This is a genomic window from Streptomyces monticola (assembly GCF_042665355.1).
Taxonomy (GTDB): domain Bacteria; phylum Actinomycetota; class Actinomycetes; order Streptomycetales; family Streptomycetaceae; genus Streptomyces; species Streptomyces monticola.
On the sequence record NZ_JBHTCF010000001.1, the window covers coordinates 687392 to 1148764 of the forward strand.

Consider the following 461373-nt stretch of genomic DNA (forward strand, 5'->3'; position numbering starts at 1 on the left):
GCAGCCCGCCGCGGTCACCGATCTGCTCGTACGCCACTTCTCCACCGCCTGGACCGAGCAGCACTCGGCGATCCAGGCGCCCCCGGTCAAGCCGGTGCTCACCGCGCCGGTGGCCGTCGCCCCGGTCGCGGAGATCGCCCCCATCGAGCAGGACGAGAGCGCACCCGCGGGCCTTTCCGACGCGTACGAGACGGGCCTCAAGGTCCGCCGTGAGGTACTCGGCGACGCCCATGTCGACCGTGCGCTCGCCGACGCGGACGACTTCTCCGGTGACTTCCAGGAGCTCATGACCCGCTACGCCTGGGGCGAGGTGTGGGCGAGGCCGGGACTCGACCGCAGGACGCGCAGCTGCGTCACGCTGACCGCCCTGGTCGCGGGCGGCCACAGCGAGGAGCTGGCCTTCCACGTCAAGGCCGCCCTGCGCAACGGCCTCACGCCGGACGAGATCAAGGAAGTGTTCCTGCAGGCCGCCGTGTACTGCGGTGTGCCCGCGGTGAACACGGCGTTCCGGGTCGCGCAGAAGGTCATCCGCGAGGAGACCACCCCCACGGACTGAGCCCCGGATCGCGGGGCGGGGCTGAGGAAATCGCCGTGCGGGAGCAGGATGGGGGCATGGCACCGATGAAGCTCACCAAGAAGTCGCACGCCTGCGTCCGCCTGGAGAAGGACGACCGCACCCTCGTCATCGACCCGGGCGGCTTCAGCGAACAGGACGCCGCGCTCGGGGCCGACGCGATCCTCGTCACCCACGAGCACCCCGACCACTTCAACGAGGACCGGCTGCGGGCCGCGCTCGACGCGAACCCGGCGACCGAGATCTGGACCCTGAGGGCGGTCGCCGACCAGCTCGCCGCCGCCTTCCCCGGCCGTGTGCACACCGTGGGACACGGCGACACGTTCACCGCCGCCGGATTCGACGTCCAGACGCACGGTGAGCTGCACGCGGTGATCCACCCCGAGCTGCCGCGGATCACCAATGTCGGGTTCCTGGTGGACGGCGCGGTCTTCCATCCCGGAGACGCGCTCACCGTCCCCGACCACCCGGTGGAGACGCTGCTGGTCCCGGTGATGGCCCCGTGGAGCAAGGTCTCGGAGGTGATCGAGTACGTCCGCGAGGTCAAGCCGCAGCGCGCCATCGACATCCATGACGCCCTGCTCACGGATCTGGCACGGCCGATCTACGACACCCACATCGGCAATCTGGGCGGCGCCGACCACAGCCGCCTGGCGGCCGGCGAGTGGGCGCAGCTCTGAGTGCGAGGGCCCGTTGTCGGACCCGCCCGGTAAGTTGTGAGACATGCGCATCGCCACTTGGAACGTGAACTCGATCACCGCCCGTCTGCCCCGCCTCCTGGCCTGGCTGGAGAACAGCGGCACGGACGTGCTGTGCATCCAGGAGACCAAGTGCGCCGCCGAGCAGTTCCCGGCGGACGAGCTGCGAGAGCTGGGCTACGAATCAGCGGTGAACGCGACAGGCCGGTGGAACGGCGTGGCGCTGGTCTCCCGCGTAGGCCTGGAGGACGTGGTCAAGGGCCTCCCCGGCGACCCCGGTTACGACGGCGCGGAGGAGCCCCGGGCCATCTCCGCCACCTGCGACGGAGTCCGCGTCTGGTCGGTGTACGTGCCGAACGGCCGCGAGCCCGACCACCCGCACTACGCCTACAAGCTCCAGTGGTTCGAGGCCCTCAAGGCCGCCGTCGCCGGGGACGCCGCGGGCTCCCGGCCGTTCGCGGTGCTGGGGGATTACAACGTGGCGCCGACGGACCAGGACGTCTGGGACATCAGCCTCTTCGACGGCGCGACGCATGTCACCCCGGCCGAGCGGGCCGCCCTCGCCGCCCTGCGGGAAGCGGGCCTGGACGACGTGGTGCCCCGCCCCCTGAAGTACGACGTCCCCTTCACGTACTGGGACTACCGCCAGCTCGGCTTCCCGAAGAACCGCGGTATGCGCATCGACCTGGTTTATGGGAACGAGCCGTTCCAGAAGGCCGTCACCGACGCCTATGTGGACCGCGAGGAGCGCAAGGGCAAGGGCGCGTCCGACCACGCGCCGGTCGTGGTGGACCTGGAGGTGTAGCCACCCGCAAGCCGCGCTGCGGGCCCTTTGCGAGCGCCGGACCTCAGTGGCTGTCCGGCGCTCGCCCTCTGCCGGAACTACGGGCCCCTTCAGCCCGCCAGCACCTTCAGATCCACCGAGTCGGCCAGCGCCGCGAGCCCCGCGTCGCCCGGGTGCAGATGGTCACCCGAGTCGTAGGCGGCCAGCATCCGGGCCGGTTGGGCCGGGTCCCGCAGCACGGCGTCGAAGTCGAGGACCCCGTCGAAGCCCGCGTCCGTACGGATCCACTCGTTGACCGCCGTGCGCTCCGCGTCGGCGGCCGCCGTGCACAGCTTCTCGCCCTCGCAGGGCGCGATCGTCGCCGCCACCACCCGCAGGCCGCGCGCCCGCGCTCGCTCGGCGATCTCCCGCAGCCCGGCGATGACTTGACCGGCCGTGGCGCCCCACCGGACGTCGTTGACCCCTTCGAAGACGACGACGGTCCGCGCCGATGTCTGCGCGAGTACATCCCGGTCGAGGCGGTGCAGGGCGCTCACCCCGCCCGTGTCCGTGGAGATCCCGTCGCCCGGATAGCGGTCGGTGACCACACGGTTCGCCGAGATCCCATGGTTGATCACGCCGTAGTGCGGGATCTCGTCCTGGGCGAGCAGCCGCCGGGCGAGGACGTTCGGCCAGCGCCTGTTGGCGTCCTGGGTGGACCGCACACCGTCGGTGATCGAGTCGCCCAGCATGACCACCGACCCCGGACCGCCGCCGACGTCCACGCCGGTCAGGAAGGGCCAGGTGGAGATCGTCGACGTGTACGCCCCGGGCGCCGTGTCCCCGGTGTGATCACCGGGCTCGCTCACGTACGAGCGCTGGATGGCCTGACTGTGCACCGGGGCGGCGGGCACCGTCTGCGGCAGATGGAAGCTGACGAGCAGATTGCTGTCGGCGGGCACGTCGAAGCCCAGCGGATCGCTGAACGCCTGGGCACCGGCCGGGATTTCGGTCCCCGCCGCGCCCCGGAAGGAGAGCGCCACGGGCGCGCCCCGCGCCCCGGCCCCGGCTTCCTGTACGGCGACGGTCGCACTGCCCACGCGCACCGGCGTACCCGCGAAGGTGTTGTCGAGCCGGATCCGCACCCGTGGCCCGCCCGTCGAGGTGTGCACCACGAGGCGCAGCGTGCGGTCGCTCCAGGGCCCGACGGCGGTGTACCCGGCGGTCGACGCCGACCAGCTGCCCGTCCACCCGGTGGCGGCGGCGCGCACGGAGACAGCGAAGACATGCAGATCGGCGCCGGAGTCCGGGGGCAGCTGCACGGAGGCGACCTCGCGGCCGAAGGCGAGCGGCACCGTGACGACGTAGAGCCGTGCCTTCTCGGCGAGTTGGCCGCCCGGGGTGTTGATGTGCGGCAGGGCCACGGCCTTGGTGGCGAGCGGGCCCGAGCGCCAGTCGGGCGCGCTGAGCCGGAAGCCGGCACGGGAGCCGTCGCGATAGCGCACGGTCCCGGTGCCGCTCGCTTCGCCGCCCGTGCCGGCGACGAGGAAGGCCAGGGCGTCGCCGCGTCCGCGTACCGCCACGGACTGCCCGTTCGCCTTGACGTTGTCGGGCTCGCCGGGCGTCGTGCGCGGCAGCTTCAGGCGGGCCGCGTCGACGGTGAGGGAGCGGCCCGGGGTCCAGCCCGCGGCGGCCAGATCCTGCGCGGACAGCGAGGCACCGGAGCCGTCGAAGTCGGCCGCGCCCGGCTGGGCGTCGCTGCTCACCGCCCGGTTGTCGAAAAGCCGCTCCAAGGGGAGCGGCTTGTGTCTTGGTTCCGCCGCGGCGGCGTCGGCGACTGGTGCGACTCCTGCCAGGAGCCCCAGGACGACGGTTACTCCCCAGATACGTCGACGCACGGACTGTCTCCTCCCGCTCACTGCTGTGAGGGCTTTGTGACGACAGATGCGCCATGAAGCTAAGGAGCGGTGAGGAACCCGTCAATGACCGGCGTCTGAACTCGTCCTGAATTCCCGGGAGATCGCCGACGACATCGCGTGACAGTCCGTCAGGTCTAGGCCGCCTTCACGACCTCTTCACGCACCGCGGCTGCCCATTCGACCACCAGAATCGCGTACTCCCTGCGCTGCTCCTCGCTCAACCGGCCGCCGCTGCACAGCATCAGGCGGCGGATCCGCTCATTGAGCTCGTCGGCGGACCGCGCGGAACCGGGGGTCGGAGTGGAGGTCATGTGAAGAGCTTACGTGGGGGGTCTGACATTCGACAGCGGTTTCCGGGCCGGGCCGCATCCCGCTTCGCGGCCGCACAATTGGGTCAGGGACCGGGACGTGTCGCGTAGGCCGGACTCGACCGGGGGATGATCTAGTGCAACTAAGACTAAGTGACAGCCATTTAGGGCTACGCAGAGTGGAGTCGCCCGGGAAGTCCCCCGATGGGAAGCGCGTGCTGGGCCGAGCACCTGTGCGGTACGCCCCGACGGAGGGTGGAGAGATGGACATCCGGAACATCCTGTCCCTGGACAAGTGGCGCAAGCGGCCCGCCGAACCGGGCGAGGGTCTCGCGGCCGTGTTCAGGGACGACCCCGAAGGAGTGGCCGAGCTGCTGTCCGAGTGCGAGCTGCTGCGCTCGCAGGCCGGCAAGTCGGGGCTCGAACTCGACGACAGCGCGGCCTCGTTGGAGGCGCTCGACCAGCTGCCGCCGCGCTGGCGCGACGACCCCGAGGTGCTCCCGTGGCTCGGCAACGACGCGGGCCTCTACCTCGGCACGGTCATCGTGCGGACCGTTCCGGGTGCCGCCTGGCATGTGTGGCCCGGCGGTCATCCGGTGGTCAGGCTGGCCTCGGGGCGGGAGATCCAGGTCGTCGAGGCGGGGCTCGACTGGGCGGTGAGCGGGGCGCCGGAGCTGTCCCAGGTGTACGCGGAGGCGGCCGAAGCCTGAACGGAAGGCCTGGGTGCAGGCCCTGCACGGAAGGCCGACCTGCGTCGGCGTTCCCGCTGGTCACCGATGATCCGGCCGCGCGCCCCATGATCGGTACTGTCTCAAATACGGTTAATGCCCTATAAGTGCGTGTCGCCTGTTAAGTCCCATATTGCTCCGGATAGTTTGCGCGGACTGCGACACAGACGATGAGTGGGTAGGGCTGGGCATGGCCGTCGATCCGTTGATCGAGCTGCGGGACGTCAACAAGTACTACGGGGAGTTGCATGTCCTGCAGGACATCAACCTCACCGTCGGACGCGGGGAGGTGGTGGTGGTCATCGGGCCGTCCGGCTCGGGCAAGTCGACCCTGTGCCGGACGATCAACCGGCTGGAGACCGTCCAGTCGGGAGACATCACTCTGGACGGGCAGCCGCTGCCCGAAGAGGGCAGGTCGCTGGCGAAGCTGCGCGCCGAGGTGGGGATGGTCTTCCAGTCCTTCAACCTCTTCGCGCACAAGACCGTCCGGCAGAACGTCTCGCTCGCGCAGATCAAGGTGCGCGGCCGCAAGAAGGACGAGGCCGACAAACGCTCCGGTGAACTCCTCGAACGCGTCGGGCTCGCCGCGCACGCCGAGAAGTACCCGGCGCAGCTCTCCGGCGGTCAGCAGCAGCGGGTCGCCATCGCCCGTGCGCTGGCGATGGACCCGAAGGTGATGCTCTTCGACGAGCCGACCTCCGCGCTCGACCCGGAGATGATCAATGAGGTGCTCGAGGTGATGCAGCAGCTCGCCCGGGACGGCATGACGATGGTCGTGGTCACCCACGAGATGGGCTTCGCCCGCTCCGCCGCGAATCGCGTGGTCTTCATGGCCGACGGGCGGATCGTCGAGGACCGCACCCCCGAGGACTTCTTCACCAACCCGGAGAGCGACCGCGCCAAGGACTTCCTCTCCAAGATCCTCAAGCACTGACGGGGGCCGTGCACCGATGACGCGTACGACACGTATGTCCGGGTCCCGGGCCGCCAAGGCCCTCGCCGCGCTCGCCCTCACCGCCCTTGCCGCCACCGCCTGCGGCAAGGAGGGGAGCCCGCCGGTGAAGGGCCCGAGCCCCGACCAGCTGCCCAAGTACCAGCTGGCGCAGGGCTTTCAGCTGCCGGACTCGGCGACCTGGAAGAAGGCCAAGAAGCGCGGCCGGCTCGTGGTGGGTGCCAAGGAGGACCAGCCCTACCTCGGTGAGAAGGACCCGGCGACGGGCCGTTACTCGGGGTTCGACATCGAGATCGCCAAGATGATCTCGGCGTCCCTCGGCTTCGACCCGAAGACGATCGAGTTCAAGACGATCGCCTCCGCGAACCGTGAGACCGCCCTGCAGAACGGCCAGATCGACTACTACGTCGGCACCTACACCATCAACGACAACCGCAAGAAGCTCGTCGGCTTCGGCGGCCCGTACTACATGGCCGGGCAGGGCCTGCTCGTCAACAAGGACGACGACGAGATCAACGGGCCGCAGGACCTGGACGGCAAGAAGGTCTGCTCGGCGGCCGGTTCGACCCCGTACCAGCGCATCCAGGCCGACTACCCGAAGGCGGTTCTGGTCGCGTACGACACGTACTCGATCTGCGTCGACAACCTGCTCACCTACCAGGTCGACGCCGTCACCACCGACGACGCGATCCTGCAGGGCTACGCGGCGAAGGTGCCCGACGAACTCAAGCTGGTCGGCAAGCCGTTCTCGAAGGAGCCGTACGGCATCGGCGTACCGCGAAACGACAACGCGCTGCGGTTCGCCGTCGACGACGCGCTCGCCGAGCACGAGAAGAACGGCGACTGGAAGAAGGCCTACGACGTGACGCTCGGACTGTCCGGCGTGCCCGCGCCCGAGCCGCCCGCCATCGACCGCTACCCGGCGAGCTGAGGGGCCGGCATGAACGTACTGACAGACAACTTCTCCACCTACGGCAAGGGCTTCCTCGGCACCGTCGAACTCACCGTCTACGCCTCGCTGCTCGCCCTGGTGCTCGGCTTTCTGATGGCGTCGTTCCGGGTCGCGCCGGTCGGCTCCTTCCGGGTCTTCGGCACCGTATGGGTGGCCGTCCTGCGCAACACCCCGCTCACGCTGCTGTTCTTCGCGGTGCTGCTCGGGCTTCCGCGGTTCGGGCTCGTGCTGCCCTTCAAGGTGTTCGCGGTGCTCGCCCTCGGCTGCTACACCTCGGCCTTCATCTGCGAGGCGCTGCGCTCCGGCATCAACACGGTGCCCAAGGGACAGGGCGAGGCGGCCCGCAGCCTCGGGATGAGCTTCGGGCAGACCCTGGGCACCGTGATCCTGCCGCAGGCCTTCCGCTCGGTCATCCCGCCGGTCGGCTCCAACCTCATCGCGCTCGCCAAGAACTCCGCCATCGCGGGGGCCTTCAGCGTCACCGAACTGCTCGGCACCTACAAGACGCTCAACGAACTGGGCTACAGCATCATCTGGACCTTCGTCTGGATCGCCCTCGGCTACCTGATCATCACCCTCACCATCAGCGCCCTCTTCAATTACCTCGAGAAGCGCTGGGGAGTCGCCCGATGAGTGCCACCGCCACCCACGAAGAATCCTCCGCTCTCTACGACATCCCGGGCCCGAAGACCCGCAAGAGGCACTTCGCCTACGGAGTACTTTCGACCGTCGTCATCGTGGGAATCGCGGCATGGATCCTGTATCTGCTGTTCCACACCGACCAGTTCACCGCCACCAAGTGGACTCCCTTCGAATACAAGGGAATTCAGGAACTGCTGCTGAAGGGACTCGGCAATACGCTGAAGGCCTTCGCCATCGCCGCCGTGCTCTCGCTCGCGCTCGGGACGGTCCTCGCGGTCGGCCGGCTCTCCGAGCACAAGCCGGTGCGCTGGCTGGCCACACTGATCGTCGAGTTCTTCCGGGCCATGCCGGTACTGGTGATGATCTTCTTCATCTTCGTGGCCCTGAAGGTGCAGCCGCTGCCCGCTCTCGTCGCGGGGCTCACGCTCTACAACGGCTCCGTGCTCGCCGAGGTGTTCCGCTCCGGGATCAACTCGGTCGAGCGCGGTCAGCGTGAGGCCGCCTACGCGCTCGGGATGCGCAAGACGCAGGTGATGTCCTACGTCCTGGTCCCACAGGCGGTCCGGGCGATGCTGCCCGCCATCATCAGCCAGCTGGTGGTGGCCCTGAAGGACACGTCGCTCGGCTACCTCATCACCTACGAGGAGTTCCTGCATGCGGGGAAGCTGATCGCCTCGAATCTCGACTACGATTTGCCGTTCATCCCCGTGGTCATGGTGATCTCGCCGATCTACATCGGGATGTGCATGCTTCTCTCCTGGTTCGCCACCTGGGTGTCCAGGAGGCAGAAGCGCAGTCCCAAGACCGAGGCCGTGGACATCGCCCCGGCCGAACCAGGGACGCTGCTGCCCGGCGGTCCCCCCATGGCCCCTCGGCCATAGGGGGAGTGCAGCAGCTCAAAGGGCCAGGCCCGCCCGGCGGCAGCCGGAGATCACTTCTCGCGCAGCGGGACCGACACGTACGACGGGTCGGCCGCGGGAGAGGAGAAGGTCAGCTGCGCGCCGGTCGGGTTGTGCTCGATGTAGAGCGGGTCGACCGTGTCGACCACCATGGCGAGCCGGTGGCCGGCCGGTACGTCGTAGGCCGTGGAGAACAGCTCCAGGTCGACGCCGAACGCCTTCCCCGGCGTCTTGCCGTGGAAGGTGTACGGCGCGTGGCTGACCAGCTTGCCGAGGCCGAGCGGCCCCACGTCGTAGAGATACGCGACGAGGGTGCCGCTCTCCTTGGTCGGGGTGAGCGTGGTGTGCAGCTTCGCCGTACCGCGCACCCGCTGGGGCGTGTCGTACCGCTGTGACTGCCAGACGGCCGCGGCCGAGCGCGGCAGCAGCGGGACCGACGCCATCGGGGGCAGCTTCACGAACTGGTCGAGGAGTCCGGTGAGCATGGTGATGCCGCCGTTCGCCCCCGAGTCGGTGTTGGTGCGCAGGGTGTGCGTACCGCCGAGCTCGATCTTCCTGCGCTCGGCGCCCACCGACTTCCAGTCCGGATAGCCCTCGTAGCCGCCCGTGGAACGGGACTTGAGCTGCACCGGCTGCTCGCGGTCGATGCCGTTGTCCTCGCCCTTGAGGTAGTGGTCGAACCAGCGCGTGGAGTCGGTCCAGACGTCGTTGGGCAGGCCGAGCAGCCCGGTGGCCTCGGCCGTGGCGTGGTCGCCGGGGCGGAAGGCCAGCCGCTTGGGGCCGGTGAGCTTCTCGTAGAAGTCGGCGTACTGGTTGGGCGGGAAGAGGGAGTCGCCCCAGGCGTTGCCGAGCATGATCGCGGCGCCGTTGCGGTTGATGTCGTCGAGATAGGTCGCAGGGGAGCGCTTGCTGCCCCAGGCGATCATCTCGTCCTCCTTGTCCAGGTTGGACGCGAGGAAGTCCTTGAGGGTCTGCTTGAGTTCGGCGCTCGGGCGGCCGGTGAGGAGGCCCGCGCCGCCGAGCAGACCGGCGGCCTGCAGGTGCTGAGTGCGGCCGCTGTAGATCGAGTCGATCAGATCGGCCCAGCCGCTGAGGGCCGCGACCGCCTTGATCCGCTTGTCGTGTGCGGCGGCGAGGAGGCTGATGCCGGCGCCGTAGGAGACGCCCGCCATGCCGATGCGGTCGGCGTCGGCCGGGGTGTTGGCCAGGGTCCAGTCGATCACCTTGCGGGCGTCGGCGATGTCCTCGGGGCCCGCGGTCTCGATCTCGCCGCCGGACTGCCAGAAGCCGCGGGAGTTGTAACTCACCACCACATAGCCGGAGTCGGCGAGCTTCTGGGCCTGCGCGACGTACTCGATCTGCGGCATGGCCCAGCTGGTGGGCAGCACGATGGCCGGGTACTCGGAGCCCTGCTTCGCGCCTGCGGGCGTGAAGACATTGGCCTTGAGGACGGTGCCGCCGTCGCCCGGGATGTCGATGAAGCGGACATCCGCTCCCGAAGCCGCCCCGGCCGTACCGGCGGCGTCGGCGGCCGTCGCCGCGGGGGCGGCCTGGGCGGCCGGGGCGATACCGAAGGCCGCGCCGGCGACCAGGGTCGCCGAGAGCGCGCCGGCGGCGGTGGAGCGCAGTGCCTTGCGTCGTGGCTGTCCCACGGGTGTCACGGGTCACTCCTCACTGTCCAGTGCAAAAGTGACCCGACGGTAACCTCGGGAGGTAACCCGAGGTAACCCGTCGGTAAGTTACGCGGCGGTAACGATTACTCGGTGGTAGCGATCACTCGGTGTTGCCCTTCAGGGCGCTCTTGGCCTGCCACTGGTCCCAGGACAGATTCCACTCGCCGTAGCCGTTGCCCACGTCGGCGTTGCCCTTGTGGCCCGAGCCCTCGGTGACGAAGGGGTCGCCGACCTGCACCGTGTCGTAGAGCCACTTGGCGTCGGCGTCGCTCATGCCGACGCAGCCCGAGCTGTGGTTGGTGTTGCCGAAGTACGAGGCGTTCCAGGGCGCGGCGTGGGCGTACATGCCCGACCAGGTCAGACGCATCGAGTAGTCGACCATCTTGTCGTAGCTGTCGCCGAGGCCGACCGTCTCGGAGTTCATCCGGATCGTGCCCTCCTTGGCCATCAGGACGTTCACCCCGCCCCAGGAGGCCTTCTCGCCGCCGGGCGTGCCCGCCGACATGGCGACCGATTTGATCTCCTTGCCGTCCTGGAGCAGCGTCAGGTGCTTGCTCTCCAGGTTCACCTTGACCGACTGGTTCTTGCCGATCGTGAACTCGGTGTCGTAGTCGCGTACGAACCAGCCGCCGCCGTCACCGGAGTTGACGCCGTTCAGATCGGCGGCGAGCTTCACGTCGGTGCCGGGCTTCCAGTACTCCTTGGGGCGCCAGTCGACGCGGTCCTTGCCGGAGTAGTCCTTGATCCAGCCCCAGGAGCCCTCGGTGCCGTTCGACGTGGTGACCTTGAGGTGCTTCTCCACGTCCTTCTTGTTCTTCACCGGGTTGTCGAAGACGATCGACAGCGGCTGGGCGACGCCCACCGTGGTCTTGTTGCCGGGCGCCAGGGTGACCTTGTTGACCTGGCCCGCCGCCTCCGTCGTGAACTCCTGCTTCGCGGTGCGGCTCTGGTCGTCCTTGGCCTCGACCGTGTACTTGGTGCCGGGCGAGGCCGCGCGGTCCGAGGTCCAGCTCTTGCCGTCACCCGATATCTTGCCCGCGAGCTTGCCGCCCTTGTTGTCGGTGACCGTGACATCGGCGAGCTTGCCGTCCTCGGCCAGGGTCACCTTGACCGGCTGGCCGGGCTTCGCCTTGTCGCCCTGCAGATTCACCGAGATCTTGGCGTTCTTGTCCGCACCCATATCGGCGCTGCCACTGCCGGAGCCGCCCGAGCAGGCGGTGAGCGCCAGGGCAAGTGTGGCGGCGCCGGCGATCGCGGCACTGCGGCCACGGCGGCCGAGCGGGGTGTGGCGGCGTATGCGGCTCGGGCGTGTGCGGCTCAACGGGAGACCTCCATTGCACTGTCTGTTCCACAGGGGAGGAGCCATTCGCCGGAGCCGAGGTTGCCGGGAAGTGCTGAAAAACTCCTGAATTCCGGTGTGACATGCACTGCATTGCGGCCCGTGGCGGCAACCGCGACAGGACTGTCATCGTCAGGTCACATTTAGGAGAAGGAAGCAACCTCGCGGGAATTCGCGGGAACACGCGGGGCGGGGTGGGGCGGAAAAGGGGAATTCCATGCCGGCCCCCGCTTCGGCCGCGGCCGCTCGCCCCGACACCCGCCCTGCACCCGCCCTGCACCCGCCCCGAAACCCGCCCTGCGCGGCGCCGGCCGGATCCGGCCACCGGCGTGCGTCGGCTGACCGCTCTGCGCCCTTGCCGTGGCGCGGAGTTGGGTCCACGTTGGACCTCCCGCACCTCCCCTTCCGTGTCCTTCGTACGAACGGAGTCGCCGTGGCCTCCTTTCTGCTGCCCCACACCCTGCTCGGAGACGGACCCCACAAGGTCCTCGCCGTGCACGGCTGGCTCGCCGACCGCAGTGCCTACGCGGCCGTGCTGCCCGATCTCGACCTGGAGTCGTTCACGTACGCCGTCGTGGATCTGCGCGGCTACGGCGAGGCGAAGGACGCGGCCGGGCCCTACACCACGGCCCAGGGCGCGGCCGATCTGCTCGACCTCGCCGACCGGCTCGGCTGGGACCGGTTCTCGCTGATCGGGCACTCGATGGGCGGCTGCGTCGCACAGCGCGTGGTCGCGGCCGTGCCCGAGCGTGTGCGGCGGATCGTCGGGGTCTCGCCGGTGCCGGCCGGCGGGCTCGCGCTGCCGCCGGAGCAGGCGGAGCTGTTCGCCGCCGCGGCCGAGGACGCCGGGAGCCGCCGGATCATCTTCGACTCCACCACGGGCGGCAACCGCCCCGTCGCCTGGCTCGACCGCATGGTGCGCCAGTCCTTCGACACCAGCGACCCGAAGGCCTTCCGCGCCTGGCTCGACTCGTGGGCGGGCGAGGACTTCCACACCGAGGTCGAGGGCAGCCGGGTGCCCGCGCTCGCCGTGGTCGGGGCGCTCGACCCGGCGCTGAGCGCGGAGCTGATGCGGCAGACCTGGATGCGCTGGTTCGTCAGGGCCGAACTCGTGGAGCTGGAGCGGGCCGGGCACTACGAGATGGACGAGACACCGCTCGAACTGATCCGGGTCGTCGAGGACTTCCTGCGCGCGGAGGAGGCGTGACCTTGGCGCCGGGGCAGGACCTGCCGCCGGGCGGCGCCGGGCGGGTCCCGGATGTGTTCGATCCGCGGATCTACCGCGACGGCCCGCCGCACGCCGCCTACCGGGAGCTCCGCGAGCACCACCCGGTGGCCTGGCAGGAGGAGTACGAGGTGCTCGGCTGGCCGGCCGGTCCCGGCTTCTGGGTCGTGTCGCGGCACGCCGATGTCGTCCGCGTACTGAAGGACTCCGCCGCCTTCTCCTCGCATCTGGGCGCCACCCAGATCCGCGACCCGGACCCGGACGACCTGCCGTTCATCCGCCGCATGATGCTCAACCAGGACCCGCCGCACCACGGCCGCCTGCGCCGCCTCGTCAGCCGGGCGTTCACGCGCGGCCGGATCGACCGGTTCGAGGCGAACGCCCGCGCCCGGGCCCGGCAACTCCTCGGCGCCGCAAGGGAAGCGGGTGCCTCCGGGCGGCCGGTCGACCTCGTCGCCGCCGTCACCGACGACTACGCGCTGCTCAACCTCGCCGATCTGCTCGGCGTACCCAAGGGCGACCGCAAGCTGCTGCTCGACTGGACCGAGCGCGTCATCGGCTACCAGGACCCCGACGAGGCCGCCGCCGTCGTACGCGGCCCCGACGGGCGCCCGGTCAATCCGCGCTCGCCCGCGATGCTCCGGGAGATGTTCGACTACGCGCAGCGGCTCGCCGCGTTCAAGCGGCGCCACCCCAGCGACGACGTGATGACCGCGCTCGCGCACGCCACCGACGGTGACACCCGGCTCACCGCGCCGGAGCTGGAGATGTTCTTCTTCCTGCTGACCGTCGCCGGCAACGACACCGTGCGCAGCGCCGCCCCCGGAGGGCTGCTCGCCCTGGCGGAGCACCCGGACGAACAGCGGCGCCTGCGGGACGGGCAGGTGGGGCTCGACACCGCCGTCGAGGAGCTGCTCCGGCACCATCCGCCGGTGCTGACGTTCCGGCGTACCGCCGTCCACGACACCGAAATCGCCGGTCGGCCCGTCAAGACGGGGGACAAGGTGGTCGTGCTGCACGCCTCGGCCAACCACGACGAGCGGGTGTTCGCACGGCCGCACCGGCTCGATCTGGGGCGGGTGCCCAACCCGCATGTGTCGTTCGGCGAGGGGCCGCATGTGTGTCTGGGCGCGCACTTCGCCCGCCTGCAGCTGCGGGTCCTCCACGAGGAGGCGCTGCGGGAGCTGCCGGTGCTCGCGCCCGCCGGGCCGCCGCGCCGCCTTGTGTCCAACTTCATCAACGGCGTGAAGGAGCTGCCGCTGCGGGTCGCCGCCGGCTGAGACCGCCGCTCGGCCACGGCTCGGTGAGGCTCAGTCCTTGGGTGCGCGGTGCGAGTTGCGAGGCGCGGGCGCGGGGGTCTGTGCGGCGCGGGTGACATCGGAGACCAGCTCGACGACATCGGGGCCGTACGCCTGCGAGTTGACGACCTTCAGGAGCAGGACGAAGGAGTTGTTGCCGTGCTTGCGGGACAGCCTCTCGTGGTGGCGGGCGAGATAGCGGGTGGCCGCCTGGTTGGTGATGCCGCGCTGGCCGCAGAAGAGGAACACGGGTCTCGCCTGCTGCCCCTGGCCCGCGGTGAGCCGGGCGAGGACCACGTACTCGACGCGGCCGGGCTCCATGCGGTAGCGCTCGGTGCCGATCTGGAAGGCGCCGCGGTCCGGGCCCGGCTCGGGGTCCGTGTTGACCCGTATGCCGGGAAGGAGTGAATGCATATGGGCGGCCATACGGCGGTTGGACGACGGGCCGCCGACACAGAACTCGGTGCGCTCGCCGAAGCCCTGCTGCGCCGCGTCGTGTGCGATGACCTGGGCGTGCGCCCCGCAGTCCTTGACGAGCGCGGAGAGTTCGAGGAGCGCGAAGACGTCGTTGCGGCCGACCGCGTCCTGGGGGCCGCCCGCGTCGCGGTTCACGACGAGCAGCGACTCGGCGTTGTCGGGCAGCCCGAAGAAGGCCTGCTTGCGGCGGAGCTTGCGCTTCCACAGATACGTACGGGCGAACCAGCCCAGGGACGTGGTGATCCCCGCGGCGATCACACCGAGGACGATATTGCGCAGGTCTTCATTCATGGGCGGGCACTCTAGCCGCAGTGCGTATCGGTGCTCGAGGGGGTGCGGGCGGGTCCGCCGGGCGCCGCACCTTACGGGAGGACAACCCCCGTGCGTCCGGCCGAAGTTAGGCTTCCCGAGCAGGTGCAGACAGTCCTTGACCGGAGGTACGGATGCGTCGTCCAGTTGCGCGGAAACTATCGCTGATAGCCGTTTCGGGGGCATTGGTCGCGGTCGGTGCCGCAGCGCCCCCTTCGTCGTCCGCCGCGCCGGCGCCACCACCCTCGTCAGGCGCTCCCGGCGCCCCCGGCGCACCGGTCCCGGAGAAGTCCCCCGTCGCCGTCGGTCACGGCGGTGCCGTCTCCAGCGTCGACGCCGACGCCTCGGCCGCGGGCATCGAAGTGCTGCGCAGAGGCGGCAACGCGGTAGATGCTGCCGTCGCCACGGCGGCGGCCCTCGGGGTCACCGAGCCCTACTCGGCGGGCATCGGCGGAGGCGGCTATTTCGTCTATTACGACGCGAAGTCCCGCAAGGTGCACACCATCGACGGCCGTGAAACGGCACCACTGAGCGCGGACGCGTCCCTGTTCCTGGAGAACGGCAAACCCCTGCCCTTCGAGGACGCCGTCACCAGCGGCCTTAGTGTCGGCACCCCCGGCACCCCCGCCACCTGGGACTCGGCGCTCGCCGCCTGGGGCAGCAAGCCGCTGCGTACGCTGATGAAGCCCGCCGAACGTCTCGCCGCGCAGGGCTTCGTCGTGGACGGCACGTTCCGCGCGCAGACCGAGGCCAACCAGAAGCGGTTCGCCGACTTCCCCGACACCGCGAAGCTGTTCCTGCCCGGCGGACGGCTGCCGGAGGTCGGCTCGGTGTTCAAGAACCCCGATCTGGCGCGTACGTACGCGGAGTTGGGCCGCAAGGGCGGCGGCGCCCTGTACCGCGGCAAGCTGGCCCGCGACATCGTGCGCACCGTCAACGAACCGCCCGTCGACCCGGCGTCCGGGCGCACCGCCCGCTCCGGCGACCTCACCGCGAAGGACCTCGCGCGCTACGGCGTCAAGCGCCAGGCCCCGACGAAGTCCGGCTACCGCGGCCTCGACGTCTACTCCATGGCGCCCTCGTCGTCGGGCGGTACGACGGTCGGCGAGGCCCTCAACATCCTTGAGCGGACCGACCTTTCGAAGGCCACCCAGGAGCGATATCTGCACCGCTACATCGAGGCCAGCCGGATCGCCTTCGCGGACCGCGGCCGCTGGGTGGGCGATCCCGCCTTCGAGGACGTACCCACCAAGGAACTGCTCTCCCAGCGGTTCGCGGACTCGCGGGAGTGCCTGATCCGCGACGACAAGGCGCTGAGCAGCCCGCTGGCGCCCGGCGACCCGCGCGACCCCAAGCCCTGCGGTACGTCGGGCAAGGCCGCGCCCACGACCTTCGAGGGCGAGAACACCACGCATCTGACGGCCGCCGACAAGTGGGGCAACGTCGTCGCGTACACCCTGACCATCGAGTCGACGGGCGGTAGCGGCATCACCGTGCCGGGGCGCGGCTTCCTGCTCAACAACGAGCTCACCGACTTCTCCTTCGCCCCGGCGAGCCCCGTTGTGCCCGACCCGAACCTGCCGGGCCCCGGCAAGCGCCCGCGCTCGTCGATGTCACCGACGATCGTCCTGAAACAGGGTCAGCCGGTGCTCGCCCTCGGCTCTCCCGGCGGCGCCACCATCATCACCACCGTCCTGCAGACCGTCACCGGAGTGGTGGACAGGGGCCTTCCGCTGGTGGACGCGATCGCAGCCCCGCGCGCCAGCCAGCGCAACCAGGCCACCACCGAACTCGAACCCGGCCTGTACGACAGCGAGTTGAGGAAGAGCCTGGAGGCGCTCGGGCACGGCTTCCGGCAGAACCCGGAGATCGGCGCGGCCACCGGAGTGCAGCGACTCGCCGACGGACGGTGGCTCGCGGCGGCCGAAAAGGTGCGAAGGGGCGGAGGCTCGGCAAGGGTGGTGAACCCGAGCTCCTGATCGCCTGGGAGCGTGTGCCGTCCCTAGGGGTGCCCTCTTGCGTGCGCTGAATCCCGTCCTGATTCCGGCCGCCCTCGCGCCTGTCCTCCTCGCCACCGTGGCACCGCCCGCGCTGGCCCAGGAGGGCGGGGTGGGGGCGGCGGCGCTCCTCGCCAAGGTCCGTCACTGCAAGCAGATCTCGCGGGGCAAGTACCGCGCGGACGACGGGACGGCCGCGAACATCCCCGTGTGCGGGACGCGCGGAGCCGTCTTCTGGAAGGCGGACCTCGACATCGACTGCGACGGCCGCCAGAGCCGCCGGTGCAGCAAGCGCACCGACCCGTACTTCCAGCCCACCACCGCCTTCCAGGACTCCCGCGGCCGGCATCTGGACTCCGCGTCCCTGCCGTACGTCGTGGTGCCGGGCGCGAGCCGGATCTGGAACCACGCGAAGTCCGGTGTGTGGGGCGGCGGCATCGCGGCCGTCATCTACCGCGGCAAGGTGCAGTACGCGGTCGTCGGCGACACCGGCCCCACCGACCTCGCCGGCGAGGCCTCCTACGCCACGGCCCGCGCCCTCGGCATCAACCCCGATCCCGTACGCGGCGGGGCGCCGGGCGGCGTGACGTACATCTTCTTCACCAAGTCCCAGGCCCGCCCTCTGGAGAACCACAAGGCGACGGTACGGACGGGGGAGGCGCTGGCGCGGCGGTTCGTGGGCGGCTGAGGCTCTCATACGCGGCAGGTTCCGCTGCGGCAGGTGCCGGTGGGCCCGCCGTTGGCTACTGCGGCAGGTGCCGGTGGGCCCGCTGTTGGCTACAGTCGGTCGTCGGCGCGGCCACGGCATCCGGCCGGGCGCGCCCGGGGGAGACATATGAGCACGCTGGAGAACCGGCCGAACTCCGCGCTCGTCGTGGTGGATGCGCAGCGAGGTGTCGTCGCGGCGGCCCACGAGCGGGACGCGGTCGTCGCGAACATCGCCGGTCTGGTCGACCGGGCGCGGCGGGAGGACGTGCCCGTCGTATGGGTCCAGGACTGCGGCGCACACCTGGCGCCGGGCAGCGAGGCGTGGCGGATCGTCCCCGAACTGACGCCGGACGACACCGAACCGCTCGTGAAGAAGCTCTACCCCGACTCCTTCGATGACACCACCCTCGAAACCGTCCTGTCGGGCCTCGCGGTGGGCCGCCTCGTCGTCGTCGGCGCCCAGAGCGACATGTGCATCCGCTCGACGCTCCATGGCGCGCTCGTCAGGGGCTACGACGCGGTCCTGGTCGGCGACGCCCACACGACGGAGGACCTGACGTCCTGGGGTGCGCCGCCTCCGGACCAGGTCATCGCCCACACCAACCTCTACTGGTCCCACCACACGGCACCGGGTCGCACCGCGGAGACGGTGGCGAGCGAGGACGTGGACTTCGGAGGCGGGACCAGGCACGGGGCGTCCGGCGCGGGCCGCCGTCCGGCGGGGGCGTGAGTGGTCACCGGGCCGTGAGTGTCACGGTGCTGTGGGCGTCACGGTGCTGTGAGTGTCACGGTGCTGTGAGTGTCGCGGGGCTGTGAGTGTCACGGGGCTGTGGGCGTCACGGTGCTGTGAGTGTCACGGGGCTGTGAGTGTCACGGGGCTGTGGGCGTCAGAGGCGCCTGAGGATGCGGGGGCGTGAGCGTCACAGGGTCGTGAGGATGCGGGGGCCCGTGTCCGTGATCGCCACCGTGTGCTCGGCGTGCGCCGCGCGGCTGCCGTCGTAGGTACGCAGGGTCCAGCCGTCACGGTCGGGGTAGAAGCCGTCGTCGCCGCCGCCGAGCAGCATCGGCTCGATGGCCAGGACCATGCCGTGACGCAGCGTCATACCGCGGCCCGGGCGGCCCTCGTTCGGCACTGACGGCTCCTCGTGCATGTGACGGCCCACGCCGTGTCCGCCGAAGCCCTCCGGGATGCCGTATCCGGCGGCGCGGCAGACCGTGCCGATGGCGTGGGCGATGTCGCCGATGCGGTTGCCGACGACGGCGGCCGCTATCCCCGCGTGCAGCGCCTCGTACGCCGTCTCTATGAGGCGTACGTCGGCGGGGCGCGGGGTGCCGACCGTGAAGCTGATCGCCGAGTCGCCGACCCAGCCGTCCAGTTGGGCGCCGAAGTCGACGGAGACCAGATCGCCGTCGCGCAGCCGGTAGCCGTCGGGTATGCCGTGCACGATCGCGTCGTTGACGGAGGCGCAGATCACCGCGGGAAACGGGGTGGGCGCGAAGCTCGGCCGGTAGCCGAGGAACGGGGAGCCCGCCCCCGCCTTGCGCAGCACGTCGTGCGCCACCTCGTCGAGTTCGAGGAGGCTCACGCCGACCGCCGCGGTCTCCCGTACGGCCGTCAGGGCCTGGGCCACGACCCGGCCCGCCTCCCGCATCGCGGCCACGGACGCGTCCGTCTTCAGTTCCACCATGCCAATTACTGTACCGGTATTAGAATGGGGTCATGGTGCGCACCCCCTTGACCCCCGAAGAGCGCGAACGCGGCGAGCGGCTCGGCCAGTTGCTCCGCGAGGCCCGCGGTGCCCGCAGCATGGTGGAGGTCGCGGCGTGTGCCGGACTCTCCGCGGAGACACTGCGCAAGATCGAGACGGGGCGGGCCCCGACCCCCGCCTTCTTCACCGTCGCGGCACTCGCCGGGGCGCTCGGCCTGTCCCTGGACGAGGTCCTCGCGCGATGCGCGGGCACGGGTGAGAGGGGTGAGAGGGCGGTGGCCTGAGCGCGCCGGGTACGTCACTCGTGCGGCTTGTGCCGCGCGAGGAGTAATAGATCCTGCGACCCCCGGTGGGCGGGGCCACGCTTGCCCCTATGGCTGCTCGACTGCGCACTCTCCTACGTCCCGTTCTTCGGCGTCCCGTTCTTCCGCGTCCCGTTCTTGGGCGTCCCGTACTTCCGCGTCCCGTACTTCGGCGTCCCGTACTTCCGCGTCCCGTACTTCTGCGTCCTGTTCTCGCCGTGGCTCTGTTCGTGCCGCTGATGGTCGGCGGCACCGCCCCGCCGCCCGAGCCCGGTCCGTTGGTCCACCCTGGCGGTCTGGTGGACCGGGAACAGCTGGAGACCGCGCGGAAGAAGGTGCGCCAGGGCGAGGAGCCATGGGCGTCGGCGTTCGACGGGATGCGGGCCAGCCGCTACGCCTCCCTCTGGTATACGCCGCAGCCCCAGACCGAAGTGTCCTGCCCGACCGGGGACAAACCAGGGGTCGGCTGCCAGCAGGAGCGCGAGGACGCCATCGCGGCGTATACACACGCCTTGATGTGGAGCGTGACGCGCGACGAGAAACACGCGCAGAAGGCCGTCGACATCATGGATCTGTGGTCCGCGACGCTGAAGGGCCACACCGAGGGCAACTCCGGTCTGCAGTCCGCCTGGGCCGGGTCCACGTGGGCACGGGCCGCCGAGATCATGCGCCATGTGTACAAGGGGTGGTCGCAGGACGGCGTCACCCGCTTCGACCGGCTGCTCAGGGAGATCTATCTGCCGCAGGTCGCCGGCGGCTCGGCGGGACGCAACGGCAACTGGGACCTCGTCATGGCCGACGCCGCGTCCGCCATCGGCGTCTTCCTCGACGACCGTGCCGTCTTCGAGCGCGCGGTGGAACATGTGCGCCAGCGTGTGCCCGCGTACTTCTATCTCCGCAAGGACGGCAAGCGGCCCGTCGCCCCGCCGGGCGGTCTCGTGCAGACTCCGGGCGAACTCACCCGCTACTGGTTCGGACAGCGCCGTTTCGTCGACGGTCTCGCCCAGGAGACCTGCCGCAACTTCCAGCATGTGGGGTACGCCGTCGCCGCCACCGCCCATGTCGCCGAGACCGCCCGCCACCAGGGCGTCGACCTGTACCGCGACGTGGCCGAACGGCTGCGCGCCGCCCTGGAGTTGCACGCCCGCCACCAGGTCGCCGAGGATCCCACCGCGCCACGGTGGCTGTGCGGCGGCAAGCTCACGCTCACCATGGGGCCCGATCTCGAAGTGGCCCTGAACCACCTGCAGAACCGGCTCGGCCTGCATCTGCCCCAGGCCCGCCGCCTCACGGGCGAGATGCGTCCGGCCGGGACGGACGATCTCTTCGTCGCGTGGGAGACGCTGACGCACGGGGATAGTCCGTAGCGGATCGGCGTATCCGCAGCGGATCGGCGTGTCCACGGGTGCGCGCGGCTCATGAGGGGAGCGCAGGACCGCCGGAGCAAGCCGTAGGCTCGAGCCCCATGATCCTCGAAGTCCTCGAATCCCTGGGCGACGCCCGCTACATCAGTCTCACCACCTACCGCAGGGACGGCACGGGGGTCGCGACGCCCGTGTGGGTGGTGCGCGACGGCGACGAGCTGCGGGTGTGGACCAGGAGCGACTCGTGGAAGGTCAAACGGTTGCGCAACGACCCGCGGGTGCTCGTCACGGCCTGCGATGTGCGCGGGCGCGTGGCACCTGACGCCGTCACTGTGCCGGGCACGGCGCGGCTATTGGAGCCCGCCGCGATGCCCCGGGTGCGCAAGCTGCTCTCCCGTAAGTACCGCTGGCAGTACTGGCTGGTGGACTATCCCGCCACGCTCGCCCGGCTCGGCAAGCGGCCGCACACCGGGATCGCCGTGACGCTCGATCCGGCGGGAGGTGCCCGGGGCGAAAAACTCCCGTAGCCGTCCCGTAACACGACGGGTGTCGAATGCCTGCCGGACAGACGGACCGGAAGGATCCACTCCAACGGGGGCGGGCAGCGATGACAGTGGGACAACTCCCGGAGCAGGTAAGGGAGTTCGCGGCGTATCTGGAGGACTTGCTGACCCGTCTCGACCAGGGCGCCGGTTGGTGCGGGGTGTTCTGGCGGCGCGACCCCGAGGGCATGAGCGCCTGTCTCGACGGCCGGGAAGTGCCGCCCTGGGACGTGGTGCAGGCGTTGTTGCACGATCTCGCCGCGGACCGGGGCACGCTGGTCGCCGAGCGTGAGACCGCCCTCGCGCGTGCCCTGCACGGCGCCGCACTCGCGGCCCATGACGCGCAGCCGGGCGCGCGCGAACTGCTCGGCGACCGTCTCGACGTGATGCTCAGGGAGCAGCGGTACGCCGCCGAGCGCCAGGCCGACCTTGCCGCGGCACTGGACGCAGAGCACGCGGGGCGCGCGGGGTACGCAGACCGCGCCGGGTACGCGCGCGTACCGCAGGACGCGGAGCGGCTCCGCCTGGACCTCGCGTGGGCCCGCGACGACCACGAGCGGGCGAGCGCACGGTGCGACGAACTGCGAGCGCGGATAGCGGAGTTGGAGCTCAGGGAGCCGGGGCGGACGGCGACTGCCCTGGACGACCGGGCTCCGGGCCCGCCGACGCTCGCTAGTGCCGCCCGCCGAAACCGCCGCCCGCGCGGTGCGCGATTTGCGGGGATCGAGGAGGCCGAGGTCGGCGTCGAGGGCGAGGAGGTCATGGCCGCGGCTCCTGTTCCGCCGGTGCAGTCGGATCCGCCGGTGCAGCCGGTACCGCCGGTGCAGTCGGATCCGCCGGTGCAGCCGGTACCGCCGGTGCAGCCGGTTCCGCCCCGCGCGGAGAGCGCACCGCGTGGGGCGCGTTATGCGGGGTCGGGAGCGTCCACAGCGTCGTCCGCCCCTGAACCGGCCCGCCCCGCGCGCCGCCCAGAGGAGGACGACGCGGACGCGGCCCGCGCCACCGCCGGAGCCGTGGCGGACCTGCGTCGGCTGCGCGCCGACGGGCGCAGCGGCGAGGCCCACGCCGTGCTGTGCGAGGCGGCCCTGTGGCCCGCGCACCGGCTGCCCCGTCTGGCCGCCGAACTGCACCGCGCCGGGCTCGGCGCCGACTGGTCGACGCTCTTGTGGGAGGCCGCGTCGTTGCCCGTCGAGCGCCTGGTCGCGGCCGCCGACGCACTGGCCGCCGCGGGCCGCGCCGACGACTGCGGCCAACTCCTCCGCCAGGGCGTCGGGCGCCCGGCCCCGGAGATCGCCGAGGCGGTACTGGCCCTGGACGAGGCGGGCTTGGAACGCCAGGCAGGCGCACTCCTCGACGCGTACCTGCGAGTCCGCTCCCCGGAGGAGGCAGCCCAGGTCGCCGGCGCAGCGCCCCAACACCTGGCGCCCCGGCTCCTGGAGACGGCCCGAGGGATCTCCCGCCAACGGGAGTGGGACGTGGTCCACGCGTTCCGGGTGGCGGGCGTCGAACACTGAGGGCGGGGGGTCGTCCAGCCCGTCCGGCGGTGTTGGGGGACCACCCGGCCCGTCCGGCGGTGTTGGGGGACCACCCGGCCCGTCCGGCGGTGTTGGGGGGCATCCAGCCCGTCCGGCGTTTGAGGACGAGCCCGAAGGGCGATTCACGGCACCGCCCGTGCAGGGCAACTTTCATCGCCGGGCAACAAGACCGCCGGGCACCGCAAATCCACGCACCAACCCCCTCACCCGCACGGGTGCGAAACATGATCGACTCCACCCGTTGACGACGATGGTCTTGCCCCGAGGTGTGGCGCGGCTTACGTTCATCTCTCTACGCCCAGTTCTACGGGCGTAGAAGCTCTCTGACGTCCCGTCGAAGGAGCAGCTCATGGCGCACGACGTACGCGCGGCACTCGTCCAGGCGACCTGGACCGGCGACACCGAATCCATGATCGCCAAACATGAGGAGCACGCCCGGGAGGCCGCCCGGCAGGGTGCGAAGGTCATCGGGTTCCAGGAAGTCTTCAACGCCCCCTATTTCTGCCAGGTCCAGGAGCCCGAGCACTACCGCTGGGCCGAGGCCGTCCCCGACGGCCCCACCGTCCGCCGTATGCAGGACCTGGCGCGCGAGACCGGCATGGTGATCGTCGTCCCGGTCTTCGAGCTGGAGCAGTCCGGGTTCTACTTCAACACCGCCGCCGTGATCGACGCCGACGGCTCCTACCTCGGCAAGTACCGCAAGCATCACATCCCGCAGGTCAAGGGATTCTGGGAGAAGTACTACTTCAAACCGGGGAACATGGGCTGGCCGGTCTTCGAGACCGCCGTCGGCAGGATCGGCGTATACATCTGCTACGACCGCCACTTCCCCGAGGGCTGGCGGCAACTCGGCCTCAACGGCGCCCAGTTGGTCTACAACCCCTCGGCCACCTCGCGCGGCCTCTCCGCGTACCTGTGGCAGCTGGAGCAGCCCGCCGCGGCCGTCGCCAACGAGTACTTCATCGCCGCGATCAACCGTGTCGGCCAGGAGGAGTACGGCGACAACGACTTCTACGGCACCAGCTACTTCGTCGACCCGCGCGGCCAGTTCGTGGGCGAGCCCGCGAGCGACAAGGCCGAGGAACTCCTCGTACGGGACCTGGACTTCGGCCTCATCGACGAAGTACGCCAGCAGTGGGCGTTCTACCGCGACCGCCGACCCGACGCCTACGAAGGGCTGGTGCAGCCGTGACCGGACCGAACCCGCTGCACGAGCGGCACAAGGCCGTCCTGCCGGACTGGCTCGCGCTCTACTACGACCGGCCCATCGAGCTCACCCACGGCGAAGGCCGCCACGTGTGGGACGCCGACGGCACCAAGTACCTGGACTTCTTCGGCGGCATCCTCACCACCATGACCGGCCACGCGCTGCCCGAGGTCACCAAGGCGGTGACCGAGCAGGCCGGCCGGATCATCCACTCCTCGACGCTGTATCTCGACCGCCCGATGGTCGACCTGGCCGAGCGGGTCGCGGCGCTGTCCGGCATCCCGGACGCGCGCGTCTTCTTCACCACCTCGGGCACGGAGGCCAACGACACGGCGCTGCTCCTGGCCACCGCCTACCGCCGCTCCAACCAGGTCCTGGCGATGCGCAACAGCTACCACGGCCGGTCCTTCTCCGCGGTCGCCCTCACCGGAAACCGCGGCTGGTCACCCACCAGCCTCTCGCCGCTCCAGACGCTCTACGTCCACGGCGGCGTCCGCACCCGGGGCCCGTACGCGCATCTCTCCGACGCCGACTTCATCGCGGCCTGCGTCGCCGACCTGGAGGATCTGCTCGGGCAGACCCAGGGCGTGGCCGCGCTGATCGCCGAGCCGATCCAGGGAGTGGGCGGCTTCACCTCACCGCCCGACGGCCTGTACGCCGCGTTCCGTGACGTCCTGAACCGGCACGGCATCCTGTGGATCGCCGACGAGGTGCAGACCGGCTGGGGCCGCACGGGCGACCACTTCTGGGGCTGGCAGGCCCACGCAGCCTCCGGTCCTCCCGACATCCTGACCTTTGCCAAGGGCATCGGCAACGGCATGTCCATCGGCGGTGTGGTGGCCCGCGCCGAGGTCATGAACTGCCTGGACGCCAACTCCATTTCGACCTTCGGCGGCTCCCCGGTCACGATGGCCGCGGGCCTCGCGAACCTCACGTACCTCCTGGAACACGACCTCCAGGGCAACGCCCGCCGGGTCGGCGGCCTGCTCCTGGAGCGGCTGCGGGCGATCGGCGTCGGCGTGGACTGCGTACGGGAAGTGCGCGGCCGCGGCCTGATGATCGGCATCGAGCTGGTGAAGCCCGGCACCGACGACGCGGCCCCCGAGGCGGCCACCGCGGTCCTGGAGGCCGCCCGCGCGGGAGGCCTGCTCATCGGCAAGGGCGGCGGCCACAACACCAGCGTCCTACGGATCGCCCCACCGCTGACCCTGACGGTCGCGGAGGCGGAGGAGGGCGCGGCGATCCTCGAACGGGCTCTGCGCAGCATCTAGTAACGAGCGGTGTGCGCGCAGCGCCTAGTAACGAGCGATGTGCGCGCCAGCAACACCACCAACACCACCAACACCATTAACGCCCATACATGTCCAGGCATCTGAGGGGGAGTCATGAGCACCCGCACCCTGATCCGCGGCGGACTCGTCATCACGGCCACCGACGAGACCCACGCCGACGTACTGATCGAGGACGGCCGGATCGCGGCCCTGGCCGCCCACGGCTCGCAGGCGGCCACCGCCTGGAGCGCCGAGCGCGTGCTCGACGCCACCGGAAAGTATGTGATCCCGGGCGGTGTCGACGCCCATACGCACATGGAGCTGCCGTTCGGCGGCACGTTCGCGTCGGACACGTTCGAGACGGGGACGCGGGCGGCGGCGTGGGGCGGCACGACGACGATCGTGGACTTCGCGGTGCAGAGCAAGGGCCATGCATTGCGGGAGGGTTTGGACGCGTGGCATGCGAAGGCGGACGGCAAGTGCGCGATCGACTACGGCTTCCACATGATCCTGTCGGACGTGAATGAGTCGTCGCTGAAGGAGATGGACCTTCTAGTCGAAGAGGGCATCACCTCCTTCAAGCTGTTCATGGCCTACCCGGGCGTCTTCTACAGCGACGACGGGCAGGTCCTGCGTGCCATGCAGCGGTCCGCCGGCAACGGCGGGCTGATCATGATGCACGCGGAGAACGGCATCGCGATCGATGTGCTCGTGGAGCAGGCGCTGCAGCGTGGCGAGACCGATCCGCGCCATCACGGCGAGGTGCGCAAGGTTCTCCTCGAGGCGGAGGCGACGCACCGCGCGATTCAGCTGGCCCGGGTCGCGGGGGCCCCGCTGTATGTCGTGCACGTCTCCGCGGAGGAGGCCGTCGCTGAGCTGGCGGCCGCGCGGGACAAGGGACTTCCGGTCTTCGGCGAGACCTGCCCGCAGTATCTGTTCCTGTCCACGGACAACCTGGCGGAGCCGGACTTCGAGGGTGCGAAGTACGTCTGCTCGACACCGCTGCGCCCGAGGGAGCATCAGGCGGCGCTGTGGCGGGGCCTGCGGACGAACGACCTGCAGGTGGTCTCGACGGACCACTGTCCCTTCTGCTTCGTCGGACAGAAGGAGCTGGGCCGGGGCGACTTCTCGAAGATCCCGAACGGCCTTCCCGGGGTGGAGAACCGCATGGACCTGCTCCACCAGGCGGTCCTTGACGGGCACATCACGCGCCGGCGCTGGATCGAGATCGCGTGTGCCTCGCCGGCGCGGATGTTCGGCCTGTACGGGAAGAAGGGCACGATCGCCCCGGGCGCAGATGCGGATGTGGTGATCTATGACCCGGCCGTCGAGCAGGTGCTGTCGGCGGAGACGCATCACATGAACGTGGACTACTCAGCGTATGAGGGGAAGCGGGTCACTGGGCGGGTGGAGACGGTGCTGTCTCGGGGTGAAGTGGTCATTGACCAGCGGGAGTTCACGGGGCGGGCAGGGCATGGGGCGTATGTGCCGCGCGGTGTCAGCCAGTACGTCGGCTGATCACCGGCAGGACTGTGGACGGCGCGGGAGGGAGACTTGCACGGCACGATGCGTAGGGGCTGCTTCTTTGCTGCACATGAATTCATGAGTTGCCGGGGTTTGAGTAGTTTGTCGGTCTTGTAGGAAGTGCGGCCGTGCTGCCAAAGTCACGATGAAATTCGCAGGTTAACGAGCCTGCTCCCCGCGCACGTGGGGATGGTCCCTCCCTGATGTCTGTTCGGCCTTGGTCATGAGGCTGCTCCCCGCGCACGTGGGGATGGTCCCGGTCCAGAGGTCCGGCTTCCCCGACGCTTACGCTGCTCCCCGCGCACGTGGGGATGGTCCCAGGTCGGGCCGGACCTCTGAGTCGGCCCCTAGCTGCTCCCCGCGCACGTGGGGATGGTCCCAACCCCAAATCCTCCACGCTCGCCGGTCTGAACTGCTCCCCGCGCAGGTGGGGAACCCCCTTCGGACGACCGGCACACCCGAACCCCTGATCGCGCGCCCCAAGAGCCATTTCTTGGCCGGTGAACCCCTTGCCCCAAACCCACGATCACTGGTCCGCTTGAGCGTTAGCGTGATCCTCGGGGGTTGCTGACGTGTTCAGAACGGCACTGGGCGGGCGGCGGCCTCGACTCGCCAGTGGGTGTGCGGTGGCGCGTTCCGCTACCCATGGTCGAGGTGAGGTGGGGCGCTCATGAGGCTGCGGCGGGGCACCGCGATTGCTCTGCTCGCCGGTGGCGGTGCTGTGACGACCATGCTGGTGGGGCTGGTCACGAATGCGGTGTCCGAGACGGCTAACTGGCCCTCCTGGCTGGGGTGGTTGCAGCGGCACCCTTGGTTGTCCTTCGTCATCCTCGGTGCGGCGATGGTGGGCCTTTCCGTGCTGCTCGCGGCGATGTCGGAGAGGGAGACTGAGGAGGACGGGCGGGAGCCTCTGGTTCGTTCGGATGATGGTGTGAGGCCGCCGGGGGCCGCTCTCGTGCTGCGGTCCCTGCCCGGTGACATTGGCGCCTTCACTAACCGCTCGACCGAACTCGCCGATCTCGTCCGCTCGGTGGAGGTCGCACAGGCCAATGGCACGGCGCTCCCCGTACACGTCATCGATGGCATGCCGGGAGTGGGCAAGACGGCGTTCGCTGTGCGTGCCGGGCATGAGCTCGCGTCACGGTTTCCGGACGGGCAGCTCTTCGTCAGTCTCAACGGGCATACCCCGGGCCGGAGTCCGGTGCAGCCTACCGAGGCCCTGGCCTCGCTGCTCGCCGCGACCGGCGTGCCTGCTCAACAGATCCCGGTCGGGGAAGACATCGGAGCCGTCACTGAAGCACGGGCCGCCATGTGGCGTGGCCAGCTCGCCGACCGCAAGGCGTTGCTCATCCTCGACAACGCCGCCAGTTACCGGCAGTTGGAGCCTTTGCTTCCTGGTGGCAGTGGGTGCTTGGTGCTGGTGACCAGTCGGCGTCGGCTGGCGGCGGCCGAGGAAGTGGTGTTGCCGGTCAAAGCGTTGCCGTCGGAGCATGCCATTGATCTCTTCACACGGCTCAGTGGGCGGCCTGCGGAAGATCTGGACACCGTGGCCCTGGCCGAGTTGGTGCGGTTGTGCGGGTACCTGCCGCTGGGGTTGTCTCTTCTGGCCGCCCGACTTCGACATCATCCGACGTGGTCGGTGGAGGATCTGCGGCGCCGACTGATCGAGGCCCGTGACCGGTCGCGGGAGATGCAGGCGGGGGACCGGGCAGTGGCGGCGGCGTTCGACCTGTCCTACCGGGACCTTCCTCCGGAACGGCAGCGGTTCTTCCGGCGGCTCGGTTTCTACCCAGGTACGGATATTGACGCGTATGTCGGCGCTGCGCTTGACTCGATCTCGGTAGCGCAGGCGCGCCAACACCTCGATGCGCTCTACGACGACCACCTGATCGACGAGAACCCGGGCAACCGCTACCGGCTCCACGATCTGCTGCGTGACTACGCCCGCGGTCTGGCCGAAGAGGGGGACAGCATGCAGCGGGCAGAGACCGTCGAGCGCGTTTGCGGCTACTACCTGGCCGCACTGGCCAGTGCCAACGGACACTTGGCGCGAGGCAGCGCAGTCTCACCCGATCACGCGCCGCCCGGACCCGGCGGCACACCGAGCGTGCAGGTCCCGGTGCTGGAGACCCGCAGCACGGCTCTGCAGTGGCTCGACGGCGAGCGGCCCAACGTACTCGCGTGCATCGAGCAGGCGAATGACCTGTCCCTGCATTCCAAGGTCGTGGAGCTGGCCGCGGCCATGGCGCCGTTCCTGCGGCAGGCGGGACCATGGGACCAGGCCGTCGATCTGCATCGCACCGCGGTGGAGGCCGCCCGTCGCCTCGGGGACCAGCAGGCCACAGCCGACGCCCTGGCCGAGCTGGGAGTCGTACGCCGCTTCATGGCCAACTACCCACACGCGGCCGACGCATTGAACGAAGCGGTGGAGCTGTACACGGCAGTCGATGACCGGAGAGGCAAGGCCGCTGCTCTGAACCAGGCGGGCATCGTCTGGTATCTGACCGCGGACAACGGGGACGCGGCGCGGGCCCAGAGTGAGGCTCTGGAGATCTACCGAGAGCTCGGAGACCGTCTCGGGCAGGCCAACGCACTCGCGGATCTGGGGATGGTCCGCCGCCAGACCAGCAGGTTCGACGCAGCGGTGGAGGCCCAGTCCGAAGCACTCGCCATCTACCGGGAGTTGGGGGACGGCTACGGGGAGGCGAATTCCCTGCGTGACCTGGGCGTCGTGCACGGCCTCATGGGTGATTACGCCCAAGCCGCGCAGCACCAACGCGATGCGTACGCCATCTATCGCGACCTCGATGACCGGGTGCACCAGGCCTACGCGCTCACCGAGTTGGGAGTGGTTCAGCGTCTCACCGGAGACTTCGAGGGTTCGCGTGAGGGCCTCTCCCTGGCGCTGGAGCACTACACCGAGCTGGGTGACCGCTTCGGCCAGGCCAACAGCATCCGGCACCTGGGAGCGCTCGACCGCCTGAAGGGAAACCTTCCGCGAGCCGTCGAGCAACTGGACGAGGCGCTGGAGGTATACCGCGCACTCGGGAGCCGAGGCGGGGAGGCGGCAGCTCTGGGCGAACTTGGAGCGGCACGTGGCAGTGCCGGCGAGGTGGAGGTCGGCATCGAAGCTTTCGAGAACAGCTTGAGCATCTACCGCGAACTCGGCGACCGTTGCGGCGAAGCGGAAGTCCTGAACCACTGGGGAGACCTGCTCCGCTCGACCGGCCGGCAAGACGAAGGGCGCACGCAATTCGAAGCCGCCCTTCACCTGGCACGCGATATCCGCAGCCCTCTGGAGGAGGCACGGGCCCTGGACGGGCTCGGCCGCTGTGGTCAAGCCATCGATGGCCCAAGCCGTGCCGAGCCGATTCTGCGCGAGGCGCTGGCCATCTATCGCCGTATCGGGGCTGAACCTGCGGCAGCGGAGATCGAGCGCCTCCTGACGGCGCAGCCCGGCTGACCTCGTCCTCCGGGGAGGAGCGGGAGGAAGCAGAAGAAGACGGTCGGCGTTCTGGATCTCGGGTAGGTGCGGGTGCCGCGTGGCTCAAGTCTTTATGCCGCCGCTGAGGTACGGCTGCTACGTTGCGGGCTGATCTGTCGCTTCAACCACCGTCGCACGGCCGGGCTCAGGGTCCGGCACGTACTTCATGAGGAGAGTTGAATGTCGTCTCAGACACCAGGGCCCGCCCAGCGCGCAGCGGTCGACTTCTTGCCCCGGGCCACAGCGCAGGGGGAGGCGTCGGTGGTCCTCGACCGCGTCGCCGCCCGCGTACAGGCCCGGCTGGCTGCGGAAGGCGCGCAGCTCAACCCGTCCGACAGTCCGCACCCGGCGTCGCTGACGTGGCCGTGGCCCATCTGATCACCGCCGCTTGATGACACCCATCAACCCCCCGTTCCGGGCCTTCATCCTCAAGGTCGCCAACCGCTGCAACATCGACTGCGACTACTGCTACGTCTTCAACTCCGAGGACCAGTCGTGGCGGAAGCTGCCCACCAGGATGAGCGTGGAGGTGGCCCGTACGGCGGCGCGGCGTATCGCGGAGCACGCCGCTGTCCATGGACTGAAGTCCGTTGATGTGATCCTGCACGGCGGTGAACCACTGCTCGCCGGCCCGCGCCACTTGGGGGAGCTGCTCGGTGTTGTCCGGGACGAGATCCCGGACGACACCGAGCTCCGCTTCGAGCTCCAGACCAACGGGACCCTGCTCTCCGAGGCCTGGCTGGACCTCTTCGAAGAACACAAGGTCGCGGTCGGCGTCAGCCTCGACGGCCCACCTGAAGCCAACGACCGCCACCGTCTGACCCAGGCCGCCCGCTCCAGCGCGCGCTCCGCAGTCCGCGGCATCGAACTCCTGCGAACCCGCCCGCACCTGTTCGCCGGCCTGCTCGCCGTGGTGGATCTGGCCAACGACCCGGTCGAAGTCCACGACTATCTGGCGTCGTTCGCGCCCCCGACCATCGACTTCAACCTGCCACACGGCACTCACGACACCCCGCCTCCGCGCAGCGACCCCTCGGTGCCCGAGTACGGCCTGTGGATGTCCCGCCTCTACGACGCGTGGCTGGCCCGCCCCGAGTGGCAGCACAGCATCCGCATCCTCGAGGACATCGTGGCCCTCAGCTCCGGCGTGCGTGGAGCAGTCGAGACGGTCGGACTGGCACCTTCGGCCAGCGTTGTCATCGAATCGGATGGCACAGTCGAAGGTCTCGACACCCTGCGGTCGGTGGAGGAGGGAGCCTCCTGGCTGGGCGTCGACGTCACCCACGAGTCCTTTGACGACGTACTGCGCCACCCCAAACTCCAGTACCGCCGGCAGGGCAAGGCCGCGCTCGCCGAGGAGTGCCAGGGATGTGAACTGGTCGAGGTCTGCGGCGGGGGCTATCTGCCGCACCGCTTCAGCACCACTCGCGGGTATCGCAATCCTTCGGTGTACTGCGAGGACCTGGCCCACCTGATCCGATATGTCCAGGCCTCGATGGGGCAGCACGGCTGGAGTGTCGGAACACCGGCATGACGGGGTTGGACCTGACGCCGGTTCGGCGAGCCCCGCCAGACCAGGCGTCAGCACCACGAAGGACACACGTGAAGAACAATAGCCAGAGCAACAACAGGAGACGTCGATGACCGTGACCATCCGTCCCGTCGACAAGCGGGACATCGTGGCCGTGGCCGAACTCATCGAGGAGATCGAGCGGTTCTACGGGACCACTGAGATCCAGCCCTTCGAGGAGCGGCAGACTCAGGTCGAAGAGGCCCTCTTCGGCTCTCCGCCCCTCGCATCGGCGCTGGTCGTCGAAGATGACGCCTCCGGGGAGCTCGTCGGTCTCGCCGCGTACTCGTTCCTGTGGCCGAGCGCCGGATCGACCCACTCCATGTTCCTCAAGGAGCTCTACGTCCGCGACACTCTCCGCCGCCAAGGTGTCGGCGGCCGCCTCATGCGCGAACTGCGGGCCATCGCCCAAGCCCGCCCCGGCTGCAGCCGACTGGAATGGATGACAGACCGGACCAACCCCGATGCCCGGGCCTTCTACCGGTCTCTGGGGTTCGAGGAGTACGACGGAAAGATCGTCTACCGGACGCCGATCGGAAACTCGTAACGGGTGCACGCGATCCCGCATGTGGAGCGGTCGGCCTGAAGGGGCGGTGCTGGGTTCCGCTGATGACGAGCGGACAGGTCCTACGGACCTGCGCGGGGCCCAGCCTCTGGCCGGTAACGCATTGCATTCGATAATGCGTACGTGTGAGGGTGTCGGCATGGTTGAGCACGGGGGTGACATCTCGAGGCCAGTGCGGCCGTCGAGACTTGCTGACCTGCTGGACACGTCCGGGCCGACAGGTGCGGAAGGGCCGGGGGCGGAACCCGCAAGGGGGCGAATCGGCCAGGCCTCATCTCCGGGGGAGGTGTCGCAGCCGTCGCCCGCCGGTGGCCTCAGTGACTTCGAGCCATCGGCAGCCCACGCCACCCCGGCTCAGGGCGCAGCCCGTGACACCACTGTCGACGCGCAGGCGGCTCGTGCGCGCCGGGAGTTCGCCGCTCTGCTCGGTGAGTTCCGGCGCCGCCCGGTTCTGGTGCCGTTGACCTCCGGGGCGGATGAGGACGTGGCTGAGGCGGGGCTGTGGACGGCCGACACGGGCGGGGTGAGGTGGATTCTCGCCTTCTCGGATGAGTCGGCGTTGGCGCGATTTGCTCTTGCACGGGGTGCGGGTTCTGTGGAGTGGACGTACCAGCAGGTGCTGGGTGCTCGTCTGCTGGATGTCGCGGTGCCCGCTGTGGCCGCGGAGGGGATGCCGTGCGGGGTGGCGCTGGATGCGGCCGACGGCGCGGAGGGCGTGCTGTTCCCGCCCCTGGAGGGCATCGTGCCGGATGCGGTGGCGGTGGACCTGAACGACGACGTCGGCGGCGGCGTACCGCAGCAGAGGTGATCATTTTCGGGGGAGTGTGCGGGGATGGACTGGAAGGAACTGGCCGCCGACGGTCTTGGTGACATCGAGCGGGGCATCAACGCTGCGCTGGACGAGCTCAAGGAGCTCGGCATGGTCGGCGAGGCGGGCGCCGGGCGCGGCTTTGAGGAAGTATCCCTGACTGGTGTGCAGTTGGGGCATGCCGGGCTGGCGGAGGCGTTCGGGTCGTTCTGTGAGCGCTGGGAGTGGGGCGTGCGGACGCTGATCGCGGAGGGCAACCGCTTCGCGCAGGGCGTCGGCTTGAACGTCGGCACGTATCACGAGACCGAGCAGTACGTCGAAGGCACCTTCAAGATCGGTGCGAACTCGCTGTTCGGGAACCCTTATGCGACGGAGGAAGAGGTGACGTCCAAGAGCTGGGATCAGCTCAAGGACAACCACGCCTTCGCGAGTGCCGATACTCCCGCGGACGTCCTCAAGGCCAAGGAGAACATGATCCAGGGCTGGCAGGACGCCGGCCGGGACGCGGCGACGTCCCCGCTGACCGATCCGCTGACGGGCGCGGCCCGCGACGCCTCGGGAATGACCGATGAGCAGTACGAGGCGGGCCTGGACGAGGCGTTCGGGCCGTCGCCGCAGGAGCGGGCCGAGGCCGCCGAACGTCAGGCGCTGCGGGACGGGGGCGACAGCTGATGGTCAGCTTCGGGGATGTCGGCGACGCGTTCAAGAACGCGGGCAACGCCGGACTCGACAAGCTCGGCGATGTCGTCGACTCCGGCAAGGAGAAGCTCGGCGAGGGCGTCAACTGGGCCACCGACAAGGCCGGCGGGGCGCTGGACGCGGTCGGTGCCGAGGGCGTCGCGGACGACGTAGAGGGTTGGGGCGACAAAGCGGCGTCGGAGTTGGGCGCCAAGGTGGGGGAGCAGCAGCTCGGCCAGACCGATGACCCCAAGCTCCTTGTACATGGCAGTGCGGCCGAGATCCGGGCGAGCGCCCTGCACCTGGGGGACTTCTACAAGGCGTTCGACCGGGTCGGCGACGGCATGCGGCGCCTGGATTCCTCCCGCTGGCGCGGCGAGGCCGCCGAGGCGTTCCGCAGGACCTTCGAGATGCACCCCACCAAGTGGCTGCACGCCGCGGACGCCTGCGGCAAGGCGGCCACGGCCCTGGAGCGGTATGCCGAGACGGTGGAGTGGGCACAGCAGCAGGCCGCGGACGCGATCGCGCTGTACAAGCGGGGCCAGGAGACCTCGCAGCAGGCGGTCGCCGCGTACAACAAGCGCGTTGACACCTACAACGCGGCCGTCCAGGCGGACCAGGACCCCGGCCCGCGCCCGGAGCCCTTCTCCGACCCGGGCGAGGCCGACCTCAAGCAGGCCGCCGACCTGCTGGCCGAAGCGCGCCGCCAGCGCGATGACATGGGCAGGGTCGCGGCCGACGAGGTGAAGGCGGCGCTGGAGCACGCGCCGACCGAGCCGGCGCCGTTGGACAAGCTGGCCGCGAACACCGTTGACCTCGCCCAGAGCGCGGGCACGGAGCTCACGCATGTGGCGGGCGGTGTGATCAAGGGTGGGGCGGGTCTGGTCAACTTCGGCCGGGGCCTGTTGCCGATGGACCCGTACAACCTGACGCATCCCGTCGCGTACATGCAGAACGCCAGCATGACCCTGTCCGGCCTCGTGTCGAGCGTGGCCCAGCCGCAGCGGACGGCGAAGAACGCCCTCGACGCGTTCAACTCGGACCGCTCGGAGTTCATCGGGCGGCTACTGCCCGAGCTGGCCAGTACCAAGGGGGCGGGGTTCGGGCGGGCCGGGTTCCGGACCGCGGGGAAGAACGGGCTGGAGGGGGCGGCTGAGACCGGTGCCAAGCCAAGCGCGCGCGACGGAGTCTCCCGAAACCCCGCCGAGCCGTCGAGGCAGCCCGAGGCCGTCGAATCCAGGCACACGGACCCGATCGACCTGGCCACCGGCAAGATGTACCTGCCGCAGACCGACGTCACTCTGCCCGGCGTTCTGCCACTGATTTTCAAGCGACGGGTGGAATCCGGCTACCACCTGGGCCACTGGTTCGGCCCGTCCTGGTCCAGCACCGTCGACCAACGCCTGGAAGTCGACTCCGAAGGCATCATCTTCATTCATGACGACGGCCTGCTCCTCGCGTATCCTCACCCCGCCCCCGGAGTGCCGGTCCTGCCCAGCCACGGCCCCCGCTGGCCCCTCGACCGGGCGTCCGACGGCGCCGGCTACACGATCACCGATCCCGTGGCAGGCCGGGTCTGGCACTTCACCGACCGCAACGAGCACCTGTCGGTCCTGGAGCAGATCGACGACCGTAACGGCAACTGGATCACCTTCTCGTACGACGCTGAGGGTGCACCAACGGAGATCGCGCACTGTGCCGGATACCGAGTAAGGGTCACCACCGATGGGGAACGAGTCACCGCCCTGCATCTAGCTGGGGCGGGAATGGGCGGAACGGATCAGGAACTGATCCGCTATGGCTACACCGAGGGCAATCTCACAGAGGTCACAGGCTCCTCCGGCCTCCCGCTGCGCTTCGCCTACGACGACGCCGGCCGCGTCACCTCGTGGACGGACACCAACGAACGCAGCTACACCTACGAGTACGACGCCCAGGACCGCTGCATCGCCGAGGGCGGCACCGAGGGCCACATGGCCCTGCGCCTCGACTACGACAGCAGCGACCCCGCCACCGGACTGCGGGTCACCCGCGCGGTCACTGGCGGAGGCCACGAACGCCGCTACGTGATCAACGACATCCACCAAGTGGTCGCGGAGATCGACCCGCTGGGCGCAGTGAACCGGTACGAACGCGACCGCCACAATCGATTGCTGTGCCACACCGACCCTCTCGGTCACACCACGACATTCCGGTACGACGAGGCAGGCAACCTCACCACAGTCATCCGTCCGGACGGCCGTGAGACGCGCGCCGAATACAACGAACTCGGCCTGCCGGTAAAGGTTGTGAACCCGGACGGCACTGTCTGGCGCCAGGAGTACGACGCTCGTGGCAACCGAACGGCAACAACTGCGTCATTGGGCAGGACCACCCACTTTGCCTACGACGAGGCTGGCCGTCTCACAGCAGTGACGAACGCTCTCGGCGTGATGTCCACTGTCCGCTGCGATGCTGCCGGTCTCCCCGTGGAGATCACGGGCCCGCAGGGGGTGGCGACCCGCTACAGGCGTGACGCATTCGGCCGGCCGGTCGCGGTGACGGATGCGCTGGGTGCAACCACGCTGCTCGAGTGGACGGTTGAAGGCAAGCTCGCCCGCCGTACGGCTCCCGATGGCTCGACCGAGTCCTGGGTGTACGACGGCGAAGGCAATTGCACGGCGCACACGGACGCTATGGGCGTGACGACGTCCTACGAATACACGCACTTCGATCTTCTGAAGGCCCGCACAGAGCCGAACGGAGTGCGCTACGAATTCGACTACGACTCGGAACTCCACCTCACGCAGGTCACCAACCCCCAGGGCCTGACGTGGAGGTATGACTATGACCCGGCCGGTCGCCTGATAGCGGAGACCGATTTTGACGATCGGGCGCTGGCGTATACCTACGACAGTGCGAATCGTCTGACCTCGCGTACGAATGGTCTCGGCGAGAGAATCACCTACGAGCGCAACGCACTCGGCCAGTTGGCGAGTAAGAACGTCGAGGGGCGGGTCACGACCTTCGAATACGACCTCACGGACCAGCTCGCTCAGGCGACGGGACCCAACGTTTCGCTGACTTTGCTGCGTGACAGCCTAGGGCGCCTCAAGTACGAGACTGTCAACGGTCGTAGGATCTCGTTCAGCTACGACGCCTTGGGTCGTCGCACAAGCCGCACCACACCAACAGGAGCGACGAGTAGCTGGACATATGACGCGATGGGAAATCGTGCCGCGCTCGTGGCATCCGGCCGCACCATCGCGTTTGAGCACGATGCGGTCGGCCGTGAACTGACCCGTCGCATCGGCGATACGGCTCCCGTTTCCTTCACGAACACTTTTGATCCTCTGGGGCGTCTCGCCGCCCAATCAGTGACAGGAGCGGATGGCGGGTCGATCCAGCGCCGCGCGTACCAGTACCGCAGCGATGGCAAACTCATCGGTATCGACGACCAGCTCAACGGAGCCCGCCATTTCGGCCTGGACACGGCGGGTCGTATCACGGCAGTGCACGCGGTGGGGTGGACGGAGTCGTATGCCTACGACACCGCCGGAAACCAGACAAGTGCCTCGTGGCCCGACACGCACCCAGGCCACGAGGCTTCAGGACTGCGCACGTACAACGGGACCCGTATCAAGACCGCAGGAGGCATTCGATACGAACACGATGCCCAAGGTCGCGTCGTCCTACGTCAGAAGACCCGACTGTCCCGCAAACCGGACACCTGGCGATATGCCTGGGACGCGGAGGACCGACTGACGTCGGTGGTCACCCCCGACGGCACGACATGGCGGTACCTATACGACCCACTCGGGCGACGCACGGCGAAACAGCGCCTAGCATCGGACGGTTCTGGAGAAGTAGTAGAGCAGGTCGACTTCACATGGGATGGCTCGACGCTGTGTGAGCAGACCAGCCGCACCTCCGTAGCCTCCCCATCAGCTGTCATCCTCACCTGGGATCACCAAGGCCAGCGTCCCATCGCTCAAACGGAACGCATACTCGCCGGCGAAGAGCCACAACAGGAAATCGACAGCCGATTCTTCGCGATCATCACAGACCTGGTCGGTGCCCCCACCGAACTCCTCAATGAGCAGGGGGACATCACATGGCGTACGCGAAGTACAGTGTGGGGAACAACAGCCTGGAACCATCGCAGTGCAACGGCCTATACGCCACTGCGCTTTCCCGGGCAGTATTTCGACGCGGAGACGGGCCTTCACTACAACTACTTCCGAACTTACGATCCGGAAACCGCCCGCTACCTAACGTCTGACGCTCTTGGGTTGGCCCCGGCTCCCAACCCCAACACTTACGTCCAGAATCCCCACACCCAGGCCGACCCCCTAGGGTTGGCCCCTGACTACTCGGAAGAGAAGCGTGGACCGTTCGACTTTCGAGAACCCAACCCTGCGCACCCCCCGAACAGCTCAGTCCTTGACGCGATGAGGCAAGCTCCTGTCGGCGGAAACATCGACTGCTCGGAGATCGCCGAGTACATCATGCGCAGATCCGACGGTGACGGGAAGATAATCAATTTCACAACGCATTCGGGCGAGGATGTTCGCATCCCCTCGGAAGGTGGAAGGGTTGTGACGGATTACAGGTACCACGACGTCTATACGGATGGGCGGTACGTCTATGATCCGGAGATGTCGCAGAACCCGATTCCTCTTGGTGACTACAAGAGGGCACTGCGTCATCTCAACCAGGGGGAAAAGGTAGTAATTGGGGATGGCGGGTATGACGGTCCGCTGTTCTAAGTTCCGTGATGGCTCTGGAGGCCTGCTTCGTGTCTGCTCGTAGTAATCGCATCCGGCAGATCCTCGGAGAATTTGGCGAACTCGGCTGGTATAAGTCCACGCCGTCGGAGCACCCGATGTACGGATACCCGCAGGTTCCCTATATTTCCTGGCGCTACAAGGATCCCGATGAAGGTCTGGGTGTCATGATCCAGCGTGTCTTCGATGAGGTGCCGACGGATGTCTCGTGGTCCTTTGATGCGTCGAGCAGGAATTGGCTGTTGGCGCCCAGCAGGCTACTGGACGAGGCTTCAAAACTGGGCAGGAGGGGATTCTCCGAGGCCTTGGTGCAGATCATGGAGGCGGACCCTGAGTTCTGCATTAGTGCCAACTCTGATCTCGACCGGATGCTCAATGCGTTGGAAGACAAGGCTCAGGGGATGAGCTCTGAAGTGTGAAACGCGAAAAGGGAGTTGGGGTTCTCTCGTTTCTGGGGGGATAGTCCTGGTAGGGAATCCCGTTTACGTTCACTGCGGGCAGGGATGGGGTGCTTCGGTACCAGGAGAAGGGCTGGGCTTGAAGGATGTCACCTAGCCTACGGAACTGTATTTGAGTGACTTCTTGACCGATCGCGACACCAAATGTGCGTGGAGCTCGATCGAGGCTGTCAGCGAGTAGCCTTTCCCCAGCCCGGCAGGCGCGGCACTTGAAGAACAGAAGGAACTGGTTGAACTTCATCAACCCGGTCTGGTGGTTCCACTTTGTAACGGCATCCAAGGGTAGGCCGAAAAGGGCAGATCAGTATCGCTGAGCCACTTACCGCGACACGTGTGCAGCTGGATCAGATGCAGCACCAGCAGTCGCTATCTCAGCTTCCGCCAACGTAGGACCGTTTGAGCGGGGGACGCCGCGCCGTTGTCGACTCCAGCCCCTTCGAAGGAGAGTGGGACCGTGCCTCTGGGGCGGAGTAGCTCTACCTCAAGGCGCGAAGCGGTGCTTGCTTCACTTTAAGTCGTGCGGGTTGCATAGGGGTGGCAGGATCGAGAAGCCGGTGGTTCGCAGCTCTGTCTTGGTGAATCATCGGCCTTCGACTCTTTCAGATTACCCTTCCAGGGCCACCAACCCTGTCTGCACCAACGGATTCCCTCGCCGCCGTGAGACGAAGATGCCTCGCCCCGGTGGCATCGGTCGCGGCCTTACGTTGCCGAGGATGTCGCCCTCGTTGGGGTCGCCGGAGAGCACGACTCCCTGTGCTCCGAGTTCCTTGATGCGTTGCATGAAGGGTTCGTAGGCGGAGCGGCCGGCGCCGGCTGTGTTGCGGGCGATGATGAAGCGGACTCCTACGTCGCGGGCGAAGGGGAGGAGTTCGGTGAGGGGGGCCAGGGGGTTGCCGGTGGAGTTGGAGACGAGGTCGTAGTCGTCGATGACGACGTACACCGTGGGGCCTTGCCACCAGCTGCGGTCGCGGAGTTCTTGGGCGGTGACGTCGGGGGAGGGGGTGCGGCGTTTCATGAGGCCGGCCAGGGCCTCCATGTGGTGGTCCATGGCGTTGGACATGGGGATGTACTCGGCCAGGTGGGTGCGCGGCGTGGCGTCGAGCAGTGAGCGGCGGTTGTCGACGACGAACAGTTTGCAGGTGTCGCCGTCGTAGCGGTCGGTGAGTTGTTTGATGAGCAGGTGGAGCAGGTTGGACTTGCCGGATTCGCTTTCGCCGAAGACGAGGAAGAACGGGTCCTGTTCGAGGTTGAGGAAGACCGGTTCGAGGTTGTTCTCGTCGAGGGCGAAGGCGATGCCGCGCTCGGGTTCCGTGCGGCCCGCGGGGAGTTGGGCGAGGGGGAGTTCGCGGGGGAGCAGGCGGACGGCCGGGGCCGCGGGTGCTGTCCAGTGCTGGGCGATTGCCTTGGCCATGGCGGCCGTGGCCTCGGACAGGTCGGTGTCGGTGTGGGTGCCGTCGATGCGCGGTATTGCTGCCATGAAGTGCAGGGATTCCGGGCTGATGCCGCGGCCGGGGACGCCGGTGGGGACGTTGGCGGCCTGCTTGCGGTCGAGTTCGGAGTCCATGGTGTCGCCGAGGCGGAGCTCCAGGCGGTTCATGAGGAGGTCCTTGAGGTTGGCGCGGACCTCCATGGCGCGTGAGGCGGTGAGGACGAGATGGATGCCGTAGCCGAGGCCGCGGGCCGCGATTTCGAGGACAGCGGACTCCAAGGCCTCGTATTCCGTGCGGAAGTTGCCCCAGCCGTCGATCAGGAGGAAGACGTCGCCCCAGGGCTGGTCGGTGACGGAGATGTCGCCTCGGGCGCGCATGCGGCGGTAGGTGGCGATGGAGTCGATGCCGGCGCTGCGGAAGTACTCCTCGCGGCGGGTGAGGATGCCGTACACCTCGGCGACCGTGCGGCGTACGCGTTCGGGGTCGAGGCGGGAGGCGACGCCGCCGACGTGCGGCAGGTCGGAGATTGAGGCCATGCCTCCGCCGCCGAAGTCCAGGCCGTAGAACTGGACTTCCTGTGGGGTGTGGGTGAGGGCGAAGGCGGAGGCGAGGGTGCGCAGGAGCGTCGACTTGCCGGATTGTGGGCCGCCGATGATCTGCATATGGCCGGCGGCGCCGGAGAAGTCGCGGTAGAGGGTGTCGCGGCGTTGCTCGAAGGGCTTGTCGAGTACGCCGAGGGGGACGATCAGGCGGCCTGCGCCGTCGTAGCCGGGCTGGGTCAGGCCGCGTCCTTGGACGGTGGCGAGGCCGGGTAGCAGGGCGTCCAGGGGCGGTGGATTGTCCAGTGGTGGCAGCCATACCTGGTGGGCGGCAGGGCCCTGTCCGTCGAGCTGGCGGACGATGACGTCGAGCACGGTGTCGGTCAGCGCGTCACCCTCGGCTGGGGTGCGGGGGTCCGGGACGAGGGTGCGGGGATCGGGCTGTGCGTACTGCACCGGTACGGGGGCGGCAGTGAAGGGCACGGGGCGGCGGTCGACGGGGAGTTGTCCGTCCGGTGTCACCGAGCGGTCGGAGGCGGGGCGGTGCGGGCCGGAGACGTAGGCGGCCTTGAAGCGGGCCGTTTCGTCGGTGCCGTACTTGAGGTAGCCCGAGCCGGGGACGTTCGGCAGGTGGTAGGCGTCCGGGACGCCGAGCGCGGCGCGTGACTCGGCCTCGGAGAAGGTGCGCAGACCGACGCGGTAGGAGAGGTAGGTCTCCAGGCCGCGCAGCCGGCCCTCCTCCAGGCGTTGCGAGGCGAGCAGCAGATGGACGCCCAGGGAGCGGCCGATACGGCCGATCTGGACGAACATTTCGATGAACTCGGGCTTGGCCGTGAGGAGTTCGCTGAACTCGTCGATGACGATGACCAGGGACGGGATGGGGTCCAGGGCGTGACCGGCGGCGCGGGCCTTCTCGTAGTCCGTGATGTTGGCGAAGTTGCCGCTCTGGCGCAGCAGTTCCTGGCGGCGGTTGAGTTCGCCGCGGATGGAATCGCCCATGCGGTCGACGAGGGTGAGGTCGTCGGCGAGGTTGGTGATGACCGCGGCGACATGCGGCAGGTCGGCCATGCCGGCGAAGGTGGCGCCGCCCTTGAAGTCCGCGAGGACGAAGTTGAGGGTCTGGGAGGAGTGGGTCACAGCGAGGCCGAGGACGAGGGTGCGCAGCAGTTCCGACTTGCCGGAGCCGGTGGCGCCCACGCACAGGCCGTGCGGGCCCATGCCTTCTTGGGCTGCTTCCTTGAGGTCCAGCATGACGGGGGTGCCGTCCTCGCCGACGCCGATGGGCACGCGAAGGCGGTCGGTGCGTGAGCGGGGCCGCCAGGTGCGGCTGACGTCTACGGACTCGGCGTCGTCCAGGTTCAGCAGGTCGGTGAAGTCGAGGTTGGCGAGCAGGGGTTCGTCGGAGTCGCTGCCCGAGGCCATGTAGAGGGGGGCGAGTTGAAGGGCGAGCGCTTCGGCCGCCTCGTGGCTGAGGCGGTCCGGTGTGCCCTCGTAGACCAGGCCGTTGCCGGATTCCAGGCGCAGCAGGTTGGGGTGTACGTCGACGGAGAGGCCGCCGCGGGTGCCGCTGGGCCTGCCGGGCAGGATCTCGATGACGGTGACGCCCTGGAGCCCTTCGGCCGCGGCGAGGGCGGACATGGGGGACAGGGCCTCGCCGTCGAGGATGACGACGAGGTGCGGCTGATCGAGGAGGGGCTGGCCGCCGGGCTGGAAGCGGGGGCGGCCTTCGAGCCGGTCGGCGAGGAGGTTTTCGAGCTCGGCCGTGGTGGAGGTGATGAGGCGGCTGCGGCCGGCACCGTCGGTGTCCTTGCCCTGGACGTGGGGCAGCCACTTCGTCCATTCCCAGCGGTCCGCGGTGTCGCGGGCGGCGGTGATGCCTACGACCAGGTCCTCGGGGGAGTGCAGGGAGACCAGGGAGGCGACCAGCGCGCGGGCCGAGGCTCGCACGGACATCTCGTCGCCGCTGATGGTCACGTGGTAGAAGGCGCGCAGCGAGACCGCCAGGGGCAGGCCGTCCATGGTGCTGTGCGCGCTGAGGAATTGGCGCATGGCGCCGGCAGTGAGGGGTTCGAGCTCATCGACGGGCGCGGTCTCGGGCGCCACCAGCGGGGTGGCGAGCTGCTGGCTGCCCAGGCCGATCCGTACCTGCCCGAAGTCGTCGTCACTGATCCGGCGCTCCCAGGTGCGGCTGCCCTCGGCGACCAGGGCCCACAGCTGCTCGGGGGCGGGATGCAGATAGAACTGGGCATCGCGCTGCAGCCGCGCCGTCTTCGTGACCGAACGCCTCGTTTTTGCCAGGTACTTTAGGTAGTCGCGCCGCATATCGGCGAGCTGGCCCTGGGTGCCCCGGCGATAACGCACCAGCATCGCAATGCCCATACCGAGCGTGGCGGCAATCATGACCACGCCCATGACCTTCATGATCGGGTTCGGGGTCATGAAGAAGAAGACGACGGAACCACCCATGCCCAGCATCGGAAGCAGCTGCATGAGCGCGCCCTCCTGCTGTCCTCGCGGCAGTTCGGGCGGGGGTTGCAACTGCACCGGGCCTGCGGGCACTTCGGGCGGCAGGGCGCGCGGCGGTCGCTTGACGACGATCTGGCTCAAAGCTCACCCATCCCCTCGGTGGCTGGAAATAGCCCCTCGCACCCCCGTGGCACCGGCTCCAACCGCTGGGGATCCTACTGGCGGACACCGACACCGTGAGCGGTAGGGTGACGCGACGCGTGTACGCACCCGCGAACTATCAATAAAAATCAGGGCCATTCGCGGTCAATGGGGATAAGGGCGAGCCCAGGCCCCGGCGAGAGCGTGGAGGGGGAGCAGCAGGTGAGTTCGACGGTTCAAGCGGCAGGCGGCGGAATGTCCGCCCCTCGGGAACCGGCGGGCCGTGGCGCCGGTTTCCGCCGCATCATCGTGGCGGCGCCGGACAGCCGTATCGATGTCGCCTTGCCCGATGACATTCCGCTCGCGTACCTCTATCCGGAAATCCTCCGTCTTTCCGGGCAGAGTCCGGCCCCGGGTGCACCGGTCGGTTACCACCTGGTGCGCCGGGACGGCACTGTGCTCGACGAGGCGCGGTCGCTGACCGCCCAGCGCATCGTCGACGGCGAGGTTCTCTCCCTGCGCCCGTTCTCCGATTCATTGCCGCCCGCTGTCTTCGACGATGTCAGCCATGCCACCGCCAGCGCCGTCACCCGCGACCGCACCCTGTGGAGCGATGAGTTGATGCGCGGCGCGGGGCTCTTCGGAGCGTCCGTCCTGCTCGTCCTGCTCGCCTTTGTGGCCTGGACCTCGGATCTGCGGCACGACATGCACGGTTTGCCGGGCATTCTCACCGCGGTCTCCGGTCTGGTGCTGCTCGCGCTCGCCGCCGTGCGGGCCCGGGTGTACGGAGATCGCGGCGCTTCGCTCGCACTCGGCATCGCTGCGCTGGCGAACCTGGGCGTTGCCGGTACGGGCATGCTCCCGCTGGCGGCCGGGCAAGGCATCGGCAAGCTGCAGTTCCTGCTGGCCTGCGGGGCCGTCCTGGTGGCCTCGGTCGTGCTCGTGATTGTCACGCCGAGCGGCGACGGCCCGTTCGTGGCCTTCGTCTTCGCTTCCGCCATCGGCCTGGTCATGACGTTCGTGGCAATCCTCGCCGACTTCGAGCCGACCGAGACCGCCTCGATCTGCTCCCCGCTCGCCGTGGGCATGCTCGCCTTTCTTCCCGGCCTGTCCACCCGATTCGCCCGCCTGCCCATCGGCTTCGCCCCGCCGCGCTCCGCCGCCACCCTCGACTTCGAGGATGAGATCGAGGAGCCGGTCGACATCGATGCCGAGCGCATCGCCGCCCAGGCACGGCGCGGGCACGAACTCCTGGTCGGCCTGGTCGGCGGCTGTGCCCTGGTCGTGGTCGGGGCGGCCGCCGTGCTCGGGTTCTCGGACGACCTGTGGGCCCAACTCCTCGCATTCGCCACGGGTCTGGCCATGCTGACGCGGGCCCATCTGTTCCGGCACACGGTGCAAGTCGGCTGCGCGCTCGCCGCCGGGCTTGCCTCCCTGGTGCTGCTCGGCCTCGGCCTGAGCCTCAACCCGCCCGTGGACATGGTCCTGAAGGCACTGCGGGGCGACAGCACGGCACTCGATATTCGCCTCGTGTGGCTGTCGGTGGCGGTCGCCGCCGTCGCCACGATGATCGCGGCGATCTCGCTGGTCGTGCCGCGCAAGGGCGTCACGCCGTTCTGGGGACGCTTCCTGGAGATCGGGGAGAGCTTCGTGCTGTTGACGCTGCTGCCGTTGTGTCTCGCGGTGTTCGACGCGTACCACCGAATGCGCTCGCTGTCCTCATGAGGCGGGGCGCGCAGTAGACGCGGTGAGCGCCCTCCGCGACGATCAAAACAGCAACACGGCCTCGGCAACTCGCTTCAACCGACGGCCCGATGGGGGAAAGAGGCACCGGAAAGATGGCATCACGGCGGGATGAGCTCAACGCCTACACCTTCGCGCGGCGGCGGCTGATCGCGCAGTTCCTTCAGCCCAGTGCCAGCGGTACGGAGGAAGCCTGGCCGCGCCCGCTGCGCGCGGTGATGCCCGGGCTGATCGTCGCGGTCGTGGTCCTGGCAGCCTTCGGCGCCTGGGGGATGTTCAAGCCCGCCGCGCCACCGAAGTGGGACGTGGCGGGCGAGCACATCATCATCTCCAGCAAGTCGACCACCCGCTACGTGGTCCTCAAGACCGACGGCAAGGTCCAGCTCCACCCCGTCCTCAACATGTCATCCGCGAAGCTCCTGCTCACCCCCGACAAGGGCAAGATCATCAACGTCGACGAGTCGGTGCTCGACAGCGGCAAGGTTCCGCACGGCCCGACCCTCGGCATTCCCTACGCCCCCGACCGGCTGCCCGAGGCCAAGGAGGCCGGGGCGAAGAAGCGCTGGGCGGTCTGCGAACGGCCCGGCGAGGGCGGCCGGGCGATCCAGAAGGCGGCGTTCATCCTCGCCCAGCGCGACCTGCACCGCACCGAGGGCCGCGAGCGCCTCACCGGCGGCGAGCTGTTGTACGTCCAGGGCCCGGACCGCACCCGCTATGTGGTCGACGCCCAGGGCACGGCGTACCCCGTCCAGAACGACGAAGGCCTGCTGCGCCAGGTGGTCGGCGCTGACCGCACACCCCAGCGCGTCTCGTCCGCCTACCTGAGCACACTGCACCGAGGCGACGCCATCTCCTTCCCGAAGCTCCCCGACCGCCCGGGGGGCGATGCCGGGATCCAGGGCAACCTGGAGCCTGCCGCGAACAAGGTCGGCATGATTCTGGAAGCCACCTCGGGGACCAAGATGCAGAAGTACGTGGTCCTGAAGGAACGAGTCGCGCCGATCTCGGACTTCACCGCCAAACTCCTGCTCGCCAGCGAAGATCTGGTCGGCCTCGGGCAGGTAGCGGCACAGCGTGTCAGCCCGGCCGCCTTCACTCCCGGTGCGCCCTTCGGGCAGGACAAGACCTGGCCCTACGCGGAGCCCACCCCGGTCAACTCCGCGAGCACCGACGAGGGCAGCCGGAACACCGTGTGCAACGTGCTGCGCGACGTGGACGAGGACAAGGAGGGCGCCACAACCCTGAGTACCTGGGCAGGCACCGACTTTCCCGCACCCCTGCCCACCGGCTCCAGCAGCGCGTACGTCACTCCGGGATCGGGCCAGCTCTTCCGCCAGTTCAAGGGCTCGACGACCGCTTCGGGCTTCACCTTCCTGGTCACCGACACCGGCCTGCGCTACGCCATGCAGTCCAACGGCGACAGCGCTACGGACGACGCCGGCATCGGCTCCTCCGGATCGGCGAAGCAGCGCAAGGAGCAGCAGGAGGCACGCCTTGCCGAGGCCCAGCAGGCGCAGAACCGGCTCGGCTACGAAAACGTGACCCCGGCCCCCATCCCGGCGGCCTGGTCCGCGTTTCTGCCCACCGGCCCACGCCTGTCGACCGGGGCGGCGCTGCAGCCGCAGGGGGCGTGAGCGATGCGGATGCGTCTTCTGCACAGGCCGGGTTCGCGCGCGGGCACGGTCCCGGTGTCACGGACGCGCTCGGCCGTGACACTCATGCTGGGCGTCCTCGCAGCTCCGCTCCTTGTCCTCTCGACACCGGCCGCCACCCCTGCCGCCGCGGACGAAGCCCCCGACCAATGCACGTTCCCCGACAAGCCCTACGCCGGCCGGCCGTGGTCGCTGCAGCGCGTCCTCCTCGACGAGGCGTGGAAGCAGTCGACCGGGAAGGGCGTACGCGTAGCGGTCATCGATACAGGGGTCGACGTCAAGAATCGTCAGCTCGCGAAGGCCGTGGACGTGAGGAGCGGCCGCAACTTCATGCGGAAGAACCTCAAGGACGAAAACGGCAACAAGATCGAGCGCGGAAAAGAGAACGGAACTTCTGATTCAGTCGGCCACGGTACGAAAGTCGCGGGCATCATCGCGGCCCGCCCGATGAAAGGAACAGGCTTCGTCGGCCTGGCTCCCGAGGCCACGGTCATTCCCATCCAGCAGAACGACGCCGAAGGCCACGGCACGACAGAAACCCTCGCGGCGGCCATCCGCTATGCCGCAGGCCCCGCGCGAGCCGACGTGATCAATATTTCCCAGGACACCGCGAACGCCGTAGAGCCCACCTCCGAACTCAAGCAGGCAGTGAACGAGGCCCTTGCGAAGAAGGTCGTCGTCGTGGCCTCGGCCGGCAATGACGGCCTCGGAGGAAACGTCAAAGATACCTACCCGGCTTCGTACGAGGGGGTCCTGGCCGTCGCCGCGTCCGACCGCAACAACGAACGCGCGGCCTTCTCCCAGTCCAGCGAGTCCGTCGACGTCGCGGCCCCGGGCGTCGACATGATCTCCACAGTTCCCGGTGGTGGCCACTGCTCCGACAACGGCACCAGCTTCTCCGCCCCCTACGTCACCGGCGTGGCCGCGCTCCTCAAGGAGAAGCAACCCACCTGGACCCCGCGGCAGATCAACGCCCAGATCATGCAGACCGCGGAGCGCGCCACCTCCGGCCACGACCGCCTTGTGGGTTGGGGCGTCGTCGACCCGGTACGCGCCCTCGCCGAGGCCGATGAGCCCATCGAGCAGCCGGTCCCCGGCAACGACAGCGCGGAGAAGGCAAAGCCTCCTTCTGCAGTTGCCCTGCCTCTTGGAGAAACAGCCCAAGAGCGGGCATCCCGCCTCGGCGCATATGTGGTAGTCGGCAGTTCCGTTTTGGTGGCGATTATCGCGGGCGGCGCAGTGGCGATCCGCGATGCCCGCCGACGGGCGAAGAGGAAGGCGGGCACATGAGATGGCCGACGCTAATGCAGCTGACAATTCGCCCACATCTGGACGTGCTCGACGGAACGCAACGGAGCCCAGGAGAAGTTGCCGCAGTTGAAACCGCGGGCCGCTGTGAACCGTGTGTTCAGTGAGGCGAGTTGGCCGAGAAACCGGTTCGGACTGTCAGACCCCTTGGTTAGGGTGATAGGCATGTGAACAGCGATGTTCGCGGTAGTGCAGCAGTTTCGCCTGGCGGAAACTTCGCCGGCGGTGCGGACGGGGAAACGGGGAGGACGGACATCGTGGCTGACGCAAGCGGCGGAGGCGGTGACCTCAGGCTCGGAGTGGGCGCGCTGGAGAAGTTCCAGAAGCGTGTGGACGCACTCCTGACGGAACTTGAGGGAGGCGCGGCAGGCAGTACGAAAATGGCCGCCCAGCGCATCGCCCGCAGCTCCCTCAGCGGCGGCAACGCCCCCTTCGCGGAGGCGGACGGCCTGTACGGCCAGTACAACCGCGTCCACGAACAGCTCGTGTCGCTGTCCAAGTCCCTCGGCGAGCAGATCACGATGCTGCGGATCGCTGTGCGGGGGACGGAGGTCGGGTTCGAGAACCTCGAGGAAGAGCATCGGGCTCGGTTCCATGCGATTCAGGCCCGCCTCCTGCAAGAACGGGAAGAGGCGCTGTCGAAGCGCGACACCGGCGCAGACGAGGCGAAAGATTCCAGTTCTGAAGGCGTGTTCGGGGAGAACTGATGAGACCAGACGGAAACCCGCAGCCGGACCCGACGCCCGAGCAGCAGCAAGAGGCGACCTCGGATGCTCTCCGAACGCAGTACGGCGCGGTCAACGCCATGGAGTCGATGGCCACCATGCCGTTGCCCTTCGGCGCCAGCGGCTCAGGCGGCCTCTTCGGCAAGACCAGCTTCGAAGGACGCGAGCTCAACTCGATGCTCGACCTCATCGAGACAGCCAACCCGGAAGACTTGGAACAGGTCGGCAACGCCCTGGGCAAGGCGAGGGACTCGCTCAACGACGCCGCAAGGGAACTGGACGACTACCTGAAGAAGACGGACTGGGAGGGCGAGTCCGGCCGGGAGTTCCAGCGGTACGGGAGCGAACTCACCAAGCACGCTTGGGAAGTTGCCTCCTTCGCGAACGTGGCGTCCACACAGATGGCGGTGGCCAGCACCGGCCTCGCATCCGTACGCAGTTCACGCCCGCCGCGTGACACGCGCATCGTCCGCAAGCGCCCCGATGACTTCACGTCTGTGGAGAAGACGGACGGCAACACCGATTACCAAGAGGCCATGAAGGTCGAGAAAGACCGCCAAGAGGCCATCAACCAGATGAACCGGTTGGCCTCGTTCTACGCGGTCTCCGAGCAGACCCTGGCGTCCCAGAAGCCCCCCTTGCCCCCCAAGCCGGTGAATGCAGCAGTGCCCCAGCCCTCCGGCTCCGCAGGAGCTGCTCCGGTGGCTTCGGGAGCAACCGGAGTGACGGCGGCTGGTTCAACAGGTCACGTAACTCCCGGCGATGGCGGCTCCGGGGAGGCATCCGGAGGACCCTCCCACATGGCAGGCCCTGGCCAGATCGGGACTCCCAATACTTCTCCGCCCGGGACTCCCGGTGCTTCTCCGTCCGGGACGCCCGGTACGTCGGTCCAGATCGACACCGTTACTTCGCCGCCGGCACCAGTTCCCAGCCAGAACCCGGCTCCTCCTCCCACAACCACGGGGCCTGCCGGACCCTCCAACAATCCGCTGCCTCCTCCGGGAAGTGGCCTCGGCACTCCTCTGCCGAACGTCACGCAGCGCCCCACTGGGGCAGGAAACGGTACGTCGAAAACCAATTCACCCAACCCCCGGACCATTGGCCGCCCTGGACAGTCCAGCACGACCCCCACACCAACAGGACGCGCTGGCACGGCCCGCAACACTGCAACGCCCACCGGACGCTCCGGACCTGTTGGTCGGCCCACCGCTCAAAGCGGCAATCCCCCCGTGACGGGACGTGCGACCACGGTCGATCGGCCCGGCGTGACTGGCCGCGGTCCAGCCACGTCGGGAAGGCCGGGCACAGGCCCCACAAACCAGCCCCCCATCACGGGGCGCCCCAGTGCTGCGCAGCCCGCCACGGGGCGCACGAGCTCCGGCACTCCCACAGGGCCTCGCCCGGTTGGCCGTGCCGACGGAATCGTTGGTGGTACGCCGCAGCGCACAACTACAGGCCCGACCAGCGGCGCTTCCCGCGTCCCGCGCGGCAGCGTCATCGGTTCGGAACCCACCGCGCCGAGCCGCGGCTCCGCCCCCAGACCGGGAGGACAAGCAGGGGTGGTCGGGTCACAGCCGGCAGCCGGTGGTCCCCGTCCCACCGGGCGCGGCACACCCGCCGCGAACGGTGTCGTCGGCACTCCGCGCAGTAGCACCACGGGATCCCGGCCCGGCACTGGAGGTTCCACGACAGGCGGTGCAGGCCTGGCCGGTGGGCGCCCGCGACAGCAGCGGCCAGGCGACGAGGAGCAAGACCGCGGCGGAGAGCGTCCGGACTACCTCACGGAAGACGAGGAAACGTGGGAATCCCGGCGGCGGAACACCGCGCCTCCGGTGATCGACTAGGCACGGGGAAGGTCCGGAAGTCAGCATGACCGCAAGCATCAGCAATGCCCGCCAACGGCGTCACTCCTCACGTCCGCTGCGGCGGGGGCTGCTCGCCGTGGGAGCCGCGCTGGGCGCCTGGACCATTGCCCTGTCGGGCACGGCGCCGGCGGCCGCGGCCGATGACGTGCAGTCCAAACAGTGGTATCTGGACCTCCTGTACGCGAAGAAGGTCTGGGAAAAGTCCACTGGCAAGGGCATCAAGGTCGCCGTCATCGACTCCGGCGTGAACCCGAACACCCCCTCGCTCAAGGGGCAGGTCCTCAAGGGTGTGGACGCCACTGTCGAGAAGGGCGGAAACACCAACGACACCAACGGCCAAGGCACCACCACGGCCGAATTGATCGCCGGAACCGGCAAGGGCGGCGGACTCCAAGGGCTCGCCCCCGGAGCAAAGATCATTCCGTTCCGGGTCCCCCTGCTGAAGCACGACCAGCTCCCACCCGGAACCTGGATCGAACGCGACCCGCTCTACCACGCCATCCGCGCCGCCGCAGACAGCGACGCCCAGATCATCGCCCTCAACGTCCGAAACGAACACGCGATCGGCGTCAATCTGCACGCAGACAGTGCAGTGGACTACGCCTCCAGCAAGGGAAAGCTGGTGATCGCAGGCACCGGCGACAACGCCAAGGAAGGCAACAAGCGCCAATACCCGGCGTCACAGAGGCTGGTTGCCGGTGTTGCCTCCGTCGACCGCAAGGGCAAGGTGGCAAAGACCTCCCAGCACGGCGATTATGTGGATCTCGCTGCTCCAGGAGTCGACATCCCGCGCTGGTGCGACGCGAGTTTCAAGCGCTACTGCGACGGCGGCGGAACCAGTGCAGCGACCGCGATTGCATCGGCCTCCGCCGCCCTGGTCTGGTCCGCACATCCCGAGTGGAACGCCAACCAGGTCCTTCGTGTTCTCTTTCAGACAGCAGGCCGTACGTGGAAGGACGGGGACCGAAGCAAGTACCTCGGTCATGGCGTAGTTCGCCCGGTCGTCAACGTAGCGAATGGCAAGGGCAACCCCGGCACGGCAGACATCAACCCTCTGACCGACGTCGACCCTGCGGAATCGAAGAGCCCTTCTCCCACCGATTCGGCGTCGTCGCAGCAGGCGAAGGGCCAAGAGAAGGGCGGCGCCGCCTCGGCGGAGGGCGACGAGAAGACCAACAACAGCCAACTCGGGCTCATTGCGGGCATCGCCGCAGCAGTAGCAGCCCTGGCCGCAGGAGCCGTCGCCCTGGCCCGCAAACGCCGCAACGCCTGAACCCTCCGCGCCACGGGCGCCCGACCCAATACAGGCACGTGGTCCCCGTACCCGGTGCATGACGCACGCCGACCCTCAACACCCCACCGAGAGAGGAAGACCCTTCATGGCAGTCCAGAAGGTCAATGATGAGGTCCTGCGCCAATTCGAGCAGGAGCTGAATGAGCGCTTCGGTTCGGTCAAGCAGCAGTTGTCCCAGCTGCAGGCCGTCATCGACGGAGTCGAGGGCAAGTGGCAGGGCATGGGTGCCGTGTCCTTCGACCGCAAGCAGCGTGAGATCAATGAGCGCATGGCGCACATCGGCAATCTGCTCGTCCGTTTCCAGACCGCGGTAGACGACAACCGCCGCATCGTCGGGAGCACTGAGCAGGAGGTCTACCAGGCGCTCCAGGGCATCGACGCCGGCTCTGGCACGGGTTCTGGATCCAGCGGCTCGGCCGGTGGTGGCTCATCCAGCCTCAACAGCTACTGACGAGCACGCCGCACCACCTCACCATCGCCACCTGAACTTGAGATACAGCCGGAGGAACCCATGGCCGTAAACGACGGCACGATGCTCGTCACGTACGCGGAACTCGAGCGTGCCGCTCAGGAGATCACCAGCCAGGCGAAGAAGCTCGATGGGGATCTGGATGCTCTCCAGACCCGGATGAAGGACATCTCCGCCTTCTTCGAAGGTGAGGCGAAGACCGCCGCGGACGGCCTGCACCGCGAGTGGGACATGAAGTCCAGGGAGATCCACCAGGCCCTCAACTCCATCGCCAACGCCGTCCGCGAGGCCAGCGCCGCCTACAGCGCCGCCGACCGGAAGGCCGCGGCCAACTACTGAGACAGCAAGGCGCATGCCAGGGTCACGGGGTGGGCACGCACGGGAGGTGCCCACCCCGAGCACTGTGCCATGACGTCAAAAGAGGAAGGGGCCGGAGATGGCATGGGACGAGTGGGAAGAGCTGAAGGCCGATGCCGCCGACAAGCAGTCCATGCAGATGCAGTTGAACGGCCAGGAGGCCGGAGGCGGCGGCAGCAAGGGTGCCGGCGGCGACGGTGATCTGGTCGTCCAGGACAACGAGTTGGCCAAGCTTGGGAGCCTCGCCTACGACCTCCGTGAGCGGCTCCGTGTGGACAGCGACCACGCCCGCGCCACCACGTTCGACGCGTCCATCGAACTCCTCAACGACGGCCTGGACATGGGCCCCGCCCTGACCGAGCTGCACGATGCCTGGAGTTCCCAGGCCAGAACACTCGTCGACGCCTGCGCGCACATCTCGAACCACCTCGACTACACCCGTGCTCTGCACTCCAGCGAGGACGCCAAGGTCGCCACGTCCATGTCGGCGTCACGGATCAACGAGTACGTCAAGTAACCGACGAGGGGGGCGGCGTCATGCCGAGCGTCCAGGAACTGCTGAACCTCCGCCTGGGGAAGCTGAATTCAGCCGTCACCGACTGGCAGCAGATGGTCGGCAAGCTGGAGAAGCTTGCCGACGGTGGTGGAGATGGTGGCGCGAGCGCTGCGGAGCTGCTGCGCAGGACCAAAGCAGCCAACTGGAAAGGCGTGAACGCCACCGTGTCGCGGGAATTCACGGTGAAGACCGCAGATCAGTTCCAGGACATCCTCAGCCAGGCGCGCAGCGTGCACGCGATCCTGAGCGGCGCCCACACCAAGCTCGAGAAGAACAAGCAGGACCTGAAGGACGCCATAACCCGAGCCAAGGGCAAGGGCCTTCACATGTCGCCGGATGGGCGCGTGGAGCCTCTTGAGAGGCGGCAGGGTCCGGCCTTGCGTAAGCCGACGCAGCAGGACGTCGACACGGCCGCCGCAGAGATAAAGGCTGTGCTCGAAGCGGCAGCCGAGACAGACGCGACAGCAGCGACCGCCCTCCGGTTCCACGCGCGGGACAAGCACGACTTCGGCTCCACCGGCTTCAAGAGCTTCGACGCCGCGGAGCAGACCATCAAGGACTCGAACTCGTTCGTCAAACTGGCCGGCAAGGACCCCAGCGAGCTCAGTAACAAGGAGCTCACCCAGCTCAACACCCTGATGAAACGGAACGCGGGCGACCTCATCTTTGCGGACCGGGTCGCAACGGGAGTGGGGCCTGAGGGAACGCTCAAGTTCTGGGCGAACGCTGTTGACCTCGACAAGTGGCTGGAGCGTGGCACACACGCACCAGGGGAGAAGGAGCAGCGGATGAAGCTGCTCGGAACTTTGGAGAAGCAGCTCGGCGGCACGCTGGGCACAGCGACACGGTTGGATACCGACGCCATGGATTCCTGGAAGGGACGTGTGGTTGCGCTTGGTGACGACCTTGTACGCGGTACTGGTGCGAGTGGCAGCGTCTACGGGTTCCAGGCCATGAGCAACCTATTGCGGCACGGAAAATACGAAGGCGGATTCCTCAACAGCTACGGCAACGCCCTTGTTGCGTACGAGAAGAAGCACACGGGTGACGTCAAGGATCCCGGACCCGGCGGCCGGTCTCGCGAGAACGTCCTGCCGTGGGACAAGCTGCCGTCGTACGCCAAGCCGGGCCAGCTGCACTACGGCAGCGAGGGGGATGCCGGCACCGATCCGATGACCGGGTTCATGCAAGCCTTGTCCAACAACCCCGATGCTTCGACCGATTTCTTCAATGCGGACAAGCCGCAGGACAACGCGAAGTGGGTTCTCAAGGATCGGCCGGTGTTCAATGACGCGGTCGTGGGCGACGGGTTCGGCGCGTCGGCGGAGGACTACAAGGGCCCTCGGGCGGTCTATGAGGCGACGGGCGACGCACTGACCGCAGCAGCGACAGGAATCGACCCCAGCGACAAGACAGCGAAGGCAGTCGAGCACACAGCAGGCCACCGCGAAGTCCTGGACAATTCACTCAAGTACCTCTCGCAGCGCAAGGAAGATTTCCCTGCCGAGCTACGTGACGACATGGCCAAGATCCTCGTAAATTATGGCGACGAGGTACACCACACAGCTTCGGCCCAGAGTGACGACCGGGATGACCCCAGGCAGTTGGACCGCCGACAGCTACTTGACGTGAGCAGGCAGATATCCCGTGACCAGGATGCTTACGGCCTTCTCCATGACGGTATCAACCGGGAGATTGTCCGAGATATCCACCAGGGTGAGCCAGATGATCCCAAGGAAACTCTGCTTCGCGGAGGCCGCACTCTCGGCTTCCTGGAAGAGGCGCGATATCAGGCCCTGGCCGATCACGTAGCGGCGGAGAAGCAGGACGCTGCTTGGAAGCAGAACTGGAGCTATCACGGAGCTGGAACGGTCACGAGCTTGATTCCGTATGTTGGCCCTGCGGCGGGAGCTCTGGATCGCGAGTTGTACCTGATCTCGTATCAGTGGAGATTGGACGAAGAGGCCAGAATTACTGCGGAAAATCAGCAGCAGAATGGTGAGACGTTCACGGTGCGGGAAAACCAGCTGAGAGAGATCGCCAAAATATGGCATGCGCGAAACCCGGATGGCCCCGAAGACGTTTACAACATCACTGAGCAGCTCACGGCTTCCGCGGCCAACGGTAATGCGACAGCTCAAGGGCTTCCCGGTCGACAGCCCGCGCACTGACATTGAGGAACGCTTCCATGACGCAGATCCGCCGCAATCAAACCAGGCCGCCCCTTCGTTCGGTGTCCGGTGTCGTACGGACACTCTCGGTCGTCTCCTGCGCCGTGGCTATGCTCGGTGCTGCTGGTTGCGCCGAGCCCCCGAACTACGCGACACCTACCAAGGTTTGTGGAACCAAGGTGGACCCTGAACTCATCTCTCCCCTACTGCCGCCAGGTAAGGAATTCGAAGATCAGGTTGCAGCTTCTGATTCGCGCGGTGAGTCCTGCAAACTGATGGTCACGCTGAACGGCGATAGCGGCGGCACTCAGGTCATGCATATCAGGCGAGATGTGGTGCCTGGTGACGTCGACCCATTCGAGGTCAACAAGAATGCTCTGCTTGGGTACGGGAACCCCAGGAGAGTAAATGTCGGGGACGATGCAAGGATCGCGGACAAGGGTGCGCTCGCTACTCTAGCTTGCCCAGGCAAGGGGCAGGGCAGGAAGTTCGTCTTGGAAATCCACCTGTCGAAGGAGACTCCGAAGGACGTCGCCGAACGCCGCGCGGCCTTGGAGCGCTTCGTGCGTTCCCATCTGCCCGACGCCCAGAAGGCGCAAGGTTGCGGCGGTTGATGGGTGAGGGCTCGGGGCGTCGTGTGCTGGGCTTGTCCCGCCGCTTCCGAGGAGGGCGAGGCCGAAACGCCGGCAGCCGGTACGGCGCCGCTCGAACCTTTCACAGAGCGAGTCCGCAGTTCCGTGGAGATGCCGGTGCGTGACCTGCTGCGAGTACATCGGCGTCCCAAGCTTCAATAGCATCGGCCGGGCAGGGTGGTTGTCCTGCCTGCGCTTGGCTACGCGCGGCGATTCGGGCGACCACGTGTCAGGCGGAGTCACCGCGGGGCAGGAGGAAGTTGGCCCACACGGACTTCGTGCCGTCGCCGTAGACCGTGGTTCCCCACTCCGAGCACAAGGCCGCCACTATGGCCAGACCGCGGCTGTTCTCGTTGTCCGCGCCGCGCGGGTCCTTGCGCGCAGGGAGCTTACGGCTACCGTCGCGCACCGCGACATGCAGGTCGGACGCCACCTCGACCAGCACGGTGATCGAGGCCGATCCCGCAGCGTGCACCACGGCGTTGGTCGCCAGCTCGCTCACGGTGAGGACAGCCATGTCACGTACGTCTTCATCGACGTTCCAGTAGGTGAGCACCGCTGCGACGGCGTGCCGTACCTCCGCGATGCGTTCCGGCGCAGAGGGGAAGGCGAAGGTCGCGGACCGGGTAGTGCTGTCGTTGCTGTGCGGAGTGATGGGGCGCGGCGCTCCTCTGAAGCACAGGTAGTGAGGGGCGCTCGCGGCGGGACTGTCGGTATCGGTGTGCGGGGACATCCTCGGCCCACCTCGCAGGGAGGCGCTATCGCGCCGAGTCTCGGGTACGGGAATGCATCGCACCCGGCAGGATTCGCTCCCGCCGCCCGAACCCCAACGACGCCGGCTCACCGGTGACGTCGAACCGGTGAGGCGGTCGCCGGTTCGCGCCCGACTTTCCCGTTCCGGTGCCCGAACTGGTCCGCTCTTGCCCCGTGATTCCTAACGTGGTCGATCCGTCACCGGTGTTCACGGACAGGAGCGAGAGGGTGGGCAAGACGCGACACGGGCCGTCGTGCGCCGCGGCGCTACGAAGCCGGGCCCAAGCAGAGCGGTGGCAAGCGGGCCGCCTCGTCGACGAGATCGCTGACTGCTGCGCGGTCAGTAGGCTCCGCTCCCACCGGCTCGCGCGCGGATGGACCCTTGGTGAGGCCGTCGATGTCTTCCGGACGATGTGCGTTCGCGAGTACCTGGCCGGTCCGCGTCTGGACGTCGATCAACTGCGGACTTGGGAGACAACCGGACGCCGCCCCATGCCAGCGACCATCGACTTGCTGTGTCGCCCGTATAGGACCAATGCCCGCGACCTCGGCCTGGACGTCGCCGCTGACTACACGCCGGGGGCAGCTCAACTTCCCGCTCAGGTACAGCAGACGGAGCCTTCGACGACGTACGCCGCCTCGTGGACCGCACACTTGCTGCGGCCACGGTCAATGCGAGCCAACTCAACCTGCTGGAGGAGCGGTTGCTCCAGCACCGTCGCCGGTACGTGACCTGTCCGGCGGAGACGATGCTTCCGGACCTCGTGGCCGACGTACACGAAGTACGGCTCCTCGCCGAGCAGCGCCAGCCTGCCTCCGTACAGCGCCGCCTGTCGCACATGACGGCCCTGCTGGCCACGCTGATCGCCGACGCATTGATGAAACTCGGCCATCTTCGAGCTGCTGCCGGGTGGTATGCGACTGCCCGTACTGCCGCTGACGACTGCGGCGAACACGCAGTCCAGGCACGTATAAGTTACGTGGAATCACCCGGAGGAGCGGTTCGATGCCGGAGGGCAGCACCTCTGGTCCGATAATCCGTTGAGTGTGTTCGTGACGGTGATGTCGGAGAAGTGGCCGGTCCTGGGGCGGCATGAGCGGGCGGCGGAGTGGCTGCAGATCTGGACGGATCTGGGCCGGGCGCCTCGCACGATTGATGCGTACGCCCGTGGTCTGGCGGAGTTCTTGACGGTCTGCGAGCGCGACGGCATCGATCCGGTGGCCGCGAACCGCAGCCATATTGCCGTCTTCGTACGGGAGTTGCGGAGCCGTCCGGGCCGGGGTGGGGCGAACGTTCTGGTCATGGACTCGGGGGCGGGTCTGTCGAATGCCACGATGCAGCAGCGACTGGTGCCGGTGCGGCTGTTCTTCGACTTCCTCGTCGAGGAGGGCGTACGCGAGTCGAATCCGGTGGGCCGGGGCCGCTACACGCCGGGCGGCGGTCGGGGTGGCGCCGAGCGGGGGCTGGTGCCGCGCATGGAGAAGCTGCCGTGGATCCCGGCCGAGGCCGAGTGGCTGCGGATCCTGGAGTTCTTCCGGGCCGAGCCGGTACGTAACCGGGGCATGATCGCGCTGGCTTACGATGCCGCCCTGCGTCGGGAGGAGTTGTGCTCGCTGCGGACCGACGACATCGATCCGGCCCACCGCACGCTGCGGGTGCGGGCGGAGACGACCAAGACCCGGCGGGAGCGGATGGTGCCGTACTCGGCGTCCACCGGGGTGCTGCTGGGCGAGTACCTCCGCCACCGGGCCACGCTGTCGCGGGCCAGAGGGCCGCTGTTCCTGTCGGAGTCGCGCCGCAATCTGGCCCAGCCGCTGGCCTTGTGGACCTGGTCGAAGGTGGTCCGGCGCCTGGCGCTGGCCGCGGACGTGCCGCGCTTCTCCACGCACACCACCCGGCACTTGTGCCTGACGGACTTGGCCCGGATGGGCTGGGAGGTGCACGCCATCGCGTCCTTCGCCGGCCATCGCAGCACCGAGTCGACCTTGCGATACATCCACCTGTCGGGCCGGGAGCTGTCCGCGCGGCTGAACGCCTCGATGTCGCACCTGCACGCCTGGCGCCTGGAGACGCTCACCGGCACGGAACGAGGAGGCCGATGATGCCGGCGAATTCACCGTGGCAGCCTGCCGTCGTCACGACGCCGGGCTCCGCTGAGTACGTGCGGTTCGACCTGGGCGCCTTCGACCGCCGCCCGCAGCTACTTCCGGGCGAGGCTGCCACTTTGGCGGCCCTCGACCTGCGGGCGCTTCGCCGCCAGCGGGCCCGCGGCATCCCGCGCCGGACCGCGGTGCACTGGCAGGCGCTCGAGCGGCTGGTCGTCGCGTTGGACGCCGCCTGCGGGGCCCTTCACCAAGAAGCGGATCATCCCCATGGTGAGGAGGTCCGCCGGCGTCGGGCAGGGTCTCAGGCGGTCGCCGCGGTTCTCGCCAACTGCCGCACTCTGGAACGTTCCTGGTGGGGCTGGACGTCGTGGGACTGGGCCCGGTTGTGTGCTGGTGGCAGCACGGAATTCCGTGAGGCCCAGGAGCTGTCCACGGACAGCGCGACCCGTCCGTATCTGCTGGCTCTCGGCTATCTCCTGGGTGGCTTCACCGACTACCAGCACCTGGGTTACTTCAACCGCCTCTATCTGGCCCAGCTCGTGTTCGGCACCGAGCATGTCGAGGCCGCGATGGAGAAGGTCGCGGTGGTCGCGGACCGCTGGGGGTATCGCAGTCAGAACCGCGAGGACGGACGCTATCGGCTACCCGGGGTCCTCGCGCAGGCCCTGCTGATCAACCGCAGTCCCCGGATCGAGGACCTGGACACCGAGGCGTTCGCCCGGATCCAGTCTCACCCGGCCACCAGCACCCGGTACATGTCCGGGTTCTTCGCCCTGCAGAAGATCGTGGCCGATCTCGGGCACTGCACGGCCCCGGTCCGCCCCGGCTTCAACCACGCCCCGGGCCTTCTCGGCGAGCCGTGGGCGTCCTATCTGCAGCGTTGGTACGACACTTCGACGCTCACGACGGCTGTCCGCAACAACGTCCGCACCAACATGGCCAAGGCCGGTCGCTGGCTCGCCGCCGAGCACCCCGAGTTCGTCGATCCCGCGCACTGGACCCGTGCCACCTGCGCCGCCTGGGTCGCGGCGGTCGACAAGCTGACCGTCGGCGCCCATGTCCAGCGCACTGACCATCTCCATGACCGTCTCGGCGATCCGATCCTCCCGCGCACCAAGTCCCACATCCTCATGGGCACCCGCATGTTCCTGCGTGACCTGCAGGAATGGGAATGGATCCCGCGCCGGTTCGACCCGTCGCGCTCGCTCGCAGTGCCCCGCAGTATCGCCGCGCTGATCGGCCCCGACCTCCGCGTCATCGCCGACGAGATCTGGGCCAAGCTGCTGTGGGCCGGGCTGAACCTGCAGGCCGACGATCTTCCCGGAACCTCCGCAGGCAGCTACTATCCGCTCGAACTCATCCGTGCCCTTACCGTGACCTGGCTGTTCTCCGGTCTGCGCAGTGACGAGATCTCCCGACTCCGCGTCGGCTGCGTCCGCTGGCAGCACGAGGGACAGCCCATCACCGGCGACTCCCGCGAGGTCCTGGCCGAGCAGGCCGTCTGCCTCCTCGACGTCCCGGTGCACAAGACCGGCACCGCGTTCACCAAGCCCGTCGACCCGATCGTCGGCCAGGCCATCGACGCCTGGCAAGCCCTGCGGCCCAAGCAGCCGAAACGGCTCGACCGCAAGACGAACGAGCACGTTGACCTGCTGTTCTCCGTCCGCGCTCACCCTGTCGCCAAGGATTACATCAACCGCACCCTGATCCGCTCGCTCTGCACGAAGGCCGGCGTCCCCACCGTCGATGTCCGAGGCAAGATCACCAGTCACCGGGCCCGCTCGACCATCGCCAGTCAGCTCTACAACGCCAAGGAGCCGATGACGCTCTTCGAGCTCCAGGCATGGCTCGGACACCGAAACCCGAACAGCACCCAGCAGTACGCGAAGATCAACCCGAGCACTCTGACCAGGGCATACACCGAGGCCGGCTACTTCTCCCGCAACCTGCGGACCATCGAGGTCCTCGTCGACCGGGACGCCATCACCTCCGGCGCCGCCGCCGACGGCCAGCCCTGGCAGCACTACGACCTCGGCCACGGTTACTGCACCTACAGCTTCTTCGAGCAGTGCCAGCACCGGATGGCCTGCGCTCGCTGCGACTTCTACACCCCGAAGGACTCCACCCAGGCCCAGCTCCTTGAGGCCAAGGCGAATCGGCAGAAGATGCTGGTCTCGATCCCGCTGACCGACGACGAACGCGCCGCCGTCGACGACGGCCAGGCCGCCCTCGATGCGCTCCTCGACCGGCTCGCCGAGGTCCCCACTCCCGCCGGACCCACCCCACGCGAGATGTCTCCGCCGAGCACCGCCACCCTGCTGCCGATCATCGAAGTCCGACAAGGCGGCAAATGACAAACCCGCAGGTCACAGATTCCACAGAACGGCCTTCGTCATCGACATCGCCTCACGCCGGGTGGTCGGCTGGGCCACCGCCGATCACCTGCGAACCGACCTGGTCGCCGACGCTCTGCGAGCCGCCCGCCGGCAGCGTCACCCCGCCCATCCGGTGATTTTCCACTCGGATCGCGGCTGTCAATACACCAGACAGCAATTCGCTGCCCTGGCCGCTGAGTTGGGCATCCGCCTACTGTCGGCCGTACCGGGCAATGCTGGGACAACGCCATCGCCGAGTCCTTCTTTGCCACCATCAAACGCGAGTTGCTCGGCACCGCTGCCTGGCCCAGCTGGCCTCCGCCCGCACCGCGATCTTTGACTTCATCGAAGGCTGGTACAACTCGCACTGCCTGCACAGCAGCCTCGAGACCGCCCTCGCGGCCTGACCACCACACCGAGGGTGTCCGTCAAAGCGGAACAAGCTCAGGGGCGGGCCGACGCTCCACGCGACGCCGCCGGCGATCTGTCACATGATGAGTGCCCGCACCGGGGCCCAGTGCGCCCGCGAGTGGATTGAGCACCGTGCGCACCACCGGCACGAACCGTGCGAGCACGATCGCCTTCGCTTGCCCGTACCACGCGAGCAGTATTTGAGCTGCCATCTCCAGGACGGAGCCGGGGCCAACCTCGGGCCCGACCTCGCCGAGGGTTGCCGAAGTCAACACCGGCAATGGCTGATCGCGAATGATTCCGGCCAGTGACAGGTCAGTGACTGGCCATAGCCGCCGAGTGCACCGATCGACAGCGACAGACTCACGTACGGTCTTCGGACCTGGGGGGGCGATGTTGGGGGAGCGGTGTATATGACCGGGGCGGGGCGGCCTTATCCCGTCGAGGAGCTTCTGACGGCGGTGCGCGCCGAGATCCTCGCCGAACTCCGCAACGACGCCGAGGGCGCCACGAAGGTCGCTCTTTCCAAGGGGCGGCTTCTCTCACAATCCGGGGGGACACGCGAGTATCTCTTCGAGTGCCGCACCTGGCACGACAGCCTGGACGGTGCTTCTGTCCTCGCCCGGCCGTCACGTTCCCGTAAGGCGTGGGACCCGGCCGAGGCGTCTCGCGCTCCGGACGGGACCGTACGGCTCGTGACGAAGGCCGATCTCGGGGCGGCGCCCGCGAACATCCAGATCCGCAAGGACGACTCCGCGAACTGGGCCGCGCTGGCCGAGCGCCTGGAGACGGCCGGCGGTCAGGACAGCCCCGTCGACGCGGACCACGCGGGCTGGCTGGTCGGCCGGGGTACTCCGCGCACCGGCCGTGCCGAGAACCCGGGGCAGTGGGTGGCGAACTGGGCGGGGCTCCAGCTGAACCCACGTCAGCGCGACGCCGTCGCACAGGCCCTCGCCAGTGAGGTGCTGTTCCTGTGGGGACCGCCCGGCACCGGGAAGACGGACGTCGTCGGTCACATCGTCGAGGGCAGCTTCCGCCAAGGACTCAAGGTCCTCTTTCTCGCCCCCACGAACGTCGCGGTGGACCAGGCCCTTGAGCGGATGTGCTCCCTGCTGGAGCACGAGGAGGGCTTCGACGAGGGGATCATCCAGCGGGCAGGGACCATCGTCCTGCCGTCGCTGCGCAGCCGCTACGGAGACCAGGTCGACCCGGTCCGGATTGCCGCCCTGCTCGTGGAGAGCATCGACCGACAAATCAGCACGGCGACTGACCAGCTCAAGGGCGCGAGGGCGGCGCTGGCCTTGCACGACCGGATCCGGGAACTGGAGTCGGATCTGGCCACCGGCACAGAGGGGATGGCGGAGGCCGACCGTGACCACGCCGCGGCGGCGAAGATGGTCGCGGCCGCGGACACCCTGGCCGCGCAGCTGCGGCGGAAGATGGAGAAAGCGGGGCCACCGACCGGATTCCTCGCGGAGCGCAGAACGGCGAAACTGAGCGACCTCTGGTCCGCCCTGGCGCACGAGGAGGACGAGGCGAAGCGGGCCAGGGCGGACGTGGCGCGCGCGGCCCGGCGCCGCACGGCGGGCGAGAAGCAGGCGGCCGAGGCCCGCCGAGCCCTCCCCGCGGCCTGTGCCGCCGTCGAAGGGATCCCGCCCAGGCAGATTGTCGCCGATTCCGCTGCCTCGCTTCAGGAGCAACTTGACGAACTCGGGCGGAAACGCAAGCAGATCCAGGACGAGGTCCGCTCCCACTGCCGGGTGCTCGGAGCGACCGTGGCCAAAGCTGTCCAGTCGAGGAAACTGCTTGACGAAGTCGATGTCGTGGTGATCGATGAGGCCGGGATGGTCAACCTGCCGTCGGCCTGGTTCGCTGCCGGTCTCGCCCGCAAGCGGGTGGTCGTGGCGGGAGACTTCCGACAGTTGCCCGCCGTGACCAAGGGCGACGGTGACCGGGAGGCGAGCGAGGAGGAGCGCACCCACTCCCGTGAGTGGACCGCTCGGGACGCCTTCCACGCCGCCGGACTGGTCGACCCTTCCGGTCGGGTGCGCCAGGACCCTCGCCTGGTGGCGCTCGACACCCAGTACCGGATGCGGGAGCCGATCTGCGCGGTCGTCAACGAAGTGGCCTATCCGGACGCGCCGCTCAGGACCGGGCGCGGAAACACCAGCCGCCTGCCGTTCGCCCCGCTCATCGACTCCCCAGTGATCCTGATCGACACGTCCGGCCGCCGAATCTTCGGTGGCGGCCGCAAGCCCCACATGACGAACGCCGTCCACGCCGCGGTCATCCACGAGCTGGTCCGAGGGCTCCAGTACGAGGGAGTTCTGCCCGGACGCAAGTGGCAGGAGGTTCCCGAGGGGGAACGGGCGACCGACCGGCTCGCCGTCATCTCCCCGTACCGGGAGCAGGTCAAGGCCCTCAAGAGCAGCCTGGCCCACCGGTTCGGGGAGGACTACGACGGCCTGGTCGACACCGTCCACCGGTTCCAGGGCAGCCAGCGTCCCGTCGTGCTCCTCGACACGGTGGCGGGCGCCGGCAAGGATCCCGGCTTCTTCTACAGCGGAACGGGACTGTCCTCGCAGACCTGCCGCCTCCTGAACGTCGCACTCAGCCGGGCCCAGGACCACCTGGTCGTCGTGGCGGACGTCGCCTTCCTGCGCGAGCACCTGGCCCCGCACAGCGAGGCACTGGCGATGGTCGACCATCTGGAGGCGCACGCGCAGACCATCTCCGCCGACCAGCTGATCCCGGTCCGCGACGCGGACCAGCTGGCCACCCTGTCGGAGGAGGAACTGGCGCGACCGGCGTTCTTCGAGCACAGCGAGGTCTTGGAGGCGGTGGCATGGGATGTGGAGCGAGCACAGCGCAGCATCGAGCTGTACTCGGCGTTCATGGACGCACCTCCCGTCCGCTGGTGGGCCCGGATGCTCGGCCCGAAGGCGGCTGAGGGGCTTCAGATCACGGTCTTCATCCGCCCGTCGGAGGAGCAGCAGGAGCCCTCCCGCGTGGCGCGGCACAGGGAGCTGGTCGGGGAGCTGGAGGCCGTCGGCTGCCGGGTCGAGTTCCGCGATCGTATGCACGAGAAGGTCCTCATCCTGGACGGTTCAGTCCTGTGGCACGGCTCGAAGAACCTGCTCGCGAACATCGGGCCGACGGACCTGATGATGCGTTACACCGACCCTGCCTCCTGCGTCCGTGTACGACGGCTGATGGAGCGCACCCGCATGGAACGCCCGGCACGAGGGCTGTGGCGTCCCGCCAGAGAGACCGCTCCAGCGTCCGAGATACCTGCCCAGCGAGCCGAGGTGCAGGACGGCAAGGTGTACCCGGGCCTCGTGCGGGACGGCCGTCTGTACCTAGACGTCCCGTACGAGCAGAAGGACGAGGCCAAGCGCCTGCTCAGGGCCCAGTGGGACAGGGAGGCCCGGCACTGGTGGGTCGACGCGGACCGGATCACCCGGGAACAGGCGGCGCGCTGGCTGCCGTAGGGGAAGCTCACCGCGAGCTGCGAGGGACGTCCTCCGCCAGACGCTTCCGGCCGCACCCTCAGGCATGCTTGCGAAGCTGGGACGGGTACGCCGTGTGGAAGTGCGTTGAGCTCCCTCGATTACTCAAAACAGCGGCGGTGGTGCGATGCCCCGGGGCCGGCAGGTGTGATTGGGGACCGTCGGGGGAGCCCTTGGCTGTATGGCGGTAGGCGCCTTGAAGCGGTGCTGGGGCACTGACCGCACTGTTGGCCACTCTGCCCAATCGCCTCTCGGTTGTGCCGTTTCGTGACGCTCGGCGGTGTCCGATGCCTGTGGTGTTCGGGCCGAAGGGGGGGGCAGGTTCGTGGTAGGCGTGACGCTCGTGGCGATCAATTCATTGCCCCTCCACCGGACTTCCGCTGGCCGACGTGGGCATCGCCACCCGAGGCCATAGTGAGGCAGTCAGCGGCTTCCTCCATGATGCACGCCGTGCCGGCGGGGTCATCGGAGAGCAGGGCGACCGCCCGTTCATAGCAGCCCAGGGCCTCTGCGCAGCGGCCTTGGGCGCACAGGCACCGGGCGTTCCAGAGGGGGACCGTCCACAGGGGGACCGTCAACAGGGGCACCGTGCCGCTGTCGGCTGCGGTTGCGGCATTCTCGGCCAGCTCCAGCTGCTCCTCGGCTTGTGCGAAGTCCTCCTGCGCGATGAACAGGCGGGCGAGCGCGATGTGCAACTCGACGATGAGCAAGCCGATGTTTCCGCTCACGCTCAGCTGATCGCGCAGCAACCTCCGCAGCTCGTCCTCGGCGCCGCTGGACTCCGCCAGCTCCAACTGAAGGTCGAGCCGGGTCTGGATGAGGTCGGCAAGGCTCGCGGGGTCTACCGGAGAGTCGCTCCCGGCCGGCATGTAGAGACCGAGGAGACGGCTGATCAACGCGATGGCCGGGCGTTCACCTTCCCCGTGCAGCAGCAGACCGAGCAGGAGCTGGGAAATGTCGTAATAGAGGGGGGAGAGTTGTGCGCCCGATTCGTCGAGTCGGGAAAGGAGCGCGCCGTACGTGCTCTTTGCTTGTTCCGTCTGACGTGTTTGCGTGAGTGCGTGACCCACGTGGTGAAGCAGACTGATGTCCAGTTCGGACGGTTCCGTCTCGATGGCGGACATCAGCGCCTACGCCTCTGCGGTCGCCTCCTCATCCTTGCCCTGTTCCGCGAGCACCAGTACAAGGACCGAGTGCGCCAGCAAACTGTTGTGCACGGAGCCGTTCGAGCGCAGCCCGTCCAGAACCGAGCGCAGCTGTTCTTCCGCGGCGGGCAGCCGTCGGGTCGACTGCAAGGCGCGTGCCCATCGGAACTGGAATTGCAGTGTCTCCAAGTCTTGTGGCCCTCGCTCGGCGCGGCTCTCCTCGAAGAGTAGGCGTGCCTCGTCCACATCGCCGATGGCCTCGTAGTACTGGCCACGAATCGCACCGACCACGGGACGGGTTTCCGGTAGAACGGCGGCTCGTTCCATCATCAACCTGAGTAGTTCATCGGCCTGATCCCGATGGTTGGAGGCCAGGCAGTAGCCGTAAGAGACCCATCCGGCTTCGACGAACCAGGCCAGCGACTCCACGTCGTTCGCGGGAGCGGAGCGCAAGGCAGCCAGAACATGGGGGACCAGGACCTGCCGCCTTCGCCATTGATCAGGCGTATCTGTGCCCCCTCCCATCCATCGCGCCAGGCGGGCGCTGACCTGCCACACCTCAGCGGTTTCATCTCCGTCGCGCACCTGTGCCGCGTTGGTCTCCATTACCAGCGGGTGAGCTGTCAGACACAAGTTTGCCGCGTTCGCCGTGCCACTTCCGCGTCCGCTGATCGAGACGTCCACGTCGACCAGGTTCAGCAAGCCCACGTCGACGAGTGCGTCGACGGCTGCCTCGCCCTCTTCGAATCCTTCCGGGAACCCGCCCTCCAGTGTGACGAGACCGTAGGCGAGCAGCGCGGTCGGGAACGGGGTCGTGGCGAAGCACGACAGGACCCGCATGAGCAATCTGGCTTCCGGCAGCCCTTGTCGGGTGAGCAGGTCGAGGCTGATCTCCCAGGTGTGGCTTACCAAACGGCGCAGCCGCTGCTCGTTCATGGGCGACCTGAGTGATTCACCCGCGTCGAGCAGCGGGGCGCCCAGCCGGTCGAGTTCGGCCTTGTACCCCGCGAAGTCCCCCACGGGCCGGATGTCCACGACGCCGCGCGCTAGGCCCAGGCTCCTTCGTGTCTTTGCCAGATATGAGCCCGCCAAGTGCAGTCCCAGGGGCAGTCCACCCAGCCTCATAGCGAGCGCACGAGCGTCCTCCGTCGGCCCGGCGTCTCCCGCCAGATCAGTGAGGACCTTCCCCCGTCCTCGGCGGACAGCATGCCCACCGCTCGGCACACTGCTTCCGTTCCCCACAGCAGGGGGTTTCCGACGCGACTCGTCACCACAGTGAGGCCGGAACGACTCGGTCGGATCCACCCTGTGCCGTCCCCTGGCAGGCCGTGCTCCGAAGCAACGACTGAGAGGTCGTCCACGGTATCGACGACGAGCAGCCAACGCTCGCCCGCACGGTCCAGGCAACGCCACACGAGATCCAGCGCGCTCGACTGCCCTGCCCAGGCGCGACTGAGGTCCTCTTCGGCCACGCCCAGTTCCCGGGCCACCTGAGACATACCCGTCAGCAACCGCTCGTTCGTCGTCCCAGACACCCAGAACACCTGATGACCAAGGTCCCGGGCGTGCCGGGCAAGCCGCAGCGCCGCTGTTGTCTTTCCGCATCCGCCTAGCCCGTGCAGGACCTGCACTTGTTCGTGCCCCTCGGCCAGTGCCCTTTTCAGATCGGCCAACAGGCTGTCCCGGCCATGGAGACGGGTGGGCAGCTCTCCGTACGGAGGACGCACCGAGTAGACGCCCGGATTCGGTCCGGAAGCGGCCGGGCCGTTCCCCGTCATACGACGGGGAATCCCCCCGGTCTCACGGCGTCGTTCCTGGTCCGCCGCCGTCCGTCTCGTCTGCCACGCGGCCAGGCCGCGCTGGGGTGTGCCGGACCGCCGCTGGGCCCTGGCTTCGAGCAGTTCCACGAGGACGGAATGAAGACAGCGGGAGGATGGGCGGTCTCGCCTCGTGGTGGGGTCATGAGCCGAGTCCTTCACGATGCCCGACGGCGAGATCGTGACGCGAGCGGTCGAGGGCGGCAGCCGGCTTCCCGGCTCGTCTGCCCAGCATGTCTAGCGGCACTGGGCGACCCTGCAGGCTCAACTGGTCCTGACATCGGCCGGGTTGGTCGATGTGCCAGCTTCTACCGTTGGGCCCGCGGCGACACCAGACCGACCTCGGCAAGCTCGCACCGGATGCCGGGTTCGACCTCCTCGGCGAGGCGGACTGGTATGCCCTGGCTGCACCGGAGGACCGTACGCGGGTACTCGCCACCGTCACGGGCAACGTTGAGTCGATGAAGACTTCAGTGAGCCAGGCTGCGACATCTGGCGTCCACTCTGGCACCTCGCATGCGAAGACCAAGCACAGAGCCGCGCCGCGATCACGTCCGACGCCATCAGCGGGAGCGGGAGGTCGTCGATCGTTCTGCGGCGCCCGCTTCACCTCAAGCGGGTCGTGTCCCCGCTGGCACACCAGCTCGCGTACTTGCTCCGCTAATCAACTGTTCGGCACAGAACGGTCATCACCATCAGGATTCCGCCATGATCCGCGCCGGGTGGGGGTGACACCGCCCACCCGGCCAACTCGGTGTCATGAGCCACCGCGACCCAGGCGTGAAATCATCGCCGCCACGACCGCCGCCGTTCCCGTCACCACCGCCGCCCCCAGCATCGCGGCTCCCGTGATCACTGCCCCGATCACCACTGCGTCCACGTACATGTCGCCTGCCCTTCCTCGGATCCGGCTCGTTCGGCCGGCTGGCGACCAGTTATCCGGATCGGCCTGGTGTTCAGCGATCCTCAGGATCGCTGAACGGGACGTCGCCGCAGGCCGCACCTGGTGAAATTGGTGTTCAACGGAGGTTCGGACTGAACGAACGGGGGACGGATGAACGACCTACCAGCGCCTGAGCGTCTCGCGCACGATCTTCGAGAGCTCAGGAAGAACGCGGGCAACCCTTCGTACACCGTGATCGCGGTATGGGGCGGACAGCAGGAAGGTCCGTCTAGGGAAAAGCAAGCTCAGCCTGTGGTTCAGCGGCAAGAGCGTGCCTACCGACGACCGTCTCGACGGCCGGGCCTTCACCACCCTCGATGACTTGCTGGAGGCCAAGGCCCTGCAGAAGTCCGGCACTCCCAAGCAGGGCGCGACTGCGTGGCAGGAGCGGCGGAGGGCTGCGGAACAGGTGAAGCAAGGCAAGCGCCGCGCTGATTCAAGTGGTGACGACCGGCCCGCCGCAGACGAGGTCGGGGCAACGCAGCGGCTTGATGATGGAGGTCTGCCCGCGTACGAAACCCTTCACCAGGAGAGCGAACAAGCGGCCACTAAGAGGCGCTTCGTGATGACTTGCTGCTGCCGTCACGGAACACGGCGCCGATGAAGGCGGCGACAGAGGGGCCGCGCTGGTAGATGACCGCGCCTCGAATCCCCTGCCTCAAGGAGGTGAGGGCTTCAAGGCGTCAGTGCACCAATGGGTCAGCCTTCGACGGGCATCCCGAGCCCGAACCACACACGATGATCATCCGTAGCTCGCACCACAGCGCCCGCGTACATGCCTATCCCTAAGGAGGTGTTCAAGGCAGCCGGTGACGCGCCCTCAGGGAGATACGGAACCGGTCGTTGGTGTGGCGTTACACCCCTCCGCTGCCCTATCACTCACCGTGGCACCCTCCGCGGAGAATGTGACCCGGAAGGCTCGGCAGTGGGAGACTTCGCCACCGCCGACGGCGGACGCGTGCGTCCCGTGCACCAGGGCTTTGATGGTCACCGTGTTCGTGGCGCGCACCGTGCCCCGCTCAGATGCCTGGGACATTCGGAGGACCTCGCGGACCTCCTTGTCTGTCAGAGCCCCGTCTCCTGCCGCCGAGCGCAGGCGGTCTCGCGCGTCAGCAACGGAGGCCTGGAGTCCTTCGAGGGCTTCCCGCTCGGCCGCTCCGCTCTGGAAGACAATGACTCCAAAGACCACGCCGACCAGACACAGCGCGGCGATCAAAGCGACAAGGCACCCGCAGGTCAGGCGGTCGTGCCACGTCCCCCTGACCTGCGGTATCTCACGTTCGGTGCTCACTGACGCTTCACTAACTCCTCTTGTACCCAATGGAGTTGAGCGTCTCGCTCATGACCGCAGCGTATCCGGTCGTGCCCGACTGCTTCGGGTGGAAGGACTCACGGCTCAGGCAGGTGTTCACCCACCAGCAGATCGTCGTGACATCGTCGCCTCGGTGGAAGTCTCCGTCTCCTTCAGGGCCTGCCACGGTGCTGTTGATCCACTCATCGCTGTCGCAGACCCCGTGCCCCTCGAACTTCGCGATCGGGTCGGCGTAGGCCACCTTGACACCGGAGTTCCTGAGGTCGGCGACCATTGCGGCTTGTTTGTCCCGGACGTAGTCGGCGAGTTCGTTCATCACGGTGACGTTGACACCGACGCAGTTGGCGTTCTCGTCCGCGAAGATGCTCGGATAGCCCATGAGGACGATCTGTGCGTTCTCGGCGTAACCAGGATCGTCGATCGTGTCGATGATCCTCCTGGTCTCGGCGACTGCTGTGTCGATCCTGGCCGTGTAGTCGCTCTTTTCGCAGTAACCGGCGAGGTAGCAGGCAGTGACGGCATCCTGGAAGGTATTGCCGTCGTTGCCGCCGATGGTCAGGGCCACCAGAGTAGTGTCCGGTGTCAGTGCGCCTGATTCAACCTGAGACATCTCATGGAACTGGCCCTCACCGCTGGCGTAGTTTTTCCGGTCGCTCCAGGAACGTGGTACTCCGTCTCCGAGTACGTTCCATGTCTTCGCGCCGGAACAGGACACGTCCTGGTGGTCGAGCGATGCCGAGTGACCATCCGCTAGTGCACCGATGGTGGCCGTCTGACCGGGCAGGGTTGTCTTGCGCGCCCAGGAGTTGCCACTGCGTCGACAGGCGTTCCAAGTCGCCTTGCCGTGGCCTCGGTCGGACTCGGACGAGTAGGCGCCTGCACCTTCACCGGAGGTGTAGGAATCCCCCATGGTGACAACCATGTGCTTCGGCTTCGCGGCGAGCTTCTGGAAGGCGACTGCGTCGTACGCGATGTCCTCGTCTGCCGTGCCGTCCTCCGTAGTGTTCGTCAGCTCAACGCGAGGGGTCCCGGTGAAGCGGTAGACACCGAGTTCCACCCATTTATTCTTGCTGTGGAAGGTGTTGATGTAGCGGTCGCGATCGCCTCCCGCTACGCCCTTGATCACGTAGTGGGCCTGCTGGGTATGGGCTCCGGTGTCGGGTACGTGTGCGAAGACGCGGGCCCATTCCACGCTCTGGCCAAGGGCCCAGGTGCCGGTCACGGTCATCCGCCCGCCGAAGCCGCCGAGGTGGGCACTGTCGCGGGTGTGGGCGTACCAGAAGTGGCCGTCGTAGCCGCCGCCGATCTGGTGGAGGTCGCCCTTGGCCTCGTACAGGCCGTTGGTGCCGGGGTTGAAGGTGAATTTGAAGCTGCCGTTCGAGGCAGTTGTGCCGCAATCGCTCCATGTCTGCGTGCCGGCGGGTACGTCGTCGATCACCAGCGCCCCACCGGGCAACCCGGTCTTGTCACAGGCGGGTGTGCCGTATTGAAGGCGGTAGCCTCGGCCGGGCTCGGCTCTCAGCGTTGTGTACTTGATGTTTTCATTGCCGCAGGAGTCCGAGCAGTCCTTCCATGTCACGTTCCCCGCGTTCCACCAGTACTGGGTGTAGCACGCGGCATCGGGACAATCCGGCGGAGCGGCCGCGTTGCAGTTGTTCTTCTCGTTGCAGAAGGCGTCGAGGGGCGGTTTGACCGCGGTGCGATCAGCCTTGCTGACCCACCATGCAGGCCTGAACCCGGCCGAATCGTAGCCTTCTTCACCCTTCCAGTCCTGACGGCCTGAGGTGGCGTACGAGTAGCCGGCGTCCATGGACCATGCGGCCCACCCCATCACCTTCTCCTGATATGGCCACTCTTGCGGACGCGCGGCATCCTCCGGCCAGTGCTCCGGATCCACATCCGCGTCCAAGAACGGGTCACGGCCCGCAGGGTAAAGGGGGTTGGCCGGGTTGTTGTACCAGCCCAGTCCCCAGTTGCCGTTCTGCTGCTCCTTGTCGCGCCCGTTGAATCCGAGGTTGTAGTTCCACAGCGCGGCAAACCAGTTCTCCACCTTGGAGGCGTCATCGTTGTTGACGGTGAGCAACTGGTTCGCCAAGTGGAGTTCGTTCCACTTGTCAGCGAGGATGTACATGGACGCGGCGATGTTCACCGTGTAGTCAAGCGCGACCGCCCGCTGCACACCCGGTGCCAGACTCGTCTCGCCCGGCTTCTCGTGCCCGGCCAGTCGCATCCCGTCGGTGACCTGTCCGACGCCGTACCCGCAGTCGGACTTATCCCAGTTGATCTTCCAGTACTCGCTGGAGGTGTCGCCCTTGTGTCCGTAGAACCCCGCCACAGCAGCGAGTGGGCTGCCCATCTGGCCTGGCACCGCGCCCGACTCGGCCTGCCACAGGTTCGACTCCTGTGCCAGAACTCCCAGGAGCACGTTGGCGGGGATACGGCCGCCGCCTGTCAGAGACGGCCGCTTGAACGTCCCTTGCGGGTCGGTCTGGAGCCCCGTCTGATTGCGCCAGCCGCCCTGAGTGATCCAGTTGACGCGCAACTCGCCGCGCACTGCCATGTCGACCGCCCACTCGACCTGATTCGGCGTCGGCTGGAGCGCCTGGTTGTTCACGTCGTTGCGGGGCACTGAGCACCAACGGTCTGTGTCCACCGGGTTGTTCGGGTCCGCAGCCGCGGCCGTTCCCACCTGCGTGCGCATATCCGCCTTGTCGGCAGGGAGAGCCGGGGAGAGCGTGGCCTTGCCCAGTCTGCTACCTGCTTCCGGGACACTCTGGGTGACCTCCTTCCCCGTCGCCACGGCGGTGGACGTCACGGTCAGCGGTTCCACCTCACCGGTCAGGGGCGGCTGCGCGCTGCCGTCACCCGACCTTGGCAGCGCCCCTCTAGGGCCCCCGCCTCCCGCATCCTTGATGCGGGCCAGTCCGGCGCGTAAGCCCGGTGAGACGACAGGATTCACGGCCAGGCGGCCGTGGCTGGAGACGTCGGCGTCAGGGGACGCCTTGAGAGCCGTGACACCGGTTCCCTCTGTTTTCACAGCGCCTTCGGTGTCTCCCGAGAGGAACACCTGCTGCGTGCCGGCCTGCTTCAGCGCCAGGTCGCCGAGCTTCCCGGACGCCATTGTCGCGGGGCGGCCGCTCCCGTTCCAGAATTGCGCCCGAACCGTGTCCTCCGTGCGATCGAGGAAGGCGACCTTGCCCTTGGCCGGGATTCGGATCTCAAAGGGCACATGCTCGGTGTCGGCCAGGTTCTTGACCTTTCCCGAACGGTTGATGTGCACCAGCTGGGGACCGCGTGCCGCGATCGTGCCATCCGCGACCGGGACGGCAGAGGTGACCTGCCCGGCCAGCACCGTCTCCGCCGTACTTTCCCCAGCAGTGTCGACGGTCACCAGACGGCTCTTGTCATCCCTGAACGAGGTGAACGTCGCCGTGCGGGTGTCAGGGTTGCAGGACGGATCGAAGTAGGCTAGAGAGGCGGTGAACGGGAGCTTCTTCACCTTTCCCGTCTCTGTGTTGACGATGGCCGTGAAGGCTCCGCCCAGCATCATGTCCGGGTGATTGGTGGCCGTACGTGGCGCGTAGACGACCGCGACGTGCGTGCGGTCCATCACGCACTGGTTGCCGATCCACGAGTCCGCCGGCATGCCCGGCTCGGCAAGGACCGCCGCGGTTCTCCACTCATAGGCCTTGGCACTGTCGGCGACCAGGATGTTCAAACCATCCGTGTCCGCTGCGGCCGTCACTGCCCGGTCAGCAGACTCCTTCCACCCCTTGCCAAGGACCGCGTCGCGCTGCGCGCGCGGCACGGACGATGGCGCGGACGGGGTTCTTTCAGGCGACGGCTCGACAGCGACCCCGCTCTGGGCCGGTGCCGCCGTGGCGGGTAACTGCACGAGACTGGTGAGGGTGGCACAGGCGACCAAGGTCCCGACCATGCCACCAATGGGTCTCTTACGTTTCAAGACACGTCTCCTCACGGGGTTACGGCGTGATGGTGCGCAAACAGGTCGGCCCGACCGTGAAGTACGGCCGGGCCAGGGCTCCCTGGAGTTCCTGTGCGCTGACGGCCGCCGAAGGGGAACCCGACAATCACCCGCCGCGCCTCAGTGGCGCGGCGCGTCAGCGGTTCGAAGTTCCGGACAGCGGATTGCCCATGACGTCGTACACGGATACGTATCCCTGCTTCGAGCCCTGCCAGTCCTCGAAGGCGGCGGCGATGACGTCGGCCGTCCCCAGAGGGTCATCCACCGGCGTGCGCCCTCCATTGATGTCCGTTGAGATGTGGAGATTTCTCTTGGGCGGATCCCAGTGGCCGAAGATTCGGGTGACCCGGGACACAGCTTCCTTCTGACGGGCCGCCCCATGGGCAGCAACCCACGTCCGGAACTCCTTCGCCTTCCCCTTCGACTTCGCCTTGTCCTTGTCGTCTGGAATGGTCGATTTAACCGGCGGGGCCGACCCATCGGGAGTTGCGGTTGTTTCGAACCAACCACAGCCGGCAGCAAGGCCAACGGCGAGGAAGACGCCGGCTACGGCAGTCGCGGGACGTGCGAACCCTGGACGCATGAGCAAATCTCCTTGGCGGAAGAACTCTCGCCCCGCCGAAGGCGAGGCGAGAGCACCATGTCAGAACTTGATGGCGTCAGCCCTATCGTTCCAAGTGCCGCCGTAGGGGTAGTCGACGTTCCTGAAGTTCGAGATGATGCTGTAGCCCCCCGGAACCAGCATCTTCGGGTCCGGCAGGCCCGAGCGGAAGTCGTACAGGTAGATCCCGCGACTCTGCCGGTTCACGTACACCGACGAAGCCTTGTCCCGGAAGCTGGGGCTGTACTGGTCGAGGTGGCGGGTCTTCCACTCGTCGTAGGTCGGCCACTGAAGGCGCCGACCCTTGTAACTCGCGTCCTGCCACAGGCACACATAGTTGGCGGGGCAGTCCCTGTAGGCCAACGTCCCCACCGTGTCCTCGGAGGCCGCCATCTCAGCGGCACTCTCCCTGCTTGCCACGGTCGGCGCATGAGCCGCCAGGTACTGGTTCGATTCCTCCACGGTGTCGAAGCACTCCATGGTCCCGTCCACTGAGACTTCGGTGCAGACCTGCGCGCCGCTGAGGTCGTCGGCCGCGGGATCGACCTTCCCGCCGTTGTAGTACATGTCGACCTTAGGAGCACCATCCAACTCCGCGTGGACCTGCGCCTCTTCCTCCGGCGTGAGGGTGCCGACCGTAATAGTCGGCTCGTCAATCGGGAGTGCATCGGCGTAGGCCGGAGCGGTGGCAACGCCTGTTGCCGTGACGGCGAGAGCGGCGACGGATATGGCTAAACGAGTGCGTAAACGCATGGTGAATCCCCCTCCAATAGACCAAGACGCTCCGTACAGGAGCTCTTGCTGACGCTCGCGAGCATCAGACCCATGCCGACAGGCGTCATGCCGAAGAACCCGCCGACAGCACGCAGTCGAGCGGCCCTCCGGCAGTGACCTCACGAGCGGCGCATTCATCTGGCGTTGAGCCGAATCCTGTGTGCCGCCCGCGAATGGTCAGCGCCTGGCTAAGCCGGGTACAGCCCTCCCAGCACCACAGCCCCCACCCAAAGGTCACAGGCCCTTCACAAGCAGCCAGAGCCAACACTGCGCCGTCAAATTTCGTCAAGGGCGATGGATAACTTCACCACCTCAACTCCCAGCCAGCTCGCGGCAAGAGCTTGAAATGTCTGGAACGTGAGACCCCCAACTAGTTACGAGGCCGAGTGCGCAGCGTGAGCATGCCTGCGCGGCCGCAGGCCTCTCAATCTCCGAAGCGCCGCCAGATGCGCGCACACTCCAAAAGAAGCAGATCCCACCGGAGTTGAGCCGATCCGCGGCAAGAAGGGCCGTTCCGTTTCGATCTCGAGTAGACGCCACCGCAGAAACGCAACCCTCAGCTTCTTCCGTAGCGATCTCACTCGACGAAACCGGAATCCTGCCGAACTTCCAACGCCAGCAAGAAAGTCGAACGGATCTCACTATGTGACAGGACGATCCGGGTGATCAGCCCAACTGAGGGTTTCGCCCTGTAAGAGCCGAGGTCGATGATGTTGCCGCCGAAGGCGAGGTAGGCGACTAATGTGCGCCAATTTGGCTGAATTCGAAGATCTTTGACCTTTGGATTGATCGTCGGTGAACTTAACCGAATTGATTCCCCGTCACATACAACCATTCACGGAAGTGGCGTGCGTCACATCAAGGGGCTAAGAGCTGTCCTGGTGCGCACCTTTCGTAGGCCAGGACCACTCGGGTTTGTTCAGCGAGACTGGACGGGGCTCGGCTGAGGAGGCCGTTGGGGTTCGATTGATCAACTTCATCGAAAGTGCATACGCGCATGGCGATGGTGCTGCCAGGGAATTGATCACGGTTTCGTTTGTTGAAAACCTGCCTTACTCGGGCGAGGCGGGTTGCCGTGTCAATGGATACCTGGCGGGGGACCTCCGCAGGGTCCTCATGGAGCGTTAATCTCTGTGAGCGTGAAGGCGCATGGTGATGGACCACGGCGTTCGGGAGCTGTGGTTCGAGGTGCCATTGCGGGCGGGCAGGGATGGTGCCGGGCGGAGCGATGAAGTCTGAGGATGCTGTCGGCGTAACGGATCTACGGGAGTTGAAACGCTCCGCCATGGTCGTTGAAGTGGCGGAGGGCCAAGTGGCGGCCGTGGCGGCGGTACTTGCGCAGTGCCTGTGACGGGCGGCTGTAGGAGACAGGGACGTTCCGCCTCCGTTCGCTGTAGCAAGCGCGGACTCGCCCGACAAAGGATCCGGCTGCCGGTGAGAATCAGCTGCGTGGCGTTCTCCATCTTTACCGTCAGCACCAGGCGGCAGGTTCTCCTTTGGCGCCCAGCACCGCATGGCCCACAGCGCTGCGCACCCGACAGTACCCGGCGGTTCGAGTCCACTGCCGTCCACGATCTGGGTCCCTGAGTCGCACGACATCGAGGTACAGCCCGTTCCCGGGGGTGTGTTGCCCGATTGGGCGGTGGACAGGGCCCGCACCGAGTTCGTCCGCTGCCTTGACCCTGATCGCGTGCCTGCCCGCCTGCTCAAGGTGGCCATCCAGGACACCGAGCCGGGCATGGACGCACGGATGCCTTGCACCACTTACCCGGAGACGGACGGCAGCGACGGCGCCGTGGACGGTCCGCGCGTGCTGCTCGCCGAGCTTCACCCTGACACGCTCCGTGCTGCCACCGAGGACTGGACGGCCACCAGTTGCGCGTCGTCCGGCGGGATGGAAGACGGCTGGCCCGGCTTCTTCCACCGCGCCCACTACTACCTCCGCCACGGCGAACTGCTGCTCCTCGCCACCCGTCAGCATCGGGACGCCGGCCGCCTCACCGACCCTCTCGGCTCGCTGATCGCCTGTGCGCGCACGGCGGGCTTTCGCTACTTGCAGCACGTCGTCATCGCCCACGGCCGCGCATCGGGCGACCGCATCGTCCCCACGCCACCAGAGGGCGCACCGCTGGGCCTGATCCACAGTGACCTGCTCGTGCTCAGGGCCCAGGGGGTGCGGCCATGACCGTGCGTCTTGCCTCTGTGTGGAACACCGCGCCCACCTCCGCCCCCGCCCAGCGCAAGGACCGCTACGTGCCCGGGTCCGCCGCCCACCCGGCCAAGATGCTCCCGATCCTCGCCGCGCACGCGATCCTCGCCTACACCCACGCCGGCGAAACGGTCCTGGACCCGATGTGCGGCATCGGCACCACCCTCGTCGAAGCGATCCACCACGGCCGTAACGCCCTCGGGGTCGAGTACGAACCCAAGTGGGCCCACCTCGCCCGCCGCAACGCCGACTCCGCCATGCTCGACGGCGGCAACGGCCACGGCTCGGTCGCCTGCGGCGATGCCCGCGACCTGCCCGCTCTGATCCCCGCCGAACACCATGGCAAGATCGCGTTCGTCCTCACCTCACCGCCGTACGGACCCTCCGACCACGGACAGGTCCGCTCCAGCCGTGACAGCGGCCAACCAGGCGTGACCAAGCGGAACTTCCGCTACAGCCACGACCCCCACAACCTCGCCCATATCCCCACCGACGCACTCCTGGACGCCTTCACCGACATCCTCACCCAATGCCGACGTGTGCTCCGGCCCGGGGGAACCGTCGTGGTCACCACCCGGCCCTGGCGTGAACGCGGCGAACTCATCGACCTGCCCAGCGCCGCCCTCGCCGCCGGAGAAGCCGCCGGCCTCGTCCCCACCGAGCGCAATGTCGCCCTTCTGGCAGGCATCCGCGACAGTCAGCTGATTCCCCGTCCGTCGTTCTTCCAGATGAAGAACGTCCGCGACGCCCGCCGCCAAGGAACCCCGCTCCACCTGATCGCACACGAAGACGTCATTGTCCTCAAAGCACCACCGGGGCCCGGGAGTTCCCCACCTAGCAAGCACGCGCACCGTACGCATGCTCGGACCCGTCGGTGCGCGTCGCGCAAGCCAGTGACCACAGCCGTCTTCCGTTCCCGCAGCTGCACCGGCGGAGGCGACCGTGCCGACCGCTGAACCCAGGATCGGAAGTATCTGTACCGGGGTCGGTGGCCTGGACCTTGGTGTGCAGAGTGTCCTGGGCGGGCGCATCGCCTGGCATGTGGAGAACGACCCTCGGGCCCAGCAGGTTCTCGCCCGCCACTGGCCCGGCGTCCCGAACCTCGGCGACCTCCGCACGATGGACTGGAGCCGCGTGGAACCCGTGGACGTCCTCACCGCGGGAATCCCTTGCCAGGACTTGTCGTTGGCCGGTCCTCGTACGGGCTTGGCAGGGACCCGCTCCGGGCTTTGGCGCCACGTCGCCACTGCCATCTCCCACCTCAACCCGAATCTGGTGGTGCTTGAGAATGTCCGCGGCCTGCTGTCCACCCGAGCCGGAACCGACTCCCTTCGCGCGCTGGAACACTGCACGCCGTGTGTGGGAGACCCCGTGGAAGAACCCGGTATGCGGGCACTGGGCGCCGTTCTCGCGGATCTGGCCGAGCGGGGGCGCGATGCGCAGTGGGGCCTGTTTCGTGCGAGTGACGTCGGAGCACCGCATCAAAGGGCGAGGGTGTTCGTCCTCGCCTGGCGGCCGTCAACACCAGTCGAAAGACATGGCAGCAGGACTCGGACGTGCTCTGGCCGACGAGGTTGTGTGCCTGCTGCCCACTCCCAGAGCCAGCGACGGTGCCAAGGGTTCACCGAACCAGAAGCACGGCAACGGCAGCCTCACTCTCGCCTCCACGGCGGCGGCACTGACTGCCCACACATCAACCGGGGCTGCGGAAGCCGCCGTACGCGAGCGTCTGCTGCCGACCCCGACCTCCTCCGACGGCAAAGGCGGTGCGGGCACCACATCGAAACGCAGAGGCGGCGTGAACCTCCGCACCGCCATCACTCACCTAGGGAATGGTGGGCCCCCTACCTCCCCGCCATCCGCCGCTGGGAACACATAACCGGACGCGCCGCGCCCAGCCCCACGGTCCCCGGAACCCGCCGCCTTTCCGCCGAGCTCGTCGAGTGGATGATGGGCCTCCCCGAAGGCTGGGTCACCCATACCGAGGGCCTCTCGCGCGCCGCCCAACTCCGCCTCCTCGGCAACAGCGTCGTTCCCCAACAAGCGGCACACGCAGTGGGCCTGTTGCTCAAGGCAAGCGCCGAGCCCACCGAACAACCGCCGATCGGAGATGGTGCGGCAGGAGCCACGCCGTGACCCCCGGAGCGCGGCCTGGCGGCGGCATACGGGAACACGGCCCCGACGCCCCCGAGACCTGCGCGGCCGTACGCCGGACATCCATCACCATGAGGTGGAAACCGCGAGAATTCAACGCTACGAGCTCGTAACACGATCATGAGTGAGCCTTCTTGAGCCGCTTCGGGCGTCGACCGGCGGATGGTTGACGAAGCGGGGCCGGTGACCCAGTCTTGGTCGGCTTGGGATCGTCGAGAGGGCGACAGGCATGGCTGAGCGTGGGAACGTCTACGTCGACATGGTCGGGGACCTGTTCCACCCGGGACACGTCGCGCTGCTCAGGGCCGCGCGGGACTTCGGGGAGCGGCTGATTGTCGGGGTGCTCTCGGACGAGGTCGTGGCCGGCTACAAGCGCAGGCCCATCATGACGCTGGCGGAGCGGGTCGCGGTGATCGAGGCGTGCCGGTACGTCGATGTGGTGCTCCCGGACGCGCCCTACCGGGTCACGAACGAGTTCCTGGACCGGCACGGCATCGACGTGGTCGTGCACGGCGACGACCTCACAGCGGACGAGGTCGAAGAGGTCTTCGGTCCGGTGGCCGATGCGGGGAAGCTGCGGCTTGTGCGGTACACGGCCGGCGTCTCCACGACCGAACTCATCCAACGGTGTCGGGCGCCGGGCGCCTCATGAGGGGCGCGGAACCTCGTAAGCTCCTACCGCGGATGTAATCCGGCCTTCTTGATTCGCCTCCAGCAGATAAGGCTGCAGCCCAACGAGACGAAGGCGTCGTGAAGCTCGAGGCGTCGCTCCCACCGCACGGCCAGGCGCTTGAACTGGTGGAGCAGGGCGAAGGTCTGCTCAACGACGTAGCGGAGCTTGCCCAAGCCTTTAATGTTCGGGGCGCCCTTGCGGGAGATCACCGGCATGATCCGGCGTTTGCTCAGTGCACGGCGGACGGCCCGGGAGTCGTATGCCTTGTCGCCCAGTACCACGTCGGGGCGCCGGCGGGGGTGGCCCGGGCGTCCGGTCACCGGTGGGATACCGTCGACGAGGGCGAGGGTCTGCGTGATGTCGTTGACGTTCGCCGCGGTGGTGATGACCTTGAGCGGGGGTGCCCTTCCCGTCGCAGATCAGGTGGTGCTTGCTGCCCGTCTTGCGCCGGTCGACCGGCGACGGGCCGGTTGCGGCTCCCCCCTTTTCGCACGGACGTGGGAGCCGTCCACGCAGGCGCGGGACCAGTCGAGCTCGCCGGCCGCGTTCAGCTTCGCGAGCAGGATGCGGTGCAACTGGTCGAAGACTCCCGCCTGTTGCCAGCGATCCAGACTTCGCCAACAGGTCTGCCCGGAGCCGAACCCCAGCTCCAGCGGCAGGAGTTGCCATGCGATGTCCTGGTACAGGACATACAGGATGCCCTGCAGGCACAACCGGTCGTCCACCGGGTTCGGCCCCGGCGACCGCTCCGGCCATGGCGGCAGCAACGGTTCAATCAGCGCCCACAAGTCGTCATCCACGATCCACGGCCGAGTCGTCACACCCACCCGAACGGTCAGATCGTCACAACCGTCACGCTCGACCAGAACGCTTCAGTAAGATCGTGTTACGAGTTCTAAGTTCCCTGAATTGCCTGAGGAGTTCGTGCCTGTCAATGGACAGCAGGGCTCGGACTACGTGGCCCGCGAAGGGGGAGCGGAGGGACCGCTGGGCTTGGAGGTGGTTCATCGGCAGCTGGCGTTGCTTCTCATGAGCAGGTGAAGGGCGGCGTGGGGAACAATGCGGATCCTGGCCGAGTGGTCTCTCCGGATAACTCGGCTTCAAGGCCGGGCGGCAGCACCGCCGACATGGGGATCGACAGTGTGGCGACCGAGCCCCCGCTGTCCGTGACGCCGTCAGCCCCACCGCAGGGCACGCCGCCGGCCGGAAAGCCGGAAGCCATCTCGCCGATGCCGGGTGCTCCGGTGCCGCAGCTGCCGAGGCCGGCGCCGGCGCCCACCGGAGGTGCAACGACCGGACGCGCTCCCAGCAGTCGGCCTTCGCTTCCCAGTCAGGGCATACCAACGCAGCCTGGGCGCAGTGTCACCGGTCGACCGCCCGTCAGCAACGGCATCATCGGTGGACGACCGGTCCCACCAGCAACTGGCCGACCTGTCGGCACCGGGCCGCGAGGCACTGTCATCGGCAGCCCGCCGAGTACAGGTCCAGCCACCCCTGCTGGCCGCGGGCCTGCGGGAGGCGGCAGCACTCAAGGACGTATGCCTGGCCCTCGCGGAGTGGGGCCAATTGCTCGAGACACCGTCGGGGCACCACGGGCAGATGGACGCAGTGGTACTGGTGGCGCGCCGCTTACCGGTATTCCTGGTGCACGTGGGACCAATGGCGTGGTCGGAGCCGGGCAGCAACCTGCAGCCGGCAGGGCCCAGGCCGCTCCCCGGCCCGGAGCTCCGGGCTCCGGTGGTACGACCAGAACCCCTAACCAGTCCGGTGGTGTAGGTGGTGCGGCGGGCACCACGTCGGGTGGCAGTGGCAGTGGCGGAGCTCGTGGGTCGGCTTCTGGTAGCAGCACACCGCAAGGGGCCGGGCGACGTGGTGATGCCATCGGCATGGCGCCTGGGCGGAGCAGCACTTCCCGGTGGGACCCTCGCGAAGGGCGTCGCTCGGCGGGGTATGCGACCGAGCCCGAAGAGACCTGGCAGCAGGACAGCCGCCGTCCCGTGCCGCCTGTGATCGAGTAATGCCGAGCCGTACAACACAGGGAACAATGATGCGCAGCAGTATCGGCCTGCCCCGACGATTGGGCCGCGGGGCAGCCGCCGCACTGGGCCTGTTGCTCGCAGGCCTAGCGGCAACTCCTGCTCACGTAGGGGAGGTTCGCGACAAGCAGTGGCATCTCGATGCCATGCGTGCCGATGAGATGTGGAAGACGAGCACCGGCAAGGGCGTCACCGTCGCTGTGATCGACTCCGGCGTGGAAGAGTCTCCTATGGAGCTGCGTGGGCAGGTTCTCGACGGTAAGGACTTCGCACCGCACAAACCTGGAGACGAACACACGGACTACGACGGTCACGGCACCGGTATCGCAGCGTTGATCGCCGGTACTGGGGCCGGTCCGGGTGGTGACGGTGCGTTTGGATTGGCACCTGACAGCAAGATCCTCCCGCTGCGGGTCCCCTACGACAGTCTGGGGTCGAAATTTGACAAGCCCCTCGTAGAAGCCATTCGCTACGCAGCCGACTCGAATGCCCAGATCATCAACATCTCCGTCGGAGGCGCGAGAGACATCCCAGGCGCGGACGCAGCGGTGAAGTACGCGCTGTCCAAGGGAAAGCTGATCTTCGCTTCGTCCGGCAACGAAGGCGAACACGGTAGTCCTGTTAACTGGCCGGCAGCGACGCCCGGGGTCGTAGGAGTGGCTGCGCTCGGTAGGAACATCGAGACGACCAAGGAGTCCACACACGGGCCGCATGTTGATCTGTCAGCGCCCGGTGATGAGCTGGTACATGCCTGTGCGGGTGGAACTGGTCTGTGTAAGTCTCACGGCACGAGCGGAGCTGCGGCGATCGCCTCCGCGTCGCCAGCGTTGATCTGGTCCAAGCACCCGACCTGGACCAACAACCAGGTGCTCCGTGTCCTGGTCGAAACCGCGGGCAAGGCCAAGAGCGGCAAGGAGCGATCGGACTACGTCGGCTACGGAGCCGTCCGCCCTCGCATCGCCCTAAAGAACCCCGGTGATCCCGGTCCAGCTGAACACATACCCGCTGCCGGACTTCCCAAAGGCCAAGCCGAAGTCGCCGCCCTCTTCCGATGCCGCTGAGCCGGATGACGGCAAGCCGGAGAACGACAAGCCTGCCGCAGCTGCCGCCGATTCCGGCGGCGGTGACGGAAGTGGTGCGCTGTGGACTGGACTGGGGATTGGAGCAGCGCTCCTACTGGGAGGCGCGGTCGGTGTCACCGTGATCCGGTCTCGTCGACGTAGCAGCGGTGCCTGGTCTTGAGCGAAGAGGCTTACGAAATGCGGCACGGGCTTGCTGAGAAGCAAGGCCCTGCCGCATATCATTTCGCGATTCCTGCCAGGCAGTGCAGGCGGCGATGACTTGTCGTTGGGGACGGTCAGTTGGCCGGGGTGATCCTGTCGCATTGCGCACGCTCGGTCGCAGCGTTGACCCGGTTGGCGAAGACTTGCTTGGGCCCCGGCTTGGAGACCTTCTGCATGTCCTCGCTGAGCTGCTGGAAGAAGACGGTCGCGGCCCCGTTGCACTGGGCCTTCACCACGGCGTACGAGTCCTCGATGACACCTTTGCCCTTCCAGCCCGAGCCTGGAGTGCGGTTACCTGCCATGCTGTTGAACAGGTCGACGATGCGAGGCTCGGTCACGGCCAGGAACTGACCCGCAAACTCAGGCTCCTGTTGCGGTACTTCCGTGGTGACGGAACAGATCTCGAGACGCTCGTCCCGGCCCGTCTGGATCCAGTTGTCCCCGGAGCGCAAGCCAGGGATGTCGCACACTCCGCTGGGAGCAGGTGAGCGCTCCTCGGAGCGGGCCTTGGGACTGTTCGCTTCGGTGGCAGGAAACGCTTCGGTAAGGCGCAGTTTCTGGTCGGGAGCGCAGCCCGCCTTCTCCATGCCCTGGTTGGCGGCGTGAAGGAGCAGGTTGGCGACGTCGCGTTCGACGCCGAGGCTAGTGGGGTTGGCTACGCTGTCTCCAGCGGAGGAACTCGTGCCGTGCGCCCGGAGAGTGACGACGGTCGGCTGTCCGTCCTGATCGCATTCCTTGGGCAGGACCAGAAGCCCGCGGTCGGTGTCGACGAGACCCGGCAGCCCGTCAGGCAAGCGCTCGCCGCCCGCGTAAAGAAACTCACCCATCCACGCCCTGCGGTCGGCAGTGTCTCGCGGAGCGGTGCCGTAGCGGACGGTGACGCGGTCCTCGTAGGAGATCTTCTGGCTTCCCTGGGAGCTGGCGGATTTCACTGTGAGGGTGCACTCACCGTGAGGGCTGTCGGCCGAGGGTGAGGTTTCGGTGGCTTTTCGTGAGCCGTCGTCCTTCAATGCCGCATCCCCCAGGATTGGTGAGCCGCTGCCCTCTTCCCAAGCACCCCAGCAGTAGCTCTCCGTGGACAAGGGACCCGCAGTCAACGCCCAGCTCCCGAATCCGGCTGCGGCCAGGGCGAGTACCGCCACGGCTATGACCGGCTTGCGGCGGAGCCGGCGTTGTGCGGTGGGCTCGAGAGCGGATGTCGACTCCTGGTCCGGCTCAGTCTGCGAGCTGGATTGGTTGTCCGGCGTGCTGTGCGTCACTCTGAAACGTCCCTGTCTGGGCTATTGCTGTGCTCGTGGCTGTCAGTAGTCGGGGCGCAGAAGGATCAGCGCTCTGTGACGAGCTGTTGCATGATCGTTCTGCCCCTCGCCGACGAAGTGCTTGGTGAACTCGCTGTCCAGCTCGTGCCCGTTGCTCTTGGCCCAGGCCCCTACCATCTCGTCGACTTCCGTCTGGCCTGCCATGAACAGCTTGGCGTTGCCCTTGGTGGCCTCAAGGTTGGCTTCGGCGATGCGATCCTTTGTCGCCTCGTACAGGGTGTAGTCGAGGATTCGGTTGGCGAAGTCAGCGGGGATAGCAGCCCCTGGGGAAACGAAGTTGAGTGCTGCGCCGGAAGTCCGCGTGACATGAGCGTTGAAGTCGTTGGACCACTGCGTGGCCTCAAAACGCTTGTCGAAGACAGTGTCCGTTCGGACGCCGTCGTAGGCGCCTATGGCGGCTGCTGCTTCGTGAATGCGATTCTGGGTGGTCAGGCTGGTGTGGTCGTCGGGCATGCCGGCGAATACATCCAGTGCGTATTGCTTTTCGGCGCGGTACATGTGGCCGAACGCCTCCGGGTCGGAAGCGACACCGCGCATCACCTTGACCAATTCCTCGTGAGGAACACCCATCTTTACGGTTCCGTCGTCATCCCAGACACGATCCTTGTACGTGAGATTGTCCGAGGCCAAGATCTGGTGGGTGTCCGGCGTGTAGTCCGCGAGCATATTGGCCATCGGTTGACGGAGGTTCTCCGGGAGCTTCTCGGCGATGCCCTCCGCATTGAGCTGGCCGATGGTCTCGTTCATCACGCGAGCCTGGGCCAGAGTGTGACCGCCGAGTGCATGCTCCGACCCTGGCGTGTGCCCGGTCGCCGCGGCCTCCAGGGCGGCTCCGAGACCCTTGCGTGCGTCCTTGTCAGCGACATCGTCGGTCGGCAGCTCGACGTTCCCGCTCCACCTGGTGGTGTTCGTGGTGTCCCAGTCGCGCTCGCGGATGAGGTGCTGCAGGCGGTCGTTGCCCCCGTCCGCCTTCGGGTCGAGAAAGCCGGTGGCCGTGTCCGGGTCGTGGCTCATCAGGCCGAGTGCGCCGTCGATCGGGTCGTTGGCGAACCAGCCGTCGTGCTTGCCTTCGAACCGGCCGTGGAGGTCCCAGATGTTCTTGTCCTTCTTCTCGGCGGCGATCATGTCGTCTGTGAGGTCGCCGAGGAACTGTCCTGAGTAGCCTTTGCCGTGCTGCATGAGCGTGATCAGGCTCTGGTAGCCGCGGACTTGTTGGCCGTGGCCCGCGGAGTGGATCCGTTCTCCCGCCACGTCGAACTCGTACTTCTGAATTCCGGCCTTCTGGAGGTCGGCGCGGAAGTCTTTGTAGAACTTGGACTTCGGGTCCTGTGTGGCGGTGGCGAGGGCGGTGGCCAGGCTCTTTTGGAGTGACAGGTAGTCCCTCTTGTGGCCCTTGTCGTCGAGGTACGCCAGGTCGTTCAGCTTGTTGGTGAACCTGATGGTGTTCGCCGGACCGAGGCTGCTGAGGAGCGTTTGGCTGAACTCCTTGTTCCCGGAGTTGTCGCGGAACGCGCGCTGGGCTTCCTTGAGGTCCTGGCCGGTGGCGTCCCCGGAGTTGATGCGCGTCGCGATCTCTTTGAGCTCGAGGGCTTCGTACTTCTCGACATCGCCCTTGGCGTAGGCGTTGAAGCCGTTGAGCGAGCCGTCGCGGGTGTCGGCGTCGATGACGACCGCTTCCAGCGCGATCTTCACGCCGGCGTCGGCATCGCTGACGGCCTTGACCGCCTGCCGGATGTGGGCGGCCCAACTGGCTTCGGCGTCACGGAGCCCCGGGTCGTGCTGCGCTGCTCGGCGGGTCGCTTCGTCGGCGCGGGCATAGTCGAACTGGACCGCACCCTGGTCGGAAACGCGCATGCCGGCCTTGATGGCGTCGGCGCGTGCGGCCTCGACCTTGCCTCGGAGTTCCGTGAACTGGTCGTGGGCGTCGCGGAGAAGGGAGGCTATGGCCTTTGCTTCCTTCTGGGCCGCCTGGAACTCGTGGAGCGCGGTGTCGAAGCGGGCATTGGCGGCCTGGGCGCTCTGGCCCTGCCACGACGGTCCCAGGGTGACGCCGTGCACATCCCGTTGGTACTGGTCCTCGAGCTTCTTGAACTCACCTGCCATGTCGTCCCACTTGGCGGCGGCCGCGGTGAGCTTGGACAGGTCGGTGGTCATCACTTCGTGATACGTCGGCATGGTTCCCCCGAAGCCGGTTAGTGCTTGTCGATCTGGGACTGCTGCCGGAATTGGGTGCCGATGCCGATATCGGTGTTCTGAATCCGGGTGGCGGTCTCACGAAGGGCGTACTTCTCCGCACTCAAGCGGCCGACGAGCGATTTGACCTGTTTCTCCCATGCGGCGTGTGCCTTCTTCAGCGCTGTGGAAGTGTCCCAGCCGTGGCCGTCCTTGCCGCGGAATTCGCTGACTGCCGATTCTGTGCTGATCTCTACAGTGTTGCCCGCCTTCGCGGTGCCGGGTTCGAGGTGCTGCTCGATGGCGTTCGCGGCGGTCCGCTTCTCTGCGGGAGTCGAGGCCAGGTCGGCCGGGCCGCCGCCGTCACCGCTGGGCGGAGCCACCTGATTCAGTCGAGTTTGTGCGGAATTCGAGCCACTTGCGTTGGCTTTGAGCTGTTCCCATTCGTCCCAGGCCATGACGTCCCCCGTGCTGGTAATGATCGCTCTCGTGTCACTCTACGGAACACTTTTCCCAAGGGGGAAGAGGCGACCAAGCCAGCGATCTCACGAGCGCGACGGGCCATTGAGGGCCGCATCGTGGGTGTAGCATCCCGCGGTGGCCTGAAGAAGGCGCAGCATTCGGCGCTGCAACCTGGCACCGCCTCGGGGCTGCTCGAGGGCTGGACGGCTCGTTACTGACCTTCCGGGCGTGATGTCGTGGAGGGTTGGCAGGGGGTGGCCGTCGCGGTACGTCGGAACTATGAGGTATCCGCAAGGTGGTGGGCTCACGGCCGAGCGGCGGGCGTTTCGGGAGCGCATCCGGATGGAAGCGGCCGGAATGTTCGCCGCCGGGCAGGTCAACACGGTGATGGCCAAGCAGCTGCGGGTCAGTCTGCGCTCGGTGCAGAGGTGGCGTGCTGACTGGCAGGACGGCGGCCGGCAGGCCCTGCAGTCCAAGGGGTCGGCTGCCCGGCCGAAGCTGAGCGAGGCCCTGTTCACGGTCCTGGAACAGGAGTTGGCAAGAGGGCCGGTCGCGCACGGATGGCCGGACCAGACCTGGACCCTGGCCAGGATCAAGACACTGATCGGACGCCGGTTCCACAAGACACTCACGCTGTCGGCCATCGCGCAGATGCTGCACCGACACGGGTTCAGCCACCAGGTCCCGGCCCGGCGGGCGTTGGAGCGGAACGACGACGCGGTCACCGGCTGGGTGAAAGACACGTGGCCCCCAGGTGGAAGCGCCGCGGCGGCACTCGACGGCTGGATCGTCTTCGAAGACGAAGCCGGCTTCTCGATGACGCCGCCGACCTCCCGCACCTGGTCCAGGCGCGGCCACACCCCGGTGATCCGGGTCAGAGGGCGTTCCCGGGGACGGGTGTCGGTGGCCGCTCTGTGCTGCTACCGCCCCGGCGAACGGTCCCGCCTGATCTACCGGTACATACTCCACGACCCCCACGGCGGCCATACGAAAGCCGGACGCCGCAGCTTCTCCTGGACCGACTACCGCGACCTGCTCAGCGCCGCCCACCAGCAACTTGGTGCCCCACTCGTACTCGTATGGGACAATCTCAACACCCATCGTGCAGTGAGCCTGCGCAACTGGGTCGCCGAGCACGACGGGGTCACTGTCGTCCAACTGCCGGTCTAAAGGATGGGCCTTGCCCCCGGAGTTTGAACACGTCTATGCGGCTCGGGTCAGGGTAGTTGATGTTGTGTGGAAGGCGTTCTCGTAAGTGATCGGCGATCGCTGTCCGAGTCGGGAATGCCTGCGTTGGGTGTTGTATCGGTGGAGCCAGCGGAAGGCGTCGAGGCGGGCTTCGCGTTCGCTTGACCAGCTCTGTCGCCCCTTCAACGTCTCCCTTTTGAAGGTCGCGTTGAACGATTCCGCAGCGGCGTTGTCTGCGCTGCTGCCGACCGCGCTCATGCTTTGGCGGACGCCGGCGAGGCGGCAGGCATCGGCGAAGGCCCGACTCGTGTACTGGGCTCCGTGATCGGTGTGCATCACCGCTCCGGCGAGGCTGCCGCGAGTCCGCTCGGCCGCCGCAAGGGCGTCGATGACGAGGTCGGTGCGCATGTGGTCGGCGATCGCCCATCCGGCCAGACGTCGTGAACAGAGATCGATGACGGTCGCGAGGTAGCAGAACTTCCCGCTGCCGACGCTCAGGTAGGTGATGTCGCCGACGTACTTCGTGTTCACCGCGGTCGCGGTGAAGTCACGGCCGATCAGGTCCGGTGCTTCGCCGCAGCCGGGTCCGCGAGGGTGGTGCGGTGCCGGCGCCGCAGGCGGACCCCTTCGAGGCCGATGGTCCGCATGATCCGCGCGACGCGCTTGTGGTTGACCAACTGGCCGCCCTCGTCGCGGAGTTCGGCAGTGATCCCTGGGGGTGCCGTAAGTGCCGTCGGAGTCCTGGTGGACCTTGCGTATGCGGGCCGCGAGACGGTCGTCGGCGGCCTGGCGGGCTGCCCGGTCCGCAGCGGTGCGGCGCCAGTAGTAGAAGCTTGAGCGGGCAATCCCCAGGATCGAGCACAGCCGCTTCACGCCGAACCGGCGCTGATGGTCCTCAACGAACTGGCAGCGGTTCACCAGCGCGTCTCCCCTGCGAAATACCGGGCTGCCTTGCGGAGAATGTCCCGCTCCTCCTCCAGCTCGCGGATCCTCTTCCTCGCGGCGGCCAGCTCCGCCTGCACCGCGTCACCGGCCGGCTGCGGCCTCTCCGCGGGCGCGGAGTGGGCACCGGCACGTCGTCCGTCGGCGGCACGGATCCAGTTACGCAGCGTCTCGGTATTCACTCCGAGATCGGCAGCGACCGACTTGATCGTCGCTCCCGGACGGGACCGGTACAACGCGACCGCGTCCGCCTTGAACTCGGCGGGGTAGTGCTTCATCCCCACAGGGACTCCGTTCTCCTGGACCATCAAGATCCAAGTCTCTCCGGTGTCCAAACTCCGGGGTCAGGGCCCGCCTACGTGTCTTCCGCGCAAGCTCAGCATGGTCTGTCCTCACTCCGCTGGCGATAGCGGGCCTCGCCGGGAGCGTCATCGCGGCCGGCCTCGCGGCCCCGGTCACAACCAACGGAGAGTCCTACATCACCCCTGAACTCTTCGGGTCGGCAGTGGGGGTTGTCCTGCTCATCAGCGTCCTCATGTGGTTGTGGGCAACCGCCGCGGCGGTCCGCCAAGCCCGTGCATGGCGTCCGCGCGGCGACTGACCCTGTCTCGTGAGCTGTAACAGCCCTACGGAGCACAGCGATCCAGATGCCCGTCGACTCGCGCACAGCATTAGTCGAGCAGACTTTTACGAGGACCGGTGGCTGATTCTGCTCAGCATGGCCACCCCAACGAAGCGGATTGCTCGATGCCTTGCTACATGAACATCTTTCGGAGTGCCCTGCCTATCTGGCCGATTCCGCTGCAAGCAGCACTGCGTTGGTCTCGTCGGCTGATGGCTGGAAAACATCTGAATCGCCGAAAGTTCGTTTGAAAACGTGCTGAAAACTGTACTCTCGCGTGGTCATGTTCGGCAGGACAGCACCTTGAGGCTCCCGTGTGCTCGTCTACCACCGGTCACTGGGAGGACGTTCATCCTTCGGGTCATTCGCTCGCAGTTATGTAGCCCGGATCGGGCAGCAGTGTGGGTGCCGTTCATCGTCGCACTCGGCCTCGGAATGTGGAGGATCGCGCGCCCTTCCGCATGGACCGACGAAATCGTCACGATGGACGTGGCGCGGCGGTCCTGGCCTCAACTTGTCCAACTGCTAGAGCACGTAGACGCTGTGCACGGCCTGCATTACGTCCTGATGCACCTGGTCGGGCGGCTGGGGGGAATCAGCGAGTTCACGATGCGGCTGCCCTCCGCGTTGGCAGTGGCCGTCGCAGCAGCCGGCCTCTCGTGGCTGGGGCGGCTGCTTAGCGGTCCACGCCTGGGCCTGTACGCAGGGCTGCTGCTCGCCGTGCTGCCGACCGCGTCGCGGTACGCGCAGGAGGCCCGCTCGTTCGCCTTCGTCATGGCGGTGGCGGTGCTGGCCACGTACGCCCTCGTGAAAACCCTGTCCGGTGATCGCCGGTGGGCGGCTGGCTATGCCGTGCTCATAGCCCTGCTGGGCTGGTTCAACGTGTTAGGGCTGCTGCTGGTGGCAGCCCACGGAGTCACTGCGGCCCTGCGACGCCCCGGCCGCCGCGTGGTCAAACGCCTGTTGCTGGCCCAGGCAAGCGGCATCGCCGCCGTCGTGCCGCTGCTGGTCCTAGGCTTCACCCAGCGATCTGCCGTGGGTGAGATTGCACCGATCACTGGTGGAACCCCGTACAACTTCCTTACGTGGCTGCTCACACCTGGCCAGGGCACCCTCCCCGCCGCGCTGAAGCTCGTGCTCACCCCCACGGCTCTTGTCGCCGTGGCCCTCCTCGTGGCCCGTCGGCGCAAGGCCCCGCACCTGGCCCTAGCCGTCGGTGTGCCGTGGCTGACTGTGCCCCCGCTGCTCTTGATGGCCGTCGCGCTCGGCAATCCGCTCTTCGCCTACTGCTACCTGCTGTTCTGCCTGCCGGCCCTGGCACTGCTGATCGCCGCGGCCGCCACCGTTTTTACTCCGCCCCAGCAGGTACTGCTCGCCCTCCTGCTAGCTGTCCCGATTGCCTTGTCGCACCAAGCCATCCGGCAGCAGGACAGCCGCTCTTGGGACACCACCGCCGTAATCACCACGCTGCAGGATCGCGCCGTCCCCGGGGACGGCTTCCTCTTCAGCGGCGGCCGGTGCGGTCTGATCGCTTCTGCCCACCCGGAGGTCTTCGCCCCTCTCCAAGATGTGGGCACGACCCGGACTGCCGCTGAACGCGGCACCCTGGACAACCAGAGCGCCGACAAAGCGCCCCTACGTCGGCGGCTGACCCAAGCACCCCGCGTCTGGCACATCACCTGCCAGCACCTTTCCTCCGGCGCCCGCCAAGCCGGCGCCCGCACAGCAGCATCCCAGAAACAGGCCCTCACTCGCGCGGGCCTGTCCCTCGCCTACTACCGCAACGTCCATGGTCTGAAGATCACCCTCTATCAACGCTGACCCGCCGTTGGGTGTGGCCGTAGGGGACCAGCCGTCGCGCCTGGGTGAAGATGAGAGTTCGCCGATGACGGATAGCGACCATCACCAAGCGATTGCACAGCCTCTGTACCCACGCGGGCAGGCCTCCGGCTACTTCGCCCCGCGCGCTGCCGGCGGACGATCTCGCCCGAAAGGGTATTCCGCTCGCCGCACAGCCGCTCCACCTCGCCGCGCGCGTGGTGTCGCTCGACATGCAACTGTCGTCACCGCCCAGCGGGAAGCGATCCGTGCTTCCATCCCCGCACACGTGGGGCGGAAGCACGGGTGGGTCCGGCTGATCAGTTCTCGCTGGCTGTGGGTGCCGCCGCGAGGCGGTAAGTCCGCGGCCTGTCGCTCACCTTCTCGGCGACACCTGTCTTCGCCAAGGTGATCAGGCAGTTGGCAATAGCACCCGAGGATTTCGAGACGGCACGGCTGATGGCGGTGGCGGTGAACGTCTCAGTGGGGTGCGCTTCGAGGTGTTCGATCACAAGCTGCCGTAGTGCGCCGGGCGCGAGTCGCTTCTTCTCACCAAACGGGGCTGCTGCGCTCTCGGTCTGCGACTGCTCCCTGTCGCCTGGGACTTCGAGGCAGTCCTCTTGTGCGCTGGGGGTGGTTGGCGGGTTCTCGCTAGTAGTGCCAGTGCCGTCAGGGTCGGCCACTGTGAGGGCGGGGGCTGGCGTTTTCGGCCGTTGGCCAGTTTGGGCAGATTCGCTGTCGTTGCCGGTGGGGGCGTCGCCCTCGCCGGTGGCTGAAGGGGAGTCACCCGCAGCGCGCCAGCGGTCGGGGACGCGCCGCGCCCCCTCGTGCCCGCCGGGCTCACGCACGACCAGCCCTTGCTTCTCCAGGGTGGCCAGGGCGTTGGTTGCGGTGGAGCGGCCGAGCCCGGCGGCGAGGGCCAGTTCGGCCGCCGTGGCGTACGGGGTGGTGACCAGCTCGGTGTAGATCGCCGCAGGGGCACCGGTAAGGCCGGTCAGAGGTTGAGGGCTGGGTACTGGGCGCAGATCACGGACGTTGGAGTCTTGGACATCGGACATGGTGGGGCCTCGCTTCCGGTGAGCGGAGATGGATGGAGGGCCCCGGCCGGGGTGCGGCATGGAATGCCACGGTGTCGAACGGGTGCGTGCGCAGCGCAGAAGATCCCGGTCGAACTCGGCCCGGGCGCCCGTGGGTTCGGGGTGCGTGAACCCGTGACGCTCGGCCGGTGCGACCCATGGACGCTCCATAGGGTTTCCCCTGTCAAGTCGATCGGCGGATATTGCGATCGAGGGTGGGAAAACGGATCGTCGCTGGTCAGGAGAGCGGTTCGGCGTGGTCGGGCCGACGGGCCAGGAGCTGTGTCCGGATCTGGCGGGCCCGCTTCGGGCCGAGGTGCAGATCCGATCGGAGCCGCCAGACGCTCACCGGTCGGCCAGTGACCGCACGCACCGCGTCGTCGATCGCCGTGGCGCGCGCCCACACGTCGCCCTGTGTCGGGCTGTCCGTACGCGCTTCGCCCACCGGGGTCACCGAGGCTGTGCCCGGCGCGCTGTCGGCCGCCGTGGGGCCCCCGTCGTCGGAGGGTGGGGGTGTGGCCGGGTGCGTCGGGGCGGTCAGAGGGCCGGAAGGGGCAGGATCGGGCGGGGGAGTGGGACCGATCGGGGGCTCGGCGATCGGTTTGATGCCAGGTGGGGCAGGTTCGGACGATGGGGGCGGCAGCGCTATGAAGAGCTGGTGGATGTGCTGCTCGACGCGGTGGACCAGGCGGCCGGAAACGGGTGACCAGCCCGACGGGTCAGCGGGCTGTGCTGGCTTCCTGCTGTTACTTGGCGTGGGCAAGTCGATAAGAGCCGGTTCCGATTCGATGATGTTGCAGCCGAAGGTGAGACAGACGATTACTGTGCGCCAATTTGGCTGAATTCGAAGCTCGTTGGCCTTTGAATTGATCGTTAGTGAACTTAATCGAATTGAATCTCCGTCGCGTACAACCTTTTACGAGAGTGACGCGCATCACAGGCAAGAGTTAAGGGCTGCCCTGGTACGCCCCTTTCGTAGACCTGGACCACTCGTGAAGCAGTCATTACCTTCTGGGCTTACTTTCTTTTCCTGTTCTCCATGTTGTGGGCGGGGTGGGTGGGGTGGGTGGGGGCATGGGTACGTTCACGCGATTACATGGGTTCGGGAGGCCGGCTGCGGCCCTGTTGGCTGCCGTATTGGCAGGCGGAGTGCTTCCGGGGGCTGATGCGGCTTCGGCGATGACGGAGTTGCCCCCGTCCTCGGCGGAGCACAGGTCGGAGATGCCCAGGGCCTTATCCGAGTCGGAGGCGCTGGCCGAGGCGAAGCGCGTCGGAGAGAGCGTGGAGATCGCCTCGCAGAGAGGCGAGAGCAGTGAGGTCTTCGCCACCCCAGAAGGTGAGTTGGAGGCCCGGGAGTATCTGCGACCGGTGTGGGCGCGGGTCGACGGTGAGTGGCGGAAGGTCGACACCGGGCTGGTCGCGACCGACGGCATGGTGAAGCCGAAGGCCGCCACGGTGGATCTGGAGTTCTCCGGGGGCGGGTCGGAGCCACTGGTTCGGATGACCAGGGCGGGCCGTGAACTCGCGTTGTACTGGCCCGGCAACCTGCCCGCTCCCGATCTGGAAGGGAACACGGCGACCTACCCGGATGTGCTTCCCGGGGTCGATCTGCGGATGGGCGCCCAGGAAGACGGATTCACACAGCTGTTGGTGGTCAAGACCGCCGAAGCTGCGGCGAGCACGAAGCTGGCTGAGCTGCGGTTGCAACTCGCGGCAGATGGCATGGATGTTCGGGAGACAGCGCAAGGCGGGCTCGAGGCGGTGGACCAGGGCGCCAAGGGCGCGGTGTTCGAGGCGCCCAGGCCCGTGATGTGGGACTCCGGTACGGGCCCGCAGTCCGAGGGGGCGGGCGCGAAGGAGCCATCGACGGGCGCGATGGGAGAGGAGCCGGCAGAGCCGGGGGCCGGCGAGTCGGCCAAGTTGGCTCCGGTTGGCGTGGAGATCGCGGCGGGCGGCGGGGAGTTGGTGCTGACACCGGACGCAGGGGTCCTCAGAGGCAAGGACACCACGTACCCGGTGTTCATCGACCCGCAGTGGTACACGCCGCGGGCTTCGGCGTGGACGATGGCATCGAAGTACTGGGCGTCTTCGCCGCAGTGGAAGTTCAACGGCAAGTCCGATGCGGGCATGGGGTACTGCGGCTGGGACTACTGCGCGCCGCATGACACCAAGCGGCTCTTCTACCGGATACCGACATCGAGGTTCGCGGGCAAGTCGGTCTTGTCGGCTGAGTTCGTGGTGCGGAATGTCTGGTCGGCTTCGTGCGCGGACCGCGGGGTGCAGTTGTGGCGTACGAAGGACATCTCCTCGTCGACCACCTGGAACTCCCAGAACGCCTCGGGTTTTTGGATAGATCATTTGAGGTCGGAGTCTTTCGCCCATGGCTATGAAGGGTGTGCGGCCAAGGACGCCGAGTTCGATGTGAGGTCGGCGGTACAGCAGGCCGCGAACGGCAAGTGGTCGACCATGACCTTCGGCCTGCAGGCCTCCAGCGAGTCCGACAGATACGGATGGAAGCGGTTCTCCGACAAGGCGTTCCTGCGGGTCAAGTACAACCGACCGCCGTCACAGATCAAGATGTCGCAGCTGTCCATGGAGTACGGCGGCACCTGCAAAAAGCCGGACAAGGCGGCGCGGGTGCGCACGTTGGGCAAGATCTACGCGAACAAGGTCAAGGACCCTGATGGTGACAGTGTCTCGGTGGAGTTCCAGGCGAAATGGGACTCCGGCGACGGGAAGGGATTGATCACCCGCTGGAAACCCGCGCGTACGACGGCGAAGAAGTCCGGATCGATCTTCTCGATCAGCCTTCCGTCGTCCGTGTCACAGAACAAGACGGTCCACTTCTACGCACGGGCTTACGACGGCGCGCAGTACTCGCCGTGGTCCTACGCAGGTGACCCGACGGCCTGCTACTTCGTGTATGACACGAGGGTTCCGAAGGCGCCGTCGATCACTTCTGCCCAGTATCCGGCCTCCGATCCGGAGAACCCTGACGACCCTTGGCTCGATGGGGTCGGCAAGTACGGAACCTTCCAGCTCAAGGCTGCTGACGGAGATGTGACCAAGTACTGGTTCGGAGTCAACGGCGATCCTGCGTCGAAGAACACACTGGTCACGTCCGGAGGCGTGGCGAAGTCGGCGCTGGTGCTGCCGGCCGAGCCCGGAGTGAACTTCGTGACGGCGCAGGCTTTCGACTCGGCCGGCAACGGAAGCGAGATCCGCACCTACCAGTTTCGGGTAAAGGCAGGGCAGCCCGAGCGGGCGACCTGGCAGTTGGACGAGCCCGCAGGCGCGACGGAGGCGGCAGGGTCGACGCCGGAGCGCACCGCGGCTCTGCACGGTGCGGCTGTGGCGGGTGCGGCCGGCGTCAAAGGCAACGCCATCGAGTTCAATGGCACCAACGCCTATGCGGCCACCGACATTTCGGTGGTGAGCACCAGCGGCGGGTTCGCGGTGTCCGCATGGGCGAAGTTGTCCAGAATGCCGGACGACGCCGCGGTCGTCGCCACACAGCCGGGCAATCACAGTCCGGGATTCGAGTTGTACTACTCCAAGGCGTACGACCGGTGGGCATTCAACCAGTACAAGGCCGACACCACGGACGCCGGCATCGCACGAGTCATGCCGGATGCCCCGGGTGGAGCGAGCGCCGGCAAGTGGACCCATCTCGTGGGCTCCTATTCCTCGGCCCATGACCTGCTGGAGCTGTACGTCGACGGCAGACGAGTCGGACAGACCACCTACAGCACGCCGTGGGAGGCCCGCCGCGGACTGCAGATCGGCGCGGGCTCCACGAGTGGCGCACCGAAGGCCTTCTTTCCCGGCGCCATCGACGAAGTCCAGTTGTTCGACAAGCCGTTGGCGCAGGACGAGGTCGACAAGCTGTACGCGAATCAGTCGGTGGGTGACCCCGGACGACCCGCTCTGGCGGTCTTCCCCCTGGACGAGCAGCCGGGCACGACGCAGATCGCGGGGCATGGAGGGGTACTGCCCGCCAAGTTCCAGGGCTCGGTCACGGCCGGTCAGGCGGGGGTGGACGGCAAAGCCGTGCGGTTCAACGGCACCGACGGCTACGCCAAGATCGGACAGAACAGTGGCCCGCACGTGAACACCGCCGGGAGCTTCGCGGTCTCGGCCTGGGCGAAACTTGACCGGAAGCCGGACGAAGCGGCGGTCATCACCGCACAGGCAGGCGTGCAGCGGCCGGGATTCGAGTTGTACTACTCCAAGGCGTACGACCGGTGGGCGTTCAACCAGTACTCCGCGGACAGCGCGGACGCGACGATCATCAGAGCGATGTCGCCGACCGGCACGACGGCCCGGGCCGGAGAATGGGTGCACCTGGTCGGCGTGCACGACACGGTGGCGGACACGCTCACGCTCTACCTCAACGGCAGGCCGGCGGGAACGACCAAGCTGGGAGGCGCGTTCTATGCCACCCAGTCCATGTTCATCGGCGCCGGAAGCTACAGCGGGCAAGTGTCCAACCACTTCCCTGGCGTCATCGACGACGTGCGGTTGTTCAACCGACCCGTGTCCGCCGAGGAAGTCCAGCAGCTCTTCAGGCAACGTTCGTTGGTCAAGAGCCGCTGGTTGCTCGACGCGGTATCCACGGGAAGTCCGGCCACCACGCCCAACGACACCGGCGCCAGTGCGCTGACACTGAACGGGGGCGCCAAGCCGGCGGATCAGGGCTTCATGGGCGGCGCACTTGAGCTCGACGGCGTCAACGGCTACGCAGCCACGAACGCCGTGCCAATGGACAGTGACACAAGCTTCACCGTGACCGCATGGGCCCAGGCCGCGTCCATGCCCGACGATGACATCGCGCTGGTCAGCGCGGAAGGCGCCACCCAGAGCGCCTTCTCGGTCCGCTACCTGCCTGACGCCACGAACCCGCAGGGAAATCCGGGGCGTTGGCAGCTCGCCATGACAGACGAAGACAGAGCCGAGTCCGTAACAGCACGTATGGACAACGGCGAGTTCTACGACGTACGCGAGTGGAACCACCTCGCCCTCGTCTACGACGGGTTCGCCAAGGAAGCCCGGCTGTATGTCAACGGCAGTCTGGCGGAGGTCGCTTGCGGGGACGGTGACGGCGACGGTGAGGCAGACGACCCCACCTGCACGGAGCTGGTCCCTTGGGCGGAAAACGTCCTGACGTTCAAGGCCACCAAGTCCTTCCAGGTCGGGCGGTCGAAGACCGATGGGGCCTGGGGTGAGTACTTCCCCGGCCTGGTGGACGACGTATGGGCCTTCCAAGGCGCTTTGAGTGACGCGCAGGTCGCATGGCTGGCCGGCCAATGGTTCGACGTACCGACTGAGGTGCCGGAAGGCAGCTGAACCCTGGCGGGCCGGGCGCTGCATCCCGGCCCGCCGGCTCCTGACGTTTCCCCTGAATCTTCTACGCCGCGACGCATACCCACGTGAGAGCCGGCGCTGTCGTGTGAAGGACGGATGGCAGAGATGAACGGCATACCCGGACCGCGTCCCCTCGCGGTCGTGCGACGCAGGATCGCGCTGGCCGTGACCGCGGTCATGGTCGGAACGTTGCTGCAGGCGGTCACGGCGCCCGTGGCCACCGCGGAGGGCAACGACCGTCCCGGTCTGCCGGCGTCCGAGAAACCGGTCAAGGGGCGGGACGGCATCCAGGCCGAGCCTCGCACGGTGACCAAGGAGCCGAGGGGCCCTGCCACGGCGCCGAGGGCTTCCTGGCCGAAGGCCAGAGCGGCAAGGGTGGCGGTGCCAGAGGTGGCCCTTGCGACGGCCGGGCAACAGGTGAGGGCCAGAGGCCTGCCGCTCGCTGTCGGTGTGCCGACAGCGGCATCCTCGGGACATCCGAGCGGTGGGAGTGCCAAGTCGGTGGCACAAGGCGAGGTCATGGCCCGGGTCCTCGACCACGAGGACGCCGAGCGCGCCGGCGTGAACGGAGTGCTCTTCACTCTGAGAGCGGGGACCGGCAAGGGCGACCGACCTGGAAAGGTCCGTGCCCGGCTCGACTACTCCTCCTTCGCCGAGGCGTTCGGGGGCGACTACGCGGACCGTCTCACCTTGGTCCAGCTGCCCGCCTGCGCACTGGACACCCCGAACGTGAGTCAGTGCCGCGAAGCGAAGCCACTGCCGACGGCCAACGACACCGAGAAGCGGACGCTGACCGCGGACACGGTCGCGGTGAAGACGAGCGAGCCGACGGTCCTGGCGGCCGTTGCCGGGGCGCAGGGCTCGGGCGGCGACTTCAAGGCCACCTCACTGTCCCCGTCGGCAACCTGGGAAACGAACCTGAACACCGGCGACTTCACGTGGTCGTACGACATGCCGGTGCCGGACGTGCCGGGCGGCTTGAAGCCGAACCTGGGTCTCTCGTACTCCTCCGCTGGAATCGACGGCCGCACATCGGCGACGAACAACCAGTCCTCCTGGGCCGGCGACGGATTCGATCTGTGGCCGGGATTCATCGAGCGTCGCTACAAGCCATGTGCGGATGACGGCGTGAAGCATGCCGACGGCAACAAGCCGGGCGATCTGTGCTGGGGCTACGACAACGCGTTCATGACCATCAACGGACAGGGCGGTGAGCTGGTACCGGCCGGGGACGACGAGTTCAAGTTCAAGAAGGACGACGGCTCCCGCATCAAGCGCCTGAAGTCCACCGACCGCGGCAACGGCGACAACGACGGCGAGTACTGGCGGCTCACCGACCCCCAGGGCGTGCGTTACTACTTCGGCTACCAGCGCCTGCCGGGCTGGACGGACGGCAAGCAGACGACGGAATCCGTCTGGACAGCCCCGGTCTTCGGCAACAACTCCGGCGAGCCCTGCCACGCAGCATCCTTCGCCGACTCCTGGTGCCAGCAGGCGTGGCGTTGGAATCTCGACTATGTCGTCGACCCACGCGGCAACGCGGTCGCGTACTACTACGACCAAGAGCGGAACTCCTACGGCCGCAACCTGGAGGCGAAGGACGACACCCGCTACACCCGGGGCGGATCGCTGAGTCGCGCCGAGTACGGCCTCAAATCGTCCGCCATGTACGGCGCCAAGCCGTTGGCGAAGGTGGACTTCACCACCGCCGAGCGCTGCCTGCCCACCAACGGCGTCACGTGCGCCGCCGACACCATCGACGACAAGTCCTTCTACTGGTACGACACTCCCTGGGACCTGAACTGCGACGCGGGCGATGACTGTGACCAGGGCCGCTACGCCCCGGCCTTCTTCACGCGAGAGCGGCTGACCGGCGTCACCACGCAGGTCCTCCGCGGCGACACATACAGCAAGGTCGATTCCTGGAAGCTGGGCCACCGCTGGGGACAGGCCGATATCGACTACCAGCTGCTGCTCGACTCGATCCAGCACACCGGCCACAGCGCCGAGCCCGCAGTGACGCTGCCGAAAACCACCTTCGCCTACACCCAGCTGGCCAACCGCCTCGACAAGACCGGCGACGGTTACGCCCCCTTCATCAAGGCCCGCCTGTCCACGATCGCGGACGAGTCGGGCGGTCAGATCGATGCCAACTACTCGGCACCCGTCTGCGACTGGAACGCTCTGCCCACCCCACAGTCGAACACCACCCGATGCTTCCCCCAGTACATCGGCGGCTCCACCACGGACGACCCGGAACGGCAGTGGTTCAACAAGTACGTCACCACGTCGGTCACCGCGACCGACCGCACCGGCGGCGCACCCGACCAGGTCACCACGTACGAATACAAGGGCAATGCGGCCTGGCACTACGACGATGACGACGGCCTGACCAAGGAGAAATTCAAGACCTGGTCCCAGTGGCGCGGCTACGGCCATGTCCGCGTCCAGACCGGCGGCCAGGGCGGGCAGGCCGCGATGAAGACCCAACAGGACAGCTACTTCCTCCGCGGCATGCACGGCGACCGCGAAACCACCACAGGCGGCACCAAGGACGTCACCGTGTCCCTCGGCGACGGCGAAGGCGACCCGATCACCGACCACGAGTCCGCCGCCGGCTTCACCTACAAGACCGTCAGCTACTCCGGGCCGGGCGGCAAGGTCCTGGCCAAGACCGTGAACCGGCCCTGGCGCCACCAGACCGCGGAGAAGAAGCGGGACTGGGGCACGGTGACCGCCAACTTCACCGGCACCTCCCACTCCAAGACCTGGACCTCCCTGGACCATGGCGCAGGAAGCACCTGGCGGATCGCCTCGAAGGCCACGGCCTACGACACGACCGCAGGACGCGTCACCCAGGTCGACGACTTCGGCGACAACTCCACGGCCGCGGACAACCAGTGCGCTCGCACCAGCTACGCCACCAACGCCGACGCCAACATCCTGACGCTGGCCTCGCGGGCGGAGACTGTCGCCGCGTCCTGCGACGACGCCATCGACCGCACCAAGGACGTCATCTCCGACGTCCGCACCGCATACGACGGCAGCGCCTACGGCGCGCCCCCGACCAAGGGCGACGCGACCGCCGTCGCCACGCTCAAGAAGCACGACGGCACCACCGCCACCTACCTGGAGGCAGGTAGCGAATTCGACGCCTACGGCCGCCAGCTGAAGGCGACAGACCTGACGGCCAACGTCACCGTCACCGGCTCCGGTACGCCCACACGGACCGCACGCACCGACGGCCGCACGGCGACCACGTCGTACAGCCCCAGCACGGGCTTCGCCGCCAAGGTCACCACAACCACCCCACCGGCCAAGGCAGGCGACGCCTCGACCGCGCAGTCCAAGAGCACCGAACTCGACCCCCTGCGCGGCCAGCCCACGGCACTGGTGGACACCAACGGCAAGCGCACCGAGCTCACCTACGACGCCCTGGGGCGCAATGCCAAGGTCTGGCTGCCCAACCGCCTGACAGGGCAGACCCCCAGCTACGAGTTCACCTATTTCGTCGACGAAGGCCAGCCTGTCGCCGTTCGTACCCAGACGCTGAACAACAGCGGTGGGCAAATCGCCTCCTACACGGTCTACGACGGCTTCCTGCGCGAGCGGCAGAGCCAGAGTCCCGGCCCCGACGGCGGCCGCATCCTCGCTGACAACTTCTACGACGAGCGCGGCCTCCAGGCCAAGGCCTTCGCGCCCTACTACACCGAAGGCCCGCCCAACCGCGCCCTGTTCAAGCCGGACAACGCGCTGTCCGTGGAGTCCCAGACACGCCAGGCGTTCGACGGCCTCGGCCGGGTGACCGAAGCCAAGCAGATCGCCGGCAACGGCGACGGCGGCACAGTCCTCGGAACCACCACGACCATCTACGGCGGCGACCGCACCACGGTCATTCCGCCCGAAGGCGCCACCGCCACCACCACGCTCACCGACACCCGGGGCCGGACCACCGAACTGCGCCAGCACCACAGCCGCAACGTGACAGCGGCGTACGACACCACCAAGTACGCCTACACCGCGAGCGGCAAACTGGCGAAGGTCACCGACCCCGCGGGCAACGACTGGACGTACACCTACGACCAACTGGGCCGCAAGACCAAGTCCACTGACCCGGACAAGGGCACCACCACCTATACGCACGACGACCGCGGACTGCTGACCACCAGCACCGACGCCCGCGGCACCACTCTGGCCAACGTCTACGACGGTCTGGACCGCAAGACCGAGCTGCGCAAGGACACTCCCACCGGCGAGCTGCAGGCCAAGTGGACCTACGACACGCTGTCCGGCGCCAAGGGGCAACTCACCCAGTCCACGCGCTACGTCAACGGCGCGGCCTACACCTCGCAGGTCACGCAGTACGACCAGCTCTACCGGCCGATCAGGACCGCCGTGGTGATCCCCGCAGCGGAAGGAGCTCTGGCCGGCACCTACCAGACCGGCACCGCCTACAAGCTTTCCGGAGTGGTAGGAGCCGTGTCCTACTCGGCGGCCGGCTCCCTGCCGGGCGGCGGATACTCCTACACCTACGAGGAGCAAACGCTCCGCCCGATCTCTCTCCTCGGCAACGGCATCCAGGCCGACACCAGCTACTCCCTGACCGGTAAACCGCTACAGCATCAACTCGGCAGCAGCGTGGCCGGATCGAAGAAGACCTGGGCCACCAACACCTACGAATGGGGCACCCAACGCCTGGCCACCTCCCGCGTGGAACGCCAGGACAAAACAGGTGTCGACCAGCACAACACCTACCGCTACGACCAGGCCGGCAACGTCCTGGCCGTCACGGACGCCTCCCGCGACGGCATCGACAACCAGTGCTTCACCTACGACTACCTCCGCCGCCTGACCGAAGCGTGGACCCAAAGCGACGAGGCCTGCACGACTGCTCCGGCCACGGGCAGCCGCACGGGCCCGGCCCCGTACTGGAACAGCTACACCTACGACAAAGCAGGAAACCGCCTCACCGAAACCCTCCACGACCCCACGGGCGACAACAGCAAGGACACGAAGCGCACCTACGCCTACCCCGACCCGGGCCAGCCGCAGCCGCACACCCTGACCTCCGTCACCGCCACCGGCCCCAACGGCACCGCGAGGGACACCTACGGCTACGACAAGACGGGCAACACCACCACCAGGGTGCTGGGCGGCGACACCCAGACACTGACCTGGGACGCCGAAGGCCACCTCGCCAAGGTGACCGGACCAGGCGACGACGGCACGGCGAAGACAACGACATACCTGTACGACACCGAGGGCAACCGCCTGATCGGCCGCACCCCGACCGAGACGACGCTCTACCTCGGCCACACCGAAGTCGTCCTGCCCAAGGGCGCCACCAAGGCCAAAGCCACCCGCTACACCCCCCTGGGCGGCGGTCACGAGGCCGTACAGGCCGATGACAAGGCCGTCACCATCACCACCGCCGACCACCACGGCACCGGCCAACTGGCCGTCAACGCCACCACGTTGGACCTCTCGCAGCGCCGCACCCTCCCCTTCGGCGGACTGCGCGGCAAACAGCCGACAACCTGGCCCGGCACCAAGGGATTCATCGGCGGCACCGATGACACGCCTGCCACCGGCCTCACGCACCTCGGCGCCCGTGAGTACGACCCCACCACGGGCCGCTTCATCAGCGTCGACCCGATCATGGATCTGACGGACCCCCAACAGATCCACGGCTACACATACAGCAACAACAACCCGCTGACCTTCTCAGACCCCACAGGTCTCAAGCTTGGCTGCGGCTCCGCCCAGTTCCCCGAAGCGTGCCCCAAGAATCCGGAGACTGGTAAGCCAGGGAACGGGCGCCCCGGGGAAGGCGTCGACTATACGAGGCCCGCTCCGCCCCACCCCTGCAACAGCAACTGCCGTCCCAAGCCGGTGTCCGGGCCCGGGGTGATCTACCTGACCGCCGGCACGGTGGTCCCCACGTCCAAGAACTTCGACTACTGGCCCGGCTACGAGAACATCCGAGGGGACTACCAAGCCCAGGTGATGATGTGGTCCGAGGGCCTGTGCGCGTCGGACCCGGGGTCAGAGGAATGCAGAGCGGCACACAAGCTGGGCTGGGTAAAACCAGGAGGCCCCAAGGAACTCCTCGACGTCCTCGGCGTAACCGATGCCATCCAGTGCGCCAAAGGCAGTGTGGGCGGCTGCCTTTGGACCACGGCCGGTCTCATCCCCTTCGGGAAGGTCGGCAGAGCAGCGAAGCTGCTGAAGTCCGGAGACAGAGCAGGAGCCGCGAAGCTCTCCATCTGTCCGGTAGGCAACAGCTTCACGCCCGGCACCAAAGTCCTCATGGCCAACGGCACCACCAAGGACATCGAGGACGTAAAGATCGGTGACAAGGTCCTCGCGTCCGACCCGAAAACCGGCAAGACAACAGTCAAGACAGTCACTGCCGAGATCAAGGGAAGCGGCCTCAAACGCCTGGTAGAAGTCACGATCGACGTTGACGGCAAGAAGGGCACCGATACAGCCACCGTCACCACCACGGCCGGCCACCCCTTCTGGGTACCGGAGCTCGGTGAGTGGATCGATGCCACCGACCTCAAGTCGGGACAGTGGCTCCGCACTTCAGCCGGCACGCAGGTATTCGTCACGGCGATCGAGCGCCGGACCCAACGCGCAGCGGTCTACAACCTCACGGTCGCTGGTCTGCATACGTACTATGTGCTGGCTGGCGAGACTCCGGTCCTGGTGCATAACGCTGGCGAGTGTCCTACCACAGGATTTCCGCACGGCGCCCTAGGTGAAAGTGCCACTCTTCAGAGGCTTCAAAATGAGGGGTACGCGAATATCACAAGGGAAGTCATGTTCAGGAACAGTCAAGGGGACGTATTTCGTGCCGACTTCGTTGCGCAGAATCCTTCAGGAAACTGGGTTGCGGTTGAGGTGAAGACTGGTAGAGGGGCTTCTCTGACCGATAATCAAGCGCTGGGCTATGCTGAACTTGGGCACGGCGGAGCAGTGTTGAATACCAGCAGAGTTCCAGGGCTAAATAAGGGCTCAACGGTCACCATGAAGGTGGAAGTTGACCTGTGGCGCTGCCCTGACTGTTAGGGCTGTTCGCCAGGAGAGTTATGGCCGGAAGATCTAGGGAGATATTCGGTGGGGTCAAAAGCTGCCGTGGTGGTATTCGCTGAGACAGAACCCAAAGAGGCCTTTCGTGGCCCCATCGTGATCGATCGCGATAAGTCGAAACATCTTGCAGAGATGCTCCTCGGAGTTACTTCGCACGAGATGGGTCCACTTGCGCTTGACCTTGCCATTTGGCCCAATAATGGAGTTGTATGCGCCGCGAGCCTAACTGGATGTGAGGTTATCTGTTCTCGCGAACTCGCGCGGCATCAGCCGAGCGAGTTGTCTGAATGGATCTCCAGCTTTGCGGGCGGTAGGGACGCCTACGCCGTTTTTATGCACAGCGCTGAAGACTGGGGGGCTTTTGCGGTCTGGTCGGGTGGTCACCTACTTAGGTCCGTGAGCGTGAATCCCTATTCTGGCGTCATCGAGGACGTGGGTGAACGTATCCCATTCGAGGTTCCCTTCTGGGAAGGTGAGCGTTCCGTTCGAAACGAGGCTAGCTATAGCCTGCCTTTCCATCCGATCGATTTTGGAAACGAGGCGCTGAGGGAGTTCTTCGGGTTCATCCTCGAAGGTCGCGAGGACGAATCCTGCTTCGACCCCGAAGAAGTTGAAATTCCAGCATTCCGAGGCGCCTGAAGAGCTCGTGCATGGTTGTAGGGCGGCGGCACGATTAAGGGCTCGCAGAGAATCAACGTGTTGCTTCCCGTCAGCGAGCTCGTTCACCTGGCATGGGCATACCTGACGAGACTCGAGAGCAACTCCCCATCAAGTTCGTGGTGTTGTTCCCACACCTGGACGATCGGCAGCGCCGTCTACTGATGGGGGCCGAGGCCCGGATCTTGGGCCATGGTGGTGTTCGGGCGGTCGCGCAGGCGGCGCAGGTCAGCGAGACGACGGTCCGCAAAGGCGTCGGCGAGTTGGAGGCCGGCGACGGGTCAACTCCAGCCGAGCGATTCATGAACGCATAGATCTGGCATGGGTGACAACTGGTTCGCGACTGAGCGCGAGATGTACCACATCGGGAAGGCGGTGCGAGTTGGTGACCGGTCGTGGGATAGCATCTCATTCTACGAGGGCGGGAAGAAAATCAACGTGCCAGAGCCACCTTCGTGGCCGATGCCAGGGAGCTGAGGTGCATCAGATTTCTACGTGGGAGCGAAAATTTCAGGTTTGGCAGTATTCGGTTAGTCATTCAATGCTGCTCCTCAGGAGCTTCCATCCGCAGCAATATGCTACGCGGATCGATATCGTTTTCCCGGCAGTGGAGTTGATGCACTTGGCGCCAAGCTATGCGCGGCTGGATATTACTCGGCTCGATATGGGAGAGCGGCTGAATTTCCTGGGAGGCAATGCCGCGGCATCTTCTCGTGGAGAATTCTTTCTCCTCAATGGGGGAGAGGGATATATTCAGGCGGCTAGCTGTCAGTGGCACGAAGACAACGGGGATCACCGAGCCCCGTCCCGCTTCGGTCCGCTACGGGGTACGCCCTGATGCTGCGTTCCTCATAGGGTGTACACATATTGACGCCTGCGTGTGCGGGTGGGAAGGGCTGGTCGGCCCCAGCCGTAGCGAACTTTCGAGCCGGACCCAGGTCACTACAGTTTTCGCAGTCGCCGTTGTGTGAAGGATCTCGAACCGGATGAAGTTTGCTTCGCCTCCGGGGAGGGGGCGCTAGTGATTCGATTCGCGCCTAATGAATGGAAGCATGACAGTGGTCTGTCGATTGAATATAGCGGAGTGACGCACTTGTCTATCGATCGTGAAGATTCGATCGATTGGATGAATGCGGACACGATCGTGCTGGATGAAGTTACTCCAAACCCTGGTGGCTGCCTTCATGAGATCGCGTTGGCCGATTCGTCAATCGTCGTAAAGTGCTCGGACTTGAAGGCCACATGGGGGACTGGCCCCGATGCGGAGTAAGTGGTGCATGCACTTGTGTCTCATCTCGTAGGGCCGGCGCCGTTCCTCTTGTCGCCTGCACCGCTCGCATGGCCATTTGAGAGGAAGAAGTGCGCTTCCGCACGTAACGACAAAAGCATCGAGCGCTGGCCGATTGACCTTCATTGGCCTCTCGGGACAGCGCCCGTGCGGTGGGAAAATTGTGCAACCGGGCCGGTCCACCGGCAGCGCGTCAGGGCCGCATCCCGGCGCTCGGAAGCTGTGTCGCAGAAAGTAGGCCCTACCGGCAGCTTCTGAAACAAGAGAACGCCTTGAGGGCCACACCTTTCGACGGATTCCGTCACGTGGGCCCTCCGGCTTGGGCTTCGGATCAGCCGCGCCTGCACCATGGGCCTTCCCGGCATCTCGTCGCGTCTTCTCGAACAGGGCGTCCGCCTCAGACCGGATCCTGCTCAGCCGCTCGCGCGCTCCATCCTCGGTGTTGTCGTAGCCCGTCTTGTTCGCGCCTGCTGCTACGAGCAGTCCTTCGATCTGCAGCGCCAGCATCTTGGACAGGTTCTCCAGTTCGCCGTGCACGCGGCGATACGAGCTGTGGAGCGCCTCGGCCTCGCCGAAATTCCCGAGACGGCCAGAAGGCAGCACTCCGTCAGCGATGTGCTTCGGCGCCGCCTTGGACTGCTCGAGCTCTCTCAGGAGGATGTCCACACGCTTCTTGAAGGTCGTGAGCGTCTCGGTCTCGACCCGCAGCTTCTGCATCGCCGCGCCTGCTCCGACGCTGCCCCCCGACCACAGCCGCTCCCGCGGCTCCCAGCATGGAAGCTGTCGCAGGGTCCATCGCCCCGCCGCTCTCCGCCACAACACCCTCCCCGTTGGCCAAGCATCACTAGTCACTGTAGACACCGGGACTGACAGTGAACAGCGGTGGAGTTACAGCTGCAACACAGATAAGACATCGCAAAGTTGAGTGGTTTGCGGCCTTCGAGAGGGAACGTGCGGCGGTAGTCAAGCGGACCGTCCACTTCCAGCGTCCTAAGGCACGCTACGCGCCGGACGTCAGTGGGCTGTTCAATACGACGCTCCAGGTCGGTGGCACCCTCGGAGTTGCCGTCTTCGGCACCGTCTATCTGGATCTGGTGACGCGAAGCGGGGGACCCCAAGGTGCATTCAGTACGACCAGCGCTGTGCTGGCCGCCGTGTCGATCGCGGCGTCCCTGCTGATTCTGCTCGCCGGAAGGTCAGAGCCGGGCGCGGTCGGGCGTAAGTCCGCAGAACACTGAAAAGCCGCCCGCCCCGGGGGCGGCCGGCAGCTCCCCGGACAGTTCGACGGCGCAGCCGCCCCCGGATCAGTGGAGCCCAGCATGGGTGGCCCGGGTGGCGGTCAGGTGTGGGTGGTCGGGGGCCAGATGGAATGTCATGTCCGACAGCAGAGCGGACAGGAGCGTACGGGCGCCTTCTCGGTCGCCTCCGTGGGCCAGGGCGAGGGCGAGCTGGTGCCGAGTGGCCAGGGTGTGGGGGTGGCCGGGGCCCAGTGTGGCCTGCCGGTCGGCGGAGATATCGGCCAGCTCGCGAGCGGCCCGTGCCCAGTCGCCTGCTTCGCCCTGGAACTGGGCGAGGGCTGATCGTACGGCGAGGGTGTGGGGGTCGCGGGCCCCGAGAATCGTCCGGGACTCGGCAAGCAGGTCCTGTAACTCACGTACCGCCAGCTCGAGTTGGCCGCCCTTGCCCTGGAACCAGGCCATGCTGCGGCGGGTGGCCAGAGTCTGGTGGTGGTCGGCGCCCAGAACCTGCCGGCGAACCGCTGCCAGGGCTGTGAGCTCCGCGACCGCTTCTGATGTACGTCCGGACTCGCCGGTGTAGAAGGCCGCTTCATGGCGGGCCGCCAGTGTGTCCGGGTGGTCGGCTCCGAGCGTACGGGTCATCTCATGGACAAGGCCGCGGAAGGCGTGGGCCGAAGCGGCGTAGTCCCCCGCGACTCCCCGGAAGTGGGCCAACTGGAGGCGTACGGGCAGGGGGACCATCCGGCCCCGGGCCTGGGCCCGCAACAGGTCGATGGCCCGTCGGGGGTGTCCGGAATCCCCGATGACCAGGGCAAGCGCGAAGTCCGCACCCGGCACCTGATCCCGCTGGGCCCGGTTCAGCGCGACGAGGGCGTGCCGCAGCCGGAGTTCGCCGTGTGCCACGAGCCCGATGTCGTAAGCCTCTTCACCCTGGACCAGGGGCAGCAGCGTCTCCCACAAGTGATCGGGGACGGGTTCCAGGCCGTCGCTGCCGAGGAGGTAGTCGAAGCACGTCAGTCCTGCCGGATCAGCCGACCTCGACAGCAGGCTGCTGGTGGCGCGAACGGTCAGGCATGCCCAGTCCTCGGCCTCCTCGAAGGGCTCGGGCCGCAGGCACTCACCGCCGCGTGCCGCCAGATAGCCTTCGTGCGTCCGTCGCACCCACTCGACGGGAACCGGCCTTCGCAGGCCGGCCCGGCGGCAGTCCACCACCGCGGTGACCAGTGCGGCCCCACGCGGTTGTCCGCCGCAGGCCCATGCGTTCTTCCAGAGGTTCACCAACTCGGGCCCGCAGGACAGTGATTCCGCTATCCCGAACCGGTCGCTGGCCCGCAGGGCGATGCCGATACGTCTGCTCGGGGCGAGACTCCGGGCGCGGCGGAGTTCGGCCGGTGACCATAATCGTTCCACCCGGACGACGGTCGCCCTGGCGATCACGGCGCGTTCGGAACGCCACAGATCCCGGTCGGCGCCGGTCAGCCGGCTTCCCTCATGGGTGTCGTAGCGGCGGTACTCCTCGCTGCGCATCGTGGCGACGAGCACCGCGGGCCGGGGTTGCCCGAGCAGGTGGTGCACCTGTGACACGGTCAAGCCCTCAAGGCCCAGGTAGTTCTCCAGGTCGTCGAGCCACAGCACGCTCGGTGTACACGCGCGGGCGGCCTCCACGGCGACCGCCACCGAGGCCCGGGTGAAGGGGCACACCCAGGCGTGCGCCGGGAGCGTCCTGCGCACAGCCTCATAGGCGGTACGTGACTTGCCCGCCGCGGATTCGCCGAGCAACAGCACGAATCCGCCGTGCCGCAACAGAGCGGACAGCTCCGTGTCGACATCACGCTCGACATAGGGGGTCGCGGACCAGTTGTCGCGGCCCGCGGGCTGCGCCACCCAGTCGGCCGGGTCGTTGGCTTCCCGCACGCGAGGAACCCGCCCCGGGCGCGCCCCGGACAGGTGCTCCGGCCATCGTTCCTGGGACCTGATCTGCTCAACGAGGAGGCCCAGCGCTGCGGTTGAGGCGCCGCCGAGCCCCACCGCGACGGCAGCCGTGGTCCATGCCTGCACGAGGGCCAGGATCGCCGCCACGGTTCCGGCGCCGAACACGGTCCAGTACAGGAGCCGCCACCCTCCGGGCCGTCGCAGTCCTCCCGAGCGGTACGCGCCCCTCCGCCTGCCCATCGCGCCCCCTGCCGCACGACCCACGGCGCCGCTCTGGCCGCCGCCTCCACCGTGCCGTACGAAGTGCGCCCGGTGAAGCGTCGGCCGCCCGAAACTCCTTTTGTTGATCGGCTTGGTCGGCTTGGTCGGCTTGGTCGGCTTGGTCGGCGGCGGAGGCGGCGTCGCCCGCAGGGAAGTAGGGGAGTCACCACAGGACGGGAGTCTTCTAGTAAGGTCAGCCTTACCTAAGTTTGGAGTGGAGATGGCTGCCCCCACCGACCCGTCCGCCGTGCCCGCTGTGCCCGCCGCGCCCACTGACGCGGAGCGGGCCCGTACGATCCTTGCCGCCGCCGGGTCGCTGACCCTGACCACCGACGGCCATCAGAACGACCGTGTCGTGCTGCACGTCGTCGATACCGCCTCCCGTCTGCTGCTGATCAACCCGCCCGACGGACGTCTCACCGCCGAACTCGCCGTCGCCCCGGGCTCCGGGCTCGCCTCCTTCGCGGAGTTCACGGATGTGGCGCCGGTCGCCGTGCGGGACCGGGTCAGGGCGCGACTGGCCCTCAGCGGGCGGCTGACGCTCGCCTGTCCCGACACCCTGCTCTTCCGGCCCGCGCGAGCGGCCCTCACCGAGGGGGACGAGGTCAGGGCCATCGATGTGGCCTGTCTCGCGGCGGCGCCTCCCGATCCGCTGGCCGTCCAAGAGGCGGAGCTGCTCTCCCACTTGGACGCCGCGCACGGCGAGACCGTGGCGCGCCTCGCCCGGCTCGTGCCCGCCCGGCTGCTGCTCGACGTCGTCGGCATCCGGCCGGTCCGCATCGACAGCAAGGGACTTGTGCTGCGTCTGGAACGGCTGCGCACCCACCATGACGTACGGGTGCCCTTCGCCTCGGCGGCGACGAGCCCCGAGGACGTGGGCCGGCGTATTCATGAGCTGCTCGCCCTGAGTACGTCTCGCCCCCGGGGACTGTCCTGACTCAGTCCCGTAGCGCCGGTGCGACGACGGGCGGCAGGAGGCGTGAGAGGTGGGTTGCCACCGCCAGGACTGTGCGGTCGGCGTAGCGGGGGCCGATCACCTGCACGGCGAGCGGCAGCCCGGCCTTGGTCGTACCGGCCGGGACGACCGCCGCGGGGAGCTTGACGTGGCTCGTCAGGTTCGCCCAGGCCGTCTGGTCGAAGTAGGGGCGCTTCTCGCCGTCGACGGTGATGTACCGCTGGGGGAGGGGAGCTGAGGTCTGGTCCGGCACCGCCGCGGTCGGGGCCGCCGGGGTGATCAGCACGTCATGGCCGGTGAAGTACTCGTCCCACTGCCGGACGAGCTTCTCGCGCCGCTCGTTGGACAGCAGCCAGTCACGGTGGCGTTGGGTGCGGGCGCGCAGATAGAAGGCGCCCGGCGAGTGGTCGTCGTCCGCCAGCGCCGCGGCGGCCGCCACTTCTCCCTGGAAGGCGTCGCCGGTCGCCGATGCGGTGGCGGTGGCGTACATCAGCGTCTGGAAGAGGCGGTCGGACTCGGCGAAGTCCACCGGGCGTGTGGTGGTGTCGAGCCGGGTGCCGGCATCGCTCAGCAACTCCGTTACTCGGGCGATCAGTTCACCGGTCTCGGTGTCGACGTGGCAGTACGGGTCGTCGGCCCAGACACCGACGCGGTAGTCGCCCAGGCGGTGGTGGCGGGGCGCGGGTAGGTCGAGGCGCCAGGCTGCCGCGTCGGTGGGCGCGGGGCCCGCGAGGACGTCCAGGAGCAGGCCGAGGTCGTCCGCGGTGCGGGCGATGGGACCGGGCGTGAGCATGTCGCCGCTGGTGATCCAGCCGGGCGGGCGCGGGATATGGCCGCGGGTGGCGACGATGCCATGGGTGGGGCGCAGCGCGTACACACCGCAGTAGTGGGCGGGCAGGCGCAGGGAGCCCGCGAGGTCGCTGCCGACTTCGAGGCTGGAGAGCCCGGCCGCGACCGCGGCGGCCGGACCGCCCGACGAGCCGCCCGCGGTGCGGTCCGCGGCGAAGGGGTTCTTCGTCGTCCCGAAGAGGTCGTTGCCGGTCTGGATGTCCTGGCAGTACGCCGGAGTGTTGGTCTTGCCGAAGATGACGGCGCCGGCGGCGCGCAGCCGGGCCACGGCGTCGGCATCACGGGCGGGGACGTGATCGCTCAGGCCGGGCGCGCCGCAGGTGGTGCGCAAGTGGGCGGTCTCGAAGGCGTCCTTGACCGTGATCGGCAGGCCGTGCAGGGCGCCGAGCGTCTCACCGGTCCGCGCGAGGTGCTGGTCCGCCTTGTGGGCTGCTTCGCGCGCGTGGTCGGCGTCCAGGGTGACGACGGCGTTCAGCGCGGGGTCGGTGTTCTCGTGGTGCTTGAGGAGCAGTTCGAGCAGCTCCCGGCTCGACAGCTGCTTGCTGCGCAGGGCGGCGAGCTGCTCGCGGGCGGGGGCGAGGTGGGGGGCGGTACGCACAGGCTTCGTCACCTTCTGCCGCGCGGGGGCGGCAAGGGGCGTGGACAGGGCAAGGGCGGTGGACAAGGGGAGGGCCGTGGACAGGGGGAGGAGGGAAAGGAACGTGCGGCGGATCAACTGCTGGCTCCGGTCAACTACTGGCTCCGGTCAACTACTGGTCCCGCTCAACTGCGGGTCCCGGTCCGGCTCTTCGGGGCCGTCCGGCGGTCTGAAGTGCGCGGCCACGCGCAGCAGCAGCTGCGTGTCCTCGTCGGTGGTCGGGCTGGGCAGCCGCGCGTCGCTGTACGTGGTGGGCTCGGCCACCGGCCCGTTGCGCAGCTGGATCAGGGCGTGGCGGATCTGGTCGGCGGTCACGGCCGCGGCCAGCTCCGGGTCGCGCAGACCCTCGTCCTTGCGGCGGCGTTCGGACTCCTCGCGCACCTTCGGGTCCAGGTAGGAGCGCAGCTCGATCTGTCCGTCGCGTATCTCGACCGTGCGGCGGTAGACATGGAACCGGACACCGCGAAGGCGCAGCAGTTCGGGCAGCTGCCGGGGCGGCGGGATCAGGGAGATCGAGGGAGTAGCTGCGTACAGAGCCGCCCACAGCGGCCGAAGACGGCGGTACGCGAGATGGTCACGGACCCAGGAACGGGCTTCCGCCAGGCGATTGGCGACGGTCGGCAGGAAGTATCCGACCTGGGTGATCGCCGCCCCGATGTCACCGCAGATCCAGGCGTACGGTTCGAGATGGGCGACGCTGAAGTCGAACAGTGCGCCGAAGACGGCGCTGATCCGGATGGCGGAGTAGCCGAGCGTGATGACGGCGCCGACCGCGATGGTGCGCAGACCACGGGTCACCCAGGGGGAGGTCGCGTGCCGCGCCTGCCGCCAGCAGCCGACGGCCAGATAGATCTCCGCGACCGTGTACGTGGTGATGTAGAGCGTCAGATACGCCTGGTAGTACGGGTCGTGCGTGTAGTACAGCGTGAAGTCGGCGGGCCGCTGTTCGGCGGGCGTGAGCAGGGTGAACAGGACGGCGAGCGCGATGATGACGGTGGCGCCCGACAGGATCAGGAACCGGCTGCGGCGCCGCGCCAGGTGCTGTTCCCGCTCGGGCACCGCCCAGTAGGCCAGGACGACCGCCTGCGCGACGAGCACGGCGATCACACAGCTCTGGGCCAGCGGGACGGCGATGTTGGTCACGCCGAAGAAGCCGTCGATCCGTACCCACACAGGGGTGAGGGAGATGGCGTAGCTGAGGGCGGAGGCGAGGTAGGCCATGCTGAGCGCCGTCAGGGCGCGGTCGCGGCGGTCCTTGCGCAGATCGCGCAGCAGGAGCAGAAACCCGGCGCCGGCGAGGAACAGGCCCAGGGGGTGCAGCAGATCCTTCACGGCTTGCGGCTCCCCCGGCGCAGCAGCGTACGCGCGACGCGGGCGGCCTCCTCGCTCGGCGGCGGCTCGTACCCACGGGTGTGCGCCTGCAAATAGCAGCCGATCAACTCGGCCTCCATCTCGTCGTGTTCGGCGTAGTCGGTACGGCCGAGGACCATCCGGACCACATCGGGATCGATATGGGTCATCAGGCCGGTGGCGTCCTTGGAGGGCAGGGTGGGGCCGCCGCGGTGGTCCTTGAGGATGTGCCCGAACTCGTGGGCGATGATGTGGTCCTGGTGGGCCCTGCTGGTACGCGGGTCGTAGAAGACGTAGTGGGTGTCGCGGGTGGCCAGCCACATGCCGCAGGGAATCGTCTCCGACGCCTCGAGCTCGGCCGCCTGAAGCGACAGCGCCCGTCCGCTGCGCCGCTCTATCTCCGGCACGAGATCCCGGACGCCGGGTACGGGCGGCAGGGCGAGGCCGGTCACGAAGTCCTGGCTGCTGCGCCGGAGCAGATCGGATCCGGTGGCGTGTATCCGGCGCTTCCGGGTCACCGGCCGCCCTCCGGCGCCTCTTGCGCGGCGGGAACCTCGGCGTCCGGGCCCTGCGCGGCGGGGCCTTGCGGCGCGGAGTTCGGCCCCTGTGCCGTCGGCGGCAGCCCTTCCAGCTCACGCACCCGGTCGATCATCCCGAGGACCGCGTTCATCGACTTGGGCGAGAGGCCGACGGCGCGCAGCGCGATGTGCTGCACCCCGGCCTCGCGCAGACGCCGCAGGGTGTCGAGCTCGGTGCCGACGCGGCGGGCGACGTCGTCGTCGAAGAAGTACGCCACAGGAACGCCGAAGAAGTCCGCCAGCGCCTCGAGATGGCGCTTGGTGGGGTTGTCGCGCCGACCGGTGCGCAGCTGCCACAGGTAGGTGCCGGACACCGTCGGGCCGCCCTGTTCCTGGAGCAGGGTCGCGACTTCCTCGTTGCTGTAGGGCCGGCGGCCGGCAGGGTGGATCACCTCGAAGAGATGGTTGAGCCGGTCGGCGAGCGAGCCGCTCACCGACTCGGAGTCCATGCCGGTTTCTGCCATTGCTCTCTGCCTCCCCACCGCTGTCATTAACACCAGTTGAGACTTTCGCACCCTCAGCCCCGAATTCCCCGACGCGGTCTCAACTGAGATGGATATGCTGCTGCGCGGTGGGGACGGCCGCAAGCCTCCGTCGTGGCCGCGCGGAGCGGCACACATGCTCTCACCTCAACTGCGGTAGATCGAACGGCATTCGCAAACAGGGCCTCCCGAAGAGACGGAGTACCACGTGACAGCAGCGCGGCGGCAGCTCTTCCCTCACCTGGCCTCCTTACGGGACACCCTGCCGCAGCCCGAGTACGCCCTGCTCCTAAGGGTGTTGTGCGTCGCGGCACGGCAGGGTGGCGACAGCGTCCGGTTCCATGTCACCGAGCGGGAGCGCCCCCACTACACCCCGCTGGTGCGCAACGAGATGCTGTGGATCTGGTCCATGATCAGAGAGGCCGCCCAGGACGACACGGCGTGGCGGCTGCAGTTCGCGGACGACCTGGACGCGGCCCTCGCCGCGATGGGGGAGAGGTCCGCCGCCCTCCGGGGCATCGTGCGGGCCAGCGGCCCCTTCCGGGGAGAAGTCCCCGGCGGCGCGGCAGCCGGAAGCACGGCAACCGGAAGCACGGCAACCGGGGGCGCGGGAAGGGAAGCCGACGACATGGCGGCCGACCGGAACGGGAAAGCCAGCGGGGCCAAGTAACGGGAAACCCGTACGCGTACGTCGTACTCACCCGCCGAGTCGCTCTTGCCAAGCCCCCGGAACAAGTCCACCATTGTCCCTTCTCCGATCACGCGGGAGGCCAGGGCATGGACTTCGGACTCGTTCTGCAGACCGACCCGCCGGGTTCCGCCGTCGTCGGCCTGATGCGGCGCGCGGAGCGCAACGGCTTCCGCTACGGCTGGACCTTCGACTCCGCCGTCCTGTGGCAGGAGCCCTTCGTCATCTACAGCCGGGTCCTCGAGCATACGAAGAAGCTGATCGTCGGGCCCATGGTGACCAACCCGTCCACCCGCACCTGGGAGGTCACCGCCTCCACCTTCGCCACCCTCAACGAGATGTACGGCAACCGCACGGTGTGCGGGATCGGCCGCGGGGACAGCGCGATGCGGGTCGCGGGACGCAAGCCCAACACCCTGGCCAGGCTCGGCGACGCCATCGAGGTCATCCGCGATCTCGCCGAGGGACGCGAGGCCCAAGTCGGCGGCACATCCGTGCAGTTGCCGTGGGTACGCGACGGAAAACTGCCGGTGTGGATGGCGGCGTACGGCCCGAAGGCGCTCGCCCTCGCCGGGCAGAAGGCCGACGGCTTCATCCTCCAGCTCGCCGATCTCTATCTGACCGAGTGGATGGTCAAGGCGGTACGCGAGGCCGCGGCGGCCGCGGGGCGAGATCCGGCGGACGTGAAGATCTGTGTCGCCGCACCCGCCTATGTGGGCGACGACCTGGCGCACGCGCGCGAGCAGTGCCGCTGGTTCGGCGGCATGGTCGGCAATCACGTCGCCGACCTTGTCGGCAAGTACGGCGAGGACTCGGGTCTGGTGCCCGAGGCCCTGACCTCGTACATCAAGGCACGCGAAGGCTACGACTACAGCCACCACGGCCGTACGGGCAATCCGTCCACCGACTTCGTACCGGACGAGATCGTGGACCGCTTCTGTCTGGTCGGGCCCGTCCCGGCGCATATCGAGAAGCTGCGGGCGCTGCGTGAACTCGGCGTCGACCAGTTCGCGGTGTACGCGATGCACGACGCCCGGGAATCGGTGATCGACGCATACGGTGCCGAGATCATCCCCGCGCTGACCGCCTGATCCAGTCAGTCACGGAACCGGGAGCCGACGACCCGGAGGTCGGAGTCAGCAGTCCCGGAGTGAGCAGTCACGGAGCCAGGGAGTCTCGATGACCGACACCGTCCCCGCCGGACCGCCATCGGCCGTATCCCAGACCACCGCCGAGGACGGCCGGGTCGAACTGCTCCCCGGCGCCTACCCCTCCGCTTCCCGCTACGCAAACGACGATCTGCGGCCCGTACCGCTCGCCGACCGCCACTGGGGGACGTACAACTTCGCCGCCCTGTGGATCGGCATGGCCCACAACATCCCCTCCTGGACGCTCGCTTCGGGCCTCGTGGCGCTCGGCATGGACTGGAAGCAGGCGGTCATCACGATCGCCCTCGCCAATGTCATCGTGCTGCTTCCGATGCTCCTGACCGGCCATGCCGGGCCGAAGTACGGCATCCCCTTCCCGGTCCTCGCCCGTGCCTCCTTCGGTGTACGGGGAGCGAACCTGCCGGCGCTGATCCGGGCGGCGGTGGCGTGCGGATGGTTCGGGATCCAGACCTGGATCGGCGGGCAGGGAATCTTCATCCTGCTCAACGAGGTGTTCGGCGGCGCCTGGGCGAAGGCCGGTACGATCGGCGGCTACCCGTGGACGCTGTGGCTCTGCTTCGTCCTCTTCTGGGCCCTCCAACTGGCCATCATCCACCGGGGGATGGAGACGCTGCGGCGCTTCGAGAACTGGGCCGCGCCCTTCGTGCTGATCGGCGCCGTGGTGCTCCTGGTCTGGATCGCGGACAAGGCGGGCGGCTTCGGACCGCTGCTCGACCAGCCCTCCGCGCTCGGCTGGGGCACCGACTTCTGGCCGGTCTTCTTCCCCGCGCTCATGGGCATGATCGGCTTCTGGTCGACCCTGAGCCTGAACATCCCGGACTTCACCCGTTTCGGCAAGGGCCAGCGCGCCCAGGTCTGGGGCCAGTCGCTCGGGCTGCCCACCACGATGACCGCCTTCGCGCTGCTCTCCGTGCTCGTCACCTCCGGTTCGCAGGCGGTGTACGGCGAGCCGATCTGGGAGCCCGTGGAGCTGGCCGCGAAGGCGGACAGCGTCTTCGGCCTGCTGTTCGCCCTGGTCACCGTGCTGGTCGCGACGATCTCCGTGAACATCGCGGCCAACGTCGTCTCACCCGCGTACGACCTGGCGAATCTCGCCCCGAAGTACATCAACTTCCGTACCGGAGCACTGATCACGGGCATCGTCGGCGTGATCATCTTCCCGTGGAAGCTGATCGCCACGCCCGAGCTGTATATCTTCACCTGGCTCGGCGTCGTCGGCGGACTGCTCGGCACAGTGGCGGGCATCCTCATCGCCGACTACTGGATCGTGCGGCGCACCCGGCTCGCCCTCGTCGACCTCTACACGGCCGGCGGCCGCTACTGGTACTCCGGCGGCTGGAACTGGCGTGCCGTGGCCGCCTTCGTCATCGGCGGCGCCCTCGCGGTGGGCGGCTCGCACTCGGCACCCGGCAAGGGCCCGTTCCCGCAGGACGGACTGATCCCCTTCCTGCGCCCGCTCGCGGACTACGGCTGGGCCATCGGGCTCGCCTCGGCACTCGTGGTGTACGCGGCGCTGATGCTGCCGGGACGCGGACCGGACCTCCCTGAAGCGGCTTAGTTCCGGGGTGCCGTGTCCGTGAGGCGGGACACCGCCTCACGGGCCGCCCGTACCGCGCCCTCCTGCATCGCCTCCGCCTTCGGGGCCCCCTTCGACTCGAAGTCGCTGCCGTTGTAGGTGACCGTCACCAGGGCGTTGCGGCTGCGGGTGACCACGGTGGCTTCCCGGGTCTCCTGACGGTCCTTCGTGGTCAGATCCACGGTGACGGCCGCCTTGTCGCCCAGATCCGGCACGGGGTCACCGTCGGCGCCGCGCTTGGGGTACGCCTGGCGGGCGGCGGCCACCGTCTTGTGCAGGTCGTAACTCACGTCGAGCCAGCGGTAGTCGTAGCCCTTGAGCGCGCTCCACGAGCAGGTCCTGCGGCGGTCCGGGTCGGTCAGGCGCAGTTCCTTGCCGTCCCGGTCCGCCTCGGGGGCGAGCTTGCCGACCGTGTCCTTCGTGAGCGCCTCGCAGGGTGCGGGCGGTTTGCGGTGCACCGGCTCCGGCTCCGGCTTCTGCGCGGAGCGGGCGGCGGCCACGGCGGGCTCGTCGGCCGGGGCGCCGGGGCCCGTCGTCCAGGCCCAGCCGCCCGTGGCCAGTACGGCGACGGGCAGCAGTCGCCCGGCGAGCAGCAGCGGCAGCGAACGCACGATGGTCCACCTCCTGCAACGGTCGGCGGCAAGCGGGGTGTGAGGGACGACAGTGCCACATGAGGCGGGGTGGGCAATAGGGGCGGCTGCCCGACCGGACGATCAGTGCGTCACGTTGACGGCCACGGGGGTCATGCCGACTCCTCGGCTGACGTGGTGGCCGTGGTGGCCGCGGTGGCCGCGGTGAGGGAGGCCTCCGCGTGCTCGACCGCCAGGAACGCCCCGTACGCGATCAGATGGACCAGACAGTGGTCCGTGAACGGCGGCTCGAACCAGGCCGCCACGTCCTCTCCGGTGATCCGGTACGGGGCGAGGGCGGCCAGGACCGCAAGCCGCGCGCCCGGCCGGCCGCGGCCCGGCAGTCCGTCCCAGACGAGTGGCGGATGCGTGCCGTCCCAGGCGGCCACCGTCTCGCGTACGAGGTCCTGGTCCGCCTCGCTCAGGAGCCCGGCGCCCTGTGCGGCGGCCTCGCCCAGCGCCGCGTAGGCAGGACCGACCGGGGTGCCCGCCGCCCAACCGGGCCCGTTCGCACGGCTGTTGACGAACGCGAGGCTCTCGCCCGGGGTCAGCGTGCGGCGCACCGCACGGGAGAGGGTGCGGCCCGCGACGCTGCGCACCAGGCGGTACTTCTGCGCGTCTGCCGGCAGCAGACTCTCGTTCAGGAGCGCTGACACGATGCGGTTGATGAAGTGGAAGGCCAGGACCGTGCCGATGTAGCCGGGCGCTTCGGACGCCGGGAACGGCTCCTGTGCGAGCTCCGGCGCTCCCGGGACGCGGGTCGCCTTCGACCATGCCAGCACGCGCGCGTGGTGCTCGTTTTCCGGGATGCCGCCGCGTGCCACGGTCTCGCCGAGCCGGTGGTCGCCGGTGGCGTGCAGAAGCAGGGTGTGTGCGTCCACGCAGAACGCACACCGGTTGGCGAGCGAGACGCCGAGCGCCGCGACCTCCTTGCCGGTGCGCGTACCGGGCCCGGCGAGCAGTGACTCGCGCAGCAACGCCCAAGTGGCGGTGAAGAGTTCGGGCGCGGATGACAGGACCATGAAGGGGCCGGCGCGGTCGATGCCGAAGTCCCTGGTGATCTGGGCGTGCACTTCGGCGACGACACCGGTGGTCGACTTGGGCGGTACGGGGTGGGTGTAGAGGTAGGGGCTGGGCATCACGGGCTCCGTTTCCGTCTTCTGCGTCTGCGTCTGCGTCTGCGCCTGTGCCTTCATCTGCGTCTTGGTGCTTGGTGCTTGGTGCTTGGTGCTTGGTGACGGTGTCGATGCTCGCGCCGGGCAGGGGGCCGGGGCGTCGTACCGCCGTCGTGTCTTCCGGCTGCTGCCGGGCGGCGTGTGAGGGGCGGCGACTACTCCCCGCGTAGTAGTGCCGAAGCCGTCTCACTGGGTGACGCGCGCGGGCGGCGGCGGGCCTAAGGTGCCCTGCATGGGGGACGAGTCCGGGCCCGGCGCCCGCCGAACTTGGTTGATCAGCACGGCTGTTGCGGCGGTGGTCGCTGCGATCGTGTCCGTCGCCGCGTCCTTCGACGGCGCCGGCGCCGTGGACCACGTACTGATCGTGGCCGGCTCCCTCGCCCTCGCCGCGCACAGGGTGGCGCCGCGCGCGGTCCTGGCGGTCACCACCCTGTGCCTGTCGGCCTATGTGCTGCACGCGCACCCCGGCACCTCCGCCGCGCTGCCGGTCGTGGGGGCCGTGCACACCGCGGCGCGGACCGGGCGCCGGGGCGTGGCCGCTCTGGCGAGCGCCGCGTTCCTGGGCGCGTATCTGGCGACCGGGCCGACCTCGCAGGAGATCGTCGAGCGCACGCTGCTGCTCGCGGGCTGGTTTCTGTGTGCCCTGGTCACGGGCCTCGCCGACAAGAACTGGCAGGCGTATCTGCGCCAGACCGAGCAGCGCGCCCTGGAGGCCGAGCGCACGCGTGAGGAGGTCGCCCGGCGCAGGGCGGGCGAAGAGCGGCTGCGGATCGCGCGCGAGCTGCATGACTCGCTCACGCACAGCATCTCGATCGTGAAGCTGCAGGCCGGCGTCGCCGTTCATCTGGCGCGCAAGCGCGGTGACACCGTGCCGCCCGCGCTCCTCGCCATCCAGGAGGCCGGCGGCGAGGCGATGCGTGAACTGCGCGCGACCCTCGATGTGTTGCGCGACGAGCGGCCGCCCGGACGGATACCGGACCTGGTCGAGCGGGCGCGGTCGGCCGGGCTCGCCGTGGACCTGAAGGTGAGCGGCACCGAGGACGCGCTGCCCGTGGACATCGAGCGAGCGGCGTACCGCATCGTCCAGGAGGCCCTGACGAACGCGGCGCGGCACGCGGGGCCCGCCGAGGTGGCGGTCCGCCTCGAACAGGTCCGGCCGGGGCACGGTCCGGCCGAGCTGGCGATCACTGTGGACGACGACGGGCGTGCGCGCCCCGACCGCCCCTGCACCGCGGGAACCGGCCTCACCGGTATGCGCGAGCGCGTCACCGCCCTCGGCGGCACCCTGCACACCGGGCCGCGCGACGAAGGCGGATTCACCGTCCGCGCCCGGCTTCCCCTGGGGGCACCGTGACGACGGGCGAGCGGAGCGGCCACCAGGACATGGGGCCCGCCGCCGCGCCGATCCGGGTGGCGCTCGTCGACGACCAGGCGCTGATGCGGGCCGGTTTCCGCGCCCTCCTCGACGCCGAGGACGGCATCGAGGTGGTCGGCGAGGCGGCCGACGGCGCACAGGGCCTGGCCCTGGTCCGGGACCAACTGCCCGATATAGCGCTCGTCGACGTGCAGATGCCGGTGATGACGGGCATCGAGGCGACCCGGCAGATCGCCACCGATCCACGGCTCGCGGACGTACGCGTCGTCATCCTCACCAACTACGGCCTGGACGAGTACGTTTTCGAGGCCCTGCGCGCAGGCGCCAGCGGCTTTCTCCTCAAGGACACCGAACCCGCGGAGCTGCTCGCCGCGATCGGTGTGGTGGCCGCCGGAGACGCGCTGCTCTCGCCCTCGGTGACGCGCCGGCTCATCGGCGAGTTCGTCGCCCGCCCTCCGGACCGCTTCGGCGTCCCCGCACTCGACGGGCTCACCCGTCGCGAGGTCGAGGTCACGGCCCTCGCGGCACGCGGCCTCAGCAACGAGGAGATCGCCGCACACATGGTGATCAGCCCTTTCACCGCCAAGACCCATGTGAGCCGCGCGATGACGAAACTGGGCGCCAGGGACCGGGCCCAACTGGTGGTCTTCGCCTACGAGTCGGGGCTTGTGACGGCGCGGGGCGGCCAGGGGTGATGAGGGCTGGGGCAGGGGCGCCCGAACGTCCTCGTCCTCTCGGACGGCCGGGGAAGGGCTAGGGCACTCGCCCCGTCCACTCCGGCGTGCCGAACTTCGTGCGGGCCAGGTCCTGGGCCAGGGAGAGTTCGCTCTGGGTGACCTTGTCCGGCGCCAGGCCGTAGCGGTTGCGGAACGAGTCGATCATGCGGTCGATGACCGCCTCGCGGGGCAGGCCCGTCTGCCGGCGCAGCGGGTCGACGCGCTTCTTTGCGCTCCTGGTGCCCTTGTCGGAGAGCTTCTCGCGGCCGATCCGCAGCACTTCGAGCATCTTGTCGGCGTCGATGTCGTACGCCATCGTGACGTGATGCAGGACCGCGCCGCCCCCGCCCGCCACCCGCTTCTGGGCCGCGCCTGCGATCTTTCCGGCGTCGGTGGCGATGTCGTTGAGCGGCTGGTACCAGGCCTTGATCCCCATGTCGCCGAGCGCGCCGAGCACCCAGTCGTCCAGATAGGCGTAGCTGTCGGCGAACGAGAGCCCCTGCACCAGGGCTTCGGGCACCGACAGCGAGTACGTGATGGTGTTGCCCGGCTCGCAGAACATCGCGCCGCCGCCGCTGATCCGCCGCACCACCTCGATGCCGTGCCGGCGCGCGCCCTCCGCGTCGACCTCGTTGCGCAGCGACTGGAAGCTGCCGATCACCACCGCGGGTGAGCCCCACTCCCAGACCCGCAGCGTCGGCGGGCGGCGCCCGGCCGCGACCTCGGCGGTCAGCACCTCGTCGAGTGCCATGTGCAGGGCGGGCGGCTGCGGATCCTCGTGGATCAGCTGCCAGTCGTAGTCGGTCCAGTCGGTCGCGTGCGCAAGAGCGCGGCGTACGGCGATGCCCACGCCCTCCGCCGTCAGCCCGTACATCACGGCGCCCTCGGGCAGCGCAGCCTCGATCCGGGCGGCGAGACCCGCCGCGTCGGTGTCGGCGGGCGCGCCCTCAAGGGCCTGGCTCAGGACCGGGAACGCCTCGTCCGGCTCCAGGAAGAAGTCACCGGCCACGCGCACATGGCGCAGCACCCCGTCCTCGGTATCGAGATCGACGACGACGAGCTTGCCGCCGGGGACCTTGTACTCACCGTGCACCGTGGCTTCCTCCAGCCTGATGTATGTCACACCTAGGGTGAACAGGTGCAAATCGTACTCCGCGCAGCGGTGACCGCTGCCGTGCTGGTCTCGTCTCTCGCGCTGGCGCCGCCCCCGGGGCCGGACGGGCCCGTAATCGGCTCGCACGCGCGCGTGCCGCAGGAATCGCACCACGCGCGTGTGCCGCCTCCCAAGCTGGCCGCCGTCGTCACCACCGTCCCCCGGGCGAAGCTCGGCGCCACGTACCGGCCCGGCTGCCCGGTGCCGCCGCGCCGGCTGCGGCTGATCCGGATGAACCACTGGGGCTTCGACGGGCGGGTGCACACCGGTGAACTGGTCGTGCACGAACGGGCCGTGCGGCCCCTCCTGTACGTCTTCGGGCGTGCCTTCGACGCCCGCTTCCCGATCCGCCGTATGCGGGTCATGGCCGAGTACGGCGGCAGCGACCCCGCCGCGATGGCGCACGACAACACCTCGGCCTTCAACTGCCGCCAGGTGACCGGCAATCCGGGCAGCCTGTCGCAGCACTCCTACGGCGACGCGGTCGACATCAACACCGTCGAGAACCCGTACGTCGATGTCGCGGGCCGGGTCCACCCGGCCGCGGGCACCCGCTATCTGCGCCGCGACCGGCCCGTCAAGGGCATGATCAGGTCCGGTGACGTGATCACGAGTGCGATGCGGAGAGCGGGCTGGAAGTGGGGAGGTCGCTGGGCGAATCCGGACTACCAGCACTTCTCGGCCAACGGGCGCTGAGGACCAGGTCGCAGACCGGGCGGAAGGTCGCGTCGGCCTCGCGGTCCAACTCCTCGACGGTGGCCATGCGGTAGATCAGGGCGCGGACCAGCAGCTGCCGCCAGTCGGGGATGTGCGCCCACCGAGCCGGCAGCTCGGGCGACGCGTCGTACCAGCACAGCGCGTCCACGACGGCGACCGCGGACGCCCAGCCCGGGGGACGCCAGTACGGCGGCCAGTCGATGATCGCGGGCGGCAGGCCTTCGGCGAACAGCACATTGCCGAGCAGGTCGCCGTGGACGAGCTGTGCGGTGTCGTCGGCGAGCGGCTCACGGGCGGCGAGGAGCTGTCGCAGCAGCTCGAAGTCGCCTGCGGGGGCGCCGTGTCCGGCCTCGTCGCCCTCCGCCGCCGGCCCCCGCACCGCGGGATTCCTGCTGTCCTGAGCCCTCGGCCCGGGCATCTCCTCGCCCCAGGACAGCCGGTCGGCGCGGGACCAGGGGTCGTCGCGTACGTCGAGGAACGCGGGGCGCTCCAGGTCCGCGAGGGCCGCGTGGAAGGCCTCGCCCGCCCGCACGATGTCTTCCACCCGGTGCGGGTCGGGCTCACCGGGCACGAGCCGCCACGCCTCCCAGCCGTAGGCCGTCCATGTGCCGTCCCTGTTCCGCACCGGCGGCGCCACCCGGAACTGCTCCGACTCCGGCAGCGCGGCGATCGTCTGCGCGCGCCAGGCGGTTTCGGCGAGCATTCCGGTCTCTTTGAGGACGATCCCGTCGGCGCACCAGGTGCCGCCCCGGCCGCCGGGGAGCGGTTGTGGTGGCCCCTCGGCGCCGAACGCGGCGAGCACGGGACGTGTGGGCGGGGAGGGCTGTTGCGGCGTGACGGACATGGCGCGGAAGCGTAGTCGTGATCTTGGCGGCGCCACGGGCTGGTTTCGGGCTCGGCGTGGCGCATGCCCATCTGCTACGAGCTCCGCGCTCCGCGGGACGTCGGGTAGGGCACCTGCGGGTGCGTCGTGGCTGGTTGCGCCCACGCGGCGGAGCCGCATATCGGCGCAGCCCCGCGCATGGGGGAAGGGTGGTCGGTGATCGGGCTCTGTGGGGCGGCGGTTAGCCTGCCGGGATGGCGGCAGGCTGCGGCGCGCCGCCCCCGCCGTCGTCATACCCCTTGAAGGAGCCCCGTGTTCACCACCCGCCCCACCCTGCAGGGCACCTTCGGAATGGTGTCCTCGACCCACTGGCTCGCCTCGCAGTCCGCGATGGCGGTCCTGGAGGACGGCGGCAACGCCTACGACGCCGCCGTGGCCGCGGGTTTCGTGCTGCATGTCGTGGAGCCGCACCTGAACGGCCCGGCCGGCGAGGTGCCGATCATCCTCGCCCCCGCCGACGGTGAGGTACGGGTGCTGTGCGGACAGGGGCCCGCACCGGCCGGGGCGAGCATCGAGCACTACCGCTCCCTGGGCCTTGAACTCGTCCCCGGCACCGGCCCGCTGGCCGCCGCCGTACCGGGCGCCTTCGACGCGTGGATGCTGCTCCTGCGCGACCACGGCACCAAGCCGCTCGCCGAAGTGCTGCGGTACGCGATCGGATACGCCGAGGACGGGCACGCGCCCGTGGAGCGGGTCGGCGAGGCCGTCGAGACGGTGCGCGAACTCTTCGAGAACACACCCGAATGGGCCTCGTCCGCCGAGGTCTATCTGCCCGGCGGCAGCTCACCGCGGCCCGGCGAGCTGTTCCGCAACCCCGCGCTCGCCGCCACCTGGCGGCGGCTGCTCGCCGAAGCCGCGCACGACGACCGGGTGACGGAGATCGAGAACGCGCGCCGCGTCTGGAGCGCGGGATTCATCGCCGAGGCGCTGGTACGGCAGGCCGCGGTCCCCACTCTCGACACCAGCGGCCGGCGCCACACCGGCACCCTCACGGCGGCCGACCTCGCCGCGTACCGCGCCTCTTACGAGGCCCCGGCGACGTACGACTGGAACGGCTGGACGCTGTGCAAGGCCGGCGCCTGGAGCCAGGGCCCCGCCTTCCTGCAGCAACTGGCCCTGCTGCCGGACGAGTTGCCCGCCTACGGTTCCGCCGACTACGTCCATCTGCTGATCGAGGGCTGCAAACTGGCCATGGCCGACCGCGAGGCCTGGTACGGCGACACCGCCGACGTGCCGCTCACGGAGCTGCTCTCGGCCCCCTACAACGCCGAACGGCGGGCCCTCGTCGGCGCACATGCCTCGCACGAGCTGCGGCCCGGCAGCCCCGACGGGCGCACCCCGCTCCTCGCCTCCGCCGCGACGACCGTGGTCGACGGGGTGTACGCCATGGGCACCCCCGTCGCGGGCGCGGGCGAGCCGACCGTCGCCAAGAGCGGGGCCACCCGGGGCGACACCTGCCATCTCGACGTCGTCGACCGCTGGGGCAACATGGTCGCCGCCACGCCCAGCGGCGGCTGGCTGCAGTCCAACCCGGTCGTGCCCGAACTCGGCTTCCCGCTCGGCACCCGGCTGCAGATGGCCTGGCTGGAGCCCGGCCTCCCGGCCTCCCTGGCCCCCGGGCGGCGCCCCCGCACCACACTCACCCCGTCGCTCGCGCTGCGTGACGGCGTACCGGTGCTCGCTTTCGGGACCCCGGGCGGCGATCAGCAGGACCAGTGGCAGCTGCACTTCTTCCTCGCCGTCGCCCTGCGCGAGCGGGTCCGCGGCGGGCTCGACCTGCAGGGCGCCGTCGACGCCCCCAACTGGCACAACGACTCCTTCCCCAGCTCCTTCTTCCCGCGCGGCATACGGCCCGGCAGCGTCACCGTGGAGTCCCGCATCGGGGACGAGGTGATCGAGGCCCTGCGCGAGCGCGGACACGACGTCACGGTGGGTGAGCCCTGGTCGGAGGGGCGGCTGTGCGCGGTCGCCCGCGACCCCCGGACCGGAATCCTCTCGGCCGCGGCGAATCCCCGTGGGATGCAGGGGTACGCGGTGGGGCGTTGAGCCCGCCGGGACCGCCGCGTACCCAGCGTTCACGGGGGCTCTACCCGGCGGCCACCGCCCGGGTAGGGAATGTCAGAGCCGCGTGGTGTGATGGGACGCATGATCGAAGATCTCGAAGGTTTTCTCGAACACGGCCTCGGTGATGTGGAGGAAGCGGTCCGCAAGGCGGCCGCGGCCGAGGTCATGCCCCGTTTCCGGCAGCTCGCGGCCCACGAGATCGTCGAGAAGAACGGCCCGCACGACCTGGTGACCGTCGCCGACCGCCGCGCCGAGGAGCACCTCACGGCCGCGCTCACCGGGCTCCTGCCCGGCTCCGTCGTGGTGGGCGAGGAAGCGGTGCACGCCGATCCGGCGAGCTATGCCGCCCTGCGCGGCGACGCCCCGGTGTGGATCGTCGACCCGGTCGACGGCACCCGCCAGTTCGTCCACGGCGACCCCGGCTTCTGCACCCTCGTGGCGCTCGCCCGCGGCGGCGAGCTGCTCGCCTCGTGGACCTATGCCCCGGCGCTCGACGAGATGGCCGTGGCCGTGCGCGGCCGCGGTGCGCGCCTGGGCGGCAAGGAGCTGCGCTGCGGCGCACCCGAGCCAGGCCGGCCCATCGAAGTGGCCACGTCCCACCCGGACTTCACCACCCCCGACCAGAAGCGGGCCCTGCTCGGACTGCGCACGGACGGCGTGCACACGCGTCCCTGCGGCTCCGCAGGCCTGGAGTATCTGGCCATCGCCAAGGGCGAGCTGGATGCGATCGCCTTCTCCTGGGAGAACGCCTGGGATCATGCGGCCGGTCTGCTCCTCGTCGCCGAGGCCGGCGGCGACCACCGCACCGTCGCGGGCGAGCACTTCCGCATCGCGGGTGACAACGCACTGCCCTTCACCGCGGCCCGGGACACGGCCACGGTCGACCGGCTGGTGGCGCTCCTGTCGGGCGGAGCCTGATCCAGGGCGGCGCGCGTCGGTGCGTCGGGCGCCCCGCTCGTGGGGTGCTCCATCGAAGTCCCCGTCGGGTGCTCCATCGAAGTCCCCTCACCCGGGGCCGGGCTGTCAGTGGGCCCGCCTATCCTCTAGGTCAGTGGCCACCGACTGACAAAGGAGTCCGAAGGTGCCGTCGATGCTCGATGCCGTCGTCGTGGGAGCGGGACCCAATGGACTGACCGCTGCCGTGGAGCTCGCACGGCGCGGCTTCTCGGTGGCCGTCTTCGAGGCCAAGAGCACCGTGGGCGGGGGAGCGCGCACCGAAGAGCTGACCCTGCCCGGTTTCCGGCACGACCCGTGCTCCGCCGCGCACCCCCTGGGCATCGGCTCCCCGGCCTTCAAGGACCTGCCCCTCGGGCGGTACGGCCTGGAGTGGCTGCACGCCCCGCTCCCGATGGCGCACCCGTTCCCCGACGGCACCGCCGCGGTCCTGTCCCGGTCGGTCGCCGAGACGGCGCTGTCGTTCGGACCGCGAGACGCGGGCGCGTACCGCCGCCTGGTGGACCCCTTCATCGGCAAGTGGGACACCCTGGTCAGGGACTTCATGTCGCTGCCGTCGACCGCGCTGCCCCGCGACCCCGTCACCCTCGCCCGCTTCGGCCTCGCCGGGCTGCCCCCGTCGTCCTGGCTGATGGCCCAGCGGTTCCGGGACGAGCGGGCCAAGACCCTGTTCGCCGGGCTCGTCGCGCATGTCATGGCCCCGCTCGGCGGGCTCGCCACCGGTGCCGTCGGCATGGTCTTCGCGCTCGCCGCCCACGAGCACGGCTGGCCGGTGGCGCGCGGCGGCTCGCAGTCGATCTCCGACGCCCTGGCCGGGTATCTCAAGGACCTCGGCGGCGCCGTCCACACGGACTATGAGGTGAAGCGCCTCGACGACCTGCCGCCCGCCCGCGCCTATGTCTTCGACACCTCGCCCACGGCCCTGGCCAGAATCGCCGGCCTCGGCCGGGTCTACGACGGATATCGCTACGGCGCCGCGGCCTTCAAGGTCGACTACGCCCTGGACGGCCCCGTGCCCTGGACCGCGGAGGAGCCGCGGAGCGCGGGCACCGTCCAGGTCGGCGCCGACCGGCACGAGATCGGCGCGGCCCTGCACGCCGCGTCCCGCACCCGGCAGGCCCCGGACAGACCGTTCCTGATCACCACACAGCCCAGCGTCGCCGACCCGTCCCGCGCCCCCGAGGGCAAGCAGGTGTTCTGGGCGTACGGCCATGTGCCGAACGGCTGGGACGGCGACCTGACCGACGCCATCGAGCGCCAACTGGAGCGGTTCGCCCCCGGGTTCCGTGACCGTGTGCTCGCCCGCGCCGTCGCGGGCCCGCCCGAACTCGCCGCGCGCAACGCCAACTTCGTCGGCGGGGACATCGCCTGCGGCGCCGCTTCCGGACTGCAGCTCCTGCTGCGCCCGAAGCTCAGCCTGTTCCCGTACCGGACCCCGCACCCCGCGATCTTCCTCTGCTCACAGGCCACCCCGCCGGGCCCGGGCGTCCACGGAATGCCGGGTCACAACGCCGCGAAGGCGGTGTGGCGACGCCTGCGCACGATGGGCTGACGCTGCGGGCCGGTACGTCCTGCTCGGGGTGGCGCGACCGGGCTGAGCGTTCCGCGGGAAGTCGGGTATGGCATCTGCGGGTGCGTCGTGGCTTGTCGCTCCCCCAGCTACCGCTGGGGGTACCCCCAGCGCGGCGGAGCCGCATATCGACACCAGCCCCGCGCCCCTTCGGGGCACGGCAGCGCCACGCTTCCTTCCAGCGCGACTGCGCGACTGCGCGACAACGTGACCGCGCGAAGCCGCTGACGGCGGTCTGTCGCCCCGTCTCGGTGGGGCCGGCGGCCATGATGGGCGTATGAGTCCCACTCTCACCCTGGTCCAGGGCGACATCACGCAGGAGTCCGTCGACGCGATCGTCAACGCGGCCAACTCCTCGCTGCTCGGCGGCGGCGGGGTCGACGGGGCCATTCACCGGCGCGGCGGTCCCGAGATCCTCGCCGACTGCCGCAGGCTGCGCGCCGGGCACTACGGCAAGGGCCTGGCGACCGGACAGGCCGTGGCCACCACCGCGGGGCGGCTCGACGCACGGTGGGTGATCCACACCGTAGGGCCCAGGTACGCGCGCGACGAGGACCGTGCCGAGCTCCTCGCCTCCTGCTACCGCCAATCGCTGCGTGTCGCCGACGAGTTGGGCGCACGCACGGTCGCCTTCCCCGCCGTCTCCGCGGGGATCTACGGCTGGCCGATGGAGGACGCCGCCCGGATCGCCGTGGAGACGGTACGGAACACGGAGACGGCCGTCGAAGAGGTCAGGTTCGTGCTCTTCGACGACCGGGCCTACGCCGCGTTCGCCGCGCGCATCGCCTGACCTCCTCGGCTCAGCCGGTGCCGCCCGGGGCGCCGGGGCTCGTCGACGCCCCGGCCCCGGCCCCCGCCAGAGCAGCCAACTCATCGGGTGTGCGTGGGCCGTTGTCCGTGTCCGTGAGGAGGCCGTGGGTGCGCAGGAGGGTTGTGACGGCGATGCCCCACGGGAGGCGCAGGCCGGCCTGGGCCAGGAGGTCCGGGCGGGCCAGCATCGTGCTCACCGGCCCGGTGCGCACCCCGGCGGGGGTGAGCAGCGCCGCGTCGTCGGCCCAGCGCAGGGCGAGGTCCACGTCATGGGTGGCCATGACGACCGTGGTGCCGGACTCTCGGAGCCGCCCCAGGGTGTCGAGCAGACGTTCCTGGCCGTCGGGGTCGAGGCCCGCGGTCGGTTCGTCGAGGATCAGCACGCGCGGACGCATCGCGACGGCACCGGCGATCGCGGTCCGCTTGCGCTGGCCGTACGAGAGCAGATGGGTGGGCCGGTCGGCCAGGGCGCCGATGTCGAGCGCCGCGAGCGCCTCGTCGACCCGGGCGCGCACCTCCGGGACGGGCAGGCCCAGGTTCATCGGCCCGAACGACACGTCCTGCCCCACCGACGCGGCGAACAGCTGGTCGTCCGGGTCCTGCACGACGAGCTGGACGGTGGTGCGAAGCCGGGTCAGGCCCGCGCGGTCGTAGGACACCGGCCGTCCCGCGAGGGCAAGGCGGCCCGTGTCCGGGCGCAGTCCGCCGCTGAGCAGCCGCATGAGGGTGGTCTTGCCGCTGCCGTTGCGCCCGAGCAGCGCGAGCGCACGGCCCTCGGACACGGCGAAGTCCAGTCCGCTGAGGACGGTCGGCCCGTCCTCGTACGCGTAGGAGGCACCGCTCAGCGAGACCAGCGGATCACGTGGATCCCCGGGCCCCGGCCCCTGCGGTCCGGCAGGGCCGCCGGGTTCACTCCGCTCGCTCATGACAGTGGGAACCTTTCCAGTACGAGGGTGAGGGCCGTCAGCGCCACCAGGAGCCCCGCGCTCCCGGCCACGAAGCGCCGCGATATCCGGGCCTCGGGCACGAGCACGCGCAGGGTGCCGTCGTAGCCGCGTCCGGCGAGCCCCGACTGCAGGCGGCCGGCCCGGTCGAAGGCGCGCACGAACGCGGTGGCGCCGAGCCCGGCGAGTGAACGCCAGGCGGCGCCGCGGGAGGTGTGGCCGAGGCGCGCGGCCTGGGCCTGCCGGATCCGGCTCATGGAGTCCAGCAGCAGAAAGCTCATCCGGTACGTCACGAGCGCGACGTCCACGACCGCCGCCGGTACCCCCGCCTTCACCAGGCGTGGCAGCAGATCCGACATCGGTGTGGTGAAGGCGAACAGGAGGACCCCGAGTGAGGCGGCCGAGGTGCGCAGGAGCAGGCCCCCGGCGCGCGCGGGGCCGCCGTCGGCGAGCGTCACGAAGCCGTCGGGGCCGCCGAGTTGGACCAGCAGGGTCAGGGCCCCCGTGACGCAGAAGCCGAGCGGGACGCGGTAGGCGCGCCACAGTTTGCGCGCCGGCACCCCGGCCGGGCCGAGCAGCGCCGTGGCCGCGGCGACGAGCACCAGGGCCGCGCCCGGCCACGGCGGCAGGGAGATCGCGAGCACGGTGAGGCCGAGGCCGAGCACGGCCTTGTCCACGGGGTGGCGGCGGCGCCAGCGACTGCTGTGCGCCGCCGCGTCGATGGGCAGCACGCGGGCTCAGTCCCGACCGGGTCCGGCGGTGGAGCCCTCCGGTGTCGATGACCGCTGCGACTGCTCCGACCGCTCTGACTGCTCTGACTGTTGCGACAGCTCCGATTGCTGCGACCGCTCCGACTGCGCCGCGGCCGCCCGCTGTTCGCCCTGCCGGCGCCCCCTGCGCAGCCCGAAGTAGTACGCGAGCACACCCGCGCCGATCGCCGCCTGCAGGGCGAACAGCGCCGACTCGATCTCGCCGGACGGTGGTTCGTACAGGGGCGAGAACCAGGGCTTGTAGTCCGGCTCGATCTCGGTGATCGCCGCCTCGGCCTCACCGTCGGAGCCCGCGAACGGCTCCTTCTTGTGGTCGCCGAGCCCGAGCGCCAGCGGCAGCACGGCGAGGGCCGCGACGGCGAGGAGGAGCAGGGCGTTGATCTTGGCGTTGCGGCTCATCGGGTACCGACCTCCGGCTCCGTGTCCTGCGGCGCCCCCTGCTCGGCGGGACGCCCGTTCTGCTGCCCGTTCTGCTGCCCGGTCTGGTGCTCGCTCTGCTGTCCGGTCTGCTGCACGGTCCGCTGCCCGCTCTGCTGTCCGTTCTGCTTGCGCTGCAGCAGCACTCCGAGCCGGGTGAGTTCGCCCTTGCTCGACTGCACGAGCAGCCGCATCACCAGGACGGTGAGCAGCCCTTCGCTGATCGCGAGGGGGATCTGCGTGACGGCGAAGATGCCCCCGAACTTGCCCAGGGCGCCCAGGAATCCGCTGGCCGGATCCGGGAAGGCCAGGGCCAGCTGGACGCTGGTGACGCAGTACGTCGACAGGTCGGCGACGAACGCGCCGAAGAACACGGCGACCATCAGTGGTGCGCCGTACCGCTTCAGGAGCCGGTAGGCGCCGTATCCCGCCCAGGGCCCGACGATCGCCATGGAGAAGGCATTGGCGCCCAGGGTGGTGAGCCCGCCGTGGGCGAGCAGCAGCGCCTGGAAGAGCAGGGTGATGGTGCCGAGCACCGCCATGATCGGCGGCCGGAACAGGATGGCGCCGAGCCCCGTACCCGTCGGGTGCGAGCAACTGCCCGTCACCGAGGGCAGTTTCAGGGCCGACAGGACGAAAGTGAAGGCACCGGAGGCGCCGAGGAGCAGGGTGCTCTCCGGGTGCTCCCTGACCTCACGGGTGAGGGAGCGGACTCCGTGGACGACGAAAGGCGCGGACGCGACGCTCCAGGCGACGGCGTGCGCCGGCGGGAGGAAACCCTCGGCTATGTGCATGGTTCAGCGGACCCTCTCCAGCACCTCGTGGATGGACAACGCACCTTGGCCGGTCTCCTGGCTGACGGGTCGTACCGCCCGTACTCCGCCTTCCCGGATGCGTATGCACCCAGTGGCTGCCCGCAGAGGGCTGGAGCCGGACTTCCCGATTCACAGTGGCGAGGGCCGCACCGGCATCACACCGGTTTCCCGTACACCAAGGCGTGGCGACCTTATTGCGCGAGCGCGGCGCTGACAACTGCGGCCGCCCGGCCGTGGTGGTGCACACGTACCTGCACCACCACGGCGTACGCCCTGCTGAGAGGGGGCGGCGCCCGTTCCGGGACGCGTCCGGGGAACGGTCAGCGCCCGCCGGCGGGCAGCGTCAGCGCCCCGTGGCGGGCAGGGTGGAGCGGACCTCGTGGGCGGCGGCGACGAGGTTCTCCAGGGCGGCGCGCACCTCCGGCCAGCCGCGGGTCTTCAGGCCGCAGTCCGGGTTCACCCAGAGCCGCTCGGCCGGGATCGCCCCAAGGCCCTTGCGCAGCAGGGCGATCGCTTCCTGTGTGCCCGGCACGCGCGGCGAGTGGATGTCGTAGACGCCTGGCCCGACCTCGCGCGGGTAGCCGGCGCCGGCGAGTTCATCGGCGACCTGCATATGGGAGCGGGCGGCCTCCAGGCTGATGACATCGGCGTCGAGGTCGTCGATGGCCCGCAGGATGTCGCCGAACTCGGCGTAGCACATGTGGGTGTGGATCTGGGTGCCGGGGCTCGCGCCGCCGGTGGCGATGCGGAAGGCTTCCGTCGCCCAGGCGAGGTAGGCGGGGTGTCCCGCGGAGCGCAGCGGCAGCGTCTCGCGCAGCGCGGGCTCGTCCACCTGGATCACCGAACTCCCGGACACCTCAAGGTCGTTCACCTCGTCGCGGAGGGCGAGGGCGACCTGCCGCGCGGTGTCGGCGAGCGGCTGGTCGTCACGGACGAAGGACCAGGCGAGCATCGTGACCGGGCCGGTGAGCATGCCCTTGACCGGCCGTTCGGTGAGGGACTGGGCGTACGTGGTCCAGCGCACCGTCATCGGCTGCGGCCGTGCGATGTCGCCGGCCAGGATCGGCGGGCGGACATAGCGGGTGCCGTAGGACTGCACCCAGCCGTGCTGCGTCGCGAGATAGCCGGTGAGCTGCTCGGCGAAGTACTGCACCATGTCGTTGCGTTCGGGCTCGCCGTGCACGAGGACGTCGATGCCGGTCTTCTCCTGGAAGGCCACGACCTCGCGGATCTCGGCCTCGATGCGCTGTTCGTACGCGTCCGGGCCGAGGCGTCCCGCGCGCAGATCGGCGCGGGCGGTGCGCAGTTCGCCGGTCTGCGGGAAGGAGCCGATGGAGGTGGTCGGAAGCAGCGGCAGCCGCAGCCGCTCGCGCTGGGCGGCGGCCCGCTCGGGATAGGCCTGGGAGCGGCGCGTGTCGGCGTCGGTGACGGCCGCGGCGCGGGAGCGTACCGCCGGGTCATGGGTGAGGGGCGATCCGCTCCTCGATGCCAAGTCGGCGCGGTTGGCGGCGAGTTGGGCGGTGATGGTGTCGGTGCCCCGGGTCAGGCCACGGGCGAGTGTGGCGATCTCGGCGGTCTTCTGCCGGGCGAAGGCCAGCCAGCGGGCGATCTGCGGGTCGAGGCCCCTTTCGGCGGTGGCGTCCAGGGGGACGTGCAGGAGCGAGCACGAGGCGGCCACATCGACGCGGTCGGCCAGGCCGAGCAGGGTGCCGAGGGTGGCCAGGGACTTCTCCAGGTCGTTGATCCACACATTGCGGCCGTCGACGACCCCCGCGACCAGGCGCTTGCCCGGCAGCCCGCCGACGGCGGCCAGGTCGTCGACCTGAGCGGCGGCGGGCCCGGTGAAGTCGAGGGCGAGTCCCTCGACGGGCGCCTTGGCCAGGACCGGCAGGGCCTCGCCGAGCCGGTCGAAGTAGGAGGCGACCAGGAGCTTCGGCCGGTCGGTGAGGGCGCCGAGATCGCGGTAGGCGCGGGCGGCGGCGTTGAGTTCGGCGGGGGAGCGGTCCTGGACCAGGGCGGGCTCGTCGAGCTGCACCCAGTCGGCGCCGCACGCCCGCAGATCGGCGAGGACCTCGGCGTACACCGGGAGCAGCCGGTCGAGCAGGGTCAGCGGCTCGAAGTCCGGCGCCGCGGCGGGGGCCGGCTTGGCGAGCAGCAGATAGGTGACCGGGCCGAGCAGGACCGGGCGCGGGGTGTGCCCGAGCGCCAGGGCCTGGGTGAGCTCGGCGGCCTGCTTGCCCGGGTCGGCGGTGAAGACGGTGTCGGGGCCCAACTCCGGGACGAGATAGTGGTAGTTGGTGTCAAACCACTTGGTCATCTCAAGGGGCGCCACGTCCTGGGTGCCGCGGGCCATCGCGAAGTACCCGTCGAGCGGGTCCGCGTCGACGGCGGCGCGGTGGCGGTCGGGGATCGCGCCGACCATGACGCTGGTGTCCAGGACGTGGTCGTAGTACGAGAAGTCACCGGTGGGCACCTCGTGCAGACCGGCGTCGGCGAGCTGTTGCCAGGTGGTGCGGCGCAGTTCGGCGGCCGTGCGGCGCAGGGTCTCGGCGTCGGTCCTGCCCTTCCAGTAGCCCTCGATCGCCTTCTTCAGCTCCCGGTTCTGGCCTTGGCGGGGGTAGCCGTACACGGTGGCGCCGGCGGTGCGGGCCGCGGATGCGGCGGCGCCGGATGCGGATGTGGCTGTCACGGAACTCTCCTTCGCGAGCACTCGTTCAGGAATCCCGGGACCGGGCGAGGACGCGAAGGAACGGCGATGTGCGGCGAGTTCCGCAGGGGATGCTCGCGCTGCTGCCGCCGACCCGCCCTCGAGGTCACCGAGAAGCCGTGCGCGGTCGCGCACGGGCAGATGGCAGGTCTTCGGACTCACGGGCACGCCACATCCCTGTCGGGACGCGGCCCCTACTGGCCGTCGCTTCCCGGGTCCTGACTCATGGACCCAGTGCGTATGACGGCGGTCGTTCCCGCTCACCGCTGCGGGGCAGTCCCGGATTCCCACCGGGTTCCCTCTTGCGACGCGCCTGTCTGGCGGACAGGGCGAACCAGCTGCAGCGGTCAGCCTAGGGCACGCAGGGCGGACGTATGCGCGGGCGGTCGGGCAGTTCCTGGCAGCGGAAGGTTCATGTCGGATTCCCGCCAGCCGGTGCGGGAGCAGTGGGCGAAGCTTGACGTATGCACACCGACACCGAGAGCTGTGTACGCGCCGTTCAGTCCAAGGACGCCCGCTTCGACGGGGTCTTCTTCACCGCGGTCGTGACGACCGGGATCTACTGCCGTCCCAGCTGCCCGGTGGTGCCGCCCAAGCCGGCCAACATGCGCTTCTACCCGAGCGCCGCGGCCTGCCAGCAGGCCGGTTTCCGGGCCTGCAAGCGGTGCCGCCCCGACACCACACCCGGCTCGCCGCAGTGGAATCACCGGGCCGACACGGTGGCCCGCGCGATGCGGCTGATCGGCGACGGCGTGGTGGACCGCGAGGGGGTCACGGGTCTGGCCGCGCGGCTCGGCTACAGCACCCGGCAGATCGAGCGGCAGCTGCTCGCCGAGCTGGGTGCGGGGCCGCTCGCCCTGGCCCGCGCGCAGCGAGCGCAGACCGCCCGGATCCTGATCGAGACCACCGGACTGCCCATGGCGGACGTCGCGTTCGCCGCCGGCTTCGCCTCGATCCGCACCTTCAACGACACGGTCCGCGAGGTGTACGCGCTGGCCCCCGGCGACCTGCGCACCCGCGCCGCGCGCGCCGGGCATGCCGGGCACGCCGGCAAGAGTGGCCGGGACACCACTGGGGCGGCCGCCCCGGGCGTGCTGACCCTGCGCCTTCCGTTCCGTGCCCCCCTCAACCCCGACAACCTCTTCGGGCATCTGGCCGCCACGGCCGTGCCCGGCGTGGAGGAGTGGCGCGACGGCGCCTACCGCCGCACCCTGCGGCTGCCCTACGGCCATGGCGTCGTCGCCCTCACTCCGGCCGCCGACCACATCGGCTGCCGACTGGCCCTGACCGACCAGCGCGATCTGACCGTGGCGATCAGCCGCTGCCGCCGCATGCTGGACCTCGACGCCGACCCGGTCGCCGTCGACGAACAGCTGCGCACCGACGAACTGCTCGCCCCGCTGGTCGACAAGGCGCCGGGCCGCCGGGTGCCGCGTACCGTCGACGAGGCGGAGTTCGCGGTACGCGCGGTGCTCGGCCAGCAGGTCTCGACGGCCGCGGCCCGTACCCACGCCGCCCGCCTCGTCCTCGCCCACGGCGAACCCGTGGCCGACCCCGAAGGCGGCCTCACCCATCTCTTCCCGGCCCCCGAGGCGCTCGCCGCGCTCGACCCGGAGTCCCTGGCGCTGCCCCGCAGCCGCCGCACCACGCTGACCACCCTGGTCGGCCGACTCGCCGACGGCACCCTGAAACTGGGCGTCGAGAGCGACCGCGACGAGGCCCGCGCCCGGCTGCGGGATCTGCCGGGCTTCGGGCCCTGGACGGTCGACGTCATCGCGATGCGCGCCCTCGGCGACCCGGACGCGTTCCTGCCCACCGACCTCGGTGTCCGCAGGGCCGCGCAGGGCCTCGGTCTGCCGTCCACACCCGCCGCGCTCACCGCGCGAGCGGCGGCCTGGCGGCCGTGGCGGGCCTATGCGGTCCAGTATCTGTGGGCCACGGACGACCATCCCATCAACCACCTGCCCGCATAAGGGAGTTGCCATGAAACGGCACACCGTCACCGACAGCCCGTACGGCCCGCTCACCCTGGTCGCCACCGACGGCGTCCTGTCCGGCCTCTACATGGCCGGGCAGCGCCACCGCCCGGCCGATGAGTCCTTCGGCGAGCGCGCCGACCCGCACGACCCGCCCTTCGACGAGGTGATCCGCCAGCTGACGGCCTACTTCGCGGGCGAGCGCACCGTGTTCGACCTGCCGCTGCACCTGGAAGGAACCCCCTTCCAGCGCGAGGTGTGGGCCGGACTCCTGCGTATCCCCTACGGAGAGCGGCGTACGTACGGCGAACTCGCCGCCGAAATCGGCAAACCGGGCGCCTCCCGCGCCGTGGGCCTGGCCAACGGCAAGAATCCGGTCGGCATCATCGTGCCCTGCCACCGCGTCGTGGGCGCCGACGGCAGCCTCACCGGATACGGCGGCGGACTCGACCGCAAGCAGCGGCTGTTGGAGTCCGAAGGAGCGGAAAGGGCCGCGGCGGGCCTGTTCTGAGCAGGAGGGTAAGGTCCGCCTGGCACATGTACACGTCACGGTGGGAAGGCGGACCATGGCCACGAGGGTATGGCTGCGGACAACGGTCACAACGGGCCCGGCGAGCAAGAAGCAGCAACGGCCGGAGCCCGACGGCCGGGTGACCCGGGCGATACAGGCAGCCCCCGTGGACGCCCCCGAAGACCGCCGGACGGCCGCCGCCCTCGCCTATCCCGAACGCGTCCTGCCGCCCGGTGGCGTGAAGGAGTACCGCAAGGCACGCCGTTCCGGGTTCCGCGCCTTCACTCTGTGGGCCGACCCATACCGGCAGCAGGTCTACGCCCATGTCGTCACGCGGCAGTCGGCAGAGGGCAAGGCGGTGGCGTACGAGGTGCTCGGCGCGGCACAGGAACCGCTGGCGACCGTCGTCCGCGACAGGGCCCTGACCAAGGGGATCAGAACGCGCTGGACGGTGATGCAGCACGGCGCCGCGGAACTCAGCGGCGGCAAGGGCCACCCCGTCTGGTGGTTCGTCTGGTGGCTGATCTCCCCGATTCAGCTCTCCATCATCGTCCTGTCCTTCCTCGGGGGCCACGGCGATGTCGCGCGGATGCCACGCCGCATGAAGTGGCGGCGCGACGGGCGGACGGAGCTCGACTGGGACAGCCCCCACCTCAAGGTGTCCGAGCACGCTCTGGACCCGCGCGTGGCGGCAGGACTCGTCGCCCTCCTCGAGAGCCACGACGGGGTGTTCGGCACGTCCTGGGACGACGACCTGAAGTTCTGAGGCTCAGAGGGCAGAGGGCAGAGGGCAGAGGGCAGGGATCAGGGGGCAGGGATCAGGAGCCCGCGATCCGGGCGAGGAGCGCGGGCAGCGCCGTGCCGATCGGCTCGCGGACGACTTCCGCGGCGAGATCGTCGTACGGAGTCTCCTCCGCGTTGACGATGATCAGCCGCGCCCCGTGCTCCGCCGCCAGTCCGGCGAGGGACGCCGCGGGCTGCACCTGCAGACTCGTACCGACCGCGATGAACAGCTCGCAGGCCCTGGCGACGGCCATCGCCTCGCCGAGCACCGCCGGGTCGAGCCGCTCGCCGAACATCACGGTCGCCGACTTGAGGATGCCGCCGCACTCCAGGCACGCCGGATCGCTCTCGCCGGCCTCGACCCGTGCCAGGGCGTCCGCCATGGACGAGCCGGCCGCGCAGGTCACGCACACCACCGACCGTGCGGTGCCGTGCAGTTCGAGCACCTTGCGGGCGGGCAGCCCGGCGAGCTGGTGCAGCCCGTCGACGTTCTGCGTGATGACCCGCACCGGCACCCCGGCCCGCTCGAGGTCCGCCACCGCGCGGTGCGCGGCGTTCGGCTCGGCCTGCAGCGTGCGGTTCGCGCGCCGCATCTGCCAGGAGCGGCGGCGGATCTCCGGGTCCGAGACATAGGAGTCGTACTCGACAAGCTTCTGCGCCTCGGGATCGCGTCGCCAAAGCCCTTGCGGGCCGCGGTAGTCGGGGATGCCGGAGTCCGTGGAGACACCGGCACCACTGAGGATCGCGACGAGGGGCTGCTTGGTCATGGCGCGAGGGTACGCAGCCGTCCCCGCGCGGTGCGAGCGTAAATCCCCTGCGGCGGCGGGCCCGTCGCCTCGCGTCGCGTCACGTCGCGTGCGTCACCCGGCCGCCCGGACGCTCGGGCTCGCGGCACACCCCGCAGGTCATGAGGCGGGTCGCCCGCACCGGTACGCCCGGTGCCAGGCCCGCCGGGCGCTGCGCGGCGACCTCCGCCACGCGCGCGTGCTGTTCGCATACCGCCGCGCCACAGTGCCGGCACACCGCGAGGGCCACCACCACCCGCTTGTCCTTCGCGCAGTCGAAGCAGTGCATCGCGCTCCCCTCCCCGGGGCTGCCGAGGACCGGCCTCCCGCTCACCATCCTGGTTCCTACCGCATGCCGCGGCCAGGGGTGCCTGCACTTTCCGCCGTTTCCAGCACCTCTCGCCGGACGGTCCCACCCTGCGCGGCGGCCGTCACTCTGCGCGGCGGCCGTCACCCCGCGCGGCGGCCCTCACCCCGCGCGGTAGCCGTCCACCAGCTCCACCGGGCCGCGGCCCGCCTCGAGCGCGGCCAGGGCCGCCGTCACACGGCGGACCAGCCACGGCGGTCCGTACGCGTCGAGTTCGGCGACCGGCACCAGGCGCCAGGAGTCCAGCTCCTCCTCCTGCAGCACGATCGCGTCCAGCTGCTCCGGCGCCAGAACGCCACCGTCGTACAGATAGGCCGCGATGGGCGGCCGGTCCGCACCGGAGACCCAGTCGATCGCGAGCAGCGGCCCCGGCACCGCGTCGAGACCGATCTCCTCCTTGGTCTCCCGGCGGGCCGCCTCGCGCGGGGTCTCGCCTTCGTCCGACTCGATGGTGCCGCCCGGAAGGGCCCAGCCGGACCGGTAGTTGGGCTCCAGGATCAGCACCCGGCCCTCGCCGTCACGGAAGAGCACGGCGGCGCCGGCGAGGATTTTGGGCAGGCCTGCGATGTAGGAGGCGTAGTCGAGAGTCATCCCGCCGAGCTTAGGCGGTGGGCGGGACGCGGTCCGGTTCAGTCCCCGGCCGTGCCACGGGAGGAGCCGTACAGCTGGTGCACCGCGCGCCCGCCCTCGCCGACCGGGACACTGATGTGCTCCAGGACGTCCTCGAGCACATCGATGTCACCGGTGCGCACGATCGGGTCGGGACCGGCGGCGGCGTGGGCGGGCGCGGTGGCGGACAGGGCGCCGATGACGGCGGCGGTCAGCACGGTCGTACGGCGCTTCATACACACTCCCTGCCGGGCGGGTACCGGGTCATTCCTCGTCCTGGCTGCGGGACTTCACGATCCGCCGCAGCCGGTGGTGACGGGTCGGTGCGCCCTGCTCGGTGATCGCGTCGCCGACCATCGCCTTGACCGCGTCCCGCAGGCCGTGCAGCGCCTGGTGCCGGGCGGGACCGGCGCCGGGATCGTCGCGCAGCTCCTTGTAGAGGGACCAGCAGAGCGTCAGCATCACGAGCACGAACGGCAGGGCCACCAGGATCGTCGCCGTCTTGAGCGAGTCCAGGCCGCCCGCCACGAGCAGCACCGCGGCGACCGCGCCCATCAGCACGCCCCAGGCGACGACCAGCCAGGTCTTCGGGTGCAGGGCGCCCCTGCTGGTCAGCGAACCCATCACCAGGGACGCCGAGTCGGCGCTGGTCACGAAGTACGTCATGACGAGCAGCATCGCCACCCAGGACGTGACCGTGCCGATGGGCAGCCCGTCCAGCATGCCGAACAGGGAGGCCTCCACGCCTTCCTTCATCTTGCCCGCCATGTCGACCTTGCCGGTCTCGTCGAGCCGGATGCCGGTGCCGCCCATCACGCAGAACCAGACGACCGTGGCGGAGCTGGGCACCAGGAGGACGCCGATGAGGAACTCACGGATGGTCCGGCCGTGCGAGATACGGGCGATGAACGTGCCGACGAACGGCGCCCAGGAGAGCCACCAGGCCCAGTAGAAGATCGTCCAGGCGCCGAGCCAGCCGCTGTCGCTGAAGGAGCCCGCGCGGGTGGCCATCGGGATCAGCCAGTGCACATAGCCGCCGACGCTCTCGGGGATCGCGTCCAGGATGTAGACGGTGGGGCCGAGGATGAAGACGAAGGCCATCAGGACGGCGGCGAGCACGATGTTGAGCGTGCTCAGCCACTTGACGCCCCGGTGCAGACCGGAGAAGGCCGAGACCACGAACGCGGCGCCGAGTGCCACGATGATGATCAGCTGGAGCGTCTTGGTGTCGTCGACGCCCGCCGTGAGGTGCAGCCCCTTGGAGACCTGGAGGGCGCCGAGGCCGAGGCTGGTGGCGGTGCCGAAGACCGTGGCGAACACGGCGAGCAGATCGATGATCCGGCCCGGCCAGCCGGCCGCTCGCCGCTCGCCCATGAGCGGTACGAAGGCCGAGCTGAGCCGGTTGCCGCGGCCCTTGCGGAACCCGGCGTAGGCGAGGGCCAGGCCCGCGATGCCGTAGATCGCCCACGGTGTCAGCGTCCAGTGGAAGAAGGAGTACTGGAGCGCGATGTTCGCGGCGTCACCGGACTGACCCGTGGCGCCGGTCATCGGGGGCGGCGAGAGGTAGTGCTGCAGCGGTTCGCCGACGCCGTAGAACATGAGCCCGATGCCCATGCCCGCGCTGAACATCATCGCGATCCACGCGAGGTTGTTGAACTCCGGTTCCGAGTCGTCCCGGCCCAGCCTGATCCGCCCGAAGCGGCTGAAGGCGATGAGGAGGCACAGGACGAGGAAGACGTCCGCGGCGATGACGAAGAGCCAGGCGAAGTTGTCCAGGACCCAGGCGAGGGCGGTGTCCGAGACGCTGCTGAAGGACTTCTTGCCGAGCGCGGCCCAGCCGACGACGCCGAGGACCGCGGCCACCCCGATGCCGACCAGCAGGTAATCGGGTGCGTCGTCGCCGCTCGGAGCGGGCGGGTCGGGTGCGGGTGACTGATCGATGACTTCCGTGCTCATGCTGTCCCACTATGGGGGTGTATGGCCGGTTTCATCCGGGGGGCACGCCGTCTCGACGTGAGGGCGGCCATGGGCACGGAGTACCTGGTGAGGTTATGGTCGCAGCGGCGCGACTGCCTTGACGTGAGCAAGGCCCGGAAAGCAAGGGGATCCAAGGTGGCGGACGCTGCAGCGACGGCGGCGACGGGACGTGCACAGGCGCGACGTGTGCTGATAGCCGCGGACAAATTCAAGGGCTCGCTCACGGCCGTGCAGGTCGCGGAGCGGGTGACGGCAGGACTGCGCCGGGTCGACCCCGAGGTCCGGGTCGAGGCCCTGCCGGTGGCCGACGGCGGCGACGGCACGGTCGCGGCGGCGGTCGCGGGCGGCTTCGAGCGCCGCGAGGTGACGGTGACAGGACCTGTCGGCACCGAGGTCACGGCGGCGTACGCGCTGCGCGGTGACACCGCGGTCGTGGAGATGGCCGAGGCCTCGGGCCTCCAGCTGCTCCCCGAGGGTGTCTTCGCCCCCCTCACCGCCACCACCTACGGCTCGGGCGAGCTCCTTCGCGCGGCCCTCGACGCGGGCGCGCGCACCATCGTCTTCGGCGTCGGCGGCAGCGCCACGACCGACGGCGGCGCCGGCATGCTGGCCGCGCTCGGCGCCACGTTCCTGGACGAGGACGGCGAGCCCGTCGCGCCCGGCGGCGGCCCACTGCGCGAGCTGGTGAGCGCCGACCTGTCCGGCATCGACCCCCGTTTCGCCGAGGTCGACCTGATCCTCGCCAGCGATGTCGACAACCCGCTGACCGGCCCCAAGGGCGCCCCGGCGGTCTACGGCCCGCAGAAGGGCGCGTCCGAGGAGGACGTGGCGACCCTGGACGCGGCACTCGCCCACTTCGCCGTCGTCCTGGAGAAGACGGCCGGGCCCGAGGCCGCCGAGCACGCGAAGGCCCCCGGCGCCGGTGCGGCGGGCGGCATCGGCTACGGCGCGCTCGTCGCCCTCGGCGCGCGCTTCCGTCCCGGTATCGACGTGATGCTGGACGTCCTGGGCTTCGCCCCGGCCCTGGAGCGGGCCGACCTGGTGATCACCGGTGAGGGCTCCCTCGACGAGCAGACCCTGCACGGCAAGGCGCCCGCGGGCGTCGCGGCGGCGGCCCGCGCGGCCGGCGTCGAAGTCGTGGCGGTCTGCGGCCGTCTGGCGCTGTCGCAGGAAGCACTGGAAAAGGCCGGGATCAGCCGGGCCTATCCGCTGACTTCCGTTGAGCCGGATGTGCAGAAGTGCATCGCGGACGCCGGTCCGATTCTGGAGGCGGTGGCCGAGGTGATCGCGCGTGAGCGGCTGATCTGAGGTTCTCCCGCGGCTTTCGGGTGCAACGCCGGACGGGCTGGTCCAGTTGTCAGCCTGTCCGGCGTTCGAGGACGAGCCCGAAGGGCGATTCACGGTGCGGTGAACCGCGGCCACCTCACTCGTCCCCGCGCAACAACCTCACCCTTGAGTCAAGCGGTGAGCGTCGAGCGCAAGGGTCATCTCCGTCAGGTCCCGGGGCCGTGACAGGGAGCGGGACGTCAGCTGCTCCAGTCTGCGCAGGCGGTTGAAGACCGTGTTGCGGTGGCAGTAGAGGCGTCCGGCGGCGCGCCCCGCCGAGCCCTCGCAGGCCAGCCACGCCTCCAGCGTTTCGAGCAGCACCGCACGGTCCGCCGGGTCGAGTTCCAGGAGCGGGTCGAAGACATCGGAGACCAGGAGGCGGGCCAGCTCCGGCTGGCTCACCACCAGGGCCGTGGGCATCCGCCGGTCAAGACGTACGATCCCCGTCGCGTCCGGCGGGCAGGTGCGCAGGGCCAGTTCGGCGAGGCGGCGGGCCTGACCGAGGCGGCCGAGGCCCGTCACGACCGGGCTGATGCCGCCGGGCCCCGGGCAGCGCCCGTCGAGCAGCTCCGCGAGCGCGTCGAGCCCGGTGTCCTCCGCGAGCGCGGCGACGCCCACTTCGTAGTCCGTGCGCATCCGCCAGACGAACCGCACCCCGGCCCCCTGGATCAGCCGGTGGAACGGTTCGCGCCCGTCGCGCCGCTCCACCCGCAGGACGACCACCGCGTACCGCCCGTGCTCCGGCAGATCGAGGCCCGCGGCCGCCCGTGAGGTGAGCTCCGGCTCGCGGCGTCCGTCGAGGAGGGCGTCGAGCAGCGCCTGCAGGCGTTCGTCGGTGCGCCGGCGCAGTTCGAGCTCCGTGGCCCGGTACGCCTCGGCCACCGTGTCCGCCTCCTCGTCGACGGCCGACCACACCATCGTCGCCGACTGCATCAGGACCGCGAGGCGCTCCGGCTCCTTGGCCGTCGCCGTCTCCATCAGGGTCTCCCACACCAGCTGGCCCGCCTGCCGGTAGGCGTGCACCAACAGGTCGAGCGGCAGCCCCTGTTGGGCCCGGCGGCGGCCGAGCAGCTCGGCGTGCAGCAGGTCGCGGCGCGGTGCGGCACGCGGCGACCGGATCGCCTCGATCCCGATCCTGATCGCCTCCTCGGCCTCCTGCCAGTGCTGGTCGTAGGGAATGACACGTCCATACGTGGCGGAGTGCGCGGCAAGTCTGCGCAGATACTCGTCGACCAGTTCCGGCAGCCGTTCGAGCAGCGTGCCGCAGGTCTCCGCGAGCAGCTTCCAGTCACGCCTCGTGCGGGGTCTGCGCTCGGCCATGAGGCGGAGGATGCCACCCCTTCGCGGTTCGCGGCAGAGCCCTGACAGGCGGTGTTGTGCGCGTGCACAACACGCTGCCCGGCCCGCTGGTCACCGGCAGCGATTCGACGGTGCCGCATAGACGTACCGACTGGTCGGTGCTGGGGTGAGCGCCACCGCAGGCCACCGGTGGGCGCCACCGCAGGCCCTCAGGGAAGGGGAGTCATGGGAGGTGCCGCACTCGACGTACGGCAGCTGTCGGTCGGCTACGGGCCGGTGCGCGCACTGCGCGAGGTCACGCTGGAAGTGCCGGAGGGCGCCGTCGTCACCGTGCTCGGCAGCAACGGCGCGGGCAAGTCGACGCTGCTGCGGGCCATTTCCCGCACTCTGTCCTTCCACGGCGGCGCCGTCACCGCCGGTTCCGTGGCCTTCGCGGGACGTCCCCTCGAAGGCCGTACCCCCGACCGGGTCGTGGCCGCCGGTGTCTCCCAAGTACCCGAAGGGCGCCAGGTGTTCGCACGCATGACGGTCGAGGACAACCTGCGGGCGGGCGCGCTCGGGGCGCGCGGCGACCGGGGAGCGCGGTCCGCCGCCCTGCGCCGTGTCCACGAGCTGTTCCCCGTGCTCGCCGAGCGCGCACAGCAGCGCGCCGGGCTGCTGTCCGGCGGTGAGCAGCAGATGCTGGCGGTCGGCCGCGCCCTGATGGCCGCGCCCCGGCTGCTGCTCCTCGACGAGCCCTCGCTCGGCCTCGCCCCGATGATGGCCGCCCGGATCGCCGACACCGTCCGCGAGATCAACGCCCAGGGCACCTCGGTGCTCCTGGTCGAGCAGAACGCCGCACTCGCGCTGCGGCTCGCGTCCCGCGCGTACGTCCTGGAAGTGGGCGAGGTGACCTTGTCGGGGCCGGCCGACGAACTGGCCGCGTCCGACGAGGTGCGCCGCCGCTATCTGGGTGTCGTCGACGAGACGGCCGCCGCCGACGCGAGCGGCGCCGCGGCCTCGCACCCGTCCCTGACCCGGTGGAAGGGGTGAGCACCATGGCGCCCACCGCAGACAACCACGGCAGCGCGGACGACCACGGCAGCGCGGACGACCACGGCAGCGCGGACAGCCACGGCGGCGCGGACAGGACCGGCACCCTGGACACGGCCGCTCCCGCCGACACCCCCGGCAGCACCGGCGTGCCCGCCCTCACCGTCCGCGAGCTGACCGTCCGCTTCGCCGGCCTCACCGCCCTCGACGCTGTCGACTTCACCGTGCGGCCCGCCTCCGTGCATGCCGTCATCGGGCCCAACGGCGCGGGCAAGTCCACCTGCTTCAACGTCCTTTCAGGGGTCTACCGGGCCACGTCGGGCAGCGTCCGCTTCGGCGAGCGCGAGCTGACAGGACTGCCGCCGCACCGCATCGCCGCGCTCGGTGTCGCCCGTACCTTCCAGAACCTCGCCCTGCCGCCGCGCGCCACCGTCGCCGACAGCCTGCTCCTCGGCCGCCACAGCCTGACCCGCAGCGGCTTCGTCGCCGCCGGGCTCCGGCTGCCGTCAGCGATCCGCGAGGAGGCCAGGCACCGTGAACGCGTCCGCGAGATCGCCGCGTTCGTCGGCCTGGAGCGTCAACTCGACCAGCCGGCGGGCTCGTTGCCGTACGGGCAGCAGAAGCTCGCCGAACTCGCCCGAGCCCTGTGCATGGAGCCCAAGCTGCTGCTTCTCGACGAGCCCGTGGCCGGCATGACCGCCGATGAACGGCGCCGCACCTCGGCCGTCATCGCCGGGGTCCGTGACAGCCTCGGCATCTCCATCGTCCTGGTCGAACACGACATGGGCGTGGTCATGCGCCTCGCCGACTCCGTCACGGTCCTCGACTTCGGCCGCCGGATCGCCGACGGCGCCCCCACCGACGTACAGAACGATCCCGCAGTCGTACGCGCCTACCTCGGCGACCCCGGCAACGACGAGGAGGCCACCTCATGAGCACCTTCGCCGAACTCCTCCTGAACGGCGTCTCATTGGGCTCCGTCTACGCCCTGATCGCCCTCGGCTTCGTAGTGATCTTCCGGGCCACCGAGGTGGTCAACTTCGCCCATGCCTCACTTCTGCTCGCCGGCGGCTATCTCACCGCCGTCCTGCACGACGACATCGGCTTCTGGCCCGCGCTCGTCGCCGGGATCGCGGGCGCCGCCCTGGTCGGCGCGGCCGTGGAGTTCCTGGTGATGCGCCGCTACCGCGGCCGGGACCACAGCGTCCTCGCCATCGTCACCATCGGCGTCGACATCCTCCTGCTCACCGACCTGACCCGCCGTATCGGCACGGACGTCCTCACCGTGGGCGACCCCTGGGGCGATGCCGTCGTCACCGTCGGCTCCGTCACCATCGCCGAGACCCGGATCGCCGCGCTCATCGCCGCGGGACTGCTCATCACCGCCTTCCTGCTCGCCTTCCGGCACACCTCCTGGGGGGTGGCGATGCGGGCCGCCGCCGAGAGCGCCGAGACCGCCGCCCTGATGGGAGTACGCCTCACCCGGGTCTCGCTCGGCGCCTGGGCGGTGGCGGGCGGACTCGCCGCCGTGGCCGCCCTGTTCCTCACCGTCTTCCCGACCCCCGGCCTCGATCGCTCCACCTCGCTCGCCGCCCTGAAGGCCTTCCCCGCGGCGATTCTCGGCGGCCTCGACTCCACCACCGGAGCCCTGGTCGGCGGCGTGATCGTCGGTGTCACCGAGTCCCTGGCCACCGGCTACCAGAGCGATCTGACCTTCATGGGCCGTGGCCTCGGCGACCTCGCGCCCTATCTGGTCATGGTCGCCATCCTCCTGGTACGCCCCTCTGGCCTCTTCGGCACGAAGGAGCTCGCCCGTGTCTGACGTACTCGTCCGCCGAGAGGCCAAGGACACGACGGGCCCGCGGCGCCCCCGGTGGGCCGCACGCCCGAAGGCCTACGTCTGGTTCGCCGGCGCGTTCCTGCTGCTCGCCCTGCCCTTCTATCTCGACCGCTTCTGGCTGCAGGCCGGGCTCTTCGCCATGGCCGCCGCGGTCGGCGCCATCGGTATCAACCTGCTCACCGGCGCCACCGGCCAGCTCTCCATGGGGCACGCCTTCTTCCTCGCCGTCGGCGCCTACGGCTACTGCGCCCTCGCAGGCGACGGCAGCGACCGGCTGACCGGCCTCGGCCTGCCCACCTGGCTCGCCGCCGTCGGCGCGGTCGCCCTCGCGGGCCTAGCGGGCGGTCTGTTCAGCCCCATCGCGGGCCGCCTCCGCGGCGCCTACCTCGGCATCGCCACGCTCGCCCTGATCTTCATCGGCCAGCACGTCCTGTTCAACGCCCACGATCTGACCGGCGGCTTCAACGGCCGTGACGTACCGCCCCTCAGCCTGTTCGGCCTGACCTTCGACGAGAGCGAACTCGTCGTCGCGGCCGTGCCGTTCGGGGCGGCCGAGAAGCTCTGGTACGCCGGGCTCGTGCTGCTCGTGGGCTGCGCGCTGTTCGCCCGCGGCGTCCTGCGCGGCCGCCCCGGGCGGGCCATGAACGCCATCCGCGACCACCGCATCGCCGCGGGCGTGATGGGCGTACCGGTGGCGCGCTACCGGGCCGGGGTGTTCGTGCTCTCCTCGATGTACGCGGGCCTCGCGGGCGTGCTGCTCGCCCTGGTCTTCCAGCGCACCGTCCCCGACTACTTCGGCATGGTCCTCTCCCTGGAGTACCTCGCCATGATCGTCATCGGTGGCCTCGGCTCGGTCGCGGGCGCCGTGGTGGGCGCGGTCTTCGTGTCCCTGCTCCCACAGCTCCTGACCCGCTACAGCGATGCCCTGCCCCTGGTCTCGGCCCCCGGCACCGGCGGCGTCGCCCCCGGCGAGGCGTCCCGCTATCTCTACGGCGCCGCGGTCGTGGCGGTCGTGCTCTTCCTGCCCGGCGGCCTGGTCAGGCTCGCCGCCCGGCGCAGCACCTCAAGACAGGCAACTCAAGGGGAGGAACAATGACTTCACACACCGCACGGTTCCGGGCGACCGCAACCGTGCTCGCCGCGCTGCTCGCGCTCGGCGCCACATCGGCCTGCAGCGGCAAGGCGAAGAACTCCGGCGGGGACGGCAAGGCGGGTGCCGGGGGAGTGAAGACCGGTGACGGCGTCTCCGACAAGAAGATCACGCTCGGTGTGCTCACCGACATGACCGGGGTGTACGCCACCCTCGGCAAGAGCGTCACCCAGGCTCAGCGGCTCTATGTGAAGCAGACCAACGCCGAGGGCGGCATCTGCGGCCGCAAGCTCGAGCTGACTGTGCGCGACCACGGTTACGATCCGCAGAAGGCCATCGCCGCGTACACCGAGCTCGAACCGAAGGTGCTCGGCTTCGCCCAGTTCATCGGCTCGCCCTTCGTCGCCGCGGTCAAGCAGCGCATCGACTCCCAGGACAAGGCCCTGGTGATCCCGCAGGCCTGGTCCGCGTCGCTGCTCGGCAGCCCGTACATCCGCGTCCTCGGCTCCACGTACGACATCGAGACGATCAACGCGATCGACTTCCTGATGAAGGAGAAGGGCCTGAAGAAGGGCGACAAGCTGGGCCATGTCTACTTCGAGGGCGACTACGGCGAGAACTCCCTCGCCGGCTCGCGGCACATGGCCGAGGAGTCGGGCCTGACCATCGTCGAGCAGAAGATCAAGCCGACCGACAACGATATGTCCGCGCAGGTGGCCGCCCTGAAGAAGGCGGGCGTCAAGGCGGTGGTGATCAGCGCGGGCCCGCGCCAGGCGGCCTCCCTGGTCGGCGTCGCGGCGGCCGGCGGCTTCCGCGTCCCGGTCATCGGCAACAACTCGGCCTTCGCGCCCCAGCTGCTCGCCACCCAGGCGGGACCGGCCCTGGAGAAGATGTACTACGTCGCGACACCCGCGCTGCCCATCGGCGCGGACGCCGAGGGCCCCAAGAAGCTCGCCGCCGCCTATGCGAAGGCCTATCCGAAGGACGCCCTGGACAACGGCGTCGTCGCGGGCTGGACCGCGGCGTCCGCCTTCGGTCAAGCGCTGGAGCGGGCCTGCAAGGACAAGGACCTGACCCGTGAGGGCGTCGACAAGGCCCTCCTGACGATGTCCGACTACGACAGCGGCTTCGGCCCCCAGAACTTCACCGACCCCAAGGCGCCCTCCTCCCTGGAGAGCGTCATCATCCGCCCGGACAAGGGCGCCAAGGGCGGCTCGTCGGTGGTGCGGGAGGGCGAGGCGTCCGAGGCGGCACAGGCGTACAAGCGCGACTGACGACCGCGCGCCAGGCGGCACGGGGCATGTGAAGCTGCAGGCGGCACAGGGCACGCGAAGGGGCCGGAACCCTCAGGGTTCCGGCCCCTTCGTCACGTGGGAAGACCGCTACGGCAGCTGCGCCGCCCGTGCCTCGCGCCGGTTGTCCCGGAAGTTGTTCACGCGGCGGGCCGTCGCGAACAGCGGGATCACCGCACCGAGCACCAGCTGCAGCGCACAGCCCGTCTGCAGCAGCAGCTGGCCGCCGGGGGCGTCGAAGGCCCAGGCCGCGAGCAGCCCTATGCTCAGCACGATCCACGACAGCATGGCCACCGCGAGGCGGCCACGGGGCTTCGGGTACTCGACCCGGCTGACCATCAGCCAGGCGGTGCCGATGATCGCCATCAGCGTCGCCACGAACGGCAGCTCAAGAAGCACGATCGAGACCACGGTCAGCGCTCCGAACGGCGAGGGCATGCCCTGGAAGGTGCCGTCCTTCACGGTGACGCAGGAGAATCTCGCAAGCCGCAGCACCACCGCCAACAGCACCACGACGGCGCCCACCGCCGCCACCCGCTCGTGCGCGCCGTCGGCGACCATGCCGTAGACGAGCACGAAGTACGCCGGCGCCAGGCCGAAGCTGATCAGGTCGGAGAGGTTGTCCAGCTCCGCACCCATCGGCGAGCTGCGCAGCTTGCGCGCGACGAGGCCGTCGAACAGGTCGAAGACCGCCGCGCACAGCATCAGGATCACGGCCGTGGCCGCGCTGTTGCGGGCCATGCCCGACTCGTCACCCGTGAGGTTCGGGATGAGGATGCCGGTGGTCGTGAAGTACACGGCCATGAAGCCGCAGGTGGCGTTGCCCAGGGTGAGGGTGTCCGCTATTGAGAGGCGCAGTGACAGCGGCATGTCCTCCGCGTCGTCGTCCTCATCGGCCTCCGGCACCCAGCCGGCCTGTGTATCAGGATCAATCACGGTCAATTCGAGTCACCCCAGCCACGGTCTTCTGACCGACCTCGACGTCCACGTCGACCCCCTCCGGGAGGTAGATGTCGACGCGTGAGCCGAAGCGGATCAGACCAATCCGCTCGCCCTGCTCCACCTTCGTGCCCTGCGGGATGTAGGGCACGATGCGCCGGGCCACGGCGCCCGCGATCTGCACCATCTCGATGTCGCCGAGCTCGGTGTCGAAGTGCCAGACAACGCGCTCGTTGTTCTCGCTCTCCTTGTTGAACGCCGGGACGAACCCGCCGGGGATGTGCTTCACGGACGTCACCGTGCCCGCGAGGGGCGCGCGGTTGACGTGGACGTTCAGCGGGCTCATGAAGATCGCGACGCGAGTGCGTCCGTCCTTCCACGGCATGATGCTCTGCACCACTCCGTCGGCCGGGGAGATGACCCGGCCCTGAGCGATGTCGCGCTCGGGGTCGCGGAAGAACCACAGCATGCCCGCCGCAAGAGCGGTTGCGGGCACGGCGACGGCCTTCGCGGCGCCGGAGCGACGCGAACGGGCCAGACTGAGGGCCGCGGTGGCGACGGTCGGCAGGAGCCACGGCGATGCTCCGCGCGCAAGGCGTACGCCGGCGAGGCTGCCGCGTGGTGCAGAGGTTTGGCTGTGGGGCATGGATGACCTTCGTAGCGGATGATGCCGCGCATATGACGGGGGACGGCGGCTTTTCCGGGGATGCTATCGGTTGCGAGCCGCAACTGGGCAAGCCAGGAAGCCGAGTCGGCCGTCGAAGAGTGTTGACGGGGTGTGATCTTCCTCCTGAAGAAAACACCCCAAAAAGGGACTTTCAGCCCTGGAGTCGATACTCTTCGAGCAGTCGACGACCAATGATCATTTTCTGGATCTCGGCGGTACCTTCGCCGATCAGCAGCATCGGTGCCTCACGGTAGAGGCGCTCGATCTCATACTCCTTCGAGAACCCGTAGCCACCATGGATACGGAACGCGTCCTCCACGACTTCTTTGCAGTATTCGGACGCGAGGTACTTCGCCATCCCTGCTTCGAGGTCGTTACGCTCCCCGGAGTCCTTTTTGCGTGCTGCATTGACCATCATCGCATGGGCGGCCTCTACCTTGGTAGCCATCTCGGCCAGCTTGAACTGAATCGCCTGGTGCTGGGCGATTGCCTTGCCGAAAGTGTGGCGTTGTTGGGCATAACCGACACCCAATTCGAAAGCACGCTGTGCGACCCCGCAGCCACGTGCCGCTACATTCACGCGCCCGACCTCGACGCCGTCCATCATTTGGTAAAACCCTCGGCCGGTGGTCCCGCCGAGCACGCGATTGGCCGGAATACGTAGGTTGTCCATGATGAGTTCAGTGGTGTCGACACCCTTGTAACCCATCTTGTCGATCTTGCCCGGGATGGTGAGACCGGGGCGGACCTCGCCGAAGCCGGGCTCCTTCTCGACCAGGAAGGTCGTCATCGACTTGTGCGGGGCCGTGCCCTCGGGGTGGCCTTCGTCACTCCGGCACAGAACGGCCACCAGAGTCGACGTACCGCCGTTCGTCAACCACATCTTCTGGCCGTTGAGGACGTACTCGTCGCCGTCCTTGACGCCCTTCGATGTGATCGCCGACACATCCGAGCCCAGGCCGGGCTCCGACATCGAGAACGCGCCGCGCACCTCGCCGAGCGCCATCCGCGGCAGGAACGTGTCCTTCTGCTCCTGCGTGCCGTGCTGCTTGAGCATGTACGCCACGATGAAGTGCGTGTTGATGATGCCGGAGACCGACATCCAGCCGCGCGCGATCTCCTCGACGCACAGTGCGTAGGTGAGCAGCGACTCGCCCAGGCCGCCGTACTCCTCGGGGATCATCAGGCCGAACAGGCCGAGTTCCTTGAGGCCTTCGACGATCTGCGTCGGGTACTCGTCGCGGTGTTCAAGCTCGGTCGCGACCGGAATGATCTCCTTGTCCACGAAGTCCCGCACCGTGGACAGGATTTCCTGCTGCACATCGGTCAGGCCGTGGGTCTGGGCGAGTCGGCTCATCGCTACTTCTCCGCCTTCTTCGTGGGCTCGGTCAGCTCCGGGCGGCCGGGCTGCTCGCCGCCGCGTTCCTTGATGTACGTCTCGGTGGGCACCATGACCTTGCGGCGGAAGACACAGACGAGGGTGCCGTCCTGCTTGTAGCCCTTGGTCTCCACGTAGACGATGCCGCGGTCGTTCTTCGACCTGGAGGGGGTCTTGTCGAGGACCGTCGTCTCGCCGTAGATGGTGTCGCCGTGGAAGGTCGGCGCCACATGCTTCAGCGACTCGACCTCCAGGTTCGCGATGGCCTTGCCGGAGACGTCCGGCACGGACATGCCGAGGAGCAGCGAGTAGATGTAGTTCCCGACGACGACGTTCTTGCCGAAGTCGGTCGTCTGCTCCGCGTAGTTGGCGTCCATGTGGAGCGGGTGGTGGTTCATCGTCAGGAGACAGAAGAGGTGGTCGTCGTACTCCGTGACCGTCTTCCCCGGCCAGTGCTTGTACACGGCGCCGACTTCGAACTCTTCGTAGGTGCGGCCGAATTGCATGGTCTTACGCCTCCGGGGCCTCGAACTTGGACGTGCGCTTCATGCCGGCGGCGCGGCCCTTGCCGGAGATGACGAGCGCCATCTTGCGGCTGGCCTCGTCGATCATCTCGTCGCCGAGCATCGCGGAGCCCTTCTTTCCGCCCGCCTCCGACGTGTAGTAGTCGTAGGCGTCCAGGATCAGCTCGGCGTGGTCGTAGTCCTCCTGCGAGGGCGAGAACACCTCGTTGGCCGCGTCGACCTGGCCGGGGTGGAGCACCCACTTGCCGTCGAAGCCGAGGGCGGCGGCACGGCCCGCGACCTCGCGGAAGCCGTCGACGTTCTTGATCTGCAGATAGGGGCCGTCGATCGCCTGGAGGTCGTTGGCGCGGGCGGCCATCAGGATCTTCATCAGGATGTAGTGGTACGCGTCGGCGCCGTAGCCGGGCGGCTGCTCGCCGACGACCAGGGACTTCATATTGATCGACGCCATGAAGTCGGCCGGGCCGAAGATGATCGTCTCGATCCGCGGGGAGGCCTGCGCGATCGCGTTGACGTTGTTCAGGCCCTGCGCGTTCTCGATCTGCGCCTCGATGCCGATCTTGCCGACCTCGAAGCCCATCGTCTTCTCGATCTGGGTGAGGAGGAGATCGAGGGCGACGACCTGGTCCGCGGTCTGCACCTTCGGCAGCATGATGCAGTCGAGGTTCGGGCCCGCTCCCTCGACGACCGTGACGACATCGCGGTAGGTCCACTCGGTGGTCCAGTCGTTGACGCGCACGACCCGCGTCTTGCCCGTCCAGTCGCCCTCGTTGAGGAACTTCACGATGGTGTGCCGGGCCTCGGGCTTGGCCAGCGGGGCGCAGGCGTCCTCCAGGTCGAGGAAGACCTGGTCGGCCGGCAGGCCCTGGGCCTTCTCCAGGAAGCGCGGGTTCGAACCGGGCACGGCCAGGCACGAACGGCGCGGGCGAAGGCGATCAGGAAGGTGTGCGGCGGAGCCGCTCGTTGAGGGGTGGTGGCCGGGAGACGGGTGGGCGGGCTGGGTCATGCGGGGACCTCCAGGGGGTCGAGCTTGTTCGCTTTCCGGATCTCGTCGACGATACGGCCGATGATCTCCGTGATACCGAAGTCCTTCGGGGTGAAGACGGCGGCCACACCCGCACGCTTCAGCTGGTCGGCGTCGCCGTTGGGAATGATGCCGCCGACGATGACGGGGATGTCCACGGCCCCGGCCTCACGCAGCCGGTCGAGGACGTCGGGCACCAGCTCGGCGTGGGAGCCGGACAGGATCGACAGGCCCACGCAGTGCACGTCCTCGGCCAGTGCGGCCGAGACGATCTGCTCGGGGGTGAGCCTGATGCCCTGGTAGACCACCTCGAAACCGGCGTCACGCGCGCGTACGGCGATCTGCTCGGCCCCGTTGGAGTGTCCGTCCAGGCCCGGCTTGCCCACCAGGAGCCGGAGTTTGCCGCTGCCGAGCTCCCGCGCGGTGCGGTCCACCTTCTCGCGGACGACCGCCATCGGGGTGCCCTCTTCGGCGCTCACCGCGACGGGGGCCGACGAGACGCCGGTGGGTGCGCGGAACTCGCCGAACACCTCGCGCAGGGCGCCCGCCCACTCGCCGGTCGTGACGCCGGCGCGGGCGCACTCGACGGTGGCCTCCATCAGGTTGGCGTCGCCCGCGGCGGCCTCCTTCAGCTTCTCCAGGGCCTTGCAGGGCCGCGGGTGGTTGAACGGCGGCTGGTAGCGGGTGTCGCGCCAGTTCTGCAGGGCCCGCACCACCCCGCCCTCGACCGCCGGGTCCACCGACATGATCGCGGTGTCCAGGTCGGCGGTGAGCGGGTTGGGCTCGGTGGACTCGTAGCAGTTGACGCCGACGATCTTCTCGTCGCCGGCCTCGATACGGGCCCGGCGCTCGGCGTGCGAGGAGACCAACTGCGACTTCAGGTAGCCCGATTCGACGGCCGCCATCGCGCCGCCCATCTCCTGGATCCGCTCGATCTCGGCCAGGGACTCGGTGACGAGGTCCTCCACCTTGGCCTCGATCACATGGGAACCGGCGAAGATGTCCTCGTACTCCAGCAGGTCGCTCTCGTGCGCCAGTACCTGCTGGATACGCAGCGACCACTGCTGGTCCCACGGCCTGGGCAGGCCCAAGGCCTCGTTCCAGGCGGGGAGTTGGACGGCACGCGCGCGTGCGTCCTTGGAGAGGGTGACGGCCAGCATCTCGAGGACGATCCGCTGGACGTTGTTCTCCGGCTGGGCCTCGGTCAGGCCGAGGGAGTTGACCTGGACGCCGTAGCGGAAGCGCCGCTGCTTGGCGTTCTCGATCCCGTACCGCTCCCGCGTGACCTTGTCCCAGATGCGGGTGAACGCCCGCATCTTGCACATCTCCTCGACGAAGCGCACGCCCGCGTTCACGAAGAAGGAGATCCGCGCCACCACGTCGCCCATGCGCTCCTGCGGCACCTGGCCGCTGTCACGCACCGCGTCGAGCACCGCGATCGCGGTCGACATGGCGTACGCGATCTCCTGCACCGGAGTGGCCCCGGCCTCCTGCAGGTGGTAGCTGCAGATGTTGATCGGGTTCCACTTGGGGATGTGGTTGACCGTGTACGCGATCATGTCGGTGGTCAGGCGCAGGCTCGGCCCCGGCGGGAACACATGCGTCCCGCGCGACAGATACTCCTTGACGATGTCGTTCTGCGTCGTGCCCTGCAGCTTGGTGACGTCCGCGCCCTGCTCCTCGGCGACCACCTGGTAGAGCGCGAGCAGCCACATCGCGGTGGCGTTGATCGTCATCGAGGTGTTCATCTGCTCCAGGGGGATGTCCTGGAACAGGCGCCGCATGTCGCCCAGATGGGAGACCGGGACCCCGACCCGGCCCACCTCGCCGCGGGCGAGGATGTGGTCGGGGTCGTAGCCGGTCTGGGTCGGCAGGTCGAAGGCGACGGAAAGGCCGGTCTGGCCCTTGGCGAGATTGCGCCGGTAGAGCTCGTTGGACGCCTCTGCCGTGGAGTGACCGGCATAGGTGCGCATGAGCCACGGCCGGTCTTTCTGACGCTCAGTCATTTACGGGACCTCGGACCCTCAGACGTTGCGGAAACGGTTGATGGCGTCGATGTGCTGGGCGCGCTTCTCCTCGTCGCGCACGCCCAGGCCCTCGCGCGGGGCGAGTGCGAGCACGCCGACCTTGCCCTGGTGGAGATTGCGGTGCACGTCGTACGCGGCCTGTCCGGTCTCCTCCAGGGAGTACACCTTCGACAGGGTGGGGTGGATCTTGCCCTTGGCGATCAGGCGGTTGGCCTCCCACGCCTCGCGGTAGTTGGCGAAGTGCGAGCCGATGATCCGCTTCAGGGACATCCACAGGTAGCGGTTGTCGTACTCGTGCATGTAGCCCGAGGTGGAGGCGCAGGTGGTGATCGTGCCGCCCTTGCGGGTGACGTAGACGGAGGCGCCGAAGGTCTCGCGGCCGGGGTGCTCGAAGACGATGTCGATGTCCTCGCCGCCGGTGAACTCGCGGATGCGCTTGCCGAAGCGCTTCCACTCCTTCGGGTCCTGAGTGCGCTCGTCCTTCCAGAACTTGTAGCCCTCGGCGCTGCGGTCGATGATCGCCTCGGCGCCCATGGAGCGGCAGATGTCGGCCTTCTGCTCGCTGGAGACGACGCAGATCGGGTTGGCGCCGCCGGCGAGCGCGAACTGCGTGGCGTAGGAGCCGAGTCCGCCGCTCGCGCCCCAGATCAGGACGTTGTCGCCCTGCTTCATGTCGGCGCCGTTGCGGGAGACGAGCTGGCGGTACGCGGTGGAGTTCACGAGCCCGGGAGCGGCCGCCTCCTCCCAGCTGAGGTGGTCCGGCTTGGGCATCAGCTGGTTGGACTTGACGAGCGCGATCTCGGCGAGGCCGCCGAAGTTGGTCTCGAAGCCCCAGATCCGCTGTTCGGGGTCGAGCATCGTGTCGTTGTGGCCGTCGCTGGACTCCAGCTCGACGCTCAGGCAGTGCGCGACGACCTCGTCACCCGGGTTCCAGGCGTTGACTCCGGGGCCGGTGCGCAGGACGACGCCCGCGAGGTCGGAGCCGATGATGTGGTACGGCAGGTCGTGGCGCTTGGTGAGCTCGCTGAGCCTGCCGTAGCGCTCCAGGAAGCCGAAGGTCGACAGCGGCTCGAAGATCGAGGTCCACACGGAGTTGTAGTTGACCGAGCTGGCCATCACGGCCACCAGGGCCTCGCCCGGGCCGAGTTCGGGCACCGGCACGTCGTCCAGGTGGATCGACTTGCGCGGGTCCTTCTCGCGGGTCTCGAGCCCCTCGAACATCTCCGTCTCGTCCTTGTGCACGGTGATCGCGCGGTACGAGTCGGGCAGGGGGAGTGCGGCGAAGTCGGCGGATGTGGAGTCCGGCGACTGGATCGCGTCCAGGATTTCCTTCACGGGTGCCTCCGGCGAAGCGCGCTCGTTGCGGGAACGCGGCTTGAGGGTGCGTCGGGGTACGGGCTTGCTGTGGTGCTGAGCTGCTGTGGAGGTGTGCCGTCGGTTCGGCGGAGGTGGTGCTGCGGCAGCGCTTGGTGTGGCGCGGGAGGTTGCCTGTGACGCAGGCGTCCGGGCGGGCGCGATGCCCCGTGCGGGGCTTGCGGGGACAGCCGGCGTACGGAAGATCTCTGCACGCCGGCCGCCCGGACTGACTTCAAGGTATGGCACGGCGTGCCAGGGCACAAGACACTCGGTGCCAACAATTTCTCTCAGTTGTCACCGGGAGGTTTCAGATGAGCGATGATCGATCATTGCAGGTCAGAGGCGGTATGGCCGGTGCCTGACAGGACGCGAGCGCCGGACGGGCTGAACCTCGGCCCGTCCGGCGCTCGTGAAGGGTGGTGCTCGTGCGTGCTAGGTGCGGTCCCGCAGGGCCGCCTCGATGGTGCGCATGACCTCGTCCAGGGGAGCGTCGGTCCTGGCGACCGTGACCAGGACCTCGCCCTGCGCCGAAACGCTCGCCGCCGGGGCCGCGGGAGCCGCGGAATCCCGGCCCGCGCCGATCCCCGTGCCGAAGGTCTTCCGTACGATCGCGAACGCGTGGTCCAGCTGGGTCTCCACATCGCCCTGGCCCCCTGCCCGGAGCCAGCGCCGCAGGACGTGGTTGTGCGCGGTCACCACCGCCGACGCCGCGACCTCCGCGAGCAGCGGGTCGTCGTTGCCGTCGTGGTGCGCGTGCTCGTCGAAGTGACCCAGGAGATAGCGCGTGAACAACCGCTCGTAGCGGGCCACCGAGGCGATCTCGCGCTCCCGCAGCGTCGGTACCTCACGCGTCAGGCGGTAGCGCTCGACCGAGACCGCAGGCGAGGCCGCGTACATCTTCATGACTTCCTTGATGCCCCGGCACACCGTGTCGAGCGGGTGCTCGTGCGCGGGCGCGGCGTTCAGAACCGCCTCCGCACGGATCAGGGTGTCGTCATGGTCCGGGAAGATCGCCTCTTCCTTGGAGCGGAAGTGACGGAAGAAGGTGCGCCTCGCCACCCCCGCCGTCGCGGCGATCTCGTCGACGGTCGTCGCCTCGTACCCCTTGGTCGCGAACAGTTCCATCGCCGCGGCCGCCAGCTCCCGGCGCATTTTCAGGCGCTGCGCCGCGGCGCGTGAGCCGGCAGCGGTCTCCGGGACGTCGGGGGATGCGGGCGTACGGGGGGACTTGGCGGCCTTGGACATGGACCGAACGTACTGCATGTGCGCAGCTGGGTGCGCCTCTGGGAGCGGGCTGCCGTTCGCCCCGAGCAGCCCGCCCCAGTCAGCGTGCGGCTCAGCGCCTGGCATATTCGCGGAAGCCGCGCCCCGTCTTGCGGCCGAGGCAGCCCGCCGCGACCAGGTGCTCAAGGAGCGGCGCAGGGGCGAGCCCGGGGTCGCGGAACTCGCGGTGCAGGACCTTCTCGATGGCGAGCGAGACATCCAGGCCGACGACGTCCAGGAGCTCGAAGGGGCCCATGGGGTAGCCGCCGCCGAGCCGCATCGCGGTGTCGATGTCATCGAGGGTCGCGTAGTGCTCCTGCACCATCTTGATCGCGTTGTTGAGATACGGGAAGAGCAGCGCGTTCACGATGAAGCCGGCGCGGTCGCCGCAGTCCACCGGGTGCTTGCGGACCCTGGCGCACACCTCGCGGACGGTGGCGTGCGCATCGTCCGCGGTGAGCACGGTGCGGACCACCTCGACCAGCTTCATCGCCGGGGCCGGGTTGAAGAAGTGCATCCCGATCACATCCTGCGGGCGCGAGGTGGCGCGGGCGCAGGCGACGACGGGCAGCGAGGACGTGGTGGTGGCCAGGACCGCGCCCGGCTTGCACACCTTGTCCAGAGTGGCGAACAGCTGCTGCTTGACCTCCAGGTCCTCGGCGACCGCCTCCACCGCCAGATCGACATCGGCGAAGGAGTCGAGCGTGCCCGCCGCGGTGATCCGGGCGAGGGTCTCGTCGGCCTTCTCCTGCGTCATCCGGCCCTTGGTGACCGAGCGCGAAAGCGACTTGCCGATACGGGACTTGGCGGTCTCGGCCTTCTCCTGGCTGCGCGCCGCGAGCACCACCGAGAAACCGGCCTTCGCGAAGACCTCGGCGATACCGGAGGCCATGGTGCCCGAACCGGCGACGCCCACCGAGTCGACGGTGCGGCCGTGGGCGAGCTGCGCGTTCTCCAGCGGAGTGAGGGCGTCGCGGACGACATCGGCGCTGCCCGGCTCCGCGTACGTGTAGAAACCGCGGCCCGACTTGCGGCCGGTCAGACCCGCCTCGCTGAGCTGCTTCAGGATCGGCGCGGGCGCGTGCAGGCGGTCGCGGGACGCGGCGTACATGGCGTCGAGGACGGTGCGCGCGGTGTCGATACCGATCAGGTCGAGCAGTGCCAGCGGGCCCATCGGAAGGCCGCAGCCCAGCTTCATCGCGGCGTCGATGTCCTCGCGCGAGGCGTACTTGGCCTCGTACATCGCCGCGGCCTGGTTGAGATAGCCGAAGAGCAGCCCGTCCGCGACGAATCCGGGGCGGTCGCCGACCGAGACCGGCTCCTTGCCGAGGTCGAGCGCGAGCGCGGTCACGGCCTCGACGGCCTGCGGGTCGGTGAGCACCGAGGAGACCACCTCGACCAGTTTCATCGCCGGGGCCGGGTTGAAGAAGTGCAGCCCAAGGACGCGGTCGGGCTTGGCCGAGTCGGCGGCGAGCCGGGTCACCGACAGGGCGTTGGTGCCGGTGGCGATGATCGCGTCGGGGCGCACGATCGCGTCGAGTTCGCGGAAGACCTGGTTCTTGATCTCGTACGTCTCGGGCACCACCTCGATCACCAGGTCGGCCTCGGCCGCGGCCTGCAGATCGGTGAACGTACGGAAGCGGGCGAGCGCGTCGCGGCGCTCCTGCTCGCTGATGCGCTCGCGCTGCACGGACCGCGCGGTCGACGCCTCCAGGGCGCAGACGGCCTGCGTGGCGGCCACCTCGCTGATGTCGATACCGATGACCTCGCGGCCCGCGCGGGCCAGGACTTCGGCGATTCCGGTGCCCATGGTGCCGAGGCCGATGACGGCGACGGTGTGCAAAGAGGGACGGTCCATCGCGGACTCCAGGAAGAGTGTGAGTGACGACTGAGAGGGCGCACGGCGGCAGGGGCCCGGCGGCGTCACGGCGACGGGCCGCCGGGCGCCGAGGGGCGAACTGCGTTGCTGCGTGCGGGAGTTGCGTGTCGAAACCGGGGCACCGCGCAGAAGGGCGGCGGCGAGCCGGTGAGAAGCGACGGGCCCTGTCCCGAGGCCGCGTCGTACGCGTCGTGCTGAAAGCCGAACCGACAGACACTCGGCGGCTGCGTCACCAGGCCGCCGAGAGGGTGCGGGTGTGACCCGCTCTTATGAGCTTAACCGGCGAGTAACGAGCGCGCCAGCCCCTGGAGTCTGTGACCTGGATCGCCGCCCCGCGCCCTCGCGCCCGGTCGCTACGCTGGCTACATGGACGAAGAGTTGCGTTCGGTCACGGAACGCTTACGGAAGGAGTCCGGGGGGTCGGCACGTTTCCGGAGCCTGTGCGCGACGGACGATCACGACGAGCTCGCCCGGGTGCTCACCGCCCCCGAACAGCCCCTGTGGGCACGGGAGATCGCCGCCTTCCGGCTCGGCCGCGCGGGCGACCGGCGCGCCTTCGAGGCCCTCGTCCTGCTGCTCAACCACCGTGACCCCGAGCGCTGCGCCTCCGCCGCGCAGGCGCTCGCCAAACTCGGCGATCCGCGCACCGCCCGCGCCGCCGCGGCCCTCGCCACCAATGAACTCCGCGTCGCCTACGCCCTGCACCCCGTGCGGCTGCTCACCGCGCTGCGCGCCCCCGAGTCGGTGCCCGCGCTGATCACCACCCTGGAACGGCGCCTGTCCAAACCCCGCGACCCGTACTGGCGCGTGGCCCTCGCCTGCGTCGAAGGACTCGGCGCCCTCGCGGACAAGCGCGCGGTGCATGTACTCGTCGCCGCCCGCTCCCAGCCACGCCTGGCCGCGGCGGCGACGGCCGCGCTGGCGCGGATCGGGGAGGAGTGAAGGGGGAGGACTGAAGGGGTCCGTGTGAGCGGGGGCTTCGCGGCAGGTGCCCCTCAGTGGAGCGTGCGCGCGTACCGCACCTCGGGCACCGGTACCCCTTCCACCTCGAACGGCTCCTCGGCGCCGTCGGGGGCGAAGCCCGCAAGTTCGTAGAAGCGGCGGGCGCGGGAGTTGCCCTTCAGGACCCACAGCAGCAGGCGCGGAGTGCCGGAGGCCGAGCAGCGGGCGACGACCTCCGCCGCCAGGGCGCGGCCCGCGCCGGTGCCGATGTGGTCCGGGTGGACGTACAAGGCGTACAACTCGGTCGCGGTGGGCGGCAGATCGCCGTCGCGGTACGGGCCGAAGCTGGCCCAGCCGACGACCGTGCCCGCGCGCTCGGCGACCAGGGCCACCACGCCCTGTGCGGCGCGGGCGAGCCGGTCGCGGCAGCGCTCCCGGTCGTCGATGACGCTCATCGCGTCGAGATATGACTGCGGGATCAGGCCCGCGTACGCGAACTGCCAGCCCAGCACCCGGATTTCGGCCACGGCGGGGCAGTCGGCCTCGGTCATCTCCCGTACGTACACGTCCATGGCCGCACCTTAGGGCCGGATCGCCGGTACGGCGATCTCCTTTACGCGCGGGCGCGCCCCCGCCGGTGCGGACGCCGGGCGTCACTCCTGCGCGACGATCGCCAACGCCTCGATCTCCATCAGGAATTGGGGTCCGACGAGGGCGGACACCTGCACCGCGGAGGCGGCCGGGAGGCGCTGCGGGTCGAGGAACTCGTCGCGCGCGGCGCGGACGGCGGGCAGATGCGCCATATCCGTGACGAAATACGTCAGCTTCACCACATCGGGGAAACCGGCACCCGCCGCGGCGAGGCAGCGGCGCAGGTTCTCGAAGACCTGGCGGGCCTGTGCCGCCGGGTCGCCCTCGCCGACCAGTTCGCCGTTCTCGTCGATGGGCAGCTGCCCGGAGACGGCGACGAGACGGCCGCTGCCCGTCACCACGTGCGTGTACGCGGTCGCCGGGAAGACGCCGTCCGGGGCGGGGATATGGGTGAGTCCGTTCTTGGCCTGCATGACCACATCCTCGCCTCCGCGACTTCACCGCCACGTGCCGGGGTGCGCGCGGTCACGTGCCGGGGTGCACGCACTCGCATGCCGGGGTGCACGCGTGCGTGCACCCCGGCACGGTCGTCAGCGGCGGTGCCTGAGCAGGCCGTGCAGGCTGCTCGAACCTGAGGGTGCCGAGGAGCCGGCCGCCGCGGCCGCCGGCACCGGATCGGGCAGGGCCGCGCAGGTGGCGTCGGCCTCGCCGGAGCCGCGCGGGACCTCGCCGGTGGCGAGGTAGTCCGTCAAGTAGCGGTCCAGGCAGGTGCTTCCGCTCAGAGTGATGCCGTGGTTGCCGCCGCCCTGCTCCACCACGAGGCTCGAACCGCGCAGCTTGCGGTGGACGACGACAGCGCCTTCGTACGGCGTGGCCGCGTCATCGGTGGCCTGGAACAGCAGCACCGGCGGCAGCTTGGCGTTGGCGATGTCCGGCGGGCTCAGGTGCCGGGTCGGCCAGAAGGCGCACGGGGCGTTGTACCAGGCGTTGTTCCAGGCCATGAAGGGTGCCTTGGCGTGCACCTTCCAGTTGTCGTGGCGCCAGCGGTTCCAGTTCCGCGGCCAGTCGGCGTCGCGGCACTCCACGGATGTGTAGACCGAGTAGCCGTTGTCTCCTGCCGCGTCGATGGCCGCGAAGTTCTCGTACGCCTCGACCAGCGGTACGTCGTCCTTGTCGTTGACGTACGCGGCGAAGGCCTCGGCCAGAGCGGGCCAGAAGCCGTTGTAGTAGCCGCCGGGAAGGAAGGTGTCCTCCAGTTCGCCGGGGCCGACCTTCTTGCCCGCGGGCTTCTTGGCGACCGCCTTGCGCATCTCGTACCACTTGGCCTCGACCCCGGCGGGGTCGGTGCCGAGCCTGTACGTCTTGTCGTGCTTGGCGACCCAGGCGGCGAACGCCTTGTGGCGGGCGTCGAAGGCGTAGTCCTGGTCGAGGTTGTCGCGGTACCAGACCCCGGTCGGGTCGACGACGGAGTCGAGGACGGCCCGGCGGACCCGCTCCGGGTAGAGCTTGGCGTAAACGGCGCCGAGGTAGGTGCCGTACGAGTAGCCGAAGTAGTTGATCTTCTTGGCGCCCACGGCGCGGCGGATCACGTCCATGTCACGGGCCGCGCTGACGGTGTCGATGTACGTCAGGAGGCTGCCGTACTTCTTGCCGCAGGCGGCCGCGAAGGCCCGCACACGGTCGAGGTTGGCCCGCTCGATCGCCGCCGTCGACGGGACCGGGTCCGGGCGCACCGGATCGAAGTGGCCCGGGCGGCAGTCGAGTGCGGGCTTGCTGGCGCCCACACCGCGCGGGTCGAAGCCGATGACGTCGTACTGCGCGGCGAGCTTCTTGGGCAGTGAGCCCGCCACGAATCCGGCGAGGGTGCGGCCGCTGCCGCCCGGGCCGCCGGGGTTGACCAGGAGCGGGCCCTGGAAGTTCGCGGTGTCGGTGTGCCGCACCCGGGACAGCGCCAGGGTGATCTTCTCGCCGCCCGGCCTGCCGTGGTCGAGCGGCACCTTCAACGTCGCGCACTGCAGTGCCGGATAGGCGTCGGTGGCGCAGTCCTTCCACTTCAGGGTCGTACGAGCCGCGGGGGCGGGTGCCCCTTCGGTGCCGGCGGCGCCCGCCGCGGACGGAACCGCGGTGGCCATTCCCCCCACTGCGGCGACGACGCCGAACAGCGCGATGACACGTTTTCTCATCTGACCTCCCGAGACGGGGAGTTCGGACTGTGCATGCCACAGCCCCCCGCCGCATCGTCCCGGAAAATCCGCCCGGAAGGGCATGTTCTGCCGGAAGTCGACCCTATGGAGCGCCAGGTGGGCTACGGAGCGCCGATCCCCGTCCTGTGGAGCGTCAGAGGAGGGTGAGTTGGGTGGAGTGCTCTGTCGCGGGAGCCGCCGGTGACGGCGCCGCAGGCGGCGGTGTGATGCGCCGGGCGCGGGCGGAGTGTGCCGGGCCGATGCCGTACTCCTGGGCCAGTTCGTGCACATGGCGGGTGATCCGGCGCTGGTACCACTTGGGGGCGTAGGCGCCTTCCGCGTACAGACGCTCATAGCGGCGGACGAGATGCGGGTGGTGTTCGGCCAGCCAGGCCATGAACCACTCGCGGGCGCCGGGGCGCAGATGCAGCACCAGGGGCGTCACCGAGGTGGCGCCCGAGGCGGCTATCGCCCGCACTGTGGCCCGCAGTTGGTCGGGGGAGTCGCCGAGGAAGGGGATCACGGGGGCCATCAGGACGCCGCACCCGATGCCGTTGTCGGTGAGGGTGCGCACGACCTCCAGACGGCGCTCGGGTGCCGGGGTTCCCGGCTCGACGGTGCGCCACAAGGAGTGGTCGGTGAAGCCGACGGAGACCGAGATGCCGACCTCGGTGACCTCGGCGGCCTGTCGCAGCAGATCCAGATCGCGCAGGATCAGCGTGCCCTTGGTCAGGATGGAGAAGGGGTTCGCGTGGTCGCGCAGGGCGGCGATGATGCCCGGCATGAGGCGATAGCGGCCCTCCGCCCGCTGGTAGCAGTCGACGTTCGTGCCCATCGCGATGTGGTCGCCGTGCCAGCGCCGCGCGGTGAGCTGGCGGCGCAGCAGCTCCGGAGCGTTGACCTTCACCACGATCTGGGAGTCGAAGCCGAGCCCCGTGTCCAGGTCCAGATAACTGTGCGTCTTGCGGGCGAAGCAGTACACGCACGCGTGCGTGCAGCCGCGGTATGGATTCACGGTCCACTCGAAGGGCATACGGGAGGCGCCGGGCACCCGGTTCACGATCGACTTGGCGCGGATCTCGTGGAAGGTGATGCCGCGGAACTCCGGAGTGTCGAAGGTCCGCGTGGTGACCGCGTCCGCGCCGAAGAGTGCGGCGTCGTCGGCGGTCAGGTTGTCCCAGCGCATGGTGCCTCCTCGGTAGCACTGACCCCACAATAGAACACACGTTCCCATGATCGTGCGACCTGGGGGCGGCGGCCCCGGCGGGGCCCGAACGAGTGGGGTGCCGAGCGGTCACGGGCTTTCGCCCCACGTCCCGGCGGACTACGTCAACGCGCCACAATGGGGTACGCAGGACCCCGAATCCCCCGAGAGCAAAGCAGTGGAGGAAGTGCCATGGCACAGGTCGAGGCCGTGACCGAGCGGATCATCGCGGCGGACCCGGACGATGTCTTCGACGCGCTCGCCGACTACAAGGGCACGCGCGCGAAGGTGCTGCCCGAGCACTTCAGCGAGTACGAGGTACGTGAGGGCGGCGACGGCGAGGGCACCCTCGTGCACTGGAAGCTGCAGGCCACCAGCAAGCGGATCCGCGACTGCCTCCTGGAGGTGACCGAGCCCACCGACGGGCAGCTCGTCGAGAAGGACCGCAACTCGTCGATGGTCACCACCTGGACCGTCACCCCCGCGGGTGAAGGAAAGTCCAAGGTCGTCGTATCGAGCGTGTGGAACGGCGCGGGCGGTATCGGCGGCTTCTTCGAGAAGACCTTCGCCCCCAAGGGACTCGGCCGGATCTACGACGCCCTGCTCACCAAGTTCGCGGCCGAGCTGGAGAAGTGAGCCAGGAGTGGTGAGCCCGGAGAAGTGAGGCGCGCGGTGGGCCGCGCTTTCGGCGCCGTTCAGACGGCTGCGCCCGGCCCACCGCCGCTGTCCGGGCTCTCCGCGGCCCGACCGCCGCCGCTGTCCGCCCTCTCCGTGTCCGGACAGCCGCTGTCCGCCGTCGCCTTGAGCGTCCACTGGGCGACGTGCCGGCCGAGCCCCGCGTGGTGGCGTACCCAGCGGAAGTGGTCGACGCGCTTGCCCCCGGCCGCGTCCTCGCCGTACTGCCAGCGGTCGATCGCCGCGTTCGGCACCTTCGAGAGCAGATGCTCGCGCGCACCGGCGGGCGCCAGCGCGTCGTTGTCCACGCCCACCATCAGCAGCGGCAACGCGAGTGCGCGCAGGGCGCTTTCGTAGTCCACGGAGCTGCCGTCGAGCGTGTAGCGCCCCGTACGCGCCTGGCGGGCCCAGTCCCGCATCACCCCGCCCGGCTGATCGCCGCCGAAGCCGAGGCGCCGCCCGGGCCAGTGGCCCCGTAGCGCGCAGACGCCGGCGATGAGCTGGCTGCCCACGAGATTGCGCGGCCCGAGCAGGGGGCCGAAACCCCGGTACCAGACCGAGCCGCTGGCGATCAGCGCGAGCGCGTCCACGCGCTCACCGGTCGTCGCCGCGTGCAGCAGGCCGAGCTGGCCCCCGAGGCTGTGGCCGAGCAACACCAGGGGAACGCCCGGGAATTGACCGCGCACCGCGGCGAGCACCGCGGGCAGGTCCACCTCGACGATCTCCCGGTAGCCGAAGCGCACACCCCGGCCGGTGCGCGGCGCGGACTCGCCCTGGCCGCGCAGATCCACCGTCACCACCGACAGGCCCTCGCCGTGCAGGGCGTGCGCGAACGGCGCGTAGAACCTGGCCGGAGTGCCCATCGCCGGCAGGATCACGGTCACCGGTGCCGACGGATCCGCGGCACGCAGCGCGCGGAGTACGAACGACGCCCCGCCGTCGCCTGCGGTCACCGAGGCGAGTACGGGCGGCAGTTGGGCATCCATGAGAGTCCTGGCCTTCGCTGAGGCGCCTCCGCGCGTGCCACGGCGGCGGCACAACGCCCTGATGGAGGTCGCTGGTTCGGGTGGTTTCCGGCGCTTCCCGATTGTGCCCGCCGCTAGCGCGCTGTGGATCAAACACCAAGGTCCAGGTGGTGCGCATCACGCCCAACAGCCCTGGAACCGAGGGGCGTAGCCCTCCTTTGGAGTGATCCGCTCAGTTGCTCATGGTTGTCGCGTAATGCGAGAAATGGGCGGCGCAGGCGCGAACGAGGGGAGCGGATACGTGGGTGGGACGACGCTGGTGAAGGACGAGCAGGCCCCCGTGGCCACAGCGGCGGAGCAGCCCCCGCCGCCGCCCGCGGACAAGGCGCCGGAGCCCGCGCACGGTCTCAGCCCGCGCCGGGTGCGGATGGTCTTCATGGGCCTGATGCTCGCCCTGCTGCTCGCCGCCCTTGAGCAGATGATCGTCGCCACCGCACTGCCGAAGATCGTCGGCGAGCTGCACGGCCTGGACAAGATGTCCTGGGCGATCACCGCGTATCTGCTCACCGCCACCATCGGGCTGCCCGTCTACGGCAAGCTCGGCGACCTCCTCGGGCGCAAGAGCGTCTTCCAGTTCGCGATCGTCGTGTTCATCGTCGGCTCCGCGCTCGCCGGCTGGTCCCGCACCATGGACCAGCTCATCGCCTTCCGGGCCATCCAGGGCATCGGCGCGGGCGGCCTCATGATCGGCGTACAGGCGATCATCGCGGACATCGTGCCGCCCCGCCAACGCGGCCGCTACATGGGCGTCATCGGCGCCGCCTACGGCCTCGCCTCCGTCGCGGGCCCGCTGCTCGGCGGCTTCTTCACCGACCATGCCTCCTGGCGCTGGTGCTTCTACATCAACGTGCCGTTCGGCCTGCTGACCCTCGCCGTCATCGCGGTCGTCCTCAAGCTCCCCAAGCCCACCGCGAAGCCCCGCTTCGACGTGCTCGGCGCGATCCTGCTCGCCGTGGCCTCCACCTGCCTTGTGCTGCTGACCAGTTGGGGCGGTACGGAGTACGAGTGGGGGGACCGCGTCATCATCGGGCTCGGCGCCGGTGCGGTCGTCTCCACCGCGCTGTTCGTCGTGGTCGAGCGCTTCGCGGCCGAACCCCTCATCCCGCTGCGGCTGTTCCGCGACCGCACCTTCAACATCACCAGCGTCGTCGGAATGGTCGTCGGCGTCGGGATGTTCGGCGCCGCCAGCTATCTGCCGACCTTCCTGCAGATGGTGGACGGGGCCAGCGCCACCGAGTCGGGTCTGCTGATGCTGCCCATGATGATCGGCATCGTCGCCGCCTCGATCGTCTCGGGCCAGCTCATCAGCCACACCGGGCACTACCGCCTCTACCCGATCCTCGGCGGCGCCGTCTCGTCCGTGGGCATGTGGCTGCTGTCCCGCCTCGAAGCGGACACCTCGCGCCTGGACTACAGCATCTGGATGGGCGTACTCGGCGTCGGTATCGGCCTCATCATGCCGGTGCTGATCCTCGCCGTGCAGAACGCCGTGCCGACCGCCGACCTCGGCACCGCCACCAGCGCGCACAACTACTTCCGGCAGATCGGCGGCAGCGTCGGCGCCGCCGTCTTCGGCACCCTCTTCGCCGACCGGCTCGCCGACGCGCTCTCCGACCGGGTGCCGGCCGGGGCCGAGCTGCCCGATCCCGAGTCGATCACCCCGCAACTCGTGTACCAGCTCCCCGAGTCGCTGCGCGAGGGCTACATCCTCGCCTACGCGGACGCCATGCCGCGGATCTTCCTCTACCTCGTGCCGGTCCTCGTACTCGGCCTCCTCATCGCCCTGTTCCTGAAGGAGACCCCCCTCTTGTCTGCCAACTCGCCGAGTGCCGCCGCCCACAGTGCCGCCGCCGAGCCCGTCGCCCCGGTCCCGCAGGCCCGCACGTCGTACGCGGCCGGGGTGCCCGTCTGCGGCACCGTGCAGCACTCCGACGGCACCAGCGTGCCGCGCGCCGCGCTCACCCTGATCGACGTCACCGGGCAGCAGATCGGCCGCGGCGCGAGCGGCGAGGACGGACGGTACGCGCTCTCGACACCGGGCGCCGGTGCCTACGTCCTGATCGCCGCCGCGGGTGGACACCAGCCGCAGGCCGTCTCCGTCACCGTCGGCGATCGGCCCGTCGAGCTCGACGTGGTGCTCGGCGGCGCGGGCCGGCTCGCCGGTCTGGTCGTGACCGCGGACGGCACCCCGGTCAGGGACGCCGCCGTGACACTCACCGACGTACGCGGCGAGGTCGTCGCCACCACCCGCAGCGGGCGCGAAGGGGGGTATGTGATCACGGAGTTGGTGGCCGGCGAGTACACCCTCGCCGCCAGCGCCCCCGCCTTCCGCCCGGCCGCCGTGCCGGTCAGCGTGCAGGCCTCCCGCGAGACCCGGCAGGACATCGAACTCGCCGGCGGCGCCGTGCTCCGCGGCACCGTGCGGGCGAGCGGCGGCCGCCCTGTGGAGGACGCCCGTGTCACCCTGCTCGACGCGGCGGGCAATGTCGTCGACACGCTCACCACAGGCCCCGACGGCACCTTCCGCTTCGTCGACCTCTCGTCCGGCGAGTACACGGTGATCGCGGCCGGCTACCCGCCGGTGGCCACGGTGCTCCAGGTCGCCGGGGGCGGCCGCACCGAGCGCGACCTCCAACTGGGGCACGAGGACTGAGGGTTCGGGGCTCGGGGCCCGCCGGGCCACGAGGGGGGGCGACCGGCGCGGGGGCTGCGATGCGTCGGTGGCGCCGGCCCGGTCGGGAATGGGGGCGCCGCCCGCGTACCGGACCGGTCGAATTTCCGAAGATGCCGCACACGGTGGGCCGCAGCGGTCGTACCTTGGGGGTGGCACCGCAGATCTTCGCGGCGCCAGGGGAAGGAGCCCAGACCATGGAGCGTGCCACTCCGGATGGGCCGGTGACGCAGTCAGCCGTGGCCGGTCGTATTCCGCTGGCCGTGGTCGTCGTCGACGGAGCGGGCCTGGTCTCGCACTGGAGCAGCGGCGCGCGCCGCCTGTTCGGGTACGAAAAGGACGAGGCGGTGGGCCGCAGCGCCGTCGATCTGCTCCCGGTGTCCGGCGCGCTGCCCGAGGACCGGTCGGCGCAGCCCGAGGCAGCCTTCGAAGGCTATGACGAATACGGCGAGTTGGGGCCCGACCTGGAGGCCTCCCTCGGCGGCCGCACCTCCTACCCCGCGGCCGGCCGCGCCCGGCTCTCCGAAGCGGGGCACGACCGCGTCGACGTGCTGTGGTGGGCCTATCCGCTGGTGGGCCCCGGACCCGAGCGGCTGCTCGTGCTCGCCGCCGACGCGGACCGGCTGCAGGACGAGAGCGCCGCGGACGACACGGACATCACCGCCGAGCGCATAGCTCCGGGCTTCGCGCTGCACACCGAGTTCCCCGGCTCCGAGGAGCTGGCCCGCAGGCTGCCCGAGATCCTGCCCAGCATGAGTGTCGGCGAGGGCTCCCGTATCGTCGCCCAGATCCTTGAACTCGGCTATCCGGTCCTGGAGTTCAGCCAGCACGACCGGGTGCCGGTGACCCCCGACTGGGGAGTGCCGCGGCGCGCCGAGCGCAAGGCCCGCAAACGCCTCGCGGCGCAGGCCGTGGCCGCCGGTCTTCCCGCGCGGCCCGAGCTCCCGGCCGAGGACGAGGCGGAGGACCTCGAATACGCCGCGGTGCGCGAGCACCTGGAGTTCCTGAACGAGGTCAGCGGGCGCATCGGTTCGTCCCTCGACCTGTCGCGGACCATCATCGAGGTCAGCAGGGCCGTCGTCCCGCGCTTCACGGACGTAGCGGGCACCTATCTGCGCGAACAGGTCGTGGCGGGCGAAGGGTTCCCCGAAGGGCCGCCGGACGCGACGACGATGTGGCACCGCGTGGCTGTCGAGCACACCGACGAGCCGGGCCGCTGGGACGACGTCGTGCCGGTCGGCGAGTCCATGCCGTTCCCCGTGCACACCCCGTTCTTCCAGTGCATGACCACGGGCCAGCCGGTTCTGGTGCCGCGGATCAGCGAGGAGATGGGCACCGCGATCGCCGCGCAGTTCGAGAAGCGCGACATCCGGCCGCTGATCAACAACCGGTCGATGCTGGTCGTACCGCTCAAGGCGCGCAATGTCGTGCTCGGCTTCATGATCCTGCTCCGCCACCCGGAGCGCGTGGAGTTCAACGACATGGACCGGGTCACCGGCGCCGAACTCGCCGCCCGCGCGGGGCTCGTACTCGACAACGCGCGCATGTACACGTACCAGGAGAGCGTCGCCGAGACCCTCCAGGACAGCATGCTGCCGCATATCGCGCCGCGTATGTCCGGCTGTGACATCGCCACCCGCTATCTGCCGGGCACCCTCCTGGGCCGGGTCGGCGGCGACTGGTTCGACTCCGTCAAACTGCCCGGTTCGCGTACGGCCCTCGTCGTCGGCGACGTCATGGGGCACGGTCTGAACTCCGCAGCGATGATGGGCCAGTTGCGTACCGCCGTGCAGACGATGGCCGCACTCGATCTGCCCCCGGCCCAACTTCTGCGCAATCTGGACGACTTGGCGCAGCGGCTCGGCGAGCAGTACCTCGCGACCTGCCTCTACGCGGTGTACGACCCCATCGCGGGCGAGCTCAACATCGCCAACGCCGGCCATATCCCGCCCGTGATCGTGCGCGCCGTCGACGGCCGCAGCGAGCTGCTCGAACTGCCCACGGGCGCCCCGATAGGCGTCGGCGGCGTGCCGTTCGAGGCCGTACGCCTCCCCGTCGCGCCCGGCGACCGCCTGGTGATGTGCACCGACGGCCTGGTGGAGGTGCGCGGCGAGGACATCGGCGTGGGTCTCGCCACCCTCTGCGAGTCGGCCGCCCACCCCGCCGCGTCCATGGACGACGCCTGCGACACCATCATCCGCGCCCTCAACACACGCGGTGGCCGCAAGGACGACGTGGCCCTGCTCATGGCCCGTCTCAACGGCATCGCCGCCGAGGACGTGGCGAGCTGGCGGCTCGACCTCGACACCCGCGAGACGGCCCGTGCGCGCCGTCTCGTGCGGGCGCAGCTGCTCGCCTGGGATCTCGAACACGTGCTGGACAGCATGGAGTTGATGGTCAGCGAGCTGGTCACCAATGCCTTGCGGTACTCCCACAGCCGGCCGGTGGAACTGCGCCTGGTCCGTACCGACGTGCTGCTGTGCGAGGTCGAGGACGACGATCACACGCTGCCCACACTGTGCAGCGCGGGCGCCGCGGACGAAAGCGGGCGCGGCCTCACCGTGGTGAGCAGCCTCTCCAAGGAGTGGGGTGCGAGCCGTACCGGATCGGGTAAGTCCGTGTGGTTCGAGCTGACGCTGCCGCGCGGGCGCCGCTGACCCCCGCAGGGCCGTCGGTGGCCCCGCAGGGCCGCCTTTGACGGCTGTCCGGGGGAGCCCCGTGGGGGCGTGCGCCGGCACCCTTCCGTCGAACGATCAGTGAAGGTGTGCGCGGGCAGCTTGTCCCTGCTCCTCCCCTGGTTGTAGACCGATCTCTACTAGCCACTGGCGATGGCCGCCGCGGCACCTGGGGAGCTGGTCATGAGCGTTACGAATCAGTACAAGGAAGCTTGGGAGGGCTTCTGGCAGGAGGCTCCCGAAGAGCAGGGCGCGGTCTTCTGGGATGCCGAACCCGCCCTCACCGCGGGCCTCCATCTCGCCCTCTTCGAACCGCACTTGACGGCCCCCGGGCTGCCCGTCGTGGACCTCGGCTGCGGCAACGGCACCCAGACCCGTTTCCTCGCCGACCGCTTCCCGCGAGTCGTCGGCGCCGATCTGTCCGCCGCGGCCGTGGCGCATGCACGGCACGCCGACCCCCGGGGCCAGGCCGAGTACCGCCAGCTCGACGCCGCGGAGAAGAGCGAGCTGGAGCAGCTGCACGCGGAACTGGGCGACGCCAATGTGTATATGCGCGGCGTCCTGCACCAGTGCAAGCCGGAGGACCGTCAGCCCCTCGTCGACGGCATCGCCACGCTCATCGGCGAGCGCGGCCGGGCCTTCGTGGTGGAACTCGCGCAGGCCGCGGGGGCGGTGCTGCGTGGGTTCGCCCAGGGCCCGGACGGTCCGCCGCCCAAGCTGCAGCCGGTGTTCCGGCACGGCATCGCGCCCGGTGAGGTCGCGGACGAGGCAGTGCCCGAGATGTTCCGCGCGGCCGGTCTGCGGATCGTCGCCGAGGGCCAACTTCCGCTCACCACCACCGACTACGCACCGAACGGCACCCGGATCGAGCTGCCGTCCCACTGGCTGGTGGTGGGCCGGGAGGGCTGAGCCGGGGACGGCCGGGTGGGGCGTCGGGCCGTGCAGGGTCAGCGCGCCCCGGAACGGGCGAGGCGGAAGCCCACGTCGTCGACCCGGAAGGCCGGGTGGCTGCGGCGGCGCACGGAGGCGCGGCAGCTCCAGTGCTCGTCGAACCAGCCGCCGCCGCGGAGCACCCGGTACGTGCCGTAGACCTCCGGGTCGTAGAGGTCGAAGCACCACTCCCAGACGTTGCCGAGCGTGTCGTGCAGGCCCCACGGATTGGGCTCCTTGCCGGCCACGTCGTGGCTGCGCTCGGCGGAGTTGCCGCGGTACCAGGCGATGTCGTCGAGGTGTGCGTGGCGCGGCCCGTCCGTGCCGGCGCGGCAGGCGTACTCCCACTCGGCCTCGGTCGGCAGGCGGTAGCCGTCGGCGGACATGTCCCAGTCGACGCCCGCGCTCTCCGCTGTGCCCGCGTCGTCTTCGCCGTGCAGGCGGTAGGCGGGCCTCAACCCGTCGTACAGCGACAGGGCGTTGCAGAAGCGGGCCGCGTCCCACCACGAGACGCTCTCGACCGGCCGCCGGTCACCGTGGGCGGCGCTCGGCCGGGCGCCGGTCACCTCGGCGTAGAGCGCTTGTGTCACCGGCACCGCCGAGATCCGGTACGCCGCCAGGCCGACGGACCAGTCGCTTCGCGTGCGCCGGTCCGACAGAGTGACCCGCCCCGGCGGGACGGCGATCATCGCTCGGTGCGACGCGGTCGTGTCCATGGGGAGAGGAGTGTACGGGTGGGGCCGAGGTGGCCCTGACGGGAGGGGAGTCGGCCGGGCGCGGGCGGGTACCCGTATCACCGAAGTCAAGCGGCTCGTACACGCCGAATCGAAGCGGCTCGTAGTGGACGCCCTTACCGCGCAGGCCGGTTGGAGATCTTCCCGGCGGGGCATCACCCGTCAGCAAGCCCGGCTGCGCGACGAACGCGCGGCCCCCGGCGGGGGGACTGTCCGCGGGGATGCCGGCGGTCCACGGAGGGGAAGTGACGCGCCATGCATGCGCACAGGCGCGCTGGGACAAGTACGTCAAGTGTCGAGTACAGGCTGGACCGTGATCCGGTCTCCGCCGGCCGGGCGCGACGGCTGACCGCCGCGTTCCTGGCCCGGGTGCACGGCAGCGGGGCGGAAGTGAACGCCGAGGCGGTCGACGACGTGACCCTCGTCGTGTCCGAACTGGTCGCCAACGCCACCGAGCACGGCCGCGGCGGCTGCCGTCTGCGGCTGGAGAGCTCCGCCCACCGGGTGACGGTCGAAGTGCAGGACGACGGCCCTGGCAGGCCCCGGCCGGGGGTGCAGCGGGCGAGCGGCGAACGGGGCCGCGGGCTGAGCCTGGTGCGCCGGCTCGCCGAGCGGTTCGAGGTGGAGGCGGCCGCCGGCGGCGGCAAGACGGTACGGGCGATAGTCGCGGGCTGAAAGCCGCTGGGCCAACTGCCGTACAGGTTCGGCGGGAGCGGGTGACGGGTGGTGGACCGGGCCGGTGAGAGTTATCCACAGGCCTGGCCGAGGCCTTCGCCAACGCGTACGGTTTCGTTGCATGAAGATCCTCATCAGCGCCGACATGGAGGGTGCCACGGGGGTGACCTGGCCGGCGGACGTACTGCCCGGGACACCTCAGTGGGAACGCTGCCGTGCGATGTTCACCTCCGATGTGAACGCCGCCGTGCTCGGCTTTCTCGACGGCGGTGCCGACGAGGTGCTCATCAATGAAGCGCACTGGACCATGCGCAATCTGCTCCTGGAGCAGCTGGACGAACGGGCGCAGATGCTCACGGGCCGCCACAAGTCCCTGAGCATGGTCGAGGGTGTGCAGCACGGAGACGTGGACGGCATCGCCTTCGTCGGCTACCACACAGGGGCAGGCGCCGAGGGAGTCCTCGCCCACACCTATCTCGCCAACTCGATCACCGGCGTGTGGGTCAACGACACCCGGGCCAGCGAGGGCCTGCTGAACTCCCATGTGGTCGCGGAGTACGGCGTCCCGGTCATCCTCGTCACCGGCGACGACCTCACCTGCGAAGACGCCCTGGGATACGCCCCGGGCGCCCTCAAGGTCGCCGTCAAGGACTACGTCTCGCGGTACGCGGCGGTGTGCCGCACCCCGGCGCGCACCGCCACCGACATCAGGTCCGCCGCCAAGGAGGCGACCCAGCTGGCCGTGCGGCACGAACCGGTGCGGGGCGGCCCCTTCACCGTCGAGGTCGAGTTCGACGCCGAGCACCTGGCCATGGCCGCCACGGTGGTGCCTGGTGTGGACCGCCACGCGGAGCGGAAAGTGGTGTACACCAGCGAGACGATGTTCGAAGGCATCCGTACCTTCAAGGCCGTCACCACCATCGTCTCGGCCGCGGTGGAGGAGCAGTATGGCTGACCCCCAGGCAGCAGACGGGCAGGCGCTGGACGCGCAGGCGCTCGATCAGCAGGCGCTGGACGAGGTGGTGCGCTTCACCTCCGAGCTGATCCGTATCGACACCACCAACCGCGGGGGCGGCGACTGCCGCGAGCGCCCCGCCGCGGAGTACGCCGCCGAGCAACTGGCCGGTGCGGGGCTCACCCCCACCCTGCTCGAGCGCACCGAGGGCCGGACCAATGTGGTGGCCCGCCTCGAGGGCACCGACCCCTCCGCCGACGCCCTGCTCGTCCACGGTCACCTGGACGTCGTGCCCGCGGAGGCCGCCGACTGGCAGGTGGACCCGTTCTCCGGGGAGATCCGCGACGGCGTGGTCTGGGGGCGCGGCGCGGTCGACATGAAGAACATGGACGCGATGATCCTCGCGGTCCTGCGCGCCTGGTCCCGCGCGGGCGTCCGGCCGCGGCGCGACCTCGTCATCGCCTTCACCGCCGACGAAGAGGCCAGCGCCGTCGACGGCTCCGGCTTTCTCGCGGACCACCATCCCGGGCTCTTCGAGGGCTGCACGGAAGGCATCAGCGAATCCGGCGCCTTCACCTTCCACGCGGACACCGGCATGGAGCTCTACCCCATCGCGGCGGGTGAGCGCGGCACGGGCTGGCTCAAGCTCACCGCCCGCGGCCGGGCCGGCCACGGCTCCAAGGTCAACCGCTCGAACGCCGTGAGCAGACTGGCCGGCGCCATCGCGCGGATCGGCGAGCACGAGTGGCCGACGCGTCTCACCCCGACGGTGCGGGCCGCACTGACGGAGCTGGCGGCGCTGCACGGCGTCGAAACCGACGTGGGCGCCCCCGACTTCGATGTGGACGAGCTGCTCGGCAAGCTCGGCCGGGCCGCCGCCCTGGTCGAGCCGACGGTCCGCAACAGCACCAACCCGACCATGCTGCAGGCCGGATACAAGATCAATGTGATTCCGGGCGAGGCCGTGGCGTATGTCGACGGCAGGTATCTCCCGGGCGGCGAGGACGAGTTCCGCGAGACCCTCGACCGGCTGACGGCGCCCGATGTGGAGTGGGAGTTCCAGCACCGCGAAGTCGCCCTGCAGGCCCCGGTCGGCTCCTCGACGTATGCCCGTATGCGCGCTGCCGTGGAGGAGTTCGCCCCCGAGGGGCATGTGGTGCCCTACTGCATGTCCGGCGGCACGGACGCCAAGCAGTTCTCCCGGCTCGGCATCACCGGATACGGCTTCTCGCCGCTGAAGCTGCCGCCCGACTTCGACTACCAAGCCCTGTTCCACGGCGTGGACGAGCGGGTGCCGGTGGAGGCGCTGCACTTCGGAGCCCGGGTACTCGACCGCTTTCTGAGAACAGCCTAGGGGGAGTGGGGGACATGGTCCGGACGGTGCCGTACGGAGCGTGGCAGTCGCCCATCGACGCCGCGCTGGCAGCCTCGCACGACGGGCGCCCGGAGTACGCGGGGTTCGTCGGTGACGAGGTGTGGTGGACCGCGCCACGGCCCACGGAGGGCGGCCGCCGCGCGCTGATGCGCCAGGCGGGCGGAGTGGAGCGGTCGGTCCTGCCCGCGCCCTGGAATGTGCGCAGCAGAGTCATCGAGTACGGCGGACGGCCCTGGGCCGGGGTCGCCAGGGCCGGCGAGGGCCCGCTGATCGTCTTCGTCGACTTCGCCGACCAGCGTCTCTATGCCTATGAACCCGATGTGCCCGGTGCCGTTCCGCAGCCGCTGACCCCCGTCTCGCCCATCGGCGGAGGGCTGCGCTGGGCCGACCCCCAGGTGTATCAGGACCGGGGCGAAGTGTGGTGTGTCCTGGAGGAGTTCACCGGTGACGGGCCCGGTGACGTACGGCGCGTGGTGGCGGCCGTGCCCCTGGACGGCTCGGCCGCGCAGGACCGGGGCGCGGTGCGGGAGCTGTCCGACGGGCGGCACCGTTTCCTCACCGGTGCCCGGCTCTCGCCCGACGGGCGGCAGGTCGCCTGGATCGCCTGGGACCACCCCCGGATGCCCTGGGACGGCACCGAGTTGATCGTCGCCGAGCTGCCGCCGGGCGCGGGGGCCGTGCCGACCGCCCCGCGCACCGTCGCGGGCGGCGCCGAGGAGTCGATCGCGCAGGTGGAGTGGGCGCACGACGGTTCGCTCCTGTACGCGTCGGACCGCAGCGGCTGGTGGAATCTGTACCGGATGGATCCGCCACGGCCGCCCGCCGCGCTGCCGCCCACCGCCGCACCGCCCTTGTCCGCCGCGCCGCCCCTGTCCGCCGCGCCGGTGACTCCCGCCGACGGGCACGAGAGCAGTGCCGTGCGCCTGTGCCTGCGTGACGAGGAGTTCGCGGGCCCGCTGTGGAAGATCGGCCTCAGCTGGTTCGCGCCCTTGGAGAACGGCCTGGTCGCCGTGGTCCACGGCAAGGGCGCCACCGCACTCGGCGTGCTCGACCCGGAGTCGGGCGAGCTGGTCGATGCCGCCGGGCCCTGGACCGCCTGGGCCGCCACGCTCGCGGCGCACGGCACCCGGGTCGTCGGCGTCGGCGCCAGCCCGCGCAGTGCGTACGAAGTGGTGGAGCTGGACACCGCCACCGGCCGTGCCCGTGTCATCGGCGCCGAGCACGACGACCCGGTGGACCCGTCCTATTACCCGGAGCCGCAGATCAGGACCTTCACCGGCCCCACGGGCCGGGAGATCCACGCGCACATCTATCCACCGCACAACCCCCGCCACCGCGCGCCCGACGACGAACTGCCGCCCTACGTGGTGTGGGCGCACGGCGGCCCCACGGACCACGCCCCGCTCGTACTCGACCTGGAGATCGCCTACTTCACCTCGCGCGGCATCGGCGTCGCCGAGGTCAACTACGGCGGCTCGTCGGGGTACGGCCGCGCCTACCGCGACCGCCTTCGCGAGCAGTGGGGCGTCGTCGACGTCGAGGACTGCGCGGCCGCCGCGCTCGCTCTCGCCGAGGAGGGCACCGCCGACCCGGCCAGGCTCGCCATCCGCGGCGGCAGCGCGGGCGGCTGGACGGCGGCCTCCTCCCTGGCGACCACGGATGTCTACGCCTGCGGCACCGTCATCTACCCGATCCTGGACCTCGCCGGGTGGGCGACCGGCGAGACCCATGACTTCGAGTCGCGCTATCTGGAGTCCCTGGTGGGGCCGATCGACGAGGTGCCCGGCCGGTATCGCGAGCGCTCCCCGGTCCAGCACGCCGACCGGATCACCGCACCGTTCCTGCTGCTCCAGGGCCTTGACGATGTGATCTGCCCGCCCGCGCAGTGCGAGCGGTTCCTGGAGCGGATGGAGGGGCGCCGGGTGCCCTATGCCTATATCGCCTTCGAGGGCGAGGGGCATGGCTTCCGGCGCGCGGACACGATGATCCGCGTCCTGGAGTCGGAACTCTCCCTGTACGCCCAGGTGTTCGGTATACAGCCACCCGGCGTACCCAAGCTGGAACTGTCCAAGTGAGCCTGTTGCGGCGGGAGTTGTCCGGGTGAGTTCTGTCGACGGGGCCGTGTCCGCTCCGGTCAGGCCCCGTCGGCTTGTGCCGGGGGACCGGGTCGCCGTGGTCGCGCCCAGCGGGCCGGTGCCCGAGGAGCGGCTGCAGGCCGGGCTCGACCTGCTGCGCGGATGGGATCTGGAGCCGGTGGTCGGGGCCCATGTGCTCGATGAACACGCCGAGTTGGACTATCTCGCGGGCTCGGACACCGACCGTGCGGCCGATCTGCAGCGGGCCTGGTGCGATCCCACGGTGGCCGCCGTCCTCTGCGCCCGGGGCGGTTACGGCGTACAGCGCATGGTGGACCTCCTGGACTGGGACGCGATGCGCGCGGCGGGGCCCAAGGTCTTCGTCGGGTACAGCGACATCACCGCCCTGCACGAGGCGTTCGCGGTGCGCATGGGGCTCGTCACGCTGCACGGCCCGATGGCCGCGGCGGCGGACTTCCTCAAGAGCGCCCGCGCGCAGGACCACTTGAAGGCCACGCTGTTCGAGCCGGAGACGGTCCAGAGGATCGTCGGGGTGCCCGGTGCGGCGCCCCTGGTGCCGGGGCGCGTGGCGGGCGTCACCCTCGGCGGCTGCGTGTCGCTGCTCGCCGCCGACCTCGGAAGCCCGCACGCACGCCGGTCGGCGCGCGGGGGTCTGCTCTGCATCGAGGACACCGGCGAGGAGCCGTACCGCCTGGACCGGATTCTCACCCAACTCCTGCGCTCCGGCTGGCTGGAGGGCGTCGCGGGAGTGCTGCTCGGCTCCTGGGCGGAGTGCGGGCCGTACGAGGAGGTGCGTGCCGTCCTCGTCGACCGCCTGGCGCCGCTGGGTGTGCCGGTGGTGGAGGAGTTCGGGTTCGGGCACTGCGAGGGGGCGCTGACGGTGCCGTTCGGGGTCTCGGGGGTCCTCGACGCGGAGGACTGCTCGCTCACCTTCCGGCTGCCTGCGCTGAGTTGAGGCTTTCGAGCCGCCTGCCCTGAGTTGAGGCTTTCGGGCTGCCCGCACGAGTTCCGCGTTCCGCGCACGGCGGCGAACCGGAATGGCCCGCTCCTTCACTGAATCTCCGTCAACTGCCGTAATTAACCCTCGTCACGACCGTTGACCGCGTTCTGACACGTGTCACAACATGAGCGCGACCCCGGACTTACCCGGCGGTAATTTCGCTCCTCAGCGTGGAGGTCGTGCGTGTCCCGTTCCCGTCCCAGGCTTCTGGCCCTCGCCGTCGGTGTGGCGACCGCCGCCGTCGCCGCGCCCCTCGCCCTCGCCGCACCGGCCCAGGCCACCCCCGAGGACGGCCAATTCACTGTCACCGCCCTGAAGTTCACGGTCGACGCGGGCGGCACGAGCTGCACCGTCGACGCCGACCTCTACCGGCCGGCGGGAGTCGACGCCGACCACACCGCGCCCGCCGTACTGACCACCAACGGCTTCGGCGGCAGCAAGGCCGACGGCTCGACGGACGCGACCGCCAAGGCGTTCGCCGAGCGCGGCTATGTCGCGCTCGCCTACTCCGGGCTCGGCTTCGGCAAGACCGGCTGCCCGATCTCCCTGGACGACCCGCGGATCGACGGAAAGGCCGCCTCGGGTCTGATCGACTTCCTCGCCGGCACCCGGGCCGCGGACGACGGCACCACGGCGGACTTCGTCACCAAGGACGGTTCGGGCGATCCGCGGGTCGGCATGATCGGCGGCTCGTACGGCGGGGCCGTCCAGATGGCCACCGCCTCGCAGGACCAGCGGGTCGACGCCCTGGTGCCGATGATCACCTGGCACGACCTGGCGTACTCCCTCGACCCGAACAACACCGCGCGGACGACGCCCACGGGAGTCTCGTCCGACACCCCGGGCGCGTACAAGTATCAGTGGACCAACGGGTTCTTCCTCATCGGCGAGGCCCAGGGACTGCTCAACCCGAGCCTCGACCCGTCGCGGCTCGGCGGCGCCGGCTGTCTGCACTTCGTCTCCGGGGCCTGCGAGACCAAGCGGCTCCTCGACCAGAAGCGGTATCCGGCGGACCGTACCGCCGAGATGCTGGCCTTCGCGCGCGGAGCGTCCCCCGTCTCGTATCTGCGCACGGTCAAGGCGCCGACGCTGCTCGTGCAGGGGCAGGCCGACAGCCTGTTCAACCTGAACGAGGCGACGGCGACGTACAAGACGCTCAAGGCCCAGGGCACCGAGACCAAGATGATCTGGCAGTCCTGGGGGCACAGCGGCGGGATCACCGACCCGGCCGCGGGCGAGCTCAACCTGGGGGAGGGGAATCTGGAGACCTCCTATGTCGGCAAGCGGATCCTCGCCTGGTTCGACCGCTATCTGCAGAAGGAGCAGTCCACGGACACCGGTCCCGGGTTCGCCTACTACCGGGACTGGCAGCCGGGCCAGGACGCCTACGCCACGGCGCGGAAGCCGCCCGCGCTGTCGCAGGAGCTGTATCTGTCGGGCGACGGCAAGCTCGTCGACAACCGGGCCAAGGTCGCCCGCGGCAGCCGTGAGTACCGCAACTGGCTGATCCCGACCAGTCATTCGGAGTCCTCGCTCGCCGGGATGATCGGGCTGCCCGACCCGGCCCCGCGCGACACCAAGGGCACCTACCTCGACTGGACCAGCGAACCCCTCGCCGAGGCCACGGATGTGGTCGGCGCCCCCGAGGCCACCCTCAAGGTGGTCTCGCCGAAGACGGAGCGGGTGCAGAACTCCGGCGACGCGGCGGACAAGCTGGTGCTCTTCGCCAAGCTCTACGACATCGCGCCCGACGGCTCCAAGACGCTGGTGCACCGTCTGGTGGCACCGGTGCGGGTGCCGGATGTGACCCGGAAGTTCACCGTGACCCTGCCGGGCATCGTGCACCGCTACGAGAAGGGGCACCGCCTCCAGTTCGTCGTCGCAGCGAGTGACGACGCGTACTACGGCAACAAGGGCGTGAAGCCGGTGACGGTCACCCACACGCCGGCGGACACCGGGGTGCTGCGACTTCCTGTGGTGCGGTAAGTAACCCGTACGGCCCAGCCGAGGCGTCCGGACCGACCGCTCACCGTGCGCGACCGTGAGTGACTGCCCATTCTTGTCCCAGGGGGCGGACGGCCGAACTCCGACGGAAGGGTCCAGCATGAGCCCCAACGCCTCGACCAGTGGCGGTGGCAAGAAGGGCGATTTCCTCACGCCCGGACGGCTGACCGTCGCCGGTATCGGGATTCTCGGCCTGATCTTCATCTTCGAGAACACCCGCAACACCAAGATCCGCCTGCTGATCCCCGAAGTGACCATACCGCTGTGGATGGCGCTCCTCAGCACGGGAGTGATCGGTGCCCTCTGCGGGGCCTACTTCGTCAGGAGACGCAAATGAAGCAGTGGGGACGACGGATCGCCGTGGTGGCCGGAAGTGCCGCCGCGGTCACCGGCCTTACCGTGACCGCCGCCGCGGCGGCCGGACCGCCCATGCCCGACTTCCGCGGCAAGCCGCTGGAGAGCGTCTACCGGCAGGTCGACTACCGCACCCGGGTCGACCTGGTGGACGCCAGTGGCTTCGACCGCAATGTGCTCTGGCCGCTGAACTGGAAGGTGTGCACCCAGTCCCCGGCTCCCGGCAAGAAACTGAACGGGGAAGCGGTGACCCTGCGGGTCGTCAAGGACGAGGAGAAATGCCCGAAGTAAGCGAGGGCGTATGCCCGGAGTGACCGGGCGGCGGGCGCGCGTATCCTGCGGAAATGTCTGATACGCAAGCCGGAGCCCACCTCCGCGAAGGGCCTCGCGTCGGCATACGGCACTACACGTACGCCGACGGCGAGGCCTTCGTCGCGCTCGCCCTGGAGAGCCGCGAGCTGCACCACCCCTGGCTGGCACCGCCGGTCACCGCGGAGGCCTACGCCACGTACGCGGGACGCCTGATCGACGACCCCACGAAGGCGGGGTTCCTCGTCTGTGAGCGGGCGACCGGGGACATCGCGGGGTTCATCAACATCAACAACATCGTCGAGGGCGGGTTCCTGAGCGGAGCTCTCGGCTACGGGGCCTTCGTGCATGCGGCCGGGCGCGGCCTGATGACCGAGGGTCTCGAACTCGTCGTGCGGTACGCGCTGGGGCCGGCGATGGGGCTGCACCGCCTGGAGATCAACGTTCAGCCGGACAACGAGGCGTCCATCGCGCTGGCGCGGCGCTGCGGGTTCCGGCTCGAGGGGTACTCGCCGGACTTCCTGTTCATCGACGGGGCCTGGCGTGATCACGAGCGATGGGCTCTGACCAAGGAGATGCTGCGCTGAGGACGGGCCTTTGCGCAATCCTGACCGGGAGCGGGCCTGTTCAGGGGGTCGCCGAGCGTGTTCCATGGTCATCGGGGGTGCGCCGGGCACGCCCAGTGAAGGGGAGGCCGCCTTGGCGAACGCGACCGGGACCACGATCCGCCGTGCCGAACTGACCCTGCCCGGCGTGGCGATCGGGCCGGAGAACCCGCTGCCCGCGCTGCGTCCGCTCGACGAGATGCACGCCGTGGACGAGCGCACCCGCGAAGGCCTGCCACGGGACATGGCCCGGCAGATCGGGTACGAACCGCTGCACAGCGTCCTCCCGGTGCGCATCCTCGACGGGTACGAGCGGGAGCGGTCGGAGATCACCCTCGACACGCTCGTGATCGAGAACGACCGGCTGCGGGCCACGGTCCTGCCGGGGCTCGGCGGCCGTGTCCACTCCCTGCGCCACAAGCCCACCGGACGTGAACTCCTTTACCGCAACCCGGTGTTCCAGCCCGCCGACTTCGCCCTGAACGGCGCCTGGTTCTCCGGCGGCATCGAGTGGAACATCGGCGCCACAGGCCACACCACCCTGTCCTGCGCCCCCGTGCACGCCGCCCGCGTGCCCGCGCCCGACGGCGGCGAGATGCTGCGCCTCTGGGAGTGGGAACGACTGCGCGATCTGCCCTTCCAGGTCGACCTGTGGCTGCCGGACGGCTCGGACTTCCTGTACGTGGGAGTGCGTATCCGCAACCCGCACGAGAAGCCCGCGCCCGCCTACTGGTGGTCCAATATCGCCGTACCCGAGGAGCACCGCGTCCTCGTACCCGCCGACGAGGCCTGGCACTTCGGCTACGAGCGCACCCTGCGGCGGGTGCCCGCGCCGGAGTTCGACGGCGCCGACCGGACGTATCCGCTGCGCAGCGAGTATCCGGCGGACTACTTCTACGAAGTGCCGGACGGCGAACGGCGCTGGATCGCCGCGCTCGACGACGACGGGCACGGCCTCGTCCAGACCTCCACCGACCTGCTGCGGGGCCGCAAGCTGTTCCTGTGGGGCGCGGGCACCGGCGGCCGGCGCTGGCAGAGCTGGCTCACCGAGCCCGGCACCGGCGGCTACGCGGAGATACAGGCGGGCCTCGCCCGGACCCAGCTGGAGCACGTGAAGCTGGACGCGGAGAGCGAGTTCGCCTGGCTGGAGGCGTACGGGCCGATCGAAGCCGACCCGGCCCCGGTGCACGGCACGGACTGGGCCGCGGCCCGGGCCGAGGTCGCGGGGCGGCTCGAAGCGGCCCTCCCGCGGACGGCGGTGGACACGGCCTACGAGGCGTGGCGGGCCGCCGCCGACACCGACCCCGGCGAGCGCCTCGCCACCGGCTCCGGCTGGGGCGCCCTCGAAGTCCTCCGCACCGGGCGCAAGTTGCCCGGCACGCCCTTCGACGAGTCGACGCTCGGCGACGACCAGGCGCCGTGGCTCGAACTGCTGCGCAACGGGGCCTTTCCGGCGCCGCGCAAGGTCGTACCGCCGGGGCCGAGTCTGGTCGCGCCCGGCTGGCGCGACATGCTGGAGACCGCGCCGGCCGAACCGTTCACCGAGTACCACCTCGGCATCGCGCAGTGGCACGCCGGTGATCTCGCGCAGGCGGTGCGCAGCTGGGAGCGAGGACTCGAACTCGCCCCGTCGCAGTGGCCGTTGCTGCGCTGTCTGGCCGTCGCCGACCGGGTTTCGGGCCATGCGGAGCGAGCCGCCGACCGCTATGCCGAGGCCTTCGACGACCTGTGCGCCGAGCGGCGCGACGACGGCGAGAGCTGGACCGCCGCGACGGCCGCGCTCGGCCGGGAGGCGATCGAGGCGCTGCTCGCCGTGGGCCGCACACAGCAGGCGCGGCACGTCTGGGACGGGCTGCGCCCGGAGAACCGCGAACGCGGTCGCTTCCGGCTGCTCCTGGCGCGGCTGCTGCTCGCCGAGGGCGACAAGAAAGGGGCGCGGGCGGTCTTCGACGCGGGCTTCGAGGTGGCGGATCTGCGCGAGGGCGCGGAGGTCCTCGGGGAGACGTGGGCCCGGCTCACGGATGAACCGCTTCCCGATCACTACGAGTTCCGTATGCGGCCGCCCGCGGCGACGTAGGCCCGGATCCAGGCCCGGGGAGGTCCGGAGAGGTCCGGGGAGGTCCACGGCTTCGGCCGGTGACGTAGGTCGGCGCGGGGAACGCCGTGGCCGTGCCGGTGGTCTACGGTTCGCCGCGGCGGTCCGCGTACTCGAAGATCGAGCCGTCCGGGTGCAGCGCGATGAGGTTGCGCCCCACCGGGGTGGCGACGGGGCCCGCGACCACCTGGGCGCCGGAGGCGCTGAGGATCGCGTGGGCCTCGTCCACGTCCGGGACGGCGATCGTGGCGGTCACCTTGCGCAGTACGTCGATCTCCGCCGCGGGGCCGCTCATCAGGAGGAAGCAGCCGACCGCGGCGACGGACACCCCGCCGCGCTCGAAGCGCTGCGCCGTGGAGCCCGTCACGCGTTCGTAGAACGCGACCGAAGCGTCCAGGTCATCGACGCAGATGCGCAGCGTGGTTCCCAGGATCTCCATGGACAGGAGCCTAGTTGGCGCGGGCGGGGTGTGTGATCGTTTCCGTTGATTCGGGAACTGGCTGATCCAGGGATCCAGGCTGGCTGATCCAGGGACCCTGGGAGCAAGGGGCCAAGGGGCCAAGGGGCCAAGGGGCCAAGGGGCCAAGGGGTCAAGGGGCCCAGGGGTTCCCGGTCGGTTCAGTGGCTCAGGGCCGCGTGCTCAGCGGTCGCCCTTCGCCGCGCGGATCGCGTCCCGGGTGCGGTCGATCACCGAGGCGATCGGGCCCACCGCCATGTTCTTCGTCGCGGTGTCCGTGCCCGGGTGCGGGTGGGTGGGCGCGACGGCCTCCGCGGCCTTCACCGCGCGGGCCAGGTTCTCCAGCGTCGCGCGCTCCGCGTGCTTGTGCAGATGCGCGAACTCGTAGCGCTCCTCCGCCTCCGCGTGCGCGAGCACGTCCTGGCGCAGGGCGGCGAACTTGTCCAGGAACTCGGGGGATTCGGTGTCCATCTTCTCCAGGTTCAGGAGCACCTTCTTGGCCTTCTCCTCCTCCGATACGCGGTCGTCGACGACCGCCTCGCCGCCTTCGACGTTCTTGCGGGCGAAGGGATGGACGACCTCCTCCTCCGCGGTCTCGTGCACCGCGAGCAGCCGGACGAGGTCCTGGAAGAGATGCCTGCGCTCCTCGCCCCTGGTGGATGCGACCTCGTCCATGAGGGTGCGGATACGGGTGTGCTGCTCCTTCAGGAGCGTCACCACGTCCTGGTTCTCAGCCATGTGAGCCTCCATGTCGGGATGGTTCCTGCGGGTGCGGCTCCGAGGCGCCCGGGTACCCGGGCCCGGTGGCGTTACGCCCCGAGGCGCCCGGGTACCCGGGGCGACATGGAACGCACAGAACGGACAACACGCACAGATCGACTGGACCGCAATCTGACCGACGCGCTCGCGCAGATCGTCCGCGAGACGGTGCGCGACGAGCTCCGTGACGAACTGCGCGAACAGACCCGCAAACAGCGGCGTACCGCCTCGCTGTACGCCGCGTCCGGGGCGGCGGCCCTGTACGCGGGCGGCTTCGCGGCCCTCGCGCTCGGCCTGCTGCTCGCTCTCGGACTGCCCGGCTGGGCGGCCGCGTTCATCATGGCCGGGCTGCTCGCGGCCCTGGCGTACGCGCTGCGCAGCTCGGCGCGTACGGGCGGGCGGGCACAGCACGACGCGCAGCGGGACGAGGCCATGGCGCACCCCGCGCCGGGCACCGACGCCTCGCTGCTGCCGCCGGGCGGGCCCTCCGCCGAACAGCCCGGCACCCCGGGCACGTCCGGCAGCCCCGTCGGCAGTCCCGTGAGCCCCGGCTCGCCGACGCCGCCGCCCGGCAGGCCGCCCGGACCCATGGGCACCGGCACCGATGTGCCGCCGGCCGGGCCGTACGGCACCGGCACACCGCCCGCGCAGAGTGATCCGCCCGGCCCGCAGGGGCCGCAGCCCGGGGCGAGGTGAGGCATGGCCGCCCTCGGCCGGCGCCCCAGGACCGTGGTGGTGACCGGCGCCGGGGGCGGCGTGGGCCGGGCCGTGGCCCGCGCCTTCGCCGACCGCGGCGACAAGGTCGCGCTGCTCGGCCGCGGCAGGACCGGACTCGCGGCCGCCGCCGACGAAGTGCAGCGCGCGGGCGGCGAGGCACTCGTCGTCCCCGTCGACATGGCCGACGCGAAGGCCGTCGAGGACGCCGGGCAGCGGGTCGCGCAGGAACTCGGGCCCGTGGACGTCTGGGTCAACAACGCCTTCGCGGGGATCTTCGCCCCGTTCACCGAGATCAGCCCCGACGAGTTCCGGCGCGTCACCGAAGTGACGTATCTGGGCTATGTGTTCGGCACCCGGGCCGCCCTGCGGCAGATGCTGCCGCGCGACCGTGGCACCGTCGTACAGGTCGGCTCGGCCCTCGCCTACCGGGGCGTTCCGCTGCAGTCCGCGTACTGCGGCGCCAAGCACGCCATCCAGGGGTTCAATGAATCGGTGCGCTGCGAACTGCTGCACGCGGGCAGCGGGGTGCGCACCACGATGGTGCAGCTGCCCGCGGTCAACACCCCGCAGTTCGACTGGGTGTTGAGCCGGGTGCCGGGCCGTGCCAGGCCCGTCGCGCCGGTCTACCAGCCGGAAGTGGCCGCACGCGCCGTCGTGCACGCGGCCGCGCACGGGCGCCGCCGCGAGTACTGGGTGGGCGGCAGCACCACGGCGGCCCTGATCGCCAACAAGCTCATGCCGGGCCTCCTCGACCGCTATCTGGCCCGTACCGCCTTCGCCGCCCAAGTCGAGGACGCAGACCCCGAGTTGGAGCACTCGGAGAACGGCGAAGTGGCCGACGGCACCGGCACCGGCCCCGCCACCGGCACCGGGTCGCCGCAGGGCGGCAATCTGTGGACACCGGCGGACGGGCCGCACGGCCACGACCACGGTGCCCACGGCCGGTACGACGACGAGGCGCGTGAACGCAGCGCCGCGGCCTGGTGGTCGCGCAACCGGGGCCGGATCGGGGGCCTGGCGGCGGCGGGCGCGGCGACGGTGCTGGGACGGCGCCTCATCCTCACCCGGCGGTGAGGGCCCTCATCACGCGGTGAGGGCCGTCATCAGGCGGTGGGGCCGCCCACCGGGGCCTCACACGGTCACACGATCCGGAACTCCTCGATCTCCTCCGTCCGCAGCATCAGCCCGTGCCCGAGGCCGCCGTCGGGACGTACCGTGCCGCCCGTCGGGTCCAGGACGCCGTCGAAGAACATCGACTCGATCCGTACGTGGTCGTGGAACCACTCGATGTGCCGCAGATTCGGTACGCAGGCGGCAGCCGACGCGTGGACGTGCGGGGCGCCGTGCGCGGAGACCTCCAGGCCGTGCGCCTGCGCGAGGGCGGCCGTACGCAGCCACTCGGTGAGGCCGCCGCAGCGCGTGGCGTCGGCCTGGAGGCAGTCCACCGCGGGGATCATCCGCGCGAAATAGGGGAGGTCGTAGCCGTATTCGCCGGCTGTGACATCGCATACGAGGGCCTGCCGCACCCGGTGCAGGCCCTTGAGGTCGTCCGACGAGACGGGTTCCTCGAACCAGCCCACCTCCATGTCGGCGAGCGCACCGCCGATCCTGACGGCCTGCTTGCGGGTGTAGGCGCCGTTGGCGTCGACATACAACTCCGTGCCGGGGCCCACGACTTTGCGGGCCGTGCGGACCCGCGCGAGATCGCGTTCCACGGCCCGCCCCCAGGCCTCGCCGATCTTGATTTTGACGCGGGGGATCTGCTGGCCGTGCACCCAGCCGTTGAGCTGCGCCGCCAAGTGCGTGTCGTGGTACGTCGTGAAGCCGCCGCTGCCGTACACGGGCACCGTGTCGCGGACCGAGCCGAGGAGCCGGGCGAGCGGCACCTCCAGCAGGCGGGCCTTGAGATCCCACAGGGCGATGTCGACGGCCGACAGCGCGCAGCCCGCGATGCCGGGGCGGCCCGCGTTGCGCACCGCCTTGCACATCTGGTCGTGCGCCCTCGGGATGTCGAGGGCGTCGCCGCCGGTGAGTACGGGGGCGAGCTGTTCGCGCACCACGTCTGCGGCGGCGGCGGGAGCGTAGGTCCAGCCGGTGCCGGTGGCGTCACCGGCGGTGATCTCGGTCACCACGACGGTCGTGGTGTCCCAGGAGAGGGTTCCGTCCGCCTCGGGGGCGTCGGTGGGGATGACGTAGGCGGACACGGCGGGGGGTTCGATTCTTACGGTGTTCTTCATCGGTCCGTTCGTTCTCGGGTGCCAGTACTTGGAGAGGGGAGTCCGCCGCGGGCGCCGGTGATCAGCCGGTCCGCGGCGCGGTCGGCGAGCGCCATGATCGTGAGAGCGGGGTTGGCGGCGCCCTGTGTGGGCAGCACGCTGCCGTCGGTGATGAGCAGGTTGGGGACGGAGAAGGACCTCAAGTCGGCGTCCACGACGGCGTGTTCGGGTGCGTCGCCCATCCGGCAGCCGCCCGCCAGGTGGGCGTACCGCTGCACCGTCAGGACCTCGCCCGCGCCGGCCGCGCGCAGGATGTCCGTCATCGTGGAGCGTGCGGCCGCCACCAGCGCCTCGTCGTTCCCGGACATGCTGTGCGTGAAGCGCGCCACGGGCAGCCCGTGCCGGTCGGTCTGCCGGTCGAGCGTCACGCGGTTGCCGGGGTGCGGCAGGAACTCGCACAGCGCGCCGAGTACCGCCCAGTGCGGGTAGTCGCGCATGTACGCCCGCAGCTCCGTGTAGAGGCGGGCCTTCTCCACCGTGTAGTGCTTGCCGTAGTGGCTGATCTCCTCGCCCGAGAACAGCTGCCGCATCACGAGTACGGCCTCTTCGAGCATGTCCCTGCGCAGGTGCGACGGGGGCCACGCGCCGCCGAGGATGTGCTCGTTGAGTGCTTCCCCGGTGCCGACGCCGAGCCGGAAGCGGCCTTCCGTCTGCACGGCGCTGGTCGCGGCGGCCTGCGCCACGACGGCCGGGTGGATCCGCGTGGTGGGGCAGGTGACGGCGGTCTCGTCTCCACCGGCAGCGACACGGACTCGGAGAGCGCGCCGATGACCGACCAGACGAAGGGGCTCTGTCCCTGTGCCTCGTTCCACGGGTGGTAGTGGTCGGAGATTCACAGCGAGCTGAAGCCGGCCTGTTCGGCCATCCGTGCCTGTTCGACCAACTCGGCAGGGCCGAACTCCTCGGTCGCCAGGAAGTAGCCGTACTCGGCCATGGGGTCACCTCCGGAAAGGGGCGGGTCGACCGGGTATCCCCGGTGGACGTGGGGAAACGTGCGCGACCTGGCGTTCCAGCTGAGGTGTGCTCCACGTTTGGGCGCGGTCGGCAAGGGCACGCGTCAAGCCCCGCGGCCGGGACCGTGACCGCGGGCACCGCAGCCGAGACCGTGCAGGAGGCGAACGTGAGCCGTACCCGCGTCGTGATCGTCGGGGCCGGCTTCGCCGGATTCCGGGCCGCCCGAACCCTCTCCCGGGTGGCCCGGGACCAGGCCGAGGTCGTCCTGCTCAACCCCACCGACTACTTCCTGTATCTGCCGCTGCTGCCCCAGGTCGCCGCCGGTGTCCTGGAACCGCGCCGCGTCACCGTGTCGCTGCCCGGCACGCTGCCACGGGTCCGCCTCGTCCTCGGTGAGGCCGACGGCGTCGACCTGGAGCGACGCCGGGTGAGCTACACCGACCCCGAGGGCGACCGCGGCGAGCTGTCGTACGACCGTCTCGTCCTCGCCGTCGGCAGCGTCAACAAGCTGCTGCCCGTCCCGGGCGTCGCCGAGAACGCGCACGGCTTCCGGAGCCTGCCCGAGGCCCTGTATCTACGCGATCACGTGACCCGGCAGATCGAGCTCGGCGCGGCCGCCGACACCCCCGAGGGCTGCCGCTCCCGCTGCACCTTCGTGGTCGTCGGCGCGGGCTACACCGGTACCGAAGTCGCCGCCCAGGGAAAGCTGTTCACCGACGCGCTGGTGAAGAAGCGGCCGCTGCGCCAGGGCGTCACGCCGCGCTGGATGCTTCTCGACATCGCGCCGCGCGTGCTGCCCGAACTCGACCGCCGGCTGTCCCGTACCGCCGGCAAGGTGCTGGAGCAGCGCGGCGTCGACGTACGCACGGGCACGTCCGTGAAGGAGGCCAAGCCCGATGGAGTCCTGCTCGACGACGGCGACTTCATCGACAGCCGCACCCTCATCTGGTGCGTGGGCGTGCGGCCCGACCCGCTGGTCCAGGAGGTCGGGCAGCCCGTCGAACGCGGCCGGCTCGTCGTCGACCCGCAGCTCAATGTGCCGGGCCATCCCGAGGTGTTCGCCTGCGGTGACGCCGCGGCCGTACCCGATCTGAGCGAACCCGGGAGCTTCACCCCGATGACCGCCCAGCACGCCTGGCGGCAGGGCGCCGTCGCGGGCCGTAACGTCGCCGCCTCGATGGGTATCGGCACGTCCAAGGAGTACCGCCACAACGACCTCGGTTTCACCGTGGACCTGGGCGGTGTGAAGGCGGTCGCCAACCCGCTCGGCGTCCCCCTTGCCGGTCCCGTCGCGGCCGCGGTGACCCGCGGCTACCACCTCGCCGCGATGCCGGGCAACCGGATCAGGGTCGGTGCGGACTGGCTCCTGGACGCCGTACTGCCGCGCCAGGCCGTGCAGTTGGGCCTGGTCCGCTCCTGGTCGGTCCCCCTCGACACGGCATCCCCCGAACTCGCCCGTTTGCCGGGGCCTCCGGAGCGGGATGGGAGTGCGGAGCGGGACGGGGGTGCGGAGCGGGACGAAGAGGCCGCCGGTCCCCGGGATTTGGCACCGCCCGAGAGCCCCGGAGGCCCCGGAGGCCCCGGAGGCCCCGGAGGCCCCGGAGACCCTGGAGACCCCGGAGACCCCAGGGGCCCAGGAAAGCCCGGAGGGAAGGACTGATCGCCACCATGCACACCGAACAAGTCGCCGAGCTCGCCCAGCAGTTGCGAGTGGACTCGATCCGGATGGCCGCCGCCGCGGGCTCGGGCCATCCCACCTCGTCGATGTCGGCCGCCGACCTGATGGCGGTGCTCTTCGCCCGCCATCTCCGCTACGACTTCGAGCGGCCCGAACACCCGGGCAACGACCGGTTCGTCCTCTCCAAGGGACATGCCTCGCCGCTCCTGTACGCCGCGTACAAGGCCGCCGGCGCGCTCACCGACGACGAACTGCGCACCTTCCGCACCCTCGGCAGCCGCCTCGAAGGCCATCCGACGCCGCGCCGGCTGCCGTGGGTCGAGGTCGCGACCGGCTCGCTCGGACAGGGCCTGCCGGTCGGCGTGGGCATGGCCCTCGCGGGCAAGCGCCTGGAACGTATCGGCTACCGGGTGTGGGTGCTGTGCGGTGACAGCGAACTCGCCGAGGGCTCCCTGTGGGAGGCCGCCGAGCACGCCGGGCACGAGAACCTGGACAACCTCACCGCACTCGTCGACGTCAACCGCCTCGGCCAGCGCGGCCCCACCCGGCACGGGCACGACCTGGACGCGTACGCCCGCCGCTTCGCCGCCTTCGGCTGGCACACCATCGAGGTCGCGGACGGACACGACATCGACGAACTCGACCGCGCCTACCAGGAGGCGCGCTCCACGGCGGGACAGCCCACGGTCATCCTCGCCCGCACCCTCAAGGGCAAGGGTGTGGCCGCCGCCGAGGACCGTGAGGGCCTGCACGGCAAGCCCGTGAAGAACCCCGAGGCGGCCATCGAGGAGCTGGGCGGCGTCCGCGATCTGCACGTGCAGGTCCAAGTGCCGCCCGCAGCAAGGGTGTTGCACGCCGTACGCAGTGGTCATCTGGAGCTGCCGCGCTACGAGGTCGGCGACTCGGTGGCCACCCGTACCGCCTTCGGGCAGGCGCTCACCGCGCTCGGCACGGCCCGCGGGGACGTCGTCGCCCTCGACGGAGAGGTCGGCGACTCGACCCGCGCCGAGATGTTCGCCAAGGAGCACCCCGAGCGCTACTTCGAGTGCTACATCGCCGAACAGCAGCTGGTCGCCGCCGCGACGGGCCTCTCGGTACGCGGCTTCAACCCGTTCGCGACGAGCTTCGCCGCGTTCCTGACCCGGGCGCACGACTTCATCCGCATGGCATCCATCGGCGGCGTCTCGATGAACCTGGTCGGCTCCCACGCCGGCGTCGCCATCGGGCAGGACGGCCCGTCCCAGATGGGCCTGGAGGACCTGGCGCTGTTCCGCGCGGTGCACGGCTCGACGGTGCTCTACCCGTGCGACGCCCAGCAGACCGCGCACCTCGTGGCGGAGATGGCGCAGCAGACCGGCATCCGCTATCTGCGGACGTCGCGCGGCGACACCCCGGTGATCTACGGCCCCGACGAGACCTTCCCCGTCGGCGGCAGCAAGGTGCTGCGCTCCAGCGACGAGGACGCGGTCACGGTGGTCGCCGCGGGGGTGACCGTGCACGAAGCGCTCGCCGCTGCCGACGAGTTGGCGACGGCGGGCATCCGCGTGCGGGTCATCGACCTCTACTCCGTCAAGCCCGTCGACCGCCGCACCCTGCGCGAGGCCGCGGAGCGGACCGGCTGTCTCCTCACGGTCGAGGACCACCGCGAGGAGGGCGGCCTGGGCGACGCGGTCCTGGACGCCTTCACCGACGGCAGCCCGCCCCCGCGCCTTGTCCGCCTCGCCGTCCGCACCATGCCCGGCTCGGCCACCCCGGCCGAGCAGCTCCACGCCGCGGGCATCGACGCGGAGTCGATCGCGGCGGGGGTGCGGCTGCTGGTGGAGCATGCGGTGGTGCAGTGAGGCCGGTGAGTCACCGGGGCCGGTGACTCACCGGGGCGGGCCTCCTGGTTCATTTGACGGCCCGTGCCGTTGGGTCACTTCACGGCCGGTGCCGCTGCGTCACTTCACTTCCGGTGCCGTCTTCGGCAGGGCCTCGGCCGGCTTGCACCCGGTTTCCGCGTCCGCGAGCTGTGCGGCCCGTACGCCGATGTCGGCCAGGTCCTGGCGGCGGGCGCCGTCGTCCGTGCGGGCTTCGCCCTGAGCGGTGACGGCGACGCTGAGCTGCAGGGGGCGGTTGCTCCGGTCCTCGGAAGTGCAACTCACCAGCAGGGCGAAGGAGTTGGGGGTGGACAGGGCGCGGGCGCCGAGGTCCACCTTCTTGAGGTCCTTGCCGTCGGCGATCTCCCGTGACCAGAGGTTGCGCTGCCAGTTCTCCGGGGTCGTGAGCACCAGCCTGCTGTCGATCAGCAGGGCGTTCTCGCCGTCGAGAGAGAGCAGACAGCGCGATGTCCACTCGTGGTCCTCCGGGCGCCCGCGGACGCTGGAGTCGGTGCCGACGTCGCCGCCGTCGTCGGGTACCACGCGCTGGAACGCCTTCGCCTGCGACGCGTAATCCATGTCCCCGCAGATCTTCTTCGCTTCCAGCGCCGACCGGTCGCCGCCGCCCAGGGCACCGGTGGCGAACAGAACGCCCACGAGGCCGGCGGCCAGGACCGCCGCACCGGCGCCGGTCAGCGCCATGCGCCGGTTCACTCGCTCTCCTTGTCCTGGGCGTAGCCCTTGAGGTTGGACTCGGCCTCGACGATGCCGGCCGTGGTCTTGTCGGCGATCCTGCTGTTGTAGTCGCCGGTGTTCTGCAGCCCGTTCGCCTCGGCCGCACGTTGGAAGGCGTCCTGGGTGACCGCGGCGGTGGAGTGCTTGACGTGCTCCCAGTCCTTGCCCGCGGAGTAGACGGCGTCGCCCTTGGTGTCCTGCTCGTTGCCGCTGACGATCTGGTTGATCAGGTCACCGGTGATGGTGGTGGCCACGCCGCCGACCCCGGCGCCGACGGCGGGCGAGGCGATGAACGACGCACCCACACCGATACCGGCGCCGACGATGCCCGCAGCGAACGAACCGCCGCGCGACATGGACTCGTTGTACGCCTTGTCGGCCTCCACGGCGTCACCGATGTTCGACTCGCGCCTGCCGACGCCGATGGCACCCTGCACCTCGCCCGAGTTGTGCGCGATGTTGTTGATGGCCTCCTCGGTGGAGGGGCCGTACTTGTCCGGGTGCTGCAGGTGGTAGTCCATGAGGTTGGACGCGTACGCGGTCTGGCCGAGGTTGATCGCCGCGTAGCCGTCGGGGTCCTTGCCGACGGTCATCATGAAGCGGGTCGCGTCCTGTTCGCTCAGGCCGAGCTCGCTGCCCGCGACCGGGTAGAGGGACTTCATGTCGTCGGACTGGTCGTTGGCCACGGCCCGGTTGAAGTCCGACATGTACTCGGCGGTCATCTGGCCCAGGCTGTCCTGCATGCCGCCGTGCGCGAGCCCGTCGTCCTTCGACACGCCTTCCACGACGCGGCGCATGATGTCCGTCTGAGCGTCGTTGTGGGCGGGCAGATTGCCGTGGGCCGGGGTGTCGTAGGGGTGGCCGGTCGTCGCCGACTCCAGGGCGTGCCCGAGGTTGTTGTAGCCCTTGGGGTTGTCGGAGTCACCGGTGTAGGCCGCGCCCTCGGGCCAATGGCGGTCCTCCATCAGGTAGTCGAGGTGGTCGACCTTCTCGTCGCCGACCTCGGTCTCCGAGCCGAGGAACTCCGTGGACGCCTCCGGGTTGTGGCCGAGGGCGTCCATGAAGCCGGTCATGGGGTCGAGTACGCCCATGTTGGCCATGCCGGGGGTGCGGTTGCCGTTCGCCGACCAGAACGCGTCCGGGTTCTGGAAGCCGCTGGTGCCCTGCTTCTCCGCCTTGATCAGGTCATGGCCGTAGTCCTGCAGGAACCCCTTGTCCCACTTGCCCTCGCTCATCAGGCTGCTGGTGACCTGGAAGCCGTTCAGGCCGTACGCGGAGTCGCTGGGGTTGGCGTTGAAGTCCCGCTGCTCCATGTCGCGCAGATCGTTCTGGAACTTGGTGATACCGCGGTCCGGGCTATCGGCCTTGTCGTCCGAGCGGGTCGCGGTGCCGATGGTGGTGCCGAGGTTCTTGCGGAACTCCTTGAGCTCGGCGAGCTCCGCCTTGGACAGCTGGGTGCCGGGGGGCGGGTTCATCATCTCGTTGTACTTCTCGAGGGTGTTCTCGGCCCCGGTGCGTACGGCGAAGCGGCGGGAGAACTCCGGGTCGTTCCGGTTGGCCTCCAGGAGCCGGTTGAGTTCCATGAACTCCCCGTCGGTCAGGCGGCCCTTCTTCTTCATCAGGTGCGAGGCCTTGTCCGCCTCGATGGCATCGAGCTTCTCGTAGGTGCGCTTGCCGTTGAAGCGGTCGTCGTCGGCGCCGTTGGCGTCCCGGATCAGGGCAGCGTTGCAGGCCTCGTCGGCGGCGGTGGCCTGCATCAGGATCTTCTCGAGCCGGTTCACGACCGAGTCGAGGCCCTGCTTGCGCTCCTCGGCGAAGCCCGGTGCGGCGGTGGCGGTGGGGCTGTCCCAGCGGGAGTCGACGTCCTCGACCCGGCCCTTGTCCGAGATCTTGTAGCTGTCCTTGCGGGCCTCACGCACCAGCTCGTGCAGCTGCTTCTGGTAGGTGGAGAACTCGGTGTGGGCGTCGGTGAGGAGGTTCGATATGCGCTTGGACTCGTCCGCGGCGCCCTGGTATTCGCGGGTGGCCGCCTTCATGGTGCGAAAGGCCGCCGAGGCGGCCTCGCCCTCCCAGTTGCCCTGCAGCACGTCATGCACGCCCCGGTCGAACTCGATGGCGAGCCCTTCGTACTTGGAGCGGAGCTTGCCCCAGGACTTGGCGGCCGTCTCCAGCTTCGAGAGGTCGGCTTCATTGAGATACGCGAACGAGACCATGAGCACCAATCCAGCGGCACGTGAAGGGAGTTGAGAGAAGGAACCGGGGAGCGGGCGGACGTCAGCCGAAGTCGCTCATCACGCCGCGGTCGTGCTGGGACCGCTCGTGGTCCTCCCGGCGGGTGTAGTTCCCGCGGGTGTCATGGATCTTGTCGCTGATGGACTGCAGCATCTCCTTCAGGTTGAGCACCTGCTGCGTCCAGCGGGTGTCCAGCTCGACGAGCCCGCCGGCCGTGGCCCAGGAGCCGTCGTCGGGGGCGGTGCCGAAGGAGTGCTTGTTGAGGTACTTGATCGCGTCGAAGGTGTCCTCCTGGGACACCCGGTCGGCGTTGTCCGTGTCGCCGCGCAGCTCGACGAGGTTGTTGCTGGCCGTGTTGAGCTTGTCGGTGTCGACTCTGGTGGTCGGCCCCGAGGGTTCAGCTGGACGCATGGTCCGGGTCCCTCCCCGTTGTGGGCGCGCGAACGCAAGCGACCAGCGATGGAATCGAGCCACCGGGCGCGCCTAATTGACGGGAACCTATCAATCCCCTTATGCGCTCACAACGGCTTCTTGCAGGGCGGACGGATTGATACCGGATTCACACAACACCGCCATGGCCGTCCCGCGCCCGATGGCGGCGAGCCCGAGCAGCAGGTGGTCGCAGCCGATGAGCGGCGCCCCCGCGCGCTCCGCCGCCTCTTCGGCGATGGCGATGGCCTTGCGGGAGTAAGGCGTCCAGGCGATCCGCTCCGCGGCCTGCGAGGCGCCCGTGCTCAGGAGGGACGCGACCGCGTCGTGCACCGTGGCGCGCGGGGCTCCGGCGGCCGCGAGCAGTCGTGTGGCGCTGTTCTCCTGTGCCGTCAGGCCGTACAGCAGGTGCTCGGTGCCGATGTAGTTGTTGCGGTGCTGCACGGCCGCCCGCTTCACGTGGGTCATCGCCGTGCGCAGCTCTTCGGTGAAGTCCTCCTGGCTGTAGCGCTTGTGGGGGGCGTGGAAGCGCTGCTGCGCCGCCTGCCGGGTCACGCCGAGCGCCGAGCCGATGTCGGCCCAGGAGACGCCGTGCATGCGGCAGTGCTCGACGTAGTCCTCCACGAGGTCGTCGGCGAGTGCCTGGAGTCGGCCGGAGAGGTGCGCGGCCGTGGTCAGGAGCGCGAGCCAGTCGGGCTGCTCCTGGCCGGTGGCGGTGTGGGCGGTGGCGCAGGTGCGGTCCACCTCGGCTATGAGGTCGTCCAGGTCGGGAAGTGGCATACGTCAAGTGAGCCTTGACAGTCCTCAAGTGTCAAGGGTGGGTTGCCAGTTGAAGGGGGAGGGGGCTCTGATCCCCGCGCTCATGGTGGTCGGCCGGCCCTCCGGGGCTCCTCACTCCGGATACGCCGCCGTCCCCTCCCGTGCCACCTCCACCCGCACCAGGGCCGGGCCGCCGCCCGCCGGTTCCAGGGCGCGGGGGAGTTCCGCGCGCAGCTCCTCCGGGGTGACGGCGTGGGTCGCGGGGCAGCCGAAGGCCGTGGCCAGAGCCGTGAAGTCGATGCCGCCGATGTCCGTGCCGGGTACATCGCCGGCGCCGATGCGCAGGCCGAGTGCCTTGACCGCCTCGTAGCCGCCGTTGTCGAGCAGGACGAACGTCACCGGCGCCCGGTGCCGGACCGCGGACCAGATGGCCTGCACCGAGTACAGCGCCGAACCGTCGCCGACCACGCACACCACCCGCCCGTCACCCACAAGGGCCCGGCCCACGGCGAGCGGCAGGCCCCAGCCGAGCGCACCACTGCCCGTGGTGAGGAAGCCGCCGGGGCGGGTGATCGGCACGCGCGCGTGCAGGGCCTCGCGGTGGCTCGGGGCCTCCTCGACCAACACCCCTGCCGGGTCGGTGAGTTCGGACAGTACGTCCAGGACGTACGCCGCCGAGAGCGGCTCCGATTCGGTGGCCCGCGGAGTACGGGGGCGGGGCGGGGGAGCGGTGCGCGTCGCCGGTTTCACCAGGCCCGTCAGGGCCTCGACGCCCGCTCGTACCGTCGTGAGCAGGCTCGTGCCGATCGGCAGCCACGCCGCCTGCGCCGGGTCGCAGTCCAGGTGGAACAGTTCGCAGTCGTCGGCGAGGAGCGGTCCTCCGCCACTGACGTGATACGTGAACAGGGCCGCCCCGAGCGCCACCACCACGTCGTTGTGGGCGAGCCGCGCCGCCAACTGCCCGCGCACCGGCGGCAGAAACCCCTGGAAGAGCGGGTGCGTTTCCGGGAAGCCCGAGCGTCCCGAGAGCGGGCTGATCCAGACCGCCGCGCGGATGCGCTCGGCCAGGGCCACCACCGCCTCAAGGGCCCCGTCGTCCTCCACACCCGGACCCACCACCAGCGCGGGCCGCGCGCAGGAGTCGAGCCGCTCGGCCAGGTCCGCGAGGACGGCGGGCGCGGCCGTGAACGTGTCATGGACCGTGCGGGGCGGCACGTGCGCGGCCGGCGCGTCCCAGTCGTCCTCCGGCACCGACAGGAACACCGGGCCCCGCGGATGTGTCATCGCCACCCGGTGCGCCTCGGCGAGCGCGGCCGGCACATCCTCGGCGCGCTGCGGCTGACGGCTCCACTTCACATACGGACGGGGGAACTCGGCGGGTTCGTCGGCGCCCAGGAAGGGGTGCAGGGGCAGCAGTGGACGGGACTGCTGGCCCGCCACGATCACCACCGGCACCCGGTCGCGGCAGGCGTTGAACACGGCGCCGAGAGCGTGTCCCACACCGCCCGCGGAGTGCAGATTCACCAGGGCGGCGCGGCCCGTGCCGAGGGCGTGGCCCGCTGCCATGCCGACGGCCACGGACTCCTGCAGGCCGAGGACGTAGCGGAAGTCGTAGGGCCAGTCGCGCAGCAAGCGCAGCTCCGTGGAGCCCGGGTTGCCGAACACGGTCGTCATTCCGGTCTGCCGGCAGAATTCCAGCACGGCTTCGCGGACGGTGGGTTGCGGCGGGATCAGGGGCAAGTCCTCAACTCCCTCGGTTCTTGCGGGTCCTTCGGTTCTTGCGGGTCCTTCGGTTCCTGCCGGTCCTTCGGTTCCTGCCGGTCCCTCAGCTCTGGCGGGCCGGCCCTCAGCTCTGGCGGGCCGCCGTGTGCCAGGCGAGCAGGCGTCGCTCCACACCGAGCAGAGCGGCGTTGCACAGATAGCCGAGCGCGCCGAGCAGGACGATCACCGACCACACCGTCAGCAGATCGGAGCGGCTCTGCGCGTCGGTCAGCTGGAAGCCGAGCCCGTTCGCCGTACCGGGAAGGAGCTCGGAGAACACCATCAGGATCAGCGAGAGCGATAGCGACAGGCGCAGGCCCGCGAAGATCTTCGGCAGCGCGGCGGGCAGCAGCAGAAGCCGTACCCGCTGCGGGCCGCTGAGCCCGTACACCCGCGCCGTCTCCAACTGCACCGGATCCACCGCCCTCGCGCCCTCCGCGGTGTTGATGAGCACCGGCCACACCGCGCTGAACACGATCGACGTGATCTGCATCTGCGTACCGAAGTCGAGGAACACCACGAAGACCGGCACGAGCGCGGGCGGCGGCACGGCGCGGGCGAACTGCAGCACCGGGTCGAGCGCGGCGTGTGCGTACGCGGAGCGGCCGAGCGCAAGGCCGAGCACGATTCCGGCGGCCGCGGCGAGCAGAAAGCCCACGCCCATCCTGGCCATGCTCGGCAGGATGTGGGCGGTCGCGTCGGCGGACAGGAAGCCGTGCGCGAGCGGCCCGTCGAACCACAGGCCGCGCATGTGGGCGGCGATCGAGGAGGGCGGCGGGAAGAAGACGCTGCCGTGCGCACGGGCCACGAGCTGCCAGCCGAGAACGGCCAGGGCGAGCACGGCCCACCGGTACACGTGTGTCATCGGTTCACCGTCCGCCGGGACTTGCGTGTCATCGGCCCACCGCCGTCCGCCGGGACTTGCGTGTCATCGGCCCACCGCCGGCCACCGGTCCCTGTGCGTCATCGGTCCACCGCCGGCCACCGGCCACCGGTCCCTGTGCGTCATCGGCCCACCGCCGTCTGCCGGGACTTGCGTGTCATCGGCCCACCGCCGTCCGCCGGGACTTGCGTGTCATCGGCCCACCACCGGCCACCGGTCCCTGTGTGTCATCGGCCCACCACCGGCCACCGGCCACCGGTCCCTGTGTGTCATCGGCCCACCACCGCCACCGCCACCGCCACCGCCCCGCCAGCCGCCCACCCGGACTCGTGCCTCATCGCTCGCCGAGGTGCAGCAGCTCGGCCGGGTCGGCCGGCTTCTTCAGGAGTCTGTCCTCGACCATCAGGTCGATCAGACGGCGCAGCCGCCGCGGATCGGACTTCTCCGGGTAGCCGGGCAGCGCGATGCCGCGGGCCTGTGCGGGGGTGATCCGGGCGTAGCCGGGCAGGACGGCGGTGACGGCGTCGCGGTCCTCGTCCGCGACGGCCTGCGCCTTGCGGATGGCGCGCTGGAAGGCGCGGGCGGTGCGCGGGTTGGCGTCGGCGAACTGCCGAGTGGTGACGTAGCCGCTGATCGGCAGCCCCTCGACGGGGCCGTCGCCGCCCTTGACGACGACGCGTGCGCCGAGCTTCTTCTTCACGTCGGACAGGAACGGCTCCACCACATGCGCGGCGTCCACCTGCTTCTGCTCAAGGGCCACCCCCATTTGCGGGAACGGTATTTGACGGTACGTCACCGGCCCGGCGCCGTCCCCTGCGAGCACCGCGTCCAAGGTGAGCGACTGGATGTTGTTGAGGATGTTCATCGCGACCGACTTGCCCTTGAGGTCGGCGGCCGACTCGACGGGGGAGTCCCGGGGCACGACGACATCCATCATGCCGGGCGCCAGGGTCGCGCCCTCGGCGAGGATCCGGACCGCGAGCGTGCCCTTCTCCTGGGCCTGCAGGAACGTCACGTAGTTCGCCCCGGCGATGACGTCGAGCTGCCCCTTGGCGAGGGCGGACAGCACCTGCACGGACTGCTGCACCGGCTTGACCCGGACGGTCAGGCCCTCCTGCTCGAAGAACTTCCGCGCCACCGCGATATGCAGGGGAGCCGCGTCGACCAGCGGGAGCGAGGCCACGGTCACCGTGGTCTTCTCCAGGCCGCCCGCCGCCTTGCCGGAGCCGCCGCCCGGGCTCTCGCCGCCACCGGAGCAGCCCGCCGCGACCAGTGCGAGCCCCAGGAGCGCCGCCGTGCCCGCTCTCCCCTTCGCTCTTGCCTGCCCTGCCTGCCCTGTCTGCCACGTGGGCCGTAACGAACCGAGTCGAGCCTGCATGTCCGGCGAGGTTAGTTGTTGGGTGAATCACAGACCAGAGGGCGTACGGCCGCCGGCCACGGAGTACCCCGGCCTGTTCGGGGTACCCCCGCAGGACATCGCCCCACTTGAGAGGAGATGTGATGGACCACGCGCAGTCGGTGCGTGCCGGGCAGCGCACCGTGCAGCTGCACCGGCCGGACAAGGTGCTGTTCCCCGACGACGGCTACACGAAGGCGGACCTCGTCGACTACTACCGGTCGGTGGCCCCGTTCATGCTGCCGCAGCTGCGCGGGCGCCCGCTGATGCTGGAGCGGCACCCGGACGGCATCAAGGGTGAGCGCTTCATGCAGAAGGACACCCCCGACCACTACCCCGACTGGATCACCCGGGTCACGGTCGACAAGAAGGAGGGCGGCACCGTCACGCACACCGTGTGCGACGACACCGCGACCCTCGTCTACCTCGCCGACCAGGCCGCCGTGACCCTGCACCGGTGGCAGTCCCGCACCGGCAGGATCGACCGGCCCGACCGCATGGTCTTCGACCTCGACCCGGCCGGCGACGACTTCGAGGACGTACGCAGGGCCGCGCACCGCGTGGGCGAGCTCCTGGACCAGCTCCGTCTGGCCTCCGCCCTGATGACCACCGGCTCGCGCGGACTGCATGTCGTCGTGCCGGTCAACGGCCATCACGACTTCGACGAGGTACGCGGCTTCGCCAAGGACGTCGCCGACACCCTGGCCGAGGCCCATCCCGAAGAGCTGACCACGGCCGCCCGCAAGAAGGACCGCGGCGACCGTCTCTACCTCGACGTCATGCGCAACGGCTACGCACAGACGGCCGTCGTGCCGTGCACCGTGCGCGCCAAGCCGGGCGCACCCGTCGCGGTGCCGATCGCCTGGGACCAGCTGGACGACCCGAAGCTGCACTCCCGCCGCTGGACCATCGCCGACGCCGCCGAGCAGGCGCGCGGCAATCCATGGCAGGGACTGCTGCGGCACGGCCGGGCACTCGGACCGGCGCGGCGCCGCCTCAATGCGCTGCGCAACAACACCAGCTCAAGCTCCTGAAGGTCACCCTGGCCAAGGTTTGGCCAGGACCGCCGGGGTCACTCGAACGGGGAGGCTGCCATGGCGAATACATCAGGAAACACCCCGAACAGATCAAGAAGTACCGCTAACAAGAAGCCGAGCGCGGCGGAACAAGCGCCGGGCCCGATGACGGTGCAGCGCGAGGCGCGCACCCAGCTCGCCGAGCTCACCGGCATGGCGGCCGAGTCCGTGACGTCCTTCGAACGCACGGAGGACGGCTGGGCCCTGGAGATCGAGGTACTCGAACTCGCCAGGGTCCCCGACACGATGAGCCTGATGGCGAGCTACCAGGTCGATCTCGACCCGCAGGGCACGCTCACGGGCTACCGGCGGGTCCGGCGCTACGAACGTGGGCGCAGCGACGCACACAGGTCCGGCGGCCGCTGACGGCCGCCGACCCCGCGCCGGTTACTACGGCACGGCTTCCGGCCGCAGCGGCCGAGCGCCCGACCCGAGCGGTCGGGCCGGAGAAGCCAGAGATGCCCGACAAGCAAGCAAGACAAGTAGAGGAGGACCGGTCGCGATGACCGTTGTCCCTGCACAGCAATCCGGTGGCGGCTCCGGCGGCACCAGTGGCCTGTACGACGTCATCGAACTCGTCCTGGACCGCGGCCTCGTCATTGACGCGTTCGTCCGTGTGTCCCTGGTCGGTATCGAGATCCTGAAGATCGACGTCAGGGTCGTCGTCGCCAGTGTCGACACCTATCTGCGCTTCGCCGAGGCCTGTAACCGCCTCGACCTGGAGGCAGGCCCGCGCAAGAACCCCGGTCTGCCCGACATGGTGGGCCAGATGACCGAGTCGGGTTCGCGCGGCAAGGCCAAGGGCGCCCTGTCCGGGGCCGCGGAGACGGTGTCGGACGCGTTCCGGCAGGCCCGTGACGAGGGCCAGGAAGAGCCCAGGTCGCGCAGTCGGCGCAGCAGCACGAGCGGCACGAGCAGCGCGCGCCGCAAGAAGGAGGAGCAGGAGTGAGCACGTACATCTACGGAATCGCGCACCGTGGCCACTCCGGTCTGCCCGAAGGGATGGGAGGCATCGGCGATCCGGCGCGCACCGTGCGGATCGTCACCGGGGGCGACCTCGCCGCGATCGTGAGCGAGGCGCCCGACGGCCTGCGGCCCAAGCGCAATGACCTGCTCGCCCACCAGAACGTGCTGTCGGAGGCCGGCAGCGGCGGGCCCGTCCTGCCGATGCGCTTCGGCAGTCTCGCGCCCGACGACAAGACCGTCGAGGCCGTACTCGAAGAGCGCGCCGAGCACTACAAGGAGCGCCTCGCCGCCCTGGAGGGCAAGGTCGAGTACAACGTCAAGGCCACCCACAACGAAGAGGCCGTCCTGCACCGCGTGATGGCCGAGAACCCCGAGATCCGCTCCCTCGCCGAGGCCAACAGGCAAGCGGGCGGCGGCAGTTACGAACAGCGGCTGCAGCTCGGTGAGATGGTCGTGGCGGCCGTGCAGGCCCGCGAGGCGGAGGACGCCACGCTGCTGCAGCGCACCCTGGAACCGGCCGCCGACGCGGTCAGCGCCGGACCCGAGTCGACGGGATGGCTGGCCAATGTGTCGTTCCTCGTACGGCGTGACACGGCCGAGCAGTTCCTGACGGCCGTGGAGACCGTACGCGCCGAGAACCCGCACCTGGACGTGCGGATCAACGGCCCGCTGCCGCCGTACAGCTTCGTCGACCCCGGCCCCGCCGAGCACGCGACATCGTCCGTGCCCGAGTGGTCGGCCTGACGGGGCGGCGGCATGGGACTCCTGGGAGAGGTGCTGCTGCTGCCGGTCGCGCCGGTGCGCGGCTCGCTCTGGGTGATCAGACAGGTGGTCAACGAGGCCGAGCGGCAGTACTACGACCCCGGCACTGTCCGCACCGAACTCGCCCGCCTCGAGCAGCGGCTCGAGGCGGGCGAGATCGATTCGGAGGAGTTCGACCGGCTTGAGGACGAGCTGCTCGACCGCCTCGAAACAGCCATGCAGCGGGCCGGCGGCCCGCCGCAATAGGACGGACGGACTGACTTGATGAATCGCACCGCACTGGGCCTCGCTGTGGGCGCGGGCTATGTGCTTGGACGTACCAAGAAGATGAAGCTCGCCTTCGCCGTCGGCACGCTGGTGGCGGGCAAGCGTATGCAGCTGAGCCCGAAGGCCCTGATGGACCTCGCGCGCCAGCAGCTGGAGAACAACCCGCAGTTCAAGGAGATCGGCGATCAGCTGCGTGAGGACTTCCGCGGCGTCGGCAAGGCGGCGTCGGGCGCGCTCCTGGAGCGCCGGCTCGAGTCCCTGTCCGACCGCCTGCACGACCGCACCCTCGACGTACGGGACAGGCTGTCGGGAGTGCCGGACGAGGAGGAGTACGACGCGGGCGACGCGGGCGACGCGGGCGACGACGAGCCTTCGCGCAGGCGGCGGGCCCCCGCCAAGAAGGCGGCGCAGAAGGCACAGGGGGCGCAGAAGAAGGCGCCCGCGAAGCCCGCGAAGAAGGCATCCGCGAAGCGGACAGCCGCCAAGACGGCCCCGGCCAAGAAGAGCACCGCGGCCAAGAGCGCCGCCGGCGGCACCGCCAAGAAGACGACCGGCCCCAAGTCGGCGGCCAAGTCCGGGTCCAGGACCGCGGCCAAGGCGGCCCGCGGTACGGCCCGGCGTGCCACCGGAAGCCGTGCGAAGGGAGGCCGTGACCATGGCTGACCGTGACGCGTCCGGCACGAACGCCCTGCGCGACGTCGCCCAGGGCCCCGCAGCGGACCGCCTCAAGGGCGAACTGCAGGACTACCTCGCCGTCCAGGCGCAGCGCATGCTCGTGGGCGCCGGACGGAAGCTGGGCGAGACCACCGTCAAGCTCAATGACATAGCCGAGGGGCGCAGCCCCGGTTTCGCCAAACTCGCCCTGGACGGCGGCCGCAAGCTGGCCGAGGGCAAGGGACCGCTGCGCAGCGCGGTGGAGGTCGGCGCCGGCCGGCTCAAGGAGCAGGTGACGGAGGCGGTCAAGGGCCTCGGCAAGAAGGGCGGCGGCCGCAAGAAGGGAGCCGGCAACAAGCCGACCGTCATCCTCGAATACGTCGACGTGGGCGTGCCGTTGCGTACCGCCTACGACCAGTGGACCCAGTACCAGGAGTTCAGCACGTTCGCGCGCGGTGTGCGCAGCGTCCAGGCCGCGGACGACACCACGTCCGACTGGCAGCTCAAGATCTTCTGGTCCGGGCGGAGCTGGAAGGCGCATACGACGGAACAGGTGCCGGACGACCGGATCGCCTGGACCTCGGAGGGCGCCAAGGGCTCGACGAAGGGCGTGGTCTCGTTCCATGAACTCACCGAGAACCTCACCCGGATCGTGCTGCTCATCGAGTACTACCCCAAGGGCCTCGTCGAGCGCACCGGCAACATCTGGCGCGCCCAGGGCCGCCGGGCCCGGCTCGACCTCAAGCACTTCGCCCGGCACATCACGCTGCGCGGCGAGGCGAGCGACGGCTGGCGCGGTGAGATCCGCGACGGGGAGGTCGTCAGCGAGCACGAGGACGAGGACGCGCGCGACGACGAAGGCGCCCGCGACGACGAGGGCGCCCGCGACGACGAGGGCGCCCGCGACGACGTACGCGAAGAGGACGAGCCCGGGGACGAGGACGAGACGGCTTACGAGGACCAGGACGAGGACGAGGAGTTCGGCCCCGAGGACGAGGAAGCCGAGGAAGCCGAGGAAGCCGAGGAAGGCGGGGAAGACGAGGTAGAAGAGGTAGACGAGGAGCGGGAGCCCGAGGGCGAGTACGAGTACGACGACGAGCCCGAGCCCGAGCCCGAGGAAGCCGAAGCCGAATCCGCGCGTGAACCCGAGTACGCGGGCCGGAGCGGCCGATGACCTCCCCGAGCCGGCTGCCAGACCCCTATGCCCGCGACGGCAGCGCCAACCTGGCCGACATCCTGGAGCGGGTCCTCGACAAGGGTGTCGTCATCGCGGGCGACATCCGTATCAACCTGCTCGACATCGAGCTGCTCACCATCAAACTGCGCCTGATCGTCGCCTCGGTGGACAAGGCAAAGGAGATGGGCATCGACTGGTGGGAGGACGACCCGGCTCTGTCGACCAAGGCGCGCCGCGACGAACTCACCCGCGAGAACGCCGAGTTGCGCTCGCGCCTGGCCGCCCTCGAGGAGGGGGGCGGCCAGGTGCGCGGGGCAGAACAGAGAGAGCCCGTGGAACGGGCGCCCACCGAGGAGGAAGCCGATGAGCGGTGAACTGCGCTACGTCTATGCCGTATGCCGCCCCTTCGAGGCCCCGCTGCAGGCCGAGCTGACCGGAGTCGGCGGAGCCCCCGCCAAGACGCTGCGCCACGGCGATCTGATCGCCGTGGTCAGCGCCGTTCCGGAGGAGGACTTCGCCGAACAGCCGCTCCGCGCCCACCTGGAGGACCTGGACTGGCTGTCGGCGACCGCCCGCGCCCACCAGTCCGTCATCGCGGCCCTGACCACCGTGACCTGTCCGCTGCCGCTCCGGCTCGCCACCGTCTTCCGTGACGACAGCGGCGTACGCACGCTCCTCGAGGACGAGGGCGACCGGTTCCGGCGCACCCTCGACCGTCTCGACGGACGGGTGGAGTGGGGCGTGAAGATCCATGCGCAGCCACAGGCGGAGGCACCGGCACCGGCCCAGGAGAGCGCCGCCGGGGCGCGGCCCGCGGCCGCGAGCGGCCGTGACTATCTGCGCCGCCGGCGCGAGCAGCAGCGCTCCCGTGAGGCCGGCAACGAGCGGGCGGACGCCTTCGCCGACCGCCTGCACGCCGAGCTGACCCGGCACGCGGAGGCGACCCGGCTGCACGCGCCGCAGAACCCGAGCCTCACGAGGGAGAGCGGGCGCAATGTGCTCAACGCCGCCTACCTGGTGCCCCGGCAGCTGTCAGAGGCGTTCGTGGAACTGGTGGACCGCACGAAGGACGAGGCGGCGGACCTGCCGGGCCTGCGGGTCGAGCTGACCGGTCCGTGGGCCGCGTACTCCTTCGCCGACCCCGAGGGGATGGAGTCATGACGGTCGTCGAACGACGTGAGGTCGCCCTCGTCGACCTGCTCGACCGGCTGCTCGCCGGGGGAGTGGTCGTCGCGGGCGACCTCACGCTGCGGATCGCGGATGTGGATCTCGTACGGATCGACCTCAACGCGCTGATCAGTTCGGTGAACGAGCAGGTTCCGTCGCCGTTCCCGGACATCGGAGGCACGCTGTGAAGAACGAAGCGGTGACGCATGACACCGCGCACCGGAACAACAACCGGAGCAACGGCAATCAGAGCAACGGCAATCAGAGCAACGACAGCCGGAGCAACGACAGCCGGAGCAACCGAAATCGTTTGGAACTCGATCCCGACACCGTGGAGCGGGATCTGATCAAACTCGTCCTCACCGTCGTGGAATTGCTGCGCCAGCTGATGGAAAGGCAGGCGCTGCGCCGTTTCGATTCGGGAGACCTGAGTGAGGAGCAGGAGGAGCGGATCGGGCTGACCTTGATGCTGCTCGAGGACCGCATGACCGAATTGCGTGAACGCTACGGTCTGCGCCCCGAGGACCTCAATATCGACCTCGGTCCGCTGGGCCCCCTGCTCCCCAGGGATTAGCGGATATCTTCAGTTGTCCACCGGCGGACCGGCGGTTCGTCTACCAGCGGTACCAGCGTGACCTGGTGCCGGTCGCCGTCGTGGAGCGCATGAGGAAGCCGAGCAGCCATACGACGAGTACGGCCACGGCGATCCACCACAGGGCCTTGACGGCGAATCCGGCCCCGAACAGAAGCAGGGCCAGAAGCAGAACGACCAGAATGGGAACCACTATTCACACCTCCTGTAGTCCGAGTTTCCCCAATGTGCCGAAAAACACGGCGTGTTGGGGAATTGGCCGGACTGCAGGAGGTGGCGTTTCGTGCCGGGCGCCTCATACCCGGCAGAGAATCTCCCCGTTGAGGACGGCGAACCAGGCGTCCTCGTGGCGCCCCCACTCCCGCCATGCCTCGGCGATTTCCGCGAGCCGTGCGGCGTCCGTGTGCCCGGTCTCGACGGCCCGCGCCGCATACGCCGACTCGGTGGTGCGGTCCGCCCACAGACCACTCCACCAGGCCCGCTCCTCGGTCGAGCTGAAGCACCAGGCGGACGCCATGGCCGTGATCTCCGATGGCGCGAAACCGGCCTTCAGTGCCCAGGACTTGAGCCGGCTGCCCGCGTCCGGCTCGCCGCCGTTGACGCGGGCCACCCGCTCGTACAGGGCGAGCCATTCGTCCAGGCCGGGGGTGCGGGGGTACCAGGACATCGCCGCGTAGTCGGCGTCCCGCACCGCGACGATGCCGCCCGGCTTCACCACCCGGCGCATCTCGCGCAGCGCCTGCACGGGGTCACCGACGTGCTGCAGCACCTGGTGGGCGTGGGCGACGCAGAAGGTGTCGTCCGGGTAGTCGAGGGCGTGTACGTCGGCGGTCGTGAACTCGACGTTCTCCAGGCCGCGTTCGGCCGCGTGGGCGCGGGCCCGCGCCAGGACGCCGGGTGCCGCGTCCACCGCGGTGACATGGCCCTGGGGGACGAGGGTGGCCAGGTCGGCGGTGATGGTGCCGGGGCCGCACCCGATGTCCAGGATCTTCATATGCGGCTTGAGCTCATCGAGGAGATACGCCGCCGAGTTGGCAGCGGTACGCCAGGTGTGTGAGCGCAGCACGGACTCGTGGTGCCCGTGTGTGTAGACGGCGGTCTCCTTCGGCATGACGCGTCTCCTCGATGGTGCTCATCCCGCGGTGTCCGTTCCCGCGGCGCTGGCTGAACCGTACGCCCATCGGCCGAATAGTGAGATCTGCATCTTGCTATGTGGACTCGGTGCTGCTGGCGCTACAGCGACAGCGGCCGGTAGACGTGCAGCGCCTCGGGCAGCTTCTCCAGCATCAACTCACTGCCCACCGGGGCCACTTCGCCGTCGTACGCCAGATCAGCGCCCGGCTCGATCCCGCTCACCCGCAGCCTGCGCACGCGTACCGCGGCGTGTACGGGGGAGCGGCTCAGCGGCCCGGCGATGGCCGCGGCGAGCAGCCGCAGACCGGGGCCGCGGCCGCCGTGTGCTATCCGGATGTCGAGGAGCCCGTCGGCCAGGTCGTAGCGCCGGCCCGGGGCCAGGCCCATCCTGTGGTAGAGGCCGTTGCCCGCGAACAGCATCCACAACGGCCGCTTGGTGCCGCCGAGTTCGGCATGCATGGGGCGCCGCTTCGCGCGCACCACCCGGGTCGCCGCCAGGACCTGCGCCGACCAGGTGCCGATCCGGTGCGCCCAGCGGTCCCGCTCGCGCACCAGGTCCGGGTAGACGCCCAGGCTGAAGGTGTTGAGGAAGACCCCGTCGGCGCCGTTGTCGGAGCTGAACCGCCCCACGTCCACGGCCACCGCGTCCCCCTCCGTCACGGCGCGGGCGAGATCGCGGGGGTCCTCCACGCCCAGGTCGTACGCGAAGTGGTTGAGGGTGCCGCCGGGCAGCACGGCCAGGGGCAGACGATGGCGCAGGGCCACGGCCGCCGCGGCGTTCACCGAGCCGTCGCCGCCGCACACGCCGAGCGCCCGCGCACGGGCGGCGGCCTTCTCCAACTCGGCCGTCAGGTCGGCGGGTTCGGCCTCCACGAACTCGGCGAGCGGCAGCGCGTCACGCAGCGGCGCCGCACTCCGCGCCGCCGAACCGGCCCGCGCGTTCACCACCACGACCAGACCCTCGCCCGCCGGCAGCGCCGGCACCTCGGCACGCGGCCGGCCGGGCGGCGGCAGCTGGGCCCGCGACGGCACGAGCCCGCGGACCGCGTACGCGGCACCCGCGCCGAGCGCCGCACCCGCGAGCACATCGCTGGGGAAGTGCACCCCCGTGTAGACCCGGGACAGCGCCACCGCCGCCGCGACCGGCGCCACGACCGCGCCCAGGGCCCGCGACTCGAAGGCCACCCCCGTCGCGAACGCCGCCGCCGACGCGGAGTGCCCCGAAGGGAACGACGTGGTGATCGGCTGCCGGTGCAGCTGCCGGATCAGCGGCACCGAGTCCAGGAGCGGCCTGGCCCGGCGCACCGAGCGCTTCCCGAAGGTGTTGACCATCGCCGATGCCACCGCGAGGGAGGCCGCCCCGCGCGCGGCCGCCCGCCGCCCGCGCGGTGTCCGGCTCGCCGCCATGGCCGCGGCGGTCGTGAACCACAGCACGCCGTGGTTGGCGCTGCGGCTCAGCTTCGGCAGGAACGGGTCGGCCCCGGGCCAGTGCCGTGCGGCCACGGACTCGAAGACCCGGCAGTCGAGGGCAACGAGGCGTTCGCGCAGCCCCTTGGGAGGGCCGGCGGGCAGAATCGTCAGGTCGCTGTGTGCGAAGTCGGAAGTCATGCGCGCCGAGTACCCCGCGCGAGCCGCCCCACGGCTGTCCGGAATGCGTTTGCCGCGGGCACAGGTCTGCGATGAGAATGCCTGACCATGGGTCATTTGGAAGCCGCGCATCTCGAGTACTACCTCCCGGACGGGCGTGCCCTGCTGGGCGATGTCTCCTTCCGGGTCGGTGAGGGCGCCGTCGTCGCCCTCGTCGGTCCCAACGGCGCGGGCAAGACGACCCTGCTCCGGCTGATCGCCGGCGAGCTGCAGCCGCACGGCGGCACCGTCACCGTGAGCGGCGGCCTCGGTGTGATGCCGCAGTTCGTCGGCTCCGTGCGCGACGAGACCACCGTGCGCGACCTGCTGGTCTCCGTGGCGCCCCCGCGCATCAGGGAGGCGGCCCGCGCGGTCGATGCCGCCGAGCACGCCATCATGACCGTCGACGACGAGGCCGCCCAGCTGCAGTACGCGCAAGCCCTCTCCGACTGGGCCGAGGCCCGCGGCTACGAGGCCGAGACGGTCTGGGACATGTGCACCGTCGCCGCCCTGGGCGTGCCCTACGACAAGGCCCAGTTCCGCGAGGTGCGCACCCTCAGCGGCGGCGAGCAGAAGCGCCTCGTCCTGGAGTACCTGCTGCGCGGCAACGACGAGGTGCTGCTCCTCGACGAGCCGGACAACTACCTCGACGTACCCGGAAAGCGCTGGCTGGAGGAGAAGCTCAAGGAGACCCGCAAGACGGTCCTCTTCGTCTCCCACGACCGTGAACTGCTCGCCCGCGCCGCCCAGAAGATCGTGAGCGTCGAGCAGAGCCCCGGGGGAGCCGACGCGTGGGTGCACGGCGGCGGCTTCGCCACGTACCACGAGGCCCGCAAGGAGCGTTTCGCGCGCTTCGAGGAGCTGCGCAGGCGCTGGGACGAGAAGCACGAGCAGCTGAAGAAGCTGGTGCGCAATCTGCGCCAGGCCGCCGACATCAGCCACGAGCTGGCCTCCCGGTACCACGCGGCGCAGACCAGGCTCCGCAAGTTCGAGGAGGCGGGACCGCCGCCCGAGCCGCCGCGCGAGCAGGACATCACGATGCGCCTGCACGGCGGCCGCACCGGAGTAAGGGCCGTCACCTGCGAGGGACTTGAGCTGACCGGCCTGATGAAACCCTTCGACCTGGAGGTCTTCTTCGGCGAGCGGGTCGCGGTCCTCGGCTCCAACGGCTCCGGGAAGTCGCACTTCCTGCGGCTGCTCGCGGGCGACGACGTCTCCCACACGGGGAACTGGAAGCTGGGCGCGCGCGTCGTGCCCGGGCACTTCGCCCAGACCCACGCCCACCCCGAGCTGTTCGGGCGCACCCTGCTCGACATCCTGTGGCGCGAGCACGCCCAGGACCGCGGCGCCGCGATGTCACGGCTTCGCCGCTACGAGCTGACGGGGCAGGCCGAGCAGAACTTCGAGCGGCTCTCCGGCGGCCAGCAGGCCCGCTTCCAGATCCTGCTCCTGGAACTGGAGGGCTGCACGGCCCTGCTCCTGGACGAGCCCACCGACAACCTCGACCTGGAGTCGGCCGAGGCCCTGCAGGAAGGTCTCGAAGCCTTCCAGGGCACGGTGCTCGCCGTCACCCACGACCGCTGGTTCGCCCGCGCCTTCGACCGCTATCTGGTCTTCGGCAGCGATGGCCGCGTACGGGAGACGGCGGAGCCGGTGTGGGACGAGCGGCGGGTGTCGCGGCAGCGATAGGCCGGGTATCCGCACCGTCGGTACGGACGCACCCCCTGAGGGGCTTGGCCGCACCCTCCTGAGGGGCCTATTCGGGCGGCGGGGGCTTGGGCGCACCCGCCGGGGGCGCGATCTTCGCGTATGCCGCCGGGGCGGACTCCCCGCTGGCTGCCGGCTCCGCCGCACCCTCCCGGGGGAAGTACACATCGCGCCCCGCCCCCGGATCCCACCCCGTCTCCACCACCCGCTTCTGCACCACGATCGCGGCAGCGAGAATCGCCGCGCCGATGAGCAGCATCAGGACGACTCCGCCGACCGTACCGGCCTTCGCGGCATTGCCGACGAGTGAGCCGAACCAGCCGAAGTCGGCGTCGCCGAAGGTGGTGTTCTCCTTGCCGAAGGCGCCGAGGACCTTCAGGAGCAGCGCGGGCAGGAACGTGATCAGTACGCCGTTGATGAACGCCCCCACGGCCGCGCCGCGCCGCCCGCCGGTGGCGTTGCCGTAGACGCCCGCGGCGCCGCCCGTGAAGAAGTGCGGCACCAGGCCGGGCAGGACGAGGGCGAGGCCGAAGGCCGGGTTGAAGACGGCGGACAGCAGGCCGAGGCTGACCAGACCGCCGATGAAGCTGCAGATGAAGCCGATCAGTACCGCGTTCTGTGCGTACGGGAAGACGATCGGCGCGTCGAGCGAGGGCACCGCGCCGGGCACGATCTTCTGCGCGATGCCCTGGAACGCGGGCACCAGCTCGCCGAGGATCGTGCGCACACCGAACAGGATCACCGCGACCGCGATACCGAACTGCAGGCCCTGCATCACGGACTGCATCAGGTAGTTGCCGATATCGGTGGCGGCCGTGCCGCCGTCCCCCGCGAAGGCCTTGAACGCCGTCTCCTTGCCGGCCTTGGCGAGATACAGGACCGCCATGATCAGGTAGATGAGCAGCATCGACAGGGCCGTCGCCACCATCGAGTCACGCAGAAAGCGCAGGCCCTCGGGGAGCTTCATGTCCTCGGTGGAGGGGCTGCGCTTGCCGACCAGCTGCCCGGCCGCGCCCGCCGCGACATAGCCCGCGGTGCCGAAGTGCCCGATCGCCACGGTGTTGTTGCCGGTCACCCGCTTCGTCCACGGGTGCGCGAAGGCCGGCATCGACACCAGCATGATGCCGAGCAGCACACCGCCGACCAGGACCACGATCACCGAAGACTGCCCGGCCGTGGCCAGGACCATCGTCAACAGCGTTGCCATGAACAGCATGTGATGACCGGTCAGGAACACATAGCGCAGCGGTGTGAAACGGGCGAGCAGCAGGCTCACCGCGAAGCCCAGGATCATCAGCCAGGCCACCCGCGCCCCGTACTCGGCCTGCGCGATGCCGACGATCGCCTCGTTCGTGGGGATCACGCCGTGCGCGCCCGTCGAGCCCTGGATCATCTCGCCCAGCGGGGCGAGGGAGTTGACCACCAGGCCCGCGCCCGCGCCGATGAGCAGAAAGCCGAGCGTGGCCTTGATGGCGCCGCCGACGACCTGGCCCGCCGACTTCTTGAGGGCGATCAGGCCCGCGGCCGTGATCAGGCCGATCAGATACGCCGGGACGCTGAGGATCTCGTTGACGAGGAACTTCGCGATCGATACGAGCCAGTCCACGCTGCATCACGCCCCGTCCGTGTCATCCATGCCGTCCACGGCATAGGTGTCCCTGAGTACGCGGTCGGCCTCGGCGGTACTCGTGAAGTCCTCGACCACCTTCACGGGCACGCCCACGTCGCCGAGCGTTCTGGCGATCTCCCGCGAGGTGAGGATCGCGACCGCCTCGGACGCCTTGCCCTTCGCGGAGATCGTGTCGGTGGCCTCCACGGTCACGTACCGGGACCAGCCCCAGCGGTCCAGGACCTGTTCCAGGGTGTTCTTGAGGAAGAGGCTGGTGCCGACGCCGTTGCCGCAGACGGTGAGGATCTTGTGCAGGCCGTGGCCGGAGCGCGGCTGCTCATCTACAGGGGCGGGCGTGTCTTCCACGGGGGCGGGCGTGGCCGCCGTACCGGACGTGCCCGCGAGCACGGCGTGCAGGGCCTCGGGTGTGGCCGCCTCGCGCAGCGCCGCCGATGTCACCGGATCCGCGAGGAGCCGGGCGAGCGCCGCCATCGCCTCGGTGTGCGCGCCCGAGTCCCGCGCGGCGAGCGCGACCACGAGGTCCACGGGGTCGTTCGTCTCGTGCCCGAACTCCACGGGCTCGGCCAGGCGCACCCAGGACATGCCGGTGTGCAGGACCGCCGGTGAGGGTCTGGCGTGGGCGAAGGCGAAGCCGGGCGCGACGACGATGTACGGCCCGTTCTCGGTGACGTTGTCGAGCATCTCCTCGGTGTACGCGTCGGTGCACGCGCCCGTCGCCACCATCAGGCCGCCCGCGGCACGGACCGCCGCCCGCCAGTCGGCGGCGCGGACATCGAGCCGTACCGCCGCCACCGGGAGCAGTTCACTCAGCTCTGCCATGGAACGGATCTTCGCACAGGACCCCGGGCGTGGCGCGCCCGTTGGGCGGTCCCGGTCCCGGCACCGGTCCTAGCGGACGACGCGCCGGCGGTGGCGGCTCACGACCACCGCAAGAGCGCCCCCAGGCCGCCATGGGGCGTGCTCCGCGAGTGGACGGCGACGGCCTCGGCGCCGGTTGCCGAGGCGGAGCGCAGCAGGGCGTCGTCCGCGCGGGCCGCCTCCGGGTTCGGGGCGCCCAGGTACCGGGAGTCCGAGCGGCGTACCGACAGCTGGTCGGGCTCATCGCCCACCCACACCGTGCGGTGGGCGTCGGGCCCGGCGGGGCGCATCAGGAGCTCGGCGATCCGGTGCTCGCGGGCCGCCTCGACCAGGGCGGGCACGCCCTCGGCCGCGGCGCCGCCGTCCTTGTCCAGGGCCGCGGTGAACGATTCGAGTTCATCGTCCGCCCATTGCCTGGCGTGCTCGGCGCGCAGCCGCTCCACCTCTTCGTCGAGGAGCCGCCCCGTACCGCCGGTGGCGCGACTGCCGCGCTGCGACTCCACGGTGCGGGCGCGCACCTGCTCGGGCAGCCGGTCGTGCACGGCCCGGCGTTCACGGGGGTCGCCGACGAGGACGACGAGACCGGCCCGGGTCTCCTCCTGGCAGGCCGCGAGCGCCGCCGCGATGTCCTGGGCGGTGTGCTCCCAGGCGTTCTCGACCTTGTTCTGGAAGTGCCGCTCGGACCAGTCGGCGGTCGCCGTGCGGTGCACCGGCCACTGCCGCCGCCCCGTCGCGCCGCCCGCCGCGTGGGTGCCGTGACCGCCGTGCAGCTCGAAGTCGGCGCCCCGGCGGTCGACGTAGGCGACCAGGCAGACCGGGGAGTCGTCGGCGAGTTCGAGCAGCGGGGCCACGTGCGGCAGGACGCCGAAGTGCACGCGCGTGCCGCTCGGCGGGGAGGTCAGGGGCGGGTCGAGGACCACGTCACCGCCCGCCGCGAACAGCGCGCGGCCGTTCGGCTCCGACGAGTGCCGCAGCTCTTCCATCGCGGCGTGCACGGCGTGGCAGGTGGGCTCGTCGGCGCCCTGCGAGGCCAGGCTGCGGTAGGCCGCGAAGGCTTCGAGGGAGCGCTCGTCGGCGGTCGACTCGCTGTGCCGCGAGGTGTCGACGTACACCGAGGCGTAGGGCCCCGGCCGGGTGAAGAGTGGGTTGAGGAAGGCGAGATCCATCAGGCTGCTCCTCCGCACGGAGACGTCGTTCGTGCCGGGTAAACGGCGCCCACCGGGTACCCGCAGGGCAAGGAACGACACGAGAGGCACACGCGAGGCAGAGGAGGCGGCCATGGCAGGCGTGGACCCGGGCAGGCTCGACGACAAGGAGCTGCTCAGGGAGCTGGAGACCATCCACCGCACGCGTCACGACACGCTCCTGCACGGCCCAGGTGACGCGCTCGACGCGCACACCGTGCGGATGGCGGCCCTGGAGAACGAATATCTGCGCCGGCATCCGATCCGCGCGGTGACGCCGGAGCGGACCCGTGAGGGCGCCCGCTCAAGGGGAGTGCCGGGCGAGGCGAGGGGATAATGAGCGGTATGTCCCATAAAGCACTGCTCGAACGGCACAGCCAGGCCCTGGACGTGTTCACCGGCCGGGTGCACCAGATCGGCGCCGGCCAGTGGGAGGCGCCCACACCGTGCACCGACTGGACCGTCCACGATCTGGTCAACCATCTCGCCGCGGAACAGCTGTGGGTGCCGCCCCTGGTCCGGGACGGCGCCACCATGGAGTCCGTCGGCGAGCGCTTCGACGGCGATGTGCTCGGCCCCGACCCGGCCGGGACCTGGGACACGGCGGCGGCCGCCTCGCGTGCCGCGTTCGCCGAGCCGGGCGCGCTCGACCGTACGGTGCAGCTGTCGTACGGCGACACTCCGGCAGCCCACTACTGCGCCCAGATGGTCACCGATCTGGTGGTGCACACCTGGGACCTGTCACGCGCGACCGGCGCGGACGAGCGGCTCCCCACGGACCTGGTGGATTTCGCGGTACGTGAAGTGTCGCCGTACGCCGCGGAGTTGGCCAAGAGCGGACTCTTCGCCGCGCCCGTGGAGCCGCCGCCGGACGCCGACGTACAGACGAAGCTGCTCTGTCTGCTGGGACGACGGCCTTAGCGCTCCGGCTCCGCGGCGGAGCCGCATACCGGCACAGCCCCGCGCCCCTTAGGGGCGCGGGGAACTGCACCGGGCTCCCCCTCCGTAGAAGTGTCAGCAGCGCAGCGGCGGCCGGTCCCAGTGGCGGTGCGCCACGAGCGCCTCGGTGAACGCGCGCGTGAACTCCTCGCTCGCCGCGCCCGGGGTCATGTCCGTCACCACGCCGTGATCGCTCACCGTCCGGCCGTGCTCGGAGTCGATCCGCAGGCCGCGCGGCTCCATGGCCGCGAGCACCCCGACACCGGAGCCGAGGGCGCCGACCGGTTTGCCGTGCCGGTAGGCGTCGCGGACGAAGCGCATCGCGTCGGGGTCGTCGGCGAGCGCCGGTGTGCCGGTGGGCCCGCCGGGCAGCAGCACCGCGTCGTACAGCACCGACGCCACCGTGGGCAGCGCCCGGTCGACGGTGTACTTCTCGCCGTCGGCGCCCAGGACCGTTCCGTCGGTGGGCGCGAGGGCCTCCACCACGGCGCCCTGCGCGGCGAGCGCCTCCCGCACGGAGGTGACCTGCGCCGCGTCCACGCCGTCCGTGACGAGGACGGCGATCTGCCGCGTACGGATCGAGCCGTCACCGGGAAGGCTGTCCAGGCTGAGCGCGGGTGACGCCGGTTTGTACGCGCCCGCGCCCGCCTCGGGCGGCTCCTGCGCGCCGACACCGCGCGCCACCTGAACCGCCAACTCGTGGTCCACGTGGTTGAGTTCATCGACCGTGCGCTGGCGCACCGCGAGTGCCGTCACCTTGCCGAGCTCGAAGCGGAACGCCGCCACGATGTGCTGCCGCTCCCACGGCGCCATGCTGTGCCAGAACAGCGCGGCCTGGCTGTAGTGGTCCTGGAAGCTGTCGCTGCGGCGCCGGATCTTCGCGCCGTCCACCCGCTCCGTGTAGTGCGAGAAGGCACTCCCGTCGGCACCCGCGAGCGCCGGGCAGCCGCCGCCCAGAGAGTTGGGGGAGTAGCTGGTGCCGGAGTGGATCCCGCCCTGGTGGTAACCGTCGCGCTGGTTGGTGCGGACCGGGGCCACCGGCCTGTTCACCGGCAGCTGCGCGAAGTTGGGCCCGCCCAGACGGATCAACTGGGTGTCCAGATACGAGAAGTTGCGGGCCTGCAGCAGCGGATCGTTGGTGAAGTCGATGCCGGGCACCACATTCGCCGTATGGAACGCGACCTGCTCGGTCTCGGCGAAGAAGTTCTCCGGGTTGCGGTCGAGCACCATCCGGCCGATGGGCCGCACCGGCACCTGCTCCTCCGGTATGACCTTCGTGGGGTCGAGCAGATCGAAGTCGAAGGCGAACTCGTCCTGCTCAGGGACCAATTGGACACCGAGCTCCCACTCGGGGAACTCGCCCGCCTCGATCGCGTCCCACAGGTCACGGCGGTTGAAGTCCGGGTCGCGGCCCTGGCACTCCTGCGCCTCGTCCCACACCAGGGAGTGCGCCCCGAGCTTCGGCTTCCAGTGGAACTTCACGAAGGTGCCGCGCCCGTCGGCCGCCACGAAACGGAAGGTGTGCACGCCGAAGCCCTGCATCATGCGGTAGCTGCGCGGAATCGCACGGGCCGACATCAGCCACATGATCGCGTGCAGCGTCTCCGGCTGCAGTGAGACGAAGTCCCACAGCGAGTCGTGCGCCGAAGCGCCGGTGGGGATCTCGTTGTGCGGCTCCGGCTTCACGGCGTGCACGAAGTCCGGGAACTTGATGCCGTCCTGGATGAAGAAGACCGGGAAGTTATTGCCCACCAGGTCGTAATTGCCCTCGGACGTATAGAACTTGGTGGCGAAGCCGCGCACGTCCCGCACCGTGTCCGCGGAGCCGCGCGGGCCCTGCACGGTGGAGAACCGTACGAACACCGGGGTGCGCACCGAGGGATCCTGGAGGAAGCCCGCGCGGGTGAACTCGGCGCAGGACTCGTACGGTTCGAAGTAGCCGTAGGCGCCCGCGCCACGCGCGTGCACCACCCGCTCCGGGATCCGCTCGTGGTCGAAACGCGTCAGCTTCTCGCGGAAGTGGAAGTCCTCGAGGAGCGTCGGACCGCGCTCACCGGCGGCGAGCGAGTCGTCGGTGTGGTCGACGGTCACGCCCTGGTCGGTCGTGAGGGGCCCGCTCGCCGGGTCCTGTGCCCGGTAGCGGTCGCGCTGGCGCTGCTTGGCGTCGCCGATTCCCGCGCTGTCCGTCACTTCGACTCCTCGGCGGCCTTCGCGGCCTTCGCGGCCTTCGCTGCCTTGGTGAACTCGGTGAGGAAGGCCTCGCAGAAGGCCTTGAGGTCATCCGGTTTCCGGCTGGTGATCAGGGTGTTGGGCCCGCCGTCGCAGACCTTCACCTGCTCGTCCACCCAGTCGCCACCCGCGTTGCGGATGTCGGTGCGCAGACTCGGCCACGACGTGAGGGTGCGTCCGTGCAGCACATCGGCCTCGACGAGGGTCCACGGGGCGTGGCAGATCGCCGCGACCGGCTTGCGGCTCTCGAAGAACTCCTTCACGAACGCCACCGCCCGCTCGTCCATGCGCAGGGCGTCCGGATTGGCGACGCCGCCGGGCAGCACGAGCCCGTCGAAACGCTCGGCGCCGGTCTCTCCCACGACCTGCTGCACGGGAAACGTGTCGCCCTTGTCGAGGTGGTGGAACGCCTGCACGGGACCGGGCGCCGTGGACACGAGCACCGGCTCACCGCCGGCGTCCGTCACCGCCTGCCACGGGTCGGTCAGTTCGATCTGCTCCACGCCCTCGGGCGCCACAAGAAGTGCGATACGCATGAGTTGCCTCTGCTCTGCTGTGAGTTGACGAAGGGGCGGAGCCCTGCTCGGACCGTGTCGTGCGGGTCCGTTCAGGCCGTGGTCGTGCCGGGCCAGCTGTCCGGCCGCGCCCTGCTGATGTCCGCGAGCGCGGACCGCGGGTCCTGTGACACCGCCAGATCACCGATGCTGACCATGCCCACAGGGCGGCCGCCCTCGACGACCGGAAGGCGCCGCACCGCGTGCTCCCGCATCAACGACACCGCGGCCTCCACGGCGTCCTCGGGGCTGACGACCACCGGGTTGGGTGTGCACACGGCCTGGGCGCTGACGGTCAGCGGATCAGCGCCGTCGGCGACGGCCCGCATGGTGATGTCGCGATCGGTCAGGACCCCCAGGACCTGGCCGTCGGTGGCCACGATCACGTCCCCGATGTCCTGGGCGCGCATGAGCTGCGCCGCTTCGACGAGGGAGGCGTCGGGGCGTACCGCGACGACTCCCGGGGTCATGACTTCCCTCACGATCTCGGCCATGGCTCTCGGGCCCCTTCTGGTTCCGCTGCTGTGCGACGGCTGCTCCTGCTCGTGCTCCGCCCACGGCTCCTGCTACGTCGTTGACCTCGCCCGCAGTACCCCTCTGGGCGCCTCCTATGCCTCCTGTTCCGCCTCCTGATCGGCGGCCGTGACCGCCCTGGCCAGCTCCTCGGCGGTGGGGTAGACCGTGTCACCGGTCAACGACCGCACCCGGTCCACGAGTTGGTCCGGCGCGTGCTTCTCGCGCAGGGTCCAGGCCGCCTGGGCCGCCGTCGCCGGGAAGCCGCCGCGGCCGAGCAGCCGCGCCAGCTCGTAAGCCGTCGTCGCCACCGGCCCGAGCGGACGCCCGGGCGGCTCCGCCGCCGAGACCGGCCGCGGATCGTCGTCGGCCGCCGGCTCCGGGTCGTTCCACTCCTCGGTCCGCGTGGGGTGCCCCGACCTGAGCAGACCCTGGAGTTCATGCTTCATCTCGTCGTCCCTGTGGACGTTGAGCCGGTCGCTACCGCGCTGCATTCCTCGCTCCTCTCGCTCCGGAGTGCGCTACGCGTACCCGGGCGGCGGTCGATGACACGGCCCCACGGGAGTGTTTGCGGTGGGGACGACGAGGCACCCGGTGCGCGGCCGAGCGGCCATGGGGAGATGAGAAGGCTTCGGGCACGGTGACAGGGACCGTGCCCGAAGCGTTTTTCGTGATCCTCTTTTCGTGATCCTTCGGCGAGCTCCTTCGGCGAGCCCCTTTGTGCAGATTGCACATCCCTTGTTTGCAGCGTCATGTCCGGGAGACCCGAATATCCATATTTTCTGTGGGAGGAAGTGGAAGGAAGGGGTCATGGCGGTACTCGCTGTGTTCATACCCGTGGTGATGCTGGGCGTGCTGCTCGCTCTCGGCAGGTACGAGGAACTGCTGCTGCCCGTGCCGAAGGAAACGGAAGAACCCCGCACGGCCGGCCCGGCGCCGGCCGGCTGACGACGCCGACGCCGACGCCGACGCCGACGCCGACGACGCCGACGACAGGGCGATGATGCTCGTGAAACTCCTCTACAAGCCGTTCGCACTGCTTCTCGGAGCGCTGAGCGGCGCCATCGCCGGCGCGCTGTTCAAGAAGCTGTGGGCGCTGGCCGGAGGGGAGCGGGAAGCTCCCCGGCCGACCGACCGCGACCGTTCCTGGCGCGAAGTGATCCCCGCTGCCGCGCTGGAAGGCGCGACCTTCGCCGCGGTCAAGGCCGCGGTGGAGCGCGGCGGAGCGGAGGGATTCCACCGGGTCACGGGAAAGTGGCCCGCCTGAGAATCAAAAACGTGTGGACGACGGTGCCCGTCCGGCTATTCCGGACGGGCACTTCGCGTCGGCTGCAGCCAGCCTTCAGCCTCAGTCTTTCTCGCCCTTATCCGCCTTTCCCGGCAGGAACTCCTGCATCTTCGCCTTCAGCCCTTGCTTCACCACCGACGAGCGGTCCTCGTCCCCCTTCAGGATCGACGCCGCCGTCGACTCCATCTGCTCCCACGTCGCATGCGGCGGAATCGGCGGCACCGCCGGGTCGGTGAGGAACTCGAGCACCGCCGGGCCCTCGGCCCGCAGCGCCTCGCGCCAGGCGGACTCCACGTCGTCGGGCTTCTCGACCCGGATGCCGGTCAGGCCGATGGAGCGGGCGAACGCGGCGTAGGGCACGTCGGGGAGTGACTGCGAGGGCACGAACGACGGGGCGCCCTGCATCGCCCGCATCTCCCAAGTCACCTGATTCAGATCCTGGTTGTTCCACACCGCGACGATCAGCCGCGGATCGTCCCAGCGGTGCCGGTACTTGGCGGCGGTGATCAGCTCCGCGAGGCCGTTCATCTGCATCGCGCCGTCCCCGGCGAGCGCGATCACCGGCCGGTTGGGATGCGCGAACTTCGCCCCGATCGCATAGGGCACCGCGCACCCCATCGAGGCGAGCGTCCCCGAGAGCGAGGCGCGCATCTCGCCGCGCATCGTCAGGTGCCGCGCATACCAGTTGGCGACCGAGCCCGAGTCGGCGGTGATGATCGCGTTGTCCGGGAGCAGCGGGTCCAGGGCCCTGGCGACGTACTCCGGGTTGATCGGGTCGGCGCTCAGGTGCGCCCTGCGGTCCATCACCTCGCGCCAGCGCGTGACGCCCGCGCACACCTCGTCGTACCACTCGCGTCCGCGCCCCGACTCGATCAGCGGGATCAGCCGGTTGAGCGTGGCCTTGGCGTCGCCGACCAGGTTGACCTCGTACGGATAGCGCATCCCCACCATGTGCGGGTCGATATCGATCTGCACCGCGCGCGCCTTGCCGAACTCCGGCAGGAACTGGGAGTACGGGAACGACGAACCGATGGTGAGCAGGGTGTCGCAGTCCCGCATCAGCTCGTACGAGGGCCGGGTGCCGAGCAGGCCGATCGAGCCGGTGACGTAAGGGAGTTCATCGCTGAGCACATCCATGCCGAGCAGCGCCTTGGCCACCCCGGCGCCGAGCAGCTCGGCGATCTGCTCGACCTCGGCGCGCGCGCCTGCCGCCCCCTGGCCGACCAGGATCGCCGTCTTGTCACCGGAGTTGAGGATCTCGGCGGCGCGCTCCAGGGACGTCGGCGACGGGACCGCCGTCCAGCCGCTGCGGTCCAGGCTGGAGGGGACCATCTTGAACTCGTGCGAGGGCGGCGTGTAGTCGAGCTCCTGGACGTCACCGGGGACGATCACGGCGGTCGGCGCCCGGCGCGCGTAAGCGGTGCGGATGGCCCGGTCCAGGACGTTCGGCAGCTGCTCGGGCACGGTCACGGTCTCCACGAAGTCGGACGCCACGTCCTTGAACAGCGTGTGAAGGTCGACTTCCTGCTGGTACGAGCCGCCCATCGCGCTGCGGTGCGTCTGCCCGACGATCGCGAGCACCGGCACATGGTCGAGTTTGGCGTCGTACAGGCCATTGAGGAGATGGACGGCCCCCGGTCCCGAAGTCGCCGCGCAGACGCCGAGGCGCCCACTGAATTTGGCGTATCCCACCGCCTGGAACGCGGACATCTCCTCGTGCCGGGCCTGCACGAAACGCGGCACGTCCTCGGCGCGGCCCCAGGCGGCGAGCAGTCCGTTGATGCCGTCCCCCGGGTAGCCGAATACCTGGTCGACACCCCATTCACGCAGCCTCTCCAGGATGCGGTCGGCGACCTTGACGCTCATGACGGGACCTCCACGGAAGCTCGACGGATCTCGGCGCATCGGGTGACCCGCGCGACGGCCCGGAAACCTGGGGCGGTGTTTGACGGCGGGCACAAAGGGCAGGCGGACGATGTGCTTCGGACCGGAGGCACGTCCGTGGGAGCTTCTCGCACCCCGGGTGTGCCCACCCGTGTCCTGGTGCGCTCCCACGGTGAATGGTCCATCAACAAGCACCGATCAGGGAGTTGCAGCACACATGCGCACCAACGCAGCTGTGAAGCACCACCCGCATGACGACGCACCGGACACCGCCGAGGACTTCCGCCGGCTCAAGGCACTCACCGACGAGTCGGAGAAGGAGCAGCTCAGGCAGGAGATCGTGCGCGCCTGGCTCCCCATGGCGGAGCGACTGGCGGGACGCTTCCGCAATCGCGGCGAGGCCTATGAGGACCTGCGCCAGGTGGCCTGTCTGGGCCTGGTGAAAGCCGTCGACCGCTACGACCCCGATCTCGGCAACGCCTTCGAGAGCTACGCCGTACCGACCGTCACCGGCGAGATCAAGCGCCACTTCCGCGACCACATGTGGACCCTGCATGTGCCGCGCCGGGTCCAGGACCTGCGCAACCGTGTCCGGTTCGCGTCACAGGACCTGGCCCAGACGGTCTCCGGGCGCACCCCCACCGTCGCCGAGATCGCCGAGAAGGCGAACATGAGCGAGGAGGACGCCCGGGCAGGGCTTGAGGCGCTCGACAGTTTCACCGCCCTTTCCCTGGACGCGGAACTGCCGGGCAGCGAGGACGGCTACGCCCTGCGCGACGCGCTCGGCTCCGATGACCCGGCGCTCGACGTCGTGGTCGACCGCGAGGCCATCAAGCCCCGCCTGCGCCAACTCCCGGAGCGGGAGCGGGCGATCCTGTACATGCGGTTCTTCGGCGACATGACGCAGAGCCGTATCGCCGAGCAGCTCGGTATCTCGCAGATGCATGTGTCGCGGCTGATCAGCCGCTGCTGCACGCGTCTGCGCGACGAGGTCATGCGGGACGCGGCGGCCTGAACGCCGCGTCGGCGCCCGCGCTCGCGCCGCCGGGGCCTACCCGGCGGCGCGGCGCAGCGCGAGCGCGATATGCCGTGACATCACATCGACCGCCTGCGCCTCGGCCATCGAGAACGCCAGCCGGGCGCCCGTGCGGAACAGCGTGAGCACCCCCTCGACCCGTCCGTCGTCGGGCCCTGTCAGCGGTACGCACAGCAGGGACGTCGCGTTGGCCCGTACGAGAACCGGCGCACCGGTGGCGTCCCGGCCGAAGCCGTCCGGGTCCTCCGGGCGCACCTGAAGTGCCGTGGCCCCGCCGCGTGCCGCCTCCACCACGAGGGGGCACGCGGCGGGGTCCTGCTCTGCGACGGCCCGCACGGCGGCCGCGGTCTTGTCGCGGCCCGCGGTCGGGTCGCCCGCACCGCCCGTGGCACTCTCGCCGCCCGTCGAGCCCTTGGCACACTCGGCGCCCTTGGCGTCCTTGGCACCCTTGTCTTCGGCCGTCGCAGCCCTGGCAGCCCTGGCACCCCTGGCAGTCCTGTCTTCGTCTTCGCCTTCGTCCTGGGGTCCGAGAACGGTGGTGCGGACGAGACTGCTGCCGCAGCTGTCCGTGATCACCCAGTCCGCGAACCTGCCGTGCAGCACGCGCGCCGCCCGCTCCAGGACGGCCGCACGGTCCCCGGTGCCGCCGCTCAGGAGCGCCGACGCCATGCTGTCGACCAGGTCGAGCAGCGCCGCGTGCCGGGTGGCCTCGGCCAGATCGGGCATCGGTACCGTCGGCCGGCTCTGCGGATGCTGAAGGCCCGCCTCGGCCGGCTGCAGCAGGACGAGCACGGCGGTACGCGGCTCATTGCTCGGCCGCACAGGGGTGAGTGTGGCCCGCACCGCGTCATCGGGCCGCTGCTGCAGATGCACGGTCAGGCTGCGGTCGCCCTCGCCGCGCGCCACCGCCGCCGCCTGTGAGCGAAAGGCCGCCCGGTCGGAGTGCGCGAGGAGCCCTGCGAGCGGCCGGCCCGTCGCATAGCCCGCGCGCACCCCGGTGAAGGAGGTGGCGGCGAAGTTCATCCGCCGCACCACCGTCTCCCGGTCCACGAGAGCGACCGGCAGCGGCAGACGCTGGAAGATCGCCCGCAGCAGCTGCTGCTCCTGCCGGTCGGCTCCGGAAGCGGAGCCGCCCTGGGCCCCGGACGCGGCGAGTTGTTCATAGCGCGGCCACAACTTCTGCGTCACGTGGTCGAGTTCGAAGAGCGCGGCTTCGAGGACCGGGTGCAGTTCGTCCGCGGGTACCGTGCGCGCCGCCTTCAACTCATTGATCCGGCGCACGAAGTCTGCGAACTCTTCACCGAACTCCTCCGTCTGCGTCATGACCTGAAACCTAGCTCTTGATTCCGTTTTCCGGGGTACCCGCAGGGAAGTCGAGTGCGTGAGGGCGACGCGACGGCGTCGTGAGAGCGACGAGAGGGAGAAGGAGGAGCATCACCATGCCGGACACCGTGCTGACCGGACCGGAATCCGCGCTTCCAGGGCGCCGTCTCTCGGAGCTCGCCGAGCAGGCGACCCGCTGCACGGCCGATGCCTGCGGCGCCGGTGCGACCGTGATGGAGACCGCGGGTGCCGCCGCCGCGGTCGAGCGGCCCGCCGCCGTCACCCACCCCGACCTGGCCGGGGTCGTCTCCGTCCAACTGCGCTCGGGCGAAGGCCCGATCCCCGCCGCGCTCGAACGCGGCGAGCCGGTGGACGCCGCGGATCTCCTGCACGAGGAGCGCTGGCCGCAGTACCGCGCGGTCGCGCTCGACGCGGGCGTACGGGCGAGCGTCACGATCCCCTTCCAGCGCGCGGGCCTCACCGTCACCCTCAGCCTCTACAGCTTCCGGCCGCGCACCCTCGAGGACGTTCCGCACGGCCCCGCGCAGGCGCTCGGCGACCTCGCGACCACGGCCCTGGTCCGCGACCGCCGCTACCAGGCCGCCCTCGCCGAGATCGACCAACTCGGCACCGCCCTGCGCACCCGCCCCGTGGTCGACCAGGCCAGCGGCATCGTCATGCACGTACTCGGCTGCGACGCGGACCACGCGTTCGCGATCCTCCGCCGTATCTCCCAGACGACCAACCGCAAGCTGACGGACGTGGCAACGGCCCTGGTCGAGACCCGCGGCGAGGGCCTGGAGGCGGAACTCACGACGCTGGATCCGTAGGCCCTGCGCTCCTCGTAGTTCCTACGGTCATTCAGCCCGTCGGGGTAAAGAGAGCCCGTCCGGCGATTGAGGACGAGCCCGAAGGGCGATGGTGGGGGCCTGAGGGCGAATCCCCCGGGACGGTGCGCACCGCCGACGCACAGCGCCGAAGCGACGGCAAGTCACCCCCTCAACCCACTTGCAAGCCACCCCCTTAACCCACTTGGCCGCGCGGCCCCACGAATGGGGCCCACACGCGCGCGGCTGAGGAAATGTCAGGTTTGGATGGGTTCCTGGGCGCGCGCCCCGCGCCTCGCGCAGCCAGCCAGAAGGAGCCCCATCCATGCGTACCGCCCGAGCGTTCGCCGCCACCGCACTCGCCTGCGCCGCCGTCGCGGGCGCCGCCCCCGCCGCGTTCGCGGCCGACACGGCGGCCGAGGTCAGCCCGCGTACCGTCGCCCCGGGCGGCACCGTCACGATCTCCGTCTCCTGCCCGTCCACCGGCAGCACCCCCGCACCCGAGTCGATCAGCGCCAACTCGCAGGGCTTCAGCCAGGGCACGGTCCAGCTGCACAAGGTCGAGAACGCCCCGGTCCCAGGCGTCGGCCCCTCCTACAGCGGCACCGCCACGATCGCCCCCTCGGGCAACTTCTCCAGCACGGGGCCCAACGGCGTCGGGCCGACCTCCGAGTGGGGCGTCGACGGCAACTGCCCCGGCGACGGCCAGTGGACGGCGAGCTACACCGTGTCCGGCTCGGGCCACCAGAACAGAGGTGTCCGCGGCGGCCTCGGCGGCTCCTTCACCGACTCCGCGACCACCATGGTCACCGGTGGTGTCCTCGTGGTGGGCGCCCTCGGCGCCGCCTACTACGTGATGCGCCGCAGGAGCGGCTCCCCGCAGGAGTGAGCCCGCCGAGCCCGGCCACCGGTTCCGGCCGGACACCGCCGACGGCCCGCGTCTCCGCCGCCCCGCCCGTATCCGCAGTGCTCCACCGGGGCATGGATACGGGCGGCGGCGCGTGCACACCACGACGGGGCGCCGATCCGGCGGTAGGAAGGGACGACGGTCAACCGGACGTCCGGCTCCTGGACGGACGCACGCCCCCGGAATCCACGGCGGCGCACAAGACTTCGCGGAGGTACGCATGCGGCGGACGGCCCCAGAAGGACATGGACCCGTCCGGTACGCGCCGCCCGCCCCCGAGCCCGGCCTGCCCGTGCTCCCCGCACTCGCCGCCGTGCTCGCCGCGTCGGCCGAGCGCGCCCACACCGAAGTGCCGGGCGGATCGGCCGAGTTGAGGGACGCCGCCGCCGGCTACTGGGAGCGGCGCGGACTGCCGGGAGAGCGGACCCACACGGCCGTGGCACCCGGCGCGGCCCCCCTGCTCCTCGCCCTGACCGCGGTACTCGGCGGCGACGTCATGCTGCCCCGGCCCTGCCCCGCCTGGTGGACACCGGCCGTCCGGCTGACCGGCCACCGGACCTACTCGGTGCCGACGCCGCCGGAGTGCGGGGGAGTCCCCGATCCGTACGCCCTGCTTGAGACGGTGCGCCGGGTACGGGCCGAAGGCGGCCGTCCGCGGCTGCTTCTGCTCAGCGCCGCCGACGACCCCACGGCCACCGTGGCACCGCCCGAGGCCGTGCACGAGACCGTCGAGGCGGCCCTCGGCGAAGGGCTGCACATCGTCTCCGACGAGACGTGGCGCGACACCGTGCACCAGCCGCACGACACGGTCCTCATCAGCCCGGCCGAGATGGCCCCCGGGCAGGTCACCGTGGTCGCCGACCTGGGCGGCGGCTTCCTGCCCGGCGACTGGCCCGCCGCCGTCGCCCGCTTTCCCGCCACCAGTGAGGGCGCCGGCCTGCACGACCGCGTCCTCGACGTGCTCACCGGGCTCGGCGCCGTCGTCGCCGCCCCGGTCGCCGCGGCCGCCGCCTACGCCCTCGCCGAACCCGACGAGGTGACACAGCGCCGCACCGCCGCCGTCCGGCTGCACGCGCGCGTGGCGGCCGCCGCACACCGCGCGGTGCGGGGCGCGGGTGCCCTCGCCCGGCCGCCCCAGGCGGGCCGCCACCTCTACGCCGACCTCGGACCGCTGCGCGCGGCGCTCTCCGCCCGCGGTGTGAGCGACGCGATGGAGCTGGAGGAGCACCTCAGCAGGCGGCTCGGCATACACGCGCCCGGCGGCCACCGCTTCGGCGACGACCTGGGCTCGCTGCGCGTACGCCTGTCGGTCGCCCCGCTCCTCGGCACCACCCCCGAGCAGCAGCTGCAGTCACTCACCGCACTGGAGCCACTGGAATTGCCGCATGTGGAACGAGCATTGAGCATGTTCGGATCGGCCCTGGACGAGCTCCGGGACGCCGCCCAGCGAATGGAGCCGCCTCGATGACTCAGCAGTCGGAGTCGACGACCCCCCGTCTCAGACCGACGGCGCCGTCCGAGCACCCCACCGCACTGCGCCCCCTCGGCGAGACACGCAGCTGGCCCAGGACCTTCGCCGACCGGCTCACGGCACCGCTGCCCGGCGTGAAGGCCTTCGCCCGGTTCGCCCGCGAAGGCGCCGTACGGCCCGACCGCGAGGGCCTAGAGGACATTCCGCAGCTGCCCTTCGAACCCGGACCGCTGCCGCACGTGACCGCGTCCGGCATCGCCGTCACCTGGGTGGGACACGCCAGTTGGGTCCTGCGTATCGGTGGTCTGACGGTGCTCACCGACCCCGTCTGGTCCCGGAAGATCCTCGGCATCCCGGCCCGGATCACCCCGGCCGGTGTGGCCTGGGCCGCGCTGCCGCCCGTCGACGCCGTCGTCATCAGCCACAACCACTACGACCACCTGGACGCGCCCACCCTCAAGAGACTTCCGCGGCAGACGCCGGTGTTCGTTCCGGCGGGGCTCGGACGCTGGTTCCGGCGCCGCCGTTTCACCTGTGTGACCGAACTCGACTGGTGGGAGGCCGCGGAACTCGGCGGCGTCCGCTTCGACTTCGTGCCCGCCCACCACTGGTCCAAGCGCACCCTCACCGACACCTGCCGTTCCCTGTGGGGCGGCTGGGTGCTCACCGACGACGCGGACCGCAAGGTGTACTTCGCGGGGGACACGGGCTACGGCCACTGGTTCGCGGAGATCGGCGGCCGCCACCCCGGCATCGATCTGGCGATGCTGCCGATCGGGGCGTACGACCCGCGCTGGTGGCTGAGCGATGTGCACTGCGACCCGGAGGAGGCGGTCCGTGCGGTCGCCGACCTGGGCGCGGCCCGTCTCGCCCCGATGCACTGGGCCACGTTCCTGCTCTCCGCCGAGCCGGTGCTCGAACCGCTCACCCGGGTCCGCAAGGCGTGGGCGGACGCGGGCCGAGACCGGGGTGATCTGTGGGATCTGCCGGTCGGCGCGTCACGCGTGCTGGTCGGAGCGTGATCCGCGCCGCAGCCGCTTCCACACCGAGGGCGCCGCGCTGATCACGACGGTCAGGGCGACCGCCGCGACCACCCCCTGCCAGGGCTCGGCGAACAGGGACCCGCCGAGGAGCCCGATGACCTGATAGGTCACCGCCCAGGCCAGGCACGCCGGCAGGTTGCCGCGCATGAAACGCCGCAGCGGCATCTTCGCGAGCAGACAGGCCAGCATCACCGGGATCCGGCCCGCGGGCACCAGACGGGACAGCACGAGGACGGCCACACCGTGGTCGTCGAGCTTGTCCTGCGCCTGGGCGAGCCGCTCCTCGGGGGCCCGGTCGCGCAGCGCGGACAGCCAGCGCGAGCCGTTCTTCGAGCGGATCCCGCGCCGCCCGAGCCAGTAGAGGCCGGTGTCCCCGATGAACGCGGCGGCCGATGCCACCAGAAAGACCCAGAGCAGCGACAGCGGCGCCGTCTGGTGGAGGGCGACCACGGACGCCGAACTGACGAGGGCCCCGGTGGGCACGACCGGCACCAGCGCGCCGATCACCACGAGCAGGAACAGCGACGGATAGGCCACGGCCTGCTGGGTCGACTCCGGTGCGATCGTGGCGGCCGCGGCCAGGAGGGTCGTTCTCACCTGGCGACCTCCGGCCGCGCGCGCTCGCCGTGCCCGAGCAGATGCACGGACACCTCGGGAGCGGCGAGCGCGGCAAGGCGTACGAACTCCTCGCCCGGCGCGTGGAACTCGTGCGGCCTCACCGCGTCCATGCCGATCGGCCAGTACGTGCCGTAGTGCACCGGCACCGCGCTGCGCGGCGCGATCCTGGCCAGGGCCTCGGCCGCCAGGCCCGCGTCCAGATGGCCGGCTCCCAGGTAGGGCCCCCAGCCGCCGACCGGCAGCAGTGCCACGTCCACATCCCCCACCTCGTCGGCCATCGTGTCGAAGAGCCCAGTGTCCCCCGCGAAGTAGGTGCGGGCGGCGCCGTTCACCACGAAGCCGAGTGCGGGGCAGCGGTGCGGGCCGAGCGGCAGCCGCCGCCCGTCGTGCAGCGCGGGCACCACGCGAACGGTGACGTTCCCGACCGTCACCTCGTCGCCGGGTGCGACCTGCGTGATGTCGAGGCCGGCGAGCCTGCGGAGCCCGGGCACCGCGGCGGGCGCACCGCGCGGCACGAGGAGCCGCGTACCGGGGGCGAGCCGGGCCAGGGACGGCAGGTGCAGATGGTCGGCGTGCAGATGGGAGACGAGCGCGACATCGGCGACCGCCGCACCGGGTGGCGGCAGGTCGCCGCGGCGGCGGCGCAGATGCGCGAACCGCCGCGCGAAGAGCGGGTCCGTCAGGACCCGGACACCCGAGTCCTCCACCGTGCAGGTGGCATGGCCCCACCACGTGATCTCCACCGGCACGTACGGCCTCCTTCCGCGGACTGCTACGAGCGTACGGCGAGTAGTAGGGTCGGCGACGGAGCCGAGGTGAGCCCGGTGGTCGAGAGGGGACGGCATGAGTGAGGTGCGGGTGGCGTCCATCGCCAGCCTGACGCCGCTCGAGGAGCTGGACCAGGACCCCTTCCTCGTGGATACGCGCAGCCAGCACGCCATGTGCGCGCGCTGGGCCGCGGACCGCGGCTATGTCGTCACACGCGAGCTGCTCGTGCACCGCCTCCGTACCGACCATCTGAGCCTGTGGGCGGATGTCGACGCCGGCCTGGTCGATGTGTTCGTGGCCCCCAGCCGCCGCGTCCTGGAGCGGGCCCTCGTATCGGTCGACGAGTTCACGGCGGAGTGCCGCAGGCGCGGGGTGCGGCTCGAGACGGCGGGCCTGAACGAACCGGCGTACAACGCGGCGATGAAAGCCCGGGTGCACCGGCGGCTCTCGATGCCGACGGCCGGCTACGACGGCCGCTGAGCCTTGTACCCAGCCCCTCCGGCGATTGAGGAGCGGGGTCCGGGGCGGAGCCCCAGGTTGGCAAGGGCCGGAAGAATAGGACCATTCCGGCAGATATGACAGGCTGGGCCCGGGTCCGGGCCAAAGTGCGGGCCCGGGACGTGAGGTGGACGTGGCCGAGGGCAACTGGCGGCGGGCCGGACACGCCGCGTGGCGTATCGCGGCGGTCTGGGCGATCAGCACTCTGACGATGCTCGTACTCGCCGGCATCCTGCCGGACTTCCGGCTGCAGTCGGAGAACGGCGACAGCGCCACCCGGATCGGCATCACCGCGGGCATCGGCGCCGGTGTCTTCGGTCTGCTGAGCGCCCTGGTGTGGCCGTTCGTGGTGCGCGCGCTGCTCCTCGTACCCGCCCTGGTCCTCGGCCTGCTCGTGTTCTTCCTCAACGGCTCGCTGCTGCTCGTCGCGCTGAGCCTGATCCCCGACGGGCGCGGCGAGGCCAACGCGGAGACGGCCGTCGTGGTGGCGGCCGTGATGTCCGCCGTGGCCTCGGCGGCATCCACCGCGCTCGCCGTCCGTGACGACGACGCGTACCGCCGCAGGCTCTACCGGCTCTCCGACCGGCGCCGGCGCCGCGCCGCCACAGTCGCCGGACCGCGCACCCCCGGCACGGTCTTCCTGCAGCTCGACGGGGTCGGCCACGATGTGCTGCGGGACGCCGTCGACAAGGGCCTGATGCCCACCGTCGCGAGCTGGCTCGGCGCGCCCGCAGAGGGAGCGCCCGCCGAGAGCGGGGTGCCGAGCCACCTCCTGACCCCCTGGCGCACCGACTGGTCGAGCCAGACCGGGGCCAGCCAGCTCGGCATTCTGCACGGCAGCAACCACGACATCCCGGCCTTCCGCTGGTACGAGAAGGACAGCGGCGAGGTGATGGTCTGCAACCGGCCGGCCAGCGCCGCCGAACTGCAGCGCCGCGCCGTCGAGTTCACCGGCGACGGCGGACTGCTCACCGTGGACGGCGCCAGCCGCGGCAATCTGTTCAGCGGCGGCGCCGACCAGCTGGCCCTGGTCCTGTCGGTGGCCGCCAGACGAGGCCGCGCCAACCGCTCGCGGGCCGGGTACTTCGCGTACTTCTCCGACCCGGCCAACGCCGTCCGTACCGCCATGTCGTTCGTCGCCGAAGTCGTCCGCGAGATCGGCCAGTCCCTCCGGGGCCGGATCCGCCAGGTGCGGCCCCGCGTGGGGCGCGGCGGGCTCTACCCCTTCATCCGGGCCTTCGCCACCGTCGTCGAACGGGACGTGGTGGTCGCCGCGGTGATAGGGGACATGCTCGCCGGACGCAGCGCCGTCTACGCCGACCTGGTCGCGTACGACGAGGTCGCCCACCACTCCGGGCCCCGCAGCCGGGACGCCGAGCAGGTCCTGGAGCGTCTCGACCGTTCCCTCGGACTGCTCGCCAAGGTCGCCGAGCACGCTCCGCGGCACTACCGGATCGTGCTTCTGTCCGACCACGGGCAGAGCCCGGGGGAGACCTTCCGGGCGCGCTTCGGCCTCACCCTCGGCGACCTGGTGCGGGCCGGCTGCGGACTGCCCGTGCCGCGCAGGGCACGGCGCACCCACAGCGGCGCCGAGGCCCGTGCCGCCGTCCGCGCCGCGCTGCACCGCCCGGTGGAGGAGGGCGTCGAGCAGTACCGGCCCGCCAAGGACTCCGAGCCGATCGTGCTCGCCTCCGGCAACCTCGGTCTCATCTCGTTCCCCGATGTGCCGGGCCGGATGACACGGGAACAGATCGACCGGCGCCATCCCGCGCTGCTCTCCACCCTCGCCAACCATCCCGGTGTCGGGTTCGTCCTGGTCCGCAGCGAGCGGCACGGGCCGCTCGTGCTCGGTGCGCGCGGCGCCGAGATCCGTCTCGACGAACTGGGCGAGGGGGCCGACGATCCCCGACTCCTCGGCCCCCTCGCCGACTTCGGCCCCGGCGCCGCCGATGCCGTACGCCGTACCGACGGCTTCCCGCATGTCGCGGACATCATGGTCAACTCCTGGTACGACCCGGAGGAGGGCGAAGTCCTCGCCTTCGAGGAGCAGATCGGCTCGCACGGCGGGCTCGGCGGCGAACAGAGCCGGCCCTTTCTGCTCTTCCCGCTGGCCCTGACCCCGCCGGCCGCCGACGGCGAGCTGCTGACCGGTGCCGAGCAGGTGCACCGGGTGCTGCGGCGCTGGCTGTGGGAGACGGACGGACCGCAGGTGCCGGTGGCGGAGAATTCCCGTCCGGCCGATCAAACGGAAGAAACATTTCCGGTTGTTGGTCGTGCCGTAGAGGACAAAACCCGCTGATTTGGTGCAGCGTTTCTCTTGGCTGACCATGGTCAGCCGCCCGGCGATCCCGGGCCGCAGGCACGACGAGAGGCGTACCACCCCATGCAAGAGCCCGGATCCGCAGCCAAGCCGGCTCCGGCCGACACCCCCGTGGGCGAGCTGATCGAAGAGCGCGGCGAACTCAGCAAGCACGCCAGACGCTTCGGTCTGCCGATCGCCACCTGTCTGGTGATGGGCAACATCATCGGCGGTGGCATCTTCCGGCTCCCGCACGACGTGGCCGCCTACGGCACCATCAGCCTCGTCGCCTTCGCGATCCTCACGGTCGGCGCCATCGCCCTCGCCCTGGTCTTCGGACGCCTTGCCGAGCGCGATCCGCGCACCGGCGGCCCCTATGTCTACGCGCGAGAGGCCTTCGGCGACTTCGCCGGCTTCCTCGCCGCCTGGTCGTACTGGATCACCTCCTGGGTGTCGAACGCCGCGCTCGCCGTCGGTGCCGTCGGCTATGTGAACCTGCTGTTCAAGGTGGACGGCAGCTGGTGGACGATGTGTCTGGCGGCCCTCGTCGTCCAGTGGCTGCCCGGCTTCGCCAACCTCGCCGGCACCCGCTATGTCGGCGCGGTCCAACTCGTCGCCACCGTCCTGAAGTTCGCGCCGCTGCTGCTTGTCGCGATCGGCGGTCTGTTCTTCTTCGACGCCGACAACCTCGGCCCGTTCCAGGCCAGTGACTCGAACCCGGTCGGCGCCATCTCGGCGGCCGCCGCGCTGCTGCTCTTCAGCTACCTCGGCGTGGAGTCCGCGGCGGTCAGCGCCGGAGAGGTGCGCGACCCGCGGCGCAATGTCGGGCGGGCCACGATCTTCGGTGTGCTCGGCGCCGCCTTCGTCTATCTGCTCGGCACCCTCGCCGTGTTCGGCACCGTCAACCACGAGAAGCTGATGTCCAGCCAGGCGCCGTTCTCGGACGCCGTGAACGCGATGTTCGGCGGCACCTGGGGCGGCACCGCCGTCGCCCTGGCCGCGGTGATCTCCATCCTCGGCGCCCTCAACGGCTGGACGCTGCTCAGTGCGCAGACGCCCTTCGCCGCGGCCAAGGACGGTCTCTTCCCGTCGATGTTCGCCAAGAAGGAGCGCGGCGTACCCACCACCGGCGTGGTGATCACGGTGGTGCTCGCCTCGATCCTGACGGTCTACAACTACGCGTCCGGGCAGGGCAAGGACGACAGCGAGGTCTTCACGCTGCTCGTCACGGTCACGACCTTCATGGCCACCGTCCCCTACCTCCTGGCCACCGCCGCGCAGATCTACTACCTCGTGTCCGGGCAGGGCGCCCGGGTCAACCGCTCCCGGCTCGTACGGGACTCGGTGGTCGCGGTCATCGCCTGCGCCTTCTCCATGTGGCTGGTCGGCGGCGCCGGCTACGAGGCCGTCTACCAGGGCGTGATGTTCCTCTTCGTCGGCGTGATCGTGTACGCGGTGATGTCGGCCCGCAAGAAGAAGGCCGGCACCCCGCCGGTCTGAGCACCCCCGCCGCGCGCACACGGGTCCGGCCCTCCGCACCTCCAGGGCGGAGGGCCAGCGTGCACCCCCGTGGTCCTCAGGACGGCTGCCGCCGCCTCCGTACCGTCCTGCTCATCGGGACGGCTGCCGCTGCGTACGTGCCGTCCGAGCCGTCCTCACCTGGCCAGCGGCGCCACGACCCAGCGGCGGGTCTTGAACATGCTGTCCCGCGGGCCGATCTCGATCAGCTTGCGGGCGGCGAGATACGCCTCGTTGCCCTCGATCTCGTAGCCGACCTCCATCGAGCCCGGTACATCCCGCGCCTCGATGAGCTCGCGTGCCTCGGTCAGTTCCTGCACCGACTCGGCCGATACGGCGGCGAGTTCGGCGAGCATCCGCTGCTGTACGGCGGCCAGGGCCTTCTTCGGGTCGCTCTCGCGCGGAGCCGCGCTCTGCGCCGCGCCCTTGGCGGCCGGCGGCGCGATGGCCGAACTCGGCGTCCGCATACCGCCGGTGGACTGCCGCGTGGAGATCTGCGCCTGCACGACGGTGCCGTCGTTGTCGAGCGCCACCCGGATGCCGCCCCGGTCCGGGGTGATCACCGAGACGCCGTCGAAGGCCTGCCGGAAGGTGACATGGGTCTGCAGGGAGTAGGGCTCACCGATCTCGGAGCCGTCCTTCTTGCCGGAGTTCTCCATCAGGTCGTGCACCGAGTCCAGGACCAGCTCGGCGCCGTCGGCGTGCCGCTCGGCGAACGCCCGGGCCAGCTCCACCGCCCGCTCCGTGGGCAGTTGCTCGGTGTTGCGCCGGTTGGCCTCGGCCAGCTTCACCCAGCGGATGGCGTGCGGGGCGGTCGAGATGAAGCGGTCGCCGGAGACGGCGCTCGCCACGCCCTGCCGCTCGACCTGTACCTCCTGCAGCGCCGCCGTCGGGAAGTCGCAGGCCTGGCCGAGCCGGGTCAGCTCCGCGCTCGGGTCGCGCGGCGCCAGCTGTACGGTCTGGGGCTCCCCCGTCAGCTCCGTCAGGGACTCGCGCATGCTGCTGCGCGCGTAGTACCAGCGCCAGGCGTACCAGGCGTCGGAGACGTGCTCGCGGTAGAAGTTGCGCTCCGTGTTGAGGCGGTTGGTGGCCTCGGCCTGGGTGGCACCGGTCGCACAGACCGAGGGCGCCTGGCCGTGGTAGATGTCCCAGCTCGCGTTCAGCCACGCGTCGCAGAAGGTCTGCCCGGCCCGCCACTTCTCCCAGAACTTCTTGCCGTAGTCGGGGTGGTCGATGGAGACCGTCTCGAAGCCGAAGATCATGCGGGAGCCGAGGTTCGGGCCCGCCCAGGTGCGGATCGGGCTGTGCCCGCCGGTGACCTTCAGGGAGTCACAGGTCGACCAGAAGACGTAGTTGGCCTTCTCGTTGCCGAACGCCATCCGGTTGGAGATCGCGTCACTGCGGTTGTCCCACTTGGCGCCGAGCGGCGCGAAGAACACGCCGTTGCCGTCCATGCCGCCGTGCCCGGAGTGATAGACGGCGACGACGGCGTCCATCCCGTACCGGTCCTGCCAGTTGTCGTACGTCTCCTCGTACGCCCACACCTGCGCGCCGGTGTCCGCGAACCAGAAGTTCCGGTCGTAGAACTGCTGCAGATACGCGAGGAATCCGCTCGCGTCCGCGTGTGTGTGGGACAGCGGGGACTGGTTGACGAACTTCTGGATGCTGAACGCCCCCCACCAGCCGAATGTCGAGTCCCGTTCGACCGCGCCCATCTTCTCGGTGTCGAACGGCGACGGACCCCGGTCCGCGTAGAACATGCGCATGGCAAAGCCTCCCCTTTGAGTGCTTCGATCCCCCACGCGTGCCGAGGGCCCCACCCCCATGTGCCGAGGACCCCACCGCCCCGCGAGCGGGCGCTCAACGTGTCACCGCGAAAGGCCTTTCGCCAGCGACGAATCCGGTCAAACGGCCTTCGTCCCAGGCATATCGTGCAGCCTCACCCTGCACTGCCGCGCACGGCGCCGCCGGTGGTACGGGACGCCCGTGCCCCCGGCGCCCGCGCCGTAGTGCGGTGCCTGGCCGGAACTCGCTGTTCGCACCGCACCGCCCGCACCTGCACACCCCACTCGAACACCCCTGGGGAATCCGCCCCGCCAGACGCAGGGCGTCACCGCTCTGGCGGGCCGCGCTGAATTCCGTTCAGTTCTCGCCATCGCGCGGCCCGATTTCATCTGGTGCGCCGCCTTCACCGGCCGGGTATCAGCCCCGCGCGGGCGGCTGTGCCGTCAACTGCCGCGCCAGGTCCCGCACATCGTCCGCCACCAGGTCGACGCCGGCGGGCGGGTCGGCGGGGGTGGTGCGGGGGCCCCACTCGGGGCGGGGGATGTAGGCGGTGCGCAGGCCGGCTCCGGCTGCCGCCTGCAGGTCGTCGGGGTGGCAGGCGACCATGAGGAGACGGTGCGGGGGGACCGCGAGGAGTTCGGCCGCCTTGAGGTAGACCTTCGGGTCGGGCTTGTAGGAGCGGGCGAGCTCGGCCGACAGGACGCAGTCGAAGCGCAGCCCGGCGTGTTTGGTGAGGCGGGCGAGCAGACCGACGCCGCCGTTGGACAGGGTCGCCGTCAGCAGCGGGGACTCGCGCAGCCGGTCGAGTCCGGGACCGGCGTCCGGCCAGGCGGGCAGACGGTGCCAGGCACGGACGAGATCCGCCCGGTCGGCTTCGGTGAACGCGTCGAGGCCCTGCTGTGCGAGCACCTCGTCGAGCATGATCCGGTGCAGCTCGTCCAGGCCGCAGTGGGGGAGTTCACCGCCCAGGACCTTGAGCAGGTTCGGGCGGTAGCGGCCGCGCCAGGCGTCGGCGACGGCGGCCCAGTCGGCGCGCAGGCCTGTGCGGGTGCCGGCGGCGGCCAGTTCGGCGGTCACGCCGGCACGCCAGTCCGTGAGCGTGCCGAATACGTCGAACACCGCCGCGTCCACGTCCATAGGTTCCATGACTGCGCTCCCCTGACCCCGGCATCCGCCGTTGAACGGCCTCTTCGTGCCGTCCATCATGCCGAGGTGGATCACGATGGCGGAGGGTGGGTCCGGAAACGCTCGACCATGGGTCCGCGATCTGCCCAAGCAGGGGTGATCCGGTCCGATATGGCGTGTCCTGGGACACCGGGTGTGGTCGGATGGTGGCGACGTTCACCGTCTTTGAACCGTCCGACAAGGAAGGAACCGTCGTGGCCACGACGCGCACCGCGCACACCGTCTGGGCAGGCAATCTGGCCGAGGGCAGCGGAGATGTCACCTTCGACTCGTCCGGCATCGGGGAGTACCCGGTGTCCTGGCCGTCCCGCGCCGAGCAGGCGAACGGCAAGACCAGCCCCGAGGAGCTGATCGCCGCCGCCCACTCCAGCTGCTACTCGATGGCGCTGTCGCACGGCCTCAGCCAGGCCGGCACCCCGCCCACCAAGCTGGAGACCAAGGCGGAGGTCACCTTTCAGCCCGGCACCGGCATCACCGGTATCCACATCACCGTCGAGGGCGAGGTGCCCGGGCTCGACGAGGGCGCCTTCCTCAAGGCCGCCGAGGACGCGAAGGCCAACTGCCCGGTCAGCCAGGCACTTTCGGGCACCGAGATCACGCTGACGGCCTCCCTGGCCTAGGCTCCCGACCTCGGAACTCGCCCTACCGCACTGCCGTTGCCCGGGATCTCCGGGCAACGGCAGCCTCATTTCGGGGCATTGACAAGCCGCCACTCAAGTTTTGTGCTGGAGGGACGGTAATCGCGCCGGAAGGGGAACTGACATGGCACGTGCGGTCGGCATTGATCTCGGTACGACGAACTCCGTGGTGGCCGTCCTCGAGGGCGGCGAACCCACCGTCGTCGCCAACGCCGAGGGCGCACGCACCACCCCCTCAGTCGTGGCCTTCGCCAAGAACGGCGAGGTGCTCGTCGGCGAGGTGGCCAAACGGCAGGCCGTGACGAATGTGGAGCGCACCGCGCGCTCCGTCAAACGCCACATGGGCGAGGCCGACTGGCGCTTCCCGCGCGAAGGCACCGTCGACGGCACCCGCTTCACGGCACAGGAGCTGTCCGCGCGCGTCCTGCAGAAACTCAAACGCGACGCCGAGTCCTACCTCGGCGAGAACGTCACCGACGCGGTCATCACCGTCCCCGCCTACTTCGACGACCACCAGCGCCAGGCCACCAAGGAGGCCGGCGAGATCGCGGGTCTGAAGGTCCTTCGCATCATCAACGAGCCGACGGCGGCCGCCCTCGCGTACGGCCTCGACCGGGGCGACGAGCAGACCGTTCTCGTCTTCGACCTCGGCGGCGGCACCTTCGACGTATCCCTCCTGGAGATCGGCGAGGGCGTCATCGAGGTCAAGGCCACCAACGGCGACACCCACCTCGGCGGCGACGACTGGGACCAGCGGGTCGTCGAGTATCTCGCCAAGCAGTTCAAGAACGGTCACGGCGTCGACCTCGCCAAGGACAAGATGGCGGTGCAGCGGCTCCGTGAGGCCGCGGAGAAGGCCAAGATCGAGCTGTCTGCCGTGGGCGAGACCAATATCAACCTGCCCTACATCACGGCCTCCGCCGACGGCCCGCTGCATCTGGAGGAGAAGCTCACCCGCGCCCAGTTCCAGGAGCTCACGCAGGATCTCCTGGAGCGCTGCAAGACCCCCTTCCACCAGGCCGTCAAGGACGCCGGCATCAAGCTGGCCGCGGTCGACCACGTGATCCTCGTCGGCGGCTCGACCCGGATGCCCGCCGTCACGGAACTCGTCAAGGAGCTCACCGGCAAGGAGCCGCACAAGGGCGTCAACCCCGATGAAGTGGTGGCGGTCGGCGCCGCGCTGCAGGCCGGAGTGATCCGCGGCGACGTCAAGGACGTACTCCTGCTGGACGTCACTCCGCTGTCCCTGGGCATCGAGACGAAGGGCGGCATCATGACGAAGCTGATCGAGCGCAACACGACCATCCCCACGCGCCGCTCGGAGGTCTTCACCACCGCCGCCGACAACCAGCCCTCGGTCGGCATCCAGGTCTTCCAGGGCGAGCGGGAGATCGCCGCGTACAACAAGAAACTCGGCGTCTTCGACCTGACCGGGCTGCCGCCCGCGCCCAGGGGAGTGCCGCAGATCGAGGTCACCTTCGATATCGACGCCAACGGGATCATGCATGTCTCCGCGAAGGACCTCGCGACCGGGCGTGAGCAGAAGATGACGGTGACCGGCGGATCCGCCCTCCCCAAGGAGGACATCGACCGCATGATGCGGGAGGCCGAGGAGTACGCCGACGAGGACCGGCGCCGGCGCGAGGCCGCCGAGACCCGCAACCAGGCCGAGCAGCTCGCCTATCAGACCGAGCGGTTCCTGCGGGACAACGAGGAGAAGATCCCCGCGGAGACGCGCGCCGAGGTCGAGACGGCACTCGCGGAGCTCAAGGAGAAGATCGAGGCCGAGTCGGACACGGAGGCGCTGCGCTCCGCCACGGAGGCGCTGGCCGCTGTCAGTCAGAAGATGGGGCAGGCGATGTACGCGTCCGCGGAGGCGCCGTCCGGCGAGGGCGGTCAGGGCGACGGGCCGTCCGGGCAGTCCGGGGAGTCGGGGCAGTCCGGGGAGTCCGGGGAGTCCGGGCCTGAGGACGTCGTCGACGCGGAGATCGTGGACGAGGACGCCAAGGATGGTCCCCGGGACGATCCCAAGGGGGGTGCCGCCTGAGCGATCGTGCGGGCAGTGCGTGGCTCGGTCGCGCAGTTCCCCGCGCCCCTTAACAGGGGGTGCCGCCTGAGCTTGCCTGCGGGCAGTGCGTGGCTCGGTCGCGCCCGCGCGGCGGAGCCGCATATCGACACAGCCCCGCGCCCCTTAGTCGCGCTGTTCCCCGCGCCCCTTTACGGGGCCCGTGACCCGTATGGGTCCCGTCGGAATGTGGCCGTCCGGTCTGGTGCCTAGGTTCGCCTGAGGGTGTCTGCGCACAGACCGAGGGAGCTCAACGGTGGCCGACCACGTGACCGAGCCGGGGGCCGCGCTGCTGCGGGCCGGGAAGTTCTTCCGCCGGGGCACGACCGCTCCGGACCTGCACAGCATCCAGAAGGTCGGCGGGCGCCAGGCCGACGCGTTCTACCGGGACCGGTGGAGCCACGACAAGGTCGTGAACTCCACGCACGGCGTGAACTGCACCGGCTCCTGCCGCTGGAAGGTGTACGTCAAGGACGGCATCATCACGTGGGAGACCCAGCAGACGGACTACCCGTCGGTGGGCCCGGACCGGCCCGAGTACGAGCCGCGCGGCTGCCCCCGGGGCGCGGCGTTCTCCTGGTACACGTACTCCCCGACGCGGGTGCGCTACCCGTACATCCGCGGGGTGCTCCTTGAGCTGTACCGCGAGGCCAAGAAGCGCCTGAAGGACCCGGTGCTCGCCTGGGCCGACATCCAGGGCGATCCCGAGCGGCGCCGTACCTACCAGCAGGCGCGCGGCAAGGGCGGTCTGGTGCGCGCCACCTGGGACGAGGCCCTCGAGATCGTCGCGGCCGCGCACGTCCACACCATCAAGGAGTACGGGCCCGACCGCATCGCCGGGTTCTCGCCGATCCCCGCGATGTCGATGGTGTCGCACGCGGCGGGCGCCCGTTTCCACTCGCTCATCGGTGCCCCGATGCTGTCCTTCTACGACTGGTACGCGGACCTGCCGGTGGCCTCGCCGCAGGTCTTCGGCGACCAGACCGACGTACCCGAGTCGGGCGACTGGTGGGACGCCGCGTATCTGATGATGTGGGGCTCGAACGTCCCCGTCACCCGCACCCCCGACGCGCACTGGATGGCCGAGGCGCGCTATCGCGGCCAGAAGGTCGTGGTCGTGGCGCCCGACTACGCGGACAACGCCAAGTTCGCCGACGAGTGGCTGCACCCGCACCCCGGCACCGACGCGGCGCTCGCCATCTCCATGGGGCATGTGATCCTCAAGGAGTTCTTCGTCGAGAAGCAGACACCGTTCTTCGACGACTACGTACGCAAGTTCACCGATCTGCCCTTCCTCGTGACGCTCACCGAGAAGGACGGGGCGTACGTCCCTGACAAGTTCCTGCGCTCCAGCGACCTCGGCGACGACGGCGAGGGCGGCGCGTGGAAGACCGTGGTCCTGGACGAGTCCACGGGCCAGCCCGCCGTCCCCAACGGCTCGCTGGGCTTTCGCTGGACCGAATCCGGCAAGGGCAAGTGGAATCTGCAGCTGGGCTCCATCACGCCGCAGCTGTCGCTGCACGACTCCGATGTCGCCGCCGGCGTGGAGGTGCTCCTGCCGCGCTTCGACACCGAGGGCGGCGAACACGGGCAGGGCCGCGGCGAGGTCCTGCGCCGCGGGGTGCCCGCGACCCGGCTCGGCGGGCAGCAGGGCCCGCTCGTCACCACGGTCTTCGACCTGCTGCTCGCCCAGTACGGCGTGGGCCGTGACGGACTGCCGGGACAGTGGCCCGACTCCTACGAGGACTCCTCGACGCCCGGCACCCCCGGCTGGCAGGAGGAGCACACCTCCGTGCCCGCCGCCAAGGCCGTCAAGATCGCCCGGGAGTTCGCCGAGACCGCGGAGAAGTCCCGCGGCCGCTGCATGATCCTGATGGGCGCCGGCACCAACCACTGGTTCCACTCCGAGACCATCTACCGAGGCTTCCTCGCGCTCCTTCAGCTCACCGGCTGCCAGGGCCGCAACGGCGGCGGCTGGGCGCACTACGTCGGCCAGGAGAAGTGCCGCCCCGCCACCGGCTGGGCCACCCTCGCCGGCGCGGGCGACTGGTCACGGCCGCCGCGCCAGATGATCGGCGCCGCCTACTGGTTCCTCAACACCGACCAGTGGCGCTACGACAAGTTCTCCGCCGACGTGCTCGCCTCACCCCTCGGCGAGGGCCGCTTCGAGGGTATGACGGGCGCCGACTGCCTTGCCCTGTCCGCGCGTTCGGGCTGGATGCCGTCGTATCCGACCTTCGACCGCAACTCCCTGGAACTCGGCGAGAGCGGTGACGACCCGGTGGCGAACGTCGTCGGCGAACTCAAGGCGGGCACCCTCAAGTTCGCCTGCGAGGACCCCGACGCCCCCGAGAACTGGCCGCGCGTCCTGACCCTGTGGCGGGCCAATCTGCTCGGCTCGTCCGCGAAGGGCGCCGAGTACTTCACCAAGCATCTGCTCGGCACGCACTCCTCGCTGCGCGCCGACGAGGCCGAACCGCATGTGCGGCCGCGGGACGTGAAGTGGCACGAGGACGCCCCCGAGGGCAAGTTGGACCTGCTGCTCTCCCTGGACTTCAGGCAGACCTCCTCCACGCTCCTGTCGGACGTGGTCCTGCCCGCCGCGACCTGGTACGAGAAGCACGATCTGTCGACCACGGACATGCACCCCTACGTGCACTCCTTCACCCCGGCCGTGGACCCGCCCTGGCAGGCCCGCACCGACTTCGACACCTTCCTCGGACTGGCCCGCAAGCTCAGCGAACTGGCCGGACCTCACCTCGGCGTACGCAAGGATCTCGTCGCCACCGCGCTGCAGCACGACACCCCCGGCGAGACCGCGCAGCCCGGCGGAGTGGTCCTGGACTGGAAGCGCGGCGACTGCGAGCCCGTACCGGGCAAGACCCTGCCGAACCTCACCGTCGTGGAGCGCGACTACACCGCGATCGGCGACAAGTTCGCCGCCCTCGGGCCGCTGGCGGAACAGCTCGGACTGCCCGTCAAGGGCATCGCGTTCAAGCCCGACCACGAGGTGGAGGACCTCAGGCAGCGCAACGGCGAGGCCCGTGGCGGCGCCGCCGACGGACGGCCCCTCCTGGACACCGCCATCAAGGCCTGCAACACCATCCTCGCCCTCTCCGGCACCACCAACGGGCGCCTCGCCACCCAGGGTTTCCACGCCCTGGAGGCCCGCACAGGACAGGAGATGGCGCACCTGGCGGCGGAGGCCGAGGGCAAACGCATCACCTACGCCGACACCCAGGCCGCACCCGTGCCGGTGATCACCTCCCCCGAGTGGTCGGGCAGCGAGTCCGGCGGGCGCCGCTACACCGCGTTCACCCTCAATACCGAGCACCTCAAGCCCTGGCACACCCTCACCGGGCGCCAGCACTTCTTCCTGGACCACGACTGGATCCATGAACTCGGCGAGGCCCTGCCCGTCTACCGGCCGCCCCTGGACATGAACCGGCTCTTCAACGAACCGGTACTCGGCGCGGACGGCCAGAAGCAGGTCACCGTGCGCTATCTGACCCCGCACAACAAGTGGTCCATCCACTCCGAGTACCAGGACAACCTGTTCATGCTGTCCCTCTCGCGCGGCGGCCAGTGCATCTGGATGTCCCCGCAGGACGCGGACGCCGTCGGCGTCAAGGACAACGACTGGATCGAGGCCGTCAACCGCAACGGCGTGGTCGTGGCCCGCGCGATCGTCTCGCACCGGATGCCCGAGGGCACGGTCTACATGCACCACGCCCAGGAGCGCACGGTGAACGTCCCGAAGACCGAGACGACCGGCAAGCGCGGCGGCATCCACAACTCCCTCACCCGGGTCCTGATGAAGCCGAGCCATCTCATCGGCGGCTACGCGCAGCTCTCCTGGGCCTTCAACTACCTGGGCCCGACGGGCAACCAGCGCGACGAGGTGACGGTCATCCGCCGCCGCTCGCAGGATGTGGAGTACTGACATGCGCGTCATGGCACAGATCGCGATGGTCATGAACCTCGACAAGTGCATCGGCTGCCACACCTGCTCGGTCACCTGCAAGCAGGCGTGGACCAACCGCAGCGGCATGGAGTACGTCTGGTTCAACAACGTCGAGACCCGCCCCGGACAGGGCTATCCGCGCCGCTACGAGGACCAGGAGAAGTGGCGCGGCGGCTGGGAACTCAACAAGCGCGGCGCGCTCAAGCTGAAGAACGGCGGCCGCATCAAGTCACTGCTCGGCATCTTCTCCAACCCGAAGCTGCCGGAGATCAAGGACTACTACGAGCCCTGGACGTACGACTACAAGAACCTCACCGACGCCCCCCTCGGCGACGACTACCCGGTGGCCGAGCCGCGCTCCCTGATCGACGGCAAGCCCATGAAGGTCGAGTGGTCGTCGAACTGGGACGACAACCTGGGCGGCGCCACCGAGTACGGCGATCTCGACCCGATGATCGCCAAGACCCGTGAAAAGGCCGCGGAGAAGGTCAAGTTCGCCTTCGAGCAGACCTTCATGTTCTATCTGCCGAGGATCTGCGAGCACTGCCTCAACCCGTCCTGCGTCTCGTCCTGCCCCTCCGGCGCGATGTACAAGCGCGAGGAGGACGGAATCGTCCTCGTCGACCAGGACGGCTGCCGCGGCTGGCGCAAGTGCGTCACCGGCTGCCCGTACAAGAAGGTCTACTTCAACCACAAGACCGGCAAGGCCGAGAAGTGCACGCTGTGCTACCCGCGCCTCGAAGTCGGCCTGCCCACCGTCTGCTCCGAGACCTGCGTGGGCCGCCTCCGCTACCTCGGCGTGATCCTCTACGACGCCGACAAGGTCACCGAAGCCGCCTCCACCAAGGACGAAACAGCGCTCTACGAGGCCCAGTTGGGGGTCTTCCTCGACCCCGACGACCCCCAGGTGCGGCGCGAGGCGGAGAAGGCGGGCATCGCCCACGACTGGATCGAGGCCGCACGCCGCTCCCCGGTGCACGCCCTGATCAGCAAATACAAGGTGGCTCTGCCGCTGCACCCGGAGTACCGCACCATGCCGATGGTCTGGTACATCCCGCCGCTGTCCCCGGTCGTCGACGCGCTCACCGAGACCGGCCACGACGGCGAGGACGCGGAGAACCTCTTCGGCGCCATCGACACCCTGCGCATCCCCCTCGAATACCTCGCGGAGATCTTCACCGCGGGCGACACGGGCCCGGTCCGCTCCTCGCTCACCAAACTCGCCGCGATGCGCTCCCACATGCGGGCCATCAACCTCGGCGACCGCCCCGCGGCCTCCATCGCCGACTCGGTCGGCATGAGCGGCCCCGAGATTGAGGAGATGTACCGGCTCCTCGCCATCGCCAAGTACGAGGACCGCTACGTCATCCCGACCGCCGCCGTCGGCGACGCCAAGCGCCTGGAGGAGTCCGCGATCCCCGACACCTGCTCCCTCGACTTCGAGGACGGTCCCGGCGCGGGCGGCGACGGACCCTTCGGCCAGGACTCGGGCCGCAAGCAGCTGCCCCTGGTGACCATCGAGAACTTCCACGCGGCCCGTAAGCGCCAGACCTCCGACGAAGAGCCCGACGACGTACGGGAGCAGCAGTGAAGGACGTACGACAGGACCACGCCGTCCTCTACCAGGCGGCGGCCCTCTGCCTCGCCTACCCGGACGAGGAGTTCCACGAGCGGCTGCCGCTGCTGCGCGCCGCCGCGCCGGCCGCCCTCGACGCCTTCCTCACCTACGCGGAGTCGACCAGTCCCCAGGAGCTCGCCGCCCATTACGTGGGGGTCTTCGACTTCAAGAACCGGCACAGCCTCTATCTGAGCTGGTGGCGCGACGGCGACACCCGGCGGCGCGGGATGACCCTGGTGACCTTCAAGCAGACCTACCGGGCGCACGGCCTCGACCTCACCGGCGAGGAACTGCCCGACTTCCTGCCCGCCGTCCTGGAGTTCTCCGCCCACGCCGGGCCCGAGCTCCTCAAGGAGTACCGGGCGGGCCTCGAACTGCTCCGGCTCGCCCTCACCGACCACGGCACGCCCTACGCCACGGTCCTCCAGGCCGTCTGCGCCACCCTGCCGGGGCCCTCGCCCAAGGACCGGGCCGAGGCCCAGGCCCTGGCCCGCGGCGGGCCGCCCCGCGAAGACGTCGGCCTCGAACCGTTCGCCCTCATCGACGAACACGCACTCACCGGAGACCGCTCATGAAGACGCTGCTGTGGGGCGCGCTGCCGTACATCGCGATCGTCCTCCTCATCGCGGGCACCGTCTGGCGTTTCCGCTACGACAAGTTCGGCTGGACCACACGCTCCTCGCAGGTCTACGAGTCGAAGCTGCTCAACATCGCCTCGCCGATGTTCCACTACGGCATCCTCTTCGTGCTCGTCGGCCACCTCATGGGCCTGTTCATCCCGGAGTCGTGGACCGACAAGATCGGCATGAAGGAGCACACGTACCACCTGATGTCCCTGTACGGCGGCACCGCGGCCGGCGTCCTCGCGGTGCTCGGCATCCTGATGCTGCTCTACCGCCGCCGCACCAAGGCACCCGTCTTCAAGGCGACCACCACCAACGACAAGGTGATGTACCTGGTCCTGCTCGCCGCGATCGTGATGGGCATGTGGGCCAAGCTCACCAACTCATCGGTCAGCGAGGGCTACGACTACCGCGAGACCATTGCCCCCTGGGTGCGCAGCCTGTTCACGCTGCAGCCCAAGGTGGACCTGATGGCGAACGGCGTACCGCTCACCTACCAGATCCACGCCGTGATCGGGCTGCTGCTCATCGCGCTCGTGCCGTTCACGCGGCTGATCCATATGTTCTCGGCGCCGGTGCAGTATCTGTTCCGGCCGTACGTCGTGTACCGCAGCCGTGACCAGCGGCAGTTGGGCGCACGGCCCGACCGCCGTGGCTGGGAGCACTCGGAGCTGTAGCGGGCCCGCCCGTCCTGCGGCCCGGCAGGGTGCGCGGCCGGGGCTACACGCGCGCGTGCACCACGCCGTCGCGCACCCGGTCGCGGTGACCGCCCTCGCCGAACAGCTCGCCGATCACCATGCCGGGGGACTCCAGCGGCTCCGTGCGCCCCTCAAGGTCCACCCGCACCCGCCAGCGACCGCCCCGGTGCTCCACCAGGACCTCCGCGTGGGAGCGCCCCGGCGACTCCACTCCGAGCAGCGTGGGGCCGCCCTGCGGCCCGTACTCCCGGAACGCCGCGACGAACGGCAACTCCTGCAGCAGCCAGGCGAGATGAGCCCAGGCCGGTGAGCCCGGCTGCGGCGTCCACAGCACCCCGGCCCGCCCGGTGTCGTCCGCGGGCACCTCGCCCGCCTCGCTCACCAGGGCGCGGGGATCGGGGGTGTCCAGGTGCCGGAAGGAGAACGTCCGGCTCAGCGCGTCCATGGCCGTCAGCTCCATGCCGCGCGGGCCGCCCTTGAAGACCAGATCGGCCACGTCCTGGAAGAAGGCCCCGACCGTCGCGTCCTGCGCGGGAGTCGGGGTGGCCGTCATGTCGTCGAGCGGGACGTACGAACCCACCGTGAACGTCTTCTGGCGCCTCTTGCCGCGACCCGCCACGATGGATCCCTCCCCGGTCCACGCCCGAACACGTTCCGCAGCCAGGCTAGTCGGCCATTACCTCGCGCGTAATCGACCCCTGGGGCGGAGCCCGGCAGAGTCCTGGGCAACGCCCACCTCGACGGAGGGGATCGACCATGACCATGCCGATGACTCAGCTCACCGGCCTTGCCCGTACCACCGACCCGCGGACCGCCCTGCGCCGCTTCCTCGTCCTGGACGCGGTGGTCACCGCGGCCAACGGGCTCGCCTACGCCGCCGGGTCCGGGCCGCTCGGACGGCTGCTCGGCGTCGATGCCGGGCTGCTGCTCGGACTCGGCCTGTCCCTCGTGCTCTACGCGGCCGGCGTCGGCTTTCTCGGTGCGCGCAGGCAGCCGCCGGCGCCCGGGGTGCGCGTGGTCGTCGAGGTGAACGCGGCCTGGGCCGTGCTGAGTCTGCTCGCGCTCCTCCTGTGGCTGTCGCCGACGGCGGCCGGTGCCGTGTGGATCCCGCTGCAGGCACTTGTCGTCGCGGGCTTCGCCGCCCTGCAGTACGCCGCACTGCGCGCGGACACCGCGCCGCGCGCCGCCGACGTCAGGGCATGAGCGACTGCAGGTACTTGACCGTCGCCGGGTCGGCCGGGAGCAGGGTCTCCACGGCCAGCTCGGCGACCGTCACGTCCATCGGCGTATTGAACGTCGAGATCGACGACACGAACGACAGCACCCGGCCCTCGTGCTCGATCCGCAGGGGCAGCGCGAAGTACGGCACGGGCCCATCGGACTCCGCAGCGGCGGCCCGCTCGCCCGGATCCGCCACCGGATACGCCGCCACCTCCTCGTACAGCGCGCGCAACGCGTCGGAGCGCTGCAGCGCGATCTGCCGCCGCATCTGGTGCAGCAGATGACCGCGCCACTCGGCGAGATTGCGGATCCTCGGCGCCAGGCCCTCGGGATGCAGGGTGATCCGCATGGCGTTCAGCGGCGGCTCCAGGAGCTGCTCCGGCAGCCCGTCGAGGAGCGTCGCGATGCCGCGGTTCGCGGCGATCACGTCGTAGGCCGCGTCGACGATCAGCGCCGGATACGGCTCGTAGCCCCGCAGGAGCTGCTCCAGGCCCGCGCGCAGGGTGCCGAGCGAGGGGTCGTCGAGCGGGGTCTCGGGGAAGCGCGGGGCATAACCGGCCGCCAGCAGCAGGGCGTTCTGCTCCCGCACCGGCACGTCGAGGTGATCGGCCAGACGGAGCAGGAACTCCTCACTGGGGCGCGAGCGGCCCGTCTCCACGAAACTGATGTGCCGCGCGGAGGAGTCGGCGCGCAGCGCCAGCTCCAGCTGGCTGATGCGCCGCTGTTCCCGCCAGCCGCGCAGCAGTGGCCCTACTCCCTTGCGCGGTACGACAGTTGCCATACGACGACCGTAACCGATCGGACCCGGCCCGGCTGTGGCAGTCTGACGTCGTCACCACTGCCGACCAGGAATGGAGCGTGGCCATGGAACTCGAACCGCTGTCGCAGAAGGACATCGAGGACCGGCTCGCGGAACTCCCCGGCTGGGCGCTCGACGGCGACCGGATCAGCCGCTCGTACCGGCTCGCATCGCACTTCGCTGCCACCGCGATGGTCGTACACATCGCCCAGGTCCAGGACGAGCTCGGTCACCACTCGGAGCTCAGCCTCGGGTACAACACCGTCGCCCTGTCCGTGAACACGCACAGTGCGGGCGGCGCGGTCACCGAGAAGGACTTCGAGCTCGCCACTCGCGTGGAGGCGCTCGCGGGCGGGCACGGTGCGAGCTGACTCATGAGCACTGAGGGTGCAACTGAGAGTGCAGGGGACGCCGGGGGCGGCGTGAGTGCGCCGCTCATCGACTACACCGCCGAGGCGGCCGTCTACGACGAGACCCGTGGCGGTGTGCCACGGGCCGCCGCGGCCGCCGCGGCGGTGCTCTCCCTGGTGCCGCCGGGCGCCGGCACGCTGCTCGACGTGGCCTGCGGTACGGGTCTCGTCACCGAGCGGCTCGCCCGGCCGGGCCTCCGGGTGACCGGCACGGACCGCGCGCACGGAATGGCGCGGACCGCCGTGGGCCGGCTCCCGGGTGCCGTCGTCCTCGGTGACAGCCGCCAACTGCCGTTCGGGGACGCCGTGTTCGACGCCGTCACCGCGGTGTGGCTGCTCCATCTGGTGCCCGAGGCCGAGCAGATCGTCGCCGAGTGCGCCCGGGTGCTGCGGCCCGGCGGAGTGCTCGTCACCACCGTCGACAAGGACGCCGGGCACGACGTGGGCTGTGACATCGACGCACTGCTCGCACCGCATCTGAGGCCCGAGGTGTACGACCGCGCGGACTTGGTCGAGGCCCACGCCCGTGCCCGTGGCCTCACGGTGGCGGGGGAGGCCCGGTTCACCGGGCACGGCCAGGGCCGTACACCGCGCCGCACGGCCTGGGCGGTACGCGAGGGCCGGTACGCGGCGCGGCTCGCGCTGTCCCCGGCCGGAACCCGGGAGCTCGCCGACCGGATCGACGCCCTGCCGGATCCCGGCCTTGCGCGCCCCGAGCCGCGGTTCAGGGTGCTCGGGCTTCGTAAGGGTTCGTAAGGGTTCGCAAGGGGGAGTGACTTCCGGGCCCGGGCGCGGATCCAGGGATACGGAAAACCGGTTTGCCGAAAGCGCAACAAAGCTGGCCTGGTGCGAGGCCGCGGAGCACGCTGTCGGGCATGGGCACGGGCACGTGGCAGCACCGTCACCGTCACAGCCGGCCGCATCCGCACGCATACCGAGGGGCGACGACCATGGGCGACCATCAGCACGGGCATCACCACGATCCCACCCACATCGACTGGGAGGCCATGAGCGAGACGCTCGAGCGGCGCGCCGAGATCTACGCGCCGCTCACTGCGCAGATCATCGAGCGGCTGCGCGCCGTGCGGCCGGAGCCGCGCCGTATCGTCGACGCGGGCAGCGGCCCCGGCGTGATCTCGTGCGCGCTCGCCGAGGCCTTCCCGCAGGCCGAGGTCGTCGCGGTGGACGGCGCCGGGGCACTTCTCGAACGGGCCACGGCCCGCGCCGGGCGCATGGGGGTGGGCAGCCGGCTGCGGACCTGCCTCGCGGATCTGCCCGAGGGCTTCGCCGAGGCCGGCGAGGCGGATGTGATCTGGCTCGGCCTGGCCCTGCACCACATCGGCGACCAGCGGGCCGCGCTCGCCGAGTGCGCCCGGCACCTCGTGCCCGGCGGGGCTCTGGTCCTCCTGGAGGGCGGACTGCCCGCGCGTCACCTGCCGCGTGACATCGGTATCGGGCGCCCCGGACTCCAGGCCCGCCTGGACGCCGCCAACGAGGAGGCGTTCACCGCGATGCGGGCCGCGCTGCCCGGCGCGAAGGACGAGGTCGAGGACTGGGCCGCGCTGTTGACCGCGGCGGGCCTCACCCATGTCGGGACCCGCACCCATCTCCTCGATCTGCCCGGCCCGGTGCCCGAGCAGGTACGTGCCCATGTCGTCGCGGTGACGACCCGGCTGCGCGACGTCGCCGCGGACCAGCTGTCCCCCGATGACCTCGCCACCCTCGACCGGCTCCTCGACCCGTCGGACAAGGAGAGCCTCCACCACAGGCCGGACGTGTTTCTCCTCGCCACCCAGACCGTGCACCTGGCGACGAAGGCCTGAGCCGGGGACGGCGACCGGTGCCGCCGCGGGCGTACGCAAAGGCCGCCGCCCGGAATCCGGACGGCGGCCGCTGCGGTCTGCCGGGGAGCTGAGCTCCTACGCGGACGGGCTCACGCCACGTCGAAGGTGGCCGGGTCGGGGCCGAGCCGCTTGCCCTCGTCCAGGGCGGCGATGGCACCCAGGTCCTCGTCGTCGAGCTCGAAGCCGAACACGTCGATGTTCTCCTGGATCCGGGACGGGGTCACGGACTTGGGGATCACGACGTTGCCCAGCTGCAGGTGCCAGCGCAGGACGACCTGCGCCGGGGTCTTGCCGTGCTTCTGCGCGATGGCGACGACCGTCGGCACGTCGAGGAGGCCCTTGCCCTGGCCGAGCGGCGACCAGGCCTCGGTGGCGATGCCGTGCTGCGCGTGGAACTCGCGCGAGGCGGCCTGCTGCAGCTGCGGGTGCAGCTCGATCTGGTTGACCGCGGGCACGACGGAGGTCTCGCCGATCAGGCGCTCCAGGTGCTCGGGCAGGAAGTTGGACACACCGATCGCCTTGGCGCGGCCGTCGGCGTAGATCTTCTCGAAGGCCTTGTACGTGTCCACGTAGCTGTCCTTGGCGGGCAGCGGCCAGTGGATCAGATACAGGTCGACGTAGTCGAGGCCGAGCTTGTCGAGCGAGGTGTCGAAGGCGCGCAGCGTCGCGTCGTAGCCCTGCTCCGAGTTCCAGAGCTTTGTGGTGACGAAGAGCTCCTCGCGGGCGATACCGGAGGCGGTGAGGGCCTGTCCTGTGCCCTCTTCGTTGCCGTAGATGGCGGCGGTGTCGATGCTGCGGTACCCGGCATCCAGGGCGGTGCCGACCGCCGTCTGCGCCTCGTTGTCCGGCACCTGCCAGACGCCGAAGCCCAGCTGGGGCATGGCGACGCCGTTGTTGAGGGTGATGGTGGGGACCTTGCTCACGAGCTCTTGTCCTTACGTGGTCGGGTGGAACTTCCATCGTCAACGATCACGTGGTGATCGGCATTCCCGTTCACGAGAGGTTCACGCAGAGCGGACGGCCGGGGCGGCTGGTTCCTGGCGTTGACCGTGCCTCGTCAGCGTTGACCGTGTCTCGTCATGACGTAAGGCTAGGCCGTGGTGCCCAGATAGGCCTCCCGCACCCTCGCGTCGGCGCGGACCTCGGCCGGGGTGCCCTCGGCGAGCACCGTGCCGAGGTCCAGGACGACGACACGGGCGCAGAGCTCCATCACGAAGGCGACGTTGTGCTCGACGAGCAGCACGGCACAGCCCTGCTCGTCCGCCAAGTGCCGGATGACCGCGGAGAGTTGCTGCCGTTCATCGGCCGTCATCCCGGACGCGGGCTCGTCCAGGAGCAGCACGCGCGGCGGATCGGCCAGGGCCCTGGCGAGCTCCACCATCCGGGCCCGGCCGACCGGCAGCGCCCCCGCGTACTCCGGGGCGAGCGCGTCGAGACCGCAGGTGCGCAGCACGTCAGCGGCCCGTTCACGGCGGGCGGTCTCGCGCCGGCGCCGCGCGGGCGCGCCCAGGACATCGGCGACGAGGCCGCCACCGCCGCCCCGCCACTCCTGGGCGACCACGAGATTGTCGGCGACCGTGAGCTGTCCGAACAGCTGCTGCCGCTGGAAGGTGCGGCGCATCCCGTGCCGGGCCCGCCACACCGGGGAGCGGCGTGTGACATCCGTACCGTCGAGCATGACCCGGCCCGCGTCGGGGCGCCGGATACCGGAGACGACGTCGAACAGGGTGGTCTTTCCGGCGCCGTTGGGCCCGATGAGCCCGCAGACCTCGCCGGGGCGCACCCCGATACGGGCGTCCCGCAGTGCTTGGATTCCGCCGAAGCGCACTCCGATGCCGGTCGCCTCCAGCACGTATCGGCTCATGGCTTGGGCACCTCCGTCCTGTCGCTCGCGGCGGCGGTGGCCGCGTCGCCACCGGGTGCCGGGTTCGCGATGCCCATGCCCAGATACGCCTCCGTGAGTCGGTCGGCCTGTACGTCGGCGCGCGGCCCGCACCAGGAGACGCGGCCCTGCGCCAGATAGGCCACCGTGTCGGCCACCCCGAGGATCTCGGCCGCCTTCTCCTCCACGAGCAGCAACGCCGTGCCCGCGTCGCGGAGTTCGGTGAGCAGCCGGAACACCTCGTCCACCACCTGCGGTGCGAGGCCGAGCGAGGGCTCATCGGCGACGAGGACCTTCGGCGGGCGCTGCAACAGCGGGGCGAGAGCGAGGATCTGCTGCTCGCCGCCGGAGAGTGAGCCCGCGGGGACGGTGCGGCGCCCGGCGAGCACCGGGAACCGGTCGTACACCGCGTCGCGGTCCGTGCGCTCGCCCAAGTACAGGGCGAGGTTCTCGTCGATGGTGAGGGCGGGGAAGATGCCGCGGCCCTCGGGGGCGAGGAGGATGCCGGCGCGGGAGCGGCGCACGGGGCCTTCGCGGGTGGTGTCGCGGCCGGCCAGGTGCACTGTGCCGGTGCGGGGGGTGAGGAGGCCTGCCGCCACTCGGCAAGTGGTCGTCTTTCCGGCGCCGTTGGGGCCGAGTAGGGCGAGGATCTCGCCGGATTTGATGGTGAGGTCCACCCCGTGGAGTACGAGGGCTCCGTCGTATCCGGCGTGGATGTCGTGCAGGGTGAGGGCGGCTTCTCGTTCCCCACCCCGCCCCTTACCGAACCGGGGCTCCGCCCCGGGCCCCGTCGATCGCCCTTCGGGCTCGTCCTCGATCTCCCCCAGCCTTCGGCCGGGAGGTGCCCCCAGACGGGCCGAAACGTGGTGGCGATGGCGGCGTACCGACGCCGCCGCCGCGTATCCGTCCGGGTCGTTCGCCAGGGCGAGGCCCGCGAGGCCGAAGAGGATGACCGGGAGGTGTACGGACTCCGTGACGTAGTCCGCCATCAGATGCGGTACGAGGGCGAAGACGAGGCCCGCCACCACCGCGAACTGCGGCCTGCGCACTCCGGCCGCGATGACGACCGCGAGCCAGATGAGGCCGGTCATGGCCGTGAAGTCGGTTGCGGTGATACGGGTGTTGTACGAGGCGTACATGACGCCGCCGAAGCCGGCGAGCCCGGCGGACAGGGTGAACAGCATCAGTTTGGTGCGCACGACCGACACCCCGGAGGCCATCGCCGCGGCGGGCGCCGACCGCACCGCGAGCATCGCGCGGCCCGACGGCGAGTTGCGCAGTGCGCTGAGGCCCGCGACGGCGGCGGTGACGAGGACGACCATCGCGACGCCCATGGCCCGGTCGTCGCCCAGGTCGACGGGGCCGAAGACGGGCCGCGGTATCTCCCAGCCGGTGTCGCCGTTGCGCAACCAGCCGATCTGGAAAAGGACTTGGTCGGCGAGGAAGGCCAGGGCGAGGGTGGCAAGGGCCAGGGAGCGGCCGCCCAGGCGCAGCGCGGGCAGGGCGACCAGGGCGCCGAGCAGCGCCGCCGCGCAGGTGCCCACCATGGCCGCCGCGATGAACGGCCAGCCGTGGCTCATCAGGAGTCCGGCCACGAGTGCCGCCCCGGTGACGAAGGTGGCCTGGGCGAGGGAGACCATCGCGCCGAGCCCGGTGACGACCGTGAACGAGATGAACACCAGGGAGATCGCCAGGCCCTGGGCGAGGATGCCGCTCCAGAACGGTGTCGTCACCGTGTAGAAGGCGAGGGCGAGCAGGGCCGCGCCCGCCGCCCATGGGCCCCAGCGGCGGGCCCAGGAGCGGCCCGCCAGATAGTCGAGGGGCGGCGGGTCCATGGCGGCCGTGCCCGCGGTGCGCTGCCGTCTGGCCATCACCAGGAGCCCGGCGAAGAGGATCAGGAAGGGCACGGCCGTACGGAAGCCGGTGATGCCGTCGGCGAAGGAGGCGTACCCGGCGACCAGGTTCTGCAGCACGCCGAGGGCGAGGCCGCCCGCGAAGGCGAGCGGCACGGAGGCGAAGCGGCCGAGCACCGCGGCCGTCGCCGAGACGAACAGGAACAGCGTGTAGTCGTGGGCCGAGAGGCCGAGCAGGGGAGTGGCGAGGACTCCCGCGAGGCCCGCGAGTGCGGACGACAGCATCCACGCGATCGAGGAGAGCCGGTCCGCGCTCATGCCGCGCAGCTCGACGAGGGTGCGGTTGTCGACGGAGGCGCGCAGGCGCAGGCCGAGGGCGGTGTGCCGCAGCAGGATCCACAGGCCGACGGCCACCACGGCGGTCGTCACCCAGGTGATCAGCTGGTCGGAGTCGACACCGACGCCGTCCATGAGCTGCCAGGACTCGGCGGGACTCGGGCCCACGCCGGGCAGACCGAACTGGTTCTCCGCGGGTTTGACGCTCGCGCCCGCGTCCTCCAGGAGCTCGACGATCCACAGGCCGAGGGCGGGCAGCGCCACCAACAGGCCGATGGTGGCGACTATTTGGGCGGTTTCGCCGACCCGGGCGAGCTTGCGGAACATCATCCGGTCCAGGCCCCAGCCGAGCGCCGGCGCGATGACACAGACCAGGAGGAGCGCGGTGGGCACGGCGGGCCAGCCGAAGCCGGAGTGCAGTTCGTAGAAGGCGAGGGCGCAGAGGTACGCGGTCGCGCCGTGCGCGAAGTTGAAGAGGCCGGAGGCGGAGTAGGACAGGACGAGTCCCGTGGCGAGGAGCGCGTACAGCGCGCCGGACACCAGTCCGCTCAGGATGAAACCGATGAGGTCGGCCATGCGGCGCCCCTACTTGAAGGGGATGGGTTCGTAGCACTTGAACGGCGACGACACCTCGTACTTGCCGTTCTTGAGCTGCACCAGGGCACCGCAGCCGAAGGCCTCCTTCTGGCCCTTGGGCAGGGCGCGGTCACCGACCATCGTGCCGGTGTCGGAGTAGCTGCCGGCCGCCTTCTGGAACGACTCGGTCGTGAGGTTCTTGCCCGCCTTCTCCGCGATGGCCAGGAAGAAGTCGGCCGACATATAGCCGGTCATCATGTGCATATTGAGCGGTACGTCCTTGCCCGCGGCCTTCCTGATGTCGGCCTTGAACTGCTTCATCTGCGCGCTGTCCGACTCGAACGGCTCGAAGGAGAGCAGCACGTGCACCCCGTCGAGCGCCTTCTTGGTGGCGCTCTTGGCGAGCAGCCCCGGGTCGTAGTCGGTGGGGTCGGTGATCAGGCCCTTGTAGCCGGTGCGCTTGACGGCCGTGAACAGGCCGATGTTGTACGGGGTCTGCATCACGGAGACGACCGCGTCGGGCGCCTTGCCGCCGTCGCTGCGCAGGATCTCCTTGGTGTACGCCGACCAGTCGCTCGGCGTGGAGGTCGCGGGCACGGTCGACTTGGCGTAGGTGACCTTGAACCCGGCGGCCGCGAAGCCCTGTTTGTAGGTGCGGATGGCGAAGGTGCCGGCGTCGTTGTCGTTGGCGAGGATCGCGACGGACTTGCCCTTGGCGCCGCCGAGCACCTTCGCCAGGCCTTCGGGCCAGCTCTGGGTGATGGTGCCGCCGGGCATGGGGACCATGCAGCCGCCGAAGCCGTAGATGTACTTCGGTCCGCAGAACTGCGGGATGGTGCCCCAGCCGAAGGTCGGCACCTTCTGCTTGTCGAGGAAGTCGGCGCCGGAGAAGGTGACCGAGCTCATCGGCGAGATGGCGAACACCTTGTCCTGCTGGACGAGTTTGCGGGCGGCCGCGAGGTTCTTGCCCGGGTCCTGGCCGTCGTCCTCCGCACCGAGGTAGTCGATCTTCCGGCCGTTGATGCCGCCTTCGGCGTTGGCGCGGTCGTAGCGTGCCTTGGCGCCGAGGTCGGTGTCCTTCTTGCTGTAGCCGCTGGAGGTCGTCATGGAGACGATGCCGCCGACCTTGATGGAGTCGTCGGTCACTCCCCGTGCCGAACCGCCCTGTTCCGAACCGGAGGTTGACGTGGAAGCGGAGTTGCACGCGGTGGCGGCGAGCAGCAGTGCGGCCGCTGTGGCGAAGGCGCGGATGGGGCGTCGTCCAGGCACGGTCCAGATCCCTCCGTCGAAGTGAGGGAGATTCTGTGCGGGACCTGATGAACCGTCAATAACTGACGCATCGGTAATTGATGACCCGTCAGAAGCGGTACGGGGGCTGGTCGAGGACCGGTCGGGAGGCGACAGGAAGGCGACAGGGAGGCGACAGGAAGGCGATTGGGAGGCGATCGGAAGGTGGCCGGGGCTGCCGGAGTGCCCCCGTGCCGACCGCGCTCAGCTGCGGTACAGCGCGTCCACCTCGGTCTCGTACGCCTGCTCGATGGCCTTGCGCTTGAGCTTCAGGGACGGGGTGAGCAGCCCGTGCTCCTCGGAGAACTGGTGCGCCAGTATCCGGAACGTACGGATCGACTCGGCCTGCGACACCAGGGTGTTGGCGGCCACCACGGCCCGCCGGATCTCGGTCTCCAGATCGGGGTCGCGGACCAGTTCGGTGGGCGAGAGGCGGGGCTTGCCGCGCATGTCGAGCCAGTGGTCGACGGCCTCCGCGTCCAGGGTGACCAGGGCCGCGATATACGGACGGTCATTGCCGACCACGATGCACTGCCCGACCAGCGGGTGGTCGCGCACCCGCTCCTCCAGCTGCGAGGGCGAGACGCTCTTGCCGCCGGAGGTCACCAGGATCTCCTTCTTGCGCCCGGTGATGGTGAGATAGCCGTCCTCGTCGAGGTGGCCCAGGTCACCGGTGGCGAGCCAGCCGTCGTGCAGCACCGCGTCGGTGGCCTTCGGGTCGCCCAGATAGCCCTGGAAGACATGGCCGCCCCACAGCCACACCTCGCCGTCGTCGGCGATATGCACCGTGGTGCCGGGTATCGGGCGGCCCACCGTGCCGTAGCGGGTCTGCTCGGGCGGGTTGGCGGTGGCGGCGGCGCACGACTCGGTCAGCCCGTAGCCCTCGTAGATGATCACGCCCGCGCCGGCGAAGAACAGCCCGAGCCTGCGGTCCATGCCGGAGCCGCCCGACATCGCGTGCCGCACCCGGCCGCCCATCGCGGCCCGCACCTTGGAGTAGACGAGCTTGTCGAAGAGCTGGTGCTGCATCCGCAGGCCCGCCGATGGCCCGGGTCCGGTGCCGAACGCCTTGTGCTCGATGGCGTCCCAGTACTTCACCGCCACCTCGACGGCCTTGTCGAAGGGCCCCAGCTTGCCGTCCGTCTCGGCCTTGCGGCGCGCGGCGTTGAAGACCTTCTCGAAGATGTACGGCACGGCCAGGATGAACGACGGCTTGAACGCGGCCAGATCGGGCAGCAGCGCGGAGGCGCTGAGGTCCGGCTGGTGGCCCAGCTTCACCCGGCCCCTGACCGCCGCGACCTCGACCATGCGCCCGAAGACATGGGCCAGCGGCAGGAAGAGGAGCGTGGAGGCCTCGTCGCCCGGCTTGGAGTGGAAGACCGGGTCCCAGCGCTTGACGACCGTGTCCGCCTCGAACATGAAGTTGGCGTGGGTGAGCACACAGCCTTTGGGGCGGCCCGTGGTGCCGGAGGTGTAGATCACCGTCGCCACCGAGTCGGGGGTGACCGCGCGCCGGTGCCGGTGCACCACCTCGTCCTCGATGTGCTCGCCCGCGAGCCGGAGCTGACCGACCGCGTCGGAGTCCAGCTGCCAGAGCCGGCGCAGTGCCGGGAGGCGGTCGATGACGGAGCCGACCGTCATCGAGTGGTCCTCGTGCTCCACCACGCAGGCCGAGACCTCCGCGTCGTACAGCGTCCAGAAGACCTGCTCGGCCGATGAGGTGGGGTAGATCGGGACGACCTGGGCGCCGACGGTCCACAGGGCGAAGTCGAAGAGCGTCCACTCGTAACGGGTGCGGGACATGATCGCGACGCGGTCGCCGAACCGGACGCCCTGGGCGAGCAGTCCCTTGGCGAGGGCGAGGATCTCGTCGCGGAACTCGGCCGCGGTCACATCGCGCCAGTGGCCGTCGACCTTGCGGCCGAGGGCGATCCGCAGCGGGTCCTCGAGCGCATGGTCGAAGACGGCATCGGCCAGACCGCCCACCGGCGGCGCCGACGCCAGGGGAGGTGAGGTGAACTCGCGCAATGGTTCTCCTTGTGGCGCTCCGCACAGCGCCGGTGACGGTACCCCACGGCGAGCCCGCGCGGGAGGGGGTGCCCGGGCCCGGACACACGGTCATCGTCACTGGTCAGCAGCTGAAATGGGGCCACAAGGGCGGAGGTTGGGGCGGAATCCTGACCTCCGGGTAAGTTTCGGTGCCGTAATCTCCACGGAATTTGTACGCGGCAGTCACGCAGACCTGGGCGTTTTCTCCCGTAAGCGGGGTGGCGCCCGGAGTTCTTCCGCGGCGCTCAGCCGCGCAGCGGACGGTATGTCACCTGCTTCACGCGCCGCAGGAACGGCGTCGTCTCCACATGGCGTACGCCCTCGAGGGAGCCGAGGCGGCCGCTCAGGTACGCGTAAAGACCTGCCGTGTCCTTGGCGACGGCGGTGGCCACCAGGTTCGACGGACCCGCGGTCGCCGCGGCGAAGGCGATCTCATGATGCCCGGCGAGGGTCTCGCCCACGGAGTGCAGGGCCGCGGGCTCGGCGGTGATCGACAGAGAGGCCGCCACCGGAAAGCCGACGATCTCCGGCGGATAGTCCACGTCGAGATAGAACGCCTTCGAGGCGAGCAGGGTGCCGAGACGGCGCTTGACCGCGGACTCGGAACGGCCGGTGGCCTTCTGCAGTTCGGGATAGGTGGCGCGGCCGTCGCGCTTGAGGGCGGCGACGAGCGGCTCGTCCTCCGGAGTGAGGTGCGCGGGGCCGCTGTGCGGCGGCAGTTCGGGCCGGAGGGCGGCCACTTGGTCAGGTGTGAGATCCCCGAACTTGCTGAACCAGCCGTCCGGTCCGCCGTGGAAGCGGTGCAGGATCTGGTGCGCGCGGATCTCCATGATGCTCGGGGTGCGCGGCAGCTTGCCGAGCAGCAGTTCGTCGTGGTCGCCGGGGGAGCGCGGCAGTGTCATACAGGCCACTTCCGTGCCGCCCGACATCAGACCGATCCAGACCGTGTCCCGGCGTCTGGCCAGCGCGTCGGCGATGGCCTCCGCGCTGTCCGGCGCGCAGCGCAGGCGCAGGAACCACTGGTCCTGGCCGAGCTGTTCGGCGTTGCGCACCATGACCACGCGCACACCGCTCTCGGCGCACAGCCTGCGGTAGCGGCGCGCGACGGTCTGGTCGGAGACACCGAGCACCGCCGCGATCCGGCTGAAGGAGGCTCGCCCGTCGACCTCCAGGGCGTGAAGGAGCTTCCGGTCTAGCTCATCGACTACGTGGCCATCCACCGCTCAGCACCCCTCAAATGTCGGATTCCATCGCTGGAGCGGTCAGTACCACCGCTTCCGGCCACCTCTGCGTGATCGTGATCGCGATCGTACGAGACATCGCATCACGACCACGACTTGGAGAAGACATGCGTAAGTGGGGGCCGTTGACAGCGGTCTGCTTGGGGACCTTCATGCTCCTGATCGACGTGACGATCGTCGTCGTGGCACTCCCCGACATGGCCGGGGCGCTCGACGCCTCGCTGCCCGATCTGCAGTGGGTCATCGACGGCTACGCCCTGGCCCTGGCCGCGCTGCTGCTCGGCATCGGCGCCGCCGCCGACCGGCTCGGGCGCCGCCGGGTGCACCTGGCGGGCACCGGCCTGTTCGCGGCGGCCTCGCTCGCCTGCGGTCTCGCCACGTCGCCGGCGCTCCTTGTGGCGGCGCGCGGCGTCCAGGGAGTGGGCGCCGCCGCGATGTTCGCGACGACACTGCCGCTGCTCGGCTCCGTCTACCAGGGCAAGCAGCGCTCGGTGGCGCTCGGCCTGTGGGGCGCGGTCAGCGGTGCCGCCGCGGCCATCGGCCCTGTGGTCGGCGGGCTGCTCACCGAAGGTCCCGGCTGGCGGTGGATCTTCTTTGTGAACCTGCCGGTCAGCGTGGCCGCGGTCTGGCTGACGCGGCGCACGGTGCCGGAGTCGAGGGGCGCGGGCGACGGCCGGGTCGACTGGGCGGGCACGGTGACGTTCGCGCTGTTCGCGGGGGCGGCGACCTACGCCGTCGTACGGGCGGGTGCCCTCGGGTGGACCTCGCCGCGCACCCTGGCCACGTTCGCGGTCGCGGCCGTGGCGCTGCTCGCGTTCGTCGTGGTGGAGCGCCGGGCGGCGCACCCGCTGATCGATCTGTCGCTGTTCCGCACGCCCGCGTTCACGGGCGTCATGGCGGGTGCGCTCGCCTTCAACGCGGCCGCCTTCGCCGTCCTGCCCTACACCTCGATATGGCTGCAGACGGTGCTCGGCCTCAGCCCCGTCCAGGCCGGCCTGGCGATCCTGCCGCTGGCCGCGGTGGCCTTCGTGGTGTCGGCGGCCGCCGGACGTCTGCTGCACGGAGTGCGCCCGCGGCTGCTCATCGGCACCGGTCTCGTCCTGATCGGGGCGGGCACGATGGCGCAGGGAATCCTGGACGCGGACTCGTCCTGGACGGCGCTCGTGCCGGGTCTCGTGCTCGCGGGCGTCGGCACGGGCCTGGTCGCCCCGGCCCTCGCGGGCGGCGCGCTCGCGGCGGTTGCGCCGGAGCGCGCGGGCATGGCGGGCGGCGCGGTGAACACCTTCCGGCAGCTGGGGTACGCCTTCGGGGTCGCCGTCTTCGGCACGGTGCTGACCTCGCGGATGACGGGCCCGCTGACCGGCGAGCAGGCACACGCCCTGGCGGGCGGCGGGGCGGCCGCGCTGCGCGGCGGGCCTGTGTCGGAGCAGGCCCTGCGGTCGGCGTTCGCGTCGGGTCTCGACTCGGCGGCGCTGCTCGCCGGTGCGGTCGGCCTCGTCGCGGGCCTCGCCGTCCTGGTGCTCCTGCGCGAGCGCGGCGGGTCGCCAAGGGGCGGCCAGGACACGGCCGGTGACCGGCACCGCCCTGAGCGGGAGCCGGTGACGTCCGCACACTGAGGGGCCCGGGAAAGTCCGGTGCGGTTCGTTGCGCCCCGAAGGGGCGCGGGGCTGTGTCGATATGCGGCTCCGCCGGGCGGGCACGACCGGCCACGACGCACCCGCGGATGACGCACCGGACGTCCCGCGGAGCGCTCAGCGGCGCCGGTGCAGCCGGTCCCCGCTCGCCAGGATCGCCGCCGCAAGGGCGTCCGCCGCCTCCTGGGCCCGGGTGCGGCCGCGGCCGTGCAGCAGGACGAAGTCGACGCCGCCCAGATCGGGCAGACCGGCGCGGATCCGGGTCAGGCCCGGCGGGATCAGGCCGCGGCTGTGGGCCATCACGCCGAGGCCCGCGCGGGCCGCCGCCACCAGTCCGTTGAGACTGCCGCTGGTACAGGCGATACGCCAGGGACGGCCGTGCCGCTCCAGGACCTCCAGGGCGCGGGCGCGGGTGATTCCGGGCGGCGGGTACACGATCAGCGGGACCGGAGCCTCCGGGTCCAGGCGCAGCCTCCCGCTGCCGCCGGGGCCGCCCCCGGCACCGATCCACACCAGCTCGTCGTGCCACACCACCGTGCCCGCCCCGGCGTCGCCGTCCTGCGGGCGTCGCTTGGCGAGGACCAGGTCGAGGCGGCCGTCGGCGAGCCTGCGGTGCAGGGTGCCGGAGAGCTCCACGGTCAGCTCCAGGTCGACCTCGGGGTGGTCACGGCGGAATGCCTCCAGAATCTCGGGCAACTCGGTCAGGACGAAGTCCTCCGACGCCCCGAAGCGCAGCCGTCCGCGCAGCCGCGTACCGGCGAAATAGGCGGCGGCCCGCTCGTGCGCCGACAGGATCGTGCGGGCGAAGCCGAGCATCGCCTCGCCGTCCTCGGTCAGCTCCACGCTGTGGGTGTCACGCGCGAACAGCTGCCGGCCCGCCGCGTCCTCCAGGCGCCGTACGTGCTGGCTCACCGTGGACTGGCGCAGGCCCAGGCGCCGGGCGGCCTGCGTGAAGCTCAGGGTCTGCGCCACGGCGAGGAAGGTGCGCAGGTGCGTGGGGTCGTACACACCGCAAGCCTATGCGCCTATCGCGAACCGCGATAGCAGTCAGTCCGGTAAGGCGGATTCCCGATTACGGCGATCAGGAGGACGATGGAGAGGGCACGCCCCGTACCGCGTGCCGGACCGACCACCGCACTGGAGCACAGCGCACCGTGAAACGCCCCACCTGGCTGTCCTGGCCGTCCTGGCTGCCGATCGACCCGTACATCGCGGCGTTGCTCGGCACCGTGGGCGTCGCCGCGCTGTTCCCGGCCCGTGGTACCGGCGCCGATGTGGCCTCCGGGGCCGCCACCGGGGCGGTCGCCCTGCTGTTCTTCCTGTACGGCGCCCGGCTCTCCACCCGCGAGGCGCTCGACGGGCTGCGCAACTGGCGGCTCCATCTGACGGTCCTGGCCTGTACGTTCGCGCTCTTCCCGCTGCTCGGCCTGGCAGCCAAGGGCCTGGTGCCGTATGTCCTCACCCCGGCCCTCTACAGCGGCTTCCTGTTTCTGACCCTGGTGCCGTCCACGGTCCAGTCGTCCATCGCGTTCACCTCGATCGCCCGGGGCAATGTGCCCGCCGCGATCTGCGCCGGGTCCTTCTCCTCGCTCGTCGGGATCTTCCTGACGCCGCTGCTCGCGGCCGGCCTGATCGGCGGCAACGCGGGCTTCTCCACGGACTCCCTCGTCAAGATCGTGCTGCAGCTGCTCGTGCCGTTCCTCGCGGGCCAGCTGCTCCGCCGCTGGGTGGGCGGGTTCATCGCCCGGCACAAGAAGGTCCTCGGCTATGTGGACCGCGGCTCGATCCTGCTCGTCGTCTACGCCGCGTTCAGCCAGGGCATGGTGCAGGGCATCTGGCACCAGGTCACACCGCTGCGGCTGCTCGCGCTGCTCGGCGTCGAGGCGGTGCTGCTCGCCGCGATGCTGACCCTGACCTGGTACGGCGCGAAGAGGCTCGGCTTCCCGCGGGGGGACCGGATCGCGATCCAGTTCGCCGGGTCGAAGAAGTCCCTCGCGGGCGGACTGCCCATGGCGAGCGTGCTGTTCGGCGCGCATGCCTCGCTCGCCGTGCTGCCCCTGATGCTCTTCCACCAGATGCAGCTGATGGTGTGCGCGGTGCTCGCCAAGCGCCGCTCCCGCGACCCCGAGGCGCAGGAGGCGGCGGCCGCCGAGACGCTCAGTCCGCCGGCGCGATCCGCAGGCGCACGAACCGTGGCCGGTACAGGGACACGTTCCGGGTGACATGCGAGGCCGCCACCTGCGCGGAGGCGTCCAGCCAGTTCACGTCGTAGCTGAGCAGCAGGCGGCCGCCGCCGGTGCCGAGCGCCGGGTGGGCCTGCGGGTTGTAGGCGGCCGCGTTCTGCTGGGGCGCGCCGTCCTTGGGCAGCGGCGGCGCGAAGCCCTTGGCGGGGCCGTGCCACGGGCCCGTCGGTGAGCACGACCAGTACGAGGTGACCTTCGACAGGCCTTCGGTGCCCGCGGCCATGGTGAGAAGGACCCAGGTGTCGTCGTCGCGTACGACGGTGAAGGCGCTGCCCACGCCCTTCTTCGTGCCGTCCCCGAGCACCGGGGCGGGCTTGCCGCCCGCCGTCCAGCGGCGGCCGTTCCAGTACTGCCAGGCGCCGGGCTCGGCGAGCCGCCCCTCGGGCACGCGCGCCACGTACGCGTCGGACGCGGGCCGTACCGCCGTCTTGCCGTCGTTGCCGCCGAAGACATACGTGTAGCCGTCGTCGTCGGCCGCGGTCGTGCCGTACAGGACGCGCTCGGCGGGATCGGGCACGGCGCTCTGGTCGGAGATCTTCACCACGCCCTCAAGGCGCAGGTCCGGCAGTGACAGGGTGGCGACCTCCGTGGCCATGGGCACGCCGTAGATCCATGGCCCGGTGCCGGTGGCGCGGGTCCACAGCAGGACGCGGACCACCTTCTCGGCCGAGCCGGGGGAGCGCGGCTCCACCTTCGCGGCGACCGGCCAGCGCCACTGTCCGGGCGCCGGGTCGGGGAACAGCGGCGCCGGCAGCGTCTGCTCCAGGCGGTCCGAACTGCCCATCACCACCGCCGAGTTGCGTACGAACGGCGCGCTGCCGTCACGCCACTCGTGCGGCTGGCCGCTCAGGTTCGGCGGGGCGTGCACCTGCCCCAGATACGTGTCGGAGAACAGCCACAGGACACGTCCGTCGGGCAGGCGCACCGAGTGGGTGCCGTCGCCGCCGGTCCAGTCGTCGGCCCGCGAGGCGTCATTGCCGTAGCGCGCGAACTCACCGGTGGTGCGCTCGTCGGCGGTCCAGGACGTCACCTTGCGCGGGGCGCACGCGGCGCCGCCCTCCCGGTCCTCGTCCTCCGGGAGGGCGGTGAGCAGGACACCCGCCATGATCACGGCGAGCAGCAGGACCAGACCGGTGCCCTTGTTGTTCTTGTTGCCCGTGGGTGTGCTGTTCCTGGTTCGCTCCGCGGCCGACACGGACCGGACGTTAACTCCTGTCGCGGATACGGTCCATGGGCAGCCACAGGACGGTGTCCCGAGTCACAGCGGTCCCGGGAGTGCCGAGGCGCCCGAGTTCGGCGTCGTCCAACGCCCGGTCCCAGACCCGCACTTCGTCGATCGCTCCGGTGAAGTGGGCCCGGCTGTCCAGGCGCTGGCCGATGTGCACCCCGAACCCGGAGTTACGGGTCACCGTGCCCGGCACGTCGGGCCCGGCGGCCGTGACGCCGTCCACGGTGAGGCTCAACTGCCCGCCTCCGCGCCGCAGTACGGCATGGTGCCACTGGCCGTCGTTGTACGCAGACGTGGTGCGCACGGACGCCGACCGCGGAGGCGTCGCGCCGTCCCGGGTGGTCATCAGGCCGGTGATCCGGTTCGACGCGGGCTCGCCGCGCAGCCATACCTGCGGCTGGTTGGTGCCGATGCCGCCCATCCACAGCAGCGGCTGCTCGCCGCTCGTGGCCGTGTAGCGGAACCACAGCGATGCCGTGAAGTCCTTCGTTCCCAGCGGGAGTTGATCGCGGTAGGGCAGGCGTACGGCGTCGTCGGTGCCGTCGAAGGCGATCGCGCCGCCGAACCGGCCCTCCGTTCCGCTCGCCCCGCCGAGCACGGCCGCGCCGCGCGCGTACGGCGCCAGGTCGGGCGTCGTCGGGTCGGGTCCGCGCCGTGGCTTCAGCCAGTCCTCGCCGAAGCGGGCGAAGCGGATCTCGTCGCGGGCGTCGACCGCGCCGCCCTCGTACAGCAGACCCACGGTGGCGCCGGTGCTCCGGGAGCCGCCGGTGCCCGGGGAGTCGTCGGAGATCTGCACCAGGTCGGAGTAGCCGGACCAGTCGGTGGTGACCACCGTGCCCCGGTCCACGCTCTCCCAGGTCCGGCCCTGGTCGTAGGAGGAACGCACCATCATGGTGCGGCGGCGGTCCGGGTCGGCCGGGCAGGAGAGCAGCATCCGGCGCTCCAACCGCACGACGGCGCACTGCACTTGGGGCGCGTACAGGTCGGGGATCGCGCGGAACTTCCCGGTGAAGGAGGAGCCGCCGTCGCGGCTGACCGCGTGCGTGCGGTGGCCGAGGTCGGTGCCGTCCTGCTCGCGGCCGCTGACATAGATCTCGCCGTTGGTGCGCTCGGCGAGCGTCACCTCCGACGGTTTCTGGCGGAAGGTGCCGTCGACGGCGATCGGCCAGGAGTCGGTGGCGCCGACCTTCCAGGTGTCGCCGCCGTCGTCGCTGTGGATCAGGGCGGCGTGGTTGGCGGTGACCCGGCTGCCGTTCCACGTCTCGGTGTTGACGCCGAAGACGAGGCGTCCCTTGTGCCGGCCGCGCTCCAGCTGGATGCCGTGCACGGGCCCGGTCGCGTACCAGGAGTTCCAGTGGGCGGGCAGGATCTGGTCGCTCAGGTCCCGCGGCTGCGACCAGGTTCTGCCGTCGTCGTCGCTGTACTGGAGATGCGGGGTGCGCTCGCAGGGCACATCGCAGTTGCCGCCGCCGGGCTTGCCCGGGTTCCAGGTCTCGGCGAGCAGGACGCGGCCCGTCTCGCGGTCCACGACCGGGGTGGGATTGCCGTGTGTGTCGCCCGCGCCCTCGTTGACCACCTGCAGCGGGCCCCAGGTGCGGCCGCCGTCCGTGGACCGCTTCATGACGAGGTCGATGTCCCCGGCGTCGCTGCAGTCGTTCACCCGTCCCTCGGCGAAGGCGAGCAGCGTGCCCTCGGTCGTCCGCACGACCGCCGGAATCCGGTAGCAGGCGTAACCGGGGTCCTGGGAGGCCTTGAAGAGGACCTGCTGCTCGAAGCCGGCCGGTGCGGCGGGAGCCGCCGGACGGGCCTGCGCGGGGGTGGCGACCGCGGCCACCGCGAGGGTGGCGAGCAGCGGGGCCAGGGACGTTCGGAGGCGGGCTCTTCCGAAGGGTGCTCTTGCGAGTCGTGCACGGAGTCTGGACGGCATGGTGCGACCTGCCCTTCAACGGACCTGTGCGGCGTCTGGACATCTGTACATCTGGACATCCCACGTCCAATGTGCGCGCCACAGACGCTACTTGGGCCGTCGCGGACCCCACAAGAAGCGTGCGCCAGGGAAGTGCCGGACCCGGTCGCGCGGGCCGCGGAAGCTCAGCCCGCGGTGACCTTGGCCACGAAGGCGTCGAGGTTCTGTGCCATCCGGGCCAGGCGCTCGTCGAGGTCCAGGGACTCCTCGTGCCGTCCGGCGCGCAGTTTCGGCTCCCGCTTGCCGCGTACGTACAGCGGGCAGGCCAGATCGGCGCAGATGTAGGTGCCGACCGTGTTGCCGTCACGGCCCCGTGCGCCCGCGAGCGGGGCGACGAGCAGGGTCACCCCGGAGGAGGCGTGGCCCGTCAGACAGATCTGGCACAGGCTGGACTTGACCGCGCTGGTGCGGCCGACGGCGGGCACCCGCAGCGAGACGCCGAGCGGGCCTTCGGGGCGGGGCAGCACGAGGTGTGCGCGCAGCGGCGCCCCGGGATCGACCCAGCCGAGGAAGTCGAGGTCCGGCCACGGAAGCCGGGCGAAGTCGAGCGGCAGTTTCAGGCGCGACGCCTCGCCCTTGGTGCAGTTCACGAAGGACGAACGGATCTGTTTCTCACTGAGCGGTTCCACAAGCGTCGACCCTAAGCAGCCTCTGACCTGGCCGCACCTCAATATTCGCGAACCGGGCCCGGCCGGCGCAGGGGGCGCTCCCCGCCGGCCGGGGCCCCGTCGCCGTGTAGGCGTGCGGCCGCGATCAGCCCTGGCGGGCCGGGGCCCGCAGGGCGATGCGGTGGTCGCCCGCGTACACGTTCATGGAGGAGCCGCGCAGGAAGCCCACCAGCGTGAGCCCCGACTCGGCGGCGAGGTCGACGGCGAGGGAGGAGGGCGCGGAGACCGCCGCCAGTACCGGAATGCCCGCCATGACCGCCTTCTGTGCCAGCTCGAAGGAGGCACGGCCGGAGACGAGCAGGATCGAGCGGGCGAGCGGCAGGCGGCCCTCGGGCAGGGCGCGGCCGATCAGCTTGTCGACCGCGTTGTGCCGCCCGACGTCCTCGCGTATGTCGAGGAGTGCACCGCTCTCGGAGAACAGTGCCGCCGCGTGCAGGCCCCCGGTCCGGTCGAAGACCCGCTGCGAGGCACGGAGCCGGTCGGGGAGGCTCGCGAGCAGCTCGGGTTCGAGCCGGATCGGGGGAGTGCCGGGGTCCGCGCCCGCCGTGTCGTCGATGGGCCAGCGGGCCGTGGTGTGCACCGCGTCCAGGCTCGCCTTGCCGCACAGTCCGCAGGAGGACGTCGTGTAGACGTTCCGCTCAAGGGTGATGTCCGGGATCTCGACCTCGGGGGCGGTCGTCACGTCGACGACGTTGTAGGTGTTCGAGCCTCCCCCACCCTCCGGGCGGGCGGTGCCCCCAGCGGTGGCGCCCGCGCAGTAGACGATCGACTGCAGTTCGTCCGCCGCGCCGAGCACGCCCTCGCTCACCAGGAAGCCCGCCGCGAGCGCGAAGTCGTCGCCCGGGGTGCGCATGGTGATGGCGAGCGGCTTGCCGTTGAGCCGGATCTCGAGGGGTTCCTCCGCGACCAGCGTGTCCGGGCGGGCGGAGACGGCCCCGTCCCGGACACGGATGACGCGGCGTCGATCGGTGACACGTCCCATGAGGTGATCAGTCCCGGTTCTGTACGTGTTGGTAGCCGAAGCGGCCCTTGATGCAGAGGTTGCCGTGGGTCACCGGGTTGTCGTGCGGCGAGGTGACCTTGACGATCTCATTGTCCTGCACGTGGAGCGTGAGGTTGCAGCCGACGCCGCAGTACGCGCACACGGTGGTCGTCTCGGTCTGCGCCGACTCGTCCCAGGTTCCGGCCGCCCGCATGTCGAACTCGCTCTTGAAGCTGAGGGCGCCCGTGGGGCACACCTCGATGCAGTTGCCGCAGTAGACGCAGGCCGAGTCGGTCAGCGGGGCGTCGTGCTCCACGGCGATCCGGGCGTCGAAACCGCGCCCCGCCACCGAGATGGCGAAGGTGTTCTGCCACTGGTCGCCGCAGGCGTCCACGCACTTGTAGCAGAGGATGCACTTGTCGTAGTCGCGGACGTACAGGTCGTTGTCGATCTTCGGCTCTTCGTTGAGGCGGGCCGCGTCCGGGCCGAACCGGTCGGGCTTCGCCTCGTACTCCTTGATCCACTCCTGGACCTGTGGCGTGGTCGACAAGTCGACCGAGGAGGCGAGGAGTTCGAGCACCACCTTGCGGCTGTGCCGGGCCCGTTCGGTGTCGGTGCGCACCTCCATGCCCGCCTCCGCCTTGCGGGAGCAGGCCGGGGCGAGGGTGCGGGCGCCCTCGACCTCGACGACACACACCCGGCAGGCGTTCTTCGGGGTGAGCGTGTCGCCCTGGCAGAGCGTCGGGATGTCCTTGCCCGCGGCCCGGCAGGCGTCGAGGATCGTCGAGCCCTCGGGGACCCTGGCCGGTTCGCCGTCGAGGGTGAATTCCAGGAGCCGACGGGGGATTCCCAGCGGTGTCACGGTCATGCGTACGCCCCCAGGCGGTCGATGGCGGATTCCACGGCGTTCCAAGCGGTCTGCCCCAGACCGCAGATGGAGGCGTCCCGCATGGCGCGGCCGACCTCTCTGAGCAGGGCGATGTCATCGGCGGCCGCCGCGCCCGTGCGCTGCGCGATGCGGTGCAGCGCCTCTTCCTGGCGCACGGTCCCGACCCGGCACGGCACGCACTGCCCGCAGGACTCGTCGCGGAAGAACTCGGCGATACGCAGCAGCAGCCGGGGCAGCGGGACCGAGGCACCGAAGGCCATGACGACCCCCGAGCCGAGCGTCGTGCCCGCCTCCCGGGTGCCTTCGAAGGTCAGCGGAATACCCGTCTCGTCGGGGCGTACGAAGCCGCCCGCCGCGCCGCCGAGCAGAATGGCCCGCAAGTCGTCGTGCACGCCGGCGAGTTGGAGCAGTTCGCCGAGGGTCGCGCCGAACGGCAGCTCGTAGATCCCGGGCCGTGCCACGCCGCCCGAGACGCAGAACAGCTTCGGCCCGGTGGACTTGGGGGTGCCGATGGCCGCGTACGCCTGTGCGCCCATGGTCAGGACCGGCAGCACGTTGACGAGGGTCTCGACGTTGTTCGCCGCGGTCGGCTTGCCGAACAGGCCCTTCTCGACCGGGAACGGGGGCTTCGAGCGCGGCTCGCCCCGGTAGCCCTCGATGGAGTTGAAGAGGGCCGTCTCCTCGCCGCAGATGTAGGCGCCCGCGCCGCGGCGGATCTCGATGTCGAAGGCGTACCCCTGGCCGAGCACATCGTCGCCGAGGAGGCCGCGCGCGCGTGCCTGGGCGATCGCGTGGCTCAGCCGGTCGAGGGCGCGCGGGTATTCGCCGCGCAGGTAGAGATAGCCGCGGTGGGCGCCGGTCGCGTACCCCGCGATCGTCATCGCCTCGATCAGGGAGTACGGGTCGCCCTCCATCAGGACCCGGTCCTTGAAGGTGCCGGGTTCGGATTCGTCGGCATTGCAGACGAGGTAGTGCGGCCGGTCGGGCTGTGCGGCGGTGGCCTGCCACTTGCGGCCCGTGGGGAAGGCGGCTCCGCCCCTTCCGACCAGGCCCGCGTCGGTGACCTCGCGGATGACTCCGGCGGGGCCGAGGGTGAAGGCCTGGCGCAGGGCTTCGTAGCCGCCGTTGGCGCGGTAGTCGTCGAGGGAGTACGGGTCGATCTGGCCGATCCGCTTGAGCAGGATCAGGCCTGGCCGGCCTGCTTGGGGGACGGCCGTCGTGGCCGGGGGTTCGGGGGCGGCGGCCTCGGGGGCGCTCGCCGCCAGGGTTACCGCGGTGGCTGTGGCGGGAGCGATGACGGCCGTTGCCCTGCGGGGCTGTTCTTCCCCGCCCCGCCCCTTCCCGTAACTGAGGGCTCCGCCCCCGGACCCCCGCTCCTCAAACGCCGGAGGGGCTGATTTTTCACGCCCCGGAAGGGGTGGGGTGGGGGAAGAGCCCGCCGCAGGCGCATCGGTGGCTGTACCCGCCCGCACCACCAGTGCCGCGGGGGCCCGTTCGCACAGGCCTAGGCAGGGGCTTTTCTCCCACTGCGAGCCCGCGGGGCCGAGGCGGGACTCCAGGTCCGCGCACAGCTGGTCGGACCCGCGGGTCGCGCAGGCCAGGTCCGTGCAGACCTGGACCACCGTCGCGGGCCGCGGCCTGACCGAGAACATCGCGTAGAACGTCGCGACTCCGTACGCCTCCGCCGGCGGCACCGTAAGACGCCGGCACAGGTAGTCGAGGGCGCCCTCGCTGATCCAGCCCACCCGGTCGTTCACCGCGTGCAGTCCCGGCAACAGCAGATCCCGCCGCTCCCGCGCCGCGCGGCCGCCGCGGGCCCAGCGCAGATCCGCGTCCGGGCGGTCGGAGGCGCCCTCCCACGCCGAATCGGGAGGGCCCAACAGGGCGTCCACGGCGGCCCGTTCCTCGTCGGTCGGCTTGCTGTCACCGAAGTGCAGATCCACGTCAGCTCCTCACGGCCAACTCGATCTTCTCGATCCGTATCGCCGACGCCTTGAACTCCGCGGTGCCCGCGATCGGGCAGTTGGCCTCGATCGTGAGCGCGTTGGTGTCCACCTCGTCGGGGAAGTGCATGGTCATGAAGGCGAGGCCGGGGCGAAGGCCCGGATCGACCCAGACCGGCGCCGTCACGGTGCCGCGCCGGGAGGAGACCCGTACCTCCTCGCCCACCACGACGCCGTAGCGCTCGGCGTCCTCGGGGCACAGCTCGACGTACTCGCCGCGGCGCAGCGGAGAGGCGAAACTGCCGCTCTGCACACCGGTGTTGTACGAGTCGAGGCGCCGCCCGGTGGTCAGCCGGATCGGGAACTCCTCGTCCGTGAGGTCCACCGGAGGGTCGTGCTCGACCAGGCCGAAGGGCGCGAGCCGCCCGCGCCGTGCGGGGTCGGGGTCCCACAGGCGCGCGTGCAGGAAGCTCGACGGCAGCTGCTCCAGGTCGGGGCAGGGCCACTGCAGGCCCTGGTGTTCCTCCAGGCGGTCGTAGCTCATGCCGAAGTGGTCGGGGGACAGCGAGCGCAGTTCGTTCCAGACGGTCTCGGCGTCGGCGAACTTCCACTCGTGGCCCAGGCGGGAGGCGACCTCGCAGATGATGTCGATGTCCTCGCGGGCCTCACCGGGCGGCGCGAGCGCGGCCCGTACCCGCTGCACCCGCCGTTCGGAGTTGGTGGTCGTGCCGTCCGTCTCCGCCCAGGAGGCCGTGGCGGGCAGCACCACATCGGCCATCTCGGCGGTCTTCGTCAGGAAGATGTCCTGCACCACCAGGTGGTCGAGGGCGGCGAGCCGGCGCAGGGCCTGCTCGCTGTCGGCCTCGGACTGGGCGGGGTTCTCGCCGATGCAGTACACGGCGCGCAGCGTGCCGTGCTCCATCGCCTCGAACATATCGGTGAGCGTCATGCCGTAGCGCGGCTGGATCACGGTGTCCCAGGCCGCCTCGAACTTGGCGCGGTGGCCGTCGTCGAGGATGTCCTGGAAGCCGGGCAGCCGGTTCGGGATCGCCCCCATGTCGCCGCCGCCCTGCACGTTGTTCTGTCCGCGCAGCGGCTGTACGCCGGAGCCGAAGCGGCCCACGTGCCCGGTCAGGAGCGACAGATTGATCAACGCCCGTACGTTGTCGGTGCCGTTGTGGTGCTCGGTGATGCCGAGGGTCCAGCACATCTGGGCGCGCTCGGCGGTGGCGTAGGCGTGCGCCAGCTCCTTGATCGCCGCGGCCGGTACGCCCGTGACCTTCTCCGCGAGGGACAGCGTCCAGGGTTCGACGAGGGCCGCGTACTCGTCGAAGCCGGTCGTCGCCCGCTCGATGAACGCCTTGTTGTGCAGATCCGCGTGGATGATCTCGCGCGCGATGGCGTGGGAGAGGGGGATGTCGGTGCCGACGTTGAGGCCGAGCCAGCCCTCCGCCCACTCGGCGGTGGAGGTACGGCGCGGATCGACGGCGTACATCCGCGCCCCGTTCCGTATCCCCCTCAGTACGTGCTGGAAGAAGATCGGGTGCGCGAAGCGGGCGTTGGAGCCCCACATCACGATCAGGTCGGTGTGCTCGACCTCTTCGTACGAGGAGGTGCCGCCGCCCGAGCCGAAGACGGCGGAGAGACCGGCGACGCTGGGCGCGTGGCAGGTGCGGTTGCAGGAGTCCACGTTGTTGGTGCCCATGACGACCCGGGTGAACTTCTGCGCCACATAGTTCATCTCGTTGGTCGCGCGGGCGCAGGAGAGCATCGCGAAGGCATCGGGACCGTGCTGCACGCGCGTGTGCCGGAAGCCTTCGGCGGCCCTGGTCAAGGCCTCGTCCCAAGTGGCGGGGCGCAGCGGCCCGTTCTTGTCGTCACGGATCAGGGGGTGGGTGAGGCGGGTGTACGTCTTGGGGGTGCGGTCGCGCTTCTTCATGCCGCGCTCCTCGTGGCGGGTGCGGTGGTGCTCGCCAGCAGGTCCGAGATGGCGCCGACGGTGCGCAGGGTGGGAACCGGCACGCCGGTGATGGCGGCCAGCTCCACGACTGCGGCGAGCAGCACGTCGAGCTCCAGTGGCTTGCCCTTCTCCAGGTCCTGGAGCGTGGAGGTCCGGTGGTCGCCGACGCGTTCGGCGCCCGCGAGCCGGCGCTCGACGGAGATGGCGGGGCGGCAGCCGAGTGCGGCCGCGACGCTCAGGGTCTCGGTCATCATCTGCTCGATGACCCCGCGCGTCGTGTCGTGCAGACACATCTCGCGCATCGTGGCCCTGGTCAGGGCGCTGATCGGGTTGAAGGAGATATTGCCGAGCAGTTTGATCCAGATGTCGTCGCGCAGCTCGGCCTCGACGGGGCATTTCAGGCCGCCCGCCTGCATGGTCTCGCTGAACTCCAGACAGCGCTTGGAGACCGACCGGTCGGGCTCGCCGATGGAGAACCGGGTGCCTTCCAAGTGCCGTACCACGCCGGGTCCTTCGAGCTCCGTCGCCGCGTAGACGACACAGCCGATGGCCCGTTCGGGCGCGAGCACCGCACTGACCGTGCCGCCCGGGTCGACGCTCTCGACGCGGTGGCCGTCGTGCGGCCCGCCGTGCCGGTGGAAGTACCACCAGGGGATGCCGTTCTGGGCGGCGATGACAGTGGTGCGGTCCTGGAGCAGCGGCTCTACGAGCGGCCCGCACGCCGCGTACGAAGTGGCCTTGAGCCCCAGGAAGACATGGTCGACCGGGCCGACCTCGGCCGGGTCGTCGGTGGCGTGCGGCCGCGCGGTGAAGTCGCCGCGGGGGCTGAGCACGCGTACGCCGTGCTGCCTCATGGCCGCCAAGTGCGGTCCACGGGCGATGAGATGGACGTCGGCGCCGGCGCGGTGCAGCGCGGCTCCGACATAGGCGCCGATCGCTCCGGCGCCGAGGACTGCGACTTTCACGTGTGGCTCCTGTCGGTCGAGGGAACCGAGGATCGGCCGCGGACGCAGCGGATCAGCCGCGGATGCGGCGAGGGGAGTCGCACTCTGTCGACGAAATATTGTCTACAGTATGGAAGTTGGCGCAGCAAGGGGTTGCGCAGCACATTGCATACAGTTGACCGCCACGGTGGATACGGTCTTCCCAACAGCCGTTCCGCTTCCTAGGGTTCGCGACCATGACTCCGCCCCTCGCCCCACCCGGCTGGAGCCGCTGGCTCGTCCCGCCGGCCGCGCTCTCCGTGCATCTCTCCATCGGACAGGCCTACGCCTGGAGCGTGTTCAAACCGCCCCTGGAGAGCGCGCTCGGCCTCTCGGGCACCCAGAGCGCCCTGCCCTTCCAGCTGGCCATCGTCATGCTGGGCCTGTCCGCGGCCTTCGGCGGCACCCTGGTGGAGCGCAACGGTCCGCGCTGGGCGATGACGGTCGCGCTGTGCTGCTTCTCCTCCGGTTTCCTGCTCGCCGCACTCGGCGCCGCCACCGAGCAGTACTGGCTGATCGTGTTCGGCTACGGCTTCGTCGGCGGCATCGGCCTCGGCATCGGCTATATCTCCCCGGTCTCCACCCTCATCAAGTGGTTCCCCGACCGCCCCGGCATGGCCACCGGCATCGCCATCATGGGCTTCGGCGGCGGCGCCCTCATCGCCTCGCCCTGGTCCGCGCAGATGCTGGAGACCTTCCCGGCCGGCAGCGGCGGCATCGCCCTGGCCTTCGCGGTGCACGGTGTGACGTACGCCGTCTTCATGTCCCTCGGCGTCCTTCTCGTACGGGTGCCGCGGCCCCGGCCGGCCCGGACCGGCGGCGGCCCCGAGCCCGACACCGGGGTGCAGGTCTCGGCCCGGCAGGCCGTGCGCACCCCGCAGTTCTGGTGCCTGTGGGTGATCCTGTGCATGAACGTCACCGCGGGCATCGGCATCCTCGAGAAGGCCGCCCCCATGATCACGGACTTCTTCGCCGAGACCTCCACACCGGTCTCCGCCTCCGCCGCCGCGGGCTTCGTGGCGCTGCTCTCGGCCGCCAACATGGCCGGCCGGATCGGCTGGTCCTCGACCTCCGACCTGATCGGCCGCAAGAACGTCTACCGCCTGTACCTGGGCGCGGGCGCCGTGATGTACCTCCTCATCGCCCAGTTCGGCGACGCCTCCAAACCGCTCTTCATCTGCTGCGCCCTGGTGATCCTCTCCTTCTACGGCGGCGGCTTCGCCACGATCCCGGCGTATCTGAAGGACCTCTTCGGCACCTACCAGGTCGGCGCCATCCACGGCAGGCTGCTCACCGCCTGGTCCACCGCGGGCGTGCTCGGCCCGCTGATCGTCAACCGGGTCGCCGACTCCCAGGAAGCCGCGGGCAAGAGCGGCCCCGGCCTCTACGGCCTGTCCCTCACGATCATGATCGGCCTGCTGCTTCTCGGCTTCGCCGCCAATGAACTGGTACGCCCCGTCCACCCGCGCCACCACCACGTCCCCGCCCCGCGAAAGGCCCCCGATGCCGCAGCAGCAGCCGACGCCTCCGACGTCCCCGACACCACAGGCCCCTCAAGCGCCGCACCCCACTGACCCGCCCCGGCGCCGCCCCCTCGTCCTCTTCGCCTGGCTGTGGGTGGCACTGCCACTGGGCTACGGCCTGTACGAACTGGTGCGGAAGGCGACGCAGCTGTTCACGGGGTGAGACGGCCAAGCCCGTCGTCCGGCGGGGAGCGCGGCGCGGGCGCCCCACGGGTCATCGTCCGAAAGCTCCAAGCCGGGCGCGGGAATCCTGTTGCCTTACGTGCACGGCTACTGACGAGTCGCTGACGAGACTGGTGGGCCCTGATCACCGCACGGCGACGAGAGGCCCCGCCCCATGAACGGCATGCCCAACAACGGCATGAACGGCTCGCGGATCGCCGCGGTCGGCCACTACCAGCCCGCCGAGGTGCTCACCAACGAGGAGCTCGCGCGCCGCGTCGACACCAGCGACGAGTGGATCCGCAGCCGCGTCGGTATCCGCACCCGCCGGATCGCGGGCCCCGAGGAGCCCGTCGACGCCCTCGCCGCACAGGCCGCGGCCAAGGCGCTCGCCGCCGCGGGCCTGCTGCCGGACGAGATCGACCTGATCGTGGTCGCCACCTCCACGGCGATCGACCGGTCCCCGAACATGGCCGCGCGGGTCGCCGCCCGCCTCGGCGTGCCCGAGCCCGCGACCCTCGACCTGAACGTGGTGTGCGCGGGCTTCCCGCACGCCCTGGCCACCGCCGACCACGCCATCAGGGCGGGCTCGGCGACCCGGGCCCTGGTGATCGGCGCGGACAAGATGTCCGAGGTCACCGACTGGAGCGACCGCACGACCTGTGTTCTGGTCGGTGACGGCGCGGGCGCGGTCGTCGTCGAGGCCGCACCCGAGGGCGAGGAGCCGGGCGTCGGCCCCGTCCTGTGGGGCTCGGTGCCCGAAATGGGGAACGCCGTCCGGATCGAGGGCAGCCCGCCGGTCTTCGCCCAGGAGGGCCAGAGCGTCTACCGCTGGGCCACGACCCGGCTTCCGCCCATCGCCCGGACGGTGTGCGAGCGCGCGGGCCTGACCCCCGAGGAACTCGCCGGGGTCGTTCTGCACCAGGCCAACCTGCGCATCATCGAACCGGTCGCCGAGCGCATCGGCGCGGTGAACGCCGTGGTCGCCCGCGATGTCGTCGACTCCGGCAACACCTCGGCCGCGAGCATCCCGCTCGCCCTGTCCAAGCTGGTGGAGCGGCGCGAGATCGCCCCCGGCGCCCCGGTGCTGCTCTTCGGCTTCGGTGGCAATCTGTCGTACGCGGGGCTGGTGATCCGCTGCCCGTGAGGGCGGCCCACTTGTTGCGAGCTGGGCGGAAGGCCCGGTTCCGGCCACTGTGCACCCCTGTGACGAGCCCAACTCCCCTGTGTACTGGCCATTGTGCTCGGTAGACTGTAGACGATAGCCAATGCAGGGCGGCTGCCAACGAGGTCGCTCCGTCGCCGAGGAGGGGGACCGCGATGTTGTCCGCAGGACTGCCGCAGGGGGCCGTGCCGAAGCTCGAGCGGCCCGGCCCGCTGCGCGAGCGGGTGTACGAGGCGCTGCTCGAGCTGATCACCACCCGCGCCCTTCGCCCCGGCCAGCATCTGGTCGAGAGCGAACTCGCCGGACATCTGGGGGTGTCGAGGCAGCCGGTGCGCGAGGCGCTGCAGCGCCTCAACACCGAGGGCTGGGTCGATCTGCGCCCGGCGCAGGGGGCGTTCGTGCACGAGCCCACGGAAGAGGAGGCCGATCAACTCCTCACCGTGCGTACGCTGCTGGAGGCCGAGGCGGCCCGGCTCGCCGCGGCGAACGCGAACTCCGCGGGCATCGCCGCCCTCGAGGAGATCTGCGCCACGGGCGAGCAGGCCGTCGCCGACGGCGAGGTGGACACCGTCGTCGCGACCAACGCCGCCTTCCACGCCAAGGTCATGAACCTCGCCGGCAATGTCGTACTCGCCGAACTCGCGGGACAGGTCGACCGCCGGGTGCGCTGGTACTACCAACCGGTGGCCCGCCAGCGCGGCAAGCAGTCCTGGATCGAGCACCGCGAACTGATCGCGGCCATCGCCGACCGTGACGAGCAGCGGGCCACCGAGGTCATGCGCGCCCACACCGAGCACACCCGCACCACGTACCACCAGCGCGCCAAGTAGCGGCACCGGGCGTGGGCCGCCGGGCCGCGGTTCAGGCCCCCGCCGCGTCCTGGCCCGGCCGAGGCTCCCGTACCGCTTGAGTCTGGGTGGTCTGGCCGACGGCGTGGCCCTGCGCGTCGTACACCTCGGTCTGTACGACGACGTAGGACCGTCCGATGTGCAGAGGCCTGGCCACCGCCCGTGCGGCGCCCGAGCGCACCGGGCGAAAGAAGTTGGTCTTGGACTCGACCGTCGAAGTGGTCGTGCCCGGCGGCAGGTTGAGGAAGGCGCACACCGCTCCGGCCGTGTCCGCGAGGGTCATCAGGGCCCCGCCGTGCAGCGCCCCGCCGACCGTGCACAGATCGGCCGACCAGGGCAGGGCGGCGGTGGTGCGTCCGGCGGAGGCCTCGGACAGCTCGATACCCAGGCGCGCGGCGAAGGGGAGTGCGGCGAGGAGACCCGCGGGGCTCGTGTCGTGAGAGGGCCCGTCGTGGGGGCTCTTGTCGTGGGAGGTCATGGCGTCACGATGACGGCGGGCCGCGCGGGTGGCGATTACCTCCGAAGTAATCCGAGTGATCCGAAGTAATCGGTAGCAAGCGGCGCGGCCGGTGTCAGTGCCGCTGCCGGTGCCGCCGTCCGTGCCGTCCGTGCCGTCCGTGCCGCTGTCCGTGCCCCCGGTACCGGGTGAAGTTGGCATCGGGTGATGAGGTCGCCACCCATCTTTGTCCTCGCTGTGGAGAAAGTTGGCGTTGATTACTGCTCAACTTCTTCCCAGTCCCGGCAGCCGCTGCTACGTTCCCCTCGAAAGCCAGCAGATGCCGGACTACGGCGGGAGGGGCGGCGTGAGACGGATGACGGCTCGACCCGCGAACGCGCACCAGGCGCGACTGCTCCGCCTGCTGCGTGACGGCGGGCCGAACTCCCGTGCGCAGCTGGGCGATCAGATCGATCTCTCCCGGTCGAAGCTGGCCGTCGAGGTCGACCGGCTCCTCGAGACCGGCCTGGTCGTGGCCGACGGTCTCGCCGCCTCCCGCGGCGGCCGCCGTTCGCACAACATCCGCCTCGCGCCCGCCCTGCGCTTCCTCGGCGTGGACATCGGCGCGACCTCGGTCGACGTGGCCGTTACCAACGCCGAGCTCGAGGTGCTCGGCCATATCAACCAGCCCATGGACGTGCGCGAGGGGCCGGTCGCGGTCTTCGAGCAAGTCCTCGCCATGGCAGCCAAGTTGAAGGCCTCCGGACTCGCCGAGGGCTTCGACGGCTGCGGTGTCGGCGTACCGGGACCCGTCCGCTTCCCCGAGGGTGTCCCGGTCGCCCCGCCGATCATGCCCGGCTGGGACGGCTTCCCGGTGCGGGAGGCGCTCAGCCAGGACCTCGGCTGTCCGGTCATGGTCGACAACGACGTGAACCTGATGGCCATGGGGGAGCAGCACGCGGGGGTCGCCAACTCCGTGGCCGACTTCCTCTGCGTCAAGATCGGCACCGGTATCGGCTGCGGCATCGTCGTCGGCGGTGAGGTCTACCGCGGTACGACGGGAAGCGCCGGCGACATCGGCCATATCCAGGTGGAACCCGACGGGCGGCCCTGCGCCTGCGGCAACAAGGGCTGCCTGGAAGCCCACTTCAGCGGCGCGGCCCTGGCCCGTGACGCCGAGGAGGCCGCCACGCACGGACACTCGCAGGAGCTCGCGGCACGCCTCGAAGCGGCGGGCACGCTCAGCGCCGCCGATGTCGCCGCCGCGGCCGCCGCGGGCGACGCCACCGCTCTGGAGCTGATCCGCGAGGGCGGCAACCGTACCGGCCAGGTCATCGCGGGCCTGGTCAGCTTCTTCAACCCCGGCCTCGTGGTGATCGGCGGCGGTGTCACCGGCCTCGGCCACACCCTGCTCGCCGCCATCCGCACCCAGGTCTACCGCCAGTCGCTGCCCCTCGCGACCGGCAATCTCCCCATCGTCCTGGGCGAGTTGGGGCCCACCGCCGGTGTCATCGGCGGGGCCCGTCTGATCAGCGACCACCTGTTCTCACCGGCCTGAACCGCGCCGCCCGCACGAACCGGTACGACCTGCACCTGCACCTGCACCTTCAGCGCCACCGTGCCACCCGCGCCACCAGCACCCTCAGGTAACCCAGCACAGCGCTCAGCCCTGCCCTGCCCACGCAACGGCCGCACCGCACCCGCCGAGGGAATTCGTCATGGCACCTGAACCAGCACCTGAACCGGCACCTGAACCGGCACCTGAACCAGCACCCGGAACGGTATCCGACCGACCGCTGCCCGCCTCCTCCGGGCCGCCGCTCCTCACCATGTCCGGCATCACCAAGACCTTCCCCGGCGTCCGGGCACTCGACGGCGTGGATCTGTCGGTCCAGGCCGGTGAAGTGCACTGTCTGCTCGGGCAGAACGGCGCGGGCAAGTCCACCCTGATCAAGGTGCTCGCGGGCGCCCATCAGCCCGACGGCGGCGAGATCGGCTGGCGCGGCAGCAGTGTCACCCTGAAGTCCCCGATCGCCGCGATGCGCCTCGGCATCGCCACCATCTACCAGGAACTCGACCTGGTCGAGGGCCTTTCGGTGGCCGAGAACGTCTTTCTCGGACACGAGCCGACCAGCGCCGGATTCGTCGTACGGGGACGGGAAGCCAGGGCCAGGGCGGCCGCGCTCCTCAAGCGGCTCGGACACACCGAGGTCGACCCGGCGCGGCTCGTCGGTGAACTCTCCGCGGCGCAACAGCAGATCGTCTCCATGGCGCGGGCGCTCTCCCACGACGTACGCCTGATCGTCATGGACGAGCCGTCCGCGGCCCTCGACCCGGACGAGGTCGACAATCTCTTCCGGATCGTCGGCGATCTGACCGCCGACGGTGTCGCCGTCGTCTATATCTCGCACCGCCTGGAGGAGATCCGCCGTATCGGCGATCGGGTCACCGTCCTCAAGGACGGCCGCGCGGTCGCCGGCGGACTGCCCGCCAAGTCGACCCCGACACGCGAAGTCGTGGCGCTCATGACCGGCCGCAACGTCGAGTACGCCTTCCCCGACCGGCCAGGACCCGCCGGGGCAGCCGCCAAGGAGCCGCTCCTCAAGGTCCAAGGGCTCGCCAGGAAAGGCGAGTTCGAGCCGATCGACCTCGAAGTGCGGCCCGGCGAGATCGTCGGTCTCGCGGGGCTCGTCGGCTCCGGGCGCTCCGAGATCCTGGAGACGGTCTACGGGGCGCGTAAGCCGAGCGCCGGTCAAGTCCTCGTCGACGGACGGCCGTTGAAGCCCGGCAGTGTGCGCTCCGCCGTCCGCGCCGGGCTCGGGCTCGCTCCCGAGGAGCGCAAGGCGCAGGGCCTGCTGATGCTGGAGTCCGTCACCCGCAACGTCTCGGTCTCCTCCATGTCCCGCTTCTCGTACGGGGGTTGGCTCGACCGCGGCCAGGAGCACGCGGCCGCCCGCAAGGCCACCCGCGAGCTGTCCCTGCGGCCCGACAACCCCGCCGCCCTGATCCGCACCCTGTCCGGCGGCAACCAGCAGAAGGCGGTTCTCGCCCGCTGGCTGCTGCGCGGCTGTCGCGTTCTGCTCCTCGACGAGCCCACGCGCGGCGTGGACGTCGGCGCCCGCGCCGAGCTCTACGCCGTCATCCGGCGGCTCGCCGACGAAGGGCTCGGCGTGCTCCTCGTCTCCAGCGAAGTGCCCGAGGTCCTCGGTCTCGCCGACCGGGTGCTGGTCCTGCGCGAAGGCCGCGTCGTACACACCGCACCCGCCCGCGACCTCGACGAACACCGCGTACTCGACCTCGTCATGGAAGGGAGCCCGGCGTCATGACGCAGCCCGCATCGCCGGCGCAGCAGGACGGCCGGGGGGCCGAGGACACCCCGCCCGCCGCCCGGAAGACCGCAGCCGCCCCCGACGACCACGGCCGCCGCTGGCACGACCGGCTCTTCCGGGCCGATGTGCGCACCCTGTCGCTGATCGGCGTCCTCGTCGTCCTCGCCCTGATCGGTGGGTTCACCAAGCCCGACGAGTTCCTCGCCACCAGCAACGTCCAGCTGATCCTCACCCAGGCCTCGGTCATCGGCGTCGTCACCGTCGGCATGACCTTCGTCATCATCTCCGGCGGCATCGACCTGTCGGTGGGCGCGATCGTCGCGCTCGCCTCGGTGTGGGCGACGACCCTCGCCACACAGGAGTACGGCTTCGGGGGCATCCTCTTCACGGCCGTGGCCGTCGGCCTCGGCTGCGGGCTCGTCAACGGTGCGCTCATCGCGTACGGCGGCCTGGTGCCCTTCATCGCGACGCTCGCCATGCTGGCCGCCGGCCGCGGGCTCGCCCTGCAGATCACCGACGGTAAGACCCAAGTGGTCACCGACCAGAACGTGTTGGTGCTCGGCGAGCGCGACTCGTACGTCCTCGGCATCCCGCCGCTCGTCCTGGTCTTCGCCGTGGTCGTCGTCGTCGGCTGGCTGCTGCTCAACCGGACCACGTTCGGCCGCCGCTCCGTCGCCGTCGGCGGCAACGCCGAGGCCGCGCGGCTCGCCGGTATCGACGTACGCCGCCAGCGGCTCTACATCTACCTGCTGTCCGGACTGTGCTGCGGCATCGCCGCCTTCCTGCTGATCGTCCTGTCGGGCTCGGGCCAGAACACCAACGGCAACCTCTACGAACTCGACGCCATCGCCGCCGCGATCATCGGCGGCACGCTGCTCACCGGCGGCCGCGGCACCATCACGGGCTCCGTGCTCGGCGTACTGATCTTCATCACGATCCAGAACATCTTCGCGCTCAACAACCTGGAGAGCGCGACCCAGCAGATCGCCAAGGGCGCGATCATCGTCGCCGCCGTCCTCATCCAGCGCCGCACCGTACGCGAGTAGCGCCGCCTCGTACGGGAGTAGCGCCGCCTCGTACGGGAGTAGCGCCGCCTCGTACGGGAGTAGCGCCGCCCCTTTCTCCGTACGCCTGATGTCTCCGTACGCCTGAGAAGTACCTCTGAGAAGTGCCTCCAGTAGCGCCTCACTTGAAGGGTCCGCCATGCCTGAAAAGCCGAGTCTGCCAACGTCCACCAGTCGCAGAGGACTGCTCTTCGGAGCCGCCGCCGTGTCCACCGGCGCCCTGCTGACCGCCTGCACCAGCAACGAGCCCAAGGAGACCGGGAACGACCAGGCGGATGTGCCGGTCGCCGACGACAAGCCCGGCAAGAAGGTCACCATCGGCTTCGCCGGGCCCCAGGCCGACCACGGCTGGCTCAACGCGATCAACGTCAACGCCCGGGAACGCGCCAAGAAGTACAAGGACGTGACCCTGGAGATCACCGAGGGCTCCAACGACACCGCCGCGCAGATCGGCCAGATCGACACCCTGATCAACAAGAAGGTCGATGTCCTGGTCATCCTGCCCGCCGACGGCAAGGCCATGACCCAGGCGGGCCTGAAGGCGATGCGCGCCGGTATCCCCGTGGTCAACCTCGACCGGATCTTCGCCTCGCCGCAGGCCTACCGCTGCTGGATCGGCGGCGACAACTACGGCATGGGCCTCAACGCCGGGCACTACATCGGCGAGAAGCTCAAGGACAAGAAGAACGCCAAGGTCATCGAGCTCGCCGGGCTCGACAACCTGGAGCTGACCAAGCAGCGCACCGAGGGCTTCGACGCCGCCCTGAAGAACTACCCGAACATCAAGAAGGTGGCCCGCCAGGCCGCCGACTTCACCGTCGAGTCGGGACAGGCCAAGATGTCCCAGCTCCTGCAGGCGCAGAAGAGCTTCGACGCCCTGTGGAACCACGACGACGACCAGGGCGTGGGCGCCCTGCGCGCGATCAAGCAGGCCGGGCGCGATGACTTCCTGATGGTCGGCGGCGCCGGTGCCCTCTCCGCCTTCCAGGAGATCAAGGCCGGCAAGGGAGTGCTGCAGGCGACCGTGCTCTACCCGCCCACCATGGCGGCCTCCGCCATCGACCTGGCCCGCGCCCTCGGCCAGGGCAAGGGCGTCAGCGGCATGGCGGAGTTCGAGATCCCGTCCTCGCTCACTCTCTACTCGGCGGTCGTCACCAAGGACAACGTCGACGAGTACATGCCGACCGGGTTCAAGTGAGCCGCCAGGACACCGGGTTGGCATCTCCCGGCACCGGGTTGACACCCCCCACCGCCGTCGACGAGGAGGCATTGCCCATGCAGCAGGAGCAGCCCGCACCTGGTGTGCAGCCCGCAACCGGTGTGCAGCCCGAACCCGGTGTGCACCACGCACCCGGTGAGCAGCCCGCCCCCCAGGAGCGGCCGATCCTAGGCGTGGGCATGGTCGGCTACGCCTTCATGGGCGCCGCCCACTCCCAGGGCTGGCGCACCGCGGGCCGTGTCTTCGACCTGCCTCTGCGGCCGGCGATGGCGGCGGTCTGCGGCCGTGACGGCAGCGCGGTGCGGGCCGCCGCCGACCGGCTCGGCTGGGCCGCCGCCGAGACCGACTGGCGCACTCTCATCCGCCGCGACGATGTGCAGCTCGTCGACATCTGCACCCCGGGCGACAGTCATGCCGAGATCGCCATCGCCGCCCTGGACGCCGGCAAGCACGTGCTGTGCGAGAAGCCCCTGGCCAACTCGGTCGAGGAGGCCGAGGCGATGGCGGCGGCGGCCCGCCGGGCCCGGGCCCGCGGACAGCTCGCGATGGTCGGCTTCAACTACCGCCGCGTACCGGCCATGGCACTCGCCCGGCAGATGGTCGCCGACGGCCGGCTCGGCACGGTCCGGCACGTCCGTGTCACCTATCTGCAGGACTGGCTGGTCGACCCGGACTTCCCGCTGACCTGGCGCCTCGACCGGGCCCAGGCGGGCTCGGGGGCGCTCGGCGACCTCGGCGCGCACATCGTGGACCTCGCGCAGTACGTCGCGGGCGAACCGGTCGTCGGCGTCTCCGCGATGACGGAGACCTTCGTACGGGAGCGGCCGCTGCTGACCGGCGCCTCAGCGGGTCTCAGCGCAGCGGGAGGCGCGGGCAAGGGTCCGGTGACCGTCGACGACGCCGCCGTGTTCACCGCACGGCTCGCCTCCGGAGCCCTTGCCTCCTTCGAGGCCACCCGGTTCGCCGCCGGACGCAAGAACGCGCTGCGCCTCGAACTCAACGGCGAGAAGGGCTCGTTGGCCTTCGACCTGGAACGACTCAACGAACTCTCCTTCCACGACCACACGGAGCCGGCCGCCTCGTCCGGCTTCCGGCGCATCCTCGTCACCGAGGGCGATCACCCCTACCTGGAGGCCTGGTGGCCGCCGGGCCACGGCCTCGGCTACGAGCACACCTTCGTCCACCAGGCCCGCGACCTCGTGCACGCCATCGCCACCGGCACCGAGCCCGCACCGTCGTTCGCCGACGGACTGCAGGTGCAGCGGGTCCTCGCGGCGGTCGAGGAGAGCGCCGAGAAGAACTCCGCGTACACCCCCATACCGGCACTGGAGGCTCAGGACTGATGCCACGCACCTTTACGCTCTTCACCGGGCAGTGGGCCGATCTGCCGCTCGAAGAGGTCTGCCGGCTCGCCCGCGACTTCGGCTACGACGGCCTCGAACTCGCCTGCTGGGGTGATCACTTCGAGGTCGACAAGGCCCTCGCGGACCCCGGCTATCTGGCCGGCCGTCACCAGCTCCTCGACAAGTACGGCCTCAAATGCTGGGCCATCTCCAACCACCTGGTCGGCCAGGCCGTCTGTGACGCGATCATCGACGAGCGGCACCAGGCGATCCTGCCCGCCCGCATCTGGGGCGACGGGGACGCCGAGGGCGTACGGCAGCGGGCCGCCGCCGAGATCAAGGACACCGCCCGCGCGGCCGCCGCCTTCGGCGTGGACACCGTGATCGGCTTCACCGGCTCGGCGATCTGGCATCTGGTCGCGATGTTCCCGCCGGTCGTGCCGGGCATGATCGAGCGCGGCTACCAGGACTTCGCCGACCGCTGGAACCCGATCCTGGACGTCTTCGACGCGGAGGGCGTCCGGTTCGCGCACGAGGTCCACCCCAGCGAGATCGCGTATGACTACTGGTCGACGAAGGAAGCGCTTGCCGCCGTCGACCACCGGCCGGCCTTCGGCCTCAACTTCGACCCCAGCCATTTCGTCTGGCAGGACCTCGACCCGGTCGGCTTCCTCTACGACTTCCGCGACCGGATCTATCACGTGGACTGCAAGGAGGCCCGGCGCCGTCTCGACGGCCGCAACGGCCGCCTCGGTTCCCATCTGCCCTGGGGCGACCCGCGCCGCGGCTGGGACTTCGTCTCGGCCGGGCACGGCGATGTGCCCTGGGAGGACGTCTTCCGGATGCTCCGCTCGATCGGCTACGAAGGCCCGGTCTCGGTGGAGTGGGAGGACGCGGGCATGGACCGTCTCCAGGGCGCGCCCGAGGCGCTCGCCCGCCTGAAGGCCTTCGACTTCGAGCCCCCGACAACGTCCTTCGACGCGGCGTTCGGCGGCGGGGACTGAACCCCCCACTTTGTCCAGCGCGAGGAGAAAGCTGAACTCTCCTTCTGTGCAAGGGCTTTCCGTCAAGGACAAACGTAGCTACCTTCCCTGACGTGTACAGAACTTGAGCCCCTCCGGGGTGACGGCGCACCCCGGCGTCATGCACGCACGTGTCACGCACGCGCACCGCACGCGCACCACCCGGTCCACGAGCGCCGCGTGCGCGACACGTACCGCACGCCCTACGAGCACCCGCCAGGTACCACCGGCCCCACTCCGGAGGACATCCGTGCACAGAGAACGGCTCAGACTGCGCAAGACGCTCGCCCTGCTCACCGGTTCCCTGCTGACGGTGACGGCACTCGCCGTCGCCTCGCCGGCCGGCGCCGTACCGGACGCGCCCACGTCGGGGACGGCCCCCGTCGAGCGGAAGAGCGGCGCGGAGCAGCAGGCCGCCGACAGGAAGCAGGCCGCCGACAGGAAGCAGGCCGCCGACAAGAAGCAGGACGCCGACAAGAAGAAGCCCAAGGCGGAGGACTTCCAGCAGGTCACCCTCGCCAAGGGCGAGCCGGAGACGGGCGAGCCCATGACGCTCGCGGTGCTCCCGGACCGCTCCGTCCTGCACACCTCGCGCGACGGCACCCTGCGTCTGACCGACGCCACCGGCACCACCAAGGTCGCGGGCAAGATCCCGGTCTACTCGCACGACGAGGAAGGTCTGCAGGGCGTCGGCGTCGACCCGAACTTCGCGCAGAACAGAGCGATCTACCTCTACTACGCGCCGCCTCTGGAGACCCCCGCGGGCGATGCCCCCAACGAGGGCACGGCCGAGGACTTCGCGAAGTTCGACGGCGTGAACCGGCTCTCCCGCTTCGTCCTCAAGGAGGACGGCACCCTCGACACGGCCGCCGAGAAGAAGGTCCTGGACGTCCCCGCCAGCCGCGGTATCTGCTGTCACGTCGGCGGCGACATCGACTTCGACAAGGACGGCAACCTCTATCTGTCGACCGGCGACGACTCCAACCCCTTCGCCTCGGACGGCTTCACGCCCATCGACGAGCGCGCCAACCGCAACCCGGCGTACGACGCGCAGCGTTCCTCGGCCAACACCAATGACCTGCGCGGCAAGATCCTGCGCATCAAGGTCGCGGACGACGGCTCCTACACCGTCCCGGACGGCAACCTCTTCGCCAAGGGCACCGAGAAGACCCGCCCCGAGATCTACGCGATGGGCTTCCGCAACCCGTTCCGGATGAGCGTCGACAAGCCCACCGGCATCGTCTACGTCGGTGACTACGGCCCCGACTCCGGCACCGCCGACCCCAAGCGCGGCCCCGCAGGGCAGGTCGAGTTCGCCCGTGTCACCAAGCCCGGCAACTACGGCTGGCCGTACTGCACCGGCAAGAACGACGCGTACATCGACTACGACTTCGCCTCCGGAGCCTCCGGCTCCGCCTTCAACTGCGCGGCCCCGAAGAACGAGTCGCCGCACAACACCGGCCTGACCGATCTTCCGGCCGCGCAGGAAGCCTGGATTCCGTATGACGGCGGCAGCGTGCCGGAGTTCGGCAGCGGCTCCGAGTCCCCGATGGCGGGCCCGGTCTACCGCTACGACGCGAACTCCGACTCGCAGATCAAGTTCCCCGAGTCCTACGACGGCAACTTCTTCGCCGGCGAGTTCGGCCGCCGCTGGATCAAGCGCATCGCCCAGGGCACCGACGGCGCCGTGCAGTCCATCAACGCCTTCCCCTGGACCGGCACCCAGGTCATGGACATGGCCTTCGGACCCGACGGCGCCCTGTACGTCCTCGACTACGGCACCGGCTACTTCAACGGCGACGAGAACTCCGCCCTGTACCGCATAGAGAACGCCACGAACGGCCACTCACCGGTCGCCGAGGCCGGGGCCAGCGTCACCAGCGGCCAGGCCCCGCTGAAGGTCGACTTCACCGCCAAGGCGAGCGACGCCGACGGCGACCAGCTCACCTACGCCTGGGACTTCGGCGACGGCGCCACCTCCACCGAGCAGAACCCCTCGCACACATACGAGAAGAACGGTGTCTACGCCGCCACCGTGACCGTCAAGGACAAGACCGGCCGCACCGGTTCGGCCAGCGCCCATGTCACCGTCGGCAACACCGCGCCGACCGTGAAGCTCGAACTGCCCGGAGACGGCCAGCTGTTCACCTTCGGCGACAAGGTGCCCTTCAAGGTCACCGTGACCGACCCGGAGGACGGCACCATCGACTGCACCAAGGTCAAGGTCACCCATATCCTCGGCCATGACAGCCACGGCCACCCGGTGACCTCCGCCAACGGCTGCGAAGGCACCCTGCAGACCTCCGCGGACGGCGAGCACGACCCGAACGCCAATATCTTCGGGGTCTTCGACGCCGAGTACACCGACAAGGGCGCGAACGGCCAGCCCGCCCTGACCACCCACGACCAGAACGTCGTCCAGCCCAAGCACCGCCAGGGCGAGCACTACGACGGCTCACAGGGCGTCTCCGTCGTCAGTCACACCCCGGCACACGGCGGCAAGGCCGTCGGCGACATCAGCAACGGCGACTGGATCTCCTTCAAGCCGTACATCCTCGCGGGCGCCACCAAGCTCACCGCGCGCGTCGCCTCCGGCGGAGCCGGCGGCACCCTCGAAGTGCGGGCAGGGGCCGCCGACGGCAAGCTACTCGGCAGCGCCGAGGTCGACCCGACCGGCGGCTGGGAGACATACAAGGACGTGAGCGCCGAGCTCAGCGGCGCACCCGCCGAGTCCACGACGCTCTTCTTCGTCTTCAAGGGCGAGGGCACCGGAGCGCTCTTCGATCTCGACGACTTCACCTTCACCACTGGCTGAACCACGAGCAGAGAAAGGGAGTGACCGCCATGCGCACACGAGCCCGACTGCTCACCGCCACCGCGGCAGCGGCCCTGCTCATCGGCTGCGTATCCGGGCCGGCCGCGTCCACACCGGAATCGTCCGGGCCTGAATCGTCAGGGTCCGGATCGCCGGGGCCGGGGCCGGGGCCGGAGTCCAAGAAGCCCGGCAAGCCGGGCAAGGACGGCGAGAGCGTCCTGGTCTTCTCCAAGACCGCAGGCTTCCGGCACGACTCGATCCCCGAGGGCATCGCCACCGTCAAGGAACTCGGCGCGGCGAACGGCTTCACCGTCGACGCCACCGAGGACGCGAACGCCTTCACACCCGGCAACCTCGCCAAGTACGACGCCGTCGTCTGGCTGTCGACGACCGGCGACGTCCTGAACCCCGAACAGCAGACGGCCTTCGAGGAGTACATCAAGGCGGGCGGCGGCTACGTCGGTGTGCACGCCGCTGCCGACACCGAGTACGACTGGGCCTTCTACGGCGGCCTCGCGGGCGCCTACTTCCAGTCCCACCCGGCGATACAGCCCGCGAAGATCAACGTGGAGGACCACGCCCACGACGCCACCGCCCACCTGGGCCCGACCGCGACCTGGGACCGCACCGACGAGTGGTACAACTACCGCTCCAACCCCCGGGACCGGGCACGGGTCCTCGCCTCCCTCGACGAGTCCTCGTACACCGGCGGCTCGATGAGCGGTGACCATCCGATCGCCTGGTGCCAGGAGTACGAGGGCGGCCGGTCGTTCTACACCGGCGGCGGCCACACCAAGGAGTCGTACGCCGAACCCGCCTTCAAACGGCATCTGCTGGGCGGCATCCGCTATGCCGCCGGCGCCGCGAACGCCGACTGCCGCCCCGAGCAGGGCTACACCTCACTGTTCGACGGCACGTCGGTGGAGGGCTGGAAGCAGGCGGGCCCCGGCTCCTTCGAGCTGAAGGACGGCACGCTCACCACCGTCGGCGGCATGGGCATGCTCTGGTACGAGGCCAAGGAGTTCGGCTCGTACTCCCTGAAGCTCGACTGGAAGATGGCCGGGGACGACAACTCCGGGATCTTCATCGGCTTCCCGCCGTCCGACGACCCCTGGTCCGCGGTGAACAACGGCTACGAGATCCAGATCGACGCCACGGACGTATCCGAGAAGACCACGGGCTCGGTGTACGGCTTCCAGTCCGCCGACATCGCCGCCCGCGACAAGGCGCTCAACCCGCCGGGGGAGTGGAACACCTACGAACTCCGGGTCGAGGGCGAGCGGCTGCAGATCTGGCTGAACGGCGTGAAGGTCAACGACTTCACGAACACCGATCCGGCCCGCAGCCTGGTCCAGGGACATATCGGCATCCAGAACCACGGTGACGGTGACGACGTGTCCTTCCGCAATATCCGGATCAAGGACCTGGCCGCGGCCCCTTAGGCGGCTCGGGGGAAGTCCGGTGCGGTCGTGGTGCCCGGCGCGAACAGCCACGACGCACCCGCACGTGTCGTACCCCCGCAGGTGTCGTACCGGACTTCCCGCGGAGCGCTCAGGCGCCCGGCGGCCACGGTCCCCCACGGGCCGTGGCCCGGGCCACCGAACGGCGGCGGGCGAGGGACGCCGGACCCCCGCCCGCCGTCTCCACCCATCCAGAGGAGGCTGTGCCCGTGTCCCCTTCGCCCACTCCTGCCGCTTCTGCTTCTGCCGGACCTGGTGCTTCCGGCGGTTCTGCCGGACCTGCTGCTTCTGGCGGTTCTGCCAGTCCTGGCAGTTCCGGCAGTCCTGCCGCTTCTGCCAGTCCTGGCAGTTCCGGCAGTCCTGCCGCCGCTGTTCCTCCTCCTCTGCCTCCGGCTCTTCCTCTTCCTCTTCCTCTTCCTCTTCCTCCTCTTGGTGTCTGGCTGATCGGTGCGCGTGGCTCCGTGGCCACCACGGCGGTCGCGGGGTGTGCGGCGGTGGCCGCGGGGCTCCATCCGGCGACCGGGATGGTGACGGAGACGCCGCCCTTCGCCGCGGCCGGTCTGCCGCCCCTCGCCTCCTTGGTCTTCGGCGGCCACGACACGATGGAGTGCCCGCTGCCCAAACGGGCCGAGCAGCTGGCCGCGGGCGGTGTGCTCCCGCACGGTCTGCCGTCGGCGGTACGGGCCGAACTGGCCGCAGCCGACGCCGAGATCAGGCCGGGCGGCCCGCTGCACGGCGACACCCGGGACGACGAGGAACTGATCGCCGCCTTCGCCGCCGACATCGAGGACTTCGTACGCCGAGGGGGCCTCGGCCGTGCTGTCGTGGTGAACGTCGCCTCGACGGAGCCGGTTTGCGACGCGGGCGCGGCGCGGCTGCCGGCGAGCTCCCTGTATGCGGCAGCGGCCCTGCGCGCCGGCTGTCCGTATGTGAACTTCACCCCCTCAACAGGCCTGCACCACCCGGCACTTCGCGATGCGGCCGCCGCCGCGGGGGTGCCCTGCGCGGGCCGTGACGGCAAGACAGGACAGACCCTCCTTCGCTCCGTCCTCGCCCCGATGTTCCTGCAGCGGGCCCTGGACGTCCGCGCCTGGTCCGGTACGAATCTCCTGGGCGGCGGCGATGGCGCGGCGCTCGCCGACCCGGCCGCCGCGGCCGCGAAGAACGCGGGCAAGGAACGGGTGCTCGCGGATGTACTCGGCGCGGCCCCGCAGGGCGAGGTGCATATCGACGACGTACCGGCACTCGGCGACTGGAAGACCGCCTGGGACCACATCGCCTTCGACGGCTTCCTCGGCTCCCGCATGGTCCTGCAGACCATCTGGCAGGGCTGTGACTCCGCCCTCGCGGCGCCCCTGATCCTCGACCTGGCCCGCCTGCTCGCCCGCGCGGCCGAAGCCGGACTGACGGGACCGGTCGGCGAGTTGGGCTTCTACTTCAAGGACCCGGACGCCGGCTCCTCATCGCTGGCCGACCAGTACGGAGCCTTGCTGGGCCTCGCGGAGCGGCTGCGGGGGGAGCAGCGGTGAGGCGGGGAGCGGTGACGGCATTGGCGCGGGTTGCGCGGGTTGCGCGGGGTGGAGTGGGAGCGCTGGGGATGTTGGGGGCGTCGGAGGCGTCGGAGGCGTCGGGAGCCCCGGGAGCCCCGGGAGCCACGGGAGCCCCGGGAGTCCCGGGGACGGGGCTCGGCCGTCCCGCCGACTGGGCCGAACTCCTCCGTATATCCGCCCTGTTCACCGTGCCGGGCGACGCTCTCGCCGGGGCGGCGGCCGTCGGCCTGCACCCCAACCGGCGCACCCTCACCGCCTTGTGCGCCTCACTGTGCCTCTACGAGGCGGGCATGGCGCTAAACGACTGGGCCGACCGCGAGGAGGACGCCGTCGAACGCCCGCACCGCCCGCTGCCCTCCGGCCGCATCGCCCCGGCCGCCGCCCTCACCGCGGCCGGCGCGCTGACCGTGGCCGGCCTGGGCCTCGCCGCCCGCGCGGGCCGCCCCGCCCTCACCGCCGCGACGGCACTCGCGGGCACCGTCTGGGCCTACGACCTGCACCTGAAACACACCCCCGCGGGCCCAGCGGCCATGGCGACCGCCCGCGGCCTGGACCTCCTGCTGGGTGCTACGGCGACTTGGGGGCCGGGGAGCCGGAACCGGAGCCGGAACTGGAACTGGAACCGCGGTTCGGCGCGAGGGGCGGGTCCGGTCACGGGCGTCCGTGCCGCGCTGCCCGCCTCGGCGCTGCTCGCCGCGCACACCCTCGCGGTCACCGCCGTCTCCCGCCGCGAAGCCCAGGGCGGCTCATCGGCGATACCCCTCGGAGCCCTCGCGGCGACGGTGGTGCTGGGGGCGGTGGTCGGGCGCGGGCCCGAGCGCGGGCCTGCGGCCGCCCTTGGCCTGCCGGCCGCGCTCACCGCGCACCGGAGCGCCCCTCAGCTCCTCGGCGCCGCCTACATCGCCACCGCCGCCCGCCCCCTGCTGCACGCCGCGCTCAACCCGTCCCCCCAGCTGACCCAGCGCGCCGTCGGCGGCGGTATCCGCGCGATGATCCCCCTGCAGGCCGCACTCGCCGCCCGTGCCGGATCCCTCGGCACGGCCCTGGCCACGGCGGCCCTCGCCCCGCTGGCCCGCCGCCTCGCCCGGAAGGTGAGCGCCACATGAGCCGGGCCCCCGCCGGATCCCGTGCACCGGCCGACAACGTTGCCGTGAACGTCCCCGACACCCCCGCGAGAAGGACGCCCGCCCCATGACCCTCCGCTTCGGCTACGGCACCAACGGGCTCACCGACCTGCGCCTCGACGATGCTTTGACCCTCCTCGCCGACCTCGGCTACGACGGCGTGGGGCTGACCCTCGACCATATGCATCTGGACCCGATGGCCCCGGACCTGACCGCACGGACCCGCCGCGTGGGACGGCGGCTCGAACAGCTCGGCCTCGGCGTCACCATCGAGACCGGCGCCCGCTACGTCCTCGACCCGCGCCGCAAACACGGCCCCTCCCTCCTGGACCCCGACCCCGACCAGCGCGCAGCCCGGGTCCGGCTGCTGCTCCGTGCCATCCAGGTCGCCGCCGACCTGGGCGCCCATGCCGTGCACTGCTTCAGCGGCATCACCCCTGACGGCACCTCCGAAGACCTCGCCTGGAAGCGCCTCGCCGACGCGCTCATCCCCGTTGTCGACGCCGCCACCGGCGCCGGTATCCCGCTGGCCGTCGAACCCGAACCCGGCCACCTCCTCTCCTGCCTCGATGACTTCCACCGCCTGCGCACCGACCTGGGTGCCCCCGACGCCCTCGGCCTCACTCTCGACATCGGCCACTGCCAGTGCCTCGAACCCGCCTCACCCGCCGACTGCGTGACCGCCGCCGCCCCATGGCTGCGCCACGTCCAGATCGAGGACATGCGCCGCGGCGTCCATGAACACCTCCCCTTCGGTGACGGCGAGATCGACTTCCCGCCCGTCCTCGACGCCCTGGCCGCCACCGGCTACCAGGGCCTGACCGTCGTCGAACTGCCCCGCCACTCCCACGCGGGCCCCCAACTCGCCGAGCAATCCCTGTCGTTCCTGCACACAGCGCTCACAGCGCTCACAGCGCAGACAGCGCACACAGCGCACACAGCGCACACAGCGCAGACAGCGCACACAGCCCGCGGGCCACGCGGACCGGTCGGAGCCCCAGCAGCACGCGGATCGAGCGGTGCCCCCGCAGCGGAACAAGGAGGAATCCCGTGACCGACGGCATCGCGCCCCTCCGCGCCCGGCTCGACTCCGCCCTGGACGGCGCCACCCGCGCCTGGCTCGACCAGGCCCTCGCGGAAGCCTCGGCCCACGCCGCTGGGAGTCCCGACGAAGACCCTGCGGCCGCGGCCGCGGCAGTGGCCGTATGGGAGTTGAGGTTCGCCGAGGCGGGCCGCCGCTGTGGGGCGGAGCTCGCCGACGACGCCCGGGTGCTGCTTCTGCACACCGCCGATGCCGGTCTCCCCGACCTCACCCGCCTCTACCAGCAGGGCACCGCAGCCGAACGCCGTGCCGTCCTCCTCTCACTGCCCCATCTCGTCGTCGGACCGCAGGCACTGCCCCTGACCGAGGACGCGCTGCGCACCAATGACACCCGCCTCGTCGCCGCGGCCGTCGGCCCCTACGCCGCCGAACACCTCGACGCGCACCAGTGGCGGCACGCCGTCCTCAAGTGCCTGTTCACCGGCGTCCCGGTCGACGCCGTCGCAGCCCTGCCGCAGCGGGCCCGCGGCGACGGCGAACTCGCCCGCATGCTCGGCGACTACGCCGGTGAGCGCACCGCGGCCGGCCGTCCCGTCCCCGGCGATCTGCACCGCGTCCTGGCCCTCACCACCCCGACCGCCGAACCCGCCGATCCGGCCCCACCCACCGAGCGGGCCGAACCCACCGAGCCAGCCGTGTCCCCCGTGTCCGAAGAGGACGTGTCCCGCAAGGAGTTCTGATGCGCATCTTCGATCCGCACATCCATATGACCTCGCGGACCACCGACGACTACGAGGCGATGTATGCCGCGGGAGTGCGGGCCGTGGTCGAACCCGCCTTCTGGCTCGGCCAGCCCCGCACCTCGCCCGCCTCGTTCTACGACTACTTCGACGGACTCCTGGGCTGGGAGCCCTTCCGCGCCGCCCAGTACGGCATCGCCCACCACTGCACCATCGCGCTCAATCCCAAAGAGGCCAACGACCCCCGCTGCACCCCCGTCCTGGACCAACTGCCGCGCTATCTGGTCAAGGACAACGTCGTCGCCGTCGGCGAGATCGGCTACGACTCCATGACCGAGGCCGAGGACACCGCTCTGGCCGCCCAGCTCCAGCTCGCCTCCGACCACACCCTGCCGGCCCTTGTGCACACCCCGCACCGCGACAAACTCGCCGGCCTGCGCCGCACCCTCGACGCCGTCCGCGAATCCGCTCTGCCCGAAGACCGGGTGCTGCTCGACCATCTCAACGAGACCACCGTGAAGGAGGCCAAGGACGCCGGCTGCTGGCTGGGCTTCTCCGTCTATCCCGACACCAAGATGGACGAGGACCGCATGGTCGCGATCCTGCAGACCTACGGCCCCGACAAGGTCCTGGTCAACTCGGCGGCGGACTGGGGCAAGAGCGATCCGCTCAAGACCCGCAAGGTCGCCGAGGCGATGCTGCAGGCAGGGTTCACCGACGATGACGTGGACCTGGTGCTGTGGCGTAACCCGGTGGCCTTCTACGGGCTGAGCGGCCGCCTGTCCCTGGACGTGGCGGGCACGGATGCCACCCACGAGGGGAACTCCATCCTGCGCGGAGGCGAATGAGCGATGCGCTTCCGGCATCCGGACGGCTCGACCGTCCACCTCGCGTACTGCACCAACGTCCACCCCGCCGAGACCCTCGACGGCGTCCTCGCGCAGCTGCGCGACCACTGCGAGCCGGTGCGCCGCCGTCTGGGCCGCGACCGCCTCGGTATCGGCCTGTGGCTGGCCAGGGATGCCGCCCGCGCCCTGATCTCCGACCCGGCCTCGCTGCGCGGCCTGCGCGCCGAACTCGACCGCCGCGGCCTGGAAGTCGTCACCCTCAACGGCTTCCCCTACGAAGGCTTCGGCGCCCAAGAGGTCAAATACCGCGTCTACAAACCCGACTGGACCGATCCGGCGCGCCTCACTCACACCACCGACCTCGCCCGACTGCTCACCGCCCTCCTCCCGGACGACGTCACCGAAGGCAGCATCTCCACCCTGCCCCTCGCCTGGCGCACCGGATTCGACGAGCGCCGCGCGCAGGAGGCCCGCACCGCCCTGGTCACCCTCGCCGAACGCCTCGACGCCCTCGAAGACCTCACCGGCCGCTCCATCCGTATCGGCCTCGAACCCGAACCCGGCTGCGTCATCGAGACCACCGCCGACGCCATCGCCCCGCTCACCGCGATCCGCGAGCACACCACCAGGCCGCACTCCGCGCATCCCGGCACACGCTCGACGAACGCGGGTACGCGCTCCACGGACACCGGTACGCGCTCGACGGACATCAGCACGCGCCCCACGGACACCGGCACGCGCTCCACGGACACCGGCACGCGTCCCGCGCACTCCGGCACACAGGGCACAGCCACGGGCACCGGCACTCTCACCCCCACCGGCCGCATCGGCATCTGCGTGGACACCTGTCATCTCGCCACCTCCTTCGAAGATCCGCACACCGCACTCGACGCCCTGGGCTCGGCCGGTATCGCCATCCCCAAGGTCCAGCTCTCCGCCGCCCTGCATGCCGAGCAGCCACAACTGACGGAAGTACGCCAGGCCTTGGAGGCCTTCGACGAGCCCCGCTTCCTGCACCAGACCCGCACCCGCAACGGCTCCGGCCTGCACGGCACCGACGACCTCGGTGCCGCACTGACGGGAGGCAGCCTCCCGGACACGACGCCCTGGCGGGCCCACTTCCACGTCCCGCTGCACGCCGCTCCCGCCGCGCCGCTCGCCTCCACCCTGGAGGTGCTGCGCGGGACCCTGGCCCGCCTGGTCGGCGGCCCGCACCCCCGCACCCGCCATCTCGAGGTCGAGACCTACACCTGGCAGGCCCTTCCCGCCGAGCTGCGCCCGCGCGGACGCGGCCAGCTGGCCGACGGCATCGCCGCCGAACTCACCCTCGCCCGCGACCTCCTCGTCGACCTCGGCCTGAAGGAACTCCCATGACCCCTGCCTCTCCCGCGACACCGACTCCGCTGCTGGTGCTGGATGTTGTCGGCCTCACCCCCCGGCTCCTCGACCACATGCCCCGCCTCAAGACCCTTGCCGGTTCCGGCTCCCAGGCCGAGCTCGGCACCGTCCTGCCCGCCGTCACCTGTGCCGCCCAGTCGACCTTCCTGACCGGAGCGCCCCCGGCCGAACACGGCATCGTCGGCAACGGCTGGTACTTCCGGGAACTGGGCGAAGTCCTGCTGTGGCGCCAGCACAACGGGCTCGTCGCCGGCGACAAACTCTGGGACGCCGCCCGGCGTGCGCACCCCGGCTACACGGTCGCCAATATCTGCTGGTGGTACGCCATGGGCGCCGACACCGACATCACCGTCACCCCCCGTCCCGTCTACTACGCCGACGGCCGCAAGGAACCCGACTGCTACACCCGGCCCCCGGCCCTGCACGATCAACTCACCGAAAAACTCGGTACGTTCCCCCTGTTCCACTTCTGGGGTCCGGGCGCCGACCTCGTCTCCTCCCAGTGGATCATCGACGCGACCCGGCACATCCTCGATGCCCACCATCCCGATCTGGCCCTGGCCTACCTCCCCCATCTCGACTACGACCTGCAGCGCTACGGCCCCGACGACCCGCGCTCCCTGCAAGCGGCCACTGATCTCGATACGGCCCTCGCTCCGCTCCTGGACGACGCCCGCCGCGAGGGCCGCACCGTCGTCGCGCTGTCCGAGTACGGCATCACCAAGGTCAGCCGGAGCGTCGACATCAACCGGGCCCTGCGCCGGGCGGGGCTGCTCGAGGTCCACACCCAGGACGGCATGGAATACCTCGATGCGATGACCTCCCGCGCCTTCGCCGTCGCCGACCACCAGCTCGCCCATATCTACATCCGCCGCCCCGAAGACCTCGACTCCGCTCGTGAGGCACTGACCGGCCTGGCGGGGATCGAGCAACTCCTGGACGACGAGGGCAAGAAGGCCCACGGCCTGGACCATCCGCGCTCCGGCGAACTCGTCGCCGTCGCCGAGCCGGACGCGTGGTTCACGTACTACTACTGGCTCGACGACACCCTGGCCCCCGACTTCGCGCAGCTCGTGGAGATCCACCGCAAGCCCGGCTACGACCCGGTCGAGCTGTTCATGGACCCGCTCGATCCCTACGTGAAGCTCAAGGCAGCCAAGGCACTGGCCCGCAAGAAACTCGGCATGCGCTACCGCATGGCGGTGGTGCCCCTGGATCCCTCACCTATTCGCGGCAGCCATGGCCGCCTCCCCGATGACCCGAACGACGGTCCGCTCATCCTGTGCTCCACCCCCCGCGCCTTCACCGGCCCCGTCCGGGCCACCGATGTGAAATCCCTGCTGCTCCAACTCGCGGGCCTGCAAGCCCGACCCGCTGAAGACAACTGAACCAGACACCACTGACAACGCTCTGTGACCACGAGGAGTTCCCGCATGCCCCGCACATCCCGCAACTCCGCCGCAGACCCCGAACTCACCCGCAGACTCAGCCGCCGCGGCATGCTCGGCGTCGCCGCCGGCGCCACCGCGGCCGCCGTACTCGGCGCGGCCGCGACGCCCGCCGCCGCTCAGGCCGCAGCGGACGCCCCGGCCACGACGGGCAAGGGCAAGGGCGGCCCGGTCCTGCCGCCCGGACGCCTCGGCATCCAGCTGTACAGCCTGCGCGACAAGGTCTCCACACTCGGATTCGCCCCGGTCTTTGCCGAGTTGGCGAAGTACGGCTACGACGAGGTCGAGTTCGCCGGATACACGCAGGGCTCCGCGGGGCCCATCACCCTCGCCCAGCTCAAGCGGCTCGCCGCCGACCACGGCCTCAACCCGATCGGCAGCCACGTCGGTTACTACGCCGACGACCCGAACGCGTACACCTTCGCGCAGAACCTCAACAAGGTCCTCGACGAGGCCCAGGCCCTCGGCCTCAAGCACATCGGCACCGCCTCGGGCCCCTGGCGCTACGGCACGACCGTCGACGGCTGGAAGCGCTGTGCCGAGGAGTTCAACACCTACGGCGCCGAGGCGAAGAAGCGCGGCATGAAGTTCTACCAGCACAACCACGCCGAGGAGTTCTCCTTCGCCACCGACCGTCCCGACATACGCCTCTACGACGTTCTGCTCGCCGAGACCGACCCGGACCTCGTCTATCTGGAGATGGACATCTACTGGGCCTACGCCGCCCAGTTCCGGTTCTCCAAGCGCGTCGACGGCACGCCCGCGCCGTTCGCGCCCCTTGAGTACGTGCTGAAGCAGCCGCACCGCTATCCGCTGTTCCACGTGAAGGACGGCATCAAGGACGACACGGTGCGTGACGGCTACCGCATGAGCGATGTCGGCGACGGCGACATCGACTACAAGACGTTCCTGTCCACCGTCACCCGGCGCACCCCGGGCGGGCGGCGCTACCACCACTGGCAGGCGGAACACGACAGTCCGGCCGAGTCGTTCGCGTTCGCCCGCAAGTCCAGTGCCCATCTGCACGGGCTTCGGGAGCGCTGCGGCGACTGACGGACACGGACACACGACAGGGCCCGGTACCGGCGAGCGGCCCGGGCCCTGTCGTATGCGCGGATCCGGTGGCGGATCCGCCGGCCGTGCGGTGCTGCGTGCCGCGCCGTGCCGTCAGATCGCGTCGCGGCTGATCGGCATGGGATTGGGAGTGATGTGTTTGCCCTTGGGTCTGCCGGGCTGCGACAGGAACAGGGCGACGAAGCCGGCGAACAGAGAGATGGACCCGGCGAGAGTGAACGCCCCGGTGTGGCCCCAGTGGCCGACCACGAAGGCGCCCATGCCGGAGCCGAGGAGTCCGGAGACCAGCTTGGAGCTGTAGACCAGGCCGTAGTTGGAGGCGTTGTTGTTCTCGCCGAAGTAGTCAGCCGTCATGGCCGCGAACATCGGGAAGATCGCGCCGCCGCCGAATCCGGAGATCGAGGAGAACAGCAGGAACAGCGGCAGATTCTCGATACCCGCCGACCACAGGATTCCGTACTGGGACAGACCGAGCACCACGCAGACGAAGATCAGGCACCGCTTGCGGCCGTAGCGGTCCGACAGCCAGCCGATGACGCCCCGCCCGGTGCCGTTCACGATGGCCTTGAGGGACATGGCCGTGGCCACGATGCCGCCGGCGAACCCGGCTTCCTTGCCGATGTCGACCTGGAAGGCGATGCCGAAGATATTCACGCCGGAGGTGCACAGCAGACAGAACCACATCAGTGCGACCCGCCCGGTCTGCCAGGCCTCCTTGGGGGTGTACTGCTTGACGGCGGGCGGGTTCATCCGCAGCGCGCGGCGCGCGCGGGGGTCGTCCGGCGGGCGCAGCGGGTCCACCTCCGCGGGCCACCAGTTCTTCGGCGGGTCCTTGAAGAAATAGCCGGCCGCGGCCACGGTGGCGGCCAGGAAGACGCCGACGGAGACCAGGACCCAGCGGAAGTTGGTCAGGTCCATGTAGCCGGTGAAGAGGAACACGAACGGCACCGAGCCGTAGGCGAATCCGCCGTTGACGAAGCCGGTCTTGCCGCCCTTGCGCTCCGGATACCACTTGCCGACCATGTTCACGCAGGTCGCGTAGACCATGCCGGCGCCCATGCCGCTGAACATGCCGAAGCCGATGTAGGCGACCACCACATGAGGCGCGTACGCCAGTGACAGATAGCCGAGAAGCGTGCCGACGGCGCCCAGCATCATCGCCCAGCGGGCGGGCAGCTTGCCCGACTCACGCAGCTTGCCCGCGGGGAAGGCCACGGCGGCCTGGAAGAAGACCCACACGCCGAGCATCCAGAAGATGTGCGCGCTGCCCCAGCTGTGCGCGGTGTGCAGGGTGTCCTCCGCGGAGGCGAACGCGTACTCCGCGGAGCTGATGCCCATCATGCCGATCCACGGCAGGATGACCATCCACTTGCGCTTGCGGCCCATGATGTCGATGTCGGTCTCGCCGACGCGGTACATCCGGCCGTTGGCGTCCGTCACCTCCCTGTAGGGGACGGACGTGGGTATGTCGGTGGTTGTCATCTCGCGTTAGCACCCCTTGCGTCGAAAAGAGCCTGGCCAGCGCCCCCTGTCCAATTCCTTTCGTGTGCGCCCGGGTCCCGGGGGCGGCCGGCGCGCACCGCCGGCCGCCCCCTCCACGTCAGGCCGTCATCGACCACCTCCGGGCGGGCTGCCGCAGGTCACCGGTCCGCGCTCTCACAGCAGCCTCGCCGCCCGCGCCCACCGGTACTTGGCGCCGAGTACGGCGACGGGCTTCTCGGTCGTGTAGGGGTACGCGACGACGCCGCGCTCGAAGAGATACGCGCAGGCCTCCTCGACCTCGACGTCACCCGCGAGCGATGCCACCACCGGCTTCTCTATGCCGCGCTTCTTGAAATCGGCCACCACGCGCGCGGTGAGCTCGGCGAACACCATGGGAGGGGTGACGATCGTGTGCCAGTAGCCGAGCACCAGAGCGTGGATCCTCGGGTCCTCCATGCCGAGCCTGATGGTCGCCTCGTACGTCGACGGGGGCTCTCCGCCGGTGATGTCCACGGGGTTGCCCGCGGCCCCGAAGGGCGGGATGAACTTCTTGAAGGCGGCGTCCAGGTCCTGCGGAATCTCCATCAGGGACAGGCCGTTGTCGGTCACCGCGTCCGACAGGAGCACCCCGGAACCGCCCGCTCCGGTGATGATGACGACGTTGTCGCCCTTGGGGGCGGGCAGCACCGGCAGGGCGCGCGCGTACTCCAGCATGTCGTTGAGGCCGGGTGCGCGGATCACCCCAGCCTGCCGCAGGATGTCGTCGTACACGGCGTCGTCGCCCGCGAGCGCCCCGGTGTGCGAGCCCGCGGCCTTGGCGCCGGCCGCCGTACGGCCCGCCTTGAGGACCACGACGGGCTTCTTGGGAACGGTCTCCCGTGCCGCCGCCACGAACGCGCGCCCGTCCTTGAGGTCCTCCAAGTGCATGGCGATGCACTGGGTGTTGGGGTCCTCGCCGAACCAGGTCAGCAGGTCGTCCTCGTCCAGGTCCGACTTGTTGCCGAGGCCCACGATCGCGGAGACACCGGTGTGGGTGGCGCGGGCGAAGCCCAGGATGGCCATGCCGATGCCGCCAGACTGGGAGGTCAGGGCCACGCCGCCCTTGACGTCGTAGGGCGTGCAGAAGGTGGCGCAGAGATCGTGCCAGGTGGAGTAGTAGCCGTAGATGTTCGGACCGAGCAGGCGTACGCCGTGCCGCTCGGCGATCGCGACGATCTCCTCCTGCAGCTGGTGCTCGCCGGTCTCGGCGAAGCCGGAGGGGATGAGCACCGCGTTGGGGATCCCCTTGCGTCCCACCTCCTCCAGGGCCGAGGCCACGAACTTGGCGGGGATCGCGAAGACCGCCACATCCACCTCACCCGGAACGTCGGTGACACTCTTGTACGCCTTGCGGCCCTGAATGTCATCGGCCTTGGGGTTCACGGGGTGGATCTCGCCGGAGAAGCCGCCGTCGATCAGATTGCGCATGACCGAATTGCCGATCTTGCCCTGCTCGTTGGAGGCGCCGATCACGGCGACCGAGGCGGGCTGCATCAACCGGCGCATAGAGCGCAGGATTTCCTCGCGCCCGTAGGTGCGCCGCGCCTTCGGCGTCTCAGTGGAGAGGATGACGCGGATGTCCGCGGCGAGTGCCCCTTCGGGGGTGGCGATCACCGGGTTGAGGTCGACCTCCGCGATCTCGGGGAAGTCGGTGACCAGTTCGGAGACGCGGCGGATCTGCTCGGCGAGCGCCCACCGGTCCACGCCCGCAGCTCCGCGTACGCCCCGCAGGATCTCCGCGGCCCGGATCGAGTCCAGCATGGAGACGGCCTCGTCCGCGTCGACGGGCGCGAGCCGGAACGTCACGTCCTTGAGCACTTCCACGAGGACACCGCCGAGGCCGAAGGCCACCACCTTCCCGAAGGTCGGGTCGGTGACCGCGCCGACGATGACCTCCTGCCCCTTGGGGAGCAGTTGCTGCACCTGGACGCCCTCGATGCGGGCGTCGGGCGCGTAGGCGCGCGCACTGTCGACGATCGTGTGGAAGGCGGCGCGGATGTCCGCGGCGCCCTCCACGCCGACGATGACGCCGCCCGCATCCGTCTTGTGCAGGATGTCGGGGGAGACGATCTTGAGGACGACGGGTCCTTCGAAGCGCGCCGCCGCCGCCACCGCCTGGTCGACGTCACGGGCCAGCTCCTCGCCCGGCACGGCGATGGCGTACGCGTCCGCGATCACCTTGCCCTCGGGCGCGGTGAGCGCGGTGCGCCCCTCGGCCCGTACGGCGTCGAGCAGCGCCCGCACCGTCTGCGTGCGGTCCTCTGCCATCACTCAGATCACTCCGTTCGACTTGAGCAGGCGCAGCTCCTCGTCACCGAGGCCGAGCTCGCCGACGTACACCTCTTCGTTGTGCTCGCCGAGCAGCGGTGAACTGATCACATCCACGGGGGAGTCGGAGAGCTTGAGCGGGGATCCGACCGTGGTGAACTCGCCGCGCTCGGGATGCGGCACCTTCACGACCATCTCGTTGGCGGCGAGCGAGGCGTCCTCGACGATCTCCTTGGTGGACAGGATCGGGCCGCACGGGATGTTGTGGGAGTTGAGCTGTTCCAGGACCTCCCACTTGGGCAGCGTGGAGGACCATTCCTCGATCAGCTGGAACATCTTGTTCAGCTTGGGAAGCCGGGCCTCGGGCGTGGCCCACTCGGGGTCGTCGGCCAGTTCGGGCCGGCCGATCAGCTCGGACATCGGCTTCCAGCCGACGGGCTGCACGATGACGTACACGTAGTCGTTGGGGCCGCCCGGGGCGCACTTGACCGCCCAGCCGGGCTGGCCGCCGCCGGAGGCGTTTCCCGAGCGGGGAACTTCCGTGCCGAAGTCCTCGTTCGGATATTCAGCGAGCGGGCCGTGGGCCAGGCGCTGCTGATCGCGCAGCTTCACCCGGCAGAGGTTGAGCACGGCATGCTGCATGGCCACGTTGACCCGCTGCCCGCGCCCGGTGTTCTCCCGCTGGTAGAGCGCCGCGAGTATTCCGGCGACGGCATGAATGCCGGTTCCCGAGTCGCCGATCTGGGCCCCCGTCGCCAGCGGCGGCCCGTCCTCGAAGCCCGTGGTCGACATCGACCCGCCCATGGCCTGTGCCACGACCTCGTAGGCCTTGAAGTTGGTGTACGGACCTTCCCCGAAGCCCTTGATGGAGGCATAGACGATACGAGGATTGATCTCCTGGATGCGTTCCCAGGTGAACCCCATACGGTCCACGGCCCCGGGGCCGAAGTTCTCGACCATCACGTCCGAGCGCCGGATCAGCTCGGTGAGGAGCTCCTTGCCGCGCTCGGTCTTGGTGTTGAGGGTGATGCTCCGCTTGTTGCAGTTGAGCATCGTGAAGTAGAGCGAGTCGACGTCGGGCAGATCGCGCAGCTGCTTGCGGGTGATGTCCCCGGTCGGCGCCTCCAGCTTCACGACGTCCGCGCCGAGCCAGCCGAGCAGCTGAGTGGCGGAAGGACCGGACTGGACGTGGGTCATGTCGAGGACGCGTACGCCCTCAAGAGCCTTGGTCGTCATGACAAGCAGCTCCTCACTTGTACATGGTCTGGTTCATGGTTCCGGGGGCGTAGGCGTCCGGGTCGACCCAGACGTTGATGAGCGAGGGCTTGCCTGACTCGCGGGCCCGGCGCAGCGCGGGGCCGATGTCGGCGGGGTCGCGGACCTCCTCGCCGTAACCGCCGAGCATCTGGGCGAACTTGTCGTAGTGGACGTCGCCGAGGGTGTTGCCGACGCGCTCGCGCTCATCGCCGTACTTGGCCTTCTGGCCGTAACGGATCTGGTTCATGGAGGAGTTGTTGCCGACGATGCCGACGAAGGGGAGGTCGTAACGGACCAGGGTCTCGAAGTCCCAGCCCGTCAGGGAGAACGCGCCGTCGCCGAAGAGCGCCACGACCTCCTTGTCCGGGCGGGCCTGCTTGGCGGCGAGCACAAAGGGAATGCCCACGCCGAGCGTGCCGAGCGGCCCGGGGTCCATCCAGTGCCCCGGTGACTTGGGCTGGACGACCTGACCGGAGAAGGTGACGATGTCGCCGCCGTCACCGATGTAGATGGAGTCCTCGGTCAGGAAGTCATTGATCTCGCTGACCAGGCGGTAGGGGTGGATGGGGGAGGCGTCCGAGCGCAGGTTCGGCAGCCGCTTCTCCAGGGCGCCCTGCTCGGCGGCGCGCAGCTCGTCCAGCCACTCCTTGCGCTTGGAGGCACCGCCGTTCAGGCGTCCCGAGGCGGCTTCGGTCACCGACTTCAGGATCAGGCCCGCGTCGCCGACGATCCCGAGGTCGATGTCCCGGTTCTTGCCGACGGTGCGGTAGTCCAGGTCGATCTGCACCACGGTGGCGTCGGGCGAGAGCCGTTTGCCGTAGCCCATCCGGAAGTCGAAGGGAGTGCCGACGATCACGATGACATCGGCGTTGGAGAAGGCGTACCGGCGGGAGAGCTGGAAGTGGTGCGGGTCGCCGGGAGGGAGCGTGCCGCGGCCGGCGCCGTTCATATAGGCCGGCACATTGAGGGTGCGTACGAGTTCGGTGGCCGCCTCGGTGCCGCGCGTCGTCCACACCTGGCTGCCGAGCAGGATCGCGGGCTTCTCGGCGTGCACCAGGAGGTCGGCGAGCTTCTCGATCGCCTCCGGGTCACCGGTCGACCGGGTCGAGGCCCGGTACTGCCCGGCCCGGGGCACCCGCGCCTTGTCCACGGGCACCTTCGCGTCGAGCACATCGCGCGGGATCTCCAGGAAGGAGGGTCCGGGAGCGCCGTGATAGCACTCGCGGAACGCCATGGACACCATGTCGGCGGCGCGCGCCGTATCCGGCACCGTCGCGGCGAACTTGGTGATCGGCGTCATCATGTCGACGTGCGGCAGGTCCTGGAGCGAGCCCATCTTGTGCTGGGTGTGGGCCCCTTGGCCGCCGATGAGCAGCATCGGTGACTCGGCGCGGAAGGCGTTGGCGACTCCGGTGACGGCGTCGGTGGTGCCGGGGCCCGCGGTGACGACGGCGCAGCCCGGCTTCCCGGTGATACGGGCATAGCCGTCGGCGGCGTGGGCGGCGACTTGTTCATGGCGTACGTCGACGACTTCGATGCCCTCGTCGACGCAGCCGTCGTAGATGTCGATGATGTGGCCGCCGCACAGGGTGTAGATGATGTCCACGCCCTCCGCTTTGAGTGCCTTGGCGACCAGGTGCCCACCGGAAATGAGTTGCTGGCTGTTCTCGTCGGGCATGGCGAAGTCCTGTCCCTTCGTAGGGGGTCGGCGTACTCGGGCAGGGCTCGAGTACTGCTCACGTACTGCTCATGCGCTGCTCTGACGTACTGCTCACACCGCCGTCGCGGTAGATTGCATACAGTCGACGAATACTGTATGAAGCTTGTTATCCCGCATCCGGTGGGTGGTGTCCAGGGGGCGTGCGGCACTTTTAAGTCAGGAGCCGGAATGGACCTGTTCGAGTACCAGGCAAGGGAACTCTTCGAGAAATACGGCGTGTTGGTGCCGAGAGCCGGGGTGACCGGCACGGCCAAGGAGGCCCGCCGTATCGCCGATGACCTCGGCGGACGCGTTGTCGTCAAGGCCCAGGTGAAGACCGGGGGGCGCGGCAAGGCGGGCGGCGTCAAACTCGCCGCCGACCCCGCCGCCGCCGAACTGACGGCCCGACAGATCCTCGGCATGGACATCAAGGGCCACACCGTGCACCAGGTGATGCTCGCCCAACCTGTCGACATAGAGCGGGAGTTCTATGTCTCCTACGTCCTCGACCGGGCCGCGGGCCGCTTCCTCGCCATCGCCTCGGCCGAGGGCGGCATGGAGATCGAGGAGGTCGCGGCGACCCGGCCCGAGGCGGTGGCCCGTATCCCCGTCGACCCCGCGCACGGCGTCGCCGCCGACAAGGCCGCGGAGATCGCCGCGGCGGCCGGCCTGCCTCCCGAAGCGGCGGACGTCCTGGTCAAACTCTGGACCGTACTGACCGAGGAGGACGCCGTACTCGTCGAGGTCAACCCGCTGGTGCGCACCCGCGACGGACGGCTTCTCGCGCTCGACGGCAAGGTCACCCTCGATGACAACGCCCGTTTCCGGCAGGCTCGTTGGGGCTCCGCCGGCAGCGCCCACGACGACCCCCTGGAAGCGGCGGCCGCGGCCAAGGGGCTCAACTACGTCAAACTCGACGGCCAGGTGGGAGTCATCGGCAACGGCGCGGGCCTCGTCATGTCCACCCTCGACGTCGTCGCGGGCTGCGGCGCCCGCCCCGCCAACTTCCTCGACATCGGCGGCGGCGCCTCCGCGCAGATCATGGCCGACGGCCTGTCCGTCATCCTCTCCGACCCGGACGTCAAGTCCGTCTTCGTGAACGTCTTCGGCGGCATCACCGCCTGCGACGCCGTCGCCGACGGCATCGTGCAGGCACTCGGCGAGATCCGCCTCACCAAACCCCTGGTCGTGCGACTCGACGGCAACAACGCCGCACAAGGCCGCGCCATCCTCGACGGCCACCACCACCCGCTCGTCGAGCAGGCCCCCACTATGGACGGCGCCGCCCGCCGCGCCGCGGAACTGGCCGGCTGAGCGTTCCGCGGGCTTTCTGATCAGCCGTCAGCCGTCAGCCGTCAGCCGTCAGCCGTCAGCCGTCAGCCGTCAGCCGTCAGCTGCCAGTCGTCAGTCGTCAGCCGTCGTCATCCGTCATCCGCCGTCCACCAGCCGGCGTCCGCCGTCCACCAGCCACCATCTGTGGCTGAGCCGTAGGCGGTCGCGCCCGCGCCGCGGTGGAGCCACATCGACACGGCCCTCCGCAAGCACGCTCAGCCGCCCGAAGCAGAGGAGTTCACACCATGGCGATCTACCTCACCAAGGAGAGCAAGGTCCTGGTCCAGGGCATGACCGGCGCCGAGGGCATGAAGCACACCCGCCGCATGCTGGCCGCCGGCACCGAAGTGGTCGGCGGCGTCAACCCCCGCAAGGCGGGCCGCACCGTCGACTTCGACGACCGCGCGGTGCCTGTGTTCGGCACCGTTCGCGAGGCCGTCGAGGTATCCGGCGCGGACACCACCGTCGTCTTCGTCCCGCCCGCCTTCTGCAAGGCCGCCGTCACCGAGGCCGCCGACGCGGGCCTCGCCCTGGCCGTCGTCATCACCGAGGGCATCCCCGTACACGACGCGGTCGCCTTCCACACGTACGCCAAACAACGCGGCACCCGCGTCATCGGCCCCAACTGTCCCGGCCTGATCACCCCGGGCCAGTCCAACGCCGGCATCATCCCCGCCGACATCACCAAGCCCGGCCGCATAGGCCTCGTGTCCAAGTCGGGCACCCTGACCTACCAACTCATGTACGAGCTGCGCGACATAGGCTTCTCCACCTGCGTCGGCATCGGCGGCGACCCCGTCATCGGCACCACCCACATCGACTGCCTGCAGGCCTTCGAGGGCGACCCCGACACCGAACTCGTCGTCCTCATCGGCGAGATCGGCGGCGACGCGGAAGAACGCGCCGCCGCGTACATCCGCGAGCACATCAGCAAACCCGTCATCGGCTACGTCGCCGGCTTCACCGCCCCCGAGGGCAAGACCATGGGCCACGCCGGCGCCATCGTCTCCGGCTCATCGGGCACAGCGCGCGCCAAGCAGGAGGCCCTCGAAGCCGCGGGCGTGCGCGTCGGCGCGACCCCCACCGAGACCGCCCGACTCGTACTCGACCGGCTCGGCGTATGACATCTCCAAGAGGAGGCGGGGTGCAGCCAAGTGGGGCGCCCGGGCGCGCGCGGGGAGCCCAACCGGCGTGGCGCCCGGGCTACTTGCCGCATACGTGACCTCACTCATAGGTGCCCGGCACCCGGAGCACTACCGTCGAGCCCGAACAGCCATGCACCTCCCTCCCGCCCGTCGCCCGCCACCAGCCTTCTGCGGAAGGTCCTCCGGGCCCTCAACCGACTGTGCACCGTGAGCGGAGAAGAACCGATGGCAGCAACCCCCAACACCCTCACCCTCAAGCCGGGCACCGCCTGGTCCGACGCGTGGCAGCGCTGTCTCGCCGTGGCCCCCGAGGCCTTCCGCGACGACCGTGTCCTCAACCTCTGGGGCGCCGCCTGGCACGCCGAAGGCCGCGCCCTGCCCGCCACAAGCCCCGTCGACGGCAGCCCCATCGCCGGACCGCCACGCCTGGACGCGGCCACCGCCCAGCAGGCGGTACGCGCCTCACTCGACCAGCACCGCGCCTGGCGGCACATCCCGCTCACCGAGCGCCGCGCCCGCGTCGCCGCCACCCTCGACGCCCTCACCGAGCACCGCGAACTGCTCGCGCTGCTCCTGGTCTGGGAGATCGGCAAGCCCTGGCGTCTGGCGCAGGCCGATGTGGACCGGGCCATCGACGGCGTGCGCTGGTACGTCGACGGCATCGAGCCGATGGTCGAGGGCCGGACCCCGCTCGTCGGACCGGTCTCCAACATCGCCAGCTGGAACTACCCGATGTCCGTACTCGTTCACGCCATGCTGGTCCAGGCCCTGGCCGGTAACGCCGTGATCGCCAAGACCCCCACCGACGGCGGCCTGGCCTGCCTCACCCTGGCCTGCGCCCTCGCCCAGCGCGAAGGCATCCCGGCGACCCTGGTCAGCGGCGGCGGCGGCGAACTCTCCGACGCGCTGGTGCGCGCCCCCGAGATCGGCTGTGTCTCGTTCGTCGGCGGCCGCGACACCGGAGCAGCGGTGGCCACCGCGGTCGCGGACCTCGGCAAGCGCCACATCCTGGAGCAGGAGGGCCTCAACACCTGGGGCATCTGGAACCACTCGGACTGGGACGCACTCTCCGCCGTGATCCCCAAGCTCTTCGACTACGGCAAGCAGCGCTGCACCGCCTACCCGCGCTTCGTGGTCCAGCGCGCCCTGTTCGACCAGTTCCTCGCCGCGTACCTGCCCGCCGTTCGCGGCATCCGCACCGGCCACCCGCTGGCCGTGGCCAACCCCGACGACCCGCTGCCCACCCTCGACTTCGGCCCCGTGATCAACGCGGCCAAGGCCAAGGAACTCAGCGACCAGGTCACCGAGGCCGTCGACCGCGGCGCCGTCCCGCTGTACCGCGGCGCCCTCGACGAGGGTCACTTCCTGCCCGGCCAGGACACCTCGGCCTACGTCCCGCCCGTCACCCTCCTCAATCCGCCGCCTTCCTCACCCCTGCACCACGCGGAACCCTTCGGTCCGGTCGACACGATCGTCCTGGTCGACACGGAAGCGGAGCTCCTCGCCGCGATGAACGCGTCGAACGGCGCGCTGGTCGCCACTCTCTCCACGGACGACAAGGACACCTACGACCGCCTGGCCCCGCAGATCCGCGCCTTCAAGGTCGGCCACGGAAAGCCGCGCTCGCGCGGCGACCGCGAGGAACTCTTCGGCGGCTTCGGAGCATCCTGGCGCGGCGCCTTCGTCGGCGGCGAACTCCTCGTCCGCGCGGTCACGCAGGGCCCGGCGGGGGAGCGGCTGCTCGGGAACTTTCCGGAGTATCAGCTGTTGCCGTAGGCGGCATGCTTACGCCTCAGTTGTTCTTGCTGCTGCTGCTGCTGCCGCCGCCGCCTTCCGTGCTCCGGCCTCGGTCCGTGCCCTGATGGTCCGGGGTGAGGGCGGGGTCCGGTCCGAGGGCTGCGGCACTGTGCGCTCCACGGCCTGCTCCAGGAGCGCACAGTGCCGCAGCGGCGGCTCCCTGCGCCGCGTCGAGCACCCGTGTACGGAGGGTTGCCCCGCGGACGCTCACGTACCGCTGGAAGCACCCGCGGCACCCACAGATGACGTCTCTCGGTAGTCACTGCGTCACACGTAGTGAAACTCTCGGCGGGCCCCGCCTGCGCTCCCGGTGGCCGCTGCGCGGCGGGCAGATACGCAGGTGAAAGGCACCCTGAATCCTTGGTATTGTTGTCCATGTCGCCACGGGGCACGCCCCGGCGGTCGACACACACCTAGTCCGGGTGGCGGAATGGCAGACGCGCTAGCTTGAGGTGCTAGTGCCCTTTATCGGGCGTGGGGGTTCAAGTCCCCCCTCGGACACAACCAGTACAGCAACCGGTGCTGGCCGACTCTCGGCCAGCACCGGTTGCTTTTCGTGGTCATAGTTCAGGCGCGGCCCGAGCTGGCGGTAGACCTCGGCCCTGTTGAGCGGGTCGGCCCTGTCGAGCAGGGCGAGGAACCCGCCGGAGCCGCGACCCGGCGGGGTGGGCGCGTGCTGACGGTCGACGGTCGAGGGCGGCTCGGGCGGCGGCGCGCTGGGCCTGGGTGCCGGTGATCCAGGTGGTGATCACCCCTTCGGGTCGGCCCCGGCTTCCGGGGCGGCGCGGTGCTGCGCGAGCTCTGCGATCACACGTGGCCAGCTCCCGGCGGGCGACCTCGCGGATGTCCAGGGGAGGCTGGGTCTGTTCCAGAGTGGTCAGGGTCGCGGCCAGGTGGGCGGGGGTGAAGGTGTCGGCCGGCCAGGCGTCCAGCGCGGGGGTGACGGCGTCCTCGCGCGGGGTGGAGCTCCGCACCGAACCCGCTCACGCCAACGACCTCCTGCGCGCTGCTCGTACTCACCAACCTTGAAGTGAACCGCCGGCAGATGAGGTATGAGCTGGCCCAAGGCCGCCGCACGTCACCAGCACGAGCATCCCGACAGGACCTCATTTCCCCTCACTGGCCTGCGACTTCAAGACGCCGGGGTTTCTGCAGTCACAGTCACTCGATCGGCCATGCGCCAATTGGTATCGCCCGGCAGGCCGACGATTCCCCGCGAGGACGACCGATGGGTCAGTCAGTTGGGGAGTCCCCGTCATCGCGGAACTGGACCCGGACGCCGTGCTCCGCTGCCGCGACGTCCTGTTCCCCTATCTCCGCGTGGACGACTGACCGAGGCCCTTACCTCGGGCGTCTCCGAGTCGAGGACGGACTTCCTGACCAGGGGCTCAGACAGGCTTGACCAGGCATCAGATACGCGAGAAGTCCCTGGTAGGAACAGATCTGCGAAGAACTCGGACTCCGTTGCCATCCTGGCCTGTCCTTCATGCGAGCGGGACGGTCGGGTTCTGCGCGGCGAAGCAGGGCGCGGGCGGCCTCCTTTACTGCCCATGCGCGGTAAAGCGCTGAGGGCCGGTGAACAGGCCGTCGTCATCCAGCCCGGTGGCCGCGCGGTCGAGGAGATCGGCCAGCCCGGCCTGGTCTCCTTGCACGAGTCACGTCGTGATGCCGCAGACAGAAGCCCCAGCTGGCCCTTGTCATGGCCGGAAGCGATGTTGTCGATCTCGATCCCGGTCGCTTCGTCACCGGTCGGGCACAGTGCAAGAGCGTGGACCGCCGACGCAGGGGCGCCGCTGCCCTCGGTGCCGACGTCCGTGCCCGAGCCGGTGCTCCGCCGTACGGCGAGGACGGCGAGTGCATAGCAGCGGATACGCCCCCGTGCCTCGCTGCTGTGCAGTCACAGGCCGATGCTGTCGACGGCCGACTACGTCCGCTGCTTTCTACGGGCCAGTTGGATGAGTCGGGCGCCGGGGACGCCGATGAGGCAAGGGAGCAGGAGGCCGAGCAGCACTCCGGGGTTCGGCTCCCCGCCCGTGAGCCCGGCCGCCAGCAGCACCGTATGGAGGGCGAGGCCCGCAGCGACGACGAGGAGAACGCTCCCGAACCGGATCGCGCCACGGATGTTCTTCGCTCCGGAACGGACCACGCTGGCTTCGGAGTTCGGGGCGGTGGCCGGGGATGGCGCTGTCATGGTGTGGGAGTCCCTTTCTGGGTTTCTGTCTACGCGGCTGTCTGTCTGGTGTTCCGCAGAGCCTGCGGCCCTCGCTCCATCTTCGGCAGCGCAGGCGCCAGGCCCGCGCGGCAGCGTCGATGGCCACTGTTCGTCCTCTGTGCCGGCGTCGAGCCACAGCAGCACGCCAGTGCCGACGTTGATCTGGGTACCTTGCTCGTATACCACGGCACAGGACTGACAGAGGAGCGAGCGCAGGACAGCCTCGATGGTTCGCAGCCGTCGCAGCCAACGCCATGTGGACCACCATCGGCTGACGAGCCCTGAGCCCCGATGGCCCCGCGCCACGTCACCGCGCCGGCGCCTGACCGCGCACGCCACGCGGCCAGGCACCGTTGTGCTGTCAATTCCCCTACAAGGTCAGGGTGTTGGTTACCCCGCGTCCACCAGGATGCGCCCGCCGGCCGGGACCAGTGCGGCGATGCCGTTGCCGTAGGCGGCTTCGACGCGGGCCTGTTCGGTTGCGTCGGGGATGGCGTTCTTGCAGCTGGTGCCCGCGCTCGAGCCGGACATCAGCTGGGAGCAGGGGCCGGGCTTGGTGTCCGGCAGGCCCAGGTTGTGGCCGAGTTCATGGGCCGTGATGCGGGTCTTGTCGTGGCCCTGGGCGACGGCCTGGCTGCCCAGTTCGACGCGGGCGCGGCCGCCGGGGCGGACGGGGCCGAGGCTGGCCTGCGGCCAGCCGCTGGTGGCCACGATCTGGATCTCGGCCCGGGTGCCGGGCGGGGCCTCGACCAGCTTGACGTTGTCGACGTTGTTGTTCCATGAGGCGACACCGGCCGTTATCGCCGCCTCCCAGCCGCGGGCTTGGCTGTCGTCGTATCGGAGGGTCACTGCTGCGGATATGCCCTTGGCGCTGGTTTCGCGTGATTGATCCGGTATGGCTGACGCGTTCGCTGCGGGGGCCAGGCTCAGGAGGACCGCTGTGGCGGTGCCGGCTAGGGCGAGCCGTCTGAAGTGCAACATCGCTGTCCCTTCATTGGTGGGGTGGACTCGCTTGTGCACTCGGGCGCGACTCAGGGCCTTGGTACGGACCTGTCGGCGCTCGGGCGAGAGGCTACTGCGCCGGACCCAGGTCGCAGGAGCCCCGGAACTGTGAAACTTCTCCGGGCGCGGGTTGGCGGAAGGCGGCGGAAGGCGACGGAAGGCGGCGGAAGGTTCCGCGGAGCGCTCCAACTTCGCTGCCGGGGTGCCCTTTTGGGGCAGGGCGCCTCCGGCAGGGGGCGAGTATCGGGTGGCGCCCTCGTCGCTCTGGTTTTCTGCCGCACGACAGGTTTCGCGGAGCGAGGGGTTCCGGCCGTTCTCGGTGTATTCCGCTTCGTCGCGGCGCCTCCGCCGGAGGGGGGCCAATCGGCCCTATGTGGGGGCCAGTTGGCCATGTCGAGGTGCCTCGCGGCGGCGGTTTCGGGGGCTGGGGAAGTGGCGTTGGTGCAGGTCGGGCCGTATGTCCTGGTCGTCGTGGGGCCTGTGGGCGGTTACTGGCCGGTGGCTCACGGCTCAAAGCTTGAGCACAAATTCCACACATCCCCTCTTCAAGACCGGCACCGATGGTCTAGATTGACCGTGCTTCACCAGTTTGGACATGAGCTGACAAATAATGATCTTTAGGTCCGGCGCTGCGGACAGCCCACCATCGCGTTCCCGGCGCCGGACGACGGGGTGATCAATTCCAGGAGCCCGGGAGGGGGTCCTTGGGTGCGGGGAGCACCCGAGGTTTCGACGGGTTCAGCGCATCTTGTTCCACGTTGCGCAATTCACTCATGGTTATTCAAGTGGCGCTGGTATGGGCTGATATGGGCTGGTGTCAGGTAGGGGGGGGCGGGGGCCTCCTGGGGGAGAACGGCGCGGCACGGGGGGCGGGGGCCTCCCGAGGGGAGCGACTGCGCGGGGGGCGGGGGCCTCCCGGGGGGAGGAACCGTGTTGAGCGAACACGTCGAGCCCACTGGTGACCTGGGGGGGTCCGTGAAGCAGGGGGAATTAGCCAGCCCGTTTTCACCGGTGCGCGGGCGTCCGGTGAACGGGGCGATCAACAGGCCCGCGATCGACTGGGAGCAGCGGTACCGCCGTACCGTGATCGTCAGCGACACCCTGGCCACCGCCCTCGTGGTGGCTGCGATCGGCGGTTTCTTCGGGGCCAGGGACGCGGCCAACTGGCATGAGAAGTGGAGAATCCTCGCCTTCGGCACCGAGCTCCTTGTCCTGGGGACGCTTGCGGTGACCCGCTCGTGGGCTCCGGCCGTGCTCGGCCAGGGCGCCGAGGAATTCCGCCGGCTCGGACGCTCACTGTTCACGGCGGCCGTCGTACTGGCTCTCGGCGGGATCGCTCTCACTTCCCGCAACATCAAGCTCTGGATCTTCGTCGCGATCCCGGCGATCGCACTCATCACCATGACCGAGCGGTATCTGCTCCGTCTCTGGCTGCACAAGCAGCGCAACGAAGGACGGTGTCTGCGCCCGGTGCTCGCCGCCGGGAGCCCGGCCACGGTGCGCGACCTGATCACCCGGACCCGTAAGTTCCCGCACCTCGGCTGGCGGGTGGAGGCGGTGTGCACGCCGGACGGACTCGGGCCGGACGGCGATCAGTTGGACGGGGTGCCGGTGGTCGGCCGCCTCACCGACGTCGCCGGGCATGTCCGCCGCGACGGCTACCGTGTCGTCGCTGTCGCATCGGACCCGCACTGGTCACCGGACCGGCTGCAGCGCCTGGCCTGGAACCTCGAGGGCAGCGATGCCGAGATGGTCGTCGCCCCGGTGCTCATGGAGGTCGCGGGGCCGCGCCTGCACGTCGACGCGGTGCTCGGGATTCCGCTGCTCCGGGTCAGCATGCCGGCCTTCACCGGGGGCCGCCGGGCGGTCAAAGAGGTCGTCGACCGGATGGGCGCGACGGTCCTGCTGTTGCTGTTCGCGCCGCTGATGGTGCTGGTCGGACTGCTCGTACTGGCCGACAGCCGGGGCGGGGTGTTCTACCGGCAGCGCAGAGTGGGCAAGGACGGCCGCGAGTTCACCATTCTCAAGTTCCGCACCATGGTCGCCGGTGCCCACGGGGCACGTGCCCAGCTGGCCGGCCGCAACGAAGGTGCGGGGCTGCTGTTCAAGCTCCGCCGGGATCCGCGGGTGACCCGGGTGGGAGCGGTGCTTCGCCGCTACTCGCTCGACGAACTCCCGCAGCTCTTCAATGTGCTCACCGGCTCGATGTCGCTCGTCGGCCCGCGGCCCCCGTTACCGGAGGAGTCCGCCGCGTACGGCCCGGACATCCGGCGGCGGCTGCTCGTCAAGCCCGGGCTCACCGGCCTGTGGCAGATCAGTGGGCGCAGCGACCTTCCGTGGGAAGAGGCCGTCCGCCTCGACCTGCGGTACGTGGAGGACTGGTCGCTCGCGCTCGACACGGTGATCTTGTGGAAGACGCTGCGTGCGGTGGTCCAGGGGCAGGGGGCCTATTGATGCGCGGGGCGCTGCTGGTGCCCGGGGGGCTGCGGTTCGACTGTCCGGTCGACGCATGGAGCGCAGGCCGAAAGGGCCTGCTTGGGGGGAGGAACGCGTCATGAGAGTGAGCGTCTTAGGGCTCGGTTACGTGGGCTGCGTATCGGCGGCGTGTCTGGCCGGCCAGGGCCACGAGGTCATCGGGGTGGACGTCAACCAGGCGAAGGTCGACCTGGTCAACGACGGCAAGGCCCCGGTGGTCGAGGAGCGGATCGGCGAGCTCACCGCCGAGGTCGTGCGCGGCGGAGCGCTGCGCGCCACCCACGACGTGCGTGAGGCGATCCTGGGCAGCGAGGTGTCCCTCGTCTGCGTGGGCACGCCGTCGGAGCCCAACGGCAGCCTGTGCACCACGTACTTGGAGCGGGTCACCGAACAGATCGGCGCCGCTCTTGCCGAGCGCAAGGGGCGGGGCGAGCGGCACACCGTCGTGTTCCGCAGCACCATGCTCCCGGGCACCTGCCTGAACCTGCTTGTGCCGATCCTGGAGAAGGCCGCGGGCGGTACGGCCGGGGTGGACTTCGGGGTCGCGGTCAACCCGGAGTTCCTGCGCGAGGGCACGAGCGTGCGGGACTTCTTCGACCCGCCGAAGACCGTCATCGGCGAACTCGACCCGGCGAGCGGCGACATGGTGGCGGCGCTGTACGACGGCCTGCCCGGCGAGGTGTTCCGGGTGCCGGTGCCGGTCGCCGAGGCGATCAAGTACGCGGACAACGCGTTCCACGGCCTAAAGATCGGGTTCGCGAACGAGCTGGGCGCGATCTGCCAGGCGCTCGGCGTGGACTCCCACCAGGTGATGGATGTGTTCCTCGCCGACCGCAAGCTGAACGTCAGCCCCGCCTATCTGCGGCCCGGCTTCGCCTTCGGCGGCTCCTGCCTGCCCAAGGACCTGCGCAGCCTGGTGCACGCGGCGCAGCGGGCCGATGTCTCGGTGCCCATCCTCGCGAACGTGCTGCCCTCCAACACCCAACACCTGCAGCGTGCCGTGGAGTTGGTCGAGCGCACCGGAAAGCGCCGGGCGGGCCTGTTCGGCCTCTCCTTCAAACCCGGCACCGACGACCTCCGTGAGAGCCCGCTCGTCGAGCTGGCGGAGCGGCTCTTCGGCAGGGGCTACGACCTGAAGATCTACGACGCCAACGTCAGCCTCTCCCGGCTGCTCGGCGCCAACCGCGAGTACATCGAGACCCGGCTGCCGCACATCGCGCAGCTGCTCGTGGACTCCGTCGACGAAGTGCTCGAGCACGCCGAGGTGTGCGTGATCGGGACCAGGGATCCGGCCGTGCTCTCGGCGCTGCCTCATGGCGAAGGACCGGCGATCGTCGACCTCATCCACCTTCCCGACGCCGAAGCGCGCCGGACCGAACCGGGGTACATGGGCCTTGCTTGGTGACACAACGTTTGGTGACACAGCCGGCGGCGACCGGCCGGGACGGCGCGCGCTGATCCTGGTGGAGAACCTGTCGGTGCCGTTCGACCGGCGCGTATGGCAGGAGTGCACGACCCTGCGCGACGCGGGCTGGGAAGTGCACGTCATCTGTCCCCGGGGGGAGAAGCGGGACACGGAGCCGGAGGCGGAGATCGACGGGGTGCGGATCCACCGCTACCCGCTGCGCGCCGCCACCGGAGGCCCGGCCGGCTATCTGCGGGAGTACGCAACGGCGTTGTGGCACACCCTCCGCCTCGCCCGCAAGGTCGGCCCGGTCGATGTGGTGCACGCCTGCAACCCGCCCGACCTGCTGTTCCTGCCGGCGCTCTGGCTGAAGCGGCGCGGCGCGCGGTTTGTCTTCGACCAGCACGACCTGGTGCCCGAGCTGTATCTCTCCCGGTTCGACCGCGGCGAGGACCTGCTCTACCGCGCCGTGTGCGCCCTTGAGCGGCGGACCTACCGGGCCGCGGACATCGTGCTCGCCACGAACGAGAGTTACCGCGATGTCGCGGTCCGCCGTGGCGGCAGGCGTCCCGAGGATGTCTTCGTGGTGCGCAGCGCGCCCGCGACCGACCGCTTCCAACCGGTGCCGCCGGAGCCGGAGTTGAAGCGCGGCAAACCTCATCTGCTGTGCTACCTCGGCGTGATGGGACCGCAGGACGGCGTCGACTACGCCTTGCGCGCGCTCGCGAAACTGCGCGACGAGTGCGGGCGTACCGACTGGCATGCGGTGTTCGTCGGTGCAGGCGACGCCTTCGACGCGATGGTGGAGCTGTCCCGGCGGCTCGGGCTCTCCGAGCAGGTGCAGTTCACCGGGCGCATTCCGGACGCCGACCTGGTGCGCCATCTGTCCACCGCGGACGTATGCCTCTCGCCCGACCCGCGCAATCCGCTCAACGACGTGTCGACCATGAACAAGGTCCTGGAGTACATGGCGATGGGCCGGCCGATCGTCTCCTTCGACCTTCGCGAGGCGCGCGTCTCCGCGGGTGACGCGGCCCTCTACGCGCCCGCCAACGACGAGGCCGAGTTCGCCAGGCTCATCGCGCTGCTCCTCGACGATCCGCAGCTGCGGGACCGGATGGGCAGGACCGGCCAGGAGCGGATCAGCGGGCAGCTCTCCTGGCGGAACTCGCAGGCGTCGCTCCTCGCCGCCTACGCCGCTGCCTGCAGTGACCGCACTCCGGTGCAGGCGGGCGGGCAGGCCCGGACAGGGAAGAGGCAGCGCAGTTGAGCGAAGACACGATTCGCCTGGTCACGATCGGGCGGATTCTCCGTCGGCGGTGGCGGCTGCTCGCCGTCGTCGCCGTGGTGGGCGCACTCGTGGGTTACGGCGCCTCTGTGCTGTTCCCGCCGCGCTATACGACGTCGGCATCGGTACTCCTGTCGGGACAGTGGGAGGAGCGCGAGCTGCTGACGCAGGGGCAGATCGCGGCCAGTTCGGCCGTGGTCGACCGCGCGGCCGCCGCGCTCGCCTGGACCGGTGTCAGCGGCGCCGAACTGCGGGACCGGGTCAGCGCCACGGCCGCCGACGGAAACATCATCAAGATCTCCGGTACGGCGGACACCCCGCAGCGCGCGCAGCAGCTCTCCGACCAGGTGGCCAAGGAATTCGTCACCTTCGCCGCGCGGATCGCGGGCGACAGCACCGACCCCGAGGCCGAGGCGGGCCCCGAGGCCCTGCGACAGAAGGTCGTGCAGACCAACCGCCGGATCACCGATCTGGCCGAGGCGGCCGACCCCGGGCGGACCGTGGAGAGCGTGCAGGCCCGCACCGAGCTGGAGAAGCTGCGTACCGCGCTGCTTGAGGCCATGAACAAGCTGGACGAGGCCGACCCGGCGAGCACCAAGGCCGGCATGGTCGTCATGGGCCCCGCGGCCCGGCCGACCGGCGAGGCCGCGCCGACGAGGCTGCAGCTCATCGTCGCCGGCGCACTGCTGTTCTTCCTGCTCGCGGTCATCGGCCATCTCGCCGCCGCCCGGATGAGCCGTCGGCTGCGCACCGAAGCGGAGATCGCCGCGGCCCTCGGCTCGGCACTGCTCGGCACCGTCGACGTACCCGGTGAACGGCGCGTTCAGCGGCCCACCGGCCGTGGACCGCGGGCCTGGGTCCGCCGGCTCCTCGGCCTCGACACCCGATGGGATCTGCCGGCCCCGCAGTCATCCGGCGGCGAGACCGGCCGGCAGCTCCGCTACCGGCGGGTGTGCACCCGTCTGCGTACCCAACTACCGGCCGCGCGCGGGCTGTTGGTCGTCGTACCGGACGGCGACGAGATCGCCCACCGGGCCGCGGGGCAGCTGGTCGCCGAGGCCGGGAGCGATCCTTCCCCGGGCTCTTCGGGCAGGGGATGCCCCGCGCTGCGAAGGGTGGGGGTCTCGGTGTCCAGGCCGCTGGTGCCGGACCGCGACACCGAGTCCGGTGCCGTGGTCGTGCTCAGCGCCGGCAGCTGGACCGCGGAGGAGCTCGCCGGGATCGCCGAGGCCTGTGCGGACGCCGGGCACGAGGTCGTCGGCACCGTCGTCGCCGGCCCGGTCCTGGCCCGGCCGGCGCGGCCCGCCGGCCGGTCCCGGGACCGCGCCGTGCCCGCGCTCGCAGTCGGCGACGGTGCGAAGGGAGGTTCGGGGTGACGACGCATACGACTTCGGAGCCGGCCGCCGCTCCGCTCCTCGACCTGCAGGCGCTGGTGGTCGCGGTGCGCAGACGCCGCCGCCTCTGGAGCGCCCTGGCGCTCCTCGGGCTGCTCGTCGGCGCGGCGCTCGCGGTCCTGATGCCGCCGCCGCCGAGCGCGATGGCCAAGGTCTACGTCGTGCACAAGGACGACCAGCCGAACGACACCGGAACGCTGATCCGCACCGACGTCGAGCTGCTCGGCACCACGCGGATCGCAGGCAAGGCCCTGGAGGCCCTCAACTCCCGTGAGAATCCCGAGGACTTCATGCGGGACTACCGCGGGACCGGCCTGACCAACAACCTGCTGCAGATCGATGTGGCAGGTACGAGCGACGCGGAAGCGGTGGCCCGGGCGAAGGCGCTGGCCGACGCGTTCGTCGCGGACCATGTGCGGCGGATGCAGGAGGCCGCGAAGGCGGAGGCCAAGGCCCTGCTCGACCAGCGCGACCGGATGCGCAAGGAACTCGCCGAGGTCAACAGGGAGATCGGAGACGGACCGCCGGAGAGCGGCCCCAAGGCGTCGGCGAGCGTCGAGTCGCTCTTCGCCCGCCGGGCCGAACTCACCTCGCGGGTCGCCGACTTCGACCAGCGCGCCGAAGAGGCACGCATGGGTACGCCCCAGCTAGTCGCCGGCACGCAGATCGTGGACGCCCCGCGTGCGGTGCGGCACTCCCTGCCCAAGGCCGCCGCCACCAACGCCGCGATCGGCCTCGTCCTCGGGCTCGTCATCGGGCTCGCGCTCGCCGCGGTCGGCACGGTCGTGGCGGACCGTCCCGTGCTGCGCCGGGAGATCTCGGCGAACCTGGGCGCCTCGGTCATCGCGGAGCTCCCCCGCACGCCCCGCCTGACCCTCGGGCTCTGGCATCGCCGACGGACCCGGGAGGCACGGGCACGGCTCACCACGACTCTGGCCCGCACCGTGCGCGGCTCCGCGGAACCGGTGGCGCTGCTCGAACTCGGCTGTGCGCGCAGTGCGAGCACGATCGCCCTGGGCCTCGCCGACGCACTGGCGGAGGACGGGCCGGTGGTGATCGTCGACGGCCTTCCGGGGCTGCCGCTCGCGGACGGCCGCCGAAAGCCGGAAGGGCCGGCCGTGGTCAGCGGTGAGCGGGCCGCGACCGTACCGGACCGGATGCGCCGGATCGGCGTCGGCTCGGTGGCGCCCGGCTCGGCATGGACCGACCTGCGCCACCTCGGCAGCCGGGCGGTGCTCGTCGTACGGGCCGGGCACGGCAACGCCGCATGGCTGCACACCGTGGCGCGGCAACTCGCGGACCTGCACATACCGGTGATCGGTGTGGTGCTGATCGACCCCGATCCGCGTGACCGCACCGACGGCACGCTGTGGGACGGGCCGCACACCGCGCTGCGCGGCCAGAACGAGTGGCCGGCCCGGCAGAACGGGACGGGCCGGCTGCGGACCGAGCGGCGGTCGATGCCGGCCGTACGGGTCCCGGACAGCGACCAGGAGGCACCGTAAGACATGTGTGGTATCGCAGGTACTTATCGATGGCCGGACGGGAAGGCCGTGACCGACCGGCTCACCGATACCCTCGCCCACCGCGGCCCGGACGGGGCGGGCCGGTACAGCCATTCCGCCGGTGACGGTGAAGTAGAGCTCGGGCACCGCCGGTTGGCCATCATCGACCTGTCCGGGACCGGCGCCCAGCCGATGGTCTCGGACGGTCTCGCCCTGACGTACAACGGCGAGCTGTACAACGCGCCCGAGCTGCGCGCCGAGCTGACGGCCGCCGGGGTGCGCTTTCGCGGTACGTCCGACACCGAGGTGCTCCTCGAGGCGTGGCGGCGCTGGGGCACGGACTGCCTGCCCCGCCTTCGCGGCATGTTCGCGTTCGGCATCTTCGACGAGCGGACCGGTGAACTTGTCCTGGCCCGCGACCAGTTGGGCATCAAGCCGCTGTTCCTGCTCCGGCGCGGTACGGGCCTGGTGTTCGCCTCCGAGCTCAAGGCGCTCGCCGCCGCCACCGGCGGGTCGCTGCAGGTGGACGAGGCGGCCCTGGTGGCCTCGCTCCTCTACTACTGGGTGCCGGACTCTCGGTGCGCGTTCCGCGAAGCGGAGAAACTGCCCCCGGGGAGCTGGCTGCGGTGCAGGCCCGACGGCCGGGTGGAGCGCGGCCGGTACTGGAACCTCCGTGACATCGCCGCCGAGGGCCGGGAGCGGGCCCGCAGCGGTCAACTGCCGGACCTGGCCGCCGTCGTGGAGGAGTCGACCCGGCAGCATCTGCTCTCCGACGTACCCGTGGCGACGTTTCTCTCCGGCGGCCTCGACTCCAGCTATCTGACCGCCCTCGCGGCCCGCGACAAGCCCGGTATCTCCGCGTACACGATCGGATTCCGCGCCGAGGACGCCAAGTTCGAGGCGATGCCCGACGATCTGCGCTATGCCCGGCAGGTGGCCGAACGGTTCGGCGTCGACCTGCACGAGATCGAGATCGCCCCGAACGTGCTCGACCTGCTGCCGCAGATGACGTACCACCTGGACGAGCCGATCGGCGACCCCGCCGCGATCAACACGTTCCTGATCTGCTCGGCCGCCCGGGATGCCGGGGTCAAGGTGATGCTCTCGGGGATGGGCGCCGACGAGCTGTTCGCCGGTTACCGCAAGCACCTGGCCAACCTGATCGCGCTGCGCTACCAGCGCGTCCCGCGGCCGCTGCGGCGCGGCCTGTCGAGCGCCGTGGACCGCCTTCCGGTAGCCACGGCCCGCCGCGGCTACCGGTCGGTGCGCTTCGCCAAGCGGTTCCTCTCCTTCGCCGATCTGCCGGAGGAGACCGCCTTCCGGCGCAGCTACACCATGTACGACCGAGGCGAGCTGCTCGACCTCGTCGATCCGGACCTGGCCGGCACGGTCGGGGATGTGCTGACCGAGCATGCGGACATCTACGAGGACAACGACCTCGACGACTTCGTCAACCGCATGTGCCTGGGCGACGCCCGGATGTTCCTGCCGGGCCTGAACCTCGCCTACACGGACCGCTCCAGCATGGCCGCGTCGACCGAGGTACGGGTGCCGTACGTGGACGTCGAGGTGGTCAGGGCGGCGTTCGCCGTGCCCGGCGACCGCAAGATCGTCGGACGGCAGGGCAAGGCCGTCCTCAAGGAGGCGGCCACCTCGATCCTGCCCCGGGAGATCGTGTACCGGCCCAAGGGCCTGTTCAGCGCCCCGCTGCGGGCCTGGATGAGCCGGGATCTGGCACCGCTGGTGCGCGAGGTGGTCAACGACGGCGAACTCGTCCGTTCCGGTTTGCTGCGCCGCGATGCGCTGGCGCGGATGGTCGCCGAGGACGCCGCCGGTCAGCGGGACTTCTCCAAGCATCTGTGGCATGTGCTGACCCTCGAGTACTGGTATCGCGGCGCGGTCTCCGGCTCCGGCCGGAGCCAGGCGGCCTGACGGTTCGGAAATGAAAGAGGAGCTCGGGTGAAGCAGGTTGTACAGAACTACAAGAGCGGCGAGCTGGCGGTGCTCGACGTTCCGGTGCCGGGGTGCAAGCCGGGCGGTGTCCTCGTCCGCAGCGGCTACTCGCTGATCTCCACCGGGACCGAGCTGATGAAGGTGTCGGAGGCCGGCATGTCGATGCTGGCCAAGGCCCGTTCACGCCCCGACCAGGTGGCCAAGGTCATGCAGAGCGTGGCCACCAACGGGGTGCCGGCCACCTACCGCAAGGTGATGGGCAAGCTGGACTCCTACACACCGCTCGGCTACTCGCTGTGCGGCGTGGTCGAGCAGGTCGGCGCGGGGATCGACGATGTGAAGGTCGGCGACCTCGTGGCCTGCGCCGGCAACGAGCACGCGTTGCACGCCGAGCTGAACTGGGTGCCGAAGAACCTCTACACGCCGGTGCCGGACGGCCTCGCGCCGCGGCACGCGGCCTTCGGCACCGTCGGGTCGATCGCACTGCAGGGCGTCCGCCGCGGCGAGCCGCAACTCGGCGAGACGGCCCTGGTGATCGGCCTCGGCCTGATCGGGCAGCTGGTGGTGCAGCTCCTCGCCGCCTCGGGAGTCCGTGTCGTCGGGGCCGACCCCGACCCGGAGCGCTGTGCACTCGCTGCCCGCCTGGGCGCCGCGGCCTGCGGCGATCCCGCGTCCGCGGCCGTGGAGGCCGCCGTCGCCGAACTCACCGACGGCCACGGCGTGGACCAGGTGTATCTGGCCGCAGGCGGCGGCAGCAACCAGCCCGTGGAGCTGGCCGCCAAGCTGAGCCGGGACCGCGGCCGGGTCGTCGACATCGGCAAGTGCCGCCTCGACCTGCCGTGGAACGCGTACTACGAGAAGGAGCTCGACGTCCGGTTCTCGCGTTCGTACGGCCCCGGGCGCTACGACCCGGAGTACGAGCTCGAAGGCCGTGACTACCCGATCGGCTATGTGCGCTGGACCGAGCGCCGCAACCTGGCGTGCTTCCTCGATCTCCTCGCCCGCGGCAGCGTCGACGTGGAGCCCCTGGTCTCCCACGTCGCCGCGTTCGACGACGCCGTCCAGACGTATCAGCGCCTGAAGGACGGCGAATTGAAGGCCGTGGCTGTGCTGTTCCGGTACCCCGGGCCCGCTGATCAGCCGGCGGCCGAGGCCGCCCCGGCGGCGGCCCCCGAGGTGGCCGTGCCCGCGGTCAAGCGCGGCGGCGGAGGACCGTCCGCCCCGGTCCGGGCCACGAAGTCGCCGGTGCGGCTCGCGTTCGTCGGCGCGGGAAACTACGCCACGTCGATGCTGCTTCCGCACCTGGCACAGCGCGAGGGCGTCAAGCTGTCGACCGTCGTCACCACGACGGCGCTGTCCGCGGCCAACGCGCAGCGGAAGTTCGGCTTCGCCGAGGCGACCACCGACCTCGACGCCGTGCTCGGCGACCAGTCCATCGACGCGGTTTTCGTGGTCACCCGGCACAGCTCGCACGCCGAACTGACCCGAAGAGCACTGCGCGCGGGCAAGACGGTGTTCGTGGAGAAGCCCCTGGCTCTCACCGAGGCCGAACTCGCCGGTGTGCTCGAAGCGGTGGCGGAGTCCGGCAACGACCGGCTGCAGGTGGGCTTCAACCGCAGGTTCGCGCCGCTGCTGCGGGAGGCCAGGAAGAGGTTCGGCGCCAGGACCGGGCCGGCGAGCATCCGCTACCTGGTCAACGCGGGCCGCCTCGAGCACGGCAGCTGGTATCGCCAGGAGGGCACCGAGGGGTCGCGGTTCACCGGCGAGGGCGGGCACTTCATCGACACGGCGAGCTGGCTGCTCGGGGCCGACCCGGTCTCGGTGTACGCGCTCTCCTCGTCCGGCAACGAGGATCTGCAGGTCGTCCTTCGCTACCCGGACGGGTCCACCGCCACCATCAGCTACGTCACCACCGGCCCGGCCGGCTTCCCCAAGGAGACCCTCGACCTGGTCGCCGACGGCAAGGCGCTGCGGCTCGACGACTTCGTCCGTGCCTCGGTCTACGGCCGTAAGCGGTGGGTCAGTTCACGGCTGCCCAAGGCCAGGGACAAGGGCCAGTCCGCCGAGCTGGCCGCGTTCCTCAAGGCCGTGCGGACCGGCGGGCCGATGCCGGTGCCGCTCGAGTCCCTCGTCGCCACCACGGCGGCCACCCTCGCCGTGCCGGCCGGCCTTGCCGGCGGCGCCCCGGTGACCTTGGCGGGGACGAGATGACGGTGATCTCGGGGAGTGCGGGCTGGTACCTGCGACGCCTGTCCCGGATGGGACCGCGGGAGGTCGGCGGCCGGGTGGCCGACACGGTGCGCAGACGGCGCTGGCGGTCGGCGCCGCCGGACTGCCCGAGTGTGCCCGGCGCCCGGTTCACCGCGGTACTGCCCGCCGGGGCGATCGCCGAGGTGCCGCCGGACGCCGCGAAACGACTCGTCGCCGAGGCGGACCGGCTGATGGCCGGGCACGCCGAGTACTTCGGCGTCGTCCGCGACGACCTGGCCGACCCGGACTGGTGGTACGACCCGAAGACCGGGCGCCGGGCCCCGTGGGGCTACGCCTTCGACGTGCCGTACCGCGACGAGGAAGCGGTCGGTGACATCAAGCAGATCTGGGAGCTGTCCCGGCATCAGTACCTCACCGTCCTCGCCGCCGCCTACGCGATCACCGGGAACGAGCGGTACGCCGAGCGCGTCGCCGAGCATCTGCGGTTGTGGTGGGCGGCCAACGCACCGCTGCGCGGCGTGCATTGGGTCAGCGGCATCGAGCTGGGCATCCGGCTGCTGTCCTGGGTGTGGATCCGGCGGCTGCTCGACGGCTGGCCGGGCGCGGCCGGCCTGTTCGAGGGCAACCCGGTGGCGCTGAACCAGATATGGCACCACCAGCGCTGGCTGGCCGCCTTCCCCAGCCGGGGCTCCTCGGCGAACAACCACGTCATCGCCGAGGCCGCCGGGCAGTTCGCCGCGGCCTGCGCGTTCGGCTGGTTCCCGGCATCGGCGCGCTGGCGGGCCGATGCGCTGCGGTCCCTGGAGCGGCATCTGCGGAGCAACACCTTCGAGTCCGGCCTCAACCGCGAGCTGGCCACCGAGTATCACGGACTCGTCCTCGAACTCGGGCTTGCCGCGGTGGCCGAGGCGGACGCCGCAGAGGTGCCGGTCCCCGCGTCGGTCCGCGTGGTGCTGCTGCGGATGACCGACGCGCTCGCCGCCGTCGTGGACAGCCGGCTGCGGCCGCCGCGCCAGGGCGACGCGGACGACGGTCACGGTCTGATCGTGGACGGCGCGGGCACCGACCGCTGGGGCTCGCTCCTCGCCACCGGGGACGCCGTGTTCGGCGGGCTCGACTGGTGGCCGGCGGTGACCGGCACCGATGTGCGCACTCCGCTCCTTGCCGCGCTCATCCGCCCGTACGCGAAGGTCGGCGCGGCACCGGCCGTGGCCCGCCCGGCAAGCCGGCCGGGGCACTTCGCCGACGCGGGCATGACCATCCTGCGCGGTCCTGACGGGATCTGGTGCCGCTGCGACGGCGGCCCGCACGGGTTCCTGTCCATCGCCGCGCACGCCCACGCGGACGCACTGTCCGTGGAGGTCAGGCACGACGGGGTCGATGTGCTCGCCGACCCGGGGACGTACTGCTACCACGGGCAGCCCGAGTGGCGGCAGTACTTCCGCTCGACGCTCGGCCACAACACCCTGCAGCTGGACGGCGCCGACCAGTCCGTCTCCGGCGGCCCGTTCCTGTGGACCCGGCAGGCCCGCACCCGGGTCCTGACCGCGGATGCGGCGGACACCGCCGGTGCGGGGACGGCCCGCTGGTGTGCCGAACACGACGGCTACCAGCGCTCCGTGCACCGACGCAGGGTCGAACTGACCGCCGAGAGCCGGGAGTTGAGGGTGGTCGACGAGGTGCTCGACGAGGGCCGTGGCCCGCGCCGTGCCGCCGTACGCCTGGCGTTTCACCTCGGCCCCGCGATCGCCGCGGACCTGGTGGGCAACCGGGCCGTGCTCACCTGGACCCGGGACGGCGAGGACCGTTCCGCGGTGCTCGACCTGCCGGGGCAGCTGAACTGGCGGGCGCACCGCGGCGAGAGCGACCCGCCCCTCGGCTGGTACTCCGCCGGTTTCGGGCGCAAGGAACCCAGCACCACGCTGGTCGGAACCGGAACCGGAACCGGAACCGGAACCGGAAGCGGCACCGGCACCGGCACCGCCGACGGCACCGGGCCGCTGGGGGAGTTCGTCACCGTGCTCAGGTTCCACGGCTAGGGGGACGCGTGGTGATCAAGAGGCGGCACTGGGCGGTGGCGGCACTCGCCCTGCTGGCGACCGGCTGTGTGAGCACGCAGCACGCCCCGGCGGCGGAGCCGACCGGCGCACCGTCGACGTCCGTGGCCCGGGCCCGGGTGTGCGCCGGGCCCGCGGCCGGTCCCGGGACGGCGCCGACGGGCGCGGTGACGGTCGACCCCGCGGTGGTCGGTGATCTGGCCGCGAAGACCAAGTCGAGCCCTCCCGGCACGACGTTCTGGCTCCGCCCCGGCAAGCACAGGCTGGACCCGGACCGCTACGCCCAGGTCGTGCCCAAGAAGGGGAACAGCTACATCGGCGCGCCGGGCGCGGTGCTCGACGGCCGCAGGACCAACCAGTACGCGTTCGGCGGCAGCGCCGGCGGCGTCACCATCCGGCATCTGACCGTGCAGCGCTTCGTCGCGCCGCACAACGAGGGCGTCGTCAACCACGACTCGGCCGACGGCTGGGTGATCGAGCACGCGACGATCAAGGACAACTCCGGTGCCGGGCTCATGGCCGGTGACCGCCAGCAGGTCCGGGCCAGCTGCCTGCGCGGCAACGGCCAGTACGGCATGAACGCGTACAAGGCCTCCGGCCGGATCGGCGGCCTGGTGGTCGAGGGCAACGAGATCGCGGACAACAACCGCGACGACTGGGAGCGGCGGCGAAAGGGCTGCGGCTGCACCGGAGGCATCAAGTTCTGGGCCGTCAACGGAGCTGATATCCGCGGCAATTGGGTGCACGACAACCGTGGCACCGGGTTATGGGCGGACACCAACAACAATGACTTCCGCATCGAGAAGAACGTACTCGAGGCCAACGACGGCGCCGCGCTGATCTACGAGACCAGCTACAACGCGGTCATCCGCCACAACACCATCCGGCGGAACAACTGGGCCGAGGGCCGCAGCTACGCCGACCGCGGCGACAACTTCCCGTTCGCGACCGTCTACTTGTCCGAGTCCGGCGGCGAACCACGGGTCCGGGCCCGCACGGACAAGATCGAGATCTACCGGAACCTGCTGGAGAACAACTGGTCCGGGATCACCCTGTGGGAGAACGCCGACCGGTTCTGCAACAGCCCGGCCAACACCTCGTCCGGTGACTGCACGCTCCTGGTCCGGGACACCGGCCGCTGCGCACGGCCGGGCATCGCCACCGCACCGCTCTACGCCGACTGCCGGTGGAAGACCCAGCGGGTGGACATCCACGACAACCGCTTCGTCCTCGACCCGTCCGTCGTCGAGTGCACGGACAAGTGCGACCGCATGGCGGTCCTCGCCAACTACGGCACCTATCCGGACTGGTCGCCGTACCAGGGCGAACGGGTGGCCGAGGCGATCACGAGCAAGCAGCGCAACCGCTGGCACGACAACGTCTACGTCGGACCGTGGAAGTTCGTCGCCCACGACCCGAGCCGGGTGCTCGACTCCGGGCAGTGGCAGGGCGCGCCGTACCAGCAGGACACGGGCAGCGTCTTCCGCGCACGGGACGGTGGTTGAGATGAGTCCACACGTCACGGACCACTCGGCGAAGCTCGTCGGCACGGCCTGGGGGCTGCTCATCCTCAACACGCTCGGCTCCGCCGGCGCGCAGACCATCGTTCCGCTGCCCCGCTCGCTCATCCAGATGGTCACCATGGGCGCGCTGGTCGCGGCGTTCGCCCTGGCGCTCGCGGTCAATCTCCGGCTGCGCATCCGGGCCAGCGCCTTCGTGCTCCTGCTCACCCTGCTGCTCGTGCCGAGCGTGATCTCCAGCGTGGACCTGGAGTCCGGGTTCGGCGCGCTGTTCCGCTGCGCCCGCCTGGCGCTCTTCGTCGGCACGCTGTGGCTGCTCAGCCGCTGGTGGGACGGCAGCCTGACGTTCGTACGGCATCACATCCGGATGTACTTCGCGGTCCTCGGCTCCGTGGCCGCCGGCGCGCTCATCTCGCCGGGCGCCGCCATGCCCGAGCTGTACGGCGGCCGCCTCGTCGGTGCGCTGTGGCCGCTCACCCCGCCGCAGATCGGGCAGTACGCCGCGGTGATCATCGGCCTCACCGTGCTGCTCGTCCTGGGCCGCAGGACCGACAGGGGCAGCGCGGCGGTGGTCATCGTGCCGGCCCTCGTCCTGCTCGCGCTGACCCATACCCGGACGGCCACGCTCGGCCTGCTCATCGGCCTCGCCCTTGCGATCGGTTCGCTCATCCTGACCAGTGCGGCCGCCCGCCGATTCTTCACCTGGGCGGTGCTGTGCGCCGCCGTGGCCGCGGTGGGGTTCGGCTCCCTGCTGCAGGCCTGGTTCCTGCGCGGGCAGAGCCAGGAGAACTTCTCCAACCTCACAGGCCGGGCCAAGGTCTGGGACGCCCTGCTGGCGGCCCCCCGGTCGACCTCGGAGCAGCTGTTCGGCGCGGGCCTCGGCGACAAGTCGTTCGGCGGCCTTCCGATCGACAACAGCTGGCTGGCCGTCTACCACGAGCAGGGTCTGACCGGCGCGGCCATCGTGGCGGCGATCATCATCGTGCTCGGCGGGGTCGCGTTGCTGCGGCCGCCCTCGCTGGCGAGGGCCTGCGCGATCTTCCTGATCAGCTACTGCGCGATCGCTTCGTACACCGAGGCGGGCCTCGGCGACGCCTCGCCGTATCTGCTGCACCTGACCGTGGCCGCCTCGCTCCTTGCCGTACCCGCCGCACCCGACGCACCGGCCGTGGCGGCAACTCGCCTGGTGGCGCCCGGAGTTCCCCGACGCCGCGTACCGCGCTGGGCCCAGAGATCGGAGGTGACCTGAGCATGCACATCCTCGTGGTGCACAACCGCTACAACTCGGCGCAGCCGAGCGGGGAGAACAAGGTCGTCGACCAGGAGGTGGAGCTGCTGCGCACGGCAGGCCACCGGGTCGAGGTGTTCGAGCGGCGCAGCGACGACATCGCCGCCCGGTCCCTCCTCGGCAAGGCCAAGGTGCCGCTCCTCGTGCCGTGGAATCCGGCGGTCCGCGCCGAGCTCGCGGCCCGGCTCCGTGCCGCACGCCCCGACGTGGTGCACATCCACAACGTCTTCCCGCTCCTGTCGCCCGCGGTACTCGCCGCCTGCGCCGACGCCGGCGTACCCGCCGTCGCCACGCTGCACAACTACACCCAGATCTGCCCGCCCGGCACGCTGCAGCGGGACGGGCGGCCGTGCACCGAGTGCGTGGGCGCGACACCGCTGCCCGCCGTCCGGCACGGCTGCTACCGCGGCTCCAGGCTCGCGACGGTGCCGCTCGCGGTCAGCCTGTCGGCCAACCGGCGCCGGTGGTGGACCGGTGTGGAGCGGTTCTTCTGCATCTCCGCGGCCCAGCGCGACGTCCTGGTGCGGGCCGGTATGCCGGCCGAGCGCCTCGTGGTGAAGCACAACTTCGTGCCGGAGCCGCGCGCCCGCCGGGCGGACGAGGGCAGGCACCTGCTCTTCCTCGGCCGGCTCGCGGAGGCCAAGGGCGTACGGCTGCTCATGGCCGCGTGGGACGAGATCGCCGAGGAGGGCGGTGCGGGCGTGCCGCTCGTCATCGCCGGCGCGGGGCCACTGGAACAAGAGGTGACCGCCTGGGCGGCGGGCCGGGACGACGTGCGGTACGTCGGCCTGTACGACCCGGCCCAGTGCCGTCAGGCCATCGCGCGGTCGGTCGCCGTGCTGGCTCCCTCGACATGGCTGGAGGCGTTCGGCCTGGTGGTCGTGGAGGCGATGGCGGCGGGCGTACCGACCGTCGCCGCCGGTCACGGTGCCTTCGTCGAACTCGTCGAGGACGGGGTGACCGGGCTGCTGCACAAGCCCGGTGAGTCCGCCTCGCTCGCGGACTGCATCCGCCGGATCACGGCCGAGCAGGACCGCAACCGGGAGATGGGCCGGGCGGCCCGGCGCCGTTACGAGCAGGGCTTCAGCCCGGCCGTCGGCCTGGAGCGCCTGGTGGAGGGGTACCGCACCGCGATCGCGGTGCGGTCGGGCGGCGGGGACGGCCCGCCGCCGACAGGAAACGCAAGCACCGGTTCGCGGCGGGGGGCCCGCGCGAACAGGGGGGATGGGGACAGCAGATGACTGGATGCCGACTCTGCGGCTCGGGAGCGATGGCGAGCGTCGTCGACCTCGGAGCGACGCCGCCGTGCGAGAGCTTTATCGCCGCGGACCAACTGGACCGGCCGGAACCGGCGTACCCGCTGCATCTGCGGGTCTGCACCGACTGCTGGCTCGCACAGATACCTCCGCTGATCACGCCGGAGGAGACCTTCAAGGAGTACGCGTACTTCTCCTCGTACTCGACCTCCTGGGTGGAGCACGCGGGTACGTTCGTCGCCGACGCCGTGCAGCGCCTTGAACTGGGCCCCGACGCCTTCGTGGTCGAGGTCGCCAGCAACGACGGCTACCTCCTGAAGCACCTGGTGGACCGGGGGATCCGCTGCCTCGGCATCGAGCCGTCGGTGAACGTCGGCGCGGCGGCACGCGACAAGGGCGTGCCCACCGTCACGGAGTTCCTGAGCCCGGACACCGGCTCGGCCGTCCGCAAGGAGCACGGCCCGGCCGACCTGGTCGTGGCCAACAACGTGTACGCGCACATCCCCGACGTCGTCGGGTTCACACAGGGCCTTCGCCACCTGGTCGCCGACGACGGCTGGGTCTCCATCGAGGTGCAGCACCTGCTGACCCTGATCGAGGAGAACCAGTACGACACGATCTACCACGAGCACTTCCAGTACTACACGGTCGCGTCGGCGATCCGGGCCCTGGAGAGCGGCGGACTCGCGCTCGTGGACGTCGAGTTGCTGCCCACGCACGGCGGCTCCATCCGGCTGTGGGCCCGCCCGGCGGAGGTGGCCGGCGAGCCGGCTGAGCGCGTGGCCGACGTCCTCGCCCGGGAGAAGGCAGCCGGGCTTCAGGAGCTGTCCGGGTACACCGAGTTCTCCGCCCGCGTCGCCAAGGTCCGCCGTGACCTGCTCAAGTTCCTCATCACAGCGGCCGAGCGCGGCGAGACGGTCGTCGGCTACGGCGCCCCCGGCAAGGGCAACACCCTGCTCAACCACTGCGGCATCCGGCCCGATCTGCTCGCGTACACGGTCGACCGCAACCCCTACAAGCACGGCAGGTTCACCCCGGGCACCCGGATCCCGATCCTGCCGCCCGAGCAGATCGCCGCCGACCGGCCGGACTACGTGCTCGTCCTGCCGTGGAACCTGCGGGCCGAACTGACCGAGCAGCTGTCCTTCGTCCACGACTGGGGCGGCCGCCTCGTCTTTCCCATCCCCGAACTGAGCATCGTCGAGCCGAACAAGGACGAGGTGGCGTCATGAAGGTCGTTCTGTTCTGCGGCGGTTACGGGATGCGGATGCGCAGCGGCTCGTCCGACGATGTGCCCAAGCCCATGGCGATGGTCGGCCCGCGCCCGCTGATCTGGCACGTCATGCGCTACTACGCGCACTTCGGGCACACCGAGTTCATCCTCTGCCTCGGCTACGGCGCACATCACATCAAGAACTTCTTCCTCAACTACGAGGAGACGACGTCCAACGACTTCGTGCTGAGAGGCGGCAGGACCGAGCTCCTCTCCACCGATATCTCGGACTGGACGATCACGTTCGCGCAGACCGGTATCGAGTCACCCATCGGGGAGCGGCTCCGCCGCGTGCGGCACCACCTGGACGGCGACGAGATGTTCCTCGCCAACTACGCCGACGTGCTCACCGACGCCCCGCTGCCCCAGATGATCGACACCTTCGCCCGGCGTGACGCCGGGGCGTCGATGATGGTGGTGCCGCCGCAGTCCTCGTTCCACTGCGTGGACCTGGGCGAGGACGGCCTGGTGGGCGGCATCACCGCGGTCAGCGAACTGCCGCTGTGGGAGAACGGCGGCTACTTCGTGCTCCGCCAGGAGGTCTTCGACCACATCCCGGAAGGCGGGGACCTGGTCGCCGACGGCTGCGCCCAACTCGCCAAGCGCGCCCGCCTCGTGGCCCACCAGCACCGCGGCTTCTGGAAGCCGACCGACACCGTGAAGGAGCGGGCCGCGCTCGACGACGCCTACGCCAGGGGCGACCGCCCGTGGGCCGTGTGGGAACGCGACGAGGCAGAGGTGACCGCGTGATCCGGCTCAATACCGGGCGTCTGAACCGGATCGTCGCGCTGGGCGCGCACTGCGACGACATCGCCATCGGCGCCGGGGGCACACTCCTCACGCTGTGCCTCGCGCACCCGGGTATCCGTGTCGACGCGCTGGTGCTCTCCGGCGGCGGCAGCGAGCGTGAGCAGGAGGAGCAGGCCGCGCTCGCCGCCTTCTGCCCGGACGCCGACCTGCGCCTCACCGTGCTCAAGCTGCCGGACGGCCGGATGCCCGTGCACTGGGACGAGGCCAAGGCCGCGGTCGAGGAACTGCGCGCGCAGACCGACCCGGACCTGGTGCTCGCCCCGCGCACGGACGACGCACACCAGGACCACCGGGGTCTCGCGAAGCTCGTGCCCACCGCGTTCCGCGACCACCTCGTGCTCGGCTACGAGATCGTCAAGTGGGACGGCGACCTCGGCCGTATGACGGTGTATCAGCCGCTGGCGCCGGAGACCGCCGAGCGGAAGGTGCGGCTGCTGCAGGAGCACTACCCCTCGCAGCGCCACCGGCCCTGGTACGACCGGGAGGCCTTCCTCGGCCTCGCCCGGATCCGCGGTATCGAATGCCACGCGCGCTACGCCGAGGCGTTCGCCGTCACCAAACTCACGCTCGACCTGGGGGACTGAACCTTGCGCGTACTACTGACCGGACACCAGGGCTACCTGGGCACCGTGATGGCCCCGGTCCTCGCGGCCGCCGGGCACGAGGTCACCGGCCTCGACGCCGGCCTGTTCGCCGACTGCGTCCTCGGCCCGATGCCCGCCGACCCGCGGGGGCACCGCGTCGACCTGCGCGACATCACGGCCGAACACGTCGCCGGAGTGGACGCGGTGATCCACCTGGCCGCGCTCTCCAACGACCCGCTGGGATCGCTCGCGCCGGAACTCACCTACGACATCAACCACCACGCGTCGGTACGCCTGGCCCGCCTCGCCCGCGAAGCCGGAGTGCGGCGCTTCCTCTACGCGTCGACGTGCTCGGTCTACGGTGCCGCGGGCGGCGGCGACCTGGTGACCGAGGACGCACCGCTGCGCCCGGTGACGCCGTACGCGGAGTCCAAGGTGCGCGTGGAGGACGATCTGCACGCCCTGGCCGACGGCGACTTCAGCCCGGTGTTCATGCGCAACGCCACCGCCTTCGGCCACTCGCCCCGGCTGCGCGCCGACATCGTCCTGAACAACCTGGTCGGCCACGCCCTCCTGTCCGGCGAGGTCCTTGTGCTCTCCGACGGCACCCCCTGGCGCCCGCTGGTGCACGCGGCCGATATCGCCCGCGCCTTCACGGCCGCGCTGACCGCGCCGCAAGAAGCCGTGCACGACCGGGCGTTCAACATCGGCAGCGAGACCAACAACGTCACCGTCGCCGAGATCGCCGAGCAGGTCGCCGCGGCGGTGCCCGGCTCGAAGGTGGTGATCACCGGGGAGACCGGTGCCGACCCGCGCTCCTACCGGGTGGACTTCTCCCGGTTCCGCGCCGCCGTCCCCGGCTTCGACTGCGAGTGGACGGTGAAGCAGGGCGCGATCGAACTCGCCGACGCCTACCGCGAACACGGCCTGACCCGGGAGGACTTCGAACGGCGCTTCACCCGGCTCGCCGTGCTGCGCGAGGCGTCCGACGCGGGTGCCGTCGACGACACCCTGCGGTGGCGCGGATGACCGCGGCAGGGGAGCGGATGCACGCACTGGTGGAGCGGTTGTACCCGCTCTGCCGGAGCATCACGGGCGACGGGGTCCGCGCCACCCTGGAGATCGTCGGCGAATACGTCCCGCTGCAGATGCACGAGGTGCCGACCGGGACGCCGGTGCTCGACTGGACGGTGCCGCAGGAGTGGAACATCCGGGACGCGTACGTCGCCGACACCGCGGGCAACCGTGTCGTCGACTTCGCCGCGTCCAGCCTGCACGTGCTCGGCTACAGCGTGCCGGTGGCGCGGACCATGACCCTGGCCGAGCTGCGCCCGCATCTGCACACCCTGCCGGACCACCCGGACTGGGTGCCGTACCGCACCAGTTACTACCGGCCGGAATGGGGGTTCTGCCTGGCCCAGAACACCCTGGACGCGCTGCCGGACGGCGACTACGAGGTCCGTATCGACTCCATACTCGCCGACGGCCACCTCACCTACGCCGAACACGTGGTCCCCGGGCAGGTCCCGGACGAGGTGATCGTCTCCTGTCACGTCTGCCACCCGTCGCTTGCCAACGACAACCTGGCCGGCATCGCGGTGGCGACATTCCTGGCCCAGGCGCTCGCGGAGCAGGAGCAACCGCCGTACTACACCTACCGGTTCATCTACGCGCCCGGCACCATCGGGGCGATCACCTGGCTGGCCCGCAACGCGGAACGGGTGGACCGGGTCAAGCACGGGCTCGTCCTCGCCTGCGCCGGGGACCCGGGACAGCTGACGTACAAACAGAGCAGACGAGGCGACGCGGAGATCGACCGGGTGCTGCGGCATGTCCTCGCCGCGTCCGAACGCGCCCACCGCGTCGAGGAGTTCACTCCGTACGGCTACGACGAGCGGCAGTACTGCTCGCCCGGGTTCGACCTCGGCGTGGGCTCGCTCAGCCGGACCCCGTACGCCGGGTACCCCGAATACCACACCTCGGCGGACAACCCGGACTTCGTCTCCCCGGAGGCGATGGAGGACACCCTCGCCGTCTGCCGCGAGGCGTTCGCCGTGCTCGACCGCAACCGGCGGTACGTCAACCTCAGCCCGTACGGCGAACCCCAGCTGGGGCGACGGGGCCTGTACGACTCGCTCGGCGGCCGCAGCGACGCCAAGGAGGCCCAGATGGCCATGCTCTGGGTGCTCAGCCTCTCCGACGGCGAGCACGGTCTGCTGGACGTCGCCGAGCGGTCGGGGCTGCCGTTCGAGACCGTCGCCGCCGCGGCCGACGCCCTGCACGGCGCCGGGCTGATCAAGGCATGACGGCGATGACCACCGAGGGGGAGAAGCGGACCGCCAAGCGGGCCATGGCCGGACGGCTGTCCTGGGGCCTCGCCGACCAGGCGGCCTCCAGCATCTCCAACTTCGTGGTGGGCATGTACGTGGCCCGCTCCCTCGGTCTTACCGCGTTCGGCGTGTTCAGCCTGGCCTGGGTGACCTACGGCGTGGTGCTCAACGTCTCCCGCGGCCTGTCCACCGACCCGCTCGTGGTGCGCTTCAGCGGAGTGCCCGAGTCGTCCTGGCGCGCGGCGGTGGCCCGGTCGTCGGGTACCGCGCTCGGCGCGGGCGTCGCCATCGGCGCGGTGGCCGTGGCGGCCGGGCTCGCGCTCGGCGGCCGCGTGGGCCCGGCGTTCGTCTGCCTCGGTGTCGTACTGCCGGGGCTGCTCCTCCAGGACGCCTGGCGGTTCGCGTTCTTCGCCGCCGGCGCCGGGCGGAAGGCGTTCGTCAACGACCTCGTGTGGGGCGTCGCGCTCGTCCCGGCCATGGTCGTGGCGGCCCGCGTGGGCAGCGTGGCCGCTTTCCTGCTCGCCTGGGGCGCGTCCGCCGCGGTGGCCGCCGCGTACGGCTGCCTCCAGTCCGGCATCAGGCCCCGGACGAGCCGGGCGCGCGGCTGGCTGCGCGAGCAGCGCGATCTCGGCTCCCGCTATCTGGTCGAGAACGTCAGCCTCAGCGGCGCGAGCCAGCTGCGGGCATACGGGCTCGGCGCGATCGTCGGAGTCGGCGCGGTGGGCGCGGTCCGGGGCGCCGAGCTGCTGCTCGGCCCGTTCCTCGCCGTCCTGATGGGGCTTTCCCTCGTCACCGTCCCGGAGGCGGCGCGGGTGCTGCGCCGGGCCCCGCACCGCCTCGGCCGCTTCTGCCTCCTCCTCGGCGCCGGGCAGGCCGTCGCCGCGCTGCTCTGGGGCGGGGCGCTGCTCCTTGTGCCGGACCGGCTCGGCGAGTTCGTACTCGGCGGCGTCTGGCACTCCGCGGCGGAGCTCATCGTGCCGGTCACCCTCGGTGTCGCGGGCGCGGGCCTCGGCACCGGCGCGGCGGCCGGGCTCAGGGCGCTCGGCGCGGCCCGGCGCAGCCTGCGCAGCCAGCTGTTCGCCTCCGTCTGCTACGTCGGCGGCGGGCTCGGCGGCGCGGCCGTCGCCGGCACGGTCGGCTCGGCCTGGGGCGTCGCCGCCGCGACCGTCTGCAGCTCGGCCGTGTGGTGGCTGCAGCTGCGGTCCGCCCTGCGCGAGCGCCACCACAACTCCGTTCCCGAAGTGAGGACTTCATGACCGTCCAGCCCAGGCTGAGCATCGGCCTGCCCGTGTACAACGGCGAGGAGTACCTCGCCGAGGCGCTCGACGCCCTGCTCGGCCAGACCTACGAGGACTTCGAGCTGGTCATCTCCGACAACGCCTCGACCGACGGAACCCAGGACATCTGCCGCAAGTACGCGGATCAGGACGCACGTATCCGCTACCTCCGGCTGCCCCGGAACATCGGCGCCGCACCGAACCACAACTACGTCTTCACCGAGTGCCGCGGCGAGCTGTTCAAGTGGGCTTCGCACGACGACCTCTACGCCCGCGACCTGCTGCGGCGCTGCGTGGAGGCGCTCGACGAACACCCCGACGTGATCCTCGCGCACGCCGACCAGGCGGTCATCGACGAACACGGCCAGGTGAAGGTCCCGTACCCGTACACGCTCGCCACCGACTCGCCGCACGCCCCCGAGCGCTTCCGCAGCCTGCTGTTCGAGCCCGGCGGCGACGACTTCTACGGGGTGATGCGGGCCGACGTGCTGCGCCGGGTGAAGCCGCACGACAGCTACCACCACGCGGACCGCACGTTCGTCGCCGAGATCACCCTGCACGGGCCCTTCCACCAGGTGCCGGAACTCCTCTACTTCCGCCGCGACCACCCCACCCGCGCCGAGCGGGCGAACCCTTCCAAGCGCTCCCGGTGCGTCAACCTGGACCCGCGCCGTGCGGGGCCGCTGCATCCGACGCCCCGGCTGCTCGCCGAGTACGTCTGGGGCTTCGTCTCGGCCGTCCGGCGGGCACCGCTGTCCCCGGCCGAACGGCGCGCCTGCTACCGCCACTTGGCCACCTGGATGACCAGTCGCGCCCGGCCCGGCACCGGCGAGCGGGTCGAGGACCGCGCCCCGGTCGACCCGGCCGAGCTCACGGTCTCCGTCGACGCGCTCGTGGCCGGCCGTGAGGGGCGGCGGACATGAAGGCCCCTGGAAGAGCGGACATGAAGGCCCCCAAAAAGGTCGGGGTGTTCGGCCTGCTCGGCTCCGGCAACCTCGGCAACGACGGCTCGCTCGAAGCCGTACTCGGCTACCTCCGCGCCGAGCACCCGGAGGCGGCCGTGGACGCGCTGTGCGGCGGCCCCGAAGCCGTCACGGCCCGGTACGGGATTCCCGCGACGCGGCTGCACTGGTACCGCGGCGAGTACCGGACCGCGTCACGTGCGGGCGCCGTCGCGGGCAAGGGCCTGGGCAAACTCGTCGACGCCGTGCGCACCGCGGCCTGGGTGCGCCGGCACGACGTGGTGATCGTGCCGGGCATGGGCGTCCTGGAGGCCACGCTGCCGCTACGGCCCTGGGGCTTCCCGTACGCGCTGTTCCTGCTCTGCGCGAGCGGCCGGCTGCTCCGTACCCGCGTCGCGCTGGTCGGCGTCGGCGCGGACACGATCAGGGACCGGCCGACCCGGGCCCTGGTGCGCTGGTCGGCCCGCCTCGCGGCGTACCGCTCGTACCGGGACGCCCTGTCCCGCGACGCGATGCGGGCGATGGGCGTGGACACCGCGCGCGACGAGGTCTACCCGGACCTCGCGTTCGCCCTGCCGGTGCCCGGGGCCGAAGCGTCACCGGGCACGGTCTGCGTCGGCGTCATGGACTTCCACGGCGGCAACGACGACCGGGCCCGGGCGGAGGAGATCCACCGGTGCTACCTCGACGGAACGACCCGGTTCGTCCGTGCCCTTGCCGATGAGGGCAGGCAGGTGCGGCTGCTCACCGGCGACGCGTGCGATACGCCGGTGGTCGCCGCGATCCTCGACGCGGTGGACTCACCGCTCGTCACCGCCGCCGACGCGGCCTCGCTCGCCGACCTGTTGAAGGAGACGGCGGCCGCCGACACCGTGGTGGCGACCCGCTACCACAACCTGGTCTGCGCCCTGAAGGCAGGCACGCCGGCCCTCGCCCTCAGCTACGCGGCGAAGAGCGACGCGCTCATGGACCGGATGGGCCTCGCCGCGTACTGCCACCCGGCCCGCGAAGTCGACGCCGACCGACTGCTCGAACAGTTCCGGGAGCTGGAGAAGCGGTCGGGGGAGCTGCGGCGGACGCTCACCGAACGGAACGAGGCCGCCGCACAGCAACTCGCCCAGCACTTCGCGGCCTTGACCACCGCGCTGTTCCCGGCGAGCCAGCACGCACAAGGCCACGCACAAGCCCACGCCCGGCAGGAGTCCCCGTGAAAGTGACCGAAGTCCCGACGATCGCGGGCGCGTACCTCTTCGAGCCGACACCGTTCGCCGACGAACGCGGCTTCTTCTGCCGCACCTTCGACGCCGACGTGGTCCGCTCCGTGGGCCTCGACCCCGACGCCTTCGTCCAGGACAGCCTGTCCCGCTCGGTCCGGGGAGTGCTGCGCGGTCTGCATCTGAGGTCCGGCGCGGGCGAGGCCAAGCTGGTGCGCTGCTCGTACGGGAGCATCTTCGACGTCGTCGTGGATCTGCGCCCGGACTCACCGACGTACCGCAACCGGGCCTTCTTCGAGCTGTCCGGTGCGACACAGACGACGCTGTACATCCCGGCCGGGTGCGCGCACGGCTTCCAGGCGCTGAGCGAAACCGCCGACACCTCGTACCGGATCGACCGGCCGCACGATCCGGCCGAGGACGTGACGATCGCCTTCGACGACCCGGAGCTCGCCATTCCGTGGCCGTTGCCGGTCACGTCGATGTCCCAGCGGGACCGGGAGGCGCCGAACCTCGCCGAGGCCCTGAAGCAGAGAGAGAGCTGAACTGACCGTGAACACCGAAGAGTTCACCCTGCCCCGGTCGCGCGCGGCGAACGAACAGCTGCACGCCATGATCCCCGGCGGCGCGCACACCTACGCCAAGGGCGACGACCAGTACCCCGAGGACCTCGCCCCGGTCATCAGCCACGGCCGCGGTGCCCATGTGTGGGACGTCGACGGCAACCGCTACATCGAGTACGGATCGGGCCTGCGGTCGGTCAGCCTCGGCCATGCCCACCCGCGCGTGACCGAGGCGGTGCGGCGGGAACTCGACCGCGGCAGCAACTTCGTGCGGCCGTCACTCCTGGAGGTCGAGGCCGCGGAACGCTTCCTGGCCACGGTGCCCACCGCCGAGATGGTGAAGTTCGCGAAGAACGGCTCGGACGTCACCACGGCGGCGGTGCGCCTCGCGCGCGCGGTCACGGGCCGCCCGCGGGTGGCGATCTGCGGCGACCACCCGTTCTTCTCCGTGGACGACTGGTTCATCGGTACGACGCCGATGTCCGCCGGCATTCCGGCGGCGACCACCGAGCTGACGGTGTCCTTCCCGTACGGGGACCTGGCCGCCACGGAGGAACTGCTCACCCGGTACCGGGACGAGGTCGCCTGCCTGATCCTCGAACCCGCCGCCGGCCCCACCGAGCCGCCGCCCGGCTATCTCACGGGCCTGCGCGAACTCGCCGACCGGCACGGCTGCGTCCTGGTCTTCGACGAGATGATCACCGGCTTCCGCTGGTCCGAGGCGGGCGCCCAGGGCCTGTACGGCGTCGTCCCCGACCTCTCCACGTTCGGTAAGGCGCTGGGCAACGGATGCGCCGTCTCCGCGCTCGCCGGGCGTCGCGAACTGATGGAACGGGGCGGGCTGCGCGACTCCCGTGACCGGGTGTTCCTGCTGTCCACCACGCACGGCGCGGAGACCCACTCCCTCGCGGCGGCGATGGCCGTGCAGTCCACCTACACGGAGGAGGGCATCACCGCCCGACTGCACGCCCTCGGCGAGCGGTTGGCCGCCGGAGTCCGCGACGCCGCGGCCGGGATGGGGGTCGGCGAGCACCTCGTCGTCCGGGGCCGGGCCAGCAACCTGGTCTTCGCCACCCTGGACGAGAACGGCCGGCCGTCGCAGCAGTACCGCACCCTGTTCCTGCGCAGGCTCCTCGCGGGCGGGGTGCTCGCCCCGTCGTTCGTGGTGAGCAGCGCGCTCGACGAGAGCGATATCGAGCACACCGTCGATGTCGTGGCCCAGGCGTGTGCGGTGTACCGCAAGGCCCTGGACGCCGCGGATCCCACGCCCTGGATGGCCGGGCGACCGGTGAAGCCGGTTTTCCGCCGCTTGGCGTGACGTGCACCGAGATGACGTAACGTCAGAGCTTGTTGAGTGAACGGGTGTTGGCTGCTCTGCCGGCCATTCGGTCGATCAGCCACGCGGTCGCGGGGACCACCGCAAGCGCGGTGCACCAGCCGCCGAGGACATCGGTCGGATAGTGCGCGCCCAGGGCGACCTGCGCCCAGCCCATGGCGGCGCCCGCAACCAGCGCCGCGCCGAGTACGAGCAGCGTGCCCGCTGTCCTGCCGAGGCCGAGCCGGCCGGCGGCGAGCAGGGCCACCACGAGGGCGAACGCGGTGAGGAAGGCGGTGTGCCCGCTCGGGTAGGAGAGGTTGGTCGCACCGTGGATGGTGCGCCCCACCACCAGCTTGAGCACGGTCGAAGTCACCACGGTCAGGACGGTGGCGGCGACCATGAGCACGGCCCCGCGACGGAGCCGAAGGAGCAGACAGCCCATCACGGCCGCCGCGAGCAGGATCGCCGCTCCGCCGGTTTCGCCCAGGAAGTCCGTGGCCAGAGCGGCGTGCCGCCACGGCGGCCGCACACTGTCCGCCGTCGGATCGACGAACCATCCGTCGACCCGGCCGGGCTCGCCGTGGCCGGCGTACCGGGCCCCGAGTGCGCCGACCACAAGGGCGGCGAGGGCGGCGGTCAGTCCGAGATACAAGCGCAGCGACGGGGGCAGTACCGCGGGCGCGGGCCGGCCGGTCCCCCCTGCCGCACCCACGGGACTCCGACCGGTGTTGCCTTCGGCTCTTGCCCGCACCGTTCCCCCAACGACGAGCCACAAAAGGTGACTTCGCCACCCTAACCAACAACACGGGGCCAGCCGGTCGGCGACGGCCGGACCGGCCGCCCCGCCGTCGGTCACCAGCCCTTCAGCTCGGCGTTCCAGAGCTGGCGTTTGGTGTTGTTGCACTTCCGGAGCTGGACGGGCTCACCGTTGGCCGGTGAGTGCGTGTCCGCGCAGTAGTCCTTGAACCGCTTGGCGACCTCCAGGGTGAAGCGGCTGCTGGTGCTGCTGGCCTTGAAGAGGTAGAACCGCTGGTTCTCCCGGCCGTTGCAGTCCCAGACGACCAGCTTGGTGCCGTTCGCGTACTTGCTGCCCGGCACATCCAGGCACAGCCACGGGGCGTGCCGAGGATGCAGATAGCGGCCGCCTTCAGCGGCGCGCTCCAGGCACCAGTCCTGTTCGCTGCCCCCGTTGTTCTTCCAGGCGATCACCTTGGCGCCCTTGCCGCCGCCGGCGGCGACCGCCATGCGCTTGCCCTCGACCGTGTACATCTCGAACCACTGCGAGGTGCAGCGGGCGGCGGCCGCCGCGCGGGCATCGGCCGTCGCCTCCTGCCCGCCCGCCCCGGGCTGCTGCGCCGCGGCGGGCAGGGTGAAGGCGAGGCCCGCGACCCCGGCGAGGCCCAGCGCATACACCGATCGCTTCTTCATGCGTGAAGTACGCACCACTCTTCCCCCGTTCCTGAAGTGACCGTTCGTCACTCTCCGGCCGGCAAAGTAGGAGCGGAGGCCCTTCGAGGCGTCCCATGAGGGACTGAGTTCATGCCGGAACCTTCGCGGTAGGCCGCTGGTTCCGTACCACTTCCGCGGTACGCGAAGCGGAGGTCAGAGCACACCCCGCGCCGCCAGACCGGTCATCAGGGCGCGCACACCGAAGGTCCACGGTGGCGCCTGTTCGCTGGTGGTGACCGTGTTGACCAGGGAGCCCAGGCGCGGGCTGCTGATGTGTACGACGTCGCCGGGGGAGTGGGTGAAGCCCGCGCCGGGGGCGTGCCGGTCCTCGGTGGGGGCGAACAGGGTGCCGGTGAACAGGACGAAACCGTCCGGGTGTTGGTGGTGGTCGCCGTGCACGGCGCCGACGAGGTCGAGGACGTCCCGGCTGATCTCCCGCATCGAGCTGCTGCCGCGCAGGACGTAGCCGTCCGTGCCCTCGACGCGCAGGTCGATGTCCAGGGTGCGGATGTCGTCGAGGCCGAAGCCGTCGTCGAGCAGGCGCAGGAACGGGCCGATGGCGCACGAGGCGTTGTTGTCCTTGGCGCGGGGCAGCAGCAGCGCGCTGCGCCCTTCGATGTCACGCAGATTGACGTCGTTGCCGAGCGTGGCCGCGCGCACCCGGCCGCGTGAGTCGACGGCCAGGACCGCTTCAGGTTCGGGGTTGTTCCACACCGAAGCGGCGAGCACGCCGATGTCCGCGCCGGTGCCGACCGCGGACAGCACCGGTGCCTTGGTGAACACCTCCGGATCCGGGCCGATACCGACCTCCAGGTACTGCGACCACAGCCCTTCCGCGATCAGCGCCTCCTTCAGTACGGCCGCTTCGGGTGATCCCGGGCGTACGCGGTCGACGGCGCCGCCCACCAACTGCCCGATGCGCTCCCGGCTTTGGGCCGCACGGGCCGGATCGCCCCCGGCGCTCTCCTCGATGACCCGCTCAAGGAGGCTGCGCGCGAAGGTGACCCCCGCGGCCTTGATGACCTGGAGGTCCACGGGCGCGAGCAGGTGGGGCGCGTCGCGGCGGGCCTCGGCCGTCGCCCTGAGCAGGTCGTCCAGGCGCCAGCTGCGGCCGCCGGGCGCCTCGCGCACCAGCGCCTCGGCGTCGTCGCGGTCGAGGAGTTCGGACACCGTGGGCGCGTGGGCGGTCAGGTCCACCACCTCGTCGCCGCGCACAGCGGCCACACACGGTCCGTCCCACTCCGGTTCATGGACACGGGCGATGAGCGCGGCACGGGCGGCGTCCTGCGGCAGGACGGCTTCCGGTTCCAGGGCGAGGGGTTGGCGGTCGGCTTGCGGTGCCGGGGGCATGAACGACTCCAAGGGGTGGGGTACGGGGGAGCAGGTGTTCAGTGCGAGTCGCGCGGTACCTCGTGCCCCCTGCAGCCGCGCAGGAAGCCGAAGTCAGCGCCCCGGTCGGCCTGTTCGACGTGTTCGGTGTAGAGCCAGGCGTAGCCGCTGGTGTGCGGGCGCGGCGGCGGTGTCCACGCGGCGCGGCGGCGTTCCAGCTCGGCGTCGGCGTCCTCGATGTCCAGGCGCAGGGTGCGGTTCGGTACGTCGAGCACGACCGGGTCGCCGTCCCTGACCAGGGCCAGGGGGCCGCCGACGGCCGCCTCGGGAGTGACGTGCAGAACCACGGTGCCGTAGCCGGTGCCGCTCATGCGGCCGTCGCAGACCCGCACCATGTCGGTGACGCCCGCCTTCAACAGCTTCGCGGGCAACGGCACGTTGGAGACCTCGGGCATACCGGGGTAGCCGCGCGGGCCCGCGTTGCGGATGACGAGCACCGTGTTCTCGTCCACGTCGAGATCCGGGTCGTCGGCGACCTCGTGATAGGCCTCGGGGGAGTCGAAGACCCGGGCGGGGCCGCGGTGGGTGAGCAGCCGCGGCGACGCGGCGGACTGCTTGATCACCGCGCCGTCCGGGCAGAGGTTGCCGCGCAGCACGGCGGTGCCGCTCCCGGCCGCCTGGAAGGGCTTGTCGAGGCCGGTGATGACATCGGTCCCGATCCGCTCCGCGTCCGCGACGTTCTCCGCGATGCCGCGGCCGGTGACGGTGATCTGCTCGCCGTGCAGCAGCCCGCCGCGTACCAGCTCGTTGACGAGGGCGGGCAGGCCGCCCGCGTAGCAGAAGTCCTCCATCAGGTACGCCCCGCTCGGCATGAGGTTGAGCAGGGTCGGCACCGCGCGGGCCAGCGAGTCGAAGTCCTCGGGGGCGAGGTCGACGCCGACGCGTCCGGCGAGCGCGGTCAGGTGGAGCACGGCGTTGGTGGAGCCGCCGATCGCGGCGTTGACGCGGATGGCGTTCTCGAACGCCTCGCGGGTGAGGATCCGCGACGGGCGCAGGTCCTCGTGCACGAGCTCCACGACGCGCCGCCCCGCCGACTGCGCGGTCTCCATGCGGCGGGCGTCGACGGCGGGCCAGGTCGCCGAGCCCGGCAGCTGCATGCCGAGGGCCTCGGCCACGCAGGCCATCGTGGAGGCGGTGCCCATGGTCATGCAGTGGCCGTTGGAGCGGGCCATGCAGCCCTCGGCGAAGAAGCACTCCTCCTGCGTCATCCGGCCGGTCTTGAGGTCTTCCTCGAACTTCCACACATGGGTGCCCGAACCGACGTCCTGGCCCCGGTACTTGCCGTTCAGCATCGGCCCGCCGGTGACCATGACGGCGGGCAGGTCGACGCTCGCGGCGCCCATGAGCATGGCGGGGGTGGTCTTGTCGCAGCCGGAGAGCAGGACCACGCCGTCGAGCGGATTGGCCCGGATCAGCTCCTCGACCTCCATCGCCATCAGGTTGCGGTAGAGCATGGCGGTGGGCCGCATCAGGGTCTCGCCGGTGGCCATCGTGGGGAAGGCGAGCGGGAAGCCGCCCGCCTGCCACACGCCGCGCTTCACCGCCTCGGCCACGCGGGTCAAGTGGGCGTTGCACGGGGCGAGTTCGGAGGCGCTGGTGGCGATACCGATGACCGGGCGGCCGTCGAAGACATCGGGCCCGAATCCCTGGTTGCGCATCCAGGACCGGTACACCATTCCGCTGCGCCCGCTCGCCCCGAACCAGGCCTGGCTGCGGCGTGCGGTGTTGTTCGGTGCCTGTGCGTGCTGATGTTCCGTCATCAGTGATCTCCTCGCCGGAAGTTGGGGCATGGCATACGTCGTGAACGGGTGAGTGGGGCGCGGTCAGCCGAACAGATCCACGATCTGCTGGCGTACGGTCAGCACGGACAGCACGCCGAACAGGCCGATCGCCCACACCAGGGCGGCGACCCGGTAGCCGCGCACCTTCAGCGGTGCCGGCAGCGCCTTGCGGTTCAGGAAGAGCAGCAGGCCGGAGTAGACGAACATCATCAGTCCGGCGACGCAGGCGGAGACGACCAGGAGGACGAGCGGCTGGTCGAGGCCGAGCGCGAGCACGCTGACGCCGATGGCGACCAGGCCCCACACCAGCCAGAAGTACAGCCGGCTCTCGGCGACCCTGGAGGAGCGCAGATACGTCGACTTGAGGACGTCGGCCGCCAGCCTGCTGGTGTAGTCGACGATGCCGGTCGCCGCGCTGAACAGGGAGAAGGCGCCGATCAGCCAGAACAGCACCCCGAACCAGCCGCCCACCTGGGCCCGTAGCGCCTCGCCCTCCTTCTGTACGAACCCGACGTCGTTGGCGAGCCCTTCCGTGCCGAACAGCGTGGAGTGCGCGAGGAGCGAGGCGAGCACGATGGTGAGGATGGTGGTGAGCCCGAAGGTCAGGCCTTGTTCGAGGTTGGCGAACCGCCACCACCGCTTCCAGCGGACGAGGTTCTCGCCCTCGGGTACGAAGACATATCCGGCGGCCGATGAGGAGGCCGAGGACGCGGGCGAGGCGGCCCTCTTCTTGCCGGTCACCGGGCTGGTGAGGCGGGGCGCGTAGTGCCCCATGCCGAAGCCCTTGTCGCGGATCCAGTTGCTCTGGCACAGATTCTGGCCGCCGCCGGCCCCCGCGTAGGCGAGCGCGCCCATGAGCACCGCGACGCCGAGCTCGCTCGGGAACTGTCCGAAATGGGTGACGGCCTGCGGCAGTTCACGCCAGCTCGCCGCCTTCACCGCGAAGATGACCGCGAGCACGAAGAACCCGCCGATCAGGGCGACCTTCACGAAGAGGAGGCGTTCGAGCGCGGTGTAGACGACGGGGGCGAGGGTCAGGATCGCGCCGATGAGCAGCAGCAGGCCGACCGCGATGACGGTGGGGTCGCCCCCGAAGACGTACGAGAGCATCGTCGCGGAGCTGGTGCTCCAGCCCGGCCAGAGGTTCGCCGCGTACGTGAGCGCCGCGAGGACCGCGCCCCAGTGCCGCCAGTAGCGGTTGAAGCCGGTCATCGCGGTCTCGCCGGTGGCGAGGGTGTAGCGCTCGATCTCCATGTTGAGGAACCACTGCGTCACGACGCCGGCGACCGCTCCCCACAGGAAGACGAGTCCGGCCTGCGAGGCGATATACGGCCAGAGGATGAACTCGCCCGATGACAGGCCCACTCCGGCCGCGACGATGCCGGGGCCGACGATCCGCCACAGCTTGCGCGGCGGCGCGGGCAGCGGGCGCACTTCGGGCAGGGGTATATGACGGCTCTTCAGGGGAAAGGGCGCGGCGGCACTGCGCGGGGAGCGCGGGGTGCCGACGTCGCCGTCCGGGTGCGTCATGCGGAACGCCTCTCTTCGGGTGCGGGGCCGGTAGGATGGGGCGCGGCGCAATCATTCAATGATTCGATGAATGACGTCCAGAGGGGGAACAAAGATCGTGGTGGACAACCGGACGACGCATCAGCGGATCGTCGACGAACTCGGCCGCCGCATCGTGGCCGGAGCCTGGGAACCCGGTCGGCCACTGCCGGTCGAGGACGCGCTCGCCGAGGAGACCGGGGTGAGCCGCGGAGCGCTGCGCGAGGCGGTCAAGGCGCTCGCGGCCAAGGGCATGCTGCAGGTGCGCCCGCGCACGGGCACCCGGGTGCTCCCGGCCGCGCACTGGAACCACCTGGACCGTGACGTGCTGCGCTGGCAACAGGCGGGCGACTCCGAGGCGTTGCTGCACGACACCGGCGAACTGCGCCGCATCGTCGAGCCCGAGGCCGCCCGGCTCGCCGCGGCGCGCGCTCACGCCGACGACGTACGCGCCCTCTACGACGCCCTGTCGGCCATGGAGTCGGCGGCCGGGGAGCCGGAGCGCGAGGGCTATGTCGAGGCCGACTGCGCCTTCCACCGTGCCCTCTTCGACGCCAGCGGCAACCGCCTCCTCGGCTCCCTCGGCCGCGCCGTCGACGTCGCCCTCGAGCACTGCTTCGCCGTGAGCACCCGCGCCCCCGGGGCCGTCGAGGGCGCGCTGCCCGCCCACCGCGCCGTCGTGGAGGCCGTCGAGAGCGGCGACCCCGCGGCGGCGTCGAAAGCCGTGCTGCGGATCATCGACGCCACGGAGCGGGAGATCGCCGAGTCACTGCGCGAGCAGGGGAGTTGAGGGTCAGCCTTCCCGTACGAAGCGGGTGATCATCGCGATGGAACCCGCGAGGCGCCGGGGCGTGAACGTCCCGGGGTCGGTCAGGAGCAGGCGCGCCAGATGCTCGGCGTTGTCCCGTACGAGATGGGCGATCAGCTCGGTGTCGAGTCCGGCCGCTCTCTCCGCCGTGCCTGCCTCGCTCGTGGCCGCGCGCCCGAGGCGGTCCTCGATGACCGAGAGGATCTCGCGGCGTACGCGCTCGCGGCCGTCGCGGATGGCCTCGCGCACGCTCTCGGGGGCGTCTTCGATCGGCAGCAGCACGAGCCGCGAGATCTCGGGTTCGCGTGCGACGCCCTCCAGATAGACGGTCAGACCCGTGCCGAGTGCCGCGGCGATCCCGTCGGCCGCGCGTCCTGCCGCGAGGGCACGGGCGACGCGGTCGCGGGTGACCTCCTGGGCGCGCAGCATCACGGCGCGCTGAAGACCTGCCTGTGACTCGAAGATCGCGTAGCTGACGGACTTGGCGACCTGGGCCTCGTCGGCCACGCGCGCCATCGTCATGCCCCGCCAGCCGTGCTCGGCGATCAGTCGTGCCGCGGCGTCGAGGATCTGGGCGCGGCGCACCTCGCGCGGCCGGCGCGGGGCATAGCGGCGCCGCTCCGGGCCGGAGGAAGCGACCTCGGCAGAAGCGCCCTCGGAGGAAGCGACCGCAGAAGAAGAAGCGACCGCAGAGGAAGAAGCGACCGCGGAAGAAGCGGAAGAAGAGGAAGGGGGCACCAACTGATTGTACCTACGCGAATATTCCGGGTGTTACATTCGTAGCCCGTCGCCGGCACCCCGGAGGTCGTCCATGAACTGGTTCGAGCACGGCGGAAAACGCGGCCGCGGCGTCAACAGCCTCGCGGGGCGCCGGGTGTTCCTCACCGGCGCGGCCGGCGGCATCGGCCGGGCCACCGCCGAGCGGGCCGCGGCCGAGGGCGCCGTGCTGCTGCTCACCGACCTCGACGCCGACGGCCTCGACGCCACGGTCCGTGCGGTGCGCGCCGCCGGTGGCAGCGTCGCGTACTCCCGGGCCGTGGACGTCTCCTCGTACGAGGAAGTGCGGACCATGGCCGACGCGATCCACGCCGACGGCGGCGCAGTGGACGTGGTGATGAACGTGGCCGGGATATCGGCCTGGGGCACCGTCGAGACCCTGCAGCACCGGCACTGGCGCGCGATGGTCGAGGTGGACCTCATGGGGCCGATCCATGTCATCGAGTCGTTTCTGCCCGCCATGGTCGCCGCCCGGCGCGGCGGCCACCTCGTGAACGTCTCCTCCGCCGCCGGACTCATCGGGCTGCCCTGGCACGCGCCTTACAGCGCCGCCAAGTTCGGGCTCCGCGGAGTCTCCGAGGTGCTCCGGTTCGATCTGCGCAGGCATCGCATCGGCGTGACCCTGGTGTGCCCCGGCGCGGTCGACACCCCGCTCACCGAGACCGTGGAGATCGTCGGCGTGGACCGCGAGAGCCCGGCGATGAAACGGCTGAGTTCGGCCTTCCGCGCGCGTGCCGCCCGCCCCGAAGAGGTCGCGGAGAAGATCCTCGACGGGGTACGCCACGGCCGCTACCTCGTGCACACCTCGCAGGGAGTACGCCTGCTGCACGGGCTGCAGCGGCTGGCTCCGCCGCTGTACGTCCTGGCGATGCGGATCGCGAACCGGGCGGCGGACCGGTTCCTGGGCGCGGCCGTCAGCACCCGGCCGGCGGGCGGAGGAATCCGGTGACCGCGTCGGAAGGAGGAGGCCGGACGGCGCCCGGCGCGCCACGCATAGCGCCCGGCGGACGGCGTGAAGTCGGCCTGCCCGTCTGGTTGTTGAGCCGGATGACGGGCCTTGTGTCCGGCACCCGGCCGCCCGCCCTGTTCCTCGTCCTCGGCCGCCACCGGCGGCTGTTCCGCGGTTGGCTGCGCTTCGCCGGGCGGCTGATGCCCGGAGGCACCCTGCCGCGCCGTGAGACCGAACTCGTCATTCTGCGCACCGCCCACCTGCGCGACTGTGCCTACGAGTTCGAGCACCACAAGCGCATCGGCCGCCGTGCGGGAGTGACACGCGCGGACCTCGATCGGATCGTCGGGAGCCTCGACGATCCGGCCTGGAGCGCCCGTGAGCAGGCGATCCTCGCCGCCACGGACATGCTGCACGAACGGCAGGACCTCGACGACGCCACCTGGCGGCGGCTGCGCACCCACCTGGACGAGGCCGCCGCGATCGAGCTTCTGCTCCTGGCCGGTCACTACCAGATGCTCGCCACCACGATCACCGCCCTGCGTCTGAAACCGGACGCCCCGCTGCGGGGCCGCCGAAGCTGACGATCCGGGCGGACGCGCCTACGCGTACGCCCGGACTCCCCGGGTACTCGTCGCCCGGCTCGGAGTTCATTCGAGTCCGGGCCCTTTCCATCCGTACGAGTCCCCAGTGCACGGAGGAGATCCACTGTGACGAGCAGCAGCGAGACCGGTGACGTCACCGGCACGAAGGACAAGGACTACAACCTCTTCTGGTACGTCGAGTCGTGCCTGAGCAACGCGCTGCGCCTTGAGACCTATATCCAGGACGCGGAGCGCGAGAAGGACACCGAGGTGGTGGAGCTGTTCCGCAAGGCGCAGGCCGACAGCCGCAAGGGCGCCGAACTGGGCAAGCGGCTGCTGCGTTCACGGCTCGACGACTGAAGCACCCAGCGGATCGGCGGCCGGACGACCGACGGGGCCGCCGACGGACCTTCCCCGGCTAACGCAGCGGCGTGGGGAACGCCACCGGGCTGCGGTAGCCGGTGCGGCCCACCGCGCGGACACCGAAGAAGACATTGTCCTTGGAGAGATCCACCTCGTGGGCGGTGGTGTCGCCCACGTCGACGAGATGGGTCCACTCGGGGGCCGTCGTCTCACGCCATACGACTTCGTACCCCACCAGGTCCGGTTCCGCGCCGCGGTCCCAGACCAGCTCCGTGGCGTTGGTCAGCGCCGTGGTGCGGATCCGGGCGTTCCTGGGGGTGCCGGGGGCCTGGGCGAGCGTCCACAGGGCCGCCGCGTTGACCCGGGCCACGCGCGTGATGAAGCCGAAGTCGCAGAACTGGGGCAGGTCGCCGTACTGCTTGCCGTCGACGACCCGTACGTCCTGGTGCTGATGGGCGTAGTCCTCGGCGGGCTCGGTGAAGCGGGCCGCGGGGTAGCCCTTCTCCAGGAACGGGATGTGGTCCCCGCCGCGCAGATAGCGGTCGCGGCGGTAGATCACCCGGACGCGCATACCGGTCGCGTCGTTGTCGGCGGTGTCGCGTACGAAGCGCGCCAACTGGCGGGCGGGGGAGTCGTTCTCACCGCCCACCGAGCGGCGCGTGGCGGCCTCTTCGGGAGTCTCCGCGGTGGGCACGCCCTCGGCGAAGAGGCGGACCGTGTACGGGTCGCGGGTGCCGTCGTCCGCCGTGGAGCTGCCGACGATGTCATTGGTGAACATGGCCTGCACATCGGTCTTCGCGGCCTTGAAGAGCGAGGCCATGTGCGCCGCGCCGTACAGGCCCTGTTCCTCGCCCGCGACCGCCGCGAACACCAGCGTCGCGGCCGGACGCCGCTTCGCCATCACACGGGCCAGCTCCATCGCGACCGCGACCCCGGAGGCGTCGTCGTCGGCGCCGGGCGCGTCGGTCGTGGCGTCCATGACGTCCGAGGCGCGCGAGTCGTAGTGGCCCGACACGACGACGACCCGGTCGGGAGTGACGGCGCCGCGCAGGGTCGCCACGACGTTGGTGATACGGGTGGCCGTCGGGACGCGGGGCGCGGGCTCCTGTACGTAACTCTGCAGCTCCACGGTCATCCGGCCGCCGCTGCTCTTCGCGTACCGCCGCATCTCGGCGAGGATCCAGTCGCGGGCCGCGCCGATGCCGCGCTCGGGGTCGTCCTGGCTCGACAGGGTGTGCCGGGTGCCGAAGGAGGCGAGTCTGCGTACGGTCGCCTCGATGCGGGACCTGTCCAACTCCCGCAGCAGGGCACGTAGTTCGCGGGACGGCGGCTGGGCTGTGGCGGGGAGCCTCCCCGGTGGACGGGCGTGGGGCGTGGCGGAGGCGGGGGTCGCTGTGGCGGCGCCCAGGCCGAGGCCGGCCGCCGCCGCTCCGGCGGCGGTGAGCACGGCCCGGCGGGAGCTTTCCGTGGTGGCTTCGTCGTTCGCGTGTGCAGGGGGCTCGGGGGTCTGCTGCGACATGCGCCGATTGTCGTGCCGTACGCAACGCCGGGCAATGGGCACTGGCCTGACGAGTCCGCCGGGGTCGCATACGCTCGGTGGATGGCGAAGTACTTCGATGTGCACCCCGAGAATCCCCAGCGACGCGTCATCGGCAACGTGGTGGAGAGCATCCGCTCCGGCGCTCTCATCGCCTATCCGACCGACTCGTGTTTCGCCCTCGGGTGCCAGGCGGGCAACCGGGAGGGCATCGCCCGCATCAGGTCGATCCGGCAGCTCGACGAGCGCCACCACTTCACCCTCGTCTGCCGGGACTTCGCGCAGCTGGGCCAGCTGGTGTACGTCGACAACAATGTGTTCCGCGCGATCAAGGCCGCGACACCCGGGAGTTACACGTTCATCCTGCCGGCGACGAAGGAGGTGCCTCGGCAGCTCCTTCACCCGAAGAAGAAGACGGTGGGGGTCCGGATTCCCGACCACGTCGTGGTCCAGGCCCTGCTCGACGAGCTCGGCGAGCCGCTGCTCTCCAGCACGTTGCTCCTGCCGGACGAGGAGGAGCCGCTGACGCAGGGCTGGGAGATCAAGGAACGGCTCGACCATGTGGTGGACGCGGTGGTCGACTCCGGGGACTGTGGCACCGAGCCGACGACGGTGATCGACTTCTCCGGTGGTGAGGCGGAGATTGTTCGCAAGGGGGCGGGGGATACGGCGCCGTTCGAGTAAGAGCGCGCGCCCTGCGGCGTGGCTGGGGGTTTCGCACCGGGCGGCGTGGCTCGGGGGCGTTCGCGCCCTGCGGCGTGGCTCGGGGGCGTTCGCGCCCTGCGGCGTGGCTCCGGGTCATTCGCGCCCTGCGGCCCGGCTCGGTCAGATCGCCCTTCGGGCTCGTCCTCAATCGCCGGACGGGCTTAGTTGGTGCCGGACGGGCTCAAGTGTGCGGCGCCGAACAGGTTCTCGGCCTGGTGTAGCCGAACAGGCCCCCCGGCCCGGGGGCAACTGGCGGGCAGCGTAAGGGCGTTCGCGGTCTTGGCGGGCGCTGTGGTATGTGACATGGTACCGGCGTGGGTGAGCGACTCAGTTGTGATGTCGTCGTCGTGGGGGCCGGGATCGTCGGGGCCGCCTGTGCTCTGTATGCGGCCCGGGAAGGGCTCTCCGTCGCGGTGGTGGACCGGGGGCCTGTGACCGGGGGGACCACCGGGGCGGGGGAGGGGAATCTGCTGGTCTCCGACAAGGCGCCCGGACCTGAGCTCGAACTCGCCCTGCTCTCCCTTAAGTTGTGGCGGGAGCTGGCCGATCGGGCCGATCTCGGTGAGCGGTTCGAATTCGAGGCCAAGGGCGGCGTCGTGGTCGCCTCGACTGCCGGGGCGCGTACGGAACTTGAGCGGTTCGCCGACGGGCAGCGTGCTGCCGGAGTCGTCGCCGAGTCCGTGGACGGCGGTGCCGAGGGACTGCACGGCCTCGAACCCCGGCTCGCGCCCGGCCTGCCGGGCGGCGTGCACTACCCGCAGGACTGCCAGGTGATGCCCGCCCTCGCCGCCGCCCATCTCCTGCGCGCATCCGGCGCCCGGCTGCTCACCGGCCGGACGGTCACCGCGGTCCTGACCGCCGCCGGTGCGGTGCGCGGAGTGCGGACCGACCGCGGTGACATCCACGCCCCGGCCGTCGTCAACGCCGCCGGCACCTGGGGCGGCCAAGTGGCCGCACTCGCCGGAGTGCGGCTTCCCGTGCTGCCACGGCGTGGCTTCGTCCTCGTCACCGAACCCCTGCCGCGCATGATCCGGCACAAGGTGTACGCCGCGGACTACGTGGCCGACGTGGCCAGCGGCTCGGCCGCCCTGCAGACCTCCCCCGTCGTCGAGGGCACGGCGGCGGGACCGGTGCTCATCGGGGCCAGCCGGGAACGGGTCGGCTTCGACCGGTCGTTCTCACCGCGCGTCGTCCGGGCCCTCGCGGCGGGCGCCACCCGCCTCTTCCCCTTCCTGGAACGGGTGCGGGTGATGCGCTCGTACGTCGGATTCCGGCCGTATCTCCCCGACCATCTGCCCGCCATCGGACCCGACCCCCGGCTCCCCGGCCTCTTCCACGCCTGCGGGCACGAGGGTGCAGGCATCGGCCTGGCCCCCGGCACCGGCCATCTGATCGCCCAGGCGCTCACCGGGAAGGCCGGCCGGAGCACCGACTTGAGCGCCGCGTTCAGTCCGGGCAGGTTCGGTGAGCGGCCCGCGGGGCCGCAGGCGGAGGAGGGCGCGTGATGTTCCGTTCGCGACGGCGGCCTCCTCGTCCGTCCGAAGCCGCGCGCACCACTGCCCGCGCCGCCGCTTTCACCGTCACCTTCGACGGCCGCGAGATCGAGGCGCTCGCCGGGCAGACCGTCGCGGCCGCGCTCTGGGCCGCGGGCATCACGTCCTGGCGAATGACGCGGGGGAGCGGCGCACCGCGCGGCGTGTTCTGCGGAATCGGTGTCTGTTTCGACTGCCTGGTCGACGTCAACGGCCGCCCGAACCAACGCGCTTGCCTCGTACGTGCCGAACCCGGCGATGTGATCCGTACGCAGGAAGGAACCGGACACCATGGCTGAGCGGCCGCACCTCGCCGTCGTCGGCGCGGGGCCCGCGGGCCTCGCCGCCGCCCTCGCCGCCGCCGGGCGCGGGGTACGGGTGACCGTGCTCGACTCCGGCGCCGAAGCGGGCGGACAGTTCTTCCGGCAGGTCCCAGTGACGCTCGGCGCCGGCCGCCTCGGCCCTCCGCAGCGCCGGGGGCGCACCTGGCGACGGCTGCGCCGACTGCTCGACGACCGTATCGCCGACGGCAGTGTGCGGATGTTGATGGGCCGTCACGTGTGGGGTGTGGAAGGGGAGGTGGGGGATTTTCGCGTGCGTGCGCTGCGAGGGGACCGGGGCGACGACTCGGTCTCCGTGCCTGCCGACGCCGTGCTCCTCGCCACGGGTGGCCACGAGCGCGTACTGCCCTTCCCAGGCTGGACCCTGCCCGGTGTGATCACCGCGGGCGGTGCTCAGGCCATGCTCAAAGGCGGGCTCGTACTGCCGGGCCGTACGGTCGTGGTGGCCGGGACAGGGCCGCTGCTGCTGCCCGTAGCGGCCGGGCTCGCCGGAGCGGGCGCGAAGGTCGCCGCCCTCGTCGAGGCCGCCGGTCCCCTGGGCTTTGTGCGCGCGGCTCCCGGACTCGCCGCGTTCCCCGGCAAGTTCGCCGAAGGGGCGTTGTACGCAGGGGAGTTGATGCGTCATCTGGTGCCGGTCGTGGCGCGGCACACCGTCGTCGAGGCGCACGGCGACGGAAGCGGCGACGGAAGCGGCAACGGACGCGGTGACGCGCGGATCGCCGCCGTCACCGTCGCCGCTCTCGACCGTGCCGGGCGCGTCAGGCCCGGCAGTGAGCGGCGGATCGCCTGCGACGCGCTCGCCGTGGGCCACGGCATGCTCGCCCACACCGACCTCGCCGAGACCCTTGGCTGCCGTATCGACGGCCTGTCGGTCGCGGTCGACGGCGAGCAGCGCACCAGCGTGCCCGGCGTATGGGCGGCAGGGGAGGCCACCGGCATCGGCGGCGCGGCGCTGTCGCTCGCCGAGGGGCATGCCGCCGGGCTCTCCATCGGCGGCCGGCTCACCAACTCCTCGCCGTATGAGGGGAGGTCATGGGACCTGGCCGTGCGGGCGCGGCGGCGTGAGCGTGCCGCCTTCGCCGCCGTGGACCGCGCCTACGGGCCGCCGCCCGCGCACTGGGTCGAGCAGGTGCGCGCCGACACGGTCGTGTGCCGGTGCGAGGAGGTGACGGCCGGGGCTGTCCGTGCGGCCGTCGACGTCCTCGGCGCCGGTGATCTGCGGACCGTCAAGCTGCTCACCCGGGCAGGCATGGGCTGGTGCCAGGGGCGGGTCTGCGGGCCCGGAGTCGCCGGGGTCGCGGGCTGTGAACTGCGGGCCGAGCGACGACCGTTCGCCCGCCCGGTACCCCTCGGCGTACTGGCCCGCGCCGAGCCCGGGGCCAACCCGGACCACGCGTCCGACGCGCAAGCCGAATCAGACGCGCAGAGCGACTCCGGCGCGCAAGCCGAATCAGACGCGCAGAGCGACTCCGGCGCGCAAGCCGAACCCGACGCGCAGAGCGACTCCGGCGCGCACACCGAATCCGATGCGGACACCGGCAGGAAGAGGTCGTTATGACGCACACCGATGAGACCCGGCCCTGGCACGGCGTATGGGTCGCCACCGCGCTGCCGCTGCGTCCGGGGGATCTCTCCGTCGACCTGGAGCGGTACGCCGAACACTGTTCCTGGCTGGTCGCCAACGGCTGCGACGGCATCGTGCCCAACGGCTCGCTCGGCGAGTACCAGACCCTCGCACCGGGGGAGCGCGCGGCGGTCGTCGAGACGGCGGTCGCCGCGGTCGGCGGGGGCCGGGTGATGGCGGGAGCCGCCGCGTACGGCTCGGCCGAGGCCCGCCGCTGGGCCGAGCACGCGGGCGAAGCGGGCTGCGCATGCGTCCTGCTGCTGCCGCCGAACGCCTACCGTGCCGACGAGCGTGCCGTCGTCGCCCACTACGAGGAGGTCGCCGCGGCGGGGCTCCCGGTCGTCGCGTACAACAACCCGGTCGACACCAAGGTGGACCTGACTCCCGAACTCCTCGCCCGGCTGCACGGCGAGGGCCATATCCAGGCGGTCAAGGAGTTCTCCGGCGATGTCCGGCGCGCCTACCGGCTCGCCGAACTCACCCCGGACCTCGACCTGTTGGCGGGCGCCGACGACGTCCTCCTCGAACTCGCCGTCGCGGGCGCCAAGGGCTGGATCGCCGGCTACCCGAACGCGCTGCCCGCCGCCTCCGTGGGGCTCTACCGCGCGGCCGTCACCGGTGACCTCGGCACGGCGTCGAAGCTCTACCGGCAGCTGCACCCGCTCCTTCGCTGGGACTCGAAGACCGAGTTCGTACAGGCCATCAAGGGGTCCATGGATGTCGTCGGGCGGTACGGCGGGCCCTGCCGTCCGCCGCGCTCGGCGCTCGCGCCCGAGCAGGAGCGGGAGGTACGTGCGGCCACCGAGCGGGCCGTCGCCGCGGGCCTCGCCTGAGCCGACCCGCCGAGACCTGAGGGAGGAGCCGGACCATGCGCAGCAAACTCGTCCTGCACGCCGTCGACTCGCACACGGAAGGCATGCCGACACGGGTGATCACCGGCGGGATCGGCACGATCCCCGGGGCCACCATGAACGAGCGCCGCCTGTGGTTCCGCGAACACCGCGACGACGTCCGGCAGTTCCTGATGAACGAACCGCGCGGCCACTCCGCGATGAGCGGCGCGATCCTGCAGCCGCCCACGCGGCCCGACTGCGACTACGGCGTGGTCTACATCGAGGTCTCCGGATATCTGCCGATGTGCGGCCACGGCACCATCGGAGTGGCCGCCGTGCTCGTGGAGACCGGGATGGTGCCGGTCGTCGAGCCCGTGACGACGATCCGCCTCGACACCCCGGCAGGCCCCGTCGTCGCCGAGGTCGCCGTCGACGGCGGTGCCGCCACGGCGGTGACCCTCAGGAACGTGCCGTCCTTCGCCGTCGCCCTCGACCGCAAGGTGACCCTGGCCGACGGGCGGTCCGTGACGTACGACCTGGCCTACGGCGGGAACTTCTACGCCATCGCCCCGCTGGAGGAACTGGGGCTGCCCTTCGACCGGGCGCGCAAGGACGACATCCTCGCCGCCGGGCTCGCGGTGATGGACGCCGTCAACGCCGCCGGGGAGCCGGTGCACCCCGAGGACCCTTCGATCCGCGGCTGCCACCACGTCCATCTGTACGCGCCCGGCGCCACGGCCCGGCACTCCCGGCACGCCATGGTCATCCACCCGGGCTGGTTCGACCGCTCGCCCTGCGGCACCGGCACGAGCGCGCGCATGGCCCAGCTGCACGCCCGCGGTGAACTGCCCCTGCACACCGAGTTCGTCAACGAGTCCTTCATCGGTACGCGGTTCACCGGGCGGCTGCTCGGCACCACCGAGGCCGGCGGCGTTCCCGCGGTCCTGCCGAGCTTCACCGGGCGGGCCTGGGTCACCGGCACGGCCCAGTATCTCCTCGACCCGGGCGATCCGTTCCCGGCCGGGTTCGTACTCTGAGCACCCCGGCTGCTTCAACCGACGTTCGGGAAAGGTGAGTCGACGATGGTCGCCCAGCGCACCGGCAACCCCGGCACCCCGTCCGCCGCGCCCGCGTCGCTGCCCGTCCTGGGCGGCAGGCGGAACAACTTCCGTGAGCGGGTGGCGGACGCGCTGCGGGCCGCGCTGATCGCGGGGGAGCTGCGCCCGGGTGAGGTCTACTCGGCGCCCACTCTCGCGGAACGCTTCGGTGTCTCGGCGACCCCGGTGCGCGAGGCGATGCTCGACCTGGTCAAGGAGGGCCTCGTCGACACGGTGCCGAACAAGGGGTTCCGGGTCACCGCGGTCTCCGAGCGGCAGCTCGACGAGTACACCCAGATCCGCTCGCTCATCGAGATCCCCACGACCGTCCAACTGGCCGCCACCGCAGACCCGGTGGCGCTCGAAGCGCTGCGTCCGGTGGCCGCCGAGATCGTCACGGCCGCGGCCGCGGGCGACCTGATCGCCTACGTCGGTGCCGACACCCGCTTCCATCTCGGCCTCCTCGCGCTCGCGGGCAACGAGCACCTGGTCGCGGTCGTCGGCGAGCTGCGCAACCGCTCCCGGCTCTTCGGGCTCGAAGCGCTGTCGGCCTCGGGGCGCCTTCGCGCTTCCGCCGAGGAGCATCTGGAGCTGCTCGACGCCCTGTTGGCGCGCGACGAGCAGGCGGTACGGGCGGTGATGACCCGGCACCTCGGGCATGTGCGGGGGCTGTGGGCGGCCTCGTCCGACTGAGCCCCGCCGCCAGTGGGCGGCCGTGTCCGACTGAGCCCCGCCGCCTGCGCGCCCGGTGCGGGTTCCGGAAGCCGAGCCATCAAGGGCCTTGACGGGAGCACGCCCGGACAGTTCAATCACGCCGTGAGATAAGCGAGTTGAGTGGTACCGCCCTCTTTGCGTACGACATCCGGTTTTCGGTGCACGACGTACGACTTCACGGCGAGGAGCCGCCCATGAGGCACGGCAGAGCCCTGCGGACCAGAAGGATCAGACGTTCCAGACACAGAGCCGGCGCCGCCGTGGTGGCGATGGGAGCCGTCGCCGCGCTGCTCGGGCCGCTGGTGCCCGCGTGGGCGGCGGCTCCCGCGGCGGCCGCGGCACCCGCCTACCTCGACGCGGGCAAGCCGACCGCTCGCAGAGTCGCCGATCTGCTCGGGAGGATGACGCTCGAGGAGAAGATCGGCCAGATGACCCAGGCCGAGCGGGCCGCGGTCGCGGACGACCCGGGCAAGGTGAAGACCCAGCTCCTCGGCTCGCTCCTGTCGGGCGGCGGCTCGACCCCGGCCCAGAACACCCCGGCCGCGTGGGTGGAGATGGTGAACGGCTTCCAGGAGCAGGCGCTGCAGACCCGGCTCAAGATCCCGCTGATCTACGGCATCGACGCCGTGCACGGACACGGCAACGTCCACGGGGCGACGGTCTTCCCGCACAACGTCGGCCTCGGCGCCACCCGGGACGCGAAGCTCTCGGAGCGGATCGGCCGGGCCACCGCCGAAGAGGTACGGGCCACCGGCATCCCCTGGAACTTCGCGCCCTGCCTGTGTGTGTCACGCGACGAGCGGTGGGGCCGCAGCTACGAGAGCTTCAGCGAGGACCCGGCCCTCGTCTCCAGGATGGCCACCGTCATCGACGGCCTCCAGGGCGACGGCGGCCGCGAGGGCTTCGACGACGACGAAGTGCTCGCCACCGCCAAGCACTTCGCCGGTGACGGCGGCACCCGCTTCGACACCGCCACCGCCGAGGCGAACAAGAGCAAGCCGTGGTGGGAGCAGAAGTACACCATCGACCAGGGCGTCACCGTGACGGGCAAGGGCGACTTCGCCCGGCGGCACCTCGCGCCCTACCTGCCCGCGCTCGCGGACCATCGCGTCGGCAGCGTCATGCCGTCGTTCTCCAGCGTCGACTGGACCGAGGACGGCGTCGGCAACCCGGTCAAGATGCATGCCCACCGCGATCTGCTGACCGGCACCCTCAAGGGCAAGCTCGGCTTCGACGGCTTTGTGATCTCCGACTGGGAGGGCATCCACCAGATACCCGACCCGGACGCGCCCGCCGAGACGGGGCTCACGCCGTACAAGGTCCGCACGGGCGTGAACGCCGGCACGGACATGTTCATGGAGCCCAACACCTCACAGCAGTTCCAGGACTTGCTGCTCGCCGAGGTCAAGGCGGGACGCGTGCCACAGAAGCGCATCGACGACGCGGTGGGACGCATCCTGGCCAAGAAGTTCGAGCTCGGCCTCTTCGAGGACCCGTACGCCTCGCCCGACGACCTCGACCAGGTCGGCAGCCGGGAGCACCGCGCCCTGGCACGGTCGGCGGCCGCCAAGTCCCAGGTGCTGCTGAAGAATTCAGGCCGCGCGCTGCCGCTCGGCACCAAGGACAGCGTGTACGTGGCCGGTCGCAGCGCCGACGACATCGGCAACCAGGCCGGTGGCTGGACCATCAGCTGGCAGGGCGCCTCGGGCGACATCGTGCCCGGCACGACGATCCTGGAAGGCATCCGCGAGGTCGCCCCGCGCGCCGACGTCACCTACAGCGCCGACGCCTCCGCTCCCGTCGGTGACGCGGACGTCGGGGTCGTGGTCGTCGGCGAGACGCCGTACGCGGAGGGCTACGGCGATGTCGACGGGCCCGAGTGCGGCTGGTGCGGCACCTCGCAGCACGAGGAGAAGTCCCTCAACCTGCAGGCCGCCGACCAGGCCGTCGTGGACAAGGTGTGCGCCGAGGCCGAGACCTGTGTCGTCCTCGTCGTCTCCGGACGGCCGCAGATCGTGGCCGACCCCGCGGGGCGTATCGACGCCCTCGTCGCCTCCTGGCTGCCCGGCAGCGAAGGCGCGGGCGTGGCGGACGTGCTGTTCGGCAAGAAACCCTTTACCGGGCGCCTCCCGGTGACCTGGCCGGCCGGCGCGGACCAGGTGCCGATCAACGTCGGCGACGCGGACTACCGGCCTGAGTACCCCTACGGCTGGGGCCTGCGCACCGGTTCCCACGGTGTGGCCGCCGACCCCGCCACCGCCGCCCTCGACCGCGCACAGGCCGCCGTACTCGCGGGCCGTGCCCCGTCGAACTGGGCCGAGCTCATCGCCGACGCGGAGCACGCGCGCGTAGCGGGGGACGAGGTGAAGGCGCGAGGACTGCTCGCCCGGGTGCGCTGATCCTTCGGTGATCGCATGGTGATCGGTGATCGCCTGGTGAGCAGGCGATGAGCAGCTGAACGGAGGTCCGCTGCCGTGGGCTGCCGGGAACACCCGGGCGCCCACGGCAGCGGCACGCGCACGGGGCGACGCGGCCGTGCGCAGGGCGCGGGGAACGTGAGGGGAACCGCGCGGGAAGACGGCACCGCACAGTGGCGGGCATGTCAGCGCTGCCGCAAGGAAGCCCGGAGGATCCGCCAGCAGCACCGGCCGTGGGGCGGGTGCTGCTCGTGTCGCCCTACCACCAGCTCGCGTGGAAGGCCGCGGCCGCCGGGGTCCGGGTCTGGTCCATGGGGGACAGCGGGCGCCTCGACACCGCCTTCGTGCCGCGCCTGCGGGAGGCGTCGCAGGAGTTGCTGCTCGCCGACTTCTCGGACGAACCCGCGCTGCGCCGGCTGATCGCGCAGACCGTGCGCAAGGCCGGGATCGGTACGGTGCTGCACTGCGGCGACGGGGACTCGGTGCTGCCCGTCGTCGAAGAGGCCTGGCGTCTCGGCGTCTCGCCCAACCCGCCCGGAGCCGTGGCCCGGCTCCTGTCCGCGGGAGCGGCAGCCCGCCCGGCCGTGGCCGGGGGCGACCGGGACGCGGCCGTGCCGCGCGTCAGCGTCCAGACCCTCACCGTGGCGTCGCGGCACCACGTCGTCGGCGTGACCCTGCACCGCACCGGCGGCGCGCCCGGCCATGCCACGACCGGCTATCTGCACCCCGCGCCGCTGCCCGCCGCCGTGCTGCGGGCCGCGGAGAAGACGGCCGTCGAGCTGCTCACCGCGAGCGGTTACCGCTGCGGCCCCGCCGTCACGGAGCTGGCCCTGCCCCCCGCCGGGCCGCGCGTCCTCTCCTGCGGTACGCACCTGGGGCCCAGCCGGGTGCCGCTCCTGGTGGAGGTCGCGCGCGAATTCGACCTGGAGACGGCCCTGTTCGAGGCGCTCGCGGGGCGGGCCCCCGAGGTGCCGCCGGTGCGCCGGTACGCCGAGCTCGGCTTCTTCCTGCTGCCCGAGGGAGAGCTGCGTACGTACGCGGGCCTGGACACCATCGCCGTCACGCCCTGGGTGCGCGGGGCCCGATTCCCGCACGCCGTGGGCGAGTTGGTGCCACCGCCCGGCGATCCGGCGGCGCGGCGCGGCTATGTCGTCGTGGAGGGCGACTCGCCCGAACGCGTCCAGGCCCGTATCCGCCAGGCACGTGCCGACCTGATCACGACCATCCGGCCCGTACCGGCCACCGACCGCACCCGCCCCGGCCGTTCCCGGGTACCGGGACCGTTGGCCGGGCCGGATCAGTTGCAAGAACCGGAAGCGTAGGAGGAGGAATGTCCATCGACGCCGCGGCGGCCGGTTCCCCGGCCGCCGACACCGCGGACGCGCAAGGGCGTGGCGCCGCCGGGCCACCCGTGTCCGTGCACGCGTCCACGCCCGCGTCCATGCCTGTGTCGCCGCCCGTGTCCGTGCCCGTCGACGCCCTGCTCGACGGGGCGTCGCCGCGGCTCGCGGGCGTCGACGAGAACCATGCCCGGCTGCTCGCCGAGAGCCAGGAGCCGCTGCCGCCGATCCTCGTGCACCGGCCGACGATGCGGGTGATCGACGGTGCGCACCGGCTGCGCGCCGCGCGGCTCAAGGGCCTGGAGAGCGTCGAGGTGAGCTACTTCGACGGCACCGAGGCGGAGGCCTTCCTGCTGGCCGTCGAGGCGAACATCCGGCACGGCCTGCCGCTGACCCTCGCGGACCGCAAGGAGTCCGCGCGGCGCGTCCTGCGCAGCCACCCGCAGTGGTCCGACCGTGCCATCGCCGTACGAACGGGCCTGTCGGGAAAGACCGTCGGGGCGCTCCGCCGGGCCTCGGCCCTCGAATCCCCCGACGGTCTCAAGGTGGTCGCCCGAGTGGGGAACGACGGGCGTGTCCGGGCCCTGGACCCGGCCGAAGGCCGTATCCGCTGCCGCGACGCCATGGCCGAACTCGGCGAGGGCGCGTCGCTGCGCGAGATCGCCGCCGCTGCCGGTGTCTCCGTGGAGACGGCCCGTGACGTACGGGAGCGGCTGCGGCGCGGAGAGAGCCCGCTGCCCGCACGGGCCGCACAGAGCCCGCTGCCCGCGCAGAGTCTGCAGACACCCCGGCGGTGGGCCCGGCCCACGGACCCCGCCGGAGTGCTCGACTCGCTGCGCAGGGACCCGGCGCTGTGCTACAGCAACGAGGGCCGGGCGATGGTCCGTTGGCTCGAAGTCCATGTCATCCGCCGTGAAGAGGCCGAGGTCGTACGCCGTGCGCCCACGCACCGGGCGACCCAGATAGCCGCGCTCGCCCGCGCCTGTGCGGCCTCCTGGCAGGAGATCGCCGTCGCACTCGAGGCCCGCGCGGTCGAGCAGGAGCCGCGGGCCGGATAGACCCCGGCGCCCTCCGGGCAGGCCCGGTGCGGCGCCCCAACTCCCCTACCCCCAAGCGTGTCACGCGCGAAAGGTGCATTCATGTCAACCGCGGGCCAGCAGGCCGACCCCCGGGTACGGCCTCGGGTGAATCCCTGGGCGGCGCTCGTGCCGCTCTGTGTCGGGTTCTTCCTGATCATGATGGACATCACCATCGTGAACGTCGCCATCCCGGCCATGCTCTCCGACCTCGACGCCGACCTCAACCAGATGACCTGGGTCAACAGCGTCTACCTCCTCACCTACGCCGTGCCGCTGCTCGTCGCGGGCCGGCTCGGCGACCGCTTCGGCCGCAAGACGATGTTCCTCACCGGGCTCGCTGTGTTCACCCTGGCCTCACTGTGGTGCGGGCTCGCCGACAACGCGGCGATGCTGATCGCCGCCCGCGCGGTGCAGGGCCTGGGCGCCGCGGCGATGGCGCCGCAGACCATGGCCCTGGTGACCACGCTGTTCCCGGCCAACAAGGTCGGTGCGGCGCTCGGCGTGTGGGGCGCGGTCGCCGGTCTGGCCTCCACCGTCGGACCGCTCCTCGGCGGCTTCCTGGTGGCCGGCGCCGGCTGGGAGTGGATCTTCCTGGTCAATGTGCCGATCGGGATCGCCGGCATCGTGCTCGCCCTGCGGCTGCTGCCGGACGGGCTGCCGCGGCACAGCCGCAGCTTCGACATCGGCGGCACCCTGCTCTCCGGACTCGGCCTGCTCGCCCTGGTCTTCGGGCTGCAGAACGGACAGCACTTCGGCTGGGGCACGGTCGTCGGCCCGGTCACGGTGCCCGCCCTGATGGTGGCAGGCGTACTGCTCCTGGCCGTGTTCGTCGTGCAGCAGCGGCGCAACTCCCGTGAGCCGCTGATGCCGCTCGCGCTCTACCGGCGGCGGAACTTCAGCGCGGGCGTCGTCGCCGCGGCCGCGGTGGGCTTCGCGGTCACCGGGCTCTTCCTGCCGCTGATGCTCTATCTGCAGTCGGTGATGGAACTCTCGCCGCAGCAGGCGGGGATGCTGCTCGTGCCGACCGCCGTCTCCAGCGGCCTCGTCGGCCCGTACGCGGGCGCGCTCTCCGACCGGATCAGCGGCAAGTGGGTGGTGCTCGCCGGGTTCCTGGTGTTCGCCGCGGGCCTGGTGCTCCTGGTCGCCGTGATGGAGCCGGGCGGCAGCCCCTGGCCGGTGGGTGTCGCGCTGTTCGTGTGCGGCCTCGGCACCGGTGCGTCGTTCGCGCCGCTGGCGCACGTGGCGACCAGCGGGATGCCACCGGAGCTGATGGGCGCCGCATCGGGCCTCTACAACTCGCTGCGGCAGGTCGGCTGTGTCGTCGGCAGCGCCGCCGTCGGCGTGCTGCTGCAGGCCAGGATCTCGGCGAGCGTCCCCGGCGGGGCCGCGTCGGCGGGCTCGGAACTGGCCCCCGCGAACGCCTCGTCCGCCTTCCACGCGGGCCTGGCGGACGCCGCCGGTACGACGCTGCTGCTGCCCGTCGCCGTGCTGCTGCTCGGCTCCGTCGCATGTCTGGTCATGCGGTCCCGCACGGCGGCGGAAACGGAGCGGCCCGCGGCGCCCGTACAGGAATCCCGGAAAGGGAGCGAAAAACACCTGAGTTGACGTGCAGGGCATGCCGTAGATCGTCGACCAGAACGCCGGAAAGGGAAACCACCGAACTCCGCAAGGAGAATCCATCCGAACTCCGCAAAGGGACAAGGGAAAACACGCATGGTAAGTACGGCGAATGTGGCCGCTCTCGCGGAACGCGTCACCGGTCCGGTGCTGCGGCCCGGACAAGAGGGATTCGACGAGGAGCTGAGCGGATTCCAGACCGCCTATCAGCACCGCCCGGCGGTGGTCCTCGGGGCCGCGCGGGCCGATGATGTCCGTCACGCGGTGCGGTTCGCGGCCGAACACGGGCTCGCGGTCGCGGTGCAGGCGACGGGGCACGGGGTGACGGTGCCCGACGAGGACGGTCTGGTGATCACCACGGGGCGGCTCTCCGACGTATCCGTGGACCCGGGCGAGGGCACCGCCCGGATCGGTGCCGGAGCGAAGTGGAAGGACGTCGTCGCGCAGACGGTGCCGCACGGACTGGTCCCGCTGAGCGGATCCGCCCCGCACACCGGGGTCGCGGGCTACACCCTCGGCGGCGGAATCGGCCTCCTGGGCCGGGAGTTCGGCTACGCGGCCGACCGGGTCCGCGCCCTCGACGTGGTCACCGCCGACGGCGAACTCCGGCACGTCACCGCCGACAGCGCGCCCGACCTGTACTGGGCGCTCCTGGGCGGCCGCGACAACTTCGGTGTGGTCACCCACCTGGAGATCGAACTCCTGCCCGCGGCCCGGCTGTACGGCGGCGGCATCTACTACGACGCGGCCGACGCCGAAGCCGTTCTCGCCCACTTCCGGGAGTGGACCGCCACCGCGCCGGAGACCGTCACCTCCTCCGTCGGCATGATCGAGTATCCGCCGATCCCGGTGTTCCCCGAGCCACTGCGCGGCCGGCACGTCGTGCACGTCCGGTTCGCGACCACCGATCTGGCCGGCGGCCCCGAACTCGTCGCGCCCTGGCGGGAGATCGCCCCGCCGGTCCTGGAACACCTGGGGGAGCTCGGCTACGACGAGGTGGGCTCCATCTACCGCGAACCGGACTTCGCCCACGCCTACGACGGCAACAACGTGCTGCTCGGCGAGCTGACCCCGCAGGCGCTCGACGCGGTCCGCGAACTGGCGGGCCCCGGCTCCCCGGTGAGCTGCATCGTCGACCTGCGCCACCTCGGCGGCGCCCTGTCGCGGCCACCGCGGCGCCCGAACGCCGTGCCGTTCCGTGCGGCCACGTACATCCTGCGGATCCTGTCCGGACTCGACGGCACCTCACAGGACACGGTGCGCGCCGCACACCGTGCGGTGTACGAGGCGGTCGCGCCGTGGACCGTCGGCCGCTCCCTGAACTTCGTCTACGGGCGCCGCGCGGAGGACGAGTTCGTGACGGAGGTGTACGACAAGGAGACCCTCGACCGGCTCGCCCGGCTCAAGGCCGTCCACGACCCGGACAATCTCTTCCGCCGCAACCAGAACATCCGGCCCCGCCCCTGAACCCACGGGATACCGGTGACCGCCGCGCGGAGCCCCGCACCGGGGCTCCGCGCGGCGCCGCGTTCACGTGTCGCGCCGGGGCGTGGCCGAGGCGAGCGCGACGCGGTTGCCGTCGGGGTCGGCCACATGCGCCACGCGCTCGCCCCACGGCATGTCCACCGGACCGTCGAGGACGCGTACGCCGCCGTCGGCGCGCAGCCGCCGCACGGTGGCGTCGACGTCCTCGACGAACACGAACATCTCCAACGGACTGCTCCTGCCCGCCCGTTCATCCCCGCCTCCGGGCGCGGCGGCCACGCCGCGCGTGACTGCCAGCTCGGTCCCGCCCCTGCGCAGCGCCACGAACTCCGGCTCGCCGTCGTCCGGGTGCGCCGGGTGCTGATGGCCGCGGGTGAAGCCGAGGCGCTCGTAGAAACCGGCGGTGGCCGCCACCCGCGTGGTCCGCAGCAAGGGGAAGGCGCGGGCGCTCACGCCGCGTCCACGCGGTCGGCGTAGACCTTCCAGACCGGCAGCCGGGTGCGGCCCTTCTCGTCGAGGTCCGGGCGCCTGCCCGTCTTCTCGAAGAACTCCTTCACCGGGCCCGCGAGCCCCGAGTACACCGAGACGGACAGGGCGTCGATCTCCCAGCCGGCCCCGGAGAGCACCGCGCGCAGCTCCTTCTCGGCGACCGACAGCGGGGCCGGCATACCGCCCGGCACATCCGCGAAGCACAGCATGCTGAGCCGCGCGCCCGGCCTGGTCACCCGGTGCAGGGCGGCGACATAGCGGCGCCGCGCCTCCGCGCCCAGGGTGTGGAACAGGGCGCTGTCCAGGACGGAGTCGAAGCGCCCGTCGTAGCCGTCGAGCCGGGTGGCGTCCGCGACGGCGAAGGCGATGTCCAGGCCGCGGGCCCGGACGCGGGCCTGCTCGACCGCCGCCGACGCGGCGTCGACGGCCGTCACGCGGTGTCCCTGACGGGCCAGGAACACGGCGTTGTCGCCGGGCCCGCAGCCGATGTCGAGGACCTCGCCCGTGAAGCGCCCCTCGCGCTCCATCGCGACGACATCGGGCTGGGCCTCGCCGATGTCCCAGGGCACGCCCTTGATCTCGGCGCCCGGCAGTAGATCGCCGCCCGTGTACACGGCGTTGAAGTCGGCGGTGTCGAAGTCGTATGTCCGCTCGGTGCTGCTCACGACGAGTCTCCTCGGGAAGGACGACCGGCCGGGGAGAACCAGGCCCGGCCGCGGCCGGGGGAGTTCCGGCAGTGCTCCGGAGTATTGCCGGGCGGCTGCGCGGCGCGAAAGGGGAAAGGGCGGCCGGGGCGGGGGAATTCACGGTGTCAAGGGTCCGCACCGCCCGGCTGTTCTTCTCCGGCCCTCTTTTTCTCCGTCCGACCGCGGAAATTCCGCAGTCGGACGGGTCGGTGGCGTAGCGGGCCCGTTCCTTGTCGTATTCCGCGGCGGATCCCATGGACACGACGGTGCCTCGTCGTGATGAATGGAGAACGAGACGCCGCACCTGGATATGTGCCACCCGAGCGTTCTCGAGTGACCCCCGGCGAATTCACGCGAGGTCACACCGACTCATCGGCCCGGAGAAGGGAATCCCTGTGCCCGGCAAGGTCTGGTTCATCACCGGCGCGTCCCGTGGGTTCGGCAGGATCTGGGCCGGGGCCGCCCTGGAGCGCGGTGACCGTGTCGCCGCCACCGCACGTGACCTCGCGGCCCTGGACGGGCTCGTGGCCCGGTACGGGGACGCCGTGCTGCCGCTGCGCCTCGACATCGCCGACCGTGCCGCGGCCGGCGCCGCCGTGGCCGCGGCCCACGAACGCTTCGGCCGCCTCGACGTCGTCGTCAACAACGCCGGTTACGGGCTGTTCGGCGCCGTCGAGGACATCACCGAGGAGCAGGCGCGCGCCCAGTTCGACACCAACTTCTTCGGCACCCTCTGGGTCACCCAGGCCGCTCTGCCCCTCCTGCGCGAGCAGCGCTCCGGGCATCTGGTGCAGCTCTCCAGCATCGCCGGGCTCGCGTCCTGGCCGATGCTCGGCATGTACCACGCCACGAAGTGGGCCATCGAGGGCCTCAGTGACGCCCTGGCGCAGGAGGTGGCCCGTTTCGGGATCCATGTCACCCTCCTCGAACCCGGCCCGTATCGCACCGACTGGCGCGGCAGTTCGGCCGTCTGGGCCGACCCGGGGCCCGCCTACGCCGAGTGGGCCAAGGCTCCGTCCGCCGGGGCGGAACCCGGTGACCCGGCCGCCACCGCGGGCCCCCTGATGGAGCTCGTCGACGCCGAACACCCGCCCCTGCGCGCCTTCTTCGGCTCCTCCGCGCTGCAGACCGCGCGGGCCGTGTACGAGGACCGGCTGCACACCTGGGAGCAGTGGGACGCCGTCGCCAAGGCCGCCCAGGGCAACTGATCCCCCCGTAGGACCGGAGACCCCCGTACGGACCGGAGCCCTCCGTACGACCGGAGCCCTCCGTACGACCGGAGCCCCCCGTACGCCCGGAGACCCCCGTACGCCCGGAAAGGGAACACGCCGTGACGCACCACAGCAGCACCCCCGCCTCCCCGCCATGTGAGCCGGAACAGCGCGATCAACTCGTGGCCCGCGCCGCCGAGTTGCGTCCCCTTCTGTGGCAGGACGCCGAAGAGGCCGACCGCTCACGCCGTCTGACCGACAGGGCCGTGGACGCCGTCACCGGAGCCGGACTGATGCGTCTGCTCACCCCGGCTCGCTTCGGCGGCCACGGCGCGGACGCCCGTACGCTCCTCGACGTCGCCACCGAACTGGGCCGCGGCTGCCCGGCCACGGCCTGGGTGACCGGCGTGCTCAACGTCGGGAACTTCGTGGTCTCCCTCTTCCCCGAGGCCGCCCAGGACGAGGTGTGGGGCCCCGACCCTGACGCCCGCACCGCCCAGGTGCTCGGCCGGCCCGCGGCCGGGGTCGAGCCGACGCCCGGCGGGGTCCTCGTCACCGGCGAGTGGGCCTACATGTCGGGTTCCCTGCACGCCGAGTGGTTCGGTGTGCTGCTGGCGCGCGGCCCCGACGACGGCCCCGCCGGAGTGCACTTCGCGCTGCTGCCGCGTGCCGAACTCGACGTCAAGGACACCTGGTACTTCACCGGTATGCGCGGCACCGGCAGTAACACAGTCGTAGCCGACCGGGTGTTCGTGCCCGCGCACCGGCTGCTGCCCTACCGGCCCGTCCTCGACGGTGAGCTGACCGCCGCCGACGCCGCCACCCCGTACCGCAACAGCCTCGTCGGGATGTTCTCGCTCGGGCTGCTCGGCTCCTTGGCCGGTGGAGCCGACGCGGCGCTGTCGTATGTACGCGAGCAGGCGCCGCTGCGGCCCGCGGCGGGGTCGACCTATCCGAACCAGGCCGAGTCGCCGACGCTCCAGGTGTATCTGGCCGAGGCCGCCGCCAAGGTCGACTCGGCGGTACTGCACGCCCGCCGCCTGGCCGACACCGTCGACGACCTCGCCCGCACGGGCGCCGCCGCCGACACGCTCACCCGGGCCCGCGCCCGGATGGACTCCGCGCACGTCGCCGAGTCCTGCCGGGCGGCCGTCGAACTCCTCGCCACCGCCCACGGATCCTCGGCCTTCAGCGAGGCGAGCCCGCTGCAGCGGATCTGGCGCGACGTGCACGTCGGCAGCCGGCACGCCGGCTTCGGCATGGGCATCCCGCAGCAGGTCTACGGCCGCGCCCTCGTCGGCAAGGACCCGCGTGAGGTCAGCCTCCTCGTCTGACGCCCCCACCACCGCCACCCCATGGAGAAACCCGTGTCCGTCACGCACACCGCAGAGACCCCCGTGAAGACCTCCGAAGAGACCCCCGCAGAGTCCCCCGTCCCGACCGACCCGGACGAGCTGCGCGCCCACAACCGCGCGATCGTCGAGCGGTATATGAACACCCGCGGCCAGGACCGGCTCCGCCGCCATCTGCTGTTCACCGAGGACGGCGTGGGCGGACTGTGGACCACCGACACCGGCCGGCCGATCACCATCAACGGACGCGACCGGCTCGGCGAGCACGCCGTGTGGTCGCTCAAGTGCTTCCCCGACTGGGCCTGGATCAATGTCGAGATCTTCGACACCCAGGACCCGAACCGGTTCTGGGTCGAGTGCGACGGCGAAGGGAAGATCCGCTTCGACGGCTATCCCGAGGGCCACTACCGCAATCACTTCCTGCACTCGTTCACCTTCGAGGGCGGAAAGATCAAGCTGCAGCGCGAGTTCATGAACGTCTGCGAGCAGTTCCGCGCCCTCGGAATCGAGGTGCCCGAGGTCAAGCGCGCCGGGATACCCACATGACGCCCCCGGACGCCGGGGTGACGAGCCAGGACACCCCCATGCACCCCGAACGCCCGACCACGGCCCAAGGGCTCCCGGCCATCATCCCCTACCCGCTGCCCGCACCCGGCAGCCTGCCCGCCAACCACGCGCCCTGGGTCCCTGACGCGCGCCGTGCCGTGCTCCTGGTGCACGACATGCAGCGCTACTTCCTGGCGGCGCTGCCCGAGCCGCTCCGCTCCGACCTGGTGCACAACGCCGCGCAGCTGCGCAAACGGGCCGCCGCACTCGGCGTACCCGTGGCCTACACCGCGCAGCCCGGCGGCATGAGCGAACAACAGCGGGGCCTGCTGAAGGACTTCTGGGGCCCCGGAATGCGCACCGATCCCGCCGACCGCGAAGTGGTGCCCGAGCTTGCGCCCGCGCACGGCGACTGGGAGTTCGGCAAGCTCCGCTACAGCGCCTTCTTCCGCTCGGACCTCCTGGAGCGGATGCGCGCCGCGGGCCGTGACCAGCTGGTGCTGTGCGGTGTGTACGCGCACATCGGGGTGCTCGCCACCGCCGTCGACGCGTTCACGCACGACATCCAGGCCTTCCTCGCCGCCGACGCACTCGGTGACTTCTCCGAGGCCGACCACCGGCTCGCCCTCGACTACGCGGCGCGGCGCTGCGGCGTGGTCCTGCCCGCGGCGGAGGTGTTCCCGTGACCCCGGAAACCCCTGTAAGCCCGGCGGCCGCACAACCCCCTGGCGTACCCGGCCTGTTGGAGCGGATCCTGCGGTCCGACGACCCGCCCCCGTTCGCGCTCCTGCACCGCCCCGACAGCGGCGACCCCGACACCGTCGACATCCTGACCGGCCCTGTGACGCTGCCCGCGTCACTCGCGGAGCTCCCCGACGCGCGGGCCGGGCGCGACGTCCTCGTCCTGGTGCCCTACCGGCAGCTCGCCGAACGCGGCTTCACCGCACCCGACGACGGTGCCCCGCTGATCGCCGTCACCGCCGATGAGCGGCAGACCGTGCCGCTCACGGCGGTCCTGACCGGGATCCCCGACGTCCACGCGCCGCTCGGCGAGGGCGAGTTCGACGTGGACGACGCGACATACGCCGAGACCGTGCGGCGGGTCGTCGCCGACGAGATCGGCACGGGCGCCGGCGCCAACTTCGTCGTCAAGCGCACGTACACGGCCCGCATCGGCGACTACACACCGCGCACCGCCCTGTCCCTCTTCCGCAGGCTCCTGGAACGCGAATCGGGCGCGTACTGGACGTTCGTCGTGCACACCGGGGAACGCACCCTCGTCGGCGCCACCCCCGAACGGCATCTCTCCCTGAGCGGCGGCACGGCCGTGATGAACCCCATCAGCGGCACCTACCGCTACCCGCCCACCGGGCCCACCCTGCGCGGCGTCACCGACTTCCTCGCCGACCGCAAGGAGGCCGACGAGCTGTACATGGTCGTCGACGAAGAGCTCAAGATGATGGCCAGGATCTGCCCCGCCGGCGGCCGTGTCGTCGGCCCTTACCTCAAGGAAATGGCGCGGCTCGCCCACACCGAGTACTTCATCGAGGGCCGCACCGGCCGTGACGTCCGCGACATCCTGCGCGAGACCATGTTCGCGCCGACCGTCACCGGCAGCCCCCTGGAGAGCGCGGCGCGCGTCATCAGCCGCTACGAACCCGAAGGGCGCGGCTACTACAGCGGCGTCGCCGCCCTCATCGGACGTGACGCCGACGGCGGACCGGCGCTCGACTCCGCCCTCCTCATCCGCACCGCCGACATCAGCCGCGAGGGACAGCTGCGGATCGGCGTCGGCGCGACTCTCGTGCGCCACTCCGACCCCGCGTCGGAGGTCGCCGAGACCCGGGCGAAGGCGGCCGGACTGCTCGGCGCACTCGACGCGGACGGGCCCGCACGCTTCGGCGGCCACCCCCAGGTGCGCGCCGCCCTCGACCGCCGCAACGACCGGATCTCCGGCTTCTGGCTGCGCGACGCCGCGGGGCGCAGGACCGCCGACAGCGTGCTCACAGGCCTGCGCACCCTCGTCGTCGACGCCGAGGACACCTTCACGGCGATGATCGCCCAGCAGCTGTCGGCGCTCGGCCTCGACGTCACCGTGCGCCGCTTCGACGAGCCGTACACCTTCGACCCGTACGGCCTTGTCGTCATGGGCCCCGGGCCCGGCGACCCGAACGCCGTGACCGACCCGCGCATCGGACATCTGCACACGGCCGTCGGCCAACTGCTCGCCGAGCAGCGGCCGTTCCTCGCCGTCTGCCTCAGCCACCAGGTGCTCAGCCTGCGCCTCGGCCTCCCGCTCGAGCGCCGCGACGTGCCCAACCAGGGCGTACAGCGCGAGATAGACCTGTACGGCAGCCGGGAGCGCGTCGGCTTCTACAACACGTACGCCGCCCGCAGCACCGAGGACAAGCTGGAGGCCGACGGCATCGGCCCGGTCGAGATCAGCCGCGACCCGGGCGGCTGCGAGGTGCACGGCCTGCGCGGCCCGCACTTCGCGAGCATGCAGTTCCACCCCGAGTCGCTGCTCACCGTGGACGGCCCGCGGATCGCGGCCGAGGCCATCCGCCGGGTGGTGGGCCGATGAGAGCCGATATCGCCTGGTGGGACCTGGACGGCACCGGACACACCGTCGACTCGCTGTACGTCCGGCTGCGTGAGGACGACTGGGTGCGGCCCTGGAACGAAGTGCCGGGTCTGGCCCTGAAGTTCTGGATCGCCGACCGGGCCGGCAACCGCTGGGGCGCGGTCATGCTCTGGGACCCGGAGCGGCCCGAGCCCGGCCTGCTGCCGCCCAACCGTGCGGCCGAACTCCTCGGCGGCCCGCCCTCGCACCGGGAGTCCTTCGAGGTCCAGGCCGCGGCGGGCGCCACCGCCTTCGAGACCGGGCCGGAACCCGGCTCCGCGTCCGTACAAGGGAGTTACCCCCATGCATGACTACCTGGTCGTGGACGCCTTCGCGCGCACCCCGCTCGAAGGCAACCCGGTGGCCGTCTTCTTCGACGCCGCCGACCTGAGCAGTGGCCTCATGCAGCGCATCGCCAAGGAGCTGAACCTCTCCGAGGTGACCTTCGTCCTGCCGCCCGAAGGTGACGCCGACGCCCGCGTCCGGATCTTCACACCGGTGAACGAACTGCCCTTCGCAGGGCACCCGTTGCTCGGCACCGCAATCGCCCTGGGCCTCGCACGCAAGCAGGAGCGGCTGCGCCTGGAGACCCGGATGGGTGTCATCCCCTTCGAGCTGCGGCCCGAGGACGCGGACGGCTCGATGGCCGTACGCATGCGCCAGCCCGCACCCACCTGGCGGCCGTACGAGCACACCGACGCGCTCCTCGACGCCCTCGGCGTCCGCGGCACCATCGCGCCGGTGGAGATCTACCGCAACGGGCCGCGCCATGTCCTCGTCGGCCTCGGCTCCCTCGACGCGCTCTCGGCCCTGCACCCCGACCACCGGGCCCTGGCCGCCTTCCCCGACATGGCCGCCAACTGCTTCGCCAGAGACGGGAAACGGTGGCGCAGCCGGATGTTCTCGCCCGCGTACGGCGTGGTGGAGGACGCGGCCACCGGCTCCGCCGCAGGACCCCTCGCGATCCATCTCGCCCGCTACGGACTCGCCCCCTGGGGGGTGGAGACCGAGATCCGCCAGGGCGTGGAGCTGGGCCGCCCCTCGCTGATGCGCGCCCTCGCCGAGGGCGGCGGCGAGCGGGTGGACTCCGTGTGGGTGGGCGGGCACGGGGTGCCGGTGGCCCGGGGGGTGCTCTATGTCTAGGGCCGCCCCATCCATGGCATCCATGGCCTCTTCGCCCAGGGCGCCCGGGGTGCGGGAGGCGGCACAGGACCCGAGCCGCTTCGAATCCCTCACCGGTGACACGGCCCTGCCCTTCCCCGAGTACGACGACCCGCCCCCGGAGCCGCTCGCCCTGGCCGGGCGCTGGCTCGACGAGGCCACGGCACGCGGTGTGCGCGAACCACGGTCCCTGGCCCTGGCCACCGCAGACGAACGGGGCCGTGCGTCCAGCCGGATCGTCACCGTCGGCGAACTCGGTCCGCGGGGACTGCTGTTCACCACCCACAGCACCAGCCGCAAGGCCCGCGACCTCGCCGCACACCCCTGGGCCAGCGGCGTCCTGTACTGGCGTGAGACCGCACAGCAGCTTGTGATCGCCGGTCCTGTACGGCAGTTGGAGACCGCCGAGTGCGAGGCGCTGTGGGCCGCGCGGGCCGTACCGCTGCACGCCATGACGACGGCGTCACGGCAGAGCGAGCCGGTGCACGACGTGGCGGCGCTGCGCGAACGGGCCCGCGGGCTCGCCGCGCCGGGGCTGCCGCTGCCGCGCCCGGAACGCTTCACCGGCTATGTCATCGAGCCCGCCGAGGTGGAGTTCTGGCTGGCCAGACCCGACCGGCTGCACTGCCGCCTCCACTACGTCCGCGAAAGCCGCGCGGGCCGCGAGAGCTGTGAGGGCCGGGAGGCCTGGGAGGTCCGGGAGGGGCACGCGGACCATGGCTGGCGTGTCAGCCGGCTGCAGCCCTGACATCCGCCATCCGCCCACCCCGAGCCTGCCGCCTGCCGCCCGCCCCCCCATCGCCTGCCGCCCGCCGCCCGCCGTCCGCAAGGAGTGCGCCCATGCCCCGCGAAGTGAGAATCTCCGTCATCTACTACTCGGCCACCGGGACGGTCGCCGACATCGCCCGCGAGATCGCCGAGACCGCGGAGAAGAACGGCGCCGAGACCCGGCTGCGGCGGGTCGAGGGGACCGTGCCCGCTCCGGACGTGCCGCTCGCCACCGCCGACGACCTGCTGTGGGCGGACGGCGTGCTGCTCGGCTCGCCCACCCGGTTCGGCAATGTCTCCGGACAGCTCAAGACCTTCCTCGACACCCTCGGCGACGCCTGGCGCGGCGGGCTGCTCGCCGACAAGGTGTACAGCGCGTTCACCTCCACCAGCAGCAGGCACGGCGGGCAGGAGTCCACGCTCCTCGCCCTCACCACGTCCTTCCACCACTTCGGCGGCATCGTCGTCGCGCCCGGCTACACGAGCCCGGAGAAGTTCGCCGACGGCAATCCGTACGGCACCGCCCACTGCACCGAGGGCCGCACCCGGCCGGTGGACGACACCACCCGCGCCGCCGCCCGCGTCCAGGCCGAACGCGTCGTGCGCTTCGCCCGCGCGACCCGCCTCGCCTGATGCCCGTACCGCCCCCTGACTCCGTTCTCATGACTCCGTTCTCAACTCCCGACCAACCGAGAGGTGTTCGTGCATGACCGCGCACGTCGCTCCTCCCCGCCAGGCGCTCGCGCCCACCCTCACCGCCGCCTTCGCCGACAGCGTGGCCGCCCACCCCGACGGCACCGCGCTCACCGACGGCGCCGACTCGGTCGGCTACCGGCGGCTCGACCACTGGAGCGGGGCGATCGCCGCGCTCCTGCGCGACCGCGGCATCGGCCCCGGTGACCGGGTCGCCCTGCGGATGCCGCCCGGAGCCGTGGCCATCGCCGCGATCCTCGGCGTCCTGCGCGCCGGCGCCGCCTACGTACCCCTCGACATCCGCAACCCACCGGCGCGCAACACATTCGTCCTGGAGGATGCCGCCACCGTCGCCCTCATCGGCGACCCGGACGGCTGCGCGCCCCCGGGTCTGCCCGTGATCGGCGCGGAGCAGCTGAACGCCCTGCGTGACGCGGCCCCGCCCACGGACCCGTACGCCCTGCCGAACCCAGGACCCGACGACCTCGCGTACGTCATCTACACCTCGGGCACCACAGGGCGACCCAAGGGCGTGCCCGTCCGCCACGGTGCGGTGACGGCCCTTCTCGCGGGCGCGGCACGGGAGTTCGACTTCCGGGCCGCCGACGCCTGGCTGCTCTTCCACTCCCTGGCGTTCGACGTGTCGGTGTGGGAGATCTGGGGTGCGTTCGCCACCGGCGGCCGTCTCGTCGTCCTGCCGCACTGGTCCGCCCGCTCCCCGGAAGCCACGCTGCGGGTGGTGCGGGAGGAGCGGATCGGTGTCCTCAGCCAGACGCCGACCGCGTTCGGCCCGCTCGCCGCGGCCGCCCTGCGGGCCGGTGCCGAGCTGCCGGATCTGCGCTACGTCGTCTTCGCGGGCGAGAAGCTCGTCCCCGACACCCTGCGCGCCTGGGCCGCGCGGCACGGCCTCGACCGGCCGGTCCTGGTCAACATGTACGGGATCACCGAGACGACCGTGCACTCCACCTACCACGAGGTCACCGCCGAGGATCTGGCCGGCACCGCGTCCGTGGTCGGCCGCCCGCTGGCCGGCTTCCACCACCGGGTGCTCACCCCTGAAGGCCGCGAAGCGGCCCCCGGCGAGCAGGGCGTCCTGTGGCTCGCGGGACCGCAGGTCAGCCGCGGCTACCTCAACCGGCCCGAGCTCAACGCGGAGCGTTTCCGCACCCTCACCGACCCCGAGGGCGGCCCGGCCCGGCGCTACTACCGCTCGGGCGATCTCGTCAGCCGCCGTCCCGACGGCACCCTCGTCTACCACGGGCGCGAGGACCGCCAGGTGAAGCTGCGCGGGCACCGCATCGAGCTGAGCGACATCGAGGCCGCGGTGCGCTCCCACGCGCGGGTCGGCGACGCGGTGGTGTGGGTACGCCGCTACGCCGCCGACGACGAGCGGCTCGTGTGCGCGTACGCCACCGAGGACGGCGGCGACATCGCGGCCCGTGAACTGCGCGACCATGTCAAGGGGTTGCTGCCCTCCTACATGCGGCCCGCCGTGCACCGCCGTCTGGAGCGGATGCCGCGCACCGTCAACGGCAAACTCGACCGGGACGCGGTGTCCCGGCTCTTCGAAGCGGAAAGGGAACCCCGCGCATGACCCCCTCCACGACCTCGACCGCCACCTCCACGTCCACCTCTCCCGCCGCCCCGGCCGTCACCGCCGCCGAACTGGAGCGGCTGACCGTCGCATGGGCCGCCGAGATCCTCGACGACCCGGAGGCCGCACCCGATGACAACTTCATCGACCTGGGCGGGCACTCGATCCTCGCCCTGCGCATGTGCCGCTACGCACAGGACCGGTTCGGCGCCGAGTACGACCTGATGGTCCTCTTCGAGTCCGACCTCGCCACGGCCGCCGCGGAGCTCGCCGTCCGTATCGGCCGGGACGGGAGCCGTGACGAGCCCGGTGACGCCAGCGGTGACGGGAGCGGGGAGCGATGAGCGCGGCCCCCGCCTTGGGTATCGCGTCCTTCGGGGTCGCGTTCGGCGAGGACCGCGATGTGGCGGCCACCGCGGGCGAGTACGTCGACCACCCCGAGCGCGTCGTCAACTGGGGCTTTCGCACCTATCACCGAGCCCCCGACGACCTCCACGCCACCGATCTGGCGCGGGCCGCCGCACAGCAGGCGCTCGACCGGCTCGGCCGCACCGCCGACTCCCTCGACCTGGTCGTCGTGGCCAGCTCCGACCTGCCCGAATACGCCTACCGCGACGGCGCCGCGGCCCTGGCCCGCGACCTGAAGATCGAGCGCACCCAGACGCTGCTGCTCAACGAGGGCTGCGCCGCCGGAGTGCACGGCCTGTACTACGTGGCGGCCACCATGGCGCTGCAACCGGAGATCGACACGGCCCTGTTCGTCGCCGTGAACCGGGTCAGCGAGTTCCACCGCAACCGCATGAACGTCGTCAACGCCGTGCTCAGCGACGCCGCCGTCGCCGTCGTCGTCCAGCGCGGCCACCGGGCCAACCAGTGGCTGGCCACCGAGCAGTTCACCGAGCCCGAACACTGCGACCTGCTGCGCGTCGACTTCGGCGGCACGGTGAGCCCGCTGCCGCCCGCGGGCTGGACCAGCCGTGACGCACCCGGCGGCCACGAGAACGTACGCCGTCAGTTCGGCGACGACCCGGCCGTCCTGCAGCGCTTCCTCAGCAACCGCTACACCCGGCTGCTCGAAGTGATCGACGGGGCCTGCCGCCGGGCCGGCCTCGGCCGTGACGACATCGACCACCTCATCTACCTCAACGACGGCGCCGCCAGCATCGCCGCCGTCGCCGAACCGCTCGGCCTGCCGCTGAGCCGGACCAACGCCGCCGTCGCCCCCGGACACGGCCACATGGGCGCCGCCGACCAACTGGTTGCCCTGGAACAGCAGTTGGCGAGCGGTGTGCTCCGGCAAGGAGATGTCGTCGCGCTCTGCGGGATCTCCACCGACCGCTGGAGCGCCACGCTCCTGCGCGTGTAGCGGCCCCCGCAGAACCACCCCGCTCCCGCCCTCGCCCCCGTCGGAGGCATCACCATGACCCTCGCCACCCCCGACCTCCTCGATCTGCCCGCCGACACCCGGCCGCCCGACCCCGACGCGTACCTACGGGCCGCCATGGACTGGCACTTCGGGCCCGACACCGGCTCCCGCTACTGGCTGGAGCGCGCCCGCACCCTCGACTTCGATCCGCGCACGGACATCCGCACCCATGCCGACCTGGCCCGCTTCCCCAACGTCGCCGCCGAGCTGCGCGACGTACCCGCCGAGGACCTGATCCCGCGCGGATACGGCGAACAGCCGGATGTCATCGGCATCTTCGAGAGCGGCGGCACCACCGGCGCACCCAAACGCGTCGTCCTCCTGCGCGACTGGATGGAGCGGATGCTGGCCGTCAGCAACGCCAACCTGGACGCGCACGGATTCCCGCGCGGCGCGAACTGGCTGGGCATCGTCCCCGGGGGCCCGCACATCGTCGGAGAGTTCTTCCGCCGCTCCGCCGCCACCCACGGCCGGCACGGCTTCACCGTCGACCTCGACCCGCGCTGGGTGAAGAAGCTGATCGCCCAGGGGCGCGGCCAGGACGCCGGAACCTACGCCGAACACGTCCTGGACCAGGCGGAGTTCGTGCTCCGTACGCAGGACATCGGGGTCCTCACCATCACTCCGGCCCTGCTCGAACGGCTCGCCCGGCGCGAGGACCTCGTCGAGCTGGTCAACCGCAAGGTGCGGGCCATCCGCTGGGGCGGCACCCAACTCGACCCGGACACCCGGCACTTGTACAGGACCGAGGTGTTCCCCGGCACGGTCCTGTGCGGCAACTACGGCAGCACCATGATCCTCGGCATGGCGGGGGAGCGGCCCGGGCTCGCGGACGACGACCCGTGCGTCTTCGACCCGCTCGGCCCGTACGTCACCTTCCAGGTCGTCGACCCCGGCAGCCGCCGGCCCGTCCCCTACGGAGAGCGCGGCCAGGTCCTCGTCCACCACGTCAGCAAGTCCTTCCTGCTCCCCAACAACCTGGAACGCGACCTGGCCACCCGGATCGAGGCCCCCGACGGCGTCCCCGGGGACGCCGTCGCCGATATCGCCCCGGTCGCGGCCTTCGAGGACGAGGCCGTCATCGAGGGCGTCTACTGACCGCCGCCCGCCATCCCACCCGCGCAGGACCCAGGAGCGAACCAGCATGAGCCACGACGAGATAGGCACGCTGCTCAGGCGGCACGAACAGGTCGCGCAGGCCGTAGTCATCCCCGCCCCCACCCCCCGCGAGCCCGCCCGGCGGATCGCCTACGTCGTCCCCGCCGCCCGGGCCGCGGGAGCCGCCAGCGCGACGGAGCGCGTCGACGACTGGCAGCAGATCTACGACCGCCTCTACGAAGACGCCCGGAGCGCAGGACCCGGCGGCCCCGCCGCTGCCGCCGGGGACGTGGAGGAGGGCGCCGCGCCCGGCGCGTGGGGCGACAACTTCGCCGGCTGGAACAGCAGTTACGACCGCCGCCCGATCGACCCGGACGAGATGCGGCAGTGGCGCGCCCACGCCGTGGAGCGCATCCGCGGGCTGCGGCCGCGCCGCCTCCTGGAGCTCGGCGTCGGCAGCGGGCTGCTGCTCTCCCGGCTCGCCGCGGACTGTGCGGAGTACTGGGCCACCGACCTGTCGCCGGTCGCCGTCGACGACCTCGCCCGGCATATCGCGGCAGAGCCCGGGCTCGCCGCCAAGGTCACCCTGCGCGCGCAGGCCGCCGACCGTGCCGACGGCCTTCCCGCCGGGCACTTCGACACCGTCGTCCTCAACTCGGTCGTACAGCTCTTCCCCGACGGCGCCTACCTCACCGCCGTCATCGACCGTGCCCTGAGCCTGCTCGCCCCCGGCGGCTCCTTCTTCCTCGGCGATCTGCGCGACCCGAGGAGCCTGCCGGAACTGCACACCGCCGTCGCCCTGGGGCGCCCCACCGCCAGGGATGCCGCGTATGTGCTGCGCACCGCCGAGCGCACCAGGGCCCGGGAGGAGGAACTCTTCGTCCACCCCGACTACTTCACGGCACTCGTGCGCGCCCGCGCCGATCTGGCGGGCGTGGACATCCGCCTCAAGAGCGGCGCGTACCACAACGAACTCTCCCGCCACCGCTACGACGTCGTGCTCCACAAGGCGGGCGGCACACCCCCGTCCGATGTCGCCGACTGCCCCCGCCTGGCCTGGGGCGAGGACGGCCTCACGGACACCGGCGCCCTGGCGGACCGGCTGGCCGGCACACCGCTGCCGGTGCGCGTCACCGGCATCCCCAACGCACGGGTCGCGGGCGAGTTCGCGGCCCGCCGCGCCCTCCTCGACGGCCAGGACCTCGACCAGGCACGGCAGTTGCTCGCCGACGGCGATCCGGCGGCCGTCGACCCGCACACGCTCGGCCTGTTCGCCGCGGGCGGCGGCCACCGGGTCGCGCTCGCGCCGAGCCCCGGGCGGCCCGACCACTTCGAGGCGGTGTTCCTGCCCGCCGCGGAGGGCACCGCGAACCTCGCGGACCCGGCGGACCCAGGCGGCGCCGCACCGGCCGGAGGCACCCCGCTGACCGGCACCTACCGCCCCCAGCACACCGGACCCGCCGACGGGCCGCACACCGAAGTCCCCGCCGTCGCCCACCGCGCCGCGGCACTCGCCGCCCGGCTGCACGGCTGGCTGCGCGAGCAGCTGCCCGACGACCGGCTGCCCAGCGCCGTCATCACCCTCGACGCGCTGCCCCTCGGCGCCGACGGCACCCCCGACACCGGCGCCCTGCACCGTATGTCGCGGCAGGCGCACCCCACGCAGACGGCGCACCCCACGGAAACGCCACACCTCACGGAAACGCCACACCTCACGGAAACGCCACACCCCACGGAAGCGGCCCGCCCATGATCCCTCTCGACGCCCTCGGGCCGAGCGGCCCCTACCGCGCCCGGCAGCGCACCCCCGTGCCCGACGTCACCGGCGCGCCACTGGCCGAACTCAGCCTCGTACCCCCGCTGTTCATCCACCGCACCGCCACCGCACTGCGCCGCGCCACGCCCCCGCCCACCGACGAACGCACCGTCCTGCTCGCCCGCGCCGCCCGGCTCTTCGCCGAAGGCGAGGCCGGCGGTCTGAGCGTCGCGGCGTACGAGGACGCGGCCAGCCGCGCGGGCGGCATCCCGATCTCGGTGGTCCGCCGGGCCACCGCCGCCACCGCGGAACGCCTGCGCCGCGCCCACGACAGCGTCCAGCACGCCCGCCCCACCGAAGCCGCCGCCGACTGGCGCGACCCGGGCACCCGTACCGGACGCGCCGTCTGGGCCCGGCGCGGAGAGGTGTTCGCCGTGCACGCCGCGGGCAACCACCCCGGCACCCACAGCATCTGGCCCGAGGCGCTCGCCCTCGGCTACCGCGTGGCCGTACGCCCCTCACGGCGCGAGCCGTTCACCCCGCACCGGCTCGTGGCCGCCCTGCGCGCCGCGGGCTTCGGCGACGACCAAGTGGCGCTCCTGCCCACCACCCACGAACACGCCGACGCGCTGCGCCAGGGCGCCGACCTGTCCCTGGTCTACGGCGGCGCGGACGTCGTCGAGCGGTACGCGCGCGACGCGGCCGTCCGCACCCAGGGCCCCGGCCGCTCCAAGATCCTGGTCACCGCCGACGTCGACTGGCGCGACCACCTGGACACCCTCGTCGACTCGGTCGCGGGACACGCGGGCACCGGCTGCGTCAACGCCACCGCCGTCTTCGTGGAGGGCGACCCGGCGCCCCTGGCCGCCGCGCTCGCCGAACGGCTCGCGGCGCTGCCGTCCCTGCCGCCCACCGACGACAAAGCCGTCCTTCCCGTGCAGCCACTCGCCGCCGCCCGGGCGATCGAGACGTATCTGCTGCGCACCGCGGCGGGCAGCCGCGCCCTGCTCGGCGGGGACGGCATCGCCGACGACCTCGGTGACGGCAGCGCCGCGCTGCGCCCCGCCGTCCACCAGCTCGACCGGCCCGACGCCCCGCAGGCCGGGACCGAACTGCCCTTCCCCTGCGTATGGGTGGCGCCCTGGACCCGCGAAGCCGGGACGGCGCCGCTGCGTGACAGCCTCGTCCTCGCCGCGCTCACGCACGACGAGGAGCTGACCGGCCGCCTCGTGGCCGAGCCGAGCATCGCGAACGTCTTCGCGGCCGCCGGCTGCCCCACGTATCTCAAGGAGCACGGACTCCCGCACGACGGCCACCTCGCCGAGTTCCTCATGCGCAGCAAGACCGTCATCCGTAACCAGCCCCCCGCGGGCCCGAGCCGAGGAGTGGACCGTGCAGACAACCCCTGAGGCGATCCGGCCCGTCGCACGGCCCGCCGTCCGTGCGACCGCCCCGCGCGCCGCGCAGCAGCCCGACTGGCCCGACCGCGCCCAGCTGCGCCGGGTCACCGAGCGGCTGCGCGGACTGCCGGGCCTTGTGCGGCCCGAGGACACCGCGCGCCTGCGCGACCGGCTCGCCGCCGCCGCGCACGGCCGGGCGCTTCTGCTGCAGGGCGGGCACTGCGCCGAGACCTTCGGCGCCGACGCGCTGGGCCAAGTGCCCGCCGTCGTCGCCACGGTGCGCAGAACCGCCGGCATCATCGCGCGCGGCGCGGCCCTGCCGGTCCTGCCCGTCGGCCGCATGGCGGGGCAGTACGCCAAGCCCCGCTCCCGGCCCACCGAGGTGCGCGACGGGTACGAACTGCCCTCCTACCGGGGTGACGCCGTCAACGGCACCGCGTTCACCGCGCAGGACCGCACCCCCGACCCCTGGCGGATGGCCACCGCCTACCACCACTCCGCACAGACCCTCAGGACCATCGCGGCCCAGGAGCCGGGCCAGGCCGGTGACGAGGAGCCCTTCCACGTCAGCCACGAGGCGCTGCTCCTCGACTACGAACGCGCGCTCGTCCGCGCCGATCCGGCCACCGGGCGGCGCTACGCGGCCTCCGGGCACATGCTGTGGATCGGCGAACGCACCCGCAGGCCCGACGGCGCCCACGTGGCGTTCGCCGCCGGGGTGGAGAACCCCGTCGGCGTCAAGATCGGCCCCGACGCCACCGCCGACGAACTGCTCGCCCTGGCCGGTGTCCTCGACCCCGACCGGCGCCCGGGACGCCTCGTCTTCATCACGCGCATGGGCGCCGACCGCATCCGGCACGTGCTGCCGGAGCTCGTGTCCAAGGTGCACGCCTCGGGCTCGCCGGCCCTGTGGGTGTGCGACCCGATGCACGGCAACACCCGTGTCACCGACGACGGGATCAAGACCCGCTGGGTGCGTGATATCGCCGCCGAGGTCCAGGCGTTCGTCGAGATCCACCGGGAGCTCGGCACCCACCCCGGAGGCCTGCACCTGGAGCTGACCGGAGCCGACGTCACCGAGTGCGTCGGCGGCTCGGAACCGGTACGGACCGCGGACCTGGACCGCAACTACACCACGGCCTGCGACCCGCGACTGAACCGTGGCCAGGCACTGGATCTCGCCTTTCTCGCAGCCCACTTGTGGGGTAAGGGCCCGGGGCCGGGGCCGAGGGCGGGTGCCTAGGGACACCTCCCGCGGATCGTGACCGCGCCCTCACGGGAGCGGTCCGGACCTGCCCAAGTTGCCATCAACGGTCCGGGACTTCGCCGTGCACACGGTCCGGCCACCACGGCGCGTTAGCATCGGCCGTGGGCTTGACTTCGAAGCTGTCACCGCTGGTTGGGGGCTGAGCCGGTTGGGAGCCGAGGTGCACGCGGGAACGCCGGACACGGCAGAGCAGGAACGGGGACCGGTTTTCGCCATCCTCGGTTCCCTCGAGATCCGTTACGACGGCGCACCGGTCGGCCTCACCGGCACCATCAGGAAACGCCTCCTGACCGTGCTGCTCCTGGAGGCCGGCCGGGTCGTGCCCGTCTCCCGTCTGGTGGCCGCCGCGTGGGCCGATGAGCCCCCCGAGACCGCCGCCCACCAGGTCCGCAAGACCATGGCCGAGCTGCGGCGCCGGATCCCGCGCGGCGCCGAGATCATCGTCACGGACGGCCCCGGCTACCGCGCGGTCGTCGGTCCGGGCCAGCTCGATCTGCTCCGCTACCGCGCCCTGGTACGGCGGGCACGGGCCGCGGAGGAGTCGGCCGACACCGAGGGCGCCGCCCGACTGCTGCGCCAAGCACTCGAGTTGTGGCGCGGTCCCGTGCTCGCGGGTGAGGGTGGGCCGGTCGTCGACGGAGTCTCCGTCACGCTGCAGGAAGAGCGCCTCGCTACCGCGGAGCGGCTCTACCGCCTCCTCGTGGACACCGGTGACGCACCCCACGTGCTCGGTGAACTGCGCTCTCTCGTGGCGGAGCACCCGCTGCGCGAGACGCTCTGCGGCCATCTGATGCTGGCCCTCTACCGCACCGGCCAACAGGCCGCCGCCCTGGCCGAGTTCCGCGCGATCCGCCGCCGTCTGGCCGACGAGCTCGGCATCGACCCCGGCGCCGAACTCACCGAACTGCACGCGCGCATCCTGCGCCAGGACCCGGCCCTGCAGCTGCCGACACCCGCGCCCGCGCCTGTGGCCGCGGTTGCACGTGCTGCTGCGGTGACAGGTGCTGCGGGTGCGGTGACGGGTGCGCCCGGGGCCGTGCCTGCGGCTGCCGCGTCCGTGGTGAGCGAGGGCACGGCCGCCACCGCCCCCGTACGCCCCGACGCCCCGCACCATCTCCCGTACGACGTGCCGGACTTCGCGGGCCGCGCCGCCGAACTGGACTGGGCCGCGCGCCACGCCGACGAGGCCGGCATGGAAGCCCCGGTCATCCTCGCCGTGGACGGCATGGGCGGCTGCGGCAAGACGGCGTTCGCCATCCGCGCCGCGCACCGGCTCGCCGGCCGCTACCCGGGCGGCTGCCTCTTCATCGACCTGCGCGGCTTCACCCCCGAACAGGAACCCCTCAGCCCCTTCGACGCCCAGGGCGATCTGCTGGCGGTCGCGGGCCTCGACGCCGAGGAGATCCCCGGCGCGGCCGCTCCCCGCAGCGCCCTGTGGCGCGGCTACACCCGCGGCCGCCCCATGCTGCTCGTCCTCGACAACGCGGCCACGTCCGAGCAGGTGCGCGCCCTCATCCCGGCCGCGCCCGGCAGCCTCGTACTCGTCACCAGCAGACCGCGGCTCACCGGCCTCGAAGGCGCCAACTGGCTGTCCCTGGACGCGCTCGCGCCCTCGGACGGCCGGGAGATCCTGCGCCACGCCCTGGGCGAGGAGCGGCTCGCGGCGGAGCCCGACGCGAGTGCCGAACTGCTCCGGCTGTGCGGCGGGCTGCCCCTGGCCCTGCGGATCGCGGCCGCCCGCCTCGCCAACCGCCCGCACTGGACGATCCGGCACTTCGTGGGCCGCCTGCACGACCACGACCGGCGCCTGGACGAACTCGCCAGCGAGGACAGGGGAGTCGCCAGCACGCTGATGCTGTCGTACCAGTCGATGACGGACGGCCACCGCACCGCTTTCCGGCTGCTCGGTCTGCACCCCGGCCGCACGCTCGACCTCGCCGAGGCCGCCGCACTCCTCGACACGGACGAGGCCGCCGCAGAGGACACCCTGGAGGCCCTGGTCGACGTGCGGCTCCTCGAATCCGGCGAGCCGGGCGGCTACACCTTCCACGATCTCGTACGCAGCTTCGTCGGCCGGGTCGCCCAGGCGGAGGACGGCCCCGAGTCGGCCCCGGCGGTCCGGCGCCTCCTCGACCACTATCTGCGCACCGCCGGCGCCGCCTGCGATCTGCTCTTCCCGGGGCGCGCCCGGTTCACGGCACCGTCCGATGACGGCGCCCCGTCCAGGTCCGCAGCCTCCGAGGCCGGGCCGTCCGCCACATCTTCCGAAGCCGGGCCGCTCGCCACGCCCCCCGAAGGCGCGCCGTTCGCCGACCGGCAGGCCGCGCTCGGCTGGCTCGACCGGCACCGGGAGAGCCTGCTCGCCTCCGTCGACCTGGCCCGCAGGTACGGGCTGCTGTGGCACGCCGCGTACCTGCCGCGCGAACTCGGCTTCCACTCCAGCATCCGCGGCCACGACATCGGTGTGAACCGGGCCCTGGAGACCGGTATCGCCGTCTCACGGCAGCTCGACGACGCGGCGCTGCTGCGCCTGAACCTGACCAACCTCGCCATGGGGAAGTGGCGCCTCGGCCGCCTCCAGGAGGCCGTCGCACACCTTGAGGAAGCCCTGCTCGTCGCCCGCTCCATGGGCGATCCGCGCGGCGAGGCCGAGTGCGTGGCGCGGCTCGGACAGGCGTACAGCAGCCTCGGTGAACTCGGCCGCGCCCTGCGCCTGAGCGAGGAGGCCAACCGGATGGCGCGCGAGCTCGGCTTCACCCGGCTCGACGCCTCGTCCCTGAGCACCCTCGGCCAGGTCCAGGTGCGGCTCGGCCGGTACGCCGACGCGGCCCGCTCGGCCGGGCGCGCCCTGGACGTCTTCGACACCCTCGGCGAGACCCAACTGGCCGTGGACGCCCTGGTGTACCAGTCCCAGGCGCTCCAGGGCCTCGGCCGCCACGAAGAGGCGCTCGCCCGGATCGAGGAGGCCGCGAGCCGCTGCCGTCCGCTGCGCTCCGCGGCCTCCGCGCTGCCGCTCGTCCTGGCCCGACGGGCGGATGTGCGGGTGCACATGGGGCACTTGGACGAGGCGCTGGACGGTGCGCGGCAGGCACTGGCCGCGACGTCCCACTGCACGGACGACATCCACCGGGCCGCGGTGTACGTGGCCGTGGCCTGTACGTTCACCGCGTGCGGCGAACACACCACGGCCCGCGGCCACTTCACCCACGGCCATGAGATCGCGCGCCGCATGGAACTGCGCTACGAAGAGGCCTACGCCCTGCGCGGCCTCGCCGAGGTGCACGCGCGGCTCGGCGACCGCGCGGCGGCCGAGCGCTGTCACACGGAAGCCGCCGCGCTCTTCGTACGCATGGGCATCCCGGACGAGGCCAGATGGCCCGTACGGCCAGGGCCCGGTTCAGCTGTTGCCGTTGTTCCGCATTCTGGGCACTCCTCGTGACGACGGTTCGCGGTGGTCAACCCGAGGGTGCCGCGCCCTGTTCCCGGCCCGGTCCCCGCCCGGCACCGCGCGCTTCCCGCGCGGGATACTGTTGAAAATCTTCGGATCTTCGAATCCGTGAATCTGCGCGGGTTCGACGCGTTCGAGGAGTCCGAGGGTTCTCAACTTCCGTACACAGGGGGCTTTTCATGGCGCTGTTCGGCAATGCGCACACCGTCGATCCGGGCAAGGCACAGCAGGAGTACGCCCGGCTGCTCGGGCAGGGGGAGCAGGTGTACGCGGCGTATGTGCTGATCCGCGACACCATGCTCTTCACCGACCGGCGCCTGGTGCTCATAGACAAGCAGGGGATCACCGGCAAGAAGGTGGAGTACCACTCCATCCCGTACAAGAGCATCACGCGCTTCGCGGTGGAGACGGCGGGCCACTTCGATCTCGACGCCGAACTCAAGATATGGGTGTCCAGCGAGTCGCAGCCGATCGAGAAGACCTTCACCAAGGGCGTGAACATCTACGAGGTGCAGGCGATCCTGACGCAGTTCGTCGCGCGGTAGCGGACACTCCCGTGCCCTCCGCGGGCGGGACAGTTAGGCTTACCTAACTAGCGCGGCGGGCCGCGTACGGCCCGTCGCGCACCGACCGTTACGGAAGGGGAGCAACTGTGGCGAGCGACGAGGACCGCGCCCAGGTCGTCCAGCTGGTGTTCGGGGGCATGGCCGCGCTCACGGTGCGCGCGGCGACCCGCCTGAAGGTCGTGGAGCTGCTCGGCGACAAGGAGCGCGCGGCCGCCGATGTGGCCGAGGAGGCCGGGACCCAACACCAGGCCATGACACGGCTGTTGCGCGCACTGACGGGCCTCGGTCTGCTGCAGGAGTGCGCCCCGGACACCTTCGCGGTGACCTCCGCCGGCGCGCTCCTCGACCCCGGCCGCCCGGACTCCCTCGTGTCCCTGGTCGACATGTTCACCGAGCCCGCGATGAGCCGGGCCTGGGAGCGCCTCGACGAGAGTGTGCGTACCGGTGAGGCGGCCTTCGACGCGATCTTCGGTAAGGACTTCTTCAGTCACCTCAGGGACGAACCGGAGCTGTCCGCGCGGTTCAACGCCGCGATGAGCCAGGGCACCGCGGCGACCGCGGCCGCCCTGCCGGAGGCCTTCGACTTCGGCCGCTTCACGACGGTCACCGACGTCGGCGGTGGCGACGGCACCCTCCTCGCCGCCGTGCTGCGTGCGTACCCGTCCCTCAACGGCGTGGTGTACGACACCGATGAGGGCCTCGCCCAGGCGCCGGTGACGCTGCGACGTGACGGGCTCGAGGAGCGCTGCTCCCTGGTGGCAGGGGACTTCTTCGACGCGGTGCCCGAGGGCGGCGACCTCTACCTGCTCAAGAGCATCCTGCACGACTGGTCGGACGACCGGGCGCGCACGATCCTCGGCCACATCCGTGAGGCGCTGCCGCCCGAGGGCCGGGTGCTGATCCTGGAGGCCGTACTGCCCGAGGTCGTGGACCCCGCGCGGCCAGGCCTCACGTATCTGACCGACCTCAACATGCTGGTGAACCTGGGTGGCAGGGAGCGCACCCGCGCCGACTTCGAGTTCCTGTGCCACAGCGCGGGCCTCACGATCGTGGACGTGAGCCCGCTGCCGGCGCCCAATCCGTTCTGCCTGATCGAGGCCCGGCGGGCCTGAGCGCCGGGGCCGGGGTCACCTGTGGTGCAGCGTCATGATTGCCTCGCCGCCGGGGCGGGCGATCACGCCGCCGCGCTCGGGGTGGCCGGCGAACCACGCGGCCTGCCCGAAGTCTTCCGGCCACCGGGTACGGGACCGCCAGGTGCGGGCGACGAGCACGGCGGGGGCGCCCTCGTCGCCGTCGAGCGCGACCCGCACGGCGACTCCCGTGCGCGTCTGCACGTCCGGCGTGCGGACAGCGGTGCAGTGCCGCCAGGGTGCGGACATCAGGGCGGTCCTGACGGTACGCAGCCATATCACCCGCCGTGCCGGTCCCCTCAGCAGGATGGCGCCGGGTATCAGCAGGAACGACGCGAGCCCCTCGGTGAGTTGGGACGCCGTCTCCACCTGCGTCGCGACGATCAGCAGCGCCAGCCATACGGCCACCCTGAGCAGCAGGTCGGTCAGCGCCCACCGCCACACGCGCTGCCACGTGCGCAGCGTGGCGGTGTCGTCGAAGGCGCACTTGGACAGCGGAACCGGCACCCAGAGGTCGGACTTCACGTATCGCTCCTGGCCGGAGGGTTGAACGGGCCGCGGCAGCGTACCTGTTGAGCCACGAGGGCCACGGGCCGGGGATATTTGGTCCGGTTCGTCGTGCCTCGAAGGGGCGCGGGGCTGTGTCGAGATGCGGCTCCGCCGCGCTGGGGGTACCTCCAGCGGTAGCTGGGGAGCGACCAGCCACGCAGCACCCGCAGGTACATGACCGGACTCCCCGCGGAGCGCTCAGCGGCGCGGCTCAGCCGCGACCGGGCTCAGATCCGTGCCTGGCCCGCCAGTTCAGCCCCGCGAGGGAAACGGCCGCCCGGCGGTGCGTGGGGGCAGCCCCGTAGCCCTCCGCCGTGCGCAAGCACCCCTCAGCCGCGCAAGCCCGCCCGCAGGGTCGCGATGCCCGCCCTCTTGGCTCGTGCCATGCGGGCCTCGTCGCGGGCGATTTCGCGGTAGCGCTCCGGGGGCGTCAGGCTGCCGCGTTCCAGGGTCATCAGCTCGCGGCCGCCGGGCTCGGCGAGTACGCCGCCGAACTCCGGGTCGCCCGCGAACCAGGCGCCGTCCTCCAGCGCCCCGGTCCAGCGCTTGCGCTGCAGGGGGTTGACGGCGCGCATGGTCCTCGACCAGCCGCCGTCCGTGCCGTCGCCGCCGTCGCTGCCGTCCGTGGCGTTCCGCAGCTGCACCGGCAGCGCCATCGTGTCCTTGACGCCGGGGCAGCGGCGTACGGCCGTGACGTACTCCCAGGGATAAGCACGCAGAACCTTGCGGATTCTGCGCAGGCGCAGGACCGGGCCCACCGAGTACAGGGCGAAGGCGAAGATGAACGGCGCCGCGACCAGGCATGCGAAGCCCGCGATCCGCATCCACATCGGCTCGGTCCCCTGCCGGTCGCCGAGCAGGCCCATCACCGTGACCGTGGCGAGCAGGAGGATCACGACCAGCGGCAGCACCGCACCGGCGCGCAGCCGCGCCCGCTGCCAGTTGCGCCGCGTCTGCGGGTCGTCGAAGGCGCACTTGTCCGGGGGGACCTGCACGGCGGATGTCATCTGACCGGCTCCAGCTTCGGGGGCCAGCGAGTGTAGGCCACGCCCGCGGGCGATCCACGGCCACCCGCCCGGAGCCCCCGCCCCGCCCCTTGTGGCTTCCCCTTGTGGCTTCCTCCAGGAGCGAGACCATGGCGGCTGGCATCTGCTATGAGGTTTCACGCATCGCGTTGCACATGCCAGGAGATGGCGCATACGTTGGCGCACATGCAGTCCTACACGATCGGCCAGGCCGCGCGGCTCCTGGGCGTCAGCCCCGACACCGCCCGCCGCTGGGCGGACGCCGGCCGGGTCGCCACCCATCGCGACGAAGCCGGACGCCGCCTGATCGACGGCCGTGACCTGGCCGCGTTCTCCGTCGAGATCGGACAGCTCGGCAAGGACGGCACCGACGACGACGGCGGCTCGTACACCTCGGCCCGCAACGCCTTCCCGGGCATCGTCACCGCCGTGAAGCTCGGCGACGTGGCGGCCCAGGTGGAGATCCAGGCAGGCCCGCACCGCCTGGTCTCGCTGTTGACCCGGGAGGCCGTCGAGGAGCTCGGCCTGGAGGTCGGCATGCGGGCCACCGCCCGCGTGAAGTCGACCAACGTGCACATCGACCGCGCCTGAGCCCGCCCGCGCCCACCCCCCTACCTGCAGCCGCCCCCGCACTCGCGCCCGTACGCCCCAAGGAGTCACCGCCCCATGCCGACCATCGCCACGACCGGGCACCGCGCCACCGCGGCCGCCGTCACCGCCGCCCTGCTCGTGCCCACCCTGGCCGCCTGCGGAGGCGACGGCGACGGCGGCAAGGGCGACGCGGACGGCGGGCAGAAGACCGAGCTGACGGTCCTGGCCGCCTCCTCGCTCACCGATGTGTTCACGGCCGCGGGCAAGGCCTACGAAAAGGAGCACCCGGGCACCAAGGTGAAGTTCTCCTTCGCCGGCTCGCAGGAACTCGCCGCCCAGGTCAAGCAGGGCGCCCCCGCCGACGCCCTGGTGACCGCCGACACCAAGACCATGGACGGCCTGAAGGCCGACACCGGCGCCGCGACCGTGATCGCCAAGAACCGGCTCGTCATCGCCGCGGGCGAGGGGAATCCAAAGAAGATCAAGGGCCTGAAGGACCTCGCCGACAGCGGCCTGAAGGTGGTGCTCGCCGCGCCCGAGGTGCCCGTGGGCCGCTACAGCAAGCAGGTGCTCGACGCGCAGAAGCTCGCCGTCAAGCCGGTGTCGCAGGAGCCGAACGTACGCGCCGTCCTCAGCAAGGTCGAGCTCGGCGAGGCCGACGCGGGCCTCGTCTACAAGACCGACGCCGCCACCGCGCCCGGCAAGGTCGACGCCGTCGACATCCCCGACGCGCAGAACGCCATCGCCTCCTACCCGGCGGCCACCCTCGAGCAGTCCCAGCACAAGAGCGACGCCGCGGCGTTCGTGAAGTGGCTGTCCACGCCCGAGGCGCAGAAACTGCTGCGGGACGCCGGTTTCCAGCAGCCGTAGCCCGCCCTGCGCCACGGGACCGAGCAGCCCGCCCGCCCAGCACCCCCGGGACCCCCGATGAGAAGCCTCCGCAGCCGAACGACCGGTCCGCGCACGCCCGTTGCCCTGGCCGTTCCCGCGGTGCTCGCCGTCGCCTTCCTCCTGGTGCCCCTGATCGGCATCCTGACCCGGACCAGCTGGACCGAGCTCGGCTCGCATCTGACCGCGCCCGGCGTCACCGAGGCACTGCGGCTCTCGCTGGTCGTCTCCTTCTGGGCGCTCGGTCTCTCGCTGCTCCTGGGTGTGCCGCTCGCCTGGCTCCTGGCCCGCGTCGACTTCCCCGGCAAGGCCTTCGTGCGCTCCCTGGTGCTGCTGCCGATGGTCCTTCCGCCCACCGTGGGCGGTGTCGCGCTGCTCCTCGGCTTCGGGCGCCGCGGGCTGCTCGGGCCCTGGCTCGAGAACACCTTCGGCATCGTGCTGCCCTTCCACACCTCGGGCGCCGTCATCGCGGCGACCTTCGTGTCCATGCCGTTCCTCGTCATCAGCCTGGAGGGCGCCCTGGTGGGGCTCAGGCCCTCGTACGAGGAGACGGCGGCCTCGCTCGGAGCCTCTCCGGTACGGGTGTTCCGCACCGTCACCCTGCCCCTTGTCGCCCCCGGGCTCGCCGCCGGCGCGGCGCTGACCTGGGCACGGGCCCTCGGCGAGTTCGGCGCCACCATCACCTTCGCGGGCAATCTGCCCGGCACCACACAGACGCTGCCCCTGCAGGTCTACCTGCTGCTTCAGGACCGCCCCGAGGCGGCAACGTCCGTGTCGCTGCTGCTCCTCGCCATCGCCATGGCCGTCCTGGTCGCGCTGCGCGGCCGCTGGACCGGTATGCAGGGCCGCCGCACGGCGGCGCGCCCCGACGGAAGCACCCCGGACCCGGCTCCGGACCCCGCCCCGGCTCCCGCGCCGAGTGACCCGTCCGCCCCCAAGCCCGCGCCGCCACAAGAGAGCTGGCCCCTGCGGGCCGATGTCACCGGCCAGACCCAGCTGGTCCTCGACGCCGACGCGGGCACGACCATCGCCGTCGTCGGCCCCAACGGCGCGGGCAAGACCACCCTGCTGCGGGCACTGCTCGGCCTGACGCCCCGCGCCCACGCCGATCTGCGGCTCGGCGGCAGCGACGTGACCGCCCTGCCCCCGCACAAGCGCGGCGTCGCCTGGGTGCCGCAGGACGGAGCGCTCTTCCCGCATCTGTCGGCGCTCGCCAACACGGCATACGGCCTGCGCGCCCAGGGCGAGTCCCGCGCCGCGGCCCGCCGTACGGCACAGCACTGGCTCGACCGGCTCGGCGTCGGCGGCCTCGCCCACCGCAGACCCGGCCAGCTCTCCGGAGGCCAGGCCCAACGGGTCGCTCTGGCGCGGGCGTTGGCGGCCCGTCCGCGGCTGCTGCTGCTCGACGAGCCGCTCGCCGCCCTCGACCAGACGACACGCGCCCAGGTACGGCACACGCTCCGCGCCCACCTGGCCGGCTTCGGCGGCGTCTGCCTGATCGTCACGCACGACCCGGTCGAAGCGGTCTCCCTCGCGGGGCGCGTCCTGGTCCTTGAGGAAGGCCGCGCCCTGCAGGACGATCCGCCCGCGGAAGTCACCCGGCATCCGCGCTCGCCGTGGGTGGCCCGCATGCTGGGCCGCAACGCCTGGCCGGGCACCGGCGCCGCCGACGGCAGCCTCGAACTGGCGGGCGGCGGCAGGCTCGTCGTGGCCGACCCCCCGGGCGAGGGCACCGAGGCCCTCGCGATCATCGCGCCCGAGGCGGTGGCGGTGCACCGGGCGCACCCCACAGGCAGCCCGCGCAACGTCTGGCCGGGCACCGTCCGCGAACTCACCGCGGTGGGCAGCCGGCTGCGGGTCGTCATCACCTCCGAGAAGGCCCCCGACCTCGTCGCGGAGATCACCCCACAGGCAGCCACGGAACTCGGCCTGCACGACGGCACGGAGGTCTTCACCAGCGTCAAGGCCACCGAGGTGACGGTGGTCGCCACTTGAGCATTGAGCCGAGAGGGCTCTCAGGGACAGCTCGCGGAATTCGGCCTGCGCGACGGCGCGGAGGTCTTCACGAGCGTCACGGCCACCGCGGTCCACCGGCGTCACGGCCACCCAGGCCCCCAGGCCACCGAGGTCACCGTCGTCGCCACTTGTGCCGACGGGGCTCTCAAGGGCACCGGGGCCGACCGGCCCGCGCATGCGTGTACTCCCGCACCCGTCCGGCGGCCGGAGGGGGACCTTCGGCCCTGCCGGGCGCGGCGGTCCGTGCACAGGATGGGGGCATGAACGCGCTCCCGGTCGTCACCGCAGTCGATGGATCCGATCACAGCGCCAAAGCCCTGGAATGGGCGCTCGACGCCGCCCGCGAACGGGCGGCCGAGCTGCTCGTCGTGCATGTCAGGACCGAGTACATCCGGAGTCTGCCCGCGCAGGGCGACGGGCCGGTGATCCCGCCGCCGGGAGACGCCGACTCACCCGTCCTCGCCGAGGTGCGCCGGCTCCTCGAAGGCCGCGGCGACCTGCCGCCCGTGCGCACCGTGGCCGTCGACGGCGCGCTGCCGTCCACCGTGACCGAGCTCGGGAACGAGGCCCAGCTCCTGGTGCTCGGCTCCCGCGGCCGCGGCGGCTTCGCCAGTCTGCTGCTCGGCTCGGTCAGCCGGGCCGCGGCCGCCCGGGCGGCCTGCCCGGTGGTCGTCGTCCCGCACGCCGCCCGTGACCGTTCCGTACGCCTGCCGGACGCCCACCCGCCCGTCGTCCTCGGCCTCGACCCCGAGGACGCCGCGGCCACCGCGGACGCCGCGATCGAGTTCGCCTTCGCCGAGGCGGCCCGTGGCGGCACCCGCCTCGACGTCGTGACCACGTACACGGTGCCGATGTCCACCCTCACCCTGATGGGCCCCTACGTGACCGGCGCCGGAGACGACGAAGGGCCGCGCATCGAGGGCGAGTTGAGGAAGGCGCAGGAGGCGCGTCTGCGCCCGTTCGCCGACCGCCACCCGGACGTCGAGGTGGCCCCCGAGGTCCTCTCGGGGGACGCGGCGGGCGCCCTCGTCGCCGCCTCGCGGACGGCCCGGCTCGTCGTGGTCGGCCGGCACCGCCGCCGCCTCACGGCCGACTCGCTGCTCGTCGGCTCCGCCGCCAACGCCGCACTGCTGCACGCCCATTGCCCGGTGGCCGTGGTGCCCTGAGCGCTCCGCGGGAAGTCCGGTGCATCATCTGCGGGTGCGTCGTGGCTGGTCGTTCCCCCAAGCTCTCGGCTTTGCCCGAGCAGGGGGACCCCCATCGCGGTGGAGCCGCAAGGCTGCTCAGGCGCGCGAGGATCCATCGGCCGGTCGCTGCCCGGTGCCCCAACTCGGCGCCTGCGCCGGGCAGTCCGGTGCCACCTCGGGGCAACTGGTACTTCCGTGAAGCAATACGGCGATTCCGCTCAGCTGTTGCCCCACTCACCAGTAGCCTCCAGGGGAGCAATGACGGACAGACCGATGGATCCCATGACAACCACTTCCCGGCGGAAGACGCAGAGCGGCCCCACGCTGATCGGATCGGTGCAGCGAGCCCTGCGCCTCCTTAACACCACGGCGGAGCACGGCCCGATGAGCGCGAAGCAGCTCGCCAGGGCCGTGCAGTTGCCGCTGCCGACCACGTACCACCTGCTGCGGACCCTCGTCCACGAGGGCTATCTGCGTCACCACAGCGGTGAGTACAGCCGCCCGGCGGCGCCCGGCGCCCCCTCCCAGGGCGTCACCCAGTGGGTCGAGCGGCTCGCCCAAGAGCTCGATGTGGCCGCCTACTTCGCGGTCTACCGCGCGGGCGAGGTCGAGGTCGTGGCCATGGCGGACGCACCGGGCGCCCCGCTGGTGGAGGAGTGGGCCGACTTCAACCGCACCGCCCACGCCCACGCCGTCGGCCAGTGTCTGCTCGCGCAGCTCCGCGACGACGAGCGCCGTGACCACCTGGCCCGGCACCCGGTGGTCCCGCTCACCCCGTACACCCTGCCGGACCAGCGGGCCCTGCAGGACCGGCTGCGGCGCCGCGCCCCCGGCAGCCCGGTCATCGAGCGCGAGGAATACACACGGGGCACCGTGTGCGCGGCGGTGCCCATCACGGTCGGCCGCTCCGCCGCGGCGCTCGCCCTCGCGGTACCGGCGGCCCGCGGCCGTGAACTGGGGCGCCTCGCGGGCGAGCTGTGCGAACGGGCCGAGCAGGTGCTGCTCACCTCGGCCTTCGCCGTCGGCTCCTCCTGAGGCGCCCCGGCGGACGGGCGGGCGGTCGGCCGTCCGGCGTCAGAACTTCGGCGCCTGAGCCTGCGACTCCACGATCTCCGCCGCCTCCTCCGGCGTCTCCACCGACGGCGGTGAGCCGCTGAGGGGAGTGCCCGCGGTCTCCTTCATACAGGCGACCGCGACCAGACCGACGAGCGCCGCGGCCATCGCGTAATAGGCGGGCATCATCTCGTTCTTGGTCACCCCGATCAGCGCCGTGACGACCAGCGGTGTCGTACCGCCGAACAGCGAGGCGGAGAGGTTGTAACCCACCGCGAGCGCGCCGTACCGCACCTGAGTGGGGAACAGGGCGGGCAGCGCCGCCGACATCGTGCCCAGCATGCACACCAGGGAGAGGCCGAGCATCAGCATGCCGCCCGCGACGGCCACGATGCTGCCCTGCTGCACGAGCAGGAACGCCGGGATGGACAGGAAGAAGAAACCGAGCATGCCGGCGGTCAGCAGCGGCTTGCGGCCGAAGCGGTCGGAGAGCCGGCCCACCTGGTTGATGATCAGCATCAGGACGACCATCGTGGCGACCAGGATCAGCAGCCCGTGGGTCTCGGTGTAGTGCATCTCGTCCGAGAGATACGTCGGCATGTACGAGAGCAGCAGATAGTTCGTGACGTTGTACGCGCCGACCAGGCAGATGCACAGGACCAGCGTCGCCCACTGGTCGCGGAAGATCCTCTTCAGATCGCCGCGCGCGGTGGTCTCCACGGCGTCGGCGGCGTCCGACGCCTTGTGCGCGGAGGAGTCCTCCAGCTTCTGGAAGGCCGGGGTCTCGTCCAGGCGCAGCCGCAGATAGAGGCCGATGAGGCCGAGCGGTCCGGCCACCAGGAACGGCACGCGCCAGCCCCAGCTCTCCATCGTGTCGCTGCCGAGCCAGGCCGTCAGGGCCGTGACGAGGCCCGCGGCGCCGACATAGCCGCCCAGGGTGCCGAGCTCCAGGAAGCTGCCGAAGAAACCACGGCGTTTGTCGGGCGCGTACTCGGCGATGAACGTGGACGCGCCGCCGTACTCGCCGCCGGTGGAGAAGCCCTGGATCAGGCGGAACAGAATCAGCAGGGTCGGCGCCCAGAAGCCGATGCTGTCGTACGACGGGATCAGACCGATGGCGCAGGTGCCGACCGCCATCATGATCATGGTGAGGGCGAGCACCTTCTTGCGGCCGAGCTTGTCTCCCATGGGCCCGAACACCATGCCGCCGAGCGGTCGCACCAGGAAGGCGACCGCGAAGGTCGCGAAGGACGACAGGAGCTGGGCGGTGTCGTTCCCGGACGGGAAGAAGACCCGGCCGATGGTGCCCGCCAGATAGGCGTAGATGCCGAAGTCGAACCACTCCATGGCATTGCCGAGCGAGGCCGCCTTCACCGCCCGCTTCACCGCGGCCTCGTCGGTGACGGTGATGTCGGTACGGCGCAGCGGCGGATGCCTGCGCCGTTCGATCGCACGGAACAGTGCACGGTGGCGTTTACGGGCCTGGGGGTCGGCCTCGGGTTCGTGGCCGTCGATCGCCATGGGGCCACCCCTTCGCTGGTCGGATTTCTTGATCCTTGGGCTCATCCTGATTCGCCTGCCCAGCGATCGCTCTTGATCCGCCGCTATGTGGCCCTCTCGACATCCACTGGTAGAGGGAAGGGCCCGGCGCCACGGCGCCGGGCCCCCGGGGTGGTGCCGTGCGACCGGTGCTACTCGACGAAGTACGTGGGGTTGGGGAGCTTGTACGTCTTGTCGGCGTAGCCCCCGTCCAGGTCGGAGTGCTGGTCGCCGAAGCTGCCGATGATGCTGAACCCGGTGGACTCGATGTGCTTCCTCGTGCCCTCCTTGTACTGCACCGTCGTGCACTTCCAGGCCTCGGGCGTCGCGCAGTCGCTCAGGTAGGCGGGCGGTTCGGCCTTGTTCTTGAGGTACATGTGCGCGCGGTCGAGGCTGGTGTCGAAGCCCGCCTTGGCGAGGTTCTTCACCGCGGCCGGGCGCTGGGCCTCGCCGAGGCCGGTGAGGAAGAAGACCTCGACGTTCTGCTTCTTCGCGTACGCGACCAGTTCCGGCATCCCGAAGACGGCCGGGCGGGCGGCCTTGTCGACGTACTCCTTCCACGTCTTGTCGTTGTAGACGTAGTTGGTCTTCTTCTCGTAGTCGAGGCTGAGCAGCGCGGTGTCGTCGACGTCGAGGACGATCGCGGGCCGGTCGCCGTGCCGCTCGGCGCGGTCCGCGAGGCGCTTGATGTCCTGCCTGGCGCGGGCCAGGACACCGGCGACGTCCTTGGCGTACGGGCTCTTGGGGGAGGCCTGGTAGACCCCGTCGCCGTCGAGGGTGGTGCCGTAGTACTCGTCGATCTCCTTCACCAGGAGGCCGATGTTGTGCGGTTCGGCGCTGTGCTTCGCCTCGGTCACCCGGTCGCCGTCCGCGGTGGCGACGCCGGTGCCGTACAGGGCCCCTCCGGCTATCGCACAGGCGGCGGCGATCGATACGACTCTGACGGACTTACGCATGCGCATCCTCCGGATCCGGCCATGACGGCCACGGGTTCACAAAGCGACCCGCCGCGGCCCAGGAGCTCGCTTCCGCAGCAGGTCACCGCTTGTCTACGCGCATCACATGGATCTCCACAACGCTCTTTGCGCATCTGTTACCGGCGGGTTCGCCGCCCGGGGCGGGCGCGGCGTACGGCTCATTCCTGCTCAGGCGGCCACCGTGACGGCCGCCGTCTCCGGTGCCTTGTCCGGGTGTTCGCTCATCAGGGCCCGCAGCTTGCGGGTGGCGAGGGCCAGGCCGACCCCGGCGACGGCGCACAGGGCGCCCTGCCACAGGAAGTTCATGCTCTGGGACATCACGGTGTGGCCGAGGCGGGGAAGCTGGGCGCCGATGGCGTCGCCGGTGGCTGCGGCCAGGAACCAGACGCCCATCATCTGGTTCGTGAACGCGCGGGGCGCCAGCTTGGTCGTCACGGACAGGCCGACCGGGCTGAGGCACATCTCGCCCATGACCTGGATGACGTAGACGCCGACGAGCCACATCAGGGAGACCCGCACCCCGTTGGAGGCGATGGCGGACGCCGCGGCCATCACGAAGAACGAGGCGCCGACCAGGACCAGGGCGAGCCCGAACTTCAGCGGCGTACTCATCCGCCGTCCGCGCCGCACCCAGAACGCGGCGAACACGGGGGCCAGGACGATCACGAACAGCGACGGCAGTGTCTGGGTCCAGCTCGCCGGGATGTGCCAGCCGAAGAGGCTCAGATCGGTCTTCTCGGCGGCGAACAGATTGAGCTCGTTGCCCATCTGGTCGTAGACCATCCAGAACAGCGCCGCGGCGACGAACAGCCAGACATAGGCCTTGATCTTCGTCCGCTCGGCGCCGGTGACCTTGGGGCTGCGGTACATCGACCACAGGTATCCGGCCGGTACGACGACGGCGATCACGGTCAGGACGAAGGTGACGTTGTCGATGCTGAGGGCGTGGGTGGCGGCCAGGGCCGTGATCAGGACGGCGGTGCCGGCTGCGGAGTAGGCCCCCGAGCGGAGCAGCTTCCGGCGCTCCGCGGCGGTGGGACGTACGACCGGCTCCTCGCGCAGGCCCGACAGACGGCGCCCGCCGAGCACGTACTGGCTCAGACCGAGCGCCATGCCGACCGCGGCGGCGCCGAAGCCCAGGTGCCAGTCGATCTCCTCGCCGAGGTAGCCCACGACGATCGGGGAGAGCACGGCGCCGAAGTTGATGCCCATGTAGAACAGCGAGTAGCCGGCGTCGCGGCGCTGGTCGTCGTCGGCGGCGTAGAGACGGCCGACCATGGCCGAGATATTCGGCTTGAGCAGCCCGGTGCCGACGACGATCAGGCACAGCCCTGGCCAGACGCCGCCGTGCCCCGGGATGGCCATGGCGATATGACCGGCCATGATCACCAGGCCGCCCCAGAGCACCGCACGGCGGGCGCCGAGGAAGCGGTCGGCGACCCAGCCGCCGGGCAGCGCGAGCAGGCAGATCATGGCCATGTAGACGCCCTCGACGGCCTCGGCGGTGCCCTCGTCGAGGCCCATGCCGCCGTGCGCGGCGGGCGCGGCGAGGAAGTGGACCAGGATCGCCACCATGCCGTAGAGGCTGAATCGTTCCCACATCTCGGCCAGCACGAGCGTGGCGAGGCCGCGGGGGTGGCGCCGGGCGGCCTGGCGGGAAGAGATCTGCGTAGTCACATATCTATGCAAGACCTTGCATACCAGCCCGGAGATCGGCCATTCGGCCAGTACGGGCGGCGCCGGGCGTGCCGTGGCGGACTCGGGCCCTGTGGCGTGTCCGTAAGCCCCGGGGCTTTCGCCCCTCCGGTCGTGGGGTGAGCGGCGCGCTCAGTCGTGCGGCACGACGGCGACCGGGCAGGTCACGTGGTGGACCACGGAGTGGGCGGTGCCGCCGAGGCGGGTGCCGGCCCTGGTGCGGCCGACGGTCAGCAGGCTCGCGCCGGTGGCGGCCTTGATGAGGTGGTGTGCGGGGCGTCCGTACAGCACGTGCTCCATGACCTGGATGTCGGGGAACTTGTTGTGCCACGGCTGCAGCACCGCGGCCAGTGTCTGCTGCTTGGCCTCCTGGAGCTCCCGCGCCTCGGGCGGCAGGGTCACGCCGGGCGGGTAGGTGCGCAGCGGCGGCAGCGTCCAGCTGTGCAGAACCCGCAGCGGCGCGCGGCGGACCGCGGCGGCCTCGAAGGCGTACGCGAGCAGATCGTCGCTCGGCCGGTCCAGATCGATACCGAGCACCACCGGGCGGTACGGGGAGTGCGGCCCCGCTGTGCCGTCGGGTCCCGGGAGGTGCTCGTCCTGCGGCAGTTCGCCCGCGCGGACCAGGATCACGGGCCGCCCGGCGCGCGCCGCCACCGACAGGGCGACCGAGCCGACCAGGAACCCGGCGAAGGCCGAGAAGCCGCGCGAGCCGAGCACCAGTGCCTCGGCCGGCTCGGCGGCGTCGAGCAGCGCCGGGACCGGGGGCTGCGGGGTGCGGACGGTGTGGATCTCCAATGTCGGGTGGGCGCGGGTGAGTTGCCGGGCGGCGCGCTCGAGCAAGGGGCCGTCCGCCTCGTCGTCAGGGGTGTCGCGGCTCTCGGCGGGCGGGAAGTGCTCCGCCCGTCGCGCGTCGTGGTGAGCGGCGCCCGCCTGCAGCAACTGCAGCACGAGGCCCCGGCGTTCGGCCTCGCGGGCGGCCCAGGCGGCGGCGTCCAGACTCTCGCGGGAACCGTCTATGCCGGTGATGAGGGTGAGCGGGGGCATGAGGGCCTTCTCTCAAAGGGGATCTCTCCAGGTGACCGAGGTGGCCGAGGTGGCCGAGGTGGCCGAGATGGTCCAAGTGGCCTTGGTGGCCTGTTCGGGAGGGGTGTGGAAGCAGGCCGGGTTCCACGCGGACGGCGGATCAGTCATGCCGGGCCGGGGGGGGGCGGGCAGGCGGTGCGGGGCCGGCGCGGGGCGGCCGGATTGCTGTTCCGGGCCCACGCGCGCATGGGGGTTCAGTCGTGAGGGATCAGGGCGACCGGGCACTTCGCGTGGTGCAGTACCGCATGGTTGACCGGGCCGAGGTGCATGCCCAGGTGGCCCTTGCGCCGGTGCGCCCCGACCACCAGCAGGTCGGAGCGGGCCGATGCGTCGAGCAAGGCGGTGCGGGAGCGGCCTTCCACGGCCACGCGGCGTACGGCGACCACGGCGCGGTCGGCCGTGGCGGCGGGCAGCGCCTCGGCCAGGGCGGCCTCGGCCCGTGAGCGGTGCTCGTCCATGAGGTCCTCGGCGCGCGGATGGTCGGGCACCTCGTGCGCGGGGCACCGCCAGGCGTGCACGGCGTCCAGAGCCGCACCGCGCCGCTCGGCCGACCGCAGCGCGAACTCCACGGCGGAGGCCGCCTCCTGAGGGTCGCCGACCCCCACGGTGACCCGGCCGAACACGCCCGTACGACCGGCCGCCGCGCCCCGGACCACGATCACCGGGCACTCGGCGTGGGCCGCGACGGACAGACTCACCGAGCCGAGCAGGAGCCCGGCGAGCTCCCCGCGGCCACGGCTGCCGACCACCACGGCGAGGGCCGATCCACTCTCCCGTATCAGCGCGGCCGCGGGCTCATCGGGCAGCACCTGAGCCGTCACCCGCACGGCTCGGGCGCGGTCCAGGACATGCTGCGCCGCCCCCTCGACGAGACGCTCCGCGTGCTGCCGTACGGCGTCGCGATTGAGGCTGAACGACGGTTCGTGCCCCTCGTACCACTCCCAGCTCGAACCGTGCACGATCCGCAGCGGTACCCCGCACCGCACGGCTTCGTCCACGGCCCAGTCGAGAGCCTGCAGGCCGGCTTCCGAACCGTCCACGCCGACGGTCAGTTCCCGCTCCACGGCTGTGCACCTCCTCGGCTCGCACCCTCCGTGCCGTCCCGGCCCCCGGCTCCGAACCTCGCACCGCGGCGGTGCGGTGACGAGTGGCGAACCGGCCCCGTGCGGGGGCCACTCGGTCCCGCCGGACCCGGCCGGCACGCGCCGCGGGTGCCCCCGGAGGTCTCGAACGGGCCACTAATAGGGCTGAAGCGACCGGCGGGCAGGGCCACTTGGCCCCTGCACGCAGCCCAGGTGCGCACGCATTCTTTATGGGTCGCACGACAGCACAGGAGGGTGCGATGTCGGCCACCGGAGTCACGGCAGCCCTGGGGAGCATTGCTACGGCCGCCTCGACGGGGGCCGCGGACGTTCATGGCAGGAACGCCGCGGACACCGTCGTCAGGGCCGGGCTCCATGCCCGATCCGGGACTCCGGTCGCGGGCGTCCGCGCCGGACCCGTTCCGGGACTCCGGTCGTGGGCCTCCGCGCCGTCGCCGCTCCCGCCGCCCGCAGTCATGCGCGCCGCTGTACCGGATCCCCGCCCAACTCCCCCGAGGCGGGGCACTGTTACCGCCGGCGCGAGGCTGCGGGGCGGGCGGGAGCGGCGGAGGTGCGGCAGTTGCTCCGGGGCGAGGGCCCCTGCCCACGCCCCTTTCCCCGCCGCCGGGCCCGGGTCGCCGTGGCCGTCGCGCGGAGCGCCGGAGGGGGGCGCTCCGCGCGCCGGCCACGGGGGATGGGGAGACCCGCCGGGGCGGCACCAGGGGCGGTGGTGGCCAGGCGGCCGGCGCCGACTGCGGTCTCGTCGCGCCCGAGGCCGCATCGGCCGCCTGCCACCGCCGCCGCACATCCGTGGGTGCGGCGGCGGTACCACCGTGCCCTGACGGCGCTCAGGGCCTTCGGCACAGGGAGGCACGGCGATGATCACATCCACCCCGAGGATGATCGAGGCGCTCGCGGCCGTGCACCGTGCCCGGCTGCTCGGCATCGGCCGCGAAGTGATGTTCCCGGCCGGGAGGAGACTGTTCGACGAGGGTGGTCACGCCGACCGCTTCTGGATCGTCCGCAGCGGCACGGTGGCCCTGGACGTGTACGTTCCCGGCCGCCGTTCGCCGGTCGTGGACACCGTCGGTTTCGGTGAACTGGTGGGCTGGTCCTGGCTGTTCCCGCCCTTCGTATGGCAGCTTGGCGCAGAGACCGCGAGCCCGGTGGGCGCCCACGAGTTCGACGCGGCGGCCGTGCGGCAGCTGTGCGAGACCGATGCCGAGTTCGGCCGGGTCGTCGCCCGGTGGGTGGGCCAGGTGCTCGCGCACCGGCTGCACACCACCCGCACCCGGCTGCTCGATCTGTACGCGCCCCACGGCAGCGGTGATCCGAGGTGACGGACCCGAGGAGGCCCGCGATGGCAGCCGTGAAACTCACCCCGCACACCGTCAGCGACGTGATGAGCCACACCGTCGTCTCCGTCGGCCCCGACGCCACCTTCAGGGAGATCGTCGAAGTCATGCGGCAGTGGGGCGTCGGCGCCCTGCCCGTCCTCGAAGGCGAGGGCCGGGTGCTCGGCGTCGTCTCGGAGACGGACCTCCTGTCGGCGGGTGCGCGTGACCCGGCAGTTCTCGGCGATGCGCTGCGGACGGCCGAGCCGCGGGGCGACCATGAGAGGGCCGGACTCGGCTCGGGCCCCGCGGTCACACGGGCCTGGGAGCAGGCGGGCGCGCAGGCAGGGCAGGGGGCCTGGAAGGCGGCCGAGGGACGTACGGCCGGGAGGGCGGACGAGTTCACGGTCGAGAGGCGTAACGGGACGGATGCCGAGGGGCGCAACGGGACCGACACCGAGAAGCGCAACGGGACGGATACCGAGGGGCGCACCGGGGCGGGTGCCGAGGGCACGTCCCGGCCAGGGGGCGCGACCGCGGCCGCGCAGGCGGCGTACGCCGATCTCACCCGGCACGAGCAGCTCGACCGCCTCGCCGCCGGAGCCGCCGGAGCGGCTGGAGCGGCTGGAGCGGCTGGAGCGGCTGGAGCCGGCGGAGGCACCGGAGCGGCCGCGGCGGCGCTCACCGCGGGCGAGCTGATGACCAGGCCCGCCTTCACCGTGCGCCCGGACACCGCCCTGCCCGCGGCCGCACGGATCATGGCACAGCGCCGCATCAAGCGACTGCCCGTGGTCGATCTGACCAACATCCTTCAAGGCATGGTCAGTCGGAGCGATCTGCTCAAGGTGTTTCTGCGCCCGGACGCGGAGATCGCCGAGGAACTGCGCCGCACGATCCTCATCCGGCTGCCGGCCGCCGCACAGCTCGGCGTGCTGGTCACCGACGGCGTGGTCACCGTGCGCGGCGAGTTGCACGACGGCACGCTCGTCGCGCTCCTGGCGCGCGCCGTGCGCGGTGTGGAGGGCGTCGTCGGCGTACGCATGGAACTCGGAGCCCCGGGCGGCCGGTGACGGAACGTACCGCTCACGACCGATCACATCCGGACCACAACGCTCACGTCCCGGCCGCACGAAGGGAGGGCAGGGCCGTACCGAGGGAGGGCCGAACCGTACCCGGCGAGGGGGCCGGTCCGTACCCGGGGAGGGGACCGGATCGTACCCGGGGAGGGCCGGTCGGCCCTGGCACGCCGATCCCGTGCACGACACGATCGACCGAAGAGCCGCGCGCGAGCGGCGGCCCGCCAGTCCAGGGGTTGCGCCATGGCCGAACCACCGCACAAGTTCCTACACCGCCCCATACGTGTCTTCATCCTCGACGACCACGACGTGGTCCGCCGAGGTCTGCACGATCTGCTCGACGCCGAAACCGATATCGAGGTCGTCGGCGAGGCGTCCGGCGGTGCACAGGCCCTGGAGCGCGGCCCCGCGCTCCGTCCCGACGTGGCCATCCTCGACGTCCGTCTCGCCGACACCGACGGCATCACCGTCTGCCGTGAACTGCGGTCCCTCATGCCGGATCTGGCCTGTCTGATGCTGACGTCCTTCGACGACGACGACGCCCTGCTCGACGCGATCATGGCGGGCGCGGCCGGCTACGTACTGAAGCAGATCAAGGGGTCCGATCTGATCTCGGCGGTACGCACGGTCGCCGCCGGCGGTTCGCTCCTCGACCCGGCCACCGCGGCCCGCCTGATGAACACCCTGGGCGGCCCAGGCCCTCCGCCCGCGGTCCTGCCGGGCGACGGTCGCACAGCGCCCCCGGGACACAACGGCTTCGCGGTGCTCGCGGAGCGTGACGGCGCCGCGAAGCTCCCGGAACGCAACGGCCTCCCGTCACCCTCGGGAAGCGAACGCGAACGCGACGGTCACGCCCCGCTCCTCGAAAGCGACGTCCGCGCCCTCCTCTCCGAGCGCGAACGGGAGATCCTCGGGTTGATCGGCGACGGTCTGACCAACCGGCAGATCGGCAAGCGGACCGACCTCGCGGAGCGCACCGTGAAGCACCACGTCGCCCAGCTGCTCGGCAAGTTGGGCGTCGAGCGGCGGGTCCGGTCGATGATCACGGCCGCCCCGGACTCGCCACCAGGCGGCACAGGCACAGCCACAGGCGCGGGGGCGAGCACCGGCACAGGCGACTGACACCTGCCCCCTCCAGGAAGCTCGCGGCGCCCAGGGTGTCCGGGGCCCCGCGGGGGGAACGTCCCGTCACCGCGCCGGCGCCACCGGTACCCGCCACTCCAGCTGCGTACCGCCCAACTGCCCCGAACCCAGGTTGAGTTCACCGCCCAGGCGGGCGGCGCGCTCGGCGAGGTTGCGCAGCCCGCCGCGGTGGGTGTCCGCGCCCTGGCGGCCCGTGATGCCGACGCCGTCGTCCTCGACGGTGAGGGTGAGCCGGCCGGTGCGCACCACGAGCGCCACTTCCACCGTGGTGGCCTGCGCGTGCCGGGCGACATTGACCAGGGACTCGCCGAGTACGGCCACGACCTCCTCGGCGACCGTGGGCGGAACATCGGAGTCGATCAGGCCCTCCATGCGCAGGGCCGGTGTGCAGCCGAGCAGTGGAACGGCGTCCTCCACGGCCCGCACCACCCGCACCCGCAGTCCGGGACCGGCCGGGGCGGCCTCGTGGGCGCGCAGTCCGAAGATGGTCGACCGGATGATCTTGATGGTGGTGTCCAGATCGTCGACGGCCCGGCCGAGCCGCTCGACGGCCTGCGGATGCTGGACGAAGCGCTGGGTGCTCTGCAGCGTCATGCCGGTCGCGAACAGCCGCTGCAGCGCGAGGTCATGGAGGTCGCGGGCGATCCGGTCGCGGTCCTCAAGGAGACTCATCTGCTCCGCGTCCCGGCGCCGGTCGGCGAGTTCGAGCGCCACCGCGGCCTGCCCGGCGAAGCCGAGCAGCGGGGCCGTCTCCGCCTCGCTGAACGCCGGTCTGCCCTCGCGTCGGCCGAGGAGCAGCACTCCGCGCAGTCCGCCCCTGGTGCCCATGGGCACGGCCACCACGGGGGCTATCCCGTCCCATCGGTCCGGCTCGAAGGCCATCCGCGGGTCCTTGCGCACATCGGCGGTCGAGACCAGGCCCGCGGCGCTCATCGCCGCCCCGGCGAGCGAGCCCTCGCGCGGCAGGATCAGGTCGCGGTGGGCCTCGGCGCCGACGCCCTGCGCGAGGGCGCAGCGCAGCTCCGCACCGCCCTCCAGGACCAGTTCGACCACACCCAGGTCGGCGGAGGTGATCTCCCGGGCCCGCTCGACCATGACTTCGAGCACCTGGGACTCCGGCACTCCGGACAGCAGTCCGCTGCTGACCTCGGCGCCCGCCTCGAGCCAGCGCTCCCGCAGGCGTACCGCGGCGAAGAGCCGGGCGTTCTCGATGGCGACTCCGGCCGCCGTGGCGAGGGTGGAGAGCAACGCCTCGTCCTCGGGCTCGAACTGGCCGCCGCCGCGCTTCTCCGTCAGATACAGATTGCCGAAGACCTCGTCGCGCACCCGGATCGGCACTCCCAGGAAGGTGTGCATCGGCGGGTGGTGCGGCGGGAACCCCGACGACGCGGGGTGCTCGGACAGTTCGGCCAGGCGCAGGGCCTCCGGGTTCCGGATCAGCTCGCCGAGCAGTCCGTGCCCGGACGGCAAGTCGCCGATCTCGCCCCGCAGTTCGTCGTCGAGGCCGACCGGCAGGAACTCGTCGAGGAGCCGGCCGCGGCCGATCACACCGATCGCGCCGTACTCGGCGTCGACCAGGACCACCGCGGCCTCCACGATCCGGCGCAGTACCTGCGACAGCTCCAGTTCGCGGCCCACCGAAAGGACGGCCTCCAGGAGTCCGTGCAGCCGGTCGCGGGTGCCGATGACGGCTTCGATCCGGGACTGCAACTCCTCCAGGAGCTCGTCGAGGCGGAGCTTGGGCAGTCCTCCCGGTTCCCCCGTGACCTTGCGGCCGTCCCCGCCCATGCGTCCCTCCGCCCGCTCGGTGAAGCCGCGACGTGGTCCTCGTCGTGGTCCTCGTCCTGCTTTCAAGGTAGCGGCCGGGGCGGCGCCGTCGGCCTGGGGCGGCATATGTCGTTCGAATTCCGCGCATCGACGTCAACTCCGCCCGTCCCAAGGTCTATTGGCCCCGGTGCCCGCCCCTCTACGCTGGAGCGGGCCTGAAGGGGGACGCCGCCGCAGCCGGTCGCCTGAGGGGGAGACGCATGAGCGGACGTATCGAGCGCAGCCGGAGCAACGGCCGGCCCGTCGCACCGTCCAAGGGTGAGCGGCTCGCCGACTGGGCCGACGGCCGCATCGGTCTGAACGCCCTCGCCAAGACCCAGATGCGCAAGGTCTTTCCCGACCACTGGTCGTTCATGTTCGGAGAGATCTGTCTCTACAGCTTTCTGATCCTGATCCTCACCGGTGTCTGGCTCACCCTGTTCTTCGAGCCCAGCAATGTCGAGGTGGTCTACGAGGGCCCCTACGAACCCCTCAACGGCATCCTCATGACCAGGGCGTACGAGTCCACGCTCGAGATCAGCATGGAGGTGCGCGGCGGGCTGCTGATCCGGCAGATCCACCACTGGGCGGCGCTGATCTTCGTCGTCGGCATGCTGGTGCACATGATGCGGGTGTTCTTCACCGGCGCCTTCCGCAAGCCGCGCGAGGTCAACTGGCTGTTCGGCTGGACCCTGTTGATGCTCGGCCTGATCACCGGACTGACCGGCTACTCGCTCCCCGACGATCTGCTCTCCGGCACCGGCATCCGCTTCGCTCAGGGCGCGATCCTGTCGGTGCCCGTCGTGGGCACGTATCTGTCGATGTTCCTGTTCGGCGGCGAGTTCCCCGGCCACGACATCATCGCGCGGCTCTATCCGATCCATGTGCTGCTCTTGCCAGGGATCATGCTCGGCCTCGTCGTGGCCCATCTGATCCTGGTCTTCTACCACAAGCACACCCAGTTCGCCGGGCCCGGACGGACCGAGAAGAATGTGATCGGCATGCCGTTCATGCCCATCTACATGGCCAAGGCGGGTGGCTTCTTCTTCCTCGTGTTCGGGGTGCTCGCGGTCCTCGGCGCCGTCGCGCAGATCAACCCGGTGTGGGCGATCGGCCCTTACCGCCCGGACCTCGTGTCCACCGGAGCCCAGCCCGACTGGTATCTGGGCTTCTCCGAGGGGCTGATCCGGGTGATGCCCGGCTGGGAGATCAACCTCTTCGGGCACACGCTGGCGCTCGGTGTCTTCATCCCGTTCACGCTGTTCCCGCTGATCATGATGGCCATCGCGGTCTATCCGTTCATCGAGGCCTGGATCACCGGTGACAAGCGCGAGCACCACATCGCCGACCGCCCCCGCAACGCCCCGACCCGCACCGGTCTCGGCGTGGCCTGGCTGAGTCTGTACGGGGTGCTCCTGATCGGCGGCGGCAACGACATCGTGGCCACGCATCTGCATCTGTCGATCAACGTGATCACGTGGTTCGTACGGATCGCCGTCTTCGTGGTGCCGGTCCTGGCGTTCGTCGTCACCCGGCGGATCTGTCTCGGCCTGCAGCACCGCGACCGCGACAAGGCGCTGCACGGCCGCGAGAGCGGCATCATCAAACGGCTCCCGCACGGTGAGTTCATCGAGGTGCACGAACCGCTCAGCCAGGCGCAGCGGCACGTCCTGACCGCGCACGAGCAGACCCTGCCCTACGAACTCGGCCCGCGCCGCGACGCCAACGGCGTGGAGCGCAGGGTCAAGCGCTCGGACCGTCTGCGCGCCCGCCTCGCCCGCGCGATGTACGGCCCCGGCACGCAGGTGCCGAAGGCGACGGCGGAGGAGTACAGGGAGCTGCAGCACGGCGACGGACACCACTGAGAGTGACGTGCCGTCCTGGCGGAATGACGGTATGTGAGCGCCCGGCTCGCACGGACCGGCTCCCTGCCCGAAGGTGGAGTCCAGGGGGCCGACCAAGCGCCGGAGGGTGTCATGGGCATCTTCGACATCTTCAAGCACGACAAGCAGGGCTCACACGACCAGGCGGCGGGCGGGGCGGAGCAGACCAAGGAGCAGGTCCAGGAGCAGGCCACCGCCGCGGAGACGCCCGCGGACCGGGGCGCCCCCGGTGAACCGCCGGCGAAGTACGCGGACCCCGTCGCGGCGACCAGGGAAGCGGCCGACCGGATGGCGGCCAGGGCCCGGGTCACGCCGGAGGAGCAGCACGCGGCGTCGGCGCCCAAGCCGCCCCCGGAGAAGGCCGCGGCCCACGAGGCTCCGGCACCGGCTCCGGCCAAGGAGCGCACGTACACCGTGAAGTCCGGCGACTCCCTGTCGGCCATCGCGGGCCGCGAACTCGGCGGCGAGGACCGCTGGCGCGAGCTGTACGACCTGAACCGCGACGCGATCGGCGCCGACCCCGACATGATCCACCCCGGCACGGTCCTCAAGCTCCCGTAGTCGGGAGGCGGTGGGGTTCAAACTCCCGTACCCCAGGGTCACTTGAGGCGTCAGGCGTCCCGCTTCGCGTCCGCCGGAGGCAGGTGACCGTGGGCCAGTCCTGGGCGTGGGGGCGGTCTCCGCATTAGGGTCGATTTATGAGCCATGGAGACCGCTTCACCGGCCGGGTCGCCGTGATCACCGGCGCCGCTTCCGGTATCGGGGCCGCCACTGCGGCCCGTTTCGCCGCCGAGGGAGGCGCCGTCGTCCTCGCCGACGTCTCCGAGGACCGCGGCCATGACGTCGCCGCGGATATCCAGAAGCAGGGCGGGCGCGCCGAGTTCGTGCGGGCCGATGTCGCCGAACCGGGGGACTGGCGGCGGGTCGCGGCGGCCGCGAGTGCCTTCGGCCCCGTCGGTGTCTTCGTCAGCAACGCCTTCACGGTGGATGTGACCCGGGCCCACGAGATGCCCCTCGAATCCTGGAACCGTCAGCTCGCCGTCAACCTCACCGGTTCCTTCCTCGGGTTCAAGGCACTCCTTCCCGAACTGCGCGCCCAGCGCGGCGCGGTGGTCCTGACCTCCTCCGTGCAGGCCCATGCCGGTATCCCCGGCCACCCCGCCTACGCCGCCACGAAGGGCGCCCTGCTGTCCCTGTGCGGCCAGCTTGCCGTCGAGTACGGCCCCGAGGTGCGGGTCAACGCCGTTCTGCCGGGCCCGATCCTCACCGGCGCCTGGGACCGGCTGCCGGAGGAGGAACGGGTGCGCAGCGCCGCCCAGACCGCGGCGGGCCGTCTCGGCACCCCCGAGGAGGTCGCCGCCGCCATCGCCTTCCTCGCCGCCGACGAGGCCGCGTACATCACCGGCTCCAGCCTCCTCGTGGACGGCGGCTGGAGCGTGGTCAAGGACTCGGCCTGAGCGGACCCCGGTGTCCCGGAGAGGCCGGTGCACGGGTGAGACATCGCTCCAACTCGCCTACTGGGAAAGCGAGTCGACGAGTTCCGCGAGCGCAGAGGCCAGCGCGTCGAGGCCGGGTCCGGGTGCCCCGCCCGGCTCCGCCATGTACCCGTCGCGCCGGATCTCGATCATCAGCGCGCCGACCCGGGGCTCCACACCGTAGAACTCCAGCGGCACATACGTCCCCGCGAAGGGACTGTCGAGCCCGGTGCCGCCGAACCGCGCGAACGCCGCCTCGGCGCGGGCGAGCAGCTCGGGCGGGGTGTGGAACGGGTCGGTGCCCAGGCACACCGGCGGCCGCGGCCCGTCGCCGTGCAGCTCGTACGGCAGCCGCCCGGTCGGATACGAGTGCACATCGATGATCACCGCGCGCCCCGCGGCGGCGAGCCGCCCCGCGACGGCCTCGGTCATGGCCCGCGCGTACGGGTGGAAGTAGCGGTCGAGCAGCGGCTGCGGGTCGAACTCCGGGTCCCGCAGGGGCTCTTGGTGCGTGGTGCGGGTGTAGACCGCACCCATCCCGACCGCCCGCATCTCCTCGCGCTCGTCCGGGAACCGCTCCGGGTCGACCACGAGACGGGAGCGCCGGTTCACGAACTGCCAGGGCCTGGCGCGGTGCGTCGCCGCCGCGGCACGGGCCGCGAGGGTGTCCGTGTGCGCGTCCGTGATGTGGTCCAACTCCCGTTCCAGAGCGGCGTCTTCAAGGACGATGCCGCCGCGCACCGCCCGCGGCACGGTGCGCGCGGCGTGCGGCACATGCAGCAGAACGGGTGCGTCGGCGGCACCGGGAAGAAGCTGGAAGGGCGGATCCGGGGCGTCGTCCATGGGGCCAAGCCTAGGCAGGGCCCCGGACACCCCGGCCGTCCTGGTCGTCGTGGTGGTCGCGGTGGCGGTGGCCGTGGTGGCCGGCGCGGTCAGCGATCGGCGTAGACGACCCACACCTGACCGGGCGCGAACGGCATCGGCTTGCCGTTCTTCTGCGTGAAGGTGGTCCCGGCCGTCGGCTTGGGACGCTTCCAGTACGTGGCGTACGCCTTGCCGTCACGCAGCACCGTCGCCCGGCCCTGGCCCGTGGTGTGGATATACGGGGTCACCGCGCCGTTGACGTCCTTGTACTTGGACGGCCGCATCCGCACATGCTGGATCACGATGGTCCGGGCGCTCATCTGGCGGCCGTCACTGAGGCGGGCGGCCGAGCCGTCGAAGGAGACCTGCCAGCGCTTGATCCGCGGCGACCAGCGGAAGGTGTGGCTCGCCGACGCGTAGCGCACGGTACGGCTGCTCGCCTTGGTCCCGCCCGCCGGCGCCGCCCCGAAGCGGAAGCCGATGTCCGCGGGCCGGCTGGCGCGCGGCGCCGAGTCGAGCAGCGCCTTGGGGCGGACGAACAGGTTGTGCGGCGCGGGGCGGCCCGCACCGCGGAAGTAGGCACCGGGCACCTTGCCGTGCGGCCGTACGTAGATCGGCGAATTGCGCAGATACTTGGTGAGGTCGCTGCGCACCCCGGAGTAGGCGAGCGCCGGACGGCCGAACTGCCGCAGGAGCTCGACATCGGACTCGCGGGCGCTGCGCACCGGGCCGACCGCGTGCGGCTTGCGGCTGGAGTACACGCCCATCAGGCGGCTCATCCCGCCCTCGACCTTCTCGACGTAGACGATGTCCGCCTTGTCGAGGCCCCGGTGCGGCCGGGCCATCCGGGAGTTGTCGAACTTCACCGCGAGCACCCGGCCCGGGTACATCGTCAGGCCGGTGTACGGCGACACCCGGTTCGGCGGCCCGTCCGCGCCCACGGGTCTCGTCTCGTGCGCCGCCCCCAGGGTGAGCGCGCCCGCGGCGACGAGCGCGAGGAGTCTCGCGCCGCGTCGGGTGGTGCGGGTGGCCCGTGCAGATCTCGCTGTCATCCAGCGCCTCCGTCGTCCGTAGCATCCGTAGCGGATTTCGCTGGCGCAGTCATTCCTCGCGAGCCCCTGCGATGAATCACGGCGGGGCCATCCACCCGCCTTCCGTTCATCCTTTCCGGCCACATGCCCCTGGCGCACGGCGCGGCGCCGCCGTCCGGCGGCCAGGCCACGCTCGGCGTTGACAGGCGGCAGGCCGCTGGTTCTAATGGGCGGCGCGTGCAGCGTGACGCCGGCCGAAGAGCAGTGGGCAGGACGGCGATCGGGCCAGCACCCTTTTCTTCGGGACCTCGGATACGGATCGCCACGAACGGCTGCGAACTGCCGTCCCCGGCGCCGTACATCGCCGTACACCGCCCTTCGGGCCGTCCCTCCCCGCGCCGCCGGGTCCCTGCTCGGCGCCCGGGACGGGACGCTCTTCCCAGGAGATCTCTCAGCCCATGCCGCATTCCCCTGCCCACGATGCCCGTGACGACTTCGCACCCCACGACCGTCTGCTGCTGACCTTCACCGGTGCGGACTCCCACGAGCGGCACACCCTCGAACTCGGCTACCGCCGCGACGGCGACCGGCTGGTCGTCACGGCCGGCGCCCGGCACGACGACCTGCTCGCCCACTCCGTGGTGACCGTGCACCTGGACGGCGAGGCACGCGAGGCGATCGCCGTGCCCGCTGCCGACGGCACCGGCACCGTGGTCCTCGAACCGCCCGCGCGGCCCGCCGACGGCGAGGCCCCCGTGCGGGTCAGGACGCTCGCCGACAAGGTCCTCGAAATCCACGCCTGGCTACGGGCCCAGCTGCGCCACGTCAGCGCCGAGGCCGACGCCCAACTCGCCGCGCGGGCCGCCCACCAGGGCCCCGGCGCCCCTCCGGCGCCGGGCCTCGGGATGCAGATCAGACAGCACTGCCTGGCGTTCTGCGAGACCCTGACGTTCCATCACACCAGTGAGGACGCGCATGTCTTTCCCGGCGTGGCGCAGCACCATCCGGAGCTGCGCGGGGCCCTGGAACGGCTGAGCGCGGAGCACCGGAAGGTGGCGCGTATCAAGGAGGAGCTGCTGGCCCTCCTCGCCCGGATGGAGACGGCGGACCCCGACCGCTTCCGCCGTGAACTCGACCGGCTGAGCCAGGAGTTGACGGTTCATCTGGAGTACGAGGAGGAGGTGCTGCTGCCGCCCCTCGCGCACGTCCCGTTCCCGCCGCGCTGACCGGCGCCGGGTGGCTCAGCGCCCCGGGACGTAGTGCTGGGGCAGATCCCGCCGTTCCGCCGGAGGCAGGTTGCGCGGCGGGGTCTCCACGGGCGGTGCACCGGCCGCACCCCGCTCGCGGGCCCAGCCGGCCCGGGCCCGCGGATGGTAGCGCCGTGCGTGCGGCACGAGTCGCCAGCAGCGGTGCACCGCGCGGCCGAACGCCCGAAGGCGCCGTTCGTCGCGCGCCGTCCACGCGTACCCGAGCCGTTCGCGTACCGCCGGCGGGTACATGCCGACCGTCATCCAGACGGTCAGCCGCGCCAGCGGCACCCGGGCCAGGGCCCACAACGGGCCCGGCAGGAAGCGCAGGTTGGGCGGTTTGGCGACCCGGCGCAGATCCAGGACGTCCCGGGTGGGCCGGTTGTCCTCCAGGACGTCGGCACACATGTGGTCCCAGTACGCCTGGAAGTCCTCCCAGGTCTTCGGCACGGGCTTCATGCTCACGCCGTACAGCGCGTACCACCGCACGTGCTCGTCGAAGAGCCGGCGCCGCTGGGCCTCGGTGAGACCGCCGCCGAAGTAGTCGGCGACATGCATGGTCAGGACGAAGAACGTGGCGTGCGCCCAGTAGTACGTACCGGGATTGAGGGCGTGGTAAGGGCGGCCCTTGTCGTCCACGCCCTTGATGGTGTCGTGGTAACCGCGCACCGCACGGGCGGTCTCGGCGGCGCGCGGCCCGTCGTAGACCACACCGCCGATCGGGTACAGGGAGCGGAAAAGGCGCTGCCAGCGCTCCTCGAAGAAGCGCGAGTGCTCGGCGACGCCGGCGCCGAGTTCGGGGTGCATGTTCTGCATGGACCCGGCCCAGGGGGCGAGCAGCAGGGCCCGCCAGTCGCCGAACCAGCGCCAGGTGAGGGAGTCGGGGCCGAGCGGTGCGACATCTGCCACGGGGGCCTCCAGCCGGTGACCGAACGCGGATCTGATCCTCTGAACCCAAGTGAGGACAGGTGTCCTCAGGAACCGTCACACTAGGATCTGAGGACAGCTGTAGTCAATGCGCGCCGGTATCGGCACCGCATCAATTTCCGCACCAATTTCCTGATCAACACCGGCCAGGGGAGGGCGAGTTGGGCAACCAGTCGGGCGGTGAACGCACTTGGGGCGGCAGCACGCTCGCCGACCGCCGCGCGAGCCGCCGTGCGAGCCTGCTGACCGCCGCCGAACGGCTCGCGGGCGACGAGGGGGCCGCGGCCGTCACGGTCCGCTCGGTCTGCCGCCGCACCCGGCTGACCGACCGCTACTTCTACGAGAGCTTCGAGAGCCGGGACGCACTGCTCCTGGCCGCGTACGAACGCGTGGCCACGGAAGCGCGCGACGCGCTCACGAACGCCGTGGCGGCCACCGCACCCGAGCCGGAGGCGCGGGCCCGCGCCGCGGTGGCTGCCTTCGTCGCTCTGGTCCTGGACGCCCCGCACAAGGGCCGCCTCCTGCTGATCGAGCCCTACGCCGACCCCGTGCTCGGCGCACACAGCCACCGCCTCATGCCCTCCTTCACGGAACTCATCGACGGCCAGCTGGCGCGCGGCGCCGACGACGCGGGCCGCAGGATGACTGCGTACGCCCTGGTCGGCGGTCTCGCCAGCCTCTTCGCCGGCTGGCTGCGGGGGAGCCTGGAGGTCACGCGCGAGCGACTGGTCGAGCACTGTGTGCAGCTGGTACTCGCCGCTCACGAGGCGACGACAGATGAACAGCAGCGACGGAAACGTCCACATTCTGGCGACTGAATGCCCAATTTTGCCCCGTTTTTCAGCGGTGCTGAAGCTGTGCGCTGGACGCTTCACACGCGATGAGCACGCCCCTACGCGCCGTCCATATACATGCCCCCGCCATCTACCTTGTCGCCCGCCAGCATCGTGGCAACGGACCGCTCGATGTGTGAAGGATCACGATGGGAGCACGGCATGCACCACAGCACGGCGGCGAGCGTGAGGGGCGGCGCGGTGGACGCCCCGGGCGCCCCGACATAAGCCTCGCGCAGCTCGCGGGCGCCGGCCTCGGCGCGGCCGCGGGCATGACGCTCGCTTCGGAACTCCATCTCTACGGCACCGTCACGGGCGCGGTCGTCTTCGCGGTGGCGGCGACGGTGGGCGGCCCTCTGATCCAGCACGCGCTGCAGCGTCTGGGCGAGGGGTGCGGGGCGCTGGTACGGACGGCGCGCGGACGCGTGGCGGCACGCGGCGGCGCACCCGGCGCGGCGCGCGGCGGCGCACTCGGCGCCGTCGTACCGCTCGCGGCGATCGGCGTCCTGGCCTTCGGCACGGTCGCCGCCACCGGCTCGGCCGCACCCGCCGCGGCGCCCCAGGACCACAAGTCCGCACCGGATCAAGCCCCTTCGAGGGAGCCGGTCGAAAAGGTCACCCAGACCCGGGCCGACAGCCGCAAGACCACACCTCGCCGGATGGCGCCGACGGACGGCGGCTGCTGACAACAGGCCGTGCCCGCCCGTCACTTCCTCCAAGCCGGAGGGTCTGCTTTCGGCTGGATCACCACGTTTGCAGGCTGCCTCCGGGCGCCGTTGGCTTGATCGTCCGAAGGCGGTGCCGGCCTTGTGGTGCATCGGATCCATGAGTGGCTGGAATCGCGTTGCGTATGCAATGAGCCATTGGTACAAAGGGGCGACTGTCAGTGGTGGGGCGTATGTTCACACCTGGACGAGGTAGTGCCACGGTTTCGATTCCCCACGGGGGTGGGCGCATGAAGTTCGACATGGGTTCGACGACGCTGTCGGAGCTGGGACGGCGGACGACGGGGTCGAGTGACGATCTGGGCGCGCTGATCCGGCAGTTGATCGCGGCGGCGGCGCCGCTGGAGGGCAAGTTCAACGGCGCGGGCCGGGCAGTGTTCGACCGGTTCAAGGGGAACGCGGACGAGATCACGGACGCGCTGAACGGTTCGCTGCAGGCGATTCTGGGCGGCCAGTCCGGCATGGACACGGCGTTCACGACCGGTATGCAGGAGCAGGCCGACAACGCCAACCAGCAGATGAGCGCGGCCAACTTCGAGGCCGCCCGGTTCAACGGACGCTGAGCAACGGGGGCTCTTTTCTCATGGCCAACATGGACCGCAACTCCTATGACATCAGCGCCTCCACCGAGGTGCAGGGCAGCCTCCTAGCGATCATCGGTCAGCTGGAGCGGGTGCTCTCGGATCGCGACGGTGCGGTGAAGGCCGCGATGGGCGAGTTCCAGGCCGACGGGGTCTCCGAGGAGTACCACGGCAAGGAAGTCCGCTGGAACAAGGCGGCCAACGAGGTACGCGAGATCATCCGCCTGGTGCGCTCCACGATGGAGCAGAACGACAGCACGGCGCAGTCGACGCTGGCGCGGGCGAAGGCAGCGGTCGACAACATCGGCTGACACCCGGCTGACATCGGGTGATGTCACCTGCGTACGGCAGCGGGTACGGGTCACGGGGATCGGGGCGCGCGGTCGGCGGTTGCGCCGCCGTGCGTGCCGCAGGAGTGGTTGGGGGAGTTTCGTGTCGCGTTGGGACATTCAGCCGGCCGGTGTGCTCGGCACGCTGACGATGACCGGCGAAGCGGCGAGCCGCCTGGAAACGGCGGTCAATGCGATGGTGAAAGACCTGTCGACCGCGGCGAGTTCCGCGGGAACGGTCGTGCCGGGCGCCGAGTACACACCGGTTCAGGGTCCGATGGCTGTCGGCAGTGGTGCACGCCCGAGCGTTCGGCAGCAGGAGACGGCCTGCATGGCCGATCCCCAGGCGGACGCACAGCGTCCGACAGTGACCGTGGTCGAGCCGGTCAACGGGCCGGTCGGCGGGGCGCTCAGCCAGTACCTGGAGAGCCGCATGCCGAAGGTGCAGTCCATGGCCAACCGGACGGCGAACGCCATCAACGGCGCCGCCACGGCCACCAACCACTACCAGCAGGGCAACACCGAGATGGCGGCCAACGCCCAGGCCAAGGTGGTGCAGGCGCCGGAGAAGATCGATATGCCGGGTGCGGGCGGAGAGCGGGGCGCCAAGTGAGCCCCCAGGCCCTCGACCCCGGCCAGATGCTGGAGTTCACCGGCGACCTGGGCGAGCTGGAGCGCAGCATCAGCGCATTGTCCGGTGACGCTTCGGCGATCTGGGACGCCGGCACGCAGATCGACACCACGTTCCGAGGGCTGTCCTCGTACTACGACGCGCCGGAGGCCGACCAGCTCTTCGCCACCACCGCACCGGTGGCCACCGCCGCGAACGACTTCCAGCGCGAGCTGGAGACGGTGGCCCAGGCCCTGGGCGCGTACGCCAGCGAGGTCCGCCCGCTGGTCGCCAAGCTGGACCGGCTGCGGGACGAAGCAGCAGCCTTCCGCACCCGTATCGCGGGCAAGGACGACTGGCACTACGACGACACACTCACCAGCGAGAACGCCAACCGCCGTGCCGAGATGCACGCCACCTGGGAGGCCTTCCAGAACGCCGAACGCGCCTGCGCCAACAAGATCTTCGCCCTGTTCACGGACTTCCGTCTCGTCCCCAACGACGGCAAGGGCGACAAGCCCGACAAGAACGAGTACGGCTACAGCGCCGACATGCTCAACAACGCCCAGGGCCTGCCCTGGGGCGACAAAGTCGAAGAGTCCATCCACTGGTACGAACTCCACCGCCAGATCAAGCACTTCGTCTGGGACAGCTTCATCGTCGACGGCGTCTGGGGCACCCTGCGCGGCATCGGCACCCTCTTCGGTGTGGACGGCGCCGCCGCGGCCGGCCAGGCCTGGACGAACCTCGGCAAGGTCGTCACCGGCCTCGCCACCACCATCATGCCCGGCGCGGCACTGTTCGCCGGGGCAGTCGGGGGCGACAAGACCCGCCGCTGGATCATGGACTCGCAGACCGCGCTGAAGGACGCCGGCAAGGCGATGATCTCCTACGACCAGTGGGGCAAGGACAACGCCCGCGCGGCCGGTGGCGCCACGTTCAACGTACTCAGCACGGTCCTGACCGGAGGAGCCGGCGCGGCCGCGAAGACCGGAGCCATCGCCCGCGGAATCTCCGCAGCCTCCAAGGTCGTCCACTTCGTCGACCCGATGACATACGTCGCCAAGGGCGCCACCTTCACCGCGGTCAAGGTCGGCGACGCCATGGCCACCCTGCGCAACCTGAGCTCGGGCACCTACCTGGACCTCGCGAACGGCTCCTACAAACTCGCCGACGAGCCCGTCCGGGCCGCCGACCTGCCGGAGAACTCGGTACTCCGTGCCGAGAACTCGGTGAAGATGACCGACCTCGAGGGCAACACGGTCTACCTCAACACCGAAACCCACCTGCTCCACAAGGCCGACGGCAGCGTCATCGAGAACGCCGACAACGTGAAACGTGAGATGTCGGCCGAGGAGCGCTACAGCCAGCAGGAGAAGTCTCAGCCCCAGTCCGACCGCGAGCCCGCTGCCGTCGGAGGGCGAGAGGCTGAAACCGGGAACAACGTCCATCACGCCCCTGCCACGGGCCATCACGGTTCCGTCTCATCTGGCGGCCACGGCGAAGTGCCCCCGTCTGGAGGGAGCGGACACGGCGGTGGTTCAGGGGGAGGCGGTTCCGATGGAGCCGGTGGCCACGGCGGCTCCGGCTCTCACTTCGGTGACGATGCCCAGCCGTTCGAGCGCGGTGGTCAGACCGAGCAGCAGATTCGTGACCACCTGCGCGGCTCGGGGGTCAAGCCAGCTGACTTGGAACGGGTACTTGACAACCTGACCAATAATCCGGCCGGCCGAGAGATAGCTGAGACGATCGCTTCAGGCAGGCACAACAACAGCTACGGATACCACCAAGTCGTCTCGAGTCTCAGCCATCCAGACAAGATGATGGGCGGCATCGAGCAACTCCGATTGGCCAACCGAATGTACGACGCTGGACTCCGGGACATCGCGTTCGAGGCCAAAGCTGGGTATGAGCTCAAGCCAGGCGTGGTGACGGGAGAGAAGACGGACCTCGATGTCGTGGCCCGTGGCTCGGATGGAACTACCTACGGTTACCAGTTCAAGGACGTTCAGAATCCGAAGAAGCTGGTCAACAAGATCTTTAGCAACATGCGGCAGTTGACTGATTCCCATGCTGATGTCCAAACCTTCGTGGTTGACACCCGAGGGACGTTGGACGACCTAGCCGCAAGCGGCATACCGAGGCGCCTGACTGAGGTCTACGGAAACCGTAATGTTCAATTTGTCATTCGCGTTGAGGATGGGACGCTGATGATTCCACCTGGTGGCAAGTTCATGCCTGGAGGTATGTCGTGATCGCGTCTACACCTGTCGCGCGCTGGAGCTGGGGGCGCGAGGCCGAGGGTGAGGATGAACTCCTGGAGTTCCTCCGCGGCGTCCTCAGCGCCTTTACGGTCCTGCGAGATCGCCGACTGTTCCCTTCACATGTTCCGATGAAGATCGCGCTACCCGAGTATGGGGCAACCGAGACATTCCTGTTTCGGGGGGAGTTCACGCTTGACTCTCGGACATCTCCGGATGATGCGGAGAGCCTGGCGCAGGAGATTCAGTCCGCCATGGTTCCGGGCAAGCCTGGAGGAGTCGACGCCGACATCTCTCCCGGCCGTTCCACGATGGCGAGTGGAACTGACGAGACAGCGTTCTCGTTGAGCGCTGCGCTTCTCACTGGCTTCTTCAGTCTGCAGCTCGAGACGTTCTCCGACGCTTGGATGCCCTGTGATCTGAAGGGCCGCGCTCAAGACGATCGCTACGCTGCTAACTATCCACGGCTCGCCGATGCACTGCAGGCGGTATCAGTAGCTGTAGACACCGACATCGACCCTGATGATCCGACCTGGTTCGGCAAACCGACCGAGACGGGAGTCGAGAACATCTGCGATGGTGATGGTTCCGCTGTCGATGTCTGGGATCGCTTTGAAATTCCTCAACGCAACAGTGTGTTCCGGCATGCGCCGGGGTTCGATGCAGTTGGCTACGCGCGCGACGCGAGCGGGCTGATCCGGCACACCCCGGTGGCGGGCGAGCAGGGCGTACTCGGCTACCTCTGGGCGTCAGACACCGAGGCGGCAGCCAGTTTTGAGCCGCGCGCGAGCGCAGGCGACGCCGGCTATGCGGCGGGACTCTTGTGGCTTGAGCGCCTAAGGGAAGCCAGTGCTCGTGGTCTACTGCCGTCAGCCGCGCTGAGGGAGTTCGCCGCTCTTCCCTCAGATCGAGTTGCCGGCCAGTTGCAGACCAGCACCGCTACGGCTCTGGAGAGTCTGGCAGAACTCAGGGAAATCGCCAGCCATACGTAGGCCACTGGTCTCCTATCGGCAGGCATACCGCGTATCGCGGCTGGGTTATACAAGCGCGCCCTGAGGCACTGACCAATCTCTCGCCCGGGTCTAGGGGTGAGCCGTTCTGGTAAGGAAGCGGATTCGTGCGCTGGTGTATTGCCAGGAGCAGGCTGACGGTGCGAAGAGGAAAGACTGATGAGCGAGTTCGATCGACTGCTTGGCACTGACTTCGATGGTCGGCCCTCCGCCGATCCCGAGGGAGTCATCTACGACGGACTCGACGATCTTCGACACCGCGAGCGGGTGCCCGGACTCATCAGGCTGATGAATGACTCAACTGCCCCGGCAAGGGATCGCTTCCTCGCCTGTGTGGCCCTTACCACGTGGGGAGAGCCAGCAGGCTACGAGACCATCATCAGCACCGCCAAGGCTCCAAAGGTCGCACCCTGGTATGAAATCCTCATCGACCGAAAATTCTCGGTCGACAGCACGTTCGCGCAATTTGCGGTAGCCATCGGTGATAGCGACGAAATTTCCGAATCCAAGGGAACGCTCAGGCAGCGGCTTGAGGCGCTGCGGTCCTTGGTGTGCATCGCCGACACCGAATACTTCGAAGACAGACTCGGAGAAATCTTCGACCAAGATTCAACAGCCGCCGTCCTTGATGACATCACGGAAACAGTGAGGCGCGGTGTCGCAAGCCTTGCCAATGGCGGTCGTCAGCGATTCGACGTGGCGACCCAACTCGTGGATCTGGCCGCCGCGTGCGCACCTGTTGACGGACGTGTCGCAGCCGGGCTCGCCATGGACGTGTTGAATGTCTCCCGATCTGGCCGCACCTTGGTCCATGTCGTTACGGTGCTGCACCGATCGCAAGCCCTCGAAGTGAAGCAACTCGGTGAGTACATCAGCACAGTCGGCGACGAGCAGATCAGCCGCATGGCGCGGGATGCCCTGAGCTCTCGGCACTCTTGATGGGATGCCCAGTAGCTACGGTCGCTACCTTAAGGACCCGCCCGGCCCAGAGAACTGGATCCCATGATGACGCTTGCACGAATCGATGTCGACGACCCCGATGTAGACATGGACGAAGGGGAACGCCTCCTCTACAGGGGAGCTCTCTTCACGGGCGAGGCCGTGGAGTACCAGCAAGGTGCCCTTGTCAGCTTGGACACTTACAAGGATGGAGTTTCACACGGCCCTACCAATACCTGGTACCCCGACGGAACACTACGCACCGAAGCAATCATGGAGGAGGGGTTCCCCGTGGGCGAGTCCAAGTCGTGGCACCCCAACGGAACGCTCGCCTCGAAGAGAATCATGAGTCCAAACGGGCTGCGTCCGCTGGTTGAATTCGAATGGGACGAGGACGGAAACCAGACCAGACACTGGACCGCCGACGCCGCGCCTCGCTGACGCGACGATGCTCGGTGGCCACTCTCGCTGAGTGCCAGAATTATTGGGCAGTCGAAACTGTCGCGCTTTATGTCCGAACGTTGGGGCGAAATTTCGCCGGCCAGTGATCCCTGGTACTGCGATGAGGTTCCTCACCTTAAGGTCCTGGCCACTTGCTGCTGAGCACTGGGCAGATAGGGTCCGCAAGAAGGTTGTCCGGTCGACGTACGCCCGTCGGCGGCTGAAGGGTGCAGGTAGCAGTGGGGGCTCAGGAATACGACAGCCAGTTGTTGGAGTCGGTGTCGGTTCGGCGGCGGCGGATGCGGGATGCGTTCCTGTTCGGGGAGCAGCGCGGGCGTCGGTCTGTCGATGAGCGGCTCGGGAAGCTGGTTGCCGGGGTCGTGATCGCGGCCATTCTGTGTGCCGGATGTGTGGGCTGGTCGTTCATTTCGAAGCGATTGATCGGGCAGGACTCGTACGGTTCCCGGCCGTCTTCCACGCCCTCTGCCACTGTCACACCCCGGTGATAGGTTCGAACGCGTGGTGAGTATGGGGGCCTTGAACCGAACGGGCCGGGCGGGACTGAGTCGAGTCACCCTGGTCGGCGACCAGCGACGTATTGACCTGGTGCTGCCGTCGGGCGAGCCGATTGGCCGGCTTCTACCGGAAATTCTGCAGCTCCTGAATGACCGGACATCCGCACAACCCATGCTGCGGCATTTGGCGACATCCGACGGTTCCGTGTTGCCGCAGGACGGCACTCTGGAATCCGCTGGGATCGCCGATGGGGCTGTGCTGCGGTTGGTGCGAGCCCAGGATGCTCCCTCTGCTCCGGTGGTGCATGACGTCACCGATGAGGTGGCGGAGGATCTTCGGCTGCGTTCTTGGCGGTGGCGGCCTTCCGCGCGCCGTGTGACGGCCGGTATGGCGGCGGTGGGCTGGGCGTTGGTCGCCGGTGTGCTGGCCCGAGGTGAATTCGGGTCGGTGGTCGGTGTCGCGGGGGCGCTGCTCTCGGTGGCCGGTGTCCTGGCTGTCGTGGGTGCTCTCGTCGGCCGGTTGGGGCGGCATGGTGTTGCCGCCACCTTGGTCGCGGCCGGCGGTGGTCTGGGAGTGCTGGGCGCGTGGACGCTCGCCGACGCCCAGGGCTGGTCCGGGCTCGGCCGGTGGGGCGGCGTCATGGCGTCCCTTGTGGTGGCCCTCGCTCTGGCCGGGTGGTTCACGCCTCTGGGGCGCGGCGCACTCATCGGTGCCGGCGCTCTCACCTCGGCTTCGGTCGGGTGGGGTGTGGTCGCCGCCCTGCAGGACGGTGCGGTCTCTGATGGTCAGCAGGCCCGTGTGGGTGCTGTGGTGGTCGTGGCGTCGGTGGTGGTTCTGGGGTTGTTGCCGCGGTTGGCGTTGATGGCTTCGGGGTTGACCGGTCTGGATGACCGGCGGCTCGGGGGCACTTCGGTCAGTCGGCATGAGGTGTCGTCTGCGCTCACCGCGACTCATCGGGGCTTGGTGCTCGCCACGGTGGTGGCCGCCGTATCGACTGCTGTCGCGGCCTTGTTCGTTCTGTGTGAGCCCACTGTGTGGACGGTGTCGTTGGCTGTGATCGCAGTGGGTGTGTTGTGGCTGCGGGCGCGTGCCTTTCCGCTGGTCGCCGAGGTCGTGGTGTTGTTCGTCGCCGGGGCCGCGGTCGCCGTCCGGCTGCTCCTGCTGTGGCTCGATCGCTCGTATGCGTTCGCTCCGTTCGTGGTTCTTGGCGCACTGTCGGTCGTGGCTGTGCTGGTTCTGGTGGTGGAGCCCGCCGAGCATGTTCGCGTGCGGCTGCGGCGGTTCGGCGACGTCCTCGAGTCGGTGGGCGTGATCGCGATGCTGCCGTTGGCGATCGGTGTGTTCGGTGTGTATGGGCGTCTGCTCGACACCTTCTGACCGGGGCGCGGAAGCAGTGGTGCCGGTGGTTATACGAGGTCAGGAAGGGGCGTGGCGGCGATGGCTGGGGGCGATTGGCAGCGAGACGTACTGCGTGAGCTGAAGCAGGCCGAGGGCGAGGAGAGGGAGCACACGGTCAGCTTGCAGTTGTCCCGCGCCGAGGCGGAGAAGGCCTGGCGCGGCGATGAACACCAGGCACCCCAGACACAGCAGGCGCCGCACGCACCACAAGCACCCCCCGCGCCGCAGGGTGCTGCTCCTGCTGCGTCCTCTTCGCAACAGCGCCCCGGTACGCAGATGCCCGCCCCGCAGCAGCCTCCCGCGCAAGCCCGTGTGCCCACCCCTCCCGCGGCCGGGCAACCTCCCGCACAGCAGCCCCCTGCCCACCATCCCCGTGACCCCCGCCTGCCCACCGTGTCCCCGGAGTCCGAGCCGACGCTCGACCCGCGGCTGTCCGCAGCGGTGGGCCGTCCGGTGCGCGGTGACTCCGTGGTGGAGCGCGCGGGGCGTTCGTTGCGGAAGCTGACGGCGTCCACCGCGCGGGAGGTCGAGGAGGTCACCCGGCTCGGGCGTGAGGTGCAGCAGCCGGTGACCACGGGCCGGGTCATCGCCGTGACGTCGATCCGTGGTGGCGTGGGCAAGACCACGGTCTCCTCGCTCATGGCGCGTACGTTCAACCACTACCGCCAGGACCCGGTCCTGGCCCTGGAGATGGATGCCGCGCTCGGCACACTGCCGGTGCGTCTCGGCGCCGACACCGTGCGCTGGACGGTGTCGGATCTGGCGCAGATCCTCAAGCCGTCGATGCTGTTGACGGACGTCACCGGCTATCTGGTGCCCGTCGCCGAAGGCGGCTGGCTGCTGCCCGCCAGCCAGGGGCGCATCGGCGCCCAGGTGGACGTGGAGATGTACCGCACGGTGACGCTCGCGCTGCGCCGTTACTTCGGTGTGACGGTGGTGGACTGCGAGTGCCTGCCCGGCGAGGTGGCACGTACCGCGATGGCCACAGCACACGCCCGCGTCATCGTCGCCCCGGTGACCGCCGAAGGCGTCAACGGGACGCGTAAGGTCCTGGACTGGCTGGCCGGACTGCCACGCGGGGCACTGGCCACCACGGTGGTAGCGCTCACCGCCAGTTCACCGGACACGAAGCTGGACTTGAAGACCGCCACCACACATCTGCGGGAGGCGGGTGTGGCCGTCGTACCCATCGCCTATGACCGCCATCTCGGAGCGGGCGGAGTGATCGAGAACGCTCTGCTCGGCGAAGCCACCCGCCGCTCCGCCGCCCGTCTCGCAGCCGAGGCGCTGCAGTTCGCGGTGAGGATGCCATGACCCAGCAGCTGATACACCGCCCCGCTCGCTCCACCCGCCCCCAGCTCGGAGCAACACCACGCACCATCGAAGCACCGCCGAACCTGCCCGAAGGCAAGATCGGCACGGCGGCGACCGCGCTGCTGCCGCTGGCCGGCGTGATGGGTTCCGTCGTGATGATGACGGTCATCCGCAACAGCCGGTTCGCCGCGATCGGCGCGATCGTGCTCGTCTTCGCGCTGCTCGCCGCGGTGGCCTTGTTCCTGTCGCAGCGCGGTAAGGCGCAGCGCACCCGCCGTTCCCAGCGTGAGCGGTATCTGGAGTATCTGGAGGAGCTGCGCGAGGAGTTCACCGCCGGGGAGCGGGAGCGGCGTAGTCAGGCCAGGGTGCTCGATCCTGCCCCGGAGGCGTTGTACGACATCGTGCGCAACCCGGCCCGGCTGTGGGAGCGGCGTCGCCTGGACGCCGATTTCCTGCGGGTGCGGGTGGGCACGGGAGACGTTCCCACCCAGGCGCTGGTGATCGGGCAGAACGACGGTGGCGTCCTCACGCCCCCGGATCCGTTCATGCTCAACGAGGCCCGCGCTCTCGTGGCGCGCTACTCGCGGGCGAGCGACTCACCGCTCACCGTGCCGCTCGACCGTGCCGGGAACGTCAGCATCGTCGGTGACCGCGAGGGCGTCCTGCGCGTCGCCCGCGCCCTGGTGATCCAGACGGCCGCGCTGCACGCTCCGGGCGATGTCGCGCTCGCGCTCGGCGTGCCGGGCGACCGGCTCACCGAGTGGAAGTGGGCCAAGTGGCTTCCGCACGTGCTCGATCCGCACCACCACGACGGCCCGGTTGCTGTCCGGCGGATCGCTCCGAGCCTGGACCAGCTGGCCGACCTGCTGCACACGGATCTGCGGCGCCGGGCCTCGTATGCGGCCGAGGTGCGCCGCGGCCTGTCCGACAAGAACGCACTGCAGCTGGTCGACCGGCTCCTCGTCATCAGTGACGAACACGGGCACAACGCCGCCGAACTGCCCCGCCCCGACACGGCGGTGGGCCTGGCCGGCATGGGCGTCACCGTGCTGCACCTGCTGGAGCAACAGGTGCACGAACCCGACGAGGTCGCCGTCCGCATCACCGTCGACGGCGACAACGTCATCGTCGAGGACCTGCGATCCGGCAACAGCCCGCACTCGGTCGGCACGGTGGACCACTCGGTCGGCACGACGGACCAGGTGAGCATCGCGGGAGCCGAAGGCGTGGCGCGGATGCTCGCGCCGCTGCGCCTGTCGGCCGAGTCCGTCGCCGAGGGCACCCCCGTCTCCGGAGCCGTGGACTTCCCCGGACTGCTGCACATCGACGATCCCGCCGCACTCGACCTGACCCGGCTCTGGGCCCAGCGCAGCGAACGCGACTTCCTGCGCGTACCCATCGGCGTCGACGACCGGCACAAGCCCGTCCTTCTCGACCTCAAGGAGTCCTCCGAGCTCGGCATGGGCCCGCACGGCCTGTGCGTGGGCGCGACCGGCTCCGGCAAGAGCGAACTGCTGCGCACCCTCGTCCTGGCCCTCACCGCCACCCACGCGCCCGAGGACCTGGCGCTTGTCCTGGTCGACTACAAGGGCGGCGCCACCTTCGCCCCGTTCGCAGGCCTTCCGCACGTCGCCGGCGTGATCACTAACCTGGAGAACCAAGCGGGACTGGTCGAGCGCGTACACGCCAGCCTCGCCGGGGAGGTCAAGCGCCGCCAGCAGGTCCTCAAGGACGCCGGACACGTCGCCGACATCGGGCACTACGCCGCGCTGCGTGCCGAACAACCCGCCCTGGACCCGCTGCCGCACCTCTTCGTCGTCATCGACGAGTTCGGTGAACTGATCACCGCCAAGCCGGACTTCATCGACCTGTTCCTGTCCATCGGCCGTATCGGCCGCTCCATCGGCGTACACCTGCTGCTGTCCAGCCAGCGCATCGAGGCCGGCAAGCTCAAGGGCCTGGAGACGTACCTCTCGTACCGGCTCGGCCTGCGCACCTTCTCCGCCGACGAGTCCCGCACCGTCCTGGACACCGTCGACGCCTTCAACCTGCCGCCGCTGCCCGGCTTCGGCTACCTCAAGGTCGACACCTCGCTGTACGAGCGGTTCAAGGCCGGCTATGTCTCCGGGGCCTACACCGGCCCGGCACGACGAGAAGCGGAAGCGGACGAGCCGCTCGCCTGGCCGTACCCCACCTTCAACACCCTCGCCACGACCGACGATCCCGCCGACGAAGAGCCGACCGCGACCAAGCGGGACACCGGCCCGAGCGTCATGTCGGTGATGGTCGACCAGCTGACCAAGGCGGCCGATCCGGTACGCCGCATCTGGCTGCCCCCGCTGCCCGGCGCGATCTCCCTGGACGCGGCGGCAGGCCCGCTGGACGTCACTCCCAGCGGTCTGCGCCTGAGCAGAGCCCCCGGCCATCTGCAGGCGCCGCTCGGCGTCCTGGACGACCCGGCCAAGCAGTGGCAGGGCCTGTGGACCGTGGACCTGACGGCCTCGGGAGGGCATCTGGCCCTCATCGGCGGCCCGCAGACCGGCAAGACCACCACACTCCGCACCCTCGCCCTGTCCCTGGCCCTCACCCACACCCCGCGCGACGTCGCGCTCTACGGCCTCGACCTCGCGGGCGGCGGCCTCAGCGCCCTCGCCAAACTTCCCCACGTCGGCGGCATCGCGGGACGCGCCGACCGCGAACGCGCTGCCCGCACCGTCGCCGAGGTACGCACCATGCTGGGCGAGCGCGAAGAGCTCTTCCGCACCCACGGCATCGACTCCATCGAGCAGCTGCGCCACCTCCGCGCCCACGGCCGGGTACCCGAACTGCCCTCCACCGACATCGTGTTGCTCATCGACGGCTTCGGCGCACTGCGCGACGAGTTCACCGACCTCGAGGACGACATCGTCGACCTGCTCAAGCGCGGCAGCGGCTACGGCATCCACGTCGTGGCGGGCATGCTGCGCTGGAACGACGTCCGCATCGCCACCCAGGCCATGTTCGGCACCCGCCTGGAACTACGTCTCAACGACCCCGGCGACTCCGCCATTGACCGCAAACTCTCTGCCACCCTCAGCGCGGACGAACCCGGCCGACTCCTGAGTGACGACAAGCTGTTCGCCCAGGTCGCCCTGCCCCGTATCGATACCGGCACTACGACGGGCGACCTCGCCGAAGCCCTCGACGACGCGACGGCCTCCGTGCGCGCCACCTGGCACGGCGAACTCGCCGCCCCCGTAAGGGTCCTGCCCACCCAACTGCCCACCGACAAGCTGCCGGACCTCGCAGCCGAACCCCTACGCGTCCCCATCGGAGTCGACCAGGAAGCCCTCGCCCCCGTCACCCTGGACCTGTTCGGCAACGACCAGCACCTGCTGATCCTCGGCGACAGCGAATGCGGCAAGACCAACCTGCTGAAACTCATCGTCGAGCAACTCACCGCCCGCTACACCGACGAGGAACTCGTCTTCGGCGTCTTCGACCCACGCCGTGGCCTGCGCGGCCTCGTCCCCGAGCCCTACCGCGGCGGCTACGCCTACAACACCAAACTGGCCAACGCCCTGGCCACCGGCATCGCCAAGGAACTCGACAAACGCATGCCGGACGAGAGCGTCGACCACGACACCCTCACCAACCTCGTCACCTTCCGCGGGCCGCGCATCGTCATCCTCATCGACGACTACGACATCCTCACCACCGCAGGACAGCAGCCCCTGGAACCCTTCCTGCCCTACATCTCCTCCGCCCAGGACATCGGCCTGCACTTCGTCCTCGCCCGCCGCGTCGCAGGCTCCGCCCGCGCGCTGTACGAGCCACTGCTGACCACACTGCGCGAATCCGGCACTTCGGCCCTGGTCATGACCGGCGACCGCAGCGAAGGCCCCCTCCTGCCCGGCCTGTACGCGAGCCAGCAACCGCCCGGCCGCGGCATGTTGGCCCGCCGAGGCCGCCGCCACCAGCTCATCCAGACCGCCCTCGCCACACAAGCCCAGGAAGCGCCCCCGTCATGACCAAGGACATCATCGCCCTCACCGAGAAGATGCCCGACCCCATGGCGATCCTCGCGGGCCTGTACGCGGGCGGCCCCGAGCTGACCGCCGAGACGCTCCACGACGGCGCGGTCATCCAACTCACCACCCCCGCAGGCCGCCCCCTGCTCGCCGTCGAAGCCCCGCTGCTCGTCCACGTCCCCGGTGAGGCCGCCCGCCTCCTGGGCCCGGACATAGCGCTGGACGCGCCGGTCTGGTGGACCGAAGTGCGCGCCTCCTCCGCCCTGCCGGAAGCCGAGCGCCTGGCCGCTTCCTTCGCCGGCCGCCTCAACGTCCTGCTCGGCGGCACCACGTGGCCCCCGGACACGGCAACCGTGGAAGCCGTCGAATTCACCCCCGAGACGGCCACCCTCGCCTCCCCCGAAGAAGCCCAGCTGACCGTCGACGTCCTGACCACCCAGGCCGCCGTCGTCATCAACGACCGCCCGCTCGTCGCGATGACCACCTGGCTCTCCGACGTCGTGCGCAAGGCAGCGGACGCCGAACGCGCCCTCCAGATCGTCACCCCGCCCGGCACCCGCCTCACCCTCCCCACGCGGGTGGCTCTCGGCGGACACCCCAACCGCTGGGTCGTCAGAGACGAGACCTGCGCTTACTACGACGGCCTCTCCGGCGCCGTACTGCACTGGCAGAACGGCGCGTTCACCCCCGTCCGCACCCCGGACGGCAACGCGGAGGTCGCCGAAGCCTTCACCACCGCGATCTCCACGGACACAGGCGAACGCCAACTCCTCCTCTCCCTCCGCCTACGCCACGACCCCGCCGAAGACCTCACACTCGGCAGAGCCCTTGAAGCCAGCTGGCAGACCCTCACCGGCGCCCCGCCGGCAGGCTGGGGCACGGCCGAACCCATCAACCTGCCCTGGTCCACACGTCAGTTGACCGAACTCGCACACAGTCGCGCACCCGAACCCAGCTGGCTCGCCGCTGTCGGCCGCCCAGACCGACCCGCCCTCGCCACCCTGAAGGTCACCCGCACCACCGCAGGAGTCGAAGAAGAAATCACACTCGCCATCGGCTACGGCCCCGGCGAAACCCCACCCCTCGACACGATCGAAGCCCTGGCCGCCACACTCGCCGCCGAGCACGGACTGACCACCCTGCTCACCTCACTGCGCACGGCCCGCGCCGACCTGACCGTGCCGCCCCACCTCGAAGCGCCGCCCATGCCGGTCACTTTCACCCTCGGCACCGAAATGGTCGAAGAAGTCGGCCTGGACCGAGCCGACCGACCCCCGCTCGCCCTCAAGCCCGCCAGGCTCGGCCCCGACCGGCGACCCGCCCTGCACTATCCGCTCGGCGACGGCACGGATCCCCGCGCCTGGGAGATCTTCGAACAGCTGACCCAGCACCTCAGAAAGGCCTGACCGCGCTCACCGCCCGACAGCCCCCTGATCCGCCCCCACATTGGGCGGCACCGGAATCGGATTCCCGAAGTAGTCCACCTCGGTGCCGTCGGCCGGGGCCGAACCCGCGCCGATTGCCGGGGAGTTCGCCTGCAGGCGCAGGTCGTCCGGGGTTTTCGGGTCGGTGGAACGCAGCAGCGGATTCGCGTTGATCGCCGAGGGGTCGCGGGGCTGGGACGTTCGCCAGTACAGGTTGTTCTTGAAGGTGCTCACCGTGTCCTTCATCGGCGAACCCGCCCCCTCCGCGCCCACGAACACATTGTCCTGGAAGGTCACTCCCGTAGGACCGTTGCTGGAGACGAGGGCCGTGTCCGGGTGGTTGGTGGCGATGGTGTTGCGGTAGACGCGGGTGTCCGTGGACGCGCCGCAGACCACCGAGATCACCGCGTACGGGGACTCGGTGTTGCGGTCGTTGATGCTGACGTTGTCGTGGAAGCGGTTGGCGTCCGTCTTCATGCCGGGGCCGTTGCAGACGAGGAGGAAGCCGCCCTCGTTGTCGTGGCTGTAGTTGTAGCGGTACACGTTGCGGTTGTTGCCGCCGTCGAAGTCGAAGGCCATCGAGTCACGGGTGCCGTGACCGCCGGTGACCTCGTTGTACTGGTAGAGCACATCGTCCGCGTTCCAGGCCCACACCCCGGCGTTGTAGCCCGCCGAGCGCATGTTGAAGCCGTCCACGTAGTTGTGCTCGACCACGGCCTGCTTCGCCGTCTGCACCACGATGCCGTCGCCGCCCACGTCGTGGACCTTGTTCCGGCGGATCTCCAGGCCGGTGATCGCCTCCCAGCTGGTGCCGGGGCCCTCCGGGTGCTCGGGGCGCCGGCCCCAGGTCGAGGAGGTGCCGATGCCCGTGCGGTCCACGTGGTCGACCGTCGAGTCCTCCACGCGGATGCCGTCGAAGCGGGTCGGCTTCGCCGAGCCGAGGACGGAGAAGAGGATGCCGCCCGAGGGGTCGGGGTCCTTGAAGTCGGCGCCGTTCACGTCGTGTACGTCCACCCCGTCGACCACGAAGTGCTCCGCCACGCCGTAGTCCGTGAGCTGGACGAGCAGGCCCGCGCGCCGGTCGGTGGTCGTGGGCGCGCCCGTGTTGGACAGATCGAGGTTGCGGATCTCCCAGTGTTCGGTGTTGGTCAGGTGCACGGTCGCCCGTGCGCCCTCCCCCTCCAGCCGGGGCTTCGCGCCGCGGCCGTACGCGTCCAGGCGGATCGGCGCGCCCGGTGCGCCCGCACCCTTGGGGGCCAGAACCCCCGTACAGCTGCTGCCTCGCTTCAGGAGCAGACGGTCGCCGGGGGAGAGGAGGTGGGCGCTCGCCTTGGCGAGGGTGCGCCAGGCCGTTCCCGCCGAGGTGCCCGCGGCCGAGTCGTCGCCGCCCCGGCAGTCGACGTAGTAGCTCGTGCCCGCCGTCGCCTGCGCCGAGGCCATGGTGGGCAGCAGGCCCGCTGCGGCGGTGACGAGTGCGGTCACGAGGGCAGGGGTGCGGCGCAGGGGCATGGAGTGCTCCGATCCGATTCCGATCCAACGCGGGTGCGGTGCGGGCACGCTAATCGCCGTCCGCCCCTGCGGCCCATGGACAAAATGCGGCCGTCGTTGGACGTCTGGGGCGTGATGCTGAACGGATGGGGCGTGAGAGCGCTCACGAGTGCCGCGTAACTCGGCTCGTTCGCTCCATTGACAGTCGGCGCTGGTTGGGGCGAAGCTCCAAGACGCTCGTGTTAACGCTAACACCGGGCTGACACACGCCTGTTGGGAGCCGCCCCATGTCAGGTCGTCGTCACCATCCGCCGTCCCCGTCCGTGGGGCGCCGCACCCTCCTGCTCGGTGCCGCCGGTGCCGCCCTCACCACCGGCTGCGTCTCGGCCGCCGCCCAACCCCGGGGCAAGGTCGCGGTGTTCGGGGACAGCGCCACCTGGGCGCCGCCCATGAGCGCCGCCGGCAAGGCGCTGAAGAAGGTCGCCGGTATCGAGCTCGTGCCCGAGGTCAATCCGTCCCTCGAGTCGTTCGAGCAGGTCGTCAAGTCGTCCCTTCGTACGCGCAGGACCCCGGACATGCTCAAGTACTGGTCCGGGTACCGGCTTCGGGATCTGGCCCGCACCGGTGGCGTCGTCGATCTGACCCGGCAGTGGGACGCGGCCGTCGCCAAGGGCTGGGTGGACCGTTCGCTGCGGTCGGCCTTCAGCCACGAGGGGCGGGTGTACGCGCTGCCGATGAACCTCGCGTACTGGGTGTTCTTCTACAACCCCGAGGTCTTCCGCGAGCACCGTCTCCAGGCGCCCGGGACCTGGGAGGACTTCCTCGCCGCCTGTGAGCGGCTGAAGCGCGCCGGCATCACCCCGCTGCACGGCACGGCCGACGGACGCTGGCCCTCCTTCATCTGGTTCCAGGAAGTGCTGAGCCGTCAGGACACCTGGTTCTACGAGGAGTTGATGAACGGGCGGGCGCGCTACACCGATCCGCGCACCGAACGCGCCCTGCGCACCCTCGTGTCGTTCTTCGACAAGGACTGGTTCACGCCCATGGACATGGCCCACCCGGACGCGGCCGCCGCCCTCCTCAAGGGTGACGTCGGCATGCTGCCCTGCGGCACCTGGCTGGGCTCCACGTTCACCGGTGCGGGCGGCAAGCCGGGAAAGAACGTCGACGCCTTCGTGCTGCCGATGGCCGATCCCGGTGCCCGGCCCGCAGTGATCTTCGAATCCAGCGCGTTCGTGGCCACCGTCAAGGGGTCCGACCGGGAGGAGGCCGAGCGGGCCGCCGCCGGCTGGCTGCACCCCGAGGTCATGAAGGCCTTCTCGCACACGCTGCAGGACGGCTGCCCCAACCCGAAGGTGCCCGCCGCCAACCCGGTCATCGCGGGTCTCGCGGACCGGGTGCGCGGCGACCGCCTGTGGCTGCTCAACCGGTTCTGGGAGCAGGGCCCGCCCGAACTCGTCGAGGCCGCCGTCGACGACCTCGCGGGCTTTCTGCTCAATCCGTCCTCGTACCGCCGCGTCCTGCGCACCCTGCAGGAACGCGCGGACGAGGCCTGGAAGGTGTGGCGGGAGGCGGAGCGGATATGACGGACGCCACCACCGGAGCGGGTGCTGTCGCCGGTCCGGACCTCACCACCGCAGCCACCTCAACTACCGAGCAGGCCCCACGTGTTCGGCGCCGCGTTCCCACCCGCAGCCCGTACCGGGCACCGTCCGGCGGCCGGCTCGGCCGTCCGCTCGCCGCACTGCCGTGGGCGCTGCCCGCGTTCCTGTTCGTCGGCGTGCTGCTCGTCTATCCGTTCTTCCGCAGCCTCTACGGCAGCTTCTTCGACGACAACGGCTTCACGAGCAGCTTCACCGGACTCGACAACTACGCCCGGCTCGCCGACGACCCGATCTTCGGCCGGTCCCTGCTCAACACCGTGCTGTGGGTGGCCGGCACGCTGCTGCTCCCGGTGCTCGCCGGCCTGCTGGTCGCCGTCGCCACACACCGGATGCGGTTCGGCGGGCTCGCCCAGCTGGTGATCGTGCTGCCGTACGCGCTCGCGCCCGCCGCCACCGCCGTCCTGTGGAACTTCATGCTGACCTCCGACGGCGCCGTCAACCAGGTCCTGCGCGCCGTCGGCCTGGACTCCTGGGCGCAGAGCTGGCTCCTGGAGTGGCCGCAGAACACCCTGTCCATGATTGCCGCCAGCACCTGGCAGGCCACCGGCATCAACGTCGTGCTGTTCGTGATCGGGCTCCGCGCCATCCCCCAGGAGACCGTCGAGGCCGCCCAGTTGGACGGAGCCAAGGGCTGGCGGATGTTCCGGTACATCACGCTGCCGCAGCTGAGGGCGCTGACCGTGGTGGTCGTCGGCATGGCCATCGTCAACAGCCTCAAGGCCTTCGACATGATCTGGGTGATCACCAAGGGCGGCCCGTCCCGCTCCTCCGAAACCCTCGCCCTGACCATGTACCGCGAGGCGTTCCGGCTCTTCCACGTGGGCTACGGCTCGGCGATCGCCCTCGTCCTCTCGGTCGTCGTCGTCGCCTCGTCCTGGATGTATCTGCGCCGTCAGATGCCCGAATCCGCAGCCGGCGCCCGGACGTGAGGAGGGCGGAGACTTGGGAGGGACTGTGATGGGACGCGCGGTACGCCATCTGTTCGTCGCCGGATGTGTGGTGCTCTGGCTGGTCCCGCTGTATCTGATGGCCGTCAACGCCCTCACCCCGGCCGCCGAGTACGCGGGCCACCCCGAGTGGACCGTGCAGGGCTTCGCCCTGTGGGAGAACCTGGACACCGCCTGGACCGTCGCGGGCATCGGCGACAGCTTCCAGGCCTCGCTGCTCTACTCCGTGGTGTGCGCGGCCGCCGCCGTGCTCGTGGCGGCCATGGCGGCCTTCGCCGTCGTGGTCCTGCCGATCCCGCGGCCCGCCTTCTGGTTCTGGCTGATCTACTCCGGGACGCTGTTCCCGCTGCAGATGTTCCTCGCACCGCTCTTCGGCCTGTACGCGGACACGAACCTCTACGACACCAGGCTCGGCCTGATGCTGGTGTACGCGGCCTGGGCGGTGCCGTTCGCCTTCTTCCTGATCCGCAATCAGATGGCCGTCATGCCCGCGGAGTTGACGGAGGCCGCGCTGATCGACGGGGCGTCCTTCCGGCGGATCTTCTGGCGCATCCATGTCCCGCTGATGCGGGCCGGGCTCGGCGCGGCGTTCATCTTCCAGTTCACGGCCGTGTGGAACGACCTGCTGCTCGGGATCACACTCAGCCGCAGCGGTGAGGTGCAGCCGGTCATGGCGGCCCTGACCACGCTCAACAACGCCTACAGCTCCACCGGGCCGCCCGTGATCCTCGCCGGGGCGCTGATCGTTTCGGTGCCGACGCTCCTGGTGTTCCTGGTGTTCCGCGGCCTCTTCCTCAAAGGGGTCACCGCATCCGCCGCCGCCCGCTGACGTTCCGGAAGGACGCCGTATGACCACCCGCGCCCTCGTCCGCACCACCGACTGGGACAACGACCGTATCCGCGACAGCCTGCGCGCCTCCGTGGTGAGCGCCGAGGGAACGGTGGGCACCGCCGCCCTGCGGCTCACCGGGGAACCGCTGATGCGGTACGCGGACGACGGGACACTGCTGCAGTCGCTTCGGGTCGAGGCCGCCAACGGGACTGTCTTACCGGGTGAGTTGGTCGTGCGCAGCGAAGGCGGGAGTGTGCTGCGGGCCGAGCGGGACGAAGGGCCCGGCGGAAGTGTGCGGCTGCTGCTGCCCGCCGTCGACGCGCCGGTCCGGGTGAGCGTGGGCCTGCCGGACGAGCCGGAGCATGGTGTCGACGTCACGCTCACCCCGCAGCGCCGCTGGACCCTGCACCTGGTGCACCACTCGCACCTCGACATCGGCTACACCGACCCGCAGGGCCGGGTGCTCGCCGAGCACCTGTCGTTCCTCGACTCCTGTCTTGAGCTGACCCGGGCCACCGACGACTGGCCCGAGCAGTCCCGGTTCCGGTGGTGCGTCGAGTCGCTGTGGTCGTTCCGGCAGTGGGCCGACGCGCGCCCCGCCGAGCAGGTCGAGGAGTTTCTGCGCCGGGTCCGCGAGGGCCGGATCGAACTCACCGCGCTGCCCTTCAACCTGCACACCGAGACCTGCTCCACCGACGAACTGCACGAACTCCTGCGCCTGGCCCACGACATCCGGGAACGCCACGGCGTCGACTTCACCTCCGCCATGCAGACCGATGTGCCGGGAGCGGTCGTCGGACTCGTCGACGCGCTCGCCGTCGCCGGCGTCAAGTATCTGTCCGTGGCGCACAACTGGGCCGGCCGCTCGGTGCCCCACCTGGTCGGCGGGGAGAAGCTGCCGCGCCTGTTCCGGTGGCGCGCCCCCAGCGGCAACAGCGTCCTCGTCTGGGTCACCGACACCCCGCACGGACTGGCCTACATGGAGGGACCGCTGCTCGGTTTCGACACCGACTACGCCGACGTCGACGACCTCCTGCCCGCCTACCTCACCGCACTCGCCACCCGCCCCTACCCCTACCGCGGCGGCATCTTCGGCTGGGCCATGGACCAGGAGGAGATCAAGCGCGACCCGTATCCGTGGGACGTCCTTCACCTGCGTGTGCAGGGCAAGTTCGGCGACAACGCGCCACCGCGCCGCATCATCGCCGACACCGTGCGGCGCTGGAACGAGACCTGGGCCTATCCGCGCCTCAGGCTCTCCCGCAACGAGGACTTCTTCACCGACGCCGAGGCCAGGCTCGGTGACGAGATCCGTACCTTCGAAGGCGACTGGACGGACTGGTGGGTCGACGGCGTCGGCTCGGGCGCGCACCCGCTCGCGCTGACCCGCACCGCACAGGCCGAGGTCGCCGAGGCCCAGACCCTCGGCGCCTTCGCGGGCGTCCTCGGCGCCACGGGGGCCGAGGACGACACCCGCGACGCGCCGGGGGTCTACGAAGCCGCCTCCCTCTTCGACGAGCACACCTGGGGCGCAGGGGACCCCTGGACGCACGGCGACGAGGGAGGCCACAGCGGTGAACAGCAGTGGCACTGGAAGTACGGGCAGGCCCTGCGCGCCCGCGACGACGCCCGCACCCTGCTCGGCCGCGCCTCGGCCAGGCTCGGGCAGCGCCTCGCCGCGGCGCCGGGCGCGGCCGCCTCGTACCACGTCGTGAACACCTGCTCCTGGCCGCGCACCGAGGTCGCCAGGATCTTCCTGCCCGAGGCGAGCGTGCCCCTGGAACGGCCCGTCGAGGTGCGCGACGCCCGCACCGGGGCCGTCCTCGCGCACGAGGAGGAGCCACAGACCAACGACGACCACCGCGACGCGGGCCGCTTCCTGCTCGTGCGCGTCGACGAGGTGCCCGCGGCCGGGTCGGTACGGCTCGATATCGCCGTACGAACACCGGGAGACAGTGCGGCGGCGGCGACGCGGAGGGCGCCCGCCACAGACGCGACGGGCTGGAACCCCACCGGCGGCACCGAGCGCGAGGACCCCGCCGAGTCCGCCGCGTACGCCCACGCCAGGCCCGACGCCACCCTCCTGGAGAACGAACACCTCGCCGTCCGCGTCGACTTGGCGCATGCCTGCATCGCCTCGGTCGTCGACAAGGCGACCGGCCGCGAACTCGTCCGGCAGAACGCCATCACCGGCTTCAACGCCTACCTCCACGACAGCTACACCACCGCAGGCGCCTTCAACCACAACTCCAGCCGCACCACCGCCTCCGACCGGCTCGAACACCTCGGCCGCCGCTCCGTCGCCCCGCCCGCCGCGCTGATCGCCCGCCGTTCCACCGCCGTCGGCGAGTCCCTCACGTACGAGACACGCCCCGCGGGCGCCAACCGCCTTCGCACCACGCTCACCCTGCAGCACGGCGTGGCCCGCCTGGACATCGAGAACCGGCTCGACAAGGACGCGACGCTCGGCAAGGAGAGCGCCTACTTCGCGTTCCCCTTCGCCTTCGACGAGCCGACCGTGCGCATGGAGGCCTCCGGGGGCGTCACCGGCACCGGACTCGACGTCGTGCCGGGATCCGCGCTGCACATGCGGGCCGTACGCCGCTGGATCACCCTCGCCGACAAGGGTCTCGCGGTCGCCTGGGCCACGCAGGACGCGCCGCTCGTGCAGTTCGGCAACATCGCGCTGCCGTATGCGCCGTTCCCGAAGACCATGGGCCACGACGAGCCCGCGACCGTCCACTCGTGGATCCACAACAACCTGTGGGACACCAACTTCCCCAGCAGGCAGGGCTTCGACTTCGCCTTCCGCTACAGCCTCGCCTGCGCCCCGTCCGCCGACGGGCTCGGCCCGCGCACGGCCGCCGCGCTCAGCCGCCCGCTGCACGCGGTGCGGGCCAGGGGCACGGGCTCCTGCGGGGGCCCCGGTGCCGGACCGGACGGCGCCGCCGAGGCCGCGTACCGCTTCATCGACATCGACGACCCGCGGATCCGTCTCGTCGGCGCCACCACCCCCCGCCCCGGCGAACTCCTCCTGCGCCTTCAGTCCTTCGCCGAGGACACGGTGACCTGCCGGGTGTCGGCGCGATGCCCCGTGACGGCGGCCCACCGGGCCGACTACCTCGGCGCCCGGCTCGGCCAACTCGCCGTACAGGACGGCTCGTTGCGGCTCGACCTACCCGCGCTCGCCACGGCCGCGGTGCTCTTCGTACGTCCCTGAAGGAGAACGTGTGTACCGGCTCGACCCCCGCTATCCCCCCACACCCGCAACCCGGCTCACCGCCGGCTGGAGCGCTGTCGCCGCCCTGCTGCCGGGCGGCCCCGCGACCCTGGCCGTCGACGGACCGCCCGCCACCGACTGGGAGGCGCTCGCCGCCCGTCTCGCCGCCGCGAGCCCCGTACCCGTCCGCACGCTCGACCTGCGCGCCCACTACGCGCCGCCCGAGCAGGTGCGGCGCCGCACCGAACGCCCCGAGGACACCGCCGACCCCTACTACTGCAGACTCGCCGACAACCCCCTCGACGACCTCTTCGACCGTGTCCCCGCTCCTCAACCACCCTGCGAAGGCGTGCTGTTGGTGTACGGACCCGGCGCCTCCCTGGTCCGTCACGACCTGCTCTGGTACGCCGATGTGCCCAAGCGGTACGCCGAGTCCGCCGTCGCCGCCGGGCACGGCACCAACCTCGGACTTCCCGGCGAACCCGGCACACTGCGGCGGCTCTTCTACCTCGACTGGCCGATGCTCGACCGGCACCGCGACGCGCTCGCCCCTCGCGTCGACGGCTGGCTCGACATGCAGCACCCCGGCCACCCCGTGCACCTGGACGGCGACGGGCTCCGCGCCACCTGCGCCGCCCTCGCCCGCCGCCCCGTACGCACCAGGCCCTACTTCAACTCCACGCCCTGGGGCGGACACTGGGCGCAGCGGGAACTCGGCTTCGACCCCACCGCACGCAACACCGCACTCGGCTATGAACTCATCGCCCCGGAGGCCGGTGTCCTCATCGGCCACGGGCCCGCCGCCCAGGCCGAAGTGCCCTTCCAGCTGCTGTGCGCGCTCCACCCCGAGCAGCTGCTCGGGGCCGCCGTGCACGAGCGCTTCGGCACCTCGTTCCCGATCCGCTTCGACTACCTCGACACCGTCGACGGCGGCAATCTGTCGGTGCACTGCCACCCTCAAGAGCCGTACATGAAAGAGCGGTTCGGCTGGTCCTACACCCAGCACGAGACGTACTACATGACGGTCGCGGGGCCCGACACCAAGGTCTACCTCGGGCTGCGCGAGGACGCCGACGTGGACCTGTTCCGCAAAGAAGTGGAGGAGGCCGCCACCGACGGCGTGCCCATGGACCCCGAGGACCACATCCTGACCTTCCCCGCCGAACCCGGCCGCCTCTTCCTCATCCCCGCCGGCACCCCGCACGCCAGCGGCGCAGGCAACGTCGTCCTGGAGATCAGCGCCACCCCCTACCTCTACAGCCTGCGGTTCTACGACTGGCTGCGCCCCGACAGCGACGGCAACCCGCGGGCCCTGCCCTACGAACACGGCCTCGCCAACCTGGAGACCGGGCGCCGCGGTGACGCCGTCGCCCGCGACCTCGTCCAGGAACCCCGCACCCTCCGCAGCGGCGAAGGCTGGTGCGAGCGGCTCCTCGGCGCCCTCGACGAGATGTTCTACGAAGTCCGGCGCACCGAACTGGCCGCGGGCGCCGTCGCCGACGACGACACGGACGAACGCTTCCACGTCCTGAACGTGGCGGCGGGCGAGGGAGCGGTCGTGGAGACCGCGGCCGGCGACCTGCACGACCTCGCCTACGCGGAGACGCTCACCGTGCCCGCGGCGGTCGGCGCCTACCGGCTGCGGGCAGTGGGCGAACGGCCCGTACACGTCGTGAAGGCGCTGGTGCGCTGATGGCAGCCACCCCCGTCCTGGAGGTCGGCGGCACCCATGTCACCGCGGCCCTCGTCGCCGCTGACGGCAGCGGTGTGCACCGGCGGGTGCGCCTGCCCCTCGACCCGCACGGCAGCGCCACCCGGATCATCGGCACGCTCGTCGGCTGCGCCCGGCTCATCCCGGCACCGGCACGCGCCGTGTGGGGCGTGGCCGTGCCCGGTCCCTTCGACTACGAACGGGGCGTGGGGCGGTTCGCGGGCGTCGGCAAGTTCGACGCACTCAACGGCGTCGACCTGCGCGCCGCGCTGCTCGGCCGGCTCCCGCAGCGTCCCCGGGACGCGGTGTTCCTCAACGACGCCGACGCCTTCCTGTACGGCGAGTGGCGGGCGGGCGCGGCCCGCGGCCACGGCCGCTGCGCGGGCCTCACCCTGGGCACCGGCGTGGGCTCCGCCTTCCTCGCCGACGGCCGGATCCGCGACGAGGGCCCCGGAGTGCCGCCCGAAGGCCGCGCCGACCTGCTGCGGATCGACGGGCGTCCGCTGGAGGAGTCGGTCTCACGACGGGCGATCCGGGACCGCTACGGCGATCCCGACGCCGACGTGCACGACATCGCGGCCCGCGCACGCGCCGGGGACGCGCGGGCCCGGCGGGTCCTCGACGAGGCGTTCACCGGCCTCGGCGCCGTACTCGCCCCGTTCCTCGCCGAGTTCGGGGCGTCCGTACTCGTCGTCGGCGGTGCGATGGCGCACTCCTGGGACCTGGTCCGCCCGGCGCTCGGCAGCGGTCTGGGAACGGTCCGGGTGGAGCTGAGACGCAGCGCGCTGGGCGCGGACGCGGCGCTGGTGGGAGCCGCGGGGCGGGCACGGCCCACGGAACCGGAGGCCTCCGGCGACTTGGGCCACTCCGGTCGCTCAGGTGGCTCTGGTCGCGCCGGTCGCTCCGGGGTGACGAGCCCTTGAAGCGGGCGTCGCGCGGGTCCCGTACGAACCTCGGGCGAGGCCCTCGTACGAGCCCCATGCGAGGGCCCCGTACAACCCCCGTATGCGAAGGGCCTGCCCGTCCGCTGCGAAGATGGCGGGGCCGAGTGGAGAGGGACGGTACGTGATGGGGGAGTCGCGGGGCGGCAGGAGTGGGCCGCCGACGCTCCGGGATGTCGCCGAGCGCGCCGAAGTGAGCGCGATGACCGCGTCCCGGGTCCTGCGCGACGACCCGCGGGTACTGCCCGCGACCCGTGACCGGGTACGCGCCGCCGCCGCCGAACTCGGCTACCGGCCCAACGAAGTGGCCCGCAGCCTGCGCCGCGGCCGCGGCACGGGGCTCGTCGGCCTGGTCGTCACCAACCTCGCGAACCCCTTCTACTCCCGGCTCGCGCTCGGCGTCGACTCGGTGGTCGCCGGGCACGGCCTGAAGACCGTCATCGGCAACACCGCCCAAGACCTCGACAGGGAACGGGAGTTGGTCGACGACCTGGTGGCCCGCCGGGTCGACGGCATCATCGCCGTACCCGCGGGCGCCGAGCAGCGCCATCTCGCCGCCGCCGCGGCCGGGGGCGTCCCCGTGGTCCTCGCCAGCCGCCCGCCCGAGGGCTTCACGGCGGACTGCGTCCTGGTCGACGACTTCGGCGGCGCCCGTGCGGCGGTGCGCCGGCTGCTCGCCCGCGGCCACCGGCGGATCGGCTTCCTCGGCTCCCCGCCCGCCGTCCACACCGGCACGCAACGCCTGCGCGGCTACGCGGCCGCTCTGCGCGAGGCGGGCGTCGAGGCCGACGACGACCTGGTGCGCCTCGGCCAGACCGAACCCGCCGAGGCCACCCGCGCGGCGGCCGAGCTGCTCGCCCTCGACGCCGCGCCGACCGCGCTGTTCTGCTCCAACAACCGCAACACCATCGGCGCGTTCCGGGCCATCAGGGAACATACGGCGACGATCGCCCTCGCCGGGTTCGACGACTTCGAACTGGCCGACGTGCTCGGCCTGCCGCTCACGCTCGTCGCCTACGACAGCGACGAACTCGGCCGGGCCGCGGGCCGTCTCCTCGTGGACCGTCTCGGCAGCGGCCAAGAAGGCCAGGACGCGCCGGCGCGCCGCACCGTGGTGCCCACGAGCCTGGTGGAATACGGCAGTTGAGCCCTTCGGCCCGGCCCCCGTGGCGCGGTCACCCGCCCGCGCGCGTCACTGCGCGTACTCCCGGTGGTCGCCCGTCGCCCCGTCGATCAGCTCCCTCACGATGTCCATGTGACCCACATGCCGCGCCGTCTCCTCGATCATGTGGATCAGCACCCAGCGCAGCGTCACCGGCTCCCCGGGCCAGGACGTGCCCAGATCCTCCAGGGCGAGGTCGCGCACCACGGCGTTCGCGGCGTCGCGGGCACGGCCGTAGAAGGCGATCACATCGGCGGCGCTCTCGTCCGGCGCGATCCGCAGGTCCTCGCCCGCGTACGCGTCGGGCAGCGGCTCCGTCGTACGCCCGAAGGTGGTGCAGAACCAGCCGTACTCCACGCAGGCCAGATGCTTGACCAGGGTCAGCAGGCTGGTGCCCGTCGGCGTCAACGGCCGCTGCAACTGCTCCTCGTCGAGGCCCTCCACCTTCCAGAGCACCACGTCACGGTGCCGCTCCAGGCTCGCGAGCAGGCTTTCCTTCTCGTCCCCTGTCGGGGGTACACGCAAGGTCATGGCCGGAAGTTAGCAGCGCCCTCTGACAGCGCTCCGACAACGGCACCGAACTCGCTCTTCACGCGCGGGCGTACACCACCCATATCTGGCCCTTGGCGCAGTACAGGCGGCGGCCGTCCGTGGTGTGGTACTCCGTGGCGCGGTCCGCGCCCGCGCGGCGCCACTGGCCCTCGTAGGCGTTTCCGTTGCGCAGCAGGAGGGCCCGGCCCTCGCCGACCGTCTCGGTGAACGGCGAGACATTGCCCCAGCGGTCCCGGAAGCGGGAGCCACGGATCCGCGTGTACTGCACGATCACCGTCGCCGGGCGCAGCGCCGTGGCCCGGCCGTCCATCGCGACCTGCCAGTGCTCGCCGCGCTCCGCCCAGGTGAACGTGAAGCGGGCCGAGGGATACCGGACCGTGTGCCGCGGTGTGGCCTTGCCGTTGGGCGGGCGGGGCCCGAAGCGCAGGCCGAACGAGGCGAGGTCGCAGGCCGCGGGCCGTGGTGTGAGGCGGGCGGGGCGCAGATAGAGGTTGTGCGGCGCGGAGCGGTCCGGCGCACGGTAGTAGGCGCCCGGGGCCTTGCCCGGCGGGCGGGCCTCCAACTGTGCCGCGTCGATGAGCGGTTGGAGCTTCCCCTGCGCCCCCGAGAAGGCGAGCAGCGGGTGGCCGTACTGGCCGAGGAGGTCGAGGTCGGTCTCGCGGGCGCTGCGCACCGGGCCGACGGCGGGCGGCAGTTCACCGCTCGCGTAGACGGCGAGCAGCCGGCTCAGGCCGGACTCGACCTGCTCGACATGGATGACGTCGGCCGCATCGAGACCGGTGTGCGGGCGGGCGGGACCGACGTTGTCGATTTTCACCGCGAGCGGTACGCACCCCTCCTGGCCCGCGCCGGGCGGCCGGCCGTCGCCGGGGCCACGGCTCTCTATGGTGCAGCCGCTGAGAACGGCGGCGGAGCCCAGGAGGAACGCGCGTCGCTTCATGCCCGTACGTGTACCCGCACGGGGCGCTTGTCAGCCGGGACCGAAGCCCGCGTCTGCCGGCGCGGGCGGCAGCCGCTCGCCGTCACCCGAGGTCGAAGGCGTTGCGCAGTCCGAGCCGGTAACGCGTGCGGTCGTGGCGCTTGAGCACCTCGATCTCCGGCGCCCGGAACAGCGCCTGCACCGTGCAGCGCGGCGCGTCCGAACCCACCCTGTCAAGCAGGGCGTTGACGGCCTGGCGGGCGGAGGCGTTGGCGCCCTCCATCGTCGCCAGGTCGATGTCGACGGCCACATAGTCACCGGACAGATAGAGGTTGGGGATCCTCGTCTCGGCCGAGGGGCGGTTGTGGAACGTGCCGACGGGATGGATGAGCAGCTCGTCGTCATTGGTGGGGTTCGGGCCGCCGATGCCGTCCACGCCCGGGTCGAGGAACCAGGAGTGCAGCGTGCCGTCCTTGAGGACCGTCCTGCCGGTGTCGTTGAGCGCCGCCTTCAGCTGCGCCCACACTTCCCTGGCGACCTGCTCACGGGTGCACTGCTTGGCCGTCTTGCCGTACAGGATGCCGGGCTTGTCCCACTCGGAGATGTCCACGGAGAGACAGTCGACGGCGACGCCGTCGCCGTAGTCGGCGGGGAAGTCGCGTTTCGGCCAGTGCTCGGCCTGGGCGATGGCGGTGAGCGACCACGGCGAGTCGATGCAGTTGAAGTGGCCGTGCACGATCTGCGGGCGCTCCGTCAGATAGAACTGGATACCGGTCATCCAGTCCGTCTCCAGCTTGTCGCAGCGCGCCAACTGGGGGTCGGCCGCGCGCAGTTCGGAGCCCCAGGTGCGGCGCGCGTGCTCCACCGGCATGGCCTGGACGTAGTGGTCGGCGGTGACGGAGCGACGGGTGCCCCCGGGGTCCTCGATCGCCACCGACTGGATGCGGCCCGCGCCGAACACCAGCTCGCGCACCGACCAGCCGACCTTGAACTCCACGCCCAGAGAGGTCAGATGGGCCACCCAGGGGTCGATCCACGCCTCATTGGTGGGCGCGTCGAGGATCCGGTCGGGCGGGCCGTCCGCGCCCCGGCCGAGCAGATTGAAGACAAAGGCCTCGCCGAGCGTGCCGACCGTACGGGTGCTGGCTTCCTCGGCCTTGGTGGCGACGATGTTGCGGGTCACGCCGACGGCCAGGATGCGCTGGTAGGTCTCCGACATCTGCGCGGCCCGCGTGAACTCCCACCAGGGCGTGCTCTCCCAGGTGTCGTCGCGCCGCTCGTCACAGCTGGTCAGAAACACCACGGCGCGGTTGAGGAAATACGCGGCCTCGTGCGCGGGCAGCCCCGCGACCGTCTCGAGCAGCCCGCCCAGGGCCCGTCGGATCTCGTCCAGGGTCAGCTGCGCCGGCTTGTGTCCCGGCCAGGGGATCGGGCCGCGCAGCTCCTCCTTGCCGGTGCGCGCGAACATCATCTCCGGCGGCGCCACCAGGTTGTCCCACACGCCGTTCGCCTTACCCGGGAAGGGAATGCGGCGCATCGTGTCCGGCAGGTTGTGATAAATGCCGGGGATGAAGCGGAAACCGTGCTCGGCCGGCAGCGGTCTGCGGTTGCCCTTCGCGCTGTCCGGCACATCCATGGAGCGGGCCTTGCCGCCGAGCGCGCGCCGCTCGTAGACCGTCACGGCGAAGCCCCGCTCGGCGAGTTCATGGGCGGCGGTGAGCCCGGCGACCCCGCCACCCAGAACGGCGACCGTCTGCCGCGCACCCGCTGCCTGCGACGCCGCGGCGGCCGGTGCACCGACCGGTACGTCGGCCTGTGCGGCGGCGGCCGGGCCTGCCCCGAGCGTGACCGCCGCTCCCGCGACCGCCCCGCCGGCTGCCGCTGCCCCCGCCACAAATGCCCTTCGGCTACTGCCGGTTCCCCCCATGCCCCACCCCTTACCGAAAGTAGTGATCACATCCGGCGCAGGAGCATATGGGCACCTCGCGAGACCCGGAAGGCACAGGAGCCCACCCTTTCGACGTTGGCCGGAATACGCTCGGAATACGCTCGCGCGGGCGCGTACCTCGCCGTCCGAAAGCCGCCAGCGCCCCCGGGCCCCCGCGCGTCAGCCTTGAGAGATGAACAGCAGGACCGCCGTCACCCCCGCCGACCGGGTCACCCCCGCCGACCGCACCGCCGCCGTCGACTGGCCCGCGCTCACCACCGAACTCGACACATACGGCTGCGCGCTCACCCCGCGGCTGCTGACTCCGGCCGCGTGCCGGGAGATCGCGGAGCTCTACGAGGACGCCGACCGCTTCCGGTCCACCGTCGACATGGCCAGGCACCGCTTCGGTTCCGGCCAGTACCGCTACTTCACGCACCCGCTGCCCGCACCCGTCGCCGAGCTGCGGGCCGCGCTCTACCCGTATCTCCTGGCCGTGGCCCGGGACTGGGCGGACCGCCTCGGCCGTCCCGCGCCCTGGCCCGACACCCTCGACGCATGGCTGCGGATGTGCCACGAGGCGGGCCAGACCAGGCCCACGCCGATCCTCCTGAACTACGGCCCCGGCGACTGGAACGCGCTCCACCGCGACCTGTACGGCGATCTCGTCTTCCCGCTGCAGGTCGTCATCGGCCTCGACCGGCCGGGCGCCGACTACACGGGCGGCGAGTTCCTGCTCGTCGAACAGCGGCCGCGTGCCCAGTCGCGCGGTACGTCGATGCTCCTGGAACAGGGCCGCGGCCTGGTCTTCACCACCCGCGAACGCCCGGTGCGCTCGGCCCGCGGCTGGTCGGCGGGGCCGGTGCGGCACGGGGTGAGCGCGGTGCGCTCCGGGCGCCGCCGGACCCTGGGGCTCGTCTTCCACGACGCGGCGTGAGGCGGCCTTGCCGGGGGCCTCGGGCGCCGGGCTGCGGGCTGCGGGGGGCGGAGGTGCGGGCTCCGGGGGGCGGAGGTGCGGGCTCCGGGGGGCGGAGGTGCGGGCTCCGGGGGCCGGGGAGCGCCGGCCTCAGGGCCAGCGGGCCTCAGGGCCAGCGGGCCTCAGGTCCAGCGGGCCTCAGGGCGACTGATCGCCCGGCCGCCGCGCCCCGAGCACTTCCTCCAGGTCGTACCGCACCGGCTCCTCCAGCTGTCCGTAGGTGCAGCTGTCCGGGGCGCGGTCCGGGCGCCAGCGGCGGAACTGTGCGGTGTGCCGGAAGCGGGTGCCGTTCTCCATGTGGTCGTAGGCCACCTCGGCCACCCGCTCCGGGCGCAGCGGAATCCAGGAGAGATCCTTCTTGCCCGACCAGCGGCTCGGCGCCCCCGGCAGCCGGGCCGACGCGTGCGCGGACTCCTCCGTCCAGGCCGCCCAGGGGTGCCCGGCGGCGGACTCCATGCGCAGCAGTTCGAGCTCGGCGACCAGCTCCTCGCGGCGCTTCATGGAGAACGCGGCGCACACGCCGACATGCTGCAGGGCGCCCCCGTCGTCGTACAGGCCGAGCAGCAGGGAGCCGACGACGGGGCCGCTCTTGTGGAGGCGGTATCCGGCCACCACGACGTCGGCGGTGCGCTCGTGCTTGACCTTGAACATGAGGCGCTCGTTCTGGCGGTAGAGCAGATCGAGCGGCTTGGCGATCACCCCGTCGAGGCCCGCGCCCTCGAACGAGCGGAACCACTCCTGCGCGAGCTCCGGGTCACAGGTCGCGGGCGCCACATGGACGGGCGGCCGCGCCTCGGCGAGCGCCATGACCAGGCGGGCCCTGCGGTCGCCCAGATAGGTGTCGAGGAGCGAGTCGTCACCGAGAGCGAGCAGATCGAAGGCGACGAACGACGCCGGGGTCTGCTCGGCGAGCAGCCGCACCCGGGAGTTCGCCGGGTGGATACGCTCCGTGAGCGCGTCGAAGTCGAGGTGCCCGTCGCGGGCGATGACGATCTCACCGTCCAGGACGCAGCGGCCCGGCAGATTCTCCCGCAGCGCCTCGACCAGCTCGGGAAAGTACCGGGTCAGGGGCTTGCCGGTGCGGCTGCCGAGCTCGATGTCGTCGCCGTCGCGGAACACGATGGCCCGGAAGCCGTCCCACTTGGCCTCGTACTGCATATCGGGCGGGATCTTCTTCACGGGCTTGGCGAGCATCGGCTTCACGGGCGGCATCACCGGCAGATCCATGCTTCGATTCTGCAACCCGATGAACCCTTGCGCCCGATATGCGGCTTACGTGGGGCCCGCCTAGGCTGACTCGCATGGGTGGTGCAGCGGTGCAGCTCGACGCGGGCGGCCGCCAGGTGCGGCTCTCCAGCCCGGACAAGGTCTACTTCCCGGAGCGCGGCTTCACCAAGCGGGACCTCGCGGAGTACTACCTCGCGGTCGGCGACGGCATCCTGCGCGCCCTGCGCGACCGTCCCACCACCCTGGAGCGCTATCCCGAGGGCGTCACCGGCGAGTCCTTCTACCAGAAGCGCGCCCCCAAGAACACGCCCGACTGGATCCCGACCGCCACGATCACCTTCCCCAGCGGCCGCACCGCCGACGAGATGTGTCCCACCGAGGTCGCCGCCGTCATCTGGGCCGCCCAGTACGGCACCTTCACCTTCCACCCCTGGCCGGTACGCCGCGAGAACCCCGACCACCCCGACGAACTCCGTCTCGACCTCGACCCGCAGCCCGGCACCGACTACGCCGACGCCGTCCGTGCCGCCCACGAACTGCGCGCCGTACTCGACGAGTTCGGCGGTCTGCGCGGCTGGCCCAAGACCTCCGGCGGCCGCGGACTGCATGTCTTCGTACCGATCGAGCCGCGCTGGACATTCACCGAGGTGCGCCGCGCCGCCATCGCCTGCGGCCGTGAACTGGAGCGCCGCAGCCCCAAGGCCGTGACCACCGCCTGGTGGAAGGAGGAGCGCGGCGAGCGGATCTTCGTCGACTACAACCAGACCGCCCGCGACCGCACCATCGCCTCCGCCTACTCCGTACGCCCGCACCCGCACGCCCCGGTCTCCGCGCCGCTGCGCTGGGACGAGCTCGACGACGCCGTGCCCCGTGACTTCGACCTCGCGACCATGCCGAAGCGCTACGCCGAACTGGGCGACGTACACGCGGACATGGACGACCAGGCGTACTCCCTCGACGCGCTCCTGGACCTCGCCGACCAGGACGAGCGCGACCGGGGCCTGGGCGATCTGCCCTACCCGCCGGAGTACCCGAAGATGCCGGGCGAGCCCAAGCGGGTGCAGCCGAGCCGGGCGCGCCACGACGACGCGTGACGGTGCCCCCGCTCCACGAGAGGGAGCGGGGGCACCGACCCCGTGGGGGGCTCGACTTCCGCTCGGCTACAGCTCCTTGATGCGGATGTCCCGGTACGAGACCACATCCGTGACCCCGTGCACCTGCAGCCCGAGATGGCCGGAGGCATAGCGCCGTCCGTCCGTGCCCGGGTCGTCGGCGCGCGGCGGCTCGAAGACCTGGCCGCCCGTGTTGTCGAACTCATTGATCAGGGTGCCGTTGCGGAACACCTGGTAGTGCTGGTCGACCACGCGGATCTCGTAGTCGTTCCAGGTGCCCTTCGGGGTGACGCCTGCGCCCGCGAGCCCGACCCGGTCGAAGCCGTAGACCGAACCGGTCTTGTACATGTCGCCGTCCGGGCGGTCGAACACCTGCACCTCGTGCCCGTACTTGATCGCGACCCACTCCGGCCGTGACTCCTCCGGATGGTCATGGATCTGCGGGAAGCGCACGAACACCCCGGAGTTGGCGTTGCCCGCACCGGGAGCGTCGTCCCGCCACTGCAGCTTCAGGGAGAAGTCGTCGTACTTCCGCTCGGGGAACCACAGCATGCCGAGACCGGCCTTCGTGGTGCCCGAGGTCATCGACCCGTCGGTGTTCAGACCGAATGAACCGCCGCCCACGTGCTGCCACTTGGCGAACGACGACGCGCTGCCGTCGAAGAGCTTGCGGTAGCCCTCGGTCTGGCCCGGCTCGCCGATGCCCGACTTCTTCGCCGCGCTGTAGATGGTGCGGTGCTCCCGCGCGTCGATGACGCCCTCGGTGAGCAGCCGGTCGAGGACCTGGTCCACGTGCTTGAGGAACAGCGCGTGCGACGACCAGTCCTTCTCGTCCTCGATCAGCTCGTTGATCGTGCAGCGGCTCTTCGTCATCCGGTTGGGTACGCCGCTGTCGACGGTGCCGACGAACACCGTCGGACGCTCGTCGTACTCGGGGCAGTTGGGCGCCGGCACCCCGCCGCCCTCCACGATGGTGAAGGCCGTCGTCTTCGCCTCCGAGGTGTTGC

377 protein-coding genes, 1 tRNA gene, 7 pseudogenes and 2 riboswitches (2 of these 387 only partly in view) are annotated in these 461373 nt (G+C 70.4%); of the genes and pseudogenes, 247 read left to right on the forward strand and 138 right to left on the reverse strand.

From position 1 onward, the window contains the following. From pcaDC to ACFQVC_RS02845, 3 genes are all read left to right on the forward strand, one after another. Window positions 1-556 carry the 3' portion of a bifunctional 3-oxoadipate enol-lactonase/4-carboxymuconolactone decarboxylase PcaDC gene (gene pcaDC, locus ACFQVC_RS02835; protein ID WP_381826016.1) on the forward strand. The gene continues 743 nt to the left of window position 1, outside the view, so only the last 556 of its 1299 coding nucleotides appear in the window; its start codon lies beyond the left edge, outside the window; its stop codon occupies window positions 554-556. 65 nt (window positions 557-621) lie between these two features. Further along, on the forward strand, window positions 622-1254 hold the full coding sequence (locus ACFQVC_RS02840; protein WP_381827068.1) for an MBL fold metallo-hydrolase: 633 nt from the start codon (window positions 622-624) through the stop codon (window positions 1252-1254). 43 nt (window positions 1255-1297) lie between these two features. After that, window positions 1298-2077 (forward strand): exodeoxyribonuclease III, encoded by a 780-nt coding sequence (locus ACFQVC_RS02845; protein ID WP_381826018.1) that lies wholly within the window; start codon window positions 1298-1300, stop codon window positions 2075-2077. A gap of 89 nt (window positions 2078-2166) precedes the next feature. On the opposite strand, the gene ACFQVC_RS02850 is transcribed toward ACFQVC_RS02845, so the two are convergent. After that, complete coding sequence (locus ACFQVC_RS02850; protein WP_381826020.1) at window positions 2167-3933, reverse strand: SGNH/GDSL hydrolase family protein; 1767 nt, start codon at window positions 3931-3933, stop codon at window positions 2167-2169. Between the two features lie 155 nt (window positions 3934-4088). Continuing rightward, the gene (locus ACFQVC_RS02855) at window positions 4089-4265 is read right to left on the reverse strand and encodes a hypothetical protein (protein WP_381826022.1); all 177 of its coding nucleotides are present in this window, start codon (window positions 4263-4265) and stop codon (window positions 4089-4091) included. A gap of 260 nt (window positions 4266-4525) precedes the next feature. On the opposite strand from ACFQVC_RS02855, the gene ACFQVC_RS02860 reads away from it, so the two are divergent. The 5 genes from ACFQVC_RS02860 to ACFQVC_RS02880 all read left to right on the forward strand — a co-directional run bounded on the left by ACFQVC_RS02860 (window position 4526) and on the right by ACFQVC_RS02880 (window position 8417). Further along, window positions 4526-4972: a DUF6278 family protein gene (locus tag ACFQVC_RS02860; RefSeq protein ID WP_381826024.1), complete on the forward strand. Its 447-nt coding sequence runs from the start codon at window positions 4526-4528 to the stop codon at window positions 4970-4972. Window positions 4973-5180: 208 nt separating this feature from the next. Continuing rightward, window positions 5181-5924, forward strand: a complete 744-nt coding sequence (locus ACFQVC_RS02865) for an amino acid ABC transporter ATP-binding protein (RefSeq protein ID WP_381826026.1) — start codon at window positions 5181-5183, stop codon at window positions 5922-5924. Between the two features lie 16 nt (window positions 5925-5940). Further along, window positions 5941-6873: a glutamate ABC transporter substrate-binding protein gene (locus tag ACFQVC_RS02870; RefSeq protein ID WP_381826028.1), complete on the forward strand. Its 933-nt coding sequence runs from the start codon at window positions 5941-5943 to the stop codon at window positions 6871-6873. Window positions 6874-6882: 9 nt separating this feature from the next. Further along, window positions 6883-7527, forward strand: coding sequence for an amino acid ABC transporter permease (locus ACFQVC_RS02875; protein ID WP_381826030.1), 645 nt, complete (start codon window positions 6883-6885; stop codon window positions 7525-7527). Next, entirely contained in the window at window positions 7524-8417 is an 894-nt protein-coding gene (locus ACFQVC_RS02880; RefSeq protein WP_381826032.1) for an amino acid ABC transporter permease, read from the forward strand. The genes ACFQVC_RS02875 and ACFQVC_RS02880 overlap by 4 nt, the downstream gene beginning before the upstream one ends. Before the next feature lie 50 nt (window positions 8418-8467). Here ACFQVC_RS02880 and ACFQVC_RS02885 read toward each other — a convergent pair whose 3' ends face one another. Both ACFQVC_RS02885 and ACFQVC_RS02890 read right to left on the reverse strand, forming a co-directional pair. Then, entirely contained in the window at window positions 8468-10087 is a 1620-nt protein-coding gene (locus ACFQVC_RS02885) for a CocE/NonD family hydrolase (protein WP_381827070.1), read from the reverse strand. 121 nt (window positions 10088-10208) lie between these two features. Continuing rightward, window positions 10209-11429 (reverse strand): L,D-transpeptidase, encoded by a 1221-nt coding sequence (locus tag ACFQVC_RS02890; protein ID WP_381826034.1) that lies wholly within the window; start codon window positions 11427-11429, stop codon window positions 10209-10211. A 451-nt stretch (window positions 11430-11880) separates the two neighbouring features. On the opposite strand from ACFQVC_RS02890, the gene ACFQVC_RS02895 reads away from it, so the two are divergent. Further along, window positions 11881-12654 (forward strand): alpha/beta fold hydrolase, encoded by a 774-nt coding sequence (locus tag ACFQVC_RS02895; RefSeq protein ID WP_381826036.1) that lies wholly within the window; start codon window positions 11881-11883, stop codon window positions 12652-12654. Further along, window positions 12651-13952: a cytochrome P450 gene (locus ACFQVC_RS02900; protein WP_381826038.1), complete on the forward strand. Its 1302-nt coding sequence runs from the start codon at window positions 12651-12653 to the stop codon at window positions 13950-13952. Before ACFQVC_RS02895 ends, ACFQVC_RS02900 begins: the two co-directional genes overlap by 4 nt. 30 nt (window positions 13953-13982) lie before the next feature. Here ACFQVC_RS02900 and ACFQVC_RS02905 read toward each other — a convergent pair whose 3' ends face one another. Then, entirely contained in the window at window positions 13983-14738 is a 756-nt protein-coding gene (locus ACFQVC_RS02905; protein WP_381826040.1) for a hypothetical protein, read from the reverse strand. Between the two features lie 152 nt (window positions 14739-14890). Here ACFQVC_RS02905 and ggt point away from each other — a divergent pair, with 152 nt between their 5' ends. From ggt to ACFQVC_RS02920, 3 genes are all read left to right on the forward strand, one after another. Further along, window positions 14891-16735 carry a gamma-glutamyltransferase gene (gene ggt / locus ACFQVC_RS02910; RefSeq protein ID WP_381826042.1) on the forward strand — a complete coding sequence of 615 codons (1845 nt, stop codon included), beginning with the start codon at window positions 14891-14893 and terminating at the stop codon, window positions 16733-16735. A 37-nt stretch (window positions 16736-16772) separates the two neighbouring features. Next, on the forward strand, window positions 16773-17441 hold the full coding sequence (locus ACFQVC_RS02915) for a glycoside hydrolase family 75 protein (protein ID WP_381826044.1): 669 nt from the start codon (window positions 16773-16775) through the stop codon (window positions 17439-17441). Between the two features lie 147 nt (window positions 17442-17588). Continuing rightward, window positions 17589-18191 carry an isochorismatase family protein gene (locus tag ACFQVC_RS02920; RefSeq protein ID WP_381826045.1) on the forward strand — a complete coding sequence of 201 codons (603 nt, stop codon included), beginning with the start codon at window positions 17589-17591 and terminating at the stop codon, window positions 18189-18191. 190 nt (window positions 18192-18381) lie between these two features. Here ACFQVC_RS02920 and map read toward each other — a convergent pair whose 3' ends face one another. Then, the gene (gene map, locus ACFQVC_RS02925) at window positions 18382-19149 is read right to left on the reverse strand and encodes a type I methionyl aminopeptidase (protein ID WP_381826047.1); all 768 of its coding nucleotides are present in this window, start codon (window positions 19147-19149) and stop codon (window positions 18382-18384) included. Between the two features lie 32 nt (window positions 19150-19181). Between map and ACFQVC_RS02930 the strand changes: the two genes are divergently transcribed. The 16 genes from ACFQVC_RS02930 to ACFQVC_RS03005 all read left to right on the forward strand — a co-directional run bounded on the left by ACFQVC_RS02930 (window position 19182) and on the right by ACFQVC_RS03005 (window position 39205). Beyond that, the gene (locus ACFQVC_RS02930; RefSeq protein WP_381826049.1) at window positions 19182-19454 is read left to right on the forward strand and encodes a helix-turn-helix domain-containing protein; all 273 of its coding nucleotides are present in this window, start codon (window positions 19182-19184) and stop codon (window positions 19452-19454) included. Window positions 19455-19535: 81 nt separating this feature from the next. Continuing rightward, the gene (locus ACFQVC_RS02935) at window positions 19536-19712 is read left to right on the forward strand and encodes a hypothetical protein (RefSeq protein WP_381826051.1); all 177 of its coding nucleotides are present in this window, start codon (window positions 19536-19538) and stop codon (window positions 19710-19712) included. Continuing rightward, window positions 19712-20839, forward strand: coding sequence for an alginate lyase family protein (locus ACFQVC_RS02940; protein ID WP_381827072.1), 1128 nt, complete (start codon window positions 19712-19714; stop codon window positions 20837-20839). Before ACFQVC_RS02935 ends, ACFQVC_RS02940 begins: the two co-directional genes overlap by 1 nt. Window positions 20840-20937: 98 nt before the next feature. Continuing rightward, window positions 20938-21363: a PPOX class F420-dependent oxidoreductase gene (locus tag ACFQVC_RS02945; protein ID WP_381826053.1), complete on the forward strand. Its 426-nt coding sequence runs from the start codon at window positions 20938-20940 to the stop codon at window positions 21361-21363. Window positions 21364-21443: 80 nt separating this feature from the next. After that, complete coding sequence (locus ACFQVC_RS02950) at window positions 21444-22892, forward strand: hypothetical protein (protein ID WP_381826054.1); 1449 nt, start codon at window positions 21444-21446, stop codon at window positions 22890-22892. Between the two features lie 370 nt (window positions 22893-23262). After that, window positions 23263-24105 (forward strand): nitrilase-related carbon-nitrogen hydrolase, encoded by an 843-nt coding sequence (locus ACFQVC_RS02955; protein WP_381826056.1) that lies wholly within the window; start codon window positions 23263-23265, stop codon window positions 24103-24105. After that, entirely contained in the window at window positions 24102-25391 is a 1290-nt protein-coding gene (locus ACFQVC_RS02960; RefSeq protein WP_381826058.1) for an aspartate aminotransferase family protein, read from the forward strand. The genes ACFQVC_RS02955 and ACFQVC_RS02960 overlap by 4 nt, the downstream gene beginning before the upstream one ends. A gap of 114 nt (window positions 25392-25505) precedes the next feature. Continuing rightward, a complete protein-coding gene (hydA, locus tag ACFQVC_RS02965; RefSeq protein WP_381826060.1) occupies window positions 25506-26909 on the forward strand; it encodes a dihydropyrimidinase in 1404 nt (467 codons plus the stop codon). Window positions 26910-27585: 676 nt separating this feature from the next. Continuing rightward, window positions 27586-30378 (forward strand): cyclophane-containing RiPP biosynthesis TPR protein HaaT, encoded by a 2793-nt coding sequence (haaT, locus tag ACFQVC_RS02970; RefSeq protein WP_381826062.1) that lies wholly within the window; start codon window positions 27586-27588, stop codon window positions 30376-30378. Window positions 30379-30579: 201 nt separating this feature from the next. Beyond that, window positions 30580-30777, forward strand: coding sequence for a HaaA family cyclophane-containing RiPP peptide (gene haaA, locus ACFQVC_RS02975; RefSeq protein WP_381826063.1), 198 nt, complete (start codon window positions 30580-30582; stop codon window positions 30775-30777). 13 nt (window positions 30778-30790) lie between these two features. Further along, window positions 30791-31933 (forward strand): FxsB family cyclophane-forming radical SAM/SPASM peptide maturase, encoded by a 1143-nt coding sequence (locus ACFQVC_RS02980; RefSeq protein WP_381826065.1) that lies wholly within the window; start codon window positions 30791-30793, stop codon window positions 31931-31933. Window positions 31934-32039: 106 nt separating this feature from the next. Continuing rightward, complete coding sequence (gene haaN / locus ACFQVC_RS02985) at window positions 32040-32516, forward strand: cyclophane-containing RiPP N-acetyltransferase HaaN (protein ID WP_381826067.1); 477 nt, start codon at window positions 32040-32042, stop codon at window positions 32514-32516. A 304-nt stretch (window positions 32517-32820) separates the two neighbouring features. After that, entirely contained in the window at window positions 32821-33342 is a 522-nt protein-coding gene (locus ACFQVC_RS02990) for a hypothetical protein (protein WP_381826069.1), read from the forward strand. A 24-nt stretch (window positions 33343-33366) separates the two neighbouring features. Further along, window positions 33367-34014, forward strand: coding sequence for a hypothetical protein (locus ACFQVC_RS02995; RefSeq protein ID WP_381826071.1), 648 nt, complete (start codon window positions 33367-33369; stop codon window positions 34012-34014). Then, the gene (locus ACFQVC_RS03000) at window positions 34014-38768 is read left to right on the forward strand and encodes a putative T7SS-secreted protein (RefSeq protein WP_381826073.1); all 4755 of its coding nucleotides are present in this window, start codon (window positions 34014-34016) and stop codon (window positions 38766-38768) included. Before ACFQVC_RS02995 ends, ACFQVC_RS03000 begins: the two co-directional genes overlap by 1 nt. A 5-nt stretch (window positions 38769-38773) precedes the next feature. Then, a complete protein-coding gene (locus ACFQVC_RS03005) occupies window positions 38774-39205 on the forward strand; it encodes a hypothetical protein (protein ID WP_381826075.1) in 432 nt (143 codons plus the stop codon). A gap of 643 nt (window positions 39206-39848) precedes the next feature. Here ACFQVC_RS03005 and eccCa read toward each other — a convergent pair. Beyond that, window positions 39849-43820, reverse strand: coding sequence for a type VII secretion protein EccCa (eccCa, locus tag ACFQVC_RS03010; protein ID WP_381826077.1), 3972 nt, complete (start codon window positions 43818-43820; stop codon window positions 39849-39851). Window positions 43821-44075: 255 nt separating this feature from the next. Between eccCa and eccD (ACFQVC_RS03015) the strand changes: the two genes are divergently transcribed. The 10 genes from eccD (ACFQVC_RS03015) (at window position 44076) to ACFQVC_RS03060 (ending at window position 56574) form a co-directional block, all read left to right on the forward strand. Beyond that, entirely contained in the window at window positions 44076-45545 is a 1470-nt protein-coding gene (gene eccD, locus ACFQVC_RS03015; protein ID WP_381826079.1) for a type VII secretion integral membrane protein EccD, read from the forward strand. Between the two features lie 113 nt (window positions 45546-45658). Further along, window positions 45659-47197: a type VII secretion protein EccB gene (gene eccB, locus ACFQVC_RS03020; protein ID WP_381826081.1), complete on the forward strand. Its 1539-nt coding sequence runs from the start codon at window positions 45659-45661 to the stop codon at window positions 47195-47197. Window positions 47198-47281: 84 nt separating this feature from the next. Continuing rightward, on the forward strand, window positions 47282-48505 hold the full coding sequence (mycP, locus tag ACFQVC_RS03025) for a type VII secretion-associated serine protease mycosin (RefSeq protein ID WP_381826083.1): 1224 nt from the start codon (window positions 47282-47284) through the stop codon (window positions 48503-48505). Window positions 48506-48690: 185 nt separating this feature from the next. After that, window positions 48691-49230, forward strand: coding sequence for a hypothetical protein (locus ACFQVC_RS03030; RefSeq protein ID WP_381826085.1), 540 nt, complete (start codon window positions 48691-48693; stop codon window positions 49228-49230). A gap of 1887 nt (window positions 49231-51117) precedes the next feature. After that, the gene (locus ACFQVC_RS03035) at window positions 51118-52386 is read left to right on the forward strand and encodes a S8 family serine peptidase (RefSeq protein WP_381826087.1); all 1269 of its coding nucleotides are present in this window, start codon (window positions 51118-51120) and stop codon (window positions 52384-52386) included. Window positions 52387-52492: 106 nt separating this feature from the next. Next, a complete protein-coding gene (locus ACFQVC_RS03040) occupies window positions 52493-52858 on the forward strand; it encodes a WXG100 family type VII secretion target (RefSeq protein ID WP_381826089.1) in 366 nt (121 codons plus the stop codon). Between the two features lie 60 nt (window positions 52859-52918). Next, a complete protein-coding gene (locus tag ACFQVC_RS03045) occupies window positions 52919-53215 on the forward strand; it encodes a WXG100 family type VII secretion target (protein ID WP_381826091.1) in 297 nt (98 codons plus the stop codon). Window positions 53216-53312: 97 nt separating this feature from the next. Continuing rightward, entirely contained in the window at window positions 53313-53750 is a 438-nt protein-coding gene (locus ACFQVC_RS03050) for a hypothetical protein (RefSeq protein WP_381826093.1), read from the forward strand. Window positions 53751-53770: 20 nt separating this feature from the next. Further along, window positions 53771-55960 (forward strand): hypothetical protein, encoded by a 2190-nt coding sequence (locus ACFQVC_RS03055; RefSeq protein WP_381826095.1) that lies wholly within the window; start codon window positions 53771-53773, stop codon window positions 55958-55960. Between the two features lie 17 nt (window positions 55961-55977). Further along, a complete protein-coding gene (locus tag ACFQVC_RS03060) occupies window positions 55978-56574 on the forward strand; it encodes a hypothetical protein (protein WP_381826097.1) in 597 nt (198 codons plus the stop codon). Window positions 56575-56821: 247 nt separating this feature from the next. On the opposite strand, the gene ACFQVC_RS03065 is transcribed toward ACFQVC_RS03060, so the two are convergent. Both ACFQVC_RS03065 and ACFQVC_RS03070 read right to left on the reverse strand, forming a co-directional pair. Next, window positions 56822-57325 (reverse strand): ATP-binding protein, encoded by a 504-nt coding sequence (locus tag ACFQVC_RS03065; protein WP_381826099.1) that lies wholly within the window; start codon window positions 57323-57325, stop codon window positions 56822-56824. Window positions 57326-57944: 619 nt separating this feature from the next. Next, window positions 57945-58238, reverse strand: coding sequence for a hypothetical protein (locus ACFQVC_RS03070; RefSeq protein ID WP_381826101.1), 294 nt, complete (start codon window positions 58236-58238; stop codon window positions 57945-57947). A gap of 154 nt (window positions 58239-58392) precedes the next feature. Here ACFQVC_RS03070 and ACFQVC_RS03075 point away from each other — a divergent pair, with 154 nt between their 5' ends. The 4 genes from ACFQVC_RS03075 to ACFQVC_RS03090 all read left to right on the forward strand — a co-directional run bounded on the left by ACFQVC_RS03075 (window position 58393) and on the right by ACFQVC_RS03090 (window position 65728). After that, entirely contained in the window at window positions 58393-59448 is a 1056-nt protein-coding gene (locus ACFQVC_RS03075) for a tyrosine-type recombinase/integrase (RefSeq protein ID WP_381827074.1), read from the forward strand. Continuing rightward, window positions 59448-61805, forward strand: a complete 2358-nt coding sequence (locus ACFQVC_RS03080) for a tyrosine-type recombinase/integrase (protein WP_381826103.1) — start codon at window positions 59448-59450, stop codon at window positions 61803-61805. Before ACFQVC_RS03075 ends, ACFQVC_RS03080 begins: the two co-directional genes overlap by 1 nt. A 61-nt stretch (window positions 61806-61866) precedes the next feature. Beyond that, a complete protein-coding gene (locus tag ACFQVC_RS03085) occupies window positions 61867-62166 on the forward strand; it encodes a DDE-type integrase/transposase/recombinase (RefSeq protein ID WP_381826105.1) in 300 nt (99 codons plus the stop codon). A 484-nt stretch (window positions 62167-62650) separates the two neighbouring features. Beyond that, a complete protein-coding gene (locus tag ACFQVC_RS03090; RefSeq protein WP_381826107.1) occupies window positions 62651-65728 on the forward strand; it encodes an AAA domain-containing protein in 3078 nt (1025 codons plus the stop codon). A gap of 368 nt (window positions 65729-66096) precedes the next feature. On the opposite strand, the gene ACFQVC_RS03095 is transcribed toward ACFQVC_RS03090, so the two are convergent. From ACFQVC_RS03095 to ACFQVC_RS03125, 7 genes are all read right to left on the reverse strand, one after another. Further along, window positions 66097-66870 carry a tetratricopeptide repeat protein gene (locus ACFQVC_RS03095; protein WP_381826109.1) on the reverse strand — a complete coding sequence of 258 codons (774 nt, stop codon included), beginning with the start codon at window positions 66868-66870 and terminating at the stop codon, window positions 66097-66099. Between the two features lie 6 nt (window positions 66871-66876). Beyond that, window positions 66877-67926, reverse strand: coding sequence for a hypothetical protein (locus ACFQVC_RS03100; protein WP_381826111.1), 1050 nt, complete (start codon window positions 67924-67926; stop codon window positions 66877-66879). A gap of 86 nt (window positions 67927-68012) precedes the next feature. Then, window positions 68013-68564 (reverse strand): NB-ARC domain-containing protein, encoded by a 552-nt coding sequence (locus ACFQVC_RS03105; RefSeq protein WP_381826113.1) that lies wholly within the window; start codon window positions 68562-68564, stop codon window positions 68013-68015. A 1907-nt stretch (window positions 68565-70471) separates the two neighbouring features. Continuing rightward, window positions 70472-70942 carry a hypothetical protein gene (locus ACFQVC_RS03110; protein WP_381826115.1) on the reverse strand — a complete coding sequence of 157 codons (471 nt, stop codon included), beginning with the start codon at window positions 70940-70942 and terminating at the stop codon, window positions 70472-70474. 10 nt (window positions 70943-70952) lie between these two features. Then, window positions 70953-74927 carry an SGNH/GDSL hydrolase family protein gene (locus ACFQVC_RS03115; RefSeq protein WP_381826117.1) on the reverse strand — a complete coding sequence of 1325 codons (3975 nt, stop codon included), beginning with the start codon at window positions 74925-74927 and terminating at the stop codon, window positions 70953-70955. Between the two features lie 157 nt (window positions 74928-75084). Further along, the gene (locus ACFQVC_RS03120) at window positions 75085-75213 is read right to left on the reverse strand and encodes a hypothetical protein (protein WP_381826119.1); all 129 of its coding nucleotides are present in this window, start codon (window positions 75211-75213) and stop codon (window positions 75085-75087) included. A 378-nt stretch (window positions 75214-75591) separates the two neighbouring features. Beyond that, a complete protein-coding gene (locus tag ACFQVC_RS03125; RefSeq protein WP_381826121.1) occupies window positions 75592-76302 on the reverse strand; it encodes a peptidase inhibitor family I36 protein in 711 nt (236 codons plus the stop codon). 987 nt (window positions 76303-77289) lie between these two features. Between ACFQVC_RS03125 and ACFQVC_RS42570 the strand changes: the two genes are divergently transcribed. From ACFQVC_RS42570 to ACFQVC_RS03145, 5 genes are all read left to right on the forward strand, one after another. Continuing rightward, complete coding sequence (locus ACFQVC_RS42570; RefSeq protein WP_465270584.1) at window positions 77290-77451, forward strand: hypothetical protein; 162 nt, start codon at window positions 77290-77292, stop codon at window positions 77449-77451. A gap of 562 nt (window positions 77452-78013) precedes the next feature. Further along, window positions 78014-78508 (forward strand): hypothetical protein, encoded by a 495-nt coding sequence (locus ACFQVC_RS03130; RefSeq protein WP_381826123.1) that lies wholly within the window; start codon window positions 78014-78016, stop codon window positions 78506-78508. Beyond that, window positions 78505-79488 (forward strand): TRM11 family SAM-dependent methyltransferase, encoded by a 984-nt coding sequence (locus tag ACFQVC_RS03135; protein WP_381826125.1) that lies wholly within the window; start codon window positions 78505-78507, stop codon window positions 79486-79488. The genes ACFQVC_RS03130 and ACFQVC_RS03135 overlap by 4 nt, the downstream gene beginning before the upstream one ends. Next, window positions 79475-80668, forward strand: a complete 1194-nt coding sequence (locus ACFQVC_RS03140) for a DNA cytosine methyltransferase (RefSeq protein WP_417851968.1) — start codon at window positions 79475-79477, stop codon at window positions 80666-80668. Before ACFQVC_RS03135 ends, ACFQVC_RS03140 begins: the two co-directional genes overlap by 14 nt. 247 nt (window positions 80669-80915) lie before the next feature. Then, window positions 80916-81338: an adenylyltransferase/cytidyltransferase family protein gene (locus ACFQVC_RS03145; protein ID WP_381826127.1), complete on the forward strand. Its 423-nt coding sequence runs from the start codon at window positions 80916-80918 to the stop codon at window positions 81336-81338. Window positions 81339-81361: 23 nt separating this feature from the next. On the opposite strand, the pseudogene ACFQVC_RS03150 reads toward ACFQVC_RS03145, so the two are convergent. Next, window positions 81362-82162 (reverse strand): annotated as a pseudogene (locus ACFQVC_RS03150) (IS5 family transposase). Window positions 82163-83406: 1244 nt separating this feature from the next. On the opposite strand from ACFQVC_RS03150, the gene mycP (ACFQVC_RS03155) reads away from it, so the two are divergent. Continuing rightward, window positions 83407-84456 (forward strand): type VII secretion-associated serine protease mycosin, encoded by a 1050-nt coding sequence (gene mycP, locus ACFQVC_RS03155; RefSeq protein WP_381826129.1) that lies wholly within the window; start codon window positions 83407-83409, stop codon window positions 84454-84456. Between the two features lie 296 nt (window positions 84457-84752). On the opposite strand, the gene ACFQVC_RS03160 is transcribed toward mycP (ACFQVC_RS03155), so the two are convergent. From ACFQVC_RS03160 to ACFQVC_RS03170, 3 genes are read right to left on the reverse strand one after another with little or no spacing between them, the layout of a single operon-like run. Continuing rightward, window positions 84753-85937 carry a hypothetical protein gene (locus ACFQVC_RS03160; protein ID WP_381826131.1) on the reverse strand — a complete coding sequence of 395 codons (1185 nt, stop codon included), beginning with the start codon at window positions 85935-85937 and terminating at the stop codon, window positions 84753-84755. A gap of 42 nt (window positions 85938-85979) precedes the next feature. After that, the gene (locus tag ACFQVC_RS03165; protein ID WP_381826133.1) at window positions 85980-88151 is read right to left on the reverse strand and encodes a WXG100 family type VII secretion target; all 2172 of its coding nucleotides are present in this window, start codon (window positions 88149-88151) and stop codon (window positions 85980-85982) included. Between the two features lie 38 nt (window positions 88152-88189). Next, window positions 88190-88627 carry a hypothetical protein gene (locus ACFQVC_RS03170; RefSeq protein WP_381826135.1) on the reverse strand — a complete coding sequence of 146 codons (438 nt, stop codon included), beginning with the start codon at window positions 88625-88627 and terminating at the stop codon, window positions 88190-88192. Between the two features lie 283 nt (window positions 88628-88910). Between ACFQVC_RS03170 and ACFQVC_RS03180 the strand changes: the two genes are divergently transcribed. Beyond that, window positions 88911-89801, forward strand: coding sequence for an IS630 family transposase (locus tag ACFQVC_RS03180; RefSeq protein WP_465270585.1), 891 nt, complete (start codon window positions 88911-88913; stop codon window positions 89799-89801). A 33-nt stretch (window positions 89802-89834) separates the two neighbouring features. On the opposite strand, the gene ACFQVC_RS03185 is transcribed toward ACFQVC_RS03180, so the two are convergent. Together ACFQVC_RS03185 and ACFQVC_RS42575 are read right to left on the reverse strand one after the other, a co-directional pair. Next, on the reverse strand, window positions 89835-90737 hold the full coding sequence (locus ACFQVC_RS03185; protein WP_465270586.1) for an IS3 family transposase: 903 nt from the start codon (window positions 90735-90737) through the stop codon (window positions 89835-89837). Continuing rightward, on the reverse strand, window positions 90734-91069 hold the full coding sequence (locus ACFQVC_RS42575) for a transposase (protein ID WP_465270587.1): 336 nt from the start codon (window positions 91067-91069) through the stop codon (window positions 90734-90736). The genes ACFQVC_RS03185 and ACFQVC_RS42575 overlap by 4 nt, the downstream gene beginning before the upstream one ends. A gap of 719 nt (window positions 91070-91788) precedes the next feature. Between ACFQVC_RS42575 and ACFQVC_RS03190 the strand changes: the two genes are divergently transcribed. Continuing rightward, window positions 91789-93204 (forward strand): glycosyltransferase family 39 protein, encoded by a 1416-nt coding sequence (locus tag ACFQVC_RS03190; RefSeq protein ID WP_381826136.1) that lies wholly within the window; start codon window positions 91789-91791, stop codon window positions 93202-93204. 317 nt (window positions 93205-93521) lie between these two features. On the opposite strand, the gene ACFQVC_RS03195 is transcribed toward ACFQVC_RS03190, so the two are convergent. Continuing rightward, entirely contained in the window at window positions 93522-94259 is a 738-nt protein-coding gene (locus ACFQVC_RS03195) for a helix-turn-helix domain-containing protein (protein WP_381826138.1), read from the reverse strand. A gap of 256 nt (window positions 94260-94515) precedes the next feature. Beyond that, entirely contained in the window at window positions 94516-94722 is a 207-nt protein-coding gene (locus tag ACFQVC_RS03200; RefSeq protein WP_381826140.1) for a hypothetical protein, read from the reverse strand. Between the two features lie 776 nt (window positions 94723-95498). On the opposite strand from ACFQVC_RS03200, the gene ACFQVC_RS03205 reads away from it, so the two are divergent. The 4 genes and pseudogenes from ACFQVC_RS03205 to ACFQVC_RS03220 form a co-directional block, all read left to right on the forward strand. Then, the gene (locus tag ACFQVC_RS03205) at window positions 95499-99623 is read left to right on the forward strand and encodes a LamG-like jellyroll fold domain-containing protein (RefSeq protein WP_381827078.1); all 4125 of its coding nucleotides are present in this window, start codon (window positions 95499-95501) and stop codon (window positions 99621-99623) included. Between the two features lie 123 nt (window positions 99624-99746). Next, a complete protein-coding gene (locus tag ACFQVC_RS03210; protein ID WP_381827080.1) occupies window positions 99747-106715 on the forward strand; it encodes a polymorphic toxin-type HINT domain-containing protein in 6969 nt (2322 codons plus the stop codon). Window positions 106716-106763: 48 nt separating this feature from the next. Next, complete coding sequence (locus ACFQVC_RS03215) at window positions 106764-107375, forward strand: DUF6928 family protein (RefSeq protein WP_381826142.1); 612 nt, start codon at window positions 106764-106766, stop codon at window positions 107373-107375. Between the two features lie 92 nt (window positions 107376-107467). Continuing rightward, window positions 107468-107671, forward strand: a pseudogene (locus ACFQVC_RS03220) (ISAzo13 family transposase); the annotation flags it as partial. A gap of 929 nt (window positions 107672-108600) precedes the next feature. Here the strand turns inward: ACFQVC_RS03220 and ACFQVC_RS03225 are convergent. Both ACFQVC_RS03225 and ACFQVC_RS03230 read right to left on the reverse strand, forming a co-directional pair. Continuing rightward, window positions 108601-109398: a hypothetical protein gene (locus tag ACFQVC_RS03225; protein WP_381826144.1), complete on the reverse strand. Its 798-nt coding sequence runs from the start codon at window positions 109396-109398 to the stop codon at window positions 108601-108603. A gap of 587 nt (window positions 109399-109985) precedes the next feature. Further along, entirely contained in the window at window positions 109986-112091 is a 2106-nt protein-coding gene (locus ACFQVC_RS03230; protein ID WP_381826146.1) for a hypothetical protein, read from the reverse strand. A gap of 241 nt (window positions 112092-112332) precedes the next feature. On the opposite strand from ACFQVC_RS03230, the gene ACFQVC_RS03235 reads away from it, so the two are divergent. Further along, window positions 112333-113049, forward strand: coding sequence for a DUF2470 domain-containing protein (locus tag ACFQVC_RS03235; RefSeq protein ID WP_381826148.1), 717 nt, complete (start codon window positions 112333-112335; stop codon window positions 113047-113049). A gap of 1 nt (window position 113050) precedes the next feature. Here ACFQVC_RS03235 and ACFQVC_RS03240 read toward each other — a convergent pair whose 3' ends face one another. The 4 genes from ACFQVC_RS03240 to ACFQVC_RS03255 form a co-directional block, all read right to left on the reverse strand. After that, window positions 113051-114514 (reverse strand): amidase, encoded by a 1464-nt coding sequence (locus tag ACFQVC_RS03240; protein ID WP_381826150.1) that lies wholly within the window; start codon window positions 114512-114514, stop codon window positions 113051-113053. Between the two features lie 147 nt (window positions 114515-114661). Further along, window positions 114662-115885, reverse strand: a complete 1224-nt coding sequence (locus ACFQVC_RS03245) for an MAB_1171c family putative transporter (RefSeq protein ID WP_381826152.1) — start codon at window positions 115883-115885, stop codon at window positions 114662-114664. Beyond that, complete coding sequence (locus tag ACFQVC_RS03250) at window positions 115882-116421, reverse strand: toxin (RefSeq protein WP_381826154.1); 540 nt, start codon at window positions 116419-116421, stop codon at window positions 115882-115884. Before ACFQVC_RS03250 ends, ACFQVC_RS03245 begins: the two co-directional genes overlap by 4 nt. Further along, a complete protein-coding gene (locus ACFQVC_RS03255) occupies window positions 116418-116945 on the reverse strand; it encodes a helix-turn-helix domain-containing protein (protein ID WP_381826156.1) in 528 nt (175 codons plus the stop codon). Before ACFQVC_RS03255 ends, ACFQVC_RS03250 begins: the two co-directional genes overlap by 4 nt. Before the next feature lie 226 nt (window positions 116946-117171). Here ACFQVC_RS03255 and ACFQVC_RS03260 point away from each other — a divergent pair, with 226 nt between their 5' ends. The 3 genes from ACFQVC_RS03260 (at window position 117172) to ACFQVC_RS03270 (ending at window position 120378) form a co-directional block, all read left to right on the forward strand. Beyond that, window positions 117172-117633 carry a hypothetical protein gene (locus ACFQVC_RS03260; RefSeq protein ID WP_381826158.1) on the forward strand — a complete coding sequence of 154 codons (462 nt, stop codon included), beginning with the start codon at window positions 117172-117174 and terminating at the stop codon, window positions 117631-117633. Window positions 117634-117740: 107 nt separating this feature from the next. Next, window positions 117741-118742 carry a TIGR03842 family LLM class F420-dependent oxidoreductase gene (locus ACFQVC_RS03265; protein ID WP_381826160.1) on the forward strand — a complete coding sequence of 334 codons (1002 nt, stop codon included), beginning with the start codon at window positions 117741-117743 and terminating at the stop codon, window positions 118740-118742. Window positions 118743-118830: 88 nt separating this feature from the next. Beyond that, window positions 118831-120378 (forward strand): NCS1 family nucleobase:cation symporter-1, encoded by a 1548-nt coding sequence (locus tag ACFQVC_RS03270; protein ID WP_381826162.1) that lies wholly within the window; start codon window positions 118831-118833, stop codon window positions 120376-120378. On the opposite strand, the gene ACFQVC_RS03275 is transcribed toward ACFQVC_RS03270, so the two are convergent. Together ACFQVC_RS03275 and ACFQVC_RS03280 are read right to left on the reverse strand one after the other, a co-directional pair. Then, on the reverse strand, window positions 120375-121007 hold the full coding sequence (locus ACFQVC_RS03275; RefSeq protein WP_381826163.1) for a hypothetical protein: 633 nt from the start codon (window positions 121005-121007) through the stop codon (window positions 120375-120377). The two genes, ACFQVC_RS03270 and ACFQVC_RS03275, sit on opposite strands and share 4 nt — an antisense overlap. A 131-nt stretch (window positions 121008-121138) precedes the next feature. Then, window positions 121139-122164 (reverse strand): carboxymuconolactone decarboxylase family protein, encoded by a 1026-nt coding sequence (locus ACFQVC_RS03280; protein ID WP_381826165.1) that lies wholly within the window; start codon window positions 122162-122164, stop codon window positions 121139-121141. Window positions 122165-122432: 268 nt separating this feature from the next. On the opposite strand from ACFQVC_RS03280, the gene ACFQVC_RS03285 reads away from it, so the two are divergent. Both ACFQVC_RS03285 and ACFQVC_RS03290 read left to right on the forward strand, forming a co-directional pair. Next, window positions 122433-123554, forward strand: coding sequence for a sensor histidine kinase (locus ACFQVC_RS03285; protein ID WP_381826167.1), 1122 nt, complete (start codon window positions 122433-122435; stop codon window positions 123552-123554). Window positions 123555-123583: 29 nt separating this feature from the next. Then, on the forward strand, window positions 123584-124270 hold the full coding sequence (locus tag ACFQVC_RS03290) for a response regulator (RefSeq protein ID WP_381827082.1): 687 nt from the start codon (window positions 123584-123586) through the stop codon (window positions 124268-124270). A gap of 58 nt (window positions 124271-124328) precedes the next feature. On the opposite strand, the gene ACFQVC_RS03295 is transcribed toward ACFQVC_RS03290, so the two are convergent. After that, entirely contained in the window at window positions 124329-125384 is a 1056-nt protein-coding gene (locus tag ACFQVC_RS03295) for a lipoate--protein ligase family protein (RefSeq protein WP_381827084.1), read from the reverse strand. 180 nt (window positions 125385-125564) lie between these two features. Here ACFQVC_RS03295 and ACFQVC_RS03300 point away from each other — a divergent pair, with 180 nt between their 5' ends. After that, on the forward strand, window positions 125565-126140 hold the full coding sequence (locus tag ACFQVC_RS03300; protein WP_381826169.1) for a M15 family metallopeptidase: 576 nt from the start codon (window positions 125565-125567) through the stop codon (window positions 126138-126140). Here the strand turns inward: ACFQVC_RS03300 and ACFQVC_RS03305 are convergent. Continuing rightward, window positions 126052-127005: a TIGR02569 family protein gene (locus tag ACFQVC_RS03305; RefSeq protein ID WP_381826171.1), complete on the reverse strand. Its 954-nt coding sequence runs from the start codon at window positions 127003-127005 to the stop codon at window positions 126052-126054. The genes ACFQVC_RS03300 and ACFQVC_RS03305 overlap by 89 nt on opposite strands. A 291-nt stretch (window positions 127006-127296) precedes the next feature. Between ACFQVC_RS03305 and ACFQVC_RS03310 the strand changes: the two genes are divergently transcribed. The 4 genes from ACFQVC_RS03310 (at window position 127297) to ACFQVC_RS03325 (ending at window position 132422) form a co-directional block, all read left to right on the forward strand. After that, window positions 127297-129090: a gamma-glutamyltransferase family protein gene (locus ACFQVC_RS03310; RefSeq protein ID WP_381826173.1), complete on the forward strand. Its 1794-nt coding sequence runs from the start codon at window positions 127297-127299 to the stop codon at window positions 129088-129090. Between the two features lie 99 nt (window positions 129091-129189). Continuing rightward, window positions 129190-130026, forward strand: a complete 837-nt coding sequence (locus ACFQVC_RS03315) for an inositol monophosphatase family protein (RefSeq protein WP_381826175.1) — start codon at window positions 129190-129192, stop codon at window positions 130024-130026. Between the two features lie 172 nt (window positions 130027-130198). Continuing rightward, complete coding sequence (locus ACFQVC_RS03320) at window positions 130199-131614, forward strand: phytoene desaturase family protein (RefSeq protein WP_381827086.1); 1416 nt, start codon at window positions 130199-130201, stop codon at window positions 131612-131614. 295 nt (window positions 131615-131909) lie between these two features. After that, window positions 131910-132422 carry an O-acetyl-ADP-ribose deacetylase gene (locus ACFQVC_RS03325; protein ID WP_381826177.1) on the forward strand — a complete coding sequence of 171 codons (513 nt, stop codon included), beginning with the start codon at window positions 131910-131912 and terminating at the stop codon, window positions 132420-132422. 10 nt (window positions 132423-132432) lie between these two features. On the opposite strand, the gene ACFQVC_RS03330 is transcribed toward ACFQVC_RS03325, so the two are convergent. From ACFQVC_RS03330 to metE, 5 genes are all read right to left on the reverse strand, one after another. Then, a complete protein-coding gene (locus tag ACFQVC_RS03330) occupies window positions 132433-133368 on the reverse strand; it encodes an energy-coupling factor ABC transporter ATP-binding protein (protein ID WP_381826179.1) in 936 nt (311 codons plus the stop codon). Beyond that, a complete protein-coding gene (cbiQ, locus tag ACFQVC_RS03335; protein WP_381826181.1) occupies window positions 133365-134117 on the reverse strand; it encodes a cobalt ECF transporter T component CbiQ in 753 nt (250 codons plus the stop codon). The genes ACFQVC_RS03330 and cbiQ overlap by 4 nt, the downstream gene beginning before the upstream one ends. Before the next feature lie 6 nt (window positions 134118-134123). After that, complete coding sequence (locus ACFQVC_RS03340) at window positions 134124-134555, reverse strand: energy-coupling factor ABC transporter substrate-binding protein (protein WP_381826183.1); 432 nt, start codon at window positions 134553-134555, stop codon at window positions 134124-134126. Next, window positions 134552-135367, reverse strand: coding sequence for an energy-coupling factor ABC transporter permease (locus tag ACFQVC_RS03345; RefSeq protein ID WP_381826185.1), 816 nt, complete (start codon window positions 135365-135367; stop codon window positions 134552-134554). Before ACFQVC_RS03345 ends, ACFQVC_RS03340 begins: the two co-directional genes overlap by 4 nt. 30 nt (window positions 135368-135397) lie before the next feature. After that, a riboswitch (cobalamin riboswitch) is annotated at window positions 135398-135583 on the reverse strand. Window positions 135584-135731: 148 nt separating this feature from the next. Continuing rightward, on the reverse strand, window positions 135732-138077 hold the full coding sequence (metE, locus tag ACFQVC_RS03350) for a 5-methyltetrahydropteroyltriglutamate--homocysteine S-methyltransferase (protein WP_381826187.1): 2346 nt from the start codon (window positions 138075-138077) through the stop codon (window positions 135732-135734). Between the two features lie 144 nt (window positions 138078-138221). After that, window positions 138222-138449: riboswitch (cobalamin riboswitch) on the reverse strand. Between the two features lie 110 nt (window positions 138450-138559). Between metE and ACFQVC_RS03355 the strand changes: the two genes are divergently transcribed. Genes ACFQVC_RS03355 through ACFQVC_RS03365 form a run of 3 tightly spaced genes read left to right on the forward strand, consistent with a single transcriptional unit; the run spans window position 138560 to window position 141348 of the window. Continuing rightward, window positions 138560-140068 carry an AlkA N-terminal domain-containing protein gene (locus tag ACFQVC_RS03355; protein WP_381826189.1) on the forward strand — a complete coding sequence of 503 codons (1509 nt, stop codon included), beginning with the start codon at window positions 138560-138562 and terminating at the stop codon, window positions 140066-140068. 10 nt (window positions 140069-140078) lie between these two features. Then, complete coding sequence (locus tag ACFQVC_RS03360) at window positions 140079-140582, forward strand: methylated-DNA--[protein]-cysteine S-methyltransferase (RefSeq protein WP_381826191.1); 504 nt, start codon at window positions 140079-140081, stop codon at window positions 140580-140582. Window positions 140583-140637: 55 nt separating this feature from the next. Continuing rightward, window positions 140638-141348: a hypothetical protein gene (locus tag ACFQVC_RS03365; protein ID WP_381826193.1), complete on the forward strand. Its 711-nt coding sequence runs from the start codon at window positions 140638-140640 to the stop codon at window positions 141346-141348. 52 nt (window positions 141349-141400) lie between these two features. On the opposite strand, the gene ACFQVC_RS03370 is transcribed toward ACFQVC_RS03365, so the two are convergent. The 5 genes from ACFQVC_RS03370 to ACFQVC_RS03390 all read right to left on the reverse strand — a co-directional run bounded on the left by ACFQVC_RS03370 (window position 141401) and on the right by ACFQVC_RS03390 (window position 145082). Further along, a complete protein-coding gene (locus ACFQVC_RS03370; RefSeq protein WP_381826195.1) occupies window positions 141401-142132 on the reverse strand; it encodes a Sir2 family NAD-dependent protein deacetylase in 732 nt (243 codons plus the stop codon). A 79-nt stretch (window positions 142133-142211) separates the two neighbouring features. Beyond that, on the reverse strand, window positions 142212-142487 hold the full coding sequence (locus ACFQVC_RS03375) for a hypothetical protein (protein WP_381826197.1): 276 nt from the start codon (window positions 142485-142487) through the stop codon (window positions 142212-142214). Between the two features lie 132 nt (window positions 142488-142619). Beyond that, entirely contained in the window at window positions 142620-143108 is a 489-nt protein-coding gene (locus tag ACFQVC_RS03380) for an NUDIX domain-containing protein (protein WP_381826199.1), read from the reverse strand. A gap of 38 nt (window positions 143109-143146) precedes the next feature. After that, window positions 143147-143362, reverse strand: coding sequence for a hypothetical protein (locus ACFQVC_RS03385; RefSeq protein WP_381826201.1), 216 nt, complete (start codon window positions 143360-143362; stop codon window positions 143147-143149). A 28-nt stretch (window positions 143363-143390) separates the two neighbouring features. Further along, window positions 143391-145082, reverse strand: coding sequence for a BCCT family transporter (locus ACFQVC_RS03390; protein ID WP_381826203.1), 1692 nt, complete (start codon window positions 145080-145082; stop codon window positions 143391-143393). Between the two features lie 156 nt (window positions 145083-145238). Between ACFQVC_RS03390 and ACFQVC_RS03395 the strand changes: the two genes are divergently transcribed. Beyond that, window positions 145239-146411, forward strand: a complete 1173-nt coding sequence (locus ACFQVC_RS03395; RefSeq protein WP_381826205.1) for a glycerate kinase — start codon at window positions 145239-145241, stop codon at window positions 146409-146411. A 138-nt stretch (window positions 146412-146549) separates the two neighbouring features. Here ACFQVC_RS03395 and ACFQVC_RS03400 read toward each other — a convergent pair whose 3' ends face one another. After that, the gene (locus ACFQVC_RS03400) at window positions 146550-147749 is read right to left on the reverse strand and encodes a PucR family transcriptional regulator (protein WP_381826207.1); all 1200 of its coding nucleotides are present in this window, start codon (window positions 147747-147749) and stop codon (window positions 146550-146552) included. Between the two features lie 204 nt (window positions 147750-147953). Here ACFQVC_RS03400 and ACFQVC_RS03405 point away from each other — a divergent pair, with 204 nt between their 5' ends. The 5 genes from ACFQVC_RS03405 to ACFQVC_RS03425 are packed head-to-tail and all read left to right on the forward strand — an operon-like array spanning window position 147954 to window position 152964. Beyond that, complete coding sequence (locus ACFQVC_RS03405; protein WP_381826209.1) at window positions 147954-148760, forward strand: ABC transporter ATP-binding protein; 807 nt, start codon at window positions 147954-147956, stop codon at window positions 148758-148760. Between the two features lie 5 nt (window positions 148761-148765). Continuing rightward, window positions 148766-149695, forward strand: coding sequence for an ABC transporter ATP-binding protein (locus ACFQVC_RS03410; RefSeq protein ID WP_381826211.1), 930 nt, complete (start codon window positions 148766-148768; stop codon window positions 149693-149695). Then, entirely contained in the window at window positions 149692-150582 is an 891-nt protein-coding gene (locus ACFQVC_RS03415) for a branched-chain amino acid ABC transporter permease (protein WP_381826213.1), read from the forward strand. Before ACFQVC_RS03410 ends, ACFQVC_RS03415 begins: the two co-directional genes overlap by 4 nt. Next, entirely contained in the window at window positions 150575-151696 is a 1122-nt protein-coding gene (locus ACFQVC_RS03420) for a branched-chain amino acid ABC transporter permease (RefSeq protein ID WP_381826215.1), read from the forward strand. Before ACFQVC_RS03415 ends, ACFQVC_RS03420 begins: the two co-directional genes overlap by 8 nt. After that, on the forward strand, window positions 151693-152964 hold the full coding sequence (locus ACFQVC_RS03425; protein WP_381826217.1) for an ABC transporter substrate-binding protein: 1272 nt from the start codon (window positions 151693-151695) through the stop codon (window positions 152962-152964). Before ACFQVC_RS03420 ends, ACFQVC_RS03425 begins: the two co-directional genes overlap by 4 nt. Before the next feature lie 108 nt (window positions 152965-153072). Here ACFQVC_RS03425 and pssA read toward each other — a convergent pair whose 3' ends face one another. The 9 genes from pssA to ACFQVC_RS03470 all read right to left on the reverse strand — a co-directional run bounded on the left by pssA (window position 153073) and on the right by ACFQVC_RS03470 (window position 164018). Then, the gene (gene pssA / locus ACFQVC_RS03430; protein ID WP_381826219.1) at window positions 153073-153924 is read right to left on the reverse strand and encodes a CDP-diacylglycerol--serine O-phosphatidyltransferase; all 852 of its coding nucleotides are present in this window, start codon (window positions 153922-153924) and stop codon (window positions 153073-153075) included. Next, window positions 153911-154567 (reverse strand): phosphatidylserine decarboxylase, encoded by a 657-nt coding sequence (locus tag ACFQVC_RS03435; protein ID WP_381826221.1) that lies wholly within the window; start codon window positions 154565-154567, stop codon window positions 153911-153913. The genes pssA and ACFQVC_RS03435 overlap by 14 nt, the downstream gene beginning before the upstream one ends. Window positions 154568-154739: 172 nt before the next feature. Beyond that, the gene (locus ACFQVC_RS03440; protein ID WP_381826223.1) at window positions 154740-155945 is read right to left on the reverse strand and encodes an acyl-CoA dehydrogenase family protein; all 1206 of its coding nucleotides are present in this window, start codon (window positions 155943-155945) and stop codon (window positions 154740-154742) included. A 2-nt stretch (window positions 155946-155947) separates the two neighbouring features. Continuing rightward, window positions 155948-156472: a MaoC family dehydratase gene (locus tag ACFQVC_RS03445; protein WP_381826225.1), complete on the reverse strand. Its 525-nt coding sequence runs from the start codon at window positions 156470-156472 to the stop codon at window positions 155948-155950. A 4-nt stretch (window positions 156473-156476) separates the two neighbouring features. Then, window positions 156477-157496, reverse strand: coding sequence for an HpcH/HpaI aldolase/citrate lyase family protein (locus ACFQVC_RS03450; RefSeq protein ID WP_381826227.1), 1020 nt, complete (start codon window positions 157494-157496; stop codon window positions 156477-156479). Further along, the gene (locus ACFQVC_RS03455) at window positions 157493-159520 is read right to left on the reverse strand and encodes a protein meaA (protein WP_381826229.1); all 2028 of its coding nucleotides are present in this window, start codon (window positions 159518-159520) and stop codon (window positions 157493-157495) included. Before ACFQVC_RS03455 ends, ACFQVC_RS03450 begins: the two co-directional genes overlap by 4 nt. A gap of 18 nt (window positions 159521-159538) precedes the next feature. Then, window positions 159539-160876 carry a crotonyl-CoA carboxylase/reductase gene (ccrA, locus tag ACFQVC_RS03460; RefSeq protein WP_381826231.1) on the reverse strand — a complete coding sequence of 446 codons (1338 nt, stop codon included), beginning with the start codon at window positions 160874-160876 and terminating at the stop codon, window positions 159539-159541. 453 nt (window positions 160877-161329) lie between these two features. After that, complete coding sequence (locus ACFQVC_RS03465) at window positions 161330-162160, reverse strand: TetR family transcriptional regulator (protein ID WP_381826233.1); 831 nt, start codon at window positions 162158-162160, stop codon at window positions 161330-161332. A 73-nt stretch (window positions 162161-162233) separates the two neighbouring features. Beyond that, the gene (locus ACFQVC_RS03470) at window positions 162234-164018 is read right to left on the reverse strand and encodes a 3-hydroxyacyl-CoA dehydrogenase family protein (RefSeq protein WP_381826235.1); all 1785 of its coding nucleotides are present in this window, start codon (window positions 164016-164018) and stop codon (window positions 162234-162236) included. Window positions 164019-164405: 387 nt separating this feature from the next. Here ACFQVC_RS03470 and ACFQVC_RS03475 point away from each other — a divergent pair, with 387 nt between their 5' ends. After that, window positions 164406-164981, forward strand: coding sequence for an adenylosuccinate lyase (locus tag ACFQVC_RS03475; RefSeq protein WP_381826237.1), 576 nt, complete (start codon window positions 164406-164408; stop codon window positions 164979-164981). Between the two features lie 53 nt (window positions 164982-165034). Here ACFQVC_RS03475 and ACFQVC_RS03480 read toward each other — a convergent pair whose 3' ends face one another. The 4 genes from ACFQVC_RS03480 to ACFQVC_RS03495 all read right to left on the reverse strand — a co-directional run bounded on the left by ACFQVC_RS03480 (window position 165035) and on the right by ACFQVC_RS03495 (window position 168941). Further along, window positions 165035-165553, reverse strand: a complete 519-nt coding sequence (locus ACFQVC_RS03480; RefSeq protein WP_381826239.1) for a GNAT family N-acetyltransferase — start codon at window positions 165551-165553, stop codon at window positions 165035-165037. Window positions 165554-165634: 81 nt separating this feature from the next. Then, window positions 165635-166045, reverse strand: coding sequence for a RidA family protein (locus ACFQVC_RS03485; protein WP_381826241.1), 411 nt, complete (start codon window positions 166043-166045; stop codon window positions 165635-165637). A 117-nt stretch (window positions 166046-166162) separates the two neighbouring features. Beyond that, the gene (locus ACFQVC_RS03490) at window positions 166163-167755 is read right to left on the reverse strand and encodes an alpha/beta hydrolase (protein ID WP_381826243.1); all 1593 of its coding nucleotides are present in this window, start codon (window positions 167753-167755) and stop codon (window positions 166163-166165) included. Window positions 167756-167909: 154 nt separating this feature from the next. Next, window positions 167910-168941, reverse strand: coding sequence for an Rv2578c family radical SAM protein (locus tag ACFQVC_RS03495; RefSeq protein ID WP_381826245.1), 1032 nt, complete (start codon window positions 168939-168941; stop codon window positions 167910-167912). Between the two features lie 210 nt (window positions 168942-169151). Between ACFQVC_RS03495 and ACFQVC_RS03500 the strand changes: the two genes are divergently transcribed. After that, entirely contained in the window at window positions 169152-169595 is a 444-nt protein-coding gene (locus ACFQVC_RS03500) for an SRPBCC family protein (protein WP_381826247.1), read from the forward strand. 59 nt (window positions 169596-169654) lie between these two features. Here the strand turns inward: ACFQVC_RS03500 and ACFQVC_RS03505 are convergent, their stop codons facing one another. Continuing rightward, window positions 169655-170620: an alpha/beta hydrolase family protein gene (locus tag ACFQVC_RS03505; protein WP_381826249.1), complete on the reverse strand. Its 966-nt coding sequence runs from the start codon at window positions 170618-170620 to the stop codon at window positions 169655-169657. 280 nt (window positions 170621-170900) lie between these two features. On the opposite strand from ACFQVC_RS03505, the gene ACFQVC_RS03510 reads away from it, so the two are divergent. The 3 genes from ACFQVC_RS03510 (at window position 170901) to ACFQVC_RS03520 (ending at window position 176914) form a co-directional block, all read left to right on the forward strand. Next, on the forward strand, window positions 170901-173312 hold the full coding sequence (locus ACFQVC_RS03510; protein WP_381826251.1) for an MFS transporter: 2412 nt from the start codon (window positions 170901-170903) through the stop codon (window positions 173310-173312). 215 nt (window positions 173313-173527) lie between these two features. Then, the gene (locus ACFQVC_RS03515; protein ID WP_381826253.1) at window positions 173528-175987 is read left to right on the forward strand and encodes a SpoIIE family protein phosphatase; all 2460 of its coding nucleotides are present in this window, start codon (window positions 173528-173530) and stop codon (window positions 175985-175987) included. Between the two features lie 201 nt (window positions 175988-176188). Further along, window positions 176189-176914 carry a class I SAM-dependent methyltransferase gene (locus ACFQVC_RS03520; protein WP_381826255.1) on the forward strand — a complete coding sequence of 242 codons (726 nt, stop codon included), beginning with the start codon at window positions 176189-176191 and terminating at the stop codon, window positions 176912-176914. A gap of 38 nt (window positions 176915-176952) precedes the next feature. Here the strand turns inward: ACFQVC_RS03520 and ACFQVC_RS03525 are convergent, their stop codons facing one another. Then, complete coding sequence (locus ACFQVC_RS03525; protein WP_381826257.1) at window positions 176953-177651, reverse strand: formylglycine-generating enzyme family protein; 699 nt, start codon at window positions 177649-177651, stop codon at window positions 176953-176955. A 273-nt stretch (window positions 177652-177924) separates the two neighbouring features. Between ACFQVC_RS03525 and ACFQVC_RS03530 the strand changes: the two genes are divergently transcribed. The 10 genes from ACFQVC_RS03530 (at window position 177925) to ACFQVC_RS03575 (ending at window position 189119) form a co-directional block, all read left to right on the forward strand. Further along, window positions 177925-178344: an ATP-binding protein gene (locus ACFQVC_RS03530; RefSeq protein ID WP_381826259.1), complete on the forward strand. Its 420-nt coding sequence runs from the start codon at window positions 177925-177927 to the stop codon at window positions 178342-178344. 121 nt (window positions 178345-178465) lie between these two features. Continuing rightward, entirely contained in the window at window positions 178466-179299 is an 834-nt protein-coding gene (locus ACFQVC_RS03535) for a M55 family metallopeptidase (RefSeq protein WP_381826261.1), read from the forward strand. Next, window positions 179292-180653 (forward strand): M20/M25/M40 family metallo-hydrolase, encoded by a 1362-nt coding sequence (locus tag ACFQVC_RS03540; RefSeq protein WP_381826263.1) that lies wholly within the window; start codon window positions 179292-179294, stop codon window positions 180651-180653. Before ACFQVC_RS03535 ends, ACFQVC_RS03540 begins: the two co-directional genes overlap by 8 nt. A gap of 14 nt (window positions 180654-180667) precedes the next feature. Next, window positions 180668-182749 (forward strand): prolyl oligopeptidase family serine peptidase, encoded by a 2082-nt coding sequence (locus tag ACFQVC_RS03545; RefSeq protein WP_381826265.1) that lies wholly within the window; start codon window positions 180668-180670, stop codon window positions 182747-182749. Between the two features lie 25 nt (window positions 182750-182774). Beyond that, window positions 182775-183725, forward strand: coding sequence for a S66 peptidase family protein (locus tag ACFQVC_RS03550; RefSeq protein WP_381826267.1), 951 nt, complete (start codon window positions 182775-182777; stop codon window positions 183723-183725). Between the two features lie 228 nt (window positions 183726-183953). Continuing rightward, window positions 183954-185756: a CocE/NonD family hydrolase gene (locus ACFQVC_RS03555; protein ID WP_381826269.1), complete on the forward strand. Its 1803-nt coding sequence runs from the start codon at window positions 183954-183956 to the stop codon at window positions 185754-185756. A 118-nt stretch (window positions 185757-185874) separates the two neighbouring features. Continuing rightward, window positions 185875-186111: a LapA family protein gene (locus tag ACFQVC_RS03560; RefSeq protein WP_381826271.1), complete on the forward strand. Its 237-nt coding sequence runs from the start codon at window positions 185875-185877 to the stop codon at window positions 186109-186111. Then, window positions 186108-186419: a PASTA domain-containing protein gene (locus ACFQVC_RS03565; protein ID WP_381826273.1), complete on the forward strand. Its 312-nt coding sequence runs from the start codon at window positions 186108-186110 to the stop codon at window positions 186417-186419. Before ACFQVC_RS03560 ends, ACFQVC_RS03565 begins: the two co-directional genes overlap by 4 nt. A gap of 53 nt (window positions 186420-186472) precedes the next feature. After that, on the forward strand, window positions 186473-187024 hold the full coding sequence (locus ACFQVC_RS03570; RefSeq protein WP_381826275.1) for a GNAT family N-acetyltransferase: 552 nt from the start codon (window positions 186473-186475) through the stop codon (window positions 187022-187024). A 64-nt stretch (window positions 187025-187088) separates the two neighbouring features. Next, on the forward strand, window positions 187089-189119 hold the full coding sequence (locus ACFQVC_RS03575; protein ID WP_381826277.1) for a DUF5107 domain-containing protein: 2031 nt from the start codon (window positions 187089-187091) through the stop codon (window positions 189117-189119). A 103-nt stretch (window positions 189120-189222) separates the two neighbouring features. Here the strand turns inward: ACFQVC_RS03575 and ACFQVC_RS03580 are convergent, their stop codons facing one another. Both ACFQVC_RS03580 and ACFQVC_RS03585 read right to left on the reverse strand, forming a co-directional pair. After that, entirely contained in the window at window positions 189223-189576 is a 354-nt protein-coding gene (locus ACFQVC_RS03580) for a VOC family protein (protein WP_381826279.1), read from the reverse strand. Between the two features lie 201 nt (window positions 189577-189777). Continuing rightward, on the reverse strand, window positions 189778-190332 hold the full coding sequence (locus ACFQVC_RS03585) for a hemerythrin domain-containing protein (RefSeq protein WP_381826281.1): 555 nt from the start codon (window positions 190330-190332) through the stop codon (window positions 189778-189780). Between the two features lie 105 nt (window positions 190333-190437). On the opposite strand from ACFQVC_RS03585, the gene ACFQVC_RS03590 reads away from it, so the two are divergent. Then, on the forward strand, window positions 190438-191049 hold the full coding sequence (locus ACFQVC_RS03590) for a phage holin family protein (protein WP_381826283.1): 612 nt from the start codon (window positions 190438-190440) through the stop codon (window positions 191047-191049). Window positions 191050-191052: 3 nt separating this feature from the next. Then, entirely contained in the window at window positions 191053-192144 is a 1092-nt protein-coding gene (locus tag ACFQVC_RS03595; protein ID WP_381826284.1) for an SDR family oxidoreductase, read from the forward strand. Between the two features lie 65 nt (window positions 192145-192209). Here ACFQVC_RS03595 and ACFQVC_RS03600 read toward each other — a convergent pair whose 3' ends face one another. From ACFQVC_RS03600 to ACFQVC_RS03610, 3 genes and pseudogenes are all read right to left on the reverse strand, one after another. Then, window positions 192210-193307 (reverse strand): enolase C-terminal domain-like protein, encoded by a 1098-nt coding sequence (locus tag ACFQVC_RS03600; RefSeq protein WP_381826286.1) that lies wholly within the window; start codon window positions 193305-193307, stop codon window positions 192210-192212. Further along, a complete protein-coding gene (locus tag ACFQVC_RS03605) occupies window positions 193304-193783 on the reverse strand; it encodes a GMC oxidoreductase (RefSeq protein ID WP_381827088.1) in 480 nt (159 codons plus the stop codon). Before ACFQVC_RS03605 ends, ACFQVC_RS03600 begins: the two co-directional genes overlap by 4 nt. 15 nt (window positions 193784-193798) lie before the next feature. Further along, a pseudogene (locus ACFQVC_RS03610) lies at window positions 193799-194280 on the reverse strand (TIGR03557 family F420-dependent LLM class oxidoreductase); the annotation flags it as partial. A 186-nt stretch (window positions 194281-194466) separates the two neighbouring features. On the opposite strand from ACFQVC_RS03610, the gene ACFQVC_RS03615 reads away from it, so the two are divergent. After that, window positions 194467-195960, forward strand: coding sequence for an NAD(P)/FAD-dependent oxidoreductase (locus ACFQVC_RS03615; RefSeq protein ID WP_381826288.1), 1494 nt, complete (start codon window positions 194467-194469; stop codon window positions 195958-195960). A gap of 8 nt (window positions 195961-195968) precedes the next feature. Beyond that, on the forward strand, window positions 195969-197819 hold the full coding sequence (locus tag ACFQVC_RS03620) for a transketolase (RefSeq protein WP_381826290.1): 1851 nt from the start codon (window positions 195969-195971) through the stop codon (window positions 197817-197819). A 99-nt stretch (window positions 197820-197918) separates the two neighbouring features. On the opposite strand, the gene ACFQVC_RS03625 is transcribed toward ACFQVC_RS03620, so the two are convergent. The 7 genes from ACFQVC_RS03625 to ACFQVC_RS03655 form a co-directional block, all read right to left on the reverse strand. Then, the gene (locus tag ACFQVC_RS03625) at window positions 197919-198551 is read right to left on the reverse strand and encodes a hypothetical protein (protein WP_381826292.1); all 633 of its coding nucleotides are present in this window, start codon (window positions 198549-198551) and stop codon (window positions 197919-197921) included. Beyond that, window positions 198548-200785 carry a DUF6571 family protein gene (locus ACFQVC_RS03630; protein WP_381826293.1) on the reverse strand — a complete coding sequence of 746 codons (2238 nt, stop codon included), beginning with the start codon at window positions 200783-200785 and terminating at the stop codon, window positions 198548-198550. The genes ACFQVC_RS03625 and ACFQVC_RS03630 overlap by 4 nt, the downstream gene beginning before the upstream one ends. Before the next feature lie 61 nt (window positions 200786-200846). Further along, window positions 200847-201215 (reverse strand): hypothetical protein, encoded by a 369-nt coding sequence (locus ACFQVC_RS03635; RefSeq protein ID WP_381826294.1) that lies wholly within the window; start codon window positions 201213-201215, stop codon window positions 200847-200849. 99 nt (window positions 201216-201314) lie between these two features. Then, window positions 201315-202013 carry a Clp protease N-terminal domain-containing protein gene (locus tag ACFQVC_RS03640; RefSeq protein WP_381826296.1) on the reverse strand — a complete coding sequence of 233 codons (699 nt, stop codon included), beginning with the start codon at window positions 202011-202013 and terminating at the stop codon, window positions 201315-201317. 111 nt (window positions 202014-202124) lie between these two features. Then, the gene (gene mdlC / locus ACFQVC_RS03645) at window positions 202125-203732 is read right to left on the reverse strand and encodes a benzoylformate decarboxylase (protein ID WP_381826298.1); all 1608 of its coding nucleotides are present in this window, start codon (window positions 203730-203732) and stop codon (window positions 202125-202127) included. 106 nt (window positions 203733-203838) lie between these two features. Then, window positions 203839-204618, reverse strand: coding sequence for an ABC transporter permease (locus ACFQVC_RS03650; protein WP_381826300.1), 780 nt, complete (start codon window positions 204616-204618; stop codon window positions 203839-203841). Between the two features lie 352 nt (window positions 204619-204970). Beyond that, a complete protein-coding gene (locus tag ACFQVC_RS03655; RefSeq protein WP_381826302.1) occupies window positions 204971-206014 on the reverse strand; it encodes an ABC transporter substrate-binding protein in 1044 nt (347 codons plus the stop codon). 122 nt (window positions 206015-206136) lie between these two features. On the opposite strand from ACFQVC_RS03655, the gene ligD (ACFQVC_RS03660) reads away from it, so the two are divergent. The 11 genes from ligD (ACFQVC_RS03660) to ACFQVC_RS03710 all read left to right on the forward strand — a co-directional run bounded on the left by ligD (ACFQVC_RS03660) (window position 206137) and on the right by ACFQVC_RS03710 (window position 212675). Further along, entirely contained in the window at window positions 206137-207066 is a 930-nt protein-coding gene (gene ligD, locus ACFQVC_RS03660; RefSeq protein ID WP_381826304.1) for a non-homologous end-joining DNA ligase, read from the forward strand. 60 nt (window positions 207067-207126) lie between these two features. Continuing rightward, window positions 207127-207474, forward strand: coding sequence for a gas vesicle protein GvpO (locus ACFQVC_RS03665; RefSeq protein ID WP_381826306.1), 348 nt, complete (start codon window positions 207127-207129; stop codon window positions 207472-207474). A 136-nt stretch (window positions 207475-207610) separates the two neighbouring features. Then, window positions 207611-208057 carry a gas vesicle structural protein GvpA gene (locus tag ACFQVC_RS03670; protein WP_381826308.1) on the forward strand — a complete coding sequence of 149 codons (447 nt, stop codon included), beginning with the start codon at window positions 207611-207613 and terminating at the stop codon, window positions 208055-208057. Continuing rightward, complete coding sequence (locus ACFQVC_RS03675) at window positions 208054-208818, forward strand: GvpL/GvpF family gas vesicle protein (RefSeq protein WP_381826310.1); 765 nt, start codon at window positions 208054-208056, stop codon at window positions 208816-208818. The genes ACFQVC_RS03670 and ACFQVC_RS03675 overlap by 4 nt, the downstream gene beginning before the upstream one ends. Before the next feature lie 12 nt (window positions 208819-208830). Beyond that, window positions 208831-209082 carry a gas vesicle protein GvpG gene (locus ACFQVC_RS03680; protein ID WP_381826312.1) on the forward strand — a complete coding sequence of 84 codons (252 nt, stop codon included), beginning with the start codon at window positions 208831-208833 and terminating at the stop codon, window positions 209080-209082. 18 nt (window positions 209083-209100) lie between these two features. Continuing rightward, the gene (locus tag ACFQVC_RS03685) at window positions 209101-209766 is read left to right on the forward strand and encodes a DNA primase (protein ID WP_381826314.1); all 666 of its coding nucleotides are present in this window, start codon (window positions 209101-209103) and stop codon (window positions 209764-209766) included. Next, on the forward strand, window positions 209759-210931 hold the full coding sequence (locus tag ACFQVC_RS03690) for an SRPBCC family protein (protein WP_381826316.1): 1173 nt from the start codon (window positions 209759-209761) through the stop codon (window positions 210929-210931). Before ACFQVC_RS03685 ends, ACFQVC_RS03690 begins: the two co-directional genes overlap by 8 nt. Further along, window positions 210928-211308 (forward strand): gas vesicle protein, encoded by a 381-nt coding sequence (locus tag ACFQVC_RS03695; RefSeq protein ID WP_381826318.1) that lies wholly within the window; start codon window positions 210928-210930, stop codon window positions 211306-211308. The genes ACFQVC_RS03690 and ACFQVC_RS03695 overlap by 4 nt, the downstream gene beginning before the upstream one ends. Beyond that, a complete protein-coding gene (locus ACFQVC_RS03700) occupies window positions 211298-212095 on the forward strand; it encodes a GvpL/GvpF family gas vesicle protein (protein ID WP_381826320.1) in 798 nt (265 codons plus the stop codon). Before ACFQVC_RS03695 ends, ACFQVC_RS03700 begins: the two co-directional genes overlap by 11 nt. Continuing rightward, complete coding sequence (locus ACFQVC_RS03705; protein WP_381826322.1) at window positions 212092-212289, forward strand: gas vesicle protein; 198 nt, start codon at window positions 212092-212094, stop codon at window positions 212287-212289. Before ACFQVC_RS03700 ends, ACFQVC_RS03705 begins: the two co-directional genes overlap by 4 nt. 122 nt (window positions 212290-212411) lie before the next feature. After that, a complete protein-coding gene (locus ACFQVC_RS03710; protein WP_381827090.1) occupies window positions 212412-212675 on the forward strand; it encodes a gas vesicle protein K in 264 nt (87 codons plus the stop codon). A gap of 40 nt (window positions 212676-212715) precedes the next feature. Here ACFQVC_RS03710 and ACFQVC_RS03715 read toward each other — a convergent pair whose 3' ends face one another. The 3 genes from ACFQVC_RS03715 to ACFQVC_RS03725 form a co-directional block, all read right to left on the reverse strand. After that, window positions 212716-212886, reverse strand: coding sequence for a hydrophobic protein (locus ACFQVC_RS03715; protein WP_381826324.1), 171 nt, complete (start codon window positions 212884-212886; stop codon window positions 212716-212718). A gap of 102 nt (window positions 212887-212988) precedes the next feature. Beyond that, window positions 212989-213804, reverse strand: coding sequence for a class I SAM-dependent methyltransferase (locus ACFQVC_RS03720; RefSeq protein ID WP_381826326.1), 816 nt, complete (start codon window positions 213802-213804; stop codon window positions 212989-212991). 122 nt (window positions 213805-213926) lie between these two features. Next, complete coding sequence (locus tag ACFQVC_RS03725; RefSeq protein WP_381826328.1) at window positions 213927-215435, reverse strand: bifunctional phosphatase PAP2/diacylglycerol kinase family protein; 1509 nt, start codon at window positions 215433-215435, stop codon at window positions 213927-213929. An 87-nt stretch (window positions 215436-215522) separates the two neighbouring features. Here ACFQVC_RS03725 and ACFQVC_RS03730 point away from each other — a divergent pair, with 87 nt between their 5' ends. Continuing rightward, a complete protein-coding gene (locus tag ACFQVC_RS03730) occupies window positions 215523-217142 on the forward strand; it encodes an ABC-F family ATP-binding cassette domain-containing protein (RefSeq protein ID WP_381826330.1) in 1620 nt (539 codons plus the stop codon). Window positions 217143-217209: 67 nt separating this feature from the next. Here the strand turns inward: ACFQVC_RS03730 and ACFQVC_RS03735 are convergent, their stop codons facing one another. The 3 genes from ACFQVC_RS03735 to ACFQVC_RS03745 form a co-directional block, all read right to left on the reverse strand. Then, window positions 217210-218766, reverse strand: coding sequence for a PTS ascorbate transporter subunit IIC (locus tag ACFQVC_RS03735; RefSeq protein WP_381826332.1), 1557 nt, complete (start codon window positions 218764-218766; stop codon window positions 217210-217212). A gap of 6 nt (window positions 218767-218772) precedes the next feature. After that, complete coding sequence (locus ACFQVC_RS03740; protein WP_381826334.1) at window positions 218773-219609, reverse strand: PTS sugar transporter subunit IIAB; 837 nt, start codon at window positions 219607-219609, stop codon at window positions 218773-218775. Window positions 219610-219707: 98 nt separating this feature from the next. Continuing rightward, a complete protein-coding gene (locus ACFQVC_RS03745) occupies window positions 219708-220814 on the reverse strand; it encodes a baeRF2 domain-containing protein (protein WP_381826336.1) in 1107 nt (368 codons plus the stop codon). Between the two features lie 112 nt (window positions 220815-220926). Here ACFQVC_RS03745 and ACFQVC_RS03750 point away from each other — a divergent pair, with 112 nt between their 5' ends. Both ACFQVC_RS03750 and ACFQVC_RS03755 read left to right on the forward strand, forming a co-directional pair. Then, window positions 220927-221169, forward strand: a complete 243-nt coding sequence (locus ACFQVC_RS03750; RefSeq protein ID WP_381826338.1) for a DUF6158 family protein — start codon at window positions 220927-220929, stop codon at window positions 221167-221169. 8 nt (window positions 221170-221177) lie between these two features. Beyond that, a complete protein-coding gene (locus ACFQVC_RS03755; RefSeq protein ID WP_381826340.1) occupies window positions 221178-221753 on the forward strand; it encodes a TIGR03086 family metal-binding protein in 576 nt (191 codons plus the stop codon). 93 nt (window positions 221754-221846) lie between these two features. Here ACFQVC_RS03755 and ACFQVC_RS03760 read toward each other — a convergent pair whose 3' ends face one another. The 4 genes from ACFQVC_RS03760 to ACFQVC_RS03775 form a co-directional block, all read right to left on the reverse strand. Next, window positions 221847-223961, reverse strand: coding sequence for a catalase (locus ACFQVC_RS03760; RefSeq protein ID WP_381826342.1), 2115 nt, complete (start codon window positions 223959-223961; stop codon window positions 221847-221849). Next, complete coding sequence (locus tag ACFQVC_RS03765) at window positions 223958-224536, reverse strand: type 1 glutamine amidotransferase domain-containing protein (protein WP_381826344.1); 579 nt, start codon at window positions 224534-224536, stop codon at window positions 223958-223960. Before ACFQVC_RS03765 ends, ACFQVC_RS03760 begins: the two co-directional genes overlap by 4 nt. Before the next feature lie 71 nt (window positions 224537-224607). Beyond that, complete coding sequence (locus tag ACFQVC_RS03770) at window positions 224608-225048, reverse strand: CBS domain-containing protein (protein WP_381826346.1); 441 nt, start codon at window positions 225046-225048, stop codon at window positions 224608-224610. 114 nt (window positions 225049-225162) lie between these two features. Next, window positions 225163-225561, reverse strand: coding sequence for a DUF2795 domain-containing protein (locus ACFQVC_RS03775; RefSeq protein ID WP_381826348.1), 399 nt, complete (start codon window positions 225559-225561; stop codon window positions 225163-225165). Window positions 225562-225877: 316 nt separating this feature from the next. Between ACFQVC_RS03775 and ACFQVC_RS03780 the strand changes: the two genes are divergently transcribed. Together ACFQVC_RS03780 and ACFQVC_RS03785 are read left to right on the forward strand one after the other, a co-directional pair. Continuing rightward, entirely contained in the window at window positions 225878-226015 is a 138-nt protein-coding gene (locus ACFQVC_RS03780; RefSeq protein ID WP_381826350.1) for a hypothetical protein, read from the forward strand. A gap of 52 nt (window positions 226016-226067) precedes the next feature. Beyond that, window positions 226068-226334: a DUF4235 domain-containing protein gene (locus tag ACFQVC_RS03785; protein ID WP_381826352.1), complete on the forward strand. Its 267-nt coding sequence runs from the start codon at window positions 226068-226070 to the stop codon at window positions 226332-226334. An 81-nt stretch (window positions 226335-226415) separates the two neighbouring features. On the opposite strand, the gene ACFQVC_RS03790 is transcribed toward ACFQVC_RS03785, so the two are convergent. After that, window positions 226416-228221 (reverse strand): thiamine pyrophosphate-requiring protein, encoded by a 1806-nt coding sequence (locus ACFQVC_RS03790; protein ID WP_381826354.1) that lies wholly within the window; start codon window positions 228219-228221, stop codon window positions 226416-226418. Window positions 228222-228456: 235 nt separating this feature from the next. Between ACFQVC_RS03790 and ACFQVC_RS03795 the strand changes: the two genes are divergently transcribed. After that, entirely contained in the window at window positions 228457-229254 is a 798-nt protein-coding gene (locus ACFQVC_RS03795; RefSeq protein WP_381826356.1) for an RNA polymerase sigma factor SigF, read from the forward strand. Between the two features lie 36 nt (window positions 229255-229290). Here ACFQVC_RS03795 and ACFQVC_RS03800 read toward each other — a convergent pair whose 3' ends face one another. Beyond that, window positions 229291-230598 (reverse strand): PAS domain-containing protein, encoded by a 1308-nt coding sequence (locus ACFQVC_RS03800; RefSeq protein ID WP_381826358.1) that lies wholly within the window; start codon window positions 230596-230598, stop codon window positions 229291-229293. A gap of 116 nt (window positions 230599-230714) precedes the next feature. On the opposite strand from ACFQVC_RS03800, the gene ACFQVC_RS03805 reads away from it, so the two are divergent. The 4 genes from ACFQVC_RS03805 (at window position 230715) to ACFQVC_RS03820 (ending at window position 234825) form a co-directional block, all read left to right on the forward strand. Next, window positions 230715-231428 (forward strand): ANTAR domain-containing response regulator, encoded by a 714-nt coding sequence (locus tag ACFQVC_RS03805; protein ID WP_381826360.1) that lies wholly within the window; start codon window positions 230715-230717, stop codon window positions 231426-231428. Window positions 231429-231750: 322 nt separating this feature from the next. Continuing rightward, entirely contained in the window at window positions 231751-232314 is a 564-nt protein-coding gene (locus ACFQVC_RS03810) for a hypothetical protein (protein WP_381826362.1), read from the forward strand. Window positions 232315-232552: 238 nt separating this feature from the next. Next, window positions 232553-233800, forward strand: coding sequence for an aminotransferase class I/II-fold pyridoxal phosphate-dependent enzyme (locus tag ACFQVC_RS03815; protein ID WP_381826364.1), 1248 nt, complete (start codon window positions 232553-232555; stop codon window positions 233798-233800). Then, a complete protein-coding gene (locus ACFQVC_RS03820) occupies window positions 233797-234825 on the forward strand; it encodes an MBL fold metallo-hydrolase (RefSeq protein WP_381826366.1) in 1029 nt (342 codons plus the stop codon). The genes ACFQVC_RS03815 and ACFQVC_RS03820 overlap by 4 nt, the downstream gene beginning before the upstream one ends. On the opposite strand, the gene ACFQVC_RS03825 is transcribed toward ACFQVC_RS03820, so the two are convergent. Both ACFQVC_RS03825 and ACFQVC_RS03830 read right to left on the reverse strand, forming a co-directional pair. Continuing rightward, window positions 234802-235443: a DedA family protein gene (locus ACFQVC_RS03825; protein ID WP_381826368.1), complete on the reverse strand. Its 642-nt coding sequence runs from the start codon at window positions 235441-235443 to the stop codon at window positions 234802-234804. The two genes, ACFQVC_RS03820 and ACFQVC_RS03825, sit on opposite strands and share 24 nt — an antisense overlap. Continuing rightward, window positions 235440-236213: an MBL fold metallo-hydrolase gene (locus tag ACFQVC_RS03830; protein WP_381826370.1), complete on the reverse strand. Its 774-nt coding sequence runs from the start codon at window positions 236211-236213 to the stop codon at window positions 235440-235442. The genes ACFQVC_RS03825 and ACFQVC_RS03830 overlap by 4 nt, the downstream gene beginning before the upstream one ends. 94 nt (window positions 236214-236307) lie before the next feature. On the opposite strand from ACFQVC_RS03830, the gene ACFQVC_RS03835 reads away from it, so the two are divergent. The 3 genes from ACFQVC_RS03835 to ACFQVC_RS03845 all read left to right on the forward strand — a co-directional run bounded on the left by ACFQVC_RS03835 (window position 236308) and on the right by ACFQVC_RS03845 (window position 240529). Beyond that, window positions 236308-236712 carry a hypothetical protein gene (locus ACFQVC_RS03835; RefSeq protein ID WP_381826372.1) on the forward strand — a complete coding sequence of 135 codons (405 nt, stop codon included), beginning with the start codon at window positions 236308-236310 and terminating at the stop codon, window positions 236710-236712. Window positions 236713-236863: 151 nt separating this feature from the next. Then, on the forward strand, window positions 236864-239029 hold the full coding sequence (locus ACFQVC_RS03840; protein WP_381826374.1) for a phage holin family protein: 2166 nt from the start codon (window positions 236864-236866) through the stop codon (window positions 239027-239029). 84 nt (window positions 239030-239113) lie between these two features. Beyond that, entirely contained in the window at window positions 239114-240529 is a 1416-nt protein-coding gene (locus ACFQVC_RS03845) for an amino acid permease (RefSeq protein ID WP_381826376.1), read from the forward strand. A gap of 155 nt (window positions 240530-240684) precedes the next feature. Here ACFQVC_RS03845 and ACFQVC_RS03850 read toward each other — a convergent pair whose 3' ends face one another. Together ACFQVC_RS03850 and ACFQVC_RS03855 are read right to left on the reverse strand one after the other, a co-directional pair. Beyond that, window positions 240685-242313, reverse strand: coding sequence for a DUF6345 domain-containing protein (locus ACFQVC_RS03850; RefSeq protein ID WP_381826378.1), 1629 nt, complete (start codon window positions 242311-242313; stop codon window positions 240685-240687). A gap of 436 nt (window positions 242314-242749) precedes the next feature. Next, entirely contained in the window at window positions 242750-243478 is a 729-nt protein-coding gene (locus ACFQVC_RS03855; RefSeq protein ID WP_381826380.1) for a haloacid dehalogenase type II, read from the reverse strand. Window positions 243479-243711: 233 nt separating this feature from the next. Here ACFQVC_RS03855 and ACFQVC_RS03860 point away from each other — a divergent pair, with 233 nt between their 5' ends. From ACFQVC_RS03860 to narI, 6 genes are all read left to right on the forward strand, one after another. Continuing rightward, window positions 243712-244137 (forward strand): OsmC family protein, encoded by a 426-nt coding sequence (locus ACFQVC_RS03860; RefSeq protein WP_381826382.1) that lies wholly within the window; start codon window positions 243712-243714, stop codon window positions 244135-244137. Window positions 244138-244279: 142 nt separating this feature from the next. After that, a complete protein-coding gene (dnaK, locus tag ACFQVC_RS03865) occupies window positions 244280-246202 on the forward strand; it encodes a molecular chaperone DnaK (RefSeq protein ID WP_381826384.1) in 1923 nt (640 codons plus the stop codon). Between the two features lie 274 nt (window positions 246203-246476). Then, a complete protein-coding gene (locus tag ACFQVC_RS03870) occupies window positions 246477-250163 on the forward strand; it encodes a nitrate reductase subunit alpha (RefSeq protein ID WP_381826386.1) in 3687 nt (1228 codons plus the stop codon). Between the two features lies 1 nt (window position 250164). After that, window positions 250165-251775 (forward strand): nitrate reductase subunit beta, encoded by a 1611-nt coding sequence (narH, locus tag ACFQVC_RS03875; RefSeq protein ID WP_381826388.1) that lies wholly within the window; start codon window positions 250165-250167, stop codon window positions 251773-251775. Further along, window positions 251772-252377 (forward strand): nitrate reductase molybdenum cofactor assembly chaperone, encoded by a 606-nt coding sequence (narJ, locus tag ACFQVC_RS03880; protein ID WP_381826390.1) that lies wholly within the window; start codon window positions 251772-251774, stop codon window positions 252375-252377. Before narH ends, narJ begins: the two co-directional genes overlap by 4 nt. Continuing rightward, complete coding sequence (gene narI, locus ACFQVC_RS03885; protein ID WP_381826392.1) at window positions 252374-253102, forward strand: respiratory nitrate reductase subunit gamma; 729 nt, start codon at window positions 252374-252376, stop codon at window positions 253100-253102. The genes narJ and narI overlap by 4 nt, the downstream gene beginning before the upstream one ends. Window positions 253103-253145: 43 nt before the next feature. On the opposite strand, the gene ACFQVC_RS03890 is transcribed toward narI, so the two are convergent. Next, on the reverse strand, window positions 253146-253742 hold the full coding sequence (locus ACFQVC_RS03890) for a hypothetical protein (RefSeq protein ID WP_381826394.1): 597 nt from the start codon (window positions 253740-253742) through the stop codon (window positions 253146-253148). Between the two features lie 143 nt (window positions 253743-253885). On the opposite strand from ACFQVC_RS03890, the gene ACFQVC_RS03895 reads away from it, so the two are divergent. Next, on the forward strand, window positions 253886-254326 hold the full coding sequence (locus tag ACFQVC_RS03895) for a hypothetical protein (RefSeq protein ID WP_381827092.1): 441 nt from the start codon (window positions 253886-253888) through the stop codon (window positions 254324-254326). On the opposite strand, the gene ACFQVC_RS03900 is transcribed toward ACFQVC_RS03895, so the two are convergent. Continuing rightward, window positions 254316-255125: a helix-turn-helix domain-containing protein gene (locus tag ACFQVC_RS03900; RefSeq protein ID WP_381826396.1), complete on the reverse strand. Its 810-nt coding sequence runs from the start codon at window positions 255123-255125 to the stop codon at window positions 254316-254318. The two genes, ACFQVC_RS03895 and ACFQVC_RS03900, sit on opposite strands and share 11 nt — an antisense overlap. Window positions 255126-255208: 83 nt before the next feature. On the opposite strand from ACFQVC_RS03900, the gene ACFQVC_RS03905 reads away from it, so the two are divergent. The 3 genes from ACFQVC_RS03905 (at window position 255209) to ACFQVC_RS03915 (ending at window position 257376) form a co-directional block, all read left to right on the forward strand. Next, complete coding sequence (locus ACFQVC_RS03905) at window positions 255209-255514, forward strand: 4a-hydroxytetrahydrobiopterin dehydratase (protein WP_381826398.1); 306 nt, start codon at window positions 255209-255211, stop codon at window positions 255512-255514. A 3-nt stretch (window positions 255515-255517) separates the two neighbouring features. Further along, the gene (locus ACFQVC_RS03910) at window positions 255518-256309 is read left to right on the forward strand and encodes a class I SAM-dependent methyltransferase (protein WP_381826400.1); all 792 of its coding nucleotides are present in this window, start codon (window positions 255518-255520) and stop codon (window positions 256307-256309) included. A 194-nt stretch (window positions 256310-256503) separates the two neighbouring features. Beyond that, window positions 256504-257376, forward strand: coding sequence for a class I SAM-dependent methyltransferase (locus ACFQVC_RS03915; RefSeq protein WP_381826402.1), 873 nt, complete (start codon window positions 256504-256506; stop codon window positions 257374-257376). Between the two features lie 110 nt (window positions 257377-257486). On the opposite strand, the gene ACFQVC_RS03920 is transcribed toward ACFQVC_RS03915, so the two are convergent. The 6 genes from ACFQVC_RS03920 to ACFQVC_RS03945 all read right to left on the reverse strand — a co-directional run bounded on the left by ACFQVC_RS03920 (window position 257487) and on the right by ACFQVC_RS03945 (window position 266600). Continuing rightward, entirely contained in the window at window positions 257487-258320 is an 834-nt protein-coding gene (locus ACFQVC_RS03920; protein ID WP_381826404.1) for an aldo/keto reductase, read from the reverse strand. 167 nt (window positions 258321-258487) lie between these two features. Beyond that, window positions 258488-259261, reverse strand: coding sequence for an ABC transporter ATP-binding protein (locus tag ACFQVC_RS03925; RefSeq protein ID WP_381826406.1), 774 nt, complete (start codon window positions 259259-259261; stop codon window positions 258488-258490). Beyond that, on the reverse strand, window positions 259258-262044 hold the full coding sequence (locus ACFQVC_RS03930) for an ABC transporter permease subunit (protein WP_381826408.1): 2787 nt from the start codon (window positions 262042-262044) through the stop codon (window positions 259258-259260). The genes ACFQVC_RS03925 and ACFQVC_RS03930 overlap by 4 nt, the downstream gene beginning before the upstream one ends. Window positions 262045-262053: 9 nt before the next feature. Continuing rightward, window positions 262054-263313 carry an ABC transporter substrate-binding protein gene (locus ACFQVC_RS03935; RefSeq protein ID WP_381826410.1) on the reverse strand — a complete coding sequence of 420 codons (1260 nt, stop codon included), beginning with the start codon at window positions 263311-263313 and terminating at the stop codon, window positions 262054-262056. A gap of 222 nt (window positions 263314-263535) precedes the next feature. Continuing rightward, the gene (locus tag ACFQVC_RS03940) at window positions 263536-265359 is read right to left on the reverse strand and encodes an AMP-dependent synthetase/ligase (RefSeq protein WP_381826412.1); all 1824 of its coding nucleotides are present in this window, start codon (window positions 265357-265359) and stop codon (window positions 263536-263538) included. A 266-nt stretch (window positions 265360-265625) separates the two neighbouring features. After that, entirely contained in the window at window positions 265626-266600 is a 975-nt protein-coding gene (locus tag ACFQVC_RS03945) for an Lrp/AsnC family transcriptional regulator (RefSeq protein WP_381826414.1), read from the reverse strand. Between the two features lie 128 nt (window positions 266601-266728). Here ACFQVC_RS03945 and ACFQVC_RS03950 point away from each other — a divergent pair, with 128 nt between their 5' ends. Continuing rightward, on the forward strand, window positions 266729-268237 hold the full coding sequence (locus ACFQVC_RS03950; protein WP_381826416.1) for an MFS transporter: 1509 nt from the start codon (window positions 266729-266731) through the stop codon (window positions 268235-268237). A 135-nt stretch (window positions 268238-268372) separates the two neighbouring features. Here ACFQVC_RS03950 and ACFQVC_RS03955 read toward each other — a convergent pair whose 3' ends face one another. Further along, window positions 268373-269263: a LysR substrate-binding domain-containing protein gene (locus ACFQVC_RS03955; protein WP_381826418.1), complete on the reverse strand. Its 891-nt coding sequence runs from the start codon at window positions 269261-269263 to the stop codon at window positions 268373-268375. A gap of 146 nt (window positions 269264-269409) precedes the next feature. Here ACFQVC_RS03955 and ACFQVC_RS03960 point away from each other — a divergent pair, with 146 nt between their 5' ends. After that, entirely contained in the window at window positions 269410-270477 is a 1068-nt protein-coding gene (locus ACFQVC_RS03960) for a bile acid:sodium symporter family protein (protein WP_381826420.1), read from the forward strand. Here the strand turns inward: ACFQVC_RS03960 and ACFQVC_RS03965 are convergent. From ACFQVC_RS03965 to ACFQVC_RS04000, 8 genes are all read right to left on the reverse strand, one after another. Next, the gene (locus ACFQVC_RS03965; protein ID WP_381827094.1) at window positions 270413-271603 is read right to left on the reverse strand and encodes a DUF4185 domain-containing protein; all 1191 of its coding nucleotides are present in this window, start codon (window positions 271601-271603) and stop codon (window positions 270413-270415) included. The genes ACFQVC_RS03960 and ACFQVC_RS03965 overlap by 65 nt on opposite strands. A 100-nt stretch (window positions 271604-271703) precedes the next feature. Then, window positions 271704-273653, reverse strand: coding sequence for an exo-alpha-sialidase (locus ACFQVC_RS03970; RefSeq protein ID WP_381826422.1), 1950 nt, complete (start codon window positions 273651-273653; stop codon window positions 271704-271706). A gap of 164 nt (window positions 273654-273817) precedes the next feature. Further along, window positions 273818-274321, reverse strand: coding sequence for an FBP domain-containing protein (locus ACFQVC_RS03975; protein ID WP_381826424.1), 504 nt, complete (start codon window positions 274319-274321; stop codon window positions 273818-273820). A gap of 124 nt (window positions 274322-274445) precedes the next feature. Next, window positions 274446-275342 (reverse strand): formate dehydrogenase accessory sulfurtransferase FdhD, encoded by an 897-nt coding sequence (gene fdhD, locus ACFQVC_RS03980; RefSeq protein ID WP_381826426.1) that lies wholly within the window; start codon window positions 275340-275342, stop codon window positions 274446-274448. Window positions 275343-275349: 7 nt separating this feature from the next. Next, window positions 275350-276210, reverse strand: coding sequence for a 2Fe-2S iron-sulfur cluster-binding protein (locus ACFQVC_RS03985; protein ID WP_381826428.1), 861 nt, complete (start codon window positions 276208-276210; stop codon window positions 275350-275352). Continuing rightward, a complete protein-coding gene (locus tag ACFQVC_RS03990) occupies window positions 276207-278174 on the reverse strand; it encodes an NAD(P)H-dependent oxidoreductase subunit E (RefSeq protein WP_381826430.1) in 1968 nt (655 codons plus the stop codon). The genes ACFQVC_RS03985 and ACFQVC_RS03990 overlap by 4 nt, the downstream gene beginning before the upstream one ends. 1 nt (window position 278175) lies before the next feature. Then, window positions 278176-280113 carry a molybdopterin oxidoreductase family protein gene (locus ACFQVC_RS03995; protein WP_381826432.1) on the reverse strand — a complete coding sequence of 646 codons (1938 nt, stop codon included), beginning with the start codon at window positions 280111-280113 and terminating at the stop codon, window positions 278176-278178. Then, entirely contained in the window at window positions 280110-281099 is a 990-nt protein-coding gene (locus tag ACFQVC_RS04000) for a 2-dehydropantoate 2-reductase (RefSeq protein WP_381826434.1), read from the reverse strand. The genes ACFQVC_RS03995 and ACFQVC_RS04000 overlap by 4 nt, the downstream gene beginning before the upstream one ends. Window positions 281100-281314: 215 nt before the next feature. On the opposite strand from ACFQVC_RS04000, the gene ACFQVC_RS04005 reads away from it, so the two are divergent. The 4 genes and pseudogenes from ACFQVC_RS04005 to ACFQVC_RS04015 all read left to right on the forward strand — a co-directional run bounded on the left by ACFQVC_RS04005 (window position 281315) and on the right by ACFQVC_RS04015 (window position 284797). Then, window positions 281315-282691, forward strand: coding sequence for an OFA family MFS transporter (locus ACFQVC_RS04005; RefSeq protein ID WP_381826436.1), 1377 nt, complete (start codon window positions 281315-281317; stop codon window positions 282689-282691). A 1-nt stretch (window position 282692) separates the two neighbouring features. After that, window positions 282693-282803, forward strand: a pseudogene (locus ACFQVC_RS42540) (MFS transporter small subunit); the annotation flags it as partial. A gap of 198 nt (window positions 282804-283001) precedes the next feature. Next, on the forward strand, window positions 283002-283949 hold the full coding sequence (locus ACFQVC_RS04010) for a beta-ketoacyl-ACP synthase III (RefSeq protein ID WP_381827096.1): 948 nt from the start codon (window positions 283002-283004) through the stop codon (window positions 283947-283949). Between the two features lie 173 nt (window positions 283950-284122). Next, complete coding sequence (locus ACFQVC_RS04015; protein ID WP_381826438.1) at window positions 284123-284797, forward strand: GntR family transcriptional regulator; 675 nt, start codon at window positions 284123-284125, stop codon at window positions 284795-284797. A gap of 31 nt (window positions 284798-284828) precedes the next feature. Here the strand turns inward: ACFQVC_RS04015 and ACFQVC_RS04020 are convergent, their stop codons facing one another. Continuing rightward, window positions 284829-285293: a PaaI family thioesterase gene (locus tag ACFQVC_RS04020; RefSeq protein WP_381826440.1), complete on the reverse strand. Its 465-nt coding sequence runs from the start codon at window positions 285291-285293 to the stop codon at window positions 284829-284831. Window positions 285294-285627: 334 nt separating this feature from the next. Here ACFQVC_RS04020 and ACFQVC_RS04025 point away from each other — a divergent pair, with 334 nt between their 5' ends. From ACFQVC_RS04025 to ACFQVC_RS04105, 17 genes and pseudogenes are all read left to right on the forward strand, one after another. Beyond that, the gene (locus tag ACFQVC_RS04025; protein WP_381826442.1) at window positions 285628-286809 is read left to right on the forward strand and encodes an ROK family transcriptional regulator; all 1182 of its coding nucleotides are present in this window, start codon (window positions 285628-285630) and stop codon (window positions 286807-286809) included. A 271-nt stretch (window positions 286810-287080) separates the two neighbouring features. After that, complete coding sequence (locus ACFQVC_RS04030) at window positions 287081-288577, forward strand: sugar ABC transporter ATP-binding protein (RefSeq protein ID WP_381826444.1); 1497 nt, start codon at window positions 287081-287083, stop codon at window positions 288575-288577. Beyond that, window positions 288574-289626, forward strand: coding sequence for an ABC transporter permease (locus tag ACFQVC_RS04035; protein WP_381826446.1), 1053 nt, complete (start codon window positions 288574-288576; stop codon window positions 289624-289626). Before ACFQVC_RS04030 ends, ACFQVC_RS04035 begins: the two co-directional genes overlap by 4 nt. Before the next feature lie 175 nt (window positions 289627-289801). After that, complete coding sequence (locus ACFQVC_RS04040; RefSeq protein WP_381827098.1) at window positions 289802-290842, forward strand: substrate-binding domain-containing protein; 1041 nt, start codon at window positions 289802-289804, stop codon at window positions 290840-290842. A gap of 200 nt (window positions 290843-291042) precedes the next feature. After that, on the forward strand, window positions 291043-292206 hold the full coding sequence (locus tag ACFQVC_RS04045; protein WP_381827100.1) for a Gfo/Idh/MocA family protein: 1164 nt from the start codon (window positions 291043-291045) through the stop codon (window positions 292204-292206). Beyond that, window positions 292206-293210: a sugar phosphate isomerase/epimerase family protein gene (locus ACFQVC_RS04050; protein WP_381826448.1), complete on the forward strand. Its 1005-nt coding sequence runs from the start codon at window positions 292206-292208 to the stop codon at window positions 293208-293210. Before ACFQVC_RS04045 ends, ACFQVC_RS04050 begins: the two co-directional genes overlap by 1 nt. 268 nt (window positions 293211-293478) lie before the next feature. After that, window positions 293479-296043 (forward strand): PQQ-dependent sugar dehydrogenase, encoded by a 2565-nt coding sequence (locus ACFQVC_RS04055; protein WP_381826450.1) that lies wholly within the window; start codon window positions 293479-293481, stop codon window positions 296041-296043. Between the two features lie 29 nt (window positions 296044-296072). Next, complete coding sequence (locus tag ACFQVC_RS04060; RefSeq protein ID WP_381826452.1) at window positions 296073-297485, forward strand: ThuA domain-containing protein; 1413 nt, start codon at window positions 296073-296075, stop codon at window positions 297483-297485. Between the two features lie 401 nt (window positions 297486-297886). Further along, window positions 297887-299032, forward strand: coding sequence for an inositol-3-phosphate synthase (locus ACFQVC_RS04065; RefSeq protein WP_381827102.1), 1146 nt, complete (start codon window positions 297887-297889; stop codon window positions 299030-299032). Window positions 299033-299100: 68 nt separating this feature from the next. Continuing rightward, window positions 299101-300159: an SCO3242 family prenyltransferase gene (locus ACFQVC_RS04070; RefSeq protein ID WP_381826454.1), complete on the forward strand. Its 1059-nt coding sequence runs from the start codon at window positions 299101-299103 to the stop codon at window positions 300157-300159. A gap of 85 nt (window positions 300160-300244) precedes the next feature. Then, on the forward strand, window positions 300245-301231 hold the full coding sequence (locus ACFQVC_RS04075) for a sugar phosphate isomerase/epimerase family protein (RefSeq protein WP_381826456.1): 987 nt from the start codon (window positions 300245-300247) through the stop codon (window positions 301229-301231). Beyond that, window positions 301228-301959 (forward strand): EboA domain-containing protein, encoded by a 732-nt coding sequence (locus tag ACFQVC_RS04080; protein WP_381826458.1) that lies wholly within the window; start codon window positions 301228-301230, stop codon window positions 301957-301959. The genes ACFQVC_RS04075 and ACFQVC_RS04080 overlap by 4 nt, the downstream gene beginning before the upstream one ends. Beyond that, the gene (locus ACFQVC_RS04085; protein ID WP_381826460.1) at window positions 301959-302807 is read left to right on the forward strand and encodes a TatD family hydrolase; all 849 of its coding nucleotides are present in this window, start codon (window positions 301959-301961) and stop codon (window positions 302805-302807) included. The genes ACFQVC_RS04080 and ACFQVC_RS04085 overlap by 1 nt, the downstream gene beginning before the upstream one ends. Window positions 302808-302810: 3 nt before the next feature. Beyond that, window positions 302811-303410 (forward strand): annotated as a pseudogene (locus tag ACFQVC_RS04090) (metabolite traffic protein EboE); the annotation flags it as partial. A gap of 141 nt (window positions 303411-303551) precedes the next feature. Continuing rightward, window positions 303552-304181 (forward strand): annotated as a pseudogene (locus ACFQVC_RS04095) (metabolite traffic protein EboE); the annotation flags it as partial. Next, complete coding sequence (locus ACFQVC_RS04100; protein ID WP_381826462.1) at window positions 304178-305593, forward strand: alkaline phosphatase family protein; 1416 nt, start codon at window positions 304178-304180, stop codon at window positions 305591-305593. The pseudogene ACFQVC_RS04095 and the gene ACFQVC_RS04100, both read left to right, overlap by 4 nt. A 45-nt stretch (window positions 305594-305638) precedes the next feature. Further along, entirely contained in the window at window positions 305639-306706 is a 1068-nt protein-coding gene (locus ACFQVC_RS04105) for a sugar phosphate isomerase/epimerase family protein (RefSeq protein ID WP_381826464.1), read from the forward strand. A gap of 114 nt (window positions 306707-306820) precedes the next feature. Here ACFQVC_RS04105 and ACFQVC_RS04110 read toward each other — a convergent pair whose 3' ends face one another. The 4 genes from ACFQVC_RS04110 to ACFQVC_RS04125 all read right to left on the reverse strand — a co-directional run bounded on the left by ACFQVC_RS04110 (window position 306821) and on the right by ACFQVC_RS04125 (window position 313451). Continuing rightward, the gene (locus tag ACFQVC_RS04110; protein WP_381826466.1) at window positions 306821-308209 is read right to left on the reverse strand and encodes an OFA family MFS transporter; all 1389 of its coding nucleotides are present in this window, start codon (window positions 308207-308209) and stop codon (window positions 306821-306823) included. Between the two features lie 174 nt (window positions 308210-308383). Continuing rightward, the gene (locus ACFQVC_RS04115) at window positions 308384-310516 is read right to left on the reverse strand and encodes an acetate--CoA ligase family protein (RefSeq protein WP_381826468.1); all 2133 of its coding nucleotides are present in this window, start codon (window positions 310514-310516) and stop codon (window positions 308384-308386) included. A gap of 3 nt (window positions 310517-310519) precedes the next feature. Beyond that, a complete protein-coding gene (frc, locus tag ACFQVC_RS04120) occupies window positions 310520-311752 on the reverse strand; it encodes a formyl-CoA transferase (RefSeq protein ID WP_381826470.1) in 1233 nt (410 codons plus the stop codon). Between the two features lie 13 nt (window positions 311753-311765). Next, a complete protein-coding gene (locus tag ACFQVC_RS04125; RefSeq protein ID WP_381826472.1) occupies window positions 311766-313451 on the reverse strand; it encodes a thiamine pyrophosphate-binding protein in 1686 nt (561 codons plus the stop codon). Window positions 313452-313661: 210 nt separating this feature from the next. Between ACFQVC_RS04125 and sucC the strand changes: the two genes are divergently transcribed. From sucC to ACFQVC_RS04145, 4 genes are all read left to right on the forward strand, one after another. Then, window positions 313662-314786, forward strand: coding sequence for an ADP-forming succinate--CoA ligase subunit beta (gene sucC, locus ACFQVC_RS04130; protein ID WP_381826474.1), 1125 nt, complete (start codon window positions 313662-313664; stop codon window positions 314784-314786). 263 nt (window positions 314787-315049) lie between these two features. Continuing rightward, window positions 315050-315928: a succinate--CoA ligase subunit alpha gene (sucD, locus tag ACFQVC_RS04135; protein WP_381826476.1), complete on the forward strand. Its 879-nt coding sequence runs from the start codon at window positions 315050-315052 to the stop codon at window positions 315926-315928. A gap of 246 nt (window positions 315929-316174) precedes the next feature. Then, on the forward strand, window positions 316175-317725 hold the full coding sequence (locus tag ACFQVC_RS04140) for an aldehyde dehydrogenase family protein (protein WP_381826478.1): 1551 nt from the start codon (window positions 316175-316177) through the stop codon (window positions 317723-317725). A 437-nt stretch (window positions 317726-318162) separates the two neighbouring features. Then, a tRNA-Leu gene (locus ACFQVC_RS04145) sits at window positions 318163-318247 on the forward strand. Window positions 318248-319670: 1423 nt separating this feature from the next. On the opposite strand, the gene ACFQVC_RS04150 is transcribed toward ACFQVC_RS04145, so the two are convergent. Both ACFQVC_RS04150 and ACFQVC_RS04155 read right to left on the reverse strand, forming a co-directional pair. Then, window positions 319671-319937 (reverse strand): hypothetical protein, encoded by a 267-nt coding sequence (locus tag ACFQVC_RS04150; protein ID WP_381826480.1) that lies wholly within the window; start codon window positions 319935-319937, stop codon window positions 319671-319673. A gap of 411 nt (window positions 319938-320348) precedes the next feature. Then, window positions 320349-320939, reverse strand: coding sequence for a snapalysin family zinc-dependent metalloprotease (locus tag ACFQVC_RS04155; RefSeq protein WP_381826482.1), 591 nt, complete (start codon window positions 320937-320939; stop codon window positions 320349-320351). Window positions 320940-321935: 996 nt separating this feature from the next. On the opposite strand from ACFQVC_RS04155, the gene ACFQVC_RS04160 reads away from it, so the two are divergent. From ACFQVC_RS04160 to ACFQVC_RS04260, 21 genes are all read left to right on the forward strand, one after another. Next, window positions 321936-323414, forward strand: coding sequence for a sugar transferase (locus ACFQVC_RS04160; RefSeq protein ID WP_381826484.1), 1479 nt, complete (start codon window positions 321936-321938; stop codon window positions 323412-323414). Window positions 323415-323514: 100 nt separating this feature from the next. Continuing rightward, window positions 323515-324840: a nucleotide sugar dehydrogenase gene (locus ACFQVC_RS04165; protein WP_381826486.1), complete on the forward strand. Its 1326-nt coding sequence runs from the start codon at window positions 323515-323517 to the stop codon at window positions 324838-324840. Beyond that, on the forward strand, window positions 324830-326110 hold the full coding sequence (locus ACFQVC_RS04170; protein ID WP_381826488.1) for a glycosyltransferase family 4 protein: 1281 nt from the start codon (window positions 324830-324832) through the stop codon (window positions 326108-326110). The genes ACFQVC_RS04165 and ACFQVC_RS04170 overlap by 11 nt, the downstream gene beginning before the upstream one ends. Then, window positions 326107-327504 carry a Wzz/FepE/Etk N-terminal domain-containing protein gene (locus ACFQVC_RS04175; protein ID WP_381826490.1) on the forward strand — a complete coding sequence of 466 codons (1398 nt, stop codon included), beginning with the start codon at window positions 326107-326109 and terminating at the stop codon, window positions 327502-327504. Before ACFQVC_RS04170 ends, ACFQVC_RS04175 begins: the two co-directional genes overlap by 4 nt. Next, entirely contained in the window at window positions 327501-329027 is a 1527-nt protein-coding gene (locus tag ACFQVC_RS04180; protein ID WP_381826492.1) for a Wzz/FepE/Etk N-terminal domain-containing protein, read from the forward strand. Before ACFQVC_RS04175 ends, ACFQVC_RS04180 begins: the two co-directional genes overlap by 4 nt. A gap of 3 nt (window positions 329028-329030) precedes the next feature. Continuing rightward, window positions 329031-330959, forward strand: coding sequence for an asparagine synthase (glutamine-hydrolyzing) (asnB, locus tag ACFQVC_RS04185; RefSeq protein WP_381826494.1), 1929 nt, complete (start codon window positions 329031-329033; stop codon window positions 330957-330959). Window positions 330960-330986: 27 nt separating this feature from the next. After that, entirely contained in the window at window positions 330987-333191 is a 2205-nt protein-coding gene (locus ACFQVC_RS04190; protein WP_381826496.1) for a bi-domain-containing oxidoreductase, read from the forward strand. Beyond that, entirely contained in the window at window positions 333188-335230 is a 2043-nt protein-coding gene (locus ACFQVC_RS04195; RefSeq protein WP_381826498.1) for a heparinase II/III family protein, read from the forward strand. The genes ACFQVC_RS04190 and ACFQVC_RS04195 overlap by 4 nt, the downstream gene beginning before the upstream one ends. A gap of 8 nt (window positions 335231-335238) precedes the next feature. Then, window positions 335239-336753: a right-handed parallel beta-helix repeat-containing protein gene (locus tag ACFQVC_RS04200; protein ID WP_381826500.1), complete on the forward strand. Its 1515-nt coding sequence runs from the start codon at window positions 335239-335241 to the stop codon at window positions 336751-336753. Window position 336754: 1 nt separating this feature from the next. Beyond that, window positions 336755-338017, forward strand: a complete 1263-nt coding sequence (locus ACFQVC_RS04205; protein WP_381826502.1) for an O-antigen ligase domain-containing protein — start codon at window positions 336755-336757, stop codon at window positions 338015-338017. A gap of 2 nt (window positions 338018-338019) precedes the next feature. Next, window positions 338020-339297, forward strand: coding sequence for a glycosyltransferase family 4 protein (locus tag ACFQVC_RS04210; RefSeq protein WP_381826504.1), 1278 nt, complete (start codon window positions 338020-338022; stop codon window positions 339295-339297). Next, window positions 339294-340544: a methyltransferase domain-containing protein gene (locus tag ACFQVC_RS04215; RefSeq protein WP_381826506.1), complete on the forward strand. Its 1251-nt coding sequence runs from the start codon at window positions 339294-339296 to the stop codon at window positions 340542-340544. Before ACFQVC_RS04210 ends, ACFQVC_RS04215 begins: the two co-directional genes overlap by 4 nt. Then, window positions 340541-341335 (forward strand): glycosyltransferase family protein, encoded by a 795-nt coding sequence (locus ACFQVC_RS04220; protein ID WP_381826507.1) that lies wholly within the window; start codon window positions 340541-340543, stop codon window positions 341333-341335. The genes ACFQVC_RS04215 and ACFQVC_RS04220 overlap by 4 nt, the downstream gene beginning before the upstream one ends. Beyond that, entirely contained in the window at window positions 341332-341979 is a 648-nt protein-coding gene (locus tag ACFQVC_RS04225; protein WP_381826509.1) for a PIG-L deacetylase family protein, read from the forward strand. The genes ACFQVC_RS04220 and ACFQVC_RS04225 overlap by 4 nt, the downstream gene beginning before the upstream one ends. Before the next feature lie 3 nt (window positions 341980-341982). Beyond that, a complete protein-coding gene (locus tag ACFQVC_RS04230; protein WP_381826511.1) occupies window positions 341983-343008 on the forward strand; it encodes an NAD-dependent epimerase/dehydratase family protein in 1026 nt (341 codons plus the stop codon). Beyond that, window positions 342996-344285: a DUF4910 domain-containing protein gene (locus tag ACFQVC_RS04235; RefSeq protein WP_381826513.1), complete on the forward strand. Its 1290-nt coding sequence runs from the start codon at window positions 342996-342998 to the stop codon at window positions 344283-344285. Before ACFQVC_RS04230 ends, ACFQVC_RS04235 begins: the two co-directional genes overlap by 13 nt. A gap of 5 nt (window positions 344286-344290) precedes the next feature. After that, on the forward strand, window positions 344291-345565 hold the full coding sequence (locus tag ACFQVC_RS04240) for an MATE family efflux transporter (protein WP_381827104.1): 1275 nt from the start codon (window positions 344291-344293) through the stop codon (window positions 345563-345565). Then, window positions 345562-346509, forward strand: coding sequence for a glycosyltransferase family 2 protein (locus ACFQVC_RS04245; protein ID WP_381826515.1), 948 nt, complete (start codon window positions 345562-345564; stop codon window positions 346507-346509). Before ACFQVC_RS04240 ends, ACFQVC_RS04245 begins: the two co-directional genes overlap by 4 nt. Window positions 346510-346529: 20 nt before the next feature. Then, complete coding sequence (locus ACFQVC_RS04250) at window positions 346530-347759, forward strand: polysaccharide pyruvyl transferase family protein (protein ID WP_381826517.1); 1230 nt, start codon at window positions 346530-346532, stop codon at window positions 347757-347759. Further along, window positions 347756-348307: a dTDP-4-dehydrorhamnose 3,5-epimerase gene (gene rfbC / locus ACFQVC_RS04255; protein WP_381826519.1), complete on the forward strand. Its 552-nt coding sequence runs from the start codon at window positions 347756-347758 to the stop codon at window positions 348305-348307. Before ACFQVC_RS04250 ends, rfbC begins: the two co-directional genes overlap by 4 nt. Window positions 348308-348314: 7 nt before the next feature. Then, the gene (locus ACFQVC_RS04260; RefSeq protein WP_381826521.1) at window positions 348315-349643 is read left to right on the forward strand and encodes a glutamate-1-semialdehyde 2,1-aminomutase; all 1329 of its coding nucleotides are present in this window, start codon (window positions 348315-348317) and stop codon (window positions 349641-349643) included. 22 nt (window positions 349644-349665) lie between these two features. Here the strand turns inward: ACFQVC_RS04260 and ACFQVC_RS04265 are convergent, their stop codons facing one another. The 5 genes from ACFQVC_RS04265 to ACFQVC_RS04285 form a co-directional block, all read right to left on the reverse strand. Then, entirely contained in the window at window positions 349666-350355 is a 690-nt protein-coding gene (locus tag ACFQVC_RS04265; RefSeq protein WP_381826523.1) for a phosphatase PAP2 family protein, read from the reverse strand. 140 nt (window positions 350356-350495) lie between these two features. After that, window positions 350496-351071 (reverse strand): RICIN domain-containing protein, encoded by a 576-nt coding sequence (locus tag ACFQVC_RS04270; RefSeq protein ID WP_381826525.1) that lies wholly within the window; start codon window positions 351069-351071, stop codon window positions 350496-350498. A gap of 174 nt (window positions 351072-351245) precedes the next feature. Beyond that, window positions 351246-352442 carry a fumarylacetoacetate hydrolase family protein gene (locus tag ACFQVC_RS04275; RefSeq protein WP_381826527.1) on the reverse strand — a complete coding sequence of 399 codons (1197 nt, stop codon included), beginning with the start codon at window positions 352440-352442 and terminating at the stop codon, window positions 351246-351248. A 38-nt stretch (window positions 352443-352480) separates the two neighbouring features. Further along, entirely contained in the window at window positions 352481-354241 is a 1761-nt protein-coding gene (locus tag ACFQVC_RS04280) for an IlvD/Edd family dehydratase (RefSeq protein ID WP_381826529.1), read from the reverse strand. A gap of 63 nt (window positions 354242-354304) precedes the next feature. Further along, window positions 354305-355792 carry an Nramp family divalent metal transporter gene (locus ACFQVC_RS04285; RefSeq protein WP_381826531.1) on the reverse strand — a complete coding sequence of 496 codons (1488 nt, stop codon included), beginning with the start codon at window positions 355790-355792 and terminating at the stop codon, window positions 354305-354307. Between the two features lie 70 nt (window positions 355793-355862). On the opposite strand from ACFQVC_RS04285, the gene ACFQVC_RS04290 reads away from it, so the two are divergent. Then, window positions 355863-356600 (forward strand): FadR/GntR family transcriptional regulator, encoded by a 738-nt coding sequence (locus ACFQVC_RS04290; RefSeq protein ID WP_381826533.1) that lies wholly within the window; start codon window positions 355863-355865, stop codon window positions 356598-356600. A 3-nt stretch (window positions 356601-356603) separates the two neighbouring features. Here the strand turns inward: ACFQVC_RS04290 and ACFQVC_RS04295 are convergent, their stop codons facing one another. Beyond that, the gene (locus ACFQVC_RS04295) at window positions 356604-357356 is read right to left on the reverse strand and encodes a TetR/AcrR family transcriptional regulator (RefSeq protein WP_381826535.1); all 753 of its coding nucleotides are present in this window, start codon (window positions 357354-357356) and stop codon (window positions 356604-356606) included. A gap of 73 nt (window positions 357357-357429) precedes the next feature. On the opposite strand from ACFQVC_RS04295, the gene ACFQVC_RS04300 reads away from it, so the two are divergent. The 3 genes from ACFQVC_RS04300 to ACFQVC_RS04310 all read left to right on the forward strand — a co-directional run bounded on the left by ACFQVC_RS04300 (window position 357430) and on the right by ACFQVC_RS04310 (window position 359288). Next, window positions 357430-358344 carry an SDR family oxidoreductase gene (locus ACFQVC_RS04300; protein WP_381826537.1) on the forward strand — a complete coding sequence of 305 codons (915 nt, stop codon included), beginning with the start codon at window positions 357430-357432 and terminating at the stop codon, window positions 358342-358344. A gap of 98 nt (window positions 358345-358442) precedes the next feature. After that, window positions 358443-358928, forward strand: coding sequence for a carboxymuconolactone decarboxylase family protein (locus ACFQVC_RS04305; protein ID WP_381826539.1), 486 nt, complete (start codon window positions 358443-358445; stop codon window positions 358926-358928). Between the two features lie 126 nt (window positions 358929-359054). Then, on the forward strand, window positions 359055-359288 hold the full coding sequence (locus ACFQVC_RS04310) for a hypothetical protein (protein ID WP_381826541.1): 234 nt from the start codon (window positions 359055-359057) through the stop codon (window positions 359286-359288). Between the two features lie 58 nt (window positions 359289-359346). On the opposite strand, the gene ACFQVC_RS04315 is transcribed toward ACFQVC_RS04310, so the two are convergent. Then, complete coding sequence (locus ACFQVC_RS04315) at window positions 359347-360810, reverse strand: M28 family metallopeptidase (RefSeq protein WP_381826543.1); 1464 nt, start codon at window positions 360808-360810, stop codon at window positions 359347-359349. Between the two features lie 81 nt (window positions 360811-360891). Here ACFQVC_RS04315 and ACFQVC_RS04320 point away from each other — a divergent pair, with 81 nt between their 5' ends. From ACFQVC_RS04320 to ACFQVC_RS04375, 12 genes are all read left to right on the forward strand, one after another. Beyond that, on the forward strand, window positions 360892-361512 hold the full coding sequence (locus ACFQVC_RS04320) for an L-threonylcarbamoyladenylate synthase (RefSeq protein WP_381826545.1): 621 nt from the start codon (window positions 360892-360894) through the stop codon (window positions 361510-361512). 335 nt (window positions 361513-361847) lie between these two features. Beyond that, the gene (locus ACFQVC_RS04325; protein WP_381826547.1) at window positions 361848-363038 is read left to right on the forward strand and encodes an NAD(P)/FAD-dependent oxidoreductase; all 1191 of its coding nucleotides are present in this window, start codon (window positions 361848-361850) and stop codon (window positions 363036-363038) included. Then, window positions 363038-363364, forward strand: a complete 327-nt coding sequence (locus ACFQVC_RS04330) for a (2Fe-2S)-binding protein (protein WP_381826549.1) — start codon at window positions 363038-363040, stop codon at window positions 363362-363364. The genes ACFQVC_RS04325 and ACFQVC_RS04330 overlap by 1 nt, the downstream gene beginning before the upstream one ends. Next, entirely contained in the window at window positions 363357-364964 is a 1608-nt protein-coding gene (locus tag ACFQVC_RS04335) for an FAD-dependent oxidoreductase (RefSeq protein ID WP_381826551.1), read from the forward strand. Before ACFQVC_RS04330 ends, ACFQVC_RS04335 begins: the two co-directional genes overlap by 8 nt. Continuing rightward, window positions 364961-365863: a dihydrodipicolinate synthase family protein gene (locus tag ACFQVC_RS04340; protein WP_381826553.1), complete on the forward strand. Its 903-nt coding sequence runs from the start codon at window positions 364961-364963 to the stop codon at window positions 365861-365863. Before ACFQVC_RS04335 ends, ACFQVC_RS04340 begins: the two co-directional genes overlap by 4 nt. A gap of 35 nt (window positions 365864-365898) precedes the next feature. Continuing rightward, window positions 365899-366900: a proline racemase family protein gene (locus ACFQVC_RS04345; protein ID WP_381826555.1), complete on the forward strand. Its 1002-nt coding sequence runs from the start codon at window positions 365899-365901 to the stop codon at window positions 366898-366900. Between the two features lie 45 nt (window positions 366901-366945). Beyond that, window positions 366946-367653 carry a GntR family transcriptional regulator gene (locus ACFQVC_RS04350; protein WP_381826557.1) on the forward strand — a complete coding sequence of 236 codons (708 nt, stop codon included), beginning with the start codon at window positions 366946-366948 and terminating at the stop codon, window positions 367651-367653. Between the two features lie 215 nt (window positions 367654-367868). Beyond that, entirely contained in the window at window positions 367869-370073 is a 2205-nt protein-coding gene (locus tag ACFQVC_RS04355; RefSeq protein WP_381826559.1) for a glycoside hydrolase family 3 protein, read from the forward strand. Between the two features lie 200 nt (window positions 370074-370273). Continuing rightward, a complete protein-coding gene (locus ACFQVC_RS04360; protein WP_381826561.1) occupies window positions 370274-371413 on the forward strand; it encodes an ATP-grasp domain-containing protein in 1140 nt (379 codons plus the stop codon). An 8-nt stretch (window positions 371414-371421) separates the two neighbouring features. Continuing rightward, window positions 371422-372489 (forward strand): ParB N-terminal domain-containing protein, encoded by a 1068-nt coding sequence (locus tag ACFQVC_RS04365; protein WP_381826563.1) that lies wholly within the window; start codon window positions 371422-371424, stop codon window positions 372487-372489. An 81-nt stretch (window positions 372490-372570) separates the two neighbouring features. Further along, a complete protein-coding gene (locus ACFQVC_RS04370; protein WP_381826565.1) occupies window positions 372571-374115 on the forward strand; it encodes a DHA2 family efflux MFS transporter permease subunit in 1545 nt (514 codons plus the stop codon). Between the two features lie 108 nt (window positions 374116-374223). After that, complete coding sequence (locus ACFQVC_RS04375) at window positions 374224-375594, forward strand: FAD-binding oxidoreductase (protein WP_381826567.1); 1371 nt, start codon at window positions 374224-374226, stop codon at window positions 375592-375594. A 63-nt stretch (window positions 375595-375657) separates the two neighbouring features. On the opposite strand, the gene ACFQVC_RS04380 is transcribed toward ACFQVC_RS04375, so the two are convergent. Continuing rightward, window positions 375658-376065, reverse strand: a complete 408-nt coding sequence (locus tag ACFQVC_RS04380) for a VOC family protein (RefSeq protein WP_381826569.1) — start codon at window positions 376063-376065, stop codon at window positions 375658-375660. Beyond that, window positions 376062-376766 (reverse strand): class I SAM-dependent methyltransferase, encoded by a 705-nt coding sequence (locus tag ACFQVC_RS04385; RefSeq protein ID WP_381826571.1) that lies wholly within the window; start codon window positions 376764-376766, stop codon window positions 376062-376064. The genes ACFQVC_RS04380 and ACFQVC_RS04385 overlap by 4 nt, the downstream gene beginning before the upstream one ends. 410 nt (window positions 376767-377176) lie before the next feature. Here ACFQVC_RS04385 and ACFQVC_RS04390 point away from each other — a divergent pair, with 410 nt between their 5' ends. The 19 genes from ACFQVC_RS04390 (at window position 377177) to ACFQVC_RS04480 (ending at window position 398808) form a co-directional block, all read left to right on the forward strand. Beyond that, the gene (locus ACFQVC_RS04390) at window positions 377177-377995 is read left to right on the forward strand and encodes an SDR family NAD(P)-dependent oxidoreductase (RefSeq protein WP_381827106.1); all 819 of its coding nucleotides are present in this window, start codon (window positions 377177-377179) and stop codon (window positions 377993-377995) included. A 122-nt stretch (window positions 377996-378117) separates the two neighbouring features. Beyond that, window positions 378118-379332, forward strand: coding sequence for an acyl-CoA dehydrogenase family protein (locus tag ACFQVC_RS04395; RefSeq protein WP_381826573.1), 1215 nt, complete (start codon window positions 378118-378120; stop codon window positions 379330-379332). 33 nt (window positions 379333-379365) lie between these two features. Further along, complete coding sequence (locus ACFQVC_RS04400; protein WP_381826575.1) at window positions 379366-379896, forward strand: PhzA/PhzB family protein; 531 nt, start codon at window positions 379366-379368, stop codon at window positions 379894-379896. A 38-nt stretch (window positions 379897-379934) separates the two neighbouring features. Next, a complete protein-coding gene (locus ACFQVC_RS04405) occupies window positions 379935-380582 on the forward strand; it encodes an isochorismatase family protein (RefSeq protein WP_381827108.1) in 648 nt (215 codons plus the stop codon). Next, window positions 380579-382480 carry an anthranilate synthase family protein gene (locus tag ACFQVC_RS04410; RefSeq protein WP_381826577.1) on the forward strand — a complete coding sequence of 634 codons (1902 nt, stop codon included), beginning with the start codon at window positions 380579-380581 and terminating at the stop codon, window positions 382478-382480. Before ACFQVC_RS04405 ends, ACFQVC_RS04410 begins: the two co-directional genes overlap by 4 nt. Further along, window positions 382477-382830, forward strand: a complete 354-nt coding sequence (locus tag ACFQVC_RS04415) for a hypothetical protein (RefSeq protein ID WP_381826579.1) — start codon at window positions 382477-382479, stop codon at window positions 382828-382830. The genes ACFQVC_RS04410 and ACFQVC_RS04415 overlap by 4 nt, the downstream gene beginning before the upstream one ends. Then, window positions 382823-383662, forward strand: coding sequence for a PhzF family phenazine biosynthesis protein (locus tag ACFQVC_RS04420; RefSeq protein WP_381826581.1), 840 nt, complete (start codon window positions 382823-382825; stop codon window positions 383660-383662). Before ACFQVC_RS04415 ends, ACFQVC_RS04420 begins: the two co-directional genes overlap by 8 nt. Window positions 383663-383684: 22 nt before the next feature. Next, window positions 383685-384428, forward strand: a complete 744-nt coding sequence (gene phzG, locus ACFQVC_RS04425) for a phenazine biosynthesis FMN-dependent oxidase PhzG (protein WP_381826583.1) — start codon at window positions 383685-383687, stop codon at window positions 384426-384428. A 92-nt stretch (window positions 384429-384520) separates the two neighbouring features. Then, window positions 384521-385081: a flavodoxin family protein gene (locus tag ACFQVC_RS04430; RefSeq protein ID WP_381826585.1), complete on the forward strand. Its 561-nt coding sequence runs from the start codon at window positions 384521-384523 to the stop codon at window positions 385079-385081. A gap of 73 nt (window positions 385082-385154) precedes the next feature. Next, on the forward strand, window positions 385155-386735 hold the full coding sequence (locus tag ACFQVC_RS04435) for an amino acid adenylation domain-containing protein (RefSeq protein ID WP_381826587.1): 1581 nt from the start codon (window positions 385155-385157) through the stop codon (window positions 386733-386735). After that, on the forward strand, window positions 386732-387079 hold the full coding sequence (locus tag ACFQVC_RS04440) for a phosphopantetheine-binding protein (protein ID WP_381826588.1): 348 nt from the start codon (window positions 386732-386734) through the stop codon (window positions 387077-387079). The genes ACFQVC_RS04435 and ACFQVC_RS04440 overlap by 4 nt, the downstream gene beginning before the upstream one ends. Beyond that, window positions 387076-388101, forward strand: coding sequence for a 3-oxoacyl-[acyl-carrier-protein] synthase III C-terminal domain-containing protein (locus ACFQVC_RS04445; protein ID WP_381826590.1), 1026 nt, complete (start codon window positions 387076-387078; stop codon window positions 388099-388101). Before ACFQVC_RS04440 ends, ACFQVC_RS04445 begins: the two co-directional genes overlap by 4 nt. Window positions 388102-388155: 54 nt before the next feature. Next, on the forward strand, window positions 388156-389259 hold the full coding sequence (locus tag ACFQVC_RS04450; RefSeq protein ID WP_381826592.1) for a phenazine antibiotic biosynthesis protein: 1104 nt from the start codon (window positions 388156-388158) through the stop codon (window positions 389257-389259). A gap of 46 nt (window positions 389260-389305) precedes the next feature. Continuing rightward, on the forward strand, window positions 389306-391012 hold the full coding sequence (locus ACFQVC_RS04455; RefSeq protein ID WP_381826594.1) for a methyltransferase: 1707 nt from the start codon (window positions 389306-389308) through the stop codon (window positions 391010-391012). Beyond that, window positions 391009-392424, forward strand: a complete 1416-nt coding sequence (locus ACFQVC_RS04460; RefSeq protein ID WP_381826596.1) for an aldehyde dehydrogenase family protein — start codon at window positions 391009-391011, stop codon at window positions 392422-392424. The genes ACFQVC_RS04455 and ACFQVC_RS04460 overlap by 4 nt, the downstream gene beginning before the upstream one ends. After that, window positions 392408-393658, forward strand: coding sequence for a 3-deoxy-7-phosphoheptulonate synthase (locus tag ACFQVC_RS04465; protein WP_381826598.1), 1251 nt, complete (start codon window positions 392408-392410; stop codon window positions 393656-393658). Before ACFQVC_RS04460 ends, ACFQVC_RS04465 begins: the two co-directional genes overlap by 17 nt. 184 nt (window positions 393659-393842) lie before the next feature. Further along, window positions 393843-397121: an AfsR/SARP family transcriptional regulator gene (locus ACFQVC_RS04470; RefSeq protein WP_381826600.1), complete on the forward strand. Its 3279-nt coding sequence runs from the start codon at window positions 393843-393845 to the stop codon at window positions 397119-397121. 188 nt (window positions 397122-397309) lie between these two features. Then, complete coding sequence (locus tag ACFQVC_RS04475) at window positions 397310-397675, forward strand: PH domain-containing protein (protein WP_381826602.1); 366 nt, start codon at window positions 397310-397312, stop codon at window positions 397673-397675. Between the two features lie 107 nt (window positions 397676-397782). Next, complete coding sequence (locus ACFQVC_RS04480; RefSeq protein ID WP_381826604.1) at window positions 397783-398808, forward strand: methyltransferase; 1026 nt, start codon at window positions 397783-397785, stop codon at window positions 398806-398808. A 15-nt stretch (window positions 398809-398823) separates the two neighbouring features. Here ACFQVC_RS04480 and ACFQVC_RS04485 read toward each other — a convergent pair whose 3' ends face one another. Further along, complete coding sequence (locus ACFQVC_RS04485) at window positions 398824-399351, reverse strand: hypothetical protein (protein ID WP_381826605.1); 528 nt, start codon at window positions 399349-399351, stop codon at window positions 398824-398826. Between the two features lie 353 nt (window positions 399352-399704). Beyond that, window positions 399705-400382 carry a hypothetical protein gene (locus ACFQVC_RS04490; RefSeq protein ID WP_381826607.1) on the reverse strand — a complete coding sequence of 226 codons (678 nt, stop codon included), beginning with the start codon at window positions 400380-400382 and terminating at the stop codon, window positions 399705-399707. 204 nt (window positions 400383-400586) lie between these two features. On the opposite strand from ACFQVC_RS04490, the gene ACFQVC_RS04495 reads away from it, so the two are divergent. From ACFQVC_RS04495 to ACFQVC_RS04515, 5 genes are all read left to right on the forward strand, one after another. Continuing rightward, window positions 400587-400991, forward strand: a complete 405-nt coding sequence (locus ACFQVC_RS04495) for a TOBE domain-containing protein (protein ID WP_381826609.1) — start codon at window positions 400587-400589, stop codon at window positions 400989-400991. Window positions 400992-401066: 75 nt separating this feature from the next. Further along, complete coding sequence (modA, locus tag ACFQVC_RS04500; protein ID WP_381826611.1) at window positions 401067-401861, forward strand: molybdate ABC transporter substrate-binding protein; 795 nt, start codon at window positions 401067-401069, stop codon at window positions 401859-401861. A 57-nt stretch (window positions 401862-401918) separates the two neighbouring features. Beyond that, window positions 401919-403874 (forward strand): ABC transporter permease, encoded by a 1956-nt coding sequence (locus ACFQVC_RS04505; protein WP_381826613.1) that lies wholly within the window; start codon window positions 401919-401921, stop codon window positions 403872-403874. A 281-nt stretch (window positions 403875-404155) separates the two neighbouring features. Then, the gene (locus ACFQVC_RS04510) at window positions 404156-405061 is read left to right on the forward strand and encodes a universal stress protein (RefSeq protein WP_381826615.1); all 906 of its coding nucleotides are present in this window, start codon (window positions 404156-404158) and stop codon (window positions 405059-405061) included. 303 nt (window positions 405062-405364) lie between these two features. After that, window positions 405365-406117 carry an IclR family transcriptional regulator gene (locus ACFQVC_RS04515; RefSeq protein ID WP_381826617.1) on the forward strand — a complete coding sequence of 251 codons (753 nt, stop codon included), beginning with the start codon at window positions 405365-405367 and terminating at the stop codon, window positions 406115-406117. 39 nt (window positions 406118-406156) lie between these two features. Here the strand turns inward: ACFQVC_RS04515 and proP are convergent, their stop codons facing one another. The 5 genes from proP to ACFQVC_RS04540 all read right to left on the reverse strand — a co-directional run bounded on the left by proP (window position 406157) and on the right by ACFQVC_RS04540 (window position 412493). Further along, the gene (gene proP, locus ACFQVC_RS04520) at window positions 406157-407656 is read right to left on the reverse strand and encodes a glycine betaine/L-proline transporter ProP (protein ID WP_381826619.1); all 1500 of its coding nucleotides are present in this window, start codon (window positions 407654-407656) and stop codon (window positions 406157-406159) included. A gap of 170 nt (window positions 407657-407826) precedes the next feature. Continuing rightward, window positions 407827-408630, reverse strand: coding sequence for an HAD family acid phosphatase (locus ACFQVC_RS04525; protein ID WP_381826621.1), 804 nt, complete (start codon window positions 408628-408630; stop codon window positions 407827-407829). 189 nt (window positions 408631-408819) lie between these two features. After that, window positions 408820-410328 (reverse strand): peptide MFS transporter, encoded by a 1509-nt coding sequence (locus ACFQVC_RS04530; RefSeq protein WP_381826623.1) that lies wholly within the window; start codon window positions 410326-410328, stop codon window positions 408820-408822. Window positions 410329-410478: 150 nt separating this feature from the next. Further along, window positions 410479-411390 (reverse strand): universal stress protein, encoded by a 912-nt coding sequence (locus ACFQVC_RS04535; RefSeq protein WP_381826625.1) that lies wholly within the window; start codon window positions 411388-411390, stop codon window positions 410479-410481. 233 nt (window positions 411391-411623) lie between these two features. Beyond that, complete coding sequence (locus tag ACFQVC_RS04540) at window positions 411624-412493, reverse strand: universal stress protein (protein WP_381826627.1); 870 nt, start codon at window positions 412491-412493, stop codon at window positions 411624-411626. Between the two features lie 896 nt (window positions 412494-413389). Here ACFQVC_RS04540 and ACFQVC_RS04545 point away from each other — a divergent pair. From ACFQVC_RS04545 to ACFQVC_RS04555, 4 genes and pseudogenes are all read left to right on the forward strand, one after another. Next, window positions 413390-413851: a Crp/Fnr family transcriptional regulator gene (locus ACFQVC_RS04545; RefSeq protein WP_381826629.1), complete on the forward strand. Its 462-nt coding sequence runs from the start codon at window positions 413390-413392 to the stop codon at window positions 413849-413851. A 20-nt stretch (window positions 413852-413871) separates the two neighbouring features. Continuing rightward, window positions 413872-414057: pseudogene (locus ACFQVC_RS42545) on the forward strand (CBS domain-containing protein); the annotation flags it as partial. Window positions 414058-414096: 39 nt separating this feature from the next. Continuing rightward, on the forward strand, window positions 414097-414915 hold the full coding sequence (locus ACFQVC_RS04550; protein WP_417851974.1) for a CBS domain-containing protein: 819 nt from the start codon (window positions 414097-414099) through the stop codon (window positions 414913-414915). A 249-nt stretch (window positions 414916-415164) separates the two neighbouring features. Then, on the forward strand, window positions 415165-416043 hold the full coding sequence (locus ACFQVC_RS04555; protein WP_381826633.1) for a response regulator: 879 nt from the start codon (window positions 415165-415167) through the stop codon (window positions 416041-416043). 66 nt (window positions 416044-416109) lie between these two features. Here the strand turns inward: ACFQVC_RS04555 and ACFQVC_RS04560 are convergent, their stop codons facing one another. Then, window positions 416110-417852, reverse strand: a complete 1743-nt coding sequence (locus tag ACFQVC_RS04560) for a GAF domain-containing sensor histidine kinase (RefSeq protein WP_381826635.1) — start codon at window positions 417850-417852, stop codon at window positions 416110-416112. Between the two features lie 239 nt (window positions 417853-418091). Here ACFQVC_RS04560 and qcrB point away from each other — a divergent pair, with 239 nt between their 5' ends. The 3 genes from qcrB (at window position 418092) to ACFQVC_RS04575 (ending at window position 421210) form a co-directional block, all read left to right on the forward strand. Next, a complete protein-coding gene (gene qcrB / locus ACFQVC_RS04565) occupies window positions 418092-419735 on the forward strand; it encodes a cytochrome bc1 complex cytochrome b subunit (RefSeq protein WP_381826637.1) in 1644 nt (547 codons plus the stop codon). Window positions 419736-419846: 111 nt separating this feature from the next. Then, window positions 419847-420314: a LysM peptidoglycan-binding domain-containing protein gene (locus ACFQVC_RS04570; protein WP_381826639.1), complete on the forward strand. Its 468-nt coding sequence runs from the start codon at window positions 419847-419849 to the stop codon at window positions 420312-420314. 137 nt (window positions 420315-420451) lie between these two features. Then, a complete protein-coding gene (locus ACFQVC_RS04575) occupies window positions 420452-421210 on the forward strand; it encodes an SDR family NAD(P)-dependent oxidoreductase (RefSeq protein ID WP_381826641.1) in 759 nt (252 codons plus the stop codon). Between the two features lie 57 nt (window positions 421211-421267). On the opposite strand, the gene ACFQVC_RS04580 is transcribed toward ACFQVC_RS04575, so the two are convergent. Together ACFQVC_RS04580 and ACFQVC_RS04585 are read right to left on the reverse strand one after the other, a co-directional pair. Then, window positions 421268-422071, reverse strand: coding sequence for an N-formylglutamate amidohydrolase (locus ACFQVC_RS04580; RefSeq protein WP_381826643.1), 804 nt, complete (start codon window positions 422069-422071; stop codon window positions 421268-421270). 89 nt (window positions 422072-422160) lie between these two features. Beyond that, entirely contained in the window at window positions 422161-423144 is a 984-nt protein-coding gene (locus tag ACFQVC_RS04585) for a DUF3048 domain-containing protein (RefSeq protein WP_381826645.1), read from the reverse strand. 437 nt (window positions 423145-423581) lie between these two features. Between ACFQVC_RS04585 and ACFQVC_RS04590 the strand changes: the two genes are divergently transcribed. Continuing rightward, window positions 423582-424349: a hemerythrin domain-containing protein gene (locus ACFQVC_RS04590; RefSeq protein WP_381826647.1), complete on the forward strand. Its 768-nt coding sequence runs from the start codon at window positions 423582-423584 to the stop codon at window positions 424347-424349. 15 nt (window positions 424350-424364) lie between these two features. Here the strand turns inward: ACFQVC_RS04590 and ACFQVC_RS04595 are convergent, their stop codons facing one another. Further along, window positions 424365-425279, reverse strand: coding sequence for an oxygenase MpaB family protein (locus ACFQVC_RS04595; protein WP_381826649.1), 915 nt, complete (start codon window positions 425277-425279; stop codon window positions 424365-424367). A 179-nt stretch (window positions 425280-425458) separates the two neighbouring features. Between ACFQVC_RS04595 and ACFQVC_RS04600 the strand changes: the two genes are divergently transcribed. From ACFQVC_RS04600 to ACFQVC_RS04665, 14 genes are all read left to right on the forward strand, one after another. Continuing rightward, window positions 425459-426115 (forward strand): TetR/AcrR family transcriptional regulator, encoded by a 657-nt coding sequence (locus ACFQVC_RS04600; protein WP_381826651.1) that lies wholly within the window; start codon window positions 425459-425461, stop codon window positions 426113-426115. 164 nt (window positions 426116-426279) lie between these two features. Further along, window positions 426280-426816 carry a hypothetical protein gene (locus ACFQVC_RS04605; protein ID WP_381826653.1) on the forward strand — a complete coding sequence of 179 codons (537 nt, stop codon included), beginning with the start codon at window positions 426280-426282 and terminating at the stop codon, window positions 426814-426816. A gap of 269 nt (window positions 426817-427085) precedes the next feature. Continuing rightward, window positions 427086-427418, forward strand: a complete 333-nt coding sequence (locus ACFQVC_RS04610) for a hypothetical protein (protein ID WP_381826655.1) — start codon at window positions 427086-427088, stop codon at window positions 427416-427418. A gap of 20 nt (window positions 427419-427438) precedes the next feature. Further along, window positions 427439-427747 (forward strand): pore-forming ESAT-6 family protein, encoded by a 309-nt coding sequence (locus tag ACFQVC_RS04615; protein WP_381826657.1) that lies wholly within the window; start codon window positions 427439-427441, stop codon window positions 427745-427747. Window positions 427748-427868: 121 nt separating this feature from the next. Further along, complete coding sequence (locus ACFQVC_RS04620; protein WP_381826659.1) at window positions 427869-428378, forward strand: DUF6507 family protein; 510 nt, start codon at window positions 427869-427871, stop codon at window positions 428376-428378. A 26-nt stretch (window positions 428379-428404) separates the two neighbouring features. After that, complete coding sequence (locus tag ACFQVC_RS04625) at window positions 428405-430630, forward strand: hypothetical protein (protein WP_381826661.1); 2226 nt, start codon at window positions 428405-428407, stop codon at window positions 430628-430630. Continuing rightward, window positions 430627-431628 (forward strand): hypothetical protein, encoded by a 1002-nt coding sequence (locus ACFQVC_RS04630; protein WP_381826663.1) that lies wholly within the window; start codon window positions 430627-430629, stop codon window positions 431626-431628. Before ACFQVC_RS04625 ends, ACFQVC_RS04630 begins: the two co-directional genes overlap by 4 nt. A gap of 177 nt (window positions 431629-431805) precedes the next feature. Next, complete coding sequence (locus tag ACFQVC_RS04635) at window positions 431806-432585, forward strand: hypothetical protein (protein WP_381826665.1); 780 nt, start codon at window positions 431806-431808, stop codon at window positions 432583-432585. A gap of 63 nt (window positions 432586-432648) precedes the next feature. Further along, window positions 432649-433026: a toxin-antitoxin system YwqK family antitoxin gene (locus ACFQVC_RS04640; protein ID WP_381826667.1), complete on the forward strand. Its 378-nt coding sequence runs from the start codon at window positions 432649-432651 to the stop codon at window positions 433024-433026. A 299-nt stretch (window positions 433027-433325) separates the two neighbouring features. Further along, window positions 433326-433532, forward strand: a complete 207-nt coding sequence (locus ACFQVC_RS04645) for a hypothetical protein (protein WP_381827110.1) — start codon at window positions 433326-433328, stop codon at window positions 433530-433532. A 22-nt stretch (window positions 433533-433554) separates the two neighbouring features. Beyond that, window positions 433555-434919: a type VII secretion integral membrane protein EccD gene (gene eccD, locus ACFQVC_RS04650; RefSeq protein WP_381827112.1), complete on the forward strand. Its 1365-nt coding sequence runs from the start codon at window positions 433555-433557 to the stop codon at window positions 434917-434919. 60 nt (window positions 434920-434979) lie between these two features. Continuing rightward, a complete protein-coding gene (locus ACFQVC_RS04655; protein WP_381826669.1) occupies window positions 434980-436254 on the forward strand; it encodes a CpaE/TadZ family protein in 1275 nt (424 codons plus the stop codon). Next, entirely contained in the window at window positions 436251-440264 is a 4014-nt protein-coding gene (gene eccCb, locus ACFQVC_RS04660) for a type VII secretion protein EccCb (RefSeq protein WP_381826671.1), read from the forward strand. Before ACFQVC_RS04655 ends, eccCb begins: the two co-directional genes overlap by 4 nt. Further along, window positions 440261-441670, forward strand: a complete 1410-nt coding sequence (locus tag ACFQVC_RS04665; RefSeq protein ID WP_381826673.1) for a DUF6177 family protein — start codon at window positions 440261-440263, stop codon at window positions 441668-441670. The genes eccCb and ACFQVC_RS04665 overlap by 4 nt, the downstream gene beginning before the upstream one ends. 6 nt (window positions 441671-441676) lie before the next feature. On the opposite strand, the gene ACFQVC_RS04670 is transcribed toward ACFQVC_RS04665, so the two are convergent. Further along, the gene (locus tag ACFQVC_RS04670) at window positions 441677-443197 is read right to left on the reverse strand and encodes a right-handed parallel beta-helix repeat-containing protein (RefSeq protein WP_381826675.1); all 1521 of its coding nucleotides are present in this window, start codon (window positions 443195-443197) and stop codon (window positions 441677-441679) included. Between the two features lie 266 nt (window positions 443198-443463). Here ACFQVC_RS04670 and ACFQVC_RS04675 point away from each other — a divergent pair, with 266 nt between their 5' ends. The 7 genes from ACFQVC_RS04675 (at window position 443464) to ACFQVC_RS04705 (ending at window position 453638) form a co-directional block, all read left to right on the forward strand. After that, window positions 443464-444762, forward strand: coding sequence for an ABC transporter substrate-binding protein (locus ACFQVC_RS04675; protein WP_381826677.1), 1299 nt, complete (start codon window positions 443464-443466; stop codon window positions 444760-444762). Further along, window positions 444759-445769, forward strand: coding sequence for a carbohydrate ABC transporter permease (locus tag ACFQVC_RS04680; protein WP_381826679.1), 1011 nt, complete (start codon window positions 444759-444761; stop codon window positions 445767-445769). The genes ACFQVC_RS04675 and ACFQVC_RS04680 overlap by 4 nt, the downstream gene beginning before the upstream one ends. Window positions 445770-445797: 28 nt before the next feature. Beyond that, on the forward strand, window positions 445798-446616 hold the full coding sequence (locus ACFQVC_RS04685) for a carbohydrate ABC transporter permease (protein WP_381826681.1): 819 nt from the start codon (window positions 445798-445800) through the stop codon (window positions 446614-446616). A 19-nt stretch (window positions 446617-446635) separates the two neighbouring features. After that, on the forward strand, window positions 446636-449839 hold the full coding sequence (locus ACFQVC_RS04690) for a glycoside hydrolase family 38 N-terminal domain-containing protein (RefSeq protein ID WP_381826683.1): 3204 nt from the start codon (window positions 446636-446638) through the stop codon (window positions 449837-449839). A 10-nt stretch (window positions 449840-449849) separates the two neighbouring features. Then, entirely contained in the window at window positions 449850-451532 is a 1683-nt protein-coding gene (locus ACFQVC_RS04695) for a class I mannose-6-phosphate isomerase (RefSeq protein ID WP_381826685.1), read from the forward strand. Beyond that, complete coding sequence (locus ACFQVC_RS04700) at window positions 451532-452473, forward strand: ROK family protein (protein ID WP_381826687.1); 942 nt, start codon at window positions 451532-451534, stop codon at window positions 452471-452473. The genes ACFQVC_RS04695 and ACFQVC_RS04700 overlap by 1 nt, the downstream gene beginning before the upstream one ends. A gap of 145 nt (window positions 452474-452618) precedes the next feature. Then, a complete protein-coding gene (locus ACFQVC_RS04705) occupies window positions 452619-453638 on the forward strand; it encodes a LacI family DNA-binding transcriptional regulator (protein ID WP_381826689.1) in 1020 nt (339 codons plus the stop codon). Window positions 453639-453683: 45 nt separating this feature from the next. On the opposite strand, the gene ACFQVC_RS04710 is transcribed toward ACFQVC_RS04705, so the two are convergent. The 3 genes from ACFQVC_RS04710 to ACFQVC_RS04720 form a co-directional block, all read right to left on the reverse strand. Next, entirely contained in the window at window positions 453684-454184 is a 501-nt protein-coding gene (locus ACFQVC_RS04710; RefSeq protein WP_381826691.1) for a DinB family protein, read from the reverse strand. Window positions 454185-454242: 58 nt separating this feature from the next. Further along, window positions 454243-455145, reverse strand: a complete 903-nt coding sequence (locus tag ACFQVC_RS04715; protein ID WP_381826693.1) for a DUF3048 domain-containing protein — start codon at window positions 455143-455145, stop codon at window positions 454243-454245. An 82-nt stretch (window positions 455146-455227) separates the two neighbouring features. Further along, complete coding sequence (locus ACFQVC_RS04720) at window positions 455228-457051, reverse strand: hydroxysqualene dehydroxylase (protein WP_381826695.1); 1824 nt, start codon at window positions 457049-457051, stop codon at window positions 455228-455230. A 193-nt stretch (window positions 457052-457244) separates the two neighbouring features. Between ACFQVC_RS04720 and ACFQVC_RS04725 the strand changes: the two genes are divergently transcribed. Next, window positions 457245-457988, forward strand: a complete 744-nt coding sequence (locus tag ACFQVC_RS04725; protein ID WP_381826697.1) for a 2OG-Fe(II) oxygenase — start codon at window positions 457245-457247, stop codon at window positions 457986-457988. Between the two features lie 177 nt (window positions 457989-458165). Here ACFQVC_RS04725 and ACFQVC_RS04730 read toward each other — a convergent pair whose 3' ends face one another. Further along, window positions 458166-459254: an ATP-dependent DNA ligase gene (locus ACFQVC_RS04730; RefSeq protein ID WP_381826699.1), complete on the reverse strand. Its 1089-nt coding sequence runs from the start codon at window positions 459252-459254 to the stop codon at window positions 458166-458168. Window positions 459255-459328: 74 nt separating this feature from the next. Between ACFQVC_RS04730 and ligD (ACFQVC_RS04735) the strand changes: the two genes are divergently transcribed. Beyond that, complete coding sequence (ligD, locus tag ACFQVC_RS04735; RefSeq protein ID WP_381826701.1) at window positions 459329-460348, forward strand: non-homologous end-joining DNA ligase; 1020 nt, start codon at window positions 459329-459331, stop codon at window positions 460346-460348. Window positions 460349-460414: 66 nt separating this feature from the next. Here the strand turns inward: ligD (ACFQVC_RS04735) and ACFQVC_RS04740 are convergent, their stop codons facing one another. Continuing rightward, a protein-coding gene (locus ACFQVC_RS04740) for an OmpL47-type beta-barrel domain-containing protein (protein WP_381827114.1) crosses the window boundary here: on the reverse strand, window positions 460415-461373 show its 3' end. Its footprint extends 1219 nt past the window's final position; only the last 959 of its 2178 coding nucleotides appear in the window; its start codon lies beyond the right edge, outside the window; it ends in the stop codon at window positions 460415-460417.

Coding starts and splice junctions, on each gene's coding strand:
- ACFQVC_RS04655 (WP_381826669.1), top strand. CDS start 434,980: ATGGCTGGGGGCGATTGGCAGCGAGACGTACTGCGTGAGCTGAAGCAG.
- ACFQVC_RS04250 (WP_381826517.1), top strand. CDS start 346,530: ATGAAGGCCCCCAAAAAGGTCGGGGTGTTCGGCCTGCTCGGCTCCGGC.
- ACFQVC_RS04020 (WP_381826440.1), bottom strand. CDS start 285,293: ATGACCTCCCACGACAAGAGCCCCCACGACGGGCCCTCTCACGACACG.
- ACFQVC_RS03425 (WP_381826217.1), top strand. CDS start 151,693: ATGACTTCACACACCGCACGGTTCCGGGCGACCGCAACCGTGCTCGCC.
- ACFQVC_RS03545 (WP_381826265.1), top strand. CDS start 180,668: ATGGTCCGGACGGTGCCGTACGGAGCGTGGCAGTCGCCCATCGACGCC.
- ACFQVC_RS02905 (WP_381826040.1), bottom strand. CDS start 14,738: ATGAATGAAGACCTGCGCAATATCGTCCTCGGTGTGATCGCCGCGGGG.
- ACFQVC_RS04370 (WP_381826565.1), top strand. CDS start 372,571: ATGTCAACCGCGGGCCAGCAGGCCGACCCCCGGGTACGGCCTCGGGTG.
- ACFQVC_RS03575 (WP_381826277.1), top strand. CDS start 187,089: ATGGTCATCGGGGGTGCGCCGGGCACGCCCAGTGAAGGGGAGGCCGCC.
- ACFQVC_RS04100 (WP_381826462.1), top strand. CDS start 304,178: ATGACCCCTGCCTCTCCCGCGACACCGACTCCGCTGCTGGTGCTGGAT.
- ACFQVC_RS03695 (WP_381826318.1), top strand. CDS start 210,928: ATGACCTCCCCGAGCCGGCTGCCAGACCCCTATGCCCGCGACGGCAGC.
- ACFQVC_RS03910 (WP_381826400.1), top strand. CDS start 255,518: ATGAGCACTGAGGGTGCAACTGAGAGTGCAGGGGACGCCGGGGGCGGC.
- ACFQVC_RS03180 (WP_465270585.1), top strand. CDS start 88,911: ATGAGGTATCCGCAAGGTGGTGGGCTCACGGCCGAGCGGCGGGCGTTT.
- ACFQVC_RS03135 (WP_381826125.1), top strand. CDS start 78,505: ATGACCGTGCGTCTTGCCTCTGTGTGGAACACCGCGCCCACCTCCGCC.
- ACFQVC_RS04275 (WP_381826527.1), bottom strand. CDS start 352,442: ATGCCCCCGGCACCGCAAGCCGACCGCCAACCCCTCGCCCTGGAACCG.
- ACFQVC_RS02840 (WP_381827068.1), top strand. CDS start 622: ATGAAGCTCACCAAGAAGTCGCACGCCTGCGTCCGCCTGGAGAAGGAC.
- ACFQVC_RS04125 (WP_381826472.1), bottom strand. CDS start 313,451: ATGCCCGACGAGAACAGCCAGCAACTCATTTCCGGTGGGCACCTGGTC.
- ACFQVC_RS03535 (WP_381826261.1), top strand. CDS start 178,466: ATGAAGATCCTCATCAGCGCCGACATGGAGGGTGCCACGGGGGTGACC.
- ACFQVC_RS03345 (WP_381826185.1), bottom strand. CDS start 135,367: ATGCACATAGCCGAGGGTTTCCTCCCGCCGGCGCACGCCGTCGCCTGG.
- ACFQVC_RS04645 (WP_381827110.1), top strand. CDS start 433,326: ATGCGGGATGCGTTCCTGTTCGGGGAGCAGCGCGGGCGTCGGTCTGTC.
- ACFQVC_RS04415 (WP_381826579.1), top strand. CDS start 382,477: ATGAGAGCCGATATCGCCTGGTGGGACCTGGACGGCACCGGACACACC.
- ACFQVC_RS03805 (WP_381826360.1), top strand. CDS start 230,715: ATGCCGGACACCGTGCTGACCGGACCGGAATCCGCGCTTCCAGGGCGC.
- ACFQVC_RS04050 (WP_381826448.1), top strand. CDS start 292,206: ATGCCACGCACCTTTACGCTCTTCACCGGGCAGTGGGCCGATCTGCCG.
- ACFQVC_RS03485 (WP_381826241.1), bottom strand. CDS start 166,045: ATGCAGGCCAAGAACGGACTCACCCATATCCCCGCCCCGGACGGCGTC.
- ACFQVC_RS03720 (WP_381826326.1), bottom strand. CDS start 213,804: ATGCCGAAGGAGACCGCCGTCTACACACACGGGCACCACGAGTCCGTG.
- ACFQVC_RS04375 (WP_381826567.1), top strand. CDS start 374,224: ATGGTAAGTACGGCGAATGTGGCCGCTCTCGCGGAACGCGTCACCGGT.
- ACFQVC_RS03965 (WP_381827094.1), bottom strand. CDS start 271,603: ATGGCGGGTGTCCTGCTCACCGCCCTCCCGGAGGACGAGGACCGGGAG.
- ACFQVC_RS03370 (WP_381826195.1), bottom strand. CDS start 142,132: ATGACCAAGCAGCCCCTCGTCGCGATCCTCAGTGGTGCCGGTGTCTCC.
- ACFQVC_RS04615 (WP_381826657.1), top strand. CDS start 427,439: ATGGCCAACATGGACCGCAACTCCTATGACATCAGCGCCTCCACCGAG.
- ACFQVC_RS03635 (WP_381826294.1), bottom strand. CDS start 201,215: ATGCGTCCAGCTGAACCCTCGGGGCCGACCACCAGAGTCGACACCGAC.
- ACFQVC_RS03730 (WP_381826330.1), top strand. CDS start 215,523: ATGGGTCATTTGGAAGCCGCGCATCTCGAGTACTACCTCCCGGACGGG.
- ACFQVC_RS03570 (WP_381826275.1), top strand. CDS start 186,473: ATGTCTGATACGCAAGCCGGAGCCCACCTCCGCGAAGGGCCTCGCGTC.
- ACFQVC_RS03225 (WP_381826144.1), bottom strand. CDS start 109,398: ATGCAGAAGCTGCGGGTCGAGACCGAGACGCTCACGACCTTCAAGAAG.
- ACFQVC_RS03265 (WP_381826160.1), top strand. CDS start 117,741: ATGGACTTCGGACTCGTTCTGCAGACCGACCCGCCGGGTTCCGCCGTC.
- proP (WP_381826619.1), bottom strand. CDS start 407,656: ATGGCGATCGACGGCCACGAACCCGAGGCCGACCCCCAGGCCCGTAAA.
- ACFQVC_RS04280 (WP_381826529.1), bottom strand. CDS start 354,241: ATGACGGAACATCAGCACGCACAGGCACCGAACAACACCGCACGCCGC.
- ACFQVC_RS04240 (WP_381827104.1), top strand. CDS start 344,291: ATGACCACCGAGGGGGAGAAGCGGACCGCCAAGCGGGCCATGGCCGGA.
- ACFQVC_RS04610 (WP_381826655.1), top strand. CDS start 427,086: ATGAAGTTCGACATGGGTTCGACGACGCTGTCGGAGCTGGGACGGCGG.
- ACFQVC_RS03765 (WP_381826344.1), bottom strand. CDS start 224,536: ATGCGTATCGCACTTCTTGTGGCGCCCGAGGGCGTGGAGCAGATCGAA.
- ACFQVC_RS04210 (WP_381826504.1), top strand. CDS start 338,020: ATGCACATCCTCGTGGTGCACAACCGCTACAACTCGGCGCAGCCGAGC.
- eccB (WP_381826081.1), top strand. CDS start 45,659: ATGGCATCACGGCGGGATGAGCTCAACGCCTACACCTTCGCGCGGCGG.
- ACFQVC_RS03915 (WP_381826402.1), top strand. CDS start 256,504: ATGGGCGACCATCAGCACGGGCATCACCACGATCCCACCCACATCGAC.
- ACFQVC_RS03580 (WP_381826279.1), bottom strand. CDS start 189,576: ATGGAGATCCTGGGAACCACGCTGCGCATCTGCGTCGATGACCTGGAC.
- ACFQVC_RS04115 (WP_381826468.1), bottom strand. CDS start 310,516: ATGGCAGAGGACCGCACGCAGACGGTGCGGGCGCTGCTCGACGCCGTA.
- ACFQVC_RS04525 (WP_381826621.1), bottom strand. CDS start 408,630: ATGCGTAAGTCCGTCAGAGTCGTATCGATCGCCGCCGCCTGTGCGATA.
- ACFQVC_RS03410 (WP_381826211.1), top strand. CDS start 148,766: ATGGCGCCCACCGCAGACAACCACGGCAGCGCGGACGACCACGGCAGC.
- ACFQVC_RS04355 (WP_381826559.1), top strand. CDS start 367,869: ATGAGGCACGGCAGAGCCCTGCGGACCAGAAGGATCAGACGTTCCAGA.
- ACFQVC_RS04585 (WP_381826645.1), bottom strand. CDS start 423,144: ATGACAGCGAGATCTGCACGGGCCACCCGCACCACCCGACGCGGCGCG.
- ACFQVC_RS04320 (WP_381826545.1), top strand. CDS start 360,892: ATGGCGAAGTACTTCGATGTGCACCCCGAGAATCCCCAGCGACGCGTC.
- ACFQVC_RS03705 (WP_381826322.1), top strand. CDS start 212,092: ATGACGGTCGTCGAACGACGTGAGGTCGCCCTCGTCGACCTGCTCGAC.
- ACFQVC_RS03995 (WP_381826432.1), bottom strand. CDS start 280,113: ATGAAGAAGCGCGACCGCACCCCCAAGACGTACACCCGCCTCACCCAC.
- ACFQVC_RS03905 (WP_381826398.1), top strand. CDS start 255,209: ATGGAACTCGAACCGCTGTCGCAGAAGGACATCGAGGACCGGCTCGCG.
- ACFQVC_RS03970 (WP_381826422.1), bottom strand. CDS start 273,653: ATGCCGTCCAGACTCCGTGCACGACTCGCAAGAGCACCCTTCGGAAGA.
- fdhD (WP_381826426.1), bottom strand. CDS start 275,342: ATGGGACGTGTCACCGATCGACGCCGCGTCATCCGTGTCCGGGACGGG.
- ACFQVC_RS04060 (WP_381826452.1), top strand. CDS start 296,073: ATGCGCACACGAGCCCGACTGCTCACCGCCACCGCGGCAGCGGCCCTG.
- ACFQVC_RS03050 (WP_381826093.1), top strand. CDS start 53,313: ATGGCATGGGACGAGTGGGAAGAGCTGAAGGCCGATGCCGCCGACAAG.
- ACFQVC_RS03755 (WP_381826340.1), top strand. CDS start 221,178: ATGTCCCATAAAGCACTGCTCGAACGGCACAGCCAGGCCCTGGACGTG.
- ACFQVC_RS04515 (WP_381826617.1), top strand. CDS start 405,365: ATGACAACCACTTCCCGGCGGAAGACGCAGAGCGGCCCCACGCTGATC.
- ACFQVC_RS03800 (WP_381826358.1), bottom strand. CDS start 230,598: ATGACGCAGACGGAGGAGTTCGGTGAAGAGTTCGCAGACTTCGTGCGC.
- ACFQVC_RS03470 (WP_381826235.1), bottom strand. CDS start 164,018: ATGGACCGTCCCTCTTTGCACACCGTCGCCGTCATCGGCCTCGGCACC.
- ACFQVC_RS04580 (WP_381826643.1), bottom strand. CDS start 422,071: ATGGACGACGCCCCGGATCCGCCCTTCCAGCTTCTTCCCGGTGCCGCC.
- ACFQVC_RS03790 (WP_381826354.1), bottom strand. CDS start 228,221: ATGAGCGTCAAGGTCGCCGACCGCATCCTGGAGAGGCTGCGTGAATGG.
- ACFQVC_RS04360 (WP_381826561.1), top strand. CDS start 370,274: ATGTCAGCGCTGCCGCAAGGAAGCCCGGAGGATCCGCCAGCAGCACCG.
- ACFQVC_RS04665 (WP_381826673.1), top strand. CDS start 440,261: ATGACCAAGGACATCATCGCCCTCACCGAGAAGATGCCCGACCCCATG.
- ACFQVC_RS03280 (WP_381826165.1), bottom strand. CDS start 122,164: ATGCCCAGCCCCTACCTCTACACCCACCCCGTACCGCCCAAGTCGACC.
- ACFQVC_RS03700 (WP_381826320.1), top strand. CDS start 211,298: ATGAGCGGTGAACTGCGCTACGTCTATGCCGTATGCCGCCCCTTCGAG.
- ACFQVC_RS03375 (WP_381826197.1), bottom strand. CDS start 142,487: ATGGTGAGCGGGAGGCCGGTCCTCGGCAGCCCCGGGGAGGGGAGCGCG.
- ACFQVC_RS03090 (WP_381826107.1), top strand. CDS start 62,651: ATGACCGGGGCGGGGCGGCCTTATCCCGTCGAGGAGCTTCTGACGGCG.
- ACFQVC_RS04105 (WP_381826464.1), top strand. CDS start 305,639: ATGCCCCGCACATCCCGCAACTCCGCCGCAGACCCCGAACTCACCCGC.
- ACFQVC_RS03205 (WP_381827078.1), top strand. CDS start 95,499: ATGCCCAGGGCCTTATCCGAGTCGGAGGCGCTGGCCGAGGCGAAGCGC.
- ACFQVC_RS03475 (WP_381826237.1), top strand. CDS start 164,406: ATGGACGAAGAGTTGCGTTCGGTCACGGAACGCTTACGGAAGGAGTCC.
- eccD (WP_381826079.1), top strand. CDS start 44,076: ATGTCCGCCCCTCGGGAACCGGCGGGCCGTGGCGCCGGTTTCCGCCGC.
- ACFQVC_RS03055 (WP_381826095.1), top strand. CDS start 53,771: ATGCCGAGCGTCCAGGAACTGCTGAACCTCCGCCTGGGGAAGCTGAAT.
- ACFQVC_RS04075 (WP_381826456.1), top strand. CDS start 300,245: ATGACCCTCCGCTTCGGCTACGGCACCAACGGGCTCACCGACCTGCGC.
- ACFQVC_RS04305 (WP_381826539.1), top strand. CDS start 358,443: ATGACGGGCCTTGTGTCCGGCACCCGGCCGCCCGCCCTGTTCCTCGTC.
- ACFQVC_RS03745 (WP_381826336.1), bottom strand. CDS start 220,814: ATGGATCTCGCCTTCCTCAACCCACTCTTCACCCGGCCGGGGCCCTAC.
- ACFQVC_RS03325 (WP_381826177.1), top strand. CDS start 131,910: ATGAGTCCCACTCTCACCCTGGTCCAGGGCGACATCACGCAGGAGTCC.
- ACFQVC_RS03095 (WP_381826109.1), bottom strand. CDS start 66,870: ATGTCCGCCATCGAGACGGAACCGTCCGAACTGGACATCAGTCTGCTT.
- ACFQVC_RS03360 (WP_381826191.1), top strand. CDS start 140,079: ATGAAACGGCACACCGTCACCGACAGCCCGTACGGCCCGCTCACCCTG.
- ACFQVC_RS04445 (WP_381826590.1), top strand. CDS start 387,076: ATGAGCGCGGCCCCCGCCTTGGGTATCGCGTCCTTCGGGGTCGCGTTC.
- ligD (WP_381826701.1), top strand. CDS start 459,329: ATGGGTGGTGCAGCGGTGCAGCTCGACGCGGGCGGCCGCCAGGTGCGG.
- ACFQVC_RS03930 (WP_381826408.1), bottom strand. CDS start 262,044: ATGGCCGACCTCATCGGTTTCATCCTGAGCGGACTGGTGTCCGGCGCG.
- ACFQVC_RS03365 (WP_381826193.1), top strand. CDS start 140,638: ATGGCCACGAGGGTATGGCTGCGGACAACGGTCACAACGGGCCCGGCG.
- ACFQVC_RS02875 (WP_381826030.1), top strand. CDS start 6,883: ATGAACGTACTGACAGACAACTTCTCCACCTACGGCAAGGGCTTCCTC.
- ACFQVC_RS04070 (WP_381826454.1), top strand. CDS start 299,101: ATGTTGGGGGCGTCGGAGGCGTCGGAGGCGTCGGGAGCCCCGGGAGCC.
- ACFQVC_RS04505 (WP_381826613.1), top strand. CDS start 401,919: ATGAGAAGCCTCCGCAGCCGAACGACCGGTCCGCGCACGCCCGTTGCC.
- ACFQVC_RS04560 (WP_381826635.1), bottom strand. CDS start 417,852: ATGGGCGGGGACGGCCGCAAGGTCACGGGGGAACCGGGAGGACTGCCC.
- ACFQVC_RS03525 (WP_381826257.1), bottom strand. CDS start 177,651: ATGGACACGACCGCGTCGCACCGAGCGATGATCGCCGTCCCGCCGGGG.
- dnaK (WP_381826384.1), top strand. CDS start 244,280: ATGGCACGTGCGGTCGGCATTGATCTCGGTACGACGAACTCCGTGGTG.
- ACFQVC_RS03255 (WP_381826156.1), bottom strand. CDS start 116,945: ATGGCAGAAACCGGCATGGACTCCGAGTCGGTGAGCGGCTCGCTCGCC.
- ACFQVC_RS03900 (WP_381826396.1), bottom strand. CDS start 255,125: ATGGCAACTGTCGTACCGCGCAAGGGAGTAGGGCCACTGCTGCGCGGC.
- ACFQVC_RS04045 (WP_381827100.1), top strand. CDS start 291,043: ATGGTCGGCTACGCCTTCATGGGCGCCGCCCACTCCCAGGGCTGGCGC.
- ACFQVC_RS03655 (WP_381826302.1), bottom strand. CDS start 206,014: ATGCAGGCTCGACTCGGTTCGTTACGGCCCACGTGGCAGACAGGGCAG.
- ACFQVC_RS04725 (WP_381826697.1), top strand. CDS start 457,245: ATGAACAGCAGGACCGCCGTCACCCCCGCCGACCGGGTCACCCCCGCC.
- ACFQVC_RS04435 (WP_381826587.1), top strand. CDS start 385,155: ATGACCGCGCACGTCGCTCCTCCCCGCCAGGCGCTCGCGCCCACCCTC.
- narI (WP_381826392.1), top strand. CDS start 252,374: ATGAAGACGCTGCTGTGGGGCGCGCTGCCGTACATCGCGATCGTCCTC.
- ACFQVC_RS04535 (WP_381826625.1), bottom strand. CDS start 411,390: ATGCCCCCGCTCACCCTCATCACCGGCATAGACGGTTCCCGCGAGAGT.
- ACFQVC_RS04035 (WP_381826446.1), top strand. CDS start 288,574: ATGACGCAGCCCGCATCGCCGGCGCAGCAGGACGGCCGGGGGGCCGAG.
- ACFQVC_RS04350 (WP_381826557.1), top strand. CDS start 366,946: ATGGTCGCCCAGCGCACCGGCAACCCCGGCACCCCGTCCGCCGCGCCC.
- ACFQVC_RS03670 (WP_381826308.1), top strand. CDS start 207,611: ATGACCGTTGTCCCTGCACAGCAATCCGGTGGCGGCTCCGGCGGCACC.
- ACFQVC_RS04680 (WP_381826679.1), top strand. CDS start 444,759: ATGACGGACGCCACCACCGGAGCGGGTGCTGTCGCCGGTCCGGACCTC.
- ACFQVC_RS04335 (WP_381826551.1), top strand. CDS start 363,357: ATGGCTGAGCGGCCGCACCTCGCCGTCGTCGGCGCGGGGCCCGCGGGC.
- ACFQVC_RS03165 (WP_381826133.1), bottom strand. CDS start 88,151: ATGACCACCGACCTGTCCAAGCTCACCGCGGCCGCCGCCAAGTGGGAC.
- qcrB (WP_381826637.1), top strand. CDS start 418,092: ATGAGCGGACGTATCGAGCGCAGCCGGAGCAACGGCCGGCCCGTCGCA.
- ACFQVC_RS04150 (WP_381826480.1), bottom strand. CDS start 319,937: ATGACAGCGCCATCCCCGGCCACCGCCCCGAACTCCGAAGCCAGCGTG.
- mycP (WP_381826083.1), top strand. CDS start 47,282: ATGCTGGGCGTCCTCGCAGCTCCGCTCCTTGTCCTCTCGACACCGGCC.
- map (WP_381826047.1), bottom strand. CDS start 19,149: ATGGTGGAACTGAAGACGGACGCGTCCGTGGCCGCGATGCGGGAGGCG.
- ACFQVC_RS03520 (WP_381826255.1), top strand. CDS start 176,189: ATGAGCGTTACGAATCAGTACAAGGAAGCTTGGGAGGGCTTCTGGCAG.
- ACFQVC_RS04690 (WP_381826683.1), top strand. CDS start 446,636: ATGACCACCCGCGCCCTCGTCCGCACCACCGACTGGGACAACGACCGT.
- ACFQVC_RS04490 (WP_381826607.1), bottom strand. CDS start 400,382: ATGACATCCGCCGTGCAGGTCCCCCCGGACAAGTGCGCCTTCGACGAC.
- ACFQVC_RS04220 (WP_381826507.1), top strand. CDS start 340,541: ATGAAGGTCGTTCTGTTCTGCGGCGGTTACGGGATGCGGATGCGCAGC.
- ACFQVC_RS04015 (WP_381826438.1), top strand. CDS start 284,123: ATGTTGTCCGCAGGACTGCCGCAGGGGGCCGTGCCGAAGCTCGAGCGG.
- ACFQVC_RS02955 (WP_381826056.1), top strand. CDS start 23,263: ATGGCGCACGACGTACGCGCGGCACTCGTCCAGGCGACCTGGACCGGC.
- ACFQVC_RS02880 (WP_381826032.1), top strand. CDS start 7,524: ATGAGTGCCACCGCCACCCACGAAGAATCCTCCGCTCTCTACGACATC.
- ACFQVC_RS03440 (WP_381826223.1), bottom strand. CDS start 155,945: ATGAGCCGACTCGCCCAGACCCACGGCCTGACCGATGTGCAGCAGGAA.
- ACFQVC_RS03235 (WP_381826148.1), top strand. CDS start 112,333: ATGGCTGCCCCCACCGACCCGTCCGCCGTGCCCGCTGTGCCCGCCGCG.
- ACFQVC_RS03195 (WP_381826138.1), bottom strand. CDS start 94,259: ATGTCCGATGTCCAAGACTCCAACGTCCGTGATCTGCGCCCAGTACCC.
- ACFQVC_RS03775 (WP_381826348.1), bottom strand. CDS start 225,561: ATGCAGCGCGGTAGCGACCGGCTCAACGTCCACAGGGACGACGAGATG.
- ACFQVC_RS04455 (WP_381826594.1), top strand. CDS start 389,306: ATGAGCCACGACGAGATAGGCACGCTGCTCAGGCGGCACGAACAGGTC.
- ACFQVC_RS03530 (WP_381826259.1), top strand. CDS start 177,925: ATGCATGCGCACAGGCGCGCTGGGACAAGTACGTCAAGTGTCGAGTAC.
- ACFQVC_RS03565 (WP_381826273.1), top strand. CDS start 186,108: ATGAAGCAGTGGGGACGACGGATCGCCGTGGTGGCCGGAAGTGCCGCC.
- ACFQVC_RS02950 (WP_381826054.1), top strand. CDS start 21,444: ATGACAGTGGGACAACTCCCGGAGCAGGTAAGGGAGTTCGCGGCGTAT.
- ACFQVC_RS03000 (WP_381826073.1), top strand. CDS start 34,014: ATGGTCAGCTTCGGGGATGTCGGCGACGCGTTCAAGAACGCGGGCAAC.
- ACFQVC_RS03845 (WP_381826376.1), top strand. CDS start 239,114: ATGCAAGAGCCCGGATCCGCAGCCAAGCCGGCTCCGGCCGACACCCCC.
- ACFQVC_RS04420 (WP_381826581.1), top strand. CDS start 382,823: ATGCATGACTACCTGGTCGTGGACGCCTTCGCGCGCACCCCGCTCGAA.
- ACFQVC_RS03515 (WP_381826253.1), top strand. CDS start 173,528: ATGGAGCGTGCCACTCCGGATGGGCCGGTGACGCAGTCAGCCGTGGCC.
- ACFQVC_RS04705 (WP_381826689.1), top strand. CDS start 452,619: ATGGGGGAGTCGCGGGGCGGCAGGAGTGGGCCGCCGACGCTCCGGGAT.
- ACFQVC_RS02845 (WP_381826018.1), top strand. CDS start 1,298: ATGCGCATCGCCACTTGGAACGTGAACTCGATCACCGCCCGTCTGCCC.
- ACFQVC_RS03605 (WP_381827088.1), bottom strand. CDS start 193,783: ATGCGCGACTACCCGCACTGGGCGGTACTCGGCGCGCTGTGCGAGTTC.
- ACFQVC_RS02940 (WP_381827072.1), top strand. CDS start 19,712: ATGGTCGGCGGCACCGCCCCGCCGCCCGAGCCCGGTCCGTTGGTCCAC.
- modA (WP_381826611.1), top strand. CDS start 401,067: ATGCCGACCATCGCCACGACCGGGCACCGCGCCACCGCGGCCGCCGTC.
- ACFQVC_RS03455 (WP_381826229.1), bottom strand. CDS start 159,520: ATGACTGAGCGTCAGAAAGACCGGCCGTGGCTCATGCGCACCTATGCC.
- ACFQVC_RS04450 (WP_381826592.1), top strand. CDS start 388,156: ATGACCCTCGCCACCCCCGACCTCCTCGATCTGCCCGCCGACACCCGG.
- ACFQVC_RS04345 (WP_381826555.1), top strand. CDS start 365,899: ATGCGCAGCAAACTCGTCCTGCACGCCGTCGACTCGCACACGGAAGGC.
- ACFQVC_RS03435 (WP_381826221.1), bottom strand. CDS start 154,567: ATGCCCCACAGCCAAACCTCTGCACCACGCGGCAGCCTCGCCGGCGTA.
- ACFQVC_RS04215 (WP_381826506.1), top strand. CDS start 339,294: ATGACTGGATGCCGACTCTGCGGCTCGGGAGCGATGGCGAGCGTCGTC.
- ACFQVC_RS03315 (WP_381826175.1), top strand. CDS start 129,190: ATGATCGAAGATCTCGAAGGTTTTCTCGAACACGGCCTCGGTGATGTG.
- ACFQVC_RS03595 (WP_381826284.1), top strand. CDS start 191,053: ATGGCCGCCCTCGGCCGGCGCCCCAGGACCGTGGTGGTGACCGGCGCC.
- ACFQVC_RS04640 (WP_381826667.1), top strand. CDS start 432,649: ATGATGACGCTTGCACGAATCGATGTCGACGACCCCGATGTAGACATG.
- ACFQVC_RS04430 (WP_381826585.1), top strand. CDS start 384,521: ATGCCCCGCGAAGTGAGAATCTCCGTCATCTACTACTCGGCCACCGGG.
- ACFQVC_RS04730 (WP_381826699.1), bottom strand. CDS start 459,254: ATGGATCTGCCGGTGATGCCGCCCGTGAAGCCGATGCTCGCCAAGCCC.
- ggt (WP_381826042.1), top strand. CDS start 14,891: ATGCGTCGTCCAGTTGCGCGGAAACTATCGCTGATAGCCGTTTCGGGG.
- ACFQVC_RS03680 (WP_381826312.1), top strand. CDS start 208,831: ATGGGACTCCTGGGAGAGGTGCTGCTGCTGCCGGTCGCGCCGGTGCGC.
- ACFQVC_RS03490 (WP_381826243.1), bottom strand. CDS start 167,755: ATGAGAAAACGTGTCATCGCGCTGTTCGGCGTCGTCGCCGCAGTGGGG.
- ACFQVC_RS04165 (WP_381826486.1), top strand. CDS start 323,515: ATGAGAGTGAGCGTCTTAGGGCTCGGTTACGTGGGCTGCGTATCGGCG.
- ACFQVC_RS04315 (WP_381826543.1), bottom strand. CDS start 360,810: ATGTCGCAGCAGACCCCCGAGCCCCCTGCACACGCGAACGACGAAGCC.
- ACFQVC_RS03330 (WP_381826179.1), bottom strand. CDS start 133,368: ATGAGCGAGCGGAGTGAACCCGGCGGCCCTGCCGGACCGCAGGGGCCG.
- ACFQVC_RS03985 (WP_381826428.1), bottom strand. CDS start 276,210: ATGACCGTGACACCGCTGGGAATCCCCCGTCGGCTCCTGGAATTCACC.
- ACFQVC_RS03815 (WP_381826364.1), top strand. CDS start 232,553: ATGCGGCGGACGGCCCCAGAAGGACATGGACCCGTCCGGTACGCGCCG.
- ACFQVC_RS03445 (WP_381826225.1), bottom strand. CDS start 156,472: ATGCAATTCGGCCGCACCTACGAAGAGTTCGAAGTCGGCGCCGTGTAC.
- ACFQVC_RS03060 (WP_381826097.1), top strand. CDS start 55,978: ATGACGCAGATCCGCCGCAATCAAACCAGGCCGCCCCTTCGTTCGGTG.
- ACFQVC_RS04510 (WP_381826615.1), top strand. CDS start 404,156: ATGAACGCGCTCCCGGTCGTCACCGCAGTCGATGGATCCGATCACAGC.
- ACFQVC_RS02855 (WP_381826022.1), bottom strand. CDS start 4,265: ATGACCTCCACTCCGACCCCCGGTTCCGCGCGGTCCGCCGACGAGCTC.
- ACFQVC_RS04340 (WP_381826553.1), top strand. CDS start 364,961: ATGACGCACACCGATGAGACCCGGCCCTGGCACGGCGTATGGGTCGCC.
- ACFQVC_RS03820 (WP_381826366.1), top strand. CDS start 233,797: ATGACTCAGCAGTCGGAGTCGACGACCCCCCGTCTCAGACCGACGGCG.
- ACFQVC_RS04570 (WP_381826639.1), top strand. CDS start 419,847: ATGGGCATCTTCGACATCTTCAAGCACGACAAGCAGGGCTCACACGAC.
- ACFQVC_RS03170 (WP_381826135.1), bottom strand. CDS start 88,627: ATGGCCTGGGACGAATGGGAACAGCTCAAAGCCAACGCAAGTGGCTCG.
- ACFQVC_RS04685 (WP_381826681.1), top strand. CDS start 445,798: ATGGGACGCGCGGTACGCCATCTGTTCGTCGCCGGATGTGTGGTGCTC.
- ACFQVC_RS04555 (WP_381826633.1), top strand. CDS start 415,165: ATGGCCGAACCACCGCACAAGTTCCTACACCGCCCCATACGTGTCTTC.
- ACFQVC_RS02930 (WP_381826049.1), top strand. CDS start 19,182: ATGGTGCGCACCCCCTTGACCCCCGAAGAGCGCGAACGCGGCGAGCGG.
- ACFQVC_RS03385 (WP_381826201.1), bottom strand. CDS start 143,362: ATGAAGCGCCGTACGACCGTGCTGACCGCCGCCGTCATCGGCGCCCTG.
- ACFQVC_RS04005 (WP_381826436.1), top strand. CDS start 281,315: ATGACTCCGCCCCTCGCCCCACCCGGCTGGAGCCGCTGGCTCGTCCCG.
- ACFQVC_RS04155 (WP_381826482.1), bottom strand. CDS start 320,939: ATGTTGCACTTCAGACGGCTCGCCCTAGCCGGCACCGCCACAGCGGTC.
- ACFQVC_RS03285 (WP_381826167.1), top strand. CDS start 122,433: ATGGGGGACGAGTCCGGGCCCGGCGCCCGCCGAACTTGGTTGATCAGC.
- ACFQVC_RS04715 (WP_381826693.1), bottom strand. CDS start 455,145: ATGAAGCGACGCGCGTTCCTCCTGGGCTCCGCCGCCGTTCTCAGCGGC.
- frc (WP_381826470.1), bottom strand. CDS start 311,752: ATGACGACCAAGGCTCTTGAGGGCGTACGCGTCCTCGACATGACCCAC.
- ACFQVC_RS02995 (WP_381826071.1), top strand. CDS start 33,367: ATGGACTGGAAGGAACTGGCCGCCGACGGTCTTGGTGACATCGAGCGG.
- ACFQVC_RS04625 (WP_381826661.1), top strand. CDS start 428,405: ATGCTGGAGTTCACCGGCGACCTGGGCGAGCTGGAGCGCAGCATCAGC.
- ACFQVC_RS03500 (WP_381826247.1), top strand. CDS start 169,152: ATGGCACAGGTCGAGGCCGTGACCGAGCGGATCATCGCGGCGGACCCG.
- ACFQVC_RS03480 (WP_381826239.1), bottom strand. CDS start 165,553: ATGGACGTGTACGTACGGGAGATGACCGAGGCCGACTGCCCCGCCGTG.
- ACFQVC_RS03950 (WP_381826416.1), top strand. CDS start 266,729: ATGCGTAAGTGGGGGCCGTTGACAGCGGTCTGCTTGGGGACCTTCATG.
- ACFQVC_RS03320 (WP_381827086.1), top strand. CDS start 130,199: ATGCTCGATGCCGTCGTCGTGGGAGCGGGACCCAATGGACTGACCGCT.
- haaA (WP_381826063.1), top strand. CDS start 30,580: ATGTCGTCTCAGACACCAGGGCCCGCCCAGCGCGCAGCGGTCGACTTC.
- ACFQVC_RS04330 (WP_381826549.1), top strand. CDS start 363,038: ATGTTCCGTTCGCGACGGCGGCCTCCTCGTCCGTCCGAAGCCGCGCGC.
- ACFQVC_RS04495 (WP_381826609.1), top strand. CDS start 400,587: ATGCAGTCCTACACGATCGGCCAGGCCGCGCGGCTCCTGGGCGTCAGC.
- ACFQVC_RS03780 (WP_381826350.1), top strand. CDS start 225,878: ATGGCGGTACTCGCTGTGTTCATACCCGTGGTGATGCTGGGCGTGCTG.
- ACFQVC_RS03725 (WP_381826328.1), bottom strand. CDS start 215,435: ATGACTTCCGACTTCGCACACAGCGACCTGACGATTCTGCCCGCCGGC.
- ACFQVC_RS03795 (WP_381826356.1), top strand. CDS start 228,457: ATGCGCACCAACGCAGCTGTGAAGCACCACCCGCATGACGACGCACCG.
- ACFQVC_RS02945 (WP_381826053.1), top strand. CDS start 20,938: ATGATCCTCGAAGTCCTCGAATCCCTGGGCGACGCCCGCTACATCAGT.
- ACFQVC_RS03045 (WP_381826091.1), top strand. CDS start 52,919: ATGGCCGTAAACGACGGCACGATGCTCGTCACGTACGCGGAACTCGAG.
- asnB (WP_381826494.1), top strand. CDS start 329,031: ATGTGTGGTATCGCAGGTACTTATCGATGGCCGGACGGGAAGGCCGTG.
- sucD (WP_381826476.1), top strand. CDS start 315,050: ATGGCGATCTACCTCACCAAGGAGAGCAAGGTCCTGGTCCAGGGCATG.
- ACFQVC_RS04545 (WP_381826629.1), top strand. CDS start 413,390: ATGATCACATCCACCCCGAGGATGATCGAGGCGCTCGCGGCCGTGCAC.
- ACFQVC_RS04635 (WP_381826665.1), top strand. CDS start 431,806: ATGAGCGAGTTCGATCGACTGCTTGGCACTGACTTCGATGGTCGGCCC.
- ACFQVC_RS04460 (WP_381826596.1), top strand. CDS start 391,009: ATGATCCCTCTCGACGCCCTCGGGCCGAGCGGCCCCTACCGCGCCCGG.
- haaN (WP_381826067.1), top strand. CDS start 32,040: ATGACCGTGACCATCCGTCCCGTCGACAAGCGGGACATCGTGGCCGTG.
- ACFQVC_RS04245 (WP_381826515.1), top strand. CDS start 345,562: ATGACCGTCCAGCCCAGGCTGAGCATCGGCCTGCCCGTGTACAACGGC.
- ACFQVC_RS02860 (WP_381826024.1), top strand. CDS start 4,526: ATGGACATCCGGAACATCCTGTCCCTGGACAAGTGGCGCAAGCGGCCC.
- narH (WP_381826388.1), top strand. CDS start 250,165: ATGCGCGTCATGGCACAGATCGCGATGGTCATGAACCTCGACAAGTGC.
- ACFQVC_RS03665 (WP_381826306.1), top strand. CDS start 207,127: ATGGCGAATACATCAGGAAACACCCCGAACAGATCAAGAAGTACCGCT.
- ACFQVC_RS03415 (WP_381826213.1), top strand. CDS start 149,692: ATGAGCACCTTCGCCGAACTCCTCCTGAACGGCGTCTCATTGGGCTCC.
- ACFQVC_RS03835 (WP_381826372.1), top strand. CDS start 236,308: ATGAGTGAGGTGCGGGTGGCGTCCATCGCCAGCCTGACGCCGCTCGAG.
- ACFQVC_RS03740 (WP_381826334.1), bottom strand. CDS start 219,609: ATGGCAGAGCTGAGTGAACTGCTCCCGGTGGCGGCGGTACGGCTCGAT.
- ACFQVC_RS04700 (WP_381826687.1), top strand. CDS start 451,532: ATGGCAGCCACCCCCGTCCTGGAGGTCGGCGGCACCCATGTCACCGCG.
- ACFQVC_RS03590 (WP_381826283.1), top strand. CDS start 190,438: ATGGAACGCACAGAACGGACAACACGCACAGATCGACTGGACCGCAAT.
- ACFQVC_RS03355 (WP_381826189.1), top strand. CDS start 138,560: ATGCACACCGACACCGAGAGCTGTGTACGCGCCGTTCAGTCCAAGGAC.
- ACFQVC_RS03560 (WP_381826271.1), top strand. CDS start 185,875: ATGAGCCCCAACGCCTCGACCAGTGGCGGTGGCAAGAAGGGCGATTTC.
- ACFQVC_RS04205 (WP_381826502.1), top strand. CDS start 336,755: ATGAGTCCACACGTCACGGACCACTCGGCGAAGCTCGTCGGCACGGCC.
- ACFQVC_RS03750 (WP_381826338.1), top strand. CDS start 220,927: ATGGCAGGCGTGGACCCGGGCAGGCTCGACGACAAGGAGCTGCTCAGG.
- ACFQVC_RS04300 (WP_381826537.1), top strand. CDS start 357,430: ATGAACTGGTTCGAGCACGGCGGAAAACGCGGCCGCGGCGTCAACAGC.
- ACFQVC_RS04270 (WP_381826525.1), bottom strand. CDS start 351,071: ATGAAGAAGCGATCGGTGTATGCGCTGGGCCTCGCCGGGGTCGCGGGC.
- ACFQVC_RS03450 (WP_381826227.1), bottom strand. CDS start 157,496: ATGACCCAGCCCGCCCACCCGTCTCCCGGCCACCACCCCTCAACGAGC.
- ACFQVC_RS04085 (WP_381826460.1), top strand. CDS start 301,959: ATGCGCATCTTCGATCCGCACATCCATATGACCTCGCGGACCACCGAC.
- ACFQVC_RS03585 (WP_381826281.1), bottom strand. CDS start 190,332: ATGGCTGAGAACCAGGACGTGGTGACGCTCCTGAAGGAGCAGCACACC.
- ACFQVC_RS03895 (WP_381827092.1), top strand. CDS start 253,886: ATGCCGATGACTCAGCTCACCGGCCTTGCCCGTACCACCGACCCGCGG.
- ACFQVC_RS04720 (WP_381826695.1), bottom strand. CDS start 457,051: ATGGGGGGAACCGGCAGTAGCCGAAGGGCATTTGTGGCGGGGGCAGCG.
- ACFQVC_RS03340 (WP_381826183.1), bottom strand. CDS start 134,555: ATGAGCCGCAACGCCAAGATCAACGCCCTGCTCCTCCTCGCCGTCGCG.
- ACFQVC_RS03380 (WP_381826199.1), bottom strand. CDS start 143,108: ATGACTCTCGACTACGCCTCCTACATCGCAGGCCTGCCCAAAATCCTC.
- ACFQVC_RS04030 (WP_381826444.1), top strand. CDS start 287,081: ATGTCCGGCATCACCAAGACCTTCCCCGGCGTCCGGGCACTCGACGGC.
- ACFQVC_RS04590 (WP_381826647.1), top strand. CDS start 423,582: ATGCCGCATTCCCCTGCCCACGATGCCCGTGACGACTTCGCACCCCAC.
- ACFQVC_RS03925 (WP_381826406.1), bottom strand. CDS start 259,261: ATGAGCCGATACGTGCTGGAGGCGACCGGCATCGGAGTGCGCTTCGGC.
- ACFQVC_RS04710 (WP_381826691.1), bottom strand. CDS start 454,184: ATGACCTTGCGTGTACCCCCGACAGGGGACGAGAAGGAAAGCCTGCTC.
- ACFQVC_RS04575 (WP_381826641.1), top strand. CDS start 420,452: ATGAGCCATGGAGACCGCTTCACCGGCCGGGTCGCCGTGATCACCGGC.
- ACFQVC_RS02920 (WP_381826045.1), top strand. CDS start 17,589: ATGAGCACGCTGGAGAACCGGCCGAACTCCGCGCTCGTCGTGGTGGAT.
- ACFQVC_RS04010 (WP_381827096.1), top strand. CDS start 283,002: ATGAACGGCTCGCGGATCGCCGCGGTCGGCCACTACCAGCCCGCCGAG.
- ACFQVC_RS03230 (WP_381826146.1), bottom strand. CDS start 112,091: ATGGGCAGGCGGAGGGGCGCGTACCGCTCGGGAGGACTGCGACGGCCC.
- ACFQVC_RS04605 (WP_381826653.1), top strand. CDS start 426,280: ATGGGAGCACGGCATGCACCACAGCACGGCGGCGAGCGTGAGGGGCGG.
- ACFQVC_RS03210 (WP_381827080.1), top strand. CDS start 99,747: ATGAACGGCATACCCGGACCGCGTCCCCTCGCGGTCGTGCGACGCAGG.
- ACFQVC_RS03630 (WP_381826293.1), bottom strand. CDS start 200,785: ATGGTCTCGTTCGCGTATCTCAATGAAGCCGACCTCTCGAAGCTGGAG.
- ACFQVC_RS03070 (WP_381826101.1), bottom strand. CDS start 58,238: ATGGCCGAGTTTCATCAATGCGTCGGCGATCAGCGTGGCCAGCAGGGC.
- ACFQVC_RS03685 (WP_381826314.1), top strand. CDS start 209,101: ATGAATCGCACCGCACTGGGCCTCGCTGTGGGCGCGGGCTATGTGCTT.
- ACFQVC_RS03465 (WP_381826233.1), bottom strand. CDS start 162,160: ATGCAGTACGTTCGGTCCATGTCCAAGGCCGCCAAGTCCCCCCGTACG.
- ACFQVC_RS03065 (WP_381826099.1), bottom strand. CDS start 57,325: ATGTCCCCGCACACCGATACCGACAGTCCCGCCGCGAGCGCCCCTCAC.
- ACFQVC_RS03040 (WP_381826089.1), top strand. CDS start 52,493: ATGGCAGTCCAGAAGGTCAATGATGAGGTCCTGCGCCAATTCGAGCAG.
- ACFQVC_RS03810 (WP_381826362.1), top strand. CDS start 231,751: ATGCGTACCGCCCGAGCGTTCGCCGCCACCGCACTCGCCTGCGCCGCC.
- ACFQVC_RS03290 (WP_381827082.1), top strand. CDS start 123,584: ATGGGGCCCGCCGCCGCGCCGATCCGGGTGGCGCTCGTCGACGACCAG.
- ACFQVC_RS03850 (WP_381826378.1), bottom strand. CDS start 242,313: ATGCGCATGTTCTACGCGGACCGGGGTCCGTCGCCGTTCGACACCGAG.
- ACFQVC_RS03125 (WP_381826121.1), bottom strand. CDS start 76,302: ATGCGTTTACGCACTCGTTTAGCCATATCCGTCGCCGCTCTCGCCGTC.
- hydA (WP_381826060.1), top strand. CDS start 25,506: ATGAGCACCCGCACCCTGATCCGCGGCGGACTCGTCATCACGGCCACC.
- ACFQVC_RS03690 (WP_381826316.1), top strand. CDS start 209,759: ATGGCTGACCGTGACGCGTCCGGCACGAACGCCCTGCGCGACGTCGCC.
- ACFQVC_RS03495 (WP_381826245.1), bottom strand. CDS start 168,941: ATGCGCTGGGACAACCTGACCGCCGACGACGCCGCACTCTTCGGCGCG.
- mycP (WP_381826129.1), top strand. CDS start 83,407: ATGCGCAGCAGTATCGGCCTGCCCCGACGATTGGGCCGCGGGGCAGCC.
- ACFQVC_RS04365 (WP_381826563.1), top strand. CDS start 371,422: ATGTCCATCGACGCCGCGGCGGCCGGTTCCCCGGCCGCCGACACCGCG.
- ACFQVC_RS02870 (WP_381826028.1), top strand. CDS start 5,941: ATGACGCGTACGACACGTATGTCCGGGTCCCGGGCCGCCAAGGCCCTC.
- ACFQVC_RS03620 (WP_381826290.1), top strand. CDS start 195,969: ATGCACACCGAACAAGTCGCCGAGCTCGCCCAGCAGTTGCGAGTGGAC.
- ACFQVC_RS04140 (WP_381826478.1), top strand. CDS start 316,175: ATGGCAGCAACCCCCAACACCCTCACCCTCAAGCCGGGCACCGCCTGG.
- ACFQVC_RS04285 (WP_381826531.1), bottom strand. CDS start 355,792: ATGACGCACCCGGACGGCGACGTCGGCACCCCGCGCTCCCCGCGCAGT.
- ACFQVC_RS03650 (WP_381826300.1), bottom strand. CDS start 204,618: ATGACACACGTGTACCGGTGGGCCGTGCTCGCCCTGGCCGTTCTCGGC.
- ACFQVC_RS04110 (WP_381826466.1), bottom strand. CDS start 308,209: ATGACAACCACCGACATACCCACGTCCGTCCCCTACAGGGAGGTGACG.
- ACFQVC_RS04670 (WP_381826675.1), bottom strand. CDS start 443,197: ATGCCCCTGCGCCGCACCCCTGCCCTCGTGACCGCACTCGTCACCGCC.
- ACFQVC_RS04405 (WP_381827108.1), top strand. CDS start 379,935: ATGCACCCCGAACGCCCGACCACGGCCCAAGGGCTCCCGGCCATCATC.
- ACFQVC_RS03305 (WP_381826171.1), bottom strand. CDS start 127,005: ATGTCCGTCACGCCGCAACAGCCCTCCCCGCCCACACGTCCCGTGCTC.
- ACFQVC_RS03855 (WP_381826380.1), bottom strand. CDS start 243,478: ATGGAACCTATGGACGTGGACGCGGCGGTGTTCGACGTATTCGGCACG.
- ACFQVC_RS03640 (WP_381826296.1), bottom strand. CDS start 202,013: ATGCCACTTCCCGACCTGGACGACCTCATAGCCGAGGTGGACCGCACC.
- ACFQVC_RS03080 (WP_381826103.1), top strand. CDS start 59,448: ATGCCGGCGAATTCACCGTGGCAGCCTGCCGTCGTCACGACGCCGGGC.
- ACFQVC_RS42575 (WP_465270587.1), bottom strand. CDS start 91,069: ATGGTCCAGGAGAACGGAGTCCCTGTGGGGATGAAGCACTACCCCGCC.
- ACFQVC_RS02980 (WP_381826065.1), top strand. CDS start 30,791: ATGACACCCATCAACCCCCCGTTCCGGGCCTTCATCCTCAAGGTCGCC.
- phzG (WP_381826583.1), top strand. CDS start 383,685: ATGGCCTCTTCGCCCAGGGCGCCCGGGGTGCGGGAGGCGGCACAGGAC.
- ACFQVC_RS03145 (WP_381826127.1), top strand. CDS start 80,916: ATGGCTGAGCGTGGGAACGTCTACGTCGACATGGTCGGGGACCTGTTC.
- ACFQVC_RS03035 (WP_381826087.1), top strand. CDS start 51,118: ATGACCGCAAGCATCAGCAATGCCCGCCAACGGCGTCACTCCTCACGT.
- ACFQVC_RS03505 (WP_381826249.1), bottom strand. CDS start 170,620: ATGGATGCCCAACTGCCGCCCGTACTCGCCTCGGTGACCGCAGGCGAC.
- ACFQVC_RS03390 (WP_381826203.1), bottom strand. CDS start 145,082: ATGAGCACGGAAGTCATCGATCAGTCACCCGCACCCGACCCGCCCGCT.
- ACFQVC_RS04290 (WP_381826533.1), top strand. CDS start 355,863: ATGACGTCCAGAGGGGGAACAAAGATCGTGGTGGACAACCGGACGACG.
- ACFQVC_RS04195 (WP_381826498.1), top strand. CDS start 333,188: ATGACGGTGATCTCGGGGAGTGCGGGCTGGTACCTGCGACGCCTGTCC.
- ACFQVC_RS04440 (WP_381826588.1), top strand. CDS start 386,732: ATGACCCCCTCCACGACCTCGACCGCCACCTCCACGTCCACCTCTCCC.
- eccCb (WP_381826671.1), top strand. CDS start 436,251: ATGACCCAGCAGCTGATACACCGCCCCGCTCGCTCCACCCGCCCCCAG.
- ACFQVC_RS03785 (WP_381826352.1), top strand. CDS start 226,068: ATGATGCTCGTGAAACTCCTCTACAAGCCGTTCGCACTGCTTCTCGGA.
- ACFQVC_RS03405 (WP_381826209.1), top strand. CDS start 147,954: ATGGGAGGTGCCGCACTCGACGTACGGCAGCTGTCGGTCGGCTACGGG.
- ACFQVC_RS04025 (WP_381826442.1), top strand. CDS start 285,628: ATGACGGCTCGACCCGCGAACGCGCACCAGGCGCGACTGCTCCGCCTG.
- ACFQVC_RS03270 (WP_381826162.1), top strand. CDS start 118,831: ATGACCGACACCGTCCCCGCCGGACCGCCATCGGCCGTATCCCAGACC.
- ACFQVC_RS02865 (WP_381826026.1), top strand. CDS start 5,181: ATGGCCGTCGATCCGTTGATCGAGCTGCGGGACGTCAACAAGTACTAC.
- haaT (WP_381826062.1), top strand. CDS start 27,586: ATGAGGCTGCGGCGGGGCACCGCGATTGCTCTGCTCGCCGGTGGCGGT.
- ACFQVC_RS03600 (WP_381826286.1), bottom strand. CDS start 193,307: ATGAAGAACACCGTAAGAATCGAACCCCCCGCCGTGTCCGCCTACGTC.
- ACFQVC_RS03540 (WP_381826263.1), top strand. CDS start 179,292: ATGGCTGACCCCCAGGCAGCAGACGGGCAGGCGCTGGACGCGCAGGCG.
- ACFQVC_RS04475 (WP_381826602.1), top strand. CDS start 397,310: ATGGCGCTGTTCGGCAATGCGCACACCGTCGATCCGGGCAAGGCACAG.
- ACFQVC_RS03400 (WP_381826207.1), bottom strand. CDS start 147,749: ATGGCCGAGCGCAGACCCCGCACGAGGCGTGACTGGAAGCTGCTCGCG.
- ligD (WP_381826304.1), top strand. CDS start 206,137: ATGGACCACGCGCAGTCGGTGCGTGCCGGGCAGCGCACCGTGCAGCTG.
- ACFQVC_RS03770 (WP_381826346.1), bottom strand. CDS start 225,048: ATGGCCGAGATCGTGAGGGAAGTCATGACCCCGGGAGTCGTCGCGGTA.
- eccD (WP_381827112.1), top strand. CDS start 433,555: ATGGGGGCCTTGAACCGAACGGGCCGGGCGGGACTGAGTCGAGTCACC.
- ACFQVC_RS04675 (WP_381826677.1), top strand. CDS start 443,464: ATGTCAGGTCGTCGTCACCATCCGCCGTCCCCGTCCGTGGGGCGCCGC.
- sucC (WP_381826474.1), top strand. CDS start 313,662: ATGGACCTGTTCGAGTACCAGGCAAGGGAACTCTTCGAGAAATACGGC.